The following is a 445,513-nucleotide window of genomic DNA, read 5'->3' on the forward strand; positions in this document are numbered from 1 at the left end:
TCTCCGTGGTGCCCGGGATCTGGTTGTAATCGTCGTCGATTTTCCAGATAACCACCTTCCAGTTGGTTTGTTTATTCCCGCCCAGGCTGGACTGGGTATGCAGCCACAGCTCGGTGGATTCCACCGGCGAGAAGAACGGGCCCACTATCAGCGCTTCATTGTCATTGAGGATGAAAGTGGTGGTGTTGATGGTGGCCATCGCCGGAACGTCAGAAGGCCCCTGCAAATCACCCATGGTGAACGTGTACCAGGTGACCGGGTCAACTGGTGCGCCGTCATTGGTCTCCACCGCCGATATCAGCGTGCCGGAGAATAGAACATCCTTCGTGACGCTGCCGGATGCCGTGGTATAGGTGACGTTGATGGTGAACGTCACCGCGTGAGGCAGCACCAGCCCCATGAAGTAGTCGAACTCGGCCTGTTTGACGATCTGCATGGCTATCTGACCGCCGGAATACGTTCCGCTCACGACAGTATTGGCCGTCGCCGTTTCGACAGGGAAATCGTCAGCATCGTTCTGGCCCGGTACCTCTTGCCCATCCACATCGTCAAAGCCGTAGCCCTCGACAATTTGTGGTATGACTTCGCCAGGCTGATAGAACTGATATTCCGCACCTGCCAGCGAACCCAGACTTGATTCCGAATAGCGCACCGACTCGTAGCTGTAATGCCCGATGCCAATGCACATCCACTCGGTGACGTATTTCAGGCCGCCGTCTTTATCGTTCTGGCGCACGTACTCGAATACCGATTCCTGAATCAGGTCCGGGAACGAACGCACCTGGCCGTAGATGTCCGGCTTCGCCTTATACACGCGGGCGGTATTGGTCTGCCCGGTCAGGCTGTTGTTGGGTGAATCGACGGTATTGCCGCCGGTGTTCGCGATAGCGGGCTTAGGCGCGAGGAACGAGAACACCTGACCAACGACTTTGAAGATCGGACTCAGGATGTCGCCGATAATGCCCTTTGGCTGGTCGAACAACTGGATAACGTCCAGTTCGGTCAACTCAAAATCAAGCTCGTCGTCATCACCCAGCGTAACGCCGTTGCGTACGATGAGCAGATCCCGGTGCAGGTTGCTGTCGTTCTCCGTCAGCCAGGCATAAAAAAAGGTGCCGTTTGGCACCCTGTATCGTTCTTTTGGCGTTCCGGGGAAACGCTGCAGCTCAATCAGAGCCATATTCGAAATACTCCACTCTGGTGAATGCCCGCTGGATAACCAGCAACGAGTCCATACGCACGCTGCCGCCCTCGCCCCGCGCGTGCAGCGCCTGACGGTTCAGTACCAGTCCGACATGCGCAGGCTGAGAACCCTGATAGCCGACGAAAATACCGCCTTCTACCGGTTTATCGACCGGGCGCCAGAACGTCACATCACCCTGGTAGCAGGTGAAGAAGTCAGCCCCGGCTTCGTAGTCCGGTGTCTGGTGCAGTTCGGTACCCAGGACGTGGCGGTAATACAGCACCACCAGGCCCCAGCAATCGACCTTGTCAAAAGTGCAGGCCCGGTTCGACCACGGTACGCCGATCATCCTCCGGATAAACTCAGAGGTACTGCAGGCCAGTGTATTCGACAGGGTCATAAAGCCTTCCGATATTGTTGTTCAGCGGATTCGTCATGGATAACGTGACCGAGACGCTGTCCGTGTCGATATCGACGGTTTTCACGTACAGCTGCCACGATTTAGTCGGGGCCGATACGTCAACGCTGTCGAATATCTGCCGTGTGGCGGTTATGGCAGTCAGTCGGGCGGCGCCCTTCCATTTCTTCATCAACTCTTTCACATCCGCCGATAACCGGCCCAGCTTCACTGTTGCGTCGATCACTGGCGTACCGCTCTGCTGGCTCTCTTCGATTTCGAACCGGGCTGGCGTGTACGCCTGTCCGCCAAGCACCTTTGCGAAGAACTGCTTGTCGACCAGGCGCACATAGCCAAACGAGGGGTGGTAGAACGTAATGGTGTCGTACAGGCCGCGCGTCGGGCGCTGCTGCCGGTATTCGCGATAGCTTGGCATCAGGGTACCCTCGGCAGACTCTCCGGATCGCGTCCGTCCGGGTAACCGGTAACGACGATATCCAGCCAGGTATTCCACGGCGGCGGCAGCTCAACAATGATGTCGTCGAATTCATCGTCGGCGTTATACAGGCGATTCGCAATGACAGTGCCCGTCCAGGTCACCACTCCGCCGTCTATGCTGGTCTGCACCGGCATCTGCGTGAAGTGCAGTTCCTGCATCTGGAGGCCGCTGCCTCCGATATTAACCGGCATGCGAAACCAGTTCAGACCACGATTGAGGTAGTTCGGGCTACGCAGCCACTGCTGAAAGGCCTTCTCCTGGTCCAGGGTGAAAATCCACGTCAGTGACCAGGTTACTTTTAAGTCGTCGGTCTGGTTCTGGAAGATGGCCGGGCCGACCGCTGGCTGGTCAGTCAGGAACCCGGTATCCAGCGTCATGTTCTTGCTGGCCTTCTGAGCCAGCGGCAGCCAGCCGGGGTAGTCAATGATCGGCATCTGAGCTCCAGGCAATAAAAAACCCGCCGAAGCGGGTTGGCTTATTCAACTAATCTCGGTCCGCCAGGGACTTCGTATATATTGATGTTCACATCGGAAATGTCACCGTGATTGACAAACTCGAGTGTTTCTCCGGCGGGAATGATGCCTTTAATGGTTGACCCGTTAACGAAGAAAAACTCAAACTCCACAGCACGATTAGCGGTATATTTTACTGGCTGCCCCAATTTGATTGGGAATTTTCCTTTCTCGCCTGGCTTAATTTCCATGATGCTCCTTAACGTTGCCCACGCGGGGTTCGTTTGGCAGTTGTGTTGCTGGTAATGGAGTCTGATATTGGCCCGCCATTGTTTAAGTCCGCAATAATAGCGTCGATAGTCACAGAGTTATTTCCATTATTCGTGACCTGGGCATCAAAAGTGGCAGGGGTGGTGTTCTGAACGTTAAATATTACCTGAATACCGCCACCGCCCTGCATGTCCTTGTTGCTGATCACCCTTCCGTTATCGCCGGGGATCATGTACTGCTTCCCGGTGCTGGCCCGGTAAATCTCCGGCATTCCGCCTTCACCAACTTGGTACATTGAGCCAGCAGACACAGGCCCACCGTTTTTGCGCATTCCTGCAACAGCAAGGCCAGACGCAAGACCAACTGTAGAAGTAATCCCTGCAGATGCCGGAGCGGCGTTAGCACCAAGCGTTGCTAGTGATGCCATTGCGGCAGCAGGAGCCCACGCTGACCCGACAGCCGCGGCCTGCCCTATCGAGGCCGCTGATGCTGCGGTACCCATTGTCTGCCCAATGATGAAGTTTTTCAGCGCCTCAACACCCACCTGGACAAGCGAGTTAACAACACTATTAAGCACGGTTGACCCAAGCGACCGCATGGCCTCTTGCGCTGACATCGAGCCGGTGATTAACCCGGTAAGCGCATTTGAGGCATTTCCAGCAAAGGCATCAACGGCGCTTGTAAGCATTTCATAGCCTAGACTTTGCTGACTCAGTAGCTCCCACTGCGCAGCTGTTCTTTGCTGCTCATATTGAGTATCTGCTGCCGTTTTTAAGGCCAGAGCATTCTGGTGGGTTAACACCCCCTGCTGCTCATACTGCTGAATGAGAGCCAGCTGCTGAGCGTGCTGGTTAGCCAATTGCTGCACAGGGTCGACGCCGCCTGCCGCTTCCTGCTGCGGCGTTACCGCCTGCTGGGCGCGGATTTTGGCGAGGTTGGTTTGATGATCCTGCTCCAGTTTTTCTGATGCTTGGTTATATTGCTCCTGCGACAAGATAAGCTGCCCATTAGCATCTTTCTGCCCTTTAAGATTTTCAAGAGCTTTACGCTGAGCGGTGTAATCAGCATTCTCTTTCAGAATAGGTACTGCATTCTGAGCCTTAAGTGCAGCAGCTTTATCCCATGCAGCCGCAGCATCTCGTTCAATCTGTGCAATTTGCTGCGGCGTGGGATTAGTTAACTTCTGACGAGCGGCGAGAATTGCTTGCTCTCGCGATAGATCAGCAGTTGAATCAGCAGAGAGGGAGGCCTTTTGGCGATATTCTTCTAGGATATTGGCGTTTCTATCAGCTTGTGATTCTAATTTTTTGGCTTGCGTTGCAGCTGTTGTTGCCGATTTGCGGGCCTCCTTAGCTGATTCCTTTTGTGCTATTTGCTCGGCCTTAAACGCCTCAATTTTGTCAAATGAAGTATTTATTGCTCTCTTATCTTCATCGCTTGCACCTAACTGCTCAGCCCTGTAAAGAGCCTTCTGGCGGGCAGTCATCGCGATAGTTGCCCCTTCATCCTTTATCATCTGGATATAGGTTTGGAGCCTTTGGGTGTTTTGCGCTATAGCTTCCGCGTCAGCTTCGGAAGCGACCTTGTGCCCCTGCAGCATTTCAGTTGCTAACCTAGTTGATTCTTTAGCCTGATCTGACTTCAACGAATATTCGCCAACTTTCCCTGTGAATTCAGACAAGGATTTATTTGCATACCCATATTTTTGGCTGAGTTCAACTGTAACATCACGCAATGCCGCAATGGTTTCTGGGCTTGCATTCTGACGAACAGCACCAAGCGCCTGTACTAGCTTAATTGCGTCATCAGTGCTTATTCCGAATGACTCCGAAATATTATTTACGGCCTGATTAAGTTGGTTAAGACCAATTATATTTCCTTCATAGGTCCCACCAAGTTCCTTTAATGCCTGGTTGACATCCATCCCCCGGGCTTTCAAAGCATCCATTTGGCTAATCGCCGCTGATAACGGGGCTTTCCACGTACCAAGTGCATCACCAAGTTGATTCACACTTTGCACGGAGGCTTTAATAATGTTATTCGCATCAATAAGAGCCATGGTTAATTGCGCGCGGGCTGCGTTTTCGCTTGTCTCAGCTAATTTAGCAAACTTATCAGACAGTACGACGACACCATTCGAGGAGATCTGGAAAATGTCCGAAAGCCTCTTTTGTGCTTCCGTGAGTGCCTTGGTCGAAATGGTTGCGTTATCCATCCCAGCGATTAGGGACCCTACGATAACGGTGCCAAGCGTTAACAATGCCCCAGCAACTGCGCCGCCAGTGCCGAACACCCCCAATAATTGTGATCCTTGCTGACTCAGGGCCACAAGGGCTGATTGCCCCCCCTGAACCTGCACTATAAAGTCTTGAACCTGATAACCACCCTGGCGAAGTGCGTTCTGGAAGCCACTGAAGCTGCGGACTGACTGGTTAACCGCCTGTGCTGTCGCAGATACTTGCGTGTCCATTTTTTTGAACTGAGCGATATTGTCATCGAGAGCATTCTCAATTTCAGTGAGGACCTTATTTACTTGCCTTCCGCCCTGAAGTAATGGCTCAACTTCCGCGCCTACCTCGTAGACTATGCTGCCTGCTATTTCCTCTCCTGCCATTTGACTATTCTCCGGACATAAAAAAACCCTCCGAGGAGGGTTGTTCTCAACGAATGATTATTTCCACTTGCACGCTTTGGAAAGGCTCTCGGCAACCTTATCTATACCGGTCAAATCGAATTCAACAATCTGCATTGTCGATCCGTAAGGCTCAAATCCAAATATTGCTTTCTTATGCTTGGAAAGCTCTTTGATAAATGACACAGCCTGAGGTGCAAATGCTGCATCACCACCTTCACCGCCACCCCATGATTTTTTGGTTGGCTTCCCGCCGTCGAGCCTCATTGTAATGGTTGGAGCATCTGATCCCATAAAGTCACGGAAAGACAGGTACGCATCTGTTTTATTGCTGCTGCATCTCAGAACCAGCGTTGTTTCACGTGTCAGGCCGTCTTTGTTGTATGTATCGGAAGACGTGTTTAAGGCAACAAAGTCTGTTTCGTCGGTCATTTTATTAGTGTCAGATTTCGTTACCCAAGCACCAGAGCTTTCCATTTCTGCATTTGCTACGGTGCTGAATAACCCCAAAAAGGCGATCGCCAAAATCTTCTTCATATCCCTATTCCCCATTGGTAAAAATGAACATCCTACCCAGGAATAGCACAGGCGCAACGGCAAACGCTGATTTATTGATCTCAATCGACCGGGAACGGAAAAACCCGCAGTTAAGCGGGTTGGAATTACTCTCGGTTTAAACGGGGTTGTTAGGCCACGTCAGCACCATGGATCAGGTGGCGCAGCGCCTTCACGCCCTCAGCGTTGTAGCGGAACGCCTCAACCTGCTTGCTGGAATGTGCCGACTTATCCAAGAAAAACTTACCATGCTGCTCAGTCTTGAGGTTATTGGCATTGGCAGTGCGTCCGATCTTTTGGGCAGACACCCCAAGCATCTCGCCAACCTCGCCAGCCGTATGGTAATGCTCCTCAATGACCGGAAGCGGAATGGCGTCATAACCGATCAGCGGATTAATCAGCGAGGCCGCCAGCGTCTGATGCGCCATTGGGTCAAGGCGCGGCAGCAGAGACATAATCTCACGGGCGTTGGCGATGTTCTTTTCCAGGGCCTGCGCTTTCAGCTGATCAGCTTTTGCCAGGCGGTACTCGGTGATGCCCGATTGGCTTTTCGGCATTGCCGGGATCGCCTGCATATCTTCCAGCTTATCGACCAGAGAGCGGCGAACAGCTTTAGATTCGCGCGCGGCCACGCGAAGAGCCTGCTTAATGGACATCGTAATGACTTCAATATCCTGACCATTCTTACGACCTACACTTTTTGTGTAGGTCTCGCCCTCAAGTTCATCAATCACCTTTTCAATGAACTTGTTATTACGGACAGCTGGTTCCCCACACTGCTTACGAGCGGCATTGACCATCTCCAGAAGATACTGGCTGTCAATAGTTTTTTCGGTGACAACAGAACCGTTAACTGCTAAATTCATCTTAGTCATAGACGTTCCTACACGTTGTTAGACCTCAGTGAACCGCCAGTCCTACCTGGCGGTTTTTCTTTTGCGCCATCCCATGCGCCCATCAGTGGATCATCCCCTTTTTATTCCCGGCTGCACGTAACAGGCCACCGCGAATACTGTATGAAATCGACTTTGCTTCTATGATTCGGCCAACAAGTTTGGTCGCAACAGGTGATGCCAGACTGCGAAGAGCTGGCTCAAGCTCGTCATGAAATATGTCCCAGACCTGATCAAGCATGGCGCAGGCTGCATTTGCATTCTGAGCATACATTTCAAAGTCAAATTTCACCGGCACCGTTCCTTTTGCAACCTCTCTGTCCAAAATGTCCAAGACCCAGCGGCGGAACTCTTTGGCCTTATCAGTGGTTGCGAACATTGCAATCAGGTGGCAGCCTCGCAATGAGAACACACGCACTGATTTTTCACGTAAGTTATTGTTTATTCCAATGGTCTTCATTTTGATGACCATTGACATGCTGCTTGTGAACTCGTCTGAGTTGCGCGAATAAATGGTAGAAACGCTCTTGCTCGAAGCGTAACCGAGTGCCTTAGCAATATAGGATGAGGTTAGCCATACGCCAGAGACGCTATCTACTGGGGTGAGTGACACACCGTGGAAGTTCAGATCTGATTTTGCTACAATATTCATGTCGATATTTCCTAGTCGGTTATTTTCGATAGATGCCCGGTTCGTGTTAGCGCACTTCCGGGCCTCGCTGTTTTTACTGGATGACAACATCGCCCTTCTCCTCGAGCTTGATCAGCAACTCCATGCGATATGCAATCTCTGCCTGAATAGAGCGGTGGCAGCGTTTAGCTGACTCACGAATATGAGAGTCTACCTTCTCAACAAAACGAACCTGACGCGGCTTGATAGTGGAAATGTTTTCAGACATTATGAACTCCTCTTGTTTTCTCTACATAAAAACTCATATGAACTTGTAGAGATATTAATATGAATTATTCATATGTCAACATCTCTTTAATGGTGAAATTGTGAACTTTGACGCCCAGTTTAATGAGAGGGTCTCTACCCTAAGGAAATCTCTAGGCCTCACTCAAACGGAACTTGCCAAGCAAGTTGGCATCGTTCAGCGCCAAATTGCTGCTTATGAAGGCGGAGAGTCAAAGCCACGGGACCCTGTTTTGCTGAGGCTTGCATCAGCATTAGGAACAACTCCGGGGTGGCTTGCTTCCGGGGATGGACAGGAGCCCAATCTTAGAAATTTCATCCCGTACACTTCAGTTCGACAGATTCCACTCGTAACAATGGGCCCGTTCGCTGATAGGCTTGATGAGGTTTTAAAATCTACCACCGCATTTCACCCCTGCGGTGTAGCGGTTAGCGATAGTGCTTTCGCCCTTAAAATTGTTGGTGAGTCAATGAGGGGTTCTGGAGGATTCAGTTTCCCTCCTGGGTGTATTGTTACTTTCGACCCTGATGTTGAACCGCAACAAGGCAGCTTTGTTTTATATGGTTATGAAGATGAAATGACCTTTAAGCAGTACTTCACAGATCTATTCCAGATCACGCTTAAGGCTTTGAATAATAACTTTGGCGACCTTGTAATTAACAAAGGCGAAGGCTCTGTTTTAGCTACTGCGGTTTACGCTGAGGTGGATCTCATTCAAAGCCAGACGATACTACATGGCGTTTATCAACAAGTGCTGCAGAAAGCTGATTACCCAAGCCCAAGCAAGATGTCAGAGAACAATAAAAAAAAATAATCTCATGATACAAATTTGTATCACCAGTTAGCCCACCTGAGTGGGCTACTTCTGCTTAGCCCTTCTCGCCGCCTGCTTCGCCAGGAAGTCATCCGCAACCGCGTCGTACTCTTCCCGCGTGAAGCCCTTCTGATCAGGGTATTTCTGCGCCAGCATCAGCTGAAACTCGGTCATGGTCAGCGCCGCTGCTTCATCCCGGTTCATGCCGAAGTGGCTCCGCGCCGCGCTGATGTAGTCGAAGGCCTTAAACTCGTTCGTCGTTTCGCCTGACTCATGCCGCTGCAGGCGTCGCACACTTGCTTTACCTACGATGCCGTGCTGCATAAGGTGCTGAGCCAGCACAATGATGTCGTTCCTCGGCATCTGCCCTGGCCGGAAAACAACATACCGGCTCCACCCTTTCCACTCACCTATCATCGGCGTGAGATCGTCATCACAGCAGGCCTGCATGATATGCATGCTCAGTGATAGCAGCCGTTCTGCAATGCGATTCATCGAGGGCGATAGCCAGTCCGGAAAGCGGCCAAGCGTGTCAGTATAGAGCTGGATGACGGCAGCAACATCACTTCCGTGCACCGTGGCATACGCCTGAACAATCTCCGCTGGAGTGCCGATCCGCGTCATAGCCATCAGAGAGGGTCTTAGCAGGTAGTCCTTTCCGCCTTCACGGCCATCACTGACAGAAAACTCGCCAATGTCGATTAGTGCTGTCATGGTCCTTCCCAGGTAACGAACATTATCAAGGGCAGCCGAGGCCACCCTTTGGAATGGCCGTTAGCTGACAGTAACGGTATGGGTTGCGACAAAGTTTCCGTCTTCGGTGTTGATGACGATCTGCGCGCTGCCAGCGGCGACGCGGTTCACCGTGACGGTGGTACCGGAGGCTGTAGCAGTGGCTTTGGTTGGATCGGTTGATGCTACGGTGAAGTCTTTGTTGGTTGCGCCGGTCGGGGCGATATTCACCGTAAAGGTGCTGGTACCGCCTGCCGCGCCGGTGCTAGTAGCTGGAGTCACCGTTACGCCGGTCACCGCCACCGCTGTCACTTCGTTAACCTCGATGGTGCTGGCATCGCCCACTTTGAACTCGGTAGAGAACGTGACGATATCGTTGGTACCTCCGTCAGAACTCAGCGCGTTGATGTTCATGTAGCCGATGAATTCAATAGGGCCGTAGTCCATGCGCACCCAGATTCCAGGCTGGCGCTTGGCCTTCAGCTCACCAGCGAAATACTTGATGAACTTGCCGACGCCGTACTGATCCAGTTTGTCCTTTTTGCGGACCTCACCTTCGAAGCTCAGGGTGAAATCGCTGTTGGTGATGATGGTTTCGACATAGCCGCCGCCGTCATCCGCATCTGAGGTTACCGAGTTCGGGTTGAAGTCGAAGCCTTTTGACGTACCGGCCGCCAGCGCCTTCCACTCATCCTCCAGTGGTTTGACGTCCGGGCAACCATCGGCGACTTCCAGCACGACTGCGCCACCGAACAGGCGTTCGTTCGAGTTCTGGCAATTAGCCATAGAAACTTCCTCTTTGACGTATAAAAAAGAAAACCCGCCGGAGCGGGTCTATTTGGTTGGGATGGCTATTCGCCGTAGGTGCATGCGAACTGAAGTCGGAATACTATCCGCCCTTCTTCCGTAAGCACTGGTGGCGGGATGGCGCCCATGTTTTGGATGTAGCCGACGCACTCATCAGCCATAGGGTTGGCCTGGACGTAATCGACGATGCGCTGCACGGCATTGGCGGCATCGCCGCGCTTATCCTTCGCGCCGATTACATCGACGAGGACGTGATGTTCAGAGCCAAGGTCATGACGGATGTTCGAACCACCGTTTGGCCTGAACACCATTACGGCCTGCGTCAGATCCTCAGGGTCGTCGTATATCAACTTCTGCACCGTGAATCCGGCTGTAAGGCCAGCATCACCGAACATGTTGCGCACCCGCTCATGCATCATGGGTGTCATAGCGAAAGCTCCTTGCGCATCACCGCATCAATCTGACTACGCATATCCTCAAACCCTTTAGTCAGGAACTCTTTTCGTGCAGTGGACCGACGGAAAGTCTGCGGCACACTTGGATCGTGAACGTACACCGCGTAATTAGCCGAGTAGCCCACTCTTCCAGTAACCCTCGTACCGTTGGCGTCCATCTCACGAAACTGGCTATTCAGCAGCGTGGAAGTGTCGATAGGCGTATAAAGCGCTGCTTGGGAGCTACCGATGATTAGCGCTGACTGGATGGCCCTGACAACCTTTCGCCCTTGCACGTCATTGATGATCTTGTCGAGGTTGGCTTTCGCCTGTGTGATGCCTCTTACTTTCCCGGCCATATCAGACTCCAGTCAGTATCGCGAAATCATCCGCCACCCGCTCGAACGTGTCGGCGTAGCGGATAACCTGCCGCACCTCGTCAGCGCCAGCGGCAACCGGGTCGGCTTCAGTGGATTCACCAATCAGCAGGTAATCGCCGGCGTCGGCCAGCGCGTACTCAGTCCAGACAGTATTTTTCACGACGATTTCAGTGCCCAGGCTACCGATGCGCTTTGAAAGGCCGCCCTCATAATCGACCATGATGACTACCGGCGCGTTATAGCCGTTCATGGGGTCGCCGTTTTCATCCCTGCCGCCTGCACCCTTGCGCCAGATAGTGGCTTTGGCGGTGTAGGACCAGTTTGCAGCTGATGACATCAGTCTTCCCTCCAGCGCAGCACCACCGCGCCCGTAGCCCGGATGCGCTCACAATTGATGAACCACTCGCCGTTCGATTTAACGTAGCCGGTAGTCTCCCGCCCGGTGTCGGTCAGCACCCAGACGCGGGTGAATGAGCGTGGCAAGCGGACGCTCACGGATGTCCAGGTCATCACTTATCTCCGCACATGCAGCCGCCCTTCCCGATCCAGATGCCAGCGAATGCAGGTGCCGCGGTCGGGTCGGGAGGAATCAGGGCAGTAGCGCAGCCGTACTTATCAAGACCACGCAGCAGATTTAACGAGCCCTTCCAGCGGTCAGAGAATGACTGATAGCGGAAAGATTCTGATGCCCCGCTCGGAGCGGTGTGACTGGACACGTACTTGTCACCCTGCCCCAGCGCCATCATTCCCAGCAGGTAGGACTGAATCAGCAGCGCGGTAGCCGGTGAGTAATGTGCATCAAGGCATTCCTGAATGCTGTTGGCCTGCTCTACGAGCGCCTCTAAGATGAAATCAGGCAGCGTGATACCGACTGACTTCAGATATTCCTTGGCCTGTTCTGTGGTGATCATGCGAGCCTCTGACAGCCCTCCGGGGAGGGCATAAAAAAAACCGCCTTAGCGGCGGCTGTTATTCAGCGGGGAAAAGCTTTTCGAGCTCACCTTCCGGCAGCAACTCAGACAGCTTTTCAGCCCCCAGATTGCCTTTGAACTCAATGCCCAGCTCAGTAAGGCGCTCCTGGATAACCTCTTTGCGAGATTTTTCTCCGGTACCGCCCTGTGGTGTCGCTGGAGTTAACTGGCCGCCAGCCTCACCCTGCATCAGACGGACGTTGGATTTCAGCGCCGGGTGAAGCTCTTTCAGCTCCACCACATCGCCACGCTTAACGCCGCTCCAGGGGCGAATCACCTCGTATTTAGCCATGATGACCCCTTATGCCAGAACGGCGCCGTAGACAACGCCAGAGAGCCCCTGATCGTCTGCGGTGATTTGCAGACCTTCAGCAGACATGATCTGGAAGTTGTAGTTAACGTTTGGCAGTGGACGAGGCAGAGGAACTACGCCGACAGCCATGCCTACCAGTGGAGAAATAACATCGCGACGACGTACGTACGCAATGAACTCGTTACCGGTTAAGGCATAGGTCATGCGGATCTCTTTCACCGGAGCGAATGGCAGGACAGCATTCAGAACGTTACCGCTCACCACGCCATTAACCACATACGGCTGCGCCATGTTCGCCCAGATTTCAGGGGAAACCCACATCACATCGTACTGAACCACTTTGTTATTGCGAGCCATGGTGCCGAATGCGCCCTTGCCAAAGAAGGCAAAGAGCTCGGTCATAGTCGCAGTGGTCAGATCGATGTTTGCACCACCGGTGCCAGAACCCAGGTTGATTTTCTGAGTGTTGCGGTGGTTTTTAATGCCCTGAGCCGGGTAAGACTGCACCTGAATGTGAGAATCACCGTTCAGGTAGTAGTTAACGCGCTTCTGGTTGAACTTGCGCATCTTCGCCATCTGCGAGTCCAAAACCAGATCAATGCCTACAGAGTTCAGTCCAGCGGCATGACGCCAGTTGACGCCGTAACCCGCGGTGAATACCGGGATCGGGTCGCCGTCGGTGCCGTAGTCGGTGTGGTCGAAGGAGAACGGCGCCTGACCGTCGATGCTAACTGACACGTCATCAGCGATATCGCCAATCACATTGTACAGTTTGGCAGTTTTACCGACCGGGAGAACAGTCTGAACGCCGATCAGGTCGTTCACGATCTCCATGCCGATTTCCTGGTCACGCAGCTGTAGCACCTGGCGGTCAATCTCAGCCCAGAAATCACGAGTGAAACCACCTACCGCGTTGCAGGCCAGCATATCAGCAGTCATATCTGCGCGATTGGCAGCAATCACTGCGTCGTGCTGACGGTTCCACATGTTGCGGTTGGCCCACAGCTCATTCCAGTGGCCGCCGAGGCGGGAGTTTGCCGCCAGAGTGTCTTTAGAGAAATACATGTGCGTTGTTCCTTTTGTTAAGCGCTAGCGGCGGCGACGGTGCCAACGCGCATACGCACGCGAATATAATCGGTAGTGCTGGCCGCAATGGTGTGCTCATCCTGGCTGTAGCCGATCACAGAATCAGTGTCGGATGTTGCCAGGGTAAACTGACCGGCTGTTCCCAGCTTAATCGGGCTGTCTTTCTTGTAAGCGCCAGGCAGGCAGCGCAGTGCAAGCTCACGACCTTCTTCGACATAGTTGCCAACAGCCGAATCACCGGATGGGATTGCTTCGGTAATGGTCAGGCCCTGGTGGTAACCGACATCGATGATGTACAGACGACCGGCCAACGCAGTTGCCTGAGCAAACTTACCGGATGAGTTGATGGTTGCGGCGGTGCCAGGAAGCAGCGCGGCGGCCGTAAGACGGGTTTCGGTCTTGTACAGAGACTGACCGTCGATATTAACGCGACGATAACGTGCCATTAGTCCGGCTCCTTATTTGAAGTGTTCTTCTGCGGCAGGTGCGCCGGTTTCTTTCGACTGCTGTGCGTTGTTGGTGCCCAGCGGTGCTGCTTCGCCAAGCGACTTAAACATCGCGTCCAGAGCATCGCCTGATAGCGCGTTGGCAACGACATCACCGTGTTTAGCTGCTACCGCTTCACGCTTTGCCTTCTCTTCTGCGCGTGAGTTGGCAGTCAGGGTTTCTGCGAGTTGCTGCTGATTGGCCTGCAGAGCATCAACCTTTTCTGCAAGAGGCTTAATAGCCGCTTCGGTGTTTGTCGCAACAGCCTGGCCGATCATGCTGCCAATTTGTTCCAGTTCTTCTTTGGTTAAAGGCATGTCGCCCTCCGTTTTGTGGTTTGGTGCAGGCTGTTCCTGCGGTGTGAAAAGTGATTTGAATTTGTTGGCGACGACAGCCACCCATGACTCCTGCCGCGCCACTGCCGTGCCGGTATCGTCAAAGGTGATAGCACCGCCTTCCGACTTGTAACCAAACACCTCTGCGTTTCCGCCGTTACGGATGATCACAGCCTGAGAGTCAGTGAAGTCAGCCACCCAGGCGTATTCATCTTGCCCGGACGCAAACTTAGCTTTGGCTGCCCGGTCGAGGCGCTGCTCGCGCTCTCGGTAGGATTCACCCACCAATGCGCCTGAATTAGCCCTCAGCGGCTGCGCGAGGTCGGCGTTGACCATCAGGCCTACCCCCTGCTCCGGCGTCGCTGCGCCCACCTCATGCAGCAGAATGGCGTCATGGTCCATGGTGTGGATCTTCGCCACCCATCCGGCACCAGTAGCACGCTGCTGTTCGTTAGGCTCAAGCTGATCGAGGAAAGCAGCGACGCTGGTATGAATCGGTGGAACATCATCACCACGCTCGATAGCTGCCACACGCTCAAGTAGCTCGCGACCTCCCTCCGATTCCTCCGCCCGGGCAACATCCACCCACTTCTCGATGTAGATACGATTGCCGGACTTCTTAACGTTGCGGTTCCAGGCACCTACGTAACCGACGTTCAACCCCTCCGGCGAGAACGCAGAAACGAATTCACCGTTAACCTGTGGGTGCCCTAGCGGCGCCAGAGTGCCTTCCAGCCCCTGATAATGGGCGTCGATCTCCTCCGCCGTGTACAAGCCACCGTTCATGACTACGTTGGCCGGCAGCGTGTAGCTCGGGAGCACCAGATGCTCACGGCCATTGTGCGTTTCACGCCGGATAGACTGGCTGTTCACCTTCGTGGTGATGTTTACCTGCATAGGCATAGCTATTTCTCCGCCCAGGCGTAACCGCGCGCCTGCATCGTTTTGTATTCCTGTTTTAGTTTGGTGATGGTGCCCGGGTACTCCGGCTTTCCTTCGTCGTCGACCAGCACCGACTGCTGACTGCATTTGCAGTTGATGGAGTTGCCATCCTTGCTGTACCAGTCCCTCACCTCTTCGTTGGTATAGAGGTGAGCATGACGCACCGCATGTGTATGGCGGGTAGTCGGCGATAGTGCGGAGATATGAACCAGTAGCGTTTTCAGCCCGTAAAGGTCGCTGGCCTCCTGGTCCTCATCCCACTTCGCCCGGCGTAGCGCCGTAGTCACTTCAGTGCGAGCTATCCGGTTTGCCCGGTGCTTCTCAATGCCGGTCTGCTCGGTTAGGTTCCTGGAGATTTCCAGCGGGTTGAGACCGCGCCCGACTCCGTCCGTCAGCACCCTCGCCATATCGCGCTTCACCTCAGCACTGAGCCCTTTCATCTCCTCAAATACGCGAGCGTGAACCAGCGCCATTCGTTGCTGATATGGGTCACTTGCGAGGATTGAGGCGAGAGATTCGCGTCCGGCGGCATAAACCGGTGATTGCTGGCTGAGGTTGTAAAACGACTGGCCGGTACCTTTCTCTGATGCCAGGTCGATGTACTCGTAAAACCACAGGTCGTACTCGTTACCCTCCATCAGCACCTGATCCACCAGGTAGCTGGCGTCGTTCAGGATGATGGTGAGCAGCGTTGGGTTTAACTGGTATTCGTATCTGGCGTTTACTGCGAGGGAGGAAGGTATTTTTCCGAGTGCTGATTTGTACGCTTTGCCAATCTTATTCATCCGCCTGGCGAAGTCTTTCATTGCCCGGCGTTCCAGCGCATCGGCTCCCGTTGGATCTTCGTAATTACTCGGCAGAATTGGCGGCTTCGTCTTCTTCTTCGTCGCCATCCTCTTCTCCTAACGGCTTTTTGTCATTGTTTTCGTAGCCGGCGGCCGTACGAATCTCTGCGCGACTGAATGCCGGATTTTCTCCGCTGCCCTGCATGCTCTGGTTAATCTCGCCCATGGTTTTGGCGTTGATCAGCTTTTCTGCACCGGTTTGTTCGTTCAGGTCATCCCAGATAACAGCCTTTTGGCTTATCGGGTCGATGATCTGGAGATCAATAAGCTTGTCGCAGAAGTCCTCTATCTCGAAAGCGAGGTCTACCCGGCGTGACTGACAGCGGGAATTCATGTACTTCTGGTCTTCGGTACTGGACCGTTCGGCCTGCTGATTGCCAACCAGAATTCGTGTAGGGATGTCCACCCCAGCTGCGGCGGTCTGGAGGTTAACGTTATAGGTCGCCGACGGATCAGCTACAGCAGTGACCAGCGGTGTGACTGTGGCCCCCTGGGTCGTCATCAGAACATCGTTACCACGGTTCATCTCCCCGGCAACTTCGTTAAACTTATCCTGCAGCTCGTCAATACTCACGCCATAAAGCGAAGCGAGATTATTGAAGTCGATTTCCTTCTCAAAGTTGACATTAAGCTGCCGCGCGGCGTTCTTCAGGAATGACTCGCCAGACCCGCCCTCCACCTTCTCCAGACTCACAAAGGCGTTATAAGCTGGCTCAAGGAAGCCAATGGCATCATCTGAGTAATCACCAAGGATAAACACGCGATCTGGGTGGATATTGACGCGGCGGCTTGAACCGTTAGGCAGACGCTCGGTGTATTGCCACATCTTCGGCTGGCCGTACGTCTTGGAGTTAAGACCGGTATCCCACTCACCCACAGTCAGCGAACCAGCCCAGGCTACAGAAACCTTTTGCAGCCCTCGGCCCTTGGTAACTGGCAGATTCCAGTCTTTATCATCACGAATGTGCAGCAGGATGCCAGCATAACGGCCAACCAGGCGACGGCGGTCTGCATCCGCAAACGAGCGCCACAGTCTGGAGGTGAAGACCTGTTTAGACTTCTTCTCCCAGGCCGTTTCATCTTCGCTCTCGTCGGCGTCGTCACCCTCGATGATTTCCGGGTTCGTCTGCCAGCATTTGCCAACCAGCTTTTCTACAGCCCCGTGAGCTATTCCACCGCGCCGGTACAGTGAGTAGAGATTGTCGTAGGTGATCTGCTCAGGGAAGCCGTATTCGCACCATGCGGAATGGCGCTTATTGTCCAACCCCATTGTTGGCGCCATCAGCCCCATTCTGGCGCGCGCCATCCGCGCATCGTTCAACGCATGGTTGACGGCGAGAGTTAATTTGTCAGTCATGGATTGTCCGTCAGCGTTTGATCGGCGGGATTTTTGGCCCCTTTGCCGGTGTGAATGATTCAACCTTTCTTATCATCAGTGTGCGGCAATGCCGTGGTATGTAATTCAGCGGCATGACCCTTTCGAATTTGATGATTTTCCCGCAGGCGCAGCACCAGTATTCAGTCATAAAGAGTCCTCATCACTGAATTTATGGCAATAAAAAAGGCCGCCGGAGCGACCTTTGAAAAAGAATTTGGCTTACAGGCCCTCTTCTTGCATCCGTAATTTAAATTCTTGAGCCATAATTTCTGCTTCTGCATACAAGGCGCCAGAATCTTTATCATATGTTGCTTTATCAACAGCTCTTGAGACAAAAACCTTCTTGCCCGTTTCTGGATCAACGTATTCAAACGTGACGACGATTTGTGGACGTCCATCATCTGTATCGAACTGTTCCATAGTATCTCCTTAGTTTTGTTCAAGAAGATAATCGGCACGGATAAGCTAATACTTAATTTAATTTCTCAATCTTTTCGGAATCATCATCCCTGCCATCTGGCCTTTGCGCTTAATGTGTCCGTCAAGGCTGTAGCGAATCCCGTCCCAGCAGTGCTCGTAACCATCTGCTAGCTTCGGCAATACCTCGCCGGTGATGCGGTCCGTTTTGTACGACCACATACGGGCCTCTCGCGCCACGTTCTTGCAGCGCGGATGGATAATGATTTCGTCGAATCCGCGAAGGTGCGCGATTCCGTCCTCAACGCTTCCCTGCCACTTCTCAGCGGCGGAGATATTGAATCCCTGGCGTTTGAGATAGCTGATTGTTTCAGGTCGCGCTGAGTCGGCTTTGATGGGCCAGTCACGAGACCCGGGGATCGTGTCGTATAGCGCTGGCATGTGGTCAAGCTCTGTCTGCTGGCCGTAAGCCTCATACTCAATGTACAGGCGGTTATGCAGAATGAACGACCGGGTTAGTGTGTTGGGGTCTTTGGCGAAACCAAAGTCAGCACCAAAGAACAGGCGTTCTGCCTCTTTCCAGAGATTGTCAGAGAACTCTGCGACCCGGTATTTACCGGCCAACATCTGCTTATCGGAGTTTTCGAGGTAAGCCCCCTCCCACACCCATGCGTATGTTGCCGGATCGAGGCGGCGCTGATCGTTCTGTCGCTCACCTTCCAGCACGTCCGGGAACCACGGGTTATCCGTGTAGTTCATCTCAACGGTTATGCAGTCGTCACCAGCTTCTTTGCGGAAACGCTTATCCGTGGCGCTACCATCGCGCTCCGGGTTCCACGTCACCCAAATCTCTGATCCCTCTTCACGAACGGTCGGGCTTAGCTTCTGCCAGGCTATTTCGCTGACTGATTCAGCCTCATCAACCCAGCAAAGAAGAATTCGAGCCTTCGATTTGATGCTGTCGAGGTTATGTCGCAAGCCGCAGAACACGTAGTTAACGCTCTTATCGATGGTGCGGATGTACTTCTCGCCAATATCAAAGTTAGAAGCCAGCCAGGGAACAGACAGGATCGCCTGTTTCACTTCCTGCATGCTCGACTCTTCCAGCGAGTTCATGAATTCACGCGCGCAGAGCACCACCCCGCTTTCACCGTTCATCATCGACTGATACGCCTTAACTGCGGTCATCAGTGCGAATGTGCGCGTCTTCGCGCTACCACGTCCACCGTGCGAGCAGCGGTAACGCTTATTCACGGCAGTGAACAGTGGCGCGAGCTTTGCGGGGATCGGCAGTTGAACGGCTTCACTCATGCTTTCGGCTCAACAGGTAGTAGTTGGATGGTGGTCGGCTTTGGAGTCATGGTTCCGTCAGATGATTTGTGGTCGATTTCCTGGCTGACTTTATCACCGTACTTCTTCGGGTTCATGCGGGCCAGAGCCCACTTGCGAGTGTCTATTCGCAGGCGGGCCTTTGCCACTGCAGCAGCCTCTTCAGTAACGCTGTCGGCAATGTCGAACATATCCTCGAAAATAGCGTCAGCGCGTGTCTCAGTGGCTTTCGCGTATTGGTCGCGAAACTCCTCATGCTGAGCCAGCCAACGGAAGACGGTGGCCTTATTGGGCATTCCCGGGCGCTCACAAACTTTGCGCAGGCTTTCCCCTTCGGCAAGCAGTGAACAGATGTCAGCAGCCACCTCTGGTAGATAATCAGAAGGGCGGCCAGTTTTTGGTTTGGTCGCCATAATGCTCGTTACTCCGCTTTTTCTTCTTCAGGCTGATCTGACTGTGCAGGCGTGAACTGCACGCGCTTCACATCGGCAGGAGCGAAATACAGCCACTCACCCGTTTCTGTCGCCAGCGGCACAAAGCCATTAACCAGTTCAGGCTGACGACGCGTCATCTTGCCAGTGAAGGTTTCGCCCGTCTGGGTTGTAAGGGTGATTTGGTAGATGTCGGACATTGAACGCCTCTTTATCCCCTACAGGGCATTTTTACGGTTTATCCGCTACAGCCATTACGATGAGCCTTCCCATGGTAATGACAATAAAAAACCGCCCGAAGGCGGCTTAGGTTAACTGCTAAGCAATTGCTCGATATTTGTTGGGATAGGGACGCCAGGCTCTGCTTTAAGTTTGTTTAACCTTTCGAGGAGTGCTTGTCTCTCAGTCTCACTGGCGGACTGATAATAGGGCTTAACACCCTCTATGATTTCGTAAGCTGTAGCTGAGGAGCCAATCCCTGCGGCTCTTTCATTTTTACTCAGTGCGCTATAAATAACTTTCTCAACGGCCTGATTCATGGTCATTATCCTTAACGGGTGGCGACATGCCACGCCCTGTATATATGTTCGCCATTGACCATTATCAAGTCCACTTGATCCCCAGGAATTCTCTATGCTTAAAGTCCAGAGGAGAGACTGTGTCAGAGCCTCAGGGATGAGGTTCTTTGTCCTGCGACTGGAGCTTGCGTATTGCTGCCCTGTCGATATTGCACTGCCCGACGATCCCATATAGCGCTGCGTTCATTTCCACGCTGTCGCCATACGACGGGTTATCGGGCAGATCCGGCGCATCAATGCGGGACGTCAACTCCGCCGGCAGGTTTAGGACCGGCTGCTTTATCACCCGGTATTCCACGGGCGGCTTCTGCTGCTGCGCGCAACCGCTCAACAGCGGCATCAGGAACAGGAGCAGCAGCGCACTTATCTGCTGCCAGGTAACGCTTAATCTCACCCTGTAGCATCCTGTTCTGCTGGGCGGCTTCTGCCCGTTGCTCTGCCACTTCCGACATGACAACGTTTTGCCTGTTAACCGCGCCTGCAAGCTCTTTAACGCTTCCAGCCAGATCGTCATTCTTTGCCCTCAGATCGTTAATCTGCACATCCTTGCTGTCGTTCAGCTGGGTAAGCCTTTCGTTCGTGGCAGTAAGCTGGTAGTTGCGCGCGTTTACCCCCCACAGGCATATGGCAACAAGGATGATGAATGCGCATGGGATGAGGATGTGCGCGTTGTTTTTGAAAAAGCGGAATAAACTGATTAAACCGAACATAAAACCCCCTTAGCTTTAGTCAAGCGGGCTTTCCTGTCCTCCAGTCCATTTGTACCGCCGTTAATGATTCGGGTGATGCGGGTAACATCATCAGAGTCAGCGACAGAATTAAGTCCGTGATTGCTCCACCATGCAGCTGCTGATTCAGCGGCGTACTGAGGCTGTGTAAGTAGTTCCGGGTTCTGCACGATATCAACGCCAAGCTGCTTCACCAGTGCGGCGTAATTCGCCTTCCCTGTCACCTGTATCAGTCCGCGCCCGCGGTAACGATATCCATCACCAGTATTGCGATCGCCATTCCCGTTCCGGTTGGCGTAGATGATGCTGCCGATCATCTTCTGGTCTGCAGGGTGAGCGCTCAGGCCTGAATCAACCCGTCCATACCTGAACGCTTCTTCCTGGCTGATGCGGTTACCGAACATAGCCAGCAATGCGCCGTAGCGATAATTAAGTCTCTCTTCGGTATGCACGAACCCGGATGACTCATGCCCAACCTGTGCGAGGAAGTGCGCCTGCCGCAGTGGCGTGTTAATGCCGTACTTCTGCATGGCGGCGTTAACCACCGGGTACCACTTCTGAGCCAGCGCAGAACTGACGCCAGTGGCTTGCTGGAATTTACTGAGGGTCAGCATTAGCTTTTTCTCCCGGTTCATTCAGGCCAAGACGACGCCGCGCATAGGCGAACAGTGAATCCACTCCCACATAACCCACGCCAGCCGAGATAGGCCAGCAGAGTTCAGGAGGAAAGTTCCAGTTGAAGATTGCCCATATAGCCGTGAGCGTGGGCTGAGCGAAGAAGCAAAGGATGCCGCACATCGTTGCGCCGGCGATCCTGTCTTTCCACTTTGATTTTGCGCCGCGTGAGGTAGCGAGTATCGACATGACAAAAGCCAGAACCGAATAGCCAGCTTCGTTTTTGTGGTTTACAAGCCACGCAAGCATAACGGCCCAGGTATCAGGTCTGTCTTGCATAATCGATTTCTTCATGATGGCACCGGTATGGTGCTGGTTTGTTTGGGTCGGGCTCTCAGGGCTATTTAGCAACGTGAAATGTCGAGGGTGATCCCCGGAGCCCGAAAATAAAAAAGGCGGGTTCTGGACCGCCAAGATGAGGGTATTACTTGAGCCGGAGCTCTTATGGTCACAGGTAGGGGTATTTGGGAAATAAAAAAGCCCGAGGCGGTAACCTCAGGCTTGAATTTGGTTGGTGGCTTCATCTCAAGGCGTCTTTCGACCCGATGTGCGACGTTTACTTGCTTCCTCACCACCTCAACGAAGGCATTAACCCATCGTTAGAATCGAGATTAACCAAAAATCGCCACTTTGTAAATAATCTTCCTACAGAAAGTTAACCATGTAGGAAATATTTCTCATTTAGTCACTTTCTTGAGCATGATGTTCGCGTATTCTTCCTGCTTGATGCACTCGCCCGCCAGGCTTTCGAAGAAGTCTTTGTAGGATCTGCGCCATGTGGTTTCTGGGATTTCGATGACGTTATCGCTAATGAATTTACGGACGCTTTCTGGCATAAGCCGAGCATATCCACGCCCATTACAGCGGGAACAAGTTTTATGTGCCGGTACGCCGCCCTGCTGTTTGGTCTTCTCTTCGTCCAGAACAACACCCTTCCCATTACAGCGGCATGCGTTGCTGACCACGCCCTTCCCTTTGCATTTGTGGCAAAGAACCTTCACCGTCTCTCGCTTCTCTTTCAGGTGTGGTCTGCCAATGTGCTTCATGGTCATGATCTCAGCCTCAACGAAGCGTTCACCATTGCAGCAGTCGCACGTGCGCGTACTGGCAGCGCTGCGGGAATAGTCCTCGAAGGCAAAGGTTGCGAGCAGTTGCATGACCTTTGGCTTAACATCTGGTTCAAGTTTGCGCAGGGCGGCCACCTTGTCGCAGTTCTTCAGTGCGTACTGAGTAAGCAGATCTACCGCCTTATCCCGGTCGTAGGTGCTGATACCCATTTTCCCCAGGAAGGCACTGTATCCCATTGATGCTCGCTCCTGAGTCATCCCCATGGCAGCCATTACGTCAGTGCCAGTCAGAGTGTCAGACGCGGTGGCGCGAGGAGAGTCACTGATCATGGTTGATTTTGCGAAGTGGAACTTCAGCGTGTTCTCAAGGTTCATTAAGCGGCTTCCTTCTGAGGTTGTTTGGTCTGGCTGTGCTTTGCTACTGGCGGCTGTTTGGCGCGCATGACGCTTTCGGCCTGGTATCGGGCTATCTGGTCACGGGTCATTGTTGCCGCCTTAACGCTGCTTCGAGATCGGATTGCGGGATTGCCAGCAACGTTCTGCGCTGATCGGCTGTGATGTTCCGCATACCCATAAAGACAATGCCTGCCGGAGTCTTTACCGCAGCAACATGCTTTGAGCGATACCAGTTGAGTAACGCGATGGTGTTGTGGGTGCTCATGCTGCCTCCTGTTGACGGGCGCGGCGTTTCTCCAGCGCACGGGCTTTACGGGTGAAGATGGATTTGATGCGCTGCAGGTATGGGATATCGAACCGACGCGGCTCGTTGTCAGATTCAAGGCGCTCGACACGCTCCAGGCCAATGCGTTCAATCAGGCGAATTCTGTACTCGACGGCATTGCCGCTTAATTGGCGGTTGCACCGAGTGCAGGCTGAGTGGACGTTAAACACGTTGAATTTGAGATGTGAGGCAGCGCCACGGGATCGGTAATGACTGGCGTCGATTGCGCTACCGGTCAGGTAGTTGCTTTTGCCCATGAGAGGACTGCCGCAGCTGACACACTCTTTCCCCTCATCGCGGATCCTGATGTACCGGTTGAAAGCAGACTGGGCCTCTTTGTCCCACTGGGATTTGGACTTGAAGGACTCGCGCATCTTCTGGCGGCGCTGACGCCCTTCCTTCTCGGCCTCCTTCTGCGCTTTGATGCGCTTTGCCTCAGCCCTAACCTTCTCTTTGGCACGCAGCTCCAGCGCGTAGATAGCGCCGTGAGCCGGGCAGCACCAACGGATGTTGTCGTATTGCGGTAAGAACCACTCATTGCATACCTTGCACTTGCGGCGGGCTGGCTTACGCATGATTCCTCCTTGCTGCCAGGCGCAGCCATTTCTGATCGACAAGACGGGCGGTATAGCCCTTGAGGGTTGGGATTTCAGATGGCTTGAGTTCCGGCTTGCGCTTGCGGCGCGTCCGGACACGGTAGATTTCGTTGGTGATGATGCGAGCGAGAGGACTAGCCACGGACACCTCCAAAGCGGGAAGCCCATTCCATAGCCAGGCGTGATTCGTCGCCCCAGCGGACGTTACGCTCAGCACCAAAGGCATGGATAAGCTCGATCAGGTCACGCATCTGGCCGACGGTCATCTTGCTGGTTGACTGGCCCAGCACCACGAAGCCATCACCGGCCAGATTCGGCACGACTTCCTGCTTAACCAGCGCGGCGGTGAAGATATGTTTCCAGGATTCAGAGGAGAGCTTGCGGCCATGCCATTCAACCTGGCTGCTGATGTCGCCCAAAATTGCCCAGAGCTTTGCGTTCTGGTCGATGGAACGGGTCATCTCTTTTATCTCGATGACGACCGGGCGCTTCTCGTCGAGCTGCAGCTGATTAATCGCGTTGATGGCATTGGCGCGGATGTTGGTGTTACGGAGGAGGAATTGCTGCTTCATACGCCACCTCCGAGAGGTAACGCAGAATGCAGAAAATCGCCGGTGCATTTCTGCATCGGTGACAGGTGAAGATGTTCAGATTGTGGTCGCATATAACGTCCCCATTATATGCGCAGGGGACACCGGTTGTTCAGGCCGGTGCGTTGTTATTATGGCTCGTTGAGTCTGAATTATCAACGCAAGAAAAAGGCCTCCGGAGAGGCCTGATTTTATTTCAGAAGTGCGTCAGCCATTGAAGAATGCACGTCTGATTTTACGCACATCCCAAATGACGCATGATGCAAATACTCCCGACGCGAACCCCATAAAGCTATTGCCGCTCTCGATGAATAACCACGCAGACATTGCCAGGCTTAATGCAGGCCAGATTAGAATTGCTAACGCAAGCGCAGCCCACTTCGGCAGAGTGAATAACGTCATCACTTCACCTCCTGTTGCGGTGCTGCTGGCAATGGTAAGTGAGACCATGACTCGCCAGTAACAACCCTAATTATTGTTCGTTTCGACACTCCATATCTTTTAGACAGAACCCCATAGGAAGCTCCAGAACATCGAAGTGATCTTATTTCAATAACGCTTTCATCGTTTAATTTCGAGTTAGCCTGTTTTTCCCCTTTGTGTGCTGGCAGGTGGGATCTATTTCTTAGGCCCGTATCCCACGCATGTTGTCTATTTTCCTGAGATGTAACCCACTCCAGATTGCTTAGTTGTGGGTTCGATTTATCCCCATCGATATGATTTACTTCAGGCTTACCATCAGGATTTGGCAAAAATGCCTCTGCAACCAGCCTGTGTATCCTTGCAATTTCCCTTCGGCCATTTGAAGCGTCGCTCAGCCTTACAACGCAATATCCATCCGAGTTAAGGAACGGGTTTAGCTGCTTACCTTTAAATCTCTGCTTGGTGCCATCTCGCCTAATAATTACTCTTGGGATGCTTAGTACAACCCCACGTTCATTAACCTGATAGATTCCTTCCCAACCTACAACTGGTAAGAATTCCATGAATCACTCCTTCGGCTGGTTTGGCAGTGGCATCCAATGAGTAACCCGGCCGCCATTTTCGCTTTCAACCCACCACCGGTCACCATTCCATGAGCAATTCCACTGGTAGTGGGATTTACCCAGACTGTTCTGCTCTTCGACGTAGCACCAGTAACGCCCGATTTCAGTCGGTATCCGCTCACTGCACGGAATCCACCCCTGAGCAGGTTCGGCACCCTGAAGCATGGCGGCGCTGCAGGCGCGAAAAGCAGACATTACCGCCAGGACACCACGATTCCATGCATACTCGTCAATGGCGTCTGACTTCCGGCAGATATCAATCGCTGCTTCGAATATCGCGGATTCATCCGGCACCGCTGGCTGCGGTAACTGTGGTGCTGCGTAGAGCGGCTGAGCTGTTACGCTACCCCTCGTTTCCCTATTTTCTTCTGTGTATCGCCAACAACCTTCAGCATCGTCTGACCATCTCCAGCGCCACGCCACCGGCTCCTGCTCCATGCTGGCGAGCAACTGGCGGGCCATTTCCATCTGTTCGCCGCGAGTTAATCCGTACTCAAGCGGTTTGTTGATAAATAGTTCTAAACGCTCTTTGGTAAATTCCATCATTTAAATCCCTCCAGCAGTGGCAGGCGGTACAGTTTTATTACGCGGCGCTCGTCGGCATGAGGAGTAACATGCTTGCAGGTGAACAGGTAGCCACATCCGCCTCGATCGACATCGCGCAACTCTACTTCGTCAGTCCATCCAGCAGGCTCAGCCGTCAGCGCTGCCAGTGCAATTTCCATAAGGCGCTTTGTTTTTTCAGAGCAGAAGCAATGCTCAAGGTTGTAGCGCACCTCTGCAATCAACTGCTCTTTCGTAAATTCAGCCATATCCCTACTCCCCAACCTTAGTGATGATGCCAGCGGTTACCAGTTCTGCGGTGTTGGCCTCCTGGCGAAGTTGCTCGCCGCAATCCACGCAGTAGTTATCGCTTGGCTTGGCGCGACGGTGCTGACATTTGCCGTCAGGCCACTGGCAAATGGCGCAGAACTTCCCTTCAGGTGTCCAAGTGGTACCGCCGTCGTGTTTGCAGTACGACTGAAAGCGATGCTCGAGTTCTTCGTAAGTTGGTTTGGCTAATCTGCTCATTCGTCACCTCCCTGGCTAACGCCGATGGCGAAGCTACGCACCCCCTGCTGCACCCATGTGGAAAACTGATCGCTTTTGGCTGCCATCTCTACCGCGCTGGCCCGCACTTCAGCCAGGAAGGCGTCTGTGGCCGGGGTTTGCACATCGCACATGAATTCAAGAGCGGCATTGCCATCACCGTTGTTGAATTCCCACGCTGAGGAATAAAACTCGATTCCGGGCCATGTGGCGAGTTTGTTCATTTTCTCATTCAACGCCGCATTCTCAGCAGTCAGCGCCGCGCACTTGGCTTCGAGCGCGTTAGTAGCCGCCTGCCATGCATTCCACATGCCATCAAGTTCCGATTCGTCATCGTCAATCTTGTAGCCATCGCCATCGCGCCAGGCCGCCCAGCCGAATCTTGGAGGCTTTCCGTTGTGATAATTAATTTCCCACCACGTTTCGAATTCTTCTCTGCTGCTCATACTTCTGCTCTCCCGCCCCTGACTGAAGCCAGGCACTGATTGAATAGGTTGGTTAAAGGGTTGACCATGCCAAAGATGTACGGTGCGCTCTTGCTGTAGTTCCACACTTTCGCTCGGCCCAGCCATTGCCGGTGCACCTCACCCTGCTTGCTTAGTGATGCAAGAATCTGCGAGGTGACTTGCATCTCAAGACCTGTCGCGGCTGCAATAGCCGATGAAGCTCCTTCGTTTCCAGCCTCCAGATAGTCCAGAACCGCTTTACGCCGGTTCGCATGAAGCTCGGTCAACCGATAACGCTTGATGCCGTTATGGGCGCTGTAGATTTCAAGCTGGCCTGATTCTGTGAGTTCCCGGAGGAGTTGGGTAATGCGGGATTTTGGTGCGCCGGTTAAAGTGTGGAATTCTCTGGATGATGTCGGTTTGTTGGTTTCAAGGTGGTGAAGTATTTTTTCTCGGGTGTTCATGTGCCTTGCCTCACGTTATCGCCTGCCCAGACCTCGTTGTATTCAGAGACCGGCATGTTGGCGATGTAGTTGTACGGGGATGCTGTTTCGGTGGGTAAGAACTGGTGCGAGTTTGCATCGAGGTAAAGCGGTATTCCGCCTTCCCATCCCTCGCCGTTACGCTGCTTCTCAAGCATCAGGACAGATGCGGGAGCGGCCAGCGCCTTGCGTTCCTTGTCGTCCAGTTCCTCACCCTGCTGGTCTTTCTGAATGGCCTTCTCTCGAACCTTGTTGCGCCAGATGATGAAAAGGTTATCGGTGAGGTCGGTGATCGAACCTGAACCCTTAACGTCCATCTTGCCGGTAGGCTTCTCCTCGCTGTCTCCCTTGCGACTATGGGTAACGAGCAGGACGTGAGTATTGGTTTTGTTCTTGAAGTCACACAGAGCGTCTACGAAGGCTTTCTGGCCGTTGTAGTCGTCATCCCCTATTCCGCATTTCATCAGGCTGTCGATGATGAACAGCTCGATGCCGTAACGCTTCCAGGCGTAGGTGAAGATTTCGATCAGCCGATCAGCTTTGGCGGTTCCCGTCAGGCCGAATAGCCATAGCCGGTCATCGTAAAACTTGAAGGCCGATTCGATTTCAAGCTGCGGCGGCAGTTTCAGGCAGGTTGACTGCCGGGTCAGGCGTTTCAGCAGGATGCCGGGCTTAATCTCCAGTGAAGCGACGCAGGTCTTAACCCCCTGGCGCATGGCTTCCAGCGCCATATGCCCCACCACTTCGGTCTTGCCGTGGCCGTTAACGCCGTTGACCAGCGTCAGCTCAGCCTGGCGGAACGCGAAGTTGTGATTCAGGCATTCCCACGGGCTGTAGAACAGGCTTTGCTCTTTGCTGTAGAAGGCGTTGATGGTGTCCTGATAAAACTCCCTGGCGCTGTAAAGCTCCTCAGGGTCGAAAAATGATGCCCGTTCCAGATATCCCACGATGTCATCGGAAGAGATACCCGCCATCAGGCACTCGTTGATGTCTTTGTGAGGAAGTTTTACCAGGCGGCAACGGTGTTCACCCAGGCGGGTTGCAATTTCTCTGGCGGCTGTCTGGCCTACTTCGTCGCTGTCCATGCTGATCCAGATTTCGTCGAACCGGTCCAGGTTGTGATACTCGAATTCAATCCACTGCTGCTTGGCCCCCTTCCCCCCGCCAAACGGCACGGACAGCGCCGGGAACCCGTACTCGTAGTAACTCATGCAGTCGATTTCACCTTCGCAGAGGATGACGATCCGCATGTTCTTTGGGATAGCCTGCCAGCCATACAGACACGGCTCGCAATCACCCTCAGCCATGATGACCTTCTTACCGTCAGGCCGTTCGGTGCTGATGCGCTTGACCTGCAACAACTCACCGTCCCGCTTGTAGGGGAATGCCAGCGCGTCCAGCTCTCGCTCTCCGTTCCAGACCTTAGCCGCAGCAACCCCGTACAGCTTCGCCGTCTCTGCGGAGATACCGCGAGTGGCAAGATATTCGATGTGCTTTTCGGTTTTGGTGAGGTAGCGGGAGATTTTCTTGCGATCTGGCCGGGAGAATTTCTTTTGCTGCTTTGCTGCGAAGTGGTGGTCGTCGTCCTTGATGCCCAGAAACTCTTTGGCTTCGGTCATCGCCTGGTGTAACCCGCAATCCCTGACGGCTACCCAGAGGTCCAGCAGATCGCCAGCGGTTCCCTCTGCAAAGTCAGACCAGACTTTCTTCCCTGCCAGGTTAACCTTGAGGCTCTTCCCTGACTCCCCGTTGATACTGCCGGCCACCCATTCGTGACTTTCTCGCTTACCGTTTGGCAGCAGGTATTTCGCCACCCTTTCGACCTGATTCCATAGCAGGTCACTCAATTCGCTTGGCGTCGTCATGATGCCCTCAAATCAAACTTATTGAACCAGTACCGGACAAACCCATCGCTCAGTAAGCCGTGGTTGTAACCGGCAATTAGCAATGCCTTGAACCGTGATTTCATCGTGACCTCAGTAGTAAACGTATCCGCTCTTGCTGACGGTCACGGTTGGCTTCTGGCCTGACGATTCAAGGGATGCGGCTGGCTTCTCGTCCTCCCACCGCCTCCCGTTCAGGTAGGTTGCTGGATAAAGTTTCTCGAATCCGAACTGCTTACCCATCCGGGAGGAGATATCTCCTGCAAGGAACGAAGCGAACTGATCCGGGGTGCCACCGTTAGCGCGACGCCACTCCTGGTACTGAGTTCTGAATGCTGACTTGGCATTTTTCTTTCCGGTCTTACACATCCCTGCAAGCCAGAAAATCTTCTCGAATGCCTCATCGGTTGCCTGGTGTTTGTTTGAAGGCTGAGGTGGTTTTTCGTCCTCCGCTCGAACTTGTTCGGGCAGAGTGTTTTTAATGTCTTTATTGTCTTTTGTAATAGTGTCTTTTGTGTCCCCCTGTTTTGAGGGATTCGACTCCCTCAATTTGAGGGATGTTTTATCCCCTGTTTTGAGGGATTCCCCTCATTTTGAGGGATGCACCATTCATCGATGTTTTTGTTAGGCCCGAACATGCCGCCTTGCTGCTTGATGACGTTCATTCTGACAAGCTCTAACTTCGCTTCATTGCACCGTTTGACCGGCAACTTTGTGATCTCGCTAAGCTGAGAATCGCTGATCCTGTCCATCGGCTTATTCCACCCGTAGGTTTTACGCAGAATAGCGAGCAGCACTTTGAAGTGTCGCTTGGTCAGATCAGCGCCTGAATAAGCTTCAAGGAGCATATTTGACAGCCTGGCGTACCCATCATCGAGTTCTGCCACACGACGCTCCACGACCGTCAGAGACGGTCTGATTGGTGTTACTGTTGCAGGGCTACTCATGACCGTTCTCCTTCCGCTTTAGTTCTTCGATGATGGCTCTCAGCTTTACGCCAACAGCCGGGTTACAGGATTTGATGAACCGGTCACGAGCAATATTTTTATGTACTGCCGCCTGGTACAACCGAGGTTTTTTTGGCATAATTACTCCTGAAATTAGTGTTGTTGACGTGACACAGTGTTTGGAAGGCTCTTGAAGTTACCGCTTCAAGGGCTTTCGCTTTTTTGGTAGTACCCATCACATAATCCCCGGCGCCATAGCTGTCAGACTCGTTACGACAGCGGCTATAGACTCAGTCGGCAGCAACCTCAGCAATGCCTCAGCAGCTTCCCTGACCTCTTTCTCATGGCGTTTGATAGGCTCACCAAGCAACTTTGCCTGATGTGCTTCTCCACACTCTTTGATCGCTTCTGCTATCAGCTCAGACTCGGTTTTAGCGACCAGACCAAACTCACGCGCCACCTTCTCGTTATCACGCGCCATGACGGCGGTAATTACGGGAATCAGCATCATCAGGTTCTTGTCGTTCTTGGGGCCGGGCTCGTTAACCATGCGGAAGAAGTTCTGCTTTGTGTTGTGCTTTGATCATGCCAGGAGAAGACCTCTTCCCCCCTGTGCCATCCACTCCTGTGCGACGAGTTGGGATATGTGATCCTGAGCCGCCCCAGGCGTTGCTTTGTGCCATGCCCGAACAGCATCACGGATACGGTCGAGCTTACTGGTATTGCGCGGAACACCTTGATAAATCGATATCAACGGGGATGCGTTTCCAGTGTTATGATTTTGATAAGTAAGTGAATGCATATGTTTGCTCTTAATTAATCGAATGTTCTTGGCTGATTACTCAGCCGGTAAATTTGGTTCCAAATTGTTAAAGAGCGGTGTTGCTTACATGCTTGTCGGATGTGGGAACAGAGCTGGAAGGTCAGGCCGGAATTCATGAGCAGCCACCTTCCCGTCTACTGCCTTCACCAGGTCGGGCACGAAAGCTGGGGAAATGCGTTTCTTGCCGTTTAGCCAGTCACAGATCGTTGACTGCGCCTTGCCACAACGACGGGCCAGTTCTTTTTGACTGCCAGCAATGGCAATCGCTTTTTCTACTGCGGAGTTCTTCTCTACTGTTGGGGTCTTCATAATCACCTCAGCTATCAGTTTAAAGCGATTATGGATATCACTTTAGCGAATGTCAATCGCATAGGCGATTTTTTGCTAAATAATCGCTTGAGCGATAGGATTAAAGGGGTCATTTACAGAGGTGAATATGGGATTCTCAGAGCGCCTGTCGCAGGCGATGAAACTTGCTGGTTACACTCAAGGCCGTTTAGCCAAAGATGTCGGCATGGCTCAGTCCAGCGTCAATAAGCTGCTTAAAGATGCCAATGGTTCGCGCAAGACTGTTGAGATCGCCTCTGTACTCGGCGTTCGCCCTGAATGGCTGTCGACTGGTGAGGGAGAAATGGGTGCCGGTAGCCTCCGTGAGCCTAATGCGCTATACCAGGTAAAAGCCTCTGCAAATGGGATCTACCGCGTGGATGTACTCGACGTAAAAGCCAGCGCTGGCCCTGGCTCACTTGTGACCAGTGATTTCATTGAGACGATTAGAGCTATCGAATACACCACGGAACAGGCTCGAGTCCTTTTCGGCAATCGACCAGCTCATCATGTGAAAGTGATTACCGTTAACGGTGACAGCATGGATGGCACGATAAGTCCCGGAGATCAGATCTTCGTCGATACAGGCATTACGCATTTTGATGGGGATGGAGTTTACGTATTTGTGTTCGGCAAAACTCTGCACGTTAAGCGCCTACAGATGCAGCGTGACCGCCTGGCTGTCATCTCAGATAACCCGATTTATGAGAAATGGTACGTTGAGCCAGGGGATGAGGACACGTTCTACGTTATGGCTAAGGTCCTGCTCAGGCAGTCGATAGACTACAAACGATTCGCATAACCCGCTACGGCGGGTTTTTTATTGCCTATAAATCACCGCTTCGATTGTTTCCCGCCTTAAACGCGATACTCGCTTCACTTTTTTCACTTCGCTGATAAAAAAATATCACTTTAACATTCAACCATTTATCGCTTTATCTATTATAAATATCGTTTTGGCGATTGACTCAAATAATCGCTTTAGCTATTGTTAAGCCCAAGACGAACGGCGCACCACTACCGCCCCGTCATGCTCTTTAACAATATGCAGAGTTTTACAGCGTCAATGACCTGTTTAGACCCCTACACGAAAACGTGGCGTAGCACCGGGTGCGATCCGGCCGGTGTGAGGTTATCCCCGCGCGAGAGCGAGAACGGCGTGAGAATGGGCAACACTGGCAGGAAGTTGGCGCTGACCAATACAGGGAATGTTTTGGGGTGTGGTGACCGAGCCTAAAAGTAATCGTTAGTAACGCTCACAGGCGTGAAACGAATCGGGATGGCGGTGAGCGCAACTGTGATGGAGCTGCAACGTCACATTCACCACACCACCAAAGCATTTCAATGAGCGGGTCGAGTGGCCTGCGGTGAATAAACAAAGGGGTGAGGGTATGGCGAAACATGCGATTTTTGAGCTTTCTATGCCCAATCGTGGGTCATGGAATGGCGGCTGGTCTGGGGCGAGTGACAAGTACGTTAAGAGTCGCGAGTTGCCTTTGAAGGGCAACGATAACGTTAAGGATGGCGCTTACCATTACTACAATTTCGGCGACGGATGGGGTGCCGGAATCACGGTGAGAATTGTGGATGGTGCTAAGGCGAAGAATGCAGAAATCAAAGGCAGTAAGGGGTTCTGCGGCTACGACTGGATGATTGATAGCATCATGAAAAACGGAAAGATTGTTTATGAGAAGGCTGCGTAACGCGGCCTTTTTTACGCGGGTAACTACAGAGGGTAAGGGTATGGAGTTTAAAAAGGGAGATGTTGTTACGTGGTCAAGCCAGGCCGCGGGCAGCTGGAAGACGAAAACTGGTGTGATTACGGAAGTCTGGGAATACAAAAAACAAACGCGTTACACCGTAAAAGTTGATCCCAAGGAAGGGTCGACGGCTAAACCGAAGTTTTACTACCCGCGCACATCAGCACTACAGAAGGTGTCATGACCCGCTCCGGCGGGTTTTTTATTGCTCATACCCCAGCAACTTCACAGAGGTTGCTCAGTTATGAGACGGCGGCCATCCACCGCCACCCGTAAGTTTTCGCGCATCCAGGCGCAGGGGTTTTTTACGTTCAGCGGCCCGCACGGGCGGAGATGATTATGTCCAGACATTGTGAAAATTGCGGATGTGCTATCCGCTCCGGTTATTGCACCAACTGCCAGGAAGAAGCGTATATCGCCTTCGCCCAGGCTCCCGAAATGGAGTTCAGCGAAGAGTTTATGCGCGCTGCATTCCAGCAGGATTCCGAGAGTCGCAACCGGGAGGCCTCATGACAGTCACCCACAACGGCAAGCAGTACACCGCATCGAAGATAAACGATAACGAGTGGAAGCTCTCATCGGTCGATAAGCCGCGTGAATCCATAACCCTGAACCGTCAGCAGATGGCGTATGCCGGGTTGCTTGAGCAGGTGGAGAAACAATCATGATTGCCCACTACGGAACCACCCCCATCATTCGCCAGTGTATCGAGCCTGGCATGATGGCGCTGCACGAAGGCCGCACCTACCGCGTGTCAGCTGTCATCCACGAACGCAAATGGGTGTACCTGCACACCGATGCGGAAATCATCCGGGTTAACGACCGCGTGATCGACGTGCTGCTCGACGGCACCGGCCAGCCAATTCAGCACTGAGGGGATGAGCATGCAAATCAAGGAAACCAAAAACGTATGGATGGTGCTTGGTAACACTGACCTTACGGAAGGCAGAGGCAGGTCGTTAGTTCTGCATGTATGCGAAACCAAAGAGACTGCCATTCGCTTAGGAAAAGGCCGTTATGTCATGGGCAGCGATTGCCCGATTGAGCAAACTACTGCTGTAAGGGTTGGTTATCGCTGGCTTGCGCCGGTCGAAATTGAACCTGAGTCATCAGCAGATAAGGACTTGCGCATCAAGAGAGAACAGCGCGAATTGCTCATGAAGAAAATGCGAGAGCAAGGTTTCTCAGAAGAAGAGATCGCCATTCTCGGAAAGTAATCCCCCACCCCATTTCACATCTGGCAGCCAATCGGTGCCGGGTGACGCATAACCAGATTTCAGGAGTAACCCATGGCCGCATATCGCGCATACGACCACATAGAGGACCGTCACTGGGTCGAGCAGCAGTTAACCGACGAGAAAGAGGACTGGATTGATAAGCGTGCGCAGGAGATTATCGCCATCCTTCCGAAAGATGCCGTCAGCCTGTTCCTTTTCTCTGTGCCAGCCAATTCCAACCCACGCGAAGGCCTGCGCCATGACAGCGCTATAGAGGCTTATAACAACCTTGCAACGGCAGTGGCATACGCCCAGGCAGAGCATGACTGGGAACACCGCACCGGCTGCCCGTTCTGAAAACAGATTATCAGGAGTAAATGATGAGCTTCAGCATCGTTGAGTTCGTTAAACAGCAGGAGCCGCTCTTTGCCGGGGCGGTCACTGATCAGTCCGTAACGTGGGCGAAAGAAAGCCAGTTCGCAATTCAGGCATTTCAGCGAAACGACAGGCTGGCTACAACGGCAATCAGCAACCCGGCCAGCGCACAGAACGCGATCATCAACGTGGCCGCCATCGGCATCACGCTGAACCCGGCAAGCAAGCTGGCGTATCTGGTGCCGAGAGACGGCATGGTGTGTCTCGATATCAGCTATATGGGCCTGCTTCACCTCGCACAGGCTACCGGCTCCATCAAGTGGGGCCAGTGCAAGCTGGTCTACTCAAACGACACCTACGAGTCGAACGGCCTCGATACTGCGCCAACTCACAAATATAACGCCTTCGGTGACCGCGGCGCGGTGGTTGGCGGCTACTGCACGGTGAAAACGCCTGATGGTGACTACCTGACGGAAGAAATGAGCCTTGCAGAGATTAAGGCTACAGAAGCAACCAGCAAGGCCAAGAACGGCCCCTGGAAGAACTTCTGGGAGGAGATGGCGCGTAAGACCATCGTCAAGCGCGCCAGTAAGTATTGGCCCCGCGCTGAGCGTCTGGATAACGCGATCCACGTCATCAACGAAGATGAGGGAATCCACCATGAGCCGGTTATGGCCCACACGCCAGAAAGCGAAGTAATCCTGTCTGAAGAGCAGAGAAAGCAGGAACTTCACGACAAGGTTTCGGCGCTGTGCGATGAAATGGAACGCGCTGAAACCATGCACGACCTGAAAATGCACTTCCAGGCGGCCTACAGAATGACGGCCGGCATGAAGCTGCAGCAGAACGTTCAGGCCATCTACAGCGAGTGCAAAATGAAGTTTGAGGAGGTGGCGCAATGACCGCCCTCTACAAAATAGCCAATGACTTCGCCAAGCTGACAGACTCCGATATGGACCCGGAGATGATTGCCGACACCCTGGACGGCATCGAGTGGGAGCTTGAAGCGAAAGTGGAGCAGATCCTGGCGGCCTGCAAAAACGAGCAGGCCTATGCGGAGACGCTAAAAGAAGAGTCCCGCAAACTGGCTGAACGTGCAAAGGCTGCAGAGAACCGAGTGGTTAGCATGAAGGAGTATGTTGCCCGGTCTCTCGATACCGCAGGCAAGACTTCCATCAAAGCCGGGGTCCACCAAGTAACCGTCAGGGCCCCATCCAAGTCAGTTGAGATTACCGATGCCGCCGCCCTGCCCGCTGAATATGTCGAATATGAAACCACCATCAAAGCGGACAAGTTGGCTATCAAGCATAAGCTCGAAGCCGGAATCGATATCCCCGGCGCGCGCATCAAAGTCGGTAAGCCATCCCTTCTTATCAAGTAGGCACCATGGAAAGAAAAGGACTCTATCAGGTCAGAGGAAACCAATTGAGCCACGGAAGGCCATGGGACGCATCAGACATCGCATCTGTCAGGGAAATGGCTGGCTCCATTCATTCAAAGCATATCGCCAGAAAAATCAATCGCTCATACGAATCACTTCGCCAGATGTGCAAGCGCGAGGGCATTAGTTTGCGGCTTGTCAGTGACAAAGCTTGCTCCATGAGCGCGAAATTAACTGACCGGGATTATATCGGTCGCTTAGGTCACGTGAGGAACGACTGATGAAACAGTGGTCACGAGAAGAATTGGCGCTCCTGTGGCGCCACAACAATACCGAAGTCGCAGCAATGACCGGGCGCAGCATCGAGGAGGTAGGCGATCGCCGCCTGCAGGCCAATATCGAGCGCAACGGGTGGGATAAGAAAGACCCGGCGGCGGTGACTAAATGGGAGGCGGCATGACCGATTACACCGGAAGTAACACGCCAGCAGATCAGCGTGATTTATGGCGAACGCCACCGGCACTGTTCGCCGCACTGGATGCTGAGTTCTGCTTTCAACTGGACGCCGCCGCAGCACCTCATAACGCACTATGCCGCAAGTTCATCACCGCCGAGCAGAACACGCTGGAAACACCGTGGGCCGATTACCTCACCATTCCAGGATATGCCTGGTTGAATCCACCTTATAGCGACATCACGCCATTCGTGAAGAAAGCAGCGGCAGAGAGCAAGAATCAGATCGGCACCGTCATGCTGGTTCCGGCTGATACGTCCGTCGGCTGGTTCCGTGAGGCTATCGAGACTGCCAGCGAGGTGCGCTTCATCACTGCCGGGCGGCTGGCATTCATCAACCCGGTCACCGGTAAGCCGGTATCGGGTAACAATAAAGGATCGATGCTCATCATCTGGCGACCGTACCAGCGCACACACTGCGAGTCCACTTTCGTGGAGCGCGACGTATTAATGACTTTCGGAGCGAAACTTCTCGCCCGGCGAGAGGCGGCATGAAGCGAATGACTACCGAACAGGAGAATGCCTTGCGCGCTACGGCAAGAAAATGCAGCGATGAGCTAAAGGCTGAGCTGGCGAAGAAGCCAAGGCCGAAATTCGACACAGTCAGCAGGCCGCTACTGGCTAAGCACTTCGAGAAGATAAAGGGACTTGGTGTCCCTTTTTTATTATTCGTCTACACGATTGGTCGGATCAACGGCCAGTTTAAGGAGCACTGACCATGGCTGCCATCATCGGCAATAAACCCTGGGCGCTCTACAACGAAATCGACCCATTCGCAGCTCAATGGCTGCGTAACCTGATCGCCGGCGGTCACATCGCGCCTGGCGAAGTTGACGAACGGAGTATTGAAGATGTCACACCTGACGACCTGCGAGGATTCACCCAGGTACACATGTTTGCAGGGATTGGGGTCTGGTCCCATTCCCTCCGCCTCGCCGGATGGCCTGACGACAAACCGGTCTGGACAGGTTCCTGCCCGTGCCAGCCTTTCAGCGCGGCAGGCAAAGGAGATGGGTTTGCTGACGAGCGGCACCTTTGGCCAGCCTTCTTCCACCTCATCAGCGAGCGCAGACCTCAGCATGTCTTTGGCGAGCAGGTTGCAGCTGGTAACGCAAACGCATGGTTCGACCTTGTACAGGCAGACCTGGAAGGAATGGACTACACCTTCGGGCTTGTGCCGTTTACGTCAGCGGGCATCGGTGCTCCGCACATCAGAGAGCGGGCCTACTGGGTGGCCCACGCCAACAGCCAAATCGACGACCGGCGCGGGAACGTCCGGGCGCATGGGTGGGATGAATATTCAGACGGCGGTAACCCTGGCAAGCTGGCCGACTCCAACCACGATCGACAACAATCAGGTTGCGGGTCATGCGGCGGCGGCAAATGCGCCAAAGCGCGGATCCACTCTGGGCGGAGCCTCGAGGCTTGCGGGCTGGGTAACTCCAACGTCTCGGGATTGGAAGGATTCTGCGGGGATGACGGCTCAGCGGGATGGAAAGGACAGGCTGGATCAGCTGCCGCGTCAGGCGTACACATGCGGCCCCTTGAGGTTAACGGTTTTTGGCGTGATGCAGACTGGCTCTTATGTCGAGATGGAAAATGGCGTCCAGTTGAACCCGGCACATTCCCGCTGGTTGATGGGGCTGTCGCACGCCTGGGACGAGTCGAGTCCGGGGTGGCAAGAATGGCAAGCAGCAACCGCACCGGAAGACTCAGAGGTTACGGCAACGCCATAAACGCACAGGCGGCCGCCGCTTTCATTAGTGCTTATATGGAGTCAGCCAATGTTCAAGCTAATCCAGCGCGGCCAGATATTCGCTGACCAGCATAACTGGCCCGTAATTATTCATTCCACCACATCAGAAGTGGTCCGCTACTGGCGACAGGGGCGGATCAACACCGCTTCAATCGACCGCTTTATTAACGATTTCGAACCGCTAGACCACCGGGAGGCGGAGCAGATCCGCGCCGAACTTGAGACGAGCGAGCACATTAAACGGCTTCGCGCTATGCGTGCGGCATGAGGAGAGATTATGTCAGACCAAAGCAAATTTTATGATTATTACATGGTTGAAGGCGATGAAGTGAAGTCGCTTATTGCAGGTTATGACGATATCAGAGAGCAGCGTAACTCTATTCTGCCTGAAGCGGCAGGCAAGGTCGGCGCTATTGCGTGGACAACTTCCAGCGGATGGGGTGGTGGCGGAGGTTTGCTTAATGGATTTGTGTGGGAGAAGGGATATCAATTCCCCTGCCCTATGACCATTAAGCGTGAAGAGATGTTTGATGGTAAGCGAGTGGTGCTGGGAAGAGGGAAAGGGAATACAAAAGAGGGCCGGGCTTTCAACAAAGAGCTCGACTCGGTAATGGAGGAAGCCAACAAAAAGCTGAAATCTCTGCCTGAGTGGAAAGACTACATCGTTAACCACTACGGAATTATGCGAACCGGCATCGGCGGCCAGTCTGGGCGTGGCTTCGGTTTCGCGATGCTCTCTACTTATGGCGGTAAGCACCCGGGCCGTGATGACTGCTTGGTATTCGCTATCCCGAACAATAAAGAAGAGCGGCATGGCGAAATAGAGATACCTGGAAGCTTCCAGAAAATAACCTACGGGCAGTTTTACGACATCGTTAACCAGCCGAATGAATGACGCAACTGATAGCCAGTTATGAGCTGGCTATTGGGTGCGAATGCACTGCCACGTTATCCCCCCCCCTTTCCCCGGCCATAGTGCCGGGATTCTTTTGCCTGGAGAAAACCATGAGCGACATTATTCAGCTGGTACCGAATAAATGGGTCACAGAGGAACTTTTAACTGCGACAACCGGCATGTCAAAGCACATGATTCAGCATGCCCGCCGGTCAACCTGGATGGAGGGAAAGCATTATCGCCATGTTGCCCCTGATATGGCACCCAAGCAAAACAGCCCAATCATGTATAACCGCGATGAGATAAACCACTGGATCGAGCACCAAAGTCCAGCGAAACGCCGGAGAATATCTGCTTAAATGTCCTTTGGCACATCAAACGAGGAATGATTATGGCAGCATACCCAACAGGCGTAGAGGTTCATGGAGAATCGTTACGCATATGGTTCATATATCAGGGGAAGCGTGTCAGGGAAAATCTCGGCGTTCCTGACACGCCGAAAAACAGGAAAATGGCAGGTGAGCTTCGGGCTTCGGTCTGCTTTGCGATAAAGACAGGCACATTCAATTATGCCTCACAATTCCCGGATTCATCGAACTCAGAGAAATTCAGTACCGTCAGAAAGCAAATCTCACTACTTGAACTGAAATCGAAATGGCTTGGCCTTAAGGAGATGGAGCTTAGCCTCGGGACGTTGAGGCGTTACGATTGCCACCTCACAACAACTATCGAAACAATTGGTGAGCACAGGTACATCGGCAGCCTGAACACTGAAGATATCCTTAGTGCCAGGAAGGAGCTACTGAACGGCTGGCAGAAGACCAGGCATGGCCTAAATCACCCGCCCAAAAAGGGAAGAAGCGTTCCTACAGTCAATAGCTATATGGCATGTCTTGGCGGGATGCTGGGCTTTGCTTTCAAAAGTGGCTACCTGAAAACCGATCTGATGGCAGGTATTACCCCGCTCGCAAAAGAAAGGCCCGTTCCAGATCCTCTTACTTCTGGCGAGTATCAGCGAGTGGTTGCAGCCTGCCCAACGCTGCAGTTTCAGAATATGGTTATCTTTGCGGTAAATACAGGCGTCAGGCATGGCGAACTAAGCGCGTTAGCCTGGGAGGATGTGGATACTGTTAACTGGACTGTTACGGTGTCACGGAACTATTCCCTGAAGGGTAACTTCACCCTGCCAAAAACCAACGCCGGGATTCGAACCATACAGCTGACCCGGCCAGCAATTGATGCCCTCAAGGCGCAAATGCCACTGACAAGAATGATGGCATCCCACAAGGTAAGCGTCAGCCTACGGGAATACAAAAAAAAGAGAACCGATGAATGCACCTTTATATTCTCCCCGTCGATTACTTCAATGAACGGTAAGAAGACGATGTGCTACGTTCCCGGATCCATTAATTCAGCATGGCGCACTGCCCTGCGTCGAGCAGGCGTCCGGCAAAGACGGTCTTATGAAACCAGAAACACATATGCGTGCTGGGCACTGGTCGCCGGAGCGAACCCAAATTTCGTTGCGCACCAGATGGGCCATTCGTCAGCGCAAATGCTATTCACGGTTTACGGTAAATGGATGACCGAGAATAACCATGACCAAGTGGGCATTTTGAACGCATCATTTACTCAAAATGCCCCACTGATGCCCCATAGAAAAACCGCATAACCTTAAGTATCTGATTTAACATATCAATATCACTTCAATCATGATTCATCTGGATGAGCAAGGTCGGCTCCTTTGCCTTTAGCTTCCTGCCGGTGATGTTCTGTATCGCCATCCCGCTGGGGCTGGCCCGCGAAAACAAAGGCGTGGCGGCCTTTGCCGGGTTTGTGGGCTACGCGGTGATGAACCTGGCGGTTAACTTCTGGCTGACCGCCAAAGGCATTCTGCCGACCACCGACGCGGCAGTGCTGAAAGCCAATAACATTCAAAGCGTAATTGGTATTCAGTCAATTGATACCGGCATCCTCGGGGCCGTGATCGCGGGTGTGATCATCTGGATGCTGCATGAACGTTTTCACAATATCCGCCTGCCGGATGCGCTGGCCTTCTTCGGCGGCACCCGTTTTGTGCCGATTGTAACCCTGGTAGTGATGGGCCTGTTTGGTCTGATCATTCCGCTGATTTGGCCAGTATTTGCCATGGGCATTACCGGCATTGGCCGTATTATCAACAGCGCCGGTGATTTTGGTCCGATGATCTTCGGTACCGGTGAGCGTCTGCTGTTGCCTTTCGGACTTCAGCATATTCTTGTCGCCCTGATCCGCTTCACGGAAGCGGGCGGCACGATGGAGGTGTGCGGTCACGATGTGAGCGGTGCGCTGACCATCTTCCAGGCGCAGTTAAGCTGCCCGACCACCCACGGCTTCTCGGAGAGCGCTACCCGCTTCCTCTCCCAGGGGAAAATGCCAGCCTTCCTCGGCGGCCTGCCGGGTGCGGCGCTGGCGATGTACCACTGCGCCCGTCCGGAAAACCGTCATAAGATTAAGGGCCTGCTGATCTCCGGCGTTATCGCCTGCGTGGTCGGCGGTACCACTGAACCGATCGAGTTCCTGTTCCTGTTCGTGGCACCGGTGCTGTATCTCATTCACGCCGTGCTAACCGGCCTGGGCTTTACCCTCATGGCGGTGCTGGGTGTCACCATCGGTAATACCGACGGCAACGTGATTGATTTTGTGGTGTTCGGTATCCTGCACGGCCTGTCGACCAAGTGGTATCTGGTGCCGGTGGTGGCCGCGATCTGGTTTGCGGTCTACTACGGGATCTTCCGCTTCGCCATCACCCGCTTTAACCTGAAAACACCGGGACGCGATATTGAGAGCGCGGCGAGCGTGGAGCAGGCGGTGGCGGGTGTGACCGGCAAATCCGGCTACAATACGCCAGCGATCCTTGCGGCGCTGGGCGGTGCGGATAACATTACCTCGCTGGATAACTGCATCACCCGCCTGCGCCTGTCGGTGGCGGATATGTCCAAAGTGGACACCAACGCCCTGAAGGCCAATCGCGCTATCGGCGTGGTTCAGCTCAACCAGCACAATTTGCAGGTGGTGATCGGCCCGCAGGTACAGTCAGTGAAAGATGAGCTGGCGACCCTGATGCGAACAGTAGAAGCCTGATGCCTCAACCCCCTCGCCATGAGGGGGTTCTCTTTTAAGGAGACGTTATGTTTGATTTTTCCACCGTCGTGGATCGTCACGGCACCTGGTGTACTCAATGGGACTATGTTGCTGACCGCTTCGGCGCCGCCGATCTACTGCCGTTTACCATCTCGGACATGGATTTTGCCACGGCCCCCTGCATCATCGAGGCCCTGCAAGCCCGCATCAGCCACGGAGTGTTTGGCTACAGCCGCTGGAAAAACGACGAATTCCTTGGGGCGGTAGCGCAGTGGTTCCGGCAGCGCTTCAACAGCTCCATCGATACCCGCGCCATCGTCTATGGCCCCTCGGTGATCTATATGGTGTCGGAGCTGATTCGCCAGTGGTCCAACGCAGGCGACGGGGTGGTGATCCACACCCCGGCCTACGACGCGTTTTACAATGCCATTGCGGGCAATAACCGTCAGGTGGTGCCTGTTGGCCTGCATAAGACGGCGGCGGGCTGGCAGTGCGATATGGCCGAACTGGAAGCGGTACTGGCACAGCCGCAGAACAAAATCCTGCTGCTCTGTAGCCCGCACAACCCGACCGGCAAGGTCTGGACCCGGAACGAGTTAGCGACCATGGCTGAACTCTGTGCGCGGCACGGCGTGGCGGTCATCAGCGATGAAATTCATATGGATATGGTATGGGGCAACCATCAGCACATTCCCTGGTGCGAAGTGGCGCAGGGAAAATGGGCGCTTCTCACCTCCGGCTCCAAGAGCTTTAATATTCCTGCGCTTACCGGCGCATACGGTTTGATCGGTGATGAAGCCAGCCGCATGGACTATTTGCAGGCGCTGAAGGGGCGAGACGGCCTCTCTTCGCCGTCGGTGCTGGCGCTGGTGGCGCACATTGCCGCCTACCAACAGGGAGACGCCTGGCTGGATGCGCTGCGCAATTATCTGGAGACCAACCTGCACTATGTAGCCGACAGACTCAATGGTGCCTTTCCCGCGTTAAACTGGCAGCCACCAGAGGCGACCTATCTGGCGTGGATCGATCTGCGACCGCTAAATATCGACGACCGAAAGCTGCAAAACGTGCTGATTGAGCAGCAAAAAGTAGCGATTATGCCGGGATGTACCTATGGTGAAGAGGGTATCGGTTTTATCCGACTCAATGCCGGTTGCCCGCGCAGTAAACTGGAGCAAGGGGTGGAACGACTGATTACCGGGATTCACACCCTGCGGTAATAGCATTGCGCAACGGATATTTATCTTGCGCAATTAGCTTTTTGCTCCGTTTTATTTTTATAATGTGTCGCACTTTACCTAATAAAGAGTGCGACCATGATTGATACCACCCTCCCGTTAACTGACGTTCATCGCCACCTTGATGGCAACATCCGTGCCCAGACCATTCTTGATCTTGGTCGCCAGTATAATTTAGCCCTGCCCGCACAAACCCTTGAGTCGCTGATCCCGCATGTGCAGGTAACAGAAAACGAACCGGATCTGGTGAGCTTTTTAAGCAAGCTCGACTGGGGGGTAAAAGTCCTCGCCTCGCTGGAAGCCTGCCGTCGCGTTGCCTTCGAGAATATTGAGGACGCCGCGCGCAACGGTCTGCATTACGTTGAACTGCGTTTCTCGCCGGGCTATATGGCGATGTCCCACAACCTGCCGGTTGACGGTGTGGTAGAGGCGGTGATCGCTGGCGTTCGCGAAGGCTGTAAAGCCTTTAATGTGGAAGCTCGTCTGATTGGGATCATGAGCCGTACTTTTGGCGAAGCCGCTTGTCTTCAGGAACTCGAAGCCCTGCTGGCTCACCGGGAACATATCACTGCGGTCGATCTGGCGGGCGACGAGCTGGGCTTCCCGGGCAGTCTGTTCCTCTCCCACTTCAATCGCGCCCGCGATGCAGGCTGGCACATCACCGTCCATGCCGGTGAAGCGGCGGGCCCGGAGAGCATCTGGCAGGCGATCCGCGAGCTGGGTGCCGAACGCATCGGCCATGGGGTGAAAGCGGTGGAAGACCGCGACCTGATGGACTTCCTGGCGGCACAACGCATCGGGATCGAATCCTGTCTGACCTCCAACATTCAGACCAGCACCGTGGCGACGCTGGCGCACCACCCGCTGAAAACCTTCCTTGAGCACGGGGTAATGGCCTCGCTGAACACTGACGATCCGGCAGTTCAGGGAGTCGATATTATTCACGAATACACGGTGGCCGCCCCGCAGGCCGGACTGAGCCGCGAGCAGATTCGCCAGGCGCAGATCAATGGTCTGGAGATGGCATTTTTAACGCCTGCCGAGAAGCAGGCGCTGCGCGACAAGGTCGCACGCGGATAAGAAAAAGCCCGGCAATGCCGGGCTTTTTTTCAGGCCAGACAGAGGGTCGCGCGATGTTTCGCGGACTCGATACCCAGCTCAATCAGTTCCATAATCTGAATCGCCTGGCTTGCCGGAACCGGGTTCTCCCCGTCGCCGTTCAGCGCATCGCGAATACCGGCATAATAGGCCGGGTAGTTGCCCGGCAGCGTCAGCCAGGTCTCTTCCACACGCTCTTCCCCTTCCACGCGGGTCAGCACGCCGTCACGCATGTCATAGCCCCAGTCTTCCTGCGGCAGACGTTCGCCGTTTTTCAGACGATCTTCCTGCGGATCGAGACCGAACTTCACATAGCTGCCGCGGGAGCCATGCACGATGTAACGTGCGGATTCCGCCGCCGCCATCATGGTGCCATGCAGTACCACGCGCCGCTGCGGATAGCTTAACACCGCATGGAAGTAGTCCGTGGCCTGCGCGCCAGGGCGCAGCTGGGCCAGATCGACGTTCAGGCTCACCGGCAGACCAAAGAGGTTAACGGCCTGGTCAAGCAGATGTGGGGCCAGATCGTACCAGATGCCGCTGCCCGGACCCGCCTGCTCACGCCAGCGATTACGCACCTGCGGACGGAAACGGTCGAAATGTGATTCGAAGAATGCCACTTCCCCCAGAGAGCCATCGGCAATGAGGGCTTTAACGGTGAGGAAGTCGCTGTCCCAGCGGCGGTTGTGGAAGACGGAGAGCAGTTTACCCAGGCTTTTCGCCAGCGCGTCCAGTTCCCGCGCCTGTGACAGTGTCACGGTAAAGGGTTTATCCACCACCACATGCTTGCCCGCTTCAAGGGCCGCTTTTGCCAGCGGGAAATGGGTGTCGTTCGGTGTCGGGATAACAATCAGATCGATATTGGGATCGTTAAACAGATGCTTCGGCTCAGAAACCACCGGCACGGTTGGCCAGTCGGCATGGACTTTCGTCGCATCGCTGCTGGAAATTGCTGCCAGCTCCATCCCCGGAGTGCCATCAATCAGCGGGGCATGAAACGTTTTACTCGCATAACCATAACCTATTAATCCCACACGGATTTTGTCGCTCATGAAATCGCCTCTCATCTTTTGACCTGCATATTTCACACTATCTCCTCTCCCGTCACAATAGATTAATCTGGCGGACCTTGCCCTAAAGCAAGAGAAGCAATCAGTAATTTCTGATTAACTTTTATAACTCGCTGAATACAATCGCAAAACATCCATGTAAAGCGCTTGCTCAGCGGCATATCGCGCTGTAAAATTCTGGATCTGTATTTATGGATAAAACATTACCAAGAATCATGACGACAATAATTAATCGCATTATCGAGTTAGCGGGATGGATAGTACTGGGCGTGTCGGTGATACTGCTCGCCATTGCCAGTCATATTGATAACTACCAGCCCCCTGAACCGGTAAATACGGTCAACCAGGCCAAGCCTCATACGCTCATCAAAAATAGTGACATATGATGTCAGTTGCTTATTGCCAGCCGTCATGAACAGCGTTAACCTTCTTCGCCAGGCGTCGACCGACGCCTGATTTCATCAGTCAAGAAAAGTCTTATTTTTGCCGGTGCGCTTTGGCAAACCGTTTACGTCTTATTTGAACCGTTTATTATTCGACCGAATTACTCCTTTGGCATTACTCACTCTTATATGGAAAATTATTAAAATGACAGTTCAGGACTATTTATTAAAATTTCGCAAAATTAATTCCCTTGAAAGCCTGGAAAAGCTGTTTGACCACCTGAACTACACCCTGAGTGACAATCAGGATATTATCAGCATGTACCGCGCCGCTGACCATCGCCGCGCTGAGCTGGTCTCTGGCGGACGCCTGTTCAACATTGGCGAAGTGCCTAAGTCGGTGTTGCGTTACGTGCTCTAAAAGGGTACCCATTGCCCGGAAATGTTATATACTCTCGCCCCTGCTAATTTGCAGTTCGCGCTTTTCGCTGACTATCGGGAGAGAACATGACCACAACGGCTGGAGAAAAAATTGGCGGCTGGTTACTTGCTCCGCTCGCCTGGCTGCTGGTTGCATTATTAAGTGCCTCGCTGGCGCTGGTACTTTATTCCACTGCACTAATTACGCCGCATGCACTTAAAACGCTGGGCGCGCAAAATACCTCCGCTATCGTTATGTGGTTTATTTCTTTCGCCTTTGCGATTGCCATGTGGTACTACACGCTGTGGCTGACCATCGCGTTTTTTAAACGCCGCCGCAGCGTGCCTAAGCACTATATTATCTGGCTGCTGGTCTCTGTCTTGCTGGCCGTGAAAGCCTTCGCCTTTTCGCCGGTTTCCGATGCGCTGGCAGTGCGTCAACTCCTCTTCCCACTGCTGGTGACCGCGCTGTTCGTGCCGTACTTTAAGCGCTCGGCCCGCGTAAAGAACACCTTTGTGAACCCGTAATAACCTTACAGTTAACCTGTTGTCGCCTGCGCCGGTTTATCCGATAATAGGCGGCTTTTTTATGTCAGGCTGAATAATGACCGATTACTTACTGCTCTTTGTCGGCACGGTGCTGGTAAACAACTTCGTTCTCGTGAAGTTCCTTGGCCTGTGCCCATTTATGGGCGTATCCAAAAAGCTCGAAACGGCAATGGGGATGGGGCTGGCCACCACCTTCGTGTTGACCCTCGCCTCGATCTGCGCCTGGTGGGTGGATACCTGGATTTTAATCCCCCTCGGCCTGACTTATCTGCGTACGCTGGCCTTTATTCTTGTTATCGCTGTGGTGGTGCAGTTCACCGAAATGGTGGTGCGTAAAACCAGCCCGGCGTTATACCGCCTGCTCGGCATCTTCCTGCCGCTGATCACCACCAACTGTGCGGTGCTCGGCGTGGCGTTGCTCAACATTAACCTTGGGCACAATTTCCTGCAGTCGGCACTGTACGGTTTTTCCGCCGCGGTCGGCTTCTCGCTGGTGATGGTGCTGTTTGCGGCGATCCGCGAACGCCTGGTCGCGGCGGATATTCCGGCACCGTTTCGCGGTAACGCCATCGCGCTGGTTACCGCCGGTCTTATGTCTCTGGCCTTTATGGGCTTTAGTGGTCTGGTGAAGTTGTAATGAATGCAATCTGGATTGCCATTGCTGCCCTCGGTGTTCTGGGGCTGCTGTTTGGCATCATTCTCGGTTACGCCTCACGCCGCTTCGCGGTGGAGGATGACCCGATTGTCGAAAAAATTGATGAGCTGCTGCCGCAAAGCCAGTGCGGGCAGTGCGGCTACCCTGGCTGTCGCCCTTACGCAGAGGCGGTGGGCAACGGCGGCGAAAAAATTAACCGCTGTGCGCCTGGCGGCGAAGCGGTGATGCTGAAGATTGCCGGACTGCTGAACGTCGACCCTCAGCCGGTCGATGGTGATGAAAGCGCACAGGAGCCGGTGCGCATGCTGGCGGTGATCGATGAGCCCAACTGCATCGGCTGCACCAAATGTATTCAGGCCTGCCCGGTAGATGCCATTGTGGGTGCCACGCGCGCCATGCATACCGTGATGGAAGACCTGTGTACCGGCTGTAACCTCTGTGTCGCCCCCTGCCCGACCCAGTGCATTGAGTTACGCCCGGTAGCCACCACGACCGATAGCTGGAAATGGGATCTTCAGACCATTCCGGTGCGCATTATTCCTGTGGAACAACATGCTTAAGTTATTTTCTGCCTTCAGAAAAGAGAAGATCTGGGATTTCGATGGCGGTATTCATCCGCCAGAGATGAAAACCCAGTCCAGCGGCACGCCGCTGCGCCAGATCCCGCTGGCCAACCGTTTTATTATCCCCCTTAAACAGCACATCGGTGCTGAGGGTGAGCTGTGCGTTAAACCTGGCGACAGCGTGTTACGCGGCCAGCCGCTGACCTTTGGACGCGGACGTATGCTGCCTGTGCATGCCCCTACCTCCGGCACCGTGGTGGCGATTGCTCCTCATACCGTTGCCCACCCTTCCGCCCTCTCTGAGCTGTGCGTCATCATCGACGCCGACGGCGAAGATCGCTGGATTGAGCGCGACGGCTGGAGCGACTACCGCAGCCACAGCCGCGAGGCGCTGATCGAGCGCATTCACCAGTCTGGCGTCGCCGGTCTGGGCGGCGCGGGCTTCCCGACCGGCAACAAACTGCAAGGCGGCGGCGACAAGATCAAAACCCTGATTATCAACGCCGCCGAGTGCGAGCCGTACATCACCGCGGACGATCGTCTGATGCAGGACTGCGCCGCGCAGATCGTCGAGGGCATTCGCATCCTCGTGCACATTCTGCAGCCGCAGGAAGTGCTGATCGGCATTGAAGATAACAAACCGCAGGCCATCTCCATGCTGCGTGCGGTACTGGCGGGCAGCCATGATATCAGCCTGCGCGTTATCCCCACCAAGTACCCCTCCGGTGGCGCCAAGCAGTTGACCCAGATTTTAACCGGCAAGCAGGTTCCGCACGGCGGTCGTTCGTCTGACATTGGCGTCCTGATGCAGAACGTCGGCACCGCCTATGCCGTTAAACGTGCGGTTGTTGACGGCGAGCCGCTTACCGAGCGCGTCGTTACCCTGACCGGTGAATCGGTTAGCCGTCCCGGCAACGTCTGGGCGCGTCTGGGCACGCCGGTTCGTCATCTGCTGGATCAGGCCGGGTTCTGCCCGAGCTCTGAGCAAATGGTAATTATGGGTGGGCCGCTGATGGGCTTTACCCTGCCGTGGCTGGATGTCCCGGTGGTAAAAATCACCAACTGCCTGCTGGCCCCGTCCGTCAGCGAGATGGGCGAAAAGCAGGAAGAGAAAGGCTGTATTCGCTGCAGCGCCTGTGCCGATGCCTGCCCGGCGGATCTGCTGCCTCAGCAGCTCTACTGGTACAGCAAAGGGCAGATCCACGATAAGGCGAAATCCCATAACCTGGCCGACTGCATTGAGTGTGGCGCCTGCGCCTGGGTCTGCCCGAGCAATATTCCGCTGGTGCAATATTTCCGCGTCGAGAAAGCCGAAATCTACGCCATCGCCCAGGAAGAGAAACGCGCTGCCGAAGCCAAAGCACGGTTTGAAGCGCGCCAGCAGCGCCTTGAGCGCGAGAAAGCCGCCCGCGAAGAGCGCCATAAGAAAGCGGCAGTTCAGCCTGCGGCGAAAGACCAGGATGCCATTAATGCTGCCCTGGCGCGTGTGCGTGAGAAGAAAGCCACCGCGACAGAAGATGTGGTGATCCCGGCGGGTCAGCGCCCGGATAACAGCGAGATGATTGCCGCCCGCGAAGCGCGCAAAGCAGAGGCCCGCGCCCGTCAGGCGGAAAAAGCGCAGGCTGCCGCCGCATCAACAGAAGCCGATCCGCGTAAAGCGGCGGTCGAAGCGGCGATTGCCCGCGCAAAAGCCCGCAATGCGGCGCAACCGGAAGAGAGCCAGAGCGAGCCAGCGCCAGTCGATCCGCGTAAAGCCGCGGTCGAAGCGGCCATCGCCCGTGCTAAAGCCCGCAAGGCGGCGCAACCGGAAGAGAGCCAGAGCGAGCCAGCCTTAGTCGATCCGCGTAAAGCGGCGGTCGAAGCAGCTATTGCCCGCGCAAAAGCCCGCAAAGCCGCGCCACCGGAAGAGAACCAGAGCGAGCCAGCGCCAGTCGATCCGCGTAAAGCGGCGCAGCAGGACGATATTCAGGTTGAACAGGCTCCGGTCGACCCGCGTAAAGCCGCCGTCGAAGCGGCGATTGCCCGGGCCAAAGCCCGAAAAGCCGCGCCACCGGAAGCAAAACAGGAAGAATCCGCCCCCGTCGACCCGCGTAAAGCGGCAGTCGAAGCCGCCATTGCCAGAGCAAAAGCGCGCAAGGCGGCGCAACAGGAAGAAGAGCCGGCAGCCAATGACGATCCACGCAAAGCGGCAGTGGCTGCCGCCATCGCGCGGGTACAGGCGAAGAGAGCCGCACAGCAGGCAGTTAACGAGGATTAAATGGTTTTCAGAATCGCAAGCTCCCCTTATACCCATAACCAGCGCCAGACATCGCGCATTATGATGCTGGTCTGCCTGGCCGCGCTGCCGGGCATTGCCGTACAGCTCTGGTTCTTCGGCTGGGGTACGTTGCTGCAGATTATCCTTGGCTGTGTGAGCGCACTGGCAGCCGAAGCGCTGGTACTTAAACTGCGAAAAATCGCGGTGGGCAAAATCCTGGCGGACAATTCCGCCCTGCTCACCGGCCTGCTGCTGGCCATCAGTATTCCGCCGTTCGCTCCGTGGTGGATGGTAGTGCTCGGTACCGTGTTCGCGGTGATCATCGCCAAGCAGCTGTATGGCGGCCTCGGGCATAACCCGTTTAACCCGGCAATGATTGGCTATGTGGTGCTGCTGATCTCCTTCCCGGTGCAGATGACCAGCTGGCTGCCGCCGCATGAGATTGCCGCGACGGTGCCAGGCTTTATGGATGCCGTGCAGGTGATCTTCTCCGGCCATACCGCCAGCGGCGCGGATATGAACACCCTGCGGATGGGCGTCGACGGTATTAGCCAGGCGACCCCGCTTGATACCTTTAAAACGTCCCTGCACGCCGGTCATAGCGTGGAGCAGATCCTGCAATATCCGATATACAGCGGTGTGCTGGCAGGCGCGGGCTGGCAGTGGGTTAACCTGGCGTATCTGGCCGGTGGCCTGTTCCTGCTGTGGCAGAAAGCGATCCGCTGGCATATCCCGGTGAGCTTCCTGATAACGCTTGCCGTCTGTTCCGGCCTGGGCTGGTTCTTCTCGCCGGAGTCGCTGGCGTCACCGCAGATCCATCTGCTTTCCGGCGCCACCATGCTGGGTGCCTTCTTTATTCTTACCGACCCGGTAACGGCCTCCACCACCAACCGTGGGCGCCTGATTTTTGGTGCGCTGGCGGGTCTGCTGGTGTGGCTGATCCGCAGCTTTGGCGGTTACCCGGACGGCGTGGCCTTTGCCGTGCTGCTGGCGAACATCACCGTTCCGCTCATCGACTACTACACGCGTCCGCGCGTGTACGGCCATCGCTAAGGATCTCGCCATGTTAAAAACGATGCAAAAACACGGCGTGACGCTGGCGCTCTTTGCCGCCGTGCTCACCGGCATGACCGCGCTGGTCAACGGCTTAACCAAATCCACCATTGATGAACAGGCGGCCCGTCAGCAAAAAGCGCTGTTTGACCAGGTGATCCCGGCAGATATCTACGATAACGATCTGCAGAAGAGCTGTTATCTTGTCCAGACGCCAGCGCTTGGCAAAGGCACCCACCGTATTTTTATCGCCCGTAAAGGCGATACACCGACCGGCGTGGTGATGGAAGCCACCGCGCCGGATGGATACTCCGGCGCTATCAGGCTGCTGGTGGGCACCGATTTTTCCGGCACCGTGCTGGGTACGCGCGTGACCGAGCATCACGAAACGCCAGGGCTTGGAGATAAGATCGAAACCCGCTCAAGCGACTGGATTTTGCATTTCGCGGGTAAAGTGATCCACGGTATTGACGATCCGGCGTTCGCGGTGAAAAAAGATGGCGGTGATATCGATCAGTTTACCGGTGCGACCATCACCCCACGAGCGGTAGTGAACGCCGTTAAACGTGCGGGGGTTTACGCACAATCGCTGCCTGCACAACTTAACAATCTGCCCGCCTGTGAGGAGCGTTCATGAGCCAGGTAAAAGAGGTTTTTGTTCAGGGGCTGTGGAAAAACAACTCCGCGCTGGTACAGCTGCTGGGGATGTGTCCGCTGCTGGCCGTCACCTCCACCGTTACCAACGCGTTGGGCCTTGGCCTTGCCACCACCCTGGTATTGATCCTGACCAACCTGTCGATCTCTGCCCTGCGCCGCTGGACGCCGTCAGAGATTCGTATTCCGATCTACGTGATGATTATCGCCTCGGTGGTGAGCGTCGTGCAGATGCTGATCAACGCCTACGCCTTTGGCCTCTATCAGTCGCTGGGGATTTTTATCCCGCTGATTGTGACCAACTGTATCGTGGTGGGCCGCGCCGAAGCCTTTGCGGTGAAAAACGATCCGCTGATTTCAGCTTTTGATGGCTTTGCCATCGGTATGGGGGCGACCGGGGCGATGTTTGTACTGGGCGCCATGCGTGAAATCCTTGGCAACGGTACCCTGTTCGATGGCGCAGATGCGCTGCTGGGCAGTTGGGCCAAAGTCCTGCGCATTGAGGTGTTCCACACCGATACGCCGTTCCTGCTGGCGATGCTGCCCCCTGGCGCGTTTATTGGCCTGGGGATGATGCTGGCGGTGAAATACCTTATTGATGAGAAACGTAAACGCCGCGCTGCCACGCGCAGCGTAGAGGAAGGGATCCCTGAGAAGGCCTCATGAACAAAGAGAAACGTTTAACCATTTTACAGCGCCTGCGGGAGAATAATCCGCACCCGACCACCGAGCTGAATTTTACCTCGCCGTTTGAACTGCTGATCGCGGTGTTGCTCTCTGCACAGGCCACTGACGTGAGCGTCAATAAAGCCACCGCGAAGCTCTACCCTGTCGCCAACACGCCTCAGGCGATGCTGGAGCTGGGCGTTGAGGGGGTAAAGTCGTACATCAAGACCATCGGCCTGTTTAACAGCAAAGCCGAGAACGTGATCAAGACCTGCCGGATGCTGATAGAGCTGCACGGCGGTGAGGTACCGGAAGATCGCGCGGCGCTGGAAGCGCTGCCCGGCGTGGGCCGTAAAACCGCTAACGTGGTGTTGAATACCGCCTTTGGCTGGCCGACCATTGCCGTGGATACCCATATCTTCCGTGTCTGCAACCGAACGAACTTCGCCCCAGGCAAAAACGTGGAGCAGGTCGAAGATAAGCTGCTGAAAGTGGTTCCTGCGGAGTTTAAGGTCGACTGCCATCACTGGTTGATCCTCCACGGGCGCTATACCTGCATTGCGCGTAAACCCCGCTGCGGCTCCTGTATTATTGAAGATCTCTGTGAATATAAAGAGAAAACAGACCACTAAAACCGTCATCAGACGGTTTTTTTATAACGCAAAACCCTTATAGCGAGCATGACTACCTACCAGGCTCACCTTTTGCAGCTTTTCTGTCTGAGCTAAACTTTAGGGTTCGTGCATTGTGCGGCTATATAACAATCAAACAGGTTAATTGTTTTTTCGTCAGCAAAATTTTCTATATAAATGTGATCGCGATCACCCTGTTCACACACTGTTAATTTTATGTGTCAAAATGGCTACTAAAGCCCTACAGCATCAAGAAAAACCCCCTTCCCACCCGTAGATATGTCCGGTTATTTTTCAGAATATAGGCCATATCACTGCCCAACACCTTTTACAGCAGAACATATCGCCACATGGCGATTTTTTCTCCTGAAAGACAGTGAAAAAAACCAGTTTCAACGAAACGGGAAAATTTAACGCTAAATAACATTTAGGTTTCTGGCGCATTATATGGCAGGAGTTAAATGTAACAGACTATTACAAACGTCTTGCCAGACGGGTCAGGATAGTGAACATTACCCGCCGTTTCCCCTCCCACTATAACTATAAAGCGGATGGACTACGGTCATCACGCTATGAACACCCCCGTTAATATGGGATGTAAAAAAAGAGGTATATGTGTCTACTGCAAACAATAAACCAGCTGAAGAGAGCGTAAGTCTTAACGCTTTCAAACAACCGAAATCGTTCTATCTCATATTCTCTATTGAGCTGTGGGAGCGTTTTGGTTACTACGGTCTGCAAGGGATCATGGCGGTTTACCTGGTGAAACAACTGGGTATGTCCGAAGCCGATTCCATCACCCTGTTTTCTTCTTTCAGTGCTCTGGTCTACGGTCTGGTCGCAATTGGTGGCTGGCTGGGCGATAAAGTACTGGGAACCAAACGTGTCATTCTGCTGGGCGCCATCGTTCTGGCGATCGGTTATGGTCTGGTAGCCTGGTCTGGTCACGATGCCGGCGTGGTTTACCTGGGTATGGCGACCATCGCGGTGGGTAACGGCCTGTTCAAGGCGAACCCGTCTGCCCTGCTTTCTACCTGCTATAAGAAAGATGACCCGCGTCTGGACGGTGCATTCACCATGTACTATATGTCCATCAACATCGGTTCCTTCTTCTCCATGCTGGCGACCCCGTGGCTGGCAGCAAAATTCGGCTGGAGCGTGGCGTTTGCCCTGAGCTTCGTCGGTATGTTGATCACCGTGGTGAACTTCCTGTTCTGCCGCAGCTGGGTGAAAGACTACGGTTCAAAACCTGACTTTGCGCCAGTACAGATGGGTAAACTGCTGGCGACGCTGGTCGGTGTTGTCGTGCTGGTTGCTATCGCCACCTGGCTGCTGCACAACCAGGGTATCGCACGTGCGGTGCTGGGCGTGGTTGCGCTGGGTATCGTCTGCATCTTCGCCAAAGAAGCCTTTGCTATGCAGGGCGCAGCGCGTCGTAAGATGGTGGTTGCTTTCATTCTGATGGTTGAAGCGATTGTCTTCTTCGTGCTGTATAGCCAGATGCCAACCTCTCTGAACTTCTTCGCGATCCGTAACGTTGAGCACTCTATCCTGGGTATCGCGTTCGAGCCTGAGCAGTTCCAGGCCCTGAACCCGTTCTGGATCATGGTAGGTAGCCCGATCCTGGCTGCCATCTACAACAAGATGGGCGACCGTCTGCCAATGCCGCACAAGTTCGCGGTGGGCATGGTGCTCTGCTCTGGTGCCTTCCTGGTACTGCCGCTGGGCGCGGAATTCGCCAGCGACGCGGGTATCGTCTCCGTGAACTGGCTGATCCTGAGCTACGCGCTGCAGTCTATCGGTGAGCTGATGATCTCCGGTCTGGGCCTGGCGATGGTTGCGCAGCTGGTGCCACAGCGTCTGATGGGCTTCATCATGGGTAGCTGGTTCCTGACCACTGCGGGTGCTGCCATCATCGCCGGTAAGATCGCCAACCTGATGGCTGTGCCTTCTGATGTGACCGATCCGCTGCAGTCTCTGCATGTCTATGGTGATGTGTTCCTGCAGATTGGTATTGCCACTGCGGTTATCGCTGTGCTGATGATGCTGACTGCACCAAAACTGAACCGCATGACTCAGGACGACGACACTACCGCTAAAGCGAGCAACACCGCCGCCGTGTAATGTCATCGGGAAACGACTGAATACAAGCCGCTAACTGTGCGTTAGCGGCTTTTTTTTTATTATGGGGCGCACTAACATAGGGTAAACCTACGTAAACAGGAGTGACCGATGAAACTGTTCTATAAACCAGGCGCCTGCTCTCTTGCCTCCCATATTACGCTGCGCGAGAGCGGTAAAGACTTCACCCTCAACGGGGTTGATCTGATGCAAAAGCGTCTGGAAAACGGCGATGATTTTTTCGCGGTGAATCCTAAAGGCCAGGTTCCGGCTCTGCAGCTGGAAGATGGCACCCTGCTCACCGAGGGTGTTGCCATTATGCAGTACCTGGCGGACAGCGTCGCGGATCGCCAGCTGCTGGCGCCAGCCGGCACTATCGCCCGCTATAAAACCATTGAATGGATGAACTACATCGCCACCGAACTGCATAAAGGTTTTACCCCGCTGTTCCGCCCGGACACCCCGGAAGAGTACAAGCCGACCGTTCGCGCCCTGCTGGAGAAGAAACTGCAATATGTGAACGCGTCGCTGAAAGACGATCAGTGGATCTGTGGGCCGCGCTTTACCATTGCCGATGCGTATCTGTTTACCGTCCTGCGCTGGGCACGGGCCGTGAAGCTGAACATGGAAGGATTAAGCCACATTGACGCCTATATGGCGCGTATGGCGGAGCGTCCTGCCGTAGCGGCAGCACTGGAAGCGGAAGGGTTAAAGTAAGAGAGCGGTTTATTGCCGGGTGGCGCTGGCGCTTACCCGGCCTACGAGCTCTGTAGACCCGGCAAGCGAAGCGCCGCCGGGCATTGATGTCAAAGCTGGGTCGCGCTAAAAACGTGTTCCGGCTTCGCGATACGATCCTGGGCCGCCACCACCTGCAACTCATACTCCTGCATGTTCTTCGTGGCGATCATAATCTCATACACCGCCGCCGTGACGTGCTCAAGCGCATCACGCACCGTTGCCCCCTGCAGCAGTTTCACCAGCAGCAGACCGCTGGTCACATCGCCCACACCCACCGGCTGACGGCTGCCAAAATCCACCAGCGGACGGCTGATGTGCCAGGCTTCATCTTTGGTCACCAGCAGCATCTCAAAGCGATCCGGGCTGATTCCGGCGCGGGCCAGATGTTTCACCAGCACGATTTCCGGCCCCATCGCAATCAGTTCACGGGATGCCGCAATCGCCTCCTCCACGCTGTTTACCGGATGTTCACAGAGAATCTCCAGTTCAATGAGGTTTGGGGCAATGATGTCGCTGGCAGGTAGAGCGTGACGCACATGAAACTCCGCCACGCCAGGCGCCACGATACAGCCTTTTTCCGGATGACCCATCACCGGATCGCAGAAGTATTTCGCCGCCGGGTTCGCCGCCTTAACCTGACGGACAATGCCCAGAATATGCTCGCCCTGCTCGGCTGACCCCAGATAACCGCTCAGCACGGCATCGCAGGTTTTGAGTTTGTCGATATCAGCGATGCCCTGAACAATCTCTGTGAGATGAGCGGGCGGCATCACGCAACCGGTCCATTTGCCGTATTGCGTATGGTTGGAAAACTGAACGGTATTTAATGGCCAGACATTGGCCCCGAGACGACGCATCGGAAATTCTGCGGCGCTGTTGCCAGCATGCCCAAAAACGACGTGGGACTGGATGGCGAGGATATTCTTCATTTTCTTACCACAACCCTGAAAAAATAAAGGGGCGTGGTTTCCCACGCCCCTGTGCTTTTATGATTATTTCCAGCAAACCAGACAGTAATTCTTTTTACCGCGACGCAGTAAGGTATAACGACCAAACAGGCGATCGCTGTCAGCGAAGATGTACTCCGCGTCAGACTGTTTTTCACCGTTGATGGTGATGGCGTTAGAGGCGATGGTTTTACGCGCCTGGCCGCGGGACGGCTGAAGCTCAGAGTCGACCAGGGCCTGCATCAGATCTGCCCCTTTCTCCATCTCAACCATCGGCACGCCATCCTGCGCCAGCTGTTCGAAGTCTGCTTCGCTCAGATCGCTCAGGTTGCCGTTAAACAGGCTGGCGGTAATGCGCTTGGCCGCCGCTAAGCCCTCTTCGCCGTGAACCAGCTTCGTGACCTCATCGGCCAGCACGTACTGGGCGCGTGGCGCTTTACCGCTGTTCTTGTCTTCTTCTTCAAGAGCATTGATCTCTTCAATGTCCATAAAGGTGAAGAACTTCAGGAAGCGATAAACGTCAGCGTCTGCGGTGTTGATCCAGAACTGGTAGAACTTGTACGGGCTGGTTTTCTTCGGATCGAGCCATACCGCGCCGCCTTCGGTTTTACCGAACTTGGTGCCGTCGGCTTTGGTGATCAGCGGAACGGTCAGACCGAAGACCTGATTCTGGTGCAGACGACGGGTCAGATCGATACCGGAGGTAATGTTACCCCACTGATCGGAGCCGCCAATCTGCAGCGACACGCCGTGCAGCTCGTTCAGACAGGCAAAGTCATACCCCTGCAGCAGGTTATAGGAGAACTCGGTAAAGGAGATGCCCTGATCGTCACGGTTCAGACGCTGCTTCACCGCTTCTTTGTTGATCATCTGGTTAACGGAGAAGTGCTTGCCGATATCACGCAGGAAGGTCAGCACGTTCATGCTGCCAAACCAGTCGTAGTTGTTCGCAGCGATCGCGGAGTTTTCACCACAGTCAAAGTCGAGGAATGGGGCGACCTGTTTGCGGATTTTCGCGACCCACTCCTCTACGGTATCCGCCGTATTCAGTTTACGCTCAGCGGCTTTGAAGCTTGGGTCGCCAATCAGACCCGTTGCGCCACCGACCAGCGCCACAGGCTTATGGCCAGCCAGCTGGAAGCGTTTCAGGCATAACAAAGGAACCAGATGCCCCAAATGCAAGCTGTCAGCGGTAGGATCGAAGCCGCAATAGAGCGCGATCGGGCCTTGCGCCAGTCGCTCTGCTAACGCTTCCTCGTCCGTCACCTGGGCTACCAGCCCCCGCTCTTGCAATTGTTTAATCAAGTTACTGCTTGCCATCAAATTCTCCATGTATAAAACGACTGCACCTTTGCCGGTACACGACTTTTCGCCAGACGCGAAAGGTACATAGAATAAAGCGCTGACCAACGTAGCGCCAGCGCTTAAGAGAACAAATTTCGGGGATTAGGGTGCCAGCCGATCGATTTTCCACGCGCCGTTATCGCGCTGGTAGATAAACCTGTCGTGGAGGCGATGTTCACCGCCCTGCCAGAACTCCATCTGCTGTACGGAGACGCGGAAGCCGCCCCAGAAACTTGGCAGTGGCACTTCGCCCTGCTGGAATTTCTGTTTCAGCTCAAGGAACTTGCTCTCCAGCACGCCGCGGGCAGAGATGCGGCTCGACTGTTTAGAGACCCAGGCGCCAATCTGACTGTCGCGCGGACGGCTGTGGAAATACTTCACCACTTCAAGGGTAGAGAGACGCTCAACGGAGCCGGTGACCATCACCTGGCGCTCCAGCATATGCCACGGGAAGAGCAAACTGATACGCGGGTTGTTTTCCAGATGCTGCGCCTTACGGCTGCCGAGGTTGGTGTAGAACACCAGCCCTTTGTCGTCGTAATGCTTGAGCAGCACGATACGCTGGTAGGGTTGGCCATTTTCATCGACGGTGGCAACCACCATCGCGGTGGGATCGGCCAGTTGTGCTTCACAGGCCTGTTTCAGCCAGTGCTCAAACAGCACCAGCGGCTCGGCGGGGAGATCCTGGCGACGCAGGCCGCCTTTGGTGTATTCGCGCCTAAGGTGCGCAATTTTCTGCAATTCGTCGTTATCTGGCATGGCGTTAACTGACGTTGACAATGGGTGACGCTATTGTGCGCCGCCCCCTGCAAAATCTCAACGCTTCGGATTTTCGATCTGACAATTGTTCAGCACAATGCGATCGCGCTTGTAGACCGTTGCACTGTCGCCTTTCGACCAGAAGACATATACCCCGTCGCTGTAACGGGTCCCGGAGGCGGACATGCCCTGTTTCAGCGTCAGCAGCTTATTGTCGTAGACGAAACTGACTTCCTGACGGGGATTGTTGAGCTTAACGGTAAGGGGCTTTTCGTCGCACTGATAGGCCAGCGTGTCGGTTTGCATGCGCTCGACGAACTGGTTGTAAACGCTACAGCTCGCCAGCAGAAAGGGAGTAAAAGCAAGAAGCAGTTTTTTCATGGGTAAATTCCGAAGACTTTCCTGGTCCCGGAGGGCGCGAAGGCCCTCCCGTTTTTTCGGCTATTCTCACCCACACCAGGCTTAAGTGAAATTCGGTTAACTCTGATTTTGCCGCGGATTCGCTGGAAAAACAGCACCTAACACGCTCGCTTCGCGCGCCCCGGTTACCGAGGGTAAGTTCCCCGGCAGGCCTGCCACCGTGCGCCACGCCAGCCAGGCAAAGGCCAGCGCCTCCATGTCATCGCCGCTGATCCCGGCCTTGTCGGTGGTGGTCACCTCCGTGCCCGGCAACAGACCGGCGAGACGGGTCATCACCAGTGGGTTACGGCTGCCACCGCCGCACACCAGCAACCGCTCGCAGCCCCCGCTCAACAGCACCTGTTCCGACACTGAAACGGCAGTAAGCTCTGCCAGCGTGGCCTGTACATCCTCAGGCGCCAGGCCCGGGAAGTTCGCCAGCTGACGCTCAAGCCAGCCGTAGTTGAAGTATTCGCGTCCGGTGCTTTTCGGCGCCGGTGCGGCAAAATAGGGATCGCAGAGCATGCTTTGCAGCAGCGGGATAATGACTTTACCGCTGCAGGCCCACTGAGCGTCTTTATCGTAGGCTTTACCCGCCTGACGCCAGATCCAGGCGTCCATCAGCATATTTCCCGGCCCGGTGTCGAACCCGCGTACCGGCTGGCCTGGGATCAATAAAGAAAGATTGGCGATGCCGCCGATATTGAGCACCATGCGGCGCTCCGTCGGATGCGCCAGCAGGGCATGGTGGAACGCGGGAACCAGCGGGGCGCCCTGCCCGCCGAGGGCCATGTCGCGGCGGCGGAAATCCCCCACAACAGTCACGCCGGTTTTGGCGACGATCTGGTTGTTATCGCCTATCTGCAAGGTATGCGGCGCGTCGCCGCCAGGCTCATGCCAGACGGTTTGCCCGTGACAGCCGATCGCCACCACATCCTGCGGACGCAGATTCTCCTGCTTCATCAGCGCCAGCACCGCATCGCCGAACAGGCGTCCGAGCTGCGTATCAAGCTGTCCCAGCTGCGACAGCGTCAGCTGTTGGCCCTGACAGATATTCAGGATCGCCTGTTTTGTCTCCTGGGGAATAGGCCAGCTAAGGCTTGCCTGCTGGGCAACCATATTCTCGTCTATTGCCGCCAGGACGACATCCACACCATCCAGACTGGTTCCTGACATTACGCCAATGTAGCGACCCGATTTCATCCGTTTTCCTTAATCCGTTTGGGCTGATAACTCACTCCACCATAAACCGATTATCAATGCTACGGCGGACTCATACTTTTTAACAATAGCTGTTGCTGGGCGTCATTCCAGGAATAATCCGTATCGCCTGCAGGGTGACATCGTCGCTTGTATAGCTATGGTTGAGTGAGAATCGAGTACCATTCTAATTGTGTTTGAGCAAATATAGGATTTATGGCACCCGATGCCATATAATTTAGCCATAACGGATGCTCAACGAGCGTTTTTGGTGAACAGGAGATTCAAATGATTTTACGTGTACTGGCCGTTTCGCTGGTTGGATTCACTCTGGCTGGCTGTGTTAATGACAACTCCCTTTCCGGGGATGTTTACAGTGCCTCTGAGGCGAAACAGGTTCAGAATGTCACTTACGGCACCATCGTGAACGCGCGCCCGGTACAGATTCAGGGTGGTGATGAGAACAACGTGATCGGCGCACTTGGCGGTGCGGTACTGGGTGGCTTCCTCGGTAACACCGTGGGTGGCGGCACTGGCCGCTCCCTGGCAACCGCGGCGGGTGCCGTAGCCGGTGGTGTTGCGGGTCAGGGCGTCCAGGGTGCGATGAACAAATCCCAGGGCGTTGAGTTAGAGATCCGCAAGGATGACGGCAGCACCATTATGGTGGTCCAGAAACAGGGCAACACCCGGTTTGCTGCTGGTCAACGTGTGGTACTGGCCAGCAACGGCAGCCAGGTCACCGTCTCCCCTCGTTAATAACCTTATGGGCGTGGTCATCTCACCACGCCCTATTCCATTAAGTATCACCCCCACAAATATATTCACCAGATACATTCACGCCGCTTATATTTAATTTTCATACTGCTTGTTCCTGCGCAAAGTATTCCATCTGTGCATATGAGACCATTCGCAAATCCTTTTTCCTCTTTATTTAAAAAATATATGCTTGCGATAAATCATTATATTAAGAACAAGTATGTGCAGTTCTTTTTGGGCTGCTTTATTGTCATCGGGATTTTACACTCTCTCTTTTTTGGCGTGGTTGAAAAGACTGCATCATTTTCACCGCTTCTTTTTCCCATGCTCACCATATTTTTGTTGGTATTTCACCTGTTTATTGCCTGTTTTATGGTAATGAAATACTGGTGCGACAGAATGCGTTTATATCTGATGTGCTTTGCATTCGCCTTTATCGGCTCCGCTCTGTTGATGGTGGGCACGCTCTCCAGCTTCCCGGCGTGGCTGGATATCTATCGGTACAGTGTCATTAACTATAACGACGCCATGATTTACTTTACGTTCCGTCATCTGTTGATGGGCGTACTGTTTATCGTTGCGGCTGTGCTGTATGCAATCCGTAACCGGCCGCTGTCACGGATTTTCCATCTTTCTGTCATTACAGGCATGTTTATATTTACGGCTCTGATATTGATACTGGCCTGGCTCTACTCCAGCAACGTTGCGTTATTATCATTACATTTGGTCGACAACGAAACCCGGCAATATCTGTTGCTGTGGAAACGGCCCATTAACATTACGCTCATCACGCTCTGGGTTATTGCATTAGCCGCGCTGCTGCGTACCACGCGGGTACGCAATCTGTTCTGGATTGGCGGTAATTTCTTATGCCTCTGTTATATCGCCACGCTAGCCATGTTGTTTTTGGGCGGACAGGCAGAAGATATCTCGTGGTATCGCGCACGGTTATTTGAGGCTGTCGCCACGCTGCTGATTATGTTTGTCCTGCTGTACGACGTATTTAATCTTTATCGTGAATCGCATCTGAAGTATCAACAGTCTTACCAGAATTCCATTCGCGATCCGCTGACACGGCTCTACAACCGCAGCTATTTTTATGATGCCCTGAACCACGCCCTTCGTACGGTAAAATCGACGGAGCCGGTCTCGGTTATCGTCAGCGATCTCGATCGTTTTAAGCGTATCAACGACTGCTACGGGCATCTGCAGGGGGATAAAGTGTTGCAGTTTGTCGCTCAGCTGCTGAAAGATTCCGTCCGGCCACAGGACGTTGCAGCGCGCATCGGAGGAGAAGAGTTTGTCCTGCTGTTAACCCATACTCCCCCTGAAGCGGCGCGCCAGGTTGCGGAGCGGATACGCTTAAAACTGAGCAGCTTCGATAAAGCCAGCTCCGACGGACAACTTCCCGAGCCCATCACCATAAGTATGGGCGTGTTTACCGCCACAGGGAAAATCAGCGCTGAAGAGTGCGTCGAACATGCAGATAAGGCGATGTACGAGGCGAAGGAGAGCGGGCGTAACCGGGTGGTCGTGTTCCAGTAAAGAAAAAGCCTTGCGTTCGCAAGGCTTTTTTGAAGGTTAGTCGCGGGACTGTAGCTCATTGATATTGTGCTCAAGCCGGGCTACCAGCGAGATCAGCAGTTCCAGTTCGGCGGGCGTGATCCCGGAGAGGATTTCACCGCGCGTTTTACTGATCACCGCCTCCATCTCTTTGATGATGGGGGTGGCTTTCTCTGTGAGTTTAATCCGCTTGGCACGACGATCGCTGGCGCAGGTCTGGCGTGAGATCAGCCCCTTCTCTTCCAGTTGATCGAGCGTACGTACCAGTGATGGCTGCTCGATGCCAATCGCTTTTGCCAGTTGGATCTGTGACTGGTCGGGTGGCAGCTGATGGATGTTATGCAGCGTGACCCAATGCGTCTGTGTCAATTCCAGAGGTTTCAGGCGATGGTCAATCAGAGCACGCCAGATGCGTACTAACCTTGCCAGATCAGAACCTAGTGGCGATTCCAATTTCATCTCCTTATAATTAGCTTGCTAAGTTATTATACTGATTTTAGGATAGTGTGCAGCATTTATATTGCCAAAACAAATGCAATACTGCATACATCCTTGATGAGAGTCTGATTTACACTTTGTTGTGACGCCTCAGCGCGTTATGCGGCCGCGCTTTTTGGCCACTCCCCATTTGCAAAGGAACCGGCACGTGACGTTCACGCTTAACGCCTCGGGGTTACCGCTTCAGGATCTGATAGTAGGTGCCTCGGTTTACTTTCCCCCTCTGTTCAAAGCGGTGATGCTGGGTTTTATTCTCTGGCTTGTCACCCACCGCTTGCTGCGCGACTGGATCTATTCCGGTGAAATCTGGCACCCCATGCTGATGGATCTTTCGCTGTTCGTCCTTGCAGTTTGCCTGGGACTGGTTCTGCTCATTGTGTGGTGACTATGCTTATGAAAACAATCAAATATTTTTCATCATTACTGGTTCTGGCCGTGGCGATCATCGCCGGATGGTGGCTATGGAATTATTATATGCAGTCCCCCTGGACCCGGGATGGAAAGGTGCGCGCCGAACAGGTCAGCGTGACGCCCCAGGTCTCCGGCACCATTACCACCCTGCACGTTAAGGATAACCAGTTTGTCCATGCGGGAGAGGTGCTCTTCAGAATTGATGAAACCCCTTTCCATATTGCGGTGCTCAACGCCGAGGCGCAGCTGGCTAAAGCCCAGTCCGATCTGGCGAAAGCGAACAATGAAGCAAACCGACGTCGCCATCTGTCGCGAAACTATATTTCTGCTGAAGATCTGGATACCGCCAATATCAACGTCAAGGCGATGCAGGCCAACGTAGCGGTGGCTGAAGCCACGCTAAAACAGGCGCAGTGGCAATTGATTCAGACGGTGGTTAAAGCGCCGGTAGACGGCTGGGTCACCAATCTCTCTACCCGGGTAGGCGATTACGCCACCACCGGCCAGCCGGTATTTGCGCTGGTCGACAGCCACTCCTTTTACGTGGTGGGCTATTTTGAAGAGACCAAGCTCCGGCATATCCGCGAAGGCGCACCGGCGCAGATCGTACTCTACAGCAGTTCGCAACAGTTACAGGGTCACGTATCGAGTATTGGTCGGGCTATCTACGATCAGAGCGTGGAGACCGATTCAGGACTGGTGCCCGACGTGAAACCCAATATTCCCTGGGTGCGGCTGGCGCAGCGCATCCCGGTGCGCATCAGTTTTGACAAGCTGCCGTCTGACCTGACGCTGGTCTCCGGCACGACCTGCACCGTCTCTGTGGGAACCGCCCGGTGAACCTGCCCGCTTTCTCCTGGCGCAACCTGCCGTGGATAAAAGCAACTCCGGCGCAGTGGCGCTATGCCCTGCGCAACGGGATAGCGATGTGCCTGGCCCTCACCGTCGCCTACTGTCTTAACCTCGACGAACCCTACTGGGCGATGACCTCGGCGGCGGTGGTCAGCTTCCCGACCGTTGGCGGTGTGATCAGTAAAAGCCTTGGCCGCGTGGCGGGCAGCCTGCTCGGCGCCACCGCAGCGCTGATTATTGCCGGTCATACGCTTAACGACCCGTGGCTATTTCTGTTCAGCATGGCGGCCTGGCTGGCGCTTTGCACCTGGGCCTGCGCCCATTTCACCAATAACGTCGCCTATGCCTTCCAGCTGGCAGGATACACCGCGGCAATCATCGCCTTTCCGGTCATTGATATTCTCGACACCACCCAGCTGTGGGATATCGCCCAGGCCCGCGTCTGCGAGGTCATTATTGGCATCCTTAGCGGCGGGGTGATGATGATGATCCTGCCCAGCACCTCCGACGGCAAAGCCCTTATTACCGCGCTGAAAACCATGCACACCCGGCTGCTGGAGCACGCCAGCCTGCTGTGGCAGCCCGACAGTAACGATGCCATTCGCCTGGCCCACGAAAAGGTTATCGCCCAGATCCTGACCATGAACCTGCTGCGCATTCAGGCTTTCTGGAGCCACTACCGTTTTCGCCGCCAGAATGCCCTGCTCAATTATCTCCTCCACCAGCAGCTTCGGATGACCAGCGCCATCTCCAGTCTTCGCCGCATGCTGCTGAACTGGCCCAATCCGCCTGCCCAGACCCGGGAGGTCATTGACCAGCTGCTCGCCGCCCTTGCCCGGCCTGACGCCGATTTTTATACCGTGGCGCGGATCCTTGCTCCGCTGAGGCCAGGCAACGACGCGGATTACCGCCATCGTGCTTTCTGGCAGCGGCTACGCTATTTCTGCCGGCTTTATCTACAGAGCAGCCGCTGGATAAAAGCCGTTGAAACCGCGACGCCAATAACAGAGTTTATCGTTCCCCGCAGCCCGGCGCTGGCCCGGCATACCGATAATCTGGAAGCGCTGTGGAGCGGGTTTCGCACCTTCTGCGCTCTCAGTCTGGTGGGCGCCTGGACCATTACCGCCCAGTGGGAAGCCGGGGGAGCGGCCCTGACCCTGGCCGCGATCAGCAGCGTGCTCTATTCGGTGGCGGCTTCGCCCTTTAACTCGCTCACCCTGCTGCTGCGCACCCTGATCCTGCTCTCGCTCTTCAGCTTTGTGGTCAAGTTTGGCCTGATGGTGCAGATCTCGGACCTCTGGCTGTTCCTGCTGTTTCTCTTCCCGCTGCTGACCACCATGCAGCTGCTGAAGCAGCAGATGCCCGCCCTCGCCGGTCTGTGGGGCCAGCTTATTGTCTTTATGGGTTCATTTATTTCGGTGACCAACCCGCCGGTGTATGACTTTGCCGATTTTCTCAATGACAACCTGGCAAAAATTCTTGGTGTGGGGCTGACGTGGCTGGCCTTTGCGGTGCTGCGTCCGGGCTCCGATGCGCGTAAGAGCCGTCGTCACATTCGCGAATTGCGGCGCGGATTTGTCGATCAGCTGAGCCGCAGGCCGCGGCTCAGCGAGAATGGCTATGAATCGCTGGTCTATCACCATGTTAACCAGCTCAATAACAGTCAGGATGCGCTGGCGCGACGCTGGCTGCTGCGTTGGGGAGTGGTGCTGCTGAACTGCAGCCATGTGGTCTGGCAGTTACGGGACTGGGAGACGCGCTCGGATCCGCTGGCCCGGGTGCGCGACGTCGCCGTCTCACTACTGCGTGACATCATGAGCGAACGCGGCGTACAGCAGCGTCCCCTGACCGCCACGCTGGATGAGCTTCAGCGTATCTGTGACACTCTGTCGCATCATCCGCAGCCCGCCGGACAGGAGCTTGCGGCCCTGATCTGGCGGCTGCACTGTTCGCTATCCCAGCTGGAACAGGCACCCGCACCGGGCACCCTGAGCGATCAGATCACCCCGCAGGCGTAACGCTCCCCGCCACCGCCCAGAGGTTTAGGGTGATCCGACATATTATCCCCGCCGACATGAATCATCAGCGCTTTGCCTTTCACCTCATCCAGCTTTTTGAGGCGCGGGGCAACGACCGGGTCGGTCGCTTTACCGTCATTATTGACCACCAGCGCTGGCAGATCGCCTAAGTGGCCCATCCCCTCCGGCCCTTCATGTTTGCCGGTGTTATGGGGATCGAGGTGTCCACCCGCGGCCTCAGCGGCGGACGGTTTGCCATCTTTCATGGCCGGTTCGCAGGAACCTTTGGCGTGGACGTGATAACCGTGTTCGCCCGGAGGAAGGGCTTTAAGATCCGGGGAAAACTCAAGGCCTTTATCGGTTTCAGTGATGGTGACTGTCCCGATGGACTGGCCGATCCCCTGAGAGGTGACGAGGTTCATCTTTACTTCTTCGCTGGCAGCCTGCGCACCTGCACAAACCACCAGCGTCAACGCTGCCAGAGTAAATCGCTTCATATGACCTCCTTGGTTATTTTTTGCCCCTTAAGTTTATACCAGGGGCAACGTTTTAACCGGAAAGTCAGACAAATAGAGAATTACGGCACGTCGTAACCCAGCGCAGCTTTGCGGATGCGGAACCACTGCTGGCGGGTCATGTTCAGCTGCTCTGCTGCCAGCGCCGAACGTACACGCTCAATTTTGCCGGAACCGATGATCGGCAGCGGCTGGGATGGCAGACGTAAAATCCACGCATAGACCACCTGCTCGATGGTTTCGGCATTCAGCTCCTGGGCTACCTTCGCCAGCTCATCGCGCAGCGGCTGGAAAGCATCATCATTAAACAGGCGCCCACCGCCGAGGCAGGACCAGGCCATCGGGCGAATACGCAATTGCTGGAGCTGATCGAGGGTACCATCCAGCAGCAGCGGCTGATAAACCGGTGAAATTTCAACCTGGTTAGTCGCCAGGGTGAACGGCAGACGCGACTGCAGCAGGGCAAACTGGGCTGGCGTAAAGTTAGAGACGCCAAAATGGCGCACCTTGCCGCTCTGGTGCAGGGCGAGGAAGGCTTCGGCAACCTCATCGGCATCCATCAGCGGATCGGGACGGTGAATCAGCAGCAGGTCAAGGCGATCGGTCGCCAGATTCGTGAGGGACTGTTCTGCACTACGAATAATGTGGTCGCGGTCGGTAATGTAGTGGCCGAGGGCATGCTCCGCTTTCGCCGTGGTGGCGATACCGCATTTGGTAACGATCTCCATACGCTCACGCAGCGCGGGAGAGAGCTTCATCGCCTCGCCGAAGGCCGCTTCACACTGATAGCCGCCATAAATATCGGCGTGATCGACAGTGGTGATCCCCAGATCCAGATGCTCTTCAATAAAACCGGCCAGCTCTTGGGCGGACATGTTCCAGTCCATCAGACGCCAGTAGCCCATCACAAAACGAGAAAACTCCGGGCCCTGCGGGGCAAGGGTAATACGCTGAACCATAGCAATTTCCTTTAAAAAAAGTCTGGGGAGAGTATACGCGTTTGTGACGCTAAAAAAGTGAGGGCTGCTGAGGTTCTTCAGCTTCAGGGGGCTTGTTTGCGCGCAATTTGCGCAAAAGACGCTGACGGCACAGGCGCAGGATCTCCTGTTTCTGGGCATCGCTCATTGATTGCCAGTTAAAACGCTCTTCCCGGCTGCGCATACAGCCGCGACAAAACCCTCGCTCATCCGACTGGCAAATACCGCGGCACGGGCTCTGGACAGGAAAGAACTCCAGTTGTTCAGCCACACGCACCTCCCGAAACCCAAGATTCAGTAAAGTGAAGACCTTAAGCCGGGGTTACGCAAGAGGTCAACCACAGAATTGTGGCATTAAGGTTTCACTAATCTTCGCTCCCTATACTCGCCTCATCACTATTCTTGCTGGTTGACGATGATGCAGATGTTAAAAAAGTTACAGTGTAACGACACGCGATTTACGCTGGGCTGCGCGCTCCTGTTTACCCTGTTAAACGCCCTCTTTATTCACCGTAGCTGGCAGGTCATCGCCCCCGCCCGGCTGCATGATTTTGCCTTTGCCCTTACCGTGCCGCTGGTACTCTTCTGCGGATGGGTCATCGTCTTCAGCATTCTGAATATTCCCCTTATCCGTAAACCGCTGCTGGTGTTGCTCACCCTGGGATGCGCGGCGGCGACCTGGTTCATGTTTACCTACGGCGCGGTGATTGACCAGAATATGATGGTTAACGTCTTCGAGACCAACTCTCAGGAGGCCACGGCGCTCATCACCCCGCAGCTGATGCTGTGGCTGGCGATAGCCGGGCTGGTGCCAGCCGCCGTGCTGGCGCTGATTCGTATTCGTCCGGGTAAATGGTGGCAGACGCTGTTAATGCGCGTGGCGGCCATCCTCGCCAGCCTGGTGGTGATCCTTCTGGTGGCCGCGCTCTTTTACAAGGACTACGCCTCGCTGTTTCGCAATAACAAAGGCATCGTCAAAATGGTGACGCCAGCGAATTACGTCAGCGCCATTGTTAAGTACAGCAAGGCGCGCTGGTTTGCGGGCGACCAGACTCTCATCCGCCTCGGGGAAGACGCGCGTAAAGGCCCGGTGCTGCTGGCGCAGCAGAAAAAAACCGTGCTGGTGGTGGTGATTGGCGAGGCGTCCCGGGCTGAAAACTACTCCCTCAACGGTTACGGACGTGACACTAACCCTGAGCTGGAAAAGCAGGAGATGATCAACTTCCCGCAGGCCTCCTCCTGCGGCACTGAAACTGCCGTCTCCGTGCCGTGCATGTTCTCAGGAATGCCGCGCAAAAAATATGATGCCGATCTGGCCCATCATCAGGAAGGGTTGCTGGATGTGCTGGCCCACGCCGGGGTAAACCTGCTGTGGCGGGATAACGATGGCGGCTGTAAAGGGGCCTGTAATCGCATCCCGCATAGCGACATGACACAGTGGAAGCTGGATCAGTTCTGTAAGGATAAATCCTGTATTGATGACGTTAACCTCTATCGTCTGGATGAGACCCTGGATGGGCTTAAACAGGATACGGTACTGGTTATCCACCTGATGGGCAGCCACGGCCCGGCCTATTATCAGCGCTATCCGGCGCAGTACCGCAAATTTACGCCGACCTGTGACACTAACCAGATCCAGGACTGCGATCACCAGGCGCTGATGAACACCTACGACAATACCATCCTGTATACCGACAGCGTGGTAAGTAAAACTATCGACGCCCTGAAGGCGCGTCAGGCGACGATGAACACGGCGCTGGTTTATCTCTCCGATCACGGAGAATCGCTGGGGGAAAACGGTCTTTACCTGCACGGTACGCCGTACATGCTGGCGCCTTCGCAGCAGACGCACATTCCGTTTATGTTCTGGCTCTCGCAGGACTATAAAAAGAACTTTGGCGTGGATGCGCAGTGCCTGCGTAACCACGCCGCAAAAGAGGCGGTGTCGCAGGATAATCTCTTCTCCACGGTGCTGGGGATGATGAACATTCGCACCTCCGTCTATCAGCCGCAGATGGATCTGCTTACTGCCTGTCGTCGAACGTAAGGCTTGCAATAGACCGATTGGTCTATTACATTGTCGACATGAATAAGCACACTGAACACGATACACGCGAACATCTCCTTGCGACCGGCGAGCGTCTTTGCATGCACCGCGGGTTCACCGGGATGGGTCTGAGCGAGCTGCTGAAAACCGCCGATGTGCCGAAGGGGTCGTTTTATCACTACTTCCGCTCAAAAGAGGCGTTTGGCGTGGCGTTGCTGGAGCGGCATTACGCGGATTACCATCAGCGTCTGGCCAGCCATTTCGCCAGCGGTCAGGGCAATTATCGCGATCGTGTTCTGGCTTATTATCAGGAGACGCTGGCCCAGTTTTGTGCCCAGGGCATTATCAGCGGCTGTCTGACGGTAAAACTTTCTGCTGAAGTGTGCGATCTCTCGGAAGATATGCGCACGGCAATGGATAAAGGGGCCACGGGTGTCATCACCCTGCTGGCGCAGGCGCTGGCGAAGGGTCGCGAGGAGAAATCCCTGGCCTTCGTCGGGGAACCGCTCACCCAGGCGCAGGTGCTCTACTCCCTGTGGCTGGGGGCCAATCTGCAGGCCAAAATGTCCCGCAGCGCGCTGCCGCTTGAAAGCGCCCTGGATCATGTCAAAACCATTATTGCTACGCCTGGCAGTTAACAGGCGTTTTTATTTCGCAAATTACTAGACGACCGGTCTACTCAGGAGCCTTTATGTCAGCTGAAAAATTGTTTACCCCGCTTAAGGTGGGCGCGATCGAAGCACCAAACCGTGTGTTTATGGCGCCCCTCACCCGCCTGCGCAGCATTGAGCCGGGCGATATCCCAACGCCGCTGATGGGCGAATACTATCGCCAGCGCGTGAGCGCAGGACTGATCATCTCTGAAGCCACGCAAACTTCTGCTCAGGCGAAAGGTTATGCCGGCGCCCCTGGCCTGCACAGCCCGGAGCAGATCGCGGCGTGGAAGAAAATTACCGACGGCGTGCATGCTGAAGATGGCCGCATCGCGGTTCAGCTGTGGCACACTGGCCGTATCTCCCACAGCAGCATCCAGCCTGGCGGTCAGGCACCGGTGTCTGCCTCTGCGATCAATGCGGGTACCCGCACCTCACTGCGCGATGAGAATGGCAACGCCATCCGCGTTGACACCACCACGCCACGTGCGCTGGAGCTGGACGAGATCCCGGGGATCGTGAACGATTTCCGCCAGGCCGTCGCCAATGCTCGCGAAGCCGGTTTCGATCTGGTTGAACTGCACGGGGCCCACGGCTATCTGCTGCACCAGTTCCTGTCGCCTTCCTCTAACCAGCGTACTGACCAGTATGGCGGCAGCGTTGAGAATCGCGCCCGTCTGGTGCTTGAGGTGATTAATGCGGTTTCTGCAGAGTGGAGTGCGGATCGCATTGGTATTCGCATCTCGCCAATCGGTTCTTTCCAGAACGTGGATAACGGCCCGAACGAAGAAGCCGACGCGCTGTATCTGATCGAAGAGCTGGCAAAACGCGGCATCGCTTATCTGCACATGTCCGAGCCAGACTGGGCCGGCGGCGAGCCATACACCGATGCCTTCCGTCAGAAAGTGCGCGACCGTTTCCCGGGCGTGATCATCGGTGCCGGGGCTTATACACCGGAGAAAGCCGAAGATCTGATTAACAAAGGGCTGATCGATGCCGTGGCCTTTGGCCGCGCCTATATCGCCAACCCGGACCTGGTGGCTCGTCTGCAGCGCAAAGCCGAGCTGAACCCGCAGCGTCCGGAGAGCTTCTACGGCGGCGGCGCGGAAGGTTACACCGATTACCCCTCTTTATAAGCCCTCGCATTGATAGCGGCGACACTTCGCCGCTATACTAAAACATCGTTTCTGTTCAAGATGATAAAAGCTAAGAGGATAATATGCGCCTACTTCACACCATGCTGCGCGTTGGCGATCTGCAACGTTCCATCGATTTCTACACCAACGTGCTGGGCATGACCCTGCTGCGCACCAGCGAAAACCCGGAATACAAATACTCCCTGGCCTTTGTCGGTTACGGCCCGGAGAGCGACGAAGCGGTTATCGAACTCACCTATAACTGGGGTGTGGATAGCTATGAGCTGGGCACAGCCTACGGCCATATCGCCCTGGAAGTGGATAACGCGGCAGAAGCCTGCGAGCGTATCCGCAGCAATGGCGGCAACGTGACCCGTGAAGCGGGTCCGGTTAAGGGCGGCACCACCGTGATCGCCTTCGTTGAAGATCCGGACGGTTATAAAATCGAACTGATCGAAGCCAAAGACGCCGGTCGCGGTCTGGGCAACTGATCCTGACGGGCGCGCCATGCGCCCGTTGTTTTACTGCATCTCGCCTCAAAATTTGCCATAATACGCACTGCTTTTTTCCCCTTGTAAGAGATCCAGATGTCCGATAACGCTCAACTTACCGGTCTGTGCGACCGTTTTCGTGGTTTTTATCCTGTCGTGATTGATGTCGAAACCGCTGGATTTAACGCCAAAACCGATGCGCTGTTGGAAATTGCCGCCATCACGTTGAAGATGGATGAACAGGGCAATTTGCTGCCGGATTCCACGCTGCATTTTCATGTTGAACCTTTTGAAGGGGCGAACCTGCAGCCTGAGGCGCTGGCATTTAATGGCATTGATCCGCATAACCCGCTGCGTGGGGCAGTGAGTGAATATGACGCGCTGCATGCCATCTTTAAAATGGTGCGCAAGGGCATGAAAGAGCAGAACTGTAATCGCGCAATCATGGTGGCGCACAATGCCACCTTCGATCACAGCTTTATGATGGCTGCCGCCGAGCGCGCGTCGCTGAAACGTAATCCGTTTCACCCGTTTGTGACCTTTGATACCGCGGCCTTAAGCGGGCTGGCGCTGGGGCAAACCGTGCTGTCGAAAGCCTGTATTACCGCCGGTATCGATTTTGACGGCACACAGGCGCACTCCGCCCTGTACGATACCGAACGCACGGCGGAACTGTTTTGCGAAATCGTTAACCGCTGGAAGCGTCTCGGCGGCTGGCCGCTGCCAGATGTTGGCAATAACGCATAAAAAAAGCGACCGGAAGGTCGCTTTTTTATTTACCGTGCGCGAGATTACTCGGCGCCTGGCTCTTCAGATTTGTACTTCGCAGCCGTCTCTTTGATCAGCTGCTGCAGTTCGCCGCGCTGATACATCTCAATCAGGATGTCGCAACCGCCAACCAGTTCACCGTCAACCCACAGCTGCGGGAAGGTCGGCCAGTTAGCGTATTTTGGCAGCTCAGCGCGGATATCCGGGTTCTGCAGAATATCAACGTAAGCAAAACGTTCGCCACAGGCAGAGAGCGCCTGCACCGCCTGAGCGGAGAAACCACAGCTTGGCAGTTTCGGAGAACCTTTCATGTACAGCAGGATCGGGTTTTCAGCAATCTGCTGCTGAATTTTTTCAATAGTAGTGCTCATGTCTTGCTTCCTTTTACTTCTGTTACGGCAATAGTCTGACATTGTAGCGTTTCAGGCCGACTACGGAAAATAACATTTTCGTCACGTATATGATTTTACCGCGCGTGGCGTAAAGTTGCATTGTAAAACTACCTTATCCCGCTCTCCCCTGCGGCTTTGCTCAGCGAATGTACAAATCAACCGGTTGAAATTCCGATTTTTTGCACTTGCTAACGAAACGCAGTTTTAGATGCAAAAAGTTTATTAACGCAGAGGCTTTTTATAGATTAGAATCGACAAGTTTTGTAAATCAGACGCAGGATAATTTATATCCAGCTATTACCAGGGGAATGCCCAGTGGCGCGAATAAATAAATTCTCGATCACGCTCTGTGCTTTGCTGTTTTCATCTCTCACCTTCACGCCGGTGGCAAATGCCTCAGAGCAGGCGCGGCCTTCTGCCGCCCACAAAACGCATCTGGCGAAAGCCACCGAACCGAAGAAAAAAAGCAGCACCGGCAAAACCACGAAAAAAGAGAGCACCAGCAAAAAAAGCACCGCCAGTAAAAAGAGCAGCAGCAAAAAAAGCAGCCTCGCTAAAACACAGCCAGCCACCTCCAGTAAGAAAAGCAAAAATTCCTCCCGCAGCGCGCCCCGTACAACTCAAACCGCTTCCCGCGTTGTGACAGAAAAATGTACATCCCGTAAAGGACGTAAAGCGCAGTGCGTGAAAACCAGCAAGACCACGACCCTTGCCGAAGCGCATAAAGTCCGGGTGCAAAAAGCGCAGAAAACGGCGTTAAATAAGCTGATGGGCCAGATTGGTAAACCGTATCGCTGGGGCGGCAGCTCACCGCGTACCGGTTTCGACTGCAGTGGTCTGGTCTATTACGCTTATAAAGATCTGGTGAAGTTCCGCATCCCGCGCACCGCCAACGAAATGTACCATCTGCGTGACGCCTCCCCGGTGGATCGCGGTGAGCTCGAAAGCGGCGATCTGGTGTTCTTCCGCACCCAGGGTCTCGGCACCGCCGATCACGTTGGTGTCTACGTTGGCAACGGCAAATTTATTCAGTCGCCGCGTACCGGCCAGGATATTCAGATCACCTCCCTGAGCGAAGACTACTGGCAGCGCCATTACGTTGGCGCTCGCCGCGTGATGAAGCCCAGCACGCTGCGTTAACCCCCTGCCCCGCGGGTAAGCCTGCGGGGTAAGTTCCTCTTTTGTAGGGTCTTTCAATTTGCTACTCTATCCTTACATTCAATATGGTTATTGGATGGTTCACTATAATAAGGAGAGAAGCAATGTCGTTTGAATTACCTGCATTACCGTATGCAAAAGACGCCCTGGCCCCGCATATTTCTGCGGAAACCCTGGAGTACCACTACGGCAAACACCACCAGACCTATGTCACCAACCTGAATAACCTGATCGCCGGCACCCCATTTGAAGGGAAAACCCTGGAAGAGATCGTGCGTAGTTCTGAGGGCGGCATCTTCAATAACTCCGCCCAGGTGTGGAACCACACCTTCTACTGGCACTGCCTGGCGCCTCAGGCCGGTGGCGAACCGACGGGTGATCTGGCTGATGCCATCACCGCCACCTTTGGCAGCTTTGCGGAATTTAAAGCGAAGTTTACCGACGCCGCGGTGAAAAACTTTGGCGCAGGCTGGACCTGGCTGGTGAAAGAGGCGGACGGGAAACTGGCCATCGTTTCCACGTCCAATGCGGGCACGCCGTTGACCAGCAACGCTACCCCGCTGTTAACGGTGGATGTATGGGAACACGCTTACTACATCGATTACCGTAATGCGCGCCCGAACTACCTCGAGCACTTCTGGGCGCTGGTAAACTGGGAATTTGTTGCGAACAACTTCGCGGCATAACGAAAAACGCAGAAGGCCGGGCCTTCTGCGTTTTGGTGTTATTCGGCGGCGCAAACCGGTTCAGGTTGTTTTCTGTCGGCCATTAGCACCAGCAGAAGCCCCAGCGCGGCAATGATGGCCCCCATCACCGGAACAAAGCTGTAACCCAGCCCGCCGGAGATCACCGCACCACCTGCCGCCGCACCCAGCGCATTCCCCAGGTTAAACGCCCCGATATTGACGGAAGAGGATAACCCTGGCGCATCGCTTGCCACGCGCATCACGCGCATTTGCAGCGGCGGTACCACCGCAAAGGTCGCCATCCCCCATACCACCATCGCGAACGCCGCCCCTACTTCATTACGTGCCAGCCACGGGATCGCCACCATAATCGCGATCAGCAGCAGTAAAAAGCCTTTCAGGGTGCCGCTTACGGAGCGGTCCGCCAGCTTGCCGCCCAGGAAGTTGCCGAGCGAGAAACCGACGCCAATCAGCACCAGCATCGCGGTAACAAAAGCAGGCGTCGCCTGGTTAATGTCATGCAGAACGGGCGCAATGTAGGTGTAGAGGGTGAACATCGCTCCGGCGCCCAGCACCGTGGTCAGCAAGGCGGAAAGCACCTGCGGGCGCATCAGCACCGCCAGCTCCTTGCGCACCTTCGGCTTTTCGCCCGCGCCGCCCGCAGGGAGGGAGAAGAAGAGCGCGACCATCGAGACCACGCCCAGAAGCGCCGTCGCCAGGAAGGACATCCGCCAGCCGATAGCTTCGCCCATCCACGTTGCGGCAGGTACGCCGCCAATGTTGGCGATGGTGAGCCCCATAAACATGGTTGCTACGGCGCTGGCCTGTTTATGCTTCGGCACCACGCTTGCGGCGACCACCGACCCGAGGCCAAAGAAGGCGCCGTGATTGAGGCTGGTCAAAATACGCGACAGCATCAGGGTGGTGTAATCCGGGGAGAGCGCCGACAGCACGTTACCGACGGTAAAGATCGCCATCAGGAAGATCAGCGCATTACGACGGCCGCGATGGGAAAGCAGCAAGGTCATCAGCGGCGCCCCTACCATTACGCCGATAGCGTAGGCGCTGATTAACATGCCCGCAGCGGGAATAGAGACATCCACACCCCGGGCGATAACCGGTAGCAGTCCCATTGGAGAAAACTCGGTGGTGCCGATGCCAAATGCGCCAATGGCCAGGGCCAGTAGCGGAAAATTGATTTTCATACTTCAACTCCGGATACCGTGTCGTCAGGCGACACAGAACAATGAAGGCGAAAGCATGACATCAATCACAAAAAATGAGAAGTTAACAATTTGGCAAAAGATTTTTGCAAGAAGCGTAACAATGCGAGTAAGGAGACGAGGGAGCGTTAACTCCCTCGCAAATATCAGTGCAGCGCAGCCGTCAGACCGCTGGCAACGATCAGACCCAGAACAATAACGGTGGTAATCAGCGAAAACTTAAGATCGGTACTCATCAATTTTTCTCCTTTTAATCACCCTACGAAGAGTGAGCTTGCTCATTTTTGCACAGTTCAGGGTAAAAATCTTGCTGGATTTAGAATGATATCGATTTTTACTCTTCCCCTTTTGGTCAAGATCAGCCAAAATTCCACGCTAAATTTATTAGCGTACCGGCCATTGACCCCCTCCTGACGTCCTGTGTCGTTTTCCCGGCGTACCGCAATTCAAATTGCGCAATTAGGGCGAGTGAAGGCAAACGTTTACCTATTGGTTTTTCAGGAGCTTAAGATATGGTCTGGAGTGACATCTGATGGCAACAATTAAAGACGTAGCGAAACGCGCAAACGTTTCCACTACAACCGTATCACATGTTATTAACAAAACCCGCTTTGTGGCGGAAGAGACGCGTAACAACGTCTGGGCAGCGATCAAAGAGCTGCACTATTCTCCGAGCGCCGTCGCCCGTAGTCTGAAGGTGAACCACACCAAATCGATCGGCCTGCTGGCGACCAGCAGCGAAGCCCCCTACTTCGCAGAAATTATTGAAGCGGTAGAGAAAAACTGCTTCCAGAAAGGTTACACCCTGATCCTCGGCAACGCCTGGAACAGCCTGGAGAAGCAGCGGGCCTATCTGTCGATGATGGCGCAAAAGCGCGTCGACGGCCTGCTGGTGATGTGCTCGGAATACCCGGAGCCGCTGCTGAAGATGCTGGAAGAGTATCGCAACATCCCGATGGTGGTGATGGACTGGGGCGAAGCGAAAGCCGACTTCACCGACTCGGTCATTGATAACGCCTTTGAAGGTGGCTACATGGCCGGACGTTATCTGATCGAACGCGGTCATCGCGATATCGGCGTCATCCCGGGCGCGCTGGAGCGCAACACCGGCGCCGGTCGTCTGGCCGGTTTTATGAAAGCGATGGAAGAAGCCTTAATCACGGTGCCGGAAAACTGGATCGTCCAGGGCGACTTTGAGCCGGAGTCCGGCTATCGCGCCATGCAGCAGATCCTCTCCCAGACGCCGCGTCCGACCGCTATTTTCTGCGGCGGGGATGTGATGGCGATGGGTGCCTTGTGTGCCGCTGACGAGATGGGGCTGCGCGTGCCGCAGGACGTTTCGCTGATCGGGTATGATAACGTGCGCAACGCCCGTTTCTTCACCCCGGCGCTGACCACCATCCACCAGCCAAAAGATTCGCTGGGCGAGACCGCCTTCAACATGCTGCTCGACCGTATCGTCAACAAACGTGAAGAGTCGCAGTCTATTGAAGTGCATCCGCGTTTGATCGAACGCCGCTCTGTCGCCGATGGCCCGTTCCGCGACTATCGCCGTTGATCCGCTCAGGGAGCCAGTACCTCTGGCTCCCGCAGCCACTCCCTGTTCATCGTTTCACTGTCCCCCAGATAATCCAGCAGCCACGCCAGCGCCGGTGACATGTCGTTTTGTTGCCAGGTGAGGCAGCAGGCCGCATCCGGGAAGGGGTTTTCCAGCGTCAGCTCCACCCATTTGCCGCTGTCTATCCACGGCCGGGCAAAATGGACCGGCACCATCCCCACGCACAGACCAGCCGACAGACAGGTCGCAGAGGATTCCCAGTCCGGGGTGACAATGCGCCGCTGGTTATCCAGCAGCCAGGTGATCCGTTTCGGCAGCGAGCGGGAGGTATCTTCCCGCACCAGCGACGGCCAGTTGCGTAGAGTGTCATCGCTGAGCGGGCCGGGAAGCGCGGCCAGCGGATGGTGGCTGGCCACCACGCAGACCCAGCTTAGCATCCCCATATCGCGAAACGCGTAGCGTCCCCCCACCGGTATCGCCTGGGTCGCGCCGATCGCCATCTCCACCCTGCCGTCCGCCAGCGCATCCCAGACACCGTTAAAGACCTCCTGGGAGACGCGCAGCTCAACGTCAGCGAAGTGGCGATAAAAGTCGACAATCATCTGACGGGTGCGTTCGGGACGAACAATGTTATCCACCGCAATGGAGATATGCCCGCGCCAGCCGTTGGCGATCTGCTGACACTGTTCGCGGGTGATCTGCATTTTTTTGATAACAGAGCGCCCCTCCTTCAGAAACCACAGCCCGGCAGGCGTCAGCTCCACATCACGGTGACGCCGTTCAAACAGCGGCACCGCCAGCCACTCCTCAAGCTGACGCACCGTATAGCTGATGGCTGACGGGACGCGATGTAGCTCCTGCGCTGCGCCGCTGAAGCTGCCGTTACGCGCAACGGCATCCACCACTTCAAGGGAATATTCTGACCACATTTTCTGCCTGCAAAAAATTTGAATGCAACCGCCAAATATTAGCGTTTCACAAGCGGGATTGCACTGCCTACACTCAGCGGCTACCTAAACCTGCATCCATAAGGACAATAAAACAATGCAACCCGGGAAAGGATTTTTAGTCTGGCTCGGCGGCCTGAGCGTGCTGGGCTTTCTCGCCACCGATATGTATCTGCCTGCGTTCGCCATCATGCAGGCGGATCTGCAAACCCCGGCTGCCGCCATCAGCGCCAGCCTGAGCCTCTTCCTGGCCGGTTTTGCCTTCGCGCAGCTGCTCTGGGGACCGATGTCTGATCGCTTCGGACGCAAGCCGGTGCTGCTGGCTGGCTTAGCCATCTTTGCATTCGGCTGCCTCGGCATGCTGTGGGTACGCGACGCCACCTGGCTGCTGGTGCTACGCTTCATCCAGGCGGTGGGCGTCTGCGCCGCGGCGGTGACATGGCAGGCGCTGGTGACCGATTACTACCCGGCATCGCGAACCAACCGCATTTTCGCCACCATCATGCCGCTGGTTGGCTTGTCGCCGGCACTGGCACCGTTGCTCGGCAGCTGGATCCTCGCCCATTTTAGCTGGCAGGCCATTTTTGCGGTGCTGTTTGCCATTACCCTGGTGCTGATGCTCCCGGCCTTTTTCCTGAAGCCAGTGACGGTAAAAGAGGCGCAGCCAACCTCCCGCGTGACCTTCTTTACCCTGCTTCGCTCCCGGATCTACCGCGGTAACGTACTGATCTACGCCGCCTGTTCCGCCAGCTTCTTCGCCTGGCTGACCGGCTCGCCGTTTATCCTTAACGATATGGGCTACAGCCCGGCGGTGATTGGCCTGAGCTATGTGCCGCAGACCATCGCCTTCCTGATTGGGGGTTATGGCTGCCGCGCCGCGCTGCAAAAATGGCAGGGTCACCAGATGCTGCCGTGGTTGCTGGGCCTGTTTGCTGTCAGCGTGATCGGCACCTGGGCGGTCGGGTTTATCCCGGGCGTCAGCCTGGCGGCGCTGCTGGCCCCCTTCTGCCTGATGGCAGTGGCGAACGGTGCCATCTACCCTATCGTCGTGGCGCAGGCGCTCCGTCCCTTCCCGCAGGCGACCGGCAGCGCGGCGGCGCTGCAGAACACCCTGCAACTGGGACTCTGCTTCCTCGCCAGCCTGCTGGTCTCCTGGCTGATTGCTACCCCGTTGCTCACCACCACCAGCGTAATGGTCGCAACCGTCGTGCTGGCTGCGCTTGGCTATCGGATGCAGTATCTCCCTGCGGGCCAGCAGGATGAGCGCCCGCAGGCCGAATCTTCCCACGCCTGACAGGATAGTTAATTAGCGCGCTAACAATATCTTGTTGAATCACCATGATATCAGTCCTATACTGACTGAAGCGTTCTGATAAATACTACAAATATTAAGTGTTAACGGGAGCCGGAGTGCTCCCGTTTTACCATGGATGGCCTTTCGGCAAGGGTCCTCTCCCTTCCTCTGTTCTACGTCGGATATTAGCCTCACGGGTCACACCGTGAAATTTCTCACTCTCCATAAAGAGCGTCTACGCTGTTTATGGGTTCTGATCACATCAGGTGATGGAGAAGCTATGAGTTCATCGTGTATAGAAGAAGTCAGCATCCGGAATGATGACTGGTTCCGGATAGTCAATGAATTGCTGAGCCGCGCGGGTATCACCATCAACGGCCCGGCATCCTCCGATCTACAAATTAAACACCCCGATTTTTTTAAACGCGTCCTGAAGCAGGGCTCGCTGGGTCTCGGCGAGAGCTACATGGACGGCTGGTGGGAGTGCGAACGGCTGGACATCTTTTTCCACAAGGTGTTGCGCGCGGGTCTTGAATCACAGTTGCCCAGCCACCTGAAGGATACCCTTCGCATTGCCACTGCCCGCCTGTTCAACCTGCAAAGTAAAAAGCGCGCCTGGATTGTCGGCAAAGAGCACTACGATCTTGGCAACGACCTGTTCAGCCGCATGCTCGATCCGGCGATGCAGTACTCCTGCGGTTACTGGAAAGAGGCCACCACGCTTGAGCAGGCGCAGCAGGATAAACAGCGCCTCATCTGCGAAAAACTGCAGCTACAGCCCGGTATGCGGGTACTGGATATCGGCTGCGGCTGGGGTGGTCTGGCAGAGTTTATGGCGCAGCACTATGGCGTGAGCGTAGTCGGTGTGACCATTTCAGCGGAACAGCAACGTATGGCGCAGGCGCGTTGCGCCGGGCTGGATGTGACCATCCTGTTGCAGGATTACCGCGATCTGAACGATCAGTTCGACCGCATTGTCTCGGTGGGGATGTTTGAGCACGTGGGGCCGAAAAACTACAACACCTATTTTGAGGTGGTGGATCGTAACCTGAAGCCGGATGGCCTGTTCCTGCTGCATACCATTGGTTCGAGAAAAACCGACCATCGCGTCGATCCCTGGATAGACAAGTACATCTTTCCGAATGGCTGTTTACCCTCAGTTCGCCAGATTGCCAACGCCAGCGAAGCCCATTTTGTGATGGAGGACTGGCATAATTTTGGCGCTGATTACGATACCACGCTGATGGCCTGGCATGAGCGCTTCATTGCCAGCTGGCCGGAGATCGCCGACAACTATTCTGAACGATTTAAACGGATGTTCAGCTACTATCTGAATGCCTGTGCCGGTGCGTTTCGCGCCCGTGATATTCAGCTGTGGCAGGTGGTATTCAGCCGCGGTGTGGAGCACGGCCTGCGGGTGGCCCGCTAAAAAAGACCCCGGCTTGCCGGGGTCTTTTTTTATCATGCGTCGTTGAGCGTCTGCTGGATAGCGGCGGCCTCTTTTGCCGCCAGTACGCGCTCTACGGTATCGACCACCGCCTGGGTTTGCGGATCGATTTCGATATTCACTCTGTGACCCAGCTTTTTGCTGCCGAGGGTGGTGCGCTGCAGCGTCTCGGGGATCAGGTGGACGCAGAATCGGGTAGGCGTTACTTCACCGACGGTCAGACTGATGCCATCCACGCCAATAAAACCTTTATAGAGGATGTACTTCATCAATGACGGATCCTGCACCTTGAACCAGATTTGACGATTATTTTCTGAGGTGAGGATTTTGGCGATTTCCGCGGTGGTCATAATATGGCCTGACATTAAATGCCCGCCAATTTCGTCGCTGAATTTCGCGGCGCGCTCCACGTTAACAATATCGCCCTCAACCAGGTCGCCCAAATTGGTAATGCGCAGCGTCTCTTTCATTAAATCGAAGCTGATGAGATTACCGTTAATTTCGGTCACCGTCAGGCAACAACCGTTGTGTGCAACCGATGCCCCGGTCTCCAGCCCATCAAGCATCTCATCCGGCAGGGCGACGACATGGGTGCGGAAGTTGGGTTTTTCATCAATGGACACCAGTTTCGCGGTGCCCTGCACAATACCAGTAAACATGCTTACGACTCCTGTTTGTTCCTTCGGTGTTAACACCGTTTAATCTCACCACAATAACAGTTGAAAATAGAGGTTGCCAGTACCCACCTTTTCTGGCGATTTTTTCACTAGATAATTAGCTTATCCCCGCTACAATAGCTGGAATTCCCCGCATCTTCTTCTTGCTGTTTTTCGCAGCGGCTTTTTTTGCATTCAAATAACAACAAAACCAAAGGTGTTCACGTGCAGAAGTACATGAGTGAAGCGCGTCAGTTATTAGCTCTGGCAATCCCGGTGATACTCGCGCAAATCGCCCAGACCTCAATGGGGTTCGTCGATACGGTTATGGCGGGTGGTTACAGCGCCACCGATATGGCCGCGGTAGCCATCGGTACCTCTATCTGGCTACCGGCTATTCTCTTCGGCCACGGCCTGCTGCTGGCCTTGACGCCAGTGATTGCCCAGCTTAACGGCTCCGGGCGGCGGGATCGTATCGCCCATCAGATCCGCCAGGGCTTTTGGCTGGCCGGTCTGGTCTCGGTGTTGATCATGCTGGTGCTATGGAACGCGGGCTATATTATTCACGCCATGCGCAATATTGACCCGGCCCTGGCGGATAAAGCCGTCGGCTATTTACGCGCCCTTCTCTGGGGGACGCCGGGTTATTTATTCTTCCAGGTGATGCGTAATCAGTGCGAAGGATTGGCGAAGACCAAACCGGGCATGGTGATGGGCTTTATCGGCCTGCTGGTCAATATTCCGGTGAACTACATCTTTATTTACGGTCATTTCGGCATGCCTGAACTGGGCGGCATCGGCTGCGGCGTTGCCACAGCGGCAGTTTACTGGGTGATGTTCTTCGGCATGCTCTCCTATGTGAAGCGCGCCCGCTCCATGCGTGATATCCGTAACAAAGCGGGTTTCAGCCAGCCTGACATGGAGGTGGTCAAACGTCTGGTGCAGCTGGGCCTGCCTATCGCGCTGGCGCTCTTTTTCGAGGTGACGCTGTTCGCGGTGGTCGCCCTGCTCGTCTCCCCGCTGGGGATTGTGGATGTAGCCGGGCACCAGATCGCCCTTAACTTCAGCTCGCTGATGTTCGTTCTGCCGCTGTCGCTTGCTGCCGCGGTGACCATTCGCGTCGGTTATCGCCTCGGTCAGGGCTCCACGCTGGATGCGCAAATCGCGGCCCGGACCGGCATTGGCGTAGGCATGTGCATGGCCGTCTGCACCGCGCTGTTCACCGTCACGCTGCGCGAGCAGATCGCCCTGCTCTATAACGACAACCCGGAAGTGGTGCTGCTGGCCTCCCATCTGATGCTGCTCGCGGCCGTGTACCAACTCTCCGATTCAATCCAGGTGATCGGCAGCGGCGTGCTGCGAGGTTATAAAGATACGCGGTCCATCTTCTTTATCACCTTTATCGCCTACTGGGTGCTGGGTCTGCCGAGCGGCTATATTCTGGCGCTCACCGATCTGGTGGTGGATCGTATGGGCCCGGCCGGTTTCTGGATGGGCTTTATCATCGGTCTGACCTCCGCCGCCGTTATGATGATGCTGCGCATGCGTTTTTTACAGCGCCAGCCATCCAGCGTGATTTTGCAACGCGCTGCACGTTAATCACCCGCCAGCCGCCTGCGGGCGGCTACTTTCTCTTCATTTTGCGCGGGAATAGAGCAATCGCGTGAAATCTGAAAGAAAATTGCGGTTTGCCTCTTGCCTCATGCGACCACTGCCGCTAATATCCGTCCCCGTTGTCACACACAACAATGCGTTCATAGCTCAGTTGGTTAGAGCACCACCTTGACATGGTGGGGGTCGTTGGTTCGAGTCCAATTGAACGCACCATTCTGCGTCCGTAGCTCAGTTGGTTAGAGCACCACCTTGACATGGTGGGGGTCGGTGGTTCGAGTCCACTCGGACGCACCATTTCAGTTCTGAAATGGTGCAATCCCTCTTCTTCTCTGATTTATCACTTTCGCTTCGTTTCTGAGTTGCTCATCACCCGTTTTCTACCACACTTAACCTGCATAGCATTTTTCCCATGGATTCGGTAAAAAAAACAGCAGGTAAACACAATGAAAAAAATTGCCATTGTCGGAGCAGGTCCCACAGGGATCTATACCCTCTTTTCTCTTCTGAAACTGAATACACCGCTTTCCGTTACCGTTTATGAACAGGCTGAAGAGGCCGGCGTCGGGATGCCCTATAGCGATGAAGATAACTCGCGCATGATGCTGGCCAACATCGCCAGCATTGAGATCCCGCCCCTTTTCTCCACCTACCTCGCGTGGCTGCGCACCCAGAGCGAGGCGCATCTTGCGCGCTACGGCGTACAGAAATCCACCCTGCACGACCGACAGTTCCTGCCGCGCATTCTGCTGGGCCAGTATTTCCGTGACCAGTTCCAGGCGCTCATCGCGCAGGCACGAAAACAGGGCTTCGAGATCACCGTCCAGGAGTCCTGTCAGGTGAGCGATCTGCTGGCCAGCGCCGAGGGGGTGAGCATCTGGACCGACGGCAAACTCACTCCTGACCAGTTCGAGCTGGCGGTGATCGCCACCGGCCACGTCTGGCCGGACGAAGATACCTCCCCACGCGACTTCTTCCCGAGCCCCTGGTCCGGGCTGATGGAGGCCAGTATCGGCGCGGGCAAGGTGGGCATTTTAGGTACCTCCCTGAGCGGGCTGGACGCGGCAATGGCCGTCGCCGTACAGCATGGCAAATTCATTGAAACCGATGACGAGCAGATCCACTACCGGCTCGATGAGAAGAGCGAGGCGCTGAAGATTGTGCTGATGTCCCGCTCTGGCATCCTGCCCGAAGCCGATTTCTACTGTCCTATCCCTTACGAGCCTTTAACCGTGGTTACGGAAACGGCCATCGAGGCGGCGATCCAGCAGGGCACTACCGGCCTGCTCGACCGGGTGTTCAGGCTGATGGTTGAAGAGCTGACGCAGGCCGACCCGCAGTGGAGCAAGGCGATCGCCCTGGACACCCTCACCGCCGACAGCATCCGCGACGCCTGGTTTGCCGATCGCCAGAAGCATGGCCCGTTCCGCTGGGCGGTCTCTAACCTGGATGAAGTGGAGCGCAACAAGCGGGACCGCCGCACGTTGCCGTGGCGCTACACCGTGTTGCGGCTGCATGAGGCTGTGGAGAAGATTGTGCCCTACCTGGATGAGACCGACAGAGAACGTTTCAAAACGGGGCTGGCGCGGGTGTTTATCGACAATTATGCGGCGATCCCTTCACGGTCGGTGCGCCGACTGCTGGCCCTGCGCGAGGCGGGCATCATCAGCATCGAGGCGCTGGGCAATGAGTATGAACTGGCCGCAGAAGAGACCCGGACGGTCATTCACGCCGAGGGTAAACGCTGGATCTTTGATACCTTTATCGACGCCCGCGGGCAAAAAGCGCTGAAAAGCAAAGACCTGCCGTTCCCTTCCCTGCGCGAACAGCTTGTCTCTGCGGGAGAAGATATCCCCGACGTCGGCGACGATTACACTCTGCTGGCACCGGAGTACCTGCGCGGGCGCATCGCCTTCGGCGCCCTGCCCTATCTGATGCACGATCGTCCCTTTGTCCAGGGTCTGGTGGCTTGTGCGGAGATCGGCGAAGCGATGGCGAAAGCCGCCGTTCAGCCCGCTTCGCGCGTACGCAGGCGATTGCCGTTTATGGCGGAGTAAAGGCGGTTTCGCAGGCGGCGGCCAACGCCAGCAGCGGAGATTCATCGGCTGCGGGAGAGAGAATTTCCAGCCCCACGGGAAAGCCGCTGCGCGTTCTGCCGCAAGGAAGCGTGATAGCGGCGCAACCGCTGATGGCCGCCAGCTCAGGTGCACATCCGGGCGGCATCTTCTCCAGGCTGTCGGGTATACGGCACACCGTAGGGTAAAGGTAAGCGTCGACCCCCGCCTGCTCAGCTACCTGACCAAGAGTGTGGCGCAGCCGACGCCGCAGCTCTCTTCCGGCGCGCCACGCAGGGGTTTTCAGTTTGTCGCAGGCGAGCATCTGGGTCAGCAGCGGCAAAAACTCCGGCAAAAATTGCCCGGATGCTACAATCGCATGCAGATCCGTCGGCGCCCCCGGATGCTGCTTTAACCAGGCATCGAATCCCACGCGAAATTCGAACAGGCTCAGGCAGATTGCTCCCTCCACGTCGCGCAGTATCGGCAGGTCGATCTCCGTAAGCGTTGCGCCGTGACGCGCAAGCTGCGCGAGGGCGGCATGCCATACCTCTCCCAGGTGTGAGTCGCTCCCTTCCAGGGTGCGGATCACCCCAAAACGCACCCCTTTCAGCGAAACGGGTTCAAGGGTCCGTGGCGTCTGGCCGTGAATAATCCAGTGCAGCAGGGCCGCATCCTGGACGCTATGTACCATCGGCCCCACCGTGTCTTTACTGAGAGAGAGCGGCGCGATGCCCTCCATCTGCTCCCTGCGCACCCGCGGTCTTAACCCCACCAGCCCGGTATAGCTGCACGGGATGCGGATCGAGCCGCCGGTATCGGTTCCTAACGCCCCCTCTGCCATCCCTGCCGCCACCGCCGCCGCGCTGCCGCCGCTGGAGCCGCCTGCCGTGATGCCTGGGAAAAGCGGATGATGTACATCGCCGCCAAGGGAGCTGCGGGAGCGGACGTCGAAGGCAAACTCGGACATATTGGCCCGGGCCAGAATTATCGCCCCGGCAGCCCGCAGACGGCGCACCACCAGCGCATCCCCTGTGGACCGAAGTGCGGCCAGGGCCTGACACCCTGCCGTTACCGGCAGTCCGGCGCAGGCGATATTATCTTTGACGATCAGCGGTACGCCGTGCAGCGGCCCCAGTAGCTGGCCGCGACGCCGCAGCGACTGGCAGATGTGCGCCTGGGCCTGCGCCTCCGGATTGATGCCGAGGATTGCGTTCAGCTGCGGCTGCCCGGCGATGATCGTCAGCCGCCGGGCTATCTCTTCGGGGGCATCCTTGGGGGGAATCAACCGACTCTTTTGCATATCGTCCTCTTCACATTCATGCCGGAGGCCAGCGCAGCGCGCTGACCTCCCGTTGCAATCAGTCCCGCAGCCCGGAGGTGATGGCATCCAGCGCTTCCGGATGCAGACGGATCTCCGCGGCGCGACGGTGCCCCTGCATCCCCTCGGTACGGCTCTGGCGAATGGCCGGTTCCGCAATCGCCGCGATGCCCTGCTCATCGATCCACTGATGGGTACAGATTTTAACGTAAGCCCCCACCCACAGCCCGCCGGTGTAACGTGCTGCCGCCATGGTTGGCAGGGTGTGGTTGGTGCCGCAACATTTGTCCGAGAAGACCACGCTGGCGTTCTGGCCGATAAACAACGAGCCGTAATTGCGGATTTTCGCTGCCGTGCTGTGCGGGTCGCGTGTATGGACCTGCAGATGCTCGGTCGCCATATGATCCGCAAAGGCGATCAGCTGCTCTTCGCTGTCGCAGACCACGATTTCACCCTGACGACGCCAGGCTTCGCCCGCGGTCGCGGCGGTAGGCAGCGTCATCAGCTGGCGCTCAATTTCTGACAGCACCCCCTCGGCGATTGCCCGGCTGGTGGTTGCCAGCCCGACGCGAGTGTGGACATCATGCTCGGCCTGCGCCAGCAGATCGGCGGCAATAATGCGCGCATCGGCGCTGTCGTCGGCGACGGTGAAGATCTCGCTCGGCCCCGCCAGGGCATCAATCCCCACTTTACCAAACACCTGGCGCTTGGCCTCGTTCACAAAGGCGTTGCCCGGTCCGACAATTTTGTCCACCGCCGGTACGCTCTCCGTTCCCCAGGCCATGGCCGCCACCGCCTGAGCGCCGCCAATTTTAAAGATCCGATGGGCCCCCGACAGGTGACAGACCGCAATCATCGACGGGTGTGCTGCGGGCGGCAGGCAGGCGATGATCTGTTCGCATCCGGCAACCGTGGCGGGCACGATGGACATCACCGGCGCGGAGAGGATCGGATAGCGGCCCCCCGGCACATAACACCCCACCGTCTGAACCGGGATAATCCGGTGCCCCAGATGCACGCCAGGCAGGGTTTCCACCTCCAGCGGCTGCATGGTGGCAAGCTGGGCCTAGGCAAAGCGCCTGACCTGGGCGATGGCAAACTCGCTGTCGCGGCGGGTCTGCGGGTCCATCTCGCGCAGCGCGGTCTCAATCTCCTGGGCCGTGACTTCAAACTGCGCGGGCACCACCTTATCAAACTGCCGCGAGAAATCTCTCAGGGCCGCGTCGCCCTCGTCTTTTACCCGCGCAATAATGCCACCGACCGTGTCGGTTAACGATTTGTCGGCCTGCGCATCCTGCCCCTGGGGACGTTTGATCCAGCTCACCTGATCAACAATTGACTGTACAGACATTATGCTTCCTCCATTTGACCCAGTTTGATTTGTGCCAGCAGCGCCAGGTGGTCGTAAAGCACCCACTCGTCGACAATTTTGCCGTTAATAATGTGGTAGTGAGACATCCCCATCACGAACAGACGTTTACCGGTCGGTTTACCCAGCTCGCCGTAGCCCAGGTGGTGACCCTCGATGATCCAGCGTATCGCCACCTTCGTGCCGCCTTCGTCGCACGGGTTGGAGCAGATGTGCTGCGGCAGCCAGGCGCCGTCAGGGATCATGCCGATCAGGGCCAGGGTCTGGTGCGTCACCGACGCTGTGCCGTACAGCTCTTTCATCAGCGGGCCATGCCACTGAACGTTCGGCGCGTAGACCTCTTTGATCTTGCCGAGCATCCGGCGGTTATAGATTTCGTGCATCCAGCGCAGGCACTGCTCTTCGGTGTCGGTATGGGCGATGGAGACATCGCAGACCATCTCCGGCGGATACTGCCCCAGCATGCGGCCGTTTTCACCGATGTCGGTAACGCGAAAGCCCTTGTCGAACTGCTCTTTCGCCATGTTAAAGGCGATCTCATCGGTGTTCAGTCCCAGCTGCTTCATCAGCGACATGTTGTCGCTCACCACCCACTCGCGATAGATCTTGTTCTCGTGGATCATGCAGTCGGCCACGGTGCGGGTGACGAACGTTCGGTTAGTGGGTTTGCCAAGGTGGCTGAACTGGGTATGGCGCCCGCTGCCGGTCACCAGGTGCGAGGTGTAAAAACCGTCCACGTCGTTACCGTTCCAGATCACCTGGGTCGCCATGCCGCGGCGCTCCGGAAAAGCCACCAGGCGTTGCAGCGTATCCTGCACCACCTGCTCGCGGGTATAGAGAGTACCCAGCGCGTTATATAAGACGCAGTTGTGCGTATAATGGGTGTAAATTAATCCCACGTCGCGTTCATCCCATATTTTATGGGTGCAGCGAACAATATAATCGACAATATCGGTATAACACTCATCGAACCCGCGCAATGATTGCGCCCGCGGACGTTTCTCCGGCACTAAATCAATAAAGTCGCGACGCTCAACCTGTAATACCGGTTCATCACGGGTGAGCTTATTATTTTTTTCAGGTACGGCTGGTGCTTTATTTGTTGCTTCAGTTGAAGACATATAAACCCCTGCTTCTGTTTTCAGACAATACGATCCCGCACCCGGAATGGATGGAGAATGGAGCCGCAATATTTATTGCGGCGGATTTAAAAATGTTCAGGTAAGAAATATAGCGGAGGTGGTCCTCCGGTTAATTGACGATTTGCGACCAGATAGCTAATTCATCAATACCAAGATATTCGCGAATAATTAAACCATCGCGTAATTCAAGCTGACTGATACCGGTGATCGATACCGGCTTACGGGTCGGCACGCCAAACTTGCCATATCCGTCGTGCCAGGTCAGGAGCGACCAGCGCAGCGAAATGCGCACCGGCTCGCCAGGGTCCCGGCGCACGATAAGGTGGTGCAGCTGCACTTCACTGTCAGCAAAGGAGGCGCGGTATCCCGACAGTAGTGCAGCAATCTCCTGCTCTCCCGTGCCGCTGCAGTGGCCCGGCGCATAGAGCGTGGCGGCAGGATGATACAGACCCGGCACGGTGCCGCTGTTACCGCCCGCCCACATGGTGAGATAGCGCTCTACTACTCCGGCAATCGGCCCTTCGACATCATCCCCCTCCGGGCCACCCGCCCAGCGGGCGTCCAGCGTTTCGGCGGTCGCCCGGGGAATACCCAGCTGCTCCTGCATGCCCGCCAGATTGCGCGCAAATTCCTGCACGTTGAGTCCGAGCTGAGCGACAATCGCCGCTCTGTCCTGCAAAAGCCACTCCTGGCGCACCGCGCCGTCGGCACAGATACGGTCGGCCCAGGTGCGCACCCAGAGGGTTTTGCCGCTGGGTGCGCCGAAGAAGCCTTCGCCCATATGGCGAATACAGGCGATGGTACGCTGGGCGGCGTAGTACTCATTGCCGGGATTCTCGGTCGCCAGAATGTCCTCGGTCAGCACGGTGCGCTGGGGAAAGCTGTGCATCGCCTCCAGGGTCAGGCGCATAAACTGCGGCAGATCGGTTAGCTGTTTTTCCGGGGTGATAAAGACCACCGGCGTAGCGTAGAAGTCGGCAAGCTGGCCGATATCCTTTTGTTCCCAGACCACATGCGTCAGGGTGAGAATAAACTGTTGGATGGAATCGAACTGAGGGCTGAAGCCCGGCAATCTGCTCATTTGTCCTCCTGCGTCTGGAACATGTAATAACCCTCGGCGTCGATAGCCCCCGCATGCGGTCGGCGCGCGGAGTGGCGTACCACCAGTTTGCCCGGCACGGTAATTTGTTCAGGTTCGATCGTACCGCTGTCGATCTGCTTCATCAGCAGCTCCACCGTGGCGCTGACCATCGCCTCGACGGGCTGTGACGCGGAAGTTAATGCATAGGATGCCCAGCCGGAGGGGCCGATATCGTCGTAACCCACAATAGAGACATCTTCCGGGATGCGCAGGCCAAACTCGTAGCGCGCCACGTCCATGACGATCACCGCCATATGGTCATTGGCGACAAAAATGGCGTCCGGCGCGGGGGATGCAGAGAAGAGCGCATAGGCCGCTCGGGCCGTCTCCTGGGCATCGTAATTGCCGTTCACCACCCGGACATCATCAATGCCCTGCTCCTGCAAAGCCTGCAAATACCCGCGCTGACGGGCAATGTTGACGGACGAGTCCGCCACCCCGCCTACGTAGGCAAAGCGTTTGTGTCCTGCCGCCAGTAAAAATTCGGCAATCTGGCGGGATGCCGCCTCGTTATTGCTGTTAACGCTCGACGCCATTCCGCTCTCTTCGCTGCGGTTAAACAGCACCACCGGGATCCCGGCGGCAAGGCACTCCTGGGAGAGGTCGAGCGACAGGGTGACCGAAGCCAGCACGATGCCGTCCACCCGGTACTGCATGATCTGGTCGAAAATCCGGTCAACATTCCCGTCGCGATCGCCGACAAACAGCAGCAGGTGATAGTTAAGGGTGTCCAGCTTTTGCGCCAGCGCCTCAAGCACCTGGGGGTAAAACTGGTTATCAAAATAGGAGATCACCACGCCGATGATCCGCGAGCGGGCCGTGTTAAGCGAGCGGGCGATGGCGTTAGGCCGATAGCCCAGCTCACGCGCCGCCTTGAGCACCTTCTCACGCGTTGCCGGTGAGATGCTCGCCCCCGGCGTGAAGGTGCGGGACACCGCCGATTGTGATACTCCCGCCAGCTGCGCCACCTGCTGAGAGGTCACCGCTGTAAAAGTCTTACGTTTCATTACCGTGAGTTCCTTATCCCTGTGACTCCCCTCATCGGCACTTGTGGCAGGGCTATTCCCTGTCACCGCGCCGCAGGAAGCGGGTACTTTTTATACTTACACCATGTTTGCATGCGTATGCAACAGCCTAAATTATTTTTTTCACAATGGTGATAAACGACCTTTACAAATTTGAAACCTTTTCGTAACTTCAATTTTTGAATACGTATGCAGAGCAATATTCACACCGTCAATTGTACCGGGCAGCCTGGTCAGTATCCAAAGGGATTGAGCCGGTAAACGTTGTACTTGACTGGTTTTAACCCATTACGTTTTAAGAGGTTCACAACCATGTTTCGAGCACTGTTACGCCGACCCGAAGCCCGGCTCTTTTTTATCATCAGCGTGTTGTTTTTTATCTGTATTCACAGCATTGATGCGTTCCTGGCCCCGATGATGATCAACCAGGGGATGGAGCCGCAGGTGATGGGGATTATCATGGGGGCCAGCGGCCTCGCCACGCTGCTGATCCGCTTTCCGCTGGGGATTGTTTCCGATGTGGTGAAGAGTCGAAAAATCTTTATCCAGGGGGCGCTGGTCCTGCCGATTATTGCCTGGCCGCTGGCGTGGCTGGAGCCTAACGCCCTCACCCTCTATCTGGCGAAGGCGGCTGACGGCGTCACCGCTGCCACCTGGGTGCTCTACAACATTCTCTTCATTCGCTATTTTGACCGCAAAGATGCCCCTGCTGCGGTGGCCTTTCTGGCGCTGGCGGGGCCGCTGGGGGTGTTTCTCGGCAACTGCATCGGGGGTCTGTTGATTCACTATTTTGAGAACAACATCGCATTTTTCGTCTCCTGCGTCTCGGCGCTGGTGGCGCTGCTTCTCACCACCCGCATCCAGGATGTACACGATCCGGTCAAAGCCCCGACGCTGAAAGCCTGTATCGCCGGTGCCCGCCTGCAACTGGCCGATCGTTCGGTGTGGCTGATTGGTATCCTGGCGACCCTCGTTATCCTGGTGCCTTTTGCTACCCGCGACACACTGACGCCGATCTATGCCGAGCAGTTAGGCGGGCGTGCCGGGATCTTAACCCTGCTGAGCAACATCCATTTGATCTTCTACGCCCTCGCCATCGCCCTGTGCAGCAGCCTCTTTTATCAGCGCCTTGGGCTGATGAAGACGGCGGTGCTGGGCATTGTCCTGCAGGTGGTGTCGACCTTAGGCATCCCCTTCACCAGCAATATGTATGTCATCTATCTGTTGCAGGCGCTGGCGGGCTTCTCGTTCGGGATGGCGTTCGCGGCCTTTATGTCCCTGAGCGTGGTCAATACCACCTCTGATGAGCAGTCCACGCGCATGGGTCTGTTCCAGACCATCTACTCCTGCGGCATGTTTGCCGGGCCGGTGATCATGGGCGTGATGATGCAGCACATTAATCTGTCGTCCGGCTATCTGTTTATTGCTGGCCTGTCGGTTATCGCGGCCATTGCCACCCCGCTCTCCGTGCGCTGGGTGAATAGCCGTAAAATGCCGCCGTCTGCGGAATTATCCCTTAACGCCCCACTCGCGCCCGCGCGCGACCAGTAATTTTTTAATCACCCAAACATTTATCCCGGCCCGCCGGGAGGACAGTTGTCATCTTAATTATGCGAGGAAGAGATTGTGGCTTATATGCTTAAAACCAGTAAACCGGTTCAGGAACGTCAGGATGCGCAGCGTCAAATAAGGGAAACGGTAGAGCTTATTCTGGCGGATATTGAAAAACGCGGTAATAAAGCTATTCGCGAATTATCCATTAAGTTTGATCGCTATGATCGGCAGGATTATCGCCTGAGCGACGCGGAAATTAATGCCTGTATCAATAAATTAAGCCGCCAGGATATTCACGATATCGAATTTGCGCAGGAGCAGGTCTTTAATTTCGCCCGCGCTCAAAAAGAATGTCTGCGGGATCTGGAAATTGAAACCCGTCCGGGGGTGATTCTCGGGCATAAAAACATTCCCATTAATGCGGTGGGGTGTTATGTCCCGGGCGGGAAGTATCCCCTGCTGGCCTCGGCGCATATGTCGATTATCACGGCCAACGTGGCGGGCTGCTCCCGCATCGTAAGCTGCGCCCCGCCGTTCGGCGGCGAACCGGCACCCGCAATCGTCGCGGCGCAAAAAATGGCCGGTGCCACGGAAATTTATGCGCTGGGGGGAATTCAGGCCATCGGCGCGATGGCGCTGGGCACCGATTCGCTCTCGCCGGTCGATATGCTGGTCGGGCCCGGTAACGCTTTTGTGGCGGAGGCCAAACGCCAGCTCTTTGGCCGGGTCGGGATTGACCTCTTTGCCGGTCCGACGGAGACGCTGGTCATTGCCGACGACACCGTTGACGCCGAAATGTGTGCTACCGATCTGCTGGGACAGGCCGAGCATGGTGTGACTACGCCAGCGATTCTGCTGACCAACTCGATGACCCTTGCCAAAGAGACGCTGCGCGAGATCGATCGCCTGCTGGAAAAACTGCCCACCGCTGATATCGCCCGCCAGGCGTGGCGCGATTATGGGGAGATCATCGTCTGTGACAGCTACGAAGAGATGCTCGCGGAAGCCGACCGCATCGCCTCTGAGCATGTCCAGGTTATGACCGCCCGGGACGACTGGTTCCTGGCCAACATGACTAACTTCGGCGCCCTGTTCCTTGGCCCACGCACCAACGTTGCCTATGGCGATAAGGTGATCGGCACCAACCATACACTGCCCACACAAAAAGCGGCGCGTTACACCGGCGGCCTGTGGGTGGGGAAATTCATGAAAACCTGCACCTGGCAGAAAGTCCTCAGCGATGAAGCCACCACTGAGATCGGCAGCTACTGCTCGCGCCTCTCGCTGCTGGAAGGCTTCGCCGGACATGCTGAGCAGGCCAATATCCGCGTCCGCCGCTACGGCCAGGTGGAGGTGCCTTACGCCACCCCGGCGCCGATCAGAGAGAAGGTGTAAGTCATGGCGTTTCCTGAGATGCCCTCCTTCGGCCTGCACGGAAAGCGGGCCCTGGTGACGGGCGGCTCCCGCGGACTGGGATTCGCCTGCGCTGTCGCCCTGGCGCAGAGTGGCGCAGAGGTGTGGATTGCCGCCCGGGATCGCCAGGCGCTGGATGCGGCTGCCACCCTCGCCGCCGAACGCGGGCTGCTGCTGCGTCCGGTGGCGCTGGATATAACCGATGTCGCCCAGGTGGAGGCCGTCACCGAAGCCCTGCCCGCCTTCGACATTCTGGTCAACAGCGCCGGGCTGGCTCGCCACGAACCGTTTCTGGCGGTCAGCGAGGCGAACTTTGATGCGGTGATGGCGATCAACCTGCGGGCGACCTTTTTTGTCAGCCAGCGGATCGCCGCCCGGATGCGTGAGGAGCGAATAGCAGGCTCGATCATCCACATCTCCTCCCAGATGGGGCACGTCGGCGGCCCTAAGCGCAGCGTCTACTGCGCGTCGAAATTTGCGCTGGAAGGGTTAACCAAAGCCATGGCGCTGGAGCTTGGCGAGGCGGGGATCCGGGTTAATACCCTCTGCCCGACCTTTATTGAAACGGCGCTGACCGCATCGTCGCTGGCCGACCCCGCCTTTCGCCACTACGTGCTGGAGAATATCAAGCTCGGACGCACCGGTACCGTCGAAGATGTGATGGGTCCGGTGGTGTTCCTGGCTTCCGGCGCCGCAGCGATGATCACCGGCAGCGCGCTGATGGTCGACGGCGGCTGGACCGCAACCTGAGGAGTAAGATTGTGGATAATCACGCCCTGCCGCTGGTGCTGATTAGCGGCACGCTCTGTAACGCGCGTCTCTGGCAGCCGCTGCTCGACAGACTCAATCTCTCTGACGTGATCGGCATTACGCTGACGGACGCGACGTCGGCGGCAGACGCCTCGCGAAACCTGCTGCGCGAACTGCCGCCGCGCTTCCTGCTGGCTGGCTTTTCGCTGGGGGCGATTGTGGCCCTGCAGATGGTCGCCGACGCGCCACAGGGTATCGCCGGGCTGGCGTTGCTGTCGGTCAATCCCCTTGCCGATGCGCCAGAAAATGCGGCTTCCCGACGCGAGGCGGTGCGCGTGGCGCGACAGCAAGGGGTAGCGAATTGGCTCTCCGCCAGCCTGTGGCCGAAATACGTTGCCCCGACGCGCACGCAGGATGCCGCCCTGCACGATCTGATTTGCCAGATGGCCAGAGAATGCGGGCCCGACACCCTGGCGACGCAGACCGAAATCGCCATTACCCGGCGGGATAATCGCGGGGCGCTCCCGGCCCTCGCCTGCCCCATCATCGTTATTAACGGCCTGCACGATCCCATCTGCACGCCGTCTCACCACCAGCGGGTTATTGAGAGTGCGCCTCAGGCGACGCTTGTCACCCTCGCCTCAGCCGGGCATTTCACCCTGTTGGAAGCGCCGGATGAGGTTGCTCACCCGCTACGTCACTGGATCCAGGAGTGTTTAGATGCGTAAAAACAGACTCAAGGCAATACCCGACGGCAGCGCCGTGATTAACGGCTGGCTGGCCATCCCGTCGGGCTACAGCGCGGAGATCGCCGGCCATCAGGGTTTCGATGCGGTCACCGTCGATCTTCAGCACGGCATGATCGACTTCGCCAGCGCGCTCGCCATGCTGCAGGCGCTTTCCGCTACCCCGGCGGTGCCGCTGGTGCGGGTGCAGGATAACGATCCGGCGCAGATCATGCGCATGCTGGATGCGGGTGCCTACGGCATTATCTGCCCGATGATCTCCACAGCTGAAGAGGCCCGCCGCTTTGTGGCCGCCTGCCGCTATCCGCCGCTGGGCAACCGCTCCTTTGGCCCTGCCCGGGGGCTGCTCTACGGTGGCGCGGATTATCCGCAGCACGCCAACGACGAAATATTGACCCTGGCAATGATCGAAACCCGTGATGGGCTGGCGAACCTGGATGCAATCCTCGCCACCGACGGGCTGGACGGGGTCTTTATCGGCCCGAACGATCTGTCCCTGACCCTGACCGGCAGCGCCAGCGCCGAATCCCGTCACCCTGAGATGCTGGCTGCCATTGAGCGGGTCGTCAGCCGGTGTCGTCAGTGGCAAAAAATCGCCGGGATCTTTTGCACCTCGGGTGAGGCTGCCGCCCGGCGCATTAGCGAAGGTTTTCAGTTTGTCACCCCAGCAAACGATGTCATGCAACTTGGCCGCGCCTCACGCGAAGCCATCGCCCTGGCGCGGGGCAATGCACTCCCCACTACCGGCGCATCAGGTTATTAACAGGAGAAAAGATGAAAGCACGTCACATTAGCCCCGAACTGGCCCGCAGCCGTCTGGTTGCCCCTGAAGATATGGTGTCCTGCAATCTTGCGTTTATCGACTGCAAGCTTCCCGGCTCCCATCTGAAACAGAACTACTCCTTTATTGGCCCCGGCGTTACCCAGTCCTCCGCTCAGGTGGTGAACATCCCGGAACCGCACGGCTTTAATATCGGCGCCGCGGCGATGCCAAAAGGGGTAACCAATAACTTGCATCTGCATTTCACCGCCGAAGTGTTCTTGATTCACGAGGGCACGTGGCGTTTTCGCTGGGGAGCCAACGGGGAAAATGAAGCCGAGTTCAGCGCTCCGGCCATTCTTTCTATTCCCACCTGGATCTTCCGCGGCTTTACCAATGTCAGTAAAGAAGAGACCTGCGGCATGGTTTACACGGTACTCGGGGGGAATAACACCGGGGGGATTATCTGGCATCCGTCGATTCTGAACGCGGCCAGCGAGTATAGCCTTTATCTGAGCAAAGACAACATGCTTATCGACGTAAATGCGGGCGATACCCTCCCGGAACCGGCAGGACTGCTGGCGCCATTGCCTGCAGAAGAGATTGCCGCCCTGCGCCACTACTCCGTGGAGGAGATGCGCCAGCGGGCGGTGACCGGAGAAGATCGGCGCTGGTCGGCGGCGGGGTTACTCGATTCGGTCCTGCCCGGCCACGGCGGCGAGATCGCCCCGGTGATCGGCTTTGGTATCAGCCAGGATAAACACGCCGCGCCAGCTATCGTTAACCCGCACGGTTTTTCCGTTGAGTGGCTGCGCCTGGCCGCGGAGCATGTGGTAGGTCGCCACCTCTGCCCGGATGTGCAGGTGATCATGGTCTTTAAAGGCACGCTGGAGGTGACCTGGAATAAAGAGGGCGAAGAGGTGAGCATTGTCGCCCCTGAGCGTTCGGTCATTTCGGTTCCGGCGAACAGCTGGCGGCGTTATCGCGCGTTGGATGGCGACATAGAGTGCATTCTGACCACCGAAGGCGATCAACGTAAGCGCGTCTACTGGGATGAAGAGATACTGCAACAGGCGAGAGCGGCAAACCGCTGTCTGGATCCGGACGGGTACGTCACGGCGGCGGATCTGCTGCCGGAAACGGCGAAGCGCGCGGGTCTGAAACTTGAGGCGCTACCGTAAACGGAATCAGGGCGGGATCCCCCGCCCTGAATGCGGCGTGTTACTCGAAGTAGACGCCAGGATTATCGGACAGCGAAACGAAGGTTTTCGTCTCTTTATCCAGGGCGCGAATTTCGCCGCTTTCGATATCGTACACCCAGCCGTGCAGGCGAATAGCGTTGTTACGCAGGCCGACCGCCACTGAAGGATGGGTTTTGATGTTGCTCAGCTGGGCGAAGACGTTCTCCTGCACCATGGCGTTGACCTTGTCGGTCGGGGTTTCCCAGGTTTTCTTTTCCACCACCGCTTTCGCCGCATCGGAGTAGCGCAGCCAGTGAGAGACGGCAGGCATCGGCTCGAGGTTGGCGTTGTCGGCAATCGCCTTCATCGCGCCACAGTTAGAGTGGCCGCAGATCACGATATCGGTCACGCCCAGGGCGACCACCGCATATTCGATAGTGGCGGAAACACCGCCCGGCTCCGGCCCGAAAGGCGGAACGATGTTGCCAGCATTGCGAATGACAAAGAGCTGTCCCGGCTCCTGCTGGGTCACTAACTCCGGCACCAGGCGGCTGTCAGAACAGGAGATGAACAGCGCTTTGGGATTCTGACTGGAGGCCAGACTGCGGAAAAGGTCTTTACGTTGCGGAAAAATTTCTTTTTGAAAGCTGAGAAAACCTTCAATGATATGTTGCATAGCAATGTCTCATTTTTTTGTGATTGTTACAGGCATGATCGAGATCACGGTTTTTTGAGTTTACCCACCGGTCACGACTTCAGACAAGCAATATATTTCTGGACCGACCGCAGGACAATCGCCCGCGCGTTCGCGGAAATGTTCTGGCCTTCAAAGGCACCGTAGAGGCGTTCGAAGGAAACCTTTTCCAGCCGGGCGGCGATCTCAGCCACGACGCCTGCCGGGAGCGGCAGCATGTTGGGGTAGCTCCACATAAACGACACCGCATCTTTGCCCGGCGTGACCTGCAGAATATCCCCGGCCAGCAGAATACCGCCGTCGCGGTGCCAGTGCAGCACTGTCCCGCCGGCAAAATGGCCGCCCAGTCGGTGCAGCGTCACGTCAGGGGCGATCTCCAGCGAATCCCCCTCCCAGAAGCGCAGCGCCGGGCTGTCCCTCATCACCCACTGCCGATCGCTGGCGTGCAGGTATACCGGGGCGTTAAAGGCCGCCGCCCAATCCTGCATGGTGGTGTAGTAGTGCGGGTGCGAGATGGCGATGGCGTCGATACCGCCCAGCGCGTTCACCAGCGCCTGGGTAGCGGGATCGAGATTGGCGATGCAGTCCCACAGCACATTACCCTGTGCGGTTTTCAGCAGGATCGCGCGCTGGTTGATGGCAAACGCGGGCACGGTTTTGATGCCCAATAAGTCGGGTTCAAGCTGTTGCCACTTGTTGGTGTGCGTGCGGGTCAGGGCGGAAAAATCAAGCCACTCCTGGCCCGTCGTGGGTACATACTGGCGCTCATCTTCGCAAATGGCGCAGTGCTGCGGTTCGCGGTCGGCGTCATAAGACGTGCCGCAGGTTTTACATAAGACGATCACAACGCCTCCTGAGTCCGGGTGAGTCATCAGTATGGCAAGGATTATCCTTATGTGCGCTGGGGTGCCTCCTCCCTCTGTTTTGCTCTATAATACGACCTGGAACAAAAACCGAACAAAGCAGGTAAACGATGGAAATTGATCTCAACAATCTGGTGTTTGACGGGCTGGACGAAGCCGAAGAACGTAACGCTGAACGCCTTGAAGATGCGGATAAAAAAGCCCAGGCGATCGTGGCGGATGATGATTGCGGCGACGCCTGCAAGATCTGATAAAAAAGCCCCGGACTAGCGCCGGGGCTTTTTGTTTTATACCGGGTGGCGCTACGCTTACCCGGCCTACAACATCCTTCCCTCAGAGCCGCGTAAGCGCAGCGCCGCCGGGCGTTTTTACGACTTCTTCAGCCCATCAATGGCTTGTTGCGCGCAGGCTTCATCCAGGTGCCCACCCGGCGCGCCGCCAATGCCGATGGCACCGATCGTCTCATCCCCTTCTTTGACCGGCAAACCACCGGCCAGCAGCAGCAGGCCCGGGATATCGCGCAGGTTCTGCGCGCCCGCGTTGCTTTGTGCAGACTCCATCACTTTACCCGAAGCATTTTTGGTGCTGAGCGCAGTAAAGGCTTTCATTTCGCTGGCTTTCAGGGTGTGCGGACCGGCGTTATCCGTGCGCTGCACCGCTTTTACCACCCCGGCGCGATCCACCACCGTGACGCTGACCTGATAATTTTTTGCTGTGCAGGCCTGGATCGCCGCACTGGCTAACGCATTCGCCTGAGTCAGGGAGAGATTTTTTTGCGCTACAGACTGTGCATGCGCCGATACGCTGACCATCCCTGCTACACACACTGCCGCCATCATTAACTTTTTCATCGCACATCCTCTTGTAAGTGGGAACCCTTGCAGCGTATCGAAGCGGGCGATGAAATGTTATTCGGTTGACTACGCGGTGATCCTGGTAGTTATACGGATTGTAATTTGTCGTATTCCCGGATGGCCTGCACCAGGCTTGAGACGCCCAGCTTGACGAACACCGCCGCCCGGTGCGCTTCTACTGTCCTTGGGGAGAGATTCAGCCGGGCGGCGACCTCTTTATTACTGCTGCCTTCCATGAGCGCCAGCAGCACCTCGTGTTCCCGGGTGGTGAGCTGTTCAAACCGCGCTCGGACCCGCGTGGCCTCCTGCCAGACGCCCAGGCGCCGCTGGCTTTCGGTGAGGGCGGCGGTAATGGATTCAATCAGCGTGTCGGCATCCAGCGGCTTGGTGAAAAATTCAAACACGCCGTTGTGAAACGCGCGGCGGCAGGCATCAATGGTGCCATGGCCGGTCATGAGGATCACCGGCAGCAGCGGCCACGGCCAGGCGTCCTCCTCCAGCCAGGCGAGCCCACCTTTGCCCGGCATGCGCATGTCCAGTAGCAGACAGCCGGTCAGGGATTTTTCCCCACTCTGAGCCGCGGTAAACGCGGCAATACTGTCATAAGGCTCCACATGCCAGTTCATACCTGTGAAAAGAAAAACCAGCGACTCCCTGACTGACGCATCATCATCAATCAACCAGATGACGTTATCCATTTACCTGACCCCCGTGGTGAGCAAACTGTAATCTGATTCTGGCCCCGCCCTGCGGGGCATTATCCAGAGCGAGCGTGCCATTCATCCGGGTGACCAACGACTCCGTTAAGGTCATTCCCAGCCCCGTGCCGCCCTCTCGCCCACTATAAAAAGGCATAAAGGCGTTGTGGAGTGCTTCCGGGGTAAAGCCAGGGCCGCCGTCGGTGATCGCTATGTGGATGCGTTCGCCTTCGCGGTGGCTGCGGATATGCACCCATCCCGCGGCGCGCTCCTGCTGGGCCTGAATAGCGTTGCTGAGCAGATTATGCAGCACCTGTTCCAGCCACAGCCGGTCGGCGCAGAGCGTGCGGGCATCGGCGGCGAAATCATGGGTAAGACGAACAGGACTGGCGGTGCGCTCATGCTCCAGCAGGTTACTGACCTGCCGCCAGCACTCGGCCAGATCCACCGCCCCTAAGGTGACAGCCTCCTGGGTCACGTGCTCACGAAAGCGGGTCAGCAGCGCGCTAATGCGCTGGGTTTGCACCAGCGCCGAGCCCAGCGCCTGAGCAACCGCCGCAGGGTTATCCTGGCGCAACTGGCGCTGCGCCCCCTGGATCCAGGTCTGCACCGCCGTGAGAGGCTGGTTGATCTCATGCACGATGCCCGCGGTGATCTCCCCCAGGGTATTGAGCCGGGCATGTTGATAGTACCAGGCGCGCTGGTCGGCGTTCTGGCGCTGCTTACGCTGCCAGAGGATCACGCCACCTGCCGCCACCACAATAGCCCAGCCCGCAAACAGCAGGACAAACGGCAGCAGCGCCACGCTCAGCCACGCCGGTTGGGCCTCGGCCAGCAGAATAAACGGCTGGGTATGCTGAGAAAACTGTCGCTGCCAGTGCCAGAAAGCCTCTGTTGGCGGTGGCGGCATCTCACCGGAGAGATTCAGGGTGAGGCGGGAAAAGCGGGGCCAGGCGGTGAGAACCGGCGAAGGGTCAATCAGCACCCGTATCTGTCGCCAGGGGTTATAGAGCCAGTACTGCGTGCCCGCCAGGGGTTCCACCCGGGCGGCGTCGAGCGCGCGACCAGAGGTGGTTTGCAGGTCGAGTATTTGCGGGAATTTTTTACGCAGCGCCGCCAGATCTTCATCGCCATTCAACAGCGGCAGCACTGACTCATTCTGGGTGAGAACCGCGCCGATCTCCGTAAACGCCGTGGCAAATTCCCGGTCGAGTGCCCAGTACTGACGGCGGATCTGCTCGGCATACAGCAGCACGCTGCTGAGCAGGCAGAGCGTGAGCCAAATCAGGAGCCCTCGTTGTAGATAGTTTTTGCTGTTCATTCATTTAACTGGCGCAGGAAAAAGACGCCAGAGACCTTAGCAGGAAGCTAAGCCGTGGACAAAACTTGCGGCGATTTTTGGATGTTAGCGTCCAGAATGGCAGAAGGCGCGGTGAAGATCGCACACCTCATTCCAGTATGTTTCCCGCACCAGGCGGTGTTCAGCGTGGCGTTTGGTCATGGAACCACTCCGGGTCAATATTGGCGATATCCACACCGTAGAGGCTGGCGACAGGCAGAATGGATTCAATAATACGCTGCGCGCTGTTCTCTTCCGATCGTGCGGTAAAAAACCGCCGTAACGTACTCATCAGTGTGTCCATTGCCCTGTTCCTCATGTGTTCAGCCTGAATGCAGTAAACCAGCAATCCGTCGGCGGTGGAAATGCCGATTCCGGCAGAGGATTTGCGCCAGGCGCAAAAGCAACGCTGCTTTAACTGATGGGTAACGCGCTGTTCACTCATGCTTTTTTTCGTTAAGCAAAGACAATATTGGCATTTGGCTACCCGCGCCGGGTATGGGAGCGTATGAGGACAAAATAAAAACAGAAGCAGAGGAACCTATGGCAATACACACAAAACGGACGCTGGCACTGGCTTTACTGGCCGCTGTCGGGATGGTTTCCACCCAGGCGCAGGCAGACCAGCTGGCGGATATTAAGGCGGCGGGCGTGGTGAAAGTCGCAACGTTTGATGCCAATCCGCCGTTTGGATCGGTGGATGCGAAAAGCCACGAGATCGTCGGCTATGATGTCGACTTCGCCAAAGCGCTGGCAAAATCACTCGGGGTAAAACTGGAGCTGGTCGCCACTAACCCGGCAAACCGCATCCCGCTGCTGCAGTCCGGGAAAGCGGATCTGATTGTGGCGGATATCACCATCACCCCGGAACGGGCGCAGGTGATCGACTTTTCGACTCCCTACTTCGTGACCGGGCAGCAGTTCCTGGTTCCGGCCAAGGGCGCGGACAATCTGGAGGCCTACAGCAAGGCGCGTATCGGGGCGGTGAAAGGGACGACCGGGGAGCAGGCGCTGCATCAGCGTTTTCCGCAATCGCGCGTGCTCTCTTATGATGATATTCCGCTGGCGCTGACGGCGTTGCGCAACGGCAACGTGCAGGCGATCACCCAGGACAGCACCATTCTGGCGGGTCTGCTGGCGCAGGCGCCGGATAAAGCCAACTTTAAGATCCTCCCTGACCTCCTAAGTAAAGAAGAGATTGGCGTCGGAGTGAAAAAAGGCGAAACCGCACTGTTAAAGGTGGTGAACGATGAGCTGGTGAAGCTGGAGAATACCGGCGACGCGGCAAAAATCTACGATGCCTGGTTTGGTCCACAGACGCCCTCCCCGCAGCCTCGTGCCTTTAAAATAGAAGCTCAGTAATATGCTGTCAGGTTTATTCTCTCGCTCCGCGGCCCGTGCCGCGGATTTTTCACATCTGCAACAGGCCAGCGTCACCTTTTGCGAGGTGGTGAAACGCTACGGCGACCGCCCGGTGCTGAAAGGCATCAACCTCAGCGTCACGCCAGGTGAAGTGGTCGCCATTCTCGGCCCGTCGGGCTCCGGTAAATCGACGCTGATTCGCCTGATCAACCAGCTGGAAGATTTCACCTCCGGCGACATCCTGATTGACGGGAAATCGACGCGTCAGCTCTCCCGCCAGGCGTTGCGCCAGCTGCGCAGCCGGGTCGGTTTTGTCTTCCAGCAGTTTAATCTCTACAGCCATCTGACGGCCCGACAAAACATCGCCCTGGCGCTGAGGCACGTTCATGGCTGGCATTCGGCAGAGGCCGACACCCGCGCCGATGCACTGCTGGCGCAGGTGGGGATGGCGGATAAAGCCGATCACTATCCGGAAGCCTTATCCGGTGGGCAGCAGCAGCGGGTGGCGATCGCCCGGGCCCTGGCCTCCTCGCCGCAGATCATCCTCTTTGACGAGCCCACCTCGGCCCTCGATCCGGAGATGATTGGCGAAGTGCTGCTGGTGATGAAAGCCCTCGCCCACAGCGGGATCACCATGATTGTGGTCACCCATGAGATGCAGTTTGCCCGGGAAATTGCCGACCGGGTGGTGTTCATTGACGGCGGCCACATTCTGGAGGTGGCTCCGCCAGAGCAGTTCTTTCAGCATCCTGCCCATCCGCGCACCCAGCGTTTTCTGCAGAAGGTGCTGAACCCGCTGCATCCGGGAGCGTTGTGATGCCTGCCCTCGACTGGCAAGGGGTGCTGACCGGCCAGCCCTTGCAGTGGATCCTCTCCGGTTTTCTCACCACCCTGTGGGTGACCCTGGCAGGGATGGTGGTCGCCAGCCTTATTACTCTTGCCTCACTGGGGTTGCGTCTCGCCGGGGGGCGCATCGGGGCGCATATCGTCGCCCTGTGGGTGTCGCTGTTTCGCAATACGCCCCTGCTGGTGCAGCTGCTGTTCTGGTATTTCGCCGCCTGGAACGGGCTGCCGCAGGGGTTTCGCACCTTTGTGATGGACGATCATGCCTGGTCAGTGCTGCCGGGTCAGGTCTGGTGGTTTACGCCAGAGTTTCTCTGCTCCGCCTGGGGGCTGGGAGTCTTTACCTCGGCTTTTTTGACCGAGGAGATCACCGCCGGGCTACGCGCCGTTTCCGCCGGGCAGCGGGAAGCCGCCCTGGCGCAGGGCTTTTCCCCCTGGCCGCTGTTACGGTACATCCTGCTGCCGCAGGGGCTGGCGAACGCCTGGCAGCCGGTGGTGGGTCAGTACCTCAATCTGATGAAACTCTCCTCGCTGGCGAGCGGCATTGGCTTTGCGGAACTCACCTACCAGGTGCGGCAGATAGAGAGCTATAACGCCCACGCGCTGGAGGCCTTCAGCGTCGGCACGGTGCTGTACCTGCTTACCGGCGTGGCGATGGGCGTCCTGCTGACGAAACTGGGCCCCTCAACAGAACGGCGGCGTAAAGCCGCGCTGACGACCCGGAGTGAAGAAAAATGCTAGCCGGACTGAATGTCATTACCGATAACCTGGATTATCTGCTCTGGGGACGGGCTGCGGCCGGACAGCCTGGCGGCGTGCTATTGACGCTCCTGATGGCGTTCGGCGCCGCGGCGCTGGCGTTCCCGGCAGGAATTGCGCTGGCGGGCCTGGCGTGGCGTTTCCCGGGGGCGATACGCAACACCTTGTTCCTGTGGGCGGAGATTATCCGCGGGATCCCGCTGATTTTTGTCATTTTCTGGCTGTGGTATCTGTTACCCCTCATCACCGGAGGCGATCTGCCGGGGGCGCTCACCGTTACACTGGCGCTGGCGTGGTTTACTGCCGCCGCCGTGATGCACTCCGTGCTGGCCGGGCTGAATGCGTTGCCTGGAGGACAATATGAAGCCGCGCAGGCCCAGGGGTTTGGCGCGCTGCAAACGCTGGGGTTACTCCTGCTGCCACAGGCGTTGCGCAACACCCTGCCTTCGCTAATGGGGATTTTTATCAGCCTGCTGAAGGACACCTCGCTGGCGTTTATTGTCAACGTGCCGGAGCTGACCACCGTGGCAGGCCAGGTGAACAACCGGGTGCAGATCTACCCGGCGGCTATTTTTATTTTTACTGGTGTGGTCTATTACCTGCTGTGCTGTGGCGTTGAACAGCTGGCGAAACGCTGGCGGCTTAACCGGCCAGCGCTTTAACGACGGTTTCCATCGCCTGGGTGGTTAATTCGCTGCGTTTCACCCGCTGGTTTGCCAGCGCGGTGCGCAGTATCCCGGCGATAACGATATGCTTCGGCTCCTGCCCCAAATCGCGCATCTCAAGAACGACTTTGCCTACCACGCGACACATCTCCTGATACAGCGCTTCGTCTTTGGTTACATTGCCCATGACTTTCACTCCGTTGCCTTAAAATGCCAGCTTAATAGATTCATCGCCGTTATACAAAAAAGCCCGACGAGAGACTCGCCGGGCTTTGAAATCAAACGGATAAATCAGTTGTTAACCGGGATCACCGCGCCTTTATACTTGGTGCGGATCCAGTCCTGGATCTCTTTAGAGTGCAGGACATCCACCAGCGCCATGATGTCTTTCTTCTTCTCATCGCCACGGTGAACGGTGATGATGTTGGCGTACGGGTTGTTTTCACCGCTCTCTACTGCAATCGGGTCGTGAACCGGGTCCAGACCGGCGTCGATGGCGTAGTTGGCGTTGATGACAACCGCCGCGCCCTCGTCGTTGTTATACATCTGCGGCAGCAGGGAGGCTTCTACGTTCGGGGTGAACTGCAGCTTTTTCGGGTTCTCAACGATGTCGCTGATGCGCGCGGTCACTTTGTCGATGCCCGGCTTCAGCTTGATCACGCCCTCTTTCTCGAAGATAGAGAGGATACGTCCCTCTTCAGAGACCGCATCACGCATGATGATTTTGCCGCCTTCCGGCAGATCTTTCAGCGACTTGTATTTTTTGGAGTAGATACCGATTGGCTCGATGTGGATCGCCCCGGCGCTGACGAAATCGTACTCTTTATCCCCGGCGTGATCTTTCAGCACGCTGTTCAGGTATGGAATGTGCTGGAAGTAGTTGGCGTCGATGTCACGACCCGCCAGCGCGGTGTTCGGCAGGATGTAGTCCTGGAACGGTTTAATCTCCAGATCGATACCCTGTTTCGCCAGAATCGGCTTCGCCTGCTCCAGGATTTCGGCGTGCGGGGTGTTAGAGGCTCCCACGGTCAGGGTATCAGCCCAGGAGGCAAAGCTCAGGGCGCTCAGGGTTGCTGCGGCGATCAACGTCAGTGTCTTTTTCATGATGATGGTTCCTGTGTATTGTTGTGTTTATCTTTTATCAAGAATGGAAGTAATGATGTCGCCGCAGAACTGGATAATGAAAACGATGATCAAAATGGTCACCGTTGCCACCAGCGTGACGTCACCATGGTTGCGCTGGAAACCTTCCAGGTAAGCCAGATTTCCCAGACCACCGGCACCAATCACCCCCGCCATGGCGCTGTAGCTCACCAGGGCAATCAGCGTCACCGTGATCCCTGACACCAGGGCAGGCGATGATTCCGGCAGTAAAACGCGAAAGATTAATGTGCTGAGTCGGGCGCCCATTGAGCGCGTCGCCTCGATCACCCCTTTGTCCACTTCACGCAGGGCGATCTCCACCAGACGGGCATAGAACGGCGCGGCGCCGACGATCAACGCAGGCAGTGCGGCGTTGGCCCCGAGGATGGTCCCCACCACGGTTTTGGTGAAGGGGATCAGCAGCACAATCAGAATGATGAACGGGATGGAGCGGAAGACGTTCACCACAATCGAAATGACGCTGTAGACCGTACGGTTATGGAACATGCCACCGCGGGCGGTTAAAAACAGCGCCAGACCGAGGACAAGCCCGAGCACAAAAGTCGCAACGCCGGAGAGCGCGGTCATATACAGCGTCTCCAGAGTGGCCGCCCAGAGCTGGTCCCATTTCAGGTGCGGGAAGAGATTCTCAGCCATGTTTAATTACCTCACCTTCAATATCACTGTGCTGCAAATCGGCGAGGATATTGTTCAGTTGTTCATCTGTTGCCACCACGTGCAGCCAGAGCTGGCCGAAGACGCCATGGGCGGTTTGTGTCATTTTGCCGTGAAGGATGTTAAACGGCAGGCCGTAGCGTAGCGTTAGTTCCCCGACGACCGGCTTGTGAGTGCTGTGGCCGGTAAAGGTCAGCTTAATAACGGTGCCTTCCAGTTCGTTTGCCAGCTCGCTGTTAAAGGTTTCGTCTTCGGCGTACTGGCTGACCTGACGCACAAACTGTTGCGTAATTGGCTGCTGAGGATGGGTAAAGACCTGCAGCACGTCGCCCTCTTCCACCACTTTGCCGTTTTCCATCACCGCCACGCGGTCACAGATTTTGCGCACCACGTGCATCTCATGAGTAATAAGCACGATAGTCAGCTTAAAACGACGGTTGATGTCGAGGAGCAGATCGAGGATCTGATCGGTGGTCTGGGGATCCAGCGCCGAGGTGGCCTCGTCGCAGAGCAGCACGTCCGGGTTATTGGCCAGCGCGCGGGCAATGCCGACGCGCTGCTTTTGCCCACCGCTAAGCTGGGACGGATAAGCCTGTTCGCGGCCTTTCAGCCCCACCAGCTCAACCAGTTCTGCCACGCGGGCTTTGATTTTGGCTTTAGGCACCCCGGCAATCTGCATTGAAAAGGCGATGTTCTCGCTCACGGTGCGCGACCACAGCAGGTTGAAGTGCTGAAACACCATACTGATTTTCAGCCGCGCCTGGCGCAGGGTTTCACCTTTCGCTGCGGAGATATCGTGTCCGTTAATGGTCACGCTGCCGGTGGTCGGCTTTTCCAGGCCGTTAAGCAGGCGGATTAAGGTGCTTTTACCCGCGCCGCTGTAGCCAATAATTCCATAAATTTGCCCCTGCTCTATCGTCAGGTTCACGTTATCAACGGCTGTCAGCGCCACTTTTCCGTTGTCAAAAATCTTCGAAATATTCCTGAGTACAATCATTCTTCGGGTAATCCGTTCGCCTGTGGCAGTTTAGCAGTATGGATGTCCAAACGATAGTAAACAGCCGTTATTAGCTTTTGAATGAATGAAAACGAATATCTTATAACTTTGAGTGATAAGCGGCGTGGCGCGTGGGGAGAAGGCCCTTTGCTTATTTTCTGCAATCGATAGCTAAAAAGTCGCCATGGCGAAACGCATAAAAATGGGGCATTTGCCTGAAGGTTTTTCGCGGACGCAACATCTACGCAGTCAACCTTAACGCATTGATAACAACCCTTTGTAAAACTGCATATATAATTTTTGAAACGCTGTTTTCATTTTCCTTTTGCGCATCTTTCAGCGTATAATGCGCGCCTGTCTTCTGATGAATGGTTTCAGCGCTTGGACTACAAAAAACAACGCATACAACTTAACCTCTCTCCCTGGGCTGAAACACAGGCACACATTCTTCTGCACGCTCAATTGATGTCACCTATCCTTACTGCGTGCCATAAAAAATTTCGCAACACAGGTTTGACTCCAGGGCTCTGCGCCCGCGGAGCGAGATTTCCATATCCTTCTCAACTTAAAGACTAAGACTGTCATGAAAAAGACGAAAATTGTTTGCACCATCGGCCCGAAAACCGAATCTGAAGAGATGCTGACCAAGATGCTGGACGCCGGCATGAACGTGATGCGTCTGAACTTCTCTCACGGTGACTATGCTGAACACGGCCAGCGCATCCAGAACCTGCGCAACGTGATGAGCAAGACCGGTAAAAAAGCAGCAATCCTGCTGGATACCAAAGGTCCAGAAATTCGTACCATTAAACTGGAAGGCGGCAACGACGTTTCGCTGAAAGCGGGACAGACTTTCACCTTCACTACAGACAAGTCTGTTGTCGGCAACAGTGAAATCGTTGCTGTGACCTATGAAGGCTTCACCAGCGACCTGTCCGTCGGTAACACCGTTCTGGTGGACGACGGCCTGATCGGTATGGAAGTCACCGCTATCGAAGGTAACAAAGTTATCTGTAAAGTGCTGAACAACGGCGACCTGGGCGAAAACAAAGGCGTTAACCTACCAGGCGTTTCCATCGCGCTGCCAGCACTGGCTGAGAAAGACAAACAGGACCTGATCTTCGGTTGCGAGCAAGGCGTTGACTTCGTTGCAGCTTCCTTTATCCGTAAGCGTTCTGACGTTGTTGAAATCCGTGAGCACCTGAAAGCCCACGGCGGCGAAAACATCCAGATCATCTCCAAAATCGAAAACCAGGAAGGCCTGAACAACTTCGACGAAATCCTCGAAGCTTCTGACGGCATCATGGTTGCGCGTGGTGACCTGGGCGTTGAGATCCCGGTTGAAGAAGTAATCTTCGCGCAGAAGATGATGATCGAGAAGTGTGTTCGCGCGCGTAAAGTGGTTATTACCGCAACGCAGATGCTGGACTCCATGATCAAAAACCCACGCCCTACCCGCGCAGAAGCCGGCGACGTGGCGAACGCCATCCTCGACGGTACCGATGCGGTAATGCTCTCTGGCGAATCTGCTAAAGGTAAATACCCGCTGGAAGCGGTCTCCATCATGGCGACCATCTGTGAGCGTACCGACCGCGTGATGAAGAGCCGTCTGGATTACAACAACGACAGCCGTAAACTGCGCATCACTGAAGCGGTATGCCGTGGCGCGGTAGAAACAGCCGAGAAACTGGAAGCGCCACTGATTGTCGTCGCCACCCAGGGCGGTAAATCTGCTCGCGCAGTGCGTAAATACTTCCCGGATGCCACCATTCTGGCGCTGACCACCAACGAAACCACTGCGCGTCAGCTGGTGTTGAGCAAAGGCGTGGTTCCACATCTGGTAAAAGAGATCGCCTCTACTGACGATTTCTACCGCCTGGGTAAAGAAGTGGCCCTGCAGCTGGTTGAACGTGGCCTGGCGCAGAAAGGCGACGTAGTGGTGATGGTTTCTGGTGCACTGGTTCCAAGCGGCACCACTAATACCGCATCTGTTCACGTGCTGTAATAATTTCGTTCGAATTAGTTTGTATAAAAAGCGTCCTTCGGGGCGCTTTTTTTATTTCCGCTATCAGCCAAATTTATTAAAAAAGCAAATCGGGTTTTTCTATTTAACGGGGTCGTTTTCTAAGATGAATCCGATGAAAATTGTCTGTTTTAACACAATATTTTCCTCGAAATAGTCAAAACAGGTGCTTCTTTGAGCGAACGATCAAAAATAGGCATATTCCCATCAAAAAAATATTCTCAACCTAAAAAACTTTGTGTAATACTTGTAACGCTACATGGAGATTAACTCAATCTAGAGGGTATTAATAATGAATCGTACTAAACTGGTACTGGGCGCGGTAATCCTGGGTTCTACTCTGCTGGCAGGTTGCTCCAGCAACGCTAAAATCGATCAGCTGTCTTCTGACGTTCAGACTCTGAACGCTAAAGTTGACCAGCTGAGCAACGACGTGAACGCAATGCGTTCCGACGTTCAGGCTGCTAAAGACGACGCAGCTCGCGCTAACCAGCGTCTGGACAACCAGGCTACTAAATACCGTAAGTAATAGTACCTGTGTTAATAAAATGGCGCACATTGTGCGCCATTTTTTTTGCCCCGCATTTCGCTTTACTGAATCGCCTGTTCATGCCCCATCGGCGAAAGCGTGTTCTTCGCTGAGAGCCCGGTACTGTTAACATTCGCCCCGGCACCTGTCGAGACCTCTACCGGAATACCCGCCCGACGCGACAACGCTTTGTTCACCAATGTCTTATCGCTGCCGCTCTGCGATATAAAGGATGCAAGCGCACTGGAGTGGGCAATCGCCAGCGTTTGCGGATTCTCCCCTTCCATCGTCGCCAGCGGGCGATGCACTTCAACGTAGCGCTTACCGTCCGGCTCAACTGAGAACTTCACCGGCTCATTGATGATCTGCACCCGCGTGCCGACAGAGGTCTGGGCGAAGAGCGCTTTGATATCCGGCGCATTCATACGCATACAACCGGAACTGACGCGCAACCCCACGCTGTCCGGCGCGCTGGTGCCATGGATCAGGTATTCACCATTACCCACGCCCAAACGCAGTGCAAAGCGTCCTAACGGGTTATTTGGCCCTGCGGGTACTACCGGCGGCAGTTTGATCCCCTGGGCCAGCGAGCGCGCTCTGATGCCCGCAGTTGGCGTCCATGTCGGATTCGGGATCTTCTGGCTGATGCGGGTGGTGGTCACCGGCGTGTCCAGCCCCAGCTGTCCAATACCCAGTGGATAGACCTGCACGCTATTTTCACCCGGCGGATAGAAGTAGAGCCGCAGCTCCGCCAGATTCACCACAATCCCTTCCCGGGGGGTATCCGGCAGCAACATTTGCGACGGAATGGTGATCACCGTTCCCGGCGCCGGATAGACCGGGGCGATAGTATTATTGGCTTCGAGTATTAAATGCGCAGCGGTATTAAACCGGCGCGCAATGGCCTGAAGGTTATTATCACCTTCCTGAACAACATAGGTCTGATTTTGCCCGATTAACCGACTACCAGCCGGTGGCAAAGGATAATCCACCGCCCGGGCGCTATTAAGCGCGCTGAGCGAACCTAAAAGAATGAGAGTTAATAAAGACGCGCGCTTCATACTGAGATTCCTTATTCACTGACAGAACGTCAGAAAGCTGAAAAATCCGCGAGGCGGGAGCCGTCTCGCGGAGCAGAATGAGGGCTGTCCTGATAGTTTAGCTAATGTTGGCGGCTTTGGAGCGGATTGCGCGGATCATCGCCTCAAGCCCCTGGGATCGGGAGGGGGTTAAATGCTGAGTGAGCGCCATTTTTTCAAACCACGGGCGGACGTCAAAAGCGACAATATCCTGGGCGGACATCTGCTGATATAAAATAAACACGACGGCAATAAGGCCTTTGACTATTGCCGCATCACTGTCGCCCGCTAATTCAATCACCCCGGCTTCATTCTGGTGCATTATTATCCACACCTGGCTCTGACACCCCTGAATACTATTTTCCGGGACGTGGTCGCTTTCGCTGAGGGCAGGCAGACGCTGCCCCAGCTCAATGATGTAGAGGTACTTCTCTTCCCAGTTTGCGCAACGCGTAAAATTACGCAGCAATTTATCTCTGTCTGGCAATGCAGCCATCTCTTGCCCTCTTTTTAGCCCAGCAGCTGGTGGATACGCTTCAGCCCGGCCACCAGTCTGTCGACCTCTTCCAGTGTGTTGTACATCACCAGCGATGCGCGGCACATCGCCGGTACCTGATAAAACGCCATCAGCGGCATAGCGCAGTGGTGTCCGGTTCGCACCGCCACCCCGTAATTGTCGAGAAAACTGCCCACGTCATAGGCGTGGTGTTTGCCAAGGTTAAAGGCAATAACACCCTGACGGTCCGCCGGGCCGTACAGCGTAAGATCCGGCACGCTGGCAAGTTCCGCCAGAGCATAGCGCATCAGCATCTGTTCATATTCGGCGATGGCATCAAGGCCGATGTTTGACACATACTCCATCGCCGCGCCCAGCCCGATAATGCCGCCGGTGTTCGGGGTGCCCGCCTCAAAGCGCCACGGCGCCCGGGCGTAGGTTGTGCCTCCGCTCAGGCTGACGGTGGCGATCATCGACCCGCCCCCTTCCCACGGCGGCATCGCCTGTAAAATCTCATCTTTGACGTACAGCACGCCGATACCGGTAGGCCCGTAGAGCTTATGGCCGGAAAAGACGTAGAAGTCGCAGTCCAGCGCCTGGACATCCACCGTATGGTGCATCACCGCCTGGGCGCCATCAATCAGTACTTTCGCCCCCACCACATGGGCTTTGGCGATAATCTCCGCCACCGGGTTTTCGGTACCCAGCACGTTGGAGATCTGAGTAATGGCCACCAGCCGGGTGCGTTCATCCAGCAGGGTATCCAGCTGTTCAAGCTGTAACGTGCCGTCCTCGTTAAGCGGGATGACCCGCAGTTCCGCCCCGACGCGCTCACACAGCATCTGCCAGGGCACGATATTGGCATGGTGCTCCATCTGGCTGATGATGATGTTATCACCCGCGTGCACTTCGGCGCTGCCCCAGCTGTTGGCCACCAGGTTGATCCCTTCGGTGGTGCCGCGAACAAAGACCAGCTCCTCCGGCGAGCGGGCGTTCAAAAATGTTGCCGCGCGGGTACGGACGTTCTCCATCCGCTGCGTCGCCTCGGCGCTGAGGGTGTGGATCCCCCTGTGCACCGCCGCGTAACCATGCCGGTAAAACTCTGCCTCGGCCTCGATCACCTGCGTGGGCTTTTGCGCGCTGGCGGCGCTGTCGAGATAGGCAAGCGGCAGACCGTTTACTTCACGGGTCAGGACAGGAAAATCCGCCCGCACTTTCTCTACAGGGAAAATCATGCCACACCTCCAGGCAGACGCTGGCCGATACGCGCCAGCACCTGCTGTCTTAACGTTTCATCGTCAAGGGCTTCGGTCAGTTCGGCGGCAAAGGCGTAGATAATCATCTTCTCAGCCGCCTGCTTATCGATCCCGCGGGAGCGCAGATAGAACATCTGCTCATCGTCGATCCGCCCCACAGTGGCGCCGTGGCTGCATTTCACATCATCGGCGTAAATTTCCAGCTGCGGTTTGGTGTCCACCTCCGCCAGTCGCCCCATCAGCAGATTGTTGTTGGTCATCTGGCCGTCGGTTTTGATGGCGTGCTGCGCCACGTTAATCAGCCCGTTGAAGACGGCCCGGCCCTTATCGCTGACGATGGTTTTATGCAGCTGGCGGCTGTTGCAGTAGCCCTTGTTGTGCTCAAGCCAGGTACGGGTGTCGCACACTTCAGATTTTACCGGCATCGCCAGGCTGTTGATGCGCAGGGTGCTATTTTCGCCATTCAGCTGGGTGCTGGTGTTATGGCGCAGTACCGCCCCGCCCAGCAGGAAGCTGTGGCTGTATGCCGTCGCATCGGCGGCCATCAGCAGGTCGTTATGGGCGAAGTGGTGGCTCGCAGGGTTCTCGAACGCCAGCTTGATATGGTGCACCCGGGCGTTGGCCGCCACGTTCATGGTCAGGCGCGAGCCGGTGAAATGGTGCGCCGGGGTCAGGCTGACATAGTGTTCGACGATCGTCGCCTCTGCCCCTTCGGCCAGCGCCAGATGGTGACGATAATGAGCAGTGTTGATCTCCTCGCCTTCAAGCCCCTGGGTGATGTGCATCAGCAGCAGCGGCTTTTCAGGACGGGCGTTACGTTTCACGCTGATATGCGTCACGCTCTGAGCCAGGCTTTCGGTCAGATGCAGGAACAGCTCCGGCTGAATCGGTGCCGCCAGGCTTTGCCGCTCGTCGTTAATGGTCACCTCAAACCCGCTGCCGTCGGTGCTGTCGCTCAGTTCCGGACAAAAGCGTCCGTCAACAAAGACCAGCCGCGTGGCGTCGAGGGTGAGCGCCAGCGCATCCCGATCGGCCGCTTCTACCCTGGCGGGTCGGGAAACAAACTCGCCGTTAAGCAGCCCTTCCAGCGGGGTATATTTCCAGTTTTCGTGCTTACGCGTCGGCAACCCGAGGCGCAGCATCTGCTGCAGGTGCTGCTGGGCCTGTTCAGAGCGGGTACCGCCCTGCGCCTCAAACAGGCGGTGCCACTGCTGCAGCGCGTTACTGCTGTTCGCTAAGCCAGCCATAGCCCTGCTCCTCCAGCTGTTTGACCAGCGTAAAATCACCCGATTTCACAATCCGCCCCTGATAGAGCACATGCACATAATCGGGTTTAATGTAATCAAGGATGCGCTGATAGTGGGTAACGATGATGAACGAGCGCTTACCGTCACGCAGGGCATTGACGCCGTCGGCGACGATCTTCAGGGCGTCGATATCGAGCCCGGAGTCGGTTTCGTCGAGAATGCACAGCTCCGGCTCCAGCACCGCCATCTGCAGAATGTCGTTGCGCTTCTTCTCCCCGCCGGAAAAACCGACGTTGACCGAGCGGGTGAGCAGATCTTCCGGCATCTTCAGCAGCTGGATCTTCTCTTCCATCAGGTCCTGGAAATCAAAGCGATCCAGCTCCTCTTCGCTGCGGTATTTGCGCACGGCATTCAGCGCGGTCTGCAGGAAGAACTGGTTGCTGACGCCTGGGATCTCTACCGGGTACTGGAAGGCCATAAAAATGCCCTCCCCGGCTCTCTCTTCCGGCGACAGTTCCAGCAGATCTTTGCCTTTAAAGTCGACCGAACCGCCGACCACTTCGTAATCTTCGCGCCCGGCCAAAGTCGCTGACAGCGTACTTTTACCCGACCCGTTAGGGCCCATAATCGCATGCACTTCGCCCGGGCGAACCTCAAGGCTCAGGCCGCGCAGGATCGCTTTATCTTCCACACTGACCTGTAAATCTTTAATGCTTAACATGTGCTTTCCTTAATCCTTAACCGACGCTGTGTTCAAGGCTAATCGCCAGTAATTTTTGTGCTTCCACGGCAAACTCCAGCGGCAGTTCAGAGAACACATCCTTACAGAAACCATTCACAATCATCGAGATGGCATCCTCTTCGCTGATGCCGCGCTGCAGGCAGTAGAAGAGCTGATCTTCACCAATCCGCGAGGTTGTCGCTTCGTGTTCCAGCTGGGCGCTGTTGTTACGGCACTCAACATACGGGAAGGTATGCGCCCCGCAGTCCGGGCCAATCAGCATGGAGTCGCACTGGGTAAAGTTACGGGCGTTGGTGGCCGTCGGCATGATTTTGACTAAGCCGCGATAGCTGTTCTGGCTCTGCCCTGCGGAGATCCCTTTCGAAATGATGGTCGATCGGGTGTTTTTGCCGATGTGGATCATCTTGGTGCCGGTATCGGCCTGCTGATGCCCGCTGGTCAGCGCCACGGAGTAGAACTCACCGATGGAGTTATCCCCGCGCAGAATGCAGCTCGGGTACTTCCAGGTGATGGCGGAGCCGGTTTCCGACTGGGTCCACGACATCTTGCTGTTGTCGCCTTCGCACAGGGCGCGCTTGGTGACGAAGTTCAGGATGCCGCCGGTGTTGTTATCCCCCGGGAACCAGTTCTGCACCGTGGAGTACTTCACCTCGGCGTCTTTATGGATGATCACCTCCACCACTGCCGCGTGCAGCTGGTAGCTGTCGCGCACCGGAGCGGAACAGCCCTCGATATAGCTGACGTAGCTGCCCTCATCGGCGACGAGGATGGTGCGTTCAAACTGACCGGTTTTCTCGGCGTTGATACGGAAATAGGTGGAGAGCTCCATCGGGCAGCGCACGCCTTTCGGCACGTAGATAAAGGTGCCGTCGGAGGCTACCGCCGCATTCAGGGCGGCAAAGAAGTTATCATTGCCCGGCACCACGGTGCCAAGATACTTCTTCACCAGCTCAGGGTGATCGTGGATAGCTTCCCCGAAGGAGCAGAAGATGATCCCCTGCTCACCCAGTTTTTCCCGGTAGGTGGTGGCGACCGAGACGGAGTCGAAGATGGCGTCCACCGCCACCTCACGTCCTTCACGCACCGGTACACCGAGCTGTTCGAACGCCTCTTCCACCTCTTTACTTAAAAAGGCGTTGGCCCCGGTCTGCTGTACCGCACCAGGCTCAGAGGCGCAGGTGTCGTCGCAGTTGCCGCAGGACGGCGCTGAGTAGTAGCTGTAATCCTGATAGTTCAGCTTGTCGTAGTGCGCCTTCAGCCAGTGCGGCTCTTCCATCTCCAGCCAGGCCTTGAACGCATTCAGCCGGAACTCCAGCATCCAGTCGGGTTCGTTACGCTTGGCGGAAATGGCACGAATGACCTCTTCGTTAATCCCTTTTGCCAGCTCGTCGGTCTGCAATTGGGTGAAGAAGCCCTCTTTGTAATTAATGTGGCCGCCGGACCAGGTGTTGACGTCGTCAGTTGCTTCAGTATGTCGAGACATAATACCGCCTATACCCCAAAACTTTCGCCGCAGCCGCATTCGTTCTGGGCTTTCGGGTTATTGAATTTGAATAACTGGTTTAAGCCTTCGCGCACGTAATCCACTTCCGTACCGTCAATGAACGGCATCGCCTGGAGCGGCACGTAGAGCCGGGCGCCGTCATGTTCAAAAACCAGATCGTCTTTTTCCGGCTGGCTGACGGTGGTAAGGACATAGCCGAAACCGGCGCAGCCCGTCTGTTTCACCCCTAACCGCACGCCGAGCATACCTGCCTGTTTGCTCACCAGCTCGCGAATGTGCGCCGCTGCGGCAGGGGTCAGCGATAATCCACGCCATGCAAAATCTGTCGGATCAAACGTTTCTGAATGCTGTTCCATAAGTCCACCTCATGTATCGCGCCCTCTGGGCATAACACCATGTTAGTGATAATGATTATCACTTCAACCCCTCACTTGCAGGGTCATTCGGCTTAACCGCCCTTTTTGAATACTTTTATTAAGCATAGACCCTGATGACGGGCTTAACAGGCCTGACGGAGATTGTTTAATCAATTGATAATATTGGAAATTACAAGAGGAAATCGGTGGAAATGGTCAAAAGCTAAAATATGTATAGAAAATGACTATTTTTGAAATAGCCAGACAGATAAGACGCCCGCGCAGGCGGGCATCTTTCAGAGCGCCACAGGTACAATCAGGCTTTCAAGCATTCACGCAGCAGGTTTATTTGCATATTTTTGTCCCGCATTCGGGTCAGCAATGCCTGCAGATGGTGATCGCTCTCCAGCTGGAATTTTTGCATGACATCATACTTGTGGGCATACACCGTTTTGCTGTCGATCTTCAGCTTTTGTGCAATAGCGGGCGTCGAGAGCCCCTGGTACAGGCTCGCCATAATCACCGTCTGCCGCGGAGATAAAGTCCGGTGCTGACACTCGGCGCAGACGGGGTTTATTCTGCTCTCTTCGTGGCGCTGTAGGGTGTGCCAGGCCGAACTGAATACCCGATAAAAATCGCTCAGCGGCGCATCCCGCGACACGAAAACCATCTCCTGAAAACAGGCCGGTAATGTCTCTTTACTGTAGTGTTCTCCATTGACCAGACCAATCATCACCCCTTTTCTGCGCGCCAGTAATTCTGGCGTACAGATAAAGGGCTCTCCCCGGCAGAGTGACAGCACCATGAGATCGGCGTTGCTAATATTCTCCCGGGTAAATTCCGTCATAAACTCTATTTCACACCCGAATTGCGTCCCGAAGAGATCGACAATCAATTTTTTCAGCGCATAACAGTAAAGTGTCTCTGTCTCATTAATAAGCACGTTGACCATCGTCGGTATTTCCCTCACTCGTTCAGTTGTATTCCAGCGTCGCGACCACGGCGACGCTGATAGTTCCAGGCGTGACGCCACCGGTAGCGGAATAGGCAATGGCCTGCAAATTCATGGTTGCAGTACGATCGTCGCCAATATTTTGAGTCATGCGGCTCCCCGGACCTTTTAAATTCCCCGTACCGGTTTCAATTATGCCCAGCGCGATATTTGTGGCAGTGCCGCTGTTCCTGTAATAGTGCGTTCCGGCCACGGGATCTGCCGTCCCGGTTAAGCTGACAGTCACGCTTTGGGTAGCCGCCGGACATTGGGTGAAGTTGAGCGAAAAAGGCACAGGCGTGGAGGATGACGCCGGCGTAGCCATATTCTTTGCCTGCATGTTTCCCAGATTGACGTTCACACTCGAATTTCCGCCATTAAAAATACAGGGAGAGGCGACAATTCTCCCTTTTACTGAGACGCTTACCGCATCCGTCGCCAACGCTGCAGCGGTGTACAGCCAGATGCTCGCTATCCCGATAATATTCAGCCTCATCGATCGTTTCCTTTTACTGATAGGTGAGGATCAGAGTGGCACTGGCATTCGCGGTTCCGGTGCTTACTGAGGTTTTGGTTTGGTAGTAACGGGCGGTGATCGGCATACTCTCCTGACCGCCACTCGTCTGTTTAAGGGCAATCGTGCTGTTTAAAACCAGCGGCTCGCCGTTATAAAGCAGCTGGACACCCACGCCGTCGGCAACGCCCGCCGAGCCCTGGCCGGTTAACGCCAGCACGCTGTTGTTACTGAGCCCGGGGTACTGAATGCCGTTCAGCGTGACGTTAATTTTCGCCCCAGCGTCGCAGTTCAGGCCGAGGTTTTGCGTATTTTGTCCCCCCTCTGGTAGGGTGCCGACCGTATCGCCGAAACGGCTTACCGGCACGTCGCCGAGAAGGAATACCAGATTTGGCGTGGTAATGGCGCAGGCTACCTGTGTAATCGAACCGGTTCCGGCATAGACGGGCACATCCGGTGCCGCCGTGCCGCCCCGATATTGCTCTGTCCAGGCGACAAAGGAGGCCAGTAGTCCGTTCACAGAACCCGACGTAATATCGCCGGTTTTCCAGAACTGGATAATCGGCTGGAAATTGCTGGCGTGTACTTCATTGGCGTTCGAGCTCCAGGAGGCGCTGAAAAGATCGGCCCCTAACCAGGTGGTTCCATTAAAACTGGCGCTCCCGGCGGTGGTTTTTTCATAATATCCCACGGAGACCCCGACGCCTGGCAATCCGGTTTGATATACCCGGCGACCGTTGGCGGTGGTGAACGCATAAGCCAGCCCCCCGCTCTTCATGCCTGCGGTTGAACCTTCATTCCCCGTTGGCGTACAGCTATAGGTCAGCGCCAGCGAGCCATAAATTTCATTGCTGATCGCCTGCCCGACCGGGAGATCGCGCTGAACGATAATATTGCCGTAATTAACGCTATACGGGGCACCGATATAGGTGTAATCACATCCATAGCCGTACAGTGGAAAGAGTATTCCCGCCAGGATGAACAGGCACCTGATAATAGACATGTCGAGTCATCCACAATCATTCAATTAATGGCAAACCACATCCGCACGAATTATCTCGCCGGGAGGTTGTTGGGTATTAAGGGTGTAGTGAGCCTGGCAACGCTGTTGTGCCGCCTCGCCCCACTTCACCGTTAATTTCACATCCGGCTGCAAACCGGTTAAATAGACCTGGCCGCCGTCACCCACGATGAAACCTGTGTTTTGCGCTCCGTTCACCGTCGCGATAGCGCCGAAAGGTACCGGCTGACCATTTTGTCGGGTGAGCGTCATCAGGATCCGCAGCCCGACGCTGGCGACATAGCTGGCGCGCACAATCGCGCCCCGGGTCGGGATCACGGTCTGTACCGTCTGTTCCAGTTCAACATCGTCAGGCAGGGTATCGGTCAACAACGAAACGTCATTTTTCCGGTAGGGCGTCATCTTGCTGCAGAGGGTATATCCGCGGTAATCGGTTTTTGTCCCGGACTGGTTTTGTATCCCTACCCCTGCCGCGCCGGGCGCTTTTATCAGCACGTTGGTTTCGCCGAGTGCCTGAGAAAAGGTCACGCCGTCAGCATGGGCGACCACGCTCCCCTGGAGGGCATAATTCAGCCGGTCGCTGTACTGATCGTAACTGTAACCCGCCGTCACCTCACCATAAGTGCCTTTGTAATCACCGTTTATATTGCCGGTATAGCCGACGTTATCCGTGCTGTAACCCTGCTGCACATTCCAGCTCAGGGCATTGTTTTCCAGCCCCGTGCCGTTCATCCCCAGGCTGTGGAGGGTGCCGCTGTTTTTACTGGTGCTCATACCGTAATTCACCCAGGTTTGCGGCAGGAAGGCTCCCAGCGGAACGCTGATATTCAAGGCCACCATCTGATCTTTGGCATCACCACGCGTGCCGTCGCTGCGGTTTTTACTCCGGGTATAGGTCAGACCGTAGCTGACGCTCTGCCAGAAATTGTTATAGCCCAGGCTCCATGAGATCTTTGGTTGCCTGATATCCCAGTAATCTTCCCTTACGGCACTTAACATCAGCGAGCCCAGGTGGTTGCCAAGCGTCTGGCTCAGGGTTAACTCGGCGCGATTACGGCGCCTGTCGTTGAGCGCGCTGTCGCTGCCATAGGTGTCCAGCACCTCCTGCATCCCGTAATAACCCCGCGTGGCGTAGCGGTAGCCCGCAATGGCAAAATGGGTCCCGCTGTTGACAAAATTCTTGCTGTAGCGCATCCGCCATGACTGGCCGTTCGATTTTGCGCGATCCTGCGGGGTTGACCAGGCCTGGGTGACGTCAGCCGAAAAGGCACCGAAATCGCCCATATTTTTTCCCATTCCGGCGGCCAGCGACTGGTATTTACTCGCCCCCTGAAATCCGCCGTACAGGGTCAGGCCATACGGAATACCGTAGATACCGGTGAACTGGCTGAACGGGGTTTTATCCACGCGATGATCCCATGAGCGATATTGCCCGCCGGTGACGGCGTACTTCAGCTGCCCTTCACGCTGCAATACCGGGAGTGAGGCAAACGGCACGGTAAAATGCTGTTCGCTGCCGTCGGCCTCTTTAATAGTGACCTCGAGATCCCCTGCGCCGCCGGTCGGGTACATATCGGTAATTTCAAAGGCGCCCGGTGCGATGTAGTTCTGGTAAATCTGATAGCCGTTCTGGCGAATAATGATCTGCGCGTTGGTCCTTGCAATACCGCGCACCACCGGCGCATAGCCCCTGAGCGAATCCGGCAGCATGTCATCGTCTGAAGCGAGTTGTCCGCCGCGAAAAGGCATGCTGTCAAACACATCTGCCGGTGACGCGCTGTCCCCGAGCGTCAGCTGGGCTTTCAGCGGGACAATGCCCCTTCGGGCATAGGTATAAACGTTATCCCACTGCGTCTGACCTTCGCTGCCCCGTGACCAGGTCGTGTAGTTTCGCAATCGCCACGGACCGATATTCAAACCCGGCCGCAGGTTGGCGTACTGACTGCTGTCGTTGCCGCCGTTTTTGTTCATAATGCTTGCACCGCTGAGCGAGTAGTTGAGCATGGCGGCGGTGATCCCTTCATCCCAGAGCGCAGGCTGGACATAGCCTCTGGCCTGTATCGTCAGCGCGGCCTGCGGAACGCTGATGGCAAGGCGCTGGCTGGCAAACTGAAAATCGGTGCTGGCCTGAGGAATAGCCGCCAGATGCGCGCACGGCGAGCCTGGCTGGCTGAGCCCCGGAAAGCGCTCGGTTTTAACCCCCCATTGACGCAACTGGTCGACGCTGAGACAGGGCTCAAGGCGCGACTCACCCTCACTGTCTGTCACCTTATGAAACGTAACGTCCTGGGTGTCTGTCAGCTGACCATCAAGAACAATATCAACATGATAAACACCCGCAGCCTGAGAACCTGTTTCAAAACCATTCAGATCGGCTCTGTCGATCCCCGGATTATCGAGTTCAATCAGTTCGGGGTTAAAAAATTCGCGCGCCTGAATTTTATTCACCTCACCGGCCAGGACAACGGTAATAAACCCTGCCAGCCAGGTGGCTTTATTTCCGCTGATTTCCATCTTAATACTGCTCCATGAATATCACCTGCAACCTTTTATCGGTCACAGGTTTGCTGTATGTGCGTCCCCTGTGCCGCCAAAATCATTAATCAATTTAAAGACCACGGCACTGCCCATGGTTTGTGCGGGAAGGAAAATTGCCGTTTGTCCATGAGGCAATATCCAGGTTGCCTCTGGTACTTTTTTACCCCCAACAGTGATTTCATTAAAATTCATCACATAATCAGTGGGGTTAACGATCTCAATTTAATTGCCGTTACGTCGCCAGATTAATTTATCCGCCTCTTCCTCTGGTGTTGAGCGCTTTAAGCCTGCCGGACGGTAAATTAATTTAATTCGCGTTTTCACCGCAATTTGCAGCGAATTCTCGGTGGTCGTTGCCGAGGGGATCGATTTGATATTCAGCCAGAACAGACTCTCGCGGTCCTGTGGTAATGTCCCGGTTAATACAATCCGCTCAACGTTTTGTTGTCCTTTATCCAGCCGGTAGAGAGGCGGCGTAATGATAAAAGGCGGTTTCGGCGCACTGTCACTCACTCCCTCTATCCACGACTGAACCAGATAAGGTGAGTTATCAGGATTATTGACGTTGATAGCGGCCTCTTTTTTGCTGCCGTCAAATATAAGCCGTGTTCCGCCAATAACGATCCCTGCCTGTGCAGCCGAAACGCCCGTCACAATAAACAGACTGGTGAGCAGGATTTTGTGAACAAATTTCATTACATACCTCAGTGACAACGGGGCCGTGTTCCGGCCCCACCTGATGTCCGGTCAGGTCATTAGTTATAAACAACAGAGAAATTAGCGACCGAGTTTGCCGGGCCTGCCGTCACGCTTGACGCTGTCGAAATATACTGCGCGTAAAATTTCAGGGTATTATCCTGGTCGCTGGTCAGTTCATAGTTATAGTTATTCTCGCCGTGCAGCGGCAGATCCACTTTATCCGCTGACATCAGATTAATTGCCACGCCCGTTGCCGCATCCGAAACCGCAGTATTAATGGCCAGCAGACTTGGGTTAACGAGATCTGGCGTACCGTCAAAACGAATCTTTGCTGATGTTACGGTATCTGGACAATTTTTTAATATAATATCGAAGCCTTTTGCTGCGGTTCGGTCTCCCATACCCGCGAACTCAGATTTATAAAAATCGCCAATAACTACGGTCTGGTTTTGCGAAGCGACAGCAACGACGCAGGCAGAATCCAGAATATTTCCGGCAAAGTTAACCGTACCTGCTGCCGCAAACACAGAAGAGGTGCAGACTGCAGCCAGAACTGATAACGCAACAATAGTCTTTTTCATAGAATTATGTCCTTAATAACACTTACCATCACCATTTTTTGGGCAAAAGCATTCCATAAGGTGTGAATCACCTTTTATTTTTTTATGCCCGTTATGCTGGTTCCTTTTTGTGAGTAAAAGAGGTGCCATCGTAACTTTATATAAGGCGCCCTGGTCAAATTTCACTCACATGATGCAATTTATATAAAGACTTTCCTGAACTCAAATTATTTCTCGGTCTAGTTGTAGACTTCGCCACTCTTTTTTTTGCCTGCTGTTCAACGCCGAGATTCAGCCTGGGATGCTCTCACTTTTGTTCTTCAGTGAATAGAATGCCCCGTCTGAGCGTCTGGTCTATTAATAGACTCAGTAAGAAAACCTACTTTTATCAAAATGTTAAGCATAAACAGCCACGGCCAGTCTATTTTTAGACCCGCGACTGATATTCCCAGCATCAATAGTTTTTACGATAATCGCGCCCGGTTAAGAATCACCGTTAGTTTCAGTAAGATGAGGTCACCTGATGAATACCCGAATGACGGCGGTAAAGGGCGCTCCCACCACCTCTTCACTGGCGTTTAAACCTTTTGCAGATATAGAAAAACTGATTGCCCATCTTCGTCCCTTTACCGAGACCGTGACGATATATAAAGGCGATGTGGTGCACTATTACGAGGGGGAGATACGGCAGTGCTGGCTGTTATTAAGTGGCAGCGTAGCCCTGCATAGGCGTGGCGACGGCGTGGTGCTGAATTCTGAATCGGGTCCTTTTATTATTGGCGTTAGCAGTCAGCTATGTTCGGAACATTTATATGCCCGAGCCCTGGAAGATGTTGAGGTGGCGCCCATGCCTCTGGCTTTATTTAATCAGATCGTAGCCAATGAGGGGTTATGGGAACCCTTTTCGCGGCTGCTGATTTATACGGTTTCCCGAATCTATGAACACTGTTCACAGATATCGCAAATGTCCGCGTATGACATTATTCGTCTGCAGTTAGTCGAACTGTTACAGGAGCCTGACTCGGTACGGCTCAACACCACCGCGGCAGCCTATATCAAAAGCCGGACCTATCTGTCCCGAAGCGGGATCATGCGTATCCTGTCGGAGTTACGAACCGGAGGATATATCGCCATGCAGCGGGGGGTACTGATTGATATTCATCATCTGCCGCTGAAATATTGATTAAGGAGCCATAACGCGGAGCCAGGAGGGCGCACAAGCACTATAATAACCCTCATTACGTCAGCCTCATCCAGCAGGTCATTTTATGCCATCGCCAACGACGCCGCCCGGTCAGGCTCAGCGTGGGTCGCCCTGGGCGCAGGAGCTTGTATCCCATCTGCAACCCTACGCGACCCTTCACCACGCCCAACGGGGAGAGCGGTTCGAGCTTTGTATCAATGGTCAGGGTGTCTTTTATCTGATTATTGAGGGCAGCGTGGCGATTTATCGCCGGAGCAACGATATGTTGCTTTCAACCGCCAACAGCCCGGCAATTTTGGGTCTGGCAAACCTGACGGATATCTACTTCGACAACTACTTCAAAACCCTTGAGCCTTGCGTTATTGGTACGCTTGCGACCGATAAAGTCAACGACATCTGCACAGAAAAAGATTTGTGGAGCGTTGTCTCCCGCCACCTGATGTTTGTTTATAACCGACTCTATCACCACGTTATGCCAGTGGGCTCACCCACCGCGTATGAGTTAATTCGCCAGCAGTTGCAGGAATTGATGGCCGAAGAGGAGAGTTTTCGCGCCAGGATCACCGCAGAAAGGTACATCCGGGATAAAACCCAGCTTTCGCGCAGCGGGGTGATGCGTATTCTGGCCGATCTGAAAGCCGGTGGTTACGTGGAAATGGAAGAGGGTCGACTAATTAGAATCAACAAGCTCCCCGCCAGATACTAGGTAAAACAGCCCACCAGCAGGGTGTTCTCTTTTTGTAGGCGTATTCTGAATATCAGTCGGAAGACTGAGGCGATCGCCGCCGGGTGCGCTATGCTTCGGCAAAAGGGCAACATACGGAGGGGAAATGCTCATTGCACTTGTGACCATCGCCATCGTTGCCGTCGTCATTACCGGTCTGGTTATCCTGTCTGCTATGCAGGACATTAACAACGATTACTGAATGCGGAAAAAAGAAAGCCCTTAAGACTACCAGAGGTAATCTTAAGGGCTTCTCGCTCCATCCGGCGCTTATCTCCGGCACTCAATATGGCTTAGCTCTTGAAGGAGCATAGGAATAATCTCATAAACCCGGGTGCGCGAATTAACATTTCTTGCGGCCCGCCAGTAAACGTCGGTATTTCAAAGTGATAAAAAATGAAAAAAGGCCGCATTTGCGGCCTTTCGCTTTATATCACCGCGGTAGTCAGCCGCGACGAACAGCATAAACGGTTCTGCTCATCCAGGATCTCAATCTGCCATACCTGATGGCGCGAGCCAGCATGCAACGCGCGACAGACGCCGCGTACCCGGCCGCTGCGCACGGAACGAATATGGTTGGCATTCACCTCCAGCCCCACCACCTTCTGCTCTCCTTCGGTACAGAGGTAGCCGGCCACCGAGCCCAGGGTTTCGGCCAGCACCACCGATGCACCACCGTGCAGCAGCCCAAAAGGCTGATTGGTACGGCTGTCGACCGGCATGGTAGCCTCCAGTTCATCCTCGCCGATGCGGGTAAACTGGATATCCAGCAAGCCCACCATATTTCCGTCACTCATGGCGTTTAACGCCTGCAACGTCACCGCACGTTTCCAGATCATCCCATAATCTCCAGTAAGGCCTGCAGCGGATGGCGCACGCCGTTGCCTTCGACGCGTTTGACCTGGCTACGGCAGGAGTAGCCGGTCGCCAGGCAGCGGCTGCGCGGCAGGCGCTGCATCGCCTGGTGCCAGGAAAGCTCGTAGATGCCCAGCGAGTTCGCGTGGTTCACCACCTCGTGTCCGTAGGTTCCGGCCATGCCGCAACAGCCGACGCTGACGCTCTCCAGCTTCGCGCCAAAGCGGGCGAAAATGGCCGCCCACTGCGCTGGCGCGCCCGGCAATGCGGTCACTTCGGTACAGTGTCCAAACAGATACCACGCCTCGCCGCTGGTCTCCTGGACGGGTTGCGCATCGAGGATCGTTGGCAGCCACTCATGTACCAGCATGACGTGGAAGTCGCCGCGCTTGTCACCAAGGGTCTGTTTGTACTCATCGCGATAGCAGAGCACCAGCGCCGGATCGACCCCGACCATCGGCATACTCAGCTGCGCCACCCGGTTAAGGAAGTCCGAGGTTTTTTGCGCGGTTTTCGCAAAGCGGCTGAGGAAACCTTTGATGTGCTGCGCCTTGCCGTTTGGTGAAAACGGCAGCAGCACCGGCTGGTATCCTAACCGCTCGGCAAGACGAATAAAGTCCGCTACCACCTGGGCATCGTAATAGCTGGTAAAGGGATCCTGCACCACCAGCACCGTTTTCGCTTTTTGCTCCGCGCTCAGCGCCTCAAGCTGCTCAAGAGTCAGGTTGGCAGAGCGGTGGCCGACCATCTGACGCTGCAGGGAGGGCGTGGAGAGCAGCGGCAGGTCGATCATGCCGATATGCTTCTCGGAAAGTTTGCGTACCAGCGGCTGGTTAATAAAGAAGTTGAAGGTGCGCGGCGCGCGGGCCATCAGCGGGGCATAACTCTCCACCGTCGCGACCAGGTGATCGCGCATCGGGCGCAGATAACGGCTGTGATAGAGCTGCAGGAAGCGGGAGCGGAACTCCGGCACGTCGATCTTAATCGGGCACTGGGTAGAGCAGGCTTTACAGGCCAGGCAGCCCGACATCGCCTCTTTCACCTCGTGGGAGAAGTCGTACTCCCCTTTACTCGCATGCCAGCTGTTGCGAGTGCGCGCGATAAGGGTGCGCAGGCTGGCGCGTTTCTCCGGCAGCTCTTTCTCCAGCGCCAGCGGATCCACGCCGCGATCGGCCAGCAGACGCAGCCACTCGCGCACCAGCGTCGCACGTCCTTTCGGCGAGTGGATGCGGTTGCTGGTGATCTTCATTGACGGACACATCGGGCTTTTCGCATCGAAGTTAAAGCACAGGCCGTTACCGTTACACTCCATCGCACCGCGCCAGGAGGCGCGCACGGCAATGGGGATCTGGCGGTCAAAGGTGCCGCGCTTGACTGCATCCACCTGCATCATCGGGGCGTCGATACCCTCCGGCGGACAGATTTTACCGGGGTTGAGACGGTTATCAGGGTCAAAGGCCGCTTTGATTTTGCGCAGCTCGCCATAGAGCTGTTCGCCAAAGAAGGCCGGGCTGTACTCTGCGCGGAAGCCTTTTCCGTGCTCGCCCCACAGCAGACCGCCATATTTGGCGGTGAGCGCCACCACCTCATCGGAGATCTGCTTCATCAGGATCTCCTGCTGCGGATCGCACATATCCAGCGCCGGGCGTACGTGCAGCACTCCGGCATCGACATGGCCGAACATGCCGTAGCTCAGGCCGTGGCTGTCGAGCAGAGCGCGGAACTCAACGATATAGTCCGCCAGGTTCTCCGGCGGCACGCAGGTATCTTCAGCAAACGGAATCGGCTTGGCAGCCCCTTTAGCGTTGCCCAGCAACCCCACCGCTTTTTTACGCATCGCATAGATACGTTCGATGCCAGCGAGATCGTTACACAGCTGCCAGCCAATCACCCCACCTTCGCCCCGGGCGATCAGCTCGTCCAGCCGCTGGCATAAGGCAGCAACCTGGCTTTCGATAAGCGCTGCGTCATCGCCGGCAAACTCAACGATGTTCAGGCCCAGCATCTCTTTATCGGGCACGTCAGCGATAAGCTCGCTGACCGAGTGCCAGACGATATCTTCCCGCGCCAGGTTGAGCACTTTTGAGTCAACGGTCTCAACAGACAGCGCCCGGGCATCCACCATAAACGGCGCATTACGCAGCGCAGAGTCGAAAGAGTTGTACTTCACATTCACCAGGCGGCGCACTTTTGGCAGGCGGGTGATGTCGAGACGCGCCTCAGTGATAAAGGCCAGCGTCCCTTCTGAGCCAGTGAGGATGCGGGTTAAATCGAACTGACTGAGATCGTCATTAAAGACATGACGCAGATCGTAACCGGTCAGGAAGCGGTTCAGTTTCGGGAATTTATCGATAATCAGCTGGCGGTTGTCTCGGCAGCGTTCCAGCACGGTGCGGTAGATACGCCCGGCGGTGGTGTTGTCCTTGCCGAGCGTTTCGGCAAGCTGAACCGGCACAGGCTGGGTATCAAGAATATCGCCGCCCAGCAGTACCGCCCGCACGCCAAGAACGTGATCGGAGGTTTTACCGTAGACCAGCGAGCCCTGACCGGAGGCGTCGGTATTGATCATCCCACCGAGAGTAGCGCGGTTACTGGTCGACAGCTCCGGGGCAAAAAAATAGCCGTAAGGTTTCAGAAACTGATTGAGCTGATCCTTGATTACCCCCGCTTCTACCCGCACCCACCCCTCTTCCGGGTTGATCTCAATGATGCGGTTCATGTAGCGGGACATATCGACGACGATCCCCGTGTTAAGCGCCTGGCCGTTGGTGCCAGTGCCGCCGCCGCGAGGGGTGAAAATCAGCGAAGCGAAACGCTCCTGGGAGGCCACACGGGCCAGGAGTGCCACATCAGCGGTAGAACGGGGAAAAACGACTGCATCGGGAAGTAGCTGGTAGATACTGTTGTCGGTCGCCATGGTCAGCCGGTCGGCATAACGTGTGGCGGTATCGCCGGTAAAACCCTGTTGCTCCAGTGCCTGCAAAAAATTCAGCACCAGCTGAACGACGCCGGGTGCCTGAGAAATTTGTGGGATCATTACTGTCGACCCTGCCCAATCTTAAGAGTTGTAGATAATCGTTTGCGTTGTGTCTCACATTTTGTATCACATTTTAAACGTATCCGCCCGACAGAATTACAGGCAGAATCTGCCTGTTAAAAATGGCTGAAATCACTAATGATTGTAGTGATGCGGTTTTATGTTCTCGCCGGTTTGCCGGTGTTCTCAAAAGGTAAATTTCATCTATGGTCAATCGACACCAGCCCAGGGACGTTGCACAAGTTTTGCTGTCGGTGCTGTTTCTGGCAATCATGATTATTGCGTGTCTGTGGATTGTTCAACCCTTTATTCTCGGTTTTGCCTGGGCAGGAACGGTCGTCATCGCCACCTGGCCGCTATTTATTCGTCTTGAACGCTTACTGTTTGGCCGCCGGACGCTGGCGGTGCTGGTGATGACGTTACTGCTGGTCCTGCTCTTTGTCATTCCTGTCGCGTTGCTGGTCAATAGCCTGGTTGACGGCAGCGGCCCGCTCATCACCAGTATCACCAGCGGCGATATGACGCTGCCGGAGCTGGCCTGGCTAAACGATATCCCGCTGATTGGCGATAAGCTCTATGCCGGCTGGCATAACCTGCTGGATATGGGCGGCAGCGCAATTATGGCGAAAGTACGGCCCTATATTGGCGCCACCACCACCTGGTTTGTGGGTACCGCCGCGCATCTTGGCCGCTTCGTCGTGCACTGTGTACTGATGCTGCTGTTCAGCGCCCTGCTCTACTGGCGCGGCGAGCAGGTAGCGCTGGGCGTTCGCCATTTCGCCACCCGTCTGGCCTCGACACGCGGCGACGCGGCGATGCTGCTGGCGGCGCAGGCCGTGCGTGCCGTGGCGCTAGGTGTAGTAGTGACGGCCCTGGTGCAGTCTGTGCTGGGCGGTGTGGGTCTGGCGATTGCCGGGGTGCCTTACGCCACCCTCTTTACGGTGCTGATGCTGTTAACCTGCCTGATGCAGCTGGGGCCATTGCTGGTTCTGGTTCCGGCGATTGTCTGGCTCTACTGGAGCGGCGATACCACCTGGGGCACCTTCCTGCTGGTGTGGAGCTGCGTGGTAGGCACGATGGATAACGTTATCCGCCCGATTCTGATTCGCATGGGTGCCGACCTGCCGTTGATTCTGATCCTCTCCGGCGTGATCGGGGGGCTGATTGCGTTTGGGATGATCGGCCTGTTTATCGGACCGGTACTGCTGGCCGTCTCCTGGCGACTCTTCTCTGCGTGGGTCCATGAGGTCCCGCTGCCGCCAACCGATCCTGATGTGCTGCTTGCCGCCCTTAACGAAACGGACGAGGTCAAAAAGTAACGCTCCCGTTCTGGTGGGTTCGCCCACCAGAATGTTAAGCACCACTTATCAATTTGATTTCCCTTAAGCGCTGCTAAAGCCTTTCCTGCTCGTAATTCCTTCAATCTACTTCATAAATTCTTCATGCTTCTTAAACTATTGAGACGAATCTGATCGACGCAAAAATTCCCTATGCCTACTATTAGGTCACGGTTATGAATCAACAACACCTTGATTTATAAGCATGGAAATCCCCTGAGTGAAACAACGAATTGCTGTGTGTAGTCTTTGCCCATCTCCCACGATGGGCTTTTTTTTCAGTAAGTTACCGGCTTCGTAGAGCATTAGTGCCAAACCGTTTGAAGTACAAAGAGGCTGCTCTTTCTCTCCCCTTATAAATCAACCGCTTAATATATGTGTCATTTCGAAGCGTGTGAAACGCACTGGTTCCTGCTTGCGAATGGTCATCAAGCCTGAAACCATAGCGCACCACTCTTAGAAGCGTGAGTGGCCCATTTTTGCCTTTTCGCCTGTACTAAGCTGAACTCTGCTTTTGTCATGCTGTTGGCTTAGATGCCCAGCCTGCATCGTTCGTTAAGGTGCGTATCCAACTTCTCCGGAATGGTGAAAACCCATCCAAACTTCTCAGCGGTTTCTTGGCATTCTTCTAAAAGTTCTGCCCTTCAATATCACGTTGCGATAACACGCGGCCTGTTCTACAGTCCTCTATCCATTGCTCTGAGAACTACCTCTCCCTACCGCATTTAATTCAGACTTGAACTTCAAATTAACCCTGCTTGTTATTTATAGTGTTGTTAATCGTGACAGGTGTTACTGGCACTTCACCCAAAGCACTTACATGCTGAAAATCATTAGCGTTCTGCTCAGGGTGGTTAGGATCTTTCATAGTAACCAGTGTTATCTGCTTATCAAGTTCCCGGCTTGCCCCGTCAAAGTGGTCTACACCAATTCCAATTAAACCACCGAACAGAATATTGCCCCACATCCAGCCATTACTACTATCATTTATATCGCCTCGAGTAACAGGACTTGTTTCTGTTCTTCTTACCTCTACGTGATAAGGCGCATCACCACGTTTTAAATTAACGGTAGTAGGAGCGATACCTTTAGCGACTTCCATTCCATCAGCATTCCTGACACTAAATAACGCAGGTGCATCAGTGTTAATTGCTACTTTTTGTTTGGTTCCATCGACAATAGTACAGCAAGCAGATAAAGACACAGCACAGATACAAGCCACAGCCACGGCTTTAAGTTTCATTAAATATGTTTCCTGAAAAAAATTAGAAGAATCTTGCTACCATCATTAGTTATTATTCACTGATATCACACCATCTTCTCAGCAACAAGTTTGACCGTTATCATTCTGTTATCAATTATCATCGTTGCTGAAGGAATTCCTGATCCTGAAACGAGATGTGTCTTGCTCAATTCAGCCCGCGGACCGTTGCATGAGCAAACTATCAAGAATAAATTTTAGACATTCTATTAACGATAAACAGGCCCTTGCGAATTAAGTGCCGCCAATAATTGCGCAATATTTGAGCATGATCTATTTTGCGGCACAGGGCATATTTCAGGCGCGTAAGATTATTCCTATACGAACCGTTTTTTTGAGGGATTAGTGCTATTCAAGGAAAAAAGAGGATTTTTTTAATCACTTAATTTGGGCTTACCCTGATTAAGAACCAGGGTAAGCTCACTTACGTTATAACTGGCTCACTGAGCATCCGCTAAGCATCTTCCACTCACCCTTCAGCACCCGCGGCTCACCGGTCACGTTCACCGTCACCACCTCGCGAATATCTGCCGATGATGCCCCAACCTGCAGCTCAAACTCACCCGGTTCGACAACGCGTTTGCCGTCCCGCCGCGTAAAGTTGAAGAGATCAACTGGCAGCGTGAAGGTGAGCGTGGCGCTTTCCCCCGGAGACAGGGTGACGCGCTGGAAGGCTTTTAGCTCCTGCAATGGCCGCACCTGACTGGCGACTTTATCCCGGACGTAAACCTGGACCACTTCGCTCCCGCTGCGCTCGCCGCTGTTTTTCACATCGATGCTCAGCGTCACTTCGCCGTCGACGGGCACACTGCGCTGAGCCAGCCGTGCGGCTACCCAGCTGAAGGTCGTCCAGCCCAGGCCATAGCCAAAGGGATAGCGAGCCCCAAAGTGGAAAGCGAACGGCGTACCGCCGCTTTTCAGCTTGTGGTTGTAGTAGAAAGGCATTGCCCCCGCGCTTTTCGGTACGCTGACCACCAGCCTGCCCTGTGGCTCTGCCCGCCCGGTCAGTACATCGGCGATGGCCCAGCCGCCTTCCTGACCCGGCGCCCAGGCCATCATCAGGGCCGCTACGCGATCTTCCAGCCCCTGCAGGTTGTATGGCCGCCCTCCCGTCATCACCACAATCACCGGTTTACCGGTCGCCACCAGCGCCTCCAGCAACTGCTGCTGTACGCCGGGCAGATTCAGGCTGTCCGTATCCGAACCCTCACCCACGGTGCCGCTCTGGAACAGGCCCGCCAGGTCCCCCACGCATGCCACTACCACATCGCTGTCGTTGGCGACCCGCACGGCTTGCGGGATAAGGTGGGTATCCTGCGAAACCGGTGACTGCTGCATCGGTTTGCCGCTGCTGTCCCCCGGGAAAACCGGGGCCCCCGCCATACGTTTTTCGATGATATGGCACCCTTGCGCATACTGAACGTGGCCCTCGCCCAGGTAGTGTTTCAGCGCCTGCAGTGGGGTGGTCACCTGGGCGGTCTCTTCCACCATGTCACTGATGATCAAATGGACCGGGAAGCTGTAGCCGCTTAACAGCGCCAGCGGATCGTCCGCCGTGGGCCCAACCACCGCAACGTGAGGTTTGCCGGAGAGAGGCAGTACGCCGCGGTTCTCCAGCAGGGTGAGCGAGCGCGTCGCCACCTCGCGGGCCACCCGGCGAGTCTCATCACTTTGCAGATCGATGGCGTTTTCGTCGGCATACGGATGTTCAAAGAGACCAAGGCGGAATTTTTCGGTCAGCACGCGGGCGACGATCTCATCCACTTTCTCCATGGTGATCAGGCCCCGCTCCACCGCCCCGGCCAGATGTCGGGCGCAGTCATCTTTTGGCAGTTCGACGTCCAGCCCGGCGTTAAAGGCCAGCGCGGCCGATTCGGCTGCATCGTGGGACACCCCATGATGCTGATGCAACAGACTCACGCCGCCGTAATCCGCCACGATGATGCCGTCAAAGCCCCACTGCTCGCGTAGCACGGTGGTGAGCAGGAAGTGGTCGCTGTGGCCGGGTTGATTATCAATATCGTGATAAGCCGGCATCACTGACCCGGCATTCGCCAGCTTCACCGCCATCTCAAAGGGTAGCAGGAAAGTGTCGTTGAGTTCGCTGAAACCAAGATGAACCGGGGCGTGGTTGCGCGCCCCTTCGCTAAAGGAGTGGCCAACATAGTGCTTGAGGGTCGCCAGCAGATCGCGTTTATCGCCCTGCAAGCCTTTCACATATGCTGTTGCCATGACACCCACCAGCCACGGGTCCTCGCCAAAGGTCTCTTCTGTACGCCCCCAGCGTACGTCGCGGGAGACGTCCAGCACCGGCGCCAGCCCCTGCTGACAGCCAACCGAGCGGGCCTCTTTACCTATCTGTTCAGCGGCACGCTGCACCAGCTCCGGATCCCAGGTTGAACCGTAGTTCAGCGAGGAAGGAAACAGGGTGGCGTCTTTACACAACAGCCCCACCAGGCACTCTTCGTGGAACAGCGCCGGTATACCGAGCCGCGTCTCCTCCATCATCATGCGTTGCAGACGATTAGCGGCACGCACGCCGGTTCTGGCATCAACGATGTGGGTGCCCAGCGGACGGGTTATCTGCCCGACGCCCAGCTTCAGTCGTTCGCTCAGGGCGGCCTGTTCACTTACACCGGCAAATTCATCGCTCAGATCGCTACGCTCACGGTGGTTGCCGTTCTCATCGAGGATCAGCCAGTAGGCGTGCATCTGGGCAAATTTCTCTTCCGGGGACATGCGCGCCAGTAAGTCGGCGACGCGCTCCTGCACGGGACGGCCCGCATCCTTGTAAATAGCAGTCATCAGTTACTCCTGAATTGCGGAATGAATTGCCGGGCTGAGGTGCCCAGCCTCGTTACGGGTTTCACGTTTGCTGGCGAGTTCACGCGCAATGGTATCCACCAGTCGGCTGTTGAGCTTGTAGACCGCCAGCAGTAGCACCATGCAAATAAACAGGCCGCAGGGGATCAGGGTGAACAAGGCGTTAATGGTAGAGAGCACGTGCGGGGTCTGGGTAGCCTCTCCCGGTGCGTAATCCACCATCCCCAGCACCCAGCCCACCACGGCACCGCCCAGCGCAAGGCCAAATTTGATGGCGAACAGCGCGGTAGAGAACACCAGCCCGTCGAGTCGGCGGCCGCTGCGATGCTCTTCGTAGTCCACCACGTCGGAGAACATGGTCCACTGGAGCGGCGTGGTCAGGTTTTGTATGAAGCTAAAGATGATATTCAAACCAAAGATCAGCCAGACCTGGGAAGGCGGAATGAAGAAGATCAGCGCGCCAAAAATAACGAAGGTAATAATGGTCCACTGATATGCGCGAACCCGGTCAAATTTCCCCAGCAGGCGTTCGGATAATAAAGCGCCGCTCAGCGAAGCCACCATCCCCGAGACAATAAAAGCAAAAATCAGCTCAGGGCGCAGCAGAACATATTTCACGTAATACATCGTTGCTGATCCACGCGTGACCACCGCGGTGAGCAGGAGAATATTGAACAGAAAAACGATTCGCCACTGGCTATTTCCGGCCAGCAATTTTAAATCCGTCAGCATTGAGCCCGAGGTGTCATTACGGGGAGAATAACGTTCGCGGGTCATAAAGAAACAGCAGAAGAATAAGATAATGCCTAATAACCCCATAAGGCTCATGGCATAAAAATAGCCCTTCTGAACGTTGTCATTGCCTAAATAAGAGACCAGAGGTAAGGCGATAACCGTGACGATCAGGCCACCGATAAACGACAAACCAAAACGCCAGGATTGCAGGGAGTGGCGCTCGCGCGGATCCAGCGTCAGAGCGCCGGGCATTGCGCAGTAAGGCACATTAATGGCGGAGTAGATAAGGCTTAAAATGGCGTAGGTTACACAGGCATAGACAATTTTTGCCGTGGCGCCTACGTCCGGTACATAGAAGGTAATCAGGCAGCTGACGCCAAACGGAATGGCGAACCAGAGCAGCCAAGGGCGGAAACGACCGTGGCGGGTTTGGGTGCGATCGACCAGCGCCCCAATACAGGGATCGACAAAGGCATCCACTACCCTGACGACTAAAAACATGGTACCCATAATGGCCGCAGGCAGGCCAAAAACATCGGTATAAAAGTAGGCCAAAAATAACGTCGCCGTTTGCCACACCAGCGCGCTGGCCATATCACCTAATCCATAGCCTATTTTATCCTTCGTACTCAATACAGAGGAAATTGTCATTTTTAATGAGCCTTTTTATCAGGTTAAAATTATTTCAACCAGCTGCGCAAGAATCAGATTCTTGCGCATTCGAGGCTCAATTATTAGCAACGCCTTGCCTGCTAACAATTGTCTAAATTAACAGACAAATTATGATATTTAGTTTTTTTATTTATTTGTGATGGAGAGCAAGTCTCGGTGAAAATAAAAAAGGTGAGGATCAACATCCTCACCTTTTATCGTGCAGAACATGAATGTTACTTGTTAAGTTCGGCCAGGCTCAGCCAGGTTTGTACTACGGTGTCCGGGTTGAGGGACAGGCTGTCGATCCCCTCTTCCATCAGCCATGCGGCAAAGTCTTCATGATCGGAAGGTCCCTGACCACAGATACCCACGTACTTACCTTGCTTCTTCGCGGCACGGATGGCCATCGACAGCAGCGCTTTGACCGCCTCGTTACGCTCATCAAACAGCGCGGAGACTACGCCAGAATCGCGATCCAGACCCAGCGCCAGCTGCGTCATATCGTTCGAGCCGATGGAGAAGCCGTCGAAGTGTTCCAGGAACTGTTCTGCCAGCAGGGCGTTGGACGGGATCTCACACATCATAATGATTTTGAGCCCGTTCTCGCCGCGCTTCAGCCCCTGACGCGCCAGTTCGTCAATGACCGCTTTCGCCTGATCCACGGTACGCACGAACGGCACCATGATCTCAACGTTGGTCAGCCCCATATCGTTGCGCACGCGTTTCACCGCTTCGCACTCCAGGGCAAAGCAGTCGCGGAAGCTGTCAGAGACATAACGACCGGCGCCACGGAAGCCCAGCATCGGGTTCTCTTCTTCTGGTTCGTAACGCTCGCCGCCCACCAGGTTGGCATATTCGTTAGATTTGAAATCAGAGAGACGCACGATGACGCGTTTCGGGAAGAAGGCCGCACCCAGCGTCGCAATCCCTTCAGCCAGACGGCCAACGTAGAACTCTTTCGGCGAGTCGTAGCCTTTCATCATCTCGCGGATCTCTTTTTGCAGCTTCTGATCCTGGTCATCGAACTCCAGCAGCGCACGCGGGTGAACCCCGATCATACGGTTGATGATGAACTCCAGACGCGCCAGGCCAACACCTTCGTTTGGCAAGCAGGCGAAGTCAAACGCCCGGTCCGGGTTGCCGACGTTCATCATGATCTTCAGCGGCAGATCCGGCATGGTATCCACGCTGGAGCTCTTCACGCTGAAGTCCAGCAGCTCCGCGTAGACATAACCGGTGTCGCCTTCGGCGCAGGAGACGGTGACGTTCTCATCGTCCTTCATGCGTTCCGTGGCGTCACCACAGCCGACAACCGCCGGAATACCCAGCTCACGGGCGATGATCGCCGCGTGACAAGTACGACCGCCACGGTTGGTGACAATCGCCGAGGCCTTTTTCATGATCGGTTCCCAGTCCGGGTCGGTCATGTCGGTTACCAGCACATCGCCCGGCTGGATACGGTTCATTTCACTGATGTCGTGGATCACTTTCACCGGGCCTGCACCGATACGGTGGCCGATAGCACGGCCTTCAGCGATGATTTTGCCCTGGGCATGCAGTGTGTATCGCTCCATCACCTGGCCGCGGGAACGGACGGTTTCCGGACGCGCCTGGACGATGAACAGTTTGCCGGTGTTACCGTCTTTGGCCCATTCGATATCCATCGGACGGCCATAGTGCTTCTCAATCTGCACCGCCTGCTTCGCCAGCTCCTGCACTTCGGCATCGGTCAGGGAGAAGCGGTCGCACTGTTCCTGCGGCACATCTTCAATGCGAACCTGCTTACCGTGCTCCTGGGTCGGGGCGTAAACCATGCGGATCTTTTTCGACCCCATGGTACGGCGCACGATAGCCGGGCGATCCGCGGCCAGAGTTGGTTTGTGGACATAGAATTCGTCAGGGTTGACAGCACCCTGCACCACCATCTCGCCCAGACCCCAGGCAGAGGTGATAAAGACCACCTGATCGAAACCCGATTCGGTATCAATAGAGAACATCACCCCTGAGGAGGCCAGGTCTGAACGCACCATGCGCTGCACGCCCGCCGACAGCGCAATGCCGCGGTGGTCATAACCCTGATGCACGCGATAGGAGATTGCGCGGTCGTTAAACAGGGAGGCAAACACATGTTTTACCGCCACCAGCACCGCATCGTAGCCCTGCACGTTGAGGAAGGTCTCCTGCTGTCCGGCGAAGGAGGCATCCGGCATATCTTCTGCGGTCGCAGAGGAGCGCACGGCAAAGGAGGCCTGCGCATCGTCAGCGGAAAGCTGGTTGTAGGCGTCGTGAATGGCTTTTTCCAGTTCAGGCTGGAAAGGTGTGTCGATGATCCACTGGCGGATCTGAGCCCCGGCTTTAGCAAGCTCGGAGACATCATCAATGTCCGTATTATCCAGTAGTTCGTAAATGCGCTGGTTTACGCCGCTTTGATCCAGAAAATAGTTAAAAGCATCGGCGGTGGTAGCAAATCCATTCGGTACGGAGACACCCATACTGGACAGATTTGTAATCATTTCACCCAGGGAGGCATTTTTGCCTCCAACTCTGTCTACATCATTCATGCCGAGTTGGTTATACCAAAGCACCAGCGGTGACGAGCCATTGTTGGACATCGAAACAATCCTTTTATGATATATGAACGGGTTTTAAGAAGTTCCTTACTGCGTATTTATACTGTCATATTTATTCGCACTAAAAAAACGGTGAATCGTGTAAGCACTTTTATTTTTTAGCTTTTCAGACTCTTCCCGCTTAAATCCTAACCTGATGATTCTTATGGATTCCCACAAAAACCCTCAGACTTTAGTGTGATTTTGAAAAATGAAACACCCCTTTCATTTAAAATAAAAATAGCGTTTCATTTTTATTTTCCAGCGTACATTGCCTGTTGTATTTTACTTTTTTAATTTATGCTTTCAGTCAATTACATCTGATATACCGAGTGTGCAAAATGGATAATGCTGTCGATCGCCACGTTTTTTATATTTCCGATGGTACGGCCATCACCGCCGAAGTACTGGGCCATGCGGTGATGTCGCAGTTCCCGGTTTCCATTAACAGCATCACCCTGCCGTTTGTGGAAAATGAGAGCCGCGCCAGAGCAGTGAAAGATCAAATCGATGCCATTTTTCAGCAGACCGGCGTGCGCCCGCTGGTCTTCTATTCGATTGTGATCCCGGAGATTCGCCAGATCATTTTACAGAGCGAAGGCTTTTGCCAGGATATCGTCCAGGCGCTGGTGGCCCCTCTACAGCAGGAGATGAAACTGGATCCCACCCCGGTGGCGCACCGCACCCATGGCCTGAACCCGGCGAACATCACTAAATATGACGCGCGTATTGCCGCCATCGATTACACCCTCGCCCATGATGACGGCATCTCACTGCGTAATCTCGATCAGGCCCAGGTCATTCTGCTCGGCGTGTCGCGCTGCGGTAAGACCCCTACCAGCCTCTATCTGGCGATGCAGTTCGGGATCCGCGCCGCCAACTACCCTTTTATTGCCGATGATATGGATAATCTGGTACTCCCGGCGGCGTTAAAACCCCTGCAACATAAGCTGTTTGGTCTGACCATTAACCCGGAACGCCTGGCGGCCATCCGTGAAGAGCGCCGGGAAAACAGCCGCTACGCCTCGATGCGCCAGTGCCGTATGGAAGTGGCTGAAGTCGAAGCCCTGTACCGTAAAAACAATATTCCGTGTCTGAACAGCACCAACTATTCGGTCGAAGAGATCGCCACCAAAATTCTCGATATTATGGGCCTGAATCGCCGCATGTACTAACAGGCTAGTACATTAGTTCATAATCCTTTATACTCGCTCCCCATTACAGGGCACGTCTGTGCCCTGCACTTGAAATCAGCGGGGATTGGTTTAAGGTGATGCCCATCACTTCCCGGTAAGTTACCGATGAAGCACTACATTCTGAGAAATACCATGAATAAAACCGATGAACTCCGCACAGCGCGTATCGATAGCCTGGTGACGCCAGCAGAGCTGGCCCAGCGGTACCCTGTTTCTGCGGCAGTGGCCGAGCACGTGACAACGTCACGTAAACGTATTGAAAAAATCCTTAATGGGGACGATCGCCGCCTGCTGGTGATTGTTGGCCCCTGCTCTATTCACGACCTCGACGCGGCGATGGACTACGCCCAGCGCCTGAAAGGACTCCGGGATAAGCACCAGTCACGGCTGGAGATCGTAATGCGTACCTACTTTGAGAAGCCGCGCACGGTGGTAGGCTGGAAAGGGCTGATCTCGGATCCCGATTTAAACGGCAGCTACCGGGTCAATCACGGCATCCAGCTTGCGCGCAAACTGCTGTTGCAGGTCAACGAGCTTGGCGTGCCGACCGCCACTGAATTTCTCGATATGGTGACCGGACAGTTTATTGCCGATCTCATCAGCTGGGGGGCGATTGGCGCCCGTACCACCGAAAGCCAGATCCACCGTGAAATGGCCTCGGCGCTCTCCTGCCCGGTGGGCTTTAAAAACGGCACCGACGGCAATACCCGCATCGCAGTAGATGCCATCCGCGCCGCCCGCGCCAGCCATATGTTCCTGTCGCCGGACAAGAACGGTCAGATGACCATCTATCAGACCAGCGGCAACCCTTACGGTCACATCATTATGCGCGGCGGCAAACAGCCGAACTATCATCCGCAGGATATCGCGGAAGCCTGCGATACCTTGCGCGAGTTCGACCTGCCGGAACAGCTAGTGGTGGATTTCAGCCACGGTAACTGCCAGAAGCAGCACCGTCGCCAGCTTGATGTCTGCGACGAGGTTTGTCAGCAGATCCGCAACGGCTCCAGCGCCATTGCCGGGGTGATGGCCGAAAGTTTCCTGCGCGAAGGTACGCAAAAAGTGGTGGTCGGCCAGCCTGTGACTTACGGCCAGTCAATTACCGATCCTTGCCTGAGCTGGGAAGATACTGAAGTGCTGCTGGATAAACTGGCGGCGGCGGTGGACTCGCGCTTTTAGCACCTGCGCCGGGTGGCGGCTACGCCTTACCCGGCCTACAAAACGCCACAATCTGATACTGCAGGCCCGGTAAGTTAAGCGACACCGGTTTTTTTTTCAGGCCGCATCTCGCAAGCCTCTTATTTTTTCTCACAAAAACAGTTGCTGAACCGGTCAGTTTATCGATAATGATTATCAATGTTACATTGATTGCTATTTTAAAAATTTATATGTCACGTATGGATAACACTGCAGCAACGCTTGCCCGTCATGAAGACAAAATAGCGCCGGCCCCGGAGGCGACCGATCGCCGTATCGACAGTAAACAGCTGCTGGGCGAAGAGGGACGCGTCATCATTGAGCATCATGGTCAGCACTACCTGTTGCGCCAGACACATGCCGGAAAACTCATCCTCACAAAATAACCCCTTCGCCACCGCAGCCGGTTTTCTCACGCATTAGCTTGAGCAACTCACCTCAAGCCGCTTGCCCCAGTCTGGCGGGCGGCTGATATAGTCATCGTTACGGTCAGCAAACGGCGTCCGAAGGGCATCATGCAGGCGGTGAAGCTCAGCATAATCGCCTTTTTCTGCCTGCTCGATCGCCCGCTGCGCCAGCCAGTTACGCAGCACCATCGCCGGATTGACGGCATTCATTTGGGCCTGACGTACATCGTCGGCAACGTTCTCCTGCTGCAGGCGCGTGCGGTAAATCGCAAACCAGTCATCAAAGGCCTGACGGTCGATAAACTCATCGCGTAGCGGCGAAGCGGCGCTTTGCTGCTCGGTTTGCCCCAGCATGCGGAAGGTGCGGGTGTAGTCGCTGCCTTCGCGAGCCATCAGCGCAAACAGGTTATTCAGGAGGGTGTTATCGCCCTTCTCCTCGGTCATCAGCCCCAGCTTGCGGCGCATCAGTTTGCCGTATTGCTGCAGGAGCACCTCCTGATAGCCATCTAGCGCGTCGTTGAGCGCTTCAACATCAATGAACGGCGACAGGGACTGGGCCAGACGCTGCAGGTTCCACAGCCCGACAGCAGGCTGGTTATCAAAGCTGTAACGCCCCTGATAGTCGGAGTGGTTGCAGATATAACCTGGCTGATAGTCGTCGAGGAAACCGTACGGGCCATAATCGATAGTCAGCCCAAGGATCGACATGTTATCGGTATTCATTACGCCGTGAGCAAAGCCCACCGTCTGCCAGCTGGCGATCAGGGATGCGGTGCGCGCCACCACGTCGCGGAACCAGAGAATGTACTTATCGGCCTCGTCCTGCCACTGCGGCCAGTAGTGACGAATAACGAAATCTGCCAGCTGGCGGACTTTCTCCGGCTCGCGGCGGTAGTAGAAGTGTTCAAAATGGCCGAAACGGGCATGGCTCTGGGCAACGCGGATGAGCATGGCCCCCAGCTCCATCGTCTCACGCGCGACGGGGGTATCGCTGGTGACAATCGACAGTGCGCGGGTAGTGGGAATGCCCAGGGCATGCATCGCCTCGGAAGCCAGGCTTTCGCGGATGGTGGAGCGTAGCACGGCGCGGCCATCGCCCATACGCGAGTATGGCGTGAGTCCGGCGCCTTTCAGGTGCCAGTCCATTGTTTGTCCATTGGCAAGCAGCTGTTCGCCAAGCAGGATCCCCCGCCCGTCTCCCAGTTGTCCGGCCCAGACGCCGAACTGGTGCCCGCTGTAGACTTGCGCCAGCGGCTGCATGCCTGGCAGCAGTGTTTCGCCGCCAAAGACACCAGCGCCTTGTTCAGGGGTAAAGAGCGAGGCCGGGATTGCCAGTTCGTCTGCCAGCGCCGTGTTATGCCAGATTAGACGGGCATTGTTCAGGGGCGTGGGTTTCAGGGCCGTGTAAAAACCGGGTAATTCATCATGCCAGTGCGCGGTAAAAGACAGGGTCATAGGTCCTCCTGCTTTTAGTGTAGTGGGTTTGTCAGATGTTAAACACCGGTTAAGACCAAGGTTATCACTGCACCAGCGATGTGATCCGCTCAAGGGGAACGGCAGGCCACAGGTTACCCTGCATGGAACTGAAGCCGTAAGCCGACAGCCGTTGCAAGACGATCTCATCATTAACGCCCGCTACCATTAGCGACTGACAGTACGGTGATACCTGGGCAAAGATAGCCCGTAAAAAAGGATCAAAGGTATTTTCAGTAAGATGATTCTGAATGAAATTTTTATCCAGCGCGACGCGTTTAAACATGCCATCAAAAATGGCTTTGGTTGACGCATCCCCGGTTCCGAAATTACCCAACACCAGCGGAAAGCGCAGCGCGAAATTCATTAGCCTGGTATTTAAATTGCCTTTATTAAGATCAGGGTAGTTTTCATAAATGGTGAACTCCAGCCATGGATATCGTTCACATATTGAAACACCTTCGTCTTCTGTTATCAGGTATTCAACGATGACTGGCGAGATATTTATCCAGGCGATGAGCTGTTGCTGAATAAAAAAGAGTTTGCAGGTTTCAAGCAAGGCGAGCTGTTCCTGAAACAGCATCAACTCCTGCACAGGCGTTAGCATAGGCCGCACCAGCTCGGTAGGTATGCGCACCTGATTGTTAACGCCAACAAAGTTGACGTTTATTTCAAGTCCTTTTAGCGCTCCTGAGTCATGGCGCGCAGGGACCAATAAAAATTCTGTTTGATACGCAATATCCAGCATCACAATCATGGCATCCGTCCTGATTTAAAGACGATACATGACATCCTGAAACATATGCTGAAGCAATTCAACCTTATGGATTTTAATAAGAATAATTTCATTCGTTCCATTTAATTTTCGGATTTTCCTTAGTCCTGAAATAATCTTATCCTGGTTGCTGTTTAATAGCCAGTATTCGCTAAACATCAGAATTGCTTAACATTAATTCCCACCTCTGGTTCCCTGTAAATTAATGCTCAGAAACGAATCTCATTTAAAAGGAAAGCTGCGTCGCGCCCGACTGGCGCGACGGGGTTAAATGCGCCGGGCTTGCCAGAAATTTTTGCGCCAGTAGACGTTATTAAGAGACGAACGCATCACGCCGCGGCTGGTCGAGGCATGTATAAATTGATTATCAGTATCGTATATCCCGACATGCAAGCCGCTTTCTCCGGAACCAGTTTTAAAGAAGACCAGATCGCCCGGTAAGAGATCGTCTTTATCAATTTCTGTGCCTATTGTCGCCTGCTGGCGCGTTTCACGCGGCAACTGCAGGGCAAACTTGTCGCGAAACGTCAGCAGGACAAACCCCGAGCAGTCCACCCCACCGCGGGTCATGCCACCGTAGCGATAAGGCGTGCCCCCCCAGCTATGGAGCTGATCGTTAAGGCCTGCAATCACGGCGATAGAATCAGACAGCCGCGCGTTGGGCGGCGGTGCGCGATGACTGCTGCATCCTGCAAGAAATAGCGCGGCTACCAGGAGAAAACAGAATCGCATTCCCGACGAATCCTCTGATCTTTTGAATTTTCTGTAATTTAGCCTGTGAATATGTCGCTGTGCAACAAGCGGTTATTCCTGTGACGTCGAAATAATCATTCTGTGACCTTCGATGTCCAGACGGCGGAAAGACATCTCATACGCTTTCGCCAGATTCGGCGGCGTCAGCACGGCGTCACGCGCCCCGCTGGCAATGAGCTGCCCCCGCTTCAGCAACCAGACGCGATGCGCGTGGCGTAGCGTATGGTTGAGATCGTGGCTGCTCATGACCACCGCAACGCCCTGCTGTGACAGCGCGCTTAACGCTCTGTCGAGCGCCACCTGCTGGGCCACATCGAGACTGGTCATGGGTTCATCCAGCAGCAGCAGTTGACCGTGCGGATTGCCCTGGGGATGGATTTGCAGGATCACCGCTGCCAGCCGCACGCGCTGCCACTCTCCACCCGAAAGCTGGCTGACGTGGCGGGCCAGCTTATCTTCAATACCCAGCATCGCTGCCACGTCACTTAACAGCGTCTTTTGTGGGCTATTGTGCTGATGCAGCGTCAGATAGTGCCAGACCGGCATGGCGAACGGCGCAGTTTGCTGCTGCGCCAGATATGCCCTGCGGCTGGCCAGCGACGTGGGCGACCAGCGTGAGAGGGGTTCCCCCAACAAGGTAATCTCCCCTTCGCCACCGGTTAAACCCGCCATACGGGAGAGCAGCGTGCTTTTCCCGGCACCGTTCGGCCCGACAAGATGAACGATCTCCCCGCTATTGACGGTGATATCGAGCGGGCCCAGCCGCCCTTTCACCGCTACGGCGCTGAGCTGCATCAGGACGGTCATTAGCTGGCCAGCGCCTTTTCAACCGCAGAGGTGATGGCCGGATCGTCTGGGGTCATATCCGGTGAGAAGCGCTGGATGACGTTCCCGTCGCGACCGATCAGGAACTTCTCAAAGTTCCACAGGATGTCGTCCAGAGAGAGCGGTGCGCGCCCTTTGCTGGCCATACGCTCATAAAAACCGCTACCCTCTGGCGCCACGGCGGTTGGTGCTGCCGCAACCAGCTTCTGATAAACCGGATGGCGATTCTCACCGTTAACATCCACTTTGCTGAACATCGGGAAGGTTACGCCATAGGTTGTGCTGCAGAATGTTTTGATCTCTTCTTCGCTGCCAGGCTCCTGGCCGAGGAACTGATTGCACGGGAAGCCCAGCACGCTGAACCCCTCTTTTTCCCACGCCTTTTGCATCGCTTCCAGCTGCTCGTACTGGGACGTCAAACCGCATTTGGAGGCCACGTTAACCACCAGCAGCACTTTGCCTTTGTAGCTTTCCAGAGTGGTCTTTTCTCCATCAATGGTCGTCACTTCGGTGTTCAGAATATCGTTCGGCATAACATTCCCTCAGGTTGATGTTCAGTGTGGCAGCCTTAGCGGCCAGCTTTTAATAATAGCCAGATAAATACCGGTGCTCCCAGCGTAGCGGTGACAACACCAATCGGCAACTCTGCTGCAGTCAGTGCCAGACGCGCTATGATGTCGGCAATAAGCAGCGTAGCGCCGCCTGTCACGGCCGCAGCAGGCAGCAGCAACCGATGGTCGGTGATGCCACACAAACGCAGCATATGGGGGATAACAAGGCCGATAAAGCCGATGGCGCCAGACAGCGCCACGCTCACGCCCACCATCCAGCCAATGGCGATCACCAGAATGTTCCGCCAGAAGGTTAGCGGCAATCCAAGCTGGCGAGCAGAGACTTCGCCCAGCGCCAGGATGTTCAGCGGCGCGGCCTGAAAGCAGCCCCAGACGATGGCAGGCACCAGCAGCAGCATCAGCCAGCCCTGTTCCCAATTCACGCCACCGAAGCCGCCCATCATCCAGTACATCAGCTGGCGCAAATCAAATGAGGTAGAAAAATAGACCGCCCAGGTCATCAGGGCGCTACAGATGATGCCCAGCGCCACACCGGCAAGCAGCAGACGGCTCACTGAGAGATGACGACGGGCGAAGCGCAACAGAATAAGGGTAATGATGAGTGCTCCGGCAATAGCGCAGAGGCTCAGTTCCCATCCGGACAGGGCTCCCCCACCCAGCATCACAGCGGCAATCAATCCGACTCCCGCCCCGTTCGAAACGCCCAACAGGCCAGGCTCCGCCAGCGGGTTATCAAACAGCGCCTGCATGATTGTCCCGCTTAGCGCCAGCCCAGCGCCCACCAGCACCACGGCCAGAGTGCGTGGCAGTCGGATCTGCCAGATAAACAGCTCCCCCTGCGGCGTAAACCACGACTGCGGCCCTATCCATTGCTCGCCCGCGCAGAGGCTCAACCCTAGCGCGGTGATCAGCGCCAGCAGCAGTAAGAGCACTTTACGCAGATCGGAACGGTATTGCAGACGGGCAAATTCAGACATTGGAATCATTTTGCGGGAAAAAGATGTAATTGATTTTACGGTGGGTTTACAGCAGCGCAAAGAAAAAAGGCCGCTTTCGCGGCCTTTTTAGTTAGATCATCTCACTCTGCTTTGGGTGAAGCATTTTCGACACGGCTTTTTAACTTCTGGCCGGGTCTGAAGGTCACCACGCGGCGAGCCGTAATGGGAATATCCTCACCCGTCTTCGGGTTACGACCCGGACGTTGATTCTTGTCGCGCAAATCAAAGTTACCAAAGCCGGAGAGTTTCACCTGCTCACCGTTTTCCAGAGCGCGACGGATCTCTTCGAAAAACAGCTCAACCAGCTCTTTGGCATCCCGTTTGCTAAGCCCAAGCTTATCAAACAGATATTCGGACATTTCAGCTTTTGTAAGCGCCATAGGTTCAATCCCTCAATGATGCCTGGAATCGCTCTTTTAATGCCTCTACACATTTGGCAACGGTAGCGGCAATCTCCTCTTCTTCGAGTGTACGGCTGGTATCCTGAAGGATCAGACTGATAGCCAGGCTCTTAAAGCCCTCTGCCACGCCCTTGCCGCGGTACACGTCAAATAAGTTTACGCCAACTACCTGATTTACGCCAACTTTCTTACATTCGGCCAAAATATCTGCGGCAGGCACATTTTCAGCCACCACAACTGCGATATCACGACGGTTTGCCGGGAAGCGAGAAATCTCCTGAGCCTGAGGAATGACGCGGTCTGCGACCTTGTTCCACTCCAGCTCAAACGCCAGTGTACGGCCATTGAGATCGAGTTTGCGTTCCAGTTCCGGATGCACAACACCAATGAAACCAACGCGTTCACCTTTCAGATAAATCGCGGCGCTTTGTCCCGGATGCAGCGCCGGAATGGCTTCAGCACGGAACTCAATTTCAGACAATTTACCGGTCAGATCCAGCACCGATTCCAGATCGCCTTTCAGGTCGTAAAAATCAACGCTGTTTTTGCTGAGATCCCAGTGCTCTTCATAGCGGTTGCCGCAGATAGCGCCCGCCAGCATCAGATCCTGACGGATACCCAGGCTCGCCTGAGTGTCCGGCACAAAGCGCAGCCCGGTTTCGAAAATGCGCACGCGGTTCTGCTGACGGTTCTGGTTGTAGACGATGGTGCCCAGCAGGCCGGTCAGCAGCGACAGGCGCATGGCGGACATTTCGCTGGAGATTGGGCTTGGCAGGATCAACGCTTCCTGGCCCGGGTGGATCAGCTGCTGCACTTTCGGGTCAACGAAGCTGTAGGTGATCACTTCCTGGTAGCCTTTATCGTTCAGCATGGTTTTCACACGCTTCAGAGAGAGGTCGGCTTCGCGATGGGAGCCCATCACCAGGCCTGCCTGCACCGGCTCATCAGGGATGTTGTTGTAGCCGTAGACACGGGCCACTTCTTCCACCAGATCTTCTTCGATCTCCATATCGAAACGCCAGCTTGGCGCAACGGCTGTCCACTGGTCCTGGCCTTCGGTCACTTCACAGCCCAGACGGCGCAGAATGTCGCTCACCTGCGCATCGGCAATGTGGTGGCCAATCAGGCGGTCCAGTTTGCTGCGGCGCAGGGTAATGGTCGCAGGCTTCGGCAGATGCGCGTCGCTGGTCACATCAACAACCGGACCGGCTTCACCACCGCAGATGTCGATCAGCAGGCGGGTAGCGCGCTCCATCGCTGTGTACTGCAGCGCCGGATCCACGCCGCGCTCATAGCGGTGAGAAGCGTCGGTATGCAGGCCGTGACGACGTGCGCGACCGGTAATGGAGAGCGGGCTGAAGAATGCACATTCCAGCAGCACGTTCTGGGTTTCATCGTTCACGCCGGAGTGGTCGCCGCCAAAGATCCCGCCCATCGCCAGCGCCTGGCCGTGGTCGGCAATCACCAGCGTGTCGGCATTGAGTTTGGCTTCGCTGCCGTCGAGCAGAACCAGGGGCTCGCCCTCTTTTGCCATACGAACCACAATGCCGCCTTCGATGCGATCTTTATCGAACGCGTGCATTGGCTGACCGAGCTCCAGCAGGACGTAGTTGGTCACATCAACCACCGCATCGATGGAGCGGATGCCGCAGCGGCGCAGCTTCTCTTTCATCCACAGCGGAGTGGGTGCCTTCACGTTAATGCCTTTAACCACACGGCCAAGGTAGCGCGGACAGGCATCCGGTGCGTCAACCTGAATCGATACGGTATCGTTGATGGTGGCAGCAACCGGTGCAATCTCTGGCACGTTCAGTTCGGTCTGGTTGAGCACAGCAACGTCGCGCGCAACGCCAATAATGCCTAAGCAGTCAGCACGGTTCGGGGTCACGCTGATTTCGATGGTGTTGTCATCAAGCTTCAGGTATTCGCGCAGGTCGGTACCGATTGGGGCATCTGCTGGCAGCTCAATGATGCCAGAGTGGTCGTCAGAAATACCCAGCTCAGAGAAAGAGCACAGCATGCCTTCAGATGGCTCGCCGCGCAGTTTCGCCGCTTTAATTTTGAAATCGCCAGGCAGCACTGCCCCAACGGTCGCCACGGCTACCTTCAGGCCCTGACGGCAGTTTGGCGCGCCGCAGACGATATCCAGCAGGCGTTCGCCGCCCACGTTTACTTTGGTAACACGCAGCTTGTCTGCATTCGGGTGCTGGCCGCACTCCACCACTTCACCCACAACCACGCCATTAAACGCGCCAGCAACCGGCTCAACGCCGTCCACTTCCAGGCCTGCCATGGTGATCTGGTTAGAGAGCGCCTCGCTGTCGAGCGCGGTGTTTACCCATTCGCGTAACCACAGTTCACTGAATTTCATTGTTCTGTCCTGCCCTTATTTAAACTGTTTGAGGAAACGCAAATCGTTTTCGAAGAATGCACGTAAGTCGGTCACGCCATAGCGCAGCATGGTCAGACGCTCCATCCCCATACCGAACGCAAAGCCGGAGTAAACTTCCGGGTCGATGCCGACATTACGCAGGACGTTCGGGTGCACCATGCCGCAGCCCAGCACTTCCAGCCATTTGCCGTTTTTACCCATCACGTCGACTTCGGCAGAAGGTTCAGTGAACGGGAAGTAGGAAGGACGGAAACGGATCTGCAGATCTTCTTCAAAGAAGTTGCTCAGGAAGTCGTGCAGAGTGCCTTTCAGGTTGGTAAAGCTGATGTTTTTATCCACGATCAGCCCTTCCATCTGGTGGAACATCGGGGTGTGGGTCTGATCGTAGTCGTTACGATAGACGCGGCCCGGCGCGATAATGCGGATTGGCGGCTGCTTCTCTTTCATGGTGCGGATCTGTACGCCAGAGGTCTGGGTGCGCAGCAGACGGGTAGCATCGAACCAGAAAGTGTCGTGGTCAGCACGTGCCGGGTGATGGCCTGGGATATTCAGGGCATCGAAGTTATGGTAATCGTCTTCGATTTCCGGGCCGGTCGCCACGGTAAAGCCGAGCTCACCGAAGAAACTTTCAATGCGGTCGATAGTCCGGGTGACCGGATGCAGGCCACCGTTTTCAATACGACGACCCGGCAGGGAGACGTCGATGGTTTCTGCAGCCAGACGCGCATTCAGCGCAGCGCTTTCCAGCGCGTTTTTACGCTCGTTCAGCGCCTGCTGAACCTGCTCTTTGGCTTCGTTAATTACCGCACCTGCAGCCGGGCGCTCTTCTGGCGGCAATTCACGCAGGGTAGTCATTTGAAGGGTCAATTGCCCTTTCTTGCCCAGATATTCCACGCGGACATTGTCTAACGCGGCAACATCTGAGGCCTGGTTAATGGCGGCCGTTGCACTGGCAACCAGCTCTGCGAGATGTGACATGGTTTTCCTCGTTATGTAGCGATATTTACAAGCGGCAGATACGAAAAAAGCCTCCATCAGGAGGCTTTCTGGCGCTGTTTTCCGTTTCGTCTTTCACGCGCTAGCCTCCTGATGTCAGGTGCTAAAGTAAAAGAAGAAGCGGAAAATAGCAGCATTCATGCTTGCGTTACCTTGTGTGGTATGGAACCTGTCGCCCTATTGAAAAGGGTCGCCAGAAAATTGTCAATGTTTTGATGCTGTTGAAACGAAAAGAGGGAGCAAAGCTCCCCCTTTCAACTGGCTTATGCCAGAGCTGCTTTCGCTTTTTCGACCAGAGCGGTGAACGCTACTTTATCGAATACGGCGATGTCAGCCAGGATCTTACGGTCGATTTCAACAGAGGCTTTTTTCAGGCCGTTGATGAATTTGCTGTAAGAAATACCGTTCTGACGTGCTGCTGCGTTGATACGCGCAATCCACAGTTGACGGAACTGACGCTTACGCTGACGACGGTCACGGTAAGCGTACTGACCTGCTTTGATAACAGCCTGGAAGGCAACGCGGTATACGCGTGAACGCGCACCGTAGTAGCCTTTAGCTTGTTTCAAAATTTTCTTGTGACGTGCACGTGCAATTACACCACGTTTTACGCGAGCCATGTGTGCTCTCCTGTATCTATTCTAAGTTAAAAAAGTTAAACGTTAACGACTTATGCGTACGGCAGGCACGCGATTACCAGGCCCAGATCGCCTTTAGAAACCATGGCTTTTGGACGCAGGTGACGTTTACGCTTGGTAGCTTTCTTAGTCAGAATGTGACGCAGGTTAGCGTGCTTGTGCTTAAAACCACCTTTACCGGTTTTTTTGAAGCGCTTAGCAGCACCGCGTACGGTCTTAATTTTTGGCATTTTAATAACTTCCACTTCGCATTGTTAAATAAACGAAACGTAGGCGAACAAAACCTGCGAAGCCTGTCGGCTCCACAGGAATTGTTACTTGAAGGCCTTACTGTTTCTTCTTAGGAGCGAGCACCATGATCATCTGGCGGCCTTCGATCTTCGTAGGGAAGGATTCGACTACTGCCAGTTCACTAAGATCGTCACGGACGCGGTTAAGCACTTCCATACCGATCTGTTGGTGGGCCATCTCACGACCGCGGAAACGCAGTGTGATCTTGGCCTTATCGCCATCTTCCAGAAAGCGAATCAGGCTGCGGAGTTTTACCTGATAATCGCCATCGTCGGTACCAGGACGGAATTTAATTTCCTTAACCTGGATAACTTTTTGCTTCTTCTTCTGTTCCTTAGAAGACTTACTCTTTTCATAAAGGAACTTGCCGTAGTCCATGATACGACAAACTGGCGGTTCGGCGTTAGGGCTGATTTCAACTAAATCTACTCCAGCTTCTTCAGCCTTTTCGATTGCTTCTCTCAGACTCACAATCCCCAGCTGCTCGCCTTCCAGACCTGTTAAGCGAACTTCCTGGGCGCGAATCTCGCCATTGATACGATTCGGACGTGCCGTTTGAACTCGTTTTCCGCCTTTAATACCTTATTCCTCCAGTTGTTGAAGACTGCGGCTGCGAATCTCTTGTTGCAGCTTCTCAATCACTTCGTTTACGTCCAGGCTGCCTAGGTCTTTACCACGGCGGGTGCGAACGGCTACTTTGCCTGCTTCCACCTCTTTATCACCACAGACCAGCATATACGGGACACGACGTAAAGTGTGCTCGCGGATTTTAAAGCCAATCTTCTCATTTCTCAAGTCTGCTTTTACGCGAATGCCCGCATTTTGTAGTTTCTGCGTCAATTCTTTAACGTAATCAGCCTGAGAATCGGTAATGTTCATCACCACTACCTGCACCGGCGCAAGCCAGGTTGGGAAGAAGCCAGCGAACTCTTCGGTCAGGATGCCGATAAAGCGCTCCAGAGAACCGAGAATCGCACGGTGAATCATTACCGGAACCTGACGCTCGTTGTCTTCGCCAACGTAAGAGGCGCTTAAACGCTGCGGCAGGGAGAAGTCCAGCTGTACAGTACCGCATTGCCATGCACGATCGAGGCAGTCATACAGGGTAAATTCAATTTTCGGACCGTAGAATGCGCCTTCGCCCAGCTGGTATTCAAACGGGATACCGTTCTCTTCCAGCGCGACGGCCAGGTCCGCCTCAGCACGATCCCAGGTCTCGTCACTGCCGATACGTTTTTCAGGACGAGTTGAGAGTTTGACCACGATCTTCTCGAAGCCAAAGGTGCTGTACATATCGTAGACCATACGAATACAGGCGTTAACTTCATCACGCACCTGATCTTCAGTACAGAAGATGTGCGCGTCATCCTGCGTAAAGCCACGAACACGCATCAGGCCATGCAGCGCGCCTGATGGCTCGTTACGGTGGCAGCTACCGAACTCCGCCATACGCAGCGGCAGATCGCGGTAGGATTTCAGACCCTGGTTAAAGATCTGAACGTGACCCGGACAGTTCATCGGCTTGATGCAGTATTCACGGTTCTCAGAAGAGGTGGTGAACATCGCATCTTTGTAGTTGTCCCAGTGGCCGGTTTTTTCCCACAGCACACGGTCCATCATGAACGGGCCTTTCACTTCCTGGTACTGGTACTCTTTCAGCTTGGAACGCACGAAAGTTTCCAGCTCGCGGAAGATGGTCCAGCCGTCGTTGTGCCAGAAGACCATACCCGGCGCCTCTTCCTGCATATGATACAGGTCGAGCTGCTTACCGATTTTACGGTGGTCACGCTTCGCTGCTTCTTCCAGGCGCTGCAGGTACGCATTCAGGGCTTTTTTGTCGGCCCAGGCGGTACCGTAGATGCGTTGCAGCATCTTGTTGTTGCTGTCGCCACGCCAGTAAGCACCTGCGGTCTTCATCAGTTTGAAGTGATGGCAGAAACGCATGTTCGGCACGTGCGGCCCACGGCACATGTCGACATATTCTTCATGATGATACAAGCCAGGCTTATCATCATGAGCAATGTTTTCGTCAAGAATGGTGACTTTGTAGCTTTCGCCACGCTTCACGAAGGTTTCACGCGCTTCGTGCCAGCTCACTTTCTTCTTAATGACGTCATAGTTGCTCTCAGCCAGCTCGTGCATACGCTTTTCGAGGGCTTCGATATCTTCCTGGGTCAGGGTGTGGTCAAGGTCAACGTCATAGTAGAAGCCGTTGTCGATAACCGGGCCGATTGCCATTTTGGTGTGAGGCCACAGCTGTTTGATCGCATGACCGAGCAGGTGCGCGCAGGAGTGACGAATGATCTCCAGACCTTCTTCGTCTTTCGCGGTGATGATCGACAGCTTCGCATCGTTTTCAATTAAATCGGAAGCATCAACCAGCTCACCGTCTACGCGGCCAGCGATAGTGGCTTTCGCCAGTCCCGGGCCGATATCCAGCGCAACATCCATTGGGCTTACAGCGCGGTCAAAATGGCGTTGGCTGCCATCAGGAAGAGTAATAACAGGCATTTTATGTCCTTATTTGCAGTGATGCCCCACACATAAGAGCATATGCAAAGAAAATAATCTTTAATTTACAGTGAATTGCAAAACCATCTGACCAACAATCGTCAAATTGGCCCGCAACCATGCACAGGATCGAAATCAGACAAATGACAATTTACGATCAGCCCGGAGATGGTAACACTAACAAAAGTGTGAAAACACCCTTTACAGGTAGAATGAACGCGTTAGTACTTTTGCATGAGTTTGACGTGGAATTTCAGACAGCTCCTCGCAATAGCGAGTTGCTGAGCTATTCTTGAACTGGTCCTTCAACATTCCATGGGGCAAATTATGAACGTATCCAGCAAAACAGTCGTTATCCTGAACATTCTTTCTGCCACCGCCTTACTCGTGATTCTGGCAGATAAGTTTCACTGGTTTTGACGCGGTTGTTGCAGGTGCCTGAGGATTTAGCACCCCGGTGAAGCGCAATTATCTTTGTTCTTTGGTAGACTGCATGAATCAATGAACAAGGATGATCGGATGCCAACGAAACGCTTTTCAAAAAAACACTGGAAGATGGTGATTGTGTTAATCGCCATCTGCGTTGCCATGCTGTTATTACGCTGGGCGGCAATGATTTGGGGATAATCGCAACGCTTTCCCCTGACCTACAATGTTATTTCGCCTCGTGTCTTTAATAATGGCGCGAATATAAAACTTCGTTTTAAGTAACTTTACAAAAATGACAAAAATAAAAAAACCGGTACGTCAAAATCCGGTTTTTTTTAGTGGCAATAACGGCCCGCAAATGAATTCAGGTAACCTGACAAATCAATCAGGACCATTCACCGGCGACCAGTTTATGCACGTCGAACGCGTCATCCATGGATTGCCCGGTAGATTGCGAGCCCGGGGCGATGTTCGATCCGGCTTCTACATCAGAGGCTTTGGTAATGCCGATTTGTGTAGAGGTGTCACTGGCAGAGTTATATACAGCGTCAGCGGCAAATACGCCGAATGACAGTGCAGAAAGCACCAATGCTGCAGATGCAGTTGTGATTTTATTCATAATGTTTTTCTCTTACTGAATTAATACAGACCAACTTAAGGCAATATCTAGCCTGTGTTGATAGTTTAGATCTGGATCACACTTTTGCATAGTCAAAATATTTATCAATTCGTGTCAAATAAATTGAATAGTTAACGAAGCGAGGAATTGTGGAGAGAATATGGAGATATCGGCTAGCGCTATATTTTAAAACGGTGTTTATTATTTATCAGCACAAAAATCAAAAACGGGCCAATATAGTCTTGGCCCGCGATAATTACATTTTATAGCCCAGAGAGACGGTGGTTCTGCGATCGGTATGTTCCGGCGCAGACGCTGGCGGCTCAGAGTTCCAGGTCACATTGTATGCAACTTTCAGCCCGAAGTGGGCGTTGATTGCCACGTTAAGCGCGGTTTCGGAGTTGACGGTGGTGTCGTCAGCGCCAAAGACAGAAACGCCCTGGCTGAATTTCGCGTTTTCGGTCATCTGCCATGCATAGGTTCCGGACGCGTAGCCCAGCGGCTGGGTTTCCGTGTCGCCGTCGGTGTATTCGTCATACCGTACGCCCGGACCAAATTCAAAGCGGAAGCTATGTACCGGACCGTTCAGGAACTGCCGACCGTAACCGGCGGTCGCGACATCACGCTCACGATAGCCGTTATAGCGATCGGTTAACCAGCTTGCCTGGCCAAACAGATAGTCATAGTCGGTCATGTTGTAACGGCTACGCCCACCGACCGCATATTTTTCGGAAGAACGCTCATCGTTAGAGGAGGTATTGCTTGCATTACCCCACAGCGACCAGGCGGTCGTGTTGCCGTACCAGGTCAGGGTGGTGTCTGCAGTCAGGGAAGAGCTTTTCGTATTGCCCGATTGCGCCAGATAACCTGCGTTAAGGTTGCCTTCGAAGGGTTTCTGTGCAGTGGAGGGATCATCCATGACAGTAAAAACGGAATCATCGGCTGCTGCATTCATTGACGCAAGCAGGCCTCCCGCTAACATCATCGCAGCGGGTACTGTCTTTAAGAGCTTCATTTATAAAGAGTCCGTACAACAAAAAAAGAGACCATTACGGTCCCGGAAACTTTCTTGCGGATCAATGCCATGGGATCCTTGGAAAGGTAACAAATTATAAAAAGGCTCAAATAACATAGCAATGATTTCTTGTTTCATTTTTGGAATAAGAACGATCTCAAAGCCCTCTAATATTTATAAAAAACAGTCACGTTACGTAAAGATATTTATATTAGAAATCATATTGTTATTTCTTTCGCTTCTGTGGGTTCGGTGCCAGGCTTAATGCAAACCTCACTTACAGGAGATAAGCATGGATCGTATTTTTACGTTAACGCTCTCCCCTTCCCTGGACAGCGCTACCCTGACGGCACAAATCTATCCTGAAGGTAAACTCCGCTGCAGCGTGCCGGTCTTTGAGCCCGGCGGCGGTGGCATTAACGTCGCCCGGGCGATTACGCACCTTGGCGGAAAAGCCACAGCCATCTTTCCCGCGGGCGGTGCAACGGGTGAACATCTCGTCTCTCTCCTCGCCGACGAGCAGGTCGCCGTCGATACGGTTGAGGCCCGGGACTGGACCCGGCAAAACCTGCACGTTCACGTTGAATCCTCTAACGAGCAATACCGCTTTGTGATGCCTGGTGCGACGCTAAGCGAAGATGAGTTCCGCCAGCTGGAAGAGAAAGTGCTGGCCATCGAGAGCGGCGCATTGCTCGTTATCAGCGGCAGTCTGCCACCCGGCGTGAAAACCGAAAAACTGACGCAGCTGATCCGCGCTGCCCAGCAGAACGGCATTCGCTGCATTGTCGACAGCTCCGGGGAGGCGCTCAGCGCCGCGCTGACCCTTGGCAATATTGAGCTGGTGAAACCCAACCAGAAAGAGCTGAGCGCGCTGGTCAATCGTGACCTCAGCCAGCCGGATGATGTGCGTAAGGCCGCCGAGGAGTTAGTGAAAAGCGGCAAAGCGCGGCGGGTCGTCGTCTCCCTGGGTCCCCAGGGGGCGCTGGCCGTTGATGAAACCGGCTCGGTACAAGTGGTACCGCCACCGATGAAAAGCCAGAGCACCGTCGGCGCAGGTGACAGCATGGTCGGCGCCATGACCCTGAAACTGGCGCAAGGCGCATCCTTACGGGAGATGACCCAGTACGGCGTGGCCGCAGGCAGCGCGGCAACCATTAATCACGGCACCCGGCTCTGCTCGCTGGAAGATACGCAAAAGATATTCAAGTATCTGGCAAATGCGTAATGGCGGCCCTCCCGGTTATCCGGCGAGGGCGACAAATAGCATGAATCGACTATGCTAAAAAATTTCGGGATAACAACGAGGTGAATGATGAGCAGTGGAGAGATCGCGCGCTACGTGGTAACCATTCAAGTGCATGAAGATACGCTGACCGAACTCAACGAAATGAACAACAACCTCACCCGCGGAGGTTTTTTACTGACCATGACTGACGATGAGGGCACGCTGCATGAGCTGGGCACCCATACTTATGGTCTGGTTACCCCGCTGAGTGAAGAAGAGGTGAAGGCGCTGGCGTCGGGGCTGGTTGAGAGCGCAACCGGGAAAGAGCCGCAGGTTGAAGTCACGCGCTGGGAAAACTGGCATAAAGAGCAACAATAAATGCCCCAGGGCCAACCAAACGGCCCAACTGTGCGTTAGCTCGTATTTTTTTACCATAGTTTCACGCTAACTTTATGATCTGGCAGACAACATGGGAGAGCGATCATGTGGCAGGCTATCAGTCATCTTTTAAGTGAACAGCTGGGCGAAGGTGAAATTGAACTGCGTAATGAGCTGCCAGGGGGCGAAATCCACGCCGCGTGGCATCTGCGCTATGCGGGCCTCGATCTCTTCGTGAAATGCGACGAACGTGAACTGTTACCGATATTCACGGCAGAAGCCGATCAGCTGGAACTGCTCTCCCGCAGCAAAACCGTATCTGTCCCGACAGTCCGGGCCGTAGGTAGCGATCGCGACTACAGTTTTCTGGTGATGGACTATCTCCCTCCCCGCCCGCTCGACGCGCACAATGCCTTTATTCTGGGGCAGCAGATCGCCCGCCTGCATCAGTGGAGCGAGCAGCCGCAGTTTGGCCTCGATTTTGACAACGATCTCTCCACCACCCCACAACCCAACGCCTGGCAGCGACGCTGGTCAACCTTCTTTGCCGAACAGCGCATCGGCTGGCAGCTCGAACTGGCGGCGGAAAAAGGGCTGGAGTTCGGCAATATTGACGCCATTGTCGATCATATTCAGCAGCGCCTGGCCTCACACCAGCCGCAGCCTTCGCTGCTGCATGGCGATTTATGGTCGGACAACTGCGCGCTGGGTCCGAATGGCCCCTATATCTTTGATCCGGCCTGCTACTGGGGGGACAGAGAGTGTGATCTCGCCATGCTGCCGCTCCATCCTGAACAGCCGCCGCAAATTTACGATGGCTATCAGTCGATATCCCCACTGCCGGCAGATTTTCTGGAAAGGCAGCCGGTGTATCAGCTCTATACGCTGATGAACCGCGCCATTCTGTTTGGTGGCGAGCATATGGTGAATGCGCAGCGAGCGCTGGAGCGAGTACTGGCGGCATAACGCGCAGGCTGCCGGGCTTCAGCGCCCGGCAGCGAACGCTTAGATCAGGCCGAGCAGGGAAAACAGGAAGTACCCGGCGACGATCATCAGCACGGGCAGCACGTAGAGCGTGAAAATTTGCAGGAAAATAGTGTTATTCGGCACCACAATACGTGATTCGATCTGCTCACGGGTTAATCCTTCCTCCCCTCTCGCTTTCTCCAGAATCAGCTGCGCCTCCAACCCTTCGCGGATCATGCGCGTCTGGCGGCGCATCCGCGCTCCCGAAGCCTGCAACGCGAGAGCAATAAAGATCAGGGCAAAAATAATCCAGAATGCGATGTTCATCCCCTGCCGAAAATCAGGCGTCGGCGAGTTGTACCAGAAAAAGTTCAGGAATGGGGTATTGAACCGCATCATCTCAATCATGACATGGGCAAAATCAAGCATCACGGCGTTGATTCCGGCCTGCTTCTCGCTGTGGTCATAGATAAATTTCAGAACAGAAATAATGGTCGAGATAACTGACGGGATAAAAATCACCCATCCGGCGATCTGTTTCAGTATCGCGACGCGTCCAGCTTGTTGATATGTCATTGGTTCCTCATAATCGAATTACATCCTTTGAGGCTAAGTCTACCTGCTGGATCTCATTTTCGCCCGCTCTTTACTGGCGATATGCTAAATTGCCAGGGTGAGGTAGCGCTTACCGCTGCTAAAACCAACGAAAGGAGAGGTTGCATGTCGACGCCACGTCAAATTGTTGCTGCCATTTTTGATATGGATGGATTACTGATTGATTCTGAGCCGCTGTGGGATCGGGCTGAACTGGATGTGATGGCGAGTCTGGGTGTGGATATCAGCCGCCGTCACGAACTGCCGGATACCCTCGGCCTGCGCATCGATATGGTGGTTGAACTCTGGTACGCCCACCAGCCGTGGGTAGGTCCGGGCCGGGATGAAGTGACCGATCGCATTATTAACCGCGCCATTACGCTGGTGGAAGAGACCCGTCCCTTACTTAAAGGCGCGCGTGAGGCCGTATTACTCTGTAAAGAGCAGGGGCTGAAGGTCGGTCTGGCATCCGCCTCGCCGCTGCATATGCTCGAGAAGGTGCTGATCATGTTCGATCTGCGCGACAGCTTCGACGCGCTGGCCTCGGCAGAAAAGCTCCCGTACAGCAAGCCGCATCCTCAGGTCTATATGGATTGCGCCGCGAAGCTGGGCGTCGACCCGACCGCCTGCGTAGCGCTGGAAGACTCCGTGAATGGCATGATTGCCAGTAAAGCGGCCCGGATGCGCTCTATTGTCGTGCCTGCGGAAGAGAACCAGCACGACGCGCGCTACGCACTGGCCGATGTCAAACTGACCTCCCTGCAGGCGCTCACCGTGGCGCATCTACGCGGGTAATCGTCACTGGCGGGCAGCACCCTGTTGCCCGCAAACATGACCGCCTTAAAAATTTTTGAAACACCATTTCATTTTAATTTGATCTTCCTGATAACTGATTCTATGCTTACCTCAGCACAACTATACCCCCCTACATGCTGAGGTCTGTATGATACTGGATGCCTTTAATCTTTCAGGAAAAGTTGCCATCGTTACCGGCTGTGATACCGGCCTCGGCCAGGGCATGGCGCTGGGTCTGGCCCAGGCTGGGTGCGATATTGTCAGCGTCAATCGCCGCGTTCCGGAAGAGACCGCTGCGGGCGTGAAGGCTCTGGGGCGTCGGTTTCTGGCTATTCAGGCCGACCTCAGCAAGCAGGATGCCATTGAAAGTCTTGTTGAACAGGCGGTGACCGGCATGGGGCGGGTCGATATCCTGGTGAATAACGCCGGGACCATTCGCCGGGAAGATGCGTTGGCCTTCAGTGAGAAAGACTGGGATGAGGTGATGAACCTTAACCTGAAGTCGGTCTTCTTCCTCTCTCAGGCCGTGGCCCGCCAGTTCATCGCGCAGGGGCATGGGGGCAAAATTATTAATATCGCTTCCATGCTCTCCTTCCAAGGGGGGATCCGCGTTCCCTCTTATACCGCGTCAAAAAGCGGCGTGCTGGGACTCACCCGGCTGCTTGCCAACGAGTGGGCGCAACATGGTATTAACGTAAATGCTATCGCCCCGGGGTACATGGCGACCAACAACACCCAGCAGCTACGCGACGATGAACAGCGCAGCAAAGAGATCCTCGACCGTATTCCGGCGGGTCGCTGGGGCAAGCCAGACGATCTCCAAGGCCCGGCGGTGTTTCTGGCCTCTTCCGCCTCGGACTATGTGAACGGTTATACCCTTGCCGTGGATGGTGGCTGGCTGGCGCGTTAACAGCTTTGTGACAAAGAGTTACACCGTCACTACTTCCGTATACTGTATAAAATCCCTATACTGGATGCATCGACAGTTTAGTGGGTTTTATCATGACGGCGGAAGGTCATCTGCTTTTTTCTCTCGCCTGCGCAGTGTTTGCCAAGAACGCTGAGCTTACACCAGTGCTGGCGCAGGGTGACTGGTGGCATATTGTGCCATCGGCGGTTTTGACCTGCCTGTTACCGGATATCGATCATCCTAAGTCGCTGCTCGGGCAGCGGCTGAAGTGGATCTCTAAACCCATTGCCCGCGCCTGCGGCCATCGCGGCTTTACGCACAGCTTGCTGGCGGTGTTCGCCGCCCTGACCCTCTTCTATTTAAAAGTGCCGGACAGCTGGCTTATTCCCGCAGACGCCATTCAGGGAATGGTACTGGGTTACCTGAGCCATATCCTGGCCGACATGCTCACCCCGGCAGGGGTTCCCCTCCTCTGGCCCTGCCGCTGGCGTTTTCGTTTGCCTATCCTCCGGCCGCAAAAAGGTAACCAGCTGGAGCGTGCGCTGTGCATGGCCCTGTTTGCCTGGGCCGTCTGGATGCCGCAGACGCTGCCTGAAAACGGCGCCGTGCGCTGGTCTTCGCACATGATCAATTCGCTGCAATTTCAGTTCAACCGCTTTATTCATCTGCAAAGTGAGCAGTAACTGGACAAACTTAACCGTTTTGGCATAACCCATTCCATTTGGATATAAGCGACTGGATCACACTTCTGCTAACCTTGCGCCAACAAGGTCGGACTGATACCGATCTGATATTAAATCAGGAGAACGGGGATGAATTTTCCATTAATCGCGAACATTGTGGTGTTCGTCGGCCTACTGCTGTTGCTGGCGCAGGCGCGTCATAAACAGTGGAGCCTGGCTAAAAAAGTGCTGGTCGGTCTGGTCATGGGCGTGGTCTTTGGCCTGGCGCTGCAGGCCATTTACGGTTCCAGCCATCCGGTGCTGAAAGAGTCTATTCAGTGGTTTAACGTTGTCGGCAACGGCTACGTCCAGCTGCTGCAGATGATCGTCATGCCGCTGGTCTTCGCCTCTATTCTGAGCGCGGTTGCCCGTCTGCATAACGCCTCCCAGCTGGGGAAAATCAGCTTTCTGACCATCGGTACGCTGCTGTTTACTACGCTTATCGCGGCGCTGGTCGGCGTGCTGGTCACCAACCTGTTTGGCCTGACGGCAGAAGGCCTGGTGCAGGGCACCGCAGAGACCGCGCGCCTGACCGCCATTGAGACCAACTATGCGGGTAAAGTAGCGGATCTCACCGTTCCGCAGATGTTGCTCTCCTTTATCCCGAAAAACCCATTTGCCGATCTGACCGGTGCCAACCCGACGTCTATCATCAGCGTGGTGATTTTCGCCGCCTTCCTGGGCGTAGCTGCCCTGAAGCTGCTGAAAGATGATGCGCCGAAAGGCCAGCGCGTACTGACCGCCATCGATACCCTGCAGAGCTGGGTGATGAAGCTGGTGCGTCTGGTGATGCAGCTGACCCCGTATGGCGTTCTGGCGCTGATGACCAAAGTGGTTGCGGGCTCGAACCTGCAGGACATCATCAAGCTGGGTAGCTTCGTGGTGGCCTCGTATCTCGGTCTGGGCATTATGTTTGTGGTCCACGCCATTCTGCTCAGCGTAAACGGCGTCAGCCCAATGAAATATTTCCGCAAAGTGTGGCCGGTACTGACCTTCGCCTTTACCAGCCGCTCCAGCGCCGCCTCCATTCCACTGAACGTGGAAGCGCAGACCCGTCGTCTGGGCGTGCCAGAATCTATCGCCAGCTTCTCTGCCTCCTTTGGTGCAACGATTGGCCAGAACGGTTGTGCGGGTCTCTACCCTGCCATGCTGGCGGTGATGGTTGCCCCAACGGTTGGGATTAACCCGCTGGATCCGGTATGGATTGCGACCCTGGTGGGGATTGTCACCGTGAGCTCTGCCGGTGTGGCCGGTGTGGGCGGCGGCGCAACCTTCGCGGCACTGATTGTTCTGCCTGCGCTGGGTCTGCCGGTAACGCTGGTGGCCCTGCTGATCTCCGTTGAACCGTTGATCGACATGGGTCGTACCGCACTGAACGTCAGCGGCTCCATGACCGCCGGGACGCTGACCAGCCAGTGGCTGAAGCAGACCGATAAAACCATTCTGGCAAGTGAAGACGACGCGGAGCTCGCGCACCGTTAATCGCCTTCTGAGTTAAAAAAAACCGCCTTCAGCAATGACGGCGGTTTTTTTATCTCTGTTAATCCTCAACCTCTTCATCCTGACGGACCTGCAGCGCCCAGCGCTGGGCTGATTCCGGAACGGTAAATGCTGGAGAACGACGAAAACGCTCCCCGATCAGCACGAAGGCCACATATTTGCCGCGTAACAGCCAGACGTCACGAAAGCCATCCATTTTGGTGGCATGTTCTGGCGGCGCAGGTTCAACGCGAGGCTGGTAACTGATCACAGGGCGATTTTGTTGGCGAAGAGGTTTCATAAGCAGCAGTTTCACTAAACAAACATAAAAATCAGCAAATTCTTATCATAGCCGATTGCCCCTCCTGCGTCGCGCCTCACGTGTTTTATCAAGCATAAGCACTGGCCTTAGTTCGGCCTTTCACCCGGTCTATAACCCGTAATGTTCTATAGTTATTGAGTTTTGACGCAAAAACGGCCGCATTTCAGCAATGAAAAGGAGACGAGTGCAATGTCGCAAAATGATAAGACCCATAAACCTGAGCAGTCCCCGCTTCACGATGCCAGCGAAGCGAAACCCGGAATGGACTCGCTGGCCCCGGCGGACGGTTCTCACCGCGCCAGTCCAGTCCCTACTCCACCGGGTCAGGAGCCTACAGCCCCAGGCAGCATGAAGGCGCCAGATACCGGCAACCAGAAACTGAATGCCCTGGAGGGGGTTCGCAAAGGGGGTGAAAACTTCCCGTTGACCACCAACCAGGGCGTGCGTATCAGTGACGATCAGAACTCCCTTCGTGCCGGTACCCGCGGTCCCACCCTGCTGGAAGACTTTATCCTGCGGGAGAAGATTACCCACTTTGACCATGAACGTATCCCGGAGCGCATCGTACACGCGCGCGGCTCCGCCGCTCACGGCTATTTCCAGCCTTACAAAAGCCTGAAAGAGATTACTAAAGCCGATTTCCTGTCGGATCCGGATAAAATCACGCCGGTCTTTGTGCGCTTTTCCACGGTACAGGGCGGCGCGGGTTCCGCCGATACGGTGCGCGATATTCGCGGTTTCGCCACCAAGTTTTACACCGACGAGGGTGTTTTTGATCTGGTGGGCAACAACACACCGATCTTCTTTATTCAGGACGCACACAAGTTCCCCGATTTTGTTCACGCCGTAAAACCGGAACCTCACTGGGCTATTCCCCAGGGCCAGAGCGCACACGATACTTTCTGGGATTACGTGTCGCTGCAGCCGGAAACCCTACATAACGTGATGTGGGCGATGTCCGACCGCGGCATTCCGCGCAGCTACCGCACCATGGAGGGCTTTGGCATTCATACCTTCCGGCTGATTAACGCCGAAGGCAAAGCCACCTTTGTGCGCTTCCACTGGAAACCGGTAGCCGGTAAAGCCTCGCTGGTATGGGATGAGGCGCAAAAACTTACCGGGCGCGACCCGGACTTCCATCGCCGCGATCTGTGGGAATCCATCGAAGCAGGCGACTTCCCGGAATTTGAGCTCGGTTTCCAGCTGATTCCAGAAGAGGACGAGTTCAAATTTGATTTTGATATCCTCGATCCGACCAAGCTGATCCCCGAAGAGCTGGTGCCGGTTCAGCTGGTGGGCAAAATGGTGCTCAACCGTAACCCAGACAACTTTTTTGCTGAAAACGAGCAGGCCGCGTTCCACCCAGGGCACATCGTTCCCGGGATGGACTTTACTAACGACCCGCTACTGCAGGGGCGTCTGTTCTCTTATACCGATACGCAAATCAGTCGCTTGGGCGGGCCTAACTTCCATGAGATCCCGATCAACCGCCCCACCTGCCCATACCATAATTTCCAGCGGGACGGGATGCACCGCATGGAGATTGACACCAACCCGGCGAACTACGAGCCAAACTCGATCAATGACAACTGGCCGCGCGAAACGCCGCCGGGGCCAAAACGGGGCGGGTTCGAGTCCTATCAGGAGCGCGTAGAGGGATCGAAGATCCGCGAGCGCAGTCCCTCTTTCGCCGAATACTATGCCCATCCACGGCTGTTCTGGCAGAGCCAGACGCCCGTTGAGCAGGAGCATATCATTGGCGCCTTCAGCTTTGAGTTAAGCAAAGTGGTGCGCGCCTACATTCGCGAGCGGGTGGTCGATCAGCTGGCTCATATTGATATCACTCTCGCGCAGGGCGTGGCGGACAACCTGGGCATCACCCTTACCGACGAGCAGCGTAATCTGGTTCCGCCGCAGGATGTTAACGGCGTGAAAAAGGATCCTTCCCTCAGCCTGTATGCCGTTCCTGGCGGCGATATCAAAGGCCGTGTGGTGACGGTATTGCTTAACGATACCCCGCGGGCGAGCGATGTGCTGGCAGTGCTGCGGGCACTGAAGGCCAAAGGCGTCCATGCCAAACTGCTCTATTCGCGTATGGGTGAAGTCACCGCTGATGATGGCTCGGTGCTGCCAGTGGCGGCCACCTTCGCCGGTTCACCGTCGTTGACCGTCGATGCGGTCGTCGTGCCGTGCGGCGATATTCAGAGCCTGCTGAATAACGGCGACGCCGCTTACTATCTGCTGGAAGCGTACAAGCATCTCAAGCCGATTGCGCTGGCTGGCGATGCCCGTCAGTTTAAGCCGCTACTGAAGGTGGCAGATCAGGGCGAAGAAGGGATCGTCGAAGGCGACACGGCTGCGGGTGCGTTTATGGATGAGCTGACGTTGTTGATGGCAGCGCACCGGGTCTGGTCGCGTCGCAGTAAGATTGACCAAATACCTGCGTAAAAAAAGCCGGGTGGCGCTTGCGCTTACCCGGCCTACGGTTCCGTGTAATTTGCTAACCGGATAAAACCCGGCGTAAGGTTCCATTAAATTTGTAGGCCGGGTAAGGCGAAGCCGCCACCCGGCAATTCCTCACAGATCCCTGAACGTTCCCAGACGATACCCGCGCTCGGCAATCGCATACTTCAGCGACGTCGAGGTCAGCACCTCCATCTCCGCCAGCCGTGGCCAGCAGTAAGCGCTTTTACGGATCGTATTGTCGATAAAGGCCGGATGCGCCATCACCTCCAGCGACCGCTCTCCCTGCTGTACGGATCTGTCCAGTACGCTTAAAAACAGCGCTTCACTGATTTCATCGCCATAAAATGCGCTACTGAAACCGTCCGTCGTGGGCGGCAGATCGCCCCCCGTTTCGCCGGGCATGTCGACCTGACGATCCACACGCAGCGCCACCCCTTTGCGGCGAGCAAACTCGGCCACCAGCGGGAAGATGGCCGGGATCATATGCACGTGATGATGGCTGTCGATATGGGTCGGTTCGCGCCCGAAGAGATCGACGAAGCGATTGAACTGACAGTCCAGCTCGCGGGCGATCTCCTCCAGGGGTAACGTCCCCTGCTCTGCCATCTCCCAGATCCATTTACCCAACAGCCCGTCCCGGGTCAGCCCTGGCATGGCGGTCAGCGGCATACCAAGGGTCAGAACAAAGTGCATGCCCACGCCCAGATCGGGCAGATCCCGGCTGAGCGCCGCGGCGTGGTCAATGGCTTCGCCGTTGACCATGGCGGTGGTAGAGGTCACCACGCCGTGACGACAGGCTTCCACGATGCCGTAGTTCTGCCCTTTTGAGAGGCCAAAATCATCGGCATTGACGATCAGCAGATATTCCATAGCGATCCCTCTTAGTGCTGCTCGCTTTTCAGTTTATCGATAGTGGCAGCGAAATTCGGCAGCCATTTTTCATGGGCCAGAATCAGATCCCGCGCCAGCTTCTCGGCATCGCGATCGGAGTGCACCAGCGGGCTCAGGTTCAGCGCCAACAGCACGTCGTTCAGCTCGCCGCTGATTGCCGCCTGGCTTGCCGCCACTTCAAAGCCCTTGATGGTGTGGATAAGCCCCATCACTTTGTCATCGAAATGGGTCAGGCGCGGATGCGGCTTCGCCCCGTCACGGCCCAGGATGCAGGTCATTTCCACCGCCCAGTCAGCCGGGATGTTATCAATATGACCATAATGAGGCACGTTAACGTAGTGCTCCGCCTGCTTGTCGTTGTAGATGGCGTTGATCACTTCGCAGGCTGCATCGGAGTAGTAGGCCCCGCCGCGCTGCTCCAGCTCTTTCGGCTTCACGTTCAGATCCGGGTTCTTGTAGAGCTCGAACAGCTGTTTTTCCACCTTCTGCACCACCTGCGCGCGGGCGCCGCCTTTGTAGTATTCGCCCATCTCGATCGCCAGCATCTCTTTCAGCTTGAAGTAATAGAGCAGATAGGAGCATGGCAGCAGATTCAGGGAGCGGATCAGCCCTTCGCTAAACGGCAGGTCAAAGATGTTCTTCACTGAACTTGCTTTCAGGGTGCCGCTGGCAACGCCATCCAGCAGCTCCGGGAAGCGTGATTTGCCGTTGACCAGGACATCCTTGATAAAGACCATGTGGTTCAGGCCAAACAGGTCGATAGAGAGGTCATCGTTGTCGGTCAGCGCCAGCACGTCGCGAATAAACATCTTCATGCCGATAGGGATATTGCAGACCCCAATGAAGCGTTTGAACCCGGTATGGCGATAAACCGCTTCGGTGACCATTCCGGCCGGGTTGGTGAAGTTAATCACCCACGCCTGAGGACAGATCTCCTGTACATCTTTAATGATGTCGAACACCACCGGAATGGTGCGCAGCCCTTTGAACAGGCCGCCTGCACCGTTGGTCTCCTGGCCCAGGTAGCCGTAGCTCAGCGGGATACGCTCATCCAGCTCGCGCGCTTTCAACTGGCCGACACGCAGCTGCGTCGTCACGAAATCGGCATCTTTCAGCGCCTGACGACGGTCGAGGGTTTTATGCACGGTCATCGGCACGCCCGCTTTTTTCACCATGCGCTGGCACAGGTCGAAAATAATATCGAGCTTCTCCTGGCCCTCGGCCACGTCAACCAGCCACAATTCGCTGACCGGCAGTTCATGATAACGCTTAAGGAAGCCTTCCAGTAATTCCGGGGTGTAGCTGCTTCCGCCGCCAATGGTTACGACTTTAAGTTTCTTTTGCATAATATTCTCCCTGGAGATCCGCTTTTTAAGTATAGCGATCCCGTCCCACTTATATTGGGCAAGTCTGTTAATCGATATTCCCGGCAGTAATACCGCCGGACGTTAATTAATAACTGTGAGGTTTTTCCGGTAGCTGTTAGGTGTAAATGAGGTCAATTTCTTAAAGGTTTTAATAAACAGACTCGGACTGCTATAACCGGATTCGTAAGCAATATCCGTCACCGAATAATTGGTGATTTCCAGCTGTTTTCTGGCGAAATTGATCCGTATTTCATTAATAATCTGCATCGGCGTTTTCTGATAATAACGCTGGGTGGCACGGGTCAGGTATTCCTGGGATTTACCCGACAGCGCCACCATATTCTCCAGCGCGTTTTCCCCAAAACGCAGCTTGTCATGCATCATTTCAACGGTCGTGCGTAGCCATTGCGGAATATCGTCGGTCGCCTGCTGATCTTCGCGATAATGGCGCAGGCGATTGACGACGTAAAAGGTCACCGTTTCAATAAATTCATCGAATTCATTATCGCGGAAGTTGAGCGAGGCAATCACGGTGTCGATCCAGTTCAGGAATTCACTTTTAACGTGATAAACCTGCGATGCAACAAAGCAGAATGGCAGCAGCGGCGAGTAGTGGGTTTCGAAGAAGCGTTTACTGATGCCGACGTTGAGAATGCGCGTGGCGCCAAAATCGTAAAAGCTCTGATGGTGAGAACCCATCGGGATAAAAACAAAATCCCCACGCTCCAGCAGCACCCGCTTGCCGTTGATCTCCTGGAAATAGCGACCGGTCAGCACAATGGTGAACTCATAGTAGTCATGCTGATGCAGACCGCTGATGCTCTCCACCTTGTTGTAGATAAACACATGAAAATTTTTACCATTAAACAGCTGTTGTTCCCGGGCGGTAGTGATTTCCATGGCGCTGACCTCCTGCTATCAGACTGACTTACTGCATTTTCTCGTGAAGTTCGATGAGTTCCGCCACCAGCTCACGCGCCAGCATGGAGGTCATCAGATGGTCCTGGGCGTGTACCAGCACCAGGCTGACCTTCATTTTACCTTCACCCTGATCGCCTTCGATCAGTTTTGTTTGCACCAGGTGCGCTTCATTGAGCGCGGTGCGCGACTGGACCATCATCTCTTTCGCGGTGTCGAAATCGCCCTGCTTGGCTTTTTTCAGTGCCGCGTACGCCAGGCTGCGGGCCTGACCGGAGTTGATGATAAGTCCCATCACCACTTCTTCAAGATCGTTCTCTGCTACGTCTTCCGCTTCTGCAACAATATTATCTAAATCAAACATCTTGGTTTCTCCTGTACTGACGCGGGTCGCCCCGCGTCATACGACATCAGAATTTCAGGGCGAGGGCGATATCCTCTTCGCTCTCTTCTTCATCAATGGTGGTCTGGGCCTTGTTAGCGATGGCGACAAACGGCATATAGAGCAGGGTTGCCACACCCAGGTTAAATATCGCCAACAGGAAGGCCGCTACGCTGCCGTTGGTGTTGAAGAAGGCGCCCAGACCGGCTGGCATTGTCCAGGGTGCAATGTTCGTAACCGGCGGGATAATGCCCATGTAGTAAGCCGTCAGGGTAATGGCGGCCAGCAGCGGCTGCACCAGGATGAACGGAATGAACATCACCGGGTTCATGATAATTGGCAGACCGAACAGGATGGGCTCGTTAATCTGGAAGATGCCTGATGGCAGGGCCAGCTTCGCCACCTGACGGTAATCCGCACGACGGGAGGTGATAAACACCGCGATAATCAGACCCAGCGTCGCCCCGGTACCGCCGAGGAAGATGTAGGAGTCGAGCATCGGTTTCGCCCACACGTGGAAGGTCTTACCGGCCGCCAGCGCCGCGTCAACGGAGCCGTACTGCTGGTAGAGCGCTACGTTTTCCAGCGCCCATGGGGTCATGATGCCGCTGTCCAGCGCAGCCAGCGCCAGAGAACCGTGAACACCGAAGAACCACAGCAGGGAGGTGAAAATCACGTAAGCCCAGCCTACCACGCCACCCATGGATGCCAGCGGTGTAGAGATGGTGTCCATGATGATCTGGTGGAAGTTAGTGCCCCAGTGAGAGAGTGCCCAGGCGATGGTTCCCATGATGGAGAGAATAATGAAGCCCGGGATCAGCGCCGAGAAGGAGCGCGATACCGATGCCGGAACGCTGTCCGGTAGGCGGATCACCCAGTTGCGACGAATAATAAAGGTAAACATTTCCGCCACGACCAGACCGATCACAATACCGGAAATGATGTTCGCCCCGCCCAGCCAGTTAGCGCCTACTGCATAGGCTTCACCGACGCTATAAGGGGTAACGGTCATAAAGGCCGCGACAGATAATAAACCGGCGGCCAGCGAGTCGACTTTACGTTCTTCTGCCAGCGCCATTCCGATAAAGAAAGGTGCCATCAGCGACATAATACCCAGCGTACCGTTGTACACATTGCCGCCGATGGCCTTGAAACCATTTAACGTTTCAATAGTTGAGGGATCTAAACGAACGCCTAATGAATAGAAAAATGAACCATCACCGAAGCTAAGAAAAACGTTGTTAATTAAAACGAACATGGCCCCAGCCAGTGTTAACGGCATTAATTTAATAAAGCCGTTTTTAATGGCGTTGACATGCGGTTGCTTTCCTATTTTAACTGCAAAAGGAAGGAGTACCTTTTCAAGCGCAGCAATAAATCTACTCATAGAAAATGCCCTTAAATGCCGCAATAATATTGCGGCGTAAGTGTGTGTGAAATTGCTCTTTGACGGGAAAAAATAAAAAATAAATTAATTAGCAGCTTTTTTAATCGCTGCTACAGCAGCTTTAAGAACACCCAAACCATCCACTTTGCCGTAAAGCGCAGAGTCGATCACTTCAACCGGTTTATTCGGTAACAGACGTTGAATTTCTGGCAGCATATAGGCAATTTGCGGCCCCAGTAGTACTACATCGGCACTGGTGCCTTTTTCGCCTGCCAGCGTTTCCGGGAAGGCTTCAATGATTACCGGGACTTCGTACTTCTCGGCCTGCGCACGCATCTTTGACACCAGCAGTGATGTTGACATGCCCGCTGAGCAAAACAGATAGATATGTTTCTTTTCCATAATGACTTCCCTCTTATATGGCCACCGCGTTAGCTGCGACATCAGCACCCTTACCGGGCGTCCTTCTCGCAGGCTGGTCTGATGGGATGAGTATACGGCAAGGGAAATGTCAGTGGTAATCCAGGAAGTTTTAGAATTGTCTCTCATTGACCTGCAGTTATGACAACCTTCACATTTCGGGCAAATAATTCGCGATAAGAATTAAGATTAGGGAGGGGAATAAAGAAAAACCGGCCAGTTGGCCGGTTTGGGTCTGCTCAGGGAAAGTGTTATCAGGCTTTAGGTGCCTGCGGATCGGTGTCATATTCCGCGCAGGTCTGGTAGCCAGAGTTCATAACGTGACCTGTGTCATCTAATGCAACAAAATAGGTTTCGGTTTTACCATCCCGTTGACCCAGGATATAGGTCTGGCAGGTACCGCGAGCGTGGATCATCGTCACTTCAGATGATGGCTTACCAGCCAGCTGCTCTACCTGAGCGCGGCTCATCCCTTTTTTAACATCTTTGACCACAGGCTCTTTAAACTGATCGGTTGTGCGGTCATAAGCGGTACAGCCCGCCAGTAAAGTCAGTACGGCCGCTGCGCCTAACATTCCTGCTACGTTCTTGTTCATATTCCGTCCTCTTGTTTATCAGCGTGTTAAGTAAGCCTGCAATAGAAAACCACATTTTTCAACCTCAAGCGTGACGGCAAAGTTTTTTCGGAAAATTCCTGCAAAACAAAGATAACCTGCTAAATCGCTCTATTTCGCTCCATTCAAATTTGTGATCCTTGTCGTTTTCCCCATGACGGGTTAGCTTTAACAGTACATTCATCAGGCAAATTTGTGTAACGGAGGGGCTAGATGGCTCTGCAACAAGAGATTATCCAGGCACTGGGTGCTAAACCCACCATCAATGCGGAAGAAGAGATTCGCCGTAGCGTCGATTTTTTGAAATCCTACTTAACCCGGTTCCCGTTCCTGAAAACGCTGGTGCTGGGCATCAGCGGCGGTCAGGACTCTACGCTCGCCGGGAAGCTCGCCCAGATGGCGATCAGCGAACTGCGTGCCGAAACGGGGAACAACGACCTGCAGTTTATCGCGGTACGCCTGCCCTACGGCGTGCAGTTCGACGAGCAGGATTGTCAGGATGCCATCGCGTTTATCCAGCCCGATCGCGTGCTGACCGTCAATATTAAAGAAGCGGTGCTGGCCAGCGAAAAAGCGCTGCGTGAGGCAGGCATTGAGCTGAGCGATTTCGTCCGCGGTAACGAAAAAGCCCGCGAGCGCATGAAGGCGCAATACAGCATCGCCGGGATGACCAGCGGCGTAGTAGTGGGGACAGACCATGCGGCAGAAGCCCTGACCGGCTTCTTCACCAAATATGGCGATGGCGGTACCGACATTAACCCGCTGTTCCGTCTTAACAAGCGCCAGGGTAAACAGCTGCTGGCCGCGCTGGGTTGCCCGGAGCATCTTTATAAGAAAGTGCCAACGGCGGATCTGGAAGACGATCGCCCTTCCCTGCCTGACGAAGCTGCGCTGGGCGTGACCTATGAAAATATTGATGATTATCTGGAAGGTAAGACGCTGGACGAAGGCACCGCTCGCATTATCGAAGGCTGGTATCTGAAGACCGAGCACAAACGTCGCCCGCCGATCACGGTGTTCGACGACTTCTGGAAAGCGTAATTCTGACGAGGCGGCCTATGCCGCCTCTTTTTTAACCACACCACTGCTGCTACACTGTATGCCTGAACAGTATCAGGAGTATGTTGTGAGCAGGCGTCAATCGGCACCGCGGCTTGAATTCGAAGCGGCAGCAATCTATGAATATCCCGAACATCTTCGCCCGTGGCTTGAGGCACTCCCCAAGCAGCCAGGCGTCTACTTCTTTCATGGCGAAAGCGATGCCATGCCGCTTTATATCGGCAAGAGCGTCAATATCCGCAGCCGGGTGCTGTCGCATCTGCGCACCCCGGACGAGGCCGCTATGCTGCGTCAGTCCCGGCGTATCACCTGGACTCAAACCGCGGGCGAACTGGGGGCCCTGCTGCTGGAAGCGCGTTTAATCAAGGAGCAGCAGCCGCTGTTCAATAAACGATTACGCCGCAATCGCCAGCTCTGCTCGCTGCAGATCGCTGAGGGCAAACCGCAGATTGTGTATGCCCGCGAAGTCGATTTCTCGCATACCCCCAACCTGTATGGCCTGTTCGCCAACCGCCGGGCGGCGCTGCAAACCTTACAGACGCTGGCCGACGAGCGACAGCTCTGTTACGGCCTGCTCGGGCTGGAGTCGTTAAGCCGTGGGCGGGCCTGTTTCCGCTCCGCCCTGAAGCGCTGTGCAGGGGCGTGCTGCGGGAAAGAGAGCGTGGAAGAGCATCAGCAGCGGCTGGTTGAGGGGTTGCAGGCGATAGGCGTCACCTGCTGGCCGTGGGACTGCGCCGTGGCGCTGAAAGAGTCGCGCCCGGAGATGACCCACTACCACATTATCCATAACTGGCTCTGGCTGGGCGCGGTGGAAAGCCTGGACGAGGCGGCGGAACTGCTGCGCACGCCCGCCGGTTTTGATCAGGATGGGTATAAAATCCTCTGCAAGCCGCTGCTGGCGGGCAAGTATGAGATCATTCCGCTCAGTGGCCTGGAAGCCAGAAAATCTCGCTGAACAGCAGGGTGCCCTCGTCCTTAAGCAATCGCAGGGTATGGTCGCCCTCATGCCAGTACGCGCCCTGATCGGCGGTCATCAGCTTTTCGCCGAGCTGCCAGGCGCCGCTCAGCACAAACACCACGCCGCCGCGTGACGCGAATGTCGTAAAGGTGCGATCCGCCACCCGCACCTTAGCCCGGCAGCAATCCCGGCGGGTCATGATGTTAAAGTCCATCGACATCTGCCCTTCCAGCAGCTGCGCCTTGACCGGCAGTTCGCCGGCAAAGCTGAAGGGTTGATGACGTCGCAGCGTGTGAGTAAACGCCTTTCCACCATCCAGATGCACTTCTCCCCCTTCCAGCAGGGTGATCACCCGGTCAACACCGGGGGAAACAGAAAAATCCCCGTTGCTAGCAAGGGAGGCAATACTGGCGCGCCAGTTAAAGTCCCGGGTTGCAGGAGGGAAACAACATATTTCGCGCGTCTCTCCCGCGCCGTTGCGCCAGAGATTGATCGGCATTTTGCGGATATCGAAGAATTCCATCACCACTCCAAATGGCGCAATACGCGCCAGAGCACCCCGCCCAGGGCGGTCGCTTATTGTTTGTTATCGTTAGGTCGCTGCAGAACAGTATCGGCAGATGTGCGGGTGGGCCTTAGTCTGACGACAAAAAAAGTAACGTCAGAAATTTCAAACACATTCTGCAAATCGATAACAGGAGAATACCGGGATGGCGGCGGCTGGCAAGAGGCTGGAAAAGAAAAAACCGCCGGACCTGCCCACAGCAAATCTGCTTGAGTGGACAAGACTCCGGCGGTCTTGAATAGCTGAACCGATTATTCGGCTGAGGTGGTCATTTTACCTTTCGCCGCGGAACGTTCTGTCAGACGCTTCTCAAAATTGGCATTAAACTGCTTTTTCTGTTCCGGGGTAAGGATGTTGTAAATCTTGTTCTGGGTTTCCATGTGCGCCAGCATGCGGGCTTTATGCTGCTCGGCCATCTTATCAACCTGCGCTTCGGCCTTCGCTTTATCGAAGGAGTCGCTGGCGATGATGTCATGCATTGCGCGGCGCTCTTCTACCGGCGGACGCTTCATCTGGTCACGCTGGCTTTTCATGATGTCGCGGATCTGCTCTTTCTGCGCATCCGTCAGGTTCAGGTCTTTAAACATCATGTCGTGATGCATGCCCGGCTTACCTTTGTGATGCATCATTTTGCCTTCGGTCGGTGCAGCCGTGGTGGTGGTAGCGGTATCAGCGGCGAACGCCGCGCTGGTAGCGCCCAGAGCCAGGGTAGAGGCAACAAACAGTGCAGTTAATTTACGCATAATTTTGTCCTTCCTTTCAGTTATTCTTCGGCGCTATGCCGTGTTGACGAGATTAACTTTACGGGGTTTATCGTCAATTAGTCAGAGCAACGGTAAAACAGTGAAAGTGTAAAAAACAAATTATCGTCAAATATGGAGAAAATAAGGATAAAGCGTGGAGAGATGAAACAAAAATATGCATGCAGATGATTTTAAAGAGATTGTGGAGAAGTATACCGACAAACAGATTAATAATAAAGCAAACAACCAGGAATAATCTGCAGTAAACGGCGAGACAGAAGAAATGAATCAGAAAATAAACAGCCCCGCCGCGTTACGCTTTTCGGGGCTGTGACTTATCAGGGGATTTTTTCCAGCATTAGTCCGGCGCGTAAGCCAAACGCCACCGCCGGATTGGGGAAGAGAACATACTCGGTCGGCTTTTGTACTTCATAGCGCTTCTCCCCGTCCTCCGCCAGTAAAACGCCCTGACGGAACGGGGTAAAGTTCAGGGTATGCGCGGCCATATGCAGCACAAAGGCCTCGCTGCGGCGGGTGATCTGCTGCACCACCCGGTACTGCTCGACAGGATCAACATGCTGCTCTGGCGCCTCACCGCTCAACAGGGCATACAGCGCCCGATGAGTCGTGGCGAAGCGAGTCAGATCGTTATGGCCGAACGGCAGCGCTTTGCCCAGTTCCAGCGTACAGGCCAGGGCGCCAAAGCGCTCACAGCTGAAGTGGGTGAAGGTGCCCCCCGGGGCCTGATGAAAGACCAGCGCTTCCAGCCCGGCATCGCCGAGCCACTGGATAAAGCCCTCATCCCAGGGCTGACTGCGCTGGGGCAGCACGCCAAAGCGCTCATGATACGAGGCGCGAATAGCGGTATGCAGATCCAGATGCCAGCGATCGGGCCCGGTCTGATGGTAAAACGCCTCTACCCGCGCCTCCAGCAGCGCCGCCCGTTCGGTCTCCTCGCAGGCCGAGAACTGCGTTCCGCGCCCGCTGAACAGGCGATTGATATCACAGGTCAGGTAGCGCTTGCCGGCTCGCAGCGCCGGAGGATTCCCGTAGATAATCAGCAGACGGCAGCGCAGCGAGAGTTCGCCGCGAAACAGCGCCCTGACCAGCAGGTCGACAATTTCTACCGGCGCCGTTTCGTTGCCGTGTATCCCGGCAGAGAGTACCAGGGCTCGCTCGCTGGCTGCCTCCGGAATCAGCTCCAGCACGCCGCGTGCCAGCCAGCGCCAGTGAAACGAAGCCCCTTTGCCCTCCCGTCGGGCGGGCGTTTCATTAGCCATGGTCAGCGCCAGAAAGTTTTCCATAACGCCTCCTTTATTGCTGGAACGGATAGACGGAGCCCAGCTGCAGAATACGGGTCAGGGCATCCAGCGCCTCGCGCCCTTCTCGTAAAAGCTGCGGATCGATCAGGTCGGCCTGGGTCAATCGATCGCGATAGTAGCGATCCACCCAGTCGTTAAGCGTGTTGAACAGGGTATCGTTCATCATTACCGCCGGATTGACCGCCCGCTGCTCCTCAGGAGTAAGCACCACGCGCAGGCGCAGACAGGCTGGACCGCCGCCGTTGGCCATGCTTTCGCGCAGATCGAACACCCGAAGCTCACTGATAGGGTTATCCTCGGCCACCAACTGATTCAGATAGCGCCAGACGCCAGGATGGTTCTGCGACTCCTGGGGTAGCACCAGCATCATGCTGCCGTCGTCACGGCTCAGCAGCTGGCTGTTAAAGAGATAGGTTGCCACCGCATCCTGCACCGAAACGGCTTTCGTCGGCACCTCAATCGGCATAAATCCGGGCACGCGATCGCCAAGGGCGTGCAGCAGCGCTGACTGGTGAACAAACGCCTGCTCGTGGCAGAACAGCACCTGGCGATTCGAGACCGCAATCACGTCGTTATGGAACACCCCCTGGTCGATCACCAGCGGGTTTTGCTGGGCAAACATCAGCTGGCCCGGATTGACCTGATTCAGGCGGGCAACGGCCTGGCTTGCGGCCAGAGTCTGACGGGCCGGGTAGCGGGCAGGCGCGGGGCCTGTCCCCTCGTCACGACCATAGACAAACAGTTGCAGACCCGGCTCGCCATAATCGCCGCCAAGACGGTTATGGTTGGCCGCCCCTTCGTCGCCGAACATCGCCACCTGCGGCAGCGCTGTATGGACACTGAACCGGGACTCATTGCGGAAAATAGCCCGCAGCACCTGTTCCGTAGTGCCAGCTTCACTGGCGCGGTGGAACTTATTGTTCAGGTTCGCCACCGTCAGATGCACTTTTCCGTCGAGGGTATCTGCGGAGGGGGCCACCGTCGCGGCGTTGGCGACCCACATGGAGGAGGCCGAACTGGCGGCAGAGAGCAGCTGCGGCATTTGGGTGCCCGCTTTCTCCACCACCTGCTCGTCGCTGCCGGTAAACCCGAGCTGGCGCAGGACGGCGACGTTAGGCCGCTCCTGCGGCGGGATCACCGCCTGAGGGAAACCCGCATCCGCCAGCGCCTTCATTTTTAACAACCCCTGCTTTGCCGCCAGCCGCGGGTTGGAGATCTGAAAGCGGTGTTTTGTGGAGGCCTCATTGCCGAACGACAGCCCGGCATAGTGGTGGGTTAACCCCACCAGCCCGTCGAAGTTAACTTCACGCGCTTTCATGACGCTTCTCCCGTGTAAAATCGAGGCCCGGATTCAGCTGCTCCGGCAGGACGATGGCCGGCGTCTCCAGGCTTGCCATCGGCCAGGCGCAGTAATCCGCCGCATACCAGGCGCTGGCACGATGGTTGCCGGAGGCGCCCACCCCGCCAAACGGGGCGGTACTGGCCGCGCCGGTGAGCGGTTTATTCCAGTTCACAATCCCGGCGCGCGCCTCCAGCAGCAGCTGGTCAAATTTCTCACGATCCGGGGAGATCAGCCCGCACGACAGGCCGTAGCGTGTGGCGTTCGCCATCGCGATGGCCTGGTCAAAATCGTCATAGCGCCAGACGCAGAGCAGCGGACCAAAGACCTCTTCGTCCGGCACACCGCTCACGCCGGTCATCTCGACGATTGCCGGGGTTAATAAAGAGGTTCCCGCCTTCACCAGCCGCGGCTCCAGCAGCGACTGGCCGCCGCGGGCGACATGTTCGCGCCAGGCGTGATAGACATTTTTTGCCGCCTGTTCGGAAATCAGCCCGCCGATAAACGGCTGCTCGCTGGCATCCCACTCGCCCGGCAGCAGCCGCCCACTCACCTCAACCAGACGGGCCAGGAAAGCATCCCCTTCAGCACCCCGTTTGACCAGCAGCCGACGGGCGCAGGTGCAGCGCTGCCCGGCGGTAATAAAGGCTGACTGGATGGTCAGGTGGACCGCGGCATCGATATCCGCCGGATCGTCAACGATCAGCGCATTGTTGCCCCCCATCTCAAGGGCCAGAATTTTCTCCGGCTGCCCGGCCAGCTGGCGGTGCAGCTGAAAGCCGGTTCCGGCGCTGCCGGTAAAGAGCAGCCCGTCAATGTCGCTCAACGCACTCAGCGCCTGACCGGTTTCACGCCCGCCCTGCACCAGGTTAAGCACCCCAGGCGGCAGCCCGGCCTGCTCCCACAGTTTGACCACCGCCTCGCCGCTCCAGGGCGTCAGCTCGCTCGGCTTGAAGATCACCGTGTTACCCGCCAGCAGGGCGGGCACGATGTGGCCGTTCGGCAGGTGGCCGGGGAAGTTATAGGGGCCGAACACCGCCAGCACGCCGTGCGGACGGTGGCGCAGCGTGGCGGCCCCGTCCGCCATCTCGGTACGCTGTTCGCCGGTGCGGGTGTGGTACGCCTTGATTGAAATGGCGACCTTGTTGATCATGGCGGTAATTTCGGTCGCCGCCTCCCAGCGCGGTTTGCCGGTTTCGCGGGCAATAATGCTGGTCAGCTCCTGCTTATTTGCCTCCAGCAGGGTGGCAAATTTCTCCACGATCGCCTGGCGAGCGCTGAACGGCAGCTTCGCCCAGCCGGGGAACGCGGCGCGTGCGGCGCGGCACGCCTGCTCAACCTGCCCGGGACTGGCATCCGCTCCCTGCCATAATCTCTCCTGCCCCACCGGGTTGTGTTTGCTGCGAAGTTCACCTTCGCCGGTTACCCAGTCACCGTTAATCCATAAGTTCATACCGTTTTCTCCTCGGGGCACAGACGCACCATGCGAATACGATCGCCAGCGCAACATTTCAGGGCATCCAGTTGCGCTGCGGTCAGCACCAGACGTTCACATTCGGGGTCCACGCGGATCAGCGTGGCGCGATAGCTGTCATATTGTTCGTTCGCCACCAGGCAGGCCGGAAACTCACCCGGCGCGGGCTGCCCCTCGGCCACCTCCACCAGACGGCTTTTGCGGATCGCCCGCACCCGGTCGATATCGCACTCCAGCGTCGGACCGCCGTCGAAAATGTCGACATAGTTCCGGTAGCGGAAGCCCTCTTTTTCCAGCACCGCCCGCGCCGGAGCGGTGTGCGGATGGACCTCGCCAATTACCGCCTGCGCCTCGGGGCTGAGGAAATGGGTGTAGATGGGATGTTTTGGCATCAGCTCGGCGATAAAGGCTTTCTGACCGGTACCGCACAGATAGTCCGCCTTGCTGAACTCCATGGAGAAGAAGCGCTCGCCCAGGCTTTTCCAGAACGGCGAGAAGCCGGTTTCGTCGATGACGCCGCGCATCTCGGCCACCACTTTTTCATTAAAGCGATCGCGGAAGGCGGCCATAAACAGAAAGCGCGATTTGGAGAGCAGATAGCCGTTGCCCTCTTTGCGCCACTCCGGGTCGAGAAACAGCGAGCACAACTCGCTGCTGCCGGTATGATCGTTACTGAGAAACAGCGTGGGCAGCGCGTTGTAGACGTTCAGCTCTTTCGAGGCATGCACCAGGGTGCCCACACGGTAGTTATACCAGGGATCGTTCAGGCCCACCGCCACCTCAATGGCGCAGATCCCCGCCACGGTGCCGGTAACGGTATCTTCCAGCACAAACACGTAGCCCTGTTCGCCTTTCGGCAGCGTCCCTTGCCAGGTCTCGATGGAGCGCTCAATGCGCGCCGAGAGCGTGTTTTCATCAACGGGAAGCGAGGTCAGCCCGCCTCCCGTCTTACCGGCAAGCTGCATGAGGGCGGATAAATCCCCGCGCTCAATGGGACGGATGACCATCATGATGACACCCCGGACTTCACCTGTTCGCAGGCCAGCGCAAAGCGATCTAACCCGGTCCGCACCTCTTCTTCGCTGACAACCAGCGCAGGCGCGAAGCGCACCACGTTAGCCCCGGCGATCAAGACCATCACGCCCGCTTTTGCCGCTTCCTGTGAAATGAGTTTAGCTTTTCCGGCGAATTCATCCGTGAGCACGCAGCCAATCAGCAGCCCCAGGCCGCGAATCTCTTTAAACAGGCCGGTTTTGCTGTTGATGGCCTGAAGACGCTCAACAAACCAGTCGTGACGCTGCTTCACGCCGTTCAGCACTTCCGGCGTGTTGATGATATCCAGCACCTGACCTGCCACCGCCGATGCCAGCGGGTTGCCGCCGTAGGTGGTGCCGTGGGTGCCGACGGTCATCACCCGGGCAAATTTATCGGTGGTGAGCATTGCCCCGACCGGGAAGCCCCCGCCAAGCGCTTTGGCGGTGGAGAGCACATCCGGCGTCACGCCGTAGTGCATATAGGCATAAAGCTCACCGGTGCGGCCGACGCCGGTCTGGACTTCATCGAAAATCAGCACCGCGTTGTGGCGATCGCACAGCTCGCGCAGCCCCTGCAGGAACGCTTTATCGGCAGGCACAACGCCGCCTTCGCCCTGCATCGGCTCGACGATCACCGCGCAGGTGGACTCATCAATCAGCTCGCTGGCAGACTGCAGATCGTTATAGACCGCGTGGCGGATATCCGGCGGCAGCGGCGCAAAATCCTGCGAATAGGAAGGCTGACCGCCCGCGCTGACGGTAAACAGGGTGCGGCCGTGGAAGGAATTTTTGAAGGCGACGATGCCGCTTTTATGGCTGCCAAAATTGTCGTGGGCATATTTACGCGCCAGCTTCAGCGCGGCTTCGTTGGCCTCAGCGCCTGAGTTACAGAAGAACACTTTTTCCGCGAAGGTGGCGTCGATCAGTTTTTTCGCCAGGCGCAGCGCGGGCTCGTTGGTGTAGCCATTCCCGGTGTGCCAGAACTTCGCCGCCTGGTCGTTCAGCGCCTGGCGCAGCGCCGGATGAGCATGTCCCAGGGCGTTAACCGCAATGCCCCCAGCAAAGTCGATATACTCTTTGCCCTGCTGATCCCACAGGCGCGAGCCCTCTCCCCGTACCGGAATAAAAGCCGCCGGGGCGTAAACCGGCATCATCCATTCATCAAAGTTTTCACGCGTAATTGACAGAGACATAGCGACCTCATCCGGTAAATAAAAGGTTGATAAAATGTTAAATATTTATGTGTTTGCCCTGTGAATGTAGATTGCAGCGTTCGTGCCAGCCAGCGATAAAAATGCATAAACAGGAGGGGGCAACGAAATATCAACAGGTTACAACATGGATTTATTCACTGTTATTGCATAAAAAGTGAATATTTTTACAACAAGCGCAGCTTTACCGAAGGAAAAACAGAAATATTATGCATAGGCCAAATATAATTCTGGAATTGTGATCGCTCGCGAAATTTGTATACCTTTTACGCGCCATCGGAGGGCGTAACGCGCCAGAACGGTGCAGAAATTGCACTATCGGCAGGATCTGTTGCAGTAATGGGTGGAACATACGCAGCGGCGGCAGTCAGCGGGATGAAATTCTGCTACCATCCTTGCACTATTCACCTTGCACTGGCAGCGACTATGAAATTTGTCTCTTTTAATATCAACGGCCTGCGCGCCCGTCCTCATCAACTGCAGGCCATCGTCGAAAAACATCAGCCTGACGTCATTGGCCTGCAGGAGACAAAAGTTCACGACGATATGTTCCCCCTCGAAGAGGTGGCAAAACTGGGTTACAACGTCTTCTATCACGGCCAGAAAGGTCACTACGGCGTGGCCCTGCTGACCAAAGCGGCGCCTGTCTCGGTACGGCGTGGTTTCCCGGGGGATAACGAAGAGTCCCAGCGCCGCATCATCATGGCGGAAGTGCCCTCCCCGCTGGGTAATGTCACCGTGATTAACGGTTACTTCCCCCAGGGCGAGAGCCGCGACCATCCGCTGAAATTCCCGGCCAAAGAGAAGTTCTACCGGGATCTGCAGTCATTGCTGGAGACGGAGCTGCAAAAAGATCATCCGGTGCTGATCATGGGCGATATGAACATCAGCCCGACCGATCTGGACATCGGCATCGGGGAAGAGAGCCGCAAGCGCTGGCTGCGCGGCGGGAAGTGCTCCTTCCTGCCGGAAGAGCGCGAGTGGATGGGGCGTCTGCTGGGCTGGGGTCTGGTGGATACCTTCCGCAACGCTAACCCGGAAACCCACGATCGCTTCTCGTGGTTTGACTACCGCTCTAAAGGTTTTGATGATAACCGCGGCCTGCGCATTGACCTGCTGCTGGCAAGCAGCCCGCTGGCGGAGCGCTGCATCGAAACCGGGATCGACTATGAGATCCGCAGCATGGAAAAACCGTCCGACCATGCCCCGGTCTGGGCGACCTTCGACGTGAAGTAAATGGCTGTACGTCGCGGTAAAGTCCTGCTTATTTGCGCCCTTCTGGGCGCTTTTACCCTTCTCTTTAAGCTACTGCCGCCCGGCACGCTGACGCTGGAAAACCTTCAGGCGCAGCATCAGGCCCTGCAGCTATACTGCCAGCAGGCCCCGCTGAAGAGCGCCATACTCTTTTTCCTTCTCTATGTGCTGGTCACTACCCTGTCGCTGCCGGGTGCCGCGGTGTTGACCCTGCTCGGCGGGGCGCTGTTTGGCCTGTGGCCGGGAATTGTGCTGGTGTCATTCGCCTCGACGCTGGGGGCCACGCTGGCGATGCTGAGCAGCCGTTACCTGCTGCGGGACTGGGTGCAGCGCCGTTTTGCCGGGCCAATGCGCACGGTTAACGACGGTGTCTTGCGGGACGGGGCGTTCTACCTCTTTGCCCTGCGCCTGATGCCGCTGTTCCCGTTCTTTGTGGTCAACCTGCTGGCCGGGATCGCCCCGATCGGATTGTGGCGCTACTGGTGGGTCAGTCAGCTCGGCATGCTGCCAGGGGCGATCGTCTATCTTAATGCCGGACACCAGCTGGGGCAGATCGCCGCGCTGCGTGATATCCTTTCCCCCGGCGTGGTCATTGCCTTTACGCTACTGGGGCTGCTGCCGCTTACCACCCGCTGGCTGTTCGCCCGCTTTTCCCGCACTTCTTCATAACAGAGAGGCACTATGCGCCGTGTGCGTTTTTGCATGTTGTTAACGGGCCTGCTGATGGCAGGACACGCGCTGGCCGATGACGGCTGGCAGAAAATCAAAGAGGATGCCCGGGGCCAGACCGTCTGGTTTAACGCCTGGGGCGGCGATGAGGCGGTGAACCGCTACCTGGACTGGGTAAGCGGCGAGATGAAAAGTCATTACGCCATAAACCTGAAGATTGTCCGTCTGGCGGATGCCGCCGACGCGGTGAAGCGCATCCAGACCGAGGCCAGCGCCGGGCGTAAAACCAACGGTTCGGTGGATCTGCTGTGGGTCAACGGTGAGAACTTCCGCACCCTCAAAACCGCCGGGCTGTTGCAGACCGGTTGGGCGCAAATGCTCCCTAACTGGCGCTATGTGGATACCACGAAACCGGTCACCGAAGATTTTGCCATCCCGATCGAGGGAGCCGAGTCTCCGTGGGGCAGCGCACAACTGACCTTTATCGCCAGCCGCAAGAGCCTGCCGCAACCGCTGGCCGACCCGCAGGCGCTGCTGACGTACGCCGCTCAACATCCCGGCACCGTCACCTATCCACGGCCGCCCGACTTTACCGGCACCGCCTTTCTGGAACAGCTGCTGCTGACGCAAATCACCCAGCCGGAGGCGCTGAAACAGCCGCCGGACAGCGCTACCTTTGCCCAGGTGACCGCGCCGCTGTGGGCCTGGCTGGATAAGCTACATCCGTATCTGTGGCGCGAGGGCAAAGACTTCCCGCCTTCACCGGCGCGGATGGATGCCCTGCTGGCCAGCGGCAATTTAAACCTGTCGATCACCTTTAACCCGGCCCACGCCCGGCAGAAAGTGGCCAGCAAAGCGCTGCCCGCAGACAGCTACAGCTTTGGTTTTCAGCAGGGGATGATCGGCAACGTACACTTTGTGGCGATCCCGGCCAACGCCTCCGCCAGCGCGGGGGCGAAAGTTGTCGCGAATTTCCTGCTCTCGCCGCAGGCACAGATCCGCAAGGCGGACCCGGCTAACTGGGGCGATCCCACTGTGCTGGATCCACAGAAACTCCCGGCGGCAGAGGCGGATAAATTGCGCCAGTTTATGCCGGCTGAGCTTCCGCCAACGCTCGCTGAACCACATGCCGCCTGGGTGAATGCGCTGGAGCAGGAATGGCTGCGTCGTTACGGCACCCACTAAGCGGGCTTGCCTGGGTGCTGATGGCGGCGGTGTACCTGCCGCTGCTGCCCGCCTTCGGCCTGCTGCTGCCCCCGATCTTCTCCCTTGAGAACTGGCGGGCGCTGGCCGCCGATCCGCAGATCCCGCAGGCGCTGGCCGCCACTCTGGTTTCCACCCTGATTGCCGCCGCCGGGGCGCTGATGCTGGCCCTGGCGGTGGTGGCCGCGCTGTGGCCTGGCAGCCGCTGGCGACGCCTGTGCAACCACCTGCCGTGGCTGCTGGCGATCCCGCACGTGGCGTTTGCCGTCAGCGTGCTGCTGATATTTGCCGAAGGGGGAGAACTCTACCGCCTCTGTTCGCTCTGTTCACCGATAGTGGATCGCTACGGGATCGGGCTGGGGCTGACCCTCGCCGTCAAGGAGAGCGCCTTTGTGGTCTGGGCGATTTACGCCTCGCTGCCGGAAAAAGAGCTGGCGCAAAAGGTGACGATCCTGCGTTCGCTGGGTTACGGACGCTGGCAGGCGCTGCGCTGGCTGATCCTGCCCGCCATTGCGCCTGCGCTGGGGGCGGTGATGCTGGCAGTGATCGCCTGGTCGCTGTCGGTGGTGGATGTGGCCCTGATCCTCGGGCCGGGTAATCCCCCCACCCTGGCGGTGCTGGCGTGGCAGTGGCTGACGCAGGGGGACAGCGTCCAGCAGGCGAAGGGGATGCTGGTCTGCGTGATCCTGCTTCTGCTGCTGGAGCTGATTGCCATCGCGATATTTATCGGCTGGCGGCGCTGGCGCACCACCATTCCGGCCATCTCCGGGGAGCGCCCGATGCCGCGTCCGCTGCTTATGGGGCGAGCCTGCGGCCTGCTGCTCCCCCTGGCCGGGATCGCCAGCATCGCGGTGCTGGTTCTGGTGGCGAGCAATGCCAGCGTTTCGCGGGAGACGGCCGGGATGAGCCTGACGCTGGGGCTGCTCTCAGCGGGGATAGCGCTGGGGATGATCCTCCTCTGGCTCGAATGGGGCCCGCAGCGCGGGGGCTTCTGGGTCTGGCTGCCGCTGGCCCTTCCCGCCCTGCCGCTGGTGGCCGGGCAGTACCGGCTGGCGCTGCTGTTGCAGCTGGACGGGCAGTTTATCGCCGTGCTGTGGGGACATTTATTATGGGTGCTGCCGTGGATGCTGCTGGTGATGCAACCGGCGTGGCGCAGGCTCGATCCACGTATGATCCTGACAGCCCGCACCCTCGGCTGGGGATCGCTTAAAATTTTCTGGCTGATCAAATGCCCCCAGATGATCCGCCCGGCACTGACGGCGTTTGCCGTCGGCTTTTCCGTCAGCGTGGCGCAGTATCTGCCCACCCTGTGGCTGGGGAGCGGACGGTTTGCCACCCTCACCACCGACGCGGTAGCGCTCAGCAGTGGCGGCAGTAGCGCGGTGCTGGCAGCCCAGGCGCTCTGGCAACTGCTGCTGCCGATGCTGGTTTTCGCCGCCTGCATTTTGCTTTCCCGGCTGGTTGGCCGTTTTCGACAGGGGTTACGTTAATGCTTGTGGTCAAGGATGTTTCGCTCTCTCTGCGCCAGACGGCGCTGCTGCACAACGTCAGTTTTTCGGTGGTGCCCGGCGAAATTCTCACCCTGATGGGTCCTTCCGGCAGCGGCAAATCGTCGCTGTTTGCCTGGATGGTGGGCGCCCTGCCCGCAGATTTTCGCGCCGAAGGGGAGCTGTGGATCAACGCCCGGCGCTGCGACACGCTGCCCACCGAACAGCGCGGGCTGGGTCTGCTGTTTCAGGATGCACTGCTTTTTGATCATTTCAGCGTCGGACAGAATTTGCTGTTGGCGCTTCCGGCGTCCATCAAAGGGGAGCAGCGTAAACAGCAGGTAATCGCGGCGCTGGATGCCGCCGATTTGCCCGGTTTCTTTCAGCGCGATCCCGCCACGCTGTCCGGCGGGCAGCGCGCCCGGGTCAGCCTGCTGCGCGCGCTGCTGGCCCGACCCCAGGCGCTGCTGCTTGATGAACCTTTTAGCCGACTGGATAAAACGCTGCGCGACCAGTTTCGCCGCTGGGTCTTTGCCGAAGTGCGCGCCCGGCGCATTCCCGTCGTTCAGGTGACCCACGATGAAGAGGATATTTCCGCAGAGGGTCGGGTGCTGGCGATGGAAAACTGGCGTTGAATCCCATGGCAACCTGCGCAAACGCAACGTTTTTTGTCGGGAGGATTGCCACAATCACCGCTCTTTTTTCTTACGACGGGCATTTCGATGAAACGTGTTTCTCAACTGACCGCGCTGACCGCCGCGTTAGGTCTCGCCTCTTTCTTTTCTTTTGCCGCTGATATGGCGCCCTCCCTCACACTTGCAGAGCTTCAGCAGCAGAAAGGCGCGGTGATCGATACCCGCATCAGCGCCTTTTACAACGGCTGGCCCCAGACGCTGAACGGCCCATCCGGACATGAACCTTCGGCCCTTAACCTCTCTGCCAGCTGGCTGGGTGCCATGACCGAGGCGCAGCTGAAAGCCTGGGCCATGCGGCATCAACTGACGCTGGCCACTCCCATCGCGTTATATGGCAGCGACAGCGATAACCAGGCTGTGAAGGCGCGGCTGACTGAAGCGGGCTTCAGCAACATCACCCTGCTCGGTGATGCCCTGCAAGCCCCGTCTCGCCTGCAGCGTCTCGCCCATTTCGAACAGCTGGTCTATCCCCAGTGGCTGCATCAGCTCCAGCAGGGAAAACCGGTCCCTGCCTCTCCTGCCGTCGAGTGGAAAGTGATTGAAGCCGCCTGGGGTGCGCCGAAATTTTATCTGCTGAGCCATATTCCCGGTGCGGACTATATCGATACCAACGAAGTGGAAAGCGAGCCGCTGTGGAACAAGGTCTCTGATGCCGATCTGAAGGCGATGCTGGCGAAACACGGCATCCGCCATGACACCACGGTGATCCTCTACGGACGCGATGTCTACGCCGCCGCGCGCGTGGCGCAGATCATGCTGTATGCCGGCGTGAAAGATGTACGCCTGCTGGACGGCGGCTGGAAAGTGTGGGATGACGCGAAGCTGCCGGTCGAGCGCGGAACGCCCGACAATGTCAAACCCGCCGCCGATTTTGGCGCACCGATCCCCGGTCAGCCGCAACTGATGCTGAGCACCGAACAGGCCCGCGGCCTGCTGCATCGTCAGGACGCTTCGCTGGTGAGCGTTCGCTCGTGGCCGGAGTTTACCGGCGTCACCAGCGGCTACAGCTACATTAAACCCAAAGGTGAAATCCAGGGCGCCCGCTGGGGCCACGCCGGAAGCGACTCGACCCATATGGAGGATTTCCATAACCCGGACGGCACCATGCGCAGCGCGGATGATATCGCCAGGATGTGGAAGCAGTGGAACATTCTGCCGGATCAGCAGGTAGCCTTTTACTGCGGCACCGGCTGGCGGGCATCAGAAACCTTTATGTATGCCCGGGCGATGGGCTGGAAACATGTCGGTGTCTATGACGGCGGCTGGTATGAGTGGAGCAGCAACCCGCAGAACCCGGTGGTGAGCGGTGAACGCGGGCCAGACAGTTCACTCTGATCCCGGCTGGCGCTGAACCTCCTTCAGCGTCAGATACCCGCTCCAGATACGCGTTGTGGTGGTAAGCCAGCACAACGCGCCAAACACCCACGCCAGCCACCCGAAATGCGCCGGGAACAGGCAAAAGAGCACGAACAGCAGCAGCGTTTCCGTCCCCTCCGTCAGGCCACCCAGATAGTAAAACGACTTGTGGGCATAGCCTGGATTGTCTATCTCGTGCTTCGCGGCCAGGGCGGCAAACGCCAAAAAACTGCTCCCGGTGCCGATAAAGGCAAACAGCAGCCAGGCGGCTGGCAACGCATTAACCGCCGGATCGGCCAGCGCGAACCCAAAGGGCACCAGGGCATAAAACAGAAAATCGAGGGCGATATCGAGAAAGCCTCCGGCATCGGTTAATCCACGCCGCCGTGCCAGCGCACCGTCCAGCCCGTCCAGCAAGCGGTTCAGCACAATGGCCACCAGCGCCGCCAGGTACCAGCCCAGCGCCAGAAACGGCAGCGCCAGTACCCCGATGGCAAAGCCGATCAGCGTAATACCATCCGGGGTGATGCCCGGTTTATCCAGGGTTGCGACCAGCCGGTTGAGTAGCGGCTTGATGCGCGGATGAAGGTGACGGTCAAGCATCGGGTTTTTCTCCTCTCATCGCGCATAATCCCTGGGAGGGGATATCCAGCGCCGCGTTAAATCGGGCGGATAAATTCTGAAAACCAATCAGCGCCGTCATCTCGGTAATCGCCTCGTCATTGAAGTACTGGCGCAGCGCCGCTTTGGTGGCCTCATCCACCGCCGGCGGCGTGGCGGTAACGGCTTCCGCATAGGCCAGCGCGGCGCGCTCCTTATCGCTGAACAGGCTGCTGTCGCGCCATGTCGCGACGGCCTGCACCTTATCCAGCCCGCCGCTGCGTTCCGCCAGGCGCAGCGCGTTGGCATCGATGCAAAAGGCGCAGTGGCAAATTTGCGAGACGCGGGTCATCAGCAGCGAACGCAGCACCGGCTCAAGGGGCGATTTTTTGCGTTCCAGAAAGCCTACAAACAGCGCCACCAGCCAGAACAGCCGGGGCATTCTTCCCCACCAGCGCAGCGGATTAAGCACTGCGCCATAATGTTTTTTCTGCCTTGCCGCGACAGGCGTTAGAATGGTGGGAATGGATTCGATGGGTTTAACCCAGACGGGTGATCTCTCGTTCACAGGATGCTCCTGGCGTGTTAAGTGCGCAGATCCTAACGCTTTCTCTCTCAACCATTATTGACGACCATGCTAAAAACACTCGATGTTGTCTGCGCTATTCTCGAACGGGATGGCAAAATTTTACTGGCGCAACGCCCGCTGCATGCGGATCAGCCCGGTCTGTGGGAGTTTGCCGGGGGAAAAGTGGAGGCGGGGGAAACCCAGCCCGCGGCGTTAGTGCGTGAACTGCGCGAGGAGTTAGGCATTGAGGCCTGCCCCGCAAAGTATATCGCCAGCCATCAACGGGAAGTGTCCCAGCGACTGATTAACCTACACGCCTGGCACGTCGCGGAATTCACCGGCACGCCGGAAACGCGCTATCACAGCCAGCTGGTATGGTGTTCACCGCACGAGGCGCTGGGCTACGATCTCGCCCCGGCGGATATCCCTTTGTTACAGGCGTTTATTCTCTTACGCGACGCCACACCAGAGGATTCGTACTCAGAGCGTTAGGATCGCGCTGGCACTGCAACAAGACTCCCTCGGCTTTTACCACCGCCCCTTCTGAATAGTTCTGATCCTGATAGATACAGCACTGGTTGCACGGCGGCGGACGCTGACCGCTGGAGCTAAAGATCTCCGGCGGGATATTCACATCCACCCCGGTTCCAAACCGCTGATCGGCCTGACTGCCAGCCGCGAAAACCCCAAGCAAAACAGCCATCACAATACGCTTCATCGACGCTTCTTCCTGTTATGTTCTGATATTCACTATAACGGTAAAAACAGCGCGGAGCTTTAATCCCCCCTCGGTCATCGTTTTTTATTATGACCCGGCGCGTTTAATGAATTTAACTTGAGGACGAAATTTAGCTTGCGTCACAAAGCCTGTCGGGTGGTATAGTCGAAAAACACAACATCACGAAGATATTTGTTACAAATTAAATAATCCCAATATATTAGAGGAACTTATAGTTATGGACCAGGCTTGCTCCCTTGACTCCTTTCTGAATCGTGTTCAGCAGCGTGACCCGCATCAGAGCGAATTTGCTCAGGCAGTTCGTGAAGTGATGACCACTCTCTGGCCATTTCTGGAACAAAATCCCCGCTACCGTCAGATGTCCCTGCTTGAGCGCCTGGTGGAACCCGAGCGTGTGATCCAGTTCCGCGTGGTCTGGGTTGATGACCGTAACCAGGTGCAGGTCAACCGTGCCTGGCGCGTACAGTTCAACTCGGCGATCGGCCCATTCAAGGGGGGCATGCGTTTCCATCCGTCGGTAAACCTGTCGATTCTGAAGTTCCTCGGCTTTGAACAGACCTTTAAAAATGCCCTCACCACCCTGCCGATGGGCGGCGGTAAAGGCGGCAGCGATTTTGATCCAAAAGGCAAAAGCGAAGGCGAAGTGATGCGTTTCTGCCAGGCGCTGATGACGGAACTCTATCGTCACCTGGGCGCCGACACCGACGTCCCGGCCGGCGATATCGGGGTTGGCGGACGCGAAGTGGGCTTTATGGCCGGGATGATGAAAAAACTCTCCAACAACAGCGCCTGCGTCTTTACCGGGAAAGGCCTCTCCTTCGGCGGCAGCCTGATCCGCCCGGAAGCCACCGGTTACGGTCTGGTCTATTTTACTGAAGCGATGCTGAAGCGTCATGGGATGAGCTTTGAGGGCATGCGCGTCGCCGTATCCGGCTCCGGCAACGTGGCACAGTACGCTATCGAAAAAGCGATGCAGTTCGGCGCGCGCGTCATCACCGCCTCCGACTCCAGCGGCACAGTGGTGGATGAAGCGGGCTTCACAACCGAAAAACTGGCGCGCCTGTGCGAAATCAAAGCCAGCCGCGACGGTCGCGTGGCCGACTATGCCCGTGAATTCGGTCTGACCTACCTTGAAGGCAAACAGCCGTGGTCAGTGCCGGTGGATATTGCCCTGCCTTGCGCCACCCAGAACGAACTGGATGTTGATGCCGCGCGCCAGCTGATCGCCAACGGCGTGAAAGCGGTGGCTGAAGGGGCCAACATGCCCACCACCATTGAAGCCACCGACCTGTTCCTGGAAGCGGGCGTGCTGTTCGCCCCGGGTAAAGCGGCTAACGCTGGCGGCGTGGCGACCTCTGGCCTCGAAATGGCGCAAAACGCCGCACGCATGGGCTGGAAGGCGGAGAAAGTGGATGCGCGTCTGCACCACATCATGCTGGATATTCACCACGCCTGCGTCGAGTACGGCGGGGAAGAGAAGCAGACCAACTACGTGCGCGGCGCGAACATCGCCGGGTTTGTGAAAGTCGCGGATGCGATGATGGGTCAGGGTGTGATCTGATTCTGTGGCTGTGCCGGGTGGCGGCTACGCCTTACCCGGCCTATAAAAGTACGAACCGTAGGCCGGGTAAGCGCAGCGCCACCCGGCAATTCTTTACGCCGCACTCTTCTTCTTAAACTTTTTCTTCTTATCGCCGCCCGGCGCCACCATACCGCGAAAATCCCTCACTGACGTGTTTCGCGCCTGGTTGATCAGATCGAACAGCGTACCCACCAGCGGCTGCATAAAGTCCTGATAGCGACACTGCTTTTCACTGATTTGCGTCAGCACCGACTCCCAGTGGGCGGTCATGTCTGGCCTGGCGGCCATCTCCGGCAGGGAGTGGATCAGCGCCCGGCCAGCGTCCGTCGCGTGGATATAGCGCCCTTTCTTGTGCAGAAAACCGCGTTTGAACAGCAGCTCGATGATCCCGGCGCGGGTCGCTTCGGTTCCCAGGCCGTCAGTGGCGCGGAGGATCTTCTTCAGATCTTTATCCTGCACAAAACGGGCGATACCGGTCATTGCGGAGAGCAGCGTGGCGTCGGTAAAGTGCCGCGGCGGCTGGGTCTGTCGCTCCATCACTTCGCCCTTCTCGCACAGCAATTCATCCTCTTTTTTCACCACCGGCAGCGGCGTGCCGTCGTTCTCCTCGTCCCGCTCTTTATTGCCCAGCAGCGCGCGCCAGCCCGCTTCGGCCAGAAAACGCGCCTTGGCAATAAACTTGCCTTTGGCGATCTCCAGCTCAATGACGCACTTGCGGAACACCGCATCCGGGCAGAACTGCATCAGATACTGGCGGGCCACGAGGGTATAGATCTTCGATTCGTTATCCGTCAGGTTGACGGAACTGCTGCGCGCGGTGGGAATGATGGCGTGGTGGGCATCCACCTTTTTATCGTCCCAGCAGCGGTTGCGGGTATCCGGGTTGACCGCCGGCTGTGGCACGAGATCGGGGGCGTGTACGGCAATGGCGTTCAGCACCGCGTGGCGCCCGGCGAAATGCTCTTCCGGCAGGTAGCGGCTGTCGGAACGCGGGTAGGTAATGAGTTTGTGCGTTTCATACAGCTTCTGGCAGATATCGAGCACGTTTTGCGCGCTCAGGCCGTAGCGTTTTGCCGCCTCAATCTGCAAAGCAGAAAGGGAGAACGGCAGCGGCGCGGGTTCTGATTCCCGTTTATCGTTATAGCTGGTAACGACGGCGGGCTGGCCCTGGATGCGGGTCACCACATGATCGGCCAGCGGACGATGCAGCAGGCGTCCCTCTTCATCCTGATAGGGTTCGCAGGCCTCGCTCGGCTGCCAGACTGCGGTAAAACGTTCGTCTTTCGGGGTGACAATATGGGCTTTTACTTCGAAGAAGTCTTTGGCGACAAAGTTCTCGATCTCTTCGTCGCGACGCACCACCAGCCCCAGCACCGGCGTCTGCACCCGGCCAACGGAGAGCACCCCCTGATAACCCGCGTTGCGCCCGAGAATGGTATAGGCGCGGGTCATGTTGATGCCGTAGAGCCAGTCAGCGCGGGCGCGGGCCAGCGCCGACACGCACAGCGGGACAAACTCGCTGTTGGCGCGCAGACGGGTGATGGCCCGCTCTACCGCCTGCGGGTTAAGGTCGTTAATCAGACAGCGCTGCACCTGCTGGCGTTTTTCCGGCGCGAGGTTCAGGTAATCCAGCACCTCGTCCACCAGCAGTTGCCCTTCCCTGTCCGGGTCACCGGCGTGGATCACCTCGGATGCCTCGTTCAGCAACCGCTTAATGACGTTGAGCTGTTTGGTGACCGACGGGCGCGGCTGCAGCTGCCACTTCTCCGGCACGATGGGCAGATCGTTAAGATTCCAGCGCGCATAGCGGCTGTCGTAGGCATCCGGCTGGGCCTGCTCCAGCAGGTGGCCGATACACCAGGTGACCACCTGCCCGTTTCCGCACTCAATGTAGCCGTCACCCTTGCGATGCGGTTTGGGTAATACATCCGCAATTGCCCGGGCGAGGCTGGGTTTTTCGGCAATAAATAACCGCATTGAATTAACGGATCTCAATCATCGGACGGCCACCGCGGGCGGTGACCAGCTCGCCGATGGCGGTCAGGGTAATACCGAACTCCGCGGCGGTCGCCTGGACTTCGGCCTCTGCCTCCGGGGTCACCGCCAGCAGCAGGCCGCCGGAGGTCTGCGGATCGCACAGCAGATCGCGCCACTCGGCAGGCATCTCGCCCATCAGATGGCCGTAGCTGGCGAAGTTACGCTGTGTGCCACCCGGGACCGCGCCTTGCGCAATATAGGCTTCCACGCCAGGCAGCTTCGGCACGTCCTGATACCAGACCTGCGCCTGCACGCCTGCGCCCTGGCACACTTCGCTCAGGTGGCCCAGCAGGCCAAAACCGGTGACGTCGGTCATCGCCTTCACGCCCTCGATGTTGGCAAAGGCAGCACCAGCAAGGTTCATCTGGCACATCACCTCGGTCGCCAGCCCTTTGTGCTCAGGCAACAGCAGCGATTTTTTCTCGGCGGTGGTGAGCACGCCAATGCCCAGCGGCTTGGTGAGGAACAGCTTGCAGCCCGCTTCCGCGGTGCTGTTGCGCTTGACGCGCTCCGTGGGCACCACGCCGGTCACCGCCAGGCCAAAAATCGGCTCCGGGGCATCAATGGAGTGGCCACCCGCCAGGGCGATCCCGGCCTGCTGGCAGGCGAAACGCCCGCCCTCGATCACGTCGCGGGCGATCTCCGGGGCCAGGGTGTTAATCGGCCAGCCAAGGATCGCAATCGCCATGATCGGCTTACCGCCCATCGCAAAAATGTCGCTGATGGCGTTCGTGGCCGCAATGCGCCCGAAATCGTAGGGATTGTCGACGATCGGCATAAAGAAATCGGTGGTGCTGATAATGCTGGTGCCGTTACCCAGATCGTAGACGGCAGCATCATCGCGGGTTTCATTGCCAACAAGCAGGTTCGGGTCGATAAACTTCGCCTGCTCGCTGTGCAGAATGGTTTCCAGCACTTTGGGGGAAATTTTACAACCGCAACCGGCTCCATGGCTGTATTGCGTTAAACGAATGGCTTGCTCGCTCATGACAATCTCCTTTCATTACAATTGCACTATGTTAGCGCTCATTCCATTAAGTGATAAGTATGACTGTCTGAATTCTGCTGCACTTGCTCAGGATCCAGACAGTTTTATGCCATTAATCAGAAACGGGTGACAAACGGCGCGGTGTCAGGCACGGAAACGGTAGTTGAGGCTTTAAGCTGCGGGGTGCCCAGATAGAGGAAACCGACGATTTTATCGTCTGCGCCACAGTCGAGGCCTTCGCGAACCACCGGGCTGTCGGTCAGTGCGCCGCTGCGCCAGATACCGTTATAGCCCTGGGCGACCGCCGCCATCTGCATCGCCATGACCGCGCAGCCCGCGGACATCTCCTGCTCCCACACAGGCACCTTGTGCTGCGGCTGGCATTTCGCGACCACGGCGATAATCATCGGTGCGCGGAACGGCGCGTTACGGGCTTTCTCAATCGCTTTTTCATCCTGCCCGGCGGCAACAGCGCCCTTCTCCAGCAGGGCGCTGAAGCGCTCGCGCCCTTCCCCTTCGATGATAAAGAAGTGCCACGGCTGCAAGGTACCGTGATCCGGGGCGCGCATTCCGGCGCGAAGAATATTCTCCAGCTGTTCGCCTGCTGGCGCGGGCTCCGCCAGACGCGCCGCGCTACGACGGTTAACAAGCAGTTCGAGTGCATCCATTGGGTTAACTCCTGTCTTGAAATTTACTCAAAATTAACACGACGGCAGATTTTGTTACAGCGTAGCAGGCGATTCCTGCTGACAAGTGACGGTCGGGTCATTACGATAGCCCGACAACGCCGTCCAGTAGCGACGGAATAGGTAATTATCTGGACAGGGAGAATACATGCGAACCCTCTGGCGACTGTTTGCCGGCTTTTTTAAATGGACGTGGCGACTGCTGAATTTCGTCCGCAACCTGGTGATGAACCTCTTTTTCATCCTGTTTGTGATAGTTTGCGTCGGTGTCTGGATGCACCTCAGCGCCTCCAGCCAGAGTCAGAGCGCCGTGCGTGGCGCGCTGCTGCTGGATATCGCCGGCGTGGTGGTGGATAAACCGTCCACCAGCAATCGCCTTGGCGTGCTGGGCCGCCAGCTGTTTGGCGCCAGCGGCGACCGTCTGCAGGAAAACTCGCTGTTCGATATCGTCGACGCCATTCGTCAGGCGAAGGACGATCGCAACATCACCGGCATCGTTCTGGATCTGAAAAATTTTGCCGGGGCAGATCAGCCTTCGATGCAGTATATCGGTAAAGCGCTGCGGGAATTCCGCGACAGCGGCAAACCGGTGATTGCGGTGGGCGATAACTACAGCCAGGGGCAGTACTATCTGGCGAGCTTTGCCAATAAAGTGTGGCTCTCGCCGCAGGGCGCCGTCGATCTGCACGGTTTTGCCACCAACGGCCTCTATTACAAATCGCTGCTCGATAAGCTGAAGGTCACCACCCACGTCTTCCGCGTCGGGACCTATAAATCTGCCGTTGAGCCATTTATCCGCGACGATATGTCCCCTGCCGCCCGTGAAGCGGACAGCCGCTGGATTGGCGAACTGTGGCAGAACTACCTCAGCACCGTGGCCGCTAACCGCCAGATCACCACCGAGCAGGTATTCCCGGGCGCCCAGGGCGTGCTGGATGGGCTGCGTAAGGTTGATGGCGATACCGCGAAATATGCGCTGGATAACAAGCTGGTGGATGCCCTGGGCTCAAGCGCCGAAATTGAAAAGTCCCTGACCAAACAGTTCGGCTGGAGCAAAGAGGAGAAGAACTACAGCGCCATCAGTTTCTATGATTATCAGGCGAAAAAACGTGCCGATACCGGAGACAGCATCGCTGTGGTCTTCGCGAACGGCGCAATCATGGATGGCGAAGAGACGCCGGGCAACGTCGGTGGCGATACCACTGCCGCGCAGATCCGCGACGCGCGTCTCGACCCGAAAGTGAAAGCGATTGTGCTGCGGGTTAACAGCCCGGGCGGCAGCGTCAGCGCATCGGAAGTGATCCGCGCTGAGCTGGCAGCCGCGCGCGCCGCCGGGAAACCGGTAGTGGTCTCCATGGGCGGTATGGCAGCATCCGGTGGCTACTGGATCTCCACCCCGGCGAACTACATCGTGGCGAACCCGAGCACCCTTACCGGCTCGATTGGCATCTTCGGGGTGATTAACACCGTTGAAAACAGCCTCGACTATCTGGGGGTGCATACCGATGGCGTCGCCACGTCGCCGCTGGCCGACATCGCCGTGACCAAAGCGTTACCGCCGGAAGTGTCGCAGATGATGCAGCTCAGCATTGAGAATGGCTATAAGCGCTTCATCACTCTGGTGGCCGACTCCCGTAAGCGAACCCCGGAACAGATCGACCAGATTGCTCAGGGTCATGTCTGGACGGGTCAGGATGCGAAGAGCAACGGTCTGGTGGATAACCTGGGCGACTTCGATGATGCCGTCGCCAAAGCTGCTGAACTGGCGAAGCTGAAGCAGTGGCACGTCGACTTCTATCAGGATGAGCCAACCTTCATGGATCTCGTAATGGACAGCGTCTCCGGCTCGGTAAAAGCCATGCTGCCAGACGCGCTGCAGGCTTACCTGCCCGCTCCGGTCGCCACGGCGGCGAAAGCGGTCAAAGCCGAGGGCGACAAGCTGGCCGCCTTTAACGATCCGCAAAACCGCTACGCGTTCTGCCTTACCTGCGCTAACGTACGTTAAATCTCATCCCCTCTTCCGCAAAGAGGGGATTTTTCTTTGAAGCAAACGAACCTTACATCATGCAAAAGAAATCAATTTATGTGGCCTATACCGGCGGTACCATCGGTATGCAGCGTTCAGAAAATGGCTACATCCCGGTATCTGGCCACCTGCAGCGCCAGCTGGCATTAATGCCTGAATTCCATCGCCCGGAGATGCCGGACTTCACCATTCACGAATATGATCCGCTGATGGACTCTTCCGACATGACCCCGGAAGACTGGCAGCATATTGCCGACGACATTAAAGCGCACTACGACGACTACGATGGCTTTGTGATCCTGCACGGCACCGACACCATGGCCTTTACCGCCTCGGCGCTCTCTTTTATGCTGGAAAACCTCAGCAAGCCGGTGATCGTCACCGGGTCGCAGATCCCGCTGGCGGAGCTGCGTTCCGACGGCCAGATCAATCTGCTTAACTCCCTTTACGTGGCGGCCAATTTCCCAATTAACGAAGTGAGCCTGTTCTTCAATAACCGCCTCTACCGCGGCAACCGTACCACCAAGGCCCACGCGGACGGCTTTGACGCCTTTGCCTCACCCAACCTCACGCCACTGCTGGAAGCGGGTATTCATATTCGCCGCCTCGGTACGCCTCCGGCGCCGCACACCTCCGGCGAGCTGGTGGTCCATCCGATCACCCCGCAGCCGATTGGCGTGGTGACGATCTACCCGGGTATCTCCGCCGAGGTGGTACGCAACTTCCTGCGTCAGCCGGTGAAAGCGCTGATCCTGCGCTCCTACGGCGTGGGTAACGCCCCGCAGAACGGCGAGTTCCTGAAAGAGCTTCAGGAGGCGAGCAGCCGCGGGATTGTGGTGGTGAACCTGACCCAGTGTATGTCCGGTAAGGTAAATATGGGCGGCTATGCCACCGGTAACGCCCTGGCGCAAGCGGGGGTAGTGAGCGGATTCGATATGACGGTCGAGGCCACGCTGACTAAACTTCACTACTTACTCAGTCAGGATCTGGATGTGCAGGCGATCCGCACCGCGATGATGCAAAACCTGCGTGGCGAACTGACGCCAGACGAATAAGGAGTTCCTATGAAGCAACGAGCCCTGTTACTGGTCGATTTACAGAATGATTTTTGTGCAGGCGGCGCGCTGGCGGTGGCCGAAGGCGACAGCACGGTCGACATCGCCAACGAACTGATTGCATGGTGTAAGGCGCGCGGTGAAGCGGTGGTTGCCAGCCAGGACTGGCACCCGGCGGATCACGGCAGTTTTGCCAGCCAGCATGATGTTGAGCCCTTCACCGAAGGCGAACTGGACGGCCTGCCACAAACCTTCTGGCCCGATCACTGCGTGCAGCACACCGAAGGTGCCGAGCTGCATCCTCTGCTTAACAGTAAAGCCATTGACGCGGTGTTCCAGAAGGGTGAAAACCCTGACATCGACAGCTATAGCGCCTTTTTCGACAATGGGCACCGACAAAAAACGGGGCTGGATCAGTGGCTGCGCCATCACGAAATCGTGGAGCTGATTGTGATGGGGCTGGCGACGGACTACTGCGTGAAATTTACCGTGCTGGATGCGTTGCAGCTGGGTTACCGGGTGAACGTCATTACCGACGGTTGTCGCGGGGTGAATATTCAGCGCCAGGACAGCGCCCAGGCGTTTATGGATATGGCGGCGGAAGGTGCCACTCTGTATACGCTGGCGGACTGGCAAGAGACGCAGGCCTGATAGCCTTGTGCCGGGTGGCGGCTACGCCTTACCCGGCCTACAAACCCCGTAGGCCCGTGCAAGCGCCAGCGCCGCCGGGCAAAACCCCGCCACCCGTAGGCCCGTGCAAGCGCAGCGCCGCCGGACAAAACCCCGTCACCCGTAGGGCCGTGCAAGCGCAGCGCCGCCGGGCAAAACCCCGTCACCCGTAGGCCCGTGCAAGCGCCAGCGCCGCCGGGCATAATTCTCATTAAGTCTCATAAAGTGAACTGCCTCGCACTCTCAGCGAGACGGCGATGTTATTCTTTTTTGGCATTTTTTTCGCCACGCCCTTACGTGGCGTGCTTTTTTTATCGTCAAAATTGAAGAGGAATTGCTATGAAACGTTTGCCCTTGCTGGCAGCTTTACCCCTGCTTTGCGCATCCATTGCTTCCGCCAGTTCGCTGATGTCCGTCGGCTATTTTAACGGCGGCGGCGACGTCACCGCCGGGCCGGGCGGGGATATCAATAAACTGGACGTGCGCCAGATCACCCATCTGAACTACTCCTTTGGCCTGATCTATAACGACGAAAAAGACGAAACCAATCCGGCGTTAAGAGACCCCGCTAAACTGCATCAAATCTGGTTATCCCCTAAGGTTGAAGCCGATCTGGCTTTGCTCCCTGTCCTGCGTAAACAAAACCCCGCTCTCAAGGTGCTCCTCTCTGTCGGTGGCTGGGGCGCGCGTGGCTTCTCGGGCGCGGCATCCACCCCGGAAACCCGCGCGGTGTTTATCCGCTCCGCCCAGTCGATCGTAGAGAAATATGGCCTCGAGGGGATCGATCTCGACTGGGAATTTCCGGTTAACGGCGCATGGGGGCTGGTCGCCAGCAAGCCAGAAGACCGGGCTAACTTTACCGCCCTGCTGAAAGAACTGCGTGCCGCGTTCGGACATAAAAAACTGGTGACCATCGCGGTGGGCGCTAACGCCGAGAGCCCGAAAAGCTGGGTGGACGTGAAAGCAGTGGCGCCTCTGCTCGATTACATCAACCTGATGACCTACGACATGGCGTATGGCACCCAGTATTTTAACGCCAACCTGTATGACTCCAGCGCCTGGCCGACCGTGGCCGCCGCGGATAAATACAGCGTCGACTATGTGGTGAACAACTATCTGGCCGCCGGGCTGAAGCCGCAGCAGATGAACCTGGGTATCGGCTTCTATGGTCGCGTGCCGAAACGCGCCGTCGAGCCGGGTATCGACTGGAGCAAACCGGACGCGCAGAAAAATCCCGCGACCCAACCCTATTTCAGCGCACAGCAGATCGCCCTGTTCAAATCACTGGGCTACGATCTGACCAAAGATACCTACGTGAAATACAACGACATTGTGAAGACGTTTTTAAACGATCCGCAGAAACGGTTTACCGAGCAGTGGGACGATGAGGCGAAAGTGCCGTGGCTGTCGGTGAAGTCCGATAATGGCAATCCGCTGTTTGCCCTGTCGTATGAAAATCCGCGCTCGGTGGCGATCAAAGCCGAGTATATCAAAGAGAAAGGTCTGGCCGGGGCCATGTTCTGGGAGTACGGGGCGGATGACAATAACCAGCTGGCGAAGCAGCTGGCCGAGTCGCTGGGGATAAAACACCCGTAACGTTAAACAGGCCCGGTGAGCCATTCACCGGGCTGCAATGGTTCTGCTTACTGGACCTTCAGCGTCGCAATCGGCTTCGGTGCAATACCAAAATCTTCCTTCAGCTGCTGTTTGCTTTTCATCACCATCTGGCCCTGGGTGTCGATGGTCATATGCTGCGCTTCGGTGTTATTGCGCGCCTGCCAGAGCATCACCAGTTGCAGGCAATTCTCTTTCTGCTCCGGGGTCAGGGCCACGCCATCGGCCCATTTGCCAAGCTCTACCGCCGTAACCAGACGCTGATAAACTTCCGGCGTCATGCCATTGATCATCTCTTCAATATTCATGTTAAATCGGGCTCCGAAGGAATAATTTGCTGAATCGATTTTTCAGCCTTTCGTCTGGTCGCCATTCTCGTCGTCGGTGAAGCTTAAGGAGGCGGAATTGACGCAAAAACGCTCGCCTGTCGGCTGTGGGCCATCCGGGAAGACGTGACCGAGATGGGCGTCACAGTTTCCGCAGCGGATCTCGATGCGCTCCATACCGTGGCTGAGGTCCTTCAGATAGTGAATGGCCTCTTCACTGACCGGTTCATAGAAGCTTGGCCAGCCACAGCCAGAATCGTATTTGCTCTGGGAGTTAAACAGCGCAGCGTCGCAGACCAGGCAGTGGTAAACACCGTCCCTTTTGTTATGCAGCAGACGCCCGGTAAACGGCGGTTCCGTCCCGTGATTTTGCGTCACGTAGAACTGCATTTCGGTGAGGTTTTTTTTCAGTTCATCGGGGTTATGTTGATTCGACATAGGCTTACATCTCGCAGTTGAAACAGACAACTTTTACTGTCGATTCTAACAAAACATTAACACTGAAGTATGAACTTTTGATCTAAACTTACTCGTTGCGCAGAGGCGGTCAGACAAATGTGATCTACTCCACGTTTTTATGTGGGCAGCCCTTTAAAATTCCGTGCGCAGGCCCCATATGGGTGCAAGCTCCAAGGGAATGTGAGGTAGGTCAATCGAGCAAAGCTAATGCTAAGGATTGATTTGTCGCAATGATTGACACGATTCCGCTTGACGCTGCGTAAGGTTTTTGTAATTTTACACGCAACCTTTTATTCACTAACAAATAGCTGGTGGAATATATGACTATCAAAGTAGGTATCAACGGTTTTGGCCGTATCGGCCGTATTGTTTTCCGTGCTGCGCAGGAACGTTCTGACATCGAAATCGTTGGCATCAACGATCTGTTAGACGCTGAGTACATGGCATACATGCTGAAGTACGACTCAACTCACGGTCGTTTCAACGGCACCGTTGAAGTGAAAGACGGCCACCTGGTTGTTAATGGCAAAACCATCCGTGTTACTGCTGAAAAAGACCCAGCTAACCTGAAATGGAACGAAATCGGTGTTGACGTTGTTGCTGAAGCAACCGGTATCTTCCTGACCGACGAAACTGCGCGTAAGCACATCACCGCTGGCGCGAAAAAAGTTGTTCTGACCGGTCCTTCCAAAGACAACACCCCAATGTTCGTTCGTGGTGCTAACTTCGAAACTTACGCTGGCCAGGACATCGTTTCTAACGCATCCTGCACCACTAACTGCCTGGCTCCGCTGGCAAAAGTTATCAACGACAACTTCGGCATCATCGAAGGTCTGATGACTACTGTTCACGCAACCACCGCGACTCAGAAAACCGTTGACGGCCCGTCTCACAAAGACTGGCGCGGCGGCCGCGGCGCAGCTCAGAACATCATCCCATCTTCTACCGGCGCAGCTAAAGCTGTAGGTAAAGTTCTGCCAGAACTGAACGGCAAACTGACTGGTATGGCGTTCCGCGTTCCAACTCCAAACGTATCTGTTGTTGACCTGACCGTTCGTCTGGAAAAAGCAGCAAGCTACGAAGAAATCAAGAAAGCAATCAAAGCGGCTTCTGAAGGCCCAATGAAAGGCGTTCTGGGTTACACCGAAGACGACGTTGTTTCTACCGATTTCAACGGCGAAGTTTGCACTTCCGTGTTCGATGCTAAAGCAGGTATCGCACTGAACGACAACTTCGTGAAACTGGTTTCCTGGTACGACAACGAAACCGGCTACTCTAACAAAGTTCTGGACCTGATCGCTCACATCTCCAAATAAGTGAGATGAGAAATTGATCCAAAAAGGCGACCCCTGGTCGCCTTTTTTTTGCTTTAAAGACAGAGGATTGCGTAATGATTAAAACATTTTTTGCACTTCCGGTAGTCGAACAGCTTACCCCTGTGCTTTCCCGCCGTCAGATTGACGATGTTGAAGTGATCGTAGTTGACCATCCGCAAGTTCAGGCTTCTGTTGCCCTGCACGGCGCGCACCTGCTCTCCTGGCAGCCGGAAGGTGAGATGGAAGCGCTGTGGCTAAGCGATATCACCTCCTTTAAAAAAGGGGCCGCTATTCGTGGCGGCGTACCAATCTGCTGGCCGTGGTTTGGCCCGGCGGCGCAGGAGGGTCTGCCATCGCACGGTTTTGCCCGCAACCTGCCGTGGACGCTGAAAGCGCACAACGAAGATGAGTCTGGCGTGGTGTTAACCTTTGAGCTGCAAAGCGATGATGAAACGCGCAAACTCTGGCCGCACGACTTCACTCTCTATGCCCGCTTTAAGCTGGGTAAAACCTGCGAGATCGAACTGGAAGCGCACGGTGAATTTGAAACCACTTCCGCTCTGCACACCTATTTCAACGTCGGCGATATCGCTGCCGTCACGGTGAATGGTCTTGGCGATACCTTTATCGACAAAGTGGATAATGCGAAAGAAGGCCGACTGACCGACGGCGCACAGACCTTCCCGGATCGTACCGACCGCGTCTATCTGAACCCGGAAGCGTGCAGCGTTATCGAAGATACCTCCCTGAACCGCGCCATTGAAGTTATTCATCACCACCACAGTAACGTGGTTGGCTGGAACCCTGGCCCGGCGTTGTCAGTCAGCATGGGCGATATGCCGGATGACGGTTATAAAACCTTTGTCTGCGTAGAGACCGCCTGCGTCAGCGAACCGCAAAAAGCGACGGAAGAGAAACCGACCCGTCTGGGACAGACCATTCACATTGTGAAGCGTTAATGCCCTGCCCTTGCCCTCTCCATGCTGAGAGGGCATGACGTCCACTTCACACCACGTCTAATGCCGTTTTGTTTTTCGGCGCCGGGAAGGTGGCATCCAGCTTCTGTAACGCCTCTGCTGAGAGGGTAATACCCAGCGCGCCCGCGTTCTCTTCCACATGCATGATTGATGACGCCTTCGGGATCGCCATCACCCCAGGGTGACCGATCACCCACGCCAGCAGCACCTGGGCCGCCGTGGCGTTGTACTCTTTGGCAATCGCATTGACCACCGGGTGATTCATCAGCCCGGCGCGCAGTCGCCCGGCCTGCGCCAGCGGGCAATAGGCCATCACCGGCATCGACTGCTGCTGGCACCAGGGCAACAGATCATATTCGATACCGCGCGAGGCCAGATGGTAGAGCACCTGATCGGTGGCACAGGCCTGCCCACCCGGCACCTGTCCCAGCTCCTGCATATCCGCATAATCAAGGTTCGAGACGCCCCAGCGGCCAATTTTGCCCTGCTGTTGCAGCGTCTCCATCAGTTCAACAGTCTCTGCCAGAGCGTAATTTCCCCGCCAGTGCAGCAGATAGAGGTCAATATGATCGGTGCCCAGACGGCGCAGGCTGGCTTCACAGGCGGCAATCCCTTTTTTGCCACCGGCATTCCACGGGTAGACTTTGGAGACCAGAAAGACCTTATCGCGCTGGCCCTTAATCGCCTCGCCAACCACCTCTTCCGCCCCGCCCTCGGCATACATCTCGGCGGTATCAATCAGCGTTAGCCCGCGGTCAATGCCTGCCCGTAAGGCATCGCTCTCCTGGCGGCGCTGGCTTGCCTTTTCACCCATATACCAGGTGCCCTGACCGATGGCCGCAAGCACCCTGTTGTCGCCAAAGTTGACGGTTTTTTCGCTCATAATATGCTCCTGTTTGTCTGCACCACCCTAAAACAAACGGGGCCCAAGGGCCCCGTTATGATGCACAAATTGCGCAGTACAAATGCACAATCAGAAACTGTAAGTCACACCCATCGACATCAGACCGGTCCAGGACTTATCGACCATCGGGCTATCCTTCACCTCGTCACTCAGGCGGTTATAACGGCCCGTAGCGTAGACGTTCCAGTCAGAGGCAAACTTATAGCTGGCGGTCAGCTCCAGGTACGGGCTCCAGCCATCGTCTGCATCATAGCTATGCAGGCCGCTGCGGCGTGATTCTTTATGGGACACGCCATAATAGTAGTCGTTGTAGTTGTCGCTGCTGTACTCCAGACCAATACCCGGGGTGAGCGTCAGCCCGCCGTTGGTGTAACGGTACAACCACGCCAGATCCCAGATATAACCGTTGCTGTTGTCGAGCGTGTCGCCAGCCAGGGCGGTGCGCAGGAAACCATATTCGGTGTTATGGACCCAGGAAACGCCCGCCATCATAGTGGTCTTACGTTTGTCGAGCTGGCGAAGCCGATAGTTATCGCTGTCGCCTGGCTTGAAGTGCGTCGGGTCGTAATAAGCCATGATGGAGAGTTTATCGGTCTGGTCGTTCCACAGATAGTAGCCACCGCCCAGCCCACGGAACCAGAAATTATCGCCTTCATAGGTGATAACCGGAACCGGGTAGAAATCACGATCGTACTGTTTATAAGGGCTATTGATTACGCCGACACCAGCACCAATTGACCACTGATTCTCCGCGTATGCTGTACTCACTGAGGTGGCAACGATAATCCCCAGTGCCAGAAGTTTGAGTTTGGTCACAATCCATTCTTTCCTGTAGTCAAATAATCAGCGTGTGAAGTGTAACCGTCATCCCCCCCATTGCTCAAAATTTTTTGTCTCCTAATCATTTTGATTAACCGACTATTTTGTTTGCGACAGATGACGAAACGCTGTCACGCGCATTACCGTTCAGTGAAAGAAGTGTGTTTGACCTTTAAGATTTGGCTATTTTTTTGGATGAGTTATTGATATGTCATTGAAATTAGTTTTTGCATACATGCAAGTTTTGCAAATGCCATCTACGCTTAATTTTAAGAAGCTGAATACCTGATCACCCCGCAGTTTCAGCCGCCCGACCTGGCACACGGGTTGCTGCTCTGGCAGTGAGGTGCAACGGATCCCGCTTCCGGGAGCCTCTACTATTCATATGAACGGCTCTTTTCCTGTGCTAAAAAACGAAAGGACGGCATGCCATGAATATATTCGATCACTATCGCCAGCGTTATGAAGCTGCCAAGGACGAAGAGTTCACACTGCAGGAGTTTCTTACCATCTGCCGGCAAGATCGCAGTGCTTATGCCAATGCGGCGGAACGACTATTGATGGCTATCGGTGAGCCAAATATGGTTGATACTGCCCAGGAGCCACGGCTTTCCCGTCTGTTTTCGAATCGGGTCGTCGCCCGATATCCTGCGTTTGAAGAATTTTACGGCATGGAAGATGCCATCGAGCAGATTGTCTCTTATCTGAAACATGCTGCTCAGGGTCTGGAAGAGAAGAAACAGATTTTGTATCTGTTGGGTCCCGTTGGCGGCGGTAAATCCTCGCTGGCCGAGCGGCTGAAATCGTTGATGCAGCGCGTGCCGATTTACGTGCTGAGCGCCAACGGTGAACGCAGCCCGGTTAACGATCATCCGCTGTGTCTGTTTAACCCGCAGGAAGATGCGCAGATACTGGATAAAGAGTACGGCATTCCTCGCCGCTATCTCGGGACGATCATGTCGCCCTGGGCAGCGAAACGCCTGCATGAATTTGGCGGTGATATCACTAAATTCCGCGTGGTGAAAGTATGGCCATCCATTCTGGAGCAGATTGCGATTGCCAAAACTGAACCGGGTGATGAGAACAACCAGGATATCTCTGCGCTGGTAGGTAAAGTGGATATCCGTAAACTGGAAAACCACGCGCAAAACGATCCTGACGCATACGGCTATTCCGGTGCGCTGTGCCGCGCCAACCAGGGGATTATGGAGTTCGTCGAGATGTTTAAAGCGCCGATTAAGGTGCTGCATCCGCTGTTGACGGCAACCCAGGAAGGTAACTACAACGGGACGGAAGGTATTTCCGCCCTGCCGTTTAACGGCATTATCCTGGCGCACTCCAACGAATCTGAATGGGTTCAGTTCAGAAACAATAAAAACAACGAGGCGTTCCTTGACCGTGTTTACATCGTCAAAGTGCCTTACTGCCTGCGGATCTCCGAAGAGATCAAGATTTACGAAAAACTGCTTAACCACAGTGAGCTGGTTCATGCCCCTTGTGCCCCGGGGACCCTGGAGACGCTGTCGCGCTTCTCAATCCTGTCGCGCCTGAAAGAGCCAGAAAACTCCAGCATTTACTCGAAAATGCGTGTTTACGACGGTGAAAGCCTGAAAGATACGGACCCGAAAGCGAAATCCTATCAGGAGTATCGTGACTACGCCGGTGTCGATGAAGGGATGAACGGTCTCTCCACGCGTTTCGCGTTCAAAATTCTCTCCCGTGTGTTCAACTTTGACCACACCGAAGTGGCCGCTAACCCGGTACACCTCTTCTATGTACTGGAGCAGCAGATTGAGCGTGAACAGTTCCCGCAGGAGCAGGCTGAACGTTATCTGGAGTTCCTGAAAGGCTATCTGATCCCGAAATATGCCGAGTTTATTGGCAAAGAGATCCAGACCGCCTATCTGGAATCTTACTCCGAATACGGGCAGAACATTTTTGACCGCTATGTCACCTATGCCGATTTCTGGATCCAGGATCAGGAGTACCGCGACCCGGATACCGGCCAGCTGTTTGACCGCGAGTCACTGAATGCGGAACTGGAGAAAATCGAGAAGCCTGCCGGGATCAGTAACCCGAAAGACTTCCGTAATGAGATCGTCAACTTCGTGCTACGCGCCAGAGCGAACTTCAGCGGACGGAATCCAAACTGGACCAGCTACGAAAAACTGCGCACCGTTATTGAGAAGAAAATGTTCTCCAATACCGAAGAGCTGTTGCCGGTCATTTCGTTCAATGCCAAAACCTCAACTGACGAGCAGAAAAAGCACGACGATTTTGTCGACCGCATGATGGAGAAAGGTTACACCCGCAAACAGGTTCGCCTGCTCTGCGAATGGTACCTGCGCGTGCGTAAGTCGTCTTAACAGCCCAAAAAGCCCGGCGGCACGTAGCTTGCCGGGCCTACAACAATGTTCCGTAGGCCGGATAAGCGTCAGCGCTATCCGGCACTTACGGGCACTGAAAGTTGGCAAATGCAGTACGGGGGGCATATGACCTGGTTTATTGACCGGCGTCTTAACGGCAAAAACAAGAGCACGGTGAATCGCCAGCGCTTCTTGCGTCGTTATAAAGCGCAAATCAAACAGTCGATCTCCGAGGCCATTAACAAGCGTTCGGTGACCGACGTAGACAGCGGGGAGTCCGTCTCTATCCCGACGGATGATATTAGCGAACCGATGTTCCATCAGGGACGCGGTGGTTTGCGCCATCGCGTTCATCCCGGTAATGACCATTTTGTGCAAAATGACCGTATTGAACGTCCACAAGGGGGCGGTGGTGGCGGCGGCAGTGGTCAGGGGCAGGCCAGCCAGGACGGTGAAGGTCAGGACGAATTTGTGTTTCAGATCTCCAAAGATGAGTATCTGGATCTGCTGTTTGAGGATTTGGCCCTGCCGAATCTGAAGAAGAACCAGCATCGTCAGTTAAACGAATACAAAACCCATCGGGCCGGTTTTACCGCCAACGGCGTGCCGGCAAATATCAGCGTGGTACGTTCGCTGCAGAACTCACTGGCGCGCCGTACCGCCATGACCGCGGGCAAACGGCGTGAACTGCGCGAGCTGGAAGCAAGCCTGGATATCGTGGCGAAAAGCGAGCCAGCGCAGCTGCTGGAAGAGGAACGTTTACGCAAAGAGATCGCCGAACTACGCGCCAAAATCGAGCGCGTGCCGTTTATCGACACCTTTGACCTGCGTTACAAGAACTATGAAAAGCGTCCCGAACCTTCAAGCCAGGCGGTGATGTTCTGCCTGATGGACGTTTCCGGCTCGATGGATCAGGCCACCAAAGATATGGCCAAGCGCTTTTATATTCTGCTCTATCTCTTCCTGAGCCGAACCTATAAGAACGTGGAAGTGGTCTATATTCGCCATCACACCCAGGCCAAGGAGGTGGATGAGCATGAGTTCTTCTACTCACAGGAGACGGGCGGTACTATCGTTTCCAGTGCCCTGAAGCTGATGGATGAAGTGGTGAAAGAGCGTTACGACCCGGCGCAGTGGAACATCTATGCTGCTCAGGCGTCGGACGGTGATAACTGGGCAGACGATTCGCCGCTGTGCCATGAAATTCTGGCGAAAAAATTGCTGCCTGTGGTGCGTTACTACAGTTATATCGAGATCACCCGCCGCGCCCACCAGACGCTGTGGCGTGAGTATGAACATCTGCAAAGCACGTTTGATAACTTCGCGATGCAGCACATTCGCGACCAGGACGATATCTATCCGGTATTCAGAGAGCTTTTCCATAAGCAATCTGCCACCAGCAACAGTTAACGCCACCGCCGGTCATCGACCGGCGGTTTTACGTTAGCTCTCTGTCAGAACGTAACGTTCATTTTTGCCCACACGGTTCGACCCGGTTCATTTACCGGCGTGTCGGAGGAGTAGCCAAAGCTGCTGTTCCCCGCCAGGTTCAGGTGTTCGCTGTAGTTCTTGTCGAGCAGGTTATCGACGCCGCTGCTCAGCTTCAGGTAGTTATTCACCTTCCATGCTGCGTTGGCGGAGAGAATGGCAAAGCCAGCGCTCTGATCGAAATCTTTCCCGACCACGTTACCTTCGTTCATCGCCACCCGATGCTGCGGGCTCACCATGCGCAGCAGGCCGGTTGAACTCCAGTCGCCCTGCTCCCACGTGAGGCCAAGACGTGCCTCCAGCGGCGGCATTTGCGGCAGCGGCTGATGATCGTCCGTGTTCTCCCCCCAGGAGTAGTTAAGAGTGGCATCGGTTTTCCACTGATCGCTCAGCTGATACGAGGCGCCCATCTCCCCGCCCATAATGGTGGCATCCACGTTGTCGGCCTGGCTGACGTGGGAATCGTTTGGATCGTAGCTAAACAGGATAAAGTCGTTGATGCGCCCGATGTAGGCGGAGATCCACCCGGTGGTACGCTCGCCTTTGTACTGGGCGCCGACGTCAAGCTGGGTGGTTTGCTCTGGTTTGAGATTATCAAAGACATCCGAGGTGCCGTCCGGGCCATAGGTAGGCGAAAACAGCTCCCAGTAATCGGGGAAACGTTCGGTATAACCGAGCCCGGCGTAGACCATCGCCGGTGCCGTGCCCAGATTATGCTCCACGCGCAGGAAGCCCGCCGGAAGGGTATCCTCGCGGCTGTCGCTGCCGATGCCGGTATAGTTATCCACCTCGACCTTATCCAGACGCGCGCCGCCAATCACTTTACTCAGATCGGTCGCATTCCACGTCAGCTCGCCGAACGCGCCGTAATCGTGAAAACGTGCATCCTCTTGCCAGCCTTTGTCCTCATCATCTTCATTGCTGCGATGGGTGTTGGTCTGCATATCCAGCCCGCTTTGCAGCTGGAAATCTGACCATAGCCAGGTTCCCAACATCCTGCCGCCGACGGTGCGACGATCGACCTGTTTTTCCATCGGCATCGACATATCCATCGATCCCATCGGCATGCCGTTCATGGAGCCGGAATCCGGGATGCCGGGGGAGCGCATGGAGTAGTTGTCCATGATGTGGTTGGCGTAGTTGTAATAGGCGCTCATCTCCAGGGAATCGAAAACGTCGCCGATATTCTCTTTCTTAAAGCGCAGGCCCAGGCTTTCGCGCTTGAACTGGGATCCGTCCATGCCGCGCCCGGCATAGCTTGCGTCGCCATCCCCCTGGCCGGCGGTGAGTTCCAGTAACGTATCCGCATCCGGGGTCCAGCCGATGGCCAGATCGGTGTTCCACTTGTCCCATTTCGAGGCCACGCGGTCGCCGTTACCGTCTTTGTAGTCGCCCGATTTCGATTTATTGCCGTTGAGACGTACATAGCCCGTGTCGTTACCAAAGCTGACATCGGCATTTTCATCAAAGCGGTCATTCGAAGCGGCGAGGAAGCTGGCGTCGCCCTTGATGCCGGCGCTGTCAAAACGGGGCGGTTCACGTTCGAAGCGTACCGTCCCGGCGGAGTTCCCCGGCCCCCAGAGTACGGTTTCCGGCCCTTTGGTGACCGTCAGCAGATCGTAGCTTTCTGGCGAGATGTACGAGCTTGGCGCATCCATTCGCGCCGGACAGGCGCCGAGCATTTCGCTGTCGTTGGTCAGCAGGCGCAGACGTGAGCCAAACATGCCGCGAAATACCGGATCGCCATTGCTGCCGCCGTTACGGATCTGGCTAAAGCCGGGGATGGTTTTCAGGTATTCCGAGCCGTCACTGGCTGGCACCGGCTGGCGCGGAGTTTTAGGCGACGTGACCACTTCAAGTGGGGAAAGAACCGGGGCCGTCACGGTGATCACATCCTGATCGTTCACCGGCGCTGTGCTGATAGTGTCCGTGGCAAGCGCTGCGCCGGAAAAGAGGGTCATCAGCGCCAGAGCCAGGGGATGGGGGTTAAACGTTAATTTTTTCATTGCTGTGCCTGAGCGAAGAGTGGCGTGGTGTACCGCTGCCAAACCGAATCCTTTCGTTAACGAAAGTGCTTAACGAGCAGGCACATAAACTGACGTAAATTTTGCAGAAGTGTGTACACCGGAACAACGCAGCTTGAAGAGAATAAGAGCTGTAGAAAAAAGTTGAAAATTGTCATGTTGTTGGTTTTGCTGATACTTAACGTCAGCGGTGATTGTTCGAAAAGTACGCCATTTTCCCGCCTCTGACACGCCTGTTCATTGGCGTTAGTCCGCCCCGCATCTCTACTTCAGGCAATCGCCCAAATCACACTCTTTTTTGCACAAAACCCTTTTTACCGGCGCGCGAGCACGTAAAGTAAGCAGGTTTACTTTTCTATTTTGGCAAGGAATACCACATGTTTGACCCTACCCTGCTCATTCTTCTGGGCCTGGCCGCGCTGGGCTTTATCAGCCATAACACCACGGTCGCAATATCAATTCTGGTGCTGATCATCGTCCGCGTGACGCCGCTTAGCGGTTTTTTCCCGTGGATTGAAAAACAGGGGCTAACCGTGGGGATCATCATCCTGACCATCGGGGTGATGGCCCCCATCGCCAGCGGTACTTTACCGGCCTCTACGCTTATCCATGCCTTTATGAACTGGAAATCGTTGATCGCGATTGCCGTGGGGGTATTTGTCTCCTGGCTTGGCGGTCGCGGCGTTACGCTGATGAGCTCCCAGCCCACGCTGGTCGCCGGCCTGCTGGTGGGTACGGTGCTGGGCGTGGCGCTCTTCCGCGGCGTCCCGGTTGGCCCGCTGATCGCCGCCGGGCTGGTGTCGTTGTTTATCGGGAAGTCGTAGCGAGGCTGGCGACATACCGGGCCGGGGTCTGGCCCAGCCCCTTTTTGAACATCGTGATAAATGCCGTGGTGGAGTCATAACCCAGGTTTTGCGCCACCTGCTGCACTGACTGCCCACTAATGAGCCCTTGCAGGGCGACAATCAGCTGGAGCTGATGCCGCCAGCGGCGAAAGCTGAGCCCGGTTTCGCTGACCACCAGCCGGGCGAGATTGCGCTCACTCATCGCAAAATGGCGCGCCCACTGGTGCAGCGTCTGCCAGGCGGCAGGTGATTCGGCCATGGTGTCACTCATCAGGCGGATTTTGGGGTGCGTGGATACCGGGAGCTGCAACTGCTCCTGTGGCTGTCGGGGCAGCTCATCAAACAGCACCTGCACCAGCCGCCGGGTGGCAGGCTCCTGCTCAGCGGGGCTGCGCTCCGCCAGGGTCAGGATCAACTCCCGCACCAGAGGTGAAATTTTCAGGGTGCAGCAGCGGTCCGGCATCGATACCGCGCCGGGTTCAATAAACAAAAAGCAGAGGCGGGCGCTGGGCGTGGCCTTATTGCTGTGCGGCAGCAGGCCGGGGATCCAGACGGCGAACTGCGGGGGCACCATCCACATGGCATTTTCCACCTCGCAGGTAATGGCCCCGTGCAGGGCGAGGATCAGCTGACCTTTGCGGTGCTGGTGGAACGGAATGCGCTGCTCGTCTTCCACCACGCGCACATGAAACGCCACCGCAGGATCGTGCTGGCTGTCGGGATCGTATCCCGCAAGGCCGAGTCCAGGCATCATTTTGTCCGATATTAGCGATAATCTGTCATTTTAGCTTGATTTCAACCACGGTGAAAATGCGTATCCTGTAGCCTCATTTCGACGTAAGAGATTCCCATGACCCTTGCCCTTTCTGCTACCGGCAAACAGCGCGCGCTGTTGATTGCCGGGATCCTGATGATTGCCACCTCACTGCGGGTGACCTTTACCGGTGCAGCGCCGCTGCTGGATGCTATTCGTACAGATTATGCCCTGACCACCGCCCAGACCGGGCTGCTTACCACCCTTCCCCTGCTGGCCTTTGCGCTGATTTCGCCGCTGGCGGCTGGCCTCGCCCGGCGCATCGGGATGGAGCGCAGCCTCTTTATCGCCCTGCTGCTGATCATCGCCGGGATTGCCCTGCGTTCGCTTCCCTCTTCAGCATTGCTGTTTGGCGGCACCGCCATCATTGGCTGCGGTATTGCGCTGGGCAACGTCCTGCTGCCGGGGCTGATCAAACGCGATTTCCCCGGCCAGGTGGCGAAACTTACCGGGGCGTACTCCCTGACCATGGGAGCTGCCGCCGCGCTGGGTTCGGCGCTGGTGGTGCCGGTTGCCCTGAGCGGCGCGGGCTGGCACGGCGCGCTGTTAATGCTGATGGTATTTCCTCTGCTGGCCCTGCTGCTGTGGCTCCCGCAATGGCGTCAGCGCCCTGTCGGCTCCCTGAGCGGCGCCCGCGCCCTGCACAGCCGGGGCATCTGGCGTTCCGCACTGGCCTGGCAGGTGACGCTTTTTCTGGGGATTAACTCGCTGATTTACTATGTGATTATTGGCTGGCTCCCGGCGATCCTGCAGAGTCACGGATACAGCGAAACCGAGGCGGGTTCCCTGCACGGGCTGTTACAGCTGGCGACCGCAGCACCGGGAATTGTCGTGCCGCTGATCCTGCTTCGCCTGAAAGATCAGCGCGGTATCGCCGGACTGGCGGCGATGATGTGTGCGGTAAGTGCTGCCGGGCTGTGGTTTGTGCCGACGATGGCGGTGATGTGGACGCTGATTTTTGGCTTTGGCTCCGGTGCCACGATGATCCTCGGCCTGACGTTTATTGGCCTGCGCGCCAGTTCGGCCCATCAGGCGGCAGCCCTTTCCGGGATGGCGCAATCGGTCGGCTATCTGCTTGCCGCCTGTGGCCCGCCGCTGATGGGTAAAATCCATGATGCCAACGGCGACTGGCGGATCCCGCTGCTGGCCTGTGCGCTGGTGTCAGTCATCATGGCCGTGTGCGGGATCCTTGCCGGGCGTGACCGGGAGATCACACCCGGCTAAGCCCTTTTATTCAGTAACGCTGTGCCGCGCGAAGCAGCGCCTGCACCAGCGGCGCAGGACGCCCTGCAAGGGCAGCGCGCTCGTGCTGGAACAGCGTCGCCACGAAGAATGGATGGGTGACCAGTTCAATAGCACGGATCTCCCCCTGCGCGTCCCAGCCGGTGACGCGCATATCGCCCTTCTCCAGCTCCTGCGCAAATTCAGGCGAAACGCCATAATTGCAGCGATATTCTTCCTCGATCTCCTCCTGACCATAGGCTTTAGCGATCAGGGTGTTGGCGCGTAGTTCAATGGTATCGGCGACCTCCACCAGCGAACAGGTCAGTGGGGCAATGACCATTCGCCCTACGGTATCGGTTTCTGCGTGGGCGGCATCCTGCCAGCCCAGAACGTTACGCGCATATTCAATGAGCGCATGCTGGAATCCGCCGCAGGTGCCCAGAAACGGCACGCTGTTCTCACGGGCATACCGCGCCGCAATGAACGCAGCGTCAGCATTTTTATAAGGACTTGCAGGAACCAGCCAGATCGCGTCGTAGCCGACCAGGTCTTCCGGGCTGGTTAATTCGGTGGTAGCCAGCCAGTCGTAGTCGGCGGTAATGTCCAGCACCGCGGCGGCATCATCAATGGCGAGAGGGATCGCCTGGTGAGCCGGCACGTCATGATTGTAGTCGCCGACCAGCGCAATTCGGAGGGTATCTTTTAGGGCCGAGAGTTCCATAGAGTGATCCTTATGCCAGATAAATATCAGATAACATAAGGCGCGTCAGACTACCGATCTTTCGTTGATATCACAACACCTTAAAATAAGTGGGCGAAAGCGGAAAGCCAACCTGTGATAGCGTTACGATCGTGACCGCCAGCACCGCATCACCCGGATTAAGGAGCAAGAGAATGATTCAGTGCAAACGACTGTATGACGAAGCAAACCAGAAAGATGGCTACCGTATCCTGGTGGATCGGCTCTGGCCGCGGGGCATGAAAAAGGCGGCGTTAGCGTGCGATGAGTGGTGTAAAACGCTGGCGCCTTCCAATGGACTGCGCAAGGACTTTCACAGTGAGGCGATCGATTTCGCCAGCTTCAGCAAACTTTATCGTCAGGAGCTGGCGTTGCAGGAGGATGAGGGACGGCGCATTGCCCGTCTGGCAGACAACCAGACCGTGACGCTGCTCTACGGCGCGAAAGACCGGGAGCAAAATCACGCGCTGGTGTTAGCCGACTGGCTGCGTGAGCTGTAATTCAGTCCAGCATCAGCGCGTCGAGAGTTTCAGGCGCCTCTTCAGGAGTGAGCGGCATCAGGTGTTCCGGGCGAACAAACGCAAAGCCGTGCTGGTTATCCACCGACCAGACATCACCGGTCACCAGCCACAGGGGACGTTCTGCCCCTCGCGGCAGCTCGGTCACCACGCCGTTAACCGGGTTTAAAAAACGCTGCCCCGGCTGACAGAGGCTAAACAGCTCCACAGATTTACCAATATTGCGACGACCTGCTGGCGTGCGGGCGCCGATAACCATCGCCAGGCTGCCCGGATTTAACTGGAACATACTTCCTCGTGCTGGATACTGAGAGTTTAAGAATTATCTTAGCAAAGTTTATCTCAGCCGGTCTGCCCTGTCACCAGGGGGAGCGGTTAATCTTTCTCCATGATTTCTTCATTCTGGCGACATCTTTCCTCGCTATAGTGATGTCGTTCTCGCAAAGACCAGAGAACATCATTCCGTAATCAAGCTGTTATTTTCCCCGGCCCTGCGCCGGGGCTTTTTCCTGCCATAATGTGCCGTTCCTCGCCTGAATATATGAAATGTTGTTAATTCATGTTTTACTATCCGCCGTCAATCTTTGAGCAAATCAGACAGGTACAGAGATCACCTGTAAGGGGAGTTGAGCAGCGTCATGTCGGATATTATTCTTGCCCGTGTTTCTGAAACGCTCAGCACTGAGCAATCACTTGAGGGCCTGGTGCGTCAGCTGCTCGAAATGCTTGAGATAGTGACTGGCATGGAGTCCACCTACCTTACCAAAATTGATATCAACGCCCGGCTGCAGCATATTCTCTACGCCAGAAACAGCAAACAGATGCAAATCCCGGAAGGGCTCAGCGTTCCCTGGGGGGATACGCTGTGTAAACGGGCGATCGACTCCGACTGTTTCTATAGCGATAACGTACCTGAACGCTTTGCGGACTGCGACGCGGCAAAAGCGCTGGGTATCACCACTTACGTGAGTATCCCGGTCCATCTGACGGATGGTTCGCTCTACGGCACGCTGTGCGCCACCAGCACCCTTAAACAGCCGCTGAGCGAACGCGGCGAGCAGGTTTTACAGCTCTTCGCCGGGCTTATCGCCCAGTACATTGAGAAAGAGTCGCTGCTCCGGCAGTTACGCGAAGCCAACGCCGCTCTGATTGCTTACTCCTATACCGATGCCCTTACTGGCCTGCCGAACCGTCGCGCCATCTTCGAGAATCTCACAACCCTCTTCTCGCTCGCGCGCCATCTGAACCGCAACGCCATTATCGCCTATATCGACCTGGATAATTTTAAGCTCATTAACGATCGCTTTGGTCATGAGGCTGGCGATCGGTTCATGGTGGAAGTGGGTAGACGGTTGAATGAAGGACGCGACGAGGATGATATCGTCGGCAGGCTGGGTGGCGACGAGTTCCTGGTGGCCTGCCTGAGTAATGATAGCGAAAGCGGCGAGCAGACGTCGCTGACGGTGCTGAAGAGACAACTAAGCGCGCAGATAGCCGGGGAGTACTGGCTGGGGGATGTGCATCTGGTCTACCCGGGCGCCAGCCTGGGGGTGATTGAGGTGGATCCTGCCAGACTGGATGCCGATAGCGCGCTGCGGACAGCCGACGCCGCCATGTACAGCGATAAAAAAGGGAAACGGAAAACGCCCTTTCTCAATATCGATTAACCCCGTACACTCGACGGGTTTTGTATTTCAGGACAGGTGATAGCATGCGGCTTGGTATTCTGTTCCCGATCGTGATTTTTATCACGGCGGTGGTGTTTTTAACGTGGTTTTTTATCGGCGGCTACGCTGCGCCTGGGGGATAAATGAGAAAAACGACGATTATGATGCTGATTGTCGCCATTGTGGCCGTGGCCGGAAGCCAGTTAGGCTGGTGGTAAATCGCGAAAAAAGACCGCCCATTGGCGGTCTTTTTTCTGAAGTGTGTCGGGTTAGCTTCTTACCTTACGGTAAATAAACAGCACCACCAGCGCACCAATTACTGCAACCATAAAGCTGCCGAAGTTAAAGCCATCGACTCTGCCGAATCCGAACAGGGTACTGATCCAGCCACCCACTACGGCACCGATGATGCCCAGAATGACCGTAACGATGAACCCACCGCCATCTTTGCCCGGCATGATCCACTTCGCCAGAATACCTGCAATAAGCCCAAAGATAATCCAGGATATGATTCCCATAACTGCTTTCCTCTCTGTATGGTTTTTGTCGTCAAATCAAGTACACAGAAAGCTTAGCACAGGATTCAGAAATGCAAGTTTGTGATAGCCATCACGTGAAGATTTTAAGATTAAGTCCACAAAGGGCGTCCCACACAAAAGATGGGGTTGCAATCGTTAATGAGAAACATTATCTTTCTCAACACTGAATAGTTGAGCAAATCACTCAGGTATTCAGTACGACATTGCTCACATTGCTTCCAGTATTACTTGCCCACGTTTCGTGGGCTTTTTTTTGCCTGTTATCCTGCGATTTGACGTTCTGGGATTTGCGATTACGCTTATTAGCACAATCCCAGTACAGCCATAATGGTATTGATAACATGAATGTTTCCAGCAGATTCGTGATTTGTATTAACCTTGTTTGTGCCAGTTCCTTGTTGCTTATACTTTCGGACAAATTTAACTGGTTTTAACGTGAGCAGACCCGGCATCTCGCCGGGTTTCATCTGTTAATCATCCCCTTCGATTAAAAACCCTGCCCGACGTATCGCCTCCTTGCTGTCGGTGACGCCTGCCGCGTATCCGGCCTCGATATCGCACACCGGGCTGGCGCTGACATAAGGGAGCTTCACTTCTCTTGCGAGAAGCTGCTTCAGGCGGGCGTTCTCCTGGCGGATAGTCAGAAGTTCGGCGGCAAGCTCTGCTGGCGTAACCGCGGAGAGTTCACCTGCGGCAATGCGGCGAAGCGCTGTATCATCAAGCATTATTCCTCCTGCGTAACCATAAAAAACGGGCACCCATCGGCTTCCTACCAGGTACTATTTCCAGAAAATCTCTCAATCATCCAGTCGATGAATATTCTCAATCGGCCATTTAACGGCTTTGTTGGCGGGAAAATAATAGAGACAGGAAATTGTCTGTGCGTAACATCTTCAAGAACAGGAACAAGTTCACCCGATGCTATAAAGCGACGGCTTACGGAAGCATGTGTTTGCCCTATGCCCATGCCGTGGACAAGCATACTTATCAGCGCGGCACTATCATTCGCGGCGATATCAAATGCTGCCAACTGTTTTTCGCCTCCCCTGCTCATGAAACGCAGAGGCCAAGCCTCACCGGTTGCAGCACTGAAATAGCCGACAATTTTATGTCCATTTTCAAGGTCCGTCAGTTTTTTGGGCACGCCATACTGTTTCAGGTAGCCGGGGCTTGCACAGGTGATTAAGCGATCTTTATACAGTGTTCGCGCAATCAGGGAAGAATCCGTCAGCTCACCTGCGCGAATGGCGCAGTCTACACCGTCCTCAATGAGATTGACTGGGCGATCGCCCACCCCAAGCGCCAGCTGTATATGGGGATAACGTTCACGAAACTCTTCGAGTACCGGCATCAGGACAAAATTCGCCAGCGAGGAGTGAAGATCGATGCGCAGCCTTCCTTTCGCGGCGGCGCCCATATCCCGAATGGCACCTTCGGTTTCATCAAGTTTAGTGACGAGCTTACTGATCCTTCTGTAATACTCGGCACCCTCAGTCGTTAAGGTGACAGTACGTGTCGTGCGCTGTATCAGCTTAGTGCCTATATGTTCCTCTAATGATTTGAGATTCTTACTGACAGTGGAGCGCGGCAAATCCAGGTGTGCTGCGGCCTTTGTGAAAGAGCGCGTCTCTACGATGCGCTGGAATATGCGTATAGCTAAGAGATGATCCATGACTCTATTTTAAAGTATGCCAACTGATTGTGCACACACATGGAAACTGAAGTCGTAAATGGGGGGCTTATCCGTGTGGCAACTCCAGCTATCCTGCGGTCATGAAATTTGCCGAAGGAGAGTAAAACCATGACTGACGTTACTGCAAAACAACAGGCGTTGCTGGAAGCCCGATACGGTGTTGAGCAACCCAAACCAGACAACATTATCTGGACGCCACAAGTTGAAGCTCTGCTGGGCCATAAATCTGTCAGGACATTTTTGCCTGAACCTCTCCCGGATGGGGCAATAGAGACCATGGTCGCTGCGGCGCAATCAGCCTCAAACTCCTCTGCCCTGAATCAGTGGAGCCTGGTAGCCGTTACGGACCCGGCGCTTAAACAGCGTATTTCAGATACCGTAGCACGTTCAGTGCCCGTGGAGCGTATCCCGTGGATTGAGGAAGCACCCGCATTGCTCCTCTGGGTAGCAGATCTGTCGCGAGGGGCAGGAATAACAAAAGATGCCGGTAAAGAACCTGTTGTGCTCGACTATCTTGACTCTTTCCTGATGGCATCGATTGATGCCGCGCTTGCCGCCCAGAACGCTGCCGTTGCAGCAGAATCCATAGGCTTAGGAATAGTCTATCTCGGGGTGATGCGTAATATCGCCAAAGAGGTGGCGGAAATCATCAACCTGCCTGAGTACAGCTTTGTCACGTTTGGCATGGCAACCGGGTGGCCCGACAGAGCCAGAACCAGCAGCATTCGCCCGCGACCGGCTCAGCCAACGGTGCTCCATTACAATCACTACCAACAGGATCGCTATCGCTCGTACCTTGAAGGCTATGAAAATGCATATCAGGCATTTCGTCGTCGCCAGAGTATGCGCGACAAAACCTGGGCCGGCTCCGTCGTTGATTCCGCGACCAGCATGGATTATCTCGGCGGGCGAATCAATTTACGCGAAACGGTCATGCAGCGCGGTTTCAAATTAAAATAACGGGATTTAGCTTAGGGTCTCTTCAGATTCATTCATCAAAAGCCCATAAAAAACGGGAACCAATAGGCTCCCGTTCGCATACAACCCGAAAAGCGGATTACATGTTTTCGATGATCGCGTCACCAAACTCTGAACATTTCAGCAGCTTAGCGCCTTCCATCAGACGTTCGAAATCGTAAATTACGGTTTTGGCGTTAATCGCGCCTTCCATACCTTTAACGATCAGGTCTGCAGCTTCGAACCATTCCATGTGGCGCAGCAGTAGTTTCGAATAATCGAATTAAGTCATTGTTTTATAAAATATTAACATCTTAAAATCAGATTCAATGGCTTACTTTACCTGTTTTTTAACCTATTGTTTTTACGAGATCAACTTCGAGTTTTGATAACTACCATCAAGTAAAATGCGCCTTGGTCCGTTTAGCACTACTGGTCTATGAAGTGCAAAAAGCGGAGCTAGATGAAAGGCAGTCGCGCCATTTATTAAATGTCCGCTTTCGCCAAGGGCCGTTGCGCTAACCAATAATTTCTTCTTTGAGATCTTCAGGAGGCGAAAGGTCAGCAGGAAATGAATCGCTGTATTTATATTGTGTGATAATGATTTCATTCTTTACAAACACCTCACCACCACTAGGGCTTCGGGGGCCTCCCGAAATCGTAGGGTTCATCACTTTCGATTCGCCTCCCTTCTTCCCTGTAACACGTATCCATTCTAAAGGAAAGGCTGTACAATCCTTTGTCTCAGGGTTTATTGCAACAACCATAGTTAGGATTTTTTCCTCTTCCTTATCAATAATAACTCCATCACCCCCACCTGTTGGTGAAAAATCGCCATCAGGGTCTGGATTTGCCGACCCTCCTTCATTTCTATTTGGACACTTATAGCAGGTATTTTTTTGTTTATGAGTTGTGAAACACAATACATATTCTTTAAACTCTTCTTGCGTCAAACCTGTTTCTGAGGAAAATGCCTCCTCTAAGGTATTAGTTATATTTTTGTTAGATGCGAAGTATTCTCTTGAAAAGAGTTCAAAACGTCCACCTTCATATTTAGCAGCAATAAAATAGTGAGCTTTCTTTAGTTTATTTGCTGCTTTTGAGTTAAAACATCTCTGAGCAGACTCATAGCCCTTAAGTTGCTGAGGGAATTTCTTGAGCTCCTTTTCAAATTCCACTTCATTTAGCTCTCTCTTAAATTCAATAATATAGAATTTATGCTGCTTTAAAGAATTTTCAAGAATTGATATTGCGTCACCAACTCTTTCTTCATTCCCAGCAAGTGGCGAAATTGTTTTAATAATTCCTTTCTCTAAGCAATCGCAAATGAATTTGTACTCAACCGTTTTTTCCCACCATACAACTGCTTTATTAATTATATCGGCTTCGCTCATATCAGGTACCTGTCTTTATTGATATAAAAATGGATTTTTTTAAACATTGTATTACGTTGAATCTTTCTTTTTCGGGAGCTTTTAAAGATTAGGGCTTCTTATCCATCATAATGTATAGTGATTAGCATTTCTATAAAAAAGTGATTGCTTTTGTACTTGATGTCATTTACCTTCAATTAATTAGTGCCTTGATCATTATTAAAATTTCATCAGTAGTAAAGACTGATGTTAACTTACGCATCTCGCTCACAGTAAATATTGACCTTATAAAGAAAGACTATCAGCCGCTCTCCTCATAGTTTTTAGGTGTCCGCCTCTTACATCACCCGGACCCTATCACCGCGGTAATGTTGATGAAGTTCATCACTCCTTTAGGCGCATCTGCTTTTCCGAAGCCTTTCTATCCTCGCAAACAAATGCCTTAAGCATGATTCTTGTTAACGCTGTACTGTCCTGCGACAACTTGCTGTGCAATTCGATAACTGCAAAAAAAATGGAGGAAGTGTGGGGGATTAGATGTCAATGCGCTTACAGCAGATAATTTCCGGTTTACTCCACGGAACAACATTATCATAGTTAAACTACGAAACTGATTTTTTAATTTCAGAAAATTCATTTAATTACCATAAAATCAGTTAGTTGAAAGATATGGGCATTGGGCAATGTTGGACAATATCGGTCATTTCAGCGCCCCAAAAGACGCCCCAAAATGATTTTTGCCCCCAATGTTGCCCCCAAAAGCGTATCGCTTCTTAGACCGGAGAATCATCAGCGTCAGTGCTATTGATGAAGAAAGTCACCCTGCCCATGACTTCTACCTCTTCCGCTGCGTCGCCTTCTATCGCCTCGCCGTCCTCTGTGATTAATGCTTTTCCCAGAAATCGTGCAAATTAGGTTTGACCGCCACTGAGGATCAGCAGAACCTGATTCTGTACCAACCGGGTGACCGGTTCGATAACGGCGAAGCCGCATGACGTTTCCAGGATGCGGCTTTCGTTCGTGGTGCAGATACTCGCAGGGGATAAACGCTGCTCGACATAATCGGTTGCCGGAGATACGAAGCCCATCAGAACACCTGACCCATATTGCGTAGGATCCAGAAGCGGTTTTCGCTATCGTCCGGCGTTTTGTCAACGAAGCCCGTTTGATAAAGTTCTATCCATTCGTTGGCATCAGCCAGGGTGAAATGATGATGAACACTTGCCAGTTCACGAATGAAGTCAGAAGACCTCAGGCAACGGTAACCTTTGGGGTTGAGCTGAATAGCAGCGTGGAAAGCCGAGTTAATGTCAGATTGGCGGGGCATGGTGACCTCTCATTTATTATTACTGTGTATACATACAGTAGTTTTAAAAAGGGGCCAGTTCAATGCGGTGACACCTATCAATAATTACGGCTGAACATCTGGCTGGTCTTCCGTCCCCTGCGGATTTAGTTTCTTTTCCAGAGTTTCTACCTTAGCGTTAAGCTCCTTAATCGCCTGCAAACACAATGCCACCACGCCGGAATATTCCACGGTGTAACTGCGCTTTGATTCATCAAGAGGCTTAACCAGGCGAGTGACTTTGACTGGTCTGGAGATGGTTGTGACATTCCCATTTTCGTCAACCTCTTCCACCTCTTCTGTCTCCTCAACCTCTGCGTAATGGTTGTGATCATCAAAAACAGATCCTACAGCCTCAGGGAGAACATCAATCAGCTGCTGGGCAATAACACCAGCAGAAGGCAGGCCGCCATCCTTCCAGTTGAACGTGACGCCATCCAGAGACAAAACCTTATCAAGCGCGTTTTCTATCGGCTTGATGTCGTCTTTTTTGTCCGCATCCGAAGTCTGGGTGAGCGACACGCAGGAGATATTCCCTTGCGTTGTAAAGTTCCCTCCCTGTCGCATGGCATAATATTTATCTGTGCCAGCACCAGCAGCAACAGTAGTAACAAAAACTATATCTCCATAATTCTCTGAAAATGCATAAGACATTCTTGCTTTTGTCGGCGGGTGCAGGAATTCGATCGTTCCGAAGCTCGAGCCCGCGGTAATGACTGACATTGAGCCATTCACTGAGACTGCGGAACTGATCTTGACCCGCCATCTCCGGACAGCTTTTGTATCTTAAGTTAACGATGTCCGCTGCCGCCGATATTCCCTCGGGGAGTGATATCCCAGCGCGCTGTGCGGGTGGTTTTCATTGTAATGTGTGAACGCTGCTGCAAGGTTTCGCAGGGCTGTTCTCACATCTGGTTTTGGCATGAACGCGATATAGTCTTCCTTCATCGTCTTCACGAACCGTTCGGCCATGCCATTGCTCTGCGGGCTGCTCACCGCTGTTGTACACGGCTCCAGATTCAGCTCTCTGGCGAACCTCCGCGTTTCATGCGCGGTATATGCTGAACCGTTATCCGTCAGCCATTGAACCGGTGTGGTCGGCAGCCCGTCGCCGAAGCGCTTTTCCACCGACCTCAGCATCACATCCTGCACCGTCGAACTGTCGTAGCCTCCTGTGCTCGCTGCCCAGTCTATGGCTTCTCTGTCGCAGCAGTCCAGCGCGAACGTGACCCGCAGCTTCTCACCGTTGTCGCAGCCGAACTCGAAGCCATCTGAACACCAGCGCATATCGCTTTCTGCCACCGCGATTTTGCCCTTATGTTCACGCTTCGACCGCTCTGGTTTGTCATGCAGTAACAGCAGATTATGCTCGCTCATAAGCCGGTAAAGCCGTTTGGCGTTCACGGGGGCAGTCCCTCTGTACGACGTTGCGTACGCAGGATGCCCCACACACGGCGATAGCCGTAACTGGGCATATCGCTGATGATATCGAGGATCTCTGACAGTATTTCAGCGTCTGCTTCGTCATCACGCCGGTTACAGCGCCTGTCCTGCCAGTCGGCAGAACGGTTAATTCGCAGTGACAGCTGCGCACGCGACACGCCCATGGTGCGGCTGACCAGGGCTATTCCCCGTCCTTTGGCAACAAGGGCGCGTGCGCTATCCATTTTCGCGACTGAGCGTACTCCACGGCTTCTTTCAGGATCTCAACTTCCATCGTCTTCTTGCCCAGCAGGCGCTGAAGCTCCCGGACCTGCTTCAGAGCAGCAGTAAGCTCAGAAGCTGGAACAACTTCTTCCCCGGCCGCAACGGCGGTGAGGCTGCCTTCCTGATATTGCTTCTTCCACTTAAACAGCAGGCTGGGCTGGATGCCATGCAGGCGGGCGACATGGGAGACATTCATGCCCGGCTCCATCGTCTGCTGGATAATGGCGATCTTCTCCTGAGGAGTTTTACGTTTACGGACTTCTTGCCCTAACAGGATCCCGGTCATCTCAAAATTGGCGTTAGTGTTAGACATATATTCAAGCCTATCTCTTATCTGGAGATACAGCTACTGTCTGGAGTTTCAGGGGGCTACATCAACTGAGACTGCGGAACTGATCTCCCCGCCGGATTTGCCAGCCACAGTCCCCAGTCTGGCGTCGTTACCCTGTGTAAACTGACCTGCGCCAGTACCGAAAGGAGAACCCGACCCGGTGCCACCATTGGCAATCGGGACAATGCTGGCGGATGTGAAGTTTTCATAAACAGCAAAAGTGCGGCTTCCAGCCACGCCTGACATGACAATGTAATAGCTTTTACCTGCTGCCGACTGTGTGAATTGAGTAACCAGGATCACCAGCGCTGTAGTATTTGCACGGCCACCAAGAACATTAATGTTCGTTGGTGATGACGTGCCCGCATAGGTCAGTCCTGGTGGGACGTTCGTCTGGTTAGACGGCAGGCAAACATGCTGAGCGCCGGGAACAAAGTTAAAAGTCTGCCAGTCCATAGCGGAAACCATTGAGACTGGAATGCCGATCCCCAGGTCATTCAACGCCTTTGTTCCCATCAACTCCCACGGCGACCAGGTTGTACCGTACAGGGTACGCTGCCACGTATAGTTATACGTCGCGGTGCTGGATGACATATTGGTGTAACGCTGTAAAACGGTGTTGCTTGCGTTCCTGAGTATTACTTCACAAATACCAGTTGTCGGATTAGAACCACCACTTATTAATGGGCCATTGGTAATAGTGTTTGTTGTAGACCAGACACCAGGTGTTACAAGGGCATTCATATCTCCAGAATAGAATCCAGCCCTTGTATTTACGCCAACTAATTTCCATACATCCCACGGTCCATCTGTTCCGTTCCATGCGGCAGTCAGTGACCTGACATAAACGTTACCGCTTCCGGTCGTATATCTCTGCGTGCATCCCTGTAACCCTCCCGGCATAACTTCCAGCACACCAGGCGCTGCATCCTCAGGAAAGTTATAAGCAGCAGTAGTGTTACTGGTGACTGATCGGGACCAACCTCCAGAAAACGCTGATGTAGGCCCATAAGTGTTAAGGTTGGCGTTTGCCGGGAGGTTACCGCGCCATTGCAGTGCAGAGTTCACCAGGCCTGACATTTTTGCCCATGATGGCCCGCTTAACGGCCGCCCCGCTGGCGAACCGTCCGGGAGCGTAACAGTAATATCACCCGTGCCGGAATAGAAAGCCTGCCAGTTGGCGTTCTCCTGCAGCACCCGGCGCACCGACTCGGCAGTCTGAGCAGCCAGGGCGGCGGTAATTCGGTTGAGCGCCAGCTGCGGAACAGCAACCCAGGCCAGCCCGGAAGTTGTCGGGCCGGTGAATGGATCGGTCAGTGTAAGAGTGGTGTTATTCGTCACGGCGTCAACAAACAGCGTGAAGAATATTCCCCCGACTGTAGCGGTAATAACGTCACCTGATTTCAGATCTGAGGTGAATGCAGTGCCGGTACCGACAACTGCAGTAGAGCCGTTAGTAAGCTTGATTGTGCCTGCGGACATATTTGCTCCATAAAAAAACCCAGCCTGAGCTGAGTTGTGGAATTCTGTTAAATTGCGGGAGAGGGTTACTGTTTGGCTTAATCGTATGCTGCGGTGTTAATGGCGGTAATAGCGACTCCGGTATTAGTCCCACCGGCAGGGCTACCCTGGCCAATCTGGCTACCCTGAGCGTTAATTCTGGTAGTGGACCCGTTGAATAATGCACCTGCATAGGCCGTCACGTTAATAATGACCGGCTGGCCCTGCACCATCACCTGATACAGCGAAGATCCAAGAAATGTAGGGACGATTGCATATGACCCAGACAATGTCTGGTCGATATTAATGCCCCCGCCATTCCCCGGCGTTCCGATAGTCACCAGATCGCTTAAAACACGGCTTTCATTCGTGAGCACAAGCTTTCCGTTTTCGTCCCATATCGCCATACCCCATGCAGGTAAATTCTGCGGAAATATAGCGAAAACGTAGGCTGTCAGGGTGTGGCTGCATCCGTTTGGGCTGCTCGAACCGACCCTGATCACATTGCCCACACGCGTTGCCCCTACCGTTGCCGCGTTAGACGTTTTGCAGAAAACAATGGCCGGATAGCTCGCGTCGATGGGAATATCCACGCTGGCCCCCTGATAATTCCCGCCAGTATTTGCGGAATTTACTGTGACCTTTTGATAAAGGCAGAACGGTGTTGAATTAGGAGTGATAAAGGGATTGCCGTTCTCAAGCGTAATTAGCGCACCATAACCGGCCATTATGCTTTCTCCATGAAAACGATGAGTTCGCATTCAGAAGCCGGATAGTTACCAACCCCGACACTACTGGCTGCGCTGAGAGTAATAGTATTGCCGCTCGCAACGATCCGGCGGCCAACCGTAACCGCCCCTTTATCAAGTGAAATCGCAAACCCGACCTTCATACCCGCAGGGATGGTGAACGACCAGCTGCCGGAAGTTTGCCCCTCGCCCAGTGGAATACGTCCGACAACGGAAACCGGCTTGATGCCGTAGTTATTAGGGACGCCACTAGCGCTCCAGGTCTGTATACCAAATGCCATCAGAACACCCCGTCGATATAACCGATCTGGACACGCAAAACGCCATTTGCGTCCCTTACTGAAATTTTCTGGTTTGTCTGCCGCATCGATCCTTGCCCTGCCACCGAACCGTTGTTTTCAAAAGTGCCCCCCTTATCCAGTCGCCAGCCAACCGAGCCAGGGACGTAGTTGTTTGACTGGATATAGCCCGCAATCATGGCGCTTGTGATTGTTCCCTCCTGGATGAACGCGCTGTTCAGAAAGACCTGGCCCCCGACGATAGCGAACGGCGAGTACATATTTGCGGTTCCGTTGCCGGACAGCATCACGAACTCGTTGGCATTGATCGCAACACGGGTGGAAATGGCATTACCGTTTGCAATGACTGCAACGCTTATCCCGGCGTCATAGTAATTGCCGTTATATTTCACTCCAGCCTTGAGGGTATAAATTGCATTGGCACTGGCTGCATCAGCATAAGCTGTCATCTTTTGGTTGATGGCTGACTGCTGATCCGAAAACTTAGCCGTCACCTGCTGCTGGTATTGCGCAAAAGCCTGGTCTGCGCTTGCCTGAGCCTGCTGAATGGTGGTGATGCTGCTGTTCATGCCCCTGAAGTCAGCCGCCACAGTGAGCTGATATTCAGCAAAAGCTTTATCAGCCGTTGCCTGTGCAGTTTTGACCTCATAAATCTCTGCTTCATTATCGGCGAACTTAACAGCAACCAGCTCCTGGAACTGCGCAAACGCCTGGTTAGCATCAGCAATCAGGATCTGCGCATTTGAGATTTCCGCATACGCCGCTCCGAACTGCTGGAAGGTGATTTTCGCCCCCTGAATGCCAGTCAGGGTGTTCTGCAGGATGCCTGCGATGTTGAAGTCGATTTGCTCCGTTAATGCTTTGCCATCCTCTGCGCTCAGCACTTCGTCTTTAATGGCGTCCAGATAATCGCTGGCCTGATCGCTCGACATGCCGCGCACCCAGTCTGTCCAGTCTGATTGGTTACCGATCCGATCAACAAGGCGCGCACGGTACCACTGACTGACGCCCGCCCGCATTGGCCCATGCTGGTAATGTGTGGCCGGGTACGGTACCAGCGCCAGTAACAGGGGGTTAGCCTTGTCATCCGTTGTGGATCTTTGTATTTCCGTATAGGCCGTATCGCCTGAACCATCGGGGAATGACCAGGTAAGATCGATATTCCATATCACATTGTTAGATGCGAGCAAATTCTCTGGCGTACCGGGGCGGCCCGCTTTTCCGGTGAGATGGGTAGTATCGGCATAGCCCCAGGGCGAAGAGCTTTCCTGGGCGTTCAGGGCCCGTACGCGCACATCATAACCTCCGGAATAAATTCCCTGCACAGAGAAACCCTGTGCGCTACTCACCGGAACGTTTATCCAGTCGCCATTATCCTTGCGCCACTGCGCCTGGTACCGGATAGCACCATCCACCCTGTCCCAGGAAGCATTCATGGTGGCAACGGTAAGCCCCTGCTCGATGTGGTCTGTTTCGGTGAGGATGATGTTTTTCGGTGCCGACAGAACGCTTACCGGCGTGACGGTGACTGGCGCCGGGGTAATGCGCACACCGTCATCGATATATCGGTATTTATTCGGGTCATGCTGAACCGCGGTGATTGTGAAACCACCGTTGCTGTCGTCGTTCGCCCGGATGGATGTCACACGAAAATACTGGATAGCCAGGTTGTCGCTGTCGATGGCCCACACTGCGCCGGACTCAGGCGGCAGCCTGAAGGGAGTGGTGACCGTAACAGTATGTTTGTCTGCGCTGATGGACGCGATTGTCCGCGTCTGCGCCTTGCCGTCCGGCAGGTTGACCACCAGGCGGTCGCCGGCGGCGTAGTCAGCAGGACGATCAAACGTTACGTTACGCCCGCTGACTGCCCGGATACGCCCGCCGTTCTGTTTGCCGGCACGGAATGGATCTGCGATACCGATAATTTCCGCAGGCAGCGGAATATAACCGTCCAGCCCCACCCCAAATGACACCGTTCCGTCGCGCGCGTTAGACAGCAGTGCCCAGCGGCCCCGGCGGTGCGCCTCACTCTGGGATGTGCAGCCAATCGCCGTCATCGACATCTGGTTGACCTTGTACCGCTTCACCAGGTCGGAATCGTAGACACTCTCAACGGTGTCGCTGTAATGGTTCTGCGGATCAGACCAGGACACCAGAGCAGACGAGTAGCGGTTTTTGTAGCTGCCGCCGCCGTAGGTAAACAACCCGTCGATCACGTTAGAGGCATGGTAAGTAAAATCCACTTCATCCTGCGGCACATCCGCGCGCACGTAAATCTGGTCGTTGCCCCAGAAGGTAATCCCCCGGAATATCGCTGCCAGATCGCTGAGAACGGTGTAGGCGTCCTGCTGGCTCTGGATGTAGACGTTGCAGGTGAAGCGCGGCTCTGTACCACCCGCCCCGTTCGACACCTTCTGATCGCAGTACTGCGCAATGGCGTACAACTCCCACTTATCGATCATTCCTGCATCGATGCGGGTGCCCATGCCGTAAATCTCATCCAGCACCAGATCGTAAAATACCCAGGCCGGGTTGTTGGTGTAGGCCATTTTGAAGCCACCCGACCAGGTGCCGCTGTAGGTGCGCGTAACAGGATCGTAGGAGTCCGGCACGCGTACCAGTTTCCCCTTCGGCCTGCAGGTCACCTTTGGCGCCCCACTGGTAAACTGGCTGGCATCGACCTCGATATACAGCAGCGCCGTATTGGGATAGCGTAACTTGCTGTCGATCACCTCAGCAAACGAGAACACCTTGAAGGCGTTTATCAGTTTTGAGTTACCCACGGAATCAGGCGTGATGCGACGCACCCGCACAGCCCAGCCGGTAGTGGCCGCCGGCAGGTCTATGCGAATATCGCGCTGGTATTCCGTGGTTGTCTTTCCGTCGAATTTGCCGTTAACCACCGTCTGCCAGGCAGCACCATCAGTCGAGAGGTCAACGGCGTACTCCGTGACCGTCCCGACCATATCGTTGTTGTCTTTATAGGTGTACTGTACGGGCAGGCTCAGCTTAATACGCACGGCATCCAGCATCAGGTTAGAGAACTGGCGTGTCCAGGGCGCGGTGGTGGTCACTGTCACGTTGGCCGACATTTCGTTGTCGACTTCCGGCAATCCCTGAATGTAATCCTGATCCTGGGTGCCCGGGCGAAAATCCCATTTCACGCTGGTGAAGTTGTAGCTTCCGTCGGCGTTCGCCAGCGGGGTGTCGTTAAGGAAGATGTTCTGTGCCGTCAGCTCGCCCTGGATTTCACCTTCAGCGATCGCCAGCAGCATTTTTAATTTTGCTGTCGACAGCAGGTCATCCGGATCTTCAACAGGGGTATGCTGTTTAGCGCCACCGCCTTTACGTCCCTGAATAAGGGTTTCATCTTCGAGAAGTCGCATATTTCACCCATAAAAAAAGCCACCCGGAGGTGGCCTGTAGCTGACAATAAAATTTACTGCTGGTCGCTGGAGAAGATCCCCGCGCTGATGACTGCCCCGCCGATCTCGCGCTCACCAAAAAGCACAGGGACCGGATAACCCACAGCCACGGTGTTCACCGGCGCGCCAAAGGCGTAGTTGGGTTTGTTGTCCGTGCTGGATGAGGCGCCTACATTGTATTTTGGCTGGGGTGTCAGCATCTGCACTACGCCGCCAAGCGACATAGAAAGACCGATCCCGGCAAGGGCCGTAGACGAGGCAGTTACTGCTGCAGCGCTGATTCCGTTTGCAGCAGCCCACGCAGAAAAAGAAGCACCCGCGGTAAAATACGCGGCCACGAGAGCGACCGCCCCGATAACGATCTGCAGTACGCCGCCGCGCTTTGCGCCTTCGGTAATAGCTGAAATTCGGTACACCGTACCGCCGCGGGTCATGTCGAACTCATCGAGGCCGATGTTGTTTTTGCCATTGAAGAAGGCAAAGCGGATCCCCTGCATATGTCCTTCTGACAGGTAGCGTTTAAAGCCGGGAACCTGGCTGCACATGGCGCGCAGCATCTCGCGCAGATCCTCAACGTGAAATTGGTGTTCGCGCCCGAATTTTTTCGCCATACGGCCTTCAAGAATGAGTGTCTTCAGCATTCATCAGCTCCCTGTGTCGGACCACACGAACGGTGCGGTCGCGGTAATATTTGCCGTACGGCACCCGGGCAGAGAGGCTGCCGAAATTATGGTGCAGCATGATGTTTTCCTGGTGCTCGTGATGACCGAGGTAAACAGCCGCGTGATTGGTTACCTGCGCCTGTATGCGCATCATGATCATATCGCCGGGACGCATATCAGCGGGGTCCACCTGGACAAAGCCTTCTGCCTCCCAGTTATCGTCGTAGCGATTTTCGCCCTGCTCCCACCACTCGTACGGTACCGAGTAATCACCCAGGTTAATGCCGTGCTCACGCTTAAACCACTCACGGATCAGCGACCAGCAGTCAGCAAAGCCCAGCACCCAGCGCCGCCCGGCGTAGTCCCGGTCCTCACGGGGTGCCAGCGTGCAAAAATCACCGTCCGGCCAGCTCATGATGCCCCATTCCACCCCGGACCAGTCGCACTGCACCCTGTCCATTTCGGACGGCACAAGCTGCACCACATCAGGATGCGAGTGGATAATCATAATGATTTCTCCCTGCTCCGATGCTGCCAGCTTATCCTCCGGAGAGATCGTGAAGGCCTCAGTGGGCGTTGCTGAAATATTCCGGCACGGAATGTACTGCTGCGCCCGTCCGGCCTGTACCACCACGCCGCAGGCCTCGTTCGGATATTCCGCGGCGACGTGGGCGCGGATCGCATCCATCAGTTTTTTTCGCATGGTTATTTCCCCTGAAGGTTTGCCGCCGGGAAGCCGCCAAACGGCAGCGGGTTACCCGTCCCGAACCGCGCTTCGCAGTCCTGCATCTGGCCGCCGCACATATCCAGCGCCGGCTTATCCGTGGGGGTGCCATCCTTGAGAAAATAGCGGTTCCCGTTGTAGTCGCACCCGGTGCCGGTGCGGTACCAGCCGCGCGTGCACCAGGTGCAGACCGGCGTGATCTGCCGGGTGGGCAGCTGCAGGTTCTGGATGTCAAAGGGTGAGCACAGTTCAAAGTCGACCTGCACCCGTGTTTCAGCGGTTTTGGCATTGACGTAAAAAAGCTGCACGCGCTCGTCCGCCGGGCTGGCGTTCGGGTTGCCGGCTGTCCAGTTGGCCGCGTCCAGGTATTTCGCCAGCGTGGTGTGGATCTTCACCTTCGCCCTCGCCAGGTCGTCGTACTCGAGACACAGCGCAGTCACATAGTTGCCGACGTTCGACACGGAAAGCGTGGGTGTGGGCTGCGCACCGGTGCTGGACAGCTCCAGGCCTTTCAGCTCGTAAGGGTAAGGGTCGTACTGCTGACCCTGCCAGATAATGGCAGGCAGGTTGTCAGCCGCGAATGCAGACCAGCCTGCAGAAGCAATATTGTGGGCATGGAAGCGCAAAATGGTATCCATGCCAAATTCGGTGCCGTCTATTTCAATCAGTTGGACTAACTGGCCCGGTTCCAGCTGCTGAACATCCTGCGTGAAACTCATATTCACCCCATAAAAAAACCGCCCGGAGGCGGTAAGTCATTCTGGATTTGAAGATAATCAGGGAGCAAAGGACTGCTCGAACGTGAACGCTACTGTCGCTTTTTTTCCGGAGGGGAACGAAACACTGAAGGAATCAGCCCTCATCCGATAGAGCTTCTTCTCCCCCCAGGGGTTCGTCCACCAGAACGATTTTGTAATGTGCGACATAAGGAACGCACGCAGCACTGCGGCCTCGCTTCGTGTGCCCGTCCAGTCAAGTTCCCAGACTTCGGACTTGTCATTGATCCCCATCCCGGCGATCTGTTTATACCCGTCGCCAAACTGGGACTGAAGCGTACGGGCGCTTTCCGTTCCCCGGGCAGTTTTACGGGTGCGCCAGCTGAATGTGTCTGTCACTGCTACCTCCTTGGGTAAAGTACACCACCCGGCCCCATCTCCTTCTTAAGCCGGTCAGTGATGGTCTGCTGAACAATGCCCTGAAGCTGCCGCGCCGTTCCGATGGTGTCTGCCTGGCTGGACTCGCCACCACCCTGCTGACTGACACTGACCGGTGCATAAACGCTGATCCCCCCTGTGGCCGCAGCGGGCATTCTGCCGCCACCGACCAGCCCGCCGGACGCGTAACCGCGCATCATGCTGTACAGATTCCCCACCCCGATCCGGCTGGTCGCCTCTTTAGTAAAAACGAACTCCCCGCGGTGCACCACCCCGGCAGGTTCATATTTACCGCCCGATCCGGTATAGCCGCCCCCGGCAAATCCAATAGCCGAACTGACAGCGCCCACGATCCCTACTCCCGCCTGTTTAAGGGCGATTTGCGACAGCATCGAAAGCGTTGAGCGGGTGAAGTCACCCCATTTTGCTTTACCGGTGGTCAGCATGTCGGCAAGGTTTTGCGTCATTCCGTCAAAGGTGCTGGCCGCGACATTTTTCATCTGGCCGTACGCGTCACCCGCAGAATCGGCGTAATCAGCCCAGGCGGATTTCCCACCGGACAGCCAGTCACCGCGCATTTTATCCTGTTCCTGATAATATCCCTGTAGCGCCTGCAGCTCTTTCTGGTAGCCCTGATCTTTTTCAGACCCGCCGCCATTTTTCCAGCCCTGTAGTAACTGAGCCTCTTCATTGCGCCGCTGTGCCGCACGACTGCTCATCCCCGCGCTTTCCGCCAGCGCCCGGGTTTTCTCACCCATCTGGGTAACGTATTTTTGCGATGTGTCCTGCAGACGGTTGAGGCGCTCCTGCGTGACGATCTGGTCACCCAGTTTTGCATTGATCTCTGCCTGCGCGAGCACCTTATCCTTGCTGGCGAGCAGGGACTTTTCATCTTCGGTCAGCGCCCGGGTTCTGGCAGCCTGTTCAAGGACCGTAAATCTGGCCTGCGCTTTCCATAATTGCTGGCGCTGCTGGCTAATCGTGTCATTGATATCACTGTGCTGACGCAATACCTCAAGCTGCGTCTGCAGCTCCAGTGTCTGCGCACTGGTGCTGTCGGTGAGTTTTGCGCCCCCAGGCGTCCTGCCTTTCGTCGGTTTTTTCAGGGAGTCCTCGTACTCCTTTTTGGCCGCCGCCATGTTGATGTTGTAATCCGCCTGCAGGATCCGGCCATCTTTCAGCGCCTTATTCAGCTCATTCTGTCGTGAGGTGTATTTCTCCAGCGCTGACTGCGTTTTAACGTAATTAGACTGCGCCTGTGCAGCATATTTCTGACGATCAGATTCCGCTACCGCTTCGCGGGAGGCATTCGCCTCATTCGCTTTGGAAATCCCCGCCTGCTGTTGCGCCATGTCCAGCGCCAGCCTGGCCGTTTCGCGGTCATTCCAGAACCGCGCACGTGCTTCATCATTTACATAACGGTCATCCTTTCGCAGGTTCCAGATTTCATCGGCATTTTTGAAAGCGGCTTCTGCTTTTGCCACCATTTCCTGCGCGGTATCGGGCCGACCGACATCAAGCGCCGCATCCCACATCGACTTGAAAGCGCGTTTCAGCGTATCGGCAGCAGTTTCAATCGACCCCATATTGTCGCGGATGGATTTGGTCTGATCGTTGAATCCGGCGGTGGCCGCGTCGTTTGCCGCCTTAAGTGCCCCGGCTTCATCACCGGCACGCTGCAGCTGGGCAACATGTGCTATCTGCTCGGCGGTGACGTTGTGAAATTGCCGGGCCATTGCAATGAGCCCGGATGTCGGGTCAGTTGTCAGCTTGCCATACGCAGCAGCAACCTTATCGACTGGTACACCCGATGCTTCGGTGAAGCGGGCAACGGCCTGGCTCATGTCGTCAAAATGGGCACCGGCACGCACGCCAGCGTTGATCAGCTCCGTCAGTGCCTTGCTCGTCTGATTAAACGTAAGACCGGCGGACTGACCGCTTCGCGCCAGCGTGAGCATCCGATCGGCAGTCAGCCCCGAAGCGTTACCGGAGAGCACCAGTGTTTTGTTGAAATCAGAGAGTGTGGACGACCCGGCATACCAGGTATACAACAGCGCCCCCGTCGCTGAAGAGAGCGCCCCAATACCAAGCATAACCGGCGAAATAGATCCCAACAGTGCACGAAAGGTTGGAATAACCCCACCAAAGGAGTCTTTAACCTGTCCGCCCTGCTGGAGAAGGATCAGCCACGGGCTCTGGCCGCCCGCCAGCTGCGTGGCGATATCGGTGAACTGCGCCGGGAGCATGCGCATCGCCGCGTTATACTGACCGACAGAGATGCCTGCCTTGCGGGCAGCGCTCTCCTGACGGCTGAATGACTGCTGGATCCGCAAAGCAGAATCGTTCGCCGCGTCTCCCGTTTGCCTGAATTCTTTTTTGACGTAGTTGATCTGCTCGTTAAATTTCGTCGAGTTGACGTCAAGATTAACGACCAGATCACCGACTGCCGTCTGGGCCATAGCGTATACCTCCAGAAATACCTTCCGCCTTCGCCATCAGCGCATCGTCGTCCGGCTCTGCTACAGCAACGGGTTCAGATACAGGTGAAAGAATGCTGAAACTGTCCGGGGATAATTCCGGGTCGGCAAAAAACAGGGTTGAAATGGTGTAGAGCAGGCCGGAGAAATGGGCGTCCAGCTGCGCATCATGAAAGAAATTATCCTGGTAGAAGATTTTCCAGTCGCCATACTCCGTAGAGGACATGCCAGCAAGCATGGCGCGCCAGTCAGGGCGACTGAACTCACGCGCCAGTTTCAGGACGAACGTCAGCTCACTGGCGAGGGCTTTTCCGCCGTAACAGGCTCTGCAGGTTCGCTGATGCCAACCTGCGGATCCTCCAGCTGCGGTTCAATCATGCCGGAGAGGAGTTTCACCTTAAAATCCGCTTCAGCAATAAGCTCCGTCGGCCAGGTCTGCAGGACTTCATCCTGAATTTTCGCCACTTCCGCCGGTGCGCCCTCAGGAAGCGTACCTTTCAGCGCATGACCATGCCAGAGCGACAACGCCACCAGGTAAGCACCATTTTTCACGGTGAGGGTGATAGCGGTCTGGAAATCACCTTCTTCAACTGCTTCCAGCTCTTTCAGGTATTCGAGGTGTTCAATGCGCTGCAGCGCGGACAGCTGGTACAGCGTCACGCTGCTGCCGTTATGCTCGAGCAGTTCAGTTTTAAGAAACATATTCACTCCGGAGTACGGGGCTCACGCCCCGGGATTCAGGAAACGGTCACCTTGCAGATTGCCGCAAAGTTACCGCTATTGGTCATGACAATAATTTCAACGGTGCCCGCCGCCACGCCGGTGACGGTCAGCGTTGAACCATTGACCGTCACTGTTGCTTTCGCCGGATCAGACGTCGCGACGCGGAAGGAAGCATCTGAAGCGCTGGCTGGCAGGACCGTCACTGCCAGTTGCGTGGTCGCACCGACAGCAACCGCTGCAGTGGATTTATCCAGGCTGATACCCGTCACGCCAATTACCGCAGTACCGCTGTCTTCTGCCAGTGAGGGTTTGCCGTTATTGGTGATCTTTGCCTTTCGGGTCATCACTTCTTTAGCCGAAACGGTCTTCCCAAGGCTGCTCACCCAGCCTTTAAAGACATCGACGGCGCCATTCGGGTACTTGATTTTGTATCCTTTAACTGTGCCGTCATCGAACCAGTTCACCAGGTCTTGCTGACCGCTTTCACCCGGCAGCCATGCCAGAGTAAAACTCGTGTCGCCTGCCGATTTCTGACCCTGCATGGATGAAGCCCAGTCGGCGTTGTCGTCATCGATATAGGTGTCGTCCTCTGACTCGGCGGTGAGTTCGCCTGGCTGCAGATCCTTGATCTTTGCCAGACGCAGCCAGTTAACATCCGAAAGGGGACTGGCGTAGGGATCGCCGCTTCCGGTGTAAATCCAGAGGGTGGTGCCGGCCCCTTTCGTCGGTGCCAGCGGGTTAGGTGTGGTCATAACGTCCTCACATTTCGTAGGTGATGGAATATTTCAGATCGGCTGAACTCCAGAGTCCGATATCATCATCGCGCTGGTAGTCATAGCCCTGCTGCACCATGTTGGTGATAAGGGATGCAAGCCCCGGGATCTCCGACAGAACCGGGTAAACACGCGCTTCCATCCATTCATCAAGCTCCGAATCAGGCACTTGGGCAGGAAGAAAGACTTCAACATGAAGAGTGGCCTGCCAGACATCGGCATCCAGTTCTTCCCCGGTGTACTCCGCGTCGGTGAGATAAACGGCGACGGCCGGGAAATCTCCCTCTTCGAGCACTGCTGGCCTGCCGTCAAAATAAATGGCGTCAGTACCAATCGCGCTTTCCAGCGCGTCAAGAATCAACTGTCGGATATCACTGTGTTTCATTTTGTCAGAATCAACCTGAGTTGGTTTGTAAGGGATGCCCGGAACTCTTTGGGCATATCCGAGTCCATGAGCTTCGGCAGCTCAGCTTTAAATGCCGTGGTAAAAGGGGCTGCCAGAGGAATGCTGACCACTTCGATCGGATAACGGGGCTTTGCTGTTCGCCTCATGACGTGCCAGCGACCATTTTTAAGCTGCTGAATGAATCCGCCCGGGAAACGGAACGGTCCAATGCGCAGCACGCTGTTGGCCCCTTTCTTATCCCGTTTTCTGCGGGAAAGGCGCACGCTGGCGGTACCGAGTTTTATGGCCGGTAAATTGCCACGGTTTACACGGACAAGCGCGCGGGGTTTATTAACCGTCGCACGTCTCAGCCTGGCGCGTTGCTTTACCAGTTTTCGCGGTACGCGAGTATCTTTCGACACGACTGCCACGCTTCGGCTGACGGCCCGGTTTGCCACGCGGTTAACGGCCTGTGCCGACGCACGCGGGACAGCCGTTTTGCTGATGCTGTTGAGATTCTCTATCGCCTGCTCAAGGCCTTTAATGGACATGCAGCCTCCTTAACGACGGCGGGTAGCGGCGGGCGGGCTCCCGTTACCCAGCCAGATATGGCATGATCCACAATCGTCAGGGCCAATTCGCTCAACCCAGAAAGCCCGCCCGTTAATCATCAGGGTGTCCATGCGTTCCAGCTGCTGAACAGTGGCGGTTTCCACAAACAGGGTCGGACTGGTACCTTCAACCCGAATCCCCACACTGGCATAACCAATATTCTCTGGATCATCGAAAACGCCCATCAGGGTGACACCTGACAAAGCGCCTGACATCACCTTTGCCTCTGCGCCCATCACACTGCGGATAGCGCCATCCGCTCGCGACATGGCCTCGTCAAAGAGATTATCGAAATCAGCCATTCGGTCCCCTTCAGACTTCTCTGGCCAGTCCCTTTGCGATCAGCTCTTCTGCATCCTGTTCGGATACGCGAATGATCACGCCGGGCTCAACGATGGAGACCGGTTCGTTACGCGTGGCATGCAGCGCGTCAATATGCAGGGTTGCCAGCGTTTCTACTGTTACTCGGTCATCGGTTGTGGTCGCTTTCGTTTTTTCTTTCGCCGCGTCAGCAATATCACCGTCGGTGCTGCCGGCGCTGCCGGAAGCATTCTCCTCTCCATTTTCACCGTCAACCGAACCGGCATCTCCATCCAGCTCCTCTTCAAGCTCAGCAATACGCATCGACAGCTCCTGGATGGTGCCGCTAGTATTCACGTCACGGCCCAGCATTTTGCCCAGCTCTTTCAGCCGGGCGATGAGTGTCTCTTTTTCAGTCATGGAAGCTACTCCGAAAAATGGCCCCGAAGGGCCACCGGGTGGAAATTACGCGAGTTTGACGGACACAAACTCGTCCGCGTCTGCCAGCAGCATCAGCGGCGCGGACTGGATCATGGTGAATTCACGGGCCGGGTCACCGGTCTGCACCCAGTTTTTTGGATAGCGTGCAGAGGCGTTAATGCCCTCGCGCTGCGCGTCTACATCCTGGATACAGCCATAGGTCCGCAGACCGCGCGCCTGTGTGTTACCCAGTACCATGGTGTTATCCGGCAGATAATTCTTCTGCACACCCCCTTCAACGTACTGACCGGCATACACGACGATTGCCACATCGCCGTACATACCCTTGTAGGAAACCGCCTGACCGAGATCCTTGAGTGCGGTTTCCAGCTCGGAGTTAGAGCCACGGCGGGTATCCAGCTTGTCTTTGACGGCCTTAAAGGAGCGGAACAGTGACCAGCCCTTTGGATCGAACACGATGATGTTGACCACGCCACTGGCATTCACTGCATACGTCTCGATGTCATCGGTCGGATCATAGGTTTCTTTGTCCCGGCTGGACCACGCCGCAGTACCCGCCTGAACAATGTTGTTTCTGGCGCTGCGCTGCATATCCACCTCCACCGGCTCGAATGCCTCTCCGGTCATGGTATATTTACCGCTGAGCACGGCGGATACGGCCTGCATTTCTTCTACCTGCGCAATCGCCAGTTCTTCATCTTTCATGTTCTGCAGAATGATGCGGCGGCGGCGATAGGCAGGATCAGCCAGGTTCTGTGGGTCTTCATCCGGCAGGCGTCGCAGAGTCATCTGCGGGTTTACTTCGTGCTTGGGTTTGACATATCCAGGCGTAAATTCTGAGGTTGTGCCACCGCGGGAGCGGATGACCTTGCCGGAAATAACAGGCGAGACATAGAGTGCCATATTCACCAGGCCCGGGATTTGCGACAGGTACACTTTCTCAGTACTGAAGGGATAGCTTTCGCGGAAGAAGATGCGAAGGAAAAGCGGATCGAACTTAAATTTCTTCTCGTTGACCGCCAGCAGCTGGGCAGTAGTATAAATCGACATAGATTTTTCCCGTAAAAAAAGCCGCATATGCGGCTTTTATGAAAGTTGAGGGTGATTAAACGATGCTGATCGCAGTACCGGCGAACGCGTTACGCTTGATATTTTCGTCGGTAACGGCAGATGGCCACAGCACATCTTCGAAGCGGAATGAACCGGATTTATAAAATGCCAGTTCTGCACTGTTCTGGTCAGCAGTAACCGCCAGAATGCCGGTTGCTGCACCTGCATGCTCGCCGTCCCAGACGGTTAGCTTGCCGGATGTAGCATCGAGCATGAGAGGGGTCATTGCCGGGGTGGATGCTGTCAGTTCACCAGGTGCATATGCAGTATGTGCCGGGTCACTGTTGCCGAGCGGCTGTAGATGGGTAAAAACTTCAGTCGTTGCCATAAGAGCCTCTTAAACGGGGGTGTTTAACAAATCTTCACCTGCTTCAGCAGATGCATTACCTGTCGATAACGCACCAGGTGCTGTTTCCATCAGACGATCCAGTGCCGTATCGGAACGCGCCTGGGCACTTTGCGGTGCAGCGGCCAGAATGCGCTGTGCGCTTTCGACCGTCATACCCGGCGTTTCGGCCAGTGCACGCGCCTGTGACTCACGTCCTTTCGCCTCTTCGCAGTTCAGGATCCCCATAATTCGGCCATTTTCGGCATTCACCGCTGCGGCGATCTGGGCACTGACCTCTGCCGGTGAAGCAACAACTGCAGCAGCGGTTTCGACAGTATTTGTCTGTTCTGCTGACGCGGTTGCCTGAATTGCATCCGCAGCTGATGCGGTGGTTACTTTTTCCATATTTCCTCCAGGGGAGTTTGTTTTTCTTTTGTTAAGTGACTCGCGCATTACGTTCAGCGCGTCAGTGTTATTGACCAGTTCTTCAGCCAGACCGGCATCCACCGATTCCTGGCCGGAAAATACAGCCGCTTCGGTATCCAGCACGGACTGAACGGACATGCCGGTATAAGCAGCAACCTTTTCGGCAAACATCCGGCGCGTGGCGTCGATTCGCGTCTGAAAATCATCGCGAATGTCTTTCGGTAGTTTTTCGTAGGGATTGCCATCAACCTTGTGATCGCCGCTGTAAATCAGGGTCACCTCGACGCCCTGCGTTTTCAGGGCAGCGCCGTAGTTGCTGTGCGCCATCATCACGCCGATTGAGCCCGTACGCGCGGTCTGGGTGACCAGACGGCGGGAAGCGGCGCTGGCGATAAGCTGCCCGGCGCTGCAGTTCATATCGTTTGCCAGCGCCCAGATAGGCTTGATATCGCGCATCCGCACAATAATGTCGGCGCAGTCGAATGCACCGGACACCATCCCGCCAGGCGTATCCATATCGAGGAGAATGCCGTCGACACCGGGATCGCTCATGGCCTGCTGCAGGCGGGCAATGATCCCGTTGTATCCCGTCATGCCGGAGTAAGGCTGCAGCGACCGGGTTTTACTGACCAGCGTCCCGGAAACGGGCAGCACCGCGATGCCGTTCGTTATCTGGTAACTACGCGACGGCCGGGGCCCCATCTCCTCATCATCACCAAAGAGCGCCAGCGGTTCGGCAATCTGCTCAGCACCCAGCGTTGCGCCCGACACCGTGTCCGTCAGACGGGTGATCCCCAGCTGGCCTGCCAGCGCGCAAAAGAAAACCCGCGCGTAGGCGGGTTCAAGCATCAGCGGCTCATTAAAGGCCATGCTGGCAATATGCGGGAGATTACGCAGTTCTGGCGTCATCTTTATCCTCCTCGTTTGATTTTTTCAGCCCAGATTCAAAAGCGGCTGCCGCCCAGGCCGGGGGTTTAAGGCCCGCGCTTCGGCGCTCCATAGTTTCACGTACCTGCTGAGAAAATATTTCCTGATAGTCATCTCCGCGTTTGGCGCACTCCTTCTCATAGGTGCTGAGACCGGCCTCGATCAGCATTACAGCCTCCTGCACCTCCTTCAGGCCATCAATAGCCATGCGCCCCGAACCGATCCAGTTTGCGTTACCCCATGAAGTTCTCGCTTCCTGGAAGCTGAACCTGGCTTTGGATGGGAGCGTGATAACACGGCGCGCAATCGCCTCTTCCAGCCAGCAAACAAACATCTGACAGGCCTGCCGGGCTGCGACGAACTTGCGTCGCCCCATAAAGAACGCCCAGGATTCATTGGCGCTGGCGCGTGCGGTGGAGTAACTCATCTGGGAATAGTTACGCGAGAGCTGCTCGTATGACACCCCCAGCCCGGCGGCGATATAGCGCAGCAGTGACTGCTCAAAGGTTGAAAAACCGTTATCCGTATCCTGCGCTGACTGCAGATTCAGTGAATCACCAGGCATCAGGTGCGGGACTTTGGCACCACCGAGCCGAACCGGCGCCGCGGTGTAATACGATGCCATCTCACCGAGCCAGCCTGTCATTTTGCTTTGCTGGTCTTTACTGTCAGAGCCGAGAATAAAGTCCATCGCAGTCTGTGTATCCAGTTCGCTTTCAATGGTGGCCGCATACATCGCTTTCACGATCGCACTCTGCAGCTGCGTGTTTTGCAGGGTGTCGAGCATCTTCATCTGCTCCATCACGCTGTAAAACACGTTAGCGCCGCGGGTTTGCCCGTCTTCAAGCGGCTCGAACACATGGATAAACGATGGTCTGCCCCCGGGCAGTTCGCGGGGAATATACGTCCATTTCTGCGCCATCCAGCCCGGGTAACCGTCCTCGCTTACGTAGTAGCCCAGCGCTGCACCAGCATCGTTTATGCTGACACCGGCACGGCAGTTTCGGGTGTCCCCCATGTTATTGGGATTGCTGACGCGCTTCGGGCTGACCATCTTGAATTGTGTGCGGAAGAGCCGCGTTGAATCACTGTCCCAGGTGGGCTGCACGCACAACTCACCGTTGAATGCATGCGTCGCGACCCCCTCACGGATCATCATCGTAAACGTTCGCTTGCGCTCGGCATCAATCCCGCAAAAGTCATCCTCGGCATACTCATACCAGGCGGCTTCCACCTCCCTGGCAAACGCGCGGCTCTCCTCTTCTTTAATGCCGAGATAACGCCAGCTCGGGCAGTAACTCAGTCTAAAAAATGACCCAACGATGTGATCCTGGTGAAGTTGCACGGCGTTTGCTGCGTAGCCGTTATTTCGTACAAGATCGTCAGCACGGGCATTTCCACGTGAGAAATTAGGCAGAAGCGCCGCATCAGCACTTTCGATGGGCGGATTCCAGGATCGCAACTGGCCGCCAAAGCCGCCGCCACCGCCGTGATACCCGGCATATTCGCGCAGGGATGTTTTACCGTCTGGTCCCACTAAAGCTGGTAATTTCATACGTAAAATCCTGCCGGTCCCCGGCGCCGTGAAGTGGGTCCAACCTGAGATTCAAGGTCAGCAATGTATTTTTTCAGCTCGCTCACTGAGGTAGCTATAAATTCCACCCTTCGACCATCTTTCTGTACCGTTGCCACCCGTTTACCCATCATGAGGTCATGTAATGCAGTGCGTGCTGCCTCCAGGTCAGCCTGTGTCGCCATTATTCTTCTCCGGATAATGCCCGGGCGTAATCCGCCAGGGTTTTGTGATTTTTACGCCCGCTGTCTTCCTCCAGCAGACTTGCCAGAAGAGAATCGAGATTAAGCTGCCATCGCGAAATGCTGATCCGCAGGGCTGCAAGTGCGTAGACAAAGCAGTCGAGCGCCTCATTTCGTCGCTTTTTGCTGTCCCAGACGATCTTTTTCTTACCGTCCACCCACTTTTCGACCTGCTCCTCAGCTGTCAGCTGCTGAGCTTCGGCTAAATCATAGATTTCAGGGTTATTCGGGAAATGCACTGCCCCGGCGAGGGGTTCACCGGCCTCTGGCACGAGGGTGAAACGGTTATAGATTTGCTCTTTTGCCGTATCGGTCCCCACTTCAGTAAGATAAACACCGTTTTTGTTGCGTTTACGCGGCATGCTGGCAACGGGTTTACCGTAGACAGATGCCCCCTTGATGGGTATCAGGCGGAACAGGCCATGCTTTTTCGAGCGGTTGTAAACAATGGTCGGGTCGATACCCCCGATATCCCAGCAGATACGTGAAACCGACATTTCCACGCCATTTTCCCGAGTGTATGTCCGGTTGATGACCTCATCCATCCTGAGAAGAGTGGCTTCATCGTCATGACGGCCCATGATGATCTGCCTGTCGATAAGCCAGCTTTCTTCGCCGGGCCCCCAGCCCCAGACCCGCATTTCATAACGGTCAAGCTGGGAGTCGATACCGGCTGTCAGGTAGGCCACCCGCTCCGGAACCGCGGCACCAAAGTGCTCCTTACGTTCGGCCATTACGTCAGCATCGGGACGGTCGCCAATTTTCGGCTCCCATGTCTCACCAAGCGTGGTGTTCACGAAAGTCTTACGCTTGCCGGTATCCCCTTTGGTTTTGATCCAGTCTTTGACGATTTGCACCCACGTCGTGAAGGGGCTGTAGGCGGTCCAGATATGGAAGGTGACGCTGTCAGGTGGGTCAATCTCGGTACCGGATGATGAAAACCAGCACAGACCGTCCCGCGTCCAGATCCCCGTCTCCCCACAAATGTAACGGGCCTGCGCAAAATTGAGTTCCTGCTGCTTAATCACGCAGGCGTTATGCTCGCAAAGATAGAACACGCTGGCAGGCTCACCCGGCACCCACTTGAAGCCGAACGGCGTCTCTTTATCGCCGAATTTCAGATACTGCTCTTCCCCGCAATGCGGGCAGGGAACGTGGAACCGCAAAAAATGCTGCGACTCTTTCGCGGCACGCTCAATCTGGCAGGTACCCCTGACTTTTGGCGTGGATCCGCGGATGGACTTGGGCCAGACCGAGCCCTCAATACGCTTATCACCCAGAAACGTCGGGGAGCCCTCTTTCTCGATATCTTCATCAAAGGCGGCCAGTTCGTCATAGCCCGCCACATCGACGGATTTCTCGCGATAGTTTTTTGCGGCCTTTCCCCCCAGACACCAGAATCCACGCCCGTTTGAAAAACGCTTCATACTGAGGGTATTGTCCCGGTGTTTTTTGCCATACCAGGGGGCCAGCGCCAGCAAGGTGGGAATATCACGGATTGTCGGCTCGACATGCGACTTCATAAAGTTTTCGGCATCGCCGTCAGTCGGCAACCAGATAAGGGAGTTTCGCTGCTTATGCTGGATGAAATACGCATAAACCCCGAGCAGCATCTTTGAATAGCCAACACGGGCAGATTTCACGACATTCACTTCACGGATATAGTCGTTGCCCATGGCATTCATGATCGCACGCTGGAAGGGTAAAGTTTCCCAGCGTCCCTCCTGATAAGCAGACTCTTTCGGGAGGTAATAGTTATCGTCTGCCCACTCAACTGCTGTCTGCGGCTCGGGCCGGAAGAACGAACGGAGCCCCGCACTCACAGAGTGCTGCAACCCCTTAGCCTGACTGTTCGATATATTCACTCAGCAACCCCGGTATCATTTCATCCAGCGCAGCTGCTTTGTTCATGGCCTTAATGACGTCCTTCTTGAGGAAATCAATATGTCGGTTTTCCAGTTCCGGGAAGCGCCGCTGAACCGACAGAGGCACTCCATCGAGAATACTGGCAATTTCTCCGGCTATCCGCGACAGCACGAACGTGCAGAATGCGGTCTCCACCACCTCAGCGGACTCTTTGGCATTTTTAAGTTCCTGAGCGTCAGCCTGTGCTCGGGTAAGACGGTGTCTCTCATATTCAATGGTGCCAGGTTGAAGATCAGACTCGGAGGCAATGCGCAGATCCTCAACCTCTTTCCGAAGTTTTTCATTTTCAATGGCAGCATCCCGCGCGGAATACCATTCGATAACAGCAGCGGAATCATACATAACTTCGTTCCCTTTCCCGCCTCCTCGCGCTACCGGCATCCCCTGGTCCTGCCAGTTCTGGATGGTGCGAACACTGACCCCGAAAATCTCGGATAAGAGTTTTTTGTTAACCTCCATTGCTCACTCCTGGCATAAAACAGAGAAAGGAAACGACAGACGCCAAATCACCATTTCCTGGGCTTCACCATTTCCTTTCTTTTGAAGGGGTGTTTTCAGTAAAAACAGCGAGATAGCCAGAAGAAGAGCGGAAACGGCAAATACCTGAAAATTTTCATAAATAGCGAGAATCTGCGAGGTCGCCGCCCCGTAACAGGCCGATATGCCGGAAAGGACCCGCAAACGATAATGGATGTCAATTGCATTAATGCGCATGCGATGCGCAATAAAAAAGGCCGCTGTTGCGACCTTGTGTTTGGGAGGTGAGATTAAATTAGTTTAATTTTTACGTCATAACCTTCAAGGCCTGTCATCGTTTCGCGAGGAACAAATTGAATTTCAGTAATTTCTTTTCCGGTTTTTTTTCGTAGTTCTGAAATTTTTTTGGCTATCAGAGCGGCAATGTCTTCCTCAGCCTTTTGCGTCAGAGCTTCAATTTTCATTTTTACCTCTTCTGATTCATTTACAGTTTCCATTCTCCAGCAAGGTGGCAGTTTTTGATTAACAGTCCTTAACCATAACTGTATATAAATTATAGACCATCAATATTGCAGACGCTGTATGCACAAGGAAAATGCCTGTATAATCAATTATATAGCGACTTTTCCATGTTAGTTCTGCTCACGTTGAAGTCGATAAAAAGCCCCTGTATCACTACAAGGGCTTTGGGCATATGGTGCCGGGTGCCTCCCGGTGAGTCCTGGGTTAACCACCCGTGACTCGCTGCTTCAGTCTTTCATGATGAGCGCCCGTGAAGAAGAGCGTTCAGGTTACTTAGCCCCGCCGCTGAGGGGGATTCACCATAATTTTTAGAGTGCTGATTCTGATATCATCTCACTCATTCACAGACTGAAATAACTTTTGATGCCGCTTACGTACAGTCAAAGGTATTTATTCACTGCATTTATCACTTCTTCTTTAGTCAGCTCCCGATCGGAAGCAACACAAATCTCGACGTGATCACCTGTTAATGAATGTATTCCGGTAAGCATTATTTTTAACGATACTTCATCACCGTTTGGGTAATTCCGTATAATAGCTGTTACAGGTTTAAGCACATTTACGACTTCTACCTGTTGGGAGTTAAAGAAGACCAAAACCTTTTTCATCGATTTGCCTCAATCTCCGTGCGTCTGTTTTAAGGCAATTTTCGCTTTGTCTTCAAAAAAACGCTGACACTTAGAAAAAAACCATGTTACTGCATGACCTTTATTAGCACTGCTTATCTTCCAGACCATATTACTTTGGTGCCACCAAGCGAACTATCTTTCATATACAAGCAATACACCTTCCTCATAACCATCTCAGGAGAGGTGATTTGAGTCTATACATAAAAAAAAGTTAAGCATCCATTAAAAAGAAAAAGTGCTGGGATGTGCTGCCTGCTGGCATAATTTAACGCGACAAACCCAGAAAGGTAGCATGATAAACTGGAATCATGCATGAAGATCAGGTGAAGTCTTTATCGTTTTCATCATCAACTGTACTCTGTAATGGCAACCATACTCATGCTTTGGTCGCGCTCATGTCTGGAGATTTCATCGTTCTGTAGTCACCCATAGCCAGTTCGGGATTGGCGCGCTCTATAATTTTATCTCATCAATCCTTACCAGATATACAGCCGGTTCTGTAATCAGAGATTCAGGAGAAGGCCATTGCTTGCATTTGCCGCCATTCAGCTGCTTCGATCTGGCGCGTTAGTGCTTCACGCGGTTACCTTCAGGTGGATAAATCAATGCTATCATCCACTGCCGGGGGATACTTTCAAAGCAAGGCGTAAGCCAGAGGAATGGATAAAAATCACTTAAAGTTGTAAAAGAATTGCAATTTCTAACGAAAGTGTTATTGTCCCCGCGCTACGAAAGCTAGAAGCACATAAGAAGAAAAATAGTTTGACTCAAAGTTGCCCCACACCGGGGCTTTTTTTTGTTTTTAGAATCACATCCCGTCTCACAATCGCAACCCGTCAACGTTTTATCCTTCCTTCATTTAAACGAACATTCCCAATTGAATTGATGAGTGCAACCACTTACTTGTCAGTGAATAAAGCAGCTTCGCTTCAAAGACTGTTCCCATAATGATATTTCAGTGAAGTAACTATGGTAATAGGGTAACGATATGCATTTGCATACCCTTATAAGCAGGCCGAATTTCCTGCTCATAAGGGTTTTCTTTTGTTAGCTTCACATGGGGTATAGTTTCTAGCAGCTACTTCAGGCACTGCGTATTGATGTATTCCTGCAGCACCCTTAACGCTGACTGGTCTTGCTTAATCCCGGCTCGGATACCGAGAACGTTTCGTCCAGCAGCGTCAGAGAGTTCGATGGTGGCATCATGGCCCACGCCGGAGGTGCTGGCTTCGGTTGAGGCTGACACAGGACACTTGCCTTTGACGAGCACCCGGCCACCATTATCAAGCTTGCGCTGCAGAGCATCATTTTCAGCTTTTGCATCGGCTAATTCCTTTGTGTATTTCGCATCCAGAGCTGCAACGTCGCGCTGACGCTGCTGCATATTGATTATCATGTCTTTCGCAAGCTTCAGGCTTTGTTCGGCAGTCTCGGCGCGCTGACGCTCGTCTTGAGCTATGCCATAGAACCAGAACGCGAGGGCACCGGCTACCGTCATCACGGCAAACAGAATCAGAGGCTTCCATTCAAAGGTCATTGCTGCTCTCCGCCAGGCACATCGATCGCTCCATCTCTCGCCGGTTCTGGAGGCCTTTCCACTTCATGCCACCAGCGTAAACCCAGCGCCGCATCTCTTCGCACGCTCCGTCGTGATCGCCTTTGTTCAGCTTGCGCAGCAGCGTGGACTTCGAGAACGCATCAGACCCAACGTTGAAGACAAAGCTGTAAAGTGCAGCGCGCTGATATTCGCCCAGCGACACCTTCACCAGATTGTCCACCGTCCGCTTTGCTGGCTGTAGGTCTTTCCACAAGAGGTTGTCGCAATCGCGATCGGTGTATTTCTTCCCTCTCACGATATCCCGGCCCGTATGGCCGTCGCACACAGTCCACACCCCGGCGACGTCTTTATACGCTTCGTACTTCCGTCCTTCCACACCATCCTTCCCGCCGAGAAACAGCGAGGCGATCAGCATTGCACCGCCACCAGCAGCGGCGATGAGTTTGTTACGCAGGCTACTGGTCATTGGCATTTATTCATCTCCGACTTTGACTGTTGGGCCATACTTCTCAAGCGCCTTAACCTGCGCATTGGCGACCTTACGTTTGAAGTACCAGTTAATGAGCCCTGTAACGATTATTCCGGCAATACCAGCCAGTACGCCGATGGCGCTCCATTCGTCAGGGCTCAGTTTTGTGAGGACGCCGTTCAGGATGGTTCCTCCTGAGGTGCCGAGGGCGACTCCGGTGACAAGTTTGCTCATACGGGACATTTCTCTCACCTCGCTGGGATGCGGGTGTTGTTTGGGTAGGGTTCAGGCTTTCCGGATGAATTAACGATAAGACGAGTGATGGGGGTTCCGGGAGCCTGAGATAAAAAAAGGCCCGCATTTTCAGCGGGCCTAACTGAGTTTAAATCTAAGTAGGTAGGCATGTTCCCCAGCCACCATCCGTATTGCAACTGTGTCGAGCAGCATTACTGACCGGTCAGGAGCTCCGGTTAATGGTTATGGCTTGGTTACGATTAAATAATAGCACTACTAACGAAGCGCATATAAAAAAAGCCTGCTTTTGCAAGCAGGCAATACTAAACCCAGGTATTGATACTAAGACAGGTGCCGGGTGCCTCCCGGTGACTCGTTACCAGTTATACGAGCCGCAAGCATATCTGCACTTAGCAGTTAACTGGATTGCCCCGCCGCACAGGGGGATTCACCTGACTCTTAACAATAGCAAAAGTTTGTCAGAATTCTAAAGTGTCGATGCTCAAACAGAAAACTGGAAGCAAGTTCCATTAAGCCATCGAGCGGCACGCTTCTGCGCAACGAAGGCAAGCTTCAGAGCATTTCTGACAATGTTCTGCTTCGTGCTTCCCACATTCTTCACCGCATTTCTGACAGACTTCTGCGCAGACCCGGCATAGCGATTTGGCAAATTCACTATCAAAGGTCATAAATTGCGCTGCAAGCCGACAAATATTCGCGCACTGCATATCGAGTCTTATGCACTCACGCATCATATCCACTTGTTCTTCTTTCAGACATGAAGCAGCACAATAATCACAGGCAGCCGCGCATTTGTAGCAGGCCTCGATGCATTCAGCATGGTTAATTGGCATATTTCGCTCCTTTCAGTCGTAAGCAGAAAACTAAGTCTGGTTACAGGAGTGCGATGATGCCAGTTAATAGGAGCGTTATTCCAAATTCGCCTAAATTGTAATTACAGGGAACGCATTCGAATAACGACTACCTTCATCAAATTCCGAAACGACTAACGATCTCATGATGGTGTAAGAGGACCTTCCAGAACTTCTGCTTCACCATTATCACAAATGGGATCCCCCTGCGTCAGGTGCCAGATACCGGTTACGGTCTTACCCGTTTCAAGGTCTTCCGTTTCTCCATGGGTATAGTAGGCAACCTGAACTCTGCCATTGTGCTGTATCCAGTAAAAACCTTCTCTCATACCTCACCCTCCCTCACTGAGGAGAGAGAGTAACCATTCTGATTGCAGGCTGGTGTTAGAAATACTTAATTATGAGTGAAGCGATGTAATGGTCCGCCATCGAGGATTCGAACCCCGAACCACAGAGGTAGAAGCTCCGTGCTTTCTCCGGTTGAGCTAATGACGGTAAAAAAAGACCAGCAGTGAATGCTGGTCAGAAACGCCGTTGTATACACAGTGGGCAGTTGCCCAGGTCACTCTAGTTATTTCGTGAGAGCATTATCGAATGCTAATTCAAATATAGCATTGCTAATAAAAATGGCACTATTTCTAAGGCCGTCCAAAGTCGGCCTTAGAAATAATTAATACTGAATTTGTGATGCCGGGTGCCTCCCGGTGATCCTGCGCCAGACCACAGAACCGCGCTCTATACACCTGCCATGTCTGGTCGCCCCGCCGCATAGGGGGATTCATCACAGGCACAGCCTAGTCTTATTCCTGCCATAAAGCTATTTATATCTGTATATTTATTCAGTATGAACAAAAAGACCAACGGTGCTGTGCTAGCCAGGGTCATGTAAAACAAAAAGGCCGCCAATCGGCAGCCTTAGAAATAAATGATATTGAAGATGTGATGCCGGGTGCCTCCCGGTGACTCTATGCTAGACCACAGAATCGCGTCATTCACCTCCCAGTCTAGTCGCCCCACCGCTTAGGGGGATTCACCACAGACGCAGCCTAATCGCTTTCCTGCAATAAAGCTAACTTTATCTGTTTATTTATTCAGTATGAACGAAAAAGACCGGCGATACTATGAAGACCAGAATCATGTAAAACAAAAAGGCCGCCAATCGGTAGCCCTGGGAAGAGATGATACTGAGGTTGTGGTGCCGGGTGCCTCCCGGTGACCCTGTGCTAGACCACAGAACCGCGTTTACAAACCCGACTCGTTTTGCCTAGCCGCCCCACCGCTGAGGGGGATTCACCACCGGGGCACTCTACGTGGCTTGCATCTTAAAAGATACATATCATTTACTATTTATTAATAATAAAAAACCCCGCCGGAGCGAGGTTTCGTAATTTGTTTGATAAAGGCTTTTCGTCGCTGCCATCGTGGCGCAGCTCTGCCAAGCATGAATGAATTATTCATTTTTCTGGCCCGTTTTCAACATAAATTGAAATATATTTTAATTGGCCTCTCAGTTTTGCTGAGTTTTCATCTGCCGGCGCACAGTCAAAAAGACCTTTGCCTGGAAGATTTCTAGGCACCAGCGCACGCGCTTACGCGCTTCGCCGTCAGTTAGCCAGGGAGCCACGTGCTGCAGTTCCCGGGTGATGTCGGAGATCTTCTTCCGGGTGGTATAGAACTGCAGGCCAACCAGATACACCGGGTCGTGCAGGTCGAAAGTGTTCAGCATGATCTGCTCGATAAAGTCAGCATCATCGCGGCGCTCGCTCTCTTCGATTAACGCTGACAGAGTCACCGGCCACAGAATGGCCCGGGCACGCAACGCCGCCTGCACGCCACGGAACCCCTCTTCCCTCGCCTGGCCCAGAGCCTCAGTTATGCGCGACAGCTGACTGTCCGACCACTCCGATTGCTTGACCTCAGACCAAAACTGGCTGCAATTCTCCAGGCGGTATTGCGCGCGGGTTTTACCGCCGGCGCATTCGCCCCAGACCGTCAGCAAGGATTTGATCCACGCTGACTGAACGCCCGTTAATGGCGTGAACTTGCCGAGCCAGCTTTTACGCGGTGCAGATGCTGCTTTACCCAGACCTTCGATATGAATGCGGCGTTGACGTGGTGTCATCCTGTACTGCTCCTTAAGCCAGAACGCCGAGCGCAAAGGCCCGGTCCAGCACTCTGATTATCATTTCCGGTTGAGTACCGTGCTTACGCTCGAATTTCACCGGATCGTTATGTAGTTCGGTATGGTGCTGACGGCAAAGGGGGATCACGAGACTGTCGTGCGCCTTCGTTCCCATGCCCCCCTGCCCCCAGCCGATTAGATGGTGTGGATCATCTGACGGCCTGCCGCAGCACTCGCAGGGCTGCGTCTTAACCCATGCCAGATATTTGGGTTTGTCCCATCGGGCCCGCTTTGGCCGTTTCATGAGGGTCTGCGGTGATTCAGGTTCCACCAGCACGCCCACGACTGGCTTAATGGCTGGTGGTGTGGCTGCCGGTGCTACTGCTAGCGTGCGGGCCTTGTCAGCGATGATGCTGGTGGCTGGGACCGACGGCACTATCTCGCTCTCGCGGTACGTTTGTTTCTCCGCCGGCAGGCGCAATGCCTCGCGGGCAACGGATTCAGGCAGCGCATCGGTGACGCCGACACGAACAGCCCACCAGCACAACTCAGGTAGGGATATCTCGCGGGACTTGTCGATCGCCAGTGCCGACCGCGCAGTGTCCAGCACCCAGTCGATGACGTTCTGGCGCACCAGCTCCGCCAGACGTTCGGTGTACTGCTCGCTCAGCCGGTTGTCGCAGTGGCCGCAGAGAAGGATCGCGCCGGGCTCATGCCGCATGGTGGTCAGTTCGTGATAGTGGTAATCGCTGTGCTGGTACTGGCAGGTGCCGCCGCCGTGGCGCAGCAACCAGTATTCCAGGCCAGCCAGCCCACCAGCAGCGGTGATCACCTTTTCGTGGAGGAAGAACGGACGCAGCGCCGGATTGGCCGCCAGCGGCTGCCGCAGTTCGGGAACTCGCCCGGTCTCAAAGCTGGCCATGCTGGCAGGCTGGCTCTCCACCAGCACGCGCCCTGAAATGAACATGGGCATCAGCTCGCTGCCGGGTTTCAGCAGCACAACGCCCAGTTCCCGGGCGATAACCGGTTTCAGCAAGGCGCGCATCAGTCGATCTCCCCGATGATGATCTGCCCTTCTTCGCCCCAGCGCTTCGTCACGCGAGAATCCCAGATATGTGCGTCATCGGCATAGATGGCATCCATCAGGGCTTTTTCTAGGTTGTCTTTGTCAGGTTTCTGCTGGTGGGGCTTTCCCGCCATTTCCTGCCGCTTCTTCTTGCTCCAACTCGGGGGCATCGGGAGAATAAACGTAATGTGCGCGCCTGCTTCCGGCAGTTCGACACCCAGCAGACGAACGTGATCGCAGAACGCGCGGTACCGGAGAACCTCCGGCCGCTTTTTCCATTTATCCGCCCTGGTCATCCTGGGTTTGCCCATCGGGGTGATGTTGTAGGTCTTCACGCTTCCCTCCAGAGCTTTTGCTGGAAGGTTTTATCCTGACGCGGGGCTCTGTTTGCCTCAGGCAGATAAGCGGTGAGCGTCCAGTGGATGAGATCGAAATCAAGGCTGCGTACAGTCCGCACGTCATTAGCGCGATAGCGGGCCTCAAGCTCGTCCACTTCTTTCGTTGAGAGCTGGGTGTGGATGAAGCTGGTTTTCTTCATGCTGCCACCTGTAAGTGCGCAGGCAAAAAGAAACCGCTGATTCCGAAAGGAACCAGATTAAGTTTTTGTTTGGTAGGTTTTTGCGCCATGGTATCTCTCCAGTGGCGCAGCAGGTATAGGTTGTTCAGGCCTATGACGGGAGTTTAACAGAATTAAGCGAAACGCGGTAACCTGCCCGCTCCAGCATCTGCGTAAAGAGAGTTGGCGACCCTACAATCTCATCATCCAGAAGCGGCGTAAACGACAACTCATCACCTCGCCTGTACATCAGCGCGCGATCAAATTCAGGAAATGAGTGCAGCCGTGCAACGATAACCCCATCGTGACATCTGATGACTGCATAACCCTTTTTTGGAAATTTTTCTGTTTCTTTCACCGCACCCTCCACCCAGGAAACTAATTACATGCTGAATTAATAAAACCAGTCGTCAGCGCTTTCCCAGGTCTGCTGGAGGATCTCTTCTACCTTCTTCTTCGCGTCCTTTTCACCGCCCAGAACACTTAACCCATCTGAGCCTGTTCGTCGTATAACCAGGGTGCAATCCCCTACCTGATCCTGCAGTCGTGTTAACAGTTCTTTTTCCAGAGCCGGGACAGCGCCCTTAGGAAGTTCTTTATTTCTATCAATGCTTAACTCAACTCTCATAATAGCCTCCGCTGCATTTACTGTATGAATATACAGTATACCTGTAGGCCGGTTTGATCAATGCTTTAGGCACACAAAATGCCAATAAGAACTATGAAAAATGAGAGCATAACCCCGTTTGCCGCACGGTGTGCAAATCGCTCGTTCCAGTCTGTAAAGTTCAATAAGCGCTAACAGAGTCCCGCTTACAGGGGAAGTTAAAGAATAACTTCCGTTTTGTGCCAATAGCGGACGTTATTAAGCTCATGCAGTATGGATTAACGAATAAAAGGCATTATATTTTGTCCTGATTGACACGGGATGAAAGCTCCTGATGGCTCTCTTTTCGCTCGCTGTAACGATCCGCAAGATAGCCGGTTTGTCCCTTAAGCAGCAGCGTGATTTTAAACAGCTCCTCGGCTACATCGACGATGCGGTCATACCATGACGAAGGTTTCATACGTCCATTTTCATCGAATTCCTGCCAGGCTTTAGCCACAGAAGACTGGTTGGGGATCGTAAACATCCGCATCCAGCGGCCCAGAATACGCATCTGGTTCACTGCATTGAAGGACTGGGAGCCGCCGCAGACCTGCATTACCGCAAGTGTTTTGCCCTGTGAAGGACGAACCGCGCCTTCACTTAATGGTATCCAGTCGATCTGCGCCTTCATAACTGCGCTCATAGCCCCGTGCCGTTCCGGAGAACTCCACACCATCCCGTCACACCATCTGACCAGACCGCGTAGCTCTGTGACTTTAGGATGCGTGTCCGGAGCATCATCCGGCAGGGGTAAACCGGAGGGGTTAAAGAGTTTTACTTCCGCGCCCATTGCCGTCAGCAGGCGACCAGCTTCTTCCGCGGCAAAGCGGCTGTAGGAGCGCTCTCTTACTGAGCCATACAGGATTAGAATCCGTGGCGGCTCCTGCAGGTGCAGGCGTTCAGCGATGTGTTGATCAAAGCATTCGGTGTTCAGGGCAGGAAATTGTTCCATTTTTCTCCTCCGGAAAGAATAGATGATTTCAAAGTCAATACATATGATTTACCATATGTATATTCTAAAGGGAATGGAGTGATAAATGCTACAACCTGTTCAGCTTTTCAAAATCCTGTCGGATGAAACACGGCTCACCATCGTCATGCTTCTCCGGGAGTCCGGTGAACTGTGCGTCTGCGATATCTGCGCGGCCACCTCCGAATCGCAGCCCAAAATCTCGCGACATATGGCTATCCTGCGCGAGGCCGGGCTGGTACTTGACCGTCGTGAAGGCAAATGGATCCACTATCGTCTGTCACCCCACATACCGGCATGGGCAGCTGAGACAATCACTACGTCCTGGCAGTGTATGCGGGAGGATGTGCGTGAATGGCTGGATAAATCAGCCTGCACCTCCTGCTGAGAAAGAAAAACACATTTACATAATCATATATAACGGAGTCTGAGATGCTTCTGGCAGGGAGTATATTTTTACTGACGCTGGTACTGGTGATCTGGCAACCCAGAGGCCTGAGTATTGGCTGGAGCGCGAGTATTGGGGCTGTGCTGGCGCTGGGAACCGGTGTCATCCATATCGCTGATATTCCCGTTGTCTGGAATATCGTCTGGAACGCGACAGCAGCATTTATTGCAGTCATCATTATCAGCCTGCTGCTCGATGAGTCCGGCTTCTTTGAATGGGCTGCACTACACGTCTCCCGCTGGGGTAACGGACGTGGCCGCCTGCTGTTTACCTGGATAGTGTTGCTCGGTGCCGCTGTTGCTGCGTTGTTTGCCAATGACGGCGCCGCGCTGATCCTGACGCCGATTGTGATTGCGATGCTGCTTGCACTGGGGTTCAGCCAGGGCGCGACTCTGGCTTTTGTCATGGCCGCAGGATTTATCGCAGATACGGCCAGCCTGCCGCTCATTGTTTCTAACCTGGTGAATATCGTCTCGGCGGACTTTTTCGGTCTGGGCTTTACGCAGTACGCCTCCGTTATGATCCCTGTGGATGTGGCAGCGATTGCGGCCACCCTGGTCATGTTGCATCTCTTCTTCCGCAGGGATATTCCGGCCACGTATGACGTTTCGTTGCTGAAGACGCCTGCCAGTGCGATCAAGGATCCGGCAACCTTCAGGGCGGGCTGGATTGTCCTCTTATTGCTGCTTGTCGGTTTCTTTGTCCTGGAGCCGCTGGGGATCTCGGTCAGTGCGATAGCGACGGCTGGCGCAGCAGTGCTGTTTGTGGTGGCGAAAAGAGGTAATGCCATCAACACCGGGAAAGTCCTGCGCGGTGCGCCATGGCAGATCGTTATTTTCTCGCTCGGCATGTACCTGGTGGTCTATGGCCTGCGCAATGCAGGGCTCACGGATTACCTGTCTGGCGTGTTGAATCTTCTGGCAGATAAAGGGTTATGGGCAGCGACGTTCGGCACCGGTTTCCTGACGGCATTTCTCTCATCGGTGATGAACAATATGCCGACGGTACTGATTGGCGCGCTCTCGATTGACGGGAGTACGGCGACCGGCGTCGTCAAAGAGGCAATGGTTTATGCCAATGTGATTGGCTGCGATTTAGGCCCGAAAATCACCCCGATTGGCAGTCTGGCAACCCTGCTGTGGCTGCATGTGCTTGCTCAGAAAAATATAAAGATTACCTGGGGATATTACTTCCGTACCGGCATTGTCATGACTGTGCCGGTGCTGTTTGTTACTCTGGCCGCGCTGGCGTGGCGGCTCTCTGTCACTTTGTAATGAGATACTAATATGAGCAATATAACCATCTATCACAACCCGGCCTGTGGCACCTCACGCAACACGCTGGAGATGATCCGCAACAGCGGTAACGAACCGACGATAATTTATTATCTCAATACCCCTCCGACCCGGGATGAGCTTATTAAACTTATTTCAGATATGGGAATTACGGTGCGCGCCTTGCTGCGTAAAAACGTTGAGCCTTATGAGCAACTGGGACTTGATGAAGAGAAATTTAGTGATGAGCAGTTGATTGATTTCATGCTTCAACATCCGATCCTGATTAATCGGCCGATTGTCGTTACGCCGCTTGGCACTCGTCTTTGCCGTCCTTCAGAAATAGTGCTGGATATTCTACCGGAAGGCCAGAAAGGAGCGTTTACCAAAGAGGATGGCGAGAAGGTCATTGACGAAACGGGGAAGCGGGTTAATTAATCAACCCACTTCAAAATATCGGACGCCTGTTTACGCTATGCTGGCGCCCGATTTTCGCTCATAACCGCCCTAAAAATCCTTACCGGGCGGCTTGGTAATAGTTGATCCTCAAGCTTTAGTTTCATTTCGCCGTCATACGATGGGTGTAACGCTCCATGTCAAAGTCGATAACTGCCCGCTGGTCGCGGAAGACGCCGCAGCGTCCGTGGCGGATAAGATGACCCTGCTCTATGGCAGCCCGGATGTACTTCTCGGCGGTGGTGCGATGCAGGCCGAACATGGCGACGACATCATTGGTCGTAGCGCGGCCATTCTTTCTTACCAGCTCGATAATCCAGGCGATGAACAGGGTACGTTCCCTGTGTGTTTTTGGTCCTGGCATCAGTCAGGCCCTCCCCACCTGGCGCAGGCACTCTTTGCGGCGTTTGGCGATCCGGGCAACCTCCACAGAGCTGCAGGCAATGCCGAACATGTCCGAATACACCGCTGCAGCGCGGCGCCACAGCCCCTTTTCTTCCAGCGCCTTCGCTTTCTGTTCAGCGGCCTGCATCTTCACCGGGTCGCTTTTCTCCTCCATGCACGGAAGGATCACATCCGGAATATCGGCATGTGGTACCGCCGCATAGGTGTACTGAACGCTGTTGCGGGAGCGGGTTATCACTCCGTCGTCACTCAGCTCGCGCAGCAGTTTGCCTGCTGTTGCACCTGACATATCCAGCGCTTCGGAAACATCGCCGACGGCGCAGTTCGGTTGGTAGCGCACAAAAACTGCCACCTGCTCTTTCTGGGTTAATGGTTTGGTCATTGGTCATTACTCGATTTAGTTGGTTAAACCTGCCGCTTTGCGGCGCTTGTACTCTTCCATCAGCAGCTGCGCCGGAGTTGGCCCTGCCGGGTGCTGCGGTGCTGCAAGCTGGCGGCGAATCGGCGGTACCGAAAGGCCGTTACTGACGTGCTTGCTCCATTTTGTTAATAGCTTCTCTGCCAGTTTTTTGAGTTCCCCCTCTGTCATCTGGCGTTCCACGCCCGTTCTGCGCATCTCAATGCAAATGTGGTACAGCACTGGTTGCGACCACGGATATTTATCGCTGCCTGAGTATCGATATGACTCGTTGCGCCAGCGACGGTACTCCGACATGACACATTCGGACGTCAGGCCGAAGTGGTTAGCGCCGCTCTCTGAAACGAGCGATACAAACTCAGCAAGATCCGGCGGCCATGTGTTTCCAACCGCGCACCGCTCCATGCACTGCTGGCAGACCATCTTGATTTGTTGTTCATTCATCGAACCGACTTGGGCTATCCAGAGCGCCGAAGGCTCCGCCCCATTCTTCTGCGTCCACCGGTTCGAGAATATTTCCCCCATGACCTGCCACAGGCGCCATGCTGTTTCCGTTGCCATCAAGTCCATTACGGCGGCGCCACTCTGCGTGGGCTGACTGAATCTGCTGAACAGCCCTGGATGCTGTAGGCTCTCCCCGAACTCCTGCATTGTCTTTACCTCCGGTTTCCGGTTGTTTTTTCGATCTCACCAGCACGATGTGCCGTGCAAATTTCTGTTCCCACTGAACCTGGGTAAACACCTTGCCCTCTGACTCCCAGTACGACGCGAACTCAGCGAGCTCTGTGACAAGGTAATCAGGGTCGGGCAAAGCGACTCCCCACGTCGCCGCGCGCTGGCGAAAATCTCTGGACGGCAGCCACGCGCTGGTCATGGTGAATTTACCGATCGGCTCATCCAGCCCTTCGAGATATCTCGGCTTTTGAGGTTCGTCCTGATGAGGCTGAACCACGCTTTTCTCTTCGCGCTCGCTAAGAGAGGGGGTTATTACTTTCCCTTCCGTATCCGTATCCGTATCCGTATCCGTCAGTGAGGACTCATTGATAACTCCATGAGGGCTCACTGAGTCCTCACTGATTCCACCTTCGTTTTTTACTTCGGGCTCAGTGAGTGCAAGCGGCGACGGTATTTTTGTGGCTGAGGGACGATTGATTTTCTGATGCTTGGAAAAGCCCTTAATGCACAGGTAATCACTACCACTCACTGAATACTCAATGAGTAATCCATGAGTAATAAGCTCGCAGATGAGCGGCTCGCAGTCGATACTGTCTGCCGGGAATATCTGCATCTTGATGCGCTTCGGTGATCGTTCCAAGCAGCCCAGGTCATTAGCGAAATTAAACAACCCGATAAACAGCAAGCGGGCTGGAATTGAACACTCCACCACCTTCTCATCTGTCCAGAATTCAGGTTTCACTGTTCTGATACGGGCCATCTATATCCTCGTATTAACCAGCAAAGCTGGTAGTCATTGGTCAAAACTCGATTACAAGAACTGTGGCGCTACGGCACTAATACTTGCCAGTAGTGGTCCCGCCGTATCGGATGGCAAAAGGCTGAACAAAGCTATTGCTGCTTCACGGATCTCCTTTTCCAGTTTCTGCAAAGGAGCGCCCAGTAGCTTCGCCTGTAGGGCCTCGCTGCATTCTTTCATTGCGCTTGCCTCTAATTCGGCTTCGGTTTTACCCTGGCGAAGGCCATGCTTTCTGGCGATCTCAATCGGCATGGCGATGCTGATTGCGTTCGCGAGCTTCATGACGTAACCAGTGTACTTAGTAGAGTTGGTTTCATTTTTTAGGTAGCGATAAAGGTTCTGTTTATTCACAGTGATACCTCGCCCGCCCTCTTTAGCCCACTGTTCGGCCACCAGCTGGGTAACAACGTCCTGCGCCTGGCCGGGCAAAGTAAGCTCCCATTCACGAACGGCTGTCAGGATCACCTGGCGCCGCAAATTGTCTCTGCGGCGAGGTTCATACTGATTTTTAGTTTTCAGCGGAGCGATAGCCTTTTGGTTATCATGCTCATAAGTAATGGCTTGCATTTGAACTCCTTAACCATCTGTTAGTGGTGGGAAAACCTCATCTAATGAACAGCGCGCCCCCAGAGCATTTAGCGCGGCTACGATACGGCGGGAGTCTTCCAGGCTTGGCGTTCTCAGATTCGATTCATAGTTCGCCAAACGCGGTTGGTTCCAACCAATCTGTTGTGCAAGCGCCAGCTGGGAAATGTTTGCTTTTTTGCGATAGTGAGAAATTAGGTTCATCCGACTCTCCTGTAAGATGTGAACATTACTCACATATCGTGAATTGCATGTCAACATAATCGTGAATCGATAAAGATTCACTATGCGTGATAAAATCGACTCATGAAGACAATTGCAGAACAGATCGGCGAGCGTATTAAAACGCTGCGCATTCAAAAGGGATTGAGCCAGGCCCAAGCTGCAAAGTTATGCGGGTGGTCAGCTGCGTCTCGTCTCGCCAATTACGAATCCGGGTTGAGGAACGTTGGTGCTGACGATGCAATGGTTTTAGCTAGAATATTAGGCACCTCACCAGGTGAACTGCTTTTCGGTGACCGTGGTGATGAAGATAAATGGCTTACAGAAAAACAAAGAGTAATGCTCAATTTGTTCAAACAATTACCTGAAACTGAGCAAGACAGAATGATTGATATCTTCCAGGTCAGGCTTAAAGAAATTGATGAATACGTTGAGAAGTACCTTCGCGGAAGATTCAAGCCAATGGATGACCAGTCTGATACAAATAGCTAATTAACTCATACCATCCATAACCAGCCACCCGGCTGGTTTTTTTTCGTCCTTAAATCAAAATCCTCACGTTTTGTGAAAAATAAAATTCACTTTTTGTATTGACGTAATATTCACGCCATGTGAAACTTCGAGCACACCAAGCAGCAAGTAAGTCATTCAGGCAGGACGCCCATGTAGTAGCTGCCGGCGGCATATGAAACACCGGATGAGATGACAAAAACTAACGCGCAGCAGGCTTTACCGTTCCGTCGGCCAGACGTAAATGGCAATAAGGAGATGACCATGATCGACTACGCACGTAACCCCGTAAGACAGCAGGCTATTCGCCTAAACATCGTTGAAGTTTTAATCCGCAAGTTCTGCTACTTCATGGCGCAGAAAGGTAATCCAGAGCTCAACGCATGACCTCGCTCTTCGCCTTAATCGTTACCGTCTGCGCCCTCACCGGGGAATGCTCAGACATCATGCTCGGCGTTTATAACACCGAGGCGGTTTGTGAAGCAGCTGCCGCAGAGCAGCATGTGAAAGGACAGTGTTACCCGTACAAATCGGCTGACGACCATCAGCCAGCATTACATTTTTAATCGAGTTTTGACCAATGGCTGTTACCAGCCTGATGCCAGGTGCACATGGCATCGTGATGGTAATCCCACCATCGCAACCTAACAGGAGTCGATGACCTGTTCTGGTTAAATTGGAAAAGTTTTCTTTGCCCGTCACCCGTGGCGGGCCTTTTTCCGGAGGATTTATGTCAGCAGATGAACTGGCATTGCGATACAGCAGCGCGCCAGCTGAAGAGCTAATCGGCATCCTGCCTGTGCTTGAAGTTAAAGAGGCGTTGCGCGAAGAAGTCGAAGAAGAAGTATTGGACGATGTATGGCAGGAGCATCAGTTTGAAATCGAGGCTGTTCAAGAGCAGACCGACGAGGCAAACCGTCTGGCGCAGAAGTTTGAACTGGCTGCAGAGTCGTTCGGAACGGCGATAAAGCTGGCACTGACCCTTCCATACGACGAAGCAATCCAGGTGCTGCAGGATGCCATTGAAGATAACCCTGGCTACGGCCGGGATCCGGTGAAGGGATAGGCCATGGAATTTGGAATGAAACGAGTGATGGCGTCCGTCCAGGCTGTTGCTGTTCTGGATAGAATCTACTGCGGCAAGCCAGTACCCCTCGCCACACTGAGTAAAGAATCGAAGCTCTCGGTTTCCTACCTGGAGCAAATTTTTAAGCGGCTGCGCAGCGGCAAGCTGGTCAACTCGCACAGAGGCCCAGGCGGCGGATATAGCCTTCGTGACGGTGATATCTCAGTTTCAGCAGTCATCCGCGCAGTCAGCAAGATCCCGTCGAATACCACGTTCGACCCGGTGCTTGATGCACTTGATGGAGTGCTTATCTCTCAGCTGGCGAATAAGCCCGGCGCCCAATAAGCACAAAACCCGCGCAAGGCGGGTTAAGTACCCGGTCAGCCGACCAAAGCTTTCCGGAATCGAGTTTTGACCAATGACCACTACCTAAGCAGCGCTCATTAGCTGTTGGGTATCTTACACCCAAACGAGGCTCCAAGATGGAATTTTTTAATCATATTAAGGCAACCCAGAAATCAGGCAAACCTGACGCCGTCTACTGGGGGACATTTAAAACAGAAGCCCGCGCCAATCTTGCGCTGGATGTTGCACTCGAAGATGCAGAAATTGAAACTGGCCGCGGGAAAGACTACCTCAAGCCGATCCGTACAGACATGCCGGTTGTGGATGATCTGCCCGAAGAAGGTGTCGTTTGCTTTGAGTTCTGTAAGCGCTACACCCTGGCCGACGACCAGCGCACCTGGAAGGTGATCCCCGATGGCTCAACTCAGGGTGAAACCACCCCCACCCCGGTGGTGACCTGCGATGCAGATCTGCATGCCGCGCCTGTAACCTCTACTCACACCGCAGTCGCCGACAACACCTCCCTGCTTGAAAATCGCACCCCGGCTGTCCGTTTCGCCGTCCATCTGCTGGGTGACAAATACCTTTCGGAGATCAGCCAGGAGCAGCAAATCGTTGCCAATGAACTGGCGACCGATGAGGAGAATGCTTACTTCCAGAATTTGCTGCAGGCCAAAAATGACGTTGCTGATATTGGTGAACTCAGCCTGCATGCCGAGTGGAAACTGGTGCAGGCCGTCAAAGAGGTCTTCCCGCTGGACAAAGAACACGAATACGCGCTGTTTGCCGCCTTCATGGATGGCTGGATTAAGGCCGAAGACCGCAGCCAGCTGGTTGAGGACTGGAAGAGTGGCAAGCTTCCTGCCAAGGATGAGAAGCCAAAACCTCTGTATGAGTATGGCCTGAAGATCAGCGAACACGACGATGGTGGTGCCCACTACCCCGTTTGCAAAATGCCTTTCCGCAAACAGCTGCTGGCCCAACTTACGGTGGACGAACTGCGCCATCACATCACCCGCAGCGAGAATGCAGAGCTCTACGCACTGGAAATGGATACCGACAATGGCTACGTCCAGGATCTTCTGCTCGTCGCTGAAAACTTCCCGGAAGTTAAGGCTTTTGATACCAAAGACCTTTGGCGCTATACGAGTGCCATTCGCAAAGTGTTCAGCAAGGATAAACGCCATGAGCTGGGCCTGCTGCTGCAGTTCACTAAAGGCTGGGTAGCCACGCCATATATCGACCGCGGGATCCTGACGCGTGAATGGGCCGCTGGCAACCGCATCAATCACGTGCAGCGCACCGACGCTGGCACCAATGCCGACGGCGGGTATGTAACTGATCGCGGTGAAGGCGCGCATCACACTCTGGAAACCCTCGATCTGGAGATCGCCAGCGCCCTGCTGCCGATGGACTTCAACTATCGGGAAATCCCGGGCAGCATCGCCCGCCGCGCCAAGGAAATCATCGAGAAAAAAGAAGAACCATGGAAATCGTGGAGCAAAATTCTGCGCAACCAGCCCGGCATTCTGGCAGTGAACCGCACAGCCATCTTCAACCTGGTGCGCATCGCGCCGGAGAACATTCATCTGACGCCTGCGGCTCACCTTGAGTTCGTGAACCAGACAATGACGGCTGAGTTTAACGCTGCAACCGAACTGCTGCCGATCCCTGCAGCCTCCGCCGCTCTGGTTACGAATGAAATAACCACCAATCCTGCAGATGAAAAATCTTCTCGAGCCCCCCTCTGCACTCACGAGGAAAACCTGAAACGCGTACGTGAAGAGGGCGCACGCCGTCGTGCGGATGAGGCCAGCAGTCAGCCGCAGGTCGCGAACCTCGGCGGAGGCGTATTCGCCATTGATGGTCTGATGAACGAAAAACAACCAGAAAATGATGACCGTTCACCGGTTAATAAGGAGACCACCAGCGATGTGCAGATGGAAGAGACTGACCCGGCGGAAGGAAAAACTGGTAACCCGATTCAACCAGGCGAAAGCGCTGATGCAGCTGATCCGCAAACAAATGCTGTAGCTGAAACTATCTGCGACGGCTGTAGTGGCTGCCCGGACTGTGGCACCGTGGCTGGAGACGCAACCTATGCGGCGATGGAAGCGGGCCTGAAAGAAGAGCTGGAAGAGCTCGAGCCTGATTCCGCAAATTCGGAAACTATGTTCACACACCTGATGGTGGATCTCGAGACGATGGGCAAAAAGCCGGGCGCGCCGATCGTTTCAATCGGGGCCGTATTCTTTGCCCCGTCAAGTGGGAAAACCGGCGCTGAATTTTACCAGGTGATTAACCTCGAATCGTCGATGTCCTTCGGAGCCAGGCCGGACGCCAGCACCATCCTCTGGTGGCTGAAGCAATCGCCTGAAGCACGATCTGCAATTGTGGTGGATGATACGGTCGGTCTGGTGGAAGCGCTTGAGCAGTTCCTCGACTTCCTTGCTGAAAACGCGGCTAACGGTTCGAAGACAGTTCAGCTCTGGGGGAATGGTAGTTCGTTTGATTGTTCTCTTCTGGAAGCAGCTTTCGAACTGGCCGACACGCCCTTCCCGATCCCGCACTGGAACTATCGGGATGTGCGTACCGTCGTCGAACTGGGCAAAGCTGTTGGGTTGAACTCGCGCTACGACATCCCTTTTGAAGGCGATCAACACAATGCCTTGGCCGACGCCCGCCACCAGGTCAAATACGTTTCGGCTATCTGGCAGCGCCTGACAGCAATCTGATTTCAGTTTTTCAGCCAATGGCCCTTTTCTGGGCCATTATGAGGTAATGCATATGATCCAGATGTTAACTCTCGAAGAGTGGGCCGCTGAAAAATACAGAAGCAATCCTCCAAGCTTGTCGACACTTCGACGTTATGCGAAACAGAACCAGTTCTCTCCACCAGCAATGAAGCAGGGCCGTTTATGGCGCGTTCGTGAAGATGCTGAGTTGGTAGGAGAACTGGCCGCGCCGATAGTTAAGAAAAACGACTCCATATTGCTGCAAAGGATTTTGAACGATGGCTGCCAGACCACGTAAAAACAATGTTTCTGTACCGAACCTTTACCCTCTCTACAGCAGGAAGGTGAACAAGATTTACTGGCGCTATAAACATCCAATCACCGGCAAGTTCCATGCGCTGGGCACTGACGAAGTGGAGGCCATTGCGATTGCTACAGAGGCAAACGCGCGCCTGGCGGACCAAAGAACCAGGCAAATTCTTGCGATTAGCGACAGGATCGCCACCAGCAAGGGTAAAGCGATCACTGTATCCACATGGCTGGATCGATACTGGAAGATTCAGGAAGAACGTCTGGCGGCGGGCGACATCAAGCTGAACACATTCAAACAGAAAACCAAACCGGTTTCGTTACTACGAGAGCGAGTCGGTATGAAGCTACTGCCATCAGTGGATGTTCGCGATATTGCTCAGTTGCTCGATGAGTACGTCACTGCCGGCCAGCCGAGAATGGCCCAGGTCGTAAGAACTGTGCTGGTTGATATTTTCAAAGAAGCTCAGCATGCGGGTGAAGTTCCTCCGGGTTACGATCCAGCATCAGCAACTAAAAAGCCCCGACGAAAAATTACCCGCCAGCGCCTCAGCCTGGAGGAATGGCAGAAGATATTCGAGATTGCAGATAGCACCCATCAGTATATGGGGAATGCCATGTTGCTGGCATTAGTGACGGGCCAGCGCCTCGGTGATATTTCCAATATGAAGTTTAGCGATGTCTGGGATGATCACCTGCATGTGCTTCAGGAAAAAACAGGGAGCAAAATTGCCATCCCGCTATCGCTTCGCCTGAACGCCATAAACTGGAGCCTGCGCGACATAATTTCACGCTGCCGAGATTATGCCGTTAGCCCCTATCTGGTTCATTTTTTCAGAGCTACTTCTCAAGCAGATCGTGGTGCCCAGGTTAAATCCAATACATTGACAACGAATTTCAGCAAGGCACGCGATAAAGCTGAGATCCCGTTACAAGAAGGTAAGACCCCTTCTACTTTTCACGAGCAGCGATCCTTAGCGGAAAGATTATATAAAGCGCAAGGTGTAAACACGAAAGAACTCTTGGGACATAGGTCCCAGCAGCAGACCGATGGCTATCATGATGACCGCGGGAAGGACTGGACGACAATCGCGATATAGGATTTTGGGGTGGGGTTTTGATAACTTGTTTTGATAAACTTTTGATAACCGTTCGAAAGCTAATAATAAAAAACGGGAGCCGACAGGCTCCCGTTCTTACATAACCCGGAAACCGGATTACATGTTCGCGATGATCGCATCACCAAACTCTGAACATTTCAGCAGCTTAGCGCCTTCCATCAGACGTTCGAAATCGTAAGTTACGGTTTTGGCGTTAATAGCGCCTTCCATACCTTTAACGATCAGGTCTGCGGCTTCGAACCATTCCATATGACGCAGCATCATTTCTGCGGAGAGGATGATGGAACCTGGGTTCACTTTATCCTGACCAGCATACTTCGGTGCGGTACCGTGGGTCGCTTCGAACAGGGCGCACTCGTCACCGATGTTCGCGCCTGGTGCGATACCGATACCGCCAACCTGCGCCGCCAGGGCGTCGGAGATGTAGTCACCGTTCAGGTTCATACAGGCGATAACGTCGTATTCAGCCGGACGCAGCAGGATCTGCTGCAGGAACGCATCGGCGATGACATCTTTAATGATGATCTCTTTGCCGGTGTTCGGGTTCTTGATCTTCTGCCATGGGCCGCCGTCGATCAGCTCGCCACCGAACTCTTCCGCCGCCAGCTGGTAACCCCAGTCTTTGAACGAACCTTCGGTGAACTTCATGATGTTGCCTTTGTGAACGATGGTCACAGAGTCACGGTCGTTGGTGATCGCGTACTCAATCGCTGCACGAACCAGGCGCTTGGTGCCTTCTTCGGAGCACGGCTTGATGCCGATACCGCAATGTTCAGGGAAGCGAATTTTCTTCACGCCCATCTCTTCGCGCAGGAACTTGATGACTTTCTCGGCTTCTGCGGAGTCCGCTTTCCACTCGATGCCCGCATAGATATCTTCGGAGTTCTCACGGAAGATAACCATGTCGGTCAGTTCTGGGTGTTTAACCGGGCTTGGGGTACCCTGGTAGTAACGTACCGGGCGCAGGCAGACGTACAGGTCGAGTTCCTGACGCAGAGCAACGTTCAGGGAGCGAATACCGCCACCAACTGGGGTAGTCAGCGGGCCTTTGATGGCAACGCGGTAGTCACGAATCAGGTCCAGCGTTTCAGCTGGCAGCCAGACGTCCTGGCCGTAAACATGGGTAGATTTTTCACCGGTGTAAATTTCCATCCAGGAAATTTTACGCTCGCCTTTATAGGCTTTCTCAACAGCGGCATCCACCACTTTCAGCATCGCTGGGGTTACATCAACACCGATACCGTCACCTTCGATGAACGGGATAATCGGATTGTTTGGAACGTTCAGCTTACCGTCTTGCAGGGTGATCTTTTTACCTTCCGCCGGAACAACTACTTTGCTTTCCATTAACCTCTCCTTCGAGCGCTTCTGGTTGTTACTGATCTTATGTTAATAATTTGTAATGAGCCCACCGATAGTACCTGAATGTCTGGCGCCATGAAAGGCATTCGTTATTAGGCTATAATGCGGCAATTGATAACGTCTGAAAATACCATGCAGAAAACTTCTTTTAGAAATCACCGGGTTGAACGATTCAGCACCCGACAAGCGTCCAGACCACGCAAGCAACGCGCGCCAATACGCGTCGTTTTGTTCAATAAACCTTACGATGTCCTGCCGCAGTTTACCGACGAAGCCGGGCGCAGCACGTTGAAGGATTACATCCCCGTTCAGGGGGTCTATGCCGCAGGCCGACTCGATCGCGACAGCGAAGGGCTGATGGTGCTCACCAACGACGGCGAGCTGCAGGCCAGGCTCACCCAGCCGGGAAAACGCACCGGCAAAATCTACTATGTGCAGGTTGAAGGCGTCCCGGACGACGCGGCGTTAACGGCGTTGCGTAACGGCGTTACGCTGAACGACGGCCCTACCCTGCCCGCAGGCATTGAGCTGGTGAATGAGCCAGAGTGGCTCTGGCCGCGCAATCCGCCGATCCGCGAGCGCAAATCGATTCCCGTTTCGTGGATCAAAGTCACCATTTATGAAGGCCGTAACCGCCAGGTGCGGCGCATGACGGCCCATGTCGGCCATCCGACGTTGCGTCTGATCCGCTACGCCATGGGCAATTACACGCTGGATAACCTCGCCAACGGTGAGTGGCGGGATGTTACCGAACAAGGAGAGCCTCATGTTTAAACCACATGTCACAGTGGCCACGATTGTGCACGCCCAGGGCAAATTTTTGGTGGTGGAAGAGACCATCAACGGCAAAGCGCTCTGGAATCAGCCTGCGGGCCACCTTGAAGCCGACGAGACGCTGGTCCAGGCGGCGCAGCGTGAACTGTGGGAAGAGACCGGCATTCATGCCAGGCCGCAACATTTCATCCGCCTCCATCAATGGATCGCGCCGGACAAAACGCCGTTTTTGCGCTTCCTGTTCGCCATTGAGCTTAACGAAACGTGCGCCACTGAGCCGCACGACAGCGATATCGATCATTGCTTGTGGGTGGATGCCGACACCATTCTCAACGCAACAAATCTGCGCTCCCCGCTGGTTGCTGAGAGCATTCGCAGCTACCTGACCGACCAGCGTCTGCCGCTGGAGACCATTGGCGAATTTAACTGGCCGTTTACAGAGGGTGTCAATGCCGGGGGCGCGTGATAGAATACGCCGCCTTGAAGTTCAATGTCGTGAGTATTCCAATGTCTGAAAGCCAAAAAAAAGTGATCGTCGGCATGTCCGGCGGCGTCGATTCTTCCGTCTCTGCCTGGCTGTTGCTGCAACAGGGCTATAAGGTTGAAGGCCTGTTCATGAAGAACTGGGAAGAGGACGATGGCGAGGAATACTGCACGGCCGCCGCGGATCTGGCTGATGCCCAGGCGGTATGCGACAAGCTCGGCATTGAACTGCACACCGTCAATTTTGCCGCAGAGTACTGGGATAACGTGTTCGAGCATTTTCTGGCTGAATACAAAGCCGGCCGCACGCCAAACCCGGATATTCTGTGCAACAAAGAGATCAAATTTAAAGCCTTCCTTGAGTTCGCCGCTGAAGATCTGGGTGCTGACTACATCGCCACCGGCCACTACGTGCGCCGCGCGGATGTCGACGGCAAAAGCCAGCTGCTGCGCGGGCTCGACGGCAACAAAGATCAGAGTTACTTCCTCTATACCCTCGGCCACGAACAGATTGCCCAGAGCCTGTTCCCGGTGGGTGAGCTGGAAAAACCAGAAGTGCGTAAAATCGCCGAAGAGCTGGATCTGATTACCGCGAAGAAAAAAGACTCTACCGGTATCTGCTTTATTGGTGAGCGCAAATTCCGTGAGTTCCTTGGCCGCTATCTCCCTGCCCAGCCGGGTAAGATCGTGAGCGTAGATGGCGATACCATCGGCGAGCATCAGGGGCTGATGTATCACACCCTGGGCCAGCGTAAGGGCCTCGGTATCGGCGGTATCAAAGAGGGTAGCGAAGATCCGTGGTACGTTGTCGATAAAGATGTCGAAAACAATATTCTGATTGTGGCCCAGGGTCATGACCATCCGCGTCTGATGTCCGTCGGGCTGATTGCCCAACAGCTGCACTGGGTCGACCGCGAGCCGCTGAAAGGCACGCTGCGCTGCACGGTGAAAACCCGCTATCGTCAGACCGATATCCCCTGCACCGTGACTGCGCTTGATGATGAACGCATTGAGGTGCGTTTCGACGAGCCGGTCGCCGCCGTGACCCCGGGTCAGTCTGCTGTCTTCTACAGCGGTGAAATCTGCCTTGGCGGCGGTATCATCGAACAACGCCTGCCGCTGACCGCGGTTTAATGCGATAACACACAGAAAGGAGCAAGTGTGGCGAAGAACTATTATGACATCACCCTAGCGCTGGCAGGAATTTGCCAGTCTGCCCGTCTGGTGCAACAGCTGGCGCATCAGGGTCACTGCGATGCTGACGCGCTGCACGTTTCGCTCAACAGCGTCGTGGATCTGAACCCCAGTTCAACCCTCGGCGTGTTTGGTGGTAGCGAAGCGAATCTTCGTCTCGGTCTGGAAACCTTGCTCGGCGTGTTAAATGCCAGCAACCGTCAGGGGCTCAACGCCGAACTGACGCGTTATACCCTCAGCATGATGGTGCTGGAGCGTAAGCTGAATGCCGCCAAAGGGGCGATGGATACCCTCGGTGAGCGCATTACCGGCCTGCAGCGCCAGCTGGAACATTTCGAGCTGCAGTCCGACACCTTACTCAGCGCCATGGCGGGCATCTATGTGGATGTTATCAGCCCACTGGGGCCGCGCATCCAGGTGACCGGCTCCCCTGCCGTATTGCAAAGCCCGCAGGTGCAGGCCAAAGTACGCGCCTCCCTGCTCGCCGGTATTCGTGCCGCGGTACTGTGGCAACAGGTCGGCGGTGGCCGCCTGCAGCTAATGTTTTCTCGTAATCGCCTGACTACTCAGGCAAAACAAATTCTTGCTCATTGTTAACCTCCCGGAGTTGCGAATTATGGAATTATCCTCACTGACCGCCGTTTCCCCTGTCGATGGACGCTACGGCGATAAAGTCAGCGCGCTGCGCGGGATCTTCAGCGAATATGGTCTGCTGAAATTCCGTGTACAGGTTGAAGTACGCTGGCTGCAAAAGCTGGCCGCGCAGGCAGCAATTAAGGAAGTTCCTGCTTTTGACAGCCAGGCAAACGATTACCTCGATAAAATCGTCGCAGAATTCAATGAAGAAGATGCCGCGCGCATTAAGACCATTGAGCGCACCACCAACCACGACGTGAAGGCAGTTGAGTATTTCCTGAAAGAGAAAGTGGCAAGCGTCCCGGCCCTGCACGCGGTATCTGAATTTATTCACTTCGCCTGTACCTCAGAAGATATCAACAACCTCTCCCACGCGCTGATGCTCTCTACCGCGCGTGAAGAAGTGGTGCTGCCATACTGGCGCAAAATCATCGACGCGGTGAAAGCCCTGGCGGTGGAGTATCGCGATATCCCGCTGCTCTCCCGTACCCACGGCCAGCCTGCAACCCCGTCCACCATCGGCAAAGAGATGGCGAACGTCGCTTACCGTATGGAGCGTCAGTACCACCAGCTTGAGCAAGTGGAGATCCTCGGTAAAATCAACGGCGCCGTGGGTAACTATAACGCCCACATCGCAGCCTACCCGGAAGTGGACTGGCACCAGTTCAGCGAAGAGTTCGTTACCTCTCTGGGGATCCAGTGGAACCCGTACACCACCCAGATTGAGCCGCACGACTACATTGCCGAGCTGTTTGACTGCATCGCGCGCTTCAACACCATTCTGATCGACTTCGACCGCGACATCTGGGGTTACATCGCCCTGAACCACTTCAAGCAGAAGACCATCGCCGGTGAAATCGGTTCATCCACCATGCCGCACAAGGTCAACCCAATCGACTTCGAAAACTCCGAAGGCAACCTGGGTCTGGCAAACGCGCTGCTGCAGCACATGGCCAGCAAACTGCCGGTTTCCCGCTGGCAGCGCGACCTGACCGACTCCACCGTGCTGCGTAACCTGGGCGTGGGCATCGGCTACGCGCTGATTGCGTATCAGTCTACCCTGAAGGGTGTGAGCAAGCTGGAAGTGAACCGCGAGCGTCTGCTCGACGAACTGGATCACAACTGGGAAGTGCTGGCGGAGCCAATCCAGACCGTAATGCGTCGCTATGGTATTGAGAAGCCGTACGAAAAACTGAAAGAGCTGACCCGCGGCAAGCGCGTCGATGCCGAAGGCATGAAGCAGTTTATCGACGGTCTGGCCCTGCCAGAAGAGGAGAAAACCCGTCTGAAAGCGATGACTCCGGCAAACTACATCGGTCGCGCCATTGCGATGGTTGATGAGCTGAAATAACGCTTTTTACCCTCTTTCCGCCCGGAAAGAGGGTTCCTTTCCCCCGGTTTACGAAATGTTTATCCCCGCCGCAACATAATCAGCGTTAAACTACTCTGACCATTCATATTAGGGAGAAGCGATGATGCGCGTACTGGTTGTTGAGGATAATGCGTTGCTACGTCATCACCTGAAAGTTCAGCTTCAGGAGATGGGGCATCAGGTGGATGATGCTGAAGATGCCAAAGAAGCCGATTACTATCTCAATGAACATCTGCCCGATATCGCCATCGTTGACCTGGGTCTGCCTGATGAAGATGGTCTGTCGCTGATCCGCCGCTGGCGCAGCCACGATGTCTCTTTGCCGGTACTGGTTTTAACCGCCCGCGAAGGCTGGCAGGATAAGGTTAAAGTGCTCAGCGCCGGTGCCGATGACTACGTCACCAAACCTTTCCATATTGAAGAAGTTGCCGCCCGCATGCAGGCGTTGATGCGCCGCAACAGCGGTCTGGCCTCGCAGGTGATCTCCATTCCGCCGTTTCAGGTCGATCTCTCCCGTCGCGAACTGGCGATAAATGACGAGGTGATTAAGCTGACGGCTTTTGAGTACACCATTATGGAGACGCTGATCCGTAACAGCGGCAAGGTGGTGAGCAAAGATTCCCTGATGCTCCAGCTCTACCCTGACGCGGAGCTGCGCGAAAGCCACACCATCGATGTTCTGATGGGGCGTCTGCGTAAGAAAATTCAGGCGCAGTACCCGGAGGATGTCATCACCACCGTGCGCGGGCAGGGCTATCTTTTCGAATTACGCTAAATGAAAAATCTCCTGCGTCACTTTCTGCCGCTGTCGCTGCGGTTTCGATTCCTGCTGGCGACAGCAGTAGTGGTGCTGGTGCTCTCCCTGGCCTACGGCATGGTCGCGCTGGTGGGCTACAGCGTCAGTTTCGACAAAACTACCTTCCGCCTGCTGCGCGGCGAAAGCAATCTCTTCTATACCCTCGCCAGATGGGAAGACAATAAAATCAGCATCGATATGCCGGAGCATCTGGATCGCCAGAGCCCGACCATGTTGCTGATTTATGATGAAAAAGGCAGGCTGCTGTGGGCCCAGCGCGACGTGCCGTGGCTGATTAAAAGCATCCGCCCGGAGTGGTTAAGAGCCAACGGCTTTCATGAGCTGGAAGCCAATGTTGATGCCACCAGCGTGCTGGTCGGTAACGACCGGAAGATGCAGCGGGAGCTGGCCGAGATCCGCGAGGATGACGACGACAGCGAGCTGACCCACTCGGTGGCGGTAAATATCTACCCCGCGACCCTCCAGATGCCCCAGCTGACGATTGTGGTCATCGACACCATTCCGGTTGAGCTTAAACGTTCCTATATGGTGTGGAACTGGTTCGTCTACGTGCTCGCCGCCAACCTGCTGCTGGTGATCCCCCTGCTCTGGCTGGCCGCCTGGTGGAGCCTGCGTCCTATCGAGTCGCTGGCGAAAGAGGTGCGCGAGCTGGAAGAACATCACCGTGAAAAACTCGACCCGAACACTACCCGGGAACTCACCAGCCTGGTGCGCAATCTTAACCGGCTGCTGAAAAGCGAGCGCGAACGTTACGATAAGTACCGCACCACCCTCACCGATCTGACCCACAGCCTGAAAACCCCGCTGGCGGTCATGCAGAGCACGATGCGATCCCTGCGCAGCGCGAAGCTGAGCGCCGAAGAAGCAGAACCCGTGATGCTGGAGCAGATCAGCCGTATCTCCCAGCAGATTGGTTACTACCTGCACCGGGCCAGCATGCGCACCGGCAGCACCCTGCTGAGCCGGGAGCTGCATCCCGTCGCCCCGCTGCTCGACAGTCTGACTTCGGCGCTGAACAAAGTTTACCAGCGCAAGGGGGTGAACATTACCCTCGATATCTCCCCGGAAATCAGCTTCGTCGGCGAAAAAAATGACTTTATGGAAGTGATGGGCAACTTGCTGGATAACGCCTGTAAATATTGCCTGGAGTTTGTTGAAGTCTCCGCCCGTCAGGGAGAGGACCAGCTGCATGTTATCGTTGAGGATGATGGCCCCGGGATCCCTCAGGGCAAACGTGACCAGGTCTTCGATCGCGGCCAGCGCGCCGACACATTGCGCCCCGGTCAGGGGGTCGGTCTTTCGGTCGCCCGGGACATTGTGGAGCAGTATGGCGGCAGAATCGAAACCAGCGACAGCCTGCTGGGTGGTGCCCGAATGGAGGCAATTTTTGGTCGTCAGCATCTGACAAGCGACGATAGTTAAACCCCAGGGTGAAAAAAGCGTGATTCTCACACGCAGGCTGCCGAGCTTCCGTTATAATCCGAGTCATTAAAAGCCTGCGGAATATAAATATGGATTATCAATTAGCTCTTAACTGGCCCGACTTTATCGAACGTTACTGGCAAAAACGTCCGGTTGTCCTGAAACGCGGCATCGCCAATTTCGTCGATCCGATCTCTCCCGATGAGCTGGCTGGCCTGGCCATGGAGAGCGAAGTCGACAGTCGTCTCGTCAGCCATCAGGACGGTAAATGGCAGGTGAGCCACGGCCCGTTTGAAAGCTACGACCATCTGGGCGAGAGCAACTGGTCGTTACTGGTGCAGGCAGTTAACCACTGGCACCAGCCCGCCGCAGCTCTGATGCTGCCATTCCGCGCCCTGCCCGACTGGCGGATGGACGATCTGATGATCTCCTTCTCTGTGCCCGGGGGCGGCGTTGGCCCGCATCTGGATCAGTACGACGTGTTTATTATCCAGGGTACCGGCCGCCGCCGCTGGCGCGTGGGTGAAAAGGTGCCGATGAAACAGCACTGTCCGCACCCTGACCTGCTGCAGGTCGATCCGTTTGTCGGCATCATCGACGAAGAGCTGGAGCCGGGCGATATTCTCTATATTCCACCGGGCTTCCCGCACGAGGGGTACTCCCTTGAGAACTCGATGAACTATTCAGTCGGTTTCCGTGCCCCAAGCGGCCGCGAGATGATCAGCGGGTTTGCCGATTACGTCCTGCAGCGCGAACTGGGCAGCCAGCGCTTCAGCGATCCGGCGGTCCCTTCCCGCGAACATCCGGCCGATATTCTGCCGCAGGAGCTGGATCAGCTGCGCGGAATGATGCTGGAGATGATCAACCAGCCGGAACATTTCAACCAGTGGTTCGGGGAGTTTATCAGTCAGTCCCGTCACGAGCTGGACGTCTCCCTGCCGGAACCGCCGTATCAGCCGGATGAAATCTATGATGCGCTTCAGCAGGGCGACAAGCTGGCGCGTCTGGGTGGATTGCGGGTGTTACGCATTGGCGAAGCGGTGTATGTCAATGGCGAGCAGCTGGATTCCCCGCACCGTCCGGCGCTGGAGGCTCTTGCCAGCCATATGGTGCTGACTGCCGATCATTTCGGCGATGCGCTGGACGATCCGTCGTTCCTCGCGATGATGGCCGCGCTGGTGAACAGCGGGTACTGGTTCTTCGAGGACTGAGTCGTTTGTGGGTTGCCGGGCGGCACTGCGTTTGCCCGGCCTACAACGTCGTCTGTGACAACGCCCGGTGGCGCTTCGCTTACCGGGCCTACAAAATCGCAACCGTAGGCCGGGTAAGGCGCAGCCGCCACCCGGCTTTTTTATCGCCGCTCTCCGGTGTCAAAATCCTCTATCTCCCCAGCCCAATCCTCCGGGTATATCCCTTCCCGTACATCACGATAAAAAGTGGAATATGGCCACGCTTTCACGCGCGTCACATAGCCATGTTTCAGCGGGTTGATATGGATGTAATCCGTATGTCGCCGCAGGTCGTTTTCGTCCCGGATGGTATGTTCCCAGAAGCGTGGCTGCCAGATGCCTGGCATCCCCAGCACGCGGGTGAAGGTCTTTTTGATGTATCTCCAGCGGCCGGAGTAATCCGTGTCATTTTCGGGTAACGTCCAGATACAGTGCATATGTTCCGGCAGGATCACCCAGGCATTAATCAGAAAAGGTTTGCGGCATTTAACACATTGCGTTGCCGCACGAAGCGTATCGATATGACGCGTCAGCAGATCGCTGCGCCGGTTTTGCAGGTTAACGGTGAAAAACCAGGTTCCGCCTGGCACATAATGTCGACGGTAGTTTGACATATGAGGTTCCCTCCTCATGTGTGGAAATGCCGGGCGGCACGTTGTTTGCCCGGCCTACGCGTTTACCGTAGGCCGGGTAAGGCGTAGCCGCCACCCGGCGTCAAACGGCGACTATTGTTTTGCGGTGAGCTCCGCAATCCGCACAATCACCTGCACCGCTTTTTCCATCCCCTCGAGGGTCACGAACTCATGTTTGCCGTGGTAGTTATAGCCCCCGGTGAACAGATTCGGGCACGGCAGCCCCATAAAGGAGAGTTGTGCGCCATCGGTGCCGCCGCGGATCGGCTTAAGCTGCGGCTCAACGTCGCAGTCGCGCATCGCCTGCTGTGCCACCTCAAGGATGTAAGGATGCTCGATCACCTTTTCATGCATATTGTAATAGCTGTCTTCGATGACCAGCTCAATGTAGCAGTCCGGGTGGAGTCCTTTGCCCACCTTTTTCGCGATATCCATCATCTTGCGTTTGCGCGCTTCAAACCCTTCGCGGTTGAAATCACGGATGATGTAGTGCATGTCGGCGCGATCCACCGTCCCTTTGATGCTGGTGAGGTGGTAGAAGCCCTCATAGCCTTCGGTTTTTTCCGGGCTTTCATCTTCCGGGACTTCGGCATGAATGCGCGCCGCCAGCGACAGCGCGTTCACCATCACCCCTTTCGCGGTGCCCGGGTGGACGTTGTTGCCGACGATACGGATATTCACCGATGCCGCATTGAAGTTCTCGAACTCCAGCTCACCCACGCCACCGCCATCGACGGTGTAGGCCCAGCGGGCATCGAACGCCTCAACGTCAAAATGCTTCGCCCCTTTGCCCACCTCTTCATCGGGGGTAAAGGCCACACGGATATCGCCGTGCGGCACGTTGTTGTTTTTCAGCACCGCCAGCGCGGTCATGATCTCGGCAACGCCCGCTTTGTCATCAGCCCCCAGCAGCGTTTTGCCGTCGGTGGTGATCAGGGTCTGGCCGAGCAACTGGTGTAATACCGGGAACATCACCGGCGATAGCACTTCGTCACCGACGCCAAGGGCGACATCACCGCCCCGATAATTCTCAACAATCTGCGGATTGACGTTTTTACCGCTAAAATCCGGTGAGGTATCGACATGGGAAATAAAGCCAATGGCAGGAATATCACCGCTCACATTCGCAGGTAGCGTGCCCATTACCGTCCCTTTTTCACTTAAGGTCACGTTAACGAGCCCCAACTCCTCCAGCTGGTTTTTTAACAGCTGCAACAGCTTCCACTGCCCTTCGGTGCTTGGCACCTGGCGGACACCCGGCTTAGATTGGGTATCCAGCGATACGTACTGTAAAAAACGCTCAAGTAATTTATCCATGCAGTCACCCTCACTTTTCGTGACAACATTATCAGTAAGCAGCAAAACCCAAATATTGCGTCAGGTCACTTTTATCCCGTAAACGAGAATATTTCCGTTTCTCTCGTCGTTTGCTAATAAATGTAGCTTATCAATGGGTAACAAGGATTGGCGATTGCAGCGCTTTCCCGTAGAATGTCCGCCCTCATTACGTTTCACCAAGGTGGTTAACCACAAACCCCGCTGCGATAAGCATTTGCAGCGTCGATATGGGACTGAATCAAAAATTGAATACACAACCAGCTTCACTGTCACCGTTGGTGCAACTGGCCGGAATTCGTAAAAGCTTTGACGGAAAAACCGTCATTTCCGACCTGGATTTAACGATCAACAACGGCGAATTTCTTACACTACTTGGCCCTTCAGGCTGTGGTAAAACGACAGTGCTTCGCCTTATCGCCGGGCTGGAAAACGTCGATCGCGGTCACATCCATCTGGACAGTCAGGACATTACCCAAGTCCCTGCTGAACACCGCCACGTCAATACCGTCTTTCAAAGTTACGCGCTTTTTCCGCACATGACGGTTTTTGAAAACGTCGCCTTTGGCCTGCGGATGCAAAAAACGCCCGCCAGCGAAATCACCCCGCGCGTCACCGAGGCTCTGCGCATGGTCCAGCTTGAAGCCTTCGCTCAGCGTAAACCGCACCAGCTTTCAGGTGGACAGCAACAGCGTGTCGCCATCGCCCGCGCTGTGGTTAATAAACCGCGCCTGCTGCTGCTGGATGAGTCCCTTTCCGCGCTGGACTACAAGCTGCGCAAGCAGATGCAGAACGAATTAAAGGCGCTGCAGCGTAAGCTCGGGATCACCTTTGTCTTTGTCACCCACGATCAGGAAGAGGCTTTGACCATGTCCGATCGCATCGTGGTGATGCGCGACGGCAAAATCGAGCAGGACGGTACGCCGCGCGAGATCTACGAAGAGCCGAAAAACCTGTTTGTCGCCAGCTTTATTGGCGAAATCAACATCTTCAGTGCTACCGTTATTGAACGACTCGACGACCAGCGGGTGCTGGCTAACGTCGAAGGCCGCGCCTGCAATATCTTCGTCAATTTTGCCGTTGAGCCGGGACAGCAGTTGAACGTCCTGCTGCGTCCGGAAGATCTGCGCGTTGATGAGATCCACGACGAAACCGAAGTCGAAGGGTTAATCGGCTATATCCGCGAGCGCAACTACAAAGGCATGACGCTTGAGTCGGTCGTTGAGCTGGAAAACGGCAAGATGGTGATGGTCAGCGAATTCTTTAACGAAGATGATCCTGATTTCGACCACTCGCTCAATCAAAAAATGGTCATTAACTGGGTAGAAAGCTGGGAGGTTGTGCTGGCTGATGAAGAACACAAGTAAATTCCAGAATGTGGTGATCGCCACTATCGTCGGTTGGCTTGTGTTATTTGTCTTTTTACCCAACCTGATGATTATCGCGACCAGCTTCCTGACCCGTGACGACGCCCATTTTGTCTCGCTGGTCTTTACGCTGGAAAATTACGCGCGCCTGCTGGACCCGCTCTATTTCCAGGTCCTGCTCCATTCGCTCAATATGGCGCTGATAGCCACCGTAGCCTGCCTGGTGCTGGGGTATCCCTTTGCCTGGTTCCTGGCGAAGCTGCCGACGAAAGTGCGACCGCTGCTGCTGTTCCTGCTGATTGTGCCCTTCTGGACCAACTCGCTGATCCGCATCTACGGCCTGAAGATCTTTCTCAGCACCAAAGGCTACCTGAACGAGTTTCTGCTGTGGCTGGGCATCATTGATACCCCGATCCGCATCATGTTCACTCCCGGCGCGGTGATTGTGGGGCTGGTCTATATCCTGCTGCCGTTTATGGTGATGCCGCTCTACTCCAGCATTGAGAAGCTGGATAAGCCCCTGCTGGAGGCGGCAAAGGATCTGGGCGCCAGCAAAATCCAGACCTTTATCCGCATTATCATCCCCCTGACCATGCCGGGGATCATTGCCGGCTGCCTGCTGGTGATGCTGCCAGCGATGGGGCTGTTCTACGTCTCTGACCTGATGGGCGGGGCTAAAAACCTGCTGATCGGTAACGTCATCAAGAGCCAGTTCCTCAATATTCGCGACTGGCCGTTCGGTTCGGCCACCAGTATCACCCTGACCCTGGTGATGGGCCTGATGCTGCTGGTCTACTGGCGCGCGTCGCGGCTGCTTAACAGTAAAGGGGAACTTGAATGATCGGTCGACTGCTCCGCGGCGGTTTTATGACCGCGATTTATGCGTACCTCTACATTCCGATCATTATCCTGATCGTGAACTCCTTTAACAGCTCGCGCTTTGGCATTAACTGGCAAGGTTTTACCACCCAGTGGTACAGCCTGCTGGTAAATAACGACAGCCTGCTGCAGGCGGCGCAGCACTCCCTGACGATGGCGATCTTCTCGGCCACCCTCGCCACCCTGATTGGCTCCCTGACGGCGGTGGCGCTCTATCGCTACCGTTTTCGCGGTAAGCCTTTCGTCAGCGGCATGCTGTTTGTGGTGATGATGTCTCCGGACATCGTGATGGCTATCTCGCTGCTGGTACTCTTTATGCTGCTGGGGGTGCAACTGGGCTTCTGGTCCCTGCTCTTCTCGCACATCACCTTCTGCCTGCCGTTTGTGGTGGTGACGGTTTACTCCCGTCTGAAAGGCTTTGACGTGCGGATGCTGGAGGCAGCGAAAGATCTGGGTGCCAGCGAGATGACCATTCTGCGCAAAATTATCCTGCCGCTGGCGATGCCCGCCGTGGCCGCGGGATGGCTGCTCAGCTTTACCCTGTCGATGGATGACGTGGTGGTTTCGTCATTCGTCACCGGGCCGAGCTATGAAATTCTGCCGTTGAAGATCTATTCAATGGTGAAAGTCGGTGTCTCACCGGAGGTGAACGCGCTGGCGACCATACTGTTGATGTTATCGCTGGTTCTGGTGATCGCCAGCCAGCTTATTGCTCGTGATAAAACAAAATCTCAGGGGACGTATTAATGAAAAAATGGTCACGCCACCTGCTCGCGGCAGGCGCTCTCGCAATGGGTATTAGCGCTGCACACGCGGACGACAGTAAAACGCTCTATTTCTATAACTGGACCGAGTATGTGCCGCCAGGCCTGCTGGAGCAGTTCACTAAAGAGACTGGCATCAAGGTGATCTACTCGACCTACGAGTCGAATGAAACCATGTATGCCAAGCTCAAAACCTATAAAGATGGCGCCTACGACCTGGTGGTCCCGTCGACCTATTTCGTCGACAAGATGCGCAAAGAGGGCATGATCCAGAAGATCGACAAATCGAAGCTAACCAATTTTTCAAACCTCGATCCGGAGATGCTCAACAAGCCGTTTGACCCGAATAACGATTACTCTATTCCGTACATCTGGGGCGCAACGGCAATTGGGATCAACAGCGAAGCGATGGATCCTAAATCGGTGACGAGCTGGGCCGACCTGTGGAAACCAGACTATAAAGGCGAATTGCTGCTGACCGACGACGCCCGCGAAGTGTTCCAGATTGCGCTGCGTAAGCTGGGCTACTCCGGCAATACCACCGATCCGAAAGAGATTGAAGCGGCTTACCACGAGCTGCAAAAACTGATGCCTAACGTGGCCGCCTTCAACTCCGACAACCCGGCGAACCCGTATATGGAAGGGGAAGTCAACGTGGGGATGGTGTGGAATGGGTCGGCCTACGTCGCGCGTCAGGCCGGTACGCCGCTGGAAGTAGTGTGGCCTGCAGAGGGCGGGATCTTCTGGATGGACAGCCTGGCTATTCCATCTAATGCCAAAAACGTGGACGGTGCCCTGAAGCTGATTAACTTCCTGCTGCGCCCGGATGTGGCAAAACAGGTGGCAGAGACCATCGGCTACCCGACACCAAACCTCGCCGCCCGCAAGCTGCTGAGCCCGGAAGTGGCGAATGACAAGTCGCTCTACCCGGATGCGCAGACCATCAGTAAAGGCGAGTGGCAGAACGATGTGGGCGACGCCAGCCGCCTGTATGAAGAGTATTACCAGAAGTTGAAGGCGGGTCGTTAATGCAATAATATGCCGGGTTTCGACCCGGCATAACTCAATGGTACAAGGATAAGTACATATGAAGCTGAACAGTAATATTCTTTATTCTCTTTATTCTCTTTTTTCTGCATCGACATTATTTTTACTACCGTTAACAAGACATGAGCATTGAGTTTCCTGATTTAAAGGATTACAGGCAACATCATAAAAGGGCTCATTATGTCAAAAAAAACGCAGAAAAAAGCGCCGCCCCTATTCGGTGTAGTCGCCGTCAATGATATTTATTGTGATATCATAAGAAACGTCCCCAGAAGCGAATGGCTTGGCGTAACGATGCCACTTCTGACATTAATCCCACTTCTGTTATCTATTTGTTTTATTGGCCCAATTATTGGGTATTCTCCCATATTTATTCTGGTTGAGATTATACTCATCCTGATGTTCTATAGCAGCATCCACGCATTGCGTGTCGTCATGACCCACCCCAAAACGTTACTCGTCAGGCTGAATCGCAAACGCCAACGGGTGTATGTTCAAACGTATCGCCCCACGCGTAATATCTTTGCGAAATGGCCTGTCGAAACGCTGATTTATGACTGGAAGGACATTGAAGCCCATTTTAGTAACGGTTCCGGAACTGCGGGTTCCCGGACATAGTATAAGTGGCAAGCCCCCTCGACCGATGGAAGAAAAAACTGGATGATCATCAGCGATGATAACGCGCCTTTATTTTATCAGGTCTCTCGCTTCTCTACCGATATTGCCGATACTCTTTTGAGTTATGCGGAATCCTGGGCGTGGTGCAGAAACTATATGAATGGCCTGATGACACCCGTTAATTTAATATCGATAGAAAATAACTACTCCTTTAAATATTGCGTGACGAGATTGAGTAGCCGGACATTGTCGCGTGTCAATGAACAGGATAAATGGACAACCATTTTCCCCGTCAGGAATCCTTTTTTCTGGCTCATCTCTTTTATTATGGTGCCAACCATTTTACTGGACGCTCTGGCAATGAGGCGAATTATGCGCAGGCTGCCGGAGACGCCGTGGTCTGATGAGGCGCTGGTCGAATCAACAACAGATTAATTATTTATTTTAACTGCGTAAGGTCCTGCATTGTTGTCAGGGCTTTGCGGATAATCTGGCGTTGATTCGTGCCGCGCAACTATTTACTCCGATATTTTTTGCAACGCGTCATCAATTTTGCCAATCACATACATCAGCGGCTTCCACAGCACCACCAGCGTAATAATCGTGCCAAACAGTTGCACATCGCCATGCGCAAGTTGCCCGGTAAACAGCAGGTATACCAGGTTAAATATACACGAGCCGGCGGAGACAATGCCGAGGAACAAAAAGAGAATGAACAGAATATTTCTGCTGTCAGAAAGGCGAGGCAGGCAATACTGGCTCCACAGTCCTATCCCTACCGCCACAATAAAAATAATGGCCGATACAATTAGCGGGTTATCCATAACCTGTTCCTGTCATTCCTTGAAAATTTGCGCGAAAAACGTCTGCTCTTCGCGCATTGAAGCGCTTACAACCCCTTAAGAAGCTTATCCACAAACTGCGGCACCACTTCGCTGGCAAGCCCGTAGGTTTTCTCTTCAAACTCGCTGCCCACCTGGCTCGGCTCAAGGTTCAGCTCCACCGTGTGCGCGCCGTGCAGCTTCGCTTCGTGAACAAATCCTGCCGCCGGATAGACATGCCCGGAAGTGCCAATGGCGATAAACAGATCCGCCATCGCCAGGGCGCTGTAGATTTCGTCCATTCCCAGCGGCATTTCGCCAAACCAGACCACGTGCGGGCGCAGCGGAGAGGGAAACTGACAGCAGTGGCATTTGTCATCGGAGGTCACATCGCCGGTCCAGCTAAAGACCTGGCCGCTGCTGGAACAACGCACCTTCAGCAATTCACCGTGCATATGAAGCACGTTGCGGTTGCCCGCGCGCTCATGCAGGTTATCGATGTTCTGCGTCACCAGCAGGAAACGATCCCCCAGCGCCTCTTCGAGTTTAGCCAGCGCCAGATGCGCCGCGTTAGGGGCGATCTCCGGCGACTGCAGCTGACGGCGGCGGGCATTGTAGAATTCCTGCACCAGCTGCGGGTTACGGGCAAAACCTTCCGGCGTCGCCACATCTTCAACCCGATGTTCTTCCCACAACCCGTCGGTCGCGCGAAACGTTCGAATGCCCGACTCTGCGGAGATCCCCGCCCCGGTCAGGACCAGTACTCTTGGTTTTTCCATCAATTCCGGCATTGCCACATCCTGGAAGAAAATTCGCTGGCGTAAGCGCTCACGCAAGCGGCGTTTGTTTTTGCGAAAACGGCTGAGTCGAAGTGACCGTCGCGACAGCATAAAAACCTCGTATGGCTAACGGGTGAGATGGAGGAATGCGGCGCCGCGCATTCCTCCGGCATCGCCATGTCGTGCGCGCTCAATGCGCGGGACGCGGGCAACCGGCAACAAATGACGCGGCAAACGACCGGACAACCGTTCGGCGATGGCCGTAAAGTTCGATAATCCTCCGCCGATCACCAGCAGGTCAGGATCGACAATGGTCAGGATATTCCCCAGACAGACCGCCAGCAGATCGAGATAGCGCTCAACGTGCTCTACAGCCTGTTCATCCCCCTGCTCCCAGAGGGCAATGATTTCCGGAGCCTGACGTTTTTGATGATAGAAGTGTTCATAAAGCCATGCAAATCCACGGCCGGAGAGGTAGTTCTCAATGCAGCCGTGCTGGCCACAACCGCAGCGGATGAGCGGGAAATCACGCCCTACCACCTCCAGCGCATCCACCGGCAGGCGAATATGACCAAACTCGCCGGTGATATAGCTGCGTCCGGTCACCGGTTTGCCGTTCACCACAATCCCGCCGCCGACGCCGGTGCCGAGGATCAGCCCCATCACCAGTGGATATTGCTGGAACTCATCGTCCCAGGCTTCAGAGAGGGCAAAGCAGTTGGCGTCGTTGTCGAGGCGCACGTCGCGCTCAAGGAGGCGGGTCAGGTCGGCGCGCAGCGGCTTACCGCTGGCAGCGGGGACGTTGGCAGCGTACAGCGTACCGTCGTCGGTTTCCGGCATTCCCGGAATGCCAATGCCCACCGTGCCCTTCACGCCGAAGCGTTCATCGGCCTGGGCCACCAGCGCGGCAATGGCGGTTAAAAATTCATCGTAGCTTTCGTGGGGAGTGGGAACCCGGGTTTCCCACTGCAATTTCAGGTTGGTATCAAATACGCCCAGCGCAATTTTGGTGCCGCCAATATCAAATCCATAATACATAGTGCATTCCTCTTTTGACCCGGCGGCAACGCTCACCGGATCATGACGTAATTACTGGCCACTTAATACCCTCGCCGGATCAATTCGGCTTGCGCGACGCGCCGGATACCAGCTTGCCAGCAGACTCAGTAAAAGTGCTGTAACCAGCACATAAAAAACGTCCAGCCAGTGCAATTCAGACGGCAGGAAGTCAATAAAATAGATATCGCCCGACAGGAACTGATGCCCAATCAGGGCCTCAAGACCGTTGATGATCGGCGTCAGCTGCAATGAAACCACCACGCCGATGACCACACCGCACAGGCTGCCCAGCAGCCCCGCCAGCAGACCATACCAGACGAAGATGGCACGAATAAGACCATCTTTTGCCCCGAGGGTACGCAGCACCGCGATGTCGCCGCTCTTGTCTTTCACCGCCATCACCAGGGTAGAGACGATGTTAAAACAGGCCACGCCGATCACCAGCACCATCGCCAGGTACATAATGGCGCGGATCATCTGGATATCACGATACATATACCCGTAAGTACCGATCCAGCTCTTGATGTAAACATAGCTGTCGGTCACTTGCCCGGCGTCGCGCACCAGTTTGTTGGCGTTGAAGACGTCGTTAACCTTGATGGCGATCCCGGTGACGCTGCTGCCCATATCGAGATACTGGCGCGCATCTTCCAGCGGCACCATGGCAAAGCTGTGATCGAGCTGGCCGCTTAGCTGCAAAATACCGGTCACGTGCAGACGCACGCGCTTCGGCTGCTGCAGCTTATGATCGGCGCTGGCGTTCGGGATCATGATCGAGACCCAGTCGCCCTGCTTCACTTTCAGCGCGTCGGCCACGCCCTTGCCGAGGATGATCTGCTGTTCGCCAGCTTTAAAGTTGGCCCAGGCCTCTTTCTGAATAAACTGCGGCAGCGCGCTGAGCTTCTCTTCCTGGCGCGGGTTAACCCCTTTCACCTGGATGGCGCGCAGGTTTGCGCCGCTCTCAACCAGCCCGGTGAAATTAATATAGGGCGCAGCCGCGGCAATGCCCGGCACCTTTTCCACTTTATTCAGGGCGTCGTTCCAGTTATTCCACGGCTGGTTAACCGGCTCAATTTCGCCGTGCGGCACCACCGCCAGAATGCGGTTGTTCAGCTCGCGCTCGAAGCCGTTCATGGCGCTGAGGCCAACGATCAGCACCGCCACGCCCAGCGCGATACCGACGGTGGAGATGACCGAGATGAGCGACACCATGCCGCTGCGGCGGCGGCCCCGACTAAAACGCAGGCCGATGAGTAATGATAACGGTGAAGCCATCAATCTGCCCCCATCAGGGTCAGTTCGGTATTCAGACGACCGTCACGCATCTCCAGCTGGCGGGACATGCGTTTTGCCAGCTGCAGATCGTGGGTCACCACCAGGAAGGCGGTTCCCTGAGAAGCGTTGAGTTCGCCGAGGAGCTGGAAGATGCTGTCGGCGTTGCGGGCATCCAGGTTACCGGTGGGTTCATCCGCCAGCACCAGGCGCGGATTATTCACCAGCGCACGGGCAATCGCCACACGCTGGCGCTCGCCGCCGGAGAGCTCGGAAGGCCGATGATTGCCGCGGTGGCCCAGCCCCACCGCTTTCAGCATATCGCTGGCGCGGGCGTTGATTTCAGCCGGTTTCTTTTTGCCGATCAGCAGCGGCATCGCCACGTTTTCCAGCGCCGTAAAGTCCGGCAGCAGGTGGTGGAACTGATAGATAAAGCCCAGCTCGCGGTTACGCAGATCGGCCTTCGCGCCAGATGACATGGTACTCAGCGGCGTGCCGGAGAAGACCACGTCCCCGGAGGTCGGCGTATCCAGCCCGCCGAGCAGGTGCAACAGGGTACTTTTCCCGGAGCCGGAGGTGCCGACAATCGCCATCATCTCCCCTTCCCCGACGCTGAAGCTGACATTGTGCAGGACGTCCGTCTGCACCGTGCCTTCCTGATAGCGTTTGCACAGGTTGTCGCATTGCAACAGGATCTTATTCATAACGTAAAGCCTCAGCGGGTTGGGTGGCGGCAGCGCGCCATGAAGGATAAAGCGTGGAGAGTAAGGCAACGGCCATCGCAGCCAGCGCAATGCCCACTACCTGCAGCGGCTCAATGGCCACCGGCAGTGCCGCGCCGTCGAGCAGCGCGCCGATAATCGGCATTAAATTATTAAGCTGGCTGGCAAGCAGCGTACCGAGCAGCGCGCCGAGCAGCGCGCCGACAATCCCGGCGCTGGCGCCCTGCACCATAAAGACCGCCATGATCTGCCGCGGCGTCAGCCCCTGGGTTTGCAGGATCGCCACTTCGCCCTGCTTCTCCATCACCATCAGGCCCAGCGAGGTAATGATGTTAAAGGCGGCAACCGCCACAATCAGGCTCAGGAGCAGGCCCATCATGTTTTTTTCCATGCGCACGGCCTGGAACAACTCGCCTTTGCGTTCGCGCCAGTCCTGCCATTTGGTGCCTTCCGGCAGGGTTTGCTGGCTTAACACATCGACCTTCAGCGGCTCGTTGAGCCACAGACGCCAGCCGGTGATGTTGCCGAGCGGGTAACGCATCAGGCGCGACGCGTCCTGGATATTGACCAGCATCTGGTAGCCATCCACTTCGCTGTTGGCGGCGAAGGTGCCGATTACGTTAAACAGGCGCTGGCTCGGCAGACGCCCCATCGGGGTAAACTGGCTGGCAGACGGAACCATCACCCGCAGCTGATCGCCGCGGTTGACGCCGAGCTGGCCGGCAAGCTGTTCGCCGAGAATGACGTTGTACTGGCCGGGAGCCAGATCGCTCTGTTTGACGTTAACCAGATACGGCGTCAGGGGATCCTTTTGCGCCGGGTCGATGCCGAGCATCACCCCGACCGCCACGCTGCGGGCGCTCTGTAGCACCACGTCACCGGAGGTGATCGGCGCCACGCGGCTTACGCCCTGGAGCTTGACGGCGCTTTCTGGCAGCTGCTGCGGATTCACCGACCCGCTGCTGGATGAGAGGATCGCCTGCGGCATCAGCCCCAGAATGTTATTTTGCAGCTCGCGCTCAAAGCCGTTCATGACGGAGAGAACCGTCACCAGCGCCATCACGCCAAGCGTAATGCCAATGGTAGAAAGCCAGGAGACGAAGCGACCGAAGCGGTCCGCGGCGCGCCCACGCATATAACGTAAGCCTATGAATAGTGCGACAGGTTGGTACATGAAATCCGTCTGTTTGCTGATAGCAGACCCACGAGTATATAAGCGAATCCGCTAAGGGTAAATGACTGAAACCGTAAGCTTTGCTTATCATTTGTCTGAAAAAGCACGGTAAATCAGCGCAATATCCCCCTTTCGTAAGACGCCCTGTCCCGCGCAGGTGTTTGCAGCTTTTCTGAAAAGCATCCGAATACAGACTCTTACCCATTACATCCCGCCCGCCGCGCAACACACTTACCCGCTCGATTAAGGTAATAACAGGACCCGGAACGCGATGAAACAAAAAGCTCTATGGATTAACCAGATAAAAGGACTCTGCATCTGCCTGGTGGTGATTTACCACTCGGTGATCACCTTTTATCCCCATCTCGAGGCGCTGCATGCTCCCCTTTCGGTGCTGCTCGCCAAATGTTGGGTAACGTTCAATCTCTATCTCGCCCCCTTCCGCATGCCGGTGTTCTTCTTTATTTCGGGGTATCTGGTTCGGCGCTACATTGACGAGGTCGACTGGAAAACCTGCCTGGACAAACGGCTCTGGAGCATTATCTGGGTGCTGGCGCTTTGGGGTCTATTACAGTGGCAGGCGTTGACCCATCTCAATGCGTGGCTGGCGCCGGAGCGGGAGCTTAATACCGCGTCGAACGCCGCCTATGCCGACTCGTTAAGCGGCTTTATCACCGGGATGCTCACTGCCAGCACCAGCCTGTGGTATCTCTACGCTCTGGTGGTCTATTTTACGCTCTGCAAGCTGCTTAGCCGCTGGCGGACGCCGCTGGTCGTGCTGCTGGCGCTCGCCAGCATCGCCATCAACTTTATGCCGCTGCCGTGGTGGGGGATGAACAGCGTGGTGCGCAATATGATCTATTACAGCCTTGGGGCCTGGTACGGCGTGCAGCTGATGGCGTGGATGCAAAGCCGGGTGTGGCGCCGTGACGCGCTGGCGGTAGCGGCGTTCGGGGCGGTCTCTGTCGTGCTGTGGTTTGTCGGGGTTCCCCTGCCGCTGTCGCTGCTGTCGATCCTGCTGATTATGGCCCTGTTCTACCGCCTGGAGCAGCGTTTCGCCGTGGGCCCTGACAATGTGCTGAACGTGGTTGGCTCCAACACCATTGCGATTTACACCACCCACCGCATTCTTATTGAAGGGGTGAGCCTGTTGATGGTTCACCAGCTGAATGGCGGCACCTGGCCGGTATGGGCAGAGCTGACGCTGGTGCTCTTCTACCCGTTTGCCAGCCTGCTTATCTGCACCCTGGTGGGGCTGGGGGCGCGTAACCTCTCCCGCGCGCTGGCCGGAGATATTTTCTTTACCCCACCTGCCCGGCTGACGCTGGTTCAGGCGACACGCTAGCGTCCCTGTGAGAGGCGGCTTTGCGCTGTGTGCGGTTACGGTTTGCTAATGTAAAACGATCAAGGATAATAAAGACATTGTGTATCAGTGATATGCCCATACGAGATCCTGACAAAGCCATGCCTGAACAAAATCGTTTTTCCCTGCCCGTCAAAGCGGGCGACCAACGCCAGTTAGGTGAACTGACCGGGGCAGCCTGCGCCACGCTGGTGGCGGAAATTGCAGAGCGTCATCAGGGCCCGGTGGTACTGGTCGCGCCGGACATGCAAAACGCCCTGCGTCTGCATGATGAGATCCGCCAGTTCACCGATCAGCTGGTCACCAGCCTTGCCGACTGGGAGACGCTGCCTTACGACAGCTTCTCCCCGCACCAGGAGATTATCTCCTCGCGCCTCTCCACGCTGTATCAGCTGCCCTCCATGCAGCGTGGCGTGCTGATTGTGCCGGTCAATACCCTGATGCAGCGCGTCTGCCCGCACAGCTATCTGCACGGTCACGCGCTGGTGATGAAAAAAGGCCAGCGCCTCTCAAGGGATGGCCTGCGCGTGCAGCTCGACAGCGCGGGCTATCGCCATGTCGATCAGGTCATGGAGCACGGGGAGTACGCCACCCGCGGCGCGCTGCTCGACCTCTACCCTATGGGCAGTGAACAACCTTATCGTCTGGACTTTTTCGACGACGAAATCGACAGCCTGCGCCTGTTTGATGCCGATACCCAGCGCACGCTGGAGGAAGTGGAGGCCATCAACCTGCTGCCGGCCCACGAATTCCCGACCGACAAAACCGCTATTGAGCTCTTCCGCAGCCAGTGGCGCGATAAGTTTGACGTCAAGCGCGACGCCGAGCATATCTACCAGCAGGTGAGCAAAGGCACCCTGCCGTCAGGGATCGAATACTGGCAGCCGCTGTTCTTCAGCGAGCCGCTGCCTGCCCTGTTCAGCTATTTCCCGGCTAACACGCTGGTGCTCAACACCGGCGATCTGGAGACCAGCGCCAACCGTTTCGAGAGTGAAACCCGCGCGCGCTTTGAAAACCGGGGGGTTGATCCGATGCGCCCGCTGCTGGAGCCCGAGCTGCTGTGGCTGCGCACCGATGAGCTGTTCAGCGAGCTGAAACGCTGGCCGCGCATGCAGCTCAAAACCGACAGCCTGCCGGAGAAAGCTGCCAATACCAACCTGGCCTACCAGCCGCTGCCGGACCTCGCGGTGCAGGCGCAGAACAAATCGCCGCTGGATAACCTGCGTAAGTTCCTCGAATCTTTTACCGGTCCGGTGATCTTCTCTGTGGAAAGCGAAGGGCGCCGTGAGGCGCTGGGCGAGCTGCTTGGCCGCATTAAGGTCGCACTGAAGCGGATCCTGCGCCTGGACGAGGCCAGCGGCACCGGGCGCTATCTGATGATCGGCGCCGCCGAGCATGGGTTTATTGATACGCTCAATAATCTGGCGCTGATCTGCGAAAGCGATCTGCTGGGTGAGCGCGTGGCGCGCCGTCGTCAGGACAACCGTCGCACCATCAACCCGGACACGCTGATCCGCAACCTGGCGGAGCTGCATCCCGGCCAGCCGATTGTCCATTTTGAGCATGGCGTAGGCCGTTATGCGGGGATGACCACCCTGGAAGCGGGCGGCATCAAAGGTGAATACTTGATGCTGCTGTACGCCAACGACGCCAAACTCTATGTGCCGGTGTCGTCCCTGCACCTGATCAGTCGCTACGCGGGCGGTGCGGAAGAGAATGCCCCGCTGCACAAGCTCGGCGGCGATGCCTGGGCGCGGGCGCGGCAGAAAGCGGCAGAGAAAGTGCGCGATGTGGCGGCGGAGCTGCTGGATATCTATGCCCAGCGCGCGGCGAAGGCGGGCTACGCCTTCAAGCATGATAAAGAGCAGTATCAGCTCTTCTGCGACAGCTTCCCGTTTGAAACCACCCCGGATCAGGCCCAGGCGATTAACGCCGTGCTGAGCGACATGTGTCAGCCGCTGGCGATGGATCGTCTGGTCTGCGGCGATGTGGGCTTCGGTAAAACCGAAGTGGCGATGCGCGCCACCTTCCTGGCGGTGGAGAACAACAAGCAGGTGGCGGTGCTGGTGCCTACCACCCTGCTGGCGCAGCAGCACTACGATAACTTCCGTGACCGCTTTGCCAACTGGCCGGTGCGCATCGAGATGATGTCGCGTTTTCGCAGCGCCAAAGAGCAGGCGCAGATCCTGGAGCAGGCAAGCGAAGGCAAGATCGACATTCTGATCGGCACCCATAAACTGCTGCAGAGCGACGTGAAGTGGAAAGATCTGGGACTGCTGATTGTCGATGAGGAGCACCGCTTCGGCGTGCGCCACAAGGAGCGCATCAAAGCGATGCGCGCCGATGTCGATATTCTGACCCTCACCGCCACGCCGATCCCGCGCACGTTAAATATGGCGATGAGCGGCATGCGCGATCTGTCGATTATCGCCACGCCGCCTGCCCGCCGTCTGGCGGTGAAGACCTTTGTGCGCGAGTACGATAACCTGGTGGTGCGCGAGGCGATCCTGCGTGAAGTGCTGCGCGGCGGCCAGGTTTATTATCTCTATAACGATGTCGAGAATATCCAGAAAGCGGCAGACCGGCTGGCGGAGCTGGTGCCGGAAGCGCGGATCGCCATCGGCCACGGCCAGATGCGCGAGCGCGAGCTGGAACGGGTGATGAACGATTTCCATCACCAGCGCTTTAACGTGCTGGTCTGCACCACCATCATCGAAACCGGTATCGATATTCCTACCGCCAATACCATCATTATTGAGCGAGCGGATCACTTTGGCCTGGCCCAGCTCCACCAGCTGCGTGGCCGTGTCGGACGTTCGCACCATCAGGCCTATGCCTGGTTGATGACTCCACACCCGAAAGCGATGACCCCCGATGCGCAGAAGCGTCTCGAAGCCATCGCCTCGCTGGAAGATCTGGGCGCCGGTTTTGCGCTGGCCACCCACGACCTGGAGATCCGCGGCGCGGGCGAACTGCTTGGGGAAGATCAGAGCGGTTCGATGGAAACCATCGGTTTCTCGCTCTATATGGAGCTGCTGGAAAACGCCGTCGATGCCCTGAAAGCGGGGCGCGAGCCGTCGCTGGAAGATCTCACCAGCCAGCAAACGGAAGTGGAACTGCGGATGCCGTCCCTGCTGCCGGATGATTTTATCCCGGACGTTAACACCCGCCTGTCGTTCTACAAACGCATCGCCAGCGCCAAAGACGAAGCCAGTCTGGAAGAGATAAAAGTGGAGCTGATCGACCGCTTTGGCCTGCTGCCGGATGCAGCGCGTAACCTGCTGGATATCGCCCGTTTACGCCAGCAGGCGCAGAAGCTCGGGATCCGCAAGCTGGAGGGGAATGAAAAAGGCGGCATGATTGAGTTTGCCGAGAAGAACCACGTCGATCCGATGTGGCTGATCGGCCTGCTGCAAAAACAGCCCCAGCACTTCCGGCTCGATGGGCCGACGCGCCTGAAATTCACCCAGGATCTGGCGGAGCGCAAAACCCGCATGGACTGGGTACGTAACTTTATGCGTCAGCTTGAAGAGAATGCCGTAGCCTGACCCTGTGCCGGGCTACCATCGGGTCGCCCGGCATGATTTTCCCTGCGCAATTTACAACTCTTTGCAATCCCCCTGGACTTCCCGACACACTCATTCGCCATAATTATCAATTAACGTTTAGATAATAATAATCTTTATTGCTATGGATTCTGGTGATGATAAAAACGTCGCGTTTTACCCGTTGGATATCGGTGGTTGCGCTCCTCGCGACCGTAGCGCTTGTCCTGCCCGCCCGGGCGAATACCTGGCCCCTGCCCCCGGCGGGTAGTCGGCTGGTGGGCGAAAATCGTTTTCATGTGGTGGAAAACGATGGTGGTTCGCTGGAGGCTATTGCCAAAAAATATAACGTCGGTTTCCTGGCGCTGCTACAGGCTAACCCGGGTGTCGATCCCTACGTCCCCCGTGCAGGCAGTGTCCTGACCATCCCGCTACAGACCCTTCTCCCCGACGCCCCGCGGGAAGGGATTGTGATCAACCTGGCTGAACTGCGGCTCTACTATTATCCGCCGGGTAAAAACGAGGTCACGGTTTACCCCATCGGTATTGGTCAGCTGGGGGGCGATACCCTGACGCCAACCATGGTCACTACGGTGTCGGACAAACGCGCCAATCCAACCTGGACCCCAACCGCCAACATCCGCGCCCGCTATAAAGCCCAGGGTATTGATCTGCCAGCGGTGGTCCCCGCCGGACCGGATAACCCGATGGGTCATCACGCCATTCGCCTGGCGGCCTACGGTGGGGTCTATCTGCTGCACGGCACCAATGCCGATTTTGGTATCGGCATGCGCGTCAGCTCCGGCTGTATTCGCCTGCGGGATAATGACATCGAGACGTTGTTCCGCGTGGTCCAGCCCGGTACCAAAGTGAATATCATGAACACGCCGATTAAGGTCTCGGAAGAGCCTGGCGGTGTGCGCCTGGTGGAGGTTCATCAGCCGCTGTCAAAAGCGCTGAATGACGATCCCCAGACCCTGCCAATTGTCCTGAATGCTGCGCAGCAGGGCTTTAAAGCCAGCGCTGACGAGGTCGTTATGGAGCGCGCCATGGAAGCGCGTTCGGGTATGCCGGTAGATGTGACTCCTCACTCCACTACCCAGGCGCTGTAGCCTTAACAGATAAAAAAACGCTCTGCACAGGCAGAGCGTTTTTTTTCGCAGTGGCATTAATGAGGGTTAAGCCATGCTTATTTGTAGATCACTGCGGTACCGTGCAGGGTGTTCGGGCCGGTTACGGAAGTGATACGGAAAGATTTCGCCCCCATTTCATCCGCTTTTTGTGCTAACTGGCTTTCAAGAGAGCTCAGGTTAGTCCCGGCGTTCGCAGAGATGGTGCCCACCTTTTGTTGATCGGCAGGGGTAGACTGAACCTCAACCGCAGCGAAGCTGGCAAATGAGAGTGAGCTGAGTACTGCAGCGGCGATGATTGTTTTTACGTTTTTCATGATAAGGACCTTTTGCAAGTGAACGGGATGTCGTAAGCATTAACTTAACGATCGATAACAAAATGATAGATGTGATCTACATCACACGTCAATTTATTTTTATAACGATCATTAAAATAATTTTAAAAGCGTTTAAATTCATATTGATATGATGAATAAATTTTTATTCATGCGGCGCTGGCTGCGGAAAGGGATTATTTTTATAATGGTCGTTCAACAATCCAACAGAGGTACAACGGCTCATGACAACCGATGACACGCGTTGCGAAAAGAAAAGCCGTGGCCGACCAAAAGTGTTCGACAGGGAAGCGGCGCTGGACAAGGCCATGACGCTGTTCTGGCAGCATGGGTATGAAGCCACATCACTGGCTGACCTGGTTGCCGCAACGGGGGCGAAAGCGCCTACGCTGTATGCAGAATTTACCAATAAAGAGGGGCTGTTCCGGGCGGTGCTGGATCGCTATATCAGCCGTTTTGCCGCCCGCCATGAAGCGCAGCTGTTTTGCGAGGAGAAGCCCGTTGAACGGGCGCTGGAAGACTATTTCACCGCGGTGGCGACCTGCTTTACCAGCAAAGATACCCCTGCGGGCTGTTTTATGATTAACACGTCGGCCACGCTTGCAGCCTCTTCTGAAGAGATTGCCCATACGGTTAAATCTCGCCATGCCATGCAGGAAGAGACGCTGTGCCAGTTTTTACAGCAGCGTCAGCAGCGCGGTGAGATCCCGGTGCAGTGCGATCCGAAAAAACTTGCCCAATATCTGAGCTGCATTTTGCAGGGTATGTCCATCAGTGCCCGCGAAGGGGCCAGCCTGGAAAAACTGCTGACCATCACCCAGATAACCCTGCGGTTATGGCCTGAACTGCTGAAAGTCTGATTTTCAGGGCGGTCTGCCGCCCTGCTCCCCCTTTTCTCACCGCAGCTTCCGCTATACTTCATAGAAAGATAGTTAAAAGCTATCACCACGGCTTCACCGCTTGCTATGCTTAACCTGTGATTATTGATGTGCTAATGATTAGGTGCATTAGTTATGACGAGGGCGTTCTGGCTATTCACATTCAGAAGGAGAATATAATGATTTTGCTATTACCTTTTTTTAAGGTGCTAATAGTCATTACATTGTTATTCGGTCTCTGGGTTTTATGTGGTGGGTCAGTTTTATTTGCTTTTCTTTCCGTACTGATAACGGGATTTATGTTAATGCGCCAGTATAATGAATTCGACCTTTAACCCCTGTCACCCAGCAGCATCTCCAGGAAAGACCTTACTTCTGGCGCACATCGCGCCGCTGTTAAGGTCTTTTTTATGTGCAAAAAAAGCTCCCCAGCCTGAGCGAATGGGGAGCTAAATGCAGAGAACAGATTTTTTTATGCTTTGTTATTCAGTATCAGCTGGCCGTCGCCATTAAGGGGGATCTGAGTGCCGGGATCTTTATCCATACGGATCTTGCCCTGCTGATCGCCAATTTTGTAGGTCACATCGTAACCGAGCATTTTTTCTGACTTGTCGTAGACCGTCTTACAGCGCTGCTCGGTGGTGGTGTAAGTATCACGCGCCTGCAGGGCACCCTGCGCCTGATTCCCCGCGTAACCGCCACCCAGTGCGCCCACGACCGTCGCGACATCTTTACCGCGTCCGCCGCCAAACTGATGACCAATTACCCCACCGGCCACCGCACCCAGTACAGAACCGGCAATACGGTTTTCATCCTGTACAGGACGGCGATGCGTTACGGTCACATTCCGGCACTCCTGACGCGGCGTTTTCACCGTCTCTTTAATAGGCGTAGCCGAAACCACCTGCGCATACTGCGGGCCACGATCAAAAACATTAAGACTGGCAACTGCCGCCACACCTAATGCGGCGACCACGCCAATCCCTATACCTGCCACCATGGATTTATTCATGTGACGTTCTCCTTTGTATTGCTATTAGTAACAATTCTGCAACTAAAGGTGTGTGCAGGCAAATCAGAGAAAGGATTAAAAATGTGGGAACAAGCGCAAAATGAGCCGGTTTAGGAGGACTCTTAGACTCTGTGAGGGCGATTTGCAGAACGATATGCTGAAAAAGCCCCTTCGCGGGAGCGAAGGGGCAAAGGCGTTAGTGCAGCTTCAGTCGTGGACGGATCACGCGGTTGATGCTGCCTACCAGCATCATCAGCCCGGTTTTGAAATAGCCGTGCAGCGCAATCTGGTGCATACGGTACAGCGAGATGTAGACGAAGCGGGCAATACGTCCTTCTACCATCATCGAACCGCGCATCAGGTTACCCATCAGGCTACCGACGGTGGAGAAATTCGAGAGCGACACCAGAGAACCGTGATCTTTATAGACGTAGTTCTTCAGCGGCTTGCCCTTCGCCTGCGCCAGGATATTGTGCAGCGCCAGGCTGGCCATCTGGTGTGCGGCCTGGGCGCGCGGTGGCACGAACCCACCTTCCGGACGGGCGCAGGAGGCGCAGTCGCCAATGGCAAAGATATCCGGGTCGCGGGTGGTTTGCAGCGTCGGCTCAACCACCAGCTGGTTAATGCGGTTGGTCTCCAGTCCGCCGATCTCTTTCATGAAATCAGGGGCTTTAATGCCTGCCGCCCAAACCATCAGATCGGCTTTAATGTGTTCGCCATCTTTGGTGTTCAGGCCCTGTTCATCGGCACTGGTAACCATCGTCTGGGTCAGAACACGCACGCCCAGTTTGGTCAGCTCGTTGTGCGCCGCACCGGAGATACGCGGCGGCAGCGCAGGCAGAATACGCTCGCCCGCTTCCACCAGCGTCACGTTCAGCGCGTCGTTGGTTAAGCCTTTGTAGCCATAGCTATGCAGCTGTTTCACCGCGTTGTGCAGCTCCGCAGAGAGCTCAACGCCCGTCGCGCCACCGCCGACGATAGCGATATTCACCTTGCCGCTTGCGCCGAGGTTATTGGAATACTTCAGGAACAGGTTCAGCATCTCCTGATGGAAACGACGCGCCTGATGCGGGTTATCCAGGAAGATGCAGTGCTCTTTCACGCCCGGCGTGTTGAAGTCGTTTGAGGTACTGCCCAGCGCCATCACCAGGGTGTCGTATGCCAGCTTACGCTCCGGTACCAGCAGTTCGCCCTTCTCGTCACGCAGCTCCGCCAGGGTAATGGTTTTGCTTTCACGGTTGATATCGACCACTGAACCCAGCTGGAACTGGAACCCATGGTTGCGCGCATGCGCCAGATAGCTCAGCGCGTCAACGCCCTCATCCAGAGAACCGGTGGCAACTTCGTGCAGCAGCGGTTTCCACAGGTGGCTGTGGTTGCGATCGACAAGCGTCACTTTGGCTTTTTTGCCGCGTCCGAGCTTCTTGCCCAGCTGCGTAGCCAGCTCCAGCCCGCCTGCGCCGCCGCCCACAATCACTATCTTTTTCAATGGTGTAGTCAACGTGACCCCCTAAATTATTAACCAATTGTTAACTAAAAGTTATTAAAATAACCTTTAATTAACAACAGGTTACAGCACTGAAACCATCCCACGACCATGAGAATAACATGTTCGGTGCATTGGTCATACCAAAATTGATGTGCATCAAGTTTTGCCGCTTAAAATTCACCCAAGCTTAGCAAAAAGAAAGCCCGGCTCACGTAGGTGGCCGGGCCTGGTTGAAAAAATGAGCCTTATCCTAAGGTCTTGAACGCTTTGATCCGCTGCAGATGAGGGGCAATATTTTTGAACTTGTGGGTCTGCTCTTCATCCCAGACAATTTCGTAGTAGTGATGCAGCAGCTCCGCTGCCCGTGGGCTGTTGAGCGCCTCATCGTTGCGGGAGAGGATCACCAGGCAGCGATCGCGATTTTTCTCGCGGAAATTGCTCACGCACTTGGTGGCGATATCAACATACTCTTCCGGCCTGTCGATTTTGCATTCCATGTTCTCGTTCGGGAACAGGTTAGGATTGAACACCACCTGGCGAATATCACATAAGAACCCAATGCGCTCCGCCCAGTAACCCCCAAGGCCAACGCCACAAATCAACGGACGGTCATCAACGTTCAGTTGCAGCATTTTGTCCACTTCTTTCAGCAGATGCTGCATATCATGTTTCGGATGGCGCGTACTGTAGCTAATCAGCCGTACATCCGGATCGATAAACTGCAGTTGCAGGACCTTCTCGTGATTACCGGGACTGTTCGAATCAAAACCGTGCAAATAGATGATCATCGTATCCTCGTCACACTACGCTTGTCAGGAGGGATCATTGCCCCGCTTTATGCGCTTCCCAGCGCTCATGAAGCGCTTCAAGTTGCGCATTGACGGTTTTCCAGCGTGCTGAACCCCGCAATTCCTGACGGCTAAAAGAACCTTTATGATACAATTGTGTAACACGTTCAGCCTTGATCGGCGACAGGTTATCTAACACGCTCACTGCGCCTTTACGATTATTGCAGACCAGGATCATATCGCAACCTGCATCCAGCGATGCCTGACCGCGTTCCGCGTAGCTGCCCATGATCGCCGCCCCTTCCATCGACAGATCGTCGGAAAAAATCACGCCGTTAAAACCGAGTTCCTGGCGCAGGACGGTTTTTAGCCAGTGCGGCGAGCCGCTGGCCGGACGCGGATCGACGTCGGCATAGATCACGTGCGCGGGCATGATGGCATCAAGCTTATTGTCGCTGATAAGCGATTTGAAAATCGACATATCCCTGGCGCGGATCTCCGCCTGTGGCCGTGGGTCACGCGGGGTCTCTTTGTGGGAATCCGCCGTCACGGCGCCATGACCCGGGAAATGTTTCCCCGTGGTTTTCATCCCGGCCTCGTGCATGCCGTCGATAAAGCGTGTCGCCATCTGCAGCGCCTTCTGCGGTTCGTCATGGTATGCACGCTCACCGATGGCGGCGCTGATATGGCCGACATCCAGCACCGGGGCAAAGCTGATATCAATATCCATGGCGATCATCTCGCTTGCCATCAGCCAGCCCGCCTCCTGCGCCAGCTTGCCGCCCTCTTCCAGCCCGAGCAGCACGGCAAAAGACTGGGCAGCGGGCAGACGGGTAAAGCCGTCGCGGAATCGCTGCACGCGGCCCCCCTCCTGATCCACCGCCACCACCAGCCGGTGACGGGAGGCCTCCCGGATCTGGCGAACCAGCTCGCGCAGCTGCGCCGGATCGTGATAATTACGCGTAAACAGGATCAAGCCACCTACCAGCGGGTGCGCCAGAATTTCGCGCTCCTCCGCATCCAGCTCATAACCTTCCACATCCAACATGACCGGACCCACACGAACCTCTCTTATTCTGTTGTTTCTAACTGGCGCCAGATCTCATCGGCCAGCGTCATAAATTGTTTATCTTGTGATTGCTGCCAGCGTAGCTCAAACCAGCCTGCCATCAGCATCAGTACCCAGGGACGCCAGCGCTTCACCTGACGTTGCAACGGCGTCAGGTCAAGCTGAGCAGCATGGGCGTAAGCGGCGAGCAGCTGCTGACGCTCTGCGTCACTCTCCGTCCAGACGCTCGCCAGCTCCAGCGCCACATCTCCGTCACCCGCGTACTCCCAGTCCAGCAGCCGGATGCCGGCGTCCGTATGCACGATATTACCGGCATGAACATCCATGTGCAGCGGCGCCAGTCGCAGCGGGCGTGGCTCCCCCCGTTTTTGCAGGCGTTTGTGCCATCGCAGCCATAACGGCGTGCGCCGGGAGGGTGAGGCCTGGAGCCAGTACTGCTCCAGCAGCGGCATCAGGATAATACGCCAGCCAAACACGGGCTGTTGATGGAGATGATACAGCATCCCGGCCAGCGCGGGTGCGGCGGGCAACATGGTTTTGACCTCCCCCGCCAGATAGTCCACCGCTATCCAGCCCGGACTGTAAAAGTGCGGCTGAGGAGCAATGTCGGCGGGAAGATGGCGCAGGGCGTGGTACTGACGGCGAAAATGAGCAGGCGTTGCCAGGGCGTCATGACGCTGGCGTAGCACCAGACGACGCTCAGCATGCTCAATAATGCAGCTCGCGCCGCTCAACCCGGCATGGGATGGCGGCGCGACGATGCGAAACTGCGGAAAATAGCGCGACAGCAGCGTGTCGCGCGGCAGGTTACTGTTGCTGAACTGCACCTTTACCCGACCAGATAATCTCACCTGTCTGAACCAGCATCAGCTGCATCTGCAGCGCCGGGGAATTGACGTTGCCGGTTGCGCTGGAGTAAAGCACATACTGCGCGCCCACGTTACGGGCAATGCCGATGGCTTTACTGCGTGAGCCCAGGCTATCCTGCGGGGAGAGGCCCAACTGCTGCTTGGCGACAGCGAGCTGCTGCGCGGACACCAGCGTAAATTTGCCGTTATTGGCCAGCGCATTACGCAGCGTTTCGGTCGCCTCACCAGCATTCAGGCTGCCGTTAGTGCGGTTGTTGACGCTGTCCACCAGCAGCACACTGCCTGCGTTAACGCCCTGCGCCTGGAGCATCTTACCGACCATAGGCTGCATTGCGCCGTTCCAGTCGTAGTGACGTTCACGCGGTGCAGGCTGGGCGGGCTCTTCCTGATGCTCTATCGGACCAGGCTGCGCGGGAACGCTCGGCACGGTAGGAACAACAGGAACCGGCTGGGTTGGCTGAACCGGCTGCTCGACACCCGGTTTGACCTCTTCCACCGGTGCAGGTGGTTGCTCAGTGCGGCTAATACAGCCCGACAGGAACAGTGCAAAAGCCGTGACAAACGCGTAACGACTGATCTGTTTAATCAAAATTCACCCCTCAGAGATATAAATAAAGTCTGACCTTATGCGCACCCAGATAATTTGCGCTGCCATATAGCTTAACCGACGATTTTGCCGGAATGGTTACGCTGCGCGGCGCCTCAAGTGGATGCATTTCCAAGCCGCGGGCGTCATACCAGAAAAAACGGTAGTGCACGGTAACTGGCGCATCTCTTTCATTGAACAGCACTGAGGAGGCGGACGGTTGAATTTCGCTGACCGAAAGCGAAGGCTGATCGGCGGTAATCCCTGCCGCCAGCACCGATGACTCCATAACCAACGTTTGATCGTCATTGACGGGTATCGACGGTTGCGAACTGCATCCTGCCAACGCTATCACCAGCGCCGCCATCCATCCTCTTTGCATCTTAAAGACCTTTATGCGCCAGCATCGGGCCCAGCGGACGACCGCCCAGCAGATGCATATGAATGTGATAAACTTCCTGACCACCGTGGCGGTTGCAGTTCATGATCAAACGGTAACCGTCCTCGGCAATGCCTTCCTGCTCAGCGATTTTCGCTGCTACTGTCAGCATACGGCCTAATGCCAGTTCATGCTCAGTTTTCACGTCATTTACCGTCGGAATCAGAATATTGGGAATAATGAGGATGTGCGTAGGCGCCTGGGGAGAGATGTCGCGAAAAGCGGTAACCAGTTCATCCTGATAGATGATATCTGCCGGGATCTCGCGGCGGACAATTTTACTGAAAATGGTTTCTTCAGCCATGAGGTTTTCCTTATTCATTAATCTGGCGACGAGCCCGGAAACAACCCGCCCGGTGCAGGCGCAATCTTTTGTGGCAAGACTAAAGAGTATGAGCGACTTTCTCCTGTCCTTTCAACCTTATCCCACGAATTCTTTGCGTATGCGGCCCGATCTGCTCGCGGAGTAACCACCTCCCCTCCACCCGCTCTGAAACATTATTTCACTTGCCGTCGCAACATCTGTTTACAGTGATAAATCGAATGCGTATATTTCGCATTTGCATTTTCATGCGCAATTTATACCTAGAAAAATGATTTTAGTCCGTCGATACGGGACTGATGCACACCATTCACCGTACATAAGGGTTTAATGATGTCTTTCACCATTCAATCCAGGGAAGGGCAATCCCGGTCTGTCGCAACACCTTCGTTGCTGGCAGCCTGCATTGCTATGGCATTGATGCCAGCCACCGCTTTCGCCGCCCCCACCGAAGATACCGTCATTGTTGATGGTTCTTCTCAGTCGGACACCTCCGCTGATGACAGCCAGGACTACAGCGTAAAAAGCACGTCCGTGGGCACCAAAATGCAGATGATCCAACGTGACATCCCGCAGTCGGTCACCATCGTCAGCGAACAACGTATGGAAGACCAGCAGCTTCAGACCCTGGGCGAAGTGATGGACAGCACGATGGGGATCAGCAAAAGTACCACTGACTCCGATCGCAGCAACTATTACTCCCGTGGTTTCGAAATCGACAACTACATGGTCGATGGCATCCCAACCTATTTTGAGTCGCGCTGGAATCTGGGTGATTCCCAGTCAGATATGGCACTGTTTGAGCGCGTCGAAGTTGTGCGCGGCGCCACCGGCCTGATGACCGGAACGGGTAACCCGTCGGCGGCCATCAATATGGTGCGCAAGCATGCCACCAGCCGTGAATTTAAAGGCAACCTGTCTGCAGAGTACGGCAGCTGGAACAAGCAACGTTACGTGATGGACATGCAAAGTCCACTGACGGAAGATGGCAACCTACGGGCGCGCATTGTGGCGGGTTATCAGGACAGCGACTCCTGGCTCGACAACTACAATCAGAAGCGCACCTTCTTCTCCGGTATTCTGGACGCTGACCTGGGCACCAGCACTTCACTGTCGGCAGGCTACGAATACCAGCGTATCGACATCAATAACCAGACGTGGGGTGGTTTGCCGCGCTGGAACACCGATGGCAGCGTCAGACATTACGATCGCGCGCACAGCACCTCACCTGACTGGGCTTACAACGACAAAGAGTTCAATAAGGTCTTCTTCACCCTGAAGCAGCGCTTTGCCGACAACTGGCAGGCCACGTTGAATGGGACTCATACCGAGGCGAAATTCGACAGTAAAGCGATGTATCTTGATGCCTATGTGAACAAGAGCACCGGCATGCTGGAAGGCCCTTATGCGAACTATGGCCCGGGCTATGATTATATTGGCGGCACCGGCTGGAACAGCGGCAAGCGTAAAGTAGACGCAGTGGATCTGTTCGCTGACGGCGGCTACGAGCTGTTGGGTCGCCAGCACACCATGATGATTGGCGGCAGCTTCAGCCGTCAGACGAACCGCTACACCAACTCGTGGGCCAACGTCTATCCGGAGGAGTTCGGCAGTTTCTACGACTACAACGGTTACTTCCCGGAAACCAACTGGGGATCGCAATCGCTGGCCCAGGATGACACCACGAATATGAAATCGCTGTACGCCGCGACGCGCATTTCCCTGGCCGATCCTCTGCATTTAATTCTTGGTGCCCGTTATACCAACTGGAGCATTGAAACCCTGACCTACGGCATGGAGAAGAACCACACCACCCCTTATGCCGGTCTGGTCTACGACATCAATGACAACTGGTCAGCCTACGCCAGCTATACCTCTATCTTCCAGCCGCAGAACTACCGTGACAGCTCGGGTAGATACCTTGATCCGATCACCGGGAATAACTACGAAGCGGGCCTGAAATCTGACTGGATGAACAGCCGTCTGACCACCACGCTCTCTGTCTTCCGCATTGAGCAGGACAATCTGGGCCAAAGCACCGGCCGGACGATTCAGGGCTCTACGGATACGGCCTACGAGAGCGTAGACGGTACCGTGAGTAAAGGCGTGGAGTTTGAAATCAACGGTGCGCTGACCGATAACTGGCAGATGACCTTTGGCGCAACGCGTTACGTGGCGGAAGATAATGATGGCAAGGCGGTGAACCCGCAGCTGCCGCGGACCACGGTGAAACTCTTTACCAGCTACCGCCTGCCGGCGATGCCTGAGCTGACCGTTGGTGGCGGCGTTAACTGGCAAAACAGTGTTTACACCTATCAGGACACCCCTTACGGCACCTGGCGTGCCTCGCAGGGCAGCTACGCGCTGGTGGATCTCTTCACGCGTTATCAGGTGACGAAGAACTTCTCCCTGCAGGGTAATGTGAATAACCTCTTTGATAAGACTTACGACACTAACATTGAGGGCGAAATTGTCTATGGCGAACCGCGTAACGTGAGCCTGACCGCAAGCTATCAGTTCTGATAAATCATGCAGCGTCTAAGGGAGCCCAATGGCTCCCTTTTTTGTGCGCGCTGTTTGCCGGGTGGCGGCTGCGCCTTACCCGGCCTACGGTTGGTGCGGTTGTTGCCTTTGTTTGCCGGGAGGTGGCTACGCCTTACCCGGCCTACGATTCGTCCGGTTATTGCCTTTGTAGGCCGGGTAAGCGTAGCGCCACCCGGCATGCCACAAACTACAGATATAAAAAAGGCAGCCATTCGGCTGCCTTAGTCTCCCCAGGTCACAACTTAGTTGCTGCGGATGTACTCATCCATTTCGGTTTTCAGGTTATCGGATTTAGTACCGAAGATAGCCTGTACACCGGAACCTGCAACAACTACACCAGCTGCGCCCAGTTTTTTCAGACCCGGCTGGTCAACTTTCGCAACATCAGCAACGCTTACACGCAGACGAGTGATACATGCGTCCAGGTTAGTGATGTTCTCTTTACCGCCGAAGGCTGCAACCAGTGCCGGAGCCATTTCGCTGGTCGCACCCGCTTTGCTGTCTTCTGTTGCATCTTCACGACCTGGCGTTTTCAGGTCCAGCGCTTTGATCAGCACACGGAAGATGGTGTAGTACACAACCGCGTAGCATGCACCAACGATTGGGAACAGCCACAGTTTGCTGCTGTTACCGGACAGGACGATAAAGTCGATCAGACCGTGCGAGAAGGAAGTCCCGTCACGCATACCCAGCAGGATACAGATTGGGAATGCCAGACCAGCCAGAATCGCGTGGATAATGTACAGGATCGGCGCAACGAACATGAAGGAGAACTCGATCGGCTCGGTGATACCGGTCAGGAACGAGGTCAGCGCTGCGGAGATCATGATACCGCCCACTTTTGCACGGTTTTCTGGTTTAGCAGAGTGCCAGATTGCAATCGCAGCAGCCGGCAGGCCGTACATTTTGAACAGGAAGCCGCCAGACAGTTTGCCTGCAGTTGGGTCGCCTGCCATGTAACGTGGGATATCGCCGTGGAAGACCTGGCCCGCAGCGTTGGTGTATTCGCCGATCTGCATCTGGAAAGGAACGTTCCAGATATGGTGCAGACCGAACGGCACCAGGCAACGCTCGATGAAGCCGTAGATACCGAACGCCACAACCGGGTTCTGGTAAGCCGCCCACTGAGAGAAGGTCTGGATAGCGGAACCAATCGGTGGCCAGATGAAGGAGAGGATCACACCCGTGAAGATCGCCGCCAGACCAGAGATGATTGGAACAAAACGCTTACCTGCAAAGAAGCCCAGGTACTCAGGGAGCTTGATGCGATAGAAGCGGTTAAACATATACGCCGCAATTGCACCCGAGATGATACCGCCCAGAACCCCGGTGTCAGCCAGGTGTTTAGCAGCGATCTCTTCCGGTGGCAGGTGCAGCACCAGAGGTGCAACCACAGCCATGGTTTTAACCATGATGCCGTAGGCAACTACAGCGGCCAGCGCAGATACGCCGTCGTTATTGGTGAAGCCAAGCGCAACGCCGATGGCGAAGATCAGTGGCATATTGGCAAAAACAGAACCGCCTGCTTCCGCCATCACATGAGAAACTACGGCTGGCAGCCAGCTGAAGTTTGCAGAACCGACGCCCAGCAGGATACCTGCGATAGGCAGTACGGATACCGGCAGCATCAGCGATTTACCGACCTTCTGCAGGTTAGCAAATGCATTCTTAAACATAATTGAGAGTGCTCCTGAGTATTTGTGCTTTTTTTACGTTTTCACGCATTGGCCCGGGGGGAGAACCGTGCCGTGGACAGGACATCTAAGCGCCCTTTATTTATTACGCAGAGTAAAATAAATCTGCGGATCTTTGTTTGACGGCTATCACGTTTCAGCGTTCGTTACCTGAAAAACTTTCAGTTTTTTACAAAATAGGTGTCTAAATGTTACCAGAAACGCATTCACCGCCCCTGTTCGGGCGGTGAACTTTACTCGCTTTAGCTATTAATTACGAGCCCAAAAAAAACTGACGATTCATGCTGATTGCAGGCGGGAGGGATCGATGTGAAACAGACTGGCGAAGTTATCAGTGGTAATGCGTGCCAGTTCTTCAACATCGACGCCTTTCAAAACGGCCATATACTCGGCCACATCCCGTACCATCGCGGGTTGGTTCTCTTTACCGCGGTGCGGTACCGGTGCCAGATAAGGGGAATCTGTCTCCACCAGCAGGCGATCGAGCGGGACGTATCGCGCAGCGTCGCGAAGCTGCTCTGCGTTACGGAACGTCACGATCCCCGAAAACGAGATATAAAAACCCAAATCCAGCAGTTTGCCCGCTGTTTCTCTGTCTTCAGTGAAACAGTGTAGTACGCCACCACAATCCGTCACCTTTTCTTCTGAGAGGATCGCCAGCGTATCGGCACGGGCATCGCGGGTGTGGACAATCACTGGCTTGTTCAGCTCCCGGCCAATACGGATATGATTGCGGAATGATTCCTGCTGACGGGCTTTCGTTTCCGGAGTGTAAAAATAGTCCAGCCCGGTTTCACCCATCGCGACGACGCCCTCTTCCGCCGCCAGACGGCGTAAATCCTCGACGTCATAGGCCTCATCCTGATTCAGCGGATGCACGCCGCAGGAGAAAACGACGTTGTCGCGCACGCCCACCAGCTCACGCATGGTGCGGTAGCCCGGTAACGTCGTGGCGACCGCCAGACAAAATTTCACATCGCGGGCTGCGGCTTTTTCCAGCACGTCATCGACGTTTTTATGCAGGGATTGATAATCCAGGCCATCAAGATGGCAGTGTGAGTCGACTAAAAACATAATGTCTCTCTCAGAGATGGGATACAGGCAACGTTGTGCCCGGTTGCAGGTAATGCTCGATAGTGAGTAACAGGTCGGTCAGCACAAGCTCCCGATTCAGCCCCGTTACGCTGAGTAATTGTTCGCGACACTGACATACGTCATGAAGGATAGCCCGTAATGCCACACCTGGCAGGCGCCGGGCGAGGCTGTTTACCCCTTGCCAGGCATCGGCATTGCTGATTAAGGTCGCCCTCTGCTGAATTTTGAGGGCATCCAGCAACAATGCCGCCAGCCAGTGCAGACGATCTGGCGCCTGCTCATGATTGAGTACCGGCAGCAGGCTCATCCAGTCACCACTGTCAGGTACAGCCCCAAGCGCCTGGCAAAGCTGTTCGCGTTGCCCCCAGACGTTGGGCTGCAACAGCGCCAGCGCTGCTGCAGGCGCGCCGCCGCACAGACGTAGCGCGCTGAGCGCCGCTTCATGTGACGTTGTCACTTCCCGCGCAAGCCAGCTGATAGCCCACGCCTCCTGCGGCACGTTGAGATGATGCAAGCGACAGCGGCTTCGGAGAGTCGCCAGCAACCGTCCGGGTTCACGGCAGGCCATCAGAAACCAGGTATTTTCCGGCGGCTCTTCCAGGGTTTTTAACAGCGCGTTGGCCGCCGCTTCGGTCAGTTGGGCGGCATCCTTGACCCAGACCACTTTCGCCCCACCAAGCCGCGCGCGCTCGTAGAGCTTCTCGCTGACCGCGCGAACCGCATCAATCCCCAGCGTGGTCTTACCCTTCTCGGGCTCAAGCGCGTAATAATCCGGGTGCGTCTGAGCCTGCATCAGCTGGCAGCCGCGGCACTGGCCACAGCTTTTATGCCCCTGGGGTTGCTGGCACATCAGAAAACGGCTGATGGCGTAGATCAGCGCATCATCACCCATGCCCGGCAGCGACTGGATCAGTAACGCATGATGCCCCCGACCGGACTGATAGCTGTTCACCAGCTGTTCTAAGTGCGGGCGCAACCATGGATACCATTTCATGCCTGTTGTTCCTTCAGCCAGTCGGTGACCGTTTTACGAATGGCGTCCATCACCGCTTCCAGTGGTTGGGTGGCGTCGATGGTGCGGATGGTGCTGTCCTGTGCGGCCAGCTCAAGATAGCGGACGCGGGTACGGTTGAAGAAGTCCAGCGACTCCTGCTCAATACGATCCAGTTCGCCACGGGCGCGGGCGCGCTTCAGGCCCACTTCTGGCGTCACGTCGAGATAGAGCGTCAGGTTCGGGCGGAAATCTCCCAGCACCGCATCGCGCAGCGTGGCGAGCATCGTCTGGTCAATGCCGCGGCCACCGCCCTGGTACGCCTGGGTGGAGAGATCGTGGCGATCGCCAATGACCCAGCACCCACGCGCCAGCGCAGGTTTGATGACGGTTTCTACCAGCTGGACACGCGCGGCGTAGAACATCATGACTTCGGCTTTATCCGTAATCACTTCATCGCCGACCGATTTAATGTCCAGCACCAGACTGCGCAGTTTTTCCGCCAGCTGTGTGCCGCCCGGTTCGCGGGTAAAGATCATCTCTTCGATGCCACACTGTTTCAGCGTCTCGACGACCGTGTCGCGTGCGGTGGTTTTCCCGGCGCCTTCCAGCCCCTCAATGACGATGTAATTACTGCGCATTTTTTTCCTTAAGTGCCTTCAGATAGTCCTGGACCGAACGATTATGACTGGCAAGATTGGTGTTAAAAGTATGTCCACCCTTTCCGTCCGCGACGAAATAGAGATACGGCGTTTTGGCCGGATGCGCGGCGGCATTCAACGATGCCTGACCCGGCGTGGCAATCGGCCCCGGGGGTAATCCGCTAATGACATAGGTATTATAATCCGTTGGGGTTTCGAGATCTTTACGCGAAATGTTGCCCTTGTAGTTCTCACCCATCCCGTAAATCACCGTAGGATCAGTCTGCAGACGCATACCGATACGCAGACGATTGATAAACACAGAGGCCACCTGATCGCGTTCGCTGGCGACTGCCGTCTCTTTCTCGACGATAGAGGCCATGGTCACGAACTGATTCTGATCTTTATACGGCAGGTTTTCCATCCGCCCTTCCCAGGCTTTATCCACTGCTGCAACCATCTTTTTATGCGCACGCTGCAACAGTGCCACATCGGTGGTGCCCGCGGTGTACATCCAGGTATCGGGCCAGAACCAGCCTTCTATCCTGTCGGGGTGCTCAAATTTCAGGGCTTCGGCGACGGCGGCATAACTGTCGTCCGGCAACGTATGCTTGATGTAGGGCGCATCGCGCAGCTGCTTCAGGTAGTCGCTCAGACGCATCCCTTCGACAAAACGCAGCGGGAACTGCGCCTCTTTACCGCTTTCAAGCAGCTCCAGCATCTCCTTCACGGTCATTCCTGGGGTAAAGCGGTACGTACCGGCTTTAAAATGCGACAGCTCCGGCTGCACGCGTAATAGCCACTGGAATACCCGCGGGCGGTTAATGATCTTGTCGCCGTACAGCTGTTCACCCAGCGCCAGCCGTCCGGTACCGGGTTTCAGGGTAAATACTGTCTCGTCGGCGATCAGGATTTTGCTCTCCGCCAGCTGGCGAACTTTCCACATCCCCACGCCAGCGGCAATGCCCAGCACGACAACGACGAGGAGAATAAAGCGCAACATTTTCTTCATGACTATCTGGTTTGCTCACACAGAGGGGCTAAAAACGAGTACAACTCACGCGATGTAAAATGGTGAGAACCATACTGGCGCACCGGCACAACAGGCATCAGCGCATTGCATACGACGATCTCGTCAGCATCGGTCAGCGCAGCCTCGCGCGCCTGCACTTCGACCACGCGAAATCCGGAATGCGCCAGTTGCCGCAGACAAAACTGCCGCATCAGACCGTTAACGCCAGCCTGATCCAGACGTGGGGTAAACACATCCTTACCCTGCCGCCAGAATAAATTCGCCGCACAGCATTCCGTAATGAACCCTTCGCTGTCAAGAACCAGCGCTTCATCGGCGTCGGTCTGTTCAAGATGGGAGCGAATCAGCACTTGCTCAAGCCGGTTGAGGTGTTTTATCCCCGCAAGCTGCGGATTACGTCCCAGCCTCACCGGGCTTAATGCCAGGGTAATGCCTTCCTGGCGCCAGCGATCGTAATGGGCAGGCCAGGCAGATACCGACAGAATGCGAACCGGATCCTGACAGCCAGCCGCGCTGTATCCTCTTCCGCCGCTTCCCCGGGTAATAATCACTTTTAATACGCCCCGTTCGACGCCGTGCGCCTGGTCTGTCATTTCATCTTCTAACGCCGTCCACTGGGCAAAGGGAATGAACAGTTTTTCACAGGCCGTTCGCAATCGTTGCAGATGCGCCTCAAGTAAACAGACCTTGCCTTCGACAATGCGGGCCGTTGTGAAGCATCCGTCACCAAACTGAATCGCCCGGTCACTCGCCGAAAGCTGTGCCTGCTTTATACCATTTATCAAGAACATGGTGGCTCCTTTAAGATGGTCGAATAGTCTGGCAGGAAGGATGGCTCTGGACAAGGGAAGAAAACCGAATAAAAAAGGCCCGACAAGCGGACCTTTTTTTACTGCACTAACGACAGGTTAGCATCAGACCTTTTTAAAGATCAGAGAGCCGTTGGTGCCGCCAAAGCCGAAGGAGTTACACAGGGTGTACTCCATACCGCTGACCTGGCGCGCTTCGTGCGGAACGAAGTCCAGATCGCAACCTTCATCCGGATTATCCAGGTTGATGGTTGGCGGAACAGCCTGATCGCGCAGCGCAAGGATGGAGTAGATAGACTCTACTGCACCCGCCGCACCCAGCAGGTGACCGGTCATGGATTTGGTGGAGCTGACCATGACGCGGCGGGCTGCATCGCCAAACACAGACTTAACGGCCTGCGCTTCAGCGATATCGCCCGCAGGCGTAGAGGTACCGTGCGCATTCACATAGCCAATCTGACCCGGCTCGATACCCGCATCACGGATAGCGTTAACCATGGCCAGCGCAGCACCTGCGCCATTCTCTGGCGGAGAAGTCATGTGATAGGCATCGCTGCTCATGCCGAAGCCGACGACTTCTGCATAAATTTTCGCGCCGCGTTTCTTCGCGTGCTCGTACTCTTCCAGTACGACCATGCCTGCACCGTCACCCAGCACAAAACCATCACGGTCTTTATCCCACGGACGGCTCGCCGCCTGAGGATTATCGTTGCGGGTAGACAGCGCGCGCGCTGCACCGAAACCGCCCACACCCAATGGGGTGCTGGCTTTTTCTGCCCCACCAGCGACCATCGCGTCAGCATCGCCATAAGCAATCATACGCGCCGCCTGGCCGATGTTGTGCACACCAGATGTACAGGCAGTAGCAATCGAAATGCTTGGACCGCGCAGGCCATACATGATGGTCAGGTGACCTGCCACCATGTTAACAATCGTTGACGGAACGAAGAACGGGCTAATCTTACGTGGGCCACCATTAACTAAAGAGCTATGGTTTTCCTCGATTAAGCCAAGGCCGCCAATCCCGGAGCCAATAGCGGCGCCAATACGGGTTGCGTTCTCTTCCGTAATTTCAAGGCCAGAATCCTGCATGGCCTGAACGCCAGCGACAATTCCATATTGAATGAAGGCATCCATCTTGCGCTGTTCTTTGCGCGAGATGATCTCTTCACAGTTAAAATCCTTTACTAAGCCAGCAAATTTCGTTGCATAGGCGCTAGTATCGAAATGGTCGATTAGGCTAATGCCACTCTGACCGGCAAGGAGAGCTTTCCAGGTGGACTCTACGGTATTGCCGACAGGAGATAACATGCCAAGTCCGGTCACAACTACACGACGCTTAGACACGCTTGTCCTCCAGGGAGGGATAAAAAAAAAGAAAAACGAGGGACTACAAAAGAAAAAACTCAGGCGGTCGAATGACCGCCTGGAGATGTTCACTTACGCCTGGTGACCGTTGATGTAATCAATGGCAGCCTGAACGGTGGTGATTTTCTCAGCTTCTTCGTCCGGAATCTCAGTATCAAACTCTTCTTCCAGAGCCATTACCAGCTCAACGGTGTCAAGAGAATCTGCGCCCAGGTCTTCAACGAAAGAAGCATTGTTGGTCACTTCTTCCTGCTTAACGCCCAGCTGTTCGCCGATAATTTTCTTAACGCGTTCTTCGATAGTGCTCATACTCTTAAATTTCCTATCAAAACTCGCTTTCGCGATGGTTTTCGTAGTGTATAAAATGTTGAAAAATTTGCAACTAAATCCCGGCAGGTCTTACCACGATTTTACGTTATTTTGAGGCCATTCCCCCTCATAACGCAAATATTTTCTATCGTGGTTAAACCATGTACATTCCGCCGTTGACGTGGAGAGTCTCACCAGTGATGTAACTCGCTTCGTCAGAAGCTAAAAATGCAACCGCGCTGGCGATTTCTTTAGGGTCGCCTAAACGACCCGCTGGAACTGCCGCCAGCGTACCCGCACGCTGCTCATCGGTCAGCGCACGCGTCATGTCCGTTTCAATAAAGCCCGGAGCAACAACGTTTACAGTAATTCCGCGGGACGCAACTTCGCGCGCCAGCGACTTACTGAAACCGATCAGGCCTGCTTTCGCCGCAGCGTAGTTTGCCTGACCAGCATTTCCCATGGTACCAACCACAGAACCGACAGTGATAATACGCCCATGACGCTTCTTCATCATAGCTCGCATTACCGCTTTTGACAGACGGAACACAGATGACAGGTTGGTTTCGATAATATCGTTCCACTCATCATCCTTCATTCGCATCAGTAAGTTGTCACGAGTAATTCCGGCATTATTGACCAGAATATCCACTTCGCCAAATTCTGCGCGAATATTTCCCAGAACAGATTCGATAGATGCCGGATCGGTCACATTCAACATCATACCTTTACCGTTCGCACCCAGATAGTCACTAATTGCCTGCGCGCCATTTTCGCTGGTAGCGGTGCCGATCACTGTCGCGCCACGCGCGACGAGGGTTTCAGCGATAGCACGACCAATACCACGGCTTGCGCCGGTGACCAGTGCGATTTTTCCTTCAAAACTCATGGTATTCCTCTTCTTACTGCGCAAGTGCCGCTGACAGTGCTTCAGGCTCGTTAATCGCCGATGCAGTCAGGGTATCAACAATACGTTTAGTCAGACCGGTGAGGACCTTACCCGGGCCCACTTCATACAGATGCTCTACGCCCTGCGCTGCCATAAATTCAACGGTTTTCGTCCACTGAACCGGGCTGTAGAGCTGGCGAACCAGCGCGTGGCGGATGGCCTCAGGCGCGGTTTCACATTGCACATCAACGTTATTGACCACCGGAATGGTCGGTGCGCTGAAGGTGATTTTTTCCAGCTCAACGGCCAGCTTGTCTGCAGCAGGCTTCATCAGCGCGCAGTGGGACGGTACGCTCACCGGCAGCGGCAGCGCACGTTTGGCGCCCGCGGCTTTACAGGCTGCGCCTGCACGCTCAACCGCCTCTTTATGGCCGGCGATAACCACCTGGCCCGGGGAGTTGAAGTTCACCGGTGAAACGACCTGGCCTTCTGCGGACTCTTCACACGCTTTTGCGATAGAAGCATCATCCAGTCCAATAATGGCTGACATGCCGCCCGTGCCTTCCGGCACCGCTTCCTGCATGAATTTGCCGCGCATCTCAACCAGACGCACAGCATCCGCAAACGCAATCACACCCGCACAAACCAGCGCAGAATATTCACCCAGGCTGTGACCAGCTAACAGCGCTGGCGTTTTGCCGCCCTGCTGCTGCCATACGCGCCACAGTGCGACCGATGCGGTCAGCAACGCAGGCTGCGTCTGCCAGGTTTTATTCAGCTCTTCGGCTGGCCCTTGCTGGGTCAGCGCCCAAAGATCGTAGCCCAGCGCATCAGAAGCTTCACGAAAAGTCTCTTCGATTACCGGAAACTGCTCCGCCAATCCAGATAACATTCCAACGGCCTGAGAACCCTGGCCGGGGAATACAAAAGCAAATTGCGTCATTTTTTTTATCCTTTCTAGAAACGAACCAGCGCAGAACCCCAGGTGAAACCGCCACCGAAGGCCTCGAGCAAGACCAGTTGGCCCCGTTGAATTCGTCCATCGCGCACCGCTTCGTCAAACGCGCACGGTACTGATGCTGCAGACGTGTTGCCATGACGATCCAGCGTCACTACAACGTTATCCATAGACATGCCGAGTTTCTTCGCTGTGGCGCTAATAATGCGCAGGTTAGCCTGATGCGGCACCAGCCAGTCAAGAGCGGAACGCTCCAGATTATTGGCTTCCAGCGTCTCGTCAACGATGTGTGCCAGTTCGGTCACTGCCACTTTGAAGACTTCGTTACCCGCCATAGTCAGGTAGATGGCGCTGTCCGGGTTGACACGATCCGCATTTGGCAGCGTTAACAGCTCGCCGTAGCGACCGTCAGCATGCAGATGCGTTGAGATGATGCCCGGCTCTTCAGATTGTCCTAACAGGACAGCACCCGCGCCATCACCAAAAATAATGATCGTCCCACGATCGTTTGGATCGCAGGTGCGAGCCAGAACGTCCGCGCCGATGACCAGCGCATATTTCACTGCGCCGGATTTCACATATTGATCGGCAATGCTCAGCGCATAGGTAAAGCCTGCGCAGGCAGCGGCAACGTCAAACGCCGGGCAGCCTTTGATGCCCAGCATGTTTTGCACCTGGCACGCAGCGCTTGGGAAGGCATGCGTGGCGGAAGTGGTCGCAACAATAATCAGACCGATGTCATCTTTATCGACACCCGCCATTTCCAGCGCGCGCTGGGCGGCTTCATAGCCCATGGTGGAAACTGTTTCATCTGGCGCGGCAATACGACGTTCGCGGATACCTGTACGTGTGACGATCCACTCGTCAGACGTGTCTACCATTTTTTCCAGATCGGCATTGGTTCGCACTTGCTTTGGCAGATAGCTGCCGGTACCTAAAATCTTCGTATACATGTACGCTCAGTCACTTTTTGCTAATACAGATCCCAGGCGAGCGGCAATCCGCTGTGGGACTTGTCGCTGCACCGCCTGCACTGCCTGTTCAATCGCGACGGCAAACGCTCGCTGATTGGCCGCACCGTGACTCTTGATCACAATGCCGCGCAATCCTAACAGACAGGCGCCATTATACTGGTCGGGGTTGAGGTGACTGAATCGCCGCGCCAGGCTCTTTTGTAACCAACGCTTTAATAAAATCAGCCACCATGACCGTTTTTTCCCCTCTCCCTGCGATTTAAGCAGAGAAAGAAACATTCTCACCACCCCTTCCATGGTTTTTAATGTAACGTTTCCTGTAAACCCGTCACACACCAGTACATCCGTTTTTCCGGTCAATAATTCGTTGGCTTCAAGATATCCAATATAGTTGATGGATGGCTCATTTTTTAGCCGCTCGGACGCTTCACGGATGCTGTCGAGGCCTTTGGTCTCCTCCTCGCCAATATTCAGCAAAGCAACGCGGGGATGAGAAATCCCTACTACTTCCTCTGCCAGCACCGAGCCCATAACGGCAAACTGCGCCAACATCACACTGTCGCAATCGACGTTGGCGCCTAAATCCAGCACCACCGTTTTGCCCTTTTGCTGGTGCGGCAGTACCGTTACCAGCGCCGGGCGCTCAATACCTTCAAGCGGTTTGAGCAGTAATTTTGCCAGCCCCATCAGCGCGCCGGTATTGCCGGCGCTGACGCAGGCTTGTGCGCGGCCCTCTTTAACCAGCTCAAGCGCGATGCGCATTGAACTTCCGCGGCTGCTGCGGATCGCCTGTGAGGCCCGGACATCACTGGCAATAACTGACTGGGCAGGAATAATCTGCAGACGTGAACGTTGTTCGAAGTCAGCTTTTGCGAGTAATGGCGTGATAGCGTCGGGATTACCGACTAAAAGGAGAGCGAGTTGCGAATTAGAGTTCAGTGCCTGCAATGCTGCAGGCACTGTCACGGAAGGGCCAAAATCGCCCCCCATGACATCTAACGCCAGGGTTAGACGTGTCAAGGTATCGTCGCAGCCTGGTTCGGTATATCCCCGTTTGCACGGGGAAACCCTCACTAAGCCTAATCACGCAAACGCGTGATTACTTAGTGATAACCTTGCGGCCGCGGTAGAAACCGTCAGCAGTGATGTGGTGACGCAGGTGTTTTTCACCAGAAGTCTTGTCTACAGACAGGCTGGTAACTGCAGTCAGCGCGTCATGGGAACGACGCATGCCACGTTTGGAACGGGTTGGTTTATTCTGTTGTACGGCCATGGACCTTACTCCTTAATTACTTACGCTTTAAGCTGGCTAATACGGCAAATGGGTTTGGTTTTTGCGCTTCATCAGGCAGTTCCCCAAAGACCATGTCCGCCTCGGACACTTCACAGTGTTCAGAATCATGCACCGGAACCACTGGCAGAGCGAGGATGATTTCATCTTCAACTAACGCCAGCAGATCGATTTCACCGAATTCGTTAACCTCAATCGGCTCATACGCTTCCGGGAGTGCTTCAGCCTGTTCGTCTGAACGAACCGGACTGAAACAATATGTTGTGTGAACATGAAGTGGGAACGGTTTCCCGCAACGCTGACACTCGAGCGTAACCGAAACCTTTGCATCACCGGTTAATACGGCGAGGCGCTGGTTATCGATCGCGAACGACATGGAGCATTCCACATCACTGTCCACACTGACTACGGATTCGGCAATACGTTCAGCCTGGTCACGGGTATAAATACCTTCGTAATCGAGGCGTTTTTGAGCCGTACGAACCGGATCAAGAGTCAGGGGTAATTTTACCTTTTGCATAGGGCGCGCATATTAACTTTGTAACGTCATAGAGTCAAAGAAAAAGGCAACCTCGGGCTGCCTTTTGCCAATTATTCGCACACATTGCGGCCTGTAGTTTAAAATGGCTGGCATCGATACGCTATATCTGGTGAAAAAAATATGCCAAATCTTATTCTCGCCTCGACCTCACCCTACCGCCGCGTGTTGCTGGAAAAGCTTGGCGTACCCTTTGAATGCGCCGCACCGAACGTGGATGAAAGCCTACAACCCGGTGAATCGCCACGACATCTGGTGGTACGTCTGGCGCAGGAAAAAGCAAAAAGCCTGGCAGCGCAATTTCCTGACCATCTTATTATAGGTTCCGATCAGGTTTGCGTCCTGGATGGTGCTATCACGGGTAAACCGCATACCGAAGAGAATGCGCGTCAGCAGCTGTTGAAAGCCCGCGGCAATATCGTCACGTTCTATACCGGCCTGGCTCTCTATAACAGCTCAACGGGCCATTTGCAGACGGAATGCGAGCCCTTTGACGTTCACTTCCGCCATCTCAGCGAACAAGAGATTGATGACTACGTCCGTAAAGAGCGTCCGTTAAACTGCGCGGGCAGCTTTAAGAGCGAAGGGCTGGGGATTGCGTTGTTTGACAGGCTGGACGGGCGCGACCCAAACACCCTGGTGGGATTACCGCTGATTGCGCTGTGCCAGATGCTGCGCCGGGAACATTACAACCCGTTAATGGCCTAGCCCTCTGCTTCGCCCGGCGGCGCTACGCTTGCACGGGCCTACGGTTTTGTAAGCCGGGTAAGCGCAGCGCCACCCGGCAATTAACCGCGCAGAACTTTAAGACAGCGTTTCAGCTGCTCATCCATAGGCGCTTCGATACGCATCACCTCGCCAGTACCCGGATGGGTAAACTTCAGCGCGGCGGCATGCAGGAACAGACGAGACAAGCCCGTACCTGCCAGCTGCTTATCAAACTCACGGTCGCCATAGCGATCGTCGAAGGCGATGGGGTGACCTGCATGCAGAGTGTGAACACGGATCTGGTGAGTACGACCGGTCACCGGGCTGCAGCGCACCAGGGTAGCGAATTCATAACGCTCTTCGACTTTGAAGCGAGTTTCAGACGGCTTACCCTCCTGACTCACGCGAACGATACGCTCACCGCTTTGCAGAATGTTTTTCAGCAGCGGAGCCTGGACCACTTTGACATGGGATTGCCACTGGCCACGCACCAGCGCGAGGTAATCCTTCTGCATCCCCTTCTCACGCAGCTGTTCATGCAGCGAACGCAGCGCCGAACGCTTTTTCGCCACCAGCAGTACGCCAGAGGTGTCGCGGTCAAGGCGATGAACCAGCTCAAGGAAGCGGGCTTCGGGACGCAGCGCACGCAGACCTTCGATCACGCCGAAGCTCAATCCGCTGCCTCCGTGAACGGCTGTGCCGGAAGGTTTGTTGAGTACCAGGATATGATCGTCTTCATATAAGATCACATCCGTCAGCGCGGCGACTTTATTCAGATGCGGCGAGACCGCCTCCTCTTCCCGCTCGGCTACACGTACGGGCGGGATGCGCACTTCATCACCCGCTTCCAGTTTGTACTCAGGTTTAATGCGCTTCTTATTCACACGCACCTCACCCTTACGCAAGATGCGATAAATCATGCTCTTTGGCACACCCTTCAGTTGGGTGCGCAAAAAGTTGTCGATGCGTTGCCCCGCTTCATCATCGGTAATGGCAACCATTTTTACGGCTGGAGTCTCTGTTTTCATGGGGGGCGATTCTAATTATCGGCAGCCATTAGCGCCACTCATTTTTCTATGCTTATATTTAGTTTTACCCTGTTACTGTTTCGTTCACGCGATCGATTTGGTGGTTATTAAACCAATCCTATGAGAGAAGTGAAAAAACTGTGAGTAACCGGGTGATAATTGGCAAAAGTCATCTTGCTATAACCCGGTTAGCAATGGAATAATGCTGCAGTTTTCCGTGTTAAATCCTGGTTAAGCAAGGATATCGACGGAATGACCAATTTTGTCTGACCGATCATCCACGCAGCAATGGCGTAAGACGTATTGATCTTTCAGACAGTTAGCGGGCTGCGGGTTGCAGTACTTACCGGTAAATGGAATCTTCTCTGGAGAGTTTTACCCAGGCTATTCCCCTGATAATCGCGCTGTATTTCCGTATGAAATACAGGCAACCGACACTTTGCGCCTCTTAAGCGAGCGACAACCGTGAGGTTGGCGACGTGAATAGACACGAGGCCATCGGTTCATACCCCGGAAAGCGTCACCTTGCCCGCAGCTTAGTCGTCAATGTAAGAATAATGAGTAAGTTACGATGAAAAGAATGTTAATCAACGCAACTCAGCAAGAAGAGTTGCGTGTCGCCCTTGTGGATGGGCAGCGTCTGTACGATCTGGATATCGAAAGTCCTGGACACGAACAGAAAAAAGCGAACATTTACAAAGGCAAAATCACCCGCATTGAACCCAGCCTTGAGGCCGCATTTGTCGATTACGGTGCCGAGCGTCATGGTTTCCTCCCGCTGAAAGAGATCGCTCGCGAGTACTTCCCTTCCAACTATAATGCCCATGGCCGTCCTAACATCAAAGATGTTCTGCGTGAAGGTCAGGAAGTTATTGTCCAGATTGATAAAGAAGAGCGTGGCAACAAAGGCGCTGCACTGACTACCTTTATCAGCCTGGCAGGCAGCTACCTCGTACTGATGCCAAACAACCCGCGCGCGGGGGGTATCTCTCGCCGTATCGAAGGGGATGACCGTACCGAGCTGAAAGAAGCGCTGGCAAGCCTGGAGCTGCCAGACGGCATGGGCCTGATTGTTCGTACCGCAGGCGTGGGCAAATCTGCCGAAGCGCTGCAGTGGGACCTGGGCTTCCGTCTGAAGCACTGGGAAGCGATTCAGAAAGCCGCTGAAAGCCGCCCTGCTCCGTTCCTGATCCACCAGGAAAGTAACGTTATCGTGCGTGCCTTCCGCGACTATCTGCGTCAGGATATTGGCGAAATTCTGATTGATAACCCGAAAGTACTTGAGCTGGCTCGCCAGCACATTGCCGCACTGGGTCGTCCCGATTTCACCAGCAAAATCAAACTGTACACCGGTGAGATCCCGCTGTTCAGCCACTACCAGATTGAATCGCAGATTGAATCCGCCTTCCAGCGTGAAGTCCGTCTGCCATCCGGTGGTTCTATCGTTATCGACAGCACCGAGGCGCTGACCGCCATCGACATCAACTCCGCACGTGCAACCCGCGGTGGCGATATCGAAGAGACGGCCTTCAACACCAACCTGGAAGCGGCCGATGAGATTGCCCGCCAGCTGCGTCTGCGTGACCTGGGCGGCCTGATCGTTATCGACTTCATCGACATGACGCCGGTACGTCACCAGCGCGCGGTGGAAAACCGCCTGCGTGAAGCGGTGCGTCAGGATCGTGCACGTATCCAGATCAGCCATATTTCCCGTTTTGGCCTGCTGGAGATGTCCCGCCAGCGTCTGAGCCCGTCACTGGGTGAATCCAGCCACCACGTCTGCCCACGCTGTAGCGGTACCGGCACCGTGCGTGACAACGAATCGCTGTCCCTCTCTATCCTGCGTCTTATCGAAGAAGAGGCGCTGAAAGAGAACACCAAAGAAGTTCACGCCATTGTGCCTGTGCCGATTGCCTCCTACCTGCTGAACGAAAAACGTGCCGCGGTAAGTGCGATCGAAGCCCGTCTGGGCGGTGTACGCTGCGTGATCGTGCCTAACGATCAGATGCAGACCCCGCACTACTCCGTGCTGCGCGTGCGCAAAGGCGAAGAGACCTCCACCCTGAGCTACATGCTGCCTAAGCTGCATGAAGAGGCGATGGCGCTGCCGTCCGAGGAAGAGTACTCAGAGCGTAAACTGCCTGAACAGCCTGCACTGGCAGCGTTTGTGATGCCAGAAGCACCGCCTGCGCCAGCGCAGGAGACCGTGGCGGCTAAACCTGCAGCCAAACCGGCGGCAGAAGTGAGCCAACCGGCTGAACAGCCTGGTCTGCTGAGCCGCTTCCTCAGTGCGCTGAAGAAGATGTTCGCGGGTGAAGAGCCGCAGCTTGCCCCGGCACCGGTTGAGAAGAAAGAAGAGAAACAGGAGCGTTCCCCGGATCGTCGTAAGCGTCAGAACAACCGTCGTGACCGCAATGAGCGCCGCGATAACCGTTCAGAGAGCAACGAAGGCCGTGAAGGCAGCGAAAGCCGTGACAATCGTGATAACCGCGAAGGTCGCGAGCGCCGTGAAGGACGTGACGAAAACCGTCGCAACCGCCGCGAGAAGCCGCAGCAGAACGCGGAAGAGCGTGAAATTCGCCAGCCGGTCAGCGAAGAGTCTGACAAAGGCAGACAGCGCGATGAGCAGCAGCCGCGCCGCGAACGTAACCGTCGTCGTAACGATGACAAGCGTCAGGCTCAGCAGGAAGTTAAAGCCCTGAATCGCGACGAAGAGACCGCTCAGGATACTGAACAGGAAGAACGCGTTCAGGTAATGCCGCGCCGTAAGCAGCGTCAGATGAGCCAGAAAGTGCGTTTCCAGTCTCAGGCTGAAGAAGCAGCGGTTGAAGCGATCGCGCCACAGGCCGAACCGGCACAGCGCACCGAGCTGGCTAAAATTGATCTGCCTGCGGTGATTGAAAACGCACCTGAGCAAGAAGAAAACGCTGAAGGTCGTGAAAACGCCGGCATGCCGCGCCGTTCACGTCGCTCTCCGCGTCACCTGCGCGTGAGTGGTCAGCGTCGCCGTCGTTATCGTGACGAGCGTTATCCGCTGCAGTCGCCAATGCCGCTGGCTATTGCCTGTGCCTCACCAGAAATGGCATCCGGTAAAGCCTGGATCCGTTATCCGGTAGCTCGCCCTCAGGAGCCACAGTTTGAAGAGCAGAACGTCGCTCAGGAAACTGCAACCCCTGTTACGCCAGTCGCGGTTGAAGCGATCGCTGACGCTGCTGCCGTTGTGATCCCAGAGCCGCAGGTGGTTGAAATCGAAACTTCACATCCAGAAGTGATTGCTGCGCCTGTGACAGAACAACCACAGATCGTCACTCCTGACGATGCGGTCGTCGCGAAGCAGATTGCAGAAGATGCTGCCGTAGCTGAACCTGCTGTCGAAGAAGCCGCTGCCGTTGAATCGGCTGAAACCACCGAAGCAGCCGTCGAGCCGCAGCCGGTCGTGGAAGTTGAAGTAGAAACGGAAGTTCAACCTGAGATTGAAATCGATGTTGAACCGGTTGAGGCAGCTGAAGTGGAACCTGAAGTCACTGACGTCGCTCACGTCGACGAGCCAGAAGTGAAGCCGGTTCCTGCAGTGAAGCCAGCGCCAGCCGCTCAGGTTCATGCTGAAGCCCATCACGCGACGGCCCCAATGACCCGTGCACCGGCACCGGAATATGTTCCGGAAGCGCCGCGCCAGAGTGACTGGGTACGTCCGGCATTTGAATTTGACGGTAAAGGCTCTGCAGGTGGTCACAGTGCCACCCATCACGCCACGGCGCCAGCCACGCGTCCACAGCCAGCTGAATAAGCCTGCTTAAGCGCAAAAGCCGACCTTCGGGTCGGCTTTTTTATTGCTTATGCTCTGGCCTGCGCATCCCCGCGATTTGAGGCATCACCTCTCTCATCATCTCCAGAAAACGACGCAATCGCGCCGGATAGTAGCGAGACCACGGGTAGACAAGATGAACCGGCAACGCGGCGGGCTGCCAGTCAGGCACCAGATGGATCAGCCTGCCCTCGCGGATATCCGCTTCGACAGTCCAGCTTGAGACCACGGCAACGCCCAGCCCGGTGAGCGCGCTTTTACGCGCCACGTAGAGGCTGTCGGTACTTAAGCGCGGGGAGATAGCCACCCGCAGTGATTGTGCGGCTTCCGCGCTGAATAGTTCAACATGCTGACGATAAAAAGTATTGAGCGCCACCCAGGGCAGCGCGGAGAGATCTTCCGGTTTTTCTACAGGCGCAAACCGTGCCAGCAGCTCGGGTGAGGCCACAATGCTGCGCGGTACCTCGGCCAGCAATACCGACACCGTGGCCGGGTCGATCTCCGCCCCGACCCGGATAGCGCAGTCGATATTGTCACTTAAAAAATCAGCCGAGCGGTCATTGAGCATCCACTCCACATTGAGTCGTGGATAGCGCAGCAGAAACGCCGTTAATGGCTCCAGCAACTGTTCCTGTCCAAAGGCATGCGGCGCACGCACGCGAAGCACACCGACCGGCTCATCTTCTGTTTGCCCGACTTCATCCTCCAGCGCGTACCAGCTGTCAATGACCCGCCGGGCATGTTGATAGCAGCGTTCACCGTCATCCGTCAGCTTCATGGCGTGTGTCGTTCGCAGGATCAGGCGCACGCCCAGCAGCGTCTCCAGCGATTGAAGACGACGACTGACGGTGGCCTGGCTGGTAGCCATCTGCACCGCGGCAGCAGAAAGAGAGCCCGTCTCCACGATGCGCACAAAAGTACGCATCAGCTCTACCCGGTCTATACGTTCCGAACGTTTCATTTTTAATCCGGTTATACGTTACACGTATAAGTGTTTTAACACCGGGCCAGCTACCACCGCAAGACGGGGTGATAAAGAATAGCGACACACCCGAAATGAGGAACTGCATATGAACTCCAGTACCCTGAGCCCAGCCGTCAGCCGTTGGGTAATTTTCATCCTTGCCATCGGCGCGGGCTTTAGCGTCGCCGCCATCTATTATGCTCAGCCGCTACTGCCGCTGATGGGCGCAGATTTGCATCTCAGTATTGAAGGGATGGGGATGGTGCCCACTCTGACGCAGGCGGGCTATGCGCTGGGGATCCTCTTCCTGCTGCCGCTTGGCGATCGCTATGATCGCCGCACCCTGATTGTGGTGAAAAGCATCGCGCTGGCATTACTGCTTTTGGCCTGTAGCCTGACGGCTCAGATCCACTCCCTGCTGCTGGTCAGCCTGCTGATTGGGATGACCGCCACCATGGCGCAGGACATTGTTCCGGCTGCGGCTATCCTCGCCCCGGAGGGCAAACAGGGGAAAACCGTCGGTACGGTGATGACCGGCCTGTTACTGGGGATCCTGCTCTCCCGTACGGTGAGCGGCGTGGTAGGTGAAGCTTTTGGCTGGCGCGTGATGTACCAGCTGGCGGCGGGCAGTATTGCGATCCTCGCCGCCGTGATGTGGTTTATTCTGCCCCGCTTCGCGGTGCCGTCGAACCTGCGTTATCCGCAGCTGATGCGTTCTATGGCACATCTGTGGCGTCGCTACCCCGCTCTGCGCCGCGCCGCGCTGGCACAGGGTTTTCTCTCCATCGCCTTTAGCGCCTTCTGGTCTACTCTGGCGGTGATGCTGATGGAACACTACGGGCTTGGCAGCGCCGTTGCCGGTGGGTATGGCATTGCCGGTGCCGCAGGCGCTCTGGCCGCGCCACTCGCTGGCGGTCTGGCGGATAAACTGGGCGCCGGTAAAGTTACTCAGCTGGGTGCCGCGCTGGTAACCGTCTCCTTCGCCCTGATGTTTTTCATGCCGGCATTAGGTGTACAGGGCCAGCTGATCCTGATTGCCGTTGCCGCGGTAGGTTTTGATCTCGGTCTGCAGTCGAGCCTGGTGGCTCACCAGAACCTGGTTTATAGCCTTGAGCCCCAAGCCCGTGGCCGTCTGAACGCTCTGCTCTTTACCGGTGTGTTTATCGGGATGGCGTTAGGTTCCGCATTGGGCAGTCAGCTCTATACCATGGCCGGTTGGCCGGGCGTGATTGCGCTGGCGACCATTACAGCAGGCGTGGCGCTGGTTATCCGTATGACTGAAAACGTCCGCACCCGCTCATCGGCCCTGCAAAATTCCTGAAAAAAAAGCCCAATCCGCAAAACGGATTGGGCATACAGAACATAACCAGTTTCAAGCCATGTTCTAAAGGTCAAGTCAGTTATTTATTCAGCTGGAACAGGGACATACCCTGCATATCGCTGAATGCTTTATAAGATGCCTGAAGCGCCGCCTGCTGCATCACATAAGAGGAGATAGCTGAGTTCCAGTCAACGTCCACCAGGTCGCTCATTTGCTGGGTTAATCCTAACGCCCGGTCACTGCCCAGGGAATCGAGCGAACTCAGCTCGGTCAGTTTAGTTCCGAGATCGGCGCGCACAGTCAGCACATTGTCCAGTGAATTACGCAATCCGCGGTTTGCCTTATCAATATCCAACGTCATCTGATCGGCTTTATCCTGATCGCCTTCAACCGGGGTTTTCAGCGCAGCAATCACATTATCCAGAATTTTAAACATATTTTTTTCTGGCGTAGCGTCACCCGGCTCTGGTGCGGCATTACTGGTAAAGGATTCAAACACGTCGCTACCGATATGGCTAATCTGCATGGTACGTGCAGAATCGACCTGCTGACTGATTGGCGTATCGCCGCCAGCATACTCGCCAGTAGCTTGATCAAATGCCGGAGCATCGGTTTTATAGCCAGCAAAAATATAGCGACCGTTGCCATCGGTGCTGTTCGCCAGGTTCAACAGCTGATCGCGAATACCCTGCAAATCGGTGGCGAGCGAGTTGCGGTCGTTATCACTCAGAGTACCGTTGCCTGCATAGACAATCTTTTCCTGTGCCGATTGCAGCGCCGTGGTCACCTGGCCCAGCACGTTCTCTTCCAGAGATACCTTCTGCGTGGCAAAAGAACGGGCGAGTGTATACTGGCTGTTTTGTGCCTGTGACTGAGAAATAACAACCGCCTGCGAGGCGGCAATTGGATCGTCCGAAGGACGGTTAACACGTTTACCGGTGGACATCTGCTCACCGTAGCTCAGCCACTTACTCTGGGATTCGGTGACCCCTCGCATGTTCTGCTCATACATCATCTGGGTGCTAATACGCATCGTTCACCTCGGCCTTAGCGAATATTGATTAACGCGTCAAAGAGCGTGCTGGCGGTTTGCAGCACCTGGGCATTGGCCAGGTAGTACTGCTGGTAGCGCTGGAGATTGCCATACTCTTCATCGAGGTTAACCCCGGAGATCGACTGCTGCTGGTTGCTCAGTTGCGTCGTCACGTTTGCCTGGGTGGTGCTGCTGGTTTTCAGCGTCGCGGTTTTGCTGCCGACGGTACTGACCAGCGAGGCATAGGCGTCGTTAAGGGTTTTATTGCCGCCGACCACTTTGCTGCTTTGCAGATCCAGCAGCGCCTGGCCGTTGCGGTTGTCACTTTCGCCGCCTTTCTCTTCAGAGGCCATAGCCAGTTTTGACTCATCGCTGATCGCCACATCCATATTGACGATGGCATTGACGACAGGCTTAACGATAAAGCTGTCTTTGTTATTCGCCGTGCCCGATACGTTCACCGTCAGGCCATCAAAGGACAAGTTACCTTTGCCGTCATCAACTGGCTTAACCGTGGTTTTATCCGAGAGGCGGGTGATCTTCCAGCTGCCGCCGTCAAACTCCATCTTGTAGTCGGTAGCCTGTACTTTAGCGCTGTCTGCCACGTTAATGGCGGCAGTGACGGAGGCCGAGCCGGTATTTTTGGTGTTTCCCAGTACCGCGGGAGCACCAATTTTAAATAACTCACCGCCAGCGTTACCTTCTGGATCAAAGCCCTTTGCGTGTTGGCTGTTCATCTCGTTAGCGAAAGAGAGCGCCAGCTGGTTAAGGGTGTTGCGTGCCGCGTCGAGCTCTTCGGTACGGAAGGTCAACATGCCGCCCAGAGAGCCGCTGGTCAGCAGTTTTTCCGGGATCTCAACGGGGCCGGAGGTGCCGTCAACAAACGCCACCGTGGTACGGGATGGATCGGCGCTGGACTTCACGGCCGCCAGCTGATTAGCGGTGCTGCCCTGAACCAGGTTGTAGCCATTGCCAAAGGAGACGTTATAGGTGCCGCTATCCTGAACGGAGACTTCAACACCCACGATCTGGTTCAGCTCGCTCACCAGCTGGTCACGCTGGTCGAGCAGATTGTTCGGGGACGCGCCCGCACCCACGCCGGTCAGACGGGAAATCTGATCGTTCAGGTTGGCAATCTGTTTAGCGTAGTTGTTCATCTGATCAACGCTGGTGCCGATGGCAGTATTGATCTGCTTATCCTGATCGCGCAGATACTGATCGTTCACCTTGAACTGGTTCACCAGGCCATCAGCCTTGCCCAGTACCGTCTGGCGCGCCGCCGGATCTTCGGCGTTGCTCACCAGGGTCTGCAGACTGGTAAAGAAGCCCTGCAGGGTGGTCGCCAGGCTGTTGGTGCTGCCAGAGAGAATATCGTCAATTTTGGACATCTGCTGGTAGCGGGTCGTCAGGGCACTGCTCTGGTTCTGCGCGGTACGCAGCTGGTTGGTGATGAATGCATCATATTCGCGTTGTACCCCAGAGACATACACGCCGTTGCCAACCCAACCGCCGCCTGTCAGGGTGCTGTTTGAGGCGCTCAGCACCGTCGTCTGACGGGTATAGCCCGTCACGTTGTAGCTCGAAATGTTATTACTGGCGGTATTCAGCGCAGCCTGGGCTGCACTGAGGCCACTCATGGCGCTGTTGATCAAACTGGACATGGGGGTTCCTTTTATACTTTCAGACATGAGTCCTGCTGGAGATTATCGGCAGGCCCCAGCCGGACTTGAGAACTTTCAGAACAGATTTTCGATATCGTTGCTGTAGGCTTTGCTGACCTTCTCACCCATCGCTTTCAGCTGCTGAATCATGCTGGTCAGCTTGCGGGCATACTGTGGATCGGTGGCGTAACCCGCGTTCTGCAACGCCTGCGCACCCTGCTCTGCCGTCGCAGCCTGGGTCACGGCCGCATAGCGCGGGTTACGACTCAACAGGCCGACATAGTCTGAAAGTGCCTCGAGATAGGAGCTGTAGACGCGGAATTTGGCTTTGATCTTCTTCGCTTCGCCGTTTTCATACTCGGTGGTGGTGATCTCGGTAGTCGGCCCTTTCCAGCTCCCCGAGGCCTTCACCCCAAAGATGTTAAAGCTCGGCTCACCGTTCTCACGGCGGATCTGCCGTTGTCCCCAGCCCGACTCCAGCGCCGCCTGGGCGAGGATCAGGTGATGCGGCACCCCACTCTGCTGGCTGGCGAGACGCGCCGGCAGGGAGAGCTGCGCCAGGAAGTCTTTGCTGTCGCCGGTGAGGGGTTCATCATTGCTCTCAGGCACCTTCGGCACCGCTTTACGCACCATCTGCGTCAGGGCCTGGTTTTGATAGCTGGTGACCCTTTCCAGATCGAACTTCATCGGCACCTGCTGCGGTGCCTCTTCTGGCGGCACGCCCTGCGCGGCCGCCATCTGCTTAATGATCACATCGGCAAGTCCTAACCCTTTACCGGCAGTCATCTGCTGCGCAATCTGCTGGTCATACATGCTGGTATACAGACGCGTGGAGTCGCTGCTGAAGATGCCATCTTTTGGCAGGGCTTCACGCATGCTTTTCAGCATCATCTGGACAAACATCCCCTCCACCTGGCGGGCAACCGGGCGGATATTGCCCGCCGGATCTTTGCCCGCTTTAGACTTCAGTTCGTTGAGCGACTGGGTATCCCAGGCTGCGCTGCTCAGCAGTTTGCTATCGGTCAGCATCAGATAATTTCCAGTTTGGCGCGCAGGCAGCCCGCGCTCTGCATGGATTGCAGAATCGACATCAGATCCATTGGGGTGGCACCCAGCGCATTCAGGGCACGTACCACGTTGTTCAGGTTGGCGCTGGAGCGCACGCTCTGCAGCGAGCCGCCGCTCTGACGCAAATCGATCTGGGTCTGCGGCGTCACCACCGTTTCACCGCCGCCAAACGGCGTATCTGGCTGGCTGACGTTAGCCGAGCGGTTGACGGTCACCGACAGGTTGCCCTGCGCCACGGCGCAGCTGTCCAGCGTCACCTCACGGTTCATCACCACCGAGCCGGTGCGGGAGTTGATGATCACTTTGGCATCCTGCGGCGTGACGTTCACTTCCATATTCTGGATATCCGCCAGCAGACGCACCTGGTTACTGCCGCCGCTGGAGACGCGGATCTGCACGGTGCGGGCATCCAGCGCGGTGGCGCTGCCGTAGCCACGGTTGCGGTTGATGGTATCCGCAATCTGCTGCGCCATGGTGAAGTCGTCATTATTCAGCTGCAGGTTAATGGTGTTGCCGCTGCCGAACTGGGTTGGCAGTTCACGCTCAATAACCGCCCCGTTGGTAATACGGCCGCCGTTAAGCTGGTTGACCTGCACGCTGCTGCCGCCTGCGGAGGCACCCGCCCCGCCGACAAGGATATTACCCTGCGCCAGGGCATACACCTGGCTATCCACCCCTTTCAGGGGGGTCATCAACAGAGTCCCGCCGCGCAGGCTTTTCGCATTCCCCATAGAGGAAACCACCACGTCGATGGTTTGCCCCTGGCGCGCAAAGGCCGGGAAAGAGGCGGTAACCATTACCGCCGCCACGTTTTTCAGCTGCATGTTGGTCCCGGCGGGCACCGTGATGCCGAGCTGGGAGAGCATATTATTCAGACTCTGGGTCGTGAACGGCGTCTGGGTGGTCTGGTCACCCGTTCCGTCAAGCCCCACGACCAGACCGTAACCGATCAGTGAGTTTTCCCGCACACCTTGTACGCTTGTGAGATCGCGAATACGGTCGGCCTGGGCACAGGTCGCCACCAGCACCAGCAGTAACCCGAAGAGGGATTTAAACATAGGTCACCTCGATTACATCGGTGATAAGTTAAGGAAGAAACGCTGCAACCAGCCCATATTCTGCGCCTCATTGATGTAGCCGTTGCCGACATACTCAATGCGCGCATCGGCCACCTGGGTGGACGGTACGGTGTTGGAGCCGCTGATGGTGCGAGGGTTAACCACACCGGAGAAGCGAATGAATTCCGTGCCCTGGTTGATGGCGATCTGTTTTTCACCCACTACATGTAAATTGCCGTTCGCCAGCACCTGGTCGACGGTCACCGTCAACGTGCCGCTAAAGGTGTTGCTGGCATTGGCGCCGCCTTTACCGTTAAAGGAGTTGCCGCCAGACGCCTCGGCATCGGCGCGCGCGTTACCGAAGAGTCCTTCGAGATAGCGCGGCACAGTGTCGAAGCCAAAATTAGTTTTCCCGTCGCGGCTGGCATTCGCCGACGAGCTCTTACTGGCGCTGACGTTTTCCTGCAGCTGGATGGTCAGCGTATCGCCGATATTGCGTGGGCGACGGTCTTCAAACAGCGGCTGATAACCGTAGTTAATCGGCTGCGCGGTCTGGAAAATTGAGCCATTCACTACCGGCGTCGGGCCAGGAATGGGTTGGGCGGAAGTCGCACCCTGCACCAAAGGTTGAGACGGAACCCAGGCGCAACCGCTGAGGGTAACGGCCAGGAGAGTCACTATCGGATAACGAATCGCCGCGTGTTTTTGCATTGCCTTCATCTTCGAAAACAGGGAGCCGGTGCGGCGTGAACCGAACCGGGCTACACCTTAGAGTTGCGTCAGTTTCTGCAGCATCTGGTCGGTCGTCGACACTGCTTTACTGTTAATTTCGTACGCGCGTTGGACCTGGATCATATTCACCAGCTCTTCCGCGACGTTGACGTTTGAGGTTTCCACATACCCCTGATAGAGCAGACCTGAACCGTTCAGACCCGGTGTGCTCTCGTTCGGCGCGCCGGAGGACTGGGTTTCGATGTACAGGTTCTCACCGATGCTTTCCAGTCCGGTGTCGTTCATGAAGGTGGTCAGGTTGAGCTGGCCAACCTGCACCGGCGCGGCCTGGCCCTGCTGGGTCACGCTCACGATCCCGTCACGCCCGATGGTAATGCTCAGGGCGTTCGCCGGAATGGTGATCGCCGGCTGCACCTGGAAACCGCCCGCGGTCACCAGCTGGCCGTTCTGATCCACCTGGAACGAACCGTCACGGGTATAGGCAGAGGTCCCGTCAGGCAGCTGCACCTGGAAGAAGCCCTGGCCCTTGATCGCCACGTCTTTGCTGTTGTTGGTCTGGGAGAGGTTACCCTGGCTGTGCAGACGTTCAGTCGCTACCGGGCGAACACCGGTACCAATCTGCAGACCGGAAGGCAGCGTAGTCTGTTCAGACGACTGCGCTCCTGGCTGGCGAATGGTTTGATAAAGCAAATCTTCGAAAACCGCACGCTGACGCTTAAACCCATTGGTGCTGACGTTCGCCAGGTTGTTGGCGATGACATCCATATTGGTTTGCTGCGCGTCGAGGCCGGTTTTCGCGATCCATAAAGAACTGATCATAAGTAGTCCTGTTAACTCATTGACAGCAGTTGGTTGGCGCGACTGGCGTTTTCATCAACGCTGGAAATCACCTTCATCTGCATTTCAAAACGGCGGGCGCTGGCGATCATGTCGGTCATCGCGGTCACCGGCTTAACGTTACTGCCTTCCAGCACGCCAGACATGACGCGAATGGTTGGGTCAGCCTGTAACGTCGCGCCACGGGTAGCTTGCGCCGCCTGGGTCAGACGGAACATGCCGTCGTCGCCACGCTGCACTTCAAAACCTTCGGCTTTTACCAGCTTCAGGCGGCCAACCGGCGCGACGGTGTTTGGCGGATCGCCCGGGTTCAGGGCGGAGATGGTGCCGTCGGCCGCGATGGTGATCTCCGAGCCTTCCGGCACGGTGATCGGGCCACCTTCACCAATAACCGGACGTCCCTGGATGGTCAGTTGCCCGACCGCGTCCACCTGGATGTTCCCGTTACGGGTGTAGCCTTCGCCGCCGTCTGCGGTCTGAACCGCCAGCCAGCCGTCCTGCTGCAGCGCCACATCGAGCGGGCGCGAGGTGTAGTCCATCTGCCCGGGCGTCATATCGGCTCCCGGGGTGGAGGCGGTCACCAGCGTACGCGTCGGCAGGGAGAGCCCTTCCACCGGGACGGCGCGCATCGCATTGAGCTGCGCGCGAAAGCCCGGCGTCGAGGCGTTCGCCAGGTTGCTGGCGGTGACGGCCTGCTGATTGAGCGTCTGACTGGCGGCGCCCATCGCGGTATATATTGCGTGATCCATTAATCTATCCCGTCAGCCACTTAGCGGAGGTTAACCAGCGTGTTGAGGATCTGATCCTGGGTTTTGATGGTCTGCGCGTTCGACTGATAGTTACGTTGCGCGACGATCATATTGACCAGCTCTTTACTCAGGTCGACGTTGGAGGCTTCCAGCGCGCCGTTGGTCAGGGTACCGAAGTTACCGGAACCTGCGGTGCCCAGCAGCGCCACGCCTGAAGACTGCGTGGCAGACCAGACGTTGTTACCTTCTGACTGCAGACCTTCGTTGTTGGCGAAGTTTGCCAGTACGATCTGACCCAGCACCTGGTTCTGTTCGTTGGAGTAGTTACCTACCACGGTGCCGTCGTCGTTGATCTGATAGCTCACCAGGTCGCCCGGCTTGTAGCCGTTCTGGTTGGTCGCCACGATGTTGTTCGCCCCGGTGTTCTGCTGCATGGAGTTCAGGAAGCTCAGGGTGAAGGTCACCGCCGGTGCGCCGCTCAGTGGCTCGGAGGTCACTTCGATGGACGGGTTGTCATTTTTGGTGGCTCTCAGCGCACCGGTGGTGGGATTGTACTCGTAGATACCTTCCAGGTTACCGTTGCCGTCGAAGTTCATCTGCGCCGCTTTAGAAATTTTACCGTTAGCAGCACTGCCGTCCTGGGTATAGAGATCCCATTTGTTGTCTGCCGTTTTCACGTAGTAGACATACATGTTGTGGGCGTTACCCTGGTTGTCGTAAACGGTGATGGTGCCTTTCTTGTTGAAGCTGTCTGAATCCGGGTTGGCGTTGGTCACGTCAAACGGAATGGTCGGCACGCTGTCGGTGGAGTTCAGGTTAATCTGCTGCGCTGCTGTGGTGGTCGCTTTTGCCGACATCAGATTGTTAGGAATGGTGATCGGCTGCGGGTTCGCGCCGGTCTGTACCGTTGGCGGGCTGCCAGCTGCCGGATAGCCGGTCACCTGCAGACCCTGCATGTTTACCAGGTTGCGGTTTTCATCCAGGCTGAACTGGCCGTTACGGCTGTAATAGACGGAACCGTTGCTGTCGAGCATACGGAAGAAACCGTTCTGGCTGATCGCCACATCCAGACCACGACCGGTGTTGGTGGTGGTACCGTCGCTGAAGTCCTGGGTGATCCCAGCGACTTTTACGCCCAGACCGACTTTGGAACCGGCGAACATATCTGCGAACGACGCGCTACCAGACTTAAAGCCATAGGTCGCGGAGTTGGCAATGTTGTTACCAATGACGTCGAGGTTAGTGGCTGCAGCATTCAGGCCGCTGACCGCTTGTGAAAAGGCCATTTGTTACTCCTGATAAAGGTTAAGGCTTATATAATCTGCCGAACTTCGTCGAGCGTAGTTGTACCGTAAGTCCCCAGATCCAGCGTGTTACCGTTGCTGCTGCGGATCACACCCTGCACCATCGCGAACTGCAGTGGCTGGGCCACCAGTTGCGTACTGCCGCTGCTGGCGGAGATAGCAACGTTATACGAACCATTTGGCGCACTGCTGCCGTCGGTCATCGTGCCGTCCCAGGTAAAGGTATGAACACCGGCTTTCAGTTCGCCGATATCAATAGTGCGAACCACCGCACCGTTTCTGTCGGTGATGGTGGCGGTCACTTTATCGGCGCTCTGCTGCAGCTCAACACCAAACGGCGTGGTGGAGGTGGTGCTGGTGTCGTCGGTGCTGCTACTGCCTGCCAGAATGGTGGAGCCCGGGATCATCACGCCATGACCAATCAGCGTGCTGGCCTGCATCGACTGGCTGCTGTCGAGCTGCCCGGAAATAGAACCCAGCGTGGTGTTCAGTTTCTCGATGCCGCTCACCGTACTGATCTGCGCAAGCTGCGTGGTCAGTTCGTTGTTCTGCATCGGGTTGGTTGGATCCTGGTTTTTCAGCTGTGCGACCAGCAGCGTCAGGAAGCTGCTTTGCAGATCGGACGCGTTGCTGCCGGTAAGCGAACTGTTGCCGGTAGTGCCGCTGACGCCTGTGGCACTCGACCTGTCATTTACATTGACTGCAATGGACATTGATCTCTCCTTTACTGGCCCAGAGTGAGCGTTTTAAGCATCATGCTCTTCACGGTGTTCAGTACTTCAACGTTGGCCTGATAGCTGCGGGACGCTGACATGGTGTTCACCATCTCGCCTACCACATCCACGTTCGGCATTTTGACGTAGCCGTTGGCGTCGGCCAGCGGGTTGCCCGGCTCGTAGACCAGCTTGTCCGGCGCCTGGCTCTCAATTACGCTGGCAACTTTCACCCCGCCGGTTGCGGCGCCCGGTGCGGCATCGACCTGGAACACCACCTGTTTGGCGCGGTAAGGTTGTCCGTCCGGACCCGCCACGCTGTCGGCGTTCGCCAGGTTACTGGCGGCGACGTTCAGTCGTTGCGATTGCGCGGTCAGGGCTGAACCCGCGATATCAAAGATATTGAGTAAGGCCATTAACCATTGCCTCCCTGCAGAACATTCATCATGCCTTTAATCTGCCCGCCGAGAACGGTCAGCCCCATCTGGTACTGCAGGCTGTTATCGGCGAACTGCGTACGCTCCCGGTCCATATCGACGGTGTTACCGTCCAGGGATGGCTGATCGGGAATGCGATAAAGTAAATCGATACTCGGGGTGGTCACGGTCTGTGCGGGAATGTGGCGTGCAGACGTCAGCGCAAGGGCGACACCGCTATTTTCGGCCCGACCGCGCTCCATCACTTTCTTTAATTCACTGGAAAAATCGATATCGCGCGCCTGAAACCCGGGGGTGTCGGCGTTAGCGATATTGGCGGCCAGAATCTCCTGACGCTGGGCGCGTAAATTGAGCGCTTCCTGCTGAAAACGTAGCGCGGCGTCGAGTTTATCGAGCATGTCTCCTCCGCTGATGGCAAAATTTCAGTGGATAGCTTAAATCTCACCCCGTCTACTTCATCGACGGAATAAGCACAAAATGCGTCGCTATTTATTGCGTTGATGGCAAACCGCTACAGGTAGAATTCTGCTCATCATTAAACCGACGGTAACGGGCGATATGGCACTCAAACGTGGTTTCACCGCAACCCTGCTCCTCTGGAGCGCCCTCACGCAGGCGCAGGATCTTGACGCCCAGCTGACGGAATTTTTTGCCCAGCGGCTGGCGGGGTTCAGCGATGAGGTTTCGGTGCAGGTTCGCACACCCGCCAGCATGCGTCCTTCGTGCGAGACGCCTGCATTCAGCGTTCTCGGCAACACGAAGCTGTGGGGCAACGTCAGCGTTACCGCACGATGTGGCAATGAAAAACGATTTATACAGGTTGCAGTTCAGGCAACGGGCGATTATGTTGTCGCGTCCCGGAGTATCCCCCGGGGTGCCGCCCTGCAGCCGGACAGCGTGACGCTGAAGCGCGGCAGGCTGGATCAGCTTCCACCCCGGGCCATCCTGGATATTCACCAGGTGCAGAATGCCGTCAGCCTGCGCGATCTGGTGCCAGGGCAGCCTTTGCAGCTATCGATGCTGCGTCAGTCCTGGCGGATCAAAGCGGGGCAGCGGGTTATGGTTATCGCCAGCGGCGACGGCTTTAGCGTTAACGGTGAAGGTCAGGCGCTAAACAATGCGGCGGTTGCGCAAAACGCCCGGGTGAGAATGTCTTCGGGCCAGGTGGTGAGCGGAACGGTGGATCCTGATGGGAATATTCTGATTAACCTATAATCTTTTTAAAGATTATGCGGCGGCTGCCGATATAGAAGTAACTTAATGATGATGTCAGGCGCCAACGCCGCGAACCCTCGATGAGGACAATATAATGAGCATTGATCGTACATCGCCCCTGAAGCCGGTTAGCCCAGTTCAACCGCGCGAAATGAATGACACTGCCACTGCAAAGACTCGCCCGCAAAAATCGGCGACCGCCAACAGCACCAGCGTCACGCTGAGCGATGCCCAGGCGAAACTGATGCAGCCTGGTAGCAACGATATCAACATGGAGCGTGTTGAAGCGCTGAAAACCGCCATCCGCAATGGCGAGCTGAAAATGGATACCAGTAAAATCGCTGATGCGCTGATCCAGGATGCGCAAAGTTTCTTAGAGTAACCACTGTATGAGTCGTCTGACGGAAATAATGGATCAAATGACGGTCGTGTTGAACGACCTGAAAACGGTCATGGACGCCGAACAGCAGCAGCTCTCTGCCGGAAATGTTCATGGCAGCGCGCTGCAGCGCATTACAGAAGATAAAAGCTCACTGCTGGCCACGCTGGATTACCTTGAACAGCAGCGACGCAGCGAGCAATCCGCGCGCCATAGTGCAAATGATGATGTCGTCGAACGCTGGCAAACTATTACTGAAAAAACGCAGCATCTGCGCGATCTGAATCAGCACAACGGGTGGTTACTGGAAGGGCAAATCCTTCGTAACCAGCAGGCGCTTGCCGTGCTTAAGCCGCATCAGGAGACAGGACTGTATGGCGCCGATGGCCAGACAGCCAGCTCACGCAGCGGTGGAAAGAAAGTTTCGATTTAATCAGGCGATAGCCACAGGAATGGGGAGCACCGACAGGCGCTCCCCTTTTTTTGCGTTACGCCGTGCGGCGGGTAAACTCTTTCACCTTAAAGCCCAGCACCGCGAGGGTGGCGAAGTAGGCCACTACCCCCACCAGCACGACCGCCATCAGGCGCAGCAGACGATACGGCATGGTGCCCAGAGACCAGTCCGGCATTACGTAGAGCATCCCCACCAGCGCGGCCGCCATCACCAGCACCGCAATCACCAGGCGCAGCAGGAAGCGCGACCAGCCCGGCTGCGGAGTAAAGATCTGCTGTTTACGCAGCTGCCAGTAGAGCAGCCCGGCGTTGAGACAGGCCGCCAGACCGATGGATAACGACAGACCGGCATGCTTCAACGGGCCGATAAACGCAAGGTTCATCACCTGGGTCATAATCAGCGTCACAATGGCGATTTTCACCGGGGTTTTGATGTCCTGACGCGAATAGAAGCCCGGAGCCAGCACTTTTACCACGATAAGCCCTATCAGCCCGACGGAATAGGCTACCAGCGCCCGCTGGGTCATGGCGGCATCAAACGCGGAAAATTTACCGTACTGGAACAGGGAGACGGTGAGTGGTTTCGCCAGGATCCCCAGCGCCACGGCGCTTGGCAGCGCCAGCAGGAAGCAGAGGCGTAACCCCCAGTCCATCAGGCGGCAGTATTCATCATGGTTGCCGCTGGCGAAACTGCGGGAGAGTGACGGCAGCAGGATCGTACCCAGCGCCACCCCCAGCACCCCGGAGGGAAACTCCATCAGGCGATCGGCGTAGTACATCCAGGATACCGACCCGGAGACGAGGAAGGAGGCGAAGATGGTGTTGATGATGAGTGAAATCTGGCTCACCGACACGCCAAGGATCGCCGGCCCCATCTGCTTCACCACCCGCATCGCCCCGGCATCGCGCAGGTTAATGCGTGGCAGCACCAGCATGCCGATTTTCTTCAGGTGCGGCAGCTGATACGCCAGCTGGAGCACGCCCCCCACCGTCACCGCCCAGGCCAACGCCAGTACTGGCGGATGGAAGTGCGGCGCGGCAAACAGCGCAAAGCCGATCATGCTGACGTTAAGGAAGGTCGGCGCAAAGGCCGGTACCGAGAAGCGGTTCCAGGTGTTGAGGATGGCCCCGACCAGCGACGCCAGGGAGATCAGCAGAATATAAGGAAAGGTGATGCGCAGCAGCTGCGTGGTCAGGGCAAACTTGTCGGCGGTATCGGCAAAGCCGGGGGCGGTGACCATAATCACCCAGGGCGCCGCCAGCATCCCAATCACGGTGACGATGGCCAGCGCGAGGGTCAACAGCCCCGACACATACGCGACAAAGATCCTGGTGGCGTCTTCACCCTGCTTGCTTTTATATTCCGCGAGGATAGGCACAAACGCCTGGGAAAAGGCGCCTTCGGCAAAAATTCGACGCAGCAGGTTGGGCAGTTTGAATGCGACAAAAAAGGCGTCAGTGGCCATCCCTGCGCCAAAGACCCGCGCCACAATGGCGTCGCGCGCAAAACCCAGCACGCGCGAAAACATGGTCATCGAGCTGACGGCGGCCAGCGATTTTAATAGGTTCATTAACGTGAGCTTCCACTACCTGAAACAAAACGCCTGCAAAGCAGGCGTAATTTCGCCGGGTGACGCTATGCGTACCCGGCCTGGAAAACGCAAAACGCGCCTAGTCTACTCGTAAAAACAGGAATTGCTATGGGCAGATGTTACAGAGGGTTATTCGCTCATGGCATCGCGCCAGAGCTTCTCCACGATGCGCTGGGCACGGATCGCCTGTTCACCCGAGGTTTCAGGAACCGTCTGATTTTGCACGCATTCAATAAAGTGGCGCGCGCAGCCCGCAAAACCACGCTGCTCCAGGGTGCTCTGCCAGCCAGGAATAGCTGGCATAACCACTCCAGCGCCCCGCTCTTCGCGCCACTCGCGCATATCGGTCACGTCCAGCAGCGCGCCGTCCGTTACCGCCTGGACCCACTCCCGCTGGCTGCCTGCCCGGCGGTGCATGGAAGTGGTGATCTGCATATTGTCCGCGCTGAAATGGTGCTCGGCATAGATCATCGCCCCCTGCTCGTTGGTTTGCAGCGTGCCGCCGGTAAGACGCGCATTATCTCCCGCCAGCCACAGCGCGGTGTCCACCACATGCAGATAATCATCCAGCAGGGTAAAACGCAGATCGTTGGGGCCGACGCTGTCGGCGCGATGCTTATCCATGCGCAGCGATGCCGCACCGTGCAGCTGGGTTTTCATCTGCTGATAGAGCGGCGCAAAGCGACGGTTAAAGCCGACCATCAGGGTGAGCTTCTTCTGCGCGGCGAGATCGACCAGGCGCTCGGCGTCAGCCAGATTGTCCGCCAGCGGTTTATCAACACAGACATGCACCCCGGCATGCAGTAGCTCGCTAACCACCTGGTAATGGGTGGCGGTGGAAGTATGGACAAAGACCGCATCACAGGCGCGGGCCAGATCCTGCAACGACTCATAGTAAGGCATACGCAGCGATTCACAGATCCTGATCGCCTTATCCCGCGAGGGCGACCATGCCCCCTGCAATGTCCAGTTTGATGCGGCGCTCAGCACCGGCAGCCAGGCTTTCTGGGCGATCCCACCCAGCCCTACCACGCCCACACGTAATTTTGTCACCGTTAATCTCCCAGATGTGCCAGCAGCGAATCGAGGCGCTGCTTCAGTTCTTCGACTTCGTTTTCCAGCGCTTCAACGCGGGCCAGTAAGGTTTCGTCCGTGGCGGGAGCCGCTGCCTCAACGACGGCGGCGACGGTTTCAACCTCTCCGCTGAAGAGATGCATATAGCGGCTTTCACGCTTGCCGGGTTCGCGCGCCAGACGCAGGACAAACGGGCCATCTTCTCTTGCCGCCAGGCCTTCGAGGGTCTGCTCCACCTCCTGCATATCGGCGAATTCATGCATGCGCGCCGCCCGGGTGCGCAGCTCGCCAGGGGTCTGCGCTCCGCGCAGCAGCAGGGTGGCGATCAGCGCCACTTCGGCGGAGTTTAGCTTCAGGGCGCCAAACTCGGAGTTGCAAAAACGCTGCTCATATTTGTTGACGCGATTGCCAAAACCACTGACGGTGCGCAGGTAGTGGCGTTTCACCAGTGCATCCAGCAGATCCTGTACCTCATGTTCGGCAAGGTTCATCACCGGTTCACGGTTGGTTTTTTGGTTACAGGCCAGGGTGACCGCATTTACCGAGAGCGGATACTGCTCCGGCGTCGTGACCTGCTTCTCCAGCAGGCAGCCAATGACGCGCGCTTCAGTGGCGCTTAACTGATATTTCATCTCTGTTCCTTAGCGCCCCGCGCTCCACTCTTTGGTTGTCAGCGCCGTCAGGACATGATCGCGCCATTCGCCGTCAATCAGCAGGTAATCTTTGGCGTAGCCCTCCTTTTCAAATCCGAGGCGCGCCAGCAGACCGCCGCTGCGCTGATTGTGCGGCATATAGTTGGCCATAATGCGGTGCATATGCTGGGTCCGCTGCATATAGCGGATTGCCGAGGTCAGCGCCTCAAACATCAGCCCCTGCCCCTGCCATTTTTGCCCGATGGAGTACCCCAGATAGCAGGCATGAAACGAGCCCCGCACTACGTTAGAGAAGTTGGCGATGCCGATGATCTCTTTTTCATCGGGATCCAGCAGAGCAAAGTAGAACGCCGAGCCCTGCTTGTGAAACTCGGCAATCATGCTCAGCCGGGCCTGCCAGCCGGAAGGATAGCAGTGGCTCTCATCCCGCACGGGTTCCCAGGGTTTTAAAAACTGACGATTCTCAGCGTAGTAGTCCGCCAGACGCCAGGCATCACGCTCATGCACGAGGCGAACCACCAGCCGGTCGGTCGTCAGACGCACTTTCGGCACATTACTGCGATAGCCAAACATGGATACAACTCCTTCATGTTACAACCTTGACCCGTTAGCTTTACTATACCTGCGCCGCTGCCGTCTGGGAAAACAGCGACATACCATTTTGAAGACTTTTCACATTTTTCGATGAAAACCCTCAATCAAAGTGCCTTTTTGATAAAAAAATATTGTCGCCTGCGCAGTGGGAAAAAACCCGGCGAAACCGCAAAATATTAGCGCGCTCATTATCTTGATACCCTAAATAATTCGAGTTGCAGGAAGGCGGCGACGCAGCGAATCCCCTAGAGCTTACTCCGGTAAGTGACAGGGGTGAGCGAGGAGGCCAACGCACCGGCAACTTGAAGTATGACGGGTATATTTCCCTGGAGGGGAAATGTCCCATATCTCACAGGCCCGGAGCCTGGGTAAATATTTCCTGCTTGTTGATAACATGCTGGTTGTACTCGGCTTTTTTGTCGTTTTTCCGCTCATCTCCATTCGCTTTGTCGATCAGATGGGCTGGGCAGCGTTAATGGTCGGCATTGCGCTGGGGCTGCGCCAGTTTGTCCAGCAGGGGCTGGGGGTGTTTGGCGGTGCGATTGCCGACCGCTTTGGTGCCAAACCGATGATTGTCACCGGCATGCTGCTGCGGGCGGCGGGTTTTGCCACCATGGCGATTGCCCATGAGCCCTGGCTGCTATGGGTCTCCTGTATTGTTTCCGGGCTGGGCGGCACGCTGTTCGATCCGCCGCGCACGGCGCTTGTTGTGAAGCTGATCCGTCCCCGGCATCGCGGGCGTTTTTTCTCGCTGCTGATGATGCAGGACAGCGCGGGCGCGGTGGTGGGGGCGCTGCTGGGAAGCTGGCTGTTGCAGTACGATTTTCGGCTGGTCTGCGCCACGGGTGCAGTGCTGTTTATTCTGTGTGCGGCCTTTAACGCCTGGCTGCTGCCCGCCTGGAAGCTCTCTACCGTCAAAGCGCCGGTACGGGAGGGGCTCGATCGCGTCTGGCGCGACAAACGCTTTATCACCTATGTGCTGACCCTGGCGGGCTATTACATGCTCGGCGTACAGGTGATGCTGATGCTGCCGATCATGGTTAACGATATTGCCGGCTCGCCAGCGGCGGTGAAGTGGATGTACGCCATTGAGGCCTGCCTCTCCCTCACCCTCCTCTACCCTATTGCCCGCTGGAGCGAAAAACGCTTCCGCCTGGAGCATCGCCTGATGGCGGGCCTGCTGCTGATGTCTCTGAGCATGCTGCCCATTGGGATGGTGAGCTCCCTGCAACAGCTGTTTATGCTGATTTGCACCTTCTATATCGGCTCCATCATCGCCGAACCCGCCCGTGAAACGCTGAGCGCCGAGCTGGCCGATCCGCGCGCGCGAGGCAGCTATATGGGCTTCAGCCGTCTCGGTCTGGCAATTGGTGGCGCGCTGGGCTATGCCGGGGGCGGCTGGTTATTCGATGCCGGGAAAGCCTTTAACCAGCCTGAACTGCCGTGGGTGATGCTGACGTTGATTGGGGTAACCACCTTCTTCGCGCTGGGCTGGCAGTTCAGCCACAAGCGCGCTGCACCCGGCGTGCTGGAGCCCGGAGCCTGACCGGGTTTCAGGCACTATTCCTGTTCTTCGCCGTTATCAGTTTATTCTGCTGGTCTGAGGGACAGTCCCCTGACATACTTGCGCGTCAGGATTGAAGCGCCAGTATGTCGAGGAAAACCATGAAAAAGATTGTTATTGCCACTGCGTTGATCATCAGCGGTCTGCTGGTTGGTTGTAATCAGCTCACCCAGTACACGGTCAGTGAACAGGAGATCAACCAGGCCCTGCAGAAGCGCAATAACTTTGCGAAAGATATCGGTGTGCCCGGCGTCGCCGATGCGCATATCGTCCTGAGCAATCTTGCCAGCCAGATTGGCCGCGAAGAGCCAAACAAAGTGATGCTCTCCGGCGATGCCAGTCTGGATATGAATTCGCTGTTCGGCAGCCAGAAAGCCAATATCAAGCTGAAGTTAAAAGCGTTGCCGGTCTTCAATAAGGATCAGGGCGCCATCTACCTGCAACAGATGGAGATCACCGACGCTGTGGTCTCGCCGGAGAAGATGAAACCGGTTCTGCAGACGCTGATGCCGTACCTGAACCAGTCCCTGCAAAACTACTTTAATCACCAGCCGGCTTATATCCTGAGCGAAGACAACAGCCAGGGCGAAGCGCTGGCGAAAAAATATGCAAAAGGTATCGAAGTGAAGCCGGGTGAGATTGTCATCCCCTTCGTCGATTAACCTGTGAGGCGCTTCGGCGCCTTTTTTTACAGAAAAGAGTGCAAACGAAAACGTTTCCCCCTATTCTTTGTGTCCGGCAAAAATCATCTCACTCAGCCGGAGCCTATCCATGACTGCACAATCCCAGGTTTTGAAAATCCGCCGCCCAGACGACTGGCATATCCATCTTCGCGATGGCGATATGCTGAAAACCGTCGTGCCGTATACCAGTGAAATTTATGGCCGCGCGATTGTCATGCCAAACCTGGTGCCGCCGGTCACCACGGTCGATGCGGCGATCGCCTATCGCCAGCGCATTCTTGATGCCGTGCCTGCCGGCCACGACTTTACCCCGCTGATGACCTGTTATCTGACCGACACGCTCGATCCGAATGAGATTGAGCGCGGCTTTAGCGAAGGGGTCTTTACCGCCGCCAAACTCTATCCGGCCAACGCCACCACCAACTCCAGCCACGGTGTCACCAGCATTGACGCGATTATGCCGGTGCTGGAGCGTATGGAAAAACTGGGGATGCCGCTGCTGGTACACGGCGAAGTGACTCACGCCGACATCGACATTTTCGACCGTGAAGCCCGCTTCATCGAAACCGTGATGGAGCCGCTGCGCCAGCGCCTGCCGGGTCTGAAAGTGGTGTTTGAACACATCACCACCAAAGATGCCGCGGAGTACGTGCGTGATGGCAATGAGCTTCTGGCGGCCACTATCACCCCGCAGCACCTGATGTTCAACCGCAACCATATGCTGGTGGGCGGCGTGCGTCCGCACCTGTACTGCCTGCCGATCCTCAAACGCAATGTCCACCAGCAGGCGCTGCGCGAACTAGTTGCCAGCGGCTTTGAGCGCGCCTTCCTCGGCACCGACTCCGCGCCCCATGCCCGTCATCGGAAAGAGGCCAGCTGCGGCTGTGCAGGCTGCTTTAACGCCCCGACCGCCCTTGCCAGCTACGCGCAGGTATTTGACGAGATGAATGCCCTGCAACATTTCGAGGCGTTCTGCTCCCTGAACGGGCCGCGTTTCTATGGTCTGCCAGTGAATGAGAGCTTTGTTGAGCTGGTGCGCGAAGAGAGCAGCGTCGCGGAGTCTATCCCCCTGACCGACGACACCCTGATCCCCTTCCTCGCAGGTGAAACCGTTCAGTGGACGGTGAAGCGTTAAAAATTGTTTGCCCCCTGTTGTAAGTTCAACAATATAACTGTATAAATACACAGTATATAACACAGGGGGCAATTATGCGTATTGAAGTGACCATTGCCAGAACAACGCCTTTGCCTGCTGGTGCGCTGGATGCACTGGCGGGTGAATTATCCCGCCGTATAAACAACTCCTTTCCCGAACGCGAAGGTGCCGTCACCGTGCGTTATGCGGGGTCAAACAATCTCTCGGTCATCGGTGGCGCAAAAGATGATAAAGAGCGCATCAGCGAAATTTTACAGGAAACCTGGGAGAGCGCTGACGACTGGTTTATTACCGATTAAATTTCTCCTTCATTGTGTTTTTTTGCCGGGTCGCCCCGGCTTTTTTTCCTCTTTTCACGTCAAAAGCACGAATATTCTGACTGACTCTGTCAAAAATCATCGGCAAGGTGATGTTTTAATGTTCAAACAATCCTAAAACGCATAAATATTTTGGACTGCCTGTTTCTTTTTCCCTTCAGAAGCCTTATTTATTGATATACTGAAATTGCTTCAGAAAAACACGCATTGAACCTCACAGTCGTTATCTTTTTAACACGTATTCAGGGGGTTATGATGGAAAAGAATAATGAAGTCATCCAGACCCATCCGCTTGTAGGCTGGGATATCAGCACTGTAGATAGCTACGACGCACTGATGCTGCGTTTGCATTACCAGACCCCAAATCACCCTGACACCGAAGAAGCGGAAGTTGGGCAGACGTTGTGGTTAACCACAGATGTCGCACGTCAGTTTATTTCTATTTTAGAAGCCGGTATTGCAAAAATAGAATCCAGTGACTACCAGGAAAATGAGTACCGGCGACACTAGCGTCACGACTCTTTTTCACCCAACAGGCACCTCACGGTGCCTCGTTTATTTCTCCCTTGTATAACCCTGCCTTCTTAATTACCCTGCTAACCAACGAAACGCGTAAAGAGAGCCTCATGAAATACGATCTTATTATTATTGGCAGCGGATCTGTCGGCGCGGCGGCAGGCTATTACGCAACGCGAGCCGGTCAGAACGTACTGATGATCGATGCCCATATGCCGCCCCACACCGAAGGGAGTCACCACGGCGATACCCGTCTGATGCGCCACGCTTACGGCGAAGGTGAACGCTATGTGCCGCTGGTGTTACGGGCGCAGGCGCTGTGGGATGAACTGGCGCAAATCAGCGGTGAGCCGGTCTTTGAACGCACGGGCGTGGTCAATCTTGGGCCATCCGATTCGTCATTCCTGGCGAACGTTGAGCAGAGCGCCCGCCAGTTCAATCTCAATCTTGAGCGGCTGGACGCGGCGGCGGTAATGAAGCGCTGGCCTGAAATCCAGGTGCCCGAAGATTATATCGGTCTGTTTGAGGCCGAATCCGGGGTACTGCGCAGCGAACTGGCCATTAAAACCTGGATTGCACTGGCGAAAGAGGCGGGTTGCGCCCAATTGTTTAACTGCCCGGTTACCGCCATTACCCATCATGACGACGGCGTCACCGTTGACACCCCGGAAGGCCCCTACAGCGCAAGCCGCCTGTTGGTGAGCGCCGGCACCTGGGTTTCACGTCTGGTGCCAGGTCTGCCTGTCCAGCCGGTGCGCAAGGTCTTCTCCTGGTTCCAGTCCGACGGCCGTTACAGCCATCAGAATCACTTCCCTGCCTTTACCGGCGAGCTGCCTGACGGTGACCAGTTTTACGGCTTCCCGTCCGAGAAAGATGCCCTGAAGATCGGCAAACACAACGGCGGGCAGGTGATTAACTCGCCGGAAGAGCGTAAGCCGTTTGGCGCGAATCCTGGCGATGGCTCTGAAGCGTTTAAATTCCTGCGCAACGTACTGCCGGGTATCGGCGGCCTGTTACACGGAGCAGCCTGTACCTATGACAACACGCCGGACGAAGATTTCATCATTGATACCCTGCCGGGCCATGATAATACGCTGCTGATCACCGGCCTGAGCGGGCACGGATTCAAATTCGCCAGCGTGCTGGGTGAGATTGCCGCACAATTTTCTCAGCAGATCGCCCCGCCGTTTGATCTCACGTCTTTCTCCCTGTCTCGCTTTAGCCGATAATGGTGTCAGGCTTCGGGTTTCCGAAGCCTTTCTTTCATCCTTTTACCGGTATATTCATGCGTCGTATCGTTAGCTATCTGGTCAATAATATTCGCGAGCACCTGATGCTCTATATTTTGCTGTGGTCGCTGTTGGCAATCCTCGATATCCTTTATATTGTATTTTTCTGATGAGATTCATTGACAAAAATTGACACTTCTTAAAATAACTATAATTTCGCAATAAATTATTTGAACATCATAAAAACGTCTTAACCCGCCAAAAATCAGCCAATCCTGGAAATCCTTTACAGCGTAATTGACTATAACTTCTATTTTTAATTCAAAATAATTGAACAAGTAAAATTAATATTGAATATGTGTAAATATCATTTGCATTAATGTTTTCCCCACGCCATTTTTAGCGCTTGCGAATAAATAATGGTGCTCAAAATGCAGGTGCGAAATTCCCCCACACGCTATGGCGTTATTTCCATGAGTCTGCACTGGCTGATGGCGATTGCGGTTTACGGCATGTTTGGTCTTGGCCTCTGGATGGTGACCCTGAGCTATTACGATGGCTGGTATCACCAGGCACCTGAGCTGCACAAAAGCATCGGCTTTATGCTGATGCTGGCGCTGGTGGTGCGGCTGCTGTGGCGCCATGTCTCCCCTATTCCGCCGGCGTTGAAAAGCCAGACTCGCTTTACGCGTATTAGCGCGGCCGTCGCGCATATCGCCCTCTACGCCTTGCTTTTCGCCATCCTGATCAGCGGCTATTTGATCTCCACCGCCGACGGAAAACCTATCAGTGTCTTCGGCCTGTTTGACGTGCCCGCCCTGCTGGCCGATGCCGGCCCACAGGCCGATCTGGCCGGAACCGTGCATTTATGGCTGGCCTGGGGCGTAGTCATTCTCTCCGTATTACATGGCCTTGCCGCCATAAAACATCACTTTATCGACAAAGACGCCACCCTGACACGTATGTTGGGCAAAGCGTCCCCTGACTCTGGAGCATAAAATGAAGAAAAGCCTGCTGGGATTAACCTTAGCGTCTCTGCTGTTCACCACCGGCGCCGCCGTGGCAGCGGATTACAAAATTGATAAACAAGGCCAGCACGCCTTTGTGAACTTCCGTATTCAGCATCTGGGGTACAGCTGGCTGTACGGCACATTTAAGGATTTCGATGGCTCATTCACCTTTGATGAGAGCAATCCAGCGAATGATAAGGTCAACGTGACCCTGAACACCAACAGCCTGGATACCAACCACGCCGAGCGCGACAAGCACCTGCGCAGCGCAGATTTCCTCAACGTGGCGAAATACCCGCAGGCGACCTTCACCTCTACCGAGGTGAAAAAGGATGGTGACGGGCTGGATATTACCGGCAACCTGACGCTGAACGGCGTAACGAAACCGGTTAAGCTGGATGCAAAACTGATTGGTCAGGGTGACGATCCGTGGGGCGGGAAACGCGCCGGGTTTGAGGCATCAGGTAAAATTCACCTGAAAGACTTCAACATCACGACCGATCTGGGCCCGGCGTCGCAGGACGTAGAGCTGATCATTTCGGTAGAAGGGGTTCAGCAGAAATAATGCCCTCGCCCGGTCAGGCGACCGGGCGAGGTTTCAGGGTCACTCCGGGTCAGGAATGCCCAGGCGGGTATTCAGACGCCCCCGCGACTTATTAAAGATCTTATTGCCATTCTCACGCCCGGCACGGCGGCGACGCTGCTCCTCTTCAGGCAACATGCTCTCTTCGCTGCACAGCTCGCTGCAGCAGCCGTTAAACTTCTCAGCGCAGGCCGGACACTGAATAAACAGCAGATGACAACCGTCATTTTTGCAGTTGGTATGGGTGTCGCAGGCGGTGCCGCACTGATGGCAGTGGGCGATCACATCATCAGAGATGCGCTCCCCCATCCGCTCGTCAAAGACGAAGTTCTTGCCGATAAAGCGCACTGGTAGCCCCTGCTCGCGGGCGCGACGGGCATACTCGATGATCCCGCCTTCGATATGCCACACCTTGTTAAAGCCGTTGTGCTTCATCCAGGCGCTGGCTTTTTCGCAGCGGATCCCGCCGGTGCAGTACATGACAATTTTTTTGTCCTTATGCTCCTGCATCATCTCAACGGCTTTTGGCAGCTGCTCACGGAAAGTATCTGCCGGGATCTCAAGGGCGTTTTCGAAATGGCCCACTTCATATTCGTAGTGGTTACGCATATCGATAAACACGGCGTCAGGATCGTCCAGCATGGCATTCACTTCTGACGCTTTCAGGTAATCGCCCACGTCGCTGGCATCAAAGGTCGGGTCATCAATGCCGTCCGCCACAATGCGCTCACGCACTTTCATGCGCAGCACCCAGAAAGATTTCCCATCATCGTCCAGGGCAATGTTCAGGCGCAGGCCGTCCAGAGCCGGATCGAAGCCATAAAGGAAGCTGCGCAGCTCATCGACCTTGCTTTCAGGCACGCTGATCTGAGCATTGATGCCCTCATGGGCCAGATAGATACGGCCAAAGACGTTCAGCGCGGTTAACGCCTTGTACAGCGCGTCGCGTGTCGCCTGCGGGTTAACGATGGTGAAATATTTATAGAACGAGATCGTCGTGCGCGGCTCGGTTTCAGCCAACATGCGCGCTTTCAGCTCTTCGTTCGAAATGAGGTTGTGTAACACTGGCATGGTGTACGGTTCCTGCAATCGTATGAGAATGAAAATCGGTCGGCATCATATAGCAAACATTGGGAATTTACATCCCTTCATTTTGCGCTACATTTCTCACGTTAAAATGCTGAGGGTATAACATTTGCTCTATTCATGACCATTCCATAGCGATGCATTTTGGTTATCAATGGAAAAATGCGACACTACGCCAACAGGACGTATCACAAACAGGAACGACATGACTCAACTACCTAAATTTTCCATTGCGCTTCTACATCCTCGTTACTGGCTGACCTGGGCTGGCATCGGTTTATTATGGTTACTGGTGCAGCTGCCCTACCCGCTGATCTACCGCATTGGCTGCGGCCTGGGTCGACTGGCGATGCGCTTTATGTCCCGCCGCGCCCGCATTGCCCGCCGTAATCTGGAACTCTGTTTTCCGGAGATGAGCGAGCATGAGCGTGACACCATGGTGGTGAAAAATTTTGAATCCGTCGGCATGGGGCTGATGGAAACCGGCATGGCCTGGTTTTGGTCCAATAAGCGCATGGCGCGCTGGACGGAAGTGACCGGTACCGGCATGGATCCGGTGCACAATCTGCAGGCCAATAAAACCGGCGTTCTGCTGATCGGCGTCCATTTTCTGACCCTGGAGATCGGCGCGCGGATGTTTGGTATGCAGGCGCCCGGTATTGGGGTCTATCGCCCGAACGACAACCCGGTGATCGACTGGCTGCAAACCTGGGGCCGGATGCGCTCCAACAAGAGCATGATCGACCGTAAAGATCTCAAGGGCATGATCCGCGCCCTGAAATCCGGTGAGGTGATCTGGTACGCGCCGGATCATGACTACGGCCCGACCGCCAGCGTCTTTGTGCCCTTCTTTGCGGTCGACGAGGCGGCAACCACCACCGGGACATGGACCCTGGCCCGTCTGTCGAACGCGGCGATTGTTCCTTTTGTGCCGCGTCGCAAACCTGACGGCAAGGGCTATGAACTGATGATGCTGGAACCGGAATGTTCTCCGCCGCTGGACGATGCGACAACCACCGCCGCGTGGATGAATCGCGTGGTTGAGAAATGCATCCTGCTGGCACCGGAACAGTATATGTGGCTGCATCGTCGCTTTAAAACCCGCCCTGAAGGCGTGCCTTCCCGCTATTAATCTTCCTCTGCGGCCTACGGGCCGCACTTCCCTTTAAGCTTATAATGCTCACCGTCATTGCAGCACCCATCACCCAGGCGCATAATTAGCAGGCTTATTACTTTCTTTTATAATGATGCCGCTGCGCATCATAACGCGGATAGCTATGTCTCCCTCAGAAACGCCAATAAACTGGAAGCGGAACCTCATGGTTGCCTGGCTGGGCTGCTTTCTCACGGGTGCCGCATTTAGCCTGGTGATGCCTTTTCTGCCGCTCTATGTAGAGCAACTCGGCGTCAGCGGCCACAGCGCGCTCAATATGTGGTCCGGACTGGTGTTCAGCATCACGTTTCTCTTCTCCGCCATCGCCTCACCGTTCTGGGGTGGGCTGGCCGACCGCAAAGGGCGCAAAATTATGTTGCTGCGTTCGGCGCTGGGGATGGCCATCATCATGCTGCTGATGGGGCTGGCGCAAAACATCTGGCAGTTTCTGGTGTTACGCGCGCTGCTGGGGCTGCTGGGCGGCTTTGTACCCAATGCCAACGCGCTCATCGCCACGCAGATCCCCCGTCATAAAAGCGGCTGGGCGCTGGGAACCCTCTCCACTGGTGCGGTGAGTGGTGCCCTGCTTGGCCCGCTGGCCGGGGGATTACTGGCGGATAGCTACGGTTTGCGGCCAGTATTTTTTATCACCGCGGGCGTTCTGTTTGCCTGCTTCCTGGTGACCTTATTCTGCATTCGGGAAAATTTTACCCCGGTGCCGAAAAAAGAGATGCTGCATGCCCGCGAGGTCTTTGCCTCGCTTAAAAACCCTCGCCTGGTCATCAGCCTGTTTGTCACCACCATGATTATTCAGGTCGCTACCGGCTCCATTGCGCCGATCCTGACGCTCTACGTGCGCGACCTGGCCGGGCACGTGGGCAATATCGCCTTTATCAGCGGCATGATTGCCTCGGTGCCTGGCGTAGCTGCCCTGATCAGCGCCCCGCGGCTGGGGAAACTGGGCGATCGGATTGGTCCGGAAAGGATCCTGATCGTCGCGCTGGTGATCTCCGTGCTACTCCTCATCCCGATGTCATTTGTGCAATCCCCGTGGCAGTTGGGCGTTCTGCGCTTTTTACTCGGGGCGGCCGATGGCGCCCTGCTGCCTGCGGTGCAGACCCTGCTGGTCTATAACTCCACCAATCAGATAGCCGGACGCATCTTCAGCTATAACCAGTCGTTCCGCGATATCGGTAACGTCACCGGCCCGCTCCTCGGGGCCGGTATTGCCGCCAGCTACGGTTTCCGGGCTGTGTTTATTGTGACCGCCTGCGTGGTGATGTTTAACGCCTTTTACTCATGGGTGAGTCTGTCGCGCGCCTTTCGCCAGCCTCGAGCGGTTCCCGGGCAGGATAAGGTCTCTGCGCCCGATTAAGACAACTTCGTGAAGGTTTTACGGCTTTCATACTTGCAATTATGGAGAATCAGCTATCCTTTCCCTGAACACCATGTCAAATCACAGGGAGACGCCGATGACTATGTTTGCCACTCTAGAGGAAGCGATTGATGCCGCGCGCGAGGAGTTCCTCGCTGATAATCCCGGCATTGAAGAAGATGACGCGAATATTGAGCAACTCAATATCCAGAAATATGTCATGCAGGATGGGGACATTATGTGGCAGGCCGAATTTTTTGCCGATGACGGCGAAGACGGCGAGTGCCTGCCCGTACTGAGCGGCGAAGCGGCTCAGGCGGTGTTTGATGGCGATTATGACGAGATTGAGCTGCGTCAGGAGTGGCTGGAAGAGAACACCCTGCATGAATGGGATGAGGGTGAGTTTCAGCTCGAGCCGCCGCTGGATACCGAAGAGGGGCAAACCGCAGCGGATGAGTGGGATGAGCGTTAATTACTCATAGGGCCCGTGCTGAGCGTCGATGGGCAGCAGTAACGTGTCAAAGACCAATGAGAACGGCAGATCCAGCACCGTCAGGTAACGCCATGCGGAGTCGCGAACGTCCCACTGCACGCCCGGGTAGTATTGATTGCCGTGTCCCTGCCCTGGGATCGTCCGGCTGATAATACTGCCGCAGCCGCTCAGCAGGAGCGCCATCGTAATGACGATGAAAAATCTCATCCAGTACCTCGAAAGATAAAAATACCGGCTCAAGAGCCGGTATTTATTTGCCCGTCGGCACTGCGCTTGCACGGGCCTACAGATTTTGTAGGCCGGGTAAGCGTAGCGCCACCCGACGCATCACTTCGCTTTCAACGCCTGCGGATTCAGCTTCAGCGTCTGGTAATAGTTCACCCACGAAGAGTATTTCTCCGGGGCGGCCCAGACACGATGATGCATCCGCGCCATGGTGACAGGATCGCTTAGCAGCACCAGACGACGGTCGCGGTTCAGCTTCTCCGGCGTCTCGTTCAGCGCCTGCTCAACGTGACGATCGCGGGCGATCTCCAGCACGCGGCTGGCACGGTGACGGGCAGTCGCCATAGCGATGGCTAGGGCGTTGAATGACGGGTTAAACACCGCGTGCATAAACCCATCTTCCAGCGAACGGCTGCGGTTGAGCTCCAGATACTTGTCTGTATCCACCAGCACCTGCGGCGGAGAGTACTCTTCCGGGATCAGGAACAGCTTCCAGCGTTTGGTGCGCAGCCCCACCGTTGAACGGCTTGAGATCACCGACACAAACGGGGAGAGGATCAGCGAGAAGACAATCGGCGCCAGCCAGAACAGGAAGCGCAGATCCAGCCACGCCATCCCGACAGCCCAGACCAGACCGAGCAGCATCTGCGAGCCGTGACGCATAAAGGCTTCACTCCACGGCGTAGAGTCATCGTCACGCTGCGGCGAGTTCCAGACCACTTCCCAGCCGAGGAAGGCGCTGACCACGAAGACGGTGTGGAACAGCATACGCACCGGCGCCAGCAGCACGGAGAATAATACCTCCAGCAGCAGGGAGAGCGTCACGCGGAAGAATCCGCCATACTCCTTCGAGCCCTTACACCAGATGAGCACAATACTCAGCAGCTTCGGCAGGAACAGCAGCACCATCGTCGAGGCAAAGAGCGCTATCGCCAGCTCAGGACGCCACTGCGGCCAGACCGGGAACAGCTGGCGAGGCTGCAGGAAGTACTGCGGCTCGGTCAGGGCGTGTACCACCTGCAGGGCGGTCGACAGGGCCAGGAACATAAACCACAGCGGCGCAGAGAGATAGGACATTACGCCAGTCAGGAACACGGCGCGGTGTACCGGGTGCATCCCTTTCACGAGGAACAGACGGAAGTTCATCAGGTTCCCGTGACACCAGCGGCGGTCACGCTTCAGCTCATCCAGCAGGTTCGGCGGCAGCTCTTCATAAGAGCCCGGCAGGTCATAGGCGATCCACACCCCCCAACCGGCACGACGCATCAGCGCCGCTTCCACGAAGTCGTGCGACAGGATAGAACCCGCAAACGAGCCCTCGCCCGGCAGCGGCGCCAGCGCACAGTGCTCAATGAACGGCTTCACGCGGATAATGGCGTTATGCCCCCAGTAGTGCGACTCACCCAGCTGCCAGAAGTGCAGACCGGCAGTAAACAGCGGCCCGTAGACGCGGGTCGCAAACTGCTGGCAACGCGCATAGAGCGTGTCCATACCCGACGCTTTCGGCGAAGACTGAATGATCCCGGCATTCGGGTTCGCTTCCATCAGGCGCACAAGGCCCGTCAGACACTCACCGGTCATCACCGAGTCGGCATCCAGCACCACCATATAGCTGTACTGACTGCCCCAGCGACGGCAGAAGTCATCGATGTTACCGCTTTTACGCTTCACGCGACGACGACGACGGCGGTAGAAGATCTGCCCTTCGCCCTGCACTTCAGCGATAAGCTCCATCCACGCTTTCTGTTCAGCCACGCAGATGTCCGGATTGTAGCTGTCACTCAGGATGTAAACGTCGAAGTGCTCGGCGTTACCGGTCGCTTTCACCGACTCCCAGGTGGCGCGCAGGCCGGCAAAAACGCGATCCACATCTTCGTTACAGATAGGCATGATAAGCGCGGTACGGTGTTCAGGATTGAGGGGTTCATCCCCCACCGTAGAGTGCGAAATGCTGTACTTATCCCGGCCTATCAGCAGCTGCAGGAAGCCCATCAGCGCAGTCCAGAAACCGGCCGATACCCAGCAGAAGAGAATGGCGAACAGCAGCAGGATGCCGCTTTGCAGAATATAAGGCAGCAGCTGCATAAACGAGACCAGCAGATCCTGGTCGAACATATCGGCCGGATTGATCAGCGCCCAGCCCTGGTACGGAAGGATCGTCTTCATATACCAGGTAGCGACGACGGTCTGTGCAATGGTTAACAGCAGCAGGATGTAGCGGCGAATACTGCCGACGGTACGCCATTTTTCCTCACTGGCCTGCTGCTCTTTAGAGAGGCGAGAGAGGTAGCGCGGATTGGTGTCGCGGCCACGCAGGCGATCCCAGAAACGGCCCACCGGGTTGGTGCGCCAGGGATCCGGGAACATGGAAGAGCGCGTCGCTTTCGGCATCGCCTCAAGCTGGGTGCGCCCTTCGTCATCGCGGATCAGCTGGCCTTCGGCCAGTGAATCGGGCCAGGCCTGTTCGAGACGGCTTTTAACCGAGCCCAGCGGGGTATCATCTTCACGCGTAAACGGATGATGATCGGCATCCAGCGCGGTGTGAACCGCGCTGATGTCACCCTTCGGCAGTGCCGCCTTCTCGATATCGGTCAGCGGCATGGCATCGATATACTCAGTTATCTTATTCATTGGCAGGTAGCTGATAGCTCCAGGTTTCACTCAACGGCTGATCGGCGTTGACCAGGGCGGCACGCATCTCAGTCGGCTGTTTCGCGTCTTTCACTTTAATGCGCAGAGTTAAACGCCAGCCTTTGGTGACCGGGTTATAACGCACGCTGTTCTCAACGATCTCACCATTGTCACCAATGCTCGCCTGAGCCGTGACCGGGGTTTCCGGCGCCAGGTTCTTCATATCCTGGCCGGTGAAATCGACAACAAACGCGATGGTGCCATCAGCCTGGCGGATCAGATTGGACTGTTTCACATCCCCTGTTGAGCGGCGGGTCTGCAGAACATACGCGCTTTCCGGCGCATGCAGCTTGTCTTCATCGCGGCTCATGGTGATGCTGTAGTTGAAGTTCATCTCTTTACCGGCTTCCGGCAGCTGGTCCGGCGTCCAGTACGCGACGATGTTGTCGTTGGTTTCGTCGTTGGTTGGGATCTCTACCAGCTCAACTTTGCCTTTGCCCCACTCGCCTTTCGGGGTGATCCAGGCGCTTGGGCGCAGATCGTAACGATCGTCCAGATCTTCAAAGCGGGAGAACTGACGGCCACGCTGCAGCAGACCAAACCCCTGCGGGTTCTCCATGCTGAAGCTGCTTACCGCCAGGTGTTTCGGGTTGTTCAGCGGACGCCAGATCCACTCACCGTTGCCAGCAAGAATCGACAGACCATTAGAGTCGTGCAGTTCCGGGCGGAAGTTGGTGGCAGGAGAAGGCTGGTTTGGCCCGAACAGGAACATGCTGGTCAGCGGGGCAACGCCCAGTTTACCGACTTTATCGCGCAGATAGACTTTAGACTGCACGTCGACCACCGTATCGCGGCCAGGAATAATGACAAAGCGATAGGCGCCCGTTGCGCGCGGGGAATCCAGCAGTGCATAGATGGTCAGGCGCTTGTCGGTTGGTTTTGGACGCTCGATCCAGAACTCGCGAAAGCGTGGGAACTCTTCCCCGGACGGCAGAGCGGTATCGATCGCCAGACCACGCGCAGAGAGGCCATAAACCTGGCCGCCGCCAATCACACGGAAATAGCTTGCCCCCAACATGCTGACAATTTCGTCGTTTTTATCTTTACTGTTGATGGGATAAAGCACTTTAAAGCCCGCGAAGCCCAAATCTTTCACGGTGTCTTTGTCGTGTTGCACATTGCCGAAATTAAAGTAGTCCGGGCTGTACTTGATTTTGCGTACCGCGTTAGAGGTCACTTCATTAATGGTGACAGGCGTGTCGAAGTACATCCCCTGATGATAAAACTCGAGCTTGAACGGGGTTTTTATTTTATTCCAGTAGGCTTTATCGTGATTAAACTGGATCTGCTGATAGTCCGCATATTTCATGTCGCGGAAAACGGAGGGTAAGTTACTTTTTGGCGCTTCGTACCCTTTACTGGCCATCGATTTTGCCTGTTTTGCGACGTCGTCGATGGTAAAGGCCAGGGCCGATGAGGTATACAGAGACAACAGGACTGCCGCTCCTAACCAACGCATTTTCATCATTTGTGGTTTATGTTTCATAATAAGTAAGCACTTCCCCCTTTGTGTGCTTATATCGATCCGATCCATTTTAATGGAAAATCAGGCATTCCGACAACATAATCACCGCTTTGTTCAGCGTGCTGGCTCATGGTTTAAGCAAGTGAAAGTAACCCGTTTTCACTTTGCGTGCTTATCCTGGAGACAGTGTGTCAGACTTCGTGTAGGGTTGGCACCGAATGTAAACACTATTGGTCTTAGGGATAAGACGAAAAGTCTGAGAATGCGCAACGTCATATGAGTACCGTACCCGCACAACGCGAATATTTCCTTGATTCCATCCGGGCATGGCTCATGCTGCTGGGGATCCCGTTTCATATTTCCTTGATTTATTCGAGCCACGTCTGGCACGTCAATAGTGCAGAGTCGTCGTGGTGGCTGACGCTGTTTAACGATTTTATCCACTCCTTCCGGATGCAGGTCTTTTTCGTTATTTCGGGCTACTTCTCTTACATGCTTTTTTTGCGCTATCCGCTCAAGCGCTGGTGGAAAGTGCGCGTGGAACGCGTCGGTATTCCGATGCTTACCGCCATTCCCCTGCTGACGCTGCCGCAATTCATTATGCTGCAACATGTCAAAGGCAAAGCGGAGAGCTGGCACACCCTGTCGCTCTACGATAAATACAACACCCTCGCCTGGGAACTGGTTTCTCACCTGTGGTTCCTGCTGGTGCTGGTGGTGATGACCACGGTCAGCCTGTGGCTCTTCAGCCGCATGCGCCATCATCTCAGCGCCCGGTCGGAGGCGTTTTTTGCCGATATTACCTGGGGCAAGCTGTCGGTACTGTTTTTAATCCTGGGTATTCTCTATGCCGCGCTGCGCCGCACGCTTTTAATCGTCTGGTCACCGATCCTCAGCGACGGCCTGTTTAACTTTGTGGTGATGCAGACGCTCTTCTACCTGCCCTTCTTCCTGATTGGCGCCCTGGCGTTTGTGCATCCGAAGCTGAAAGCGCTGTTTACTACTCCGTCACGCGGCTGTACGCTCGGCGCGCTACTGGCGTTTGTTGCCTATCTGCTCAACCAGCGTTATGGCAGCGGCGATGCCTGGATGTATGAAACCGAAAGCGTGATCACCATGCTGCAGGGGCTGTGGATGGTGAACGTGGTCTTTGCCCTAGGTCACCGCCTGCTGAACTTTAAATCGGCGCGCGTCACCTATTTCGTCAACGCCTCGCTGTTCATTTATCTGGTGCACCATCCGTTAACGCTGTTCTTTGGCGCCTACATTACGCCGCATATCAGCTCAAATCTGCTGGGCTTTATCTGTGGGCTGGTGTTTGTGGTGGGTATTGCGATTGTGCTGTATGAAATTCATCTGCGTATTCCGCTGCTGCGCTTTCTCTTTTCCGGCAAACCAGCCAGCAAAACGGAAAAAACGCCACAGGTCACCAGCTAAGCCGTTGCGCGCCGGTCGCTGAACCGGCGCGTCATTACAGCAGCCATTCTACCGGCAGCCAGTAGGCCAGACGCACCAGCATCCGCTGCCAGAAGCGGGTTTTGGGCTCCTTTTTATGCACGATCTCCTGCCCCTCCTTACGCTCAATCCAGTTCAGACGTCCCATTTTATCCAACCGGAGTTGCCAGGCTTCATGGCGCTGGCTGCGCACGAACCGGGTGTGGATCATCCTTGCCAGCTTTTCGCTTTCAATAACAAAGCCCATCTCGGTATTGAGCATGGTTGAACGGGGATCAAAATTGAGTGAACCGATAAACACTTTCTCGCCGTCGACGCTGAACGTCTTGGCATGCAGGCTGGAGCCGGAGTTCCCGGTGATGCCGCGATCGTGCGCCGGCGGTACGCCATCCTGAATGGGCTTTAGTTCATATAGCTCGATGCCGTGGCGCAACAGCTTTTTTCGCCAGCGGGCGTAACCGGCATGCACAACGGAGACGTCGTTCGCTGCCAGCGAGTTGGTGAGGATGGCGACTTTCACCCCTTTGCGCACCATCTGCAACAGCAGCGCCACCCCCGCCCGGGTAGGGACAAAATAAGCGGAGATGATATCGATTTGCTGCAACGGCGAGCCCATTACCCCCATCAGGCGCTGGGGCAGCAGCGAGTGCCGCTTTGCCCGGCCCTGCCCTTTACGCGGATCGTCGCTGAGTAACCGGGTTTTAGCCCAAATCAGCGGCAATTTGCCCGCCTCAAGGTTGGTAATAAAGTCGCTGGACTGTAATTTATCCAGATAACGACGGGTGATGTCGTCGCGATACCACTCCTCCGGGGGATGAATTTTGTCTTCAATTTCCGCCTCGGAAAGTTCCAGCACCTGCTGGAGCGTGGAGACCGACGCGCAGTTCCAGTAGCGCTCAAAATCATTGGCCACATCCTGCACCACCGGGCCTGTGGCCATCACGTCCAGATCGGAAAAGAGCGGCTCTTCGCCTGCGCCAAAATAGGCATCACCGATGTTTCGCCCGCCAATAATGGTGACCTCGCCGTCCACGGTGAAACTCTTGTTGTGCATCCGGCGATTGAGACGGGCAAAATCGGTGAGATAACCCAGCGCGCGCAGGGAGCGGAACGAAAAGGGATTAAACAGCCGGACATCAAAGTTGGGATGCGCGTCCAGCAGGCGCAGGATGCTGTCCAGCCCCTGGGTATTGTTGTCATCGAGCAACAAACGCACGCGGACACCGCGCATGGCGGCGGACAATAAGACGGAAAACAACAGGCGTCCTGACATGTCGTCTTCCCAGATGTAGTACTGCACATCCAGCGTCTTTTCTGCCATCTCCACCAGCCGGTAACGGCAGGCGAAGGCGTCGAGACTGTTATCAAGAGGGAGAAGCCCACAAAGGCCGGGATGTGCAGAGCTGACCGGTGCAATCGCGCGTCCAAGTCGCGTGTTATGCGTCGGTTTCCTGTCCTCGCTGGGTAAGCAGTCGCTTGTATAGTCGGGCATTTTCTTCATCATAGCAGACAAAGTATACCCGCTCCGGCAGAGGCTTGAGGGTGAGATAATCCGAAACCGTATTAACGGCGATTTCAGCCGCCGCCGCACGGGGATAGCCATAAACGCCAGTGCTGATTGCCGGGAAGGCGAGAGTCTGATAACCGTTGGCCGCCGCCAGGTTCAGGCTGTTGCGGTAGGCCTCTTCCAGAATCCGCGCTTCGTGATGCTCCCCCCCGTGCCAGACGGGGCCAACGGTGTGGATCACCGCTTTGGCGGGCAGGTTTCCGGCAAGCGTAATCACCGCCTGCCCCGGGGCGCACTCGCCCTGCTGCTGGCGCACCAGCTTACAAGCCTCCAGCAGGGCGGGGCCTGCAGCCCGATGAATGGCGCCGTCCACGCCACCACCGCCCATCAAAGAAGGATTGGCTGCGTTAACCACCACATCCACATGCAGCGTGGTGATATCACCATGAAAGACTTCAATTCGGGAGTACATAATCAACCTCTGCATACCGTTTTTTCTTAAGTGTATCGCAGAGGTTGGGTTGTGGAAGTCCGGTTGAGAGAAAACGGCCCAGCCTCAGCGGTAGTCAACCTGCACAATGGCGAGCGATTTTTCAGGGTTGATGTACCTCATGCTGACAGTGGCAAGATCTGCGGCATTCACCCTGCCCTCGAGCGCATCTTTATAGCTGACCTGTTGAACAGACATATTATTGTTCTGCGGACAGGAGACGGTTAAGGCGCGCACATCAGGCGTGACATTACAGGGATCTTCGACAATCCGTCCGATAAAATGGATGACATTGGCCGTGCAGATTGGGGTAAGCGTAACCGCAGCAACAAAGGCTGCGGCCAGGGTGATACGGGACGAAACCATCAGTGTAATCCTCAACGATAATCGTCCCTGACGCTTAAACAACGCCCTTCATGGAGGGCTGTCGACTGGCATCGACGACACCAGCAACATGAGAATAACAATGGAATAACATCCGCGCCACTTTAATCAATGTATTGATTTTGTAAATGTTTTAAACATCAGGCTTTCGACGGTGGCCACTGTTGCGACAGATGCAACGACTTACCATCCGAGACCGTCACAATAACGTTTATCTTGTCATTGGGTCCGGAATTAAGAGTCATACGGGAAAGATTGACCGTTTTATTTGCCGGTAACGAGACGGTGTTTTGCTGACGCGAGGTGCTCTGCCCGCCCGGGCCACTGCGCGAGGTGAGGATTTGTACCTGGCATAAACACGGTTCCGTGACGGTCACCTGAGGAATAATGGTCACGTTCTCACCTTCGGTGGAGGTCTGAAAGGTAATCTGACTGGTCAGCGCGGCAAGTAATAAAAGTGTATTCATTATCATCTCCCAAAAAAAAACAGGGCCTCAGCCCTGTTTTTTCGACGTACAGCGGCAGTATTAGTACTGACCAGCAGTCACGGTGTTGCCGAAGCCAACCTGAGTGATGTTAGCAGAAGCGCCGTTCATAGTTTGACGAAGATCGACTTCGTTACGACCACCAGACTGGCTTACAGTCGCAGAGAGGTCACGACCGCTCCACTGGCTGATGGTTGCTTCGTTACCCTGGCCACGCTGGGTCAGGCTGATTTCGCTGCTGTCAGCACCCTGAGACAGATCGGCATCGTTACCGAAGCCATTCTGACGAACGGTGATTTCAGAGCCACGTGCATCGCTTTGCAAAGCGTCCACATTGTTACGGTCACCATATTGATAAACGGTCAGCGATTCTGGGCTGACGTTGTTATTTCCGTTACCACCATGGTTATTACCCCACTGTGGAACAGAACCAGCCATAGCACTGCCAGAAACCACGATTGCTGCAATTACTGCCACTTTTAAAAGTTTCATTGTAAAGCCCCCATCGGATTGATTAATTATCGCTCAATAGCTAGCGTTGGATGACGCGAATTGCCATTTGCGACTGTCTCTGTACTACAACTGCCGTTTTTTGCGTACCGTACTGCGTAATATTCGCTTTATTACCAGAACCTTTCTGAATAATCACTGCGGTATTACCATATGCACCTTGATTAATACTCGCATTGTTCGAGTTCCCTTTTTGATCAATATAAGCAAGGTTATAACTCCCTGATTGATCAATGTTCGCCCGATTATTTCCGCCCTCCTGAGAAACGACAGACAACAGTTTCTGGCCGTTTTGTTGAACGTTAGCGTTATTATTTACGCCAACTTGTCCAATGATTGCAGCCTGGTTATATGAGGATTTACTCAGCTCATTAACCGCGAAATTGTATTCTGCCGAAGCTAAATCAGTCGCTGCGAAAACAAATCCAGGTGCACCCAGTAATGTCAACATCAATAACAACTTGTTCTTCATGTTATCACCCTGGACCTGGTGGTATAATAACTGCGTTAACAAGAGCAAATATTTTGTTAACCCGGCGTTACGATGAAGAGTATGTCTGCCGAAACAATTTTAATATCTCACCCGCCAGTTGTATTTTTATTCTTCCGTTCACCCCAAAGTATTAATTAAAATTAAATACCGTGGCGATACAACGATTTTACAGGGGGTTAGCAAGGGCCATTTTCCCTTTGCAAAAATGGAAAACCTCAAATGCGTGGATTTGCCGTTTCGTCTGGTCCCGAGGAGAGGAAACGGAATATATCCATGATTGCGTGACAAAGTCCGTGATTTCTTAAGACGTTTACATATTGTAAAAATAGGTAATGACTCCAACTTACTGATAGTGTTTTATGTTCAGATAATGCCCGATGACCTTGTCATGAAGCTCCACCGATTTTGAGAACGACAGTGACTTCCGTCCCAGCCTTGCCAGATGTTGTCTCAGATTCAGGTTATGTCGCTCAATGCGCTGAGTGTAACGCTTGCTGATAACGTGCAGCTTTCCCTTCAGGCGTGATTCGTACAGCGGCCAGCCATCCGTCATCCATACCACGACCTCAAAGGCCGACAGCAGGCTCAGAAGACGCTCCAGTGTGGCCAGAGTGCGTTCACCGAAGACGTGCGCCACAACCGTCCTCCGTATCCTGTCATACGCGTAAAACAGCCAGCGCTGACGTGATTTAGCACCGACGTAGCCCCACTGTTCGTCCATTTCAGCGCAGACAATCACATCACTGCCCGGTTGTATGCGCGAGGTTACCGACTGCGGCCTGAGTTTTTTAAGTGACGTAAAACCGTGTTGAGGCCAACGCCCATAATGCGTGCACTGGCGCGACATCCGACGCCATTCATGGCCATATCAATGATTTTCTGGTGCGTACCGGGCTGAGAGGCGGTGTAAGTGAACTGTAGTTGCCATGTTTTACGGCAATGAGAGCAGAGATAGCGCTGATGTCCGGCAGTGCTTTTGCCGTTACGCACCACGCCTTCAGTAGCGGAGCAGGAAGGACATCTGATGGAAATGGAAGCCACGCAAGCACCTTAAAATCACCATCATACACTAAATCAGTAAGTTGGCAGCATTACCGTAAAAATAGGCTTAGCGTTTTGCCCTGTCTCATACCTTATCGCTAATAGCCTTCAATTTACATTAATCATTACAATCAATCACTTGAGTGAATTTGTATGATTTTTAAAATGTGTGCATCAATATCGTAATGTACAACTTTTTGATGATTCTTAATCAATTCATGAACTCATTTTTTACAAAGTAATATTGATTTTTACATCCTGTTACACGTTTAACACTTGCTTTAAAAAACGTTAAAGCTAGATTGAAAACAGAAGTTCGGCATTGCGAATTAATTCTCCCTTCTCTCTAAGGGATATGGTCTTTTTTCTACACACAGCAGTGCAACATCTGTCAGTACTTCTGGTGCCCCCAATAATATATTGGGGGCAGCTGCCAGGTGTTTCATAAAAAGGGGTTTCATCATGTTTAATGAAGTCCAAAGCTTGCATGGTCAGACTTTATTGTTAGTGACCAAACCTTCTTTACAAGCGACAGCTTTACTACAGCATTTAAAGCATAGTTTAACGTTGAGCGGAAAATTGCATAGCATTCAACGCTCTTTCGATGACATTGCGCCTGGTAGCATTATTCTTTTCGATATGATGGAAGCGGATAAAAAACTTATCCAATACTGGCAAGATATTTTAAGCAGGAAAAACAACAATATCCGTGTGTTGTTGTTAAATACGCCGGAAGAATACCCCTTCAGGGATATTGAAAGTTGGCCACACATCAATGGCGTCTTTTATGTCAATGAGGACGAAACCCGCGTGGTTGAAGGCCTGCAAGGGGTTCTGCGTGGTGAATGTTACTTTTCGCAGAAACTTGCCAGCTACCTCATAACGCACTCCGGAAATTATCGCTATAACAGTTCAGAGTCCGCTTTGCTGACCCATCGCGAAAAAGAGATTTTGAATAAATTACGTATCGGTGCTTCAAATATTGAAATCGCCCGTTCGTTATTTATCAGCGAAAATACGGTTAAGACCCATCTTTACAATCTTTTCAAGAAGATAGCTGTCAAAAACCGGACTCAGGCGGTTTCATGGGCGAATGATAACCTCAGGCGTTAACAGTATGAAACGCACAGTGAGTTGGATTGCCGCAGCAGGCTTATGGCTTGCTGCCGGGAATCTTCATGCGGTTGAAGTAGAGATCCCGGGATTGTTAACTGACCACACCGTCTCGGCAGTCGGCCATGCTTTTTATCGCGGCTTCAGCGACAAATGGGAAAGTGATTATCCCGGTAACTTAACTATCAATGAACGGCCCAGCGCACGTTGGGGAAGCTGGATCACCATAACGGTTAATCAGGACGTTATATTCCAGACCTTTTTATTCCCCACGAAAACTGACCTGGATAAAAATGTGGTCTTTGCTCTGGCTCAAACCGAAGAGGCATTAAATCGCCTGCAGATCGATAAAGCTCTGCTGGGTACGGGCGATTTAGCACCAGACGAATTTTAATTCGGAGGCATCCATGCGTGTTGTCCATGCAGTTGTAGCTTTAATGCTTATTCCATCTCTGAGCTGGGCCGGAAATATGACCTTCCAGTTCCGCAACCCGAACTTTGGTGGAAACCCTAATAACGGTTCTTTTCTTTTAAACTCGGCCCAGGCACAAAACTCTTATACGGATCCAAGCTCTGACGACTTCGGGATTGAACCCCCGAGCGCGCTGGATAACTTTACCCAGGCAATCCAGGCCCAGGTTCTGGGCGGGCTGCTGACCAATATTAATACCGGCAAACCCGGCCGTATGGTGACCAGCGACTTTATTGTCGACATTGCCAATGCGGACGGACAAATGCAGCTGAACGTGACAGACCGCAAAACGGGGAAAACGTCCACCATTCAGGTTGCTGGCTTGCAAAGCGGTTCTACCGACTTTTAAATAATGTCGAGATAAGGATAATAATCATGCAGCGCTTTCTCCTCCTTGTTGCAGTGTGCTTATTGAGCGGCTGTTTAACTGCTCCTCCAAAAGAAGCAGCGAAACCGACATTAATGCCTCGCGCCCAGAGCTATCGTGATTTAACCAAATTGCCATTGCCAACGGGTAAGATCTACGTGTCGGTTTATAATATTCAGGATGAAACCGGGCAATTTAAACCGTATCCGGCAAGTAACTTCTCAACGGCTGTACCGCAGAGCGCCACCGCCATGCTGGTTACTGCGTTAAAAGATTCTCGCTGGTTTATTCCTCTGGAACGTCAGGGGCTGCAAAACCTGCTCAACGAGCGTAAGATCATTCGTGCTGCGCAGGATAACGGTACCGTGGCGATGAACAACCGTATTCCGTTGCATTCGCTTACAGCAGCGAACGTGATGGTAGAAGGTTCGATTATCGGCTACGAAAGTAACGTGAAATCGGGCGGTGTGGGGGCCCGGTATTTCGGTATTGGCGGCGATACGCAGTACCAGCTTGACCAGATTGCGGTGAACCTGCGTGTGGTCAACGTCAGTACCGGCGAGATTTTGTCATCCGTGACCACCAGCAAAACCATTCTCTCGTATGAAGTGCAGGCCGGGGTGTTCCGTTTCATCGACTACCAGCGTCTGCTGGAGGGCGAAATCGGTTATACCTCTAACGAGCCGGTCATGCTCTGCCTGATGTCTGCTATCGAAACCGGGGTGATCTTCCTGATTAACGACGGTATCGATCGCGGATTGTGGGACCTGCAAAACAAAAATGAAGTGAAAAACGATATTCTGGTGAAATACCGCGAGATGTCGACGCCGCCAGAATCCTGACAGAAAGCGCATTAAAAAGGCGAGACCTTGGTCTCGCCTTTTTTATTCGCTCAACGCCGTGACGTTTCGCGTTTTCTCCCTGCGCGCAGCCAGCCACAGGCCGCTGTTTTTCATGGCGTAGCCAAACACCAGCCCCAGCGCCAGCGAAGGCACCACCAGCCGCCACTCCCCCTGCCCTGCAAAAGTAGCGCAGGCCCCCATAAAGGTGCCGGGCACAAACGAGAGCAGCAGATGTTTTGCCTGAACACACATCAAAAACGCCACCACGCCGGTCATAACGTAGCCAACGATTTCCAGATGGGGTGCCAGCGCGCTGCCGTGGATGATAATCATCGCCCACGCCACGCCGCTCATCAGCGTACAGGCGGAGATAAACAGCCCCTTCACGCCACCCTGCGGGCAGGCGAAATAGGCCGTGCAGCCAAGGAAGCCCGCCCAACTGAGGAGTCCGAGAGAGACGGCAACCCAGCCCCATAAACCGGAGAGGATGCCTGTCGTGATTGCGATAGAAAGTAGAATGTTCATGGCGCGCATCTTAACAGATACGCGGCCATGAAATGAGATCAGGAACACATAATATGCAAATTGAGATTTGCCGTTACATTCAGATAGTGATCTAAATCACTCTTCGTTCTCTTCCTGTAGCTCATCCCACATTGCGGCAATGGCATCGCGGGTCAGTGGCGCCATGGTGCGCCAGAAAGATGAAGTGGCGTGCGCTTCAACCTTCCCGAGGAACGTCCCGCACCAGGGCAGGATGTACTCCCCGAAGAGGGTTTCCAGCGCCTCGTTTTCATCTTCCGCCGCATGATCTTCAATCCACGAGGCCGCCAGCAGCAGCGTGCCGAGGTGGTCTGCTGGGGTATCGGTCAGCGGCATCCCGCGTTCAGAGAGGAATGCGCGCACTTCGGCTTCGGTCGCGCCCTCTTCCCAGGCAGAGCGATACGGCGACACGCGGCACTCTTCCCCAACAAACAGCGCATTGTAGTCGGCTGCGACCTGCTGCATGTCGCAGCTGTTTTGCAGACGCAGCAACAACTCATCCTGCTCAAGCGGCCAGTTCTGGGCCAGCTTGCCTTCGCGGATCAAGGTAAACAGCGGTACCAGCAGCGGATCCTGCGGCTGGCGGTAATAGAGAGAACCCAGTACGCGACAGAGGATGGAAAACTCATTCATTTATTTAGTCCATTACACAGTTAAAAATCAGCAAATTCATTGATTGGCGCCATGCCACGCGACTCCAGGAAATCGAGTAGCCGACGCGGGGAGACGTTCAGGATGCGATCTTCCGGGAAGTCCACCGCATCGAGGATTTTGCGGCATTCGCTAAAATCGCCCAGCGTGAAGGCGGTATGGGAATCGGAGCCCAGCGCTACATAGCCACCGGCCTCCTTCACCGCAGCCGCCACTGCCCGGCAGTTTGCTTCGCTCCCTTTACGGGAGTGAATAAAGGAGGAGTTGTTGATCTCCAGCGCCACGCGATGCTCCGCCGCCGCCTGCGCGACCGCCTGAATATCAATCGGGTATTTCGGGTTCCCCGGATGGCTGATGATATGTACGTTACCGCTGGCGATAGTGGCGATCATCGCCTCGGTATGGGTGGCTTGATCCTGAGGAGCGAAAACCGGCTCATGGAAACCGGCGAGGATCAGATCCAGAGAGGTGAGCATCGGGCCGGTACAATCAATGTCGCCTTGGGTATTTTTGATGTTGGCCTCAATGCCGCGCAGGATCCCGACGCCATCCACCACCCGCGGCCAGATGCGCATGTTCACAAAGTGCCAATAGTGCGGCGCATCTGCCATATCCGGGCCATGATCGGTGATCGCAAAGAGCTTAATGTTCTTCTGTTTTGCCTGGGCGATGTAGTCATGAAGGTTGCTGTAGGCGTGGGTACTGGCGACGGTGTGCATATGCAGGTCAACGGGGTACATCGTTCTCTCCTCTCGTGTTTCCCAAAGGATAGCAGTTATCACGGGCGTTTATCAGCAAAAACCCGGCAATCGCCGGGTATGACTCAGTAACCGCGCTGTCTGTCGACCTGGCCGGTAACCGGCTCGCCCTTCTCCAGCTGCGAGATGGTGCGGGCGATATAGTCGATGGCTTCTGCCGGACGCGTCACCGCCGCAATGTGCGGCGTCATGGCTACGCGCGGGTGCGCCCACAGGGGATTGTCCGCCGGTAACGGCTCTTTGCTGTAGACATCCAGCATCGCGCCTTTCAGCTTGCCGCTCTCCAGCGCCGCCAGCAGATCGGCTTCCACCACGTGGACGCCACGCGCCAGGTTCATCAGGTAGCTGTTGTCCGCCAGTTGGTTGATGAGCGCCTTATTAATGATCCCAACCGTCTCAGCCGTATTCGGCAGCAGGTTAATCAGCACCCGCGTGCCGTCTAAAAACTGCGGCAACTCTTCCTTACCGGCAAAGCTGGTGACGCCAGGGTAATCTTTACGGGTACGGCTCCAGCAGCGCAGCGGGAAGCCCCATGGTGCCAGCGCTTCGGCCACTTTCGATCCCAGCACCCCGGCCCCGAGGATCCCGATAGTAAAATCTTCGCGCTGATAGTCGGCCAGCGGCTCCCAGCGGGCCTGCTGTTTCAGCGCCTGGTAATCGTCAAAGCGGCGGAACCAGTGCAGCACCTGGCTGACCGCATACTCCTGCATCTGCTGGCCCATGCCGGTATCTTCCAGGCGAAACAGCGGGATCGACTCCGCCAGCATTTCCGGGTGCGCCTTGAGCTTGCTGAGGATCGAGTCGACCCCTGCCCCAAGGGCAAACACCGCTTTCAGGTTTCGCCCCTGCAACATCTCAACCGGAGGGTGCCACACCAGGGCATAATCTGCGGGTTCGTTCTCGCCGCGCTTCCACTCCCGAACCCGCGCACCTGGCAGGGCCGCCGAAAGTGTTTTTATCCAGTAAGCGTTATCAAATGTCGGGTGATAAAAAATAATGTCCATTGCGATTGCCTTCTGTTGCGCTGTTTTATGTTCATTATCAACTGGATTGCAGCATAACAAATTTTGGGTGTGGGGTCTTTGCTGATAAAAAAGGCACTTTCAGCGCAATTAAAAATCATGTTGGCTGAAGTTTGTCTGAACGCGCTAATTTACTGAAAAAGTTGATTGACGTAAGTCAGGCTTTTCCTTACATTAGCGCCCGTCCCAGCAACAACGGGATGACAATATGGTGAGGTGTCCGAGTGGCTGAAGGAGCACGCCTGGAAAGTGTGTATACGGCAACGTATCGGGGGTTCGAATCCCCCCCTCACCGCCATATTTAAAGAAGAGCTCGCATGAAAATGCGGGCTTTTTTTTCGCATGTTGCACGCCTGTGGGGGGATGAGAACCCCCGACCGGGGTTCGACAACTGGCGCAGCCAGTTGGACAGACTGAGAGCGCAGCGAACAGGCTGCCCGCAGGGCGAGCGCAGCGAGTCAATCCCCCCCTCACCGCCATATTCGAGATGAGAGCTCGTACGAAAGTACGGGCTTTTTTCTTTTATATTCTCCGCTGGGGGATGAGAATCCCCGACCGGGGTTCGACAACTGGCGACAGCCAGTTGGACAGACCACGAACGCAGTGAGTGGGCTGCCCGCACAAAAACGCCGGGAGCGTTTTTGAACAACGCTTGCGTTGGCCCCGAAGGGCGAGGCCCATGGATGGGCCGAGTAACGGCGAGCGCAGCGAGTCAATCCCCCCCTCACCGCCATATTTAAAGAAGAGCTCGCATGAAAATGCGGGCTTTTTTTTCGCATTTTGCACGCCTGCGGGGGGATGAGAACCCCCGACCGGGGTTCGACAACCGGCGCAGCCAGTACATGTCGGGTGGCGCTACGCTTACCCGACCTACGAAACCCAAACCCGGCTTCATTCCTCCACCATCCGCGCATACTCCTCGGTCAAAAAATCCACCAGCGTTCTGACTGACGGCAACAGCCCGCGCCGGGAGGGATAGACCGCATGGATCACTTCCCGTCGTGGCTCCCACTCTTCCAGCACTTTTATTAATGCCCCGGACGCCAGCTGCTCTTTGACCATCAAAATGGGTAACTGCACCAGCCCCACGCCCGCTATCGCTGCTTCCCGTAGCGCCAGCATATCGGTGGTCATCAGGCGCGGCTGAAAATGGATCTCCGCTTTTGCCCCCTCCGGCCCGCTTAACGCCCACTTATGAACCTGTCTCCCCTCCCCCAGACTCAGGCCAGGCCAGGCGCTGAGCTCCGATGGCATGGTCGGCAAACCCAGACGCTGGATCAACTGCGGACTCGCCACCAGGCAGTGCCCTCTGTCTGCAAGCACCCGCAACACCAGATCGCTGTCATCAAACGGGCGAGGACGCACACGGATGGCGATATCAACACCCTCCGCCACCAGATCCACCCGCCGGTTGGTCGCCTCAAGCTGGAGGTTAATTCCGGGGTAATGCGCCATAAACTTAGCCAGCATCGGCCCGACGTGAACGTGCAGCAGCGTAACCGGGCAGGTGATCCGCACCAGGCCGCGCGGTTCCGCCTGCAAGGCCGCGACCGCCTCCTCCGCTGCCTCGGCTTCTATCAGCATCGCCTTGCAGTGCTGATAGAAGGTCTGCCCCACTTCAGTAACCGTAAACTGCCGCGTTGTCCGCTGGATCAGACGTACCCCAAGCCGCGCCTCCAGCTGGGCAATCCGTCGGCTGAGTCGGGATTTTGGCAGGTCGAGCGCCCGTCCGGCCGCCGCGAAACCGCCGTGCTCCACCACTTTAACAAACCACGCGAAATCATTGAGATCCTGCATAACGCCCTCATCGTTCCATAAATGGAACAGTGCATGTCATTTTCACTATCTACCGGGATATTAACCCTGAATATAAGCTAATTACATCAACAGAACATCAGGAGAATACGATGAAAAACGTAACAGGCATTTATACCGCACCCCGGCCGCACTGGGTTGGCGACGGTTTCCCGGTGCGTTCAATGTTTTCATACCAGACCCACGGGGAGCCACTAAGCCCGTTTTTACTGCTGGATTACGCCGGGCCTTATTCCTTCCCGGCGGATGGTGCGAAACGCGGCGTGGGCCAGCATCCCCACCGCGGTTTTGAAACGGTGACCATCGTCTATTCCGGCGAAGTTGAGCACCGCGACTCAACCGGTAAAGGCGGCGTGATTGGCCCGGGTGACGTGCAGTAGATGACGGCAGGTGCTGGCATCCTGCATGAGGAGTTCCACTCCAGCGCTTTTGCGCAAAACGGAGGGGAACTAAAAATGTTGCAGCTGTGGGTCAACCTGCCTGCGAAGGACAAGATGGCGGCACCGGGCTATCAGAGCATCACAAAACGTCAGATCCCGGTGGTGACGCTGCCTGACAACGGCGGATCGCTACGGGTGATCGCCGGACGCTACGAGGAGACCACCGGTCCGGCGCACACCTACTCGCCGCTGAACGTCTGGGACATCGCCCTGCATCAGGGCAGCCACCTTACGCTCAGCCAACCCGAGGGCTGGAGCACCGCGCTGGTAGTGCTTGAAGGCAGCGTGACGGTAAACGGCACCGAACAGGCGGGTGAAGCCCAACTGGTGGTGCTGAGCCAGCAAGGGGAGAAGCTGCATCTGGAAGCCAGCAGCGACGTCAAAGTGCTGCTGATGGCCGGTGAGCCGCTGAATGAGCCGATTGTGGGCTATGGTCCATTTGTGATGAACAGTCAAACCGAAATCGCCGAAGCCGTTCGCGATTTCAACTCCGGCCGCTTCGGCCAGATCTGAATGTAATAAAGGAGAGAATCATGTCTACCCCTGCTAACTTTAACGGCGCCCGTCCGGCTATTGATGTCGATGATGCGGTGATGTTGCTTATCGATCACCAGAGCGGCCTGTTCCAGACCGTGGGTGATATGCCGATGCCGGAGCTGCGTGCCCGCGCCGCGGCGCTGGCAAAAATCGCCACTCTTGCGAATATCCCGGTGATCACCACTGCCTCCGTACCGCAAGGGCCAAACGGGCCGCTGATCCCGGAGATCCACGCCAATGCGCCCCATGCGCAGTACGTGGCGCGTAAGGGTGAGATCAACGCCTGGGATAATCCGGACTTCGTCGCTGCTGTGAAGGCGACCGGGCGCAAAACGCTGATTATCGCCGGTACCATTACCAGCGTCTGCATGGCCTTCCCGTCGATCAGCGCGGTGGCTGACGGCTATAAAGTATTTGCGGTGATCGATGCTTCGGGCACCTACAGTAAAATGGCGCAGGAGATCACCCTGGCGCGTATCGTGCAGGCTGGTGTCGTGCCGATGGATACTGCCGCCGTCGCCTCGGAGATCCAGCGCACCTGGAATCGTGAAGATGCAATGCAATGGGCAGAAGTCTATACCCATATCTTCCCGGCTTATCAGCTGCTGATCGAAAGCTACGGTAAAGCGCAAGAGGTGGTGAAGAACGGGGAAGCACTCGATTCACAGCGCTAATCGCCTGCTCCACGGCCTGAAAACCGTGGAGCTGCTTATTGCTTAACCGAACGCGCAGTAAAGCAGAAAATCTGCTTGACCGTTTTAGCCTGACTCCCTATAGTAGCGCCCCGTTGCCCCCGAGAGGAAAGGCAGCAAAACAATATGGTGAGGTGTCCGAGTGGCTGAAGGAGCACGCCTGGAAAGTGTGTATACGGCAACGTATCGGGGGTTCGAATCCCCCCCTCACCGCCATATTTAAAGAAGAGCTCGCATGAAAATGCGGGCTTTTTTTTCGCATATTGCACGCCTGTGGGGGGATGAGAACCCCCGACCGGGGTTCGACAACTGGCGACAGCCAGTTGGACAGACCACGAACGCAGTGAGTGGGCTGCCCGTAGGGCGAGCGCAGCGAGTCAATCCCCCCTCACCGCCATATTTAAAGAAGAGCTCGCATGAAAATGCGGGCTTTTTTTTCGCATGTTGCACGTCTGTGGGGGGATGAGAACCCCCGACCGGGGTTCGACAACTGGCGTAGCCAGTTGGACAGACTGAGAGCGCAGCCCCCTCACAACGCCATTAAAAAAGCCCGTACTTGCGTACGGGCTTTTTTCGCACCATCAACTTACCGTCCGGCCTCCCGGCAGAGAAGATGTCTGATCCGGGTTCACACCCGTTTCATCTTTACGCTCCTTAACCCAGTGATCGGCATTTTTAATTCCAAGCCGGATCGGGTCAAATTGTGGATCGATACCTTGCGCTTTCTGCGTTTCATAATCTTTAAGGCTGGCAAATGCTTTTTTATGTAAAAGAACAATAGCAATAATGTTAAGCCACGCCATCAATCCGACCCCAATATCGCCCAGCCCCCATGCCAGATCCGCAGTACGCACGGTGCCATATACCGTGGAGGTTAACAGGAATATTTTCAGCAAGAACGTCAGCCATGGGCGGTTAATTTTGCGGTTGATAAAGGCAATATTTGTTTCAGCAATATAGTAGTAGGCAATAATAGTGGTGAAGGCAAAGAAGAACAGCGCAATGGCGACAAAGTAGTTACCAAAACCAGGCATCATACTTTCCATCGCGGTCTGCACATAGCCAGGGCCTGCCGCCACGCCTGCGATGCCGGTGTAGATTGCCGCGCCGTCGACGCCCTGAACATTATACAAGCCGGTGATCAACAGCATAAACCCGGTAGCGGAGCAGACGAACAGCGTGTCGATATAGACTGAGAAAGCCTGAACCAGCCCCTGTTTTGCCGGATGACTGACTTCGGCTGCTGATGAAGCATGTGGCCCTGTACCCTGCGCAGCCTCGTTGGAATAAACCCCGCGCTTTACGCCCCACATGATCGCCTGCCCCAGAACGGCACCAAAGCCCGCTTCAAGGCCAAATGCACTTTTCCAGATCAGCAGAATTACGGAAGGCAGCTGTTCAATATTAATAGCGATAATAACGCAGGCCACAATAATATAACCGAGCGCCATAAAAGGAACGACCATGCTGCTAAAGCTGGCGATCCTTTTTACACCACCGAAAATAATGAAGCTTAACAGTATGGCCAATAATGCGGCGGTAACATTCGGATTAAGTCCGAAGGCAATATCCAGGCTGGCACCAATAGAGTTTGCCTGTACGCCTGGAAGCAATAAGCCGCAGGAGAAAATAGTCACTACAGCAAATAACCATGCGTACCATTTTACGCCCAGCCCTTTTTCAATATAAAAGGCAGGACCGCCACGATATTCACCGTTAATTTTCTCTTTATAAACCTGACCCAGCGTGGATTCAACAAAAGCAGAGCTGGCCCCCAAAAAGGCTACCATCCACATCCAGAACATCGCGCCAGGACCACCAAAGGTAATGGCGGTCGCTACGCCGGCGATATTCCCGGTCCCCACACGTCCTGCCAGCGTCATCGTCAGTGCCTGAAACGACGACACCCCTGCATCGGTGGCACGCCCCTGAAACATCAGCGCGACCATATGTTTAACATGGCGTAATTGCAGAAAGCGACTACGCAGTGAGAAATAGAGGCCGACACCCAGGCATAAAAATATTAACGCCGGGCTCCAGATAACACCATTAATTGCACCAACCAGTTCGTTCATGTATGGCCCTCAGCGTGATGGTCCAGAGAAAACGGATTCCCTGGAAGTTTCTTTATAGAATTGTGTTTGGATAACTACGAAACATAGATAATAGCCGGAAAGAGACCAACTTAATATTCGCATGGCAGTAATGAATTGTGACAACATTCACGTTTAATCGATTATTTATAATTAGCCTGATCATGATTTTCATACATATTTTGTGGGTATTATGATTTAATATCACACTTCTGCATTTTTTATTAAAAAGCCCATTTTGAATTAACGTTAAGACTTATAGATACAGCAAAACGTTGCATAATACCCGGCATTTTCTATACGAAATAAGTATGACATCATCATAATGTGATCTTTAAATAGACAACCCAACAGAAGTGTTTCGACAGACGCAGCTTCCCGGCATTGCGCCGGGAAGGGATTGCAGAAGAAAGTAAAACGAGAAGGTTATGCCATTACCGGGAATAGACCTGCAGCGTCCGCTGACACAGCGCCGAGCGCACGCAGTCGTCTTTATTGAAACGCACAATGCCCACCATCTCATCTTCCTCAAAACGTGCCAGCGCGTCGCTCAGCCCGGACGGAACGCCCGCCGGCAGGTCGCACTGGGTGATATCGCCATTGACGATAACCGTCACGTTCTCCCCGAGGCGCGTTAAGAACATCTTCATTTGCGCAGCAGTTACGTTCTGAGCCTCGTCGAGAATCACAACTGCATTTTCAAATGTACGTCCGCGCATATAGGCGAACGGCGCAATTTCAACCTTACCGATTTCGGGACGCAGGCAGTACTGCATAAAAGAGGCCCCCAGACGCTTCACCAGCACGTCATAAACGGGCCGGAAGTAAGGGGCAAATTTCTCCGAAATATCGCCTGGCAAGAAACCGAGATCTTCATCGGCCTGCAGTACCGGACGGGTGACAATGATTTTATCGACGTCCTTATGAATCAGCGCCTCCGCCGCTTTGGCTGCACTTATCCACGTTTTCCCGCACCCGGCTTCCCCGGTGGCGAAAATGAGCGACTTATTCTCAATAGCATTCAGGTACTGCGCCTGAGCGTCGTTGCGTGCCGCAATCGGGGTCGTATCACGGCAGTCCCGCGCCATGCCAATTGCTTCAACACCACTCATCTGCACAAGCGAGGTGACCGACTCTTCTTCACGCTGTTTATGGCTACGTGAATCCCGTCTCAGCACACGTTTTGCTTCACGACGAGCTTTGATCACTGCTTTTTGTCTTCCCATGGATAGCACCTTGAGTTGTTGGTATTCATCACTCGCACCAGAGTCGGTGCGATTAGGCGAACAAACATCTGAGGGTTGGCTTCCTTCTAAGCCATAGCTTGCTTGGTTAAATGACCCGGCCGAATCGCTATGCTCACCATTCGTCAGGTCGGAAAAATTAGGATTTGCTGTGGAGGGGGAGAATTTTTCGGTGAAGAGATCGCTGCCGGAGTGTGGGCCTCCGCGCCGTGTGCTGCGGTTGTTGCGTTTACCATGTCCAGTTGAGGACCCAACCATTCGCGATCTCCAGAGTGATTCATGTTCACTGTAAGGTTTACCGCTTTCTTAATCTAAGTACATCAGGATTTAGCATGAATGCAACATTATTTTTACCTGAATGCAACTTTTAAGATTCGCCTGACAGCGATACTTAGTCTGCTATGGGGATATTACAGAATTATAACAAAGAGATAGCGGGACGTGAAAAAACGGTCCCGCTTAAGGGGTAAGCGGGACGGGAATCAGGCCTCAAGCAGCCCCTGGGCAAGCCAGCCGTTTTTATCCTGTACGCCAGGCAGCGCAAAGAAGTAGCCTCCGCCGATGGGTTTGACGTACTCCTCCAGCGCCTCGCCGTTCAGGCGCTTCTGCACGGTCAAAAAGCCCTTCTCAAGATCGTGCTGGAAGCAGACAAACAGCAGCCCCATATCCAGCTGACCGGAATTGGTCACCCCCAGCGAGTAGCTGTAGCCCCGGCGCATCATCAGGTTTTGTTCAGTCTCCTGCGTGCGCGGGTTAGCGAGGCGGATATGGCTGTCGAGGGCGATAACATTGCCCTCCGGGTCGCTGGCGTAATCCGGCACGTCGTGCTCGTTCTTCATGCCCAGCGGCGCACCGCTCTGCTTATCGCGGCCAAAAATGGTCTGCTGTTCTTTCAGCGGCGTCCGGTCCCAGAACTCCACGCGGAACTGGATAATGCGTACAGCCTGATAGCTGCCGCCCACCGCCCAGGCCGGTTCGCCCTGATCGGCGGTCACCCACACCACCCGATCCATTAACGGCCCATCCTGGCTGTTGGGGTTGGCGGTGCCATCCTTAAAGCCGAGCAGATTCACCGGGGTCTCTTTGCCTTTGCTGCGCGCGGCGTGGTCAGAGATAAACCCTTCCCGCTTCCAGCGCACGCTTAACAGATCCGGGGTGTGCTTGATGAGATCCCGCAGGGCGTGGATCACCGTGTCCTGGGTATTGGCGCAGATCTGGATCAGCAGATCGCCATGGCACAACGCCGCATCCAGGGAGTCATTCGGGAAGCGCACCATCTTCTGCAACGATTTCGGTTTCTGCGCCGCCAGACCAAAGCGGTCATCAAAAAGCGACGCCCCCAGCGACACCGTCATGGTGAGGTTATCCGGGGCGATATAGCTCCCCAGAATACCGGAATCCATCGGCGGCAGACGCGGGTTCGGCGTCTCAGGCGCCGGGCCGCCGGTGGTCAGAAAGGTAATGCGCTGGGTCAGCAGACGGAACAGACGCTCCAGCTCGCTTTTATCGCTGGCGAGCACGTCAAAAGCCACCAGCATCATCGAAGCCTGCTGCGGGGTTAAGATCCCGGCCTGATGCAGGCCGTGAAACGGCTGGGTCTCCATCCGCGCATCCGGGGAGAGCGTGCCCGGCGCGCTCTGCGGTTTTGCCGCATGCGCCACCGGACAGCCACCCGCCAGAGCAAGGGCGCCGCCAAGCGCCCCTACCCCTTTTAACAACCGACGTCGTGAAGGTTCAGCCACGTCGTACTCGTCATGCTTGTTCATCAACTTAGTCCAGACTCAGTACACCGCGCAGCTGCGCCAGATCTTCCGCCAGGGTGGTAATCGGCCCTTTCAGGGCGTTACGGTCGGCATCGGTCAGCTTGTCGTAAGTCTCAAAGCCCTCTTTGGTGCGGTATTTCGCCAGAATGGTATTCACTTTCTTAAAGTTGGCATCCACTTTTTCCAGCAGGGCGCTGTTATCTTTTTGCAGCTGAGGACGCAGCAGGTCAACGATCTTCTGCGCGCCTTCGACGTTGGCCTGGAAGTCCCACAGGTCGGTATGGCTGTAGCGATCTTCTTCCCCACTGATCTTGCTGGCGGCCACTTCTTCAATCAGCCCTGCCGCGCCACCCACCACTTTTGACGGCGGGAAGGCCAGTTCGCTGATGCGTTTTTGCAGCTCCAGCACGTCGCTGTTCAGCTGCTCCGCGTACTGCTCCATCCCTTTGGTGGAATTGTCGCCAAACAGCGCTTTCTCCAGACGGTGGAAGCCGGTGAATTTCGGATCGGCGGCTTTCTGCTCGTAGTCGTCTTCACGGGCGTCGATGCTGCCATCGAGATCCGAGAAGAGCTCGGCAATCGGCTCGATACGCTCGTAGTGCTGACGGGTCGGCGCATAGAGGGATTTCGCTTTTTCGATATCGCCCGCTTTCACCGCGTCGGTAAAGGCTTTAGTACCTGCGACCAGATCCGCGGTCTCTTTAGTGACGTACGCTTTATAGGCGGTAATGGCATCGCCGAGGCTTAGCAGCGCGTCGCCTTTGGCAGCATCGGCAGTGGCGGCACCTTTCACGATCAGCTTGCCTTTCGGGTTGGTCAGCAGGCCGCAGGTCATGTCGTATTCGCCCGGCTCAAGGTTGGCGGTCATCTTTTGGCTAAAGCCCGGCGCGATGTTTTCCCGCTCTTCCACCACCATCACTCCTTTAAGGATCTCCCACTCCAGCGCTTTCTGGCTGTGGTTCTGAATGATGAACTGGGTTTTACCGCTGTTGACCGTGATGGTCATCGGCTCACACTGTTTATCGTTGACGGTAACTTTTACCTGTGGAACATCCGCGGCCTGTGCGGCGAATGCAGAAGCGATCAGCGCTGCCACGCCAGCCTGTAATGCACTGCGACGAAAGTGGATTGCCATGACTTTTCCCTTAACCTTTTAGAGTATGTTGTAACTACAATGAGCACTTCAGGGCGCAGTACGCGACGGCTGAGCGCTGGGGCGCGATGACATGAAGAACAGCGCCAGCGCCGGAATAAGATAGATAAAGTACACCGCCACTTCGCTGACGCTCGGCGTCTCCTGGTAGCCAAAGATCCCTTCCAGCAGGGTACCGGTCAGCGAATGGGTAGAGAGGAAGTTACTGAGATCGAACGCTACCTCCTGGAAGTGGTTCCACAGGCCCGCCTCATGGAAGGCGCGGATCGCCCCCGCCGCCAGCCCGGCAGCCACCAGCAGAATAAACAGGCTGGTCCATTTGAAGAAGGCGCCCAGATTGAGACGAATGCCGCCCCAGTAGAGCAGGAAACCGAGCACCACCGCGGTCGCCAGGCCCAGCACCGCACCCAGCGGCGGCCAGATCCCGACATCCTGCTGGAAGGCGGCCAGCAGGAAGAAGACCGACTCCAGCCCTTCACGCGCCACGGCGAAAAAGACCATCATAATCAGTGCCCAGCCGTGGCTGTTGCCCTTCGCCAGGGCACTGTCCACCGCCTGCTCCAGCTGGACTTTGACGTTACGGGACACTTTACGCATCCAGAAGACCATCCAGGTGAGGATCATCACCGCAATCAGGGCCACGATCCCTTCAAACAGCTCCTGCTCTTTTTGGGGGAATTCACCGGTGGTTTCGTTGATGGCAATGCCCAGGCCCAGGCAGAGGGCGGCAGCAAGGAAGACACCAATCCACATCACGCCGATCCAGCGGCCCCGCTGGGTGCGTTTCAGATAGCTGGCGATAAGACTGACAATTAAGGCTGCTTCGAGCCCTTCACGTAACATAATGAGGAATGGAACAAACATGCGACACCTTAAATGTTTTTCGCCGTCAACTCATGCAAAGAAAGGTAAATTCTTGTGATAGTGATTATCATTACGGCAATAAGAAATACAAGCGAAATATGCTGCATTTTGATGACAGGATGTAAACCCGTACCGGGAAAATAGTCACATAAGTGACTAAAAGGTGAATAAGTTATAACGTAAATGCCCATTTACGCTTACAGCAGGCTGTGGCTAAATATGCGCCTCATTAATCTGCTGAAAATCAACTATGTATCAATTCCTGCACTTCTTGCTGGCGCTGGTGGTTATCCTTGCGCTGGCCTGGCTGGTGAGCTTCGACCGCCGCAACGTCCGTATTCGCTACGTCATTCAACTCATTGTCATTGAGATTGCGCTGGCGTTCTTTTTCCTCCATGCCGAAAGCGGCCTGTTCGTTATTCAGTACGTCTCGGGCTTCTTTGAATCGTTACTGAAATATGCCGCCGAAGGGACCAACTTTGTCTTTGGCGGGATGGGAGAAAAAGGGCTGGCGTTTATTTTCCTTGGAGTGTTGTGTCCGATTATCTTTATTTCTGCGCTGATCGGCATTCTGCAGCACTGGCGCATTCTGCCGGTAATTATTCGCGTTGTCGGCACCCTGCTGTCGAAAGTGAACGGCATGGGCAAGCTGGAGTCGTTTAACGCCATCAGCTCCCTGACGCTGGGCCAGTCAGAAAACTTCATTGCTTACAAAGGGGTGCTGGGCGATCTCTCCTCGCGTCGTCTGTTCACCATGGCGGCTACCGCGATGTCCACCGTGTCGCTCTCCATCGTCGGCGCCTATATGACGATGCTGGAGGCAAAATATGTGGTCGCGGCGCTGATCCTGAATATGTTCAGCACCTTTATCATCCTCACGGTGATTAACCCCACCCGCCCGGAGGCGGAGCCGGAAATTAAGCTGGAGAAGATGCATGAGTCCCAAAGTTTCTTTGAGATGCTGGGGGAATATATTCTGGCTGGCTTCAAAGTGGCAATGATTATTCTGGCGATGCTGATTGGCTTTATCGCCCTGATCAGCGCCGTCAACGCCCTCTTCTCCAGCCTGTTTGGTTTGAGCTTCCAGCAGATTCTGGGCTATGTCTTCTATCCCCTTGCCTGGCTGGTGGGGATCCCGCTGAGCGATGCCCTGCATGCGGGCGGCATTATGGCGACCAAGCTGGTAGCGAACGAGTTCGTGGCGATGATCGAGCTGCAAAAGATTGCCGCAGAGATGACCCCGCGCGGGCTGGGCATTCTGTCGGTGTTCCTGGTCTCCTTCGCTAACTTTGCCTCTATTGGCATTGTCGCCGGGGCGATTAAGGGGCTGAACGAGAAACAGGGCAACGTGGTGTCACGCTTCGGTCTGCGCCTGGTGAACGGCGCGACGCTGGTGAGCCTGTTGTCGGCGAGCTTTGCGGGATTAGTGTTGTAGTTTGTTGCCCGGCGGCGCTGCGTTTGCATGGACCTACAGGATAAGTAGGCCGGGTAAGCGCTAGCGCCACCCGGCAGGGTTTATCAGAACTGCACGCACACCGGCTGGTCAACGCGCATCACCGACTCCTGGGCGAAGCGCGTTTTATAGATCCCGCGCAGCGCCTCAATATTGCTCTCACTTTGCGCATCTTTACCGTGGATCAGCATCAGCGCCTTGCTCGCCTCACGCGCCACTTTTCCGTCGTTACCCAGCCACTGCCCGCGGGCATCAAATACCGTTAAGCCATCACGAAAACGTGGCGTGACGTCCTGGTCCACAAACTGCTGCCACTCCTGACCGGTGATCGCCTCCCCTGCCGGACGATTCAGGCCGAAATAGAGGGTGGTTTGCTGCATCTGATTATCGGCTTTGCAGGTGTTGTCCGCGGTGCTGTGTGAGGGGGCATTACAGCCTGCCAGCAGTAAAATCGCGCCCGCCATAAGTCCATTTTTAAGTCTCATTCTTCGCTATCCTCATTGTAATTTGCCCAGCGATATCAGCGTAAATCACGGAAATTAGCAATAAAAAAAGCCGGGCAAGCCCGGCTTATAGCGTGTCTGTCACTTACTGCGCCTGCAACTTCGTCGGCGCGGTGGTGTGGTACTGCGCGTCGGCTTCCGCAAAGCGTTTCTGCATTGAGGTAGATGGCGCTTTACCCATCAGGCTGAAGACCACGATCCCGATGCTGCCGAAGATAAAGCCCGGAATGATTTCATACAGGCCCAGCCAGGCGAACTGCTTCCAGACGATAACGGTAACCGCACCGATGATCATCCCCGCCAGGGCGCCATTACGGGTCATGCGGGACCACATTACGGAGAACAGCACCACCGGACCAAAGGCGGCACCAAAGCCCGCCCAGGCGTAGCTCACCAGACCCAGCACGCGGTTTTCCGGGTTTGACGCCAGCGCGATGGCGACCAGCGCCACCACCAGCACCATAAAGCGGCCGACCCACACCAGCTCTTTCTGGCTTGCGCCCTTACGCAGGAAGGCTTTGTAGAGATCTTCCGTGATGGCACTGGAGCAGACCAGCAGCTGGCAGCTCAGGGTGGACATCACCGCCGCCAGAATAGCGGAGAGCAGAATCCCGGCGATCCACGGGTTAAACAGCACCTGCGCCAGCTCGATAAACACGCGCTCGGCGTTCTGGTTTACTGCACCTGCCAGCGACGGGTTGTTGTTGAAGTAGGCGATACCGAAGAAGCCCACCGCACAGGCACCGCCCAGGCAGAGGATCATCCACGCCATACTGATACGACGGGCATGAACGATGGTGTGGTGCGAATCCGCCGCCATAAAGCGCGCCAGGATGTGCGGCTGGCCGAAGTAACCCAGCCCCCAGCCCATCAGCGACACGATGGCAACAAAGTTCAGCCCTTTCAGCATATCGACGTTTTCGATGCTCTTCTGCTGGATCACCGCCAGGGAATCACCCAGGCCGCCCACGGAGAGGATAACAATTACCGGGGTCAGGATCAGGGCAAAAATCATCAGGCTGGCCTGCACGGTGTCGGTCCAGCTGACCGCCAGGAACCCGCCCACGAAGGTATAGAGGATGGTCGCCGCCGCGCCCGCCCACAGTGCGGTTTCATAGCTCATGCCGAAGGTGCTTTCGAACAGGCGCGCGCCTGCCACGATGCCGGAGGCACAGTAGATGGTGAAGAAGAGCAGAATCACTAATGCGGAGATAATACGCAGGATGCGGCTGTTATCTTCGAAACGGCCGGTGAAGTAGTCCGGCAGGGTCAGGGCGTTGTTGTTAGCTTCGGTGTGCACGCGCAGACGCCCGGCCACCAGCTTCCAGTTAATCCATGCCCCCAGCGTCAGACCAATGGCGATCCAGCTTTCTGAAATACCGGAGATAAAGATGGCGCCCGGCAGGCCCATCAGCAGCCAGCCGCTCATATCTGACGCGCCCGCAGAGAGCGCCGTCACGAACGGCCCAAGGCTTCGCCCGCCGAGAATGTAGTCGTCAAAGTTCTTGGTAGAACGCCATGCAAGGAACCCTATCAGGATCATGCCAAAAATATAGATAAGAAATGTCACCAGCATCGGTGTGCTAATTGCCATTTAAATACTCCGCAAAGATGTTCGACAGCCTTTTTGACCGTCTTTATTACACCCCCGGAACGAGAGGGTGATGATGTGTGTTTCTGTTGGCCGCGCGTATCCTGCCGTATGCGCCTCCATGACACAAACGATTTAACACTGCATTTACATGAATTTCATCCCCGGTTTCACACCAGTTTCCTGGAGGTTGCACTCGCTCACGTTTTTTGAGGTTGCACCTACAAAAAGTGTTAAGCGCCGCATGAAAACAGGGTTGATCGCTAAAATCCACAACTTTTTTTACGGTTAACCATCACGTAACATTCCATTCATTTTCCAGCTTGCAAACCGGGTCACATTTAACGTGGTTGCACAAAGTTGCAACATAGTGGATATTTCACGTTAACTACACTAGCGCTACTGAATCACAGGAGTTTTTGGCATGGGCATGACCACCATGGGGGTTAAGCTGGATGATGCGACCCGCGAACGGATTAAATCGGCTGCGACCCGAATTGACCGCACGCCACACTGGTTAATCAAGCAGGCGATCTTTAACTATCTGGAAAAACTGGAGAGCAATGACGATCTGCCAGAGCTGCCTGCCCTGCTGGCCGGTGCCGCCAACGAGAGCGACGAACAGGCCGAGGCCGTCGAAGAGGTCCACCAGCCGTTCCTTGAGTTTGCCGAGCAGATCCTGCCCCAGTCGGTGAGCCGTGCGGCCATTACCGCCGCCTACCGTCGCGCCGAGACCGATGCCGTGCCGATGCTGCTGGAACAGGCGCGTCTGCCGGAGCCAGTCGCCTCCCAGGCGCACAGCCTGGCGTATCAGCTTGCCGAAAAACTGCGTAACCAGAAAACGGCCTCCGGCCGCGCCGGCATGGTGCAGAGCCTGCTGCAGGAGTTCTCCCTCTCCTCTCAGGAGGGCGTGGCGTTAATGTGTCTGGCGGAAGCGCTGCTGCGTATCCCGGACAAAGCGACCCGCGACGCGCTGATCCGCGACAAGATCAGCAACGGTAACTGGCATTCGCACATTGGCCGCAGCCCGTCGCTGTTCGTTAACGCCGCCACCTGGGGCCTGCTGTTCACTGGCCGTCTGGTCTCCACCCACAACGAAGCGAGCCTCTCCCGCTCCCTGAACCGCATTATCGGCAAGAGCGGTGAACCGCTGATCCGGAAAGGCGTGGACATGGCGATGCGCCTGATGGGTGAGCAGTTCGTCACCGGCGAAACCATCGCCGAAGCGCTGGCTAACGCCCGCAAGCTGGAAGATAAAGGCTTCCGCTACTCCTATGACATGCTGGGCGAAGCGGCGCTGACCGCCGCCGACGCGCAGGCCTATCTGGTCTCTTACCAGCAGGCGATCCACGCCATCGGTAAAGCCTCCAACGGTCGCGGCATTTATGAAGGCCCGGGGATCTCCATCAAGCTCTCCGCCCTGCACCCGCGCTACAGCCGCGCCCAGTACGACCGGGTGATGGAAGAGCTCTATCCGCGCCTGAAGTCCCTGACCCTGCTGGCGCGCCAGTATGACATCGGCATCAACATCGACGCCGAAGAGGCCGACCGCCTGGAGATCTCCCTCGATCTGCTGGAAAAACTCTGCTTCGAGCCGGAGCTGGCGGGCTGGAACGGGATTGGCTTTGTCATTCAGGCCTACCAGAAACGCTGCCCATTCGTCATTGATTACCTGATTGATCTCGCCACCCGCAGCCGTCGCCGCCTGATGATCCGTCTGGTGAAGGGCGCCTACTGGGACAGCGAGATCAAACGCGCGCAGATGGAGGGTCTGGAGGGTTATCCGGTCTATACCCGCAAGGTCTACACCGACGTCTCCTACCTCGCCTGCGCCAAAAAGCTGCTCGGCGTGCCGAACCTGATCTATCCGCAGTTCGCCACCCACAACGCCCACACCCTGGCGGCCATCTATCAGTTGGCCGGTCAGAACTACTATCCGGGCCAGTACGAGTTCCAGTGCCTGCACGGCATGGGTGAACCGCTGTACGAGCAGGTCACCGGTAAAGTGTCCGAGGGTAAACTGAACCGTCCGTGCCGTATCTACGCCCCGGTCGGTACTCACGAAACCCTGCTGGCGTACCTGGTGCGTCGTCTGCTGGAGAACGGGGCCAACACCTCCTTCGTTAACCGCATTGCCGATGCCACCCTGCCGCTGGATGAACTGGTGGCGGACCCGGTACAGGCGGTGGAAAAGCTGGCCGCCCAGGAGGGTCAGGTTGGTCTGCCGCATCCGAAGATTGCCCTGCCGCGCGAGCTGTACGGCAATGGCCGCATCAACTCCGCGGGCCTCGATCTGGCGAACGAACACCGTCTGGCGTCGCTCTCCTCGTCACTGCTCAACAGCGCCCTGCAAAAATGGCAGGCGAAACCGATCCTGGAGCAGCCGGTCAGCAATGGCGAAATGCAGCCGGTGATCAACCCGGCCGAACCGAAAGACATTGTCGGCTTTGTCCGCGAAGCGACCGAAGAGGAAGTGGATCTGGCCCTCGACAGCGCGGTGAACAATGCGCCGATCTGGTTCGCCACCCCGCCGCAGGAGCGTGCAGCCATTCTGGAGCGCGCTGCGGTGCTGATGGAAGATCAGATGCAGCAGCTGATTGGCATTCTGGTGCGTGAAGCGGGTAAAACCTTCAGCAACGCCATCGCCGAAGTGCGCGAGGCCGTTGACTTCCTGCACTACTATGCCGGTCAGGTGCGTGACGATTTCGACAACGAAACCCACCGCCCGCTGGGCCCTGTGGTCTGTATCAGCCCGTGGAACTTCCCGCTGGCGATCTTCACCGGCCAGATTGCCGCCGCCCTTGCCGCGGGTAACAGCGTGCTGGCCAAACCGGCGGAACAGACCCCGCTGATTGCCGCTCAGGGGATCAATATCCTGCTGGAAGCGGGTGTCCCGGCGGGCGTCGTGCAGCTGCTGCCAGGCCGCGGCGAGACCGTGGGTGCCAAACTCACCGCCGACAACCGCGTGCGCGGCGTAATGTTCACCGGCTCCACCGAAGTGGCCTCCCTGCTGCAACGCAACATCGCCACCCGTCTGGATGCCCAGGGCCGTCCAACGCCGCTGATTGCGGAAACCGGCGGTATGAACGCGATGATCGTCGACTCCTCTGCCCTTACCGAGCAGGTAGTGGTGGACGTGGTAGCCTCCGCCTTCGACAGTGCCGGACAGCGCTGCTCTGCCCTGCGCGTGCTCTGCGTGCAGGATGAAGTGGCCGATCACACCCTGAAAATGCTGCGTGGCGCGATGGCGGAGTGCCGGATGGGCAACCCTGGCCGTCTGACCACCGACATTGGCCCGGTGATCGACGCCGAAGCGAAAGCCAACATCGAAAACCACATCCAGGCGATGCGTGCCAAAGGCCGTCCGGTCTACCAGGCGGTGCGTGAGAACAGTGAAGATGCCCGCGAGTGGACCAGCGGCACCTTTGTGGCGCCAACCCTGATTGAGCTGGCGAGCTTCGATGAGCTGAAGAAAGAGGTGTTTGGCCCGGTGCTGCACGTGGTGCGCTACAACCGTAACAACCTCGACCAGCTGATCGCGCAGATCAACGCCTCCGGCTACGGTCTGACCCTGGGGGTGCATACCCGTATCGATGAAACCATCGCCCAGGTGACCGGCAGCGCGAAGGTCGGCAACCTGTACGTGAACCGCAATATGGTCGGTGCGGTCGTGGGCGTGCAGCCGTTCGGCGGCGAAGGGCTGTCGGGCACCGGTCCGAAAGCCGGTGGTCCAATGTACCTCTATCGCCTGCTGGCTAACCGTCCGGCCAATGCGCTGGGCGTCACCCTGGCGCGTCAGGATGCGCAGTACGCGGTAGACACCCAGGTGAAAACGGTGCTGACCCAGCCGCTGGAAGCATTAAAAGCCTGGGCAGAAAAACGCCCTGAACTGCGCGAGCTGTGTCAGGAGTATGGCGAGCTGGCCCAGGCCGGTACCCAGCGCGTATTGCCAGGGCCAACGGGCGAGCGCAACACCTGGACGCTGATGCCGCGCGAGCGTGTGCTGTGCGTGGCGGATAACGAGCAGGATGTGCTGATCCAGCTGGCGGCAGCGATGGCGACCGGGTGTGAAGTGCTGTGGCCGGAAGATAGCCTGCACCGTGACCTGGCGAAGCAGCTGCCGAAGGCGGTGACGGAACGGATTCGTTTCGCCAAAGCCGATGTGCTGACCAGCCAGCCGTTTGACGCGGTGATCTATCACGGTGACTCCGACCAGCTGCGCGAGCTGTGCGAGCAGGTTGCGGCCCGCAACGGGGCGATTGTCTCCGTGCAGGGCTTCGCCCGGGGTGAAACCAACCTGCAGCTGGAGCGTCTGTACGTGGAGCGTTCGCTCAGCGTGAACACCGCAGCAGCAGGGGGTAACGCCAGCCTGATGACCATCGGTTAAGCGTGCAATCTCTCCCCGGTGGCGCTACGCTTACCGGGGCTACAGAGATGACATTCTGTTTTAGTAGGCCGGATAAGCGCAGCGCATCCGGCTTTTTTATAGGGAGGGAAAGATGAAACGAGCTTTTATCGCCGGTGCCGCGTTACTGCTGAGCACCAGCGCGCTGGCGGATGAGTGCGCCAACGCCAGCACCCAGGCGGAGATGAACAGTTGCACCGCGCAGCAGTATCAGGCCGCGGATAAAACCCTGAACCAGACGTATCAGTCAGCCATCAAGCGCGCCGACGCCCCCCAGCGTGAGCTGCTGAAAAAGGCGCAACAGGCGTGGATCGCCCTACGCGATGCCGACTGCGCCTTTATCGGCTCCGGCACTCAAGGCGGCTCCATTCAGCCGATGATTGTGAACCAGTGCCTGGCGGATAAAACCAACGAACGGGAAGCCTATCTGGCTACGCTGATGCAGTGCGAAGAGGGCGATTTAAGCTGCCCGCTACCTCCGGGGAATTAACGCACCCGGATCCCTTCGATAATCATCCGCTCAACGTTTTCCACCGTGCTTTGGAAAAAGTCGTCATCCTTGAGCGTCTTGCCCGTCACCGCTTCCACCTGGGCGGAAAAGTCGGCGTAGTGTTGGGTCGCCGCCCAGATCATAAAGATCAGATGGTGCGGATCGACCGGCGCCAGTTTGCCGGTAGCGACCCACCCGGCTATGATCGCTGACTTCTCATCCACCAGCGATTTCATATCCCCGCTCAGCACCGTTTTCAGCAGCGGTGCCCCCTGCAGCATCTCCAGACAGAACAATCGCGAGGCTTGGGGATAGTCCCGGGAGACCTCCAGCTTCAGGCGGATATACTGCTGGATCGCCACCAGCGGGGTCAGCTCTTCGCGAAACGCCTTCAGCGGGGCCAGCCAGATATCGAGGATCTGTTGCAGAACGGAGACGTACAATGCCTCTTTCGAGGGGAAGTAGTAGAGCAGATTGGTTTTTGACACCCCCGCCAGCTCGGCCACCTGCTCCAGCCGCGTGCCGTGAATGCCAAACTGCGAGAAGGTCTCCAGCGCCGCCGAGAGGATTGCCTGTTTTTTCGCGCTCACCGCCTGCGAACGTTTACCGCCTGTCTTCACTGCGCCTTGTGCCATTTGCTCACTCCGTGTTGATCAGCTCCCAGCATAGCAAAAACCCCTGCCTTACCACGACAATCTGCACCGCTACCGCGCACGACTGCCTGCTTTGTGTGCAACTATTTTGACCAGACAGTCCACTTTTATCACCAGCAATTCATCAACCATTTCTTAACACGCTAATAACATTACAGATTTCAAAACTGGCATCCCCTTTGCAAAACCGAGACTACGCGGCTGAACAGGAAATGCAGGATGCAGCGCCACGTCTGACTTTCACCCCATGCTGAGATGAAGAGAGGTTCGTGATGAAAATTGGCGTATTCGTTCCCATTGGCAATAACGGCTGGTTGATCTCTACCCACGCGCCGCAGTACATGCCGACCTTTGAGCTGAACAAAGCCATCGTGCAGAAGGCAGAGCACTATCACTTCGATTTTGCCCTGTCGATGATCAAGCTCCGCGGCTTCGGCGGGAAAACCGAATTCTGGGATCACAACCTGGAGTCCTTCACCCTGATGGCGGGGCTGGCGGCGGTCACCTCCCGCATCCAGATCTACGCCACCGCCGCCACCCTGACCCTGCCTCCGGCCATCGTGGCGCGGATGGCCTCCACCATCGACACCATCTCCGGCGGACGCTTTGGCGTTAACCTCGTCACCGGCTGGCAGAAGCCGGAGTATGAGCAGATGGGGCTCTGGCCGGGAGATGACTATTTTTCGAAGCGCTATGACTATCTCACCGAGTATGTGCAGGTCCTGCGCGATCTGTGGGGCACCGGCAAGAGCGACTTTAAGGGCGAGTTCTTCACCATGAACGACTGCCGCGTCAGCCCCCAGCCGTCGGTGCCGATGAAGGTGATCTGCGCCGGGCAGAGCGATGCCGGGATGGACTTCTCGGCGAAATATGCCGACTTCAACTTCTGCTTCGGCAAAGGGGTCAACACCCCAACGGCCTTTGCCCCTACCGCTGCGCGCATGAAACAGGCCGCTGAAAAAACCGGGCGCGATGTCGGCTCCTACGTGCTGTTTATGGTCATTGCCGACGAGACCGACGAGGCGGCGCGGGCGAAGTGGGAGCACTACAAAGCCGGGGCCGACGACGAAGCTCTGAGCTGGCTCAGCGAACAGAGCCAGAAGGATACCCGCTCCGGGGCCGACACCAACGTGCGGCAGATGGCCGACCCGACCTCAGCGGTGAATATCAACATGGGCACCCTGGTGGGCTCCTATGCCAGCGTGGCGCGGATGCTCGATGAGGTCGCCAGCGTGCCGGGCGCTGAAGGGGTGCTTCTGACCTTTGATGATTTTATTGCCGGGATTGAGACCTTTGGCGAGCGCATCCAGCCGCTGATGCAGTGCCGCGCCCATATTCCGGTTATGACAAAGGAGGTCGCGTGATGACCACTCTGCCCGCACGCCCGGAAGCCATCACCTTTGACGCCCAGCAGAGCGCGCTGATCGTGGTGGATATGCAGAACGCCTACGCCAGCCCTGGCGGCTATCTCGACCTCGCCGGGTTTGACGTCTCCGCCACCCGGCCGGTGATCGAGAATATCCGCACCGCGGTGGCCGCCGCCCGCAAGGCCGGGATGCTGATTATCTGGTTCCAGAACGGCTGGGATGAAGAGTATGTGGAGGCGGGCGGCCCTGGCTCGCCCAACTTCCACAAATCGAACGCGCTGAAAACCATGCGCCAGCGCCCGGAGCTGCACGGCAAGCTGCTGGCGAAAGGCGGCTGGGATTATCAGCTGGTGAATGAGCTGGTGCCGGAGCCGGGAGACATCGTGCTGCCGAAACCGCGCTACAGCGGCTTTTTCAACACCCCACTGGACAGCATTTTGCGCAGCCGCGGGATTCGCCATCTGATCTTTACCGGCATCGCCACCAACGTCTGCGTGGAGTCCACTCTGCGCGACGGCTTCTTCCTGGAGTACTTCGGCGTGGTGCTGGAAGACGCCACCTACCAGGCGGGGCCGGCATTCGCCCAGCAGGCTGCGCTGTTCAACATCGAAACCTTTTTTGGCTGGGTTACTGACGTCGCCACCTTCTGCGACGCCCTTTCCCCTGCCGCTTACGCCCGTATCGCCTGAGGAGCTACCCTATGCCGAAATCTGTGATTATCCCCCAGGGGACCAGCACGCCGATTGCCCCTTTCGTCCCCGGCACCCTGGCGGACGGGGTGGTTTACGTCTCGGGCACCCTGCCGTTCGACGCGGACAATAATGTGGTGTTTCCCGATGACCCAAAGGCGCAAACCCGCCACGTGCTGCAGACCATCCAGCGCGTTATCGAAACGGCGGGCGGGACTATGGCGGATGTGACCTTCAACAGCATCTTTATTACCGACTGGAAAAACTACGCCGCGATTAACGAGATCTACGCCGAATTTTTCCCCGGCGATAAACCGGCGCGCTTCTGCATTCAGTGCGGGCTGGTGAAACCCGAGGCGCTGGTGGAGATCGCCACTATCGCCCACATTGGCCGCTGAGGTTGCCATGAATCTATCCATTTCACCGCCGCCCTTTGCGGACGCGCCGGTTGTGGTGCTGATCGCCGGACTGGGGGGCTGCGGCAGCTACTGGCTGCCTCAGCTCGCCGACCTGGAGCAAGGGTATCAGGTGGTCTGCTATGACCAGCGCGGCACCGGCAATAACCCCGGCGAGCTGCCGGAAGATTACACCCTGGCAGCGATGGCCGACGAGCTGTGGCAGGCGCTCTCTCTCGCGGGGATCGCGCGGTTCAGCGTGGTGGGCCATGCCCTGGGGGCGCTTATCGGCCTGCAGCTGGCAATGGATCACCCGGAGGCACTCAGCGCGCTGGTGTGCGTTAACGGCTGGCTGACGCTGCATCCCCATACCCGCCGCTGCTTCCAGATCCGCGAGCGGCTGCTGCATGCCGGAGGGGCGCAGGCGTGGGTGGAAGCCCAGCCGCTGTTTCTCTATCCCGCCGACTGGATGGCGGCCCGCCAGCCGCGCATGGAGGCCGAAGAGGCGCTGGCCCTGGCCCACTTCCAGGGCAAAACCACGCTCCTGCGCAGGCTGAATGCCCTGAAGCTGGCCGATTTCAGCCGCCAGACGGCGCGCATTCACTGCCCGGTGCAGATACTTTGCGCCGCCGACGATCTGCTGGTGCCCTCGGTCTGTTCAGCAGAGCTGCATGCCGCCCTGCCCGGCAGCCTGCTTACCGTGATGCCCCGGGGCGGCCACGCCTGCAACGTGACCGAGCCGGAGGCGTTTAACGCCCTGCTGCAAAACGGGCTCGCCAGCCTGCTGCACCGCCACGAACGTTTACTGAAGGAGTTGCCATGAGTGAAGCCATCACCCCGACGGCGCAGCATGCGCTGTTTACCGAAGCGCGAACCCACAACGGCTGGCTGGATCGTCCGGTCAGCGACGAGACGCTGCGCGAAATCTATGACCTGATGAAGTGGGGGCCCACCTCCGCCAACTGCTCTCCGGCGCGGATGGTCTTTATCCGCACCCCGGAAGGCAAAGAGAAGCTGCGCCCGGCCCTCTCCAGCGGCAACCTGCAAAAGACCCTCACCGCCCCGGTGACGGTTATCGTTGCCTGGGACAGCCAGTTTTACGACCGTCTGCCGGAGCTGTTCCCCCACGGCGATGCCCGGAGCTGGTTTACTGCCAGCCCACAGCTCGCCGAGGAGACCGCTTTTCGCAACAGCACGATGCAGGCGGCCTATCTGATCGTTGCCTGCCGGGCGCTGGGGCTGGATACCGGGCCGATGTCCGGTTTTGACCGGGAGAAGGTGGACGCGGCCTTCTTCACCGGCAGCAACCTGAAAAGCAATCTGCTGATCAATATCGGCTACGGCGATACCAGCAAACTCTACGGGCGACTGCCCCGCCTGAGTTTTGAAGACGCCTGCGGGCTGGCATAAGGAGCCACCATGAATATCGATAAACAAACGTTTCGTGATGCCATGGCCTGTCTGGGCGCGGCGGTCAATATCATCACCACCGACGGCCCGGCCGGCCAGGCGGGCTTTACCGCCAGCGCGGTATGCAGCGTGACCGACTCACCGCCAACCCTGCTGGTGTGCCTGAATCGTAGCGCCTCGGTGTGGCCGGTCTTTAACGACAACCGCACCCTGTGCGTCAACACCCTGAGCGCCGGGCAGGAGTCGCTCTCGAATCTGTTTGGCGGCAAAACCCCGATGGCCGACCGCTTTGCCGCAGCAGGCTGGCAGACGGGTGCCACCGGCTGTCCACGTCTCGACGAGGCGCTGGCTTCGTTCGACTGTCGCATTAGCCAGGTGGTGAGCGTCGGCACCCACGACATTCTGTTTTGCGAGATTGTTGCAATAACCCGCCACCCGGTGCCCCAGGGCCTGGTGTGGTTTGACCGCGGCTACCACGCGCTGATGCGACCCGCCTGTTAATCCTCCTTAAGGAGCAGCTGATGGCACTATTCGGTTTTCCTCACTGGCAGTTGAAATCGACCTCCTCTGATAGCGGCGTGGTCGCGCCGGATGAACGTCTCCCGCTGGCGCAAACCGCGGTGATGGGGGTGCAGCATGCGGTGGCGATGTTTGGCGCCACGGTGCTGATGCCCATTCTGATGGGGCTGGATCCTAACCTGTCGATTCTGATGTCGGGCATTGGCACCCTGCTCTTCTTTTTCATCACCGGCGGACGGGTGCCGAGCTATCTCGGCTCCAGCGCCGCCTTTGTCGGGGTGGTGATTGCCGCCACCGGCTTTTCCGGCCAGGGGGTAAACCCGCAGTTGAGCGTGGCGCTGGGCGGGATCATCGCCTGCGGGGCACTCTACACCGCGGTGGGTCTGGTGGTGATGAAGCTGGGCACCCGCTGGATCGAACGCCTGATGCCGCCGGTGGTCACCGGGGCGGTGGTGATGGCAATCGGTCTTAACCTGGCGCCCATCGCCGTCAAAGGGGTTTCCGGCTCGGCCTTTGACAGCTGGATGGCGGTGATGACGGTGCTCTGTATCGGCCTGGTGGCGGTATTTACCCGGGGGATAATCCAGCGGCTGCTGATCCTGGTGGGGCTGATCTTCGCCTGCCTGATCTACGGTCTGCTGACCAGCGTCTTCGGGTTCGGTAAACCGGTCGATTTTGCTCTCGTGCAACAGGCGGCGTGGTTTGGCCTTCCGCAGCTCACCTCGCCCACCTTTAACGGCCAGGCGATCATGCTGATTGCCCCGGTGGCGGTGATCCTGGTGGCGGAAAACCTCGGCCATTTGAAAGCGGTGGCCGGCATGACCGGACGCAATATGGACCCCTATATGGGGCGGGCATTTGTGGGAGACGGGCTGGCAACCATGCTGTCGGGTTCGGTGGGCGGCAGCGGCGTCACTACCTATGCCGAGAACATCGGGGTGATGGCGGTAACCAAGGTCTACTCGACGCTGGTCTTCGTGGCGGCAGCGGTGATTGCCGTGCTGCTCGGCTTTTCACCTAAATTCGGTGCCTTGATCCACACCATCCCGGGGCCGGTGATTGGCGGTGCGTCAATTGTGGTGTTTGGCCTGATTGCGGTAGCCGGGGCGCGGATCTGGGTGCAGAACCATGTTGATCTCAGCCAGAACGGCAACCTGATCATGGTCGCCGTAACGCTGGTGCTGGGGGCGGGGGATTTTGCCCTTTCGCTCGGCGGCTTTACCCTGGGCGGGATCGGCACGGCCACTTTTGGCGCAATTGCGCTTAACGCCCTGCTCAGCCGCCGGATGACGGGGGTGACGCAGGGCACAGTGGCGGCTCAGGATTGATCCAGCGTGGCGCTGTCGTCCGGCAGCGCCTTCTTTTTTCTTTTCAGCTTCAGCTCACTCACCAGCACGCCCGCGATGATAAAGGCGCCCCCCAGCAGGGCGAGCAGCGGCAGGCGCTCCCCGGCCAGACGGCCAAAGATCCCCGCCCACACCGGCTCCCCGGTATATATTACCGTCGCCCGGGTGGGCGAGACGCTGCGCTGGGCCCAGTTCATGGTCACCTGAATAATGGCGCTGAAAATCCCCAGCCCCAGGGCCACCATCCAGAGCCCTGCCGACATCGGCGGAACCGACTCCCCGGCCGGGATCATGGTCAGAAACGCCACCAGCGAGGCGGTCGCCAGCTGCACGACGGTGACGCGCTTGACGTCCACCTTTCCGGCCCAGGCGCTGATGAGGATGATCTCGGCGGCAATCGCCACTGCGCCCACCAGAGTGATCATCTCTCCAGGCCCGAGCGCCAGCAGGTTATCTTCCGGCCCTGCCAGCAGGATCAGCCCGATAAAGGCCAGCACAATGCCGATGCAGGACATCATTCCCGGCATGCGGCGCAGGCAGAGCCACTGCAAAAGCGGCACCAGCGGGACATACATGGCGGTAATAAACGCCGATTTACTGCTGGGAATAGTCTGTAATCCCCAGGTTTGCAGGCTGTAGCCCATCGCGATCGCCACCCCGATCGCCAGCCCCGCTTTCAGTTCGGTCAGGGTCAGGCCGCGCAGGGTTTTGAGCGAAATGAGCGCCACCGCCAGCGCAGCCGTGGCAAAACGCAGGCCGACAAAGAAGAAAGGGCCGCTCTGCGTGACGGCGTACTGTACGGCAAGAAAGGTCCCACCCCAGAACATGGTGATAAGGATCAGGATCGCTTCCTGCGGTTTGATCGAAAAGGCATAACGGGAGAGAGACATGGGGCACCAGCACAAAGAGTCAATCCGCTAGTGTGTAAGGAATTTGATAACACTTCAATAACAGGCATAAAAAAACCGCCGGGGATCCCGGCGGCGGGGGTGCCAGAGGTCAAAAGACCCCTACTTCAGACGGCTGCAACTTAACTGCTCTTGTTGCCGCCATGGCTATTTTTGCCCCCTTTTTTGCCAGCTTCGGATGCACGTTGAGGGTCGTTTTTAAAGTTCCCCCCACTTTGCTGGCCACCTTTACGTCCTGCTTCTGATGCTCTTTCACGGTCTTCTGCAAAATTACCTGACCCACCACGATGGTTTGCCATGTCGGACCTCCAGAGTTAAAAACATAAGATTTAATTCTGCATTCAGTGAAAGCGAATTCTTCCACCTGACGACGCTAAAAAAGAGTCTTTAACTGCGCCGCGTGAACTTAAGCTTAGTGGAGCAGGCGCATTCGGCCAGCGAATCGTAATATCCTGCAATACGATATCAGCCTTTTGTATGAAGCCTGCCGAAACGGAACCATAAGCCTTTCTTATCATTGCAAAAATTTACCCTAGTGAAAATGTTTCATTTTGCTACGACGAAAGTCTGTCATTCTTTATTGTTTAAAATCAAATAAATGGCGTCCAGATTTGCAGTCTCGCTGTCACGTCATATCTTTAAAAGAGGGCAGCATGCCGCTGACCGTAAAAATCATGCGAGGAGTGAAGCGAAATGACGAAAATTCTGGTGCTCTACTATTCCATGTACGGACACATCGAAACCATGGCTCATGCAGTTGCGGAAGGCGCCAGGAAAATCGAGGGGGTTGAGGTGGTGATCAAACGCGTACCGGAAACCATGCAGGCAGAAGCTTTTGCCAAAGCGGGCGGTAAAGCGCAGGAGGCGCCGGTGGCCTCCCCGCAGGAACTGGGCGATTATGACGCAATCATCTTTGGTACCCCAACGCGCTTCGGCAATATGGCCGGCCAGATGCGCACCTTCCTCGACCAGACCGGAGGATTGTGGGCCAAAAATGCGTTACTCGGTAAAGTCGCCAGCGTGTTCAGCTCCACCGGCACCGGTGGCGGACAGGAGCAGACCATCACCTCAACCTGGACCACCCTTGCGCACCACGGGATGGTGATTGTGCCCATCGGCTACGGCACCCCGGAACTGTTTGATCTTTCCCAGCTCCGTGGCGGTACGCCGTATGGCGCAACAACGATTGCCGGGGGCGACGGTTCACGTCAGCCTTCGGAAGCAGAACTGAACATTGCCCGCTATCAGGGTGAATATGTCGCCGGCCTGGCTGCTAAACTGAAAGGTTAACTCTCAACAGGAGGATTACTATGCCAACTCAAGAAGCTAAAGCACATCGCGTCGGGGAATTTGCGCGTTTACGTAATACGTCACCGGAGATCGCTGAGGCGATTTTTGAAGTCGCAAAATATGACGAAAAACTGGCAGAGAAAATCTGGGAAGAAGGTAATGATGAAGTTCTGATGTTAGCCTTCCAAAAAACCGACAAAGACTCGCTGTTCTGGGGCGAGCAGACCATCGAGCGTAAAAACGTCTGATAATCGTGCGGACAAAAAACGCCTGATGGCGCTACGCTTATCAGGCCTACGGGATTCGTAACCAGAGTTGGATTTTGTAGGTCGGGTAAGCGAAGCGCCTCCCGACATTTCAGCCCCTCTCCCCTTCAGGGAGAGGGGCTGAACTTATTGCGCCGCGGTATTCAATACCTTATTAAAGCTCTCCACCGGGCAGAATCCGTCTGCATCCACCGGACAGCCATTCAGTTCCAGGGTAACGCGCTGGGCCGGGGCTTCTAACGTCAGCACCTGGGCATTACGCAGCTGCTCGGAACTCTGATAGACATACTCAATTTTCATCAGATCGCGATTGCCGGTTTTGTCGTGCCAGCGCTGGAAGACGATCTTGCCGCCAATCGGTGTGCGCTCGTACTGGCCGTGCAGCTGATAGGGTTTAAAATCCAGCGCCTTCAGCAGTGAAGCGATGTTGGAGTCATGCCCCACCAGCACGGTGATTTTTGGCGCTTTCGCCCGATCGGTGACCAGTGCATTATCGATATATTTCACCAGCGGTTTCGCCACGTTACGCGCCACCTCTGCCGAGGTAAAAAGCGAATCCTGATAGCCATTTTTTAGCTGAGAGAGCACCCGCCACTGCTGGTCGGTTTTGATTTCGCCCCACGCTACCTGATCCAGCGGGAAGCCCTCGTAATATTGCAGGGTGAAGGCATCTACCAGCGAATTCCCCACCTTCAGCGGGCCGGAGACGCCAGGCTCTTTCTGGTACTCGGCGCTGTAGGTGTCTTTCGCATCCGTCAGGGAGCAGACCTGTTTCTCTTTGCAGGAAGGCGAATCCTTGTAGTCGGTCATCTGTTCCAGCAACCGGTAGCTTTCGTCGAGCTTCATCCCCTGGCGCTCGTTATTCATCGCCTGCAGGGCTTTCTCGCGGAATTCCGGGGAGTTATCGGTGATCACCGGGTTAAAGGTCGGGTCCATTGTGCCCATCTGTTCCTGATGGTGTACCGGCACATCGCAGCCCGGGAACGCCCCGGTAATGAAGAACTGCGCGGTCGCCACCGTGCGTTGCAGGCTGTTGGCGTAGGCATAAACGCTGTTCGCTGCCGGACACTCACCGGCGGTTACTACTCCCTCCTCCGCCAGCCACTCGCGCATGTAGTGGCCCATATAGACCTCCAGCACGCCGCCTTTGGTAGTGAGCTGCCCGCCCGGCACATCCCACTCCGGCCATTTTTCTGGGGTCGACTGCTCCAGCACGCTGCCGTTATTGGCCAGCGGTGCGCGCAGGTTATGACGGCTCATGATCAGAACCTGTTCCAGCTGATACCCTTCCGGCGCGGTTTGCGCCTGAACGCCGCCAGAGAGCCCGATGCTGCCCGCCACGGCGACAGCGATTAGTGCTTTTCTCATCCCTAATTCCTCACCTGTTTATTGTCGTTAACAGTGTGACAGATCTGTGACGAATTACCTGGAGCCTGCCCGCAAAGTGACGGCTTGCTTTGTACGCGGGGGTAATTGGTTTTATAATTAAACTTACTGCTGATAAGGAGAGACCGTGAAACGTACCCGCCTCGAAGAGAGTCCCTGTCCTGTCGCCCGCTCGCTGGATATTATCGGCGACTGGTGGTCCCTGCTGATTGTGCGTGATGCCCTGAGCGGCATTACGCGTTTTGGTGAGTTTCAGAAAAGCCTCGGCATCGCCAAAAACATGCTGGCGACCCGGCTGAAGCTGCTGGTGGACGAAGGCATTCTGACGCTGCAACCCGCCTCCGACGGCAGCGCCTGGCAGGAGTATGTGCTGACCACAAAAGGCCGCGAGCTGCAAACCGTGCTGCTGGCGCTCTCCCAGTGGGGAAATGAACACCTGTTTGCCGAGGGGGATACCGGTACGGTGCTGGTGGACGCGCGGGATCGTCAGCCGCTACGCAAGCTCACGATGGTGGCAAGTGATGGGCGGGAGCTGGGGCCAGGTGAGGTGGTGGCGAAGTATCCGCAGACGAAATAACTGAGTGAAACAACACTAACGCCCGACCAGGAAAGTCGTCGGGCGTTGCGGAATAAAACGGGACGTTAAAGACCCAGTTCCGATAACCCTGGATGATCGTCAGGACGACGCCCCAGCGGCCAGTGGAATTTACGTTCGCTTTCCTTGATAGGCATGTCGTTGATGCAGGCGAAACGGCGCTGCATCAGGCCATCTTCGCCAAATTCCCAGTTCTCATTTCCGTAAGAGCGGAACCAGTTACCGGAATCATCGCGCCATTCATAAGCGTAACGGACGGCAATGCGGTTGCCGCCAAATGCCCATAATTCTTTAATCAGGCGATACTCAAGTTCTTTTTTCCATTTACGTTCCAGGAAGCCTTTAGCTTCTTCGCGATTATTCGCAAATTCTGCGCGATTACGCCATTTGGTATCCAGAGAATAGGCCAGCGAAACTTTTTCAGCGTCGCGGCTATTCCAGCCATCTTCAGCAAGCCTGACTTTTTCAATTGCTGATTCAAGCGTAAACGGAGGCAGTGGCGGACGAATTTGTGCATCAGACATGGTTAAGACTCCTGTAAATTGGCAGAGAGGGTTAAAACGCCTTTCCGATATAGACACATAAACTATTTCCCCTGTTATTTAGCGTCCTTTTCATTCGTGGCGATTTTGCAATATGCAGTCACGCCAATATCCATTTACCAGAGAGTTCTTGTTGTCCATGAATTCATGGTAGAACGATCGTTCTACCTCGTCAAGCGTGTATCTGTAAAAGGATTAAAAAATAATAAAATATCATTAGCGATATACTTATTTTACCGTCCCCTTACAAGCAACCCGACAAAACCATATTATTTACAACAACATATGATTATAGAACCTTAATTTTATGGCCTTTGCGATACGAAAATCGTACCCGGTCAGAATAGAAAAAAGGCGGCAGGGAATAGCGTCGGAAATAAATATTCGATAAGAGAGGAAGTATTTTATGAACTTTCATATTCTGTTCATAAAAACAGAATATAAGTATGAAAGATATGAGTATGAATTATTTCTATTTCAGTGTCTGTACCTCTGAGTTCAGGTCTCGTTTACGAGACCTGTTTCAGTAACAATTGAGCAATATCTTTTGCATCATCGGCGGCGCTGTAATCGCCCATGACGCGTGATACGGTTATAGCGCCTTCAACCAATAACAGCAATTGCCTTGCCAGGGCTGAAGCGTGCTCAATATTCAGTTGCCCGGTCAACTCCAGGGCATAATCCAGTATTTTCTGTTTATGCAGTCTGGCAATCTGGCGAATGGGATCGGCACTGTCCCCCACTTCCCCGGCGGTATTGATGAATGCACACCCGCGGTATCCTTCCGACTCAAACCAGCCTTTAAGCACGGTGAACATATTCAGGATACGTTCTTGCGGTGTATCCCCTTTGTCGCACTCGCTTCTGAACCATTCCATCCAGCGGACATCCCGCGCGTTCAGCGCAGCAGCCGCCACTTCGTCTTTATTCGCGAAATAGCGATAGATGCTTTTCCGGGCCACACCTGAGGTCTTCACCAGAAGGTCCATACCGGTGGCATGGATGCCGTTCTGGTAAATGAGTTCTTCAGCGGACGCGAGGATTTTTTCTCGTGTGTCAGTCGTATTTTTGTTCATAGGTCAATGGTAGAACGATCGTTCTCCTCAGTCAATTTTCTTTTCGTCCAGAATCGCTACGAATTTTTCCTGTTCCGGAATGCCGCTACCTTCAAAGAGTTAAGCCTAATCAACGGTGGAGGACTTAACCTATGTCCTCACTCGCCACATACGCAACCCGATAATTCTCCTTCCCTGCCTGCGGCGCCCCGACAAAATCCACCTGCAACAGTTGCCAGCGGCTGACATCCCACCCGCAGAGCGGGGCATGCAGTTGCAGTGCCGACAGGTCGCTGTGCGCGGGGATCGTCTGGCGAGCAATCGACAGCCAGGCGGCACTTTTCACCTCTGCCACAGCCGGCAGGCGCAGCGCCAGCCAGGTGTCGATCTGCGGCCAGCCAAAATCCTGTGTCAGCCTGCGAAAGCCGGGGCTCTGTAAAAACTGCGTCATCGCGGCGACACTCTCCCAGACGTAGAGCGGTGCATAGCGGTTTTCCACGCTAAAATCGGCATCGCGTCTGGCAACAAGGAAGGCCTTAAACAGCAGGCCGGGAAAGCCGTTCAGTTTCGCACCATGCTCCGCGATGCGCCGTTCAATAATGGTCATATCGTAGTCGGCTGGCAGCGTGAAGCGATATTGCATAACGATCATACCCCCTCCTCTGACAGCATCTGTCCCCGACTAAAGCTCCACTCTTCGGCGGTATTGAACTGGATCATCACCATCACGTCATCCGGATGAATAGCCAGCGTCCTGTGCAGCTCTTCGCAGAGCCGGCGGCAGAAATTTTGCTTTTGCGCAGCGGTGCGGGGCTTGCCCGCCAGGATGTGAAACTGAATAAACTTGTCGCTGCGCCCGCCGCTTTTATAGTGGCGATCGAATAGGTGCAGCCTGGCCGGGATCTCCTCGAAAATCTGGAAGCGGTCCCCCGGCGGAACCGCGAATTCCGCCTCCAGGCTCTGCTGGAGGAGGTCGGAGATCCGTGCTATCTGCGCGTCGCTGTACCCCGGCCGCAGGGAGATACGAGTAAAGGGCATCGGGGTTACTCCTCTTCCAGGCAGCCGAGAGCGGAGACCGCCGCAGGCCAGCCGGCGTAGAACGCCAGATGGGTGAACACTTCGGTAATTTCCTCCCGGGTCAGGCCGTTTTGCTGGGCGAAGTCGATATGCCAGGGCAGTTGCTGCATCCGCCCCAGCGCCGTCAGCGCGCCCAGAGTGATGAGGCTGCGATCGCGCGGGGAGAGCGCGTCGCGTTTCCAGATGTCATTGAACAGCACCTCCCTGCTCAGCTCGGCCAGTTTCGGCGCGACGCGGCTCAGGGTTTCAGAAGTAAGGGATGTGGCCATGATGTTCTCTCCGCATTGACAGTAAGGCGATTCTGACCCCATAGTTTCATCCTGAAAATCAAATTATATTTGCACCACCATCCCGTATTTCAGGACATTTATGAACAAGCTCCCTCCGACGCTCGACCTTGATGCGCTGCGCAGTTTTGTCACCGGTATTGAGTGCGGCAGCTTTGCTCTGGCCGCCACCCATCTCTGCCGCTCCACTTCGGCGGTGAGCGCCCAGCTCAAAAAGTTGGAGCAGCAGTGCGGTGCAGAGCTGGTGATGAAAAAGGGCCGAGGCCTGACGCTGACCCGCAACGGAGAGATCGTCATGAGCTACGCCCGCCGCATGCTGGCGCTGAATGACGAGGTGCAGTTCGCGCTAAAAGGCGAGCTGCTGCAGGCGGAGATCCGCATCGGCATGCAGGAGGATTTTGGAGAGTCGCTGATGCCAGGCATCCTGGGCGAATTCAGACGCCACCATCCGGGGGTGCGGATCGTTGCCAGAGTGGATCGCAACCGGGCGCTGCTCAATGCCTTCGATGATCACGCTCTGGATATGGTGCTGCTGTGGCAGAACGAGAGCGAGCCACGCAAGGGACGGTCGATCGGCCAGAGCCAGATGGTGTGGATCCAGCCCCCGGAGATGGAGATTCGTTCCCTGCTTGCCCGGGGCGAGCCCCTGCCGCTGGTGATGTTCGACACCCCCTGCCTGATGCGCGCCCACGCCATCGACTGCCTGAACCGGGCGGGCATCCCCTGGCAGGTGGTCTTTGTCAGCCACAGCCTGAGCGGGATCTGGGCGGCGGTACAGGCCGGGCTCGGCGTGACGCTGCGGACCCGGATCGGGATGCCTGCCAGCCTGCGGGTGGCGGGAAGCGTGCTGCCCACGCCGGGCAGGCTGGGGATCACCCTCGAACAGCACGGCAGCGAGGCAGAGCCACGGGCGCAGGCCCTGCTGGCGCAACTGATGGAGCAGGCTCTGCTCGGGGTGAAATAAATGGCGGATCCTCGCCACAGGTTGTCAGTTATGCGCCAGTGCCCTGCCCCGTTCTTCGCCAGGATAAAAAACAGAACATCACCTGGAGAACCCCTATGTTGCGCAACCCTTCGCAAAAGTACGTGGCCTATGCCCCCATTTCGTTACCCGACCGCCAGTGGCCGGATAAGATCCTGACCCACGCCCCGCGCTGGCTATCAACCGACCTGCGCGACGGCAACCAGGCGCTGGCGGAACCGATGGATATCCCCCGCAAGCTGCGCTTCTGGGAGCAGCTGCTCAAATGCGGCTTCAAGGAGATTGAGGTGGCGTTCCCCTCCGCCTCAGAGACAGATTTTCAATTTGTCCGCCAGCTGATTGAGGAGCAGCGCATCCCGGATGATGTCACCATTCAGGTGCTTACCCAGGCCCGCAGCGATCTGATTGAGCGCACCTTCGCTTCCCTCGATGGGGCAAAACGCGCCACGGTGCATCTCTATAACGCCACCGCGCCGCTGTTCCGCCAGTTGGTCTTTCGCCAGAGCCAGGAGGAGATTGTGCAGCTGGCGGTCAGCGCCACGCGGCAGATACGTGCGCTGTGCGAGGCCAACCCGCAGACGCGCTGGACCTATGAGTATTCGCCGGAAACCTTCTGCTTTACCGAACCGGAGTTTGCCCTGCACATCTGCGAGGCGGTGGCGGATGTCTGGGAACCCTCTGCCGAACGGCCGATGATCGTCAACCTGCCTGCTACGGTGGAGGTCAACACCCCCAACGTCTATGCCGATCAGATCGAGTATTTCTGCCGCCACTTCTCCCGTCGGAGCGAGGTCTGCATCAGCGTCCATCCCCATAACGATCGCGGCAGCGGCGTTGCCAGCGCCGAGCTCGCCCTGCTGGCGGGTGCCGACCGGGTGGAAGGTTGCCTGTTCGGTAACGGGGAGCGCACCGGGAACGTCTGTCTGGTGACCCTGGCGATGAACCTCTACAGCCAGGGGGTCTCGCCGCAGCTCGATTTCAGCGATATGAAGCAGGTGGTGGAACTTGTGGAGCAGTGCAACCAACTGCCGGTGCATCCCCGCCATCCTTACGCCGGTAAGCTGGCTTTTACTGCCTTCTCTGGCTCACATCAGGACGCCATCAAAAAGGGGTTTCACGCCCGGGAACAGTCCGCCTCCCCGCGCTGGGAGATGCCCTATCTCCCGGTGGACCCGGAAGATATCGGCTGTAGTTATGAGGCGGTGATCCGCGTTAACAGCCAGTCCGGCAAAAGCGGCGCGGCGTGGATGCTGGAGCAAAATCATGGCCTGGCGCTGCCCCGGGCCCTGCAACAGGACTTTAGCCGCCACGTTCAGGCGCACACCGATCGGGAAGGTACCGAGATGACGCTGAGTGCGTTGTGGCAGCTTTATCGCGAGCTGTATGGGCCACATCAGCACGCCCCACGGCAGCTGCTGGATTACCGCACCGAAAGCCAGGCCGACGGCGGGCTGCTGCTGTGGGCCCGCGTCCAGACCGCCGACGGGATTGTGATCCTGGAGGGGAACGGTAACGGCCTGCTCTCTGCCGCCGCCAGCGCGATAAAAGCCAGTTTTCATCTGGCCTTCGCCATTGAGGATTATCACGAGCATACCCTCGGGAGGTGCAGCGAAAGCCGCTCAGCGGCCTATATCCGCTGCAGCTTTAAGCAGTGCGCCAGCCGCTGGGGAACGGGCATCGACAACGATGTTTCCCGGGCGTCGCTTCAGGCTTTGCTGAATGCGTTGCCGGAGAGCGCCTCAGGCGGGAAGTAGTCGCTAGGCGCCACGCCGAGCGTGCGGCGGAACATGGCGCTAAAGGCGCTGTGACTCTCATAACCGAGGTCCAGCGCCACCCGCAGCACCGATTGCCCCTGCGCGAGGCGGTTCAGCGCCTCCATCAGCCGCGCCCGGCGCAACCATTCGCTGAATGCCAGCCCGGTCTGCTGGCGGAAGTGCCGCAGCAGGGTACGTTCACTGATATTGAGCGTTTTTGCTGCCAGCGCTGTGGTCCATTTTGTTCCCGGCTCGGCCTGGATCTGGCGGCACAGGGCCAGCAGCGCGGGGGCCTGGGGTTCCGGCAGGTTAAACGGCAGTACGCCGATCCCCCTGATTTCATCGAGGATCAGCTCATAAATGCGCTCCGCCCGGCTGCCCGCGGCGTAGCTTTCCGGTAGTTGCAGCGAGGCGACGATCAGCTCGCGCAGCAGGGTGGAGATTTGCACAACCTGGCAGACCGAGGGTAAATCCGCCCGGGCGAAAGGATCGATAAAGAGCGTCCGGGCCGCTACGTCACCGGTGATCAGCAGCCGATGTTGCGTCCCGGCAGGCAGCCAGACGCCCCGCCCCGGCGGCACAATCCAGACCCCCTGCCCGGTCTCTACCCGCACCACCCCGCTGAGGGTATGCAGAAGCTGGGCGCAGGTATGGCTGTGCCAGGGCTCCGTTTCGCCATGGGTGTAATCATGGGCAAAAGGCACCAGCGGGCGGGTGGCAAAGCTGAACTGCTGTTGGGTTGTCATCGATTATCTATTTTGCGCTATCTGCGCGTTGATAAAGTCAAACACATCCGCGGCTTCGTTTGCTGAGGCAAATACTCTCTCGGGTATCACCACACAATTATCACTGCGCATATGGATAAAAATAAAACCCCCTTTTCTGTAGCTTTCCTTCACTTTTTCCCAATAGATTTTAACGCTGGCGGTGTTAGTGATATTTTCAATAAAGAAACGGTTGAGCTTCACTTTCTGTAAAGTCTCCTCGTCTTCCTGCTCAGCCTGCTGCTGCTTTTGCATGACCTTATTCATGACCACATCATAGAGTTTGAACAGCGCCAACGCGACGCCAAACAGCACGAGCAGCGCGATACTGAACATTTTTGCTCTGGCGAGAAAATCACCGTCGGGAGCGGTTTGCAGGCTTAACTGCAACAGGGTGATAAAATTAAATAAGGCCGCCACAGCTAAAACAGAGACCGCAGCCTTATGAATGAGAAAAAGAGAACCGTAAGGTTTGAGGTGTTCTTTTTTATGATCGTTGATGAGCTTGCCCGCTTTAGTACGCTCCAGTGCTGATAATGAATAATCCACAACGATTCTGTTTTTTCTTATCATGCCTCTCCCTCTTATTTAGCGCCTGATTGTTTTTTTATCCTAACATATTGCCCCATCAGGATGGCGTTTCCCCTCAGCCTATTACCGCCTTACACAGGGTTGCATGATGTCATCCAGAGTGCGGAGATCTGTTTTTGCCCCGGCAATGAGCGTGATACTGATCTCTTTTGACCCACGCACATGGTACATATCTACCTGAGCGATCCGCTGCTGCGCTTTGCTGATATCAAAAAAGTTAGGGGTATCCGCCTCAGGATAAATCACCTCAACACCATAGCCCTCTGCCGACAAGGCATCGCGCAGACAGTGGTAGCGCCCCACTAGCCCCGGGTGAGAAGAGACCGAATAGACCTGATACACCGTCGCATCACCAAAGGGATGGATAACACTGCACGCCGTCAGGATACCCGCTAACGCTATAAGTCCAATGATTTTCATAATTGTTCCCACTTTTCAGAGGCTCCCGGCTGGAAAGCCCGCCATCAGTAGCAGTGAATTTACTCCTGCAAAAACCACAAATCAACTTTTTGTTGATAATTAAACATTATGAGTATAATTTAAGACTGCCAGCCCATCCCTCCCCTGCAGAGGCGAAGGTTCGCGTGGCAAATGGTAAACTCGTGGCCCTGACAATGATCCAGACAAAGGAAAAATGATGAAGTCAGAATATGCAGAACAAATTGAGCTGCTTTCCGGGCCACTGGAAGCTGCCATGGATGCGCTGGCGGGTACGCTCTCCGCCAATCAGGAAGCCGTTTTACACAATCTCACCACGCCCGAATGCTCGATCGTCAAAATCATTAACGGGCACGTCAGCGGCAGACGTAAAGGCGACCACCTGTTATCTGGCCCCGAGAAAGATAAGGGATTTGCCCTGTTGCTCAGTAAAAATGAGGGCCGTAAATCGTTGACGGTTAAAGATTATAAAACCGTGACCGCCTCGGAGAAGATCCTCAACAGCGCCTCCACCATCTACTACAGCGATGACGGCCATCCGCTGATGGCTTTCTGCATGAATGTCGACACCTCACCGTATGAACACATTCGCAAAAGTCTCGACATCATCATGGCCACCGCGCCTGCCGAAACGGATGCAGCCGATCTCAACCTGGGTGGCCTTGTTGAGCAATCAATTCAGGAAATTATTGAAAAATATACCGTTACCGGAAAGAAAATTCAGAAAACGCAACGTCTTAAAATCGTTGCGGAGATGCGCGATAAAGGCATTTTTAAAATGAGGGGGGGCGTGCAACATGCGGCCCAGGCGCTGGGTGTGACACGCTATACGGTTTATAACGATCTTGAGGTGATGAATGAAAAATAGCTATTCGCAACGCATTCCTTTTTACCAGGTGGATGCTTTCTCTCAGGGCCCGTTTACGGGTAATCCCGCAGCGGTTTGTCTGCTGGAAGCGTGGCCAGAGGATGCGCTGTTACAGCGTATAGCCAGCGAGAATAATCTCTCCGAAACGGCGTTTGTCGTTAAGCAGGGGCACGATTACGCCCTTCGCTGGTTTACCCCTGCCGTTGAAGTCGACCTTTGCGGTCATGCGACGCTTGCCGCAGCCAGTGTGCTTCTGCGTCGCGAAGAGACGGGCAAGACGGTGCGTTTTTTCACCCGCAGCGGTGAGCTGACCGTTACCTCTGATAATGGAAAATTCACGATGGATTTTCCCCTCGTCACCCCCCGCAGGATTGCGGCTCCGGAAGGGCTTTTGTCAGCGCTTGGCATCGTTGCCGGGGCGACTGAAATCTGGCAGGCCTCCGATCTGATCGTGGTCATGGATGACGAAGCGCAACTTGATGGCTTAACGCCAGATTTCACCGCCCTGGCGAAATTCAACACCCGCGGCGTGGTCGTGACGGCGCCTTCTCGTCAGTTTGATTTCCGCTCCCGCTGGTTTGGGCCTCAGGTGGGCGTCAATGAAGATCCCGTTACCGGCTCTGCGCATACCTTTCTGGCACCGCTGTGGAGCGACAAGCTGGCGAAAAAAACGCTCCATGCGCAACAGGGCGGCAGCCGTAAAGGAGAGTTGATCTGCCATATTAACGATACGGGCCGCGTGGCGCTGACGGGCGAGGCCTGTCTGGTCATTGAGGGGGTATTTATTATTTAAACAGACCTTTTTTACAGTATTAACTTAATTCAACGAGAATAGAATAAGCGGATTAAATTCTGCCTGGCATCCTGTTACCTGAACCAAACACTATTGGTGACTTATAACCAAGGATAATCCAATGACTTTAACCAGATGCGTTACTGCGCTTATTGCTGCTGTATCCATTGAAATCGTCGCGACAACATTATTATCGCTTTCTGACAGTTTTAAAATTATCTCCGTTGGTGTACTGGCTATTATCTGTTATGGCGTTAGCTACTATTTTTTATCTCTCGCCCTGAGGAGAATTCATATAGGTGTAGCCTATGCTATTTGGTCTGCGGTCGGGATCATAAGTATTACCTTTATACAAACCCGTTACTTTGATTTCACCCTGACACAGGATTCGTGGATAGGTGTGGGTATGGTTATTATTGGCACATTAATTCTCAATCTTGCTATCAAACAAAAAAGATAACAGTGTGGTTTTAAATGGTGAATATTTTATTTGGCTTTTTCTGGCTTTTTATTTCCGTCTCAATGGAAGTGATTGCCACCTTAATGCTGCCGCAAACGAATACATTCAAAAATACGCTGATAACGGTTCTTTGCCTGATTTGTTACGCGACATCCTTTTTTGCCCTGTCGATGCTAATGGGCTGGATTTCACCGGTTGTCGCCTATGCCGCCTGGTCAGGAACCGGCATTGTGATGATTTCACTCCTGAGCAGCATCTTTTATCAACTGCGCAGCAGCGCCCTGGAAAAGGTGGGGATCGGCTGCATCGTCGCCGGACTCATCGTGATTGCGTTTTAAAGGATCGACAGTATGAATAGCAAACCCCTTCCACCGCGTGTGGAACGGCTACGCGACGCCTTTTTGCAGGCGAAGCCCTTTATTTCTGCCCATCGTGCCCTTAGCGTCACCCGGGTTTATCAGGCCAATCCGGGAATGGATAATATTCTGCTCAGGGCGTTAGCGTTTCGTCATGCCTGCGAGAACGCGCCTTTATATGTCGCCGAAAACGAGCTTATCGTCAGCCACCCTGCCGGCGGCGCGCGCGGGGGTGAAGTTTCGCCGGAAATAAGCTGGCGCTGGGTGGCCAACGAGCTGGATAACCTCCCTTTCCGGGCCCAGGATCCCTACCAGATTGACGACGAAACGAAACGTATCCTGCGGGAAGAGGTATTTCCTTACTGGCAAGGCCGCTCACTGGATGAGATGGCGGAGACGCAGCTAAAAACCGTCGGGCTGTGGGAGTGGTGTCATGACGATGCGATATGCGACGTCACGATTAAAACACAAAACGGCGGCGGTGACGCTTGCCCGGGCTACGACAATATTCTGCTGACCAAAGGGATAAAGGGAATACGGGATGAGGCAGCCGCGCACCTGGCCGCCCTCGATCCCGCCACCTCCGACGGCATCGAGGCGTTTAATTTTTATACCGCCGTGCAGCACACCTGTAACGGCGTGATGGCTTACACCCGGCGCTATGCACGCTATCTGCGCCAGCTGGCCGGGGCCGAGACCCGCCCCCTTCGCCGGAAAGAACTGCTGCATATTGCCACGATTTGCGAGCGTGTCCCTCAACATCCTCCGCAGCATTTTTACGATGCCCTGCAGGCTATCTGGTTTGTGCATTCGCTGTTTATGCTGGAAGAGAATCAGACCGGGATCTCCCTTGGCCGCGTCGATCAATATCTCTGGCCGTTGCTGGAGCGCGATCTCAGTGACGGAACCTTAACGCATGCCCAGGCTGAAGAGCTGCTTTGCTGCTGGCTGATTAAGATGGCGGAAACCCTGTGGATTTGCAGCGAATCGACGGCGATGTATTTCGCCGGGTATCAGCCTTTTATCAACCTCGTGGTAGGCGGACAGAAGCGTGAAGGCGGCGATGCCACCAATCCGCTCACGCTGCTCATTATGGACTGCTCCGCGCGATTAAAAATTTATCAGCCGGGCCTCGCCGTGCGAATTCACAATCAGTCGCCGCAGTCGTTTATGCGCAAGGTGGTGGATGTGGTGCGCGGCGGAATGGGGTTCCCGGCATGCCATTTCGATGATGCGCATATTCGCATGATGCTGCATAAAGGGTTCAGCTATGAAGATGCCCGAGACTAATGTCTGATGGGCTGCGTCGAGCCACAGAAAGCGGGCAAAATGTACCAGTGGACCTCGGTGGGTTATACCACCTTCACCGCAGCGATCGAGATGGCGCTGCATAACGGCCGCTCGCGCGCCGGGAAGCAGACAGGCCCCCGCACCGGCGAGGTATCGCAGTTCCACTGCTATGAAGATGTCAACCGTGCGGTTATGGCCCAGTTATCCGCTATGGTCAGAAAGGCCGCGCAGGTCACGCTCATCGTGCAGAAACTGCATGCGGATCATGCCAGAAAACCGCTGATGTCGAGCCTCATCGAGGGCTGTATGGCAACCGCGAAGGATGTCACCCAGGGCGGCGCGTTTCTGAATGCGGGGCCGGGTCTTATCTGGACGGGGCTTGCCGACTTCGTGAACTCTCTGATGGTCATCAGGACGCTGGTATTTGAAACCTCCCGCTTCACGCTGCAACAGATTGTTGACGCGCTCGACCATAATTTTGTCGGTTATGAGGCGCTCCTTACTGCATGCCTGCGGGTGCCGAAATACGGTAACGACATTGCCGCCGTGGATGAAATTGCCCGCGAAAGCGTGCACTTTCTGGAAAAGGAGCATCGTCAGTACCGGATGCTCTATGCACCTTTTGCATTCGGCACGCTCTCCATCTCGAACAATACGCCGTTCGGGCTAATAACCGGCGCCCTTCCATCCGGTCGCCTTGCGGGCAAGCCGCTGGCGGATGGAATAAGCCCGGCCCAGCAGACGGATTATCTGGGCCCCACCGCGATCATCAACTCGGTCAGCCGAATCAATGTTGAAGAGATGGATATCGGTATGGTCCATAACATCAAGCTTATGTACGGCATGCTGGAAACGCCGGAAGGGCAAAACAGCCTTATCCATCTGCTGCGGACAGCCAGTATCCTGGGAAATGCCCAGTTGCAGTTCAGCTACCTGGATGATGAAACGCTGCTGAAGGCGCAGCAAAATCCGGCGGAGTACCGCAACCTGATGATCCGTGTCGCAGGATACAGCGCCTTTTTCGTTGAATTAAGTAAAGAGGTGCAGGATGAGATCATCAGCCGAACCACTCAACGTCGCTTCTGAGCCGACATCCGGCTGGATAACACATATTCAGCGGTTTTCGCTGCATGACGGACCGGGGATCCGCAGCGTTGTGTTTCTGAAAGGCTGCCAGATGCGCTGCCGCTGGTGCGCCAACCCGGAAGCACTCAACACCGGCAGCGAGATCTTCTGGCATGCTGAGCGCTGCCTTCACTGTGGAAAATGTGCCCTGCATTGTCCGGCCGGCGTACATCGTTGGGTGGACGGTGTGCACACGCTTGATCGCTCGCGTCAGTGCCAGGGTTGCAGGCGATGCGAGGAGCGCTGCCCGGCTGGTGCACTTAATGTTACAGGGGAAAAACTGACCTCAGAGGCCGTTTTTAAACGCGTCATGGCGGATGAAACCTGGTTTCGTCAGTCCGGAGGCGGCATCACCCTCAGCGGGGGTGAAGTCTGTACCCAGCCCGATTTTGCCAGACAACTCATCCAACGAATTAGCGCAGAGGATATTCACACGGCAATTGAAACCGCCGGGTACGCCCCGTGGCGCGCCGTTAAACAGATCGCATCGGTTTGCGATCTGATTCTCTATGACCTGAAAAGCGCTGATGACGAGCAGCATAAACGCTATACCGGGGTGAGTAATAACATCATCCTGCGTAACCTTGAAAGATTATTGCAGGAAGATCGACAGATTATTATCCGTATCCCCGTTATTCCAGGCTTTAACGATAGCCCCGAACAGGCTGAAAAATTGTTAATGCTGATAAATTCCCTGACCTGGCATCGCCCCGCGTTCAAATTTATCGAATTACTTCCCTACCACCGTTTTGGCACCGGGAAATACGCCTTACTTAATAAGGCCTACGAATGGAACGACTCTGCTGCAAAAGTAGAAAACTTCTTACAACATACCCACAAATATAACCTACCGGTAAGGGTTTCAGGGGTAATGGTGGGCTAACGAAAAGAGGTAATCATGTTAAATAAACCAGAGAAGCGTGCTGACAAAAATAGTTCGGCTCTCGAACGACGCGTCGTTATCGGTACGCTCTTTTTCATGTTCGTGATTTATGCTGCACTGCTTCTGACGCAATTTAACTAGCGTGCAGCATCATTGTGCCTGTGACAGGCTTGAGTAAATAAGGAGTTGTAATGAAGAAAGTTGTGGCTGTAATAAGCCTGGTGCTATTTAGCCTCACCGTCGCCGGATGTTCAAGCGATTATGTTTTACAGAAGAAAAATGGTGAGATGATTATTACTCACGGCAAACCCGAAGTTGATGATGATAATGGCCTCATTACTTATGAAGATATCGCGGGAAATGAACATGCGATCAACCGGGATCAAATTATCCAGATGATAGAGAAATAAGGTAGCACAGCGGGCAGAGGGTCGGCGGAAACTCTGCCCTGCTTGCATGCTCGTTCAGGAGAGAGGCTAAAGAGGATGAAGAAGATCTTATTTCCCCTCCTCATTTCAGGCGCGTTGATTATTCAGGGCGATTCAGGTGCACTCTGGCAACTTCGCTCGGGCGGCCAAAAGCCGATCCTCCCGGAAGTGAATAAGGTCGTAGTCGAACCGGCAAAAATCAACGCCACACGCAGACGCTCACCCAAAAAACATCTCAGACGCTTCATTTCCGGTATTACCCGTAAACAACCGCACAAATAACCTCATCCCCCTCATGCTTACGGCCAAATAGGGGGCGCTTGTTTAGTGATCTTACAAAGTGAAGACAAAATCAAAAATATATCCAGAAGAAGAATAATCTGAATTATCCCTTCCAGAAAGGTGCGTTCCGTCACAGTGGCTACGCTTTAAATTCATTGATAAAGGAGGTCGGGATGACATCAGGAAACACCACTTCAAAAAACTACCCACAACCCCCGTTTGTGGAGCAGCCGCAGCAAACGCCCGGACTGGCGTCAGAGATGAAGCCAATCCCCGATCATGGCGAGACGAGTTATACCGGCTCGGGCAGACTTTCTGGCAAAAAAGCGCTGATTACCGGCGGCGATTCCGGGATTGGTCGCGCGGTGGCGATTGCCTACGCCCGTGAAGGTGCGGACGTGGCCATTGGCTATCTGCCGGAAGAGGAGTCCGATGCCGCAGCCGTTATTGCCCTGATTCAGGCGGAAGGACGCAAAGCCGTCGCGATCCCGGGTGATATTCGGGTGGAGTCGTTCTGTGAGACGCTGGTTGAGCGTGCGGTGACGGAGCTGGGTGGACTCGATATTTTAGTCAACAATGCGGGCAGACAGCAGTTCTGCGAATCCATTGAAGATCTGACCACCGCCGCTTTCGACGCGACCTTCAAAACCAACGTTTATGCCCCCTTCTGGATCACCCGCGCCGCCCTGCGTCATCTGTCGGAAGGCGCGGTGATTATTAATACCTCTTCGGTTCAGGCCTTTAAGCCCAGCGAAATCCTGCTGGATTACGCCCAGACCAAAGCCTGTAACGTGGCATTTACCAAATCCCTGGCAAAACAGCTTGGGCCGAAAGGCATCCGCGTGAATGCCGTGGCGCCGGGCCCTTACTGGACGCCATTGCAGTCAAGCGGCGGACAGCCGCAGGAGAAGGTGCAGCAGTTCGGGGGAGATACCCCACTGGGCAGACCGGGTCAGCCTGTGGAAATTGCGCCGCTGTATGTTCTGCTGGCATCTGAAGAGTGTTCGTATGCCTCCGGTCAGGTCTGGTGCTCAGACGGCGGTACCGGCGTAGTCTAATTCTGTTGCCTTTATTTTGACGCGCCTGACGACAACAAGGCTAATTATAAAATCCGTTATCCGAAGCGGTAACGGATTTTTAAAGCTGAAAAGCCGTCCGGCGCAAAATTATCAACTATTCTTAGATCGTTGATTTTTGTTTTTTATTTCGGTCAGTTTTACAGCCTTCCTCGTTATAAATGACATCATCCGGTCCCTTAAGGACTTAAACGTTCAAGTTGATAATGTTTCCTGTTTTTCAATCAGTTCCTGGTTCCGAACGCAAAGATTAATTAAAGGACAACAGCTATGACTCACATTCATGAACACGCCACGGTTAACACAACCTATCCCGATTCGCGGCTGCCCCTGCCTGCGACGAACAGCAGCGCCGTATCATGGGGTGCCATCTTTGCCGGCGCGGCGGCAGCGGCCTCCCTGTCGTTGATTTTGCTTATGCTGGGCACCGGGCTGGGCCTGACAACGATTTCGCCCTGGGAAAACCGCGGGCTCGACGCCGGTACGGTGGGTATCGCAGCCATCGCCTGGCTGACGTTTACACAAATTGTGGCGTCGGGCATGGGCGGCTATTTAGCCGGGCGCCTGCGTACCAAATGGGTCGATACCCGTACCGATGAAGTGTACTTCCGCGATACTGCCCACGGTTTTTTAACCTGGGCTGTCGCGGCACTGGTTTCTGCGGCGCTGTTTACAAGCACCGTGGGCGCCCTGATTGGCGGCGGCGCTAAAGTCGTGGGTACTGTTGCTGGCGGCGCTGCGACGGCCACGGCAGCTGGCGCGGCGGGTATGGCGAACAGTTCGTCTGAGGCACCGGGTTCATCCATGGACTATTTTGTGAATTCGATGTTCAGGGCCAGTAACCCTGCCACACCGGCACCGGCCGCACCAGCAAACGGTGCCACCGATCCTGCTGACCCAACCGCTGCACCTGCGCCTGCTCCCGCCACGCCAGCCGCACCTGCTGAGCCATTAACGCCTGCGCAGGTAAGTGAAGTGACCGGTATTTTTGCCAATAGCATCACCACCGGTACCTTACCGCAGGAAGATCGTCAGTATGTTGCCCAGCTGATTGCACAAAAGACGGGTATCAGTCAGCAAGAAGCTGAGCAGCGTGTACAAACCACCTATGACAAAGCCCAGGCTAAATTAAAAGAAACGAAGGAGAAAGCGCAGCAAACTGCTGATGCCGCACGTAAAACCACGAGCTATCTGATGCTCTGGACATTTATTGCGCTGCTGGCCGGTGCTTTCGTTGCCAGCCTGTGTGCGACCTTCGGTGGTCGTCAACGTGATTTATAATTCTTAATTAAGCAGGAGGTTTAAAATGCGCTCACTATTACTCTTCTTTTTAGGCGTACCTATTCCAATCATTATCCTGATTGCACTGTTCTTCCATTAATCGCTTTTTAAAACATAAATGCCCTGACGGGCATTTATGTTTTTTTCTTTTTTTACCACGCCTTCATTCAGCCGCGCGGTTTATCCGTTGCGGATCCTGCCATCGATTCCCGGCTGCGGTTTACCAAACAGATAGCCCTGGGCGAGATCGCAGCCCAGCGCCTGAAGACTTTCCAGCTGTTCCTGCGTTTCGACCCCTTCTGCAACCGCCTTCATATTAAGAGACTTCGCCATACCGGTGATCAGTTTGATGATGGTCAGGGCGTCGTCCTGGTCAGATATCGAATGCACAAAGGATTTATCGATTTTAATTTTATCGAAGGCGAGCTTACTCAACCGCGAAAGGGAAGAATATCCCGTACCAAAATCATCAATGGAGATTTGCACGCCACGGGCTCTGAGCATGTTGAGAGTATTGAGCGGAGTATCGTTATCGGTAAAGAGAGAGGATTCCGTCACCTCCAGCTCCAGACGATTGGCCGAAAGCCCTGTCTCCTCCAGAATAGAGAGCACGATGCCGGCAAAGGCTTTGCTGCTGAGCTGGATAGGCGAAACATTCACGGAGATTTTTGCCGGAACCGCCCAGGTCGCCGCTTCCCGGCAGGCGATTTCAAGCACCGACCTTCCCAGTTCGTTAATCATGCCTGTTTTTTCAGCAACGGGAATAAAGCTATCGGGCGACAGAAGGCCCTTTAATGGATGCACCCAGCGAACCAGGGCTTCATAGCTGTAAATTTCCCGGCTGAACGAATCGACAATGGGCTGATAATAAACCACGAATTCTTTATTCGCTAAGGCCATCGCCAGATCGTGCTCAAGGGTTCTGCTCTCCTGCAGCTTTTGTAACATGATCGGCCGGAAGACTTTTATCTGACCGGGGCCCTCTTTTCTAGCTTCATACAGGGCCAGATCGGCAAATTTATAGAGAAAGTCGGAGCGGCGCTCCGTGTCTGAGATAACAATCCCGACACAGGTGGCGATATTAATGATGGTGTTATAAATAGTGTACGGCTGGTTGATGGAAGCACATATTTTTCGCGCGCGCGAAACGGCGCTGCTCTCTGTCAAACCGCTTGAGAGAAAGGCAAACTCATCCCCACCTAAGCGATAAAGCGTATCGGATGTCAGGCTCATGGCAATCAGGCGTTCGGAGATCTGGCGCAGCAACATATCGCCAACATCATGACCATAAGTATCATTGATCTCCTTGAAACGATCTAAATCAAACAGCATTACCGTTACAGAATCATTATTTTTTTCTGCCACCTGAATGATTTTCTTTATATTTTCCCAGAAAAACTGGCGGTTATTCATTCCTGTCAGCGAGTCATGGTAAACATCATATTCCAGTTGCGTATTCTGGATTTGCAACTTTTCCTTAGATTTTTGCAGCTCTTCAGCAAGGCTTTTGACCTGAAGATGCGCCGTCAGAATATTTCTGTTCTGGAAGAATATAAGTACCCCAAGAATGCCGCTCAAAATGATGAGCAATAAAGAAGCTGCTGAATAAATATAATATAACGTCTGTATTTTAAGATTAGCTTTATTGATCGAGTTAATATCATTATCTAATGCACTGGATGACAGGCGGCTTAAAGGGGCATCAAGCAGGTGCATTTGAATCAGGTATGTCTGGAGCTCTGAACGATCCATTTTCTCAAGATTAGCGTCCAGTTCTTTGAGAATATTTTCTATATTTACCGCCAGTTCATGATGGGCTTTATTGCTGGCGATATAGCGCCCCAGATCACCCTCTTTCATTAAACCGCTTTGGCTGAGCATAATGTCAAGACGCAAGCGCACGTCGTCTATCGTCAATGCGTCAATACCGTTGGCGTAAAGACCAAGCGTTGATTCGAATCGATAAAATTCTGATACCAGCTGAGCTGCAGACCATGAGTCCGTATAGTGCGTCAGTTTTTGAAGCTCTTGTTGCCTCTCGTGCACAAGAAAAGAGATATATCCCGTAGAGATAAATAGGAAAAAAATGATGCCCGCCAGTATCCTGTTCATGTTGCGCTTCTGAACTCCTACTCAATATTCATTTTGCTGACCTGCCATGCCGATCGTGAATAATAAATTTGATTATTCAGCTCGTGCAGGCTGTCATAGGGATACACAATGAATAGCGGGCCTTTGTCACGGATACGCATGTATTCACCGTTGACTTTCAAGGCAAGGATAACGTTGTATTTTTTGAAATCACTGAGCGGGATAACGGTGGTATAGTCATTGAGCGCAATGACCTTAGCAACGGTGCCTTTTGCTCCAACGTAATCCATGATTTTTTGCAGCGGCACACCCGTAAAGGTTGTACGTCCATTATACCAGGGCGAAGTGGTCTGAAAACTGACCATCCCGAGTTTCTCAAGGCTGGCGACATCGAAAACGGCTTTACCCTCTTCGTTTGTATTTTGAATATTACCGGACAGGGTTAAAAGGGCTTTACCGGCAGGTTTGGGTAGTTCACCCGCCCAGGCATGGGTGGCAACCACAAAGCTTAACAACATAACAATAAACCGCATACTAACCTCACCTATCTGCCGGATATGAAAGAATTATAATTTAGTTAACGTGCTATTAATATATGCTCCCTGCCTATTATTGCAGCAACAAAATCATTTATACAATAAATCATTAAAATCAATAAGTTAAATTTTTACTTCTTTTAAAAATGATTAAGTAAAGTCTGTACATTTATTTCAGTTAGGGCAAATTTTATTGGATCTGTACAAAAAATAACCTACCCACTTATATAATGCAATTAAACACACAGAAATATAAAGGTTTAAATTTTATCACTACTCAGTGAAAGCCAGATGAGGGCGGGAGAATCATTACCTCCTACCCGTTCATAAACCGTTTTTTTCCAGCTGCTGTCGCTTTTTGTTATCGGCGGCGATAATCATTGCTATTCCGGCCAGCACCGCCAGCGTGCAAAGCAACATCCGCAGATCCGGTACCTCGCCAAGAAATAACACGCCCCCTGCCGCCGCAATACACGGAACGCTCAGCTGCAGCGTGCTGGCGGTTGCTGAAGAGAGCGTGGCGACCAGGGCATACCAGAGCACGTAGGCAACGCCAGATGCCAGCCCGCCGGAAAGCAGGGCCAGGATGATGCCGCTGGCGTCAATATGGACTGGCGCCTGTCGTATCAGGCTCACAACGAGAATAACCGGCAGGCTCAGGATGAAATTTCCGCTCGTCGTTCCCGCCGCAGCCTGGATATTTTTACCGCGCAGCGAATAAGCTCCCCACGCGAGGCCAGAGGCCACCATCGTAATGGCCGCCGCTAGCGGAGGTGCCGTCGCGCCAGGAAGCAGTAAGGTAATAATGCCCCCTACGGCAATAAGGATCCCGTAGGCCTTATAGCCACTCAGTTTCTCGCCTTTTACCACGCTCCAGCCGATCATACAGACCTGAACTGCGCCAAACAGCAGCAATGCACCTGTTGCCGTATTGAGCTGGACGTACGCCAGCGAGAAAAAGAGGACATAGGCGCACAGCAGCAGGGCGTCGATGATTTTCCAGCGTATCTCTTTCAACCTTCCCCGCGCCAGATGCCAGACAAACAGCACTGCCGCTCCCCCCAGCAATCTCAGCATGCTGAAGGTTTCAGGATCGGCATGGCCGTTCTTCAGGGCAATGCGGCAGAGAATGGAGTTCGCTGCAAATGCAGTTAAGACAAAGAGAACCAGCAACAGCTTTTTCATACCCTTCCTGAGAGAGACCGTTCCGGACCGACGGTGGGATCGTGAGTTTGTCTATTCACTTTACTGTAAAACCGCGCTTTTGCGGACGGTCATCTCCACCGCCCAACGCAGAGATTAAAAAAAATCCCGGCGATATGGTTGCATAATAAAACCAAATGGCGCACAGTTTATTTAGTTTCATATTAAAACCACTCTCCCCCTTCAAGAGGTACGACAATGACTACGCAACGTTCAACGGCTTTGATTACAGGTGCATCTTCCGGGATTGGCGCGGTCTACGCCGATCGTCTCGCCGCTCGCGGTTACGATCTGGTGCTGGTGGCCCGCCGGGAGGCGCGTCTGCTGACGCTGGCGGAACAGCTCAGGCAGCGCTATGGCGTGAAGGTCACCACCCTGACGGCAGATCTTACCGATGAAAGCGGGATCCGCGCCGTGGAAGAGATGTTGCGCAACAACGCCGCTATCGACACGCTGATCAACAATGCCGGTACTGCGCAAATGGCGCCGTTTCTCGCGGGGGACGTGGCGCAGCATCAGGCGATCAACATGCTCAACACCACCGCGCTGATGCGCCTCACTTATGCCCTGCTGCCGCGTCTGGCGCAAAACAACCGCGGTACTTTGATTAATATCGCCTCGGTACTGTCGATCCATGCCCGGGCGGGCAGCGCGCTGTACAGCGCCACCAAAGCCTGGGTGCTGAATTTTACGCGCGGATTACAGGAGGAGTTTGCCGACAGCCAGGTGCGTATCCAGGCGGTACTGCCCGCAGCCACGGCCACGGAGATCTGGGAGCTGTCCGGCATCAGCGCCGACGCTCTGCCCGCCGGGTCGGTGATGACCACCGACAATATGGTGGATGCGGCGCTGGCGGGGCTCGATCAGGGCGAGCTGATCACCATCCCGCCGATGCACGATGAAGCCCTGTGGACGCGCTACGAAGAGGCGCGGCTGGCGCTGTTTGCCAGCGCCCGCACCGGCGAACCCGCCCCCCGCTACCTGACACGCTGAAAATTGCGCGGATTGCCCCCCGCCTCTGGGGGGCTTTTTAGCAGGCGACGGTCAACGCGTTAAATCCCGAAATTTGCGGTATATTTTCCCTTTACCTTCTTTCACGTTGATAAAGGGATAAGACAATGCCGGTCGACTGTATTATTACTGCCGCAGGACTCTCCTCCCGCATGGGAACGTGGAAAATGATGTTACCCTGGCGCGAGGGGACCCTTCTGGATGCCAGTATCAACAACGCCCTGCAGTTTTGCTCCCGCATTATTCTCGTCACCGGTTTTCGCGGCCAGGAGCTACAGGCGCGATATCAGCACCGGGAAAATGTCACCCTGGTTCATAATCCCGATTACGAAAACGGACTGGTCAGTTCGGTGATAACCGGTGCCCGGGCGGTAAGCACGGATTACTGTTTTATTACCCCTGGCGATCTGCCCTGCCTGGACGGGGAGATTTACCGCCAACTGTGGGCATTTCGCACCGGGGGGGCGATCCTGCCGCACTATCACGGTACGCCCGGCCACCCTGTGTTGATTGATCGCGCCAGCCTGCAACAGGCGATCTCCCGTCCGGCTATCCGCAGCATGCGCCAGGCCCTGATGCAGGGTAAACACCAGCACGTGGCCCTCGATCGCCCGGAGATTATTGTTGATATCGATACCCCTGACGATTTCAGAAGCGTGCAACAAGGGAGTTAACGCTCCCCGCGTCACGTTACTATTATACTGTCGCGGCTTTTTTTACTCTCTGGCATAGTGAAAAGAAGGCCCCTCACCCAACAGGATAAGAACCATGCTTGAACTCCGCCCGAACTGCGAATGGTGCGATCGTGACCTGCCTCCTGATGATCTGGACGCGCGGATCTGCTCCTTTGAGTGCACCTTCTGCGCGACCTGTGCCGACACCCACCTTAACCATCGCTGCCCTAACTGCCAGGGGGAGCTGGTGCGCCGCCCGGTGCGTCCGGCAAATAAGCTGGTAAACGCGCCGGCCTCCACCGTGCGGGTTCATGCGCAAAAAAGCGCCTGAACCGCCTTCTGACGACGAGAGAAACCATGATCCAGCTGCAGACCATTCCTGCGCCACGTACCTTCACCGATGTGGCTCCGGTGTTGCTTACCGATGCCACCCTGCTTGAGCGCAAAAATAAAGTGCTGGCCCGCATCAACAAGGCGGGCTATGACGCCCTGGTGATCTATGCCGACAAAGAACACGGCAGCAACTTTGAGTACCTGACCGGGTTTGTGCCGCGTTTTGAGGAGGGTCTGCTGATTCTGGAAAAGAGCGGCGCGGCGACGGCGATCCTCGGCAATGAAAATCTGAAGATGGCCCGCCATTCCCGCATTCCGGTTACCCTCAGACACTGCCCGTTCTTCTCGCTGCCCAACCAGCCGATGGATAATGAAATCTCGCTGGAGTCGCTGTTTCGCGAAGCGGGTCTGCATGCGCATGGCCGAATCGGACTGGTGGGCTGGAAGATGTTTACCGCAGCCGGGGCGGATAACAGGCCGCTTTTCGATCTGCCTTATTTTATCGTCGAAGCGCTGAAAAACAGCACCGATGCGACCCTTGAGAACGCCACACACCTGTTTATCGGCGGCGATAACGGCGCCCGCATCACCAACAACGAGAACGAAATCGCGCATTATGAATATGGCGCAAATCTGGCCTCGACCTGCATCCTGAACGCCATGGACGCGGTGGAGTCGGGGATGCGCGAAACCGAACTGGGGGCGCGGCTGGCGGCAGAGGGCCAGTATCAGACGGTGGTGACCATTGCCGCCGCCGGACAGCGTTTTGAGAAGGCAAATTTCTACCCCACCTATAAAAAGCTGGAGCGCGGGCAGCCGCTGTCGATGACCACCGGCTTTAAGGGTGGGCTATCCAGCCGGACCGGGTTTGTGATTGCTGACGAGAGCGAGCTGCCGGACGGCCAGAAAGATTATCTGGATCGGGTGGCGAAACCCTATTTTGCCGCCCTCGCCAGCTGGCTTGAGCAGATTAAAATCGGCATGCCGGGCGGCGAGCTGTATGCCCATATCGAACAGGTGCTCAATAAAGCGCAATATGGCTGGCATCTTAATCCCGGGCACCTTAGCGCCGACGAGGAGTGGATGTCCTCCCCCATTTACCCGGGCTCTGCCGAGACGTTAAAAAGCGGCATGATCCTGCAACTCGATATTATCCCCTCGGTTCCTGGCTATACCGGCGTAAGCGCCGAGGAGAGTGTCGCCCTGGCGGACCAGGCCTTGCAGGAGAAAATTCAGGCGGCGTACCCGGATCTGTGGGCGCGGATTACCAGCCGCCGGACGTACATTCGCGAGGTGTTAAACATCAATCTGGCGGATGAGGTGATCCCGCTCTCGAATACGGTGGGTTATCTTCGTCCGTTCCTGCTGGCGAAGGAGATGGCGTTTACCTGTTGAAGTTTGTTGGTGCTCCGCTATTGGCCCGGCAAGCGTAGCGCTGCCGGGCCTTTGAGGGCAATCAACCTTACTGCAATGCTGCAAGAATGCGGTACGCTGCCTTGACCCGCTCGCTGTTGGGGTAACTTTTATTCGCCAGCATCACAATGCCAAGGTTCTTCTCAGGGATAAAGGCGATGTAGCTGCCGAATCCGCCGGTCGAGCCGGTTTTGTGTACCCATGAGGCCTGCACCGGCGGCTGTGGAGGCGCGATAGCGGTGGCCTCGCGGGCGGCCAGGGCATATTTATTATCGGCCCCCTGCTCCAGCGTCCGGGAGGAGACCGGCCAGTTGAGCATCTCCCAGCCCAGCCCCTGATACATATCCCCCACCTGCCAGTAGCGTGACTGGGCAATCTCCACCCCTTTTTTCAGCGATGCGTCTTTAATGCTGTCCGGTTGCAGGTTGGCCTGTAGCCAGCCTGCCATATCCACGATGGAGGTTTTTACCCCGTAGGCTTCGGCATCAAGCATCCCTGGCGAGACGTGCACCGCCTTACCGTCCCGGTAGCCCCAGGCATAGTTCGCCTGTTCGCTTGCCGGTACGGTTACCCAGGTGTGGCTCAGCTTCAACGGCTCCAGCACCCGGCGGGTGAGCGCCTGCTCGAAACTCATCTTTGAGGGCTTAACCGCCAGGGCGCCGAACAGGCCAATACTGGCGTTGGCGTAGAGGCGTTTAGTACCCGGCGTCCATGCTGGCTGCCAGGTCTGATAGTACGTTTGCAGCGCTGCGGCATCGGTCACGCTCTCCGGTACCTGGAGCGGGAGTCCCCCTGCGGTGTAGGTCGCCAGATGCAGGAGGCTGATGCCCTGCCACTGCTTGCCTGACAGCGCGGGCCAGTACTTGCTGGCCGGATCGTTGAGGGCAATTTCCCCGCGCGCCACCGCATCGCCGCCGAGCACCCCGGTAAAGGTTTTACTCACCGAGCCCAGCTCAAACAGGGTTTGCCGCGTGACGGGCTTTTTCCCGGCGACATCGGCCAGCCCTTGCGTGAAGAAATAGGTCTGGCCCTTGTAGATGACCGCAACGGCCATGCCCGGGATCGACTGGTCGTTCATCAGCGCGGTAAGAGTAGGTTTCACCGCCTCCGCGACCTGCGCCTCCTCCGGGGAAGTGGCCAGAGCAGAACCAGACAGGCAAACGAGGAGCGTACAGAGCAGGGATTTTTTCATCGTTATGATCTTTAGCGAAAAGTGAGAGCGCTATTTTGCAGGCCTGACGGGAAGATGTAAAACGGGCCCCCGTGAACCGATGCCCGTTCGCAGGACTAGTTATACTCCAGCGCAAAGGTGGCAGTGGTGTTTGCCCAGCCCGCCGTCACGGTCGGGTCAGTCTGTACCAGCTGGGCAACAAAGTGGAAAGGCTGGGCGCTGGCCGCATTTGTCGCGGTCACCTGTCCCAGACCCGGCAGGTTTCCGGCCTCGTTGATGTGCAGGGCGGTGCCCGCGACCGGCGCACTGGCGCCATTATTGCCATAGCTCAGCCTGACCCCCACGCCGCTGGCGCTCGACGGTGACGGGGTAATGGCCAGCGTATCGGTGACGCCGGTGGCGGCTGGGGTGCCGAAAAAGCCAATTTTGATCTGCGCCGGCTGCGAACAATAGACTGGAATGGTCAATGTCTTCGCCGTCCCCGCCGTCTGCCCCACTCCTTTAAAATCGGCGCGGTTAACCTTGCCTAAATCGACAAAAATGGTCGGAGTCGTGACATTACAACTGCCCACCGCACCGATATCCACGTTCATCGCCGTCAGGTCGGCGCTGATGGGCGTGCCGGTTGTGCCTGAGCCGGGAATATCGACATAGAGTTTACCGACCGCCCCCAACGGCGAGGCGTTGGTGTGGTTGCCGCTGACCAGGCTGACGTTGCCGGTTTTAAAGAAGGTGATAAACGCCTTCACCACGATATGTTCCTGGTGCAGCAGCGCGGGATTCTCGCTGCTGTTACAGACCTCCGTCTCATGCATACCGGAGCCATCCAGGTAGTGGATCGGCCCGCCGTTACACTGAAAGCCCAGGGCATAGCCGATACCCGGAATGGCCGACTCAAACACCATTCGGCCATTGATGAAGGTCTCATTCCCGGTGCGCTCCTGTTCATATTTCACCGCTATCGCCCCGGCCTGCCGGGCCTCCTGATCGCAGCTAAAACGAAACCCGCTGCCGCTGTCGGCCATGATACTGGTCATCTGGGTGTTGTTACGCAGCGAAGGCAGGTATTTGATGTTCTGAACGTTAATCGTCATCTGGCCGGTATCGCCATTGCAGGCTGCCGCCCATACGCCAGGGCTGAACAGCCCGGCGACCGTCAGAAGTAAACAGACTAACCGCATGGTTAATATCCTCATTGTGATAAACAGGCTGCCTCAATACGCTTTACCGCATCCGGCTGGTCGGCGGCGATGTGGAAAGGCAGCGTGCAGCGGTGGGCCTCCCCTTTGTCATTCCAGTTCACCTCCAGGGTGCCGGTATCCGGAATACCGCTCAGGTAGACCGTTCCGCCGTCGGCCACCATGCCGGTGGCGGCGTTGCGATCGCCAGCCAGCTGGGCGCTGGCGCCAAACGGCACTGGCCCCGAACGATCATGCAGGGTAAACAGCACGCGATGGCCGATATGGGTCCGGAAGTTTGCCTCGACCACCGCCCCACCGCCGGGGATCACCGTCGCGCCGAACTGTTCGACGTCGGTGTCGCTGGTCATCGTTTCGGTATCAAGGGTAATGACGTTTTTGTGCCAGGCCGTCAGCGCAGGCACCACCGCGTAACCCCGCCAGTCGGTATGAACGTTGCTGCCGTTCTGAACAGCCACGTTGACCGCTCCCGGTGCACGCACGATGGCAAAGCTGTCGCCCAGACTCTGCCCCAATGTGATGCCATGCGGGTGCGCGACGATGGAGCCCGACGCCCCCCAGGTGAGCTGGCTGCTGTCGCGATCGTGCCGATAACCCAGCTGCGCCTGGCCATAGCCCCCGTGGTAGTCGAGGGATGCGCCGCTGTTACTCCCCTGCCCCTGGCTGGCGTAGCCCTGTTGCACGGCGTAGTAGAGATTCGGGCTCTTCGGCACCGAGCCATACATCGACACCTGGTGCGAGGTATAGCCGCGATTATCCGACGAGGTGGTGTAGCTCACCGAACTGCTGGCAAGCGCCCCCCCTAGCGGAATGGTGATATTGAAGGACCAGGAGCGATCGGGATTATTGTGTCCGCTGGACTGGGTGTAGTAGTAGCCCAGCCCCCAGGAGATCCCTTTCCAGGCGCTGTAAAAACCGGCATGGAGCGTTTTGTCGCTGCTCTGGTTGTGCCAGTAATCCTGAACGTAAGCGGACAACGACAGGTTACCCATCTCGCCGAGTGTCTGGCTGATGGCAACCTCTTCCCGGGTGCGTTTGTTATCCACCAGCCCGTAACGTTTCTCCAGCCTCATCGCCTCACTGAAGTCGTAAAACCCGCTGGAGGAGTAGCGGTAGCTGGCGAGGCTGAACGAGGTGCCCACCCGGGCAAAACTTTTCTGATACTGCGCCCGCAGGGAGTGGCCGCGGTAGCGCTTGCCGGAGGGAGTGGTGGTACCCGCCAGCGTCACGTCGGTGCCAAGCGAGCCCAGTTCCCCTAAGCTATGCCCCACCCCGAGGGCCAGCGCGTGATAATCGTCGGCCAGTTGCGTGCCACCAAAAAGGGTAAAGGCTGCCGGTAAACCGTAAAACAGCGTGCTCTGGATAAACGCCGGGGTGCGGCTCTCATCCTTGCCTGCGTGAAAGCGCCCGGCGCTGAGGCTGTATTTTATCCGCTCCTCCCGCAGCATAAACGGCACCGACGAGAACGGCTGGGTAAAGGTGCGCTCTGAACCGTCGCTCTCCTTCACGTTGACCTCCAGGTCGCCGCTCTGCGCGGTCGGGTAGAGATCCTTAATGGCAAACGCTCCCGGGGAGACGTAGGTTTCGTATATCACATAGCCATGCTGGGAGATGGTCACTTTGGCGTTACTGTGGGCCACGCCGCGGATCACCGGAGCAAAACCGCGCTGGCTGTCCGGGAGCATCTCTTCATTTGACATCAGCTGGACGCCGCGAAACTGCACGCTGTCAAACACCTCCCCGCTGGTGTAGGTATCCCCAATCCGCAGCTGGCTTTTCAGCGGGGCGACGTCCCGTTGCAGGTATGTACTGAGCGACTGCCAGCGCCGGGTGGAGTCATACTGCATGGATGAGGTATTGCGCAACCGCCACGGCCCGAGGTTCACCCCGCTGCGCAGGTTGAGAAAGGTGGAGCGACCGTTATGGGTGGATTGCCCGGTTTGCGCGCCGGAGAGCGTGTAGTCGACAAACGCCGCCGGTATCCCCTCATCCCAGCGTGCGGGATCAATATCCCCCTCGCGCTGAACATTCATTGCCGCCTGGGGAATACTCAGGTTCAGCCGCTGGGTCGGGAAGTCGAACCGGCTGCTGGCGTCGGGGATGTACTGGTCGATACGGGTGAAGGTCTCCCCGTCGTGCAGACGTTCAAATGAGGAGAACGCGCTGACATTGACGCCATATTCCGCCAGCTGGGCCGCCGTCAGCACCGGCGCAAGGGTACCATTCTCCTCCACGAAGGTAATGTTGCCTTCACTGACCTGCTGGTCATTGACCCAGATGGTGACCGGCCAGGTGCCGGGCTGCTGCCCGCCCGCGGTGGCAAAATAGTGCAGATCGGCAGTTTTTTGCTGCGGTGAGCTCAGCTCCAGCGCCGCCGGATCGAAGTAATCTTCTGCCCGCACCATCCCGGGCCTCGAGAGCATCAACAGCGCAGTGGGGAGCGTTGCCAGCAGTAACGCACCGTCGCGGCGTGAAGTGTTCGTTTTCACCCTCGCCCCCGGTTACTGCTGCGCGGCGTCAGTGATACCGCCAGAGTCGTTAATGGCGCGCCACGTCACCTGCCCGGTGCCGACACCCGTCCACGTCTGGCTGCTCTGAGGCGCGATCATGCCCGGTTCGGGGATCGCTTTGCCGCCAACCGTCAGGCTGTAGAGGGAGACATAAAACGGCGTCGGGTTATGCGCCACCAGCCGGTTACCCTGCCGGGTAAAGGTCAGTTTCTGCCAGGCGTCTTTAGCCTCGCCCAGCCCTTTTGGCCGCCAGAAGAGCTTGAACTTCGATTTCACGTTGATCTGGAGCTTGTTGGACGCCGCTTTTTGCGTTGGGGCGATGTTTTTCACGCACAGCCAGTACACTGACTCCCGGTCTGTGGGTAATGCGCCCCCGGTAAAGCTTATCCGCAGGACGTTCTCCTGCTCAGGATCGAGGCGAAAGAGCGGCGGCGTAACCACAAAAGGCACCGGGCGTTTATCGTCTGCGGCCTGGTTTTCCACCCACGACTGCACCAGATAGGGAACGCGGGTATCCATGTTCGTCACCGTAATGGTGGCTTCGCGTTTTCCTTCCTCATAGATCACGCGAGTTCCGCCCATCACTACCCCGGCCTGCGCGGTGGCGCAGACCAGAAGAAAAGCGGTCATCACAGCGGCAAAAAGCTGTTTCATCGTGCAGGTACCATTGGACAAAAAAGAGAATGAACAGGCGCAGGGCCTGCTCATGCGGGGATCAGTTGTAAACCATCAGGAAGTTTGCAACGCCATTAGCCGCACCCGGGGTAACGGTCTTCTCTGTAGAGACGTAGTCGGCGGAAAAGGGTACCGTGGCCTTGCCGGAAGCAACCGGAACGCTCGCTGAAACCGTCCCCAGGGCAACCTGAGAGCTGGATGCGCCGTTGTTATACAATTTGATACCCACACCTTTCGCCCCACCGGCCACCGCCAGCAGGGTGGCATCAAGGGCATCTTTTTGACCATCGAACAGCACGGCAACCGTCGTCACCGACGCCGGACAGTTATCTACCTCAATTTTGAAAGGGGTTTTAGTCGTTTCGGTGCCCGCTGCGGTGAAATAGCTTGCGCCCCATTTCCCCAGGTCCACCTGCACGTCTTTGCTTTTGGTGGTGATATTGCAGGAGGCGTCGACGATTTCACCGCTGAACTCCACAATCCCGCCGGTGTTTTGCGTACCCGCGGCAGCACCCGGATTCGTGGTCATATTATTGGAAAATGCGGCACCAGAGGCCAGCGTGCCCGCCAGAATTGCAGCTACGCGAAATTGATTCTTCATTATTACGCTCAACTTGACTTGTTATTCATGATGACGTTGACCGATGCCCTCCGGTCCTAAAACTCATCCCTTCTGCGTTTCCCTTTAAATTAAAATGCCTCTCCCGGCTAACCAGAGAGCATTATTTCCCTGATTAATCGCCCTTTATTTAAAATAAAATGCGTTTAATCCACCTACGCGCATAAAAATGATATTTCCCGTATCACTAAAAAACAACCGGGTATCTGATGCGCAAAATAGCCGCCCCGGCAATGTTGACATGTCAACATTGACATCATTGATTAATCTTAATATTTTTGTATTTCCTTGCACTGCAATGGTGAGAAATGGCTACATAAAAATAACATTCAGCCCTATAAATTGGCTATCTTTGCAATTATACCCAAGAGGAAAACTAGCAGTGAAATTAATATTAAGATAAATCTCATAACGAGCTAATAAACAAAAAAAACCGAATATTAATGTTTACATTAAAATACCAATATAGACAACTTAAGTGTTATTACCAATACCCTGAGCAGGGTTTAAAATAAAGCCCGCTTCATGTTTTACTGCCATTATCTGGCGCAACGATAAAGCCGCCCATGTCACGGTGCGCATCGTGTCCCCCGCCACATACTCACGGCACACCTCACCCGCAGGAACAGCAAAAAAGTGAAAGTGTTTGTCGATTTTCTGATGGCGCATCTTTCAGCAACGTCGCAAAGTGAATAGCGTAATCATTAAAGCGTTGCGTCTGACGCAACGGACTTTTGCATAAACGGCAGGTTCAGTTATCGTTATCTCTGCGTTATGTTGATGAATATATAAGGGTAAAAATCGCCCTCCCCTGTTTCTAACGCTGCAATCTGGAGTGACATGTATGTCTCAACCCAAGCTGTTTACACCGTTACGTATCCGCAATCTTGAACTCGACAATCGCATCGTGATCGCCCCCATGTGTCAGTATTCTGCCGAAGAGGGCTGCATGAATGACTGGCATACCCTTCACCTGGGGCAACTGGCCCTCTCCGGCGCGGGTCTGCTCACCATTGAGGCGGCAGCCGTCTCCCCGGAAGGCCGCATTACCTACGCTGACGTCGGGCTCTATGATGACAAAACCGAGGAAGCGATGGGCCGGGTGCTGGACACCCTGCGTAAGTGGTCCGATATTCCTGTTGGCATCCAGCTGGCCCACGCGGGCAGAAAAGCGTCAACGCACAAGCCGTGGGATCATCGGGGACAGCAAATTCCACCCGACCAGCAAGGGGGCTGGCAGACGTTAGCCCCTTCCGCAGTGCCTTACAACGAGGGCTATGTCCCGCCAACCGCTCTCGACAGCGAGGGCTTAGCCGAAATCCGCAACCAGTTCGCTGAGGCCGCAAAACGTGCTGCCAGACTGAATATCGATCTGATCCAGATCCACGCCGCCCACGGCTATCTGCTCCATCAGTTTTTATCGCCGCTCTCAAATCAGCGCACGGATAATTACGGCGGTTCGCTGGAAAACAGAGCCCGGTTCCCACTGGAAATTGTCGACGCGGTGCGGGAAGCCTTCCCGGCGGAGAGAGCCATCAGCGTGCGTATCTCCGGGACGGACTGGGTGGAAGGCGGATTCAACCTTGAAGAAGCGGTTGAGTTCTCCAGAATGCTGGAAGCGCGCGGAGTTGACGTGATCCACGTCTCCAGCGGCGGTCTGCACCCGAATCAGAAGATTGAGGTCTATCCTGGCTATCAGGTGCCGCTGGCAAGGGCAGTGAAAGCTGCGGTAAATATTCCGGTGGTGGCGGTGGGATTAATCACCGAGCCCGAGCATGCGGAATCTATCGTAGCCAGCGGGGATGCAGATTTTATTGCCATCGCCCGCGGCGCGCTCTATAACCCGCGCTGGCCATGGCATGCGGCAGCGGCGCTGGGCGCCCAGGTCCATGCGCCGGAACAGTATCTGCGTTGCCAGCCGCACACCCTGAAGAACCTGTTTAAGTCCTGATGTTTCGGATACCCGTGGCATCACGGGTATCCTTCCCCGCCTAAAAGCAGGATCATTTACAACTCGTTAACCTAGTCACAATTTCTTAACTTTCCCCGCGCTTCTCTTGACTGTTTCTGTATCAGTCGTAAAACTCTTGAAAAAGTAAAACGTTTTACTTTTTAATAAAACTGTCGCGGTATTCATGCTTTTTCCGTGATTTTCAGTGGGTTAAACGCTACTGGGATACATCATGAAACACGTAGAAGAGTTCGATAGTACGCTGGCCGGTGTGAGTGTTACGCCTGAGCCAGGCCAAACAGAAATTTCATCGCTGGCAAGGGGGGCGATAAAAAAAGCCAAATTTCGGTTGATGCCCCTGATACTGCTGATGTATCTGCTTGCGTTTATAGATCGCTCAAATATCGGCATGGCCGCGTTAACCATGAATCAATCCCTGGGGTTAACGCCTGAACATTTTGGGTTTGCTGTGGGGATATTTTCCTTCGGGTATATCCTGTTTGAAATTCCCAGCAATGTGCTGCTGGAACGATACGGTGCACGCTTCTGGTTAGCCCGAATCATGATCACATGGGGCATTATTTCCATGGCGATGGCGTTTGCACAAGGCGTGGTGACGCTTAGTATCCTGCGCTTTTTACTGGGCGTGGCCGAGGCGGGGCTGGCGCCAGGTATTGTTTTCTATCTCACAACCTGGTTTCCCAAAAAGGAGCTGGCTAAGGTCTTCTCCATTTACTATTTAGGGGTTCCGCTGGCTGCTATTATCGCCAATCCGATCTCGGGTTATATTCTCGATAATTTTCATAATGTTGGGGGGCTGGAGAGTTGGCAGTGGCTATTTTTAATTGAAGGCTGCCCGCCTGTCATCTTATCCGTTGTGGTTTTTCTTTATCTTACCGATAAACCGTCTAAAGCGTCCTGGCTTAAACCCGAAGAGCGTCAGGCTTATCAGGACCTGATGGAAAAAGACCAGGAGGCGACCTTGTCCGCCGGACACTCCGGTTTCAGGGAAATGATCAAAGACCGACGGGTCTGGCTGCTGGGGATGGCCTATTTCTTTACCGTCATTGGTCTCACAGGCCTCGGTTTCTGGATGCCGCAGTTCATCAAGCGCTTCGATTACTCTGATACTGTTGTCGGCATGCTGGGCACGATTCCCTATATCGCAGGCGCGGTGGTGATGTGTTGGTGGTCGAATCACTCTGATAAAACCAATGAGCGAACCTGGCATTTTATTCTTCCATCGCTGCTCTTTTCTGTCGGATTTGTGGTCGCCGCTATCAGCGACTCACCCGTGATATCCATGGTGGGGTTAACGCTTTCGACGGTGGGTATGCTGTCATGCGTGCCGACGTTTTATACCCTTCCAGCATCCTTTCTTACCAGCCGAGGCTGTGCCGGTGGCATGGCACTGATTAACTCAATTGGCAATATTGGTGGGTTCTTCGGGCCCTTCCTGGTTGGCCTCGTTATCTCGATTTCCGGTAAATCACAGAGCGGTCTCTATCTGTTAGCGGTCCTGGTTTTGTTCTCGCCGTTGCTGATTTATCTCATGAGCAGAAATCGCCGTCAGATTGCTGGCTGGCGTTAATCCATCCCCCCTTAAAGGAGTAGAAAATGAACTTAGCAGCATTGTTAGCTGAGCGTGCCTGTGCCGCAAAATCGGGTTCAGCACAGCCTGTTCGTGTGGGCATTATCGGCGCCGGCAAATTTGGTTCGATGGTACTTGCCCAACTGCGGCACCTGGAAGGGCTGCATGTGGTGGCCGTTGCAGACCTGGATGTCCAGAAAGCCCGTGCTGCACTGGCGCGTGTGGGATGGCCAGAATCGCAGTATCAGGCGCATAACATCGAAGCAGCTTTACGCGAAGGCACAACCTGCGTCGTTGAGGATGCAGAACAGCTGATCCGGTGTGAGCAAATCCACTGCATAGTTGAAGCGACGGGACATCCTCTGGCCGGCACTCGTCACGCTCTCCATGCGGTCGAAAATGGAAAACACGTGGTGATGGTAAATGTGGAAGCCGACGTGTTGTGCGGGCCTTTGATAGCGGAACGTGCGCGCCAGAACGGGGTGATTTACAGCATGGCTTATGGTGATCAACCGGCGATCATTTGTGAACTGGTTGACTGGGCTAAAGCCTGTGGCTTTGAAATCGTTGCCGCAGGTAAAGGGATGAATTACGAACCGCGATACCGCTACTCCACACCGGATACCGTCTGGGGATTCTTTGGCTGGTCTGACGAAGAAGTTGCTGCCGGGGACTTTAACCCAAAAATGTACAACTCGTTTACCGATGGTACCAAAGCGGCCATTGAGATGGCGGCTGTCGCCAACGCAACCGGATTAGACTGTCCCGATAACGGACTGGAATTTCCCCCTGCCGGGGTGCATGACCTGGCGCGGGTCTTCTCTCCGGCATCTGATGGCGGGCGCCTGGGCCGCAGTGGGCTTGTGGATATCGCAGCCAGTCAGGAGCCTGACGGACGTGAGGTGCTTAACAATATCCGCTACGGCGTTTTCGTGACATTTAAAGCCCGGGATGAATACAGCCGGGCCTGTTTCAAACAGTACGGATTACTGACCGACCCAAGCGGCTGGTACGCGTCGATGTGGCGCCCTTTCCATCTGATTGGTCTGGAAACCAGCATCAGTATTCTCTCCGCGGTATTACGAGGAGAAGCTACCGGGACAGCATTAAGTTTCCGGGGCGATGCGGTTGCAACGGCAAAACGCGATCTCAAAGCGGGTGAGATGCTGGATGGTGAAGGTGGGTTTACTGTCTGGGCCAACGCCTTGCCAGCCAGCATCAGTGTGGCACAAGATTTCTTGCCAATGGGGCTGGCCCATCATGTCCGACTGGTGAAGGATGTCGCAAAAGATAAGGCGATTCGTTTCTCCGATGTTCATTTTGACAACAATCTGGACATCGTCGAATTACGCAAGCAAATGGTCAATCTTGCGGGATTATAAACAGGGTGATACCCGCAACGGCTACTGTTGCGGGTATATCAGGAGGACAAATGAAAAGCGAAATGCGTATTGGCTTGTTGGGTACGGGGTTGATGGGACAACCTGTGGCGCGTCGACTTGTCGCAGCCGGATATCCGGTCACGGTATGGAACAGGTCGCAAGAAAAAGCGCTACAACTGGCAAGCGCTGGCGTAAAGATTGAACAATCTGCTTCGCAGTTACTGGCTGACAGTGAGCTCATCATCTGTTTGTTAAGCGATGCAACGGCGTGCGATGAGGTGATATTCAATCACGACGCACTTCAGTACATTGGTCCAGATACAATCATCCTCATGATGAGTACCCTGTCGCCGGATATTGTGGTTGAGCAAGCACGTAAGGCCCATAGTGTTCAGGCCCACTATGTCGATATCCCTGTTTCCGGCGGAACAACAGGCGCAGAGAAAGGTTCATTATCCTTAATGGCGGGAGGAAACAGGCAGCTCATTGCTAGCCTTCGTCCTTTGCTATCACACCTGGGGAAAGTCACGCATGTCGGAGAAGTTGGAGCCGGTCAGCTCACCAAACTTGCAAACCAGATTATTGTCGCCGGAACCTTAAGTTTATTGTCGGAAGCTTTTACTCTCGCGCAACGCGGCGGCGCCGATCCAGAAAAAGTGCGCGAAGCCCTACTCGGCGGGTTTGCAGATTCCACATTGTTGCAACACCAGGGCGAACGCATGGTTAAAGGGGATTTTAAAGCTCGGGGCGCTGCAAAGTGGCAGCTTAAAGATACGCGCAGTGCGGTGGCACTGGCGAAGCAGCTTAATTTGACCCTACCGTTAACAGAAACAGTGAATCAACTCTTCAGCCAGATGATTGATGCCGGAGAGGGTGACCTGGATCATTGCGCCATTATTAAGCAAATCCAGCGTTTAAATAAGGTGGCTATTTAATCCTGGAAACACTTTCTCTTTTAACTAATATGCTATCCAGTTCGCAGGGTTTTTGCTGTTCACCGGATAAACTCAACAGTGCTTTACTGGCCAGTTCTTCAAGAGGATGTTTAATAACGCTAATGGACGGGCTCAGCAGGCGACTCCAGTGACTGTCATGATAAACGATGACGGAAAGGTCATCGGGCACAGCCAATTTTAGCTCGCGGATCCGCGACATGATGACCGGTGCGATTGACGTATTGCCAATAATGATTGCTGTCGGTGGTTCTGCAAGCGACAGCAATTCATCAAGCGACTGGCTGGCGAGCGGATCGCGAAAATTCTTTACTGCGATAAGCTGTTTATTACATTCAATTCCCTGCGCCTGCAGGCCTTTCTTGTAACCTTCCAGTCTTTGCAAAGAAGTGGATGTATTGAGGGGCCCACTTATCCACCCAATACGCCGATGGCCTTGCTCGACCAGATAAGAGGTCGCCTGGCGAGCAGAGGTTTCATTGTTAAACCCAATAACACTGGCGCCTGTAAAATCCTCCAGATAGCGATCGATAAACACGATCGCTATTCCCATATTGCTGATCGATTGCCACATATCCTTGTTAGCGCTTGTCGGCGTTGCGATGATGGCTTTGACCCGCTTTTGCATCAACATTTCCAGGCTTTCCCGCTCAAGCAAGGGATCTTCCTGCGTCGTGACCAGGATGACGTTCATCGCCATTTCGCGAGCGCGCCGTACAATGAGATCCGAAATTTCAGAGAAAAAGTCGTTACTGATGTCGGCCACAACCAAGCCGAGGGTATTGTTCAGGTTTGTCTTGAGTTCACGCGCGGCGCTCTGCGGGGTGTAACTAAGGGTTTGCATGGCAGCGATAATCCGCTGCCGGGTACGTTCGGAAACTGAACCGGTTCCGGGATTCAATACACGGGAGACAACACCGATTGATACTTCGGCTAAAGCAGCGACATCTTTGATGGTGCTTTTCTTTTTATCATTCAATGTAGCACTTAGCCTCAGGTCCGCAGAGTAGATAATTTTATGTTAGATCAATCATGTTTCGATGAAAATGATGTTAGTGGCAAAATCACGTATCGATAAATTTTATGACTGCGCTTGCCTTCAACCAGGGAAATAAGTTGCGCAAAAGACGTCAACCTTTGCTGAAAAAGTACAAAAGCAAAAAACCCTGCGATATTACTATCGCAGGGTTTTTAAATTTGGCGGAAGCGTAGAGATTCGAACTCTAGAACCCTTTCGGGTCGCCGGTTTTCAAGACCGGTGCCTTCAACCGCTCGGCCACGCTTCCAGAGTGAGGCGCACTATAAACATCTCTGGAGGTTATGTAAAGCAAAAAATTCAGGAAATTGAATGTGTTCGCCTTTTGTACAACCCCGCACGCATCATCTTCTGCTGACGACCGTCAAATTCCAGACAAGAAAAAATCGCCAGACTCATCAGAAGCAGCTATTGTCTTTTATTCAGGACTGGTATGACCACTCAACCAAGGTTTACCTATGCATTCGATAATAATACCGACAAATGAAGGCGACTCTCTCGCTGCCACGCTTTGGGAGAGAGAAGATGCCCGCGCGCTGGTTATCCTTCACCCCGCGACAGCGGTTGTACAGGAGTTTTATCAGCGTTTCGCTGAGTATCTTTACGAGTATGGATTCAGTGTCATGACGTATGACTATCGGGGGGTAGGTCGCTCTAAATCAGTCATACTCCGCAGCTGTAACGTCTCCATGTCAGACTGGATGGAGCAGGATGTGGGTTGCATCACGGCCTGGGCCAGGTCACGTTTCCCCGATCTTAGCCTGCTGGCGGTTGGGCACAGCGTGGGTGGACACGCCGTTCTGCTGTCGACGGCTACCCGGCATCTTCAGGCTGCGGCCATTGTGGCATCCCACGCAGGGGTAACCCGTTCTATAAAACAGACGGCGGAAAAAGTGCGCGTCTGGTGCTTGCTGCGCGTTCTCGGTCCACTCCTCTGCCGTATATTTGGTTATATGCCGGCAAAACGCCTCGGGTTGGGAGAAGATTTACCGGCGCCTGTCATGCTGCAGTGGGGACGCTGGAGCGCCATGCCGGGTTACTTCTACGACGATCCTGACTGGGATGCGCGTCGAAGAGCGGCTGAGGTCAGGCTCCCTCTGATGGTTATGGGGTTTGATGACGATCCGTGGGCTAATCCTGAGGCCATTACGCGCCTGATAGAGCCGGTCAAAAACGCAAAAATCGACCGCCGGGAGATCCGTCATGCGGATTTTGGCCTGCCCAGCGTAGGGCATATGGTTTTTTTCCGCACGCGCTGTGCGGAAACATTATGGCCCATTGTCGGGCAATGGTTGATGAGTCAGTGTCCGGATTGAGTGAGCAGTGAATATAAAAAGGGGCCCGCAGGCCCCATTATGATGACATTGCGCGTCAAGGAATTATTCAGGCAGGGCGTAAACCACAACCTGGTCGCCTACCTGATCCTTCAGGATAGTGTTTCCGCCCGCGACAAACGCCACATACTGACGGCCTTTGTACTCATAGACCGACGGGTTTGCCACAGCCGGGGCTTCAACCTGATCGGACCATAGCTCTTCACCGCTTTCCACGGAATAAGCGCGTACTTTGGCATCCATAGAGGCACCGATGAAGATCACCCCACCCGCGGTGATAGCCGGGCCGCCGATGGTTGGGGAGCCCCAGCTTTCCGGCATAAAGAAGCCGTACTGCTGCGAGGCGCCAACCGGACGACGCCACTTCACGTCACCCGTATGCATATCCAGCGCGACGATCTCACCAAACGGTGGTTTCCAGCACGGCATGCCCAGCCAGTTATTGGCCACCAGCAGACGCATGCCGTAAGGCGCGCCTTCCTGCGGTGCAAAGCCGCTCTCGTTACCGGCGGTTTTATCGGCTTTATCGTAATCTTCGCGGCTGTAGAGCTTCACGTACTGCACGATATGCGAGGTGTTGACGATAGCGATCTGCTTATTCGGATCGAACGCCACCCCGCCCCACTGCACGCCACCGGCGCTGTCCGGATAGGTGAGCGCCCCCTCGCCTTTGGCGGTAGGCGGTGTGTACATCCCCTCATAGGTCAGGTTATCCCACAGGCGGGAGCATTGACCGGCACCCACCATATCGGCCAGCTTCCAGATCTCCGGCTTTTTCGACTGATCAAGCAGCGGCGCAGGCTTGGTCGGGAACGGCTGGGTTGGCGAAAGTTTTTCCCCCTGCACTGAACCGTCGCCCTGCGGCACCGGACGCTCTTCGATAGGCCAGACGTCCTCCCCCGTCAGGCGGTTAACCACAAACAGGAAGCCCTGCTTGGTGGCCTGTACCAGGGCCGGGATCTGCTTGCCGTCTACGGTGATATCCATCAGCGTTGGCGCGGAGTTGATATCGTAATCCCACACGTCGTGATGCACCCACTGGCGGGACCAGACCACTTTACCGGTATTGATATCCAGCGCGGTTGTCGAGGTGCCGAGCGGGATCGCATCTACACGGTTACCGCCCCAGTAGTTAGGCGACGGAGAAGAGACCGGCAGATAAACCAGGCCGTTGGCCTCGTCGGCAGACATGTGCGTCCAGACGTTGGCCGTCCCGGTGCGCTGGCGAATCTCTTCCGGAATCGCCTCGAAGGACCATTCCCGCTCGCCGGTCTGGGCATTGATGGAAAATACGGTGCCCGGAGGGGCTTCGGCATAAGCCCAGTCTTTACCGGCCCAGCCCACCAGCAGGTGGTTACCCACCACCGTTGGCGGTTGCAGGATGGAGAGCGGGAATTTGGCGTTAACGGTGTTCCACTGATTTACATCCAGCACGCCGTTGTTCGCAAAACCGGTGCAGGGTTTGCCTGAATCGGCATCCAGCGCAAAGAGCTTGCCGTCCACGGTGCCCATATAGACGATCTTCTGGCAGGCTTCACCGGCGACTGGCTCTTTGGCCTGCCAGTAGGAGACGCCGCGGTTTTTCAGCACTGGCTGGGTTAGCGCTTTACGCGAAGACTTCGTGTCGTAGTGCCACTTCTCTTTCCCGGTGCCCGGGTCCAGCGCAATCAGGCGATCGAAAGGGGTACCGATATAGAGCGTCTCGTTAGCAAAAATGGGCGTTGCTGACCAGACGGTTGCAGGGGTGTCGCCTTTACCATCCGACACATCGCCGGTATGGAACTCCCAGATTTTGGTCAATTTACCGACGTTCTCCGCCGTGATCTGGGTCAACGGGCTGTATTTCTGCGCGTTAAGCTGTCCGTGGAAGCTATCCCAGGTGGCGGCAGAGGGCACCAGCGGGGTCGCTGGTTGCTCAGCCGAAGCCACTTTTTGTCCCTCGCTCTGCCCGGTAGAGGCTTCATCGGTGGTTTTGGTGGTTCCCGGCGCCTGTTGATCCGCTGCATCTACGTTGAGCTGTTCTTGCGTTCCCTGAGAGGCCTCAGTGGCTTTATCCTGCGCCTGCACAGAGAGTGGCGCGATCAGCAGCGCCAGCGCCGTCATGCTGACTTTCATGAAGGGGTGATGTTTATCGTTATACACGGGTGGGACTCCTCAGGCTCTGACGCGGGTATTGTGGTGGACGGGCTTGCTGCTCAGCATAATCAGACCAATCAGGCCGACCAACATCGCTGCAGTAATGATGTACTGGTGCAGCAGCGCGGCGGCGAACCCAATACCAATGAGTACCACGAGGGTGACGATAATCAGAAAGATACGCGCCCCACGGCCAGATGCGGCACGTAACATCAAGGTCAGTACCGCCAGTACTGCGCTGGCAATGGCGACGCCCAGCGCACCGATGGTATCGGTAACGCCGGTAAGGGGCGTCAGCCAGGCGTATAACGCCACCGCGACGCCAATGACCGCAGCCAGCAACAGCAATATCGTGCCAGCGCGGGAGGATTGAGAATGTAACATACCAGGAACTCCCCCTATCAAAACAAAAATTAACCAATAAATCAGGCTCGTGGATTTATGCGGCTGCGACTTGCATGGGCAATAGCGAAAAACTCAGGCAGTAAGAAAAACAGCGGCATAGATCACTAAACGTAACTGAGTATAGAAGAAGGATTTTAAAGGGGGCGTGCAAACACGGCATAGCCGCGTAGTTGGGCATAAAAAATGCCGCCTGAGGAGGCGGCATAGTGATGTTAACGAACCAGATGCAGGAAGTGGAGATGCTTTTCGTACTGGTCGAGAATATCGTTGATCAGCTGCTCCTGGTTCCAGCTCATCACGTCGTAATTCTGTCCCCCTTCTTTGAGGTAGACTTCCGCACGATAGTATCGGTGCTGCTCCGCCTGCTGTTCGTCGTTGTCTATCGCCGACAGGGCAAAGGTCGGAGAGTTATAGCCCCGCAGCCTCACCTCATAGAGGAAGTTCAGCTCGTTGCCTAAGTCCACCTCAAGGCGAATACGATCGTCTGAGGCATCGCTGATTCGGCTCACCGTGCCCTGCTTGCTCAACTCCTCCTGCACGAGGATCATCGCCGGTTTGATGACCTCATCCATAAAGCGTTTCACCAGCGATCGTTTTGGCAGATAGGCAATATTGCGTAAACGACGCTGCCACGGAATAGGATTGCGGGCCGCGGTGGGCGCAATGGTCGCCATGCTCAGGCTCTCGCGTTTGGTTAAATCACGACGCAGCGCTTTGAGTAACCCGTAGATGGAAATCAGCAGGATGATGGAAAACGGTAACGCGCTGGCGATGGTAACGGTTTGCAGCGCGCTTAACCCACCCGCGAGCAGCAGCGCAATCGCCACCACGCCCATCAGCGCGGCCCAGAAAATGCGCTGCCAGACGGGGGTATTGGCCTCACCGCCGGATGCCAGCGTATCCACCACCATCGCCCCGGAATCAGCCGAGGTGACAAAGAAGACGATGACCATCGCCATGGCGATAAACGACAGCACGGACGAGAACGGGAAGTGCTCGAGGAAGTTGAAGAGCGCCAGCGCAACGTCCTGCTGCACCGTATTCGCCAGATCCGTTGCCCCCTCGCGCATAATAAGATTGATCGCGCTGTTGCCGAAGACGGTCATCCACATCAGCGTAAAGCCCGCCGGAACAAAGAGCACCCCGGTGACGAATTCACGGATGGTTCTGCCGCGGGAGACGCGGGCGATAAACATCCCGACAAACGGTGACCAGGAGAGCCACCAGCCCCAGTAGAGCAGCGTCCAGCCACCCAGCCAGTTGCTTGATTTCGGCTCGTAGGCGTAAAGATTGAACGTCTTACTCACCAGCTCGGAGAGATAGCCGCCGGTGTTTTCCACGAAGGATTTCAGCAGCAGCACGGTTGGCCCCAGGCACAGTACCAGCGCCAGCAGCAGTAACGCCAGCCCCAGGTTAAGCTCGGACAGGATACGAATGCCTTTATCCAGCCCGGAGACCACGGAAATTGTCGCCAACCCGGTGATGACCACGATCAGGATAACCTGCACCGTTTCGTTGATGGGCACCCCAAAGAGATGATTGAGCCCGGCGTTCACCTGCAGCACGCCATAACCCAGCGAGGTCGCCACCCCAAAAACGGTACCGATAACGGCAAAAATATCAACGGCATGGCCTATCGGACCATGAATTTTGTCGCCAATAATGGGATAAAGCGCCGAGCGCAATGTCAGAGGCAGGCCGTGCCGGTAGCTGAAAAAGGCCAGGATCAGCGCAACAATGGCGTAGATAGCCCATGCGTGAAGCCCCCAGTGGAAGAAGGTCAGCCGCATCGCCTCTTTCGCGGCGGTGATGGTCTCGGGCGTGCCTACCGGTGGAGAGAGGTAGTGCATAACCGGCTCGGCCACGCCGAAGAACATCAGGCCGATCCCCATACCCGCTGAAAAGAGCATGGCAAACCAGGAGTGATAGCTGAAATCGGGCTGGGCATGATCGGGGCCAAGTTTGATATCGCCGTAGCGCGACAACCCCAGGAAAGTCACGCTGAGTAAGATCAGCGCGACCGCCAGGATGTAGAACCAGCTGGCATTGGTGAATATCTGCTGCTGCAGCAGTTTAAAATTTTTGTCGGCTACGTCAGGAAAAATTGCTGCAAAAGCAACGAGAAGGAAAATTAACAAAGCAGATGTATAGAATACCGCTTTGTTAATCTTGCTTTCAGACTTCTGGGGGGTGGTGTTATTTTCACTCATATTTTATCTATTCCATTAATCCGGATGTGAGGAATCACCTCTTTGAGGTTAGCAAATTTACGCTGCTTATGCAGGTGCTGATGGCATTGTCATCGGGTTATATCCTTGTGTTTACTGGGTTTAATTTATTGAGATCGGGTTTTTAGTTGACTGACATAATGTCATCGGACAGGTAAAACGACAAAAGAAAAAGCCCCGCGATATTGCTATCGCAGGGCTTATCTAATCTGGCGGAAGCGCAGAGATTCGAACTCTGGAACCCTTTCGGGTCGCCGGTTTTCAAGACCGGTGCCTTCAACCGCTCGGCCACACTTCCAGAATGAGGCGAACTATAAACACCTCCTTGCGCCCTGTAAAGCGTGCCCGCGATCGTTCGCCTGAAAAATAGTCAAAATGCGTTTAATCGGTTGAATAGCCAACATCCTGACCATTTTATCAGCACAAAATCACGCGCTGACCGCTCAATGTTTTTTGATATACATATCCTTGGTGAAGTAGTACCCCAGCTTATCCGGCGTAAAGCCGCCTACCCACGGCTTCACCAGATGGGTACGCACGTAGTGATAGACCGGGATCGCCGGGACATCCCGCGCCAGCAGATCTTCGGCCTGCTGGTAGTACGTACCGCGCTCGGCAGTGGTTTTCGCTTTCGCGGCATTTGCCAGCGCCTCGTCATAGGCGGCATTGCTGTACTGGCTGGTGTTCTGACTGTCACCGGTACGGAAGTTATTCAGGAATGTCGCCGCATCGTCAAAATCGGCGATCCAGGCGTAGCGCACCGCGTCAAAATTGTGGGTATGCATGGTGTCCAGCATCGTTTTCCACTCCTGGTTTTGCAGCTTCGCCTCCACGCCGAGGTTTTTCTTCCACATCGAGCTGACGGCAATGGCAATCCGCTGGTGGGATTCCGAGGTGTTATACAGGAGGTTAAAGCTAAGCGGGTGGCCATCGTTAAAGCCTGCTTCGTTCAGCAGTTTTTTCGCTTCAGCGATGCGTTTATCCAACGGCCAGCTGGCGTAATCCGGGTTTTTCAGTTTCACCCCGCCGATATCCGGCTGGCTAATCACCCACGCCGGACGCTGCCCCTGCCCCAGCACTTTCCCGGCAATA

At 55.4% G+C, this 445,513-nt stretch carries 481 protein-coding genes, 7 tRNA genes, 3 other RNA genes, 10 pseudogenes and 1 other annotated feature (2 of these 502 only partly in view); of the genes and pseudogenes, 202 read left to right on the forward strand and 299 right to left on the reverse strand.

From position 1 onward, the window contains the following. From DVA44_RS13185 to DVA44_RS25695, 10 genes are all read right to left on the reverse strand, one after another. A protein-coding gene (locus DVA44_RS13185) for a host specificity factor TipJ family phage tail protein (protein WP_114387199.1) crosses the window boundary here: on the reverse strand, positions 1–1,180 show its 5' portion. The gene continues 1,298 nt to the left of window position 1, outside the view; the window shows 1,180 of its 2,478 coding nt (coding positions 1–1,180); its start codon is at positions 1,178–1,180; its stop codon lies off the left edge, out of view. Next, a complete protein-coding gene (locus tag DVA44_RS13190; RefSeq protein ID WP_114387200.1) occupies positions 1,167–1,532 on the reverse strand; it encodes an NlpC/P60 family protein in 366 nt (121 codons plus the stop codon). Before DVA44_RS13190 ends, DVA44_RS13185 begins: the two co-directional genes overlap by 14 nt. 13 nt (positions 1,533–1,545) lie before the next feature. Then, the gene (locus DVA44_RS13195) at positions 1,546–2,016 is read right to left on the reverse strand and encodes a DUF1833 family protein (RefSeq protein WP_114387201.1); all 471 of its coding nucleotides are present in this window, start codon (positions 2,014–2,016) and stop codon (positions 1,546–1,548) included. Further along, positions 2,016–2,513 (reverse strand): hypothetical protein, encoded by a 498-nt coding sequence (locus DVA44_RS13200; RefSeq protein WP_114387202.1) that lies wholly within the window; start codon positions 2,511–2,513, stop codon positions 2,016–2,018. Before DVA44_RS13200 ends, DVA44_RS13195 begins: the two co-directional genes overlap by 1 nt. Positions 2,514–2,554: 41 nt before the next feature. Beyond that, on the reverse strand, positions 2,555–2,782 hold the full coding sequence (locus DVA44_RS13205) for a hypothetical protein (RefSeq protein WP_114387203.1): 228 nt from the start codon (positions 2,780–2,782) through the stop codon (positions 2,555–2,557). Between the two features lie 8 nt (positions 2,783–2,790). After that, positions 2,791–5,415, reverse strand: a complete 2,625-nt coding sequence (locus DVA44_RS13210; protein ID WP_114387204.1) for a hypothetical protein — start codon at positions 5,413–5,415, stop codon at positions 2,791–2,793. A 57-nt stretch (positions 5,416–5,472) separates the two neighbouring features. Continuing rightward, positions 5,473–5,970 (reverse strand): type VI secretion system-associated protein TagO, encoded by a 498-nt coding sequence (locus tag DVA44_RS13215; RefSeq protein WP_047746640.1) that lies wholly within the window; start codon positions 5,968–5,970, stop codon positions 5,473–5,475. A gap of 149 nt (positions 5,971–6,119) precedes the next feature. Beyond that, positions 6,120–6,863, reverse strand: a complete 744-nt coding sequence (locus DVA44_RS13220) for a hypothetical protein (RefSeq protein ID WP_114387205.1) — start codon at positions 6,861–6,863, stop codon at positions 6,120–6,122. A gap of 82 nt (positions 6,864–6,945) precedes the next feature. Next, complete coding sequence (locus DVA44_RS26050) at positions 6,946–7,623, reverse strand: BRO family protein (protein WP_246843572.1); 678 nt, start codon at positions 7,621–7,623, stop codon at positions 6,946–6,948. Next, positions 7,607–7,780, reverse strand: coding sequence for a hypothetical protein (locus tag DVA44_RS25695; protein ID WP_168194485.1), 174 nt, complete (start codon positions 7,778–7,780; stop codon positions 7,607–7,609). The genes DVA44_RS26050 and DVA44_RS25695 overlap by 17 nt, the downstream gene beginning before the upstream one ends. Positions 7,781–7,880: 100 nt before the next feature. On the opposite strand from DVA44_RS25695, the gene DVA44_RS13230 reads away from it, so the two are divergent. Then, positions 7,881–8,612 carry a LexA family transcriptional regulator gene (locus DVA44_RS13230; protein WP_114387206.1) on the forward strand — a complete coding sequence of 244 codons (732 nt, stop codon included), beginning with the start codon at positions 7,881–7,883 and terminating at the stop codon, positions 8,610–8,612. 45 nt (positions 8,613–8,657) lie between these two features. Here the strand turns inward: DVA44_RS13230 and DVA44_RS13235 are convergent, their stop codons facing one another. The 40 genes and pseudogenes from DVA44_RS13235 to DVA44_RS13415 form a co-directional block, all read right to left on the reverse strand. Further along, positions 8,658–9,326: a DUF6246 family protein gene (locus DVA44_RS13235; protein WP_114387207.1), complete on the reverse strand. Its 669-nt coding sequence runs from the start codon at positions 9,324–9,326 to the stop codon at positions 8,658–8,660. A gap of 60 nt (positions 9,327–9,386) precedes the next feature. Further along, positions 9,387–10,130: an Ig-like domain-containing protein gene (locus DVA44_RS13240; RefSeq protein ID WP_114387208.1), complete on the reverse strand. Its 744-nt coding sequence runs from the start codon at positions 10,128–10,130 to the stop codon at positions 9,387–9,389. Positions 10,131–10,195: 65 nt separating this feature from the next. After that, a complete protein-coding gene (locus DVA44_RS13245; protein ID WP_114387209.1) occupies positions 10,196–10,579 on the reverse strand; it encodes a hypothetical protein in 384 nt (127 codons plus the stop codon). Further along, positions 10,576–10,944 carry an HK97 gp10 family phage protein gene (locus DVA44_RS13250; RefSeq protein WP_114387210.1) on the reverse strand — a complete coding sequence of 123 codons (369 nt, stop codon included), beginning with the start codon at positions 10,942–10,944 and terminating at the stop codon, positions 10,576–10,578. The genes DVA44_RS13245 and DVA44_RS13250 overlap by 4 nt, the downstream gene beginning before the upstream one ends. A gap of 1 nt (position 10,945) precedes the next feature. Then, positions 10,946–11,302, reverse strand: coding sequence for a hypothetical protein (locus tag DVA44_RS13255; RefSeq protein WP_114387211.1), 357 nt, complete (start codon positions 11,300–11,302; stop codon positions 10,946–10,948). Further along, on the reverse strand, positions 11,302–11,448 hold the full coding sequence (locus DVA44_RS13260; RefSeq protein WP_246843647.1) for a hypothetical protein: 147 nt from the start codon (positions 11,446–11,448) through the stop codon (positions 11,302–11,304). Before DVA44_RS13260 ends, DVA44_RS13255 begins: the two co-directional genes overlap by 1 nt. 26 nt (positions 11,449–11,474) lie before the next feature. Further along, on the reverse strand, positions 11,475–11,876 hold the full coding sequence (locus DVA44_RS13265; protein WP_114387213.1) for a hypothetical protein: 402 nt from the start codon (positions 11,874–11,876) through the stop codon (positions 11,475–11,477). A gap of 58 nt (positions 11,877–11,934) precedes the next feature. After that, positions 11,935–12,228 (reverse strand): hypothetical protein, encoded by a 294-nt coding sequence (locus DVA44_RS13270; RefSeq protein ID WP_114387214.1) that lies wholly within the window; start codon positions 12,226–12,228, stop codon positions 11,935–11,937. A 9-nt stretch (positions 12,229–12,237) separates the two neighbouring features. Continuing rightward, positions 12,238–13,314: a major capsid protein gene (locus DVA44_RS13275; protein WP_114387215.1), complete on the reverse strand. Its 1,077-nt coding sequence runs from the start codon at positions 13,312–13,314 to the stop codon at positions 12,238–12,240. 17 nt (positions 13,315–13,331) lie between these two features. Further along, the gene (locus DVA44_RS13280; protein ID WP_114387216.1) at positions 13,332–13,781 is read right to left on the reverse strand and encodes a hypothetical protein; all 450 of its coding nucleotides are present in this window, start codon (positions 13,779–13,781) and stop codon (positions 13,332–13,334) included. A gap of 12 nt (positions 13,782–13,793) precedes the next feature. Then, complete coding sequence (locus tag DVA44_RS13285; protein WP_114387217.1) at positions 13,794–15,059, reverse strand: hypothetical protein; 1,266 nt, start codon at positions 15,057–15,059, stop codon at positions 13,794–13,796. A gap of 2 nt (positions 15,060–15,061) precedes the next feature. After that, positions 15,062–15,991 (reverse strand): phage minor head protein, encoded by a 930-nt coding sequence (locus tag DVA44_RS13290; protein WP_114387218.1) that lies wholly within the window; start codon positions 15,989–15,991, stop codon positions 15,062–15,064. Next, a complete protein-coding gene (locus tag DVA44_RS13295; RefSeq protein WP_114387219.1) occupies positions 15,948–17,300 on the reverse strand; it encodes an anti-CBASS protein Acb1 family protein in 1,353 nt (450 codons plus the stop codon). The genes DVA44_RS13290 and DVA44_RS13295 overlap by 44 nt, the downstream gene beginning before the upstream one ends. A gap of 240 nt (positions 17,301–17,540) precedes the next feature. Continuing rightward, positions 17,541–17,741, reverse strand: coding sequence for a hypothetical protein (locus tag DVA44_RS13300; protein WP_114387220.1), 201 nt, complete (start codon positions 17,739–17,741; stop codon positions 17,541–17,543). A gap of 57 nt (positions 17,742–17,798) precedes the next feature. Beyond that, on the reverse strand, positions 17,799–19,049 hold the full coding sequence (locus DVA44_RS13305) for a PBSX family phage terminase large subunit (RefSeq protein ID WP_114387221.1): 1,251 nt from the start codon (positions 19,047–19,049) through the stop codon (positions 17,799–17,801). Then, positions 19,046–19,480: a ubiquitin carboxyl-hydrolase gene (locus tag DVA44_RS13310; RefSeq protein ID WP_114387222.1), complete on the reverse strand. Its 435-nt coding sequence runs from the start codon at positions 19,478–19,480 to the stop codon at positions 19,046–19,048. Before DVA44_RS13310 ends, DVA44_RS13305 begins: the two co-directional genes overlap by 4 nt. Positions 19,481–19,488: 8 nt before the next feature. After that, a complete protein-coding gene (locus tag DVA44_RS13315) occupies positions 19,489–19,698 on the reverse strand; it encodes a hypothetical protein (RefSeq protein WP_114387223.1) in 210 nt (69 codons plus the stop codon). A 111-nt stretch (positions 19,699–19,809) separates the two neighbouring features. Beyond that, entirely contained in the window at positions 19,810–20,037 is a 228-nt protein-coding gene (locus DVA44_RS13320) for a hypothetical protein (protein WP_114387224.1), read from the reverse strand. 130 nt (positions 20,038–20,167) lie between these two features. Then, the gene (locus DVA44_RS25560; RefSeq protein WP_139157101.1) at positions 20,168–20,326 is read right to left on the reverse strand and encodes a rz1 lytic protein; all 159 of its coding nucleotides are present in this window, start codon (positions 20,324–20,326) and stop codon (positions 20,168–20,170) included. Further along, positions 20,310–20,786 (reverse strand): Rz lytic protein, encoded by a 477-nt coding sequence (locus tag DVA44_RS13325; protein ID WP_114387225.1) that lies wholly within the window; start codon positions 20,784–20,786, stop codon positions 20,310–20,312. Before DVA44_RS13325 ends, DVA44_RS25560 begins: the two co-directional genes overlap by 17 nt. After that, a complete protein-coding gene (locus DVA44_RS13330; RefSeq protein ID WP_114387226.1) occupies positions 20,774–21,418 on the reverse strand; it encodes a glycoside hydrolase family 19 protein in 645 nt (214 codons plus the stop codon). Before DVA44_RS13330 ends, DVA44_RS13325 begins: the two co-directional genes overlap by 13 nt. Continuing rightward, positions 21,402–21,773: a phage holin family protein gene (locus DVA44_RS13335; RefSeq protein ID WP_114387227.1), complete on the reverse strand. Its 372-nt coding sequence runs from the start codon at positions 21,771–21,773 to the stop codon at positions 21,402–21,404. Before DVA44_RS13335 ends, DVA44_RS13330 begins: the two co-directional genes overlap by 17 nt. A 383-nt stretch (positions 21,774–22,156) precedes the next feature. Next, positions 22,157–22,921: an antitermination protein gene (locus DVA44_RS13340; protein ID WP_114387228.1), complete on the reverse strand. Its 765-nt coding sequence runs from the start codon at positions 22,919–22,921 to the stop codon at positions 22,157–22,159. After that, positions 22,921–23,031, reverse strand: a complete 111-nt coding sequence (locus tag DVA44_RS25700; protein ID WP_168194486.1) for a hypothetical protein — start codon at positions 23,029–23,031, stop codon at positions 22,921–22,923. Before DVA44_RS25700 ends, DVA44_RS13340 begins: the two co-directional genes overlap by 1 nt. After that, positions 23,028–23,207 carry a hypothetical protein gene (locus DVA44_RS13345; protein ID WP_114387229.1) on the reverse strand — a complete coding sequence of 60 codons (180 nt, stop codon included), beginning with the start codon at positions 23,205–23,207 and terminating at the stop codon, positions 23,028–23,030. The genes DVA44_RS25700 and DVA44_RS13345 overlap by 4 nt, the downstream gene beginning before the upstream one ends. Continuing rightward, positions 23,204–23,842: a recombination protein NinG gene (locus DVA44_RS13350; RefSeq protein ID WP_114387230.1), complete on the reverse strand. Its 639-nt coding sequence runs from the start codon at positions 23,840–23,842 to the stop codon at positions 23,204–23,206. The genes DVA44_RS13345 and DVA44_RS13350 overlap by 4 nt, the downstream gene beginning before the upstream one ends. Then, positions 23,835–24,005, reverse strand: a complete 171-nt coding sequence (locus tag DVA44_RS13355; protein WP_032612199.1) for a NinE family protein — start codon at positions 24,003–24,005, stop codon at positions 23,835–23,837. The genes DVA44_RS13350 and DVA44_RS13355 overlap by 8 nt, the downstream gene beginning before the upstream one ends. Next, positions 23,998–24,435, reverse strand: coding sequence for a recombination protein NinB (locus DVA44_RS13360; RefSeq protein ID WP_114387231.1), 438 nt, complete (start codon positions 24,433–24,435; stop codon positions 23,998–24,000). Before DVA44_RS13360 ends, DVA44_RS13355 begins: the two co-directional genes overlap by 8 nt. A 419-nt stretch (positions 24,436–24,854) precedes the next feature. Then, a complete protein-coding gene (locus DVA44_RS13370) occupies positions 24,855–25,439 on the reverse strand; it encodes an HNH endonuclease (protein WP_114387233.1) in 585 nt (194 codons plus the stop codon). Positions 25,440–25,442: 3 nt separating this feature from the next. Next, the gene (locus DVA44_RS13375) at positions 25,443–26,045 is read right to left on the reverse strand and encodes a DUF551 domain-containing protein (RefSeq protein ID WP_246843574.1); all 603 of its coding nucleotides are present in this window, start codon (positions 26,043–26,045) and stop codon (positions 25,443–25,445) included. Next, on the reverse strand, positions 26,042–26,311 hold the full coding sequence (locus DVA44_RS13380; protein ID WP_114387234.1) for a hypothetical protein: 270 nt from the start codon (positions 26,309–26,311) through the stop codon (positions 26,042–26,044). Before DVA44_RS13380 ends, DVA44_RS13375 begins: the two co-directional genes overlap by 4 nt. Before the next feature lie 4 nt (positions 26,312–26,315). Next, complete coding sequence (locus DVA44_RS13385; protein ID WP_114387235.1) at positions 26,316–26,570, reverse strand: hypothetical protein; 255 nt, start codon at positions 26,568–26,570, stop codon at positions 26,316–26,318. After that, positions 26,567–27,034: a hypothetical protein gene (locus tag DVA44_RS26055; protein WP_246843575.1), complete on the reverse strand. Its 468-nt coding sequence runs from the start codon at positions 27,032–27,034 to the stop codon at positions 26,567–26,569. Before DVA44_RS26055 ends, DVA44_RS13385 begins: the two co-directional genes overlap by 4 nt. Next, positions 27,031–27,498, reverse strand: a complete 468-nt coding sequence (locus DVA44_RS13395) for a transcriptional regulator (RefSeq protein ID WP_114387236.1) — start codon at positions 27,496–27,498, stop codon at positions 27,031–27,033. The genes DVA44_RS26055 and DVA44_RS13395 overlap by 4 nt, the downstream gene beginning before the upstream one ends. Next, positions 27,495–29,381: a toprim domain-containing protein gene (locus DVA44_RS13400; protein ID WP_114387237.1), complete on the reverse strand. Its 1,887-nt coding sequence runs from the start codon at positions 29,379–29,381 to the stop codon at positions 27,495–27,497. The genes DVA44_RS13395 and DVA44_RS13400 overlap by 4 nt, the downstream gene beginning before the upstream one ends. Before the next feature lie 111 nt (positions 29,382–29,492). After that, positions 29,493–29,903 carry a DNA replication O domain protein gene (locus DVA44_RS26060; RefSeq protein ID WP_246843637.1) on the reverse strand — a complete coding sequence of 137 codons (411 nt, stop codon included), beginning with the start codon at positions 29,901–29,903 and terminating at the stop codon, positions 29,493–29,495. After that, positions 29,891–30,346, reverse strand: a pseudogene (locus tag DVA44_RS26065) (replication protein); the annotation flags it as partial. The pseudogene DVA44_RS26065 and the gene DVA44_RS26060, both read right to left, overlap by 13 nt. After that, the gene (locus DVA44_RS26070) at positions 30,339–30,485 is read right to left on the reverse strand and encodes a hypothetical protein (protein WP_224213928.1); all 147 of its coding nucleotides are present in this window, start codon (positions 30,483–30,485) and stop codon (positions 30,339–30,341) included. The pseudogene DVA44_RS26065 and the gene DVA44_RS26070, both read right to left, overlap by 8 nt. Before the next feature lie 96 nt (positions 30,486–30,581). Then, positions 30,582–30,896, reverse strand: a complete 315-nt coding sequence (locus DVA44_RS26075; RefSeq protein ID WP_246843576.1) for a hypothetical protein — start codon at positions 30,894–30,896, stop codon at positions 30,582–30,584. Between the two features lie 336 nt (positions 30,897–31,232). After that, the gene (locus DVA44_RS13415) at positions 31,233–31,478 is read right to left on the reverse strand and encodes a helix-turn-helix domain-containing protein (RefSeq protein ID WP_114387238.1); all 246 of its coding nucleotides are present in this window, start codon (positions 31,476–31,478) and stop codon (positions 31,233–31,235) included. Positions 31,479–31,605: 127 nt separating this feature from the next. Between DVA44_RS13415 and DVA44_RS13420 the strand changes: the two genes are divergently transcribed. From DVA44_RS13420 to add, 20 genes and pseudogenes are all read left to right on the forward strand, one after another. Then, positions 31,606–32,298, forward strand: a complete 693-nt coding sequence (locus DVA44_RS13420; protein ID WP_114387239.1) for a helix-turn-helix transcriptional regulator — start codon at positions 31,606–31,608, stop codon at positions 32,296–32,298. Positions 32,299–32,887: 589 nt separating this feature from the next. After that, the gene (locus tag DVA44_RS13425) at positions 32,888–33,199 is read left to right on the forward strand and encodes a hypothetical protein (RefSeq protein ID WP_114387240.1); all 312 of its coding nucleotides are present in this window, start codon (positions 32,888–32,890) and stop codon (positions 33,197–33,199) included. Positions 33,200–33,595: 396 nt separating this feature from the next. Continuing rightward, on the forward strand, positions 33,596–33,769 hold the full coding sequence (locus DVA44_RS25705; protein ID WP_168194487.1) for a hypothetical protein: 174 nt from the start codon (positions 33,596–33,598) through the stop codon (positions 33,767–33,769). Then, on the forward strand, positions 33,766–33,924 hold the full coding sequence (locus DVA44_RS25710; protein ID WP_168194488.1) for a hypothetical protein: 159 nt from the start codon (positions 33,766–33,768) through the stop codon (positions 33,922–33,924). Before DVA44_RS25705 ends, DVA44_RS25710 begins: the two co-directional genes overlap by 4 nt. After that, complete coding sequence (locus DVA44_RS13440) at positions 33,921–34,130, forward strand: cell division protein FtsZ (RefSeq protein ID WP_032612224.1); 210 nt, start codon at positions 33,921–33,923, stop codon at positions 34,128–34,130. Before DVA44_RS25710 ends, DVA44_RS13440 begins: the two co-directional genes overlap by 4 nt. Before the next feature lie 10 nt (positions 34,131–34,140). After that, complete coding sequence (locus DVA44_RS13445; RefSeq protein WP_114387243.1) at positions 34,141–34,473, forward strand: hypothetical protein; 333 nt, start codon at positions 34,141–34,143, stop codon at positions 34,471–34,473. A 72-nt stretch (positions 34,474–34,545) separates the two neighbouring features. Next, positions 34,546–34,830 carry a host nuclease inhibitor GamL gene (gene gamL / locus DVA44_RS13450; RefSeq protein ID WP_114387244.1) on the forward strand — a complete coding sequence of 95 codons (285 nt, stop codon included), beginning with the start codon at positions 34,546–34,548 and terminating at the stop codon, positions 34,828–34,830. Between the two features lie 23 nt (positions 34,831–34,853). Continuing rightward, positions 34,854–35,750 carry a RecT family recombinase gene (locus tag DVA44_RS13455; protein ID WP_114387245.1) on the forward strand — a complete coding sequence of 299 codons (897 nt, stop codon included), beginning with the start codon at positions 34,854–34,856 and terminating at the stop codon, positions 35,748–35,750. Continuing rightward, a complete protein-coding gene (locus DVA44_RS13460; RefSeq protein ID WP_114387246.1) occupies positions 35,747–36,229 on the forward strand; it encodes a siphovirus Gp157 family protein in 483 nt (160 codons plus the stop codon). The genes DVA44_RS13455 and DVA44_RS13460 overlap by 4 nt, the downstream gene beginning before the upstream one ends. 280 nt (positions 36,230–36,509) lie before the next feature. Continuing rightward, entirely contained in the window at positions 36,510–36,689 is a 180-nt protein-coding gene (locus tag DVA44_RS13470) for a hypothetical protein (RefSeq protein ID WP_114387247.1), read from the forward strand. Next, positions 36,686–37,237, forward strand: coding sequence for a phage N-6-adenine-methyltransferase (locus DVA44_RS13475; RefSeq protein ID WP_114387248.1), 552 nt, complete (start codon positions 36,686–36,688; stop codon positions 37,235–37,237). Before DVA44_RS13470 ends, DVA44_RS13475 begins: the two co-directional genes overlap by 4 nt. Before the next feature lie 5 nt (positions 37,238–37,242). Further along, positions 37,243–37,458 (forward strand): hypothetical protein, encoded by a 216-nt coding sequence (locus tag DVA44_RS13480; RefSeq protein WP_114388424.1) that lies wholly within the window; start codon positions 37,243–37,245, stop codon positions 37,456–37,458. Between the two features lie 2 nt (positions 37,459–37,460). Beyond that, complete coding sequence (locus DVA44_RS13485) at positions 37,461–38,564, forward strand: DNA cytosine methyltransferase (RefSeq protein WP_114387249.1); 1,104 nt, start codon at positions 37,461–37,463, stop codon at positions 38,562–38,564. Then, positions 38,527–38,766 (forward strand): DUF4222 domain-containing protein, encoded by a 240-nt coding sequence (locus DVA44_RS13490; RefSeq protein WP_114387250.1) that lies wholly within the window; start codon positions 38,527–38,529, stop codon positions 38,764–38,766. Before DVA44_RS13485 ends, DVA44_RS13490 begins: the two co-directional genes overlap by 38 nt. Positions 38,767–38,775: 9 nt before the next feature. Then, positions 38,776–39,393 (forward strand): DUF5420 family protein, encoded by a 618-nt coding sequence (locus tag DVA44_RS13495; protein WP_114387251.1) that lies wholly within the window; start codon positions 38,776–38,778, stop codon positions 39,391–39,393. Positions 39,394–39,503: 110 nt separating this feature from the next. Then, entirely contained in the window at positions 39,504–39,752 is a 249-nt protein-coding gene (locus DVA44_RS13500; RefSeq protein ID WP_022650951.1) for an excisionase family protein, read from the forward strand. A gap of 32 nt (positions 39,753–39,784) precedes the next feature. After that, positions 39,785–41,065 carry a site-specific integrase gene (locus DVA44_RS13505; protein ID WP_114387252.1) on the forward strand — a complete coding sequence of 427 codons (1,281 nt, stop codon included), beginning with the start codon at positions 39,785–39,787 and terminating at the stop codon, positions 41,063–41,065. Positions 41,066–41,109: 44 nt separating this feature from the next. Continuing rightward, positions 41,110–42,516, forward strand: a pseudogene (gene malX / locus DVA44_RS13510) (maltose/glucose-specific PTS transporter subunit IIBC); the annotation flags it as partial. Positions 42,517–42,563: 47 nt separating this feature from the next. Next, complete coding sequence (locus DVA44_RS13515; protein ID WP_114387253.1) at positions 42,564–43,736, forward strand: MalY/PatB family protein; 1,173 nt, start codon at positions 42,564–42,566, stop codon at positions 43,734–43,736. Positions 43,737–43,832: 96 nt separating this feature from the next. Next, positions 43,833–44,834: an adenosine deaminase gene (gene add, locus DVA44_RS13520; protein WP_114387254.1), complete on the forward strand. Its 1,002-nt coding sequence runs from the start codon at positions 43,833–43,835 to the stop codon at positions 44,832–44,834. Between the two features lie 29 nt (positions 44,835–44,863). Here the strand turns inward: add and DVA44_RS13525 are convergent, their stop codons facing one another. Beyond that, positions 44,864–45,904: an oxidoreductase gene (locus DVA44_RS13525; RefSeq protein WP_103824550.1), complete on the reverse strand. Its 1,041-nt coding sequence runs from the start codon at positions 45,902–45,904 to the stop codon at positions 44,864–44,866. A gap of 233 nt (positions 45,905–46,137) precedes the next feature. Between DVA44_RS13525 and blr the strand changes: the two genes are divergently transcribed. From blr to gstA, 12 genes are all read left to right on the forward strand, one after another. Next, positions 46,138–46,308 (forward strand): division septum protein Blr, encoded by a 171-nt coding sequence (gene blr, locus DVA44_RS13530; protein ID WP_168194517.1) that lies wholly within the window; start codon positions 46,138–46,140, stop codon positions 46,306–46,308. A 202-nt stretch (positions 46,309–46,510) separates the two neighbouring features. Then, positions 46,511–46,726: a transcription modulator YdgT gene (gene ydgT, locus DVA44_RS13535; protein WP_114387255.1), complete on the forward strand. Its 216-nt coding sequence runs from the start codon at positions 46,511–46,513 to the stop codon at positions 46,724–46,726. An 86-nt stretch (positions 46,727–46,812) separates the two neighbouring features. Next, positions 46,813–47,253: a DUF2569 domain-containing protein gene (locus DVA44_RS13540; RefSeq protein ID WP_103179388.1), complete on the forward strand. Its 441-nt coding sequence runs from the start codon at positions 46,813–46,815 to the stop codon at positions 47,251–47,253. A gap of 76 nt (positions 47,254–47,329) precedes the next feature. Then, positions 47,330–47,911: an electron transport complex subunit RsxA gene (rsxA, locus tag DVA44_RS13545; protein WP_039029166.1), complete on the forward strand. Its 582-nt coding sequence runs from the start codon at positions 47,330–47,332 to the stop codon at positions 47,909–47,911. Beyond that, entirely contained in the window at positions 47,911–48,489 is a 579-nt protein-coding gene (rsxB, locus tag DVA44_RS13550; RefSeq protein WP_114387256.1) for an electron transport complex subunit RsxB, read from the forward strand. The genes rsxA and rsxB overlap by 1 nt, the downstream gene beginning before the upstream one ends. Further along, on the forward strand, positions 48,482–50,749 hold the full coding sequence (gene rsxC, locus DVA44_RS13555; protein WP_114387257.1) for an electron transport complex subunit RsxC: 2,268 nt from the start codon (positions 48,482–48,484) through the stop codon (positions 50,747–50,749). Before rsxB ends, rsxC begins: the two co-directional genes overlap by 8 nt. Then, entirely contained in the window at positions 50,750–51,802 is a 1,053-nt protein-coding gene (gene rsxD / locus DVA44_RS13560) for an electron transport complex subunit RsxD (protein WP_114387258.1), read from the forward strand. A gap of 10 nt (positions 51,803–51,812) precedes the next feature. Beyond that, positions 51,813–52,439: an electron transport complex subunit RsxG gene (rsxG, locus tag DVA44_RS13565; RefSeq protein WP_114315169.1), complete on the forward strand. Its 627-nt coding sequence runs from the start codon at positions 51,813–51,815 to the stop codon at positions 52,437–52,439. After that, the gene (locus DVA44_RS13570; protein WP_114387259.1) at positions 52,436–53,122 is read left to right on the forward strand and encodes an electron transport complex subunit E; all 687 of its coding nucleotides are present in this window, start codon (positions 52,436–52,438) and stop codon (positions 53,120–53,122) included. The genes rsxG and DVA44_RS13570 overlap by 4 nt, the downstream gene beginning before the upstream one ends. Continuing rightward, on the forward strand, positions 53,119–53,754 hold the full coding sequence (gene nth / locus DVA44_RS13575; protein WP_103824558.1) for an endonuclease III: 636 nt from the start codon (positions 53,119–53,121) through the stop codon (positions 53,752–53,754). Before DVA44_RS13570 ends, nth begins: the two co-directional genes overlap by 4 nt. 615 nt (positions 53,755–54,369) lie before the next feature. After that, a complete protein-coding gene (gene dtpA / locus DVA44_RS13580; RefSeq protein ID WP_114388425.1) occupies positions 54,370–55,878 on the forward strand; it encodes a dipeptide/tripeptide permease DtpA in 1,509 nt (502 codons plus the stop codon). Between the two features lie 108 nt (positions 55,879–55,986). Next, on the forward strand, positions 55,987–56,592 hold the full coding sequence (gene gstA / locus DVA44_RS13585; protein ID WP_103824559.1) for a glutathione transferase GstA: 606 nt from the start codon (positions 55,987–55,989) through the stop codon (positions 56,590–56,592). Between the two features lie 89 nt (positions 56,593–56,681). Here gstA and pdxY read toward each other — a convergent pair whose 3' ends face one another. From pdxY to anmK, 5 genes are all read right to left on the reverse strand, one after another. Next, a complete protein-coding gene (gene pdxY / locus DVA44_RS13590; protein WP_114387260.1) occupies positions 56,682–57,542 on the reverse strand; it encodes a pyridoxal kinase PdxY in 861 nt (286 codons plus the stop codon). Between the two features lie 63 nt (positions 57,543–57,605). Next, positions 57,606–58,880 carry a tyrosine--tRNA ligase gene (tyrS, locus tag DVA44_RS13595; protein WP_114387261.1) on the reverse strand — a complete coding sequence of 425 codons (1,275 nt, stop codon included), beginning with the start codon at positions 58,878–58,880 and terminating at the stop codon, positions 57,606–57,608. 126 nt (positions 58,881–59,006) lie between these two features. Next, the gene (pdxH, locus tag DVA44_RS13600; RefSeq protein WP_103824562.1) at positions 59,007–59,663 is read right to left on the reverse strand and encodes a pyridoxamine 5'-phosphate oxidase; all 657 of its coding nucleotides are present in this window, start codon (positions 59,661–59,663) and stop codon (positions 59,007–59,009) included. A gap of 57 nt (positions 59,664–59,720) precedes the next feature. Beyond that, on the reverse strand, positions 59,721–60,044 hold the full coding sequence (gene mliC, locus DVA44_RS13605; RefSeq protein WP_103824563.1) for a C-type lysozyme inhibitor: 324 nt from the start codon (positions 60,042–60,044) through the stop codon (positions 59,721–59,723). Positions 60,045–60,140: 96 nt separating this feature from the next. After that, positions 60,141–61,265, reverse strand: a complete 1,125-nt coding sequence (anmK, locus tag DVA44_RS13610; protein WP_114387262.1) for an anhydro-N-acetylmuramic acid kinase — start codon at positions 61,263–61,265, stop codon at positions 60,141–60,143. A gap of 285 nt (positions 61,266–61,550) precedes the next feature. Between anmK and slyB the strand changes: the two genes are divergently transcribed. Together slyB and DVA44_RS13620 are read left to right on the forward strand one after the other, a co-directional pair. Next, positions 61,551–62,018, forward strand: coding sequence for an outer membrane lipoprotein SlyB (slyB, locus tag DVA44_RS13615; RefSeq protein WP_103179374.1), 468 nt, complete (start codon positions 61,551–61,553; stop codon positions 62,016–62,018). A 186-nt stretch (positions 62,019–62,204) separates the two neighbouring features. Further along, positions 62,205–63,563, forward strand: a complete 1,359-nt coding sequence (locus tag DVA44_RS13620; RefSeq protein ID WP_114388426.1) for a GGDEF domain-containing protein — start codon at positions 62,205–62,207, stop codon at positions 63,561–63,563. A gap of 36 nt (positions 63,564–63,599) precedes the next feature. On the opposite strand, the gene slyA is transcribed toward DVA44_RS13620, so the two are convergent. After that, complete coding sequence (slyA, locus tag DVA44_RS13625; protein WP_114387263.1) at positions 63,600–64,040, reverse strand: transcriptional regulator SlyA; 441 nt, start codon at positions 64,038–64,040, stop codon at positions 63,600–63,602. A 187-nt stretch (positions 64,041–64,227) separates the two neighbouring features. Between slyA and DVA44_RS13630 the strand changes: the two genes are divergently transcribed. The 3 genes from DVA44_RS13630 to DVA44_RS13640 are packed head-to-tail and all read left to right on the forward strand — an operon-like array spanning position 64,228 to position 67,360. Next, positions 64,228–64,464, forward strand: coding sequence for a DUF1656 domain-containing protein (locus DVA44_RS13630; protein ID WP_103823914.1), 237 nt, complete (start codon positions 64,228–64,230; stop codon positions 64,462–64,464). Between the two features lie 2 nt (positions 64,465–64,466). Then, the gene (locus DVA44_RS13635) at positions 64,467–65,330 is read left to right on the forward strand and encodes an HlyD family secretion protein (RefSeq protein WP_114387264.1); all 864 of its coding nucleotides are present in this window, start codon (positions 64,467–64,469) and stop codon (positions 65,328–65,330) included. Next, positions 65,327–67,360 carry an FUSC family protein gene (locus tag DVA44_RS13640; protein ID WP_114387265.1) on the forward strand — a complete coding sequence of 678 codons (2,034 nt, stop codon included), beginning with the start codon at positions 65,327–65,329 and terminating at the stop codon, positions 67,358–67,360. Before DVA44_RS13635 ends, DVA44_RS13640 begins: the two co-directional genes overlap by 4 nt. Here the strand turns inward: DVA44_RS13640 and sodC are convergent. The 3 genes from sodC to DVA44_RS13655 form a co-directional block, all read right to left on the reverse strand. After that, positions 67,339–67,857, reverse strand: coding sequence for a superoxide dismutase [Cu-Zn] SodC (gene sodC, locus DVA44_RS13645; RefSeq protein WP_103179368.1), 519 nt, complete (start codon positions 67,855–67,857; stop codon positions 67,339–67,341). The genes DVA44_RS13640 and sodC overlap by 22 nt on opposite strands. A gap of 80 nt (positions 67,858–67,937) precedes the next feature. Then, positions 67,938–68,834 carry an aldo/keto reductase family oxidoreductase gene (locus DVA44_RS13650; RefSeq protein WP_114387266.1) on the reverse strand — a complete coding sequence of 299 codons (897 nt, stop codon included), beginning with the start codon at positions 68,832–68,834 and terminating at the stop codon, positions 67,938–67,940. A 49-nt stretch (positions 68,835–68,883) separates the two neighbouring features. Then, entirely contained in the window at positions 68,884–69,123 is a 240-nt protein-coding gene (locus DVA44_RS13655; RefSeq protein WP_103179366.1) for a DUF1289 domain-containing protein, read from the reverse strand. Between the two features lie 147 nt (positions 69,124–69,270). Here DVA44_RS13655 and eptA point away from each other — a divergent pair, with 147 nt between their 5' ends. From eptA to rnt, 5 genes are all read left to right on the forward strand, one after another. Then, positions 69,271–70,899, forward strand: coding sequence for a phosphoethanolamine transferase EptA (gene eptA, locus DVA44_RS13660; protein WP_114387267.1), 1,629 nt, complete (start codon positions 69,271–69,273; stop codon positions 70,897–70,899). A gap of 38 nt (positions 70,900–70,937) precedes the next feature. Further along, a complete protein-coding gene (locus DVA44_RS13665) occupies positions 70,938–71,537 on the forward strand; it encodes a TetR/AcrR family transcriptional regulator (RefSeq protein ID WP_103179364.1) in 600 nt (199 codons plus the stop codon). A gap of 53 nt (positions 71,538–71,590) precedes the next feature. Next, positions 71,591–72,688, forward strand: a complete 1,098-nt coding sequence (locus DVA44_RS13670; protein WP_114387268.1) for an alkene reductase — start codon at positions 71,591–71,593, stop codon at positions 72,686–72,688. 83 nt (positions 72,689–72,771) lie between these two features. Continuing rightward, a complete protein-coding gene (gene gloA, locus DVA44_RS13675; RefSeq protein WP_103823907.1) occupies positions 72,772–73,179 on the forward strand; it encodes a lactoylglutathione lyase in 408 nt (135 codons plus the stop codon). A 96-nt stretch (positions 73,180–73,275) separates the two neighbouring features. Next, a complete protein-coding gene (gene rnt, locus DVA44_RS13680) occupies positions 73,276–73,926 on the forward strand; it encodes a ribonuclease T (protein ID WP_114315182.1) in 651 nt (216 codons plus the stop codon). Between the two features lie 44 nt (positions 73,927–73,970). Here the strand turns inward: rnt and grxD are convergent, their stop codons facing one another. Further along, a complete protein-coding gene (gene grxD / locus DVA44_RS13685) occupies positions 73,971–74,318 on the reverse strand; it encodes a monothiol glutaredoxin 4 (RefSeq protein WP_032617810.1) in 348 nt (115 codons plus the stop codon). Positions 74,319–74,654: 336 nt separating this feature from the next. Between grxD and DVA44_RS13690 the strand changes: the two genes are divergently transcribed. Together DVA44_RS13690 and sodB are read left to right on the forward strand one after the other, a co-directional pair. After that, positions 74,655–75,479: a C40 family peptidase gene (locus DVA44_RS13690; RefSeq protein ID WP_114387269.1), complete on the forward strand. Its 825-nt coding sequence runs from the start codon at positions 74,655–74,657 to the stop codon at positions 75,477–75,479. Positions 75,480–75,601: 122 nt separating this feature from the next. Next, positions 75,602–76,183, forward strand: a complete 582-nt coding sequence (gene sodB / locus DVA44_RS13695) for a superoxide dismutase [Fe] (RefSeq protein ID WP_114387270.1) — start codon at positions 75,602–75,604, stop codon at positions 76,181–76,183. Between the two features lie 38 nt (positions 76,184–76,221). On the opposite strand, the gene DVA44_RS13700 is transcribed toward sodB, so the two are convergent. Both DVA44_RS13700 and DVA44_RS13705 read right to left on the reverse strand, forming a co-directional pair. Next, the gene (locus DVA44_RS13700; RefSeq protein ID WP_114387271.1) at positions 76,222–77,388 is read right to left on the reverse strand and encodes an MFS transporter; all 1,167 of its coding nucleotides are present in this window, start codon (positions 77,386–77,388) and stop codon (positions 76,222–76,224) included. 164 nt (positions 77,389–77,552) lie between these two features. Continuing rightward, positions 77,553–77,642: a YnhF family membrane protein gene (locus tag DVA44_RS13705; protein ID WP_103179357.1), complete on the reverse strand. Its 90-nt coding sequence runs from the start codon at positions 77,640–77,642 to the stop codon at positions 77,553–77,555. A gap of 296 nt (positions 77,643–77,938) precedes the next feature. On the opposite strand from DVA44_RS13705, the gene purR reads away from it, so the two are divergent. Continuing rightward, the gene (gene purR, locus DVA44_RS13715) at positions 77,939–78,964 is read left to right on the forward strand and encodes an HTH-type transcriptional repressor PurR (protein ID WP_103179356.1); all 1,026 of its coding nucleotides are present in this window, start codon (positions 77,939–77,941) and stop codon (positions 78,962–78,964) included. A gap of 5 nt (positions 78,965–78,969) precedes the next feature. Here purR and punR read toward each other — a convergent pair whose 3' ends face one another. After that, positions 78,970–79,893, reverse strand: a complete 924-nt coding sequence (gene punR / locus DVA44_RS13720; RefSeq protein WP_103179355.1) for a DNA-binding transcriptional activator PunR — start codon at positions 79,891–79,893, stop codon at positions 78,970–78,972. A 115-nt stretch (positions 79,894–80,008) separates the two neighbouring features. Here punR and punC point away from each other — a divergent pair, with 115 nt between their 5' ends. Together punC and cfa are read left to right on the forward strand one after the other, a co-directional pair. Further along, positions 80,009–81,205, forward strand: coding sequence for a purine nucleoside transporter PunC (gene punC, locus DVA44_RS13725; protein WP_114387272.1), 1,197 nt, complete (start codon positions 80,009–80,011; stop codon positions 81,203–81,205). A gap of 280 nt (positions 81,206–81,485) precedes the next feature. After that, positions 81,486–82,634, forward strand: a complete 1,149-nt coding sequence (cfa, locus tag DVA44_RS13730; protein WP_114387273.1) for a cyclopropane fatty acyl phospholipid synthase — start codon at positions 81,486–81,488, stop codon at positions 82,632–82,634. A 32-nt stretch (positions 82,635–82,666) separates the two neighbouring features. Here the strand turns inward: cfa and DVA44_RS13735 are convergent, their stop codons facing one another. Beyond that, positions 82,667–83,311, reverse strand: coding sequence for a riboflavin synthase subunit alpha (locus DVA44_RS13735; protein ID WP_114315188.1), 645 nt, complete (start codon positions 83,309–83,311; stop codon positions 82,667–82,669). A gap of 222 nt (positions 83,312–83,533) precedes the next feature. Between DVA44_RS13735 and mdtK the strand changes: the two genes are divergently transcribed. From mdtK to DVA44_RS13755, 4 genes are all read left to right on the forward strand, one after another. After that, positions 83,534–84,907, forward strand: coding sequence for an MdtK family multidrug efflux MATE transporter (gene mdtK, locus DVA44_RS13740; protein WP_103823931.1), 1,374 nt, complete (start codon positions 83,534–83,536; stop codon positions 84,905–84,907). A gap of 151 nt (positions 84,908–85,058) precedes the next feature. Further along, a tRNA-Val gene (locus DVA44_RS13745) sits at positions 85,059–85,135 on the forward strand. A 4-nt stretch (positions 85,136–85,139) separates the two neighbouring features. After that, positions 85,140–85,216, forward strand: a tRNA-Val gene (locus tag DVA44_RS13750). A gap of 149 nt (positions 85,217–85,365) precedes the next feature. Continuing rightward, the gene (locus DVA44_RS13755) at positions 85,366–86,976 is read left to right on the forward strand and encodes an FAD-NAD(P)-binding protein (protein ID WP_114387274.1); all 1,611 of its coding nucleotides are present in this window, start codon (positions 85,366–85,368) and stop codon (positions 86,974–86,976) included. Here the strand turns inward: DVA44_RS13755 and DVA44_RS13760 are convergent. The 5 genes and pseudogenes from DVA44_RS13760 to DVA44_RS13780 form a co-directional block, all read right to left on the reverse strand. After that, on the reverse strand, positions 86,963–88,276 hold the full coding sequence (locus DVA44_RS13760; protein ID WP_114387275.1) for an amidase family protein: 1,314 nt from the start codon (positions 88,274–88,276) through the stop codon (positions 86,963–86,965). The two genes, DVA44_RS13755 and DVA44_RS13760, sit on opposite strands and share 14 nt — an antisense overlap. Positions 88,277–88,334: 58 nt before the next feature. After that, positions 88,335–89,645 (reverse strand): annotated as a pseudogene (gene hisD / locus DVA44_RS13765) (histidinol dehydrogenase). Beyond that, on the reverse strand, positions 89,645–90,784 hold the full coding sequence (locus DVA44_RS13770) for an ester cyclase (protein ID WP_103823897.1): 1,140 nt from the start codon (positions 90,782–90,784) through the stop codon (positions 89,645–89,647). Before DVA44_RS13770 ends, hisD (DVA44_RS13765) begins: the two are co-directional and overlap by 1 nt. A 130-nt stretch (positions 90,785–90,914) precedes the next feature. Next, positions 90,915–91,886, reverse strand: coding sequence for a nuclear transport factor 2 family protein (locus DVA44_RS13775; protein ID WP_114315192.1), 972 nt, complete (start codon positions 91,884–91,886; stop codon positions 90,915–90,917). Continuing rightward, complete coding sequence (locus tag DVA44_RS13780) at positions 91,883–92,953, reverse strand: LacI family DNA-binding transcriptional regulator (RefSeq protein ID WP_103823895.1); 1,071 nt, start codon at positions 92,951–92,953, stop codon at positions 91,883–91,885. The genes DVA44_RS13775 and DVA44_RS13780 overlap by 4 nt, the downstream gene beginning before the upstream one ends. 330 nt (positions 92,954–93,283) lie before the next feature. Here DVA44_RS13780 and DVA44_RS13785 point away from each other — a divergent pair, with 330 nt between their 5' ends. The 6 genes from DVA44_RS13785 to DVA44_RS13810 all read left to right on the forward strand — a co-directional run bounded on the left by DVA44_RS13785 (position 93,284) and on the right by DVA44_RS13810 (position 99,375). After that, a complete protein-coding gene (locus DVA44_RS13785; RefSeq protein WP_114315194.1) occupies positions 93,284–94,522 on the forward strand; it encodes an MFS transporter in 1,239 nt (412 codons plus the stop codon). A 75-nt stretch (positions 94,523–94,597) separates the two neighbouring features. Next, entirely contained in the window at positions 94,598–95,920 is a 1,323-nt protein-coding gene (hisD, locus tag DVA44_RS13790; RefSeq protein ID WP_114387276.1) for a histidinol dehydrogenase, read from the forward strand. Between the two features lie 3 nt (positions 95,921–95,923). Next, a complete protein-coding gene (locus DVA44_RS13795) occupies positions 95,924–96,688 on the forward strand; it encodes an SDR family NAD(P)-dependent oxidoreductase (RefSeq protein WP_114315195.1) in 765 nt (254 codons plus the stop codon). 11 nt (positions 96,689–96,699) lie between these two features. Next, positions 96,700–97,416 (forward strand): alpha/beta fold hydrolase, encoded by a 717-nt coding sequence (locus DVA44_RS13800; protein ID WP_246843577.1) that lies wholly within the window; start codon positions 96,700–96,702, stop codon positions 97,414–97,416. After that, positions 97,409–98,197 (forward strand): HpcH/HpaI aldolase/citrate lyase family protein, encoded by a 789-nt coding sequence (locus tag DVA44_RS13805; RefSeq protein WP_114387278.1) that lies wholly within the window; start codon positions 97,409–97,411, stop codon positions 98,195–98,197. The genes DVA44_RS13800 and DVA44_RS13805 overlap by 8 nt, the downstream gene beginning before the upstream one ends. A gap of 11 nt (positions 98,198–98,208) precedes the next feature. Next, on the forward strand, positions 98,209–99,375 hold the full coding sequence (locus DVA44_RS13810; RefSeq protein ID WP_114387279.1) for a cupin: 1,167 nt from the start codon (positions 98,209–98,211) through the stop codon (positions 99,373–99,375). A 40-nt stretch (positions 99,376–99,415) separates the two neighbouring features. On the opposite strand, the gene DVA44_RS13815 is transcribed toward DVA44_RS13810, so the two are convergent. Both DVA44_RS13815 and DVA44_RS13820 read right to left on the reverse strand, forming a co-directional pair. Further along, positions 99,416–100,051: a carbonic anhydrase gene (locus DVA44_RS13815; RefSeq protein WP_103823889.1), complete on the reverse strand. Its 636-nt coding sequence runs from the start codon at positions 100,049–100,051 to the stop codon at positions 99,416–99,418. A 71-nt stretch (positions 100,052–100,122) separates the two neighbouring features. Further along, entirely contained in the window at positions 100,123–100,914 is a 792-nt protein-coding gene (locus DVA44_RS13820; RefSeq protein ID WP_114387280.1) for an MBL fold metallo-hydrolase, read from the reverse strand. A gap of 128 nt (positions 100,915–101,042) precedes the next feature. Between DVA44_RS13820 and DVA44_RS13825 the strand changes: the two genes are divergently transcribed. Next, positions 101,043–101,183 (forward strand): hypothetical protein, encoded by a 141-nt coding sequence (locus DVA44_RS13825; RefSeq protein ID WP_032617828.1) that lies wholly within the window; start codon positions 101,043–101,045, stop codon positions 101,181–101,183. Between the two features lie 117 nt (positions 101,184–101,300). On the opposite strand, the gene DVA44_RS13830 is transcribed toward DVA44_RS13825, so the two are convergent. The 4 genes from DVA44_RS13830 to DVA44_RS25715 all read right to left on the reverse strand — a co-directional run bounded on the left by DVA44_RS13830 (position 101,301) and on the right by DVA44_RS25715 (position 104,115). Then, complete coding sequence (locus DVA44_RS13830; RefSeq protein ID WP_114387281.1) at positions 101,301–101,783, reverse strand: heme-binding protein; 483 nt, start codon at positions 101,781–101,783, stop codon at positions 101,301–101,303. An 89-nt stretch (positions 101,784–101,872) separates the two neighbouring features. Next, complete coding sequence (locus DVA44_RS13835; protein WP_114387282.1) at positions 101,873–102,484, reverse strand: response regulator transcription factor; 612 nt, start codon at positions 102,482–102,484, stop codon at positions 101,873–101,875. Then, a complete protein-coding gene (locus DVA44_RS13840; RefSeq protein WP_114387283.1) occupies positions 102,477–103,805 on the reverse strand; it encodes a sensor histidine kinase in 1,329 nt (442 codons plus the stop codon). The genes DVA44_RS13835 and DVA44_RS13840 overlap by 8 nt, the downstream gene beginning before the upstream one ends. 160 nt (positions 103,806–103,965) lie before the next feature. Next, entirely contained in the window at positions 103,966–104,115 is a 150-nt protein-coding gene (locus DVA44_RS25715) for a hypothetical protein (RefSeq protein WP_168194440.1), read from the reverse strand. A 251-nt stretch (positions 104,116–104,366) separates the two neighbouring features. On the opposite strand from DVA44_RS25715, the gene DVA44_RS13850 reads away from it, so the two are divergent. The 4 genes from DVA44_RS13850 to DVA44_RS13865 are packed head-to-tail and all read left to right on the forward strand — an operon-like array spanning position 104,367 to position 107,449. Then, a complete protein-coding gene (locus DVA44_RS13850; RefSeq protein ID WP_114387285.1) occupies positions 104,367–105,185 on the forward strand; it encodes an ABC transporter substrate-binding protein in 819 nt (272 codons plus the stop codon). 1 nt (position 105,186) lies between these two features. Beyond that, a complete protein-coding gene (locus DVA44_RS13855; protein ID WP_114387286.1) occupies positions 105,187–106,002 on the forward strand; it encodes an amino acid ABC transporter ATP-binding protein in 816 nt (271 codons plus the stop codon). Beyond that, positions 106,002–106,769, forward strand: a complete 768-nt coding sequence (locus tag DVA44_RS13860) for an amino acid ABC transporter permease (RefSeq protein ID WP_114387287.1) — start codon at positions 106,002–106,004, stop codon at positions 106,767–106,769. Before DVA44_RS13855 ends, DVA44_RS13860 begins: the two co-directional genes overlap by 1 nt. After that, positions 106,763–107,449, forward strand: coding sequence for an amino acid ABC transporter permease (locus tag DVA44_RS13865; RefSeq protein WP_114387288.1), 687 nt, complete (start codon positions 106,763–106,765; stop codon positions 107,447–107,449). Before DVA44_RS13860 ends, DVA44_RS13865 begins: the two co-directional genes overlap by 7 nt. Here DVA44_RS13865 and fumD read toward each other — a convergent pair. The 4 genes from fumD to DVA44_RS13885 all read right to left on the reverse strand — a co-directional run bounded on the left by fumD (position 107,430) and on the right by DVA44_RS13885 (position 110,267). Further along, positions 107,430–107,639, reverse strand: a complete 210-nt coding sequence (gene fumD / locus DVA44_RS13870; RefSeq protein WP_114387289.1) for a fumarate hydratase FumD — start codon at positions 107,637–107,639, stop codon at positions 107,430–107,432. The two genes, DVA44_RS13865 and fumD, sit on opposite strands and share 20 nt — an antisense overlap. Before the next feature lie 104 nt (positions 107,640–107,743). Then, positions 107,744–108,556 (reverse strand): MetQ/NlpA family ABC transporter substrate-binding protein, encoded by an 813-nt coding sequence (locus DVA44_RS13875; protein WP_114387290.1) that lies wholly within the window; start codon positions 108,554–108,556, stop codon positions 107,744–107,746. A gap of 27 nt (positions 108,557–108,583) precedes the next feature. Continuing rightward, positions 108,584–109,252 carry a methionine ABC transporter permease gene (locus tag DVA44_RS13880; RefSeq protein WP_103179330.1) on the reverse strand — a complete coding sequence of 223 codons (669 nt, stop codon included), beginning with the start codon at positions 109,250–109,252 and terminating at the stop codon, positions 108,584–108,586. After that, positions 109,245–110,267: a methionine ABC transporter ATP-binding protein gene (locus tag DVA44_RS13885; RefSeq protein WP_103179329.1), complete on the reverse strand. Its 1,023-nt coding sequence runs from the start codon at positions 110,265–110,267 to the stop codon at positions 109,245–109,247. The genes DVA44_RS13880 and DVA44_RS13885 overlap by 8 nt, the downstream gene beginning before the upstream one ends. Before the next feature lie 583 nt (positions 110,268–110,850). Between DVA44_RS13885 and pykF the strand changes: the two genes are divergently transcribed. Together pykF and lpp are read left to right on the forward strand one after the other, a co-directional pair. Further along, positions 110,851–112,272: a pyruvate kinase PykF gene (pykF, locus tag DVA44_RS13890; protein WP_103179328.1), complete on the forward strand. Its 1,422-nt coding sequence runs from the start codon at positions 110,851–110,853 to the stop codon at positions 112,270–112,272. Between the two features lie 310 nt (positions 112,273–112,582). After that, positions 112,583–112,819 carry a murein lipoprotein Lpp gene (gene lpp, locus DVA44_RS13895; protein ID WP_001082307.1) on the forward strand — a complete coding sequence of 79 codons (237 nt, stop codon included), beginning with the start codon at positions 112,583–112,585 and terminating at the stop codon, positions 112,817–112,819. A 62-nt stretch (positions 112,820–112,881) separates the two neighbouring features. Here the strand turns inward: lpp and DVA44_RS13900 are convergent, their stop codons facing one another. The 13 genes and pseudogenes from DVA44_RS13900 to DVA44_RS13960 all read right to left on the reverse strand — a co-directional run bounded on the left by DVA44_RS13900 (position 112,882) and on the right by DVA44_RS13960 (position 125,843). After that, the gene (locus DVA44_RS13900; RefSeq protein ID WP_114315207.1) at positions 112,882–113,880 is read right to left on the reverse strand and encodes a L,D-transpeptidase family protein; all 999 of its coding nucleotides are present in this window, start codon (positions 113,878–113,880) and stop codon (positions 112,882–112,884) included. 97 nt (positions 113,881–113,977) lie between these two features. After that, positions 113,978–114,394 (reverse strand): cysteine desulfuration protein SufE, encoded by a 417-nt coding sequence (gene sufE / locus DVA44_RS13905; RefSeq protein WP_103179326.1) that lies wholly within the window; start codon positions 114,392–114,394, stop codon positions 113,978–113,980. A 14-nt stretch (positions 114,395–114,408) separates the two neighbouring features. Continuing rightward, positions 114,409–115,629, reverse strand: coding sequence for a cysteine desulfurase SufS (gene sufS, locus DVA44_RS13910; RefSeq protein ID WP_114315208.1), 1,221 nt, complete (start codon positions 115,627–115,629; stop codon positions 114,409–114,411). Then, a complete protein-coding gene (gene sufD / locus DVA44_RS13915) occupies positions 115,626–116,897 on the reverse strand; it encodes a Fe-S cluster assembly protein SufD (protein ID WP_114387291.1) in 1,272 nt (423 codons plus the stop codon). The genes sufS and sufD overlap by 4 nt, the downstream gene beginning before the upstream one ends. Then, entirely contained in the window at positions 116,872–117,618 is a 747-nt protein-coding gene (gene sufC, locus DVA44_RS13920) for a Fe-S cluster assembly ATPase SufC (RefSeq protein ID WP_039029104.1), read from the reverse strand. Before sufC ends, sufD begins: the two co-directional genes overlap by 26 nt. Before the next feature lie 16 nt (positions 117,619–117,634). Continuing rightward, positions 117,635–119,122: a Fe-S cluster assembly protein SufB gene (sufB, locus tag DVA44_RS13925; protein WP_114387292.1), complete on the reverse strand. Its 1,488-nt coding sequence runs from the start codon at positions 119,120–119,122 to the stop codon at positions 117,635–117,637. Between the two features lie 8 nt (positions 119,123–119,130). After that, positions 119,131–119,499: a Fe-S cluster assembly scaffold SufA gene (sufA, locus tag DVA44_RS13930; protein WP_039029102.1), complete on the reverse strand. Its 369-nt coding sequence runs from the start codon at positions 119,497–119,499 to the stop codon at positions 119,131–119,133. 316 nt (positions 119,500–119,815) lie between these two features. Beyond that, entirely contained in the window at positions 119,816–120,451 is a 636-nt protein-coding gene (locus DVA44_RS13935) for a LuxR C-terminal-related transcriptional regulator (protein WP_114387293.1), read from the reverse strand. 22 nt (positions 120,452–120,473) lie between these two features. Continuing rightward, on the reverse strand, positions 120,474–120,986 hold the full coding sequence (locus DVA44_RS13940; protein ID WP_114387294.1) for a fimbrial protein: 513 nt from the start codon (positions 120,984–120,986) through the stop codon (positions 120,474–120,476). Between the two features lie 13 nt (positions 120,987–120,999). Beyond that, positions 121,000–122,007 carry a fimbrial protein gene (locus DVA44_RS13945; protein ID WP_114387295.1) on the reverse strand — a complete coding sequence of 336 codons (1,008 nt, stop codon included), beginning with the start codon at positions 122,005–122,007 and terminating at the stop codon, positions 121,000–121,002. Positions 122,008–122,031: 24 nt separating this feature from the next. Further along, positions 122,032–124,539, reverse strand: a complete 2,508-nt coding sequence (locus tag DVA44_RS13950; protein ID WP_114387296.1) for a fimbria/pilus outer membrane usher protein — start codon at positions 124,537–124,539, stop codon at positions 122,032–122,034. A 42-nt stretch (positions 124,540–124,581) separates the two neighbouring features. Further along, positions 124,582–125,259: pseudogene (locus DVA44_RS13955) on the reverse strand (molecular chaperone). Between the two features lie 59 nt (positions 125,260–125,318). Beyond that, positions 125,319–125,843 (reverse strand): fimbrial protein, encoded by a 525-nt coding sequence (locus DVA44_RS13960; protein ID WP_114387297.1) that lies wholly within the window; start codon positions 125,841–125,843, stop codon positions 125,319–125,321. Positions 125,844–126,345: 502 nt separating this feature from the next. Between DVA44_RS13960 and DVA44_RS13965 the strand changes: the two genes are divergently transcribed. Together DVA44_RS13965 and DVA44_RS13970 are read left to right on the forward strand one after the other, a co-directional pair. Then, a complete protein-coding gene (locus DVA44_RS13965) occupies positions 126,346–127,005 on the forward strand; it encodes a helix-turn-helix domain-containing protein (RefSeq protein WP_114387298.1) in 660 nt (219 codons plus the stop codon). Between the two features lie 85 nt (positions 127,006–127,090). Then, a complete protein-coding gene (locus DVA44_RS13970) occupies positions 127,091–127,732 on the forward strand; it encodes a winged helix-turn-helix transcriptional regulator (RefSeq protein WP_114387299.1) in 642 nt (213 codons plus the stop codon). A 446-nt stretch (positions 127,733–128,178) separates the two neighbouring features. Here DVA44_RS13970 and menI read toward each other — a convergent pair whose 3' ends face one another. Further along, entirely contained in the window at positions 128,179–128,589 is a 411-nt protein-coding gene (gene menI, locus DVA44_RS13975; protein ID WP_114387300.1) for a 1,4-dihydroxy-2-naphthoyl-CoA hydrolase, read from the reverse strand. After that, the gene (locus DVA44_RS13980; protein WP_114387301.1) at positions 128,586–131,642 is read right to left on the reverse strand and encodes an FAD-binding and (Fe-S)-binding domain-containing protein; all 3,057 of its coding nucleotides are present in this window, start codon (positions 131,640–131,642) and stop codon (positions 128,586–128,588) included. The genes menI and DVA44_RS13980 overlap by 4 nt, the downstream gene beginning before the upstream one ends. Positions 131,643–131,848: 206 nt before the next feature. On the opposite strand from DVA44_RS13980, the gene ydiK reads away from it, so the two are divergent. Beyond that, the gene (gene ydiK / locus DVA44_RS13985) at positions 131,849–132,961 is read left to right on the forward strand and encodes an AI-2E family transporter YdiK (protein ID WP_114315220.1); all 1,113 of its coding nucleotides are present in this window, start codon (positions 131,849–131,851) and stop codon (positions 132,959–132,961) included. 188 nt (positions 132,962–133,149) lie between these two features. Next, positions 133,150–133,260, forward strand: an RNA gene (gene rprA, locus DVA44_RS13990) — antisense sRNA RprA. Positions 133,261–133,727: 467 nt separating this feature from the next. Here the strand turns inward: rprA and DVA44_RS13995 are convergent. The 4 genes from DVA44_RS13995 to ppsA all read right to left on the reverse strand — a co-directional run bounded on the left by DVA44_RS13995 (position 133,728) and on the right by ppsA (position 141,064). Continuing rightward, positions 133,728–134,222 (reverse strand): hypothetical protein, encoded by a 495-nt coding sequence (locus tag DVA44_RS13995; protein WP_103826488.1) that lies wholly within the window; start codon positions 134,220–134,222, stop codon positions 133,728–133,730. Positions 134,223–134,669: 447 nt separating this feature from the next. Next, positions 134,670–137,045: a glycoside hydrolase family 3 N-terminal domain-containing protein gene (locus DVA44_RS14000; protein WP_114387302.1), complete on the reverse strand. Its 2,376-nt coding sequence runs from the start codon at positions 137,043–137,045 to the stop codon at positions 134,670–134,672. 3 nt (positions 137,046–137,048) lie between these two features. Beyond that, positions 137,049–138,449: an MFS transporter gene (locus DVA44_RS14005; protein WP_114387303.1), complete on the reverse strand. Its 1,401-nt coding sequence runs from the start codon at positions 138,447–138,449 to the stop codon at positions 137,049–137,051. A gap of 236 nt (positions 138,450–138,685) precedes the next feature. Next, the gene (gene ppsA / locus DVA44_RS14010; protein ID WP_114387304.1) at positions 138,686–141,064 is read right to left on the reverse strand and encodes a phosphoenolpyruvate synthase; all 2,379 of its coding nucleotides are present in this window, start codon (positions 141,062–141,064) and stop codon (positions 138,686–138,688) included. 338 nt (positions 141,065–141,402) lie between these two features. On the opposite strand from ppsA, the gene DVA44_RS14015 reads away from it, so the two are divergent. From DVA44_RS14015 to hemP, 3 genes are all read left to right on the forward strand, one after another. Then, the gene (locus DVA44_RS14015; RefSeq protein ID WP_103823860.1) at positions 141,403–142,236 is read left to right on the forward strand and encodes a pyruvate, water dikinase regulatory protein; all 834 of its coding nucleotides are present in this window, start codon (positions 141,403–141,405) and stop codon (positions 142,234–142,236) included. A gap of 153 nt (positions 142,237–142,389) precedes the next feature. After that, positions 142,390–143,436 carry a 3-deoxy-7-phosphoheptulonate synthase AroH gene (gene aroH / locus DVA44_RS14020; protein ID WP_103823929.1) on the forward strand — a complete coding sequence of 349 codons (1,047 nt, stop codon included), beginning with the start codon at positions 142,390–142,392 and terminating at the stop codon, positions 143,434–143,436. A 167-nt stretch (positions 143,437–143,603) separates the two neighbouring features. Then, entirely contained in the window at positions 143,604–143,840 is a 237-nt protein-coding gene (hemP, locus tag DVA44_RS14025; RefSeq protein ID WP_210405516.1) for a hemin uptake protein HemP, read from the forward strand. A gap of 33 nt (positions 143,841–143,873) precedes the next feature. Here the strand turns inward: hemP and selO are convergent, their stop codons facing one another. The 14 genes from selO to thrS all read right to left on the reverse strand — a co-directional run bounded on the left by selO (position 143,874) and on the right by thrS (position 156,486). Continuing rightward, positions 143,874–145,316 (reverse strand): protein adenylyltransferase SelO, encoded by a 1,443-nt coding sequence (gene selO / locus DVA44_RS14030; RefSeq protein WP_114387305.1) that lies wholly within the window; start codon positions 145,314–145,316, stop codon positions 143,874–143,876. Positions 145,317–145,380: 64 nt separating this feature from the next. Continuing rightward, positions 145,381–146,091: an EAL domain-containing protein gene (locus tag DVA44_RS14035; protein WP_114387306.1), complete on the reverse strand. Its 711-nt coding sequence runs from the start codon at positions 146,089–146,091 to the stop codon at positions 145,381–145,383. A gap of 285 nt (positions 146,092–146,376) precedes the next feature. Continuing rightward, entirely contained in the window at positions 146,377–146,841 is a 465-nt protein-coding gene (locus DVA44_RS14040) for an NlpC/P60 family protein (RefSeq protein WP_103179311.1), read from the reverse strand. A 72-nt stretch (positions 146,842–146,913) separates the two neighbouring features. Next, on the reverse strand, positions 146,914–147,669 hold the full coding sequence (btuD, locus tag DVA44_RS14045) for a vitamin B12 ABC transporter ATP-binding protein BtuD (RefSeq protein ID WP_114387307.1): 756 nt from the start codon (positions 147,667–147,669) through the stop codon (positions 146,914–146,916). Then, positions 147,669–148,220: a glutathione peroxidase gene (locus tag DVA44_RS14050; RefSeq protein ID WP_114387308.1), complete on the reverse strand. Its 552-nt coding sequence runs from the start codon at positions 148,218–148,220 to the stop codon at positions 147,669–147,671. The genes btuD and DVA44_RS14050 overlap by 1 nt, the downstream gene beginning before the upstream one ends. Positions 148,221–148,255: 35 nt before the next feature. Further along, a complete protein-coding gene (gene btuC, locus DVA44_RS14055; RefSeq protein ID WP_114387309.1) occupies positions 148,256–149,236 on the reverse strand; it encodes a vitamin B12 ABC transporter permease BtuC in 981 nt (326 codons plus the stop codon). Between the two features lie 101 nt (positions 149,237–149,337). Continuing rightward, positions 149,338–149,637 (reverse strand): integration host factor subunit alpha, encoded by a 300-nt coding sequence (gene ihfA / locus DVA44_RS14060; protein WP_006820203.1) that lies wholly within the window; start codon positions 149,635–149,637, stop codon positions 149,338–149,340. Between the two features lie 4 nt (positions 149,638–149,641). Next, a complete protein-coding gene (gene pheT / locus DVA44_RS14065) occupies positions 149,642–152,029 on the reverse strand; it encodes a phenylalanine--tRNA ligase subunit beta (protein WP_114387310.1) in 2,388 nt (795 codons plus the stop codon). A 15-nt stretch (positions 152,030–152,044) separates the two neighbouring features. Next, complete coding sequence (gene pheS / locus DVA44_RS14070) at positions 152,045–153,028, reverse strand: phenylalanine--tRNA ligase subunit alpha (protein WP_103179306.1); 984 nt, start codon at positions 153,026–153,028, stop codon at positions 152,045–152,047. Between the two features lie 40 nt (positions 153,029–153,068). After that, positions 153,069–153,192, reverse strand: a sequence feature (Phe leader region). Then, positions 153,143–153,187 carry a pheST operon leader peptide PheM gene (pheM, locus tag DVA44_RS14075; protein WP_001386830.1) on the reverse strand — a complete coding sequence of 15 codons (45 nt, stop codon included), beginning with the start codon at positions 153,185–153,187 and terminating at the stop codon, positions 153,143–153,145. It overlaps the preceding feature by 45 nt. Before the next feature lie 117 nt (positions 153,193–153,309). Continuing rightward, positions 153,310–153,666 (reverse strand): 50S ribosomal protein L20, encoded by a 357-nt coding sequence (rplT, locus tag DVA44_RS14080; protein WP_000124850.1) that lies wholly within the window; start codon positions 153,664–153,666, stop codon positions 153,310–153,312. Positions 153,667–153,716: 50 nt separating this feature from the next. Then, positions 153,717–153,914, reverse strand: a complete 198-nt coding sequence (rpmI, locus tag DVA44_RS14085) for a 50S ribosomal protein L35 (RefSeq protein WP_001124225.1) — start codon at positions 153,912–153,914, stop codon at positions 153,717–153,719. A 97-nt stretch (positions 153,915–154,011) separates the two neighbouring features. Then, positions 154,012–154,554 carry a translation initiation factor IF-3 gene (infC, locus tag DVA44_RS14090; RefSeq protein ID WP_023616141.1) on the reverse strand — a complete coding sequence of 181 codons (543 nt, stop codon included), beginning with the start codon at positions 154,552–154,554 and terminating at the stop codon, positions 154,012–154,014. 3 nt (positions 154,555–154,557) lie between these two features. After that, positions 154,558–156,486, reverse strand: coding sequence for a threonine--tRNA ligase (gene thrS / locus DVA44_RS14095; RefSeq protein ID WP_103823853.1), 1,929 nt, complete (start codon positions 156,484–156,486; stop codon positions 154,558–154,560). Positions 156,487–156,813: 327 nt separating this feature from the next. On the opposite strand from thrS, the gene yncL (DVA44_RS14100) reads away from it, so the two are divergent. Both yncL (DVA44_RS14100) and yniD read left to right on the forward strand, forming a co-directional pair. Then, positions 156,814–156,906, forward strand: coding sequence for a stress response membrane protein YncL (gene yncL, locus DVA44_RS14100; RefSeq protein ID WP_103179304.1), 93 nt, complete (start codon positions 156,814–156,816; stop codon positions 156,904–156,906). Positions 156,907–157,005: 99 nt separating this feature from the next. Next, positions 157,006–157,113 (forward strand): small membrane protein YniD, encoded by a 108-nt coding sequence (yniD, locus tag DVA44_RS14105; protein ID WP_103823852.1) that lies wholly within the window; start codon positions 157,006–157,008, stop codon positions 157,111–157,113. A 187-nt stretch (positions 157,114–157,300) separates the two neighbouring features. On the opposite strand, the gene DVA44_RS14110 is transcribed toward yniD, so the two are convergent. Both DVA44_RS14110 and DVA44_RS14115 read right to left on the reverse strand, forming a co-directional pair. After that, on the reverse strand, positions 157,301–157,534 hold the full coding sequence (locus tag DVA44_RS14110) for a hypothetical protein (protein ID WP_103823851.1): 234 nt from the start codon (positions 157,532–157,534) through the stop codon (positions 157,301–157,303). 256 nt (positions 157,535–157,790) lie between these two features. After that, on the reverse strand, positions 157,791–158,549 hold the full coding sequence (locus tag DVA44_RS14115; protein WP_114315230.1) for a YdiY family protein: 759 nt from the start codon (positions 158,547–158,549) through the stop codon (positions 157,791–157,793). Between the two features lie 292 nt (positions 158,550–158,841). On the opposite strand from DVA44_RS14115, the gene pfkB reads away from it, so the two are divergent. The 3 genes from pfkB to DVA44_RS14130 all read left to right on the forward strand — a co-directional run bounded on the left by pfkB (position 158,842) and on the right by DVA44_RS14130 (position 161,118). Continuing rightward, positions 158,842–159,774, forward strand: a complete 933-nt coding sequence (gene pfkB / locus DVA44_RS14120) for a 6-phosphofructokinase II (RefSeq protein ID WP_103179300.1) — start codon at positions 158,842–158,844, stop codon at positions 159,772–159,774. Positions 159,775–159,861: 87 nt separating this feature from the next. Continuing rightward, on the forward strand, positions 159,862–160,152 hold the full coding sequence (ghoS, locus tag DVA44_RS14125) for a type V toxin-antitoxin system endoribonuclease antitoxin GhoS (RefSeq protein ID WP_103823848.1): 291 nt from the start codon (positions 159,862–159,864) through the stop codon (positions 160,150–160,152). Between the two features lie 105 nt (positions 160,153–160,257). Next, positions 160,258–161,118: a fructosamine kinase family protein gene (locus tag DVA44_RS14130; RefSeq protein WP_103823847.1), complete on the forward strand. Its 861-nt coding sequence runs from the start codon at positions 160,258–160,260 to the stop codon at positions 161,116–161,118. Positions 161,119–161,157: 39 nt separating this feature from the next. Here DVA44_RS14130 and DVA44_RS14135 read toward each other — a convergent pair whose 3' ends face one another. After that, entirely contained in the window at positions 161,158–161,694 is a 537-nt protein-coding gene (locus tag DVA44_RS14135) for a YniB family protein (protein WP_103179297.1), read from the reverse strand. Between the two features lie 144 nt (positions 161,695–161,838). Between DVA44_RS14135 and hxpB the strand changes: the two genes are divergently transcribed. The 4 genes from hxpB to DVA44_RS14155 all read left to right on the forward strand — a co-directional run bounded on the left by hxpB (position 161,839) and on the right by DVA44_RS14155 (position 165,621). Beyond that, positions 161,839–162,507: a hexitol phosphatase HxpB gene (gene hxpB, locus DVA44_RS14140; protein WP_103823846.1), complete on the forward strand. Its 669-nt coding sequence runs from the start codon at positions 161,839–161,841 to the stop codon at positions 162,505–162,507. 148 nt (positions 162,508–162,655) lie between these two features. Continuing rightward, positions 162,656–163,417 carry a 2-dehydro-3-deoxy-D-gluconate 5-dehydrogenase KduD gene (gene kduD / locus DVA44_RS14145; protein ID WP_114387311.1) on the forward strand — a complete coding sequence of 254 codons (762 nt, stop codon included), beginning with the start codon at positions 162,656–162,658 and terminating at the stop codon, positions 163,415–163,417. 92 nt (positions 163,418–163,509) lie between these two features. After that, entirely contained in the window at positions 163,510–164,100 is a 591-nt protein-coding gene (locus DVA44_RS14150) for a metal-dependent hydrolase (RefSeq protein ID WP_103179294.1), read from the forward strand. A gap of 129 nt (positions 164,101–164,229) precedes the next feature. Beyond that, positions 164,230–165,621: an L-cystine transporter gene (locus tag DVA44_RS14155; protein ID WP_114387312.1), complete on the forward strand. Its 1,392-nt coding sequence runs from the start codon at positions 164,230–164,232 to the stop codon at positions 165,619–165,621. Positions 165,622–165,679: 58 nt separating this feature from the next. Here the strand turns inward: DVA44_RS14155 and cedA are convergent, their stop codons facing one another. Then, positions 165,680–165,919, reverse strand: coding sequence for a cell division activator CedA (gene cedA, locus DVA44_RS14160; RefSeq protein ID WP_231604252.1), 240 nt, complete (start codon positions 165,917–165,919; stop codon positions 165,680–165,682). Between the two features lie 210 nt (positions 165,920–166,129). Between cedA and katE the strand changes: the two genes are divergently transcribed. Next, positions 166,130–168,388, forward strand: a complete 2,259-nt coding sequence (gene katE / locus DVA44_RS14165; RefSeq protein WP_114387313.1) for a catalase HPII — start codon at positions 166,130–166,132, stop codon at positions 168,386–168,388. A gap of 129 nt (positions 168,389–168,517) precedes the next feature. Here katE and chbG read toward each other — a convergent pair whose 3' ends face one another. The 7 genes from chbG to osmE form a co-directional block, all read right to left on the reverse strand. After that, positions 168,518–169,276, reverse strand: coding sequence for a chitin disaccharide deacetylase (gene chbG / locus DVA44_RS14170; RefSeq protein ID WP_114387314.1), 759 nt, complete (start codon positions 169,274–169,276; stop codon positions 168,518–168,520). 11 nt (positions 169,277–169,287) lie between these two features. Continuing rightward, on the reverse strand, positions 169,288–170,643 hold the full coding sequence (locus DVA44_RS14175; protein ID WP_114315237.1) for a 6-phospho-beta-glucosidase: 1,356 nt from the start codon (positions 170,641–170,643) through the stop codon (positions 169,288–169,290). A 102-nt stretch (positions 170,644–170,745) separates the two neighbouring features. After that, complete coding sequence (gene chbR, locus DVA44_RS14180) at positions 170,746–171,564, reverse strand: transcriptional regulator ChbR (RefSeq protein WP_114387315.1); 819 nt, start codon at positions 171,562–171,564, stop codon at positions 170,746–170,748. 28 nt (positions 171,565–171,592) lie between these two features. Continuing rightward, complete coding sequence (gene chbA, locus DVA44_RS14185; RefSeq protein WP_114387316.1) at positions 171,593–171,946, reverse strand: PTS N,N'-diacetylchitobiose transporter subunit IIA; 354 nt, start codon at positions 171,944–171,946, stop codon at positions 171,593–171,595. A 46-nt stretch (positions 171,947–171,992) separates the two neighbouring features. Continuing rightward, the gene (gene chbC, locus DVA44_RS14190) at positions 171,993–173,351 is read right to left on the reverse strand and encodes a PTS N,N'-diacetylchitobiose transporter subunit IIC (protein WP_103823837.1); all 1,359 of its coding nucleotides are present in this window, start codon (positions 173,349–173,351) and stop codon (positions 171,993–171,995) included. A gap of 84 nt (positions 173,352–173,435) precedes the next feature. Continuing rightward, positions 173,436–173,753: a PTS N,N'-diacetylchitobiose transporter subunit IIB gene (gene chbB, locus DVA44_RS14195; protein ID WP_103823836.1), complete on the reverse strand. Its 318-nt coding sequence runs from the start codon at positions 173,751–173,753 to the stop codon at positions 173,436–173,438. A gap of 272 nt (positions 173,754–174,025) precedes the next feature. After that, entirely contained in the window at positions 174,026–174,367 is a 342-nt protein-coding gene (gene osmE, locus DVA44_RS14200; RefSeq protein ID WP_103179284.1) for an osmotically-inducible lipoprotein OsmE, read from the reverse strand. Positions 174,368–174,598: 231 nt separating this feature from the next. Here osmE and nadE point away from each other — a divergent pair, with 231 nt between their 5' ends. Further along, the gene (gene nadE / locus DVA44_RS14205; RefSeq protein WP_114387317.1) at positions 174,599–175,426 is read left to right on the forward strand and encodes an ammonia-dependent NAD(+) synthetase; all 828 of its coding nucleotides are present in this window, start codon (positions 174,599–174,601) and stop codon (positions 175,424–175,426) included. Positions 175,427–175,511: 85 nt separating this feature from the next. Continuing rightward, positions 175,512–176,399 (forward strand): excinuclease Cho, encoded by an 888-nt coding sequence (gene cho / locus DVA44_RS14210; protein ID WP_103823834.1) that lies wholly within the window; start codon positions 175,512–175,514, stop codon positions 176,397–176,399. Here cho and ves read toward each other — a convergent pair. The 7 genes from ves to DVA44_RS14245 form a co-directional block, all read right to left on the reverse strand. After that, entirely contained in the window at positions 176,368–176,925 is a 558-nt protein-coding gene (ves, locus tag DVA44_RS14215) for an environmental stress-induced protein Ves (RefSeq protein WP_114387318.1), read from the reverse strand. The genes cho and ves overlap by 32 nt on opposite strands. Positions 176,926–177,218: 293 nt before the next feature. Then, positions 177,219–177,710: an ATP-independent periplasmic protein-refolding chaperone Spy gene (gene spy / locus DVA44_RS14220; protein ID WP_103823832.1), complete on the reverse strand. Its 492-nt coding sequence runs from the start codon at positions 177,708–177,710 to the stop codon at positions 177,219–177,221. Between the two features lie 338 nt (positions 177,711–178,048). Further along, positions 178,049–179,014, reverse strand: coding sequence for a succinylglutamate desuccinylase (gene astE, locus DVA44_RS14225; protein WP_114387319.1), 966 nt, complete (start codon positions 179,012–179,014; stop codon positions 178,049–178,051). A gap of 10 nt (positions 179,015–179,024) precedes the next feature. Then, positions 179,025–180,350 carry an N-succinylarginine dihydrolase gene (astB, locus tag DVA44_RS14230; protein ID WP_114387320.1) on the reverse strand — a complete coding sequence of 442 codons (1,326 nt, stop codon included), beginning with the start codon at positions 180,348–180,350 and terminating at the stop codon, positions 179,025–179,027. After that, on the reverse strand, positions 180,337–181,824 hold the full coding sequence (gene astD / locus DVA44_RS14235; RefSeq protein ID WP_114387321.1) for a succinylglutamate-semialdehyde dehydrogenase: 1,488 nt from the start codon (positions 181,822–181,824) through the stop codon (positions 180,337–180,339). Before astD ends, astB begins: the two co-directional genes overlap by 14 nt. Beyond that, the gene (astA, locus tag DVA44_RS14240) at positions 181,821–182,855 is read right to left on the reverse strand and encodes an arginine N-succinyltransferase (protein WP_103179276.1); all 1,035 of its coding nucleotides are present in this window, start codon (positions 182,853–182,855) and stop codon (positions 181,821–181,823) included. Before astA ends, astD begins: the two co-directional genes overlap by 4 nt. Further along, complete coding sequence (locus DVA44_RS14245; RefSeq protein WP_114387322.1) at positions 182,852–184,072, reverse strand: aspartate aminotransferase family protein; 1,221 nt, start codon at positions 184,070–184,072, stop codon at positions 182,852–182,854. Before DVA44_RS14245 ends, astA begins: the two co-directional genes overlap by 4 nt. A gap of 444 nt (positions 184,073–184,516) precedes the next feature. On the opposite strand from DVA44_RS14245, the gene xthA reads away from it, so the two are divergent. The 6 genes from xthA to DVA44_RS14275 all read left to right on the forward strand — a co-directional run bounded on the left by xthA (position 184,517) and on the right by DVA44_RS14275 (position 190,733). Continuing rightward, the gene (gene xthA, locus DVA44_RS14250) at positions 184,517–185,326 is read left to right on the forward strand and encodes an exodeoxyribonuclease III (protein WP_114387323.1); all 810 of its coding nucleotides are present in this window, start codon (positions 184,517–184,519) and stop codon (positions 185,324–185,326) included. Beyond that, entirely contained in the window at positions 185,327–186,013 is a 687-nt protein-coding gene (locus DVA44_RS14255; protein ID WP_114387324.1) for a TVP38/TMEM64 family protein, read from the forward strand. It begins immediately after the preceding gene. A 21-nt stretch (positions 186,014–186,034) separates the two neighbouring features. Further along, positions 186,035–187,198: an ABC transporter substrate-binding protein gene (locus DVA44_RS14260; protein ID WP_371413868.1), complete on the forward strand. Its 1,164-nt coding sequence runs from the start codon at positions 186,035–186,037 to the stop codon at positions 187,196–187,198. Further along, positions 187,171–188,706 carry a thiamine ABC transporter permease gene (locus DVA44_RS14265; protein ID WP_114387326.1) on the forward strand — a complete coding sequence of 512 codons (1,536 nt, stop codon included), beginning with the start codon at positions 187,171–187,173 and terminating at the stop codon, positions 188,704–188,706. Before DVA44_RS14260 ends, DVA44_RS14265 begins: the two co-directional genes overlap by 28 nt. Continuing rightward, positions 188,706–189,338, forward strand: a complete 633-nt coding sequence (locus DVA44_RS14270) for an ATP-binding cassette domain-containing protein (protein WP_114387327.1) — start codon at positions 188,706–188,708, stop codon at positions 189,336–189,338. Before DVA44_RS14265 ends, DVA44_RS14270 begins: the two co-directional genes overlap by 1 nt. A gap of 87 nt (positions 189,339–189,425) precedes the next feature. Beyond that, positions 189,426–190,733: a sulfurtransferase gene (locus DVA44_RS14275; RefSeq protein WP_114387328.1), complete on the forward strand. Its 1,308-nt coding sequence runs from the start codon at positions 189,426–189,428 to the stop codon at positions 190,731–190,733. Here the strand turns inward: DVA44_RS14275 and DVA44_RS14280 are convergent. Both DVA44_RS14280 and DVA44_RS14285 read right to left on the reverse strand, forming a co-directional pair. Then, complete coding sequence (locus DVA44_RS14280; protein ID WP_114387329.1) at positions 190,725–191,357, reverse strand: CDP-alcohol phosphatidyltransferase family protein; 633 nt, start codon at positions 191,355–191,357, stop codon at positions 190,725–190,727. The genes DVA44_RS14275 and DVA44_RS14280 overlap by 9 nt on opposite strands. Further along, on the reverse strand, positions 191,350–191,922 hold the full coding sequence (locus DVA44_RS14285; RefSeq protein WP_246843578.1) for a carboxymuconolactone decarboxylase family protein: 573 nt from the start codon (positions 191,920–191,922) through the stop codon (positions 191,350–191,352). Before DVA44_RS14285 ends, DVA44_RS14280 begins: the two co-directional genes overlap by 8 nt. A gap of 66 nt (positions 191,923–191,988) precedes the next feature. Between DVA44_RS14285 and DVA44_RS14290 the strand changes: the two genes are divergently transcribed. Then, complete coding sequence (locus DVA44_RS14290) at positions 191,989–192,414, forward strand: pyrimidine (deoxy)nucleoside triphosphate diphosphatase (RefSeq protein ID WP_114387330.1); 426 nt, start codon at positions 191,989–191,991, stop codon at positions 192,412–192,414. Here the strand turns inward: DVA44_RS14290 and DVA44_RS14295 are convergent. Then, positions 192,365–192,640 (reverse strand): YnjH family protein, encoded by a 276-nt coding sequence (locus DVA44_RS14295; RefSeq protein ID WP_114387331.1) that lies wholly within the window; start codon positions 192,638–192,640, stop codon positions 192,365–192,367. The two genes, DVA44_RS14290 and DVA44_RS14295, sit on opposite strands and share 50 nt — an antisense overlap. 238 nt (positions 192,641–192,878) lie before the next feature. On the opposite strand from DVA44_RS14295, the gene gdhA reads away from it, so the two are divergent. Then, a complete protein-coding gene (gene gdhA / locus DVA44_RS14300) occupies positions 192,879–194,222 on the forward strand; it encodes an NADP-specific glutamate dehydrogenase (RefSeq protein ID WP_114387332.1) in 1,344 nt (447 codons plus the stop codon). 93 nt (positions 194,223–194,315) lie between these two features. On the opposite strand, the gene DVA44_RS14305 is transcribed toward gdhA, so the two are convergent. The 3 genes from DVA44_RS14305 to DVA44_RS14315 all read right to left on the reverse strand — a co-directional run bounded on the left by DVA44_RS14305 (position 194,316) and on the right by DVA44_RS14315 (position 197,936). Then, positions 194,316–196,220, reverse strand: a complete 1,905-nt coding sequence (locus DVA44_RS14305; RefSeq protein ID WP_114387333.1) for a DNA topoisomerase III — start codon at positions 196,218–196,220, stop codon at positions 194,316–194,318. Positions 196,221–196,224: 4 nt separating this feature from the next. Beyond that, positions 196,225–197,268 carry a selenide, water dikinase SelD gene (gene selD / locus DVA44_RS14310; RefSeq protein WP_114387334.1) on the reverse strand — a complete coding sequence of 348 codons (1,044 nt, stop codon included), beginning with the start codon at positions 197,266–197,268 and terminating at the stop codon, positions 196,225–196,227. Between the two features lie 116 nt (positions 197,269–197,384). Further along, positions 197,385–197,936 carry an NAD(P)H nitroreductase gene (locus tag DVA44_RS14315; protein ID WP_114387335.1) on the reverse strand — a complete coding sequence of 184 codons (552 nt, stop codon included), beginning with the start codon at positions 197,934–197,936 and terminating at the stop codon, positions 197,385–197,387. 166 nt (positions 197,937–198,102) lie between these two features. Here DVA44_RS14315 and sppA point away from each other — a divergent pair, with 166 nt between their 5' ends. From sppA to DVA44_RS14335, 4 genes are all read left to right on the forward strand, one after another. Next, positions 198,103–199,959, forward strand: a complete 1,857-nt coding sequence (gene sppA / locus DVA44_RS14320) for a signal peptide peptidase SppA (RefSeq protein WP_114387336.1) — start codon at positions 198,103–198,105, stop codon at positions 199,957–199,959. A 59-nt stretch (positions 199,960–200,018) separates the two neighbouring features. Next, entirely contained in the window at positions 200,019–201,035 is a 1,017-nt protein-coding gene (ansA, locus tag DVA44_RS14325) for an asparaginase (protein ID WP_103179260.1), read from the forward strand. Between the two features lie 9 nt (positions 201,036–201,044). Then, positions 201,045–201,686, forward strand: a complete 642-nt coding sequence (gene pncA, locus DVA44_RS14330) for a bifunctional nicotinamidase/pyrazinamidase (RefSeq protein ID WP_114315261.1) — start codon at positions 201,045–201,047, stop codon at positions 201,684–201,686. Positions 201,687–202,043: 357 nt separating this feature from the next. Next, a complete protein-coding gene (locus tag DVA44_RS14335) occupies positions 202,044–203,300 on the forward strand; it encodes a glycoside hydrolase family 18 protein (RefSeq protein ID WP_114387337.1) in 1,257 nt (418 codons plus the stop codon). A gap of 47 nt (positions 203,301–203,347) precedes the next feature. On the opposite strand, the gene DVA44_RS14340 is transcribed toward DVA44_RS14335, so the two are convergent. Next, positions 203,348–203,626 (reverse strand): YeaC family protein, encoded by a 279-nt coding sequence (locus DVA44_RS14340; RefSeq protein WP_103179257.1) that lies wholly within the window; start codon positions 203,624–203,626, stop codon positions 203,348–203,350. A 42-nt stretch (positions 203,627–203,668) separates the two neighbouring features. Further along, positions 203,669–204,082 (reverse strand): peptide-methionine (R)-S-oxide reductase MsrB, encoded by a 414-nt coding sequence (msrB, locus tag DVA44_RS14345; RefSeq protein WP_114387338.1) that lies wholly within the window; start codon positions 204,080–204,082, stop codon positions 203,669–203,671. A 341-nt stretch (positions 204,083–204,423) separates the two neighbouring features. On the opposite strand from msrB, the gene gapA reads away from it, so the two are divergent. Beyond that, positions 204,424–205,419, forward strand: coding sequence for a glyceraldehyde-3-phosphate dehydrogenase (gene gapA, locus DVA44_RS14355; protein ID WP_061495017.1), 996 nt, complete (start codon positions 204,424–204,426; stop codon positions 205,417–205,419). A gap of 74 nt (positions 205,420–205,493) precedes the next feature. After that, positions 205,494–206,378 (forward strand): D-hexose-6-phosphate mutarotase, encoded by an 885-nt coding sequence (locus DVA44_RS14360; protein ID WP_114387339.1) that lies wholly within the window; start codon positions 205,494–205,496, stop codon positions 206,376–206,378. Between the two features lie 46 nt (positions 206,379–206,424). On the opposite strand, the gene DVA44_RS14365 is transcribed toward DVA44_RS14360, so the two are convergent. Together DVA44_RS14365 and DVA44_RS14370 are read right to left on the reverse strand one after the other, a co-directional pair. Continuing rightward, entirely contained in the window at positions 206,425–207,279 is an 855-nt protein-coding gene (locus DVA44_RS14365) for an aldo/keto reductase (RefSeq protein ID WP_114387340.1), read from the reverse strand. 90 nt (positions 207,280–207,369) lie between these two features. Further along, positions 207,370–208,116: a MipA/OmpV family protein gene (locus DVA44_RS14370; protein ID WP_114387341.1), complete on the reverse strand. Its 747-nt coding sequence runs from the start codon at positions 208,114–208,116 to the stop codon at positions 207,370–207,372. 434 nt (positions 208,117–208,550) lie between these two features. Between DVA44_RS14370 and yeaG the strand changes: the two genes are divergently transcribed. Together yeaG and DVA44_RS14380 are read left to right on the forward strand one after the other, a co-directional pair. Beyond that, positions 208,551–210,485 carry a protein kinase YeaG gene (yeaG, locus tag DVA44_RS14375; RefSeq protein WP_103179251.1) on the forward strand — a complete coding sequence of 645 codons (1,935 nt, stop codon included), beginning with the start codon at positions 208,551–208,553 and terminating at the stop codon, positions 210,483–210,485. A 126-nt stretch (positions 210,486–210,611) separates the two neighbouring features. Next, the gene (locus tag DVA44_RS14380; protein ID WP_103823926.1) at positions 210,612–211,895 is read left to right on the forward strand and encodes a YeaH/YhbH family protein; all 1,284 of its coding nucleotides are present in this window, start codon (positions 210,612–210,614) and stop codon (positions 211,893–211,895) included. A 44-nt stretch (positions 211,896–211,939) separates the two neighbouring features. Here DVA44_RS14380 and DVA44_RS14385 read toward each other — a convergent pair whose 3' ends face one another. Continuing rightward, on the reverse strand, positions 211,940–213,979 hold the full coding sequence (locus DVA44_RS14385; RefSeq protein WP_114387342.1) for a TonB-dependent copper receptor: 2,040 nt from the start codon (positions 213,977–213,979) through the stop codon (positions 211,940–211,942). Between the two features lie 395 nt (positions 213,980–214,374). On the opposite strand from DVA44_RS14385, the gene DVA44_RS14390 reads away from it, so the two are divergent. Continuing rightward, complete coding sequence (locus DVA44_RS14390) at positions 214,375–214,821, forward strand: DUF441 domain-containing protein (protein WP_103179249.1); 447 nt, start codon at positions 214,375–214,377, stop codon at positions 214,819–214,821. On the opposite strand, the gene DVA44_RS14395 is transcribed toward DVA44_RS14390, so the two are convergent. Beyond that, the gene (locus tag DVA44_RS14395; RefSeq protein ID WP_103179248.1) at positions 214,805–215,596 is read right to left on the reverse strand and encodes a helix-turn-helix transcriptional regulator; all 792 of its coding nucleotides are present in this window, start codon (positions 215,594–215,596) and stop codon (positions 214,805–214,807) included. The genes DVA44_RS14390 and DVA44_RS14395 overlap by 17 nt on opposite strands. Before the next feature lie 96 nt (positions 215,597–215,692). Between DVA44_RS14395 and DVA44_RS14400 the strand changes: the two genes are divergently transcribed. After that, positions 215,693–216,880 carry a CynX/NimT family MFS transporter gene (locus DVA44_RS14400; RefSeq protein WP_114387343.1) on the forward strand — a complete coding sequence of 396 codons (1,188 nt, stop codon included), beginning with the start codon at positions 215,693–215,695 and terminating at the stop codon, positions 216,878–216,880. A gap of 10 nt (positions 216,881–216,890) precedes the next feature. On the opposite strand, the gene DVA44_RS14405 is transcribed toward DVA44_RS14400, so the two are convergent. After that, positions 216,891–217,601 carry a CTP synthase gene (locus DVA44_RS14405; RefSeq protein WP_114387344.1) on the reverse strand — a complete coding sequence of 237 codons (711 nt, stop codon included), beginning with the start codon at positions 217,599–217,601 and terminating at the stop codon, positions 216,891–216,893. Positions 217,602–217,774: 173 nt separating this feature from the next. Here DVA44_RS14405 and DVA44_RS14410 point away from each other — a divergent pair, with 173 nt between their 5' ends. Next, entirely contained in the window at positions 217,775–218,119 is a 345-nt protein-coding gene (locus tag DVA44_RS14410; RefSeq protein ID WP_103823803.1) for a DUF488 domain-containing protein, read from the forward strand. A 1-nt stretch (position 218,120) separates the two neighbouring features. Here the strand turns inward: DVA44_RS14410 and DVA44_RS14415 are convergent, their stop codons facing one another. Next, on the reverse strand, positions 218,121–218,426 hold the full coding sequence (locus DVA44_RS14415; RefSeq protein WP_103179244.1) for a hypothetical protein: 306 nt from the start codon (positions 218,424–218,426) through the stop codon (positions 218,121–218,123). 349 nt (positions 218,427–218,775) lie between these two features. On the opposite strand from DVA44_RS14415, the gene DVA44_RS14420 reads away from it, so the two are divergent. Genes DVA44_RS14420 through DVA44_RS26260 form a run of 3 tightly spaced genes read left to right on the forward strand, consistent with a single transcriptional unit; the run spans position 218,776 to position 220,022 of the window. Further along, positions 218,776–219,804, forward strand: coding sequence for a sensor domain-containing diguanylate cyclase (locus DVA44_RS14420; RefSeq protein ID WP_114387345.1), 1,029 nt, complete (start codon positions 218,776–218,778; stop codon positions 219,802–219,804). A 44-nt stretch (positions 219,805–219,848) separates the two neighbouring features. Beyond that, entirely contained in the window at positions 219,849–219,947 is a 99-nt protein-coding gene (locus DVA44_RS14425; RefSeq protein ID WP_103179242.1) for a YoaK family small membrane protein, read from the forward strand. A 21-nt stretch (positions 219,948–219,968) separates the two neighbouring features. Continuing rightward, on the forward strand, positions 219,969–220,022 hold the full coding sequence (locus DVA44_RS26260; protein ID WP_369522040.1) for a hypothetical protein: 54 nt from the start codon (positions 219,969–219,971) through the stop codon (positions 220,020–220,022). Positions 220,023–220,073: 51 nt separating this feature from the next. Here the strand turns inward: DVA44_RS26260 and DVA44_RS14435 are convergent, their stop codons facing one another. Continuing rightward, the gene (locus tag DVA44_RS14435) at positions 220,074–220,322 is read right to left on the reverse strand and encodes a GlsB/YeaQ/YmgE family stress response membrane protein (RefSeq protein ID WP_032617669.1); all 249 of its coding nucleotides are present in this window, start codon (positions 220,320–220,322) and stop codon (positions 220,074–220,076) included. A 362-nt stretch (positions 220,323–220,684) separates the two neighbouring features. On the opposite strand from DVA44_RS14435, the gene yncL (DVA44_RS26265) reads away from it, so the two are divergent. Next, positions 220,685–220,777 (forward strand): stress response membrane protein YncL, encoded by a 93-nt coding sequence (gene yncL / locus DVA44_RS26265; RefSeq protein WP_071886459.1) that lies wholly within the window; start codon positions 220,685–220,687, stop codon positions 220,775–220,777. A gap of 36 nt (positions 220,778–220,813) precedes the next feature. Here the strand turns inward: yncL (DVA44_RS26265) and DVA44_RS14445 are convergent, their stop codons facing one another. Together DVA44_RS14445 and DVA44_RS14450 are read right to left on the reverse strand one after the other, a co-directional pair. Continuing rightward, a complete protein-coding gene (locus DVA44_RS14445) occupies positions 220,814–221,068 on the reverse strand; it encodes a hypothetical protein (protein ID WP_114315271.1) in 255 nt (84 codons plus the stop codon). A gap of 44 nt (positions 221,069–221,112) precedes the next feature. Continuing rightward, positions 221,113–222,015, reverse strand: coding sequence for a LysR family transcriptional regulator (locus tag DVA44_RS14450; protein WP_114387346.1), 903 nt, complete (start codon positions 222,013–222,015; stop codon positions 221,113–221,115). A gap of 129 nt (positions 222,016–222,144) precedes the next feature. Here DVA44_RS14450 and DVA44_RS14455 point away from each other — a divergent pair, with 129 nt between their 5' ends. Further along, entirely contained in the window at positions 222,145–222,996 is an 852-nt protein-coding gene (locus tag DVA44_RS14455; RefSeq protein WP_114387347.1) for a nitroreductase family protein, read from the forward strand. A 97-nt stretch (positions 222,997–223,093) separates the two neighbouring features. Here the strand turns inward: DVA44_RS14455 and DVA44_RS14460 are convergent. From DVA44_RS14460 to arsH, 45 genes and pseudogenes are all read right to left on the reverse strand, one after another. Continuing rightward, a pseudogene (locus DVA44_RS14460) lies at positions 223,094–223,267 on the reverse strand (NADP-dependent isocitrate dehydrogenase); the annotation flags it as partial. A 244-nt stretch (positions 223,268–223,511) separates the two neighbouring features. Further along, on the reverse strand, positions 223,512–224,387 hold the full coding sequence (locus DVA44_RS14465) for a hypothetical protein (protein WP_114387349.1): 876 nt from the start codon (positions 224,385–224,387) through the stop codon (positions 223,512–223,514). A gap of 752 nt (positions 224,388–225,139) precedes the next feature. Further along, positions 225,140–225,454: pseudogene (locus DVA44_RS14470) on the reverse strand (hypothetical protein). After that, entirely contained in the window at positions 225,454–225,693 is a 240-nt protein-coding gene (locus tag DVA44_RS14475; protein WP_114387350.1) for a hypothetical protein, read from the reverse strand. The pseudogene DVA44_RS14470 and the gene DVA44_RS14475 overlap by 1 nt, the downstream one beginning before the upstream one ends. A gap of 84 nt (positions 225,694–225,777) precedes the next feature. Beyond that, on the reverse strand, positions 225,778–226,434 hold the full coding sequence (locus DVA44_RS14480; RefSeq protein WP_114387351.1) for a tail fiber domain-containing protein: 657 nt from the start codon (positions 226,432–226,434) through the stop codon (positions 225,778–225,780). 63 nt (positions 226,435–226,497) lie between these two features. Next, positions 226,498–227,704 (reverse strand): annotated as a pseudogene (locus DVA44_RS14485) (IS3 family transposase). 75 nt (positions 227,705–227,779) lie between these two features. After that, positions 227,780–229,231 (reverse strand): pyocin knob domain-containing protein, encoded by a 1,452-nt coding sequence (locus tag DVA44_RS14490; RefSeq protein ID WP_114387352.1) that lies wholly within the window; start codon positions 229,229–229,231, stop codon positions 227,780–227,782. A 77-nt stretch (positions 229,232–229,308) separates the two neighbouring features. Then, the gene (locus DVA44_RS14495) at positions 229,309–229,977 is read right to left on the reverse strand and encodes a hypothetical protein (protein WP_114387353.1); all 669 of its coding nucleotides are present in this window, start codon (positions 229,975–229,977) and stop codon (positions 229,309–229,311) included. Continuing rightward, a complete protein-coding gene (locus DVA44_RS14500) occupies positions 229,977–230,279 on the reverse strand; it encodes a hypothetical protein (RefSeq protein ID WP_114387354.1) in 303 nt (100 codons plus the stop codon). The genes DVA44_RS14495 and DVA44_RS14500 overlap by 1 nt, the downstream gene beginning before the upstream one ends. Then, entirely contained in the window at positions 230,279–233,683 is a 3,405-nt protein-coding gene (locus DVA44_RS14505) for a host specificity protein J (RefSeq protein ID WP_114387355.1), read from the reverse strand. The genes DVA44_RS14500 and DVA44_RS14505 overlap by 1 nt, the downstream gene beginning before the upstream one ends. 53 nt (positions 233,684–233,736) lie before the next feature. Next, positions 233,737–234,363, reverse strand: a complete 627-nt coding sequence (locus tag DVA44_RS14510) for a tail assembly protein (protein ID WP_114387356.1) — start codon at positions 234,361–234,363, stop codon at positions 233,737–233,739. Beyond that, positions 234,341–235,087 carry a C40 family peptidase gene (locus tag DVA44_RS14515; RefSeq protein WP_114387357.1) on the reverse strand — a complete coding sequence of 249 codons (747 nt, stop codon included), beginning with the start codon at positions 235,085–235,087 and terminating at the stop codon, positions 234,341–234,343. The genes DVA44_RS14510 and DVA44_RS14515 overlap by 23 nt, the downstream gene beginning before the upstream one ends. Positions 235,088–235,089: 2 nt before the next feature. Next, positions 235,090–235,827 (reverse strand): phage minor tail protein L, encoded by a 738-nt coding sequence (locus DVA44_RS14520; RefSeq protein ID WP_114387358.1) that lies wholly within the window; start codon positions 235,825–235,827, stop codon positions 235,090–235,092. Between the two features lie 57 nt (positions 235,828–235,884). Then, positions 235,885–236,223 (reverse strand): phage tail protein, encoded by a 339-nt coding sequence (locus tag DVA44_RS14525; protein WP_114387359.1) that lies wholly within the window; start codon positions 236,221–236,223, stop codon positions 235,885–235,887. Positions 236,224–236,225: 2 nt separating this feature from the next. Further along, on the reverse strand, positions 236,226–238,721 hold the full coding sequence (locus DVA44_RS14530) for a phage tail tape measure protein (protein ID WP_114387360.1): 2,496 nt from the start codon (positions 238,719–238,721) through the stop codon (positions 236,226–236,228). After that, a pseudogene (locus DVA44_RS14535) lies at positions 238,705–239,031 on the reverse strand (phage tail assembly protein T); the annotation flags it as partial. The gene DVA44_RS14530 and the pseudogene DVA44_RS14535, both read right to left, overlap by 17 nt. Continuing rightward, the gene (gene gpG, locus DVA44_RS14540; RefSeq protein ID WP_114387362.1) at positions 239,028–239,441 is read right to left on the reverse strand and encodes a phage tail assembly chaperone G; all 414 of its coding nucleotides are present in this window, start codon (positions 239,439–239,441) and stop codon (positions 239,028–239,030) included. The gene gpG and the pseudogene DVA44_RS14535, both read right to left, overlap by 4 nt. Before the next feature lie 35 nt (positions 239,442–239,476). Beyond that, complete coding sequence (locus tag DVA44_RS14545) at positions 239,477–240,214, reverse strand: phage tail protein (protein ID WP_114387363.1); 738 nt, start codon at positions 240,212–240,214, stop codon at positions 239,477–239,479. 7 nt (positions 240,215–240,221) lie between these two features. Then, positions 240,222–240,620, reverse strand: a complete 399-nt coding sequence (locus DVA44_RS14550) for a phage minor tail U family protein (protein ID WP_114387364.1) — start codon at positions 240,618–240,620, stop codon at positions 240,222–240,224. Next, positions 240,617–241,171 (reverse strand): phage tail protein, encoded by a 555-nt coding sequence (locus DVA44_RS14555; RefSeq protein WP_114387365.1) that lies wholly within the window; start codon positions 241,169–241,171, stop codon positions 240,617–240,619. The genes DVA44_RS14550 and DVA44_RS14555 overlap by 4 nt, the downstream gene beginning before the upstream one ends. 9 nt (positions 241,172–241,180) lie before the next feature. Further along, complete coding sequence (locus tag DVA44_RS14560; RefSeq protein WP_114387366.1) at positions 241,181–241,534, reverse strand: head-tail joining protein; 354 nt, start codon at positions 241,532–241,534, stop codon at positions 241,181–241,183. Between the two features lie 10 nt (positions 241,535–241,544). Next, on the reverse strand, positions 241,545–241,952 hold the full coding sequence (gene gpFI, locus DVA44_RS14565; protein WP_114387367.1) for a DNA-packaging protein FI: 408 nt from the start codon (positions 241,950–241,952) through the stop codon (positions 241,545–241,547). A 45-nt stretch (positions 241,953–241,997) separates the two neighbouring features. Continuing rightward, positions 241,998–243,023, reverse strand: coding sequence for a major capsid protein (locus DVA44_RS14570; RefSeq protein ID WP_114387368.1), 1,026 nt, complete (start codon positions 243,021–243,023; stop codon positions 241,998–242,000). 55 nt (positions 243,024–243,078) lie between these two features. Further along, a complete protein-coding gene (locus DVA44_RS14575; RefSeq protein WP_114387369.1) occupies positions 243,079–243,411 on the reverse strand; it encodes a head decoration protein in 333 nt (110 codons plus the stop codon). Between the two features lie 9 nt (positions 243,412–243,420). Then, positions 243,421–244,746, reverse strand: coding sequence for a S49 family peptidase (locus DVA44_RS14580; RefSeq protein WP_114387370.1), 1,326 nt, complete (start codon positions 244,744–244,746; stop codon positions 243,421–243,423). Further along, complete coding sequence (locus DVA44_RS14585; protein ID WP_114387371.1) at positions 244,727–246,319, reverse strand: phage portal protein; 1,593 nt, start codon at positions 246,317–246,319, stop codon at positions 244,727–244,729. The genes DVA44_RS14580 and DVA44_RS14585 overlap by 20 nt, the downstream gene beginning before the upstream one ends. Continuing rightward, the gene (locus DVA44_RS14590; RefSeq protein WP_114387372.1) at positions 246,316–246,522 is read right to left on the reverse strand and encodes a phage head-tail joining protein; all 207 of its coding nucleotides are present in this window, start codon (positions 246,520–246,522) and stop codon (positions 246,316–246,318) included. The genes DVA44_RS14585 and DVA44_RS14590 overlap by 4 nt, the downstream gene beginning before the upstream one ends. After that, the gene (locus DVA44_RS14595; RefSeq protein WP_114387373.1) at positions 246,522–248,444 is read right to left on the reverse strand and encodes a phage terminase large subunit family protein; all 1,923 of its coding nucleotides are present in this window, start codon (positions 248,442–248,444) and stop codon (positions 246,522–246,524) included. The genes DVA44_RS14590 and DVA44_RS14595 overlap by 1 nt, the downstream gene beginning before the upstream one ends. After that, entirely contained in the window at positions 248,419–248,964 is a 546-nt protein-coding gene (locus DVA44_RS14600) for a terminase small subunit (protein WP_114387374.1), read from the reverse strand. Before DVA44_RS14600 ends, DVA44_RS14595 begins: the two co-directional genes overlap by 26 nt. Positions 248,965–248,967: 3 nt before the next feature. Further along, positions 248,968–249,219, reverse strand: coding sequence for a hypothetical protein (locus tag DVA44_RS25720; RefSeq protein WP_168194489.1), 252 nt, complete (start codon positions 249,217–249,219; stop codon positions 248,968–248,970). 53 nt (positions 249,220–249,272) lie between these two features. Further along, positions 249,273–249,446, reverse strand: a complete 174-nt coding sequence (locus DVA44_RS14610; protein WP_114388429.1) for a GnsA/GnsB family addiction module toxin — start codon at positions 249,444–249,446, stop codon at positions 249,273–249,275. Between the two features lie 438 nt (positions 249,447–249,884). Next, positions 249,885–250,112 (reverse strand): hypothetical protein, encoded by a 228-nt coding sequence (locus tag DVA44_RS14615; RefSeq protein ID WP_103179207.1) that lies wholly within the window; start codon positions 250,110–250,112, stop codon positions 249,885–249,887. Between the two features lie 1,099 nt (positions 250,113–251,211). Beyond that, positions 251,212–251,670 (reverse strand): lysis protein, encoded by a 459-nt coding sequence (locus tag DVA44_RS14620; protein ID WP_114387375.1) that lies wholly within the window; start codon positions 251,668–251,670, stop codon positions 251,212–251,214. Further along, a complete protein-coding gene (locus tag DVA44_RS14625) occupies positions 251,660–252,157 on the reverse strand; it encodes a lysozyme (RefSeq protein ID WP_168194519.1) in 498 nt (165 codons plus the stop codon). Before DVA44_RS14625 ends, DVA44_RS14620 begins: the two co-directional genes overlap by 11 nt. 6 nt (positions 252,158–252,163) lie before the next feature. Further along, entirely contained in the window at positions 252,164–252,394 is a 231-nt protein-coding gene (locus DVA44_RS14630) for a class II holin family protein (RefSeq protein ID WP_168194490.1), read from the reverse strand. Positions 252,395–252,924: 530 nt separating this feature from the next. Next, positions 252,925–253,248 carry a four-helix bundle copper-binding protein gene (locus DVA44_RS14635; protein WP_103179202.1) on the reverse strand — a complete coding sequence of 108 codons (324 nt, stop codon included), beginning with the start codon at positions 253,246–253,248 and terminating at the stop codon, positions 252,925–252,927. Positions 253,249–253,409: 161 nt separating this feature from the next. Beyond that, a complete protein-coding gene (locus tag DVA44_RS14640; protein WP_114387378.1) occupies positions 253,410–253,595 on the reverse strand; it encodes a hypothetical protein in 186 nt (61 codons plus the stop codon). Between the two features lie 89 nt (positions 253,596–253,684). Next, positions 253,685–253,761, reverse strand: a tRNA-Arg gene (locus DVA44_RS14645). 1,012 nt (positions 253,762–254,773) lie between these two features. After that, positions 254,774–255,388, reverse strand: coding sequence for a hypothetical protein (locus DVA44_RS14650; protein ID WP_114387379.1), 615 nt, complete (start codon positions 255,386–255,388; stop codon positions 254,774–254,776). 13 nt (positions 255,389–255,401) lie between these two features. After that, a complete protein-coding gene (locus tag DVA44_RS14655) occupies positions 255,402–256,433 on the reverse strand; it encodes a DUF968 domain-containing protein (RefSeq protein ID WP_114387380.1) in 1,032 nt (343 codons plus the stop codon). Next, on the reverse strand, positions 256,433–256,789 hold the full coding sequence (locus DVA44_RS14660; protein WP_039028978.1) for a RusA family crossover junction endodeoxyribonuclease: 357 nt from the start codon (positions 256,787–256,789) through the stop codon (positions 256,433–256,435). The genes DVA44_RS14655 and DVA44_RS14660 overlap by 1 nt, the downstream gene beginning before the upstream one ends. Continuing rightward, positions 256,786–256,992 (reverse strand): hypothetical protein, encoded by a 207-nt coding sequence (locus tag DVA44_RS14665; protein WP_114387381.1) that lies wholly within the window; start codon positions 256,990–256,992, stop codon positions 256,786–256,788. The genes DVA44_RS14660 and DVA44_RS14665 overlap by 4 nt, the downstream gene beginning before the upstream one ends. 130 nt (positions 256,993–257,122) lie before the next feature. Then, complete coding sequence (locus tag DVA44_RS14670) at positions 257,123–257,368, reverse strand: hypothetical protein (RefSeq protein ID WP_114387382.1); 246 nt, start codon at positions 257,366–257,368, stop codon at positions 257,123–257,125. Positions 257,369–257,404: 36 nt separating this feature from the next. Continuing rightward, positions 257,405–257,638 carry a DinI-like family protein gene (locus DVA44_RS14675; RefSeq protein WP_114387383.1) on the reverse strand — a complete coding sequence of 78 codons (234 nt, stop codon included), beginning with the start codon at positions 257,636–257,638 and terminating at the stop codon, positions 257,405–257,407. A 274-nt stretch (positions 257,639–257,912) separates the two neighbouring features. Next, positions 257,913–258,611, reverse strand: coding sequence for an arsenical resistance protein ArsH (arsH, locus tag DVA44_RS14680; RefSeq protein ID WP_114387384.1), 699 nt, complete (start codon positions 258,609–258,611; stop codon positions 257,913–257,915). A gap of 85 nt (positions 258,612–258,696) precedes the next feature. On the opposite strand from arsH, the gene DVA44_RS14685 reads away from it, so the two are divergent. From DVA44_RS14685 to arsC, 3 genes are read left to right on the forward strand one after another with little or no spacing between them, the layout of a single operon-like run. Next, positions 258,697–259,017 carry a transcriptional regulator gene (locus DVA44_RS14685; RefSeq protein WP_114387385.1) on the forward strand — a complete coding sequence of 107 codons (321 nt, stop codon included), beginning with the start codon at positions 258,697–258,699 and terminating at the stop codon, positions 259,015–259,017. Between the two features lie 44 nt (positions 259,018–259,061). Further along, on the forward strand, positions 259,062–260,351 hold the full coding sequence (locus DVA44_RS14690; RefSeq protein ID WP_114387386.1) for an arsenic transporter: 1,290 nt from the start codon (positions 259,062–259,064) through the stop codon (positions 260,349–260,351). 12 nt (positions 260,352–260,363) lie between these two features. After that, positions 260,364–260,789, forward strand: a complete 426-nt coding sequence (arsC, locus tag DVA44_RS14695) for a glutaredoxin-dependent arsenate reductase (RefSeq protein WP_114387387.1) — start codon at positions 260,364–260,366, stop codon at positions 260,787–260,789. 121 nt (positions 260,790–260,910) lie between these two features. Here the strand turns inward: arsC and DVA44_RS14700 are convergent, their stop codons facing one another. From DVA44_RS14700 to DVA44_RS14720, 6 genes are read right to left on the reverse strand one after another with little or no spacing between them, the layout of a single operon-like run. Beyond that, positions 260,911–261,171, reverse strand: a complete 261-nt coding sequence (locus DVA44_RS14700; RefSeq protein ID WP_114387388.1) for a DUF977 family protein — start codon at positions 261,169–261,171, stop codon at positions 260,911–260,913. Between the two features lie 3 nt (positions 261,172–261,174). After that, a complete protein-coding gene (locus DVA44_RS14705) occupies positions 261,175–261,594 on the reverse strand; it encodes a PerC family transcriptional regulator (RefSeq protein ID WP_114387389.1) in 420 nt (139 codons plus the stop codon). Between the two features lie 15 nt (positions 261,595–261,609). Then, positions 261,610–262,155 carry a replication protein P gene (locus DVA44_RS14710; RefSeq protein WP_139157124.1) on the reverse strand — a complete coding sequence of 182 codons (546 nt, stop codon included), beginning with the start codon at positions 262,153–262,155 and terminating at the stop codon, positions 261,610–261,612. Continuing rightward, positions 262,067–263,065: a DnaT-like ssDNA-binding domain-containing protein gene (locus DVA44_RS25565; protein WP_139157102.1), complete on the reverse strand. Its 999-nt coding sequence runs from the start codon at positions 263,063–263,065 to the stop codon at positions 262,067–262,069. Before DVA44_RS25565 ends, DVA44_RS14710 begins: the two co-directional genes overlap by 89 nt. Positions 263,066–263,116: 51 nt before the next feature. Beyond that, positions 263,117–263,671: a toxin YdaT family protein gene (locus tag DVA44_RS14715; RefSeq protein ID WP_114387390.1), complete on the reverse strand. Its 555-nt coding sequence runs from the start codon at positions 263,669–263,671 to the stop codon at positions 263,117–263,119. A 9-nt stretch (positions 263,672–263,680) separates the two neighbouring features. Then, on the reverse strand, positions 263,681–263,893 hold the full coding sequence (locus DVA44_RS14720; RefSeq protein ID WP_032651371.1) for a helix-turn-helix transcriptional regulator: 213 nt from the start codon (positions 263,891–263,893) through the stop codon (positions 263,681–263,683). A gap of 102 nt (positions 263,894–263,995) precedes the next feature. Between DVA44_RS14720 and DVA44_RS14725 the strand changes: the two genes are divergently transcribed. The 8 genes from DVA44_RS14725 (at position 263,996) to DVA44_RS14760 (ending at position 269,976) form a co-directional block, all read left to right on the forward strand. Further along, the gene (locus DVA44_RS14725) at positions 263,996–264,403 is read left to right on the forward strand and encodes a helix-turn-helix domain-containing protein (RefSeq protein ID WP_114387391.1); all 408 of its coding nucleotides are present in this window, start codon (positions 263,996–263,998) and stop codon (positions 264,401–264,403) included. Positions 264,404–264,685: 282 nt separating this feature from the next. After that, positions 264,686–264,808 (forward strand): hypothetical protein, encoded by a 123-nt coding sequence (locus DVA44_RS26150; protein WP_256369318.1) that lies wholly within the window; start codon positions 264,686–264,688, stop codon positions 264,806–264,808. 59 nt (positions 264,809–264,867) lie between these two features. Further along, positions 264,868–264,987, forward strand: coding sequence for a DUF1482 family protein (locus DVA44_RS14735; RefSeq protein ID WP_246843639.1), 120 nt, complete (start codon positions 264,868–264,870; stop codon positions 264,985–264,987). Positions 264,988–265,151: 164 nt separating this feature from the next. Next, complete coding sequence (locus DVA44_RS14740; RefSeq protein WP_114315316.1) at positions 265,152–265,487, forward strand: hypothetical protein; 336 nt, start codon at positions 265,152–265,154, stop codon at positions 265,485–265,487. A gap of 3 nt (positions 265,488–265,490) precedes the next feature. Then, on the forward strand, positions 265,491–265,832 hold the full coding sequence (locus tag DVA44_RS14745; protein ID WP_114387394.1) for an Rrf2 family transcriptional regulator: 342 nt from the start codon (positions 265,491–265,493) through the stop codon (positions 265,830–265,832). A gap of 137 nt (positions 265,833–265,969) precedes the next feature. After that, the gene (locus DVA44_RS14750) at positions 265,970–268,567 is read left to right on the forward strand and encodes an exonuclease (RefSeq protein WP_168194491.1); all 2,598 of its coding nucleotides are present in this window, start codon (positions 265,970–265,972) and stop codon (positions 268,565–268,567) included. A 52-nt stretch (positions 268,568–268,619) separates the two neighbouring features. Next, positions 268,620–268,865 (forward strand): excisionase, encoded by a 246-nt coding sequence (locus tag DVA44_RS14755; protein WP_114387395.1) that lies wholly within the window; start codon positions 268,620–268,622, stop codon positions 268,863–268,865. Next, positions 268,846–269,976: a phage integrase Arm DNA-binding domain-containing protein gene (locus tag DVA44_RS14760; RefSeq protein WP_114387396.1), complete on the forward strand. Its 1,131-nt coding sequence runs from the start codon at positions 268,846–268,848 to the stop codon at positions 269,974–269,976. Before DVA44_RS14755 ends, DVA44_RS14760 begins: the two co-directional genes overlap by 20 nt. Before the next feature lie 117 nt (positions 269,977–270,093). Here DVA44_RS14760 and icd read toward each other — a convergent pair whose 3' ends face one another. Then, the gene (gene icd / locus DVA44_RS14765) at positions 270,094–271,344 is read right to left on the reverse strand and encodes an NADP-dependent isocitrate dehydrogenase (protein ID WP_114387397.1); all 1,251 of its coding nucleotides are present in this window, start codon (positions 271,342–271,344) and stop codon (positions 270,094–270,096) included. A gap of 117 nt (positions 271,345–271,461) precedes the next feature. Between icd and rluE the strand changes: the two genes are divergently transcribed. The 8 genes from rluE to DVA44_RS14805 all read left to right on the forward strand — a co-directional run bounded on the left by rluE (position 271,462) and on the right by DVA44_RS14805 (position 279,268). Then, positions 271,462–272,133 (forward strand): 23S rRNA pseudouridine(2457) synthase RluE, encoded by a 672-nt coding sequence (gene rluE / locus DVA44_RS14770; RefSeq protein ID WP_114387398.1) that lies wholly within the window; start codon positions 271,462–271,464, stop codon positions 272,131–272,133. Then, positions 272,126–272,599, forward strand: coding sequence for an NUDIX domain-containing protein (locus DVA44_RS14775; RefSeq protein WP_114387399.1), 474 nt, complete (start codon positions 272,126–272,128; stop codon positions 272,597–272,599). Before rluE ends, DVA44_RS14775 begins: the two co-directional genes overlap by 8 nt. A 41-nt stretch (positions 272,600–272,640) precedes the next feature. Next, positions 272,641–273,750 carry a tRNA 2-thiouridine(34) synthase MnmA gene (gene mnmA / locus DVA44_RS14780; RefSeq protein WP_139157103.1) on the forward strand — a complete coding sequence of 370 codons (1,110 nt, stop codon included), beginning with the start codon at positions 272,641–272,643 and terminating at the stop codon, positions 273,748–273,750. 27 nt (positions 273,751–273,777) lie between these two features. Further along, a complete protein-coding gene (gene hflD / locus DVA44_RS14785; RefSeq protein ID WP_103823746.1) occupies positions 273,778–274,407 on the forward strand; it encodes a high frequency lysogenization protein HflD in 630 nt (209 codons plus the stop codon). Between the two features lie 19 nt (positions 274,408–274,426). Further along, complete coding sequence (gene purB / locus DVA44_RS14790) at positions 274,427–275,797, forward strand: adenylosuccinate lyase (protein WP_114387400.1); 1,371 nt, start codon at positions 274,427–274,429, stop codon at positions 275,795–275,797. A 124-nt stretch (positions 275,798–275,921) separates the two neighbouring features. Beyond that, positions 275,922–276,593, forward strand: a complete 672-nt coding sequence (gene phoP / locus DVA44_RS14795) for a two-component system response regulator PhoP (protein ID WP_114387401.1) — start codon at positions 275,922–275,924, stop codon at positions 276,591–276,593. Then, positions 276,594–278,057, forward strand: coding sequence for a two-component system sensor histidine kinase PhoQ (gene phoQ, locus DVA44_RS14800; RefSeq protein ID WP_114387402.1), 1,464 nt, complete (start codon positions 276,594–276,596; stop codon positions 278,055–278,057). An 89-nt stretch (positions 278,058–278,146) separates the two neighbouring features. After that, positions 278,147–279,268, forward strand: a complete 1,122-nt coding sequence (locus DVA44_RS14805; RefSeq protein ID WP_114315324.1) for a cupin domain-containing protein — start codon at positions 278,147–278,149, stop codon at positions 279,266–279,268. Positions 279,269–279,408: 140 nt separating this feature from the next. Here DVA44_RS14805 and DVA44_RS14815 read toward each other — a convergent pair whose 3' ends face one another. Beyond that, complete coding sequence (locus DVA44_RS14815; protein ID WP_114387404.1) at positions 279,409–279,900, reverse strand: transposase; 492 nt, start codon at positions 279,898–279,900, stop codon at positions 279,409–279,411. 111 nt (positions 279,901–280,011) lie between these two features. Continuing rightward, positions 280,012–281,235 carry a peptidase T gene (gene pepT, locus DVA44_RS14820; protein WP_114387405.1) on the reverse strand — a complete coding sequence of 408 codons (1,224 nt, stop codon included), beginning with the start codon at positions 281,233–281,235 and terminating at the stop codon, positions 280,012–280,014. A 248-nt stretch (positions 281,236–281,483) separates the two neighbouring features. On the opposite strand from pepT, the gene potA reads away from it, so the two are divergent. From potA to DVA44_RS14850, 6 genes are all read left to right on the forward strand, one after another. Beyond that, complete coding sequence (gene potA, locus DVA44_RS14825) at positions 281,484–282,620, forward strand: spermidine/putrescine ABC transporter ATP-binding protein PotA (protein WP_114315327.1); 1,137 nt, start codon at positions 281,484–281,486, stop codon at positions 282,618–282,620. Further along, positions 282,604–283,461: a spermidine/putrescine ABC transporter permease PotB gene (gene potB / locus DVA44_RS14830; RefSeq protein WP_114387406.1), complete on the forward strand. Its 858-nt coding sequence runs from the start codon at positions 282,604–282,606 to the stop codon at positions 283,459–283,461. The genes potA and potB overlap by 17 nt, the downstream gene beginning before the upstream one ends. Continuing rightward, on the forward strand, positions 283,458–284,246 hold the full coding sequence (potC, locus tag DVA44_RS14835) for a spermidine/putrescine ABC transporter permease PotC (RefSeq protein ID WP_103179124.1): 789 nt from the start codon (positions 283,458–283,460) through the stop codon (positions 284,244–284,246). The genes potB and potC overlap by 4 nt, the downstream gene beginning before the upstream one ends. Next, positions 284,246–285,292 carry a spermidine/putrescine ABC transporter substrate-binding protein PotD gene (gene potD, locus DVA44_RS14840; protein WP_114315328.1) on the forward strand — a complete coding sequence of 349 codons (1,047 nt, stop codon included), beginning with the start codon at positions 284,246–284,248 and terminating at the stop codon, positions 285,290–285,292. The genes potC and potD overlap by 1 nt, the downstream gene beginning before the upstream one ends. A 198-nt stretch (positions 285,293–285,490) precedes the next feature. Next, positions 285,491–285,928 carry a DUF6708 domain-containing protein gene (locus DVA44_RS14845; protein ID WP_114387407.1) on the forward strand — a complete coding sequence of 146 codons (438 nt, stop codon included), beginning with the start codon at positions 285,491–285,493 and terminating at the stop codon, positions 285,926–285,928. Between the two features lie 42 nt (positions 285,929–285,970). Further along, positions 285,971–286,363, forward strand: coding sequence for a hypothetical protein (locus DVA44_RS14850; protein WP_114387408.1), 393 nt, complete (start codon positions 285,971–285,973; stop codon positions 286,361–286,363). Between the two features lie 83 nt (positions 286,364–286,446). Here the strand turns inward: DVA44_RS14850 and DVA44_RS14855 are convergent, their stop codons facing one another. From DVA44_RS14855 to lolC, 6 genes are all read right to left on the reverse strand, one after another. Next, entirely contained in the window at positions 286,447–286,752 is a 306-nt protein-coding gene (locus tag DVA44_RS14855) for a hypothetical protein (RefSeq protein WP_114387409.1), read from the reverse strand. A 65-nt stretch (positions 286,753–286,817) separates the two neighbouring features. Then, entirely contained in the window at positions 286,818–287,639 is an 822-nt protein-coding gene (cobB, locus tag DVA44_RS14860; RefSeq protein ID WP_114387410.1) for a Sir2 family NAD+-dependent deacetylase, read from the reverse strand. A 15-nt stretch (positions 287,640–287,654) separates the two neighbouring features. Beyond that, complete coding sequence (gene nagK / locus DVA44_RS14865) at positions 287,655–288,566, reverse strand: N-acetylglucosamine kinase (protein WP_103823736.1); 912 nt, start codon at positions 288,564–288,566, stop codon at positions 287,655–287,657. A 51-nt stretch (positions 288,567–288,617) separates the two neighbouring features. Further along, a complete protein-coding gene (gene lolE / locus DVA44_RS14870) occupies positions 288,618–289,862 on the reverse strand; it encodes a lipoprotein-releasing ABC transporter permease subunit LolE (protein WP_114387411.1) in 1,245 nt (414 codons plus the stop codon). Then, positions 289,862–290,563 carry a lipoprotein-releasing ABC transporter ATP-binding protein LolD gene (lolD, locus tag DVA44_RS14875; RefSeq protein WP_103823734.1) on the reverse strand — a complete coding sequence of 234 codons (702 nt, stop codon included), beginning with the start codon at positions 290,561–290,563 and terminating at the stop codon, positions 289,862–289,864. Before lolD ends, lolE begins: the two co-directional genes overlap by 1 nt. Continuing rightward, entirely contained in the window at positions 290,556–291,755 is a 1,200-nt protein-coding gene (lolC, locus tag DVA44_RS14880; RefSeq protein ID WP_114387412.1) for a lipoprotein-releasing ABC transporter permease subunit LolC, read from the reverse strand. The genes lolD and lolC overlap by 8 nt, the downstream gene beginning before the upstream one ends. A 271-nt stretch (positions 291,756–292,026) precedes the next feature. Between lolC and DVA44_RS14885 the strand changes: the two genes are divergently transcribed. The 3 genes from DVA44_RS14885 to DVA44_RS14895 all read left to right on the forward strand — a co-directional run bounded on the left by DVA44_RS14885 (position 292,027) and on the right by DVA44_RS14895 (position 297,775). Beyond that, positions 292,027–293,100 (forward strand): acyltransferase family protein, encoded by a 1,074-nt coding sequence (locus DVA44_RS14885; RefSeq protein ID WP_114387413.1) that lies wholly within the window; start codon positions 292,027–292,029, stop codon positions 293,098–293,100. A 119-nt stretch (positions 293,101–293,219) separates the two neighbouring features. Beyond that, positions 293,220–296,666 carry a transcription-repair coupling factor gene (gene mfd / locus DVA44_RS14890; RefSeq protein ID WP_114387414.1) on the forward strand — a complete coding sequence of 1,149 codons (3,447 nt, stop codon included), beginning with the start codon at positions 293,220–293,222 and terminating at the stop codon, positions 296,664–296,666. A gap of 155 nt (positions 296,667–296,821) precedes the next feature. Next, on the forward strand, positions 296,822–297,775 hold the full coding sequence (locus tag DVA44_RS14895) for a L,D-transpeptidase family protein (RefSeq protein WP_114387415.1): 954 nt from the start codon (positions 296,822–296,824) through the stop codon (positions 297,773–297,775). 77 nt (positions 297,776–297,852) lie between these two features. On the opposite strand, the gene bhsA is transcribed toward DVA44_RS14895, so the two are convergent. Then, positions 297,853–298,110, reverse strand: coding sequence for a multiple stress resistance protein BhsA (gene bhsA / locus DVA44_RS14900; protein ID WP_103179112.1), 258 nt, complete (start codon positions 298,108–298,110; stop codon positions 297,853–297,855). A 242-nt stretch (positions 298,111–298,352) separates the two neighbouring features. Between bhsA and DVA44_RS14905 the strand changes: the two genes are divergently transcribed. After that, positions 298,353–298,988 (forward strand): TetR/AcrR family transcriptional regulator, encoded by a 636-nt coding sequence (locus DVA44_RS14905; RefSeq protein ID WP_114387416.1) that lies wholly within the window; start codon positions 298,353–298,355, stop codon positions 298,986–298,988. A 490-nt stretch (positions 298,989–299,478) separates the two neighbouring features. Here DVA44_RS14905 and DVA44_RS14910 read toward each other — a convergent pair whose 3' ends face one another. The 8 genes from DVA44_RS14910 to hinT form a co-directional block, all read right to left on the reverse strand. Then, the gene (locus DVA44_RS14910; RefSeq protein WP_103823727.1) at positions 299,479–300,018 is read right to left on the reverse strand and encodes a glycine zipper 2TM domain-containing protein; all 540 of its coding nucleotides are present in this window, start codon (positions 300,016–300,018) and stop codon (positions 299,479–299,481) included. A gap of 196 nt (positions 300,019–300,214) precedes the next feature. Next, positions 300,215–301,519: an NAD(P)/FAD-dependent oxidoreductase gene (locus DVA44_RS14915; RefSeq protein ID WP_103823726.1), complete on the reverse strand. Its 1,305-nt coding sequence runs from the start codon at positions 301,517–301,519 to the stop codon at positions 300,215–300,217. A gap of 233 nt (positions 301,520–301,752) precedes the next feature. Beyond that, complete coding sequence (gene ycfP, locus DVA44_RS14920; protein ID WP_114387417.1) at positions 301,753–302,295, reverse strand: alpha/beta hydrolase YcfP; 543 nt, start codon at positions 302,293–302,295, stop codon at positions 301,753–301,755. A gap of 34 nt (positions 302,296–302,329) precedes the next feature. Further along, entirely contained in the window at positions 302,330–303,355 is a 1,026-nt protein-coding gene (nagZ, locus tag DVA44_RS14925; protein ID WP_114387418.1) for a beta-N-acetylhexosaminidase, read from the reverse strand. Positions 303,356–303,366: 11 nt separating this feature from the next. After that, positions 303,367–304,191, reverse strand: coding sequence for a thiamine kinase (thiK, locus tag DVA44_RS14930; RefSeq protein WP_114387419.1), 825 nt, complete (start codon positions 304,189–304,191; stop codon positions 303,367–303,369). After that, on the reverse strand, positions 304,172–304,822 hold the full coding sequence (lpoB, locus tag DVA44_RS14935) for a penicillin-binding protein activator LpoB (protein WP_114387420.1): 651 nt from the start codon (positions 304,820–304,822) through the stop codon (positions 304,172–304,174). Before lpoB ends, thiK begins: the two co-directional genes overlap by 20 nt. 10 nt (positions 304,823–304,832) lie before the next feature. Further along, a complete protein-coding gene (locus DVA44_RS14940; RefSeq protein ID WP_103179104.1) occupies positions 304,833–305,201 on the reverse strand; it encodes a YcfL family protein in 369 nt (122 codons plus the stop codon). 1 nt (position 305,202) lies between these two features. After that, on the reverse strand, positions 305,203–305,562 hold the full coding sequence (hinT, locus tag DVA44_RS14945; RefSeq protein WP_139156331.1) for a purine nucleoside phosphoramidase: 360 nt from the start codon (positions 305,560–305,562) through the stop codon (positions 305,203–305,205). Positions 305,563–305,913: 351 nt separating this feature from the next. Between hinT and fhuE the strand changes: the two genes are divergently transcribed. Beyond that, positions 305,914–308,103 (forward strand): ferric-rhodotorulic acid/ferric-coprogen receptor FhuE, encoded by a 2,190-nt coding sequence (fhuE, locus tag DVA44_RS14950; protein ID WP_114387421.1) that lies wholly within the window; start codon positions 305,914–305,916, stop codon positions 308,101–308,103. Positions 308,104–308,366: 263 nt separating this feature from the next. Here the strand turns inward: fhuE and ptsG are convergent, their stop codons facing one another. The 14 genes from ptsG to yceD form a co-directional block, all read right to left on the reverse strand. Continuing rightward, positions 308,367–309,800 (reverse strand): PTS glucose transporter subunit IIBC, encoded by a 1,434-nt coding sequence (gene ptsG / locus DVA44_RS14955; protein WP_103823721.1) that lies wholly within the window; start codon positions 309,798–309,800, stop codon positions 308,367–308,369. 297 nt (positions 309,801–310,097) lie between these two features. Beyond that, complete coding sequence (locus tag DVA44_RS14960; RefSeq protein WP_114387422.1) at positions 310,098–310,892, reverse strand: metal-dependent hydrolase; 795 nt, start codon at positions 310,890–310,892, stop codon at positions 310,098–310,100. Between the two features lie 10 nt (positions 310,893–310,902). Continuing rightward, on the reverse strand, positions 310,903–311,907 hold the full coding sequence (holB, locus tag DVA44_RS14965; protein ID WP_114387423.1) for a DNA polymerase III subunit delta': 1,005 nt from the start codon (positions 311,905–311,907) through the stop codon (positions 310,903–310,905). Continuing rightward, on the reverse strand, positions 311,904–312,545 hold the full coding sequence (tmk, locus tag DVA44_RS14970) for a dTMP kinase (RefSeq protein WP_114387424.1): 642 nt from the start codon (positions 312,543–312,545) through the stop codon (positions 311,904–311,906). Before tmk ends, holB begins: the two co-directional genes overlap by 4 nt. Beyond that, positions 312,535–313,557, reverse strand: coding sequence for a cell division protein YceG (yceG, locus tag DVA44_RS14975; protein WP_103823717.1), 1,023 nt, complete (start codon positions 313,555–313,557; stop codon positions 312,535–312,537). The genes tmk and yceG overlap by 11 nt, the downstream gene beginning before the upstream one ends. 2 nt (positions 313,558–313,559) lie before the next feature. Further along, on the reverse strand, positions 313,560–314,369 hold the full coding sequence (pabC, locus tag DVA44_RS14980) for an aminodeoxychorismate lyase (protein ID WP_114387425.1): 810 nt from the start codon (positions 314,367–314,369) through the stop codon (positions 313,560–313,562). A gap of 123 nt (positions 314,370–314,492) precedes the next feature. Then, entirely contained in the window at positions 314,493–315,734 is a 1,242-nt protein-coding gene (gene fabF, locus DVA44_RS14985; RefSeq protein WP_103179094.1) for a beta-ketoacyl-ACP synthase II, read from the reverse strand. Between the two features lie 93 nt (positions 315,735–315,827). Further along, entirely contained in the window at positions 315,828–316,064 is a 237-nt protein-coding gene (acpP, locus tag DVA44_RS14990) for an acyl carrier protein (RefSeq protein WP_000103754.1), read from the reverse strand. A gap of 154 nt (positions 316,065–316,218) precedes the next feature. Next, the gene (fabG, locus tag DVA44_RS14995) at positions 316,219–316,953 is read right to left on the reverse strand and encodes a 3-oxoacyl-ACP reductase FabG (protein ID WP_114387426.1); all 735 of its coding nucleotides are present in this window, start codon (positions 316,951–316,953) and stop codon (positions 316,219–316,221) included. A gap of 13 nt (positions 316,954–316,966) precedes the next feature. After that, entirely contained in the window at positions 316,967–317,896 is a 930-nt protein-coding gene (gene fabD / locus DVA44_RS15000) for an ACP S-malonyltransferase (RefSeq protein WP_103823714.1), read from the reverse strand. 14 nt (positions 317,897–317,910) lie between these two features. Then, positions 317,911–318,864: a beta-ketoacyl-ACP synthase III gene (locus DVA44_RS15005; RefSeq protein WP_103179091.1), complete on the reverse strand. Its 954-nt coding sequence runs from the start codon at positions 318,862–318,864 to the stop codon at positions 317,911–317,913. 6 nt (positions 318,865–318,870) lie between these two features. After that, complete coding sequence (gene plsX, locus DVA44_RS15010) at positions 318,871–319,905, reverse strand: phosphate acyltransferase PlsX (RefSeq protein WP_210405543.1); 1,035 nt, start codon at positions 319,903–319,905, stop codon at positions 318,871–318,873. A 79-nt stretch (positions 319,906–319,984) separates the two neighbouring features. Next, the gene (gene rpmF / locus DVA44_RS15015; RefSeq protein ID WP_003857964.1) at positions 319,985–320,158 is read right to left on the reverse strand and encodes a 50S ribosomal protein L32; all 174 of its coding nucleotides are present in this window, start codon (positions 320,156–320,158) and stop codon (positions 319,985–319,987) included. A 16-nt stretch (positions 320,159–320,174) separates the two neighbouring features. Then, positions 320,175–320,696 (reverse strand): 23S rRNA accumulation protein YceD, encoded by a 522-nt coding sequence (yceD, locus tag DVA44_RS15020; RefSeq protein WP_103179089.1) that lies wholly within the window; start codon positions 320,694–320,696, stop codon positions 320,175–320,177. Between the two features lie 141 nt (positions 320,697–320,837). On the opposite strand from yceD, the gene DVA44_RS15025 reads away from it, so the two are divergent. Then, positions 320,838–321,422, forward strand: coding sequence for a nucleoside triphosphate pyrophosphatase (locus DVA44_RS15025; RefSeq protein ID WP_114387427.1), 585 nt, complete (start codon positions 320,838–320,840; stop codon positions 321,420–321,422). A gap of 80 nt (positions 321,423–321,502) precedes the next feature. On the opposite strand, the gene rluC is transcribed toward DVA44_RS15025, so the two are convergent. Continuing rightward, on the reverse strand, positions 321,503–322,450 hold the full coding sequence (gene rluC / locus DVA44_RS15030) for a 23S rRNA pseudouridine(955/2504/2580) synthase RluC (RefSeq protein WP_103823711.1): 948 nt from the start codon (positions 322,448–322,450) through the stop codon (positions 321,503–321,505). Between the two features lie 571 nt (positions 322,451–323,021). On the opposite strand from rluC, the gene rne reads away from it, so the two are divergent. Then, positions 323,022–326,237, forward strand: a complete 3,216-nt coding sequence (gene rne / locus DVA44_RS15040; protein WP_114387428.1) for a ribonuclease E — start codon at positions 323,022–323,024, stop codon at positions 326,235–326,237. Between the two features lie 40 nt (positions 326,238–326,277). Here the strand turns inward: rne and DVA44_RS15045 are convergent, their stop codons facing one another. Further along, positions 326,278–327,216, reverse strand: a complete 939-nt coding sequence (locus DVA44_RS15045; RefSeq protein ID WP_114387429.1) for a LysR family transcriptional regulator — start codon at positions 327,214–327,216, stop codon at positions 326,278–326,280. A 109-nt stretch (positions 327,217–327,325) separates the two neighbouring features. Here DVA44_RS15045 and DVA44_RS15050 point away from each other — a divergent pair, with 109 nt between their 5' ends. After that, positions 327,326–328,540 (forward strand): MFS transporter, encoded by a 1,215-nt coding sequence (locus DVA44_RS15050; protein ID WP_114387430.1) that lies wholly within the window; start codon positions 327,326–327,328, stop codon positions 328,538–328,540. Positions 328,541–328,619: 79 nt separating this feature from the next. Here the strand turns inward: DVA44_RS15050 and flgL are convergent, their stop codons facing one another. The 11 genes from flgL to flgB all read right to left on the reverse strand — a co-directional run bounded on the left by flgL (position 328,620) and on the right by flgB (position 338,530). After that, entirely contained in the window at positions 328,620–329,573 is a 954-nt protein-coding gene (gene flgL / locus DVA44_RS15055) for a flagellar hook-associated protein FlgL (RefSeq protein WP_103823707.1), read from the reverse strand. Between the two features lie 14 nt (positions 329,574–329,587). Beyond that, positions 329,588–331,234: a flagellar hook-associated protein FlgK gene (flgK, locus tag DVA44_RS15060; RefSeq protein ID WP_114387431.1), complete on the reverse strand. Its 1,647-nt coding sequence runs from the start codon at positions 331,232–331,234 to the stop codon at positions 329,588–329,590. Positions 331,235–331,309: 75 nt separating this feature from the next. Next, positions 331,310–332,263: a flagellar assembly peptidoglycan hydrolase FlgJ gene (flgJ, locus tag DVA44_RS15065; RefSeq protein WP_114387432.1), complete on the reverse strand. Its 954-nt coding sequence runs from the start codon at positions 332,261–332,263 to the stop codon at positions 331,310–331,312. Next, positions 332,263–333,360 carry a flagellar basal body P-ring protein FlgI gene (locus DVA44_RS15070; protein ID WP_114387433.1) on the reverse strand — a complete coding sequence of 366 codons (1,098 nt, stop codon included), beginning with the start codon at positions 333,358–333,360 and terminating at the stop codon, positions 332,263–332,265. The genes flgJ and DVA44_RS15070 overlap by 1 nt, the downstream gene beginning before the upstream one ends. 12 nt (positions 333,361–333,372) lie before the next feature. After that, on the reverse strand, positions 333,373–334,071 hold the full coding sequence (flgH, locus tag DVA44_RS15075) for a flagellar basal body L-ring protein FlgH (RefSeq protein ID WP_039028917.1): 699 nt from the start codon (positions 334,069–334,071) through the stop codon (positions 333,373–333,375). A 57-nt stretch (positions 334,072–334,128) separates the two neighbouring features. After that, positions 334,129–334,911 carry a flagellar basal-body rod protein FlgG gene (gene flgG / locus DVA44_RS15080; protein ID WP_032617536.1) on the reverse strand — a complete coding sequence of 261 codons (783 nt, stop codon included), beginning with the start codon at positions 334,909–334,911 and terminating at the stop codon, positions 334,129–334,131. Between the two features lie 11 nt (positions 334,912–334,922). Beyond that, entirely contained in the window at positions 334,923–335,678 is a 756-nt protein-coding gene (locus tag DVA44_RS15085) for a flagellar basal body rod protein FlgF (protein WP_103179079.1), read from the reverse strand. Positions 335,679–335,698: 20 nt separating this feature from the next. Then, entirely contained in the window at positions 335,699–336,964 is a 1,266-nt protein-coding gene (gene flgE, locus DVA44_RS15090; protein WP_114387434.1) for a flagellar hook protein FlgE, read from the reverse strand. A gap of 26 nt (positions 336,965–336,990) precedes the next feature. After that, positions 336,991–337,695: a flagellar hook assembly protein FlgD gene (gene flgD / locus DVA44_RS15095; RefSeq protein ID WP_114387435.1), complete on the reverse strand. Its 705-nt coding sequence runs from the start codon at positions 337,693–337,695 to the stop codon at positions 336,991–336,993. Positions 337,696–337,706: 11 nt separating this feature from the next. Further along, positions 337,707–338,111 (reverse strand): flagellar basal body rod protein FlgC, encoded by a 405-nt coding sequence (gene flgC, locus DVA44_RS15100; RefSeq protein WP_103179076.1) that lies wholly within the window; start codon positions 338,109–338,111, stop codon positions 337,707–337,709. Continuing rightward, a complete protein-coding gene (gene flgB, locus DVA44_RS15105; RefSeq protein WP_103179075.1) occupies positions 338,111–338,530 on the reverse strand; it encodes a flagellar basal body rod protein FlgB in 420 nt (139 codons plus the stop codon). Before flgB ends, flgC begins: the two co-directional genes overlap by 1 nt. Positions 338,531–338,690: 160 nt before the next feature. Between flgB and flgA the strand changes: the two genes are divergently transcribed. From flgA to flgN, 3 genes are all read left to right on the forward strand, one after another. Beyond that, positions 338,691–339,347, forward strand: a complete 657-nt coding sequence (gene flgA / locus DVA44_RS15110) for a flagellar basal body P-ring formation chaperone FlgA (protein ID WP_114387436.1) — start codon at positions 338,691–338,693, stop codon at positions 339,345–339,347. Positions 339,348–339,441: 94 nt separating this feature from the next. Continuing rightward, on the forward strand, positions 339,442–339,729 hold the full coding sequence (gene flgM, locus DVA44_RS15115) for a flagellar biosynthesis anti-sigma factor FlgM (RefSeq protein ID WP_103179073.1): 288 nt from the start codon (positions 339,442–339,444) through the stop codon (positions 339,727–339,729). A gap of 7 nt (positions 339,730–339,736) precedes the next feature. Then, positions 339,737–340,159, forward strand: a complete 423-nt coding sequence (flgN, locus tag DVA44_RS15120; RefSeq protein ID WP_114387437.1) for a flagella biosynthesis chaperone FlgN — start codon at positions 339,737–339,739, stop codon at positions 340,157–340,159. Between the two features lie 55 nt (positions 340,160–340,214). On the opposite strand, the gene murJ is transcribed toward flgN, so the two are convergent. From murJ to rimJ, 4 genes are all read right to left on the reverse strand, one after another. Next, positions 340,215–341,750 carry a murein biosynthesis integral membrane protein MurJ gene (gene murJ, locus DVA44_RS15125; RefSeq protein ID WP_114387438.1) on the reverse strand — a complete coding sequence of 512 codons (1,536 nt, stop codon included), beginning with the start codon at positions 341,748–341,750 and terminating at the stop codon, positions 340,215–340,217. Between the two features lie 150 nt (positions 341,751–341,900). Further along, complete coding sequence (locus DVA44_RS15130) at positions 341,901–342,824, reverse strand: Gfo/Idh/MocA family protein (protein ID WP_114387439.1); 924 nt, start codon at positions 342,822–342,824, stop codon at positions 341,901–341,903. Between the two features lie 2 nt (positions 342,825–342,826). Next, positions 342,827–343,477, reverse strand: coding sequence for a YceH family protein (locus tag DVA44_RS15135; RefSeq protein WP_114387440.1), 651 nt, complete (start codon positions 343,475–343,477; stop codon positions 342,827–342,829). Positions 343,478–343,486: 9 nt separating this feature from the next. Beyond that, entirely contained in the window at positions 343,487–344,071 is a 585-nt protein-coding gene (rimJ, locus tag DVA44_RS15140; RefSeq protein WP_103179068.1) for a ribosomal protein S5-alanine N-acetyltransferase, read from the reverse strand. A 358-nt stretch (positions 344,072–344,429) separates the two neighbouring features. Between rimJ and mdtH the strand changes: the two genes are divergently transcribed. The 9 genes from mdtH (at position 344,430) to DVA44_RS15195 (ending at position 351,132) form a co-directional block, all read left to right on the forward strand. After that, positions 344,430–345,638 (forward strand): multidrug efflux MFS transporter MdtH, encoded by a 1,209-nt coding sequence (gene mdtH / locus DVA44_RS15150; protein ID WP_103179067.1) that lies wholly within the window; start codon positions 344,430–344,432, stop codon positions 345,636–345,638. Between the two features lie 119 nt (positions 345,639–345,757). Beyond that, positions 345,758–346,318, forward strand: coding sequence for a lipoprotein (locus DVA44_RS15155; RefSeq protein ID WP_114315358.1), 561 nt, complete (start codon positions 345,758–345,760; stop codon positions 346,316–346,318). A gap of 109 nt (positions 346,319–346,427) precedes the next feature. Then, entirely contained in the window at positions 346,428–347,474 is a 1,047-nt protein-coding gene (gene pyrC, locus DVA44_RS15165) for a dihydroorotase (protein WP_114388431.1), read from the forward strand. Between the two features lie 74 nt (positions 347,475–347,548). Then, positions 347,549–347,794 (forward strand): DNA damage-inducible protein I, encoded by a 246-nt coding sequence (gene dinI / locus DVA44_RS15170; protein WP_103823692.1) that lies wholly within the window; start codon positions 347,549–347,551, stop codon positions 347,792–347,794. Positions 347,795–348,067: 273 nt separating this feature from the next. After that, on the forward strand, positions 348,068–348,322 hold the full coding sequence (gene bssS / locus DVA44_RS15175; protein WP_103179063.1) for a biofilm formation regulator BssS: 255 nt from the start codon (positions 348,068–348,070) through the stop codon (positions 348,320–348,322). Positions 348,323–348,438: 116 nt separating this feature from the next. Next, positions 348,439–349,557: an N-methyl-L-tryptophan oxidase gene (gene solA / locus DVA44_RS15180; RefSeq protein WP_114388432.1), complete on the forward strand. Its 1,119-nt coding sequence runs from the start codon at positions 348,439–348,441 to the stop codon at positions 349,555–349,557. A gap of 56 nt (positions 349,558–349,613) precedes the next feature. Beyond that, a complete protein-coding gene (locus tag DVA44_RS15185) occupies positions 349,614–349,727 on the forward strand; it encodes a YceO family protein (protein ID WP_103823691.1) in 114 nt (37 codons plus the stop codon). A 261-nt stretch (positions 349,728–349,988) separates the two neighbouring features. Beyond that, positions 349,989–350,555: a cytochrome b gene (locus DVA44_RS15190; RefSeq protein WP_114388433.1), complete on the forward strand. Its 567-nt coding sequence runs from the start codon at positions 349,989–349,991 to the stop codon at positions 350,553–350,555. Between the two features lies 1 nt (position 350,556). Further along, on the forward strand, positions 350,557–351,132 hold the full coding sequence (locus DVA44_RS15195) for a YceI family protein (RefSeq protein ID WP_103179061.1): 576 nt from the start codon (positions 350,557–350,559) through the stop codon (positions 351,130–351,132). A gap of 39 nt (positions 351,133–351,171) precedes the next feature. Here DVA44_RS15195 and DVA44_RS15200 read toward each other — a convergent pair whose 3' ends face one another. Beyond that, the gene (locus tag DVA44_RS15200) at positions 351,172–352,221 is read right to left on the reverse strand and encodes a rhodanese-related sulfurtransferase (protein WP_103823690.1); all 1,050 of its coding nucleotides are present in this window, start codon (positions 352,219–352,221) and stop codon (positions 351,172–351,174) included. 220 nt (positions 352,222–352,441) lie between these two features. Here DVA44_RS15200 and DVA44_RS15205 point away from each other — a divergent pair, with 220 nt between their 5' ends. The 3 genes from DVA44_RS15205 (at position 352,442) to DVA44_RS15215 (ending at position 355,236) form a co-directional block, all read left to right on the forward strand. Continuing rightward, positions 352,442–353,368: a Kdo(2)-lipid IV(A) acyltransferase gene (locus DVA44_RS15205; RefSeq protein ID WP_114387442.1), complete on the forward strand. Its 927-nt coding sequence runs from the start codon at positions 352,442–352,444 to the stop codon at positions 353,366–353,368. Positions 353,369–353,513: 145 nt separating this feature from the next. After that, complete coding sequence (gene mdtG / locus DVA44_RS15210) at positions 353,514–354,764, forward strand: multidrug efflux MFS transporter MdtG (RefSeq protein ID WP_114387443.1); 1,251 nt, start codon at positions 353,514–353,516, stop codon at positions 354,762–354,764. A 97-nt stretch (positions 354,765–354,861) separates the two neighbouring features. After that, positions 354,862–355,236, forward strand: a complete 375-nt coding sequence (locus DVA44_RS15215; protein ID WP_039032335.1) for a MysB family protein — start codon at positions 354,862–354,864, stop codon at positions 355,234–355,236. Here the strand turns inward: DVA44_RS15215 and DVA44_RS15220 are convergent, their stop codons facing one another. The 3 genes from DVA44_RS15220 to mdoG all read right to left on the reverse strand — a co-directional run bounded on the left by DVA44_RS15220 (position 355,237) and on the right by mdoG (position 359,641). Beyond that, positions 355,237–355,464, reverse strand: coding sequence for a YceK/YidQ family lipoprotein (locus DVA44_RS15220; RefSeq protein WP_114387444.1), 228 nt, complete (start codon positions 355,462–355,464; stop codon positions 355,237–355,239). A 120-nt stretch (positions 355,465–355,584) separates the two neighbouring features. Further along, positions 355,585–358,113: a glucans biosynthesis glucosyltransferase MdoH gene (gene mdoH / locus DVA44_RS15225; RefSeq protein ID WP_103179055.1), complete on the reverse strand. Its 2,529-nt coding sequence runs from the start codon at positions 358,111–358,113 to the stop codon at positions 355,585–355,587. Beyond that, complete coding sequence (mdoG, locus tag DVA44_RS15230; protein ID WP_139157105.1) at positions 358,106–359,641, reverse strand: glucans biosynthesis protein MdoG; 1,536 nt, start codon at positions 359,639–359,641, stop codon at positions 358,106–358,108. The genes mdoH and mdoG overlap by 8 nt, the downstream gene beginning before the upstream one ends. A gap of 273 nt (positions 359,642–359,914) precedes the next feature. On the opposite strand from mdoG, the gene mdoC reads away from it, so the two are divergent. Next, a complete protein-coding gene (gene mdoC, locus DVA44_RS15240) occupies positions 359,915–361,075 on the forward strand; it encodes a glucans biosynthesis protein MdoC (protein WP_114387446.1) in 1,161 nt (386 codons plus the stop codon). 34 nt (positions 361,076–361,109) lie between these two features. On the opposite strand, the gene DVA44_RS15245 is transcribed toward mdoC, so the two are convergent. The 7 genes from DVA44_RS15245 to DVA44_RS15280 all read right to left on the reverse strand — a co-directional run bounded on the left by DVA44_RS15245 (position 361,110) and on the right by DVA44_RS15280 (position 366,003). Beyond that, positions 361,110–362,594 (reverse strand): phospholipase D family protein, encoded by a 1,485-nt coding sequence (locus DVA44_RS15245; protein ID WP_168194521.1) that lies wholly within the window; start codon positions 362,592–362,594, stop codon positions 361,110–361,112. Further along, entirely contained in the window at positions 362,530–363,072 is a 543-nt protein-coding gene (gene ymdB, locus DVA44_RS15250) for an O-acetyl-ADP-ribose deacetylase (protein WP_103823683.1), read from the reverse strand. Before ymdB ends, DVA44_RS15245 begins: the two co-directional genes overlap by 65 nt. 84 nt (positions 363,073–363,156) lie before the next feature. Beyond that, the gene (locus tag DVA44_RS15255) at positions 363,157–363,456 is read right to left on the reverse strand and encodes a type 1 fimbrial protein (RefSeq protein ID WP_246843580.1); all 300 of its coding nucleotides are present in this window, start codon (positions 363,454–363,456) and stop codon (positions 363,157–363,159) included. A 158-nt stretch (positions 363,457–363,614) separates the two neighbouring features. Next, on the reverse strand, positions 363,615–363,941 hold the full coding sequence (gene csgC / locus DVA44_RS15260) for a curli assembly chaperone CsgC (protein WP_103823682.1): 327 nt from the start codon (positions 363,939–363,941) through the stop codon (positions 363,615–363,617). Positions 363,942–364,001: 60 nt separating this feature from the next. Then, complete coding sequence (csgA, locus tag DVA44_RS15265; RefSeq protein ID WP_114315365.1) at positions 364,002–364,451, reverse strand: curli major subunit CsgA; 450 nt, start codon at positions 364,449–364,451, stop codon at positions 364,002–364,004. A 40-nt stretch (positions 364,452–364,491) separates the two neighbouring features. Beyond that, entirely contained in the window at positions 364,492–364,941 is a 450-nt protein-coding gene (gene csgB, locus DVA44_RS15270) for a curli minor subunit CsgB (RefSeq protein WP_103823680.1), read from the reverse strand. A gap of 364 nt (positions 364,942–365,305) precedes the next feature. Then, a protein-coding gene (locus DVA44_RS15280) for an IS1 family transposase (RefSeq protein ID WP_094106546.1) occupies positions 365,306–366,003 on the reverse strand; the annotation gives its coding sequence in 2 pieces (ribosomal slippage) (positions 365,306–365,754 and positions 365,754–366,003; 699 coding nt in all). A gap of 462 nt (positions 366,004–366,465) precedes the next feature. Between DVA44_RS15280 and csgD the strand changes: the two genes are divergently transcribed. Genes csgD through csgG form a run of 4 tightly spaced genes read left to right on the forward strand, consistent with a single transcriptional unit; the run spans position 366,466 to position 368,797 of the window. Continuing rightward, complete coding sequence (gene csgD / locus DVA44_RS15285; protein WP_114387448.1) at positions 366,466–367,116, forward strand: biofilm master transcriptional regulator CsgD; 651 nt, start codon at positions 366,466–366,468, stop codon at positions 367,114–367,116. 4 nt (positions 367,117–367,120) lie between these two features. After that, entirely contained in the window at positions 367,121–367,510 is a 390-nt protein-coding gene (gene csgE, locus DVA44_RS15290) for a curli production assembly/transport protein CsgE (protein WP_103823678.1), read from the forward strand. A 13-nt stretch (positions 367,511–367,523) separates the two neighbouring features. Further along, the gene (gene csgF, locus DVA44_RS15295; RefSeq protein ID WP_114387449.1) at positions 367,524–367,937 is read left to right on the forward strand and encodes a curli production assembly/transport protein CsgF; all 414 of its coding nucleotides are present in this window, start codon (positions 367,524–367,526) and stop codon (positions 367,935–367,937) included. A 26-nt stretch (positions 367,938–367,963) separates the two neighbouring features. Then, positions 367,964–368,797 carry a curli production assembly/transport protein CsgG gene (csgG, locus tag DVA44_RS15300; RefSeq protein WP_039032323.1) on the forward strand — a complete coding sequence of 278 codons (834 nt, stop codon included), beginning with the start codon at positions 367,964–367,966 and terminating at the stop codon, positions 368,795–368,797. A 42-nt stretch (positions 368,798–368,839) separates the two neighbouring features. On the opposite strand, the gene DVA44_RS15305 is transcribed toward csgG, so the two are convergent. The 4 genes from DVA44_RS15305 to ghrA form a co-directional block, all read right to left on the reverse strand. Continuing rightward, positions 368,840–369,322 (reverse strand): DUF1097 domain-containing protein, encoded by a 483-nt coding sequence (locus tag DVA44_RS15305; protein WP_210405517.1) that lies wholly within the window; start codon positions 369,320–369,322, stop codon positions 368,840–368,842. Between the two features lie 96 nt (positions 369,323–369,418). Next, complete coding sequence (locus DVA44_RS15310) at positions 369,419–369,973, reverse strand: molecular chaperone (RefSeq protein WP_103179043.1); 555 nt, start codon at positions 369,971–369,973, stop codon at positions 369,419–369,421. A 20-nt stretch (positions 369,974–369,993) separates the two neighbouring features. Next, positions 369,994–370,731 carry a phosphatase gene (locus DVA44_RS15315; protein WP_103823676.1) on the reverse strand — a complete coding sequence of 246 codons (738 nt, stop codon included), beginning with the start codon at positions 370,729–370,731 and terminating at the stop codon, positions 369,994–369,996. Positions 370,732–370,814: 83 nt separating this feature from the next. Continuing rightward, complete coding sequence (gene ghrA / locus DVA44_RS15320) at positions 370,815–371,753, reverse strand: glyoxylate/hydroxypyruvate reductase GhrA (protein ID WP_114387450.1); 939 nt, start codon at positions 371,751–371,753, stop codon at positions 370,815–370,817. Positions 371,754–371,981: 228 nt separating this feature from the next. Here ghrA and DVA44_RS15325 point away from each other — a divergent pair. Together DVA44_RS15325 and DVA44_RS15330 are read left to right on the forward strand one after the other, a co-directional pair. Continuing rightward, a tRNA-Ser gene (locus DVA44_RS15325) sits at positions 371,982–372,069 on the forward strand. Positions 372,070–372,113: 44 nt separating this feature from the next. Then, positions 372,114–372,250, forward strand: a non-coding RNA gene (locus DVA44_RS15330) — RtT sRNA. 412 nt (positions 372,251–372,662) lie between these two features. On the opposite strand, the gene DVA44_RS15335 is transcribed toward DVA44_RS15330, so the two are convergent. After that, on the reverse strand, positions 372,663–373,568 hold the full coding sequence (locus DVA44_RS15335; protein WP_114387451.1) for a LysR family transcriptional regulator: 906 nt from the start codon (positions 373,566–373,568) through the stop codon (positions 372,663–372,665). Positions 373,569–373,678: 110 nt separating this feature from the next. Between DVA44_RS15335 and DVA44_RS15340 the strand changes: the two are divergent. From DVA44_RS15340 to DVA44_RS15355, 4 genes and pseudogenes are all read left to right on the forward strand, one after another. Continuing rightward, positions 373,679–374,539 (forward strand): annotated as a pseudogene (locus DVA44_RS15340) (pirin family protein). A gap of 20 nt (positions 374,540–374,559) precedes the next feature. Next, positions 374,560–375,237: an isochorismatase family protein gene (locus DVA44_RS15345; protein ID WP_114387452.1), complete on the forward strand. Its 678-nt coding sequence runs from the start codon at positions 374,560–374,562 to the stop codon at positions 375,235–375,237. A 146-nt stretch (positions 375,238–375,383) separates the two neighbouring features. Continuing rightward, a tRNA-Ser gene (locus DVA44_RS15350) sits at positions 375,384–375,471 on the forward strand. A gap of 44 nt (positions 375,472–375,515) precedes the next feature. Then, positions 375,516–375,652, forward strand: a non-coding RNA gene (locus tag DVA44_RS15355) — RtT sRNA. Between the two features lie 184 nt (positions 375,653–375,836). Here DVA44_RS15355 and DVA44_RS15360 read toward each other — a convergent pair. The 5 genes from DVA44_RS15360 to efeU form a co-directional block, all read right to left on the reverse strand. Then, a complete protein-coding gene (locus tag DVA44_RS15360; RefSeq protein WP_114387453.1) occupies positions 375,837–377,330 on the reverse strand; it encodes a sodium:alanine symporter family protein in 1,494 nt (497 codons plus the stop codon). Positions 377,331–377,782: 452 nt separating this feature from the next. Beyond that, positions 377,783–378,574: a phosphate starvation-inducible protein PhoH gene (gene phoH, locus DVA44_RS15365; RefSeq protein WP_168192048.1), complete on the reverse strand. Its 792-nt coding sequence runs from the start codon at positions 378,572–378,574 to the stop codon at positions 377,783–377,785. A 500-nt stretch (positions 378,575–379,074) separates the two neighbouring features. Then, positions 379,075–380,358, reverse strand: coding sequence for an iron uptake transporter deferrochelatase/peroxidase subunit (gene efeB / locus DVA44_RS15370; protein ID WP_103823669.1), 1,284 nt, complete (start codon positions 380,356–380,358; stop codon positions 379,075–379,077). Positions 380,359–380,362: 4 nt separating this feature from the next. After that, positions 380,363–381,490 (reverse strand): iron uptake system protein EfeO, encoded by a 1,128-nt coding sequence (efeO, locus tag DVA44_RS15375; protein WP_114387455.1) that lies wholly within the window; start codon positions 381,488–381,490, stop codon positions 380,363–380,365. 48 nt (positions 381,491–381,538) lie between these two features. Further along, a complete protein-coding gene (gene efeU / locus DVA44_RS15380) occupies positions 381,539–382,372 on the reverse strand; it encodes an iron uptake transporter permease EfeU (RefSeq protein ID WP_114387456.1) in 834 nt (277 codons plus the stop codon). A gap of 250 nt (positions 382,373–382,622) precedes the next feature. Here efeU and DVA44_RS15390 point away from each other — a divergent pair, with 250 nt between their 5' ends. Next, positions 382,623–383,807 (forward strand): NupC/NupG family nucleoside CNT transporter, encoded by a 1,185-nt coding sequence (locus DVA44_RS15390; RefSeq protein ID WP_114387458.1) that lies wholly within the window; start codon positions 382,623–382,625, stop codon positions 383,805–383,807. Positions 383,808–383,890: 83 nt separating this feature from the next. Here DVA44_RS15390 and DVA44_RS15395 read toward each other — a convergent pair whose 3' ends face one another. Both DVA44_RS15395 and putP read right to left on the reverse strand, forming a co-directional pair. Further along, entirely contained in the window at positions 383,891–384,310 is a 420-nt protein-coding gene (locus DVA44_RS15395) for a DUF3574 domain-containing protein (protein WP_114387459.1), read from the reverse strand. A 103-nt stretch (positions 384,311–384,413) separates the two neighbouring features. Beyond that, the gene (putP, locus tag DVA44_RS15400; protein ID WP_103179028.1) at positions 384,414–385,922 is read right to left on the reverse strand and encodes a sodium/proline symporter PutP; all 1,509 of its coding nucleotides are present in this window, start codon (positions 385,920–385,922) and stop codon (positions 384,414–384,416) included. Between the two features lie 421 nt (positions 385,923–386,343). Between putP and putA the strand changes: the two genes are divergently transcribed. Further along, positions 386,344–390,306 carry a trifunctional transcriptional regulator/proline dehydrogenase/L-glutamate gamma-semialdehyde dehydrogenase gene (putA, locus tag DVA44_RS15405; protein WP_114387460.1) on the forward strand — a complete coding sequence of 1,321 codons (3,963 nt, stop codon included), beginning with the start codon at positions 386,344–386,346 and terminating at the stop codon, positions 390,304–390,306. A gap of 112 nt (positions 390,307–390,418) precedes the next feature. Next, on the forward strand, positions 390,419–390,814 hold the full coding sequence (locus DVA44_RS15410; protein ID WP_114387461.1) for a lysozyme inhibitor LprI family protein: 396 nt from the start codon (positions 390,419–390,421) through the stop codon (positions 390,812–390,814). Here the strand turns inward: DVA44_RS15410 and rutR are convergent. After that, the gene (gene rutR, locus DVA44_RS15415; protein WP_114387462.1) at positions 390,811–391,449 is read right to left on the reverse strand and encodes an HTH-type transcriptional regulator RutR; all 639 of its coding nucleotides are present in this window, start codon (positions 391,447–391,449) and stop codon (positions 390,811–390,813) included. The genes DVA44_RS15410 and rutR overlap by 4 nt on opposite strands. 290 nt (positions 391,450–391,739) lie before the next feature. On the opposite strand from rutR, the gene rutA reads away from it, so the two are divergent. Genes rutA through rutG form a run of 7 tightly spaced genes read left to right on the forward strand, consistent with a single transcriptional unit; the run spans position 391,740 to position 397,175 of the window. Then, the gene (gene rutA / locus DVA44_RS15420) at positions 391,740–392,831 is read left to right on the forward strand and encodes a pyrimidine utilization protein A (RefSeq protein ID WP_103179024.1); all 1,092 of its coding nucleotides are present in this window, start codon (positions 391,740–391,742) and stop codon (positions 392,829–392,831) included. Continuing rightward, positions 392,831–393,523, forward strand: coding sequence for a pyrimidine utilization protein B (gene rutB / locus DVA44_RS15425; protein WP_114387463.1), 693 nt, complete (start codon positions 392,831–392,833; stop codon positions 393,521–393,523). Before rutA ends, rutB begins: the two co-directional genes overlap by 1 nt. Before the next feature lie 11 nt (positions 393,524–393,534). Then, positions 393,535–393,921 carry a pyrimidine utilization protein C gene (rutC, locus tag DVA44_RS15430; protein WP_103823659.1) on the forward strand — a complete coding sequence of 129 codons (387 nt, stop codon included), beginning with the start codon at positions 393,535–393,537 and terminating at the stop codon, positions 393,919–393,921. A gap of 7 nt (positions 393,922–393,928) precedes the next feature. Further along, positions 393,929–394,741, forward strand: a complete 813-nt coding sequence (gene rutD / locus DVA44_RS15435; protein WP_114387464.1) for a pyrimidine utilization protein D — start codon at positions 393,929–393,931, stop codon at positions 394,739–394,741. After that, entirely contained in the window at positions 394,738–395,328 is a 591-nt protein-coding gene (locus tag DVA44_RS15440; RefSeq protein ID WP_103823657.1) for a malonic semialdehyde reductase, read from the forward strand. Before rutD ends, DVA44_RS15440 begins: the two co-directional genes overlap by 4 nt. 9 nt (positions 395,329–395,337) lie before the next feature. Then, complete coding sequence (gene rutF, locus DVA44_RS15445) at positions 395,338–395,829, forward strand: NADH-dependent FMN reductase RutF (RefSeq protein WP_103823656.1); 492 nt, start codon at positions 395,338–395,340, stop codon at positions 395,827–395,829. A 20-nt stretch (positions 395,830–395,849) separates the two neighbouring features. Further along, positions 395,850–397,175: a pyrimidine utilization transport protein G gene (rutG, locus tag DVA44_RS15450; RefSeq protein ID WP_114387465.1), complete on the forward strand. Its 1,326-nt coding sequence runs from the start codon at positions 395,850–395,852 to the stop codon at positions 397,173–397,175. Here the strand turns inward: rutG and DVA44_RS15455 are convergent. Further along, complete coding sequence (locus DVA44_RS15455) at positions 397,166–398,083, reverse strand: DMT family transporter (RefSeq protein ID WP_114315382.1); 918 nt, start codon at positions 398,081–398,083, stop codon at positions 397,166–397,168. The genes rutG and DVA44_RS15455 overlap by 10 nt on opposite strands. Positions 398,084–398,223: 140 nt before the next feature. Then, positions 398,224–398,400: a general stress protein gene (locus DVA44_RS15460; protein WP_032617468.1), complete on the reverse strand. Its 177-nt coding sequence runs from the start codon at positions 398,398–398,400 to the stop codon at positions 398,224–398,226. A 394-nt stretch (positions 398,401–398,794) separates the two neighbouring features. On the opposite strand from DVA44_RS15460, the gene wrbA reads away from it, so the two are divergent. Together wrbA and DVA44_RS15470 are read left to right on the forward strand one after the other, a co-directional pair. Next, complete coding sequence (gene wrbA / locus DVA44_RS15465) at positions 398,795–399,391, forward strand: NAD(P)H:quinone oxidoreductase (protein WP_103179016.1); 597 nt, start codon at positions 398,795–398,797, stop codon at positions 399,389–399,391. A gap of 20 nt (positions 399,392–399,411) precedes the next feature. Continuing rightward, positions 399,412–399,639, forward strand: coding sequence for a YccJ family protein (locus DVA44_RS15470; protein WP_103179015.1), 228 nt, complete (start codon positions 399,412–399,414; stop codon positions 399,637–399,639). Between the two features lie 144 nt (positions 399,640–399,783). Here DVA44_RS15470 and agp read toward each other — a convergent pair whose 3' ends face one another. Next, the gene (gene agp / locus DVA44_RS15475) at positions 399,784–401,025 is read right to left on the reverse strand and encodes a bifunctional glucose-1-phosphatase/inositol phosphatase (RefSeq protein ID WP_114387466.1); all 1,242 of its coding nucleotides are present in this window, start codon (positions 401,023–401,025) and stop codon (positions 399,784–399,786) included. Positions 401,026–401,170: 145 nt separating this feature from the next. Here agp and DVA44_RS15480 point away from each other — a divergent pair, with 145 nt between their 5' ends. Continuing rightward, positions 401,171–401,620 (forward strand): helix-turn-helix domain-containing protein, encoded by a 450-nt coding sequence (locus DVA44_RS15480; RefSeq protein ID WP_114387467.1) that lies wholly within the window; start codon positions 401,171–401,173, stop codon positions 401,618–401,620. Positions 401,621–401,685: 65 nt separating this feature from the next. Here the strand turns inward: DVA44_RS15480 and DVA44_RS15485 are convergent, their stop codons facing one another. The 5 genes from DVA44_RS15485 to DVA44_RS15505 form a co-directional block, all read right to left on the reverse strand. Then, complete coding sequence (locus DVA44_RS15485) at positions 401,686–402,162, reverse strand: DUF1348 family protein (RefSeq protein ID WP_114387468.1); 477 nt, start codon at positions 402,160–402,162, stop codon at positions 401,686–401,688. Positions 402,163–402,689: 527 nt separating this feature from the next. Next, positions 402,690–403,256 (reverse strand): TetR/AcrR family transcriptional regulator, encoded by a 567-nt coding sequence (locus DVA44_RS15490; protein WP_103823649.1) that lies wholly within the window; start codon positions 403,254–403,256, stop codon positions 402,690–402,692. Positions 403,257–403,380: 124 nt separating this feature from the next. After that, on the reverse strand, positions 403,381–403,887 hold the full coding sequence (locus DVA44_RS15495; RefSeq protein WP_114387469.1) for a DUF4865 family protein: 507 nt from the start codon (positions 403,885–403,887) through the stop codon (positions 403,381–403,383). Further along, the gene (locus DVA44_RS15500) at positions 403,884–404,273 is read right to left on the reverse strand and encodes a tautomerase family protein (RefSeq protein ID WP_114387470.1); all 390 of its coding nucleotides are present in this window, start codon (positions 404,271–404,273) and stop codon (positions 403,884–403,886) included. The genes DVA44_RS15495 and DVA44_RS15500 overlap by 4 nt, the downstream gene beginning before the upstream one ends. A 5-nt stretch (positions 404,274–404,278) precedes the next feature. Beyond that, on the reverse strand, positions 404,279–404,581 hold the full coding sequence (locus DVA44_RS15505) for a carboxymuconolactone decarboxylase family protein (protein ID WP_114387471.1): 303 nt from the start codon (positions 404,579–404,581) through the stop codon (positions 404,279–404,281). A 100-nt stretch (positions 404,582–404,681) separates the two neighbouring features. Here DVA44_RS15505 and DVA44_RS15510 point away from each other — a divergent pair, with 100 nt between their 5' ends. Further along, positions 404,682–405,563 carry a LysR substrate-binding domain-containing protein gene (locus DVA44_RS15510; RefSeq protein WP_114387472.1) on the forward strand — a complete coding sequence of 294 codons (882 nt, stop codon included), beginning with the start codon at positions 404,682–404,684 and terminating at the stop codon, positions 405,561–405,563. 95 nt (positions 405,564–405,658) lie between these two features. Next, positions 405,659–407,335, forward strand: a complete 1,677-nt coding sequence (gene leuA, locus DVA44_RS15515; protein ID WP_114387473.1) for a 2-isopropylmalate synthase — start codon at positions 405,659–405,661, stop codon at positions 407,333–407,335. Here the strand turns inward: leuA and DVA44_RS15520 are convergent. The 3 genes from DVA44_RS15520 to DVA44_RS15530 all read right to left on the reverse strand — a co-directional run bounded on the left by DVA44_RS15520 (position 407,287) and on the right by DVA44_RS15530 (position 409,110). Further along, complete coding sequence (locus DVA44_RS15520; RefSeq protein WP_114387474.1) at positions 407,287–408,081, reverse strand: helix-turn-helix domain-containing protein; 795 nt, start codon at positions 408,079–408,081, stop codon at positions 407,287–407,289. The two genes, leuA and DVA44_RS15520, sit on opposite strands and share 49 nt — an antisense overlap. A gap of 3 nt (positions 408,082–408,084) precedes the next feature. Continuing rightward, complete coding sequence (locus DVA44_RS15525) at positions 408,085–408,672, reverse strand: YcxB family protein (RefSeq protein ID WP_246843581.1); 588 nt, start codon at positions 408,670–408,672, stop codon at positions 408,085–408,087. An 81-nt stretch (positions 408,673–408,753) separates the two neighbouring features. Next, positions 408,754–409,110, reverse strand: a complete 357-nt coding sequence (locus DVA44_RS15530) for a hypothetical protein (RefSeq protein ID WP_114387475.1) — start codon at positions 409,108–409,110, stop codon at positions 408,754–408,756. A gap of 217 nt (positions 409,111–409,327) precedes the next feature. Here DVA44_RS15530 and DVA44_RS15535 point away from each other — a divergent pair, with 217 nt between their 5' ends. The 11 genes and pseudogenes from DVA44_RS15535 (at position 409,328) to DVA44_RS15580 (ending at position 417,970) form a co-directional block, all read left to right on the forward strand. Beyond that, on the forward strand, positions 409,328–409,996 hold the full coding sequence (locus DVA44_RS15535) for a transcriptional regulator (protein ID WP_114387476.1): 669 nt from the start codon (positions 409,328–409,330) through the stop codon (positions 409,994–409,996). Continuing rightward, positions 409,986–410,789, forward strand: a complete 804-nt coding sequence (locus tag DVA44_RS15540) for a PhzF family phenazine biosynthesis protein (protein ID WP_114387477.1) — start codon at positions 409,986–409,988, stop codon at positions 410,787–410,789. The genes DVA44_RS15535 and DVA44_RS15540 overlap by 11 nt, the downstream gene beginning before the upstream one ends. 121 nt (positions 410,790–410,910) lie before the next feature. Next, positions 410,911–411,249 carry a multidrug efflux SMR transporter gene (locus DVA44_RS15545; RefSeq protein WP_114315391.1) on the forward strand — a complete coding sequence of 113 codons (339 nt, stop codon included), beginning with the start codon at positions 410,911–410,913 and terminating at the stop codon, positions 411,247–411,249. Between the two features lie 14 nt (positions 411,250–411,263). Then, on the forward strand, positions 411,264–411,587 hold the full coding sequence (locus DVA44_RS15550) for a multidrug efflux SMR transporter (protein ID WP_114315392.1): 324 nt from the start codon (positions 411,264–411,266) through the stop codon (positions 411,585–411,587). A 12-nt stretch (positions 411,588–411,599) separates the two neighbouring features. Then, positions 411,600–413,501 (forward strand): annotated as a pseudogene (locus tag DVA44_RS15555) (pyruvate formate lyase family protein); the annotation flags it as partial. Then, on the forward strand, positions 413,502–413,981 hold the full coding sequence (locus tag DVA44_RS26080) for a glycine radical domain-containing protein (protein ID WP_246843640.1): 480 nt from the start codon (positions 413,502–413,504) through the stop codon (positions 413,979–413,981). Next, the gene (locus DVA44_RS15560; RefSeq protein ID WP_114387478.1) at positions 413,944–414,903 is read left to right on the forward strand and encodes a glycyl-radical enzyme activating protein; all 960 of its coding nucleotides are present in this window, start codon (positions 413,944–413,946) and stop codon (positions 414,901–414,903) included. Before DVA44_RS26080 ends, DVA44_RS15560 begins: the two co-directional genes overlap by 38 nt. Positions 414,904–415,094: 191 nt before the next feature. Then, positions 415,095–415,313 carry a YgdI/YgdR family lipoprotein gene (locus DVA44_RS15565; RefSeq protein WP_114387479.1) on the forward strand — a complete coding sequence of 73 codons (219 nt, stop codon included), beginning with the start codon at positions 415,095–415,097 and terminating at the stop codon, positions 415,311–415,313. A 75-nt stretch (positions 415,314–415,388) separates the two neighbouring features. Then, positions 415,389–415,613 carry a hypothetical protein gene (locus tag DVA44_RS15570; RefSeq protein WP_114387480.1) on the forward strand — a complete coding sequence of 75 codons (225 nt, stop codon included), beginning with the start codon at positions 415,389–415,391 and terminating at the stop codon, positions 415,611–415,613. 173 nt (positions 415,614–415,786) lie between these two features. Continuing rightward, a complete protein-coding gene (locus DVA44_RS15575) occupies positions 415,787–416,671 on the forward strand; it encodes an SDR family oxidoreductase (protein ID WP_114315395.1) in 885 nt (294 codons plus the stop codon). Positions 416,672–416,959: 288 nt separating this feature from the next. Continuing rightward, complete coding sequence (locus tag DVA44_RS15580; protein ID WP_114387481.1) at positions 416,960–417,970, forward strand: hypothetical protein; 1,011 nt, start codon at positions 416,960–416,962, stop codon at positions 417,968–417,970. Positions 417,971–418,150: 180 nt separating this feature from the next. On the opposite strand, the gene DVA44_RS15585 is transcribed toward DVA44_RS15580, so the two are convergent. From DVA44_RS15585 to DVA44_RS15595, 3 genes are all read right to left on the reverse strand, one after another. Beyond that, complete coding sequence (locus tag DVA44_RS15585) at positions 418,151–420,082, reverse strand: bifunctional diguanylate cyclase/phosphodiesterase (protein ID WP_114387482.1); 1,932 nt, start codon at positions 420,080–420,082, stop codon at positions 418,151–418,153. A gap of 17 nt (positions 420,083–420,099) precedes the next feature. Beyond that, a complete protein-coding gene (locus tag DVA44_RS15590) occupies positions 420,100–420,594 on the reverse strand; it encodes a molybdopterin-dependent oxidoreductase (protein ID WP_114315397.1) in 495 nt (164 codons plus the stop codon). Between the two features lie 327 nt (positions 420,595–420,921). Next, positions 420,922–421,782, reverse strand: coding sequence for a DMT family transporter (locus DVA44_RS15595; protein WP_114387483.1), 861 nt, complete (start codon positions 421,780–421,782; stop codon positions 420,922–420,924). A gap of 216 nt (positions 421,783–421,998) precedes the next feature. On the opposite strand from DVA44_RS15595, the gene DVA44_RS15600 reads away from it, so the two are divergent. The 4 genes from DVA44_RS15600 (at position 421,999) to DVA44_RS15615 (ending at position 425,213) form a co-directional block, all read left to right on the forward strand. Then, positions 421,999–422,793, forward strand: coding sequence for an SDR family oxidoreductase (locus DVA44_RS15600; protein WP_114387484.1), 795 nt, complete (start codon positions 421,999–422,001; stop codon positions 422,791–422,793). A 125-nt stretch (positions 422,794–422,918) separates the two neighbouring features. Further along, the gene (locus DVA44_RS15605) at positions 422,919–423,485 is read left to right on the forward strand and encodes an NTP transferase domain-containing protein (RefSeq protein ID WP_114387485.1); all 567 of its coding nucleotides are present in this window, start codon (positions 422,919–422,921) and stop codon (positions 423,483–423,485) included. 94 nt (positions 423,486–423,579) lie between these two features. After that, positions 423,580–423,816, forward strand: coding sequence for a DUF1272 domain-containing protein (locus DVA44_RS15610; RefSeq protein WP_114387486.1), 237 nt, complete (start codon positions 423,580–423,582; stop codon positions 423,814–423,816). A 26-nt stretch (positions 423,817–423,842) separates the two neighbouring features. Continuing rightward, positions 423,843–425,213 carry a Xaa-Pro peptidase family protein gene (locus tag DVA44_RS15615; RefSeq protein WP_114387487.1) on the forward strand — a complete coding sequence of 457 codons (1,371 nt, stop codon included), beginning with the start codon at positions 423,843–423,845 and terminating at the stop codon, positions 425,211–425,213. Between the two features lie 67 nt (positions 425,214–425,280). Here DVA44_RS15615 and ampC read toward each other — a convergent pair whose 3' ends face one another. The 6 genes from ampC to DVA44_RS15645 all read right to left on the reverse strand — a co-directional run bounded on the left by ampC (position 425,281) and on the right by DVA44_RS15645 (position 432,074). After that, a complete protein-coding gene (gene ampC / locus DVA44_RS15620) occupies positions 425,281–426,423 on the reverse strand; it encodes a CMY2/MIR/ACT/EC family class C beta-lactamase (protein WP_114387488.1) in 1,143 nt (380 codons plus the stop codon). A gap of 95 nt (positions 426,424–426,518) precedes the next feature. After that, positions 426,519–427,583: a fimbrial protein gene (locus DVA44_RS15625; protein WP_114387489.1), complete on the reverse strand. Its 1,065-nt coding sequence runs from the start codon at positions 427,581–427,583 to the stop codon at positions 426,519–426,521. An 11-nt stretch (positions 427,584–427,594) separates the two neighbouring features. Further along, positions 427,595–430,024, reverse strand: a complete 2,430-nt coding sequence (locus tag DVA44_RS15630) for a fimbria/pilus outer membrane usher protein (RefSeq protein ID WP_114388437.1) — start codon at positions 430,022–430,024, stop codon at positions 427,595–427,597. A gap of 78 nt (positions 430,025–430,102) precedes the next feature. Then, positions 430,103–430,765, reverse strand: coding sequence for a molecular chaperone (locus tag DVA44_RS15635; protein WP_114387490.1), 663 nt, complete (start codon positions 430,763–430,765; stop codon positions 430,103–430,105). 61 nt (positions 430,766–430,826) lie between these two features. Continuing rightward, complete coding sequence (locus DVA44_RS15640; RefSeq protein ID WP_114387491.1) at positions 430,827–431,387, reverse strand: fimbrial protein; 561 nt, start codon at positions 431,385–431,387, stop codon at positions 430,827–430,829. A 492-nt stretch (positions 431,388–431,879) separates the two neighbouring features. Then, the gene (locus DVA44_RS15645) at positions 431,880–432,074 is read right to left on the reverse strand and encodes a hypothetical protein (RefSeq protein ID WP_103823326.1); all 195 of its coding nucleotides are present in this window, start codon (positions 432,072–432,074) and stop codon (positions 431,880–431,882) included. 175 nt (positions 432,075–432,249) lie between these two features. Between DVA44_RS15645 and DVA44_RS15650 the strand changes: the two genes are divergently transcribed. The 4 genes from DVA44_RS15650 to DVA44_RS15665 all read left to right on the forward strand — a co-directional run bounded on the left by DVA44_RS15650 (position 432,250) and on the right by DVA44_RS15665 (position 437,264). Further along, the gene (locus tag DVA44_RS15650) at positions 432,250–433,356 is read left to right on the forward strand and encodes an NADH:flavin oxidoreductase/NADH oxidase (protein WP_114387492.1); all 1,107 of its coding nucleotides are present in this window, start codon (positions 432,250–432,252) and stop codon (positions 433,354–433,356) included. A gap of 232 nt (positions 433,357–433,588) precedes the next feature. Beyond that, positions 433,589–434,947, forward strand: a complete 1,359-nt coding sequence (locus tag DVA44_RS15655) for an MFS transporter (protein ID WP_114387493.1) — start codon at positions 433,589–433,591, stop codon at positions 434,945–434,947. A gap of 26 nt (positions 434,948–434,973) precedes the next feature. Beyond that, positions 434,974–436,329: an NAD(P)H-dependent oxidoreductase gene (locus tag DVA44_RS15660; RefSeq protein WP_114315408.1), complete on the forward strand. Its 1,356-nt coding sequence runs from the start codon at positions 434,974–434,976 to the stop codon at positions 436,327–436,329. Between the two features lie 50 nt (positions 436,330–436,379). Continuing rightward, the gene (locus tag DVA44_RS15665) at positions 436,380–437,264 is read left to right on the forward strand and encodes an NAD(P)-dependent oxidoreductase (protein WP_114387494.1); all 885 of its coding nucleotides are present in this window, start codon (positions 436,380–436,382) and stop codon (positions 437,262–437,264) included. Here the strand turns inward: DVA44_RS15665 and DVA44_RS15670 are convergent. After that, positions 437,257–438,261, reverse strand: coding sequence for a substrate-binding domain-containing protein (locus DVA44_RS15670; protein WP_114315410.1), 1,005 nt, complete (start codon positions 438,259–438,261; stop codon positions 437,257–437,259). The genes DVA44_RS15665 and DVA44_RS15670 overlap by 8 nt on opposite strands. 219 nt (positions 438,262–438,480) lie before the next feature. Beyond that, positions 438,481–438,568, reverse strand: a tRNA-Ser gene (locus DVA44_RS15675). A 208-nt stretch (positions 438,569–438,776) separates the two neighbouring features. Here DVA44_RS15675 and DVA44_RS15680 point away from each other — a divergent pair. Beyond that, on the forward strand, positions 438,777–439,634 hold the full coding sequence (locus DVA44_RS15680) for a serine aminopeptidase domain-containing protein (protein WP_114387495.1): 858 nt from the start codon (positions 438,777–438,779) through the stop codon (positions 439,632–439,634). A 63-nt stretch (positions 439,635–439,697) separates the two neighbouring features. Here DVA44_RS15680 and DVA44_RS15685 read toward each other — a convergent pair whose 3' ends face one another. The 5 genes from DVA44_RS15685 to DVA44_RS15705 form a co-directional block, all read right to left on the reverse strand. Beyond that, positions 439,698–441,794 (reverse strand): pyrroloquinoline quinone-dependent dehydrogenase, encoded by a 2,097-nt coding sequence (locus tag DVA44_RS15685; RefSeq protein WP_114387496.1) that lies wholly within the window; start codon positions 441,792–441,794, stop codon positions 439,698–439,700. A 12-nt stretch (positions 441,795–441,806) separates the two neighbouring features. Then, the gene (locus DVA44_RS15690) at positions 441,807–442,172 is read right to left on the reverse strand and encodes a hypothetical protein (protein ID WP_114387497.1); all 366 of its coding nucleotides are present in this window, start codon (positions 442,170–442,172) and stop codon (positions 441,807–441,809) included. A 233-nt stretch (positions 442,173–442,405) separates the two neighbouring features. After that, a complete protein-coding gene (locus DVA44_RS15695) occupies positions 442,406–444,403 on the reverse strand; it encodes a choline BCCT transporter BetT (protein WP_114315413.1) in 1,998 nt (665 codons plus the stop codon). Positions 444,404–444,631: 228 nt separating this feature from the next. Then, a tRNA-Ser gene (locus DVA44_RS15700) sits at positions 444,632–444,719 on the reverse strand. A 145-nt stretch (positions 444,720–444,864) separates the two neighbouring features. Next, positions 444,865–445,513, reverse strand: the end of a protein-coding gene (locus DVA44_RS15705; RefSeq protein ID WP_114387498.1) for an ABC transporter substrate-binding protein. 980 nt of this gene lie beyond the right edge of the window; the window shows 649 of its 1,629 coding nt (coding positions 981–1,629); its start codon lies off the right edge, out of view; its stop codon occupies positions 444,865–444,867.

The sequence above is a fragment of the Leclercia sp. W17 genome (assembly GCF_003336325.1).
Taxonomy (GTDB): Bacteria; Pseudomonadota; Gammaproteobacteria; order Enterobacterales; family Enterobacteriaceae; genus Enterobacter.

What these genes read in the sequence shown, in the direction of transcription:
- chbG (WP_114387314.1), bottom strand. Translation starts at nt 169,276, where the DNA reads ATGGAATATCTGCTGATCGTCAATGCCGATGATTTTGGCCTCTCAAAA.
- DVA44_RS13285 (WP_114387217.1), bottom strand. Translation starts at nt 15,059, where the DNA reads ATGCCTATGCAGGTAAACATCACCACGAAGGTGAACAGCCAGTCTATC.
- DVA44_RS13275 (WP_114387215.1), bottom strand. Translation starts at nt 13,314, where the DNA reads ATGTATTTCTCTAAAGACACTCTGGCGGCAAACTCCCGCCTCGGCGGC.
- ydgT (WP_114387255.1), top strand. Translation starts at nt 46,511, where the DNA reads ATGACAGTTCAGGACTATTTATTAAAATTTCGCAAAATTAATTCCCTT.
- DVA44_RS13830 (WP_114387281.1), bottom strand. Translation starts at nt 101,783, where the DNA reads ATGAAAAAGTTAATGATGGCGGCAGTGTGTGTAGCAGGGATGGTCAGC.
- DVA44_RS26080 (WP_246843640.1), top strand. Translation starts at nt 413,502, where the DNA reads ATGCTCTATGCACCTTTTGCATTCGGCACGCTCTCCATCTCGAACAAT.
- DVA44_RS13860 (WP_114387287.1), top strand. Translation starts at nt 106,002, where the DNA reads ATGCCTGCCCTCGACTGGCAAGGGGTGCTGACCGGCCAGCCCTTGCAG.
- DVA44_RS15005 (WP_103179091.1), bottom strand. Translation starts at nt 318,864, where the DNA reads ATGTATACGAAGATTTTAGGTACCGGCAGCTATCTGCCAAAGCAAGTG.
- DVA44_RS14600 (WP_114387374.1), bottom strand. Translation starts at nt 248,964, where the DNA reads ATGGAGGTTAACAAAAAACTCTTATCCGAGATTTTCGGGGTCAGTGTT.
- aroH (WP_103823929.1), top strand. Translation starts at nt 142,390, where the DNA reads ATGAATAAAACCGATGAACTCCGCACAGCGCGTATCGATAGCCTGGTG.
- DVA44_RS13210 (WP_114387204.1), bottom strand. Translation starts at nt 5,415, where the DNA reads ATGGCAGGAGAGGAAATAGCAGGCAGCATAGTCTACGAGGTAGGCGCG.
- DVA44_RS13250 (WP_114387210.1), bottom strand. Translation starts at nt 10,944, where the DNA reads ATGGCCGGGAAAGTAAGAGGCATCACACAGGCGAAAGCCAACCTCGAC.
- hinT (WP_139156331.1), bottom strand. Translation starts at nt 305,562, where the DNA reads ATGGCTGAAGAAACCATTTTCAGTAAAATTGTCCGCCGCGAGATCCCG.
- DVA44_RS13470 (WP_114387247.1), top strand. Translation starts at nt 36,510, where the DNA reads ATGAAACAGTGGTCACGAGAAGAATTGGCGCTCCTGTGGCGCCACAAC.
- DVA44_RS13255 (WP_114387211.1), bottom strand. Translation starts at nt 11,302, where the DNA reads ATGTCATCAGCTGCAAACTGGTCCTACACCGCCAAAGCCACTATCTGG.
- rimJ (WP_103179068.1), bottom strand. Translation starts at nt 344,071, where the DNA reads ATGTTTGGCTATCGCAGTAATGTGCCGAAAGTGCGTCTGACGACCGAC.
- DVA44_RS13865 (WP_114387288.1), top strand. Translation starts at nt 106,763, where the DNA reads ATGCTAGCCGGACTGAATGTCATTACCGATAACCTGGATTATCTGCTC.
- DVA44_RS13205 (WP_114387203.1), bottom strand. Translation starts at nt 2,782, where the DNA reads ATGGAAATTAAGCCAGGCGAGAAAGGAAAATTCCCAATCAAATTGGGG.
- pncA (WP_114315261.1), top strand. Translation starts at nt 201,045, where the DNA reads ATGAAGCAACGAGCCCTGTTACTGGTCGATTTACAGAATGATTTTTGT.
- DVA44_RS15245 (WP_168194521.1), bottom strand. Translation starts at nt 362,594, where the DNA reads ATGAAGAAAATGCCCGACTATACAAGCGACTGCTTACCCAGCGAGGAC.
- blr (WP_168194517.1), top strand. Translation starts at nt 46,138, where the DNA reads ATGACGACAATAATTAATCGCATTATCGAGTTAGCGGGATGGATAGTA.
- DVA44_RS14850 (WP_114387408.1), top strand. Translation starts at nt 285,971, where the DNA reads ATGATCATCAGCGATGATAACGCGCCTTTATTTTATCAGGTCTCTCGC.
- DVA44_RS14775 (WP_114387399.1), top strand. Translation starts at nt 272,126, where the DNA reads ATGTTTAAACCACATGTCACAGTGGCCACGATTGTGCACGCCCAGGGC.
- DVA44_RS15585 (WP_114387482.1), bottom strand. Translation starts at nt 420,082, where the DNA reads ATGAACAGGATACTGGCGGGCATCATTTTTTTCCTATTTATCTCTACG.
- rutD (WP_114387464.1), top strand. Translation starts at nt 393,929, where the DNA reads ATGAATCTATCCATTTCACCGCCGCCCTTTGCGGACGCGCCGGTTGTG.
- DVA44_RS13540 (WP_103179388.1), top strand. Translation starts at nt 46,813, where the DNA reads ATGACCACAACGGCTGGAGAAAAAATTGGCGGCTGGTTACTTGCTCCG.
- DVA44_RS14650 (WP_114387379.1), bottom strand. Translation starts at nt 255,388, where the DNA reads ATGACACCACGTCAACGCCGCATTCATATCGAAGGTCTGGGTAAAGCA.
- flgG (WP_032617536.1), bottom strand. Translation starts at nt 334,911, where the DNA reads ATGATCAGTTCTTTATGGATCGCGAAAACCGGCCTCGACGCGCAGCAA.
- arsH (WP_114387384.1), bottom strand. Translation starts at nt 258,611, where the DNA reads ATGGAACAATTTCCTGCCCTGAACACCGAATGCTTTGATCAACACATC.
- DVA44_RS14705 (WP_114387389.1), bottom strand. Translation starts at nt 261,594, where the DNA reads ATGACCAAACCATTAACCCAGAAAGAGCAGGTGGCAGTTTTTGTGCGC.
- DVA44_RS13935 (WP_114387293.1), bottom strand. Translation starts at nt 120,451, where the DNA reads ATGGTCAACGTGCTTATTAATGAGACAGAGACACTTTACTGTTATGCG.
- DVA44_RS13200 (WP_114387202.1), bottom strand. Translation starts at nt 2,513, where the DNA reads ATGCCGATCATTGACTACCCCGGCTGGCTGCCGCTGGCTCAGAAGGCC.
- DVA44_RS15590 (WP_114315397.1), bottom strand. Translation starts at nt 420,594, where the DNA reads ATGCGGTTTATTGTTATGTTGTTAAGCTTTGTGGTTGCCACCCATGCC.
- DVA44_RS15135 (WP_114387440.1), bottom strand. Translation starts at nt 343,477, where the DNA reads ATGAAATATCAGTTAAGCGCCACTGAAGCGCGCGTCATTGGCTGCCTG.
- DVA44_RS13240 (WP_114387208.1), bottom strand. Translation starts at nt 10,130, where the DNA reads ATGGCTAATTGCCAGAACTCGAACGAACGCCTGTTCGGTGGCGCAGTC.
- DVA44_RS14445 (WP_114315271.1), bottom strand. Translation starts at nt 221,068, where the DNA reads ATGCTTGATGATACAGCGCTTCGCCGCATTGCCGCAGGTGAACTCTCC.
- DVA44_RS14620 (WP_114387375.1), bottom strand. Translation starts at nt 251,670, where the DNA reads ATGACCTTTGAATGGAAGCCTCTGATTCTGTTTGCCGTGATGACGGTA.
- DVA44_RS13280 (WP_114387216.1), bottom strand. Translation starts at nt 13,781, where the DNA reads ATGGCACGTTATCGTCGCGTTAATATCGACGGTCAGTCTCTGTACAAG.
- DVA44_RS13570 (WP_114387259.1), top strand. Translation starts at nt 52,436, where the DNA reads ATGAGCCAGGTAAAAGAGGTTTTTGTTCAGGGGCTGTGGAAAAACAAC.
- DVA44_RS14615 (WP_103179207.1), bottom strand. Translation starts at nt 250,112, where the DNA reads ATGAAAAAGGTTTTGGTCTTCTTTAACTCCCAACAGGTAGAAGTCGTA.
- phoH (WP_168192048.1), bottom strand. Translation starts at nt 378,574, where the DNA reads ATGGGAAGACAAAAAGCAGTGATCAAAGCTCGTCGTGAAGCAAAACGT.
- DVA44_RS13825 (WP_032617828.1), top strand. Translation starts at nt 101,043, where the DNA reads ATGGAAATTGATCTCAACAATCTGGTGTTTGACGGGCTGGACGAAGCC.
- DVA44_RS14725 (WP_114387391.1), top strand. Translation starts at nt 263,996, where the DNA reads ATGAAGACAATTGCAGAACAGATCGGCGAGCGTATTAAAACGCTGCGC.
- DVA44_RS13375 (WP_246843574.1), bottom strand. Translation starts at nt 26,045, where the DNA reads ATGATGGAATTTACCAAAGAGCGTTTAGAACTATTTATCAACAAACCG.
- DVA44_RS15580 (WP_114387481.1), top strand. Translation starts at nt 416,960, where the DNA reads ATGACTCACATTCATGAACACGCCACGGTTAACACAACCTATCCCGAT.
- anmK (WP_114387262.1), bottom strand. Translation starts at nt 61,265, where the DNA reads ATGAAATCGGGTCGCTACATTGGCGTAATGTCAGGAACCAGTCTGGAT.
- gdhA (WP_114387332.1), top strand. Translation starts at nt 192,879, where the DNA reads ATGGACCAGGCTTGCTCCCTTGACTCCTTTCTGAATCGTGTTCAGCAG.
- DVA44_RS13395 (WP_114387236.1), bottom strand. Translation starts at nt 27,498, where the DNA reads ATGAACACCCGAGAAAAAATACTTCACCACCTTGAAACCAACAAACCG.
- ves (WP_114387318.1), bottom strand. Translation starts at nt 176,925, where the DNA reads ATGGAATTCTTCGATATCCGCAAAATGCCGATCAATCTCTGGCGCAAC.
- csgG (WP_039032323.1), top strand. Translation starts at nt 367,964, where the DNA reads ATGCAGCGCTTTCTCCTCCTTGTTGCAGTGTGCTTATTGAGCGGCTGT.
- purR (WP_103179356.1), top strand. Translation starts at nt 77,939, where the DNA reads ATGGCAACAATTAAAGACGTAGCGAAACGCGCAAACGTTTCCACTACA.
- DVA44_RS13340 (WP_114387228.1), bottom strand. Translation starts at nt 22,921, where the DNA reads ATGAACCTTGAGAACACGCTGAAGTTCCACTTCGCAAAATCAACCATG.
- gpFI (WP_114387367.1), bottom strand. Translation starts at nt 241,952, where the DNA reads ATGACTGAAAAAGAGACACTCATCGCCCGGCTGAAAGAGCTGGGCAAA.
- DVA44_RS13325 (WP_114387225.1), bottom strand. Translation starts at nt 20,786, where the DNA reads ATGTTCGGTTTAATCAGTTTATTCCGCTTTTTCAAAAACAACGCGCAC.
- DVA44_RS14760 (WP_114387396.1), top strand. Translation starts at nt 268,846, where the DNA reads ATGGCTGCCAGACCACGTAAAAACAATGTTTCTGTACCGAACCTTTAC.
- pyrC (WP_114388431.1), top strand. Translation starts at nt 346,428, where the DNA reads ATGACTGCACAATCCCAGGTTTTGAAAATCCGCCGCCCAGACGACTGG.
- sufB (WP_114387292.1), bottom strand. Translation starts at nt 119,122, where the DNA reads ATGTCTCGACATACTGAAGCAACTGACGACGTCAACACCTGGTCCGGC.
- mdtH (WP_103179067.1), top strand. Translation starts at nt 344,430, where the DNA reads ATGTCCCATATCTCACAGGCCCGGAGCCTGGGTAAATATTTCCTGCTT.
- DVA44_RS13835 (WP_114387282.1), bottom strand. Translation starts at nt 102,484, where the DNA reads ATGGATAACGTCATCTGGTTGATTGATGATGATGCGTCAGTCAGGGAG.
- DVA44_RS15500 (WP_114387470.1), bottom strand. Translation starts at nt 404,273, where the DNA reads ATGCCCTTTACTCGTATCTCCCTGCGGCCGGGGTACAGCGACGCGCAG.
- pabC (WP_114387425.1), bottom strand. Translation starts at nt 314,369, where the DNA reads ATGTTCTTGATAAATGGTATAAAGCAGGCACAGCTTTCGGCGAGTGAC.
- DVA44_RS13305 (WP_114387221.1), bottom strand. Translation starts at nt 19,049, where the DNA reads ATGAGTGAAGCCGTTCAACTGCCGATCCCCGCAAAGCTCGCGCCACTG.
- bhsA (WP_103179112.1), bottom strand. Translation starts at nt 298,110, where the DNA reads ATGAAAAACGTAAAAACAATCATCGCCGCTGCAGTACTCAGCTCACTC.
- DVA44_RS14150 (WP_103179294.1), top strand. Translation starts at nt 163,510, where the DNA reads ATGACGGCGGAAGGTCATCTGCTTTTTTCTCTCGCCTGCGCAGTGTTT.
- DVA44_RS14685 (WP_114387385.1), top strand. Translation starts at nt 258,697, where the DNA reads ATGCTACAACCTGTTCAGCTTTTCAAAATCCTGTCGGATGAAACACGG.
- DVA44_RS14555 (WP_114387365.1), bottom strand. Translation starts at nt 241,171, where the DNA reads ATGTCCATTAAAGGCCTTGAGCAGGCGATAGAGAATCTCAACAGCATC.
- DVA44_RS13195 (WP_114387201.1), bottom strand. Translation starts at nt 2,016, where the DNA reads ATGCCAAGCTATCGCGAATACCGGCAGCAGCGCCCGACGCGCGGCCTG.
- DVA44_RS13875 (WP_114387290.1), bottom strand. Translation starts at nt 108,556, where the DNA reads ATGAAAAAGACACTGACGTTGATCGCCGCAGCAACCCTGAGCGCCCTG.
- yniD (WP_103823852.1), top strand. Translation starts at nt 157,006, where the DNA reads ATGCCAACGAAACGCTTTTCAAAAAAACACTGGAAGATGGTGATTGTG.
- msrB (WP_114387338.1), bottom strand. Translation starts at nt 204,082, where the DNA reads ATGTCGAATCAACATAACCCCGATGAACTGAAAAAAAACCTCACCGAA.
- DVA44_RS15525 (WP_246843581.1), bottom strand. Translation starts at nt 408,672, where the DNA reads ATGATAAGAAAAAACAGAATCGTTGTGGATTATTCATTATCAGCACTG.
- csgF (WP_114387449.1), top strand. Translation starts at nt 367,524, where the DNA reads ATGCGTGTTGTCCATGCAGTTGTAGCTTTAATGCTTATTCCATCTCTG.
- icd (WP_114387397.1), bottom strand. Translation starts at nt 271,344, where the DNA reads ATGGAAAGCAAAGTAGTTGTTCCGGCGGAAGGTAAAAAGATCACCCTG.
- DVA44_RS14515 (WP_114387357.1), bottom strand. Translation starts at nt 235,087, where the DNA reads ATGCGAAAAAAACTGATGGATGCGATCCGCGCCCACGTCGCCGCGGAA.
- DVA44_RS15045 (WP_114387429.1), bottom strand. Translation starts at nt 327,216, where the DNA reads ATGAAACGTTCGGAACGTATAGACCGGGTAGAGCTGATGCGTACTTTT.
- DVA44_RS14585 (WP_114387371.1), bottom strand. Translation starts at nt 246,319, where the DNA reads ATGAAATTACCAGCTTTAGTGGGACCAGACGGTAAAACATCCCTGCGC.
- DVA44_RS13400 (WP_114387237.1), bottom strand. Translation starts at nt 29,381, where the DNA reads ATGACGACGCCAAGCGAATTGAGTGACCTGCTATGGAATCAGGTCGAA.
- cedA (WP_231604252.1), bottom strand. Translation starts at nt 165,919, where the DNA reads ATGAAACCTCTTCGCCAACAAAATCGCCCTGTGATCAGTTACCAGCCT.
- yeaG (WP_103179251.1), top strand. Translation starts at nt 208,551, where the DNA reads ATGAATATATTCGATCACTATCGCCAGCGTTATGAAGCTGCCAAGGAC.
- DVA44_RS14550 (WP_114387364.1), bottom strand. Translation starts at nt 240,620, where the DNA reads ATGAAACACAGTGATATCCGACAGTTGATTCTTGACGCGCTGGAAAGC.
- mnmA (WP_139157103.1), top strand. Translation starts at nt 272,641, where the DNA reads ATGTCTGAAAGCCAAAAAAAAGTGATCGTCGGCATGTCCGGCGGCGTC.
- DVA44_RS13475 (WP_114387248.1), top strand. Translation starts at nt 36,686, where the DNA reads ATGACCGATTACACCGGAAGTAACACGCCAGCAGATCAGCGTGATTTA.
- sppA (WP_114387336.1), top strand. Translation starts at nt 198,103, where the DNA reads ATGCGAACCCTCTGGCGACTGTTTGCCGGCTTTTTTAAATGGACGTGG.
- csgA (WP_114315365.1), bottom strand. Translation starts at nt 364,451, where the DNA reads ATGAAACTTTTAAAAGTGGCAGTAATTGCAGCAATCGTGGTTTCTGGC.
- DVA44_RS15215 (WP_039032335.1), top strand. Translation starts at nt 354,862, where the DNA reads ATGACTATGTTTGCCACTCTAGAGGAAGCGATTGATGCCGCGCGCGAG.
- slyA (WP_114387263.1), bottom strand. Translation starts at nt 64,040, where the DNA reads ATGAAATTGGAATCGCCACTAGGTTCTGATCTGGCAAGGTTAGTACGC.
- DVA44_RS14410 (WP_103823803.1), top strand. Translation starts at nt 217,775, where the DNA reads ATGATTCAGTGCAAACGACTGTATGACGAAGCAAACCAGAAAGATGGC.
- DVA44_RS14495 (WP_114387353.1), bottom strand. Translation starts at nt 229,977, where the DNA reads ATGGCCGGTTATGGTGCGCTAATTACGCTTGAGAACGGCAATCCCTTT.
- rutG (WP_114387465.1), top strand. Translation starts at nt 395,850, where the DNA reads ATGGCACTATTCGGTTTTCCTCACTGGCAGTTGAAATCGACCTCCTCT.
- DVA44_RS14905 (WP_114387416.1), top strand. Translation starts at nt 298,353, where the DNA reads ATGACAACCGATGACACGCGTTGCGAAAAGAAAAGCCGTGGCCGACCA.
- astE (WP_114387319.1), bottom strand. Translation starts at nt 179,014, where the DNA reads ATGGAAAACTTTCTGGCGCTGACCATGGCTAATGAAACGCCCGCCCGA.
- DVA44_RS15690 (WP_114387497.1), bottom strand. Translation starts at nt 442,172, where the DNA reads ATGTTACATTCTCAATCCTCCCGCGCTGGCACGATATTGCTGTTGCTG.
- sodB (WP_114387270.1), top strand. Translation starts at nt 75,602, where the DNA reads ATGTCGTTTGAATTACCTGCATTACCGTATGCAAAAGACGCCCTGGCC.
- DVA44_RS15335 (WP_114387451.1), bottom strand. Translation starts at nt 373,568, where the DNA reads ATGCAGGATCTCAATGATTTCGCGTGGTTTGTTAAAGTGGTGGAGCAC.
- selO (WP_114387305.1), bottom strand. Translation starts at nt 145,316, where the DNA reads ATGACCCTGTCTTTTACCGCGCACTGGCATGATGAATTACCCGGTTTT.
- flgB (WP_103179075.1), bottom strand. Translation starts at nt 338,530, where the DNA reads ATGCTCGATAAACTCGACGCCGCGCTACGTTTTCAGCAGGAAGCGCTC.
- potC (WP_103179124.1), top strand. Translation starts at nt 283,458, where the DNA reads ATGATCGGTCGACTGCTCCGCGGCGGTTTTATGACCGCGATTTATGCG.
- DVA44_RS15025 (WP_114387427.1), top strand. Translation starts at nt 320,838, where the DNA reads ATGCCAAATCTTATTCTCGCCTCGACCTCACCCTACCGCCGCGTGTTG.
- DVA44_RS14690 (WP_114387386.1), top strand. Translation starts at nt 259,062, where the DNA reads ATGCTTCTGGCAGGGAGTATATTTTTACTGACGCTGGTACTGGTGATC.
- DVA44_RS14750 (WP_168194491.1), top strand. Translation starts at nt 265,970, where the DNA reads ATGGAATTTTTTAATCATATTAAGGCAACCCAGAAATCAGGCAAACCT.
- DVA44_RS15305 (WP_210405517.1), bottom strand. Translation starts at nt 369,322, where the DNA reads ATGAACATTCTACTTTCTATCGCAATCACGACAGGCATCCTCTCCGGT.
- DVA44_RS15360 (WP_114387453.1), bottom strand. Translation starts at nt 377,330, where the DNA reads ATGAACGAACTGGTTGGTGCAATTAATGGTGTTATCTGGAGCCCGGCG.
- DVA44_RS14295 (WP_114387331.1), bottom strand. Translation starts at nt 192,640, where the DNA reads ATGAAGCGTATTGTGATGGCTGTTTTGCTTGGGGTTTTCGCGGCTGGC.
- DVA44_RS13270 (WP_114387214.1), bottom strand. Translation starts at nt 12,228, where the DNA reads ATGGCTAAATACGAGGTGATTCGCCCCTGGAGCGGCGTTAAGCGTGGC.
- DVA44_RS15200 (WP_103823690.1), bottom strand. Translation starts at nt 352,221, where the DNA reads ATGCCAGTGTTACACAACCTCATTTCGAACGAAGAGCTGAAAGCGCGC.
- DVA44_RS13190 (WP_114387200.1), bottom strand. Translation starts at nt 1,532, where the DNA reads ATGATCGGCGTACCGTGGTCGAACCGGGCCTGCACTTTTGACAAGGTC.
- DVA44_RS14385 (WP_114387342.1), bottom strand. Translation starts at nt 213,979, where the DNA reads ATGAAAAAATTAACGTTTAACCCCCATCCCCTGGCTCTGGCGCTGATG.
- flgN (WP_114387437.1), top strand. Translation starts at nt 339,737, where the DNA reads ATGAGTCGTCTGACGGAAATAATGGATCAAATGACGGTCGTGTTGAAC.
- DVA44_RS13360 (WP_114387231.1), bottom strand. Translation starts at nt 24,435, where the DNA reads ATGAAGCAGCAATTCCTCCTCCGTAACACCAACATCCGCGCCAATGCC.
- DVA44_RS14335 (WP_114387337.1), top strand. Translation starts at nt 202,044, where the DNA reads ATGAAACGTTTGCCCTTGCTGGCAGCTTTACCCCTGCTTTGCGCATCC.
- rnt (WP_114315182.1), top strand. Translation starts at nt 73,276, where the DNA reads ATGTCCGATAACGCTCAACTTACCGGTCTGTGCGACCGTTTTCGTGGT.
- DVA44_RS15470 (WP_103179015.1), top strand. Translation starts at nt 399,412, where the DNA reads ATGCCAACTCAAGAAGCTAAAGCACATCGCGTCGGGGAATTTGCGCGT.
- grxD (WP_032617810.1), bottom strand. Translation starts at nt 74,318, where the DNA reads ATGAGCACTACTATTGAAAAAATTCAGCAGCAGATTGCTGAAAACCCG.
- hemP (WP_210405516.1), top strand. Translation starts at nt 143,604, where the DNA reads ATGATTATCAATGTTACATTGATTGCTATTTTAAAAATTTATATGTCA.
- DVA44_RS15495 (WP_114387469.1), bottom strand. Translation starts at nt 403,887, where the DNA reads ATGATCGTTATGCAATATCGCTTCACGCTGCCAGCCGACTACGATATG.
- DVA44_RS13295 (WP_114387219.1), bottom strand. Translation starts at nt 17,300, where the DNA reads ATGACTGACAAATTAACTCTCGCCGTCAACCATGCGTTGAACGATGCG.
- DVA44_RS13805 (WP_114387278.1), top strand. Translation starts at nt 97,409, where the DNA reads ATGCGTAAAAACAGACTCAAGGCAATACCCGACGGCAGCGCCGTGATT.
- rutF (WP_103823656.1), top strand. Translation starts at nt 395,338, where the DNA reads ATGAATATCGATAAACAAACGTTTCGTGATGCCATGGCCTGTCTGGGC.
- DVA44_RS15310 (WP_103179043.1), bottom strand. Translation starts at nt 369,973, where the DNA reads ATGAATGAGTTTTCCATCCTCTGTCGCGTACTGGGTTCTCTCTATTAC.
- pheS (WP_103179306.1), bottom strand. Translation starts at nt 153,028, where the DNA reads ATGTCACATCTCGCAGAGCTGGTTGCCAGTGCAACGGCCGCCATTAAC.
- DVA44_RS13960 (WP_114387297.1), bottom strand. Translation starts at nt 125,843, where the DNA reads ATGAAAAAGACTATTGTTGCGTTATCAGTTCTGGCTGCAGTCTGCACC.
- DVA44_RS15600 (WP_114387484.1), top strand. Translation starts at nt 421,999, where the DNA reads ATGACTACGCAACGTTCAACGGCTTTGATTACAGGTGCATCTTCCGGG.
- DVA44_RS25720 (WP_168194489.1), bottom strand. Translation starts at nt 249,219, where the DNA reads ATGCGCATTAATGCAATTGACATCCATTATCGTTTGCGGGTCCTTTCC.
- DVA44_RS13780 (WP_103823895.1), bottom strand. Translation starts at nt 92,953, where the DNA reads ATGAAACGTAAGACTTTTACAGCGGTGACCTCTCAGCAGGTGGCGCAG.
- mdoG (WP_139157105.1), bottom strand. Translation starts at nt 359,641, where the DNA reads ATGATGAAAATGCGTTGGTTAGGAGCGGCAGTCCTGTTGTCTCTGTAT.
- lpp (WP_001082307.1), top strand. Translation starts at nt 112,583, where the DNA reads ATGAATCGTACTAAACTGGTACTGGGCGCGGTAATCCTGGGTTCTACT.
- DVA44_RS15255 (WP_246843580.1), bottom strand. Translation starts at nt 363,456, where the DNA reads ATGGTTTCGTCCCGTATCACCCTGGCCGCAGCCTTTGTTGCTGCGGTT.
- DVA44_RS14895 (WP_114387415.1), top strand. Translation starts at nt 296,822, where the DNA reads ATGATAAAAACGTCGCGTTTTACCCGTTGGATATCGGTGGTTGCGCTC.
- DVA44_RS15315 (WP_103823676.1), bottom strand. Translation starts at nt 370,731, where the DNA reads ATGTACCCCGTTGACCTGCATATGCACACCGTCGCCAGTACCCACGCC.
- chbC (WP_103823837.1), bottom strand. Translation starts at nt 173,351, where the DNA reads ATGAGTAGATTTATTGCTGCGCTTGAAAAGGTACTCCTTCCTTTTGCA.
- DVA44_RS14035 (WP_114387306.1), bottom strand. Translation starts at nt 146,091, where the DNA reads ATGATTGTGATGCTGGATATTGCGTATCAAACAGAATTTTTATTGGTC.
- DVA44_RS14395 (WP_103179248.1), bottom strand. Translation starts at nt 215,596, where the DNA reads ATGATGCCTGGACTCGGCCTTGCGGGATACGATCCCGACAGCCAGCAC.
- gapA (WP_061495017.1), top strand. Translation starts at nt 204,424, where the DNA reads ATGACTATCAAAGTAGGTATCAACGGTTTTGGCCGTATCGGCCGTATT.
- yceG (WP_103823717.1), bottom strand. Translation starts at nt 313,557, where the DNA reads ATGAAGAAAATGTTGCGCTTTATTCTCCTCGTCGTTGTCGTGCTGGGC.
- DVA44_RS13815 (WP_103823889.1), bottom strand. Translation starts at nt 100,051, where the DNA reads ATGCAACATATCATTGAAGGTTTTCTCAGCTTTCAAAAAGAAATTTTT.
- DVA44_RS14490 (WP_114387352.1), bottom strand. Translation starts at nt 229,231, where the DNA reads ATGTCCGCAGGCACAATCAAGCTTACTAACGGCTCTACTGCAGTTGTC.
- DVA44_RS25710 (WP_168194488.1), top strand. Translation starts at nt 33,766, where the DNA reads ATGACAGTCACCCACAACGGCAAGCAGTACACCGCATCGAAGATAAAC.
- csgC (WP_103823682.1), bottom strand. Translation starts at nt 363,941, where the DNA reads ATGAATACACTTTTATTACTTGCCGCGCTGACCAGTCAGATTACCTTT.
- DVA44_RS14360 (WP_114387339.1), top strand. Translation starts at nt 205,494, where the DNA reads ATGATTAAAACATTTTTTGCACTTCCGGTAGTCGAACAGCTTACCCCT.
- yceD (WP_103179089.1), bottom strand. Translation starts at nt 320,696, where the DNA reads ATGCAAAAGGTAAAATTACCCCTGACTCTTGATCCGGTTCGTACGGCT.
- DVA44_RS13245 (WP_114387209.1), bottom strand. Translation starts at nt 10,579, where the DNA reads ATGACACCCATGATGCATGAGCGGGTGCGCAACATGTTCGGTGATGCT.
- potA (WP_114315327.1), top strand. Translation starts at nt 281,484, where the DNA reads ATGGGACTGAATCAAAAATTGAATACACAACCAGCTTCACTGTCACCG.
- DVA44_RS13320 (WP_114387224.1), bottom strand. Translation starts at nt 20,037, where the DNA reads ATGAATCAGGCCGTTGAGAAAGTTATTTATAGCGCACTGAGTAAAAAT.
- DVA44_RS14365 (WP_114387340.1), bottom strand. Translation starts at nt 207,279, where the DNA reads ATGAGCGAAAAAACCGTCAACTTTGGCGACAACAGGGTGCTTGCGGCC.
- DVA44_RS15605 (WP_114387485.1), top strand. Translation starts at nt 422,919, where the DNA reads ATGCCGGTCGACTGTATTATTACTGCCGCAGGACTCTCCTCCCGCATG.
- mfd (WP_114387414.1), top strand. Translation starts at nt 293,220, where the DNA reads ATGCCTGAACAAAATCGTTTTTCCCTGCCCGTCAAAGCGGGCGACCAA.
- pepT (WP_114387405.1), bottom strand. Translation starts at nt 281,235, where the DNA reads ATGGATAAATTACTTGAGCGTTTTTTACAGTACGTATCGCTGGATACC.
- DVA44_RS13965 (WP_114387298.1), top strand. Translation starts at nt 126,346, where the DNA reads ATGAATACCCGAATGACGGCGGTAAAGGGCGCTCCCACCACCTCTTCA.
- ghrA (WP_114387450.1), bottom strand. Translation starts at nt 371,753, where the DNA reads ATGGACATTATTTTTTATCACCCGACATTTGATAACGCTTACTGGATA.
- mdtG (WP_114387443.1), top strand. Translation starts at nt 353,514, where the DNA reads ATGTCTCCCTCAGAAACGCCAATAAACTGGAAGCGGAACCTCATGGTT.
- efeO (WP_114387455.1), bottom strand. Translation starts at nt 381,490, where the DNA reads ATGGCAATCCACTTTCGTCGCAGTGCATTACAGGCTGGCGTGGCAGCG.
- lolD (WP_103823734.1), bottom strand. Translation starts at nt 290,563, where the DNA reads ATGAATAAGATCCTGTTGCAATGCGACAACCTGTGCAAACGCTATCAG.
- DVA44_RS14745 (WP_114387394.1), top strand. Translation starts at nt 265,491, where the DNA reads ATGGAATTTGGAATGAAACGAGTGATGGCGTCCGTCCAGGCTGTTGCT.
- gpG (WP_114387362.1), bottom strand. Translation starts at nt 239,441, where the DNA reads ATGTTTCTTAAAACTGAACTGCTCGAGCATAACGGCAGCAGCGTGACG.
- DVA44_RS14040 (WP_103179311.1), bottom strand. Translation starts at nt 146,841, where the DNA reads ATGCGATTCTGTTTTCTCCTGGTAGCCGCGCTATTTCTTGCAGGATGC.
- DVA44_RS14630 (WP_168194490.1), bottom strand. Translation starts at nt 252,394, where the DNA reads ATGAGCAAACTTGTCACCGGAGTCGCCCTCGGCACCTCAGGAGGAACC.
- DVA44_RS14610 (WP_114388429.1), bottom strand. Translation starts at nt 249,446, where the DNA reads ATGAAAATTGAAGCTCTGACGCAAAAGGCTGAGGAAGACATTGCCGCT.
- DVA44_RS14425 (WP_103179242.1), top strand. Translation starts at nt 219,849, where the DNA reads ATGCGGCTTGGTATTCTGTTCCCGATCGTGATTTTTATCACGGCGGTG.
- DVA44_RS14315 (WP_114387335.1), bottom strand. Translation starts at nt 197,936, where the DNA reads ATGGATGCACTCGAACTGCTTGTTAACCGTCGTAGCGCGGCGCGTCTG.
- DVA44_RS13345 (WP_114387229.1), bottom strand. Translation starts at nt 23,207, where the DNA reads ATGAGCACCCACAACACCATCGCGTTACTCAACTGGTATCGCTCAAAG.
- DVA44_RS13290 (WP_114387218.1), bottom strand. Translation starts at nt 15,991, where the DNA reads ATGGCGACGAAGAAGAAGACGAAGCCGCCAATTCTGCCGAGTAATTAC.
- DVA44_RS14480 (WP_114387351.1), bottom strand. Translation starts at nt 226,434, where the DNA reads ATGTCAGTCATTACCGCGGGCTCGAGCTTCGGAACGATCGAATTCCTG.
- DVA44_RS14135 (WP_103179297.1), bottom strand. Translation starts at nt 161,694, where the DNA reads ATGACATATCAACAAGCTGGACGCGTCGCGATACTGAAACAGATCGCC.
- flgC (WP_103179076.1), bottom strand. Translation starts at nt 338,111, where the DNA reads ATGGCCTTACTCAATATCTTTGATATCGCGGGTTCAGCCCTGACCGCG.
- DVA44_RS13810 (WP_114387279.1), top strand. Translation starts at nt 98,209, where the DNA reads ATGAAAGCACGTCACATTAGCCCCGAACTGGCCCGCAGCCGTCTGGTT.
- DVA44_RS13850 (WP_114387285.1), top strand. Translation starts at nt 104,367, where the DNA reads ATGGCAATACACACAAAACGGACGCTGGCACTGGCTTTACTGGCCGCT.
- rutC (WP_103823659.1), top strand. Translation starts at nt 393,535, where the DNA reads ATGCCGAAATCTGTGATTATCCCCCAGGGGACCAGCACGCCGATTGCC.
- slyB (WP_103179374.1), top strand. Translation starts at nt 61,551, where the DNA reads ATGATTTTACGTGTACTGGCCGTTTCGCTGGTTGGATTCACTCTGGCT.
- holB (WP_114387423.1), bottom strand. Translation starts at nt 311,907, where the DNA reads ATGAAATGGTATCCATGGTTGCGCCCGCACTTAGAACAGCTGGTGAAC.
- DVA44_RS13350 (WP_114387230.1), bottom strand. Translation starts at nt 23,842, where the DNA reads ATGCGTAAGCCAGCCCGCCGCAAGTGCAAGGTATGCAATGAGTGGTTC.
- putA (WP_114387460.1), top strand. Translation starts at nt 386,344, where the DNA reads ATGGGCATGACCACCATGGGGGTTAAGCTGGATGATGCGACCCGCGAA.
- DVA44_RS14340 (WP_103179257.1), bottom strand. Translation starts at nt 203,626, where the DNA reads ATGAATATTGAAGAGATGATCAATGGCATGACGCCGGAAGTTTATCAG.
- DVA44_RS15660 (WP_114315408.1), top strand. Translation starts at nt 434,974, where the DNA reads ATGAACTTAGCAGCATTGTTAGCTGAGCGTGCCTGTGCCGCAAAATCG.
- DVA44_RS14720 (WP_032651371.1), bottom strand. Translation starts at nt 263,893, where the DNA reads ATGAACCTAATTTCTCACTATCGCAAAAAAGCAAACATTTCCCAGCTG.
- menI (WP_114387300.1), bottom strand. Translation starts at nt 128,589, where the DNA reads ATGATCTGGAAACGTGCGGTGACGTTGCAGGCGTTAAACGCCATGAGT.
- rsxG (WP_114315169.1), top strand. Translation starts at nt 51,813, where the DNA reads ATGTTAAAAACGATGCAAAAACACGGCGTGACGCTGGCGCTCTTTGCC.
- DVA44_RS14710 (WP_139157124.1), bottom strand. Translation starts at nt 262,155, where the DNA reads ATGGGGGAAATATTCTCGAACCGGTGGACGCAGAAGAATGGGGCGGAG.
- rpmI (WP_001124225.1), bottom strand. Translation starts at nt 153,914, where the DNA reads ATGCCAAAAATTAAGACCGTACGCGGTGCTGCTAAGCGCTTCAAAAAA.
- DVA44_RS15510 (WP_114387472.1), top strand. Translation starts at nt 404,682, where the DNA reads ATGAACAAGCTCCCTCCGACGCTCGACCTTGATGCGCTGCGCAGTTTT.
- osmE (WP_103179284.1), bottom strand. Translation starts at nt 174,367, where the DNA reads ATGAACAAGAACGTAGCAGGAATGTTAGGCGCAGCGGCCGTACTGACT.
- DVA44_RS13670 (WP_114387268.1), top strand. Translation starts at nt 71,591, where the DNA reads ATGTCAGCTGAAAAATTGTTTACCCCGCTTAAGGTGGGCGCGATCGAA.
- pdxY (WP_114387260.1), bottom strand. Translation starts at nt 57,542, where the DNA reads ATGAAGAATATCCTCGCCATCCAGTCCCACGTCGTTTTTGGGCATGCT.
- agp (WP_114387466.1), bottom strand. Translation starts at nt 401,025, where the DNA reads ATGAGAAAAGCACTAATCGCTGTCGCCGTGGCGGGCAGCATCGGGCTC.
- DVA44_RS14545 (WP_114387363.1), bottom strand. Translation starts at nt 240,214, where the DNA reads ATGACCACACCTAACCCGCTGGCACCGACGAAAGGGGCCGGCACCACC.
- DVA44_RS13460 (WP_114387246.1), top strand. Translation starts at nt 35,747, where the DNA reads ATGACCGCCCTCTACAAAATAGCCAATGACTTCGCCAAGCTGACAGAC.
- dinI (WP_103823692.1), top strand. Translation starts at nt 347,549, where the DNA reads ATGCGTATTGAAGTGACCATTGCCAGAACAACGCCTTTGCCTGCTGGT.
- DVA44_RS14475 (WP_114387350.1), bottom strand. Translation starts at nt 225,693, where the DNA reads ATGCCCCGCCAATCTGACATTAACTCGGCTTTCCACGCTGCTATTCAG.
- DVA44_RS14635 (WP_103179202.1), bottom strand. Translation starts at nt 253,248, where the DNA reads ATGCCAATTAACCATGCTGAATGCATCGAGGCCTGCTACAAATGCGCG.
- DVA44_RS13735 (WP_114315188.1), bottom strand. Translation starts at nt 83,311, where the DNA reads ATGTTTACTGGTATTGTGCAGGGCACCGCGAAACTGGTGTCCATTGAT.
- murJ (WP_114387438.1), bottom strand. Translation starts at nt 341,750, where the DNA reads ATGAACCTATTAAAATCGCTGGCCGCCGTCAGCTCGATGACCATGTTT.
- rsxD (WP_114387258.1), top strand. Translation starts at nt 50,750, where the DNA reads ATGGTTTTCAGAATCGCAAGCTCCCCTTATACCCATAACCAGCGCCAG.
- rutB (WP_114387463.1), top strand. Translation starts at nt 392,831, where the DNA reads ATGACCACTCTGCCCGCACGCCCGGAAGCCATCACCTTTGACGCCCAG.
- DVA44_RS14275 (WP_114387328.1), top strand. Translation starts at nt 189,426, where the DNA reads ATGAAACGTGTTTCTCAACTGACCGCGCTGACCGCCGCGTTAGGTCTC.
- DVA44_RS15665 (WP_114387494.1), top strand. Translation starts at nt 436,380, where the DNA reads ATGAAAAGCGAAATGCGTATTGGCTTGTTGGGTACGGGGTTGATGGGA.
- DVA44_RS25705 (WP_168194487.1), top strand. Translation starts at nt 33,596, where the DNA reads ATGTCCAGACATTGTGAAAATTGCGGATGTGCTATCCGCTCCGGTTAT.
- DVA44_RS13455 (WP_114387245.1), top strand. Translation starts at nt 34,854, where the DNA reads ATGAGCTTCAGCATCGTTGAGTTCGTTAAACAGCAGGAGCCGCTCTTT.
- efeB (WP_103823669.1), bottom strand. Translation starts at nt 380,358, where the DNA reads ATGAACAAGCATGACGAGTACGACGTGGCTGAACCTTCACGACGTCGG.
- DVA44_RS14740 (WP_114315316.1), top strand. Translation starts at nt 265,152, where the DNA reads ATGTCAGCAGATGAACTGGCATTGCGATACAGCAGCGCGCCAGCTGAA.
- purB (WP_114387400.1), top strand. Translation starts at nt 274,427, where the DNA reads ATGGAATTATCCTCACTGACCGCCGTTTCCCCTGTCGATGGACGCTAC.
- DVA44_RS14675 (WP_114387383.1), bottom strand. Translation starts at nt 257,638, where the DNA reads ATGAGAGTTGAGTTAAGCATTGATAGAAATAAAGAACTTCCTAAGGGC.
- DVA44_RS13900 (WP_114315207.1), bottom strand. Translation starts at nt 113,880, where the DNA reads ATGAAGCGCGCGTCTTTATTAACTCTCATTCTTTTAGGTTCGCTCAGC.
- DVA44_RS14015 (WP_103823860.1), top strand. Translation starts at nt 141,403, where the DNA reads ATGGATAATGCTGTCGATCGCCACGTTTTTTATATTTCCGATGGTACG.
- arsC (WP_114387387.1), top strand. Translation starts at nt 260,364, where the DNA reads ATGAGCAATATAACCATCTATCACAACCCGGCCTGTGGCACCTCACGC.
- DVA44_RS15655 (WP_114387493.1), top strand. Translation starts at nt 433,589, where the DNA reads ATGAAACACGTAGAAGAGTTCGATAGTACGCTGGCCGGTGTGAGTGTT.
- DVA44_RS14175 (WP_114315237.1), bottom strand. Translation starts at nt 170,643, where the DNA reads ATGCAAAAGAAACTTAAAGTCGTAACCATTGGCGGCGGAAGCAGCTAC.
- DVA44_RS14155 (WP_114387312.1), top strand. Translation starts at nt 164,230, where the DNA reads ATGAATTTTCCATTAATCGCGAACATTGTGGTGTTCGTCGGCCTACTG.
- DVA44_RS15345 (WP_114387452.1), top strand. Translation starts at nt 374,560, where the DNA reads ATGTCTACCCCTGCTAACTTTAACGGCGCCCGTCCGGCTATTGATGTC.
- DVA44_RS13635 (WP_114387264.1), top strand. Translation starts at nt 64,467, where the DNA reads ATGCTTATGAAAACAATCAAATATTTTTCATCATTACTGGTTCTGGCC.
- DVA44_RS13310 (WP_114387222.1), bottom strand. Translation starts at nt 19,480, where the DNA reads ATGGCGACCAAACCAAAAACTGGCCGCCCTTCTGATTATCTACCAGAG.
- DVA44_RS14255 (WP_114387324.1), top strand. Translation starts at nt 185,327, where the DNA reads ATGGCTGTACGTCGCGGTAAAGTCCTGCTTATTTGCGCCCTTCTGGGC.
- flgD (WP_114387435.1), bottom strand. Translation starts at nt 337,695, where the DNA reads ATGTCCATTGCAGTCAATGTAAATGACAGGTCGAGTGCCACAGGCGTC.
- lolE (WP_114387411.1), bottom strand. Translation starts at nt 289,862, where the DNA reads ATGGCTTCACCGTTATCATTACTCATCGGCCTGCGTTTTAGTCGGGGC.
- ansA (WP_103179260.1), top strand. Translation starts at nt 200,019, where the DNA reads ATGCAAAAGAAATCAATTTATGTGGCCTATACCGGCGGTACCATCGGT.
- DVA44_RS13370 (WP_114387233.1), bottom strand. Translation starts at nt 25,439, where the DNA reads ATGGAATTCTTACCAGTTGTAGGTTGGGAAGGAATCTATCAGGTTAAT.
- DVA44_RS15535 (WP_114387476.1), top strand. Translation starts at nt 409,328, where the DNA reads ATGAAGTCAGAATATGCAGAACAAATTGAGCTGCTTTCCGGGCCACTG.
- DVA44_RS15695 (WP_114315413.1), bottom strand. Translation starts at nt 444,403, where the DNA reads ATGAGTGAAAATAACACCACCCCCCAGAAGTCTGAAAGCAAGATTAAC.
- selD (WP_114387334.1), bottom strand. Translation starts at nt 197,268, where the DNA reads ATGAGCGAGCAAGCCATTCGTTTAACGCAATACAGCCATGGAGCCGGT.
- gstA (WP_103824559.1), top strand. Translation starts at nt 55,987, where the DNA reads ATGAAACTGTTCTATAAACCAGGCGCCTGCTCTCTTGCCTCCCATATT.
- DVA44_RS14940 (WP_103179104.1), bottom strand. Translation starts at nt 305,201, where the DNA reads ATGCAAAGAGGATGGATGGCGGCGCTGGTGATAGCGTTGGCAGGATGC.
- DVA44_RS13495 (WP_114387251.1), top strand. Translation starts at nt 38,776, where the DNA reads ATGTCAGACCAAAGCAAATTTTATGATTATTACATGGTTGAAGGCGAT.
- DVA44_RS25695 (WP_168194485.1), bottom strand. Translation starts at nt 7,780, where the DNA reads ATGTCTGAAAACATTTCCACTATCAAGCCGCGTCAGGTTCGTTTTGTT.
- DVA44_RS14450 (WP_114387346.1), bottom strand. Translation starts at nt 222,015, where the DNA reads ATGGATCATCTCTTAGCTATACGCATATTCCAGCGCATCGTAGAGACG.
- DVA44_RS14130 (WP_103823847.1), top strand. Translation starts at nt 160,258, where the DNA reads ATGTGGCAGGCTATCAGTCATCTTTTAAGTGAACAGCTGGGCGAAGGT.
- flgA (WP_114387436.1), top strand. Translation starts at nt 338,691, where the DNA reads ATGGCACTCAAACGTGGTTTCACCGCAACCCTGCTCCTCTGGAGCGCC.
- DVA44_RS13425 (WP_114387240.1), top strand. Translation starts at nt 32,888, where the DNA reads ATGGCGAAACATGCGATTTTTGAGCTTTCTATGCCCAATCGTGGGTCA.
- mdoH (WP_103179055.1), bottom strand. Translation starts at nt 358,113, where the DNA reads ATGAATAAGATAACTGAGTATATCGATGCCATGCCGCTGACCGATATC.
- DVA44_RS13880 (WP_103179330.1), bottom strand. Translation starts at nt 109,252, where the DNA reads ATGGCTGAGAATCTCTTCCCGCACCTGAAATGGGACCAGCTCTGGGCG.
- DVA44_RS26050 (WP_246843572.1), bottom strand. Translation starts at nt 7,623, where the DNA reads ATGTTGTCATCCAGTAAAAACAGCGAGGCCCGGAAGTGCGCTAACACG.
- fabD (WP_103823714.1), bottom strand. Translation starts at nt 317,896, where the DNA reads ATGACGCAATTTGCTTTTGTATTCCCCGGCCAGGGTTCTCAGGCCGTT.
- DVA44_RS26070 (WP_224213928.1), bottom strand. Translation starts at nt 30,485, where the DNA reads ATGCCAAAAAAACCTCGGTTGTACCAGGCGGCAGTACATAAAAATATT.
- eptA (WP_114387267.1), top strand. Translation starts at nt 69,271, where the DNA reads ATGCAGATGTTAAAAAAGTTACAGTGTAACGACACGCGATTTACGCTG.
- DVA44_RS14640 (WP_114387378.1), bottom strand. Translation starts at nt 253,595, where the DNA reads ATGAGAGAAGGTTTTTACTGGATACAGCACAATGGCAGAGTTCAGGTT.
- ydiK (WP_114315220.1), top strand. Translation starts at nt 131,849, where the DNA reads ATGGTCAATCGACACCAGCCCAGGGACGTTGCACAAGTTTTGCTGTCG.
- DVA44_RS13220 (WP_114387205.1), bottom strand. Translation starts at nt 6,863, where the DNA reads ATGACTAAGATGAATTTAGCAGTTAACGGTTCTGTTGTCACCGAAAAA.
- DVA44_RS14590 (WP_114387372.1), bottom strand. Translation starts at nt 246,522, where the DNA reads ATGGCGACACAGGCTGACCTGGAGGCAGCACGCACTGCATTACATGAC.
- DVA44_RS13335 (WP_114387227.1), bottom strand. Translation starts at nt 21,773, where the DNA reads ATGAAGAAATCGATTATGCAAGACAGACCTGATACCTGGGCCGTTATG.
- spy (WP_103823832.1), bottom strand. Translation starts at nt 177,710, where the DNA reads ATGCGTAAATTAACTGCACTGTTTGTTGCCTCTACCCTGGCTCTGGGC.
- chbR (WP_114387315.1), bottom strand. Translation starts at nt 171,564, where the DNA reads ATGGAAATCACTACCGCCCGGGAACAACAGCTGTTTAATGGTAAAAAT.
- DVA44_RS26075 (WP_246843576.1), bottom strand. Translation starts at nt 30,896, where the DNA reads ATGGTTAACGAGCCCGGCCCCAAGAACGACAAGAACCTGATGATGCTG.
- DVA44_RS13770 (WP_103823897.1), bottom strand. Translation starts at nt 90,784, where the DNA reads ATGTCTTCAACTGAAGCAACAAATAAAGCACCAGCCGTACCTGAAAAA.
- DVA44_RS15545 (WP_114315391.1), top strand. Translation starts at nt 410,911, where the DNA reads ATGACTTTAACCAGATGCGTTACTGCGCTTATTGCTGCTGTATCCATT.
- DVA44_RS13705 (WP_103179357.1), bottom strand. Translation starts at nt 77,642, where the DNA reads ATGAGTACCGATCTTAAGTTTTCGCTGATTACCACCGTTATTGTTCTG.
- DVA44_RS15070 (WP_114387433.1), bottom strand. Translation starts at nt 333,360, where the DNA reads ATGTTTAAATCCCTCTTCGGGTTACTGCTGGTGCTGGTGGCGACCTGT.
- kduD (WP_114387311.1), top strand. Translation starts at nt 162,656, where the DNA reads ATGATACTGGATGCCTTTAATCTTTCAGGAAAAGTTGCCATCGTTACC.
- chbB (WP_103823836.1), bottom strand. Translation starts at nt 173,753, where the DNA reads ATGGAAAAGAAACATATCTATCTGTTTTGCTCAGCGGGCATGTCAACA.
- ymdB (WP_103823683.1), bottom strand. Translation starts at nt 363,072, where the DNA reads ATGTACTCCCGAATTGAAGTCTTTCATGGTGATATCACCACGCTGCAT.
- yncL (WP_103179304.1), top strand. Translation starts at nt 156,814, where the DNA reads ATGAACGTATCCAGCAAAACAGTCGTTATCCTGAACATTCTTTCTGCC.
- katE (WP_114387313.1), top strand. Translation starts at nt 166,130, where the DNA reads ATGTCGCAAAATGATAAGACCCATAAACCTGAGCAGTCCCCGCTTCAC.
- DVA44_RS14265 (WP_114387326.1), top strand. Translation starts at nt 187,171, where the DNA reads ATGGCTGCGTCGTTACGGCACCCACTAAGCGGGCTTGCCTGGGTGCTG.
- xthA (WP_114387323.1), top strand. Translation starts at nt 184,517, where the DNA reads ATGAAATTTGTCTCTTTTAATATCAACGGCCTGCGCGCCCGTCCTCAT.
- DVA44_RS13385 (WP_114387235.1), bottom strand. Translation starts at nt 26,570, where the DNA reads ATGAGCAGATTAGCCAAACCAACTTACGAAGAACTCGAGCATCGCTTT.
- csgE (WP_103823678.1), top strand. Translation starts at nt 367,121, where the DNA reads ATGAAACGCACAGTGAGTTGGATTGCCGCAGCAGGCTTATGGCTTGCT.
- DVA44_RS15570 (WP_114387480.1), top strand. Translation starts at nt 415,389, where the DNA reads ATGAAGAAGATCTTATTTCCCCTCCTCATTTCAGGCGCGTTGATTATT.
- rutA (WP_103179024.1), top strand. Translation starts at nt 391,740, where the DNA reads ATGAAAATTGGCGTATTCGTTCCCATTGGCAATAACGGCTGGTTGATC.
- DVA44_RS15410 (WP_114387461.1), top strand. Translation starts at nt 390,419, where the DNA reads ATGAAACGAGCTTTTATCGCCGGTGCCGCGTTACTGCTGAGCACCAGC.
- DVA44_RS14845 (WP_114387407.1), top strand. Translation starts at nt 285,491, where the DNA reads ATGTCAAAAAAAACGCAGAAAAAAGCGCCGCCCCTATTCGGTGTAGTC.
- DVA44_RS13650 (WP_114387266.1), bottom strand. Translation starts at nt 68,834, where the DNA reads ATGGTTCAGCGTATTACCCTTGCCCCGCAGGGCCCGGAGTTTTCTCGT.
- DVA44_RS13700 (WP_114387271.1), bottom strand. Translation starts at nt 77,388, where the DNA reads ATGAAAATCAATTTTCCGCTACTGGCCCTGGCCATTGGCGCATTTGGC.
- fhuE (WP_114387421.1), top strand. Translation starts at nt 305,914, where the DNA reads ATGTCTTTCACCATTCAATCCAGGGAAGGGCAATCCCGGTCTGTCGCA.
- DVA44_RS15550 (WP_114315392.1), top strand. Translation starts at nt 411,264, where the DNA reads ATGGTGAATATTTTATTTGGCTTTTTCTGGCTTTTTATTTCCGTCTCA.
- DVA44_RS15490 (WP_103823649.1), bottom strand. Translation starts at nt 403,256, where the DNA reads ATGAACAAAAATACGACTGACACACGAGAAAAAATCCTCGCGTCCGCT.
- DVA44_RS14665 (WP_114387381.1), bottom strand. Translation starts at nt 256,992, where the DNA reads ATGAAGAAAACCAGCTTCATCCACACCCAGCTCTCAACGAAAGAAGTG.
- DVA44_RS15395 (WP_114387459.1), bottom strand. Translation starts at nt 384,310, where the DNA reads ATGAGACTTAAAAATGGACTTATGGCGGGCGCGATTTTACTGCTGGCA.
- flgJ (WP_114387432.1), bottom strand. Translation starts at nt 332,263, where the DNA reads ATGCTGACCGATAGCAAACTGCTGAGCAGCGCAGCCTGGGATACCCAG.
- DVA44_RS14280 (WP_114387329.1), bottom strand. Translation starts at nt 191,357, where the DNA reads ATGCTTGACCGTCACCTTCATCCGCGCATCAAGCCGCTACTCAACCGG.
- DVA44_RS14400 (WP_114387343.1), top strand. Translation starts at nt 215,693, where the DNA reads ATGACCCTTGCCCTTTCTGCTACCGGCAAACAGCGCGCGCTGTTGATT.
- DVA44_RS15610 (WP_114387486.1), top strand. Translation starts at nt 423,580, where the DNA reads ATGCTTGAACTCCGCCCGAACTGCGAATGGTGCGATCGTGACCTGCCT.
- DVA44_RS15640 (WP_114387491.1), bottom strand. Translation starts at nt 431,387, where the DNA reads ATGAAGAATCAATTTCGCGTAGCTGCAATTCTGGCGGGCACGCTGGCC.
- sufA (WP_039029102.1), bottom strand. Translation starts at nt 119,499, where the DNA reads ATGGAACAGCATTCAGAAACGTTTGATCCGACAGATTTTGCATGGCGT.
- DVA44_RS13415 (WP_114387238.1), bottom strand. Translation starts at nt 31,478, where the DNA reads ATGAAGACCCCAACAGTAGAGAAGAACTCCGCAGTAGAAAAAGCGATT.
- DVA44_RS14435 (WP_032617669.1), bottom strand. Translation starts at nt 220,322, where the DNA reads ATGGGAATCATATCCTGGATTATCTTTGGGCTTATTGCAGGTATTCTG.
- DVA44_RS13300 (WP_114387220.1), bottom strand. Translation starts at nt 17,741, where the DNA reads ATGGAACAGTTCGATACAGATGATGGACGTCCACAAATCGTCGTCACG.
- DVA44_RS15530 (WP_114387475.1), bottom strand. Translation starts at nt 409,110, where the DNA reads ATGAAAATCATTGGACTTATAGCGTTAGCGGGTATCCTGACGGCGTGC.
- DVA44_RS13940 (WP_114387294.1), bottom strand. Translation starts at nt 120,986, where the DNA reads ATGAGGCTGAATATTATCGGGATAGCGAGCATCTGGCTGTACACCGCT.
- DVA44_RS15625 (WP_114387489.1), bottom strand. Translation starts at nt 427,583, where the DNA reads ATGCGGTTAGTCTGTTTACTTCTGACGGTCGCCGGGCTGTTCAGCCCT.
- mdoC (WP_114387446.1), top strand. Translation starts at nt 359,915, where the DNA reads ATGAGTACCGTACCCGCACAACGCGAATATTTCCTTGATTCCATCCGG.
- DVA44_RS13525 (WP_103824550.1), bottom strand. Translation starts at nt 45,904, where the DNA reads ATGAGCGACAAAATCCGTGTGGGATTAATAGGTTATGGTTATGCGAGT.
- flgK (WP_114387431.1), bottom strand. Translation starts at nt 331,234, where the DNA reads ATGTCCAGTTTGATCAACAGCGCCATGAGTGGCCTCAGTGCAGCCCAG.
- yncL (WP_071886459.1), top strand. Translation starts at nt 220,685, where the DNA reads ATGAATGTTTCCAGCAGATTCGTGATTTGTATTAACCTTGTTTGTGCC.
- DVA44_RS13775 (WP_114315192.1), bottom strand. Translation starts at nt 91,886, where the DNA reads ATGAGCAGATTGCCGGGCTTCAGCCCTCAGTTCGATTCCATCCAACAG.
- fabG (WP_114387426.1), bottom strand. Translation starts at nt 316,953, where the DNA reads ATGAGTTTTGAAGGAAAAATCGCACTGGTCACCGGCGCAAGCCGTGGT.
- ptsG (WP_103823721.1), bottom strand. Translation starts at nt 309,800, where the DNA reads ATGTTTAAGAATGCATTTGCTAACCTGCAGAAGGTCGGTAAATCGCTG.
- csgD (WP_114387448.1), top strand. Translation starts at nt 366,466, where the DNA reads ATGTTTAATGAAGTCCAAAGCTTGCATGGTCAGACTTTATTGTTAGTG.
- rsxA (WP_039029166.1), top strand. Translation starts at nt 47,330, where the DNA reads ATGACCGATTACTTACTGCTCTTTGTCGGCACGGTGCTGGTAAACAAC.
- bssS (WP_103179063.1), top strand. Translation starts at nt 348,068, where the DNA reads ATGGAAAAGAATAATGAAGTCATCCAGACCCATCCGCTTGTAGGCTGG.
- nagK (WP_103823736.1), bottom strand. Translation starts at nt 288,566, where the DNA reads ATGTATTATGGATTTGATATTGGCGGCACCAAAATTGCGCTGGGCGTA.
- nadE (WP_114387317.1), top strand. Translation starts at nt 174,599, where the DNA reads ATGGCTCTGCAACAAGAGATTATCCAGGCACTGGGTGCTAAACCCACC.
- DVA44_RS25700 (WP_168194486.1), bottom strand. Translation starts at nt 23,031, where the DNA reads ATGACCCGTGACCAGATAGCCCGATACCAGGCCGAAAGCGTCATGCGC.
- DVA44_RS14115 (WP_114315230.1), bottom strand. Translation starts at nt 158,549, where the DNA reads ATGAAGCTCTTAAAGACAGTACCCGCTGCGATGATGTTAGCGGGAGGC.
- DVA44_RS15440 (WP_103823657.1), top strand. Translation starts at nt 394,738, where the DNA reads ATGAGTGAAGCCATCACCCCGACGGCGCAGCATGCGCTGTTTACCGAA.
- hxpB (WP_103823846.1), top strand. Translation starts at nt 161,839, where the DNA reads ATGTCGACGCCACGTCAAATTGTTGCTGCCATTTTTGATATGGATGGA.
- DVA44_RS13620 (WP_114388426.1), top strand. Translation starts at nt 62,205, where the DNA reads ATGCTTGCGATAAATCATTATATTAAGAACAAGTATGTGCAGTTCTTT.
- phoQ (WP_114387402.1), top strand. Translation starts at nt 276,594, where the DNA reads ATGAAAAATCTCCTGCGTCACTTTCTGCCGCTGTCGCTGCGGTTTCGA.
- DVA44_RS25715 (WP_168194440.1), bottom strand. Translation starts at nt 104,115, where the DNA reads ATGAGTACGTTACGGCGGTTTTTTACCGCACGATCGGAAGAGAACAGC.
- DVA44_RS14465 (WP_114387349.1), bottom strand. Translation starts at nt 224,387, where the DNA reads ATGAGCGAAGCCGATATAATTAATAAAGCAGTTGTATGGTGGGAAAAA.
- DVA44_RS13445 (WP_114387243.1), top strand. Translation starts at nt 34,141, where the DNA reads ATGCAAATCAAGGAAACCAAAAACGTATGGATGGTGCTTGGTAACACT.
- DVA44_RS13505 (WP_114387252.1), top strand. Translation starts at nt 39,785, where the DNA reads ATGGCAGCATACCCAACAGGCGTAGAGGTTCATGGAGAATCGTTACGC.
- DVA44_RS13380 (WP_114387234.1), bottom strand. Translation starts at nt 26,311, where the DNA reads ATGGCTGAATTTACGAAAGAGCAGTTGATTGCAGAGGTGCGCTACAAC.
- DVA44_RS13330 (WP_114387226.1), bottom strand. Translation starts at nt 21,418, where the DNA reads ATGCTGACCCTCAGTAAATTCCAGCAAGCCACTGGCGTCAGTTCTGCG.
- DVA44_RS14575 (WP_114387369.1), bottom strand. Translation starts at nt 243,411, where the DNA reads ATGGCAACGACTGAAGTTTTTACCCATCTACAGCCGCTCGGCAACAGT.
- DVA44_RS14290 (WP_114387330.1), top strand. Translation starts at nt 191,989, where the DNA reads ATGCTAAAAACACTCGATGTTGTCTGCGCTATTCTCGAACGGGATGGC.
- DVA44_RS13760 (WP_114387275.1), bottom strand. Translation starts at nt 88,276, where the DNA reads ATGCAAAAGAGTCGGTTGATTCCCCCCAAGGATGCCCCCGAAGAGATA.
- pfkB (WP_103179300.1), top strand. Translation starts at nt 158,842, where the DNA reads ATGGATCGTATTTTTACGTTAACGCTCTCCCCTTCCCTGGACAGCGCT.
- pykF (WP_103179328.1), top strand. Translation starts at nt 110,851, where the DNA reads ATGAAAAAGACGAAAATTGTTTGCACCATCGGCCCGAAAACCGAATCT.
- DVA44_RS14110 (WP_103823851.1), bottom strand. Translation starts at nt 157,534, where the DNA reads ATGAATAAAATCACAACTGCATCTGCAGCATTGGTGCTTTCTGCACTG.
- DVA44_RS14910 (WP_103823727.1), bottom strand. Translation starts at nt 300,018, where the DNA reads ATGAATAAATCCATGGTGGCAGGTATAGGGATTGGCGTGGTCGCCGCA.
- DVA44_RS13440 (WP_032612224.1), top strand. Translation starts at nt 33,921, where the DNA reads ATGATTGCCCACTACGGAACCACCCCCATCATTCGCCAGTGTATCGAG.
- rsxB (WP_114387256.1), top strand. Translation starts at nt 47,911, where the DNA reads ATGAATGCAATCTGGATTGCCATTGCTGCCCTCGGTGTTCTGGGGCTG.
- efeU (WP_114387456.1), bottom strand. Translation starts at nt 382,372, where the DNA reads ATGTTTGTTCCATTCCTCATTATGTTACGTGAAGGGCTCGAAGCAGCC.
- sufD (WP_114387291.1), bottom strand. Translation starts at nt 116,897, where the DNA reads ATGGCTGGCTTAGCGAACAGCAGTAACGCGCTGCAGCAGTGGCACCGC.
- DVA44_RS13855 (WP_114387286.1), top strand. Translation starts at nt 105,187, where the DNA reads ATGCTGTCAGGTTTATTCTCTCGCTCCGCGGCCCGTGCCGCGGATTTT.
- rluE (WP_114387398.1), top strand. Translation starts at nt 271,462, where the DNA reads ATGCGGCAATTGATAACGTCTGAAAATACCATGCAGAAAACTTCTTTT.
- DVA44_RS15185 (WP_103823691.1), top strand. Translation starts at nt 349,614, where the DNA reads ATGCGTCGTATCGTTAGCTATCTGGTCAATAATATTCGCGAGCACCTG.
- gloA (WP_103823907.1), top strand. Translation starts at nt 72,772, where the DNA reads ATGCGCCTACTTCACACCATGCTGCGCGTTGGCGATCTGCAACGTTCC.
- DVA44_RS14405 (WP_114387344.1), bottom strand. Translation starts at nt 217,601, where the DNA reads ATGGAACTCTCGGCCCTAAAAGATACCCTCCGAATTGCGCTGGTCGGC.
- flgM (WP_103179073.1), top strand. Translation starts at nt 339,442, where the DNA reads ATGAGCATTGATCGTACATCGCCCCTGAAGCCGGTTAGCCCAGTTCAA.
- DVA44_RS13785 (WP_114315194.1), top strand. Translation starts at nt 93,284, where the DNA reads ATGTTTCGAGCACTGTTACGCCGACCCGAAGCCCGGCTCTTTTTTATC.
- astB (WP_114387320.1), bottom strand. Translation starts at nt 180,350, where the DNA reads ATGAAAGCGCGTGAAGTTAACTTCGACGGGCTGGTGGGGTTAACCCAC.
- DVA44_RS15565 (WP_114387479.1), top strand. Translation starts at nt 415,095, where the DNA reads ATGAAGAAAGTTGTGGCTGTAATAAGCCTGGTGCTATTTAGCCTCACC.
- DVA44_RS15390 (WP_114387458.1), top strand. Translation starts at nt 382,623, where the DNA reads ATGTATCAATTCCTGCACTTCTTGCTGGCGCTGGTGGTTATCCTTGCG.
- csgB (WP_103823680.1), bottom strand. Translation starts at nt 364,941, where the DNA reads ATGAAGAACAAGTTGTTATTGATGTTGACATTACTGGGTGCACCTGGA.
- potB (WP_114387406.1), top strand. Translation starts at nt 282,604, where the DNA reads ATGAAGAACACAAGTAAATTCCAGAATGTGGTGATCGCCACTATCGTC.
- DVA44_RS14505 (WP_114387355.1), bottom strand. Translation starts at nt 233,683, where the DNA reads ATGCGACTTCTCGAAGATGAAACCCTTATTCAGGGACGTAAAGGCGGT.
- btuD (WP_114387307.1), bottom strand. Translation starts at nt 147,669, where the DNA reads ATGACCGTCCTGATGCAGCTCAGCGCCGTAGCGGTGAAAGGGCGGCTG.
- DVA44_RS13215 (WP_047746640.1), bottom strand. Translation starts at nt 5,970, where the DNA reads ATGAAGAAGATTTTGGCGATCGCCTTTTTGGGGTTATTCAGCACCGTA.
- DVA44_RS14625 (WP_168194519.1), bottom strand. Translation starts at nt 252,157, where the DNA reads ATGACCAGTAGCCTGCGTAACAAACTCATCGCCGCTGCTGGTGGCGGT.
- DVA44_RS13420 (WP_114387239.1), top strand. Translation starts at nt 31,606, where the DNA reads ATGGGATTCTCAGAGCGCCTGTCGCAGGCGATGAAACTTGCTGGTTAC.
- ihfA (WP_006820203.1), bottom strand. Translation starts at nt 149,637, where the DNA reads ATGGCGCTTACAAAAGCTGAAATGTCCGAATATCTGTTTGATAAGCTT.
- tmk (WP_114387424.1), bottom strand. Translation starts at nt 312,545, where the DNA reads ATGCGCAGTAATTACATCGTCATTGAGGGGCTGGAAGGCGCCGGGAAA.
- DVA44_RS14500 (WP_114387354.1), bottom strand. Translation starts at nt 230,279, where the DNA reads ATGGCATTTGGTATACAGACCTGGAGCGCTAGTGGCGTCCCTAATAAC.
- DVA44_RS14560 (WP_114387366.1), bottom strand. Translation starts at nt 241,534, where the DNA reads ATGGCTGATTTCGATAATCTCTTTGACGAGGCCATGTCGCGAGCGGAT.
- DVA44_RS14700 (WP_114387388.1), bottom strand. Translation starts at nt 261,171, where the DNA reads ATGCCAGGACCAAAAACACACAGGGAACGTACCCTGTTCATCGCCTGG.
- DVA44_RS15455 (WP_114315382.1), bottom strand. Translation starts at nt 398,083, where the DNA reads ATGTCTCTCTCCCGTTATGCCTTTTCGATCAAACCGCAGGAAGCGATC.
- gamL (WP_114387244.1), top strand. Translation starts at nt 34,546, where the DNA reads ATGGCCGCATATCGCGCATACGACCACATAGAGGACCGTCACTGGGTC.
- DVA44_RS15650 (WP_114387492.1), top strand. Translation starts at nt 432,250, where the DNA reads ATGTCTCAACCCAAGCTGTTTACACCGTTACGTATCCGCAATCTTGAA.
- wrbA (WP_103179016.1), top strand. Translation starts at nt 398,795, where the DNA reads ATGACGAAAATTCTGGTGCTCTACTATTCCATGTACGGACACATCGAA.
- DVA44_RS13995 (WP_103826488.1), bottom strand. Translation starts at nt 134,222, where the DNA reads ATGAAACTTAAAGCCGTGGCTGTGGCTTGTATCTGTGCTGTGTCTTTA.
- DVA44_RS15190 (WP_114388433.1), top strand. Translation starts at nt 349,989, where the DNA reads ATGCAGGTGCGAAATTCCCCCACACGCTATGGCGTTATTTCCATGAGT.
- DVA44_RS14520 (WP_114387358.1), bottom strand. Translation starts at nt 235,827, where the DNA reads ATGAGTTTCACGCAGGATGTTCAGCAGCTGGAACCGGGCCAGTTAGTC.
- DVA44_RS13795 (WP_114315195.1), top strand. Translation starts at nt 95,924, where the DNA reads ATGGCGTTTCCTGAGATGCCCTCCTTCGGCCTGCACGGAAAGCGGGCC.
- DVA44_RS15560 (WP_114387478.1), top strand. Translation starts at nt 413,944, where the DNA reads ATGAGATCATCAGCCGAACCACTCAACGTCGCTTCTGAGCCGACATCC.
- punR (WP_103179355.1), bottom strand. Translation starts at nt 79,893, where the DNA reads ATGTGGTCAGAATATTCCCTTGAAGTGGTGGATGCCGTTGCGCGTAAC.
- DVA44_RS15485 (WP_114387468.1), bottom strand. Translation starts at nt 402,162, where the DNA reads ATGTCTGATGCACAAATTCGTCCGCCACTGCCTCCGTTTACGCTTGAA.
- DVA44_RS13315 (WP_114387223.1), bottom strand. Translation starts at nt 19,698, where the DNA reads ATGTCCGACATCTACCAAATCACCCTTACAACCCAGACGGGCGAAACC.
- DVA44_RS13970 (WP_114387299.1), top strand. Translation starts at nt 127,091, where the DNA reads ATGCCATCGCCAACGACGCCGCCCGGTCAGGCTCAGCGTGGGTCGCCC.
- DVA44_RS15615 (WP_114387487.1), top strand. Translation starts at nt 423,843, where the DNA reads ATGATCCAGCTGCAGACCATTCCTGCGCCACGTACCTTCACCGATGTG.
- DVA44_RS13515 (WP_114387253.1), top strand. Translation starts at nt 42,564, where the DNA reads ATGTTTGATTTTTCCACCGTCGTGGATCGTCACGGCACCTGGTGTACT.
- DVA44_RS14005 (WP_114387303.1), bottom strand. Translation starts at nt 138,449, where the DNA reads ATGACAATTTCCTCTGTATTGAGTACGAAGGATAAAATAGGCTATGGA.
- pdxH (WP_103824562.1), bottom strand. Translation starts at nt 59,663, where the DNA reads ATGCCAGATAACGACGAATTGCAGAAAATTGCGCACCTTAGGCGCGAA.
- DVA44_RS13235 (WP_114387207.1), bottom strand. Translation starts at nt 9,326, where the DNA reads ATGACAGCACTAATCGACATTGGCGAGTTTTCTGTCAGTGATGGCCGT.
- sufE (WP_103179326.1), bottom strand. Translation starts at nt 114,394, where the DNA reads ATGGCTGCATTGCCAGACAGAGATAAATTGCTGCGTAATTTTACGCGT.
- DVA44_RS15645 (WP_103823326.1), bottom strand. Translation starts at nt 432,074, where the DNA reads ATGCGCCATCAGAAAATCGACAAACACTTTCACTTTTTTGCTGTTCCT.
- DVA44_RS14455 (WP_114387347.1), top strand. Translation starts at nt 222,145, where the DNA reads ATGACTGACGTTACTGCAAAACAACAGGCGTTGCTGGAAGCCCGATAC.
- DVA44_RS15220 (WP_114387444.1), bottom strand. Translation starts at nt 355,464, where the DNA reads ATGAGATTTTTCATCGTCATTACGATGGCGCTCCTGCTGAGCGGCTGC.
- sufS (WP_114315208.1), bottom strand. Translation starts at nt 115,629, where the DNA reads ATGATTTTCCCTGTAGAGAAAGTGCGGGCGGATTTTCCTGTCCTGACC.
- cfa (WP_114387273.1), top strand. Translation starts at nt 81,486, where the DNA reads ATGAGTTCATCGTGTATAGAAGAAGTCAGCATCCGGAATGATGACTGG.
- astD (WP_114387321.1), bottom strand. Translation starts at nt 181,824, where the DNA reads ATGAACTTATGGATTAACGGTGACTGGGTAACCGGCGAAGGTGAACTT.
- rutR (WP_114387462.1), bottom strand. Translation starts at nt 391,449, where the DNA reads ATGGCACAAGGCGCAGTGAAGACAGGCGGTAAACGTTCGCAGGCGGTG.
- add (WP_114387254.1), top strand. Translation starts at nt 43,833, where the DNA reads ATGATTGATACCACCCTCCCGTTAACTGACGTTCATCGCCACCTTGAT.
- punC (WP_114387272.1), top strand. Translation starts at nt 80,009, where the DNA reads ATGCAACCCGGGAAAGGATTTTTAGTCTGGCTCGGCGGCCTGAGCGTG.
- DVA44_RS14805 (WP_114315324.1), top strand. Translation starts at nt 278,147, where the DNA reads ATGGATTATCAATTAGCTCTTAACTGGCCCGACTTTATCGAACGTTAC.
- DVA44_RS13490 (WP_114387250.1), top strand. Translation starts at nt 38,527, where the DNA reads ATGTTCAAGCTAATCCAGCGCGGCCAGATATTCGCTGACCAGCATAAC.
- DVA44_RS15595 (WP_114387483.1), bottom strand. Translation starts at nt 421,782, where the DNA reads ATGAAAAAGCTGTTGCTGGTTCTCTTTGTCTTAACTGCATTTGCAGCG.
- DVA44_RS14390 (WP_103179249.1), top strand. Translation starts at nt 214,375, where the DNA reads ATGTTTGACCCTACCCTGCTCATTCTTCTGGGCCTGGCCGCGCTGGGC.
- DVA44_RS13755 (WP_114387274.1), top strand. Translation starts at nt 85,366, where the DNA reads ATGAAAAAAATTGCCATTGTCGGAGCAGGTCCCACAGGGATCTATACC.
- DVA44_RS15520 (WP_114387474.1), bottom strand. Translation starts at nt 408,081, where the DNA reads ATGACAACCCAACAGCAGTTCAGCTTTGCCACCCGCCCGCTGGTGCCT.
- ghoS (WP_103823848.1), top strand. Translation starts at nt 159,862, where the DNA reads ATGAGCAGTGGAGAGATCGCGCGCTACGTGGTAACCATTCAAGTGCAT.
- DVA44_RS14735 (WP_246843639.1), top strand. Translation starts at nt 264,868, where the DNA reads ATGCTCGGCGTTTATAACACCGAGGCGGTTTGTGAAGCAGCTGCCGCA.
- DVA44_RS15630 (WP_114388437.1), bottom strand. Translation starts at nt 430,024, where the DNA reads ATGCTCTCGAGGCCCGGGATGGTGCGGGCAGAAGATTACTTCGATCCG.
- DVA44_RS15085 (WP_103179079.1), bottom strand. Translation starts at nt 335,678, where the DNA reads ATGGATCACGCAATATATACCGCGATGGGCGCCGCCAGTCAGACGCTC.
- astA (WP_103179276.1), bottom strand. Translation starts at nt 182,855, where the DNA reads ATGATGGTCATCCGTCCCATTGAGCGCGGGGATTTATCCGCCCTCATG.
- rplT (WP_000124850.1), bottom strand. Translation starts at nt 153,666, where the DNA reads ATGGCTCGCGTAAAACGTGGTGTAATTGCACGTGCACGTCACAAGAAA.
- DVA44_RS25565 (WP_139157102.1), bottom strand. Translation starts at nt 263,065, where the DNA reads ATGGCCCGTATCAGAACAGTGAAACCTGAATTCTGGACAGATGAGAAG.
- flgH (WP_039028917.1), bottom strand. Translation starts at nt 334,071, where the DNA reads ATGCAAAAACACGCGGCGATTCGTTATCCGATAGTGACTCTCCTGGCC.
- DVA44_RS14655 (WP_114387380.1), bottom strand. Translation starts at nt 256,433, where the DNA reads ATGCGCGCCTTGCTGAAACCGGTTATCGCCCGGGAACTGGGCGTTGTG.
- DVA44_RS14715 (WP_114387390.1), bottom strand. Translation starts at nt 263,671, where the DNA reads ATGCAAGCCATTACTTATGAGCATGATAACCAAAAGGCTATCGCTCCG.
- DVA44_RS13980 (WP_114387301.1), bottom strand. Translation starts at nt 131,642, where the DNA reads ATGATCCCACAAATTTCTCAGGCACCCGGCGTCGTTCAGCTGGTGCTG.
- mliC (WP_103824563.1), bottom strand. Translation starts at nt 60,044, where the DNA reads ATGAAAAAACTGCTTCTTGCTTTTACTCCCTTTCTGCTGGCGAGCTGT.
- DVA44_RS13500 (WP_022650951.1), top strand. Translation starts at nt 39,504, where the DNA reads ATGAGCGACATTATTCAGCTGGTACCGAATAAATGGGTCACAGAGGAA.
- DVA44_RS14755 (WP_114387395.1), top strand. Translation starts at nt 268,620, where the DNA reads ATGATCCAGATGTTAACTCTCGAAGAGTGGGCCGCTGAAAAATACAGA.
- rsxC (WP_114387257.1), top strand. Translation starts at nt 48,482, where the DNA reads ATGCTTAAGTTATTTTCTGCCTTCAGAAAAGAGAAGATCTGGGATTTC.
- DVA44_RS14420 (WP_114387345.1), top strand. Translation starts at nt 218,776, where the DNA reads ATGTCGGATATTATTCTTGCCCGTGTTTCTGAAACGCTCAGCACTGAG.
- pheT (WP_114387310.1), bottom strand. Translation starts at nt 152,029, where the DNA reads ATGAAATTCAGTGAACTGTGGTTACGCGAATGGGTAAACACCGCGCTC.
- DVA44_RS15635 (WP_114387490.1), bottom strand. Translation starts at nt 430,765, where the DNA reads ATGAAACAGCTTTTTGCCGCTGTGATGACCGCTTTTCTTCTGGTCTGC.
- fumD (WP_114387289.1), bottom strand. Translation starts at nt 107,639, where the DNA reads ATGGGCAATGTAACCAAAGACGAAGCGCTGTATCAGGAGATGTGTCGC.
- rne (WP_114387428.1), top strand. Translation starts at nt 323,022, where the DNA reads ATGAAAAGAATGTTAATCAACGCAACTCAGCAAGAAGAGTTGCGTGTC.
- potD (WP_114315328.1), top strand. Translation starts at nt 284,246, where the DNA reads ATGAAAAAATGGTCACGCCACCTGCTCGCGGCAGGCGCTCTCGCAATG.
- DVA44_RS15505 (WP_114387471.1), bottom strand. Translation starts at nt 404,581, where the DNA reads ATGGCCACATCCCTTACTTCTGAAACCCTGAGCCGCGTCGCGCCGAAA.
- DVA44_RS15460 (WP_032617468.1), bottom strand. Translation starts at nt 398,400, where the DNA reads ATGGCAAACCATCGTGGTGGGTCAGGTAATTTTGCAGAAGACCGTGAA.
- DVA44_RS15195 (WP_103179061.1), top strand. Translation starts at nt 350,557, where the DNA reads ATGAAGAAAAGCCTGCTGGGATTAACCTTAGCGTCTCTGCTGTTCACC.
- thrS (WP_103823853.1), bottom strand. Translation starts at nt 156,486, where the DNA reads ATGCCTGTTATTACTCTTCCTGATGGCAGCCAACGCCATTTTGACCGC.
- flgL (WP_103823707.1), bottom strand. Translation starts at nt 329,573, where the DNA reads ATGCGTATTAGCACCCAGATGATGTATGAGCAGAACATGCGAGGGGTC.
- DVA44_RS14960 (WP_114387422.1), bottom strand. Translation starts at nt 310,892, where the DNA reads ATGTTTTTAGTCGACTCACACTGCCATCTTGATGGCCTGGATTATCAA.
- DVA44_RS14530 (WP_114387360.1), bottom strand. Translation starts at nt 238,721, where the DNA reads ATGGCCCAGACGGCAGTCGGTGATCTGGTCGTTAATCTTGACGTCAAC.
- DVA44_RS13480 (WP_114388424.1), top strand. Translation starts at nt 37,243, where the DNA reads ATGACTACCGAACAGGAGAATGCCTTGCGCGCTACGGCAAGAAAATGC.
- DVA44_RS15050 (WP_114387430.1), top strand. Translation starts at nt 327,326, where the DNA reads ATGAACTCCAGTACCCTGAGCCCAGCCGTCAGCCGTTGGGTAATTTTC.
- DVA44_RS14270 (WP_114387327.1), top strand. Translation starts at nt 188,706, where the DNA reads ATGCTTGTGGTCAAGGATGTTTCGCTCTCTCTGCGCCAGACGGCGCTG.
- DVA44_RS15155 (WP_114315358.1), top strand. Translation starts at nt 345,758, where the DNA reads ATGAAAAAGATTGTTATTGCCACTGCGTTGATCATCAGCGGTCTGCTG.
- DVA44_RS15575 (WP_114315395.1), top strand. Translation starts at nt 415,787, where the DNA reads ATGACATCAGGAAACACCACTTCAAAAAACTACCCACAACCCCCGTTT.
- DVA44_RS15205 (WP_114387442.1), top strand. Translation starts at nt 352,442, where the DNA reads ATGACTCAACTACCTAAATTTTCCATTGCGCTTCTACATCCTCGTTAC.
- flgE (WP_114387434.1), bottom strand. Translation starts at nt 336,964, where the DNA reads ATGGCCTTTTCACAAGCGGTCAGCGGCCTGAATGCTGCAGCCACTAAC.
- DVA44_RS14000 (WP_114387302.1), bottom strand. Translation starts at nt 137,045, where the DNA reads ATGACTGCTATTTACAAGGATGCGGGCCGTCCCGTGCAGGAGCGCGTC.
- lolC (WP_114387412.1), bottom strand. Translation starts at nt 291,755, where the DNA reads ATGTACCAACCTGTCGCACTATTCATAGGCTTACGTTATATGCGTGGG.
- DVA44_RS15680 (WP_114387495.1), top strand. Translation starts at nt 438,777, where the DNA reads ATGCATTCGATAATAATACCGACAAATGAAGGCGACTCTCTCGCTGCC.
- btuC (WP_114387309.1), bottom strand. Translation starts at nt 149,236, where the DNA reads ATGTCTGAATTTGCCCGTCTGCAATACCGTTCCGATCTGCGTAAAGTG.
- solA (WP_114388432.1), top strand. Translation starts at nt 348,439, where the DNA reads ATGAAATACGATCTTATTATTATTGGCAGCGGATCTGTCGGCGCGGCG.
- DVA44_RS14380 (WP_103823926.1), top strand. Translation starts at nt 210,612, where the DNA reads ATGACCTGGTTTATTGACCGGCGTCTTAACGGCAAAAACAAGAGCACG.
- ampC (WP_114387488.1), bottom strand. Translation starts at nt 426,423, where the DNA reads ATGAAAAAATCCCTGCTCTGTACGCTCCTCGTTTGCCTGTCTGGTTCT.
- ppsA (WP_114387304.1), bottom strand. Translation starts at nt 141,064, where the DNA reads ATGTCCAACAATGGCTCGTCACCGCTGGTGCTTTGGTATAACCAACTC.
- DVA44_RS14415 (WP_103179244.1), bottom strand. Translation starts at nt 218,426, where the DNA reads ATGTTCCAGTTAAATCCGGGCAGCCTGGCGATGGTTATCGGCGCCCGC.
- DVA44_RS14245 (WP_114387322.1), bottom strand. Translation starts at nt 184,072, where the DNA reads ATGTCTCTGTCAATTACGCGTGAAAACTTTGATGAATGGATGATGCCG.
- DVA44_RS14815 (WP_114387404.1), bottom strand. Translation starts at nt 279,900, where the DNA reads ATGTCAAACTACCGTCGACATTATGTGCCAGGCGGAACCTGGTTTTTC.
- ycfP (WP_114387417.1), bottom strand. Translation starts at nt 302,295, where the DNA reads ATGATCATCTATTTGCACGGTTTTGATTCGAACAGTCCCGGTAATCAC.
- rluC (WP_103823711.1), bottom strand. Translation starts at nt 322,450, where the DNA reads ATGAAAACAGAGACTCCAGCCGTAAAAATGGTTGCCATTACCGATGAT.
- DVA44_RS13485 (WP_114387249.1), top strand. Translation starts at nt 37,461, where the DNA reads ATGGCTGCCATCATCGGCAATAAACCCTGGGCGCTCTACAACGAAATC.
- DVA44_RS14580 (WP_114387370.1), bottom strand. Translation starts at nt 244,746, where the DNA reads ATGACGCCAGAACTGCGTAATCTCCCGCATATTGCCAGCATGGCCTTT.
- DVA44_RS13265 (WP_114387213.1), bottom strand. Translation starts at nt 11,876, where the DNA reads ATGATCACCACAGAACAGGCCAAGGAATATCTGAAGTCAGTCGGTATC.
- DVA44_RS14510 (WP_114387356.1), bottom strand. Translation starts at nt 234,363, where the DNA reads ATGCTGAAGACACTCATTCTTGAAGGCCGTATGGCGAAAAAATTCGGG.
- sufC (WP_039029104.1), bottom strand. Translation starts at nt 117,618, where the DNA reads ATGTTAAGCATTAAAGATTTACAGGTCAGTGTGGAAGATAAAGCGATC.
- DVA44_RS14855 (WP_114387409.1), bottom strand. Translation starts at nt 286,752, where the DNA reads ATGGATAACCCGCTAATTGTATCGGCCATTATTTTTATTGTGGCGGTA.
- DVA44_RS15540 (WP_114387477.1), top strand. Translation starts at nt 409,986, where the DNA reads ATGAAAAATAGCTATTCGCAACGCATTCCTTTTTACCAGGTGGATGCT.
- DVA44_RS26055 (WP_246843575.1), bottom strand. Translation starts at nt 27,034, where the DNA reads ATGAGCAGCAGAGAAGAATTCGAAACGTGGTGGGAAATTAATTATCAC.
- cobB (WP_114387410.1), bottom strand. Translation starts at nt 287,639, where the DNA reads ATGCTGTCGCGACGGTCACTTCGACTCAGCCGTTTTCGCAAAAACAAA.
- DVA44_RS14885 (WP_114387413.1), top strand. Translation starts at nt 292,027, where the DNA reads ATGAAACAAAAAGCTCTATGGATTAACCAGATAAAAGGACTCTGCATC.
- DVA44_RS14050 (WP_114387308.1), bottom strand. Translation starts at nt 148,220, where the DNA reads ATGCCGAACGATATTCTGAACACCGAAGTGACGACCATTGATGGAGAA.
- rpmF (WP_003857964.1), bottom strand. Translation starts at nt 320,158, where the DNA reads ATGGCCGTACAACAGAATAAACCAACCCGTTCCAAACGTGGCATGCGT.
- DVA44_RS13885 (WP_103179329.1), bottom strand. Translation starts at nt 110,267, where the DNA reads ATGATTGTACTCAGGAATATTTCGAAGATTTTTGACAACGGAAAAGTG.
- DVA44_RS13840 (WP_114387283.1), bottom strand. Translation starts at nt 103,805, where the DNA reads ATGAACAGCAAAAACTATCTACAACGAGGGCTCCTGATTTGGCTCACG.
- nth (WP_103824558.1), top strand. Translation starts at nt 53,119, where the DNA reads ATGAACAAAGAGAAACGTTTAACCATTTTACAGCGCCTGCGGGAGAAT.
- DVA44_RS13665 (WP_103179364.1), top strand. Translation starts at nt 70,938, where the DNA reads ATGAATAAGCACACTGAACACGATACACGCGAACATCTCCTTGCGACC.
- DVA44_RS14570 (WP_114387368.1), bottom strand. Translation starts at nt 243,023, where the DNA reads ATGTCGATTTATACTACTGCCCAGCTGCTGGCGGTCAACGAGAAGAAA.
- tyrS (WP_114387261.1), bottom strand. Translation starts at nt 58,880, where the DNA reads ATGGCAAGCAGTAACTTGATTAAACAATTGCAAGAGCGGGGGCTGGTA.
- DVA44_RS26150 (WP_256369318.1), top strand. Translation starts at nt 264,686, where the DNA reads ATGATCGACTACGCACGTAACCCCGTAAGACAGCAGGCTATTCGCCTA.
- sodC (WP_103179368.1), bottom strand. Translation starts at nt 67,857, where the DNA reads ATGAAGCGATTTACTCTGGCAGCGTTGACGCTGGTGGTTTGTGCAGGT.
- putP (WP_103179028.1), bottom strand. Translation starts at nt 385,922, where the DNA reads ATGGCAATTAGCACACCGATGCTGGTGACATTTCTTATCTATATTTTT.
- phoP (WP_114387401.1), top strand. Translation starts at nt 275,922, where the DNA reads ATGCGCGTACTGGTTGTTGAGGATAATGCGTTGCTACGTCATCACCTG.
- acpP (WP_000103754.1), bottom strand. Translation starts at nt 316,064, where the DNA reads ATGAGCACTATCGAAGAACGCGTTAAGAAAATTATCGGCGAACAGCTG.
- DVA44_RS14305 (WP_114387333.1), bottom strand. Translation starts at nt 196,220, where the DNA reads ATGCGGTTATTTATTGCCGAAAAACCCAGCCTCGCCCGGGCAATTGCG.
- DVA44_RS13950 (WP_114387296.1), bottom strand. Translation starts at nt 124,539, where the DNA reads ATGGAAATCAGCGGAAATAAAGCCACCTGGCTGGCAGGGTTTATTACC.
- DVA44_RS13945 (WP_114387295.1), bottom strand. Translation starts at nt 122,007, where the DNA reads ATGTCTATTATCAGGTGCCTGTTCATCCTGGCGGGAATACTCTTTCCA.
- chbA (WP_114387316.1), bottom strand. Translation starts at nt 171,946, where the DNA reads ATGTTTGATTTAGATAATATTGTTGCAGAAGCGGAAGACGTAGCAGAG.
- leuA (WP_114387473.1), top strand. Translation starts at nt 405,659, where the DNA reads ATGTTGCGCAACCCTTCGCAAAAGTACGTGGCCTATGCCCCCATTTCG.